Source organism: Rhizobium hidalgonense, assembly GCF_005862185.2.
Lineage (GTDB): Bacteria > Pseudomonadota > Alphaproteobacteria > Rhizobiales > Rhizobiaceae > Rhizobium > Rhizobium hidalgonense.
Genome location: NZ_CP054028.1, coordinates 279,475 through 738,401, shown reverse-complemented (window position 1 = coordinate 738,401; position 458,927 = coordinate 279,475). Strand labels below are relative to the sequence as shown.

Annotated in this window: 409 protein-coding genes and 17 pseudogenes (2 of these 426 only partly in view); 258 read left to right on the top strand and 168 right to left on the bottom strand. The window is 61.4% G+C overall.

Annotated elements, in window-relative coordinates:
* From tssI to FFM81_RS33255, 10 genes are all read left to right on the top strand, one after another.
* Positions 1-166: the end of a type VI secretion system tip protein TssI/VgrG gene (gene tssI, locus FFM81_RS24735; RefSeq protein ID WP_003568761.1), read on the top strand. It extends 2,306 nt beyond the left edge of the window; 166 of the gene's 2,472 nt are visible here — the last part of the coding sequence; its start codon lies off the left edge, out of view; it ends in the stop codon at positions 164-166.
* A 77-nt stretch (positions 167-243) separates the two neighbouring features.
* Positions 244-1,128 (top strand): DUF4123 domain-containing protein, encoded by an 885-nt coding sequence (locus FFM81_RS24730; protein WP_246401340.1) that lies wholly within the window; start codon positions 244-246, stop codon positions 1,126-1,128.
* Positions 1,125-1,979, top strand: a complete 855-nt coding sequence (locus tag FFM81_RS24725; protein WP_025418636.1) for a polymorphic toxin type 15 domain-containing protein — start codon at positions 1,125-1,127, stop codon at positions 1,977-1,979. Before FFM81_RS24730 ends, FFM81_RS24725 begins: the two co-directional genes overlap by 4 nt.
* 27 nt (positions 1,980-2,006) lie before the next feature.
* Entirely contained in the window at positions 2,007-2,684 is a 678-nt protein-coding gene (locus FFM81_RS24720) for a GAD-like domain-containing protein (protein WP_003568764.1), read from the top strand.
* Between the two features lie 84 nt (positions 2,685-2,768).
* Complete coding sequence (locus tag FFM81_RS24715; RefSeq protein ID WP_041686676.1) at positions 2,769-3,071, top strand: PAAR domain-containing protein; 303 nt, start codon at positions 2,769-2,771, stop codon at positions 3,069-3,071.
* A gap of 135 nt (positions 3,072-3,206) precedes the next feature.
* Positions 3,207-3,365: a GAD-like domain-containing protein gene (locus tag FFM81_RS24710; protein WP_245295460.1), complete on the top strand. Its 159-nt coding sequence runs from the start codon at positions 3,207-3,209 to the stop codon at positions 3,363-3,365.
* Between the two features lie 11 nt (positions 3,366-3,376).
* Complete coding sequence (locus FFM81_RS24705) at positions 3,377-4,042, top strand: GAD-like domain-containing protein (protein ID WP_025418637.1); 666 nt, start codon at positions 3,377-3,379, stop codon at positions 4,040-4,042.
* An 81-nt stretch (positions 4,043-4,123) separates the two neighbouring features.
* Positions 4,124-4,426 (top strand): PAAR domain-containing protein, encoded by a 303-nt coding sequence (locus tag FFM81_RS24700; protein ID WP_138386064.1) that lies wholly within the window; start codon positions 4,124-4,126, stop codon positions 4,424-4,426.
* 49 nt (positions 4,427-4,475) lie between these two features.
* Positions 4,476-4,943: a GAD-like domain-containing protein gene (locus FFM81_RS24695; protein WP_246401336.1), complete on the top strand. Its 468-nt coding sequence runs from the start codon at positions 4,476-4,478 to the stop codon at positions 4,941-4,943.
* Positions 4,849-5,163 carry a T6SS immunity protein Tdi1 domain-containing protein gene (locus tag FFM81_RS33255; protein WP_343073725.1) on the top strand — a complete coding sequence of 105 codons (315 nt, stop codon included), beginning with the start codon at positions 4,849-4,851 and terminating at the stop codon, positions 5,161-5,163. The genes FFM81_RS24695 and FFM81_RS33255 overlap by 95 nt, the downstream gene beginning before the upstream one ends.
* 290 nt (positions 5,164-5,453) lie before the next feature.
* Here the strand turns inward: FFM81_RS33255 and FFM81_RS24690 are convergent, their stop codons facing one another.
* Entirely contained in the window at positions 5,454-5,801 is a 348-nt protein-coding gene (locus FFM81_RS24690; protein WP_025418639.1) for a DUF488 domain-containing protein, read from the bottom strand.
* 244 nt (positions 5,802-6,045) lie between these two features.
* Here FFM81_RS24690 and FFM81_RS24685 point away from each other — a divergent pair, with 244 nt between their 5' ends.
* The gene (locus tag FFM81_RS24685) at positions 6,046-6,939 is read left to right on the top strand and encodes a PA3715 family protein (RefSeq protein WP_245456621.1); all 894 of its coding nucleotides are present in this window, start codon (positions 6,046-6,048) and stop codon (positions 6,937-6,939) included.
* 113 nt (positions 6,940-7,052) lie between these two features.
* Here FFM81_RS24685 and FFM81_RS24680 read toward each other — a convergent pair whose 3' ends face one another.
* From FFM81_RS24680 to FFM81_RS24645, 8 genes are all read right to left on the bottom strand, one after another.
* Positions 7,053-8,498, bottom strand: a complete 1,446-nt coding sequence (locus FFM81_RS24680; protein ID WP_138386065.1) for an aldehyde dehydrogenase — start codon at positions 8,496-8,498, stop codon at positions 7,053-7,055.
* A 21-nt stretch (positions 8,499-8,519) separates the two neighbouring features.
* Entirely contained in the window at positions 8,520-9,305 is a 786-nt protein-coding gene (locus tag FFM81_RS24675) for a coniferyl-alcohol dehydrogenase (RefSeq protein ID WP_138386066.1), read from the bottom strand.
* Between the two features lie 40 nt (positions 9,306-9,345).
* Complete coding sequence (locus FFM81_RS24670; RefSeq protein ID WP_138386067.1) at positions 9,346-10,371, bottom strand: branched-chain amino acid ABC transporter permease; 1,026 nt, start codon at positions 10,369-10,371, stop codon at positions 9,346-9,348.
* Entirely contained in the window at positions 10,368-11,300 is a 933-nt protein-coding gene (locus FFM81_RS24665) for a branched-chain amino acid ABC transporter permease (RefSeq protein ID WP_025418644.1), read from the bottom strand. Before FFM81_RS24665 ends, FFM81_RS24670 begins: the two co-directional genes overlap by 4 nt.
* Positions 11,297-12,025 carry an ABC transporter ATP-binding protein gene (locus FFM81_RS24660; protein ID WP_138386068.1) on the bottom strand — a complete coding sequence of 243 codons (729 nt, stop codon included), beginning with the start codon at positions 12,023-12,025 and terminating at the stop codon, positions 11,297-11,299. The genes FFM81_RS24665 and FFM81_RS24660 overlap by 4 nt, the downstream gene beginning before the upstream one ends.
* Positions 12,022-12,777 carry an ABC transporter ATP-binding protein gene (locus FFM81_RS24655; protein ID WP_025418646.1) on the bottom strand — a complete coding sequence of 252 codons (756 nt, stop codon included), beginning with the start codon at positions 12,775-12,777 and terminating at the stop codon, positions 12,022-12,024. Before FFM81_RS24655 ends, FFM81_RS24660 begins: the two co-directional genes overlap by 4 nt.
* Positions 12,778-12,782: 5 nt before the next feature.
* Positions 12,783-14,117, bottom strand: coding sequence for an ABC transporter substrate-binding protein (locus FFM81_RS24650; RefSeq protein WP_025418647.1), 1,335 nt, complete (start codon positions 14,115-14,117; stop codon positions 12,783-12,785).
* Positions 14,118-14,182: 65 nt separating this feature from the next.
* Positions 14,183-15,646, bottom strand: a complete 1,464-nt coding sequence (locus FFM81_RS24645; protein WP_138386069.1) for an aldehyde dehydrogenase — start codon at positions 15,644-15,646, stop codon at positions 14,183-14,185.
* A gap of 235 nt (positions 15,647-15,881) precedes the next feature.
* On the opposite strand from FFM81_RS24645, the gene FFM81_RS24640 reads away from it, so the two are divergent.
* The 3 genes from FFM81_RS24640 to FFM81_RS24630 all read left to right on the top strand — a co-directional run bounded on the left by FFM81_RS24640 (position 15,882) and on the right by FFM81_RS24630 (position 17,828).
* On the top strand, positions 15,882-16,781 hold the full coding sequence (locus tag FFM81_RS24640) for a helix-turn-helix transcriptional regulator (protein WP_138386070.1): 900 nt from the start codon (positions 15,882-15,884) through the stop codon (positions 16,779-16,781).
* Positions 16,782-16,984: 203 nt separating this feature from the next.
* Positions 16,985-17,332, top strand: a complete 348-nt coding sequence (locus FFM81_RS24635; RefSeq protein ID WP_025418650.1) for an ArsR/SmtB family transcription factor — start codon at positions 16,985-16,987, stop codon at positions 17,330-17,332.
* Positions 17,325-17,828 carry an SRPBCC family protein gene (locus FFM81_RS24630; RefSeq protein WP_003568793.1) on the top strand — a complete coding sequence of 168 codons (504 nt, stop codon included), beginning with the start codon at positions 17,325-17,327 and terminating at the stop codon, positions 17,826-17,828. The genes FFM81_RS24635 and FFM81_RS24630 overlap by 8 nt, the downstream gene beginning before the upstream one ends.
* Positions 17,829-17,918: 90 nt before the next feature.
* On the opposite strand, the gene FFM81_RS24625 is transcribed toward FFM81_RS24630, so the two are convergent.
* Together FFM81_RS24625 and FFM81_RS24620 are read right to left on the bottom strand one after the other, a co-directional pair.
* On the bottom strand, positions 17,919-19,325 hold the full coding sequence (locus FFM81_RS24625; RefSeq protein ID WP_138386071.1) for an adenylate/guanylate cyclase domain-containing protein: 1,407 nt from the start codon (positions 19,323-19,325) through the stop codon (positions 17,919-17,921).
* A 123-nt stretch (positions 19,326-19,448) separates the two neighbouring features.
* Positions 19,449-19,931, bottom strand: a complete 483-nt coding sequence (locus FFM81_RS24620; protein ID WP_003568797.1) for a MarR family winged helix-turn-helix transcriptional regulator — start codon at positions 19,929-19,931, stop codon at positions 19,449-19,451.
* Positions 19,932-20,129: 198 nt separating this feature from the next.
* Here FFM81_RS24620 and FFM81_RS24615 point away from each other — a divergent pair, with 198 nt between their 5' ends.
* From FFM81_RS24615 to FFM81_RS32850, 7 genes and pseudogenes are all read left to right on the top strand, one after another.
* Entirely contained in the window at positions 20,130-21,713 is a 1,584-nt protein-coding gene (locus FFM81_RS24615) for an AMP-binding protein (protein WP_138386072.1), read from the top strand.
* Positions 21,714-21,773: 60 nt separating this feature from the next.
* Complete coding sequence (locus FFM81_RS24610) at positions 21,774-22,613, top strand: p-hydroxycinnamoyl CoA hydratase/lyase (protein ID WP_025418653.1); 840 nt, start codon at positions 21,774-21,776, stop codon at positions 22,611-22,613.
* Positions 22,614-22,670: 57 nt separating this feature from the next.
* Positions 22,671-23,777, top strand: coding sequence for an NAD(P)-dependent alcohol dehydrogenase (locus tag FFM81_RS24605; protein WP_138386073.1), 1,107 nt, complete (start codon positions 22,671-22,673; stop codon positions 23,775-23,777).
* 21 nt (positions 23,778-23,798) lie between these two features.
* A complete protein-coding gene (locus FFM81_RS24600; protein ID WP_003568804.1) occupies positions 23,799-25,238 on the top strand; it encodes a coniferyl aldehyde dehydrogenase in 1,440 nt (479 codons plus the stop codon).
* A gap of 202 nt (positions 25,239-25,440) precedes the next feature.
* A complete protein-coding gene (locus FFM81_RS24595) occupies positions 25,441-27,366 on the top strand; it encodes a diguanylate cyclase (RefSeq protein ID WP_375165000.1) in 1,926 nt (641 codons plus the stop codon).
* A gap of 87 nt (positions 27,367-27,453) precedes the next feature.
* Positions 27,454-29,751, top strand: a complete 2,298-nt coding sequence (locus tag FFM81_RS24590) for an FdhF/YdeP family oxidoreductase (protein WP_138386075.1) — start codon at positions 27,454-27,456, stop codon at positions 29,749-29,751.
* Positions 29,748-30,017 (top strand): annotated as a pseudogene (locus FFM81_RS32850) (hypothetical protein); the annotation flags it as partial. The gene FFM81_RS24590 and the pseudogene FFM81_RS32850, both read left to right, overlap by 4 nt.
* A 75-nt stretch (positions 30,018-30,092) precedes the next feature.
* On the opposite strand, the gene FFM81_RS24585 reads toward FFM81_RS32850, so the two are convergent.
* From FFM81_RS24585 to FFM81_RS24560, 6 genes are all read right to left on the bottom strand, one after another.
* Positions 30,093-31,088, bottom strand: coding sequence for an AraC family transcriptional regulator (locus tag FFM81_RS24585; RefSeq protein WP_025418658.1), 996 nt, complete (start codon positions 31,086-31,088; stop codon positions 30,093-30,095).
* A gap of 1,117 nt (positions 31,089-32,205) precedes the next feature.
* On the bottom strand, positions 32,206-33,285 hold the full coding sequence (locus FFM81_RS24580) for a quaternary amine ABC transporter ATP-binding protein (RefSeq protein WP_003568815.1): 1,080 nt from the start codon (positions 33,283-33,285) through the stop codon (positions 32,206-32,208).
* Entirely contained in the window at positions 33,278-34,165 is an 888-nt protein-coding gene (locus FFM81_RS24575; protein WP_025418659.1) for an ABC transporter permease, read from the bottom strand. The genes FFM81_RS24580 and FFM81_RS24575 overlap by 8 nt, the downstream gene beginning before the upstream one ends.
* A 197-nt stretch (positions 34,166-34,362) precedes the next feature.
* The gene (locus tag FFM81_RS24570) at positions 34,363-35,364 is read right to left on the bottom strand and encodes an ABC transporter substrate-binding protein (RefSeq protein WP_138386076.1); all 1,002 of its coding nucleotides are present in this window, start codon (positions 35,362-35,364) and stop codon (positions 34,363-34,365) included.
* Between the two features lie 67 nt (positions 35,365-35,431).
* A complete protein-coding gene (locus FFM81_RS24565; RefSeq protein WP_138386077.1) occupies positions 35,432-36,226 on the bottom strand; it encodes a pyrroline-5-carboxylate reductase family protein in 795 nt (264 codons plus the stop codon).
* Between the two features lie 11 nt (positions 36,227-36,237).
* Positions 36,238-36,867, bottom strand: a complete 630-nt coding sequence (locus FFM81_RS24560; RefSeq protein ID WP_003568819.1) for a TetR/AcrR family transcriptional regulator — start codon at positions 36,865-36,867, stop codon at positions 36,238-36,240.
* Positions 36,868-37,013: 146 nt separating this feature from the next.
* On the opposite strand from FFM81_RS24560, the gene FFM81_RS24555 reads away from it, so the two are divergent.
* The 8 genes from FFM81_RS24555 to gfa all read left to right on the top strand — a co-directional run bounded on the left by FFM81_RS24555 (position 37,014) and on the right by gfa (position 44,852).
* Positions 37,014-39,050, top strand: coding sequence for an NADH:flavin oxidoreductase (locus tag FFM81_RS24555; RefSeq protein WP_138386078.1), 2,037 nt, complete (start codon positions 37,014-37,016; stop codon positions 39,048-39,050).
* 44 nt (positions 39,051-39,094) lie between these two features.
* On the top strand, positions 39,095-39,700 hold the full coding sequence (locus FFM81_RS24550; RefSeq protein ID WP_003568822.1) for a dimethylsulfoniopropionate lyase: 606 nt from the start codon (positions 39,095-39,097) through the stop codon (positions 39,698-39,700).
* A gap of 34 nt (positions 39,701-39,734) precedes the next feature.
* Positions 39,735-40,484 (top strand): electron transfer flavoprotein subunit beta/FixA family protein, encoded by a 750-nt coding sequence (locus FFM81_RS24545; protein WP_173883841.1) that lies wholly within the window; start codon positions 39,735-39,737, stop codon positions 40,482-40,484.
* A 24-nt stretch (positions 40,485-40,508) separates the two neighbouring features.
* A complete protein-coding gene (locus FFM81_RS24540) occupies positions 40,509-41,450 on the top strand; it encodes an electron transfer flavoprotein subunit alpha/FixB family protein (protein WP_173883840.1) in 942 nt (313 codons plus the stop codon).
* A 15-nt stretch (positions 41,451-41,465) separates the two neighbouring features.
* Positions 41,466-42,164: a dimethylsulfonioproprionate lyase family protein gene (locus FFM81_RS24535; RefSeq protein ID WP_025418665.1), complete on the top strand. Its 699-nt coding sequence runs from the start codon at positions 41,466-41,468 to the stop codon at positions 42,162-42,164.
* 96 nt (positions 42,165-42,260) lie between these two features.
* Positions 42,261-43,388 (top strand): S-(hydroxymethyl)glutathione dehydrogenase/class III alcohol dehydrogenase, encoded by a 1,128-nt coding sequence (locus tag FFM81_RS24530; RefSeq protein WP_025416237.1) that lies wholly within the window; start codon positions 42,261-42,263, stop codon positions 43,386-43,388.
* 2 nt (positions 43,389-43,390) lie between these two features.
* Positions 43,391-44,227, top strand: coding sequence for an S-formylglutathione hydrolase (gene fghA, locus FFM81_RS24525; protein ID WP_025418666.1), 837 nt, complete (start codon positions 43,391-43,393; stop codon positions 44,225-44,227).
* A 55-nt stretch (positions 44,228-44,282) separates the two neighbouring features.
* Positions 44,283-44,852, top strand: a complete 570-nt coding sequence (gene gfa, locus FFM81_RS24520) for an S-(hydroxymethyl)glutathione synthase (protein ID WP_097534473.1) — start codon at positions 44,283-44,285, stop codon at positions 44,850-44,852.
* A gap of 291 nt (positions 44,853-45,143) precedes the next feature.
* On the opposite strand, the gene FFM81_RS33160 is transcribed toward gfa, so the two are convergent.
* Complete coding sequence (locus tag FFM81_RS33160; RefSeq protein WP_281015832.1) at positions 45,144-45,275, bottom strand: hypothetical protein; 132 nt, start codon at positions 45,273-45,275, stop codon at positions 45,144-45,146.
* Here FFM81_RS33160 and FFM81_RS24515 point away from each other — a divergent pair.
* The 3 genes and pseudogenes from FFM81_RS24515 (at position 45,268) to FFM81_RS24505 (ending at position 46,777) form a co-directional block, all read left to right on the top strand.
* Positions 45,268-45,564: an ABC transporter permease gene (locus tag FFM81_RS24515; RefSeq protein ID WP_164895920.1), complete on the top strand. Its 297-nt coding sequence runs from the start codon at positions 45,268-45,270 to the stop codon at positions 45,562-45,564. The two genes, FFM81_RS33160 and FFM81_RS24515, sit on opposite strands and share 8 nt — an antisense overlap.
* A pseudogene (locus FFM81_RS24510) lies at positions 45,519-45,722 on the top strand (proline racemase family protein); the annotation flags it as partial. The gene FFM81_RS24515 and the pseudogene FFM81_RS24510, both read left to right, overlap by 46 nt.
* Positions 45,723-45,763: 41 nt before the next feature.
* Positions 45,764-46,777, top strand: a complete 1,014-nt coding sequence (locus FFM81_RS24505; protein WP_025418668.1) for a GlxA family transcriptional regulator — start codon at positions 45,764-45,766, stop codon at positions 46,775-46,777.
* 7 nt (positions 46,778-46,784) lie between these two features.
* Here the strand turns inward: FFM81_RS24505 and FFM81_RS24500 are convergent.
* The 3 genes and pseudogenes from FFM81_RS24500 to FFM81_RS24490 form a co-directional block, all read right to left on the bottom strand.
* Positions 46,785-46,937, bottom strand: a pseudogene (locus FFM81_RS24500) (aminopeptidase P family protein); the annotation flags it as partial.
* Positions 46,938-46,941: 4 nt separating this feature from the next.
* Positions 46,942-48,030, bottom strand: coding sequence for an FAD-binding oxidoreductase (locus FFM81_RS24495; RefSeq protein ID WP_138384400.1), 1,089 nt, complete (start codon positions 48,028-48,030; stop codon positions 46,942-46,944).
* Entirely contained in the window at positions 48,020-49,273 is a 1,254-nt protein-coding gene (locus tag FFM81_RS24490) for an aromatic ring-hydroxylating oxygenase subunit alpha (protein WP_138384401.1), read from the bottom strand. Before FFM81_RS24490 ends, FFM81_RS24495 begins: the two co-directional genes overlap by 11 nt.
* A 108-nt stretch (positions 49,274-49,381) precedes the next feature.
* Between FFM81_RS24490 and FFM81_RS24485 the strand changes: the two genes are divergently transcribed.
* A complete protein-coding gene (locus FFM81_RS24485; RefSeq protein ID WP_003572924.1) occupies positions 49,382-50,269 on the top strand; it encodes a LysR substrate-binding domain-containing protein in 888 nt (295 codons plus the stop codon).
* Between the two features lie 15 nt (positions 50,270-50,284).
* On the opposite strand, the gene FFM81_RS24480 is transcribed toward FFM81_RS24485, so the two are convergent.
* The 4 genes and pseudogenes from FFM81_RS24480 to FFM81_RS24465 all read right to left on the bottom strand — a co-directional run bounded on the left by FFM81_RS24480 (position 50,285) and on the right by FFM81_RS24465 (position 54,517).
* Positions 50,285-51,937 (bottom strand): acyltransferase, encoded by a 1,653-nt coding sequence (locus FFM81_RS24480; RefSeq protein ID WP_138384402.1) that lies wholly within the window; start codon positions 51,935-51,937, stop codon positions 50,285-50,287.
* Between the two features lie 130 nt (positions 51,938-52,067).
* Positions 52,068-52,537 (bottom strand): annotated as a pseudogene (locus FFM81_RS24475) (cyclophilin-like fold protein).
* A 14-nt stretch (positions 52,538-52,551) separates the two neighbouring features.
* Positions 52,552-53,298 (bottom strand): SDR family oxidoreductase, encoded by a 747-nt coding sequence (locus tag FFM81_RS24470; RefSeq protein ID WP_138384403.1) that lies wholly within the window; start codon positions 53,296-53,298, stop codon positions 52,552-52,554.
* A gap of 31 nt (positions 53,299-53,329) precedes the next feature.
* Positions 53,330-54,517 (bottom strand): MFS transporter, encoded by a 1,188-nt coding sequence (locus FFM81_RS24465; protein ID WP_138384404.1) that lies wholly within the window; start codon positions 54,515-54,517, stop codon positions 53,330-53,332.
* A gap of 93 nt (positions 54,518-54,610) precedes the next feature.
* Between FFM81_RS24465 and FFM81_RS24460 the strand changes: the two genes are divergently transcribed.
* Complete coding sequence (locus FFM81_RS24460; protein ID WP_138384405.1) at positions 54,611-55,504, top strand: LysR family transcriptional regulator; 894 nt, start codon at positions 54,611-54,613, stop codon at positions 55,502-55,504.
* A gap of 151 nt (positions 55,505-55,655) precedes the next feature.
* On the opposite strand, the gene copD is transcribed toward FFM81_RS24460, so the two are convergent.
* The 5 genes from copD to FFM81_RS24435 all read right to left on the bottom strand — a co-directional run bounded on the left by copD (position 55,656) and on the right by FFM81_RS24435 (position 59,445).
* The gene (gene copD, locus FFM81_RS24455) at positions 55,656-56,549 is read right to left on the bottom strand and encodes a copper homeostasis membrane protein CopD (protein ID WP_138384406.1); all 894 of its coding nucleotides are present in this window, start codon (positions 56,547-56,549) and stop codon (positions 55,656-55,658) included.
* Complete coding sequence (gene copC / locus FFM81_RS24450; protein ID WP_025418677.1) at positions 56,546-56,911, bottom strand: copper homeostasis periplasmic binding protein CopC; 366 nt, start codon at positions 56,909-56,911, stop codon at positions 56,546-56,548. Before copC ends, copD begins: the two co-directional genes overlap by 4 nt.
* A gap of 97 nt (positions 56,912-57,008) precedes the next feature.
* The gene (locus FFM81_RS24445) at positions 57,009-58,382 is read right to left on the bottom strand and encodes a PepSY-associated TM helix domain-containing protein (RefSeq protein ID WP_138384407.1); all 1,374 of its coding nucleotides are present in this window, start codon (positions 58,380-58,382) and stop codon (positions 57,009-57,011) included.
* Between the two features lie 81 nt (positions 58,383-58,463).
* Positions 58,464-58,865, bottom strand: a complete 402-nt coding sequence (locus tag FFM81_RS24440) for a DUF2946 family protein (protein ID WP_128399773.1) — start codon at positions 58,863-58,865, stop codon at positions 58,464-58,466.
* Positions 58,866-58,950: 85 nt separating this feature from the next.
* On the bottom strand, positions 58,951-59,445 hold the full coding sequence (locus FFM81_RS24435) for an Lrp/AsnC family transcriptional regulator (protein WP_003572905.1): 495 nt from the start codon (positions 59,443-59,445) through the stop codon (positions 58,951-58,953).
* Between the two features lie 172 nt (positions 59,446-59,617).
* Here FFM81_RS24435 and FFM81_RS24430 point away from each other — a divergent pair, with 172 nt between their 5' ends.
* A complete protein-coding gene (locus tag FFM81_RS24430) occupies positions 59,618-59,824 on the top strand; it encodes a hypothetical protein (protein WP_097534714.1) in 207 nt (68 codons plus the stop codon).
* A 28-nt stretch (positions 59,825-59,852) separates the two neighbouring features.
* The gene (putA, locus tag FFM81_RS24425) at positions 59,853-63,560 is read left to right on the top strand and encodes a trifunctional transcriptional regulator/proline dehydrogenase/L-glutamate gamma-semialdehyde dehydrogenase (RefSeq protein ID WP_138384408.1); all 3,708 of its coding nucleotides are present in this window, start codon (positions 59,853-59,855) and stop codon (positions 63,558-63,560) included.
* Between the two features lie 228 nt (positions 63,561-63,788).
* Here putA and FFM81_RS24420 read toward each other — a convergent pair whose 3' ends face one another.
* Complete coding sequence (locus tag FFM81_RS24420; RefSeq protein ID WP_003572898.1) at positions 63,789-64,640, bottom strand: sugar phosphate isomerase/epimerase family protein; 852 nt, start codon at positions 64,638-64,640, stop codon at positions 63,789-63,791.
* 305 nt (positions 64,641-64,945) lie between these two features.
* On the opposite strand from FFM81_RS24420, the gene FFM81_RS24415 reads away from it, so the two are divergent.
* From FFM81_RS24415 to FFM81_RS24400, 4 genes are read left to right on the top strand one after another with little or no spacing between them, the layout of a single operon-like run.
* Positions 64,946-65,836: a sugar phosphate isomerase/epimerase family protein gene (locus tag FFM81_RS24415; RefSeq protein WP_003572896.1), complete on the top strand. Its 891-nt coding sequence runs from the start codon at positions 64,946-64,948 to the stop codon at positions 65,834-65,836.
* Between the two features lie 46 nt (positions 65,837-65,882).
* Positions 65,883-67,052: a mandelate racemase/muconate lactonizing enzyme family protein gene (locus tag FFM81_RS24410; protein ID WP_003572894.1), complete on the top strand. Its 1,170-nt coding sequence runs from the start codon at positions 65,883-65,885 to the stop codon at positions 67,050-67,052.
* Between the two features lie 2 nt (positions 67,053-67,054).
* Positions 67,055-67,747, top strand: coding sequence for a FadR/GntR family transcriptional regulator (locus FFM81_RS24405; protein ID WP_088930266.1), 693 nt, complete (start codon positions 67,055-67,057; stop codon positions 67,745-67,747).
* A gap of 21 nt (positions 67,748-67,768) precedes the next feature.
* A complete protein-coding gene (locus FFM81_RS24400) occupies positions 67,769-68,743 on the top strand; it encodes an NAD(P)-dependent oxidoreductase (protein ID WP_025418683.1) in 975 nt (324 codons plus the stop codon).
* A gap of 79 nt (positions 68,744-68,822) precedes the next feature.
* On the opposite strand, the gene FFM81_RS24395 is transcribed toward FFM81_RS24400, so the two are convergent.
* The 7 genes from FFM81_RS24395 to FFM81_RS24365 all read right to left on the bottom strand — a co-directional run bounded on the left by FFM81_RS24395 (position 68,823) and on the right by FFM81_RS24365 (position 75,526).
* Positions 68,823-69,899, bottom strand: coding sequence for an ABC transporter ATP-binding protein (locus FFM81_RS24395; protein ID WP_128399745.1), 1,077 nt, complete (start codon positions 69,897-69,899; stop codon positions 68,823-68,825).
* Complete coding sequence (locus FFM81_RS24390; RefSeq protein ID WP_003572883.1) at positions 69,899-71,008, bottom strand: ABC transporter ATP-binding protein; 1,110 nt, start codon at positions 71,006-71,008, stop codon at positions 69,899-69,901. The genes FFM81_RS24395 and FFM81_RS24390 overlap by 1 nt, the downstream gene beginning before the upstream one ends.
* Entirely contained in the window at positions 71,005-71,208 is a 204-nt protein-coding gene (locus FFM81_RS24385; protein ID WP_003572881.1) for a hypothetical protein, read from the bottom strand. Before FFM81_RS24385 ends, FFM81_RS24390 begins: the two co-directional genes overlap by 4 nt.
* Positions 71,205-72,164, bottom strand: a complete 960-nt coding sequence (locus tag FFM81_RS24380) for a carbohydrate ABC transporter permease (RefSeq protein WP_003572879.1) — start codon at positions 72,162-72,164, stop codon at positions 71,205-71,207. Before FFM81_RS24380 ends, FFM81_RS24385 begins: the two co-directional genes overlap by 4 nt.
* A gap of 1 nt (position 72,165) precedes the next feature.
* Positions 72,166-73,071, bottom strand: coding sequence for a carbohydrate ABC transporter permease (locus FFM81_RS24375; protein WP_003572877.1), 906 nt, complete (start codon positions 73,069-73,071; stop codon positions 72,166-72,168).
* Positions 73,072-73,225: 154 nt separating this feature from the next.
* On the bottom strand, positions 73,226-74,536 hold the full coding sequence (locus FFM81_RS24370; protein WP_138384409.1) for an extracellular solute-binding protein: 1,311 nt from the start codon (positions 74,534-74,536) through the stop codon (positions 73,226-73,228).
* 351 nt (positions 74,537-74,887) lie between these two features.
* On the bottom strand, positions 74,888-75,526 hold the full coding sequence (locus FFM81_RS24365) for a TetR/AcrR family transcriptional regulator (protein WP_025418686.1): 639 nt from the start codon (positions 75,524-75,526) through the stop codon (positions 74,888-74,890).
* Positions 75,527-75,623: 97 nt separating this feature from the next.
* Here FFM81_RS24365 and FFM81_RS24360 point away from each other — a divergent pair, with 97 nt between their 5' ends.
* Genes FFM81_RS24360 through FFM81_RS24345 form a run of 4 tightly spaced genes read left to right on the top strand, consistent with a single transcriptional unit; the run spans position 75,624 to position 79,334 of the window.
* A complete protein-coding gene (locus FFM81_RS24360) occupies positions 75,624-76,820 on the top strand; it encodes a Tm-1-like ATP-binding domain-containing protein (protein ID WP_138384410.1) in 1,197 nt (398 codons plus the stop codon).
* An 11-nt stretch (positions 76,821-76,831) separates the two neighbouring features.
* Positions 76,832-77,674, top strand: a complete 843-nt coding sequence (locus FFM81_RS24355; RefSeq protein WP_003572873.1) for a phosphoenolpyruvate hydrolase family protein — start codon at positions 76,832-76,834, stop codon at positions 77,672-77,674.
* A 24-nt stretch (positions 77,675-77,698) separates the two neighbouring features.
* Positions 77,699-78,112, top strand: a complete 414-nt coding sequence (locus FFM81_RS24350) for a cupin domain-containing protein (RefSeq protein ID WP_003572872.1) — start codon at positions 77,699-77,701, stop codon at positions 78,110-78,112.
* A 31-nt stretch (positions 78,113-78,143) separates the two neighbouring features.
* The gene (locus FFM81_RS24345; RefSeq protein ID WP_138384411.1) at positions 78,144-79,334 is read left to right on the top strand and encodes a M24 family metallopeptidase; all 1,191 of its coding nucleotides are present in this window, start codon (positions 78,144-78,146) and stop codon (positions 79,332-79,334) included.
* A 68-nt stretch (positions 79,335-79,402) separates the two neighbouring features.
* Here the strand turns inward: FFM81_RS24345 and FFM81_RS24340 are convergent, their stop codons facing one another.
* Complete coding sequence (locus FFM81_RS24340) at positions 79,403-79,996, bottom strand: DJ-1/PfpI family protein (RefSeq protein WP_003572870.1); 594 nt, start codon at positions 79,994-79,996, stop codon at positions 79,403-79,405.
* 55 nt (positions 79,997-80,051) lie between these two features.
* Positions 80,052-80,750, bottom strand: a complete 699-nt coding sequence (locus FFM81_RS24335) for a GntR family transcriptional regulator (protein ID WP_003572869.1) — start codon at positions 80,748-80,750, stop codon at positions 80,052-80,054.
* Positions 80,751-80,846: 96 nt separating this feature from the next.
* Here FFM81_RS24335 and FFM81_RS24330 point away from each other — a divergent pair, with 96 nt between their 5' ends.
* The 5 genes from FFM81_RS24330 (at position 80,847) to FFM81_RS24310 (ending at position 88,332) form a co-directional block, all read left to right on the top strand.
* A complete protein-coding gene (locus tag FFM81_RS24330; protein WP_097534506.1) occupies positions 80,847-81,881 on the top strand; it encodes an Ldh family oxidoreductase in 1,035 nt (344 codons plus the stop codon).
* Positions 81,878-83,107, top strand: a complete 1,230-nt coding sequence (locus FFM81_RS24325) for an iron-containing alcohol dehydrogenase (RefSeq protein WP_138384412.1) — start codon at positions 81,878-81,880, stop codon at positions 83,105-83,107. Before FFM81_RS24330 ends, FFM81_RS24325 begins: the two co-directional genes overlap by 4 nt.
* A gap of 14 nt (positions 83,108-83,121) precedes the next feature.
* Positions 83,122-84,609: an NAD-dependent succinate-semialdehyde dehydrogenase gene (locus FFM81_RS24320; RefSeq protein WP_138384413.1), complete on the top strand. Its 1,488-nt coding sequence runs from the start codon at positions 83,122-83,124 to the stop codon at positions 84,607-84,609.
* Between the two features lie 10 nt (positions 84,610-84,619).
* Positions 84,620-85,495: an alpha/beta hydrolase gene (locus FFM81_RS24315; protein ID WP_138384414.1), complete on the top strand. Its 876-nt coding sequence runs from the start codon at positions 84,620-84,622 to the stop codon at positions 85,493-85,495.
* 296 nt (positions 85,496-85,791) lie between these two features.
* Positions 85,792-88,332 (top strand): methyl-accepting chemotaxis protein, encoded by a 2,541-nt coding sequence (locus tag FFM81_RS24310; protein WP_138384415.1) that lies wholly within the window; start codon positions 85,792-85,794, stop codon positions 88,330-88,332.
* 107 nt (positions 88,333-88,439) lie between these two features.
* Here the strand turns inward: FFM81_RS24310 and FFM81_RS24305 are convergent, their stop codons facing one another.
* From FFM81_RS24305 to ltnD, 9 genes are all read right to left on the bottom strand, one after another.
* On the bottom strand, positions 88,440-89,765 hold the full coding sequence (locus tag FFM81_RS24305) for an NAD(P)/FAD-dependent oxidoreductase (RefSeq protein WP_128399755.1): 1,326 nt from the start codon (positions 89,763-89,765) through the stop codon (positions 88,440-88,442).
* Between the two features lie 206 nt (positions 89,766-89,971).
* Positions 89,972-91,627 (bottom strand): ABC transporter ATP-binding protein, encoded by a 1,656-nt coding sequence (locus FFM81_RS24300; RefSeq protein ID WP_025418696.1) that lies wholly within the window; start codon positions 91,625-91,627, stop codon positions 89,972-89,974.
* Positions 91,624-92,490 carry an ABC transporter permease gene (locus FFM81_RS24295; RefSeq protein ID WP_003572858.1) on the bottom strand — a complete coding sequence of 289 codons (867 nt, stop codon included), beginning with the start codon at positions 92,488-92,490 and terminating at the stop codon, positions 91,624-91,626. Before FFM81_RS24295 ends, FFM81_RS24300 begins: the two co-directional genes overlap by 4 nt.
* Positions 92,487-93,437 carry an ABC transporter permease gene (locus FFM81_RS24290; RefSeq protein ID WP_003572857.1) on the bottom strand — a complete coding sequence of 317 codons (951 nt, stop codon included), beginning with the start codon at positions 93,435-93,437 and terminating at the stop codon, positions 92,487-92,489. The genes FFM81_RS24295 and FFM81_RS24290 overlap by 4 nt, the downstream gene beginning before the upstream one ends.
* Before the next feature lie 79 nt (positions 93,438-93,516).
* Positions 93,517-95,127 (bottom strand): ABC transporter substrate-binding protein, encoded by a 1,611-nt coding sequence (locus FFM81_RS24285; protein WP_097534520.1) that lies wholly within the window; start codon positions 95,125-95,127, stop codon positions 93,517-93,519.
* 63 nt (positions 95,128-95,190) lie between these two features.
* Entirely contained in the window at positions 95,191-95,904 is a 714-nt protein-coding gene (locus tag FFM81_RS24280) for an HAD-IA family hydrolase (RefSeq protein WP_138384416.1), read from the bottom strand.
* 450 nt (positions 95,905-96,354) lie between these two features.
* The gene (gene otnK / locus FFM81_RS24275; RefSeq protein ID WP_138384417.1) at positions 96,355-97,635 is read right to left on the bottom strand and encodes a 3-oxo-tetronate kinase; all 1,281 of its coding nucleotides are present in this window, start codon (positions 97,633-97,635) and stop codon (positions 96,355-96,357) included.
* Positions 97,636-97,638: 3 nt separating this feature from the next.
* A complete protein-coding gene (gene otnI, locus FFM81_RS24270; RefSeq protein ID WP_138384418.1) occupies positions 97,639-98,415 on the bottom strand; it encodes a 2-oxo-tetronate isomerase in 777 nt (258 codons plus the stop codon).
* A 15-nt stretch (positions 98,416-98,430) separates the two neighbouring features.
* Positions 98,431-99,372, bottom strand: coding sequence for an L-threonate dehydrogenase (gene ltnD / locus FFM81_RS24265; RefSeq protein ID WP_097534526.1), 942 nt, complete (start codon positions 99,370-99,372; stop codon positions 98,431-98,433).
* Positions 99,373-99,610: 238 nt separating this feature from the next.
* Here ltnD and FFM81_RS24260 point away from each other — a divergent pair, with 238 nt between their 5' ends.
* Positions 99,611-100,609: a LacI family DNA-binding transcriptional regulator gene (locus FFM81_RS24260; protein ID WP_097534528.1), complete on the top strand. Its 999-nt coding sequence runs from the start codon at positions 99,611-99,613 to the stop codon at positions 100,607-100,609.
* A gap of 16 nt (positions 100,610-100,625) precedes the next feature.
* On the top strand, positions 100,626-101,294 hold the full coding sequence (gene otnC / locus FFM81_RS24255) for a 3-oxo-tetronate 4-phosphate decarboxylase (protein WP_138384419.1): 669 nt from the start codon (positions 100,626-100,628) through the stop codon (positions 101,292-101,294).
* A 67-nt stretch (positions 101,295-101,361) separates the two neighbouring features.
* On the opposite strand, the gene FFM81_RS24250 is transcribed toward otnC, so the two are convergent.
* Positions 101,362-102,405 (bottom strand): tartrate dehydrogenase, encoded by a 1,044-nt coding sequence (locus tag FFM81_RS24250; RefSeq protein ID WP_138384420.1) that lies wholly within the window; start codon positions 102,403-102,405, stop codon positions 101,362-101,364.
* A gap of 763 nt (positions 102,406-103,168) precedes the next feature.
* On the opposite strand from FFM81_RS24250, the gene FFM81_RS24245 reads away from it, so the two are divergent.
* The gene (locus FFM81_RS24245) at positions 103,169-103,390 is read left to right on the top strand and encodes a hypothetical protein (protein ID WP_003572846.1); all 222 of its coding nucleotides are present in this window, start codon (positions 103,169-103,171) and stop codon (positions 103,388-103,390) included.
* Between the two features lie 17 nt (positions 103,391-103,407).
* Here the strand turns inward: FFM81_RS24245 and FFM81_RS24240 are convergent, their stop codons facing one another.
* Positions 103,408-103,719: a hypothetical protein gene (locus FFM81_RS24240; protein WP_003572845.1), complete on the bottom strand. Its 312-nt coding sequence runs from the start codon at positions 103,717-103,719 to the stop codon at positions 103,408-103,410.
* Between the two features lie 214 nt (positions 103,720-103,933).
* Between FFM81_RS24240 and FFM81_RS24235 the strand changes: the two genes are divergently transcribed.
* From FFM81_RS24235 to FFM81_RS24220, 4 genes are all read left to right on the top strand, one after another.
* Positions 103,934-104,389 carry a MarR family transcriptional regulator gene (locus FFM81_RS24235; protein ID WP_025418705.1) on the top strand — a complete coding sequence of 152 codons (456 nt, stop codon included), beginning with the start codon at positions 103,934-103,936 and terminating at the stop codon, positions 104,387-104,389.
* A gap of 94 nt (positions 104,390-104,483) precedes the next feature.
* Positions 104,484-105,389, top strand: coding sequence for a LysR family transcriptional regulator (locus FFM81_RS24230; RefSeq protein WP_003572844.1), 906 nt, complete (start codon positions 104,484-104,486; stop codon positions 105,387-105,389).
* 55 nt (positions 105,390-105,444) lie between these two features.
* A complete protein-coding gene (locus tag FFM81_RS24225) occupies positions 105,445-106,575 on the top strand; it encodes an HPP family protein (protein ID WP_138384421.1) in 1,131 nt (376 codons plus the stop codon).
* Between the two features lie 40 nt (positions 106,576-106,615).
* Positions 106,616-106,879: a DUF6522 family protein gene (locus FFM81_RS24220; protein WP_025418707.1), complete on the top strand. Its 264-nt coding sequence runs from the start codon at positions 106,616-106,618 to the stop codon at positions 106,877-106,879.
* An 87-nt stretch (positions 106,880-106,966) separates the two neighbouring features.
* Here FFM81_RS24220 and ydiJ read toward each other — a convergent pair whose 3' ends face one another.
* Positions 106,967-110,011, bottom strand: a complete 3,045-nt coding sequence (gene ydiJ, locus FFM81_RS24215; RefSeq protein WP_138384422.1) for a D-2-hydroxyglutarate dehydrogenase YdiJ — start codon at positions 110,009-110,011, stop codon at positions 106,967-106,969.
* A gap of 320 nt (positions 110,012-110,331) precedes the next feature.
* On the opposite strand from ydiJ, the gene FFM81_RS24210 reads away from it, so the two are divergent.
* The 4 genes from FFM81_RS24210 (at position 110,332) to FFM81_RS24195 (ending at position 111,888) form a co-directional block, all read left to right on the top strand.
* Positions 110,332-110,622, top strand: coding sequence for a hypothetical protein (locus tag FFM81_RS24210; RefSeq protein WP_025418709.1), 291 nt, complete (start codon positions 110,332-110,334; stop codon positions 110,620-110,622).
* Positions 110,623-110,752: 130 nt separating this feature from the next.
* Positions 110,753-111,106: a hypothetical protein gene (locus FFM81_RS24205; protein WP_025418710.1), complete on the top strand. Its 354-nt coding sequence runs from the start codon at positions 110,753-110,755 to the stop codon at positions 111,104-111,106.
* 31 nt (positions 111,107-111,137) lie between these two features.
* Complete coding sequence (locus tag FFM81_RS24200; protein ID WP_097534540.1) at positions 111,138-111,464, top strand: DUF2934 domain-containing protein; 327 nt, start codon at positions 111,138-111,140, stop codon at positions 111,462-111,464.
* 4 nt (positions 111,465-111,468) lie between these two features.
* Positions 111,469-111,888, top strand: coding sequence for an HD domain-containing protein (locus FFM81_RS24195; RefSeq protein ID WP_138384423.1), 420 nt, complete (start codon positions 111,469-111,471; stop codon positions 111,886-111,888).
* A 98-nt stretch (positions 111,889-111,986) separates the two neighbouring features.
* On the opposite strand, the gene FFM81_RS24190 is transcribed toward FFM81_RS24195, so the two are convergent.
* Positions 111,987-112,256: a hypothetical protein gene (locus FFM81_RS24190; protein ID WP_025418713.1), complete on the bottom strand. Its 270-nt coding sequence runs from the start codon at positions 112,254-112,256 to the stop codon at positions 111,987-111,989.
* A 45-nt stretch (positions 112,257-112,301) separates the two neighbouring features.
* Positions 112,302-112,565 (bottom strand): hypothetical protein, encoded by a 264-nt coding sequence (locus FFM81_RS24185; protein ID WP_025418714.1) that lies wholly within the window; start codon positions 112,563-112,565, stop codon positions 112,302-112,304.
* 271 nt (positions 112,566-112,836) lie between these two features.
* On the opposite strand from FFM81_RS24185, the pseudogene FFM81_RS24180 reads away from it, so the two are divergent.
* Positions 112,837-113,344 (top strand): annotated as a pseudogene (locus tag FFM81_RS24180) (HIT family protein).
* A 59-nt stretch (positions 113,345-113,403) separates the two neighbouring features.
* Here the strand turns inward: FFM81_RS24180 and FFM81_RS24175 are convergent.
* The 7 genes from FFM81_RS24175 to FFM81_RS24145 all read right to left on the bottom strand — a co-directional run bounded on the left by FFM81_RS24175 (position 113,404) and on the right by FFM81_RS24145 (position 121,479).
* A complete protein-coding gene (locus FFM81_RS24175; protein WP_138384424.1) occupies positions 113,404-115,254 on the bottom strand; it encodes a DUF2264 domain-containing protein in 1,851 nt (616 codons plus the stop codon).
* Positions 115,255-115,323: 69 nt separating this feature from the next.
* Entirely contained in the window at positions 115,324-116,598 is a 1,275-nt protein-coding gene (locus FFM81_RS24170) for an ABC transporter substrate-binding protein (RefSeq protein WP_138384425.1), read from the bottom strand.
* A gap of 35 nt (positions 116,599-116,633) precedes the next feature.
* Positions 116,634-117,347 (bottom strand): DUF624 domain-containing protein, encoded by a 714-nt coding sequence (locus FFM81_RS24165; RefSeq protein ID WP_138384426.1) that lies wholly within the window; start codon positions 117,345-117,347, stop codon positions 116,634-116,636.
* Between the two features lie 17 nt (positions 117,348-117,364).
* On the bottom strand, positions 117,365-118,474 hold the full coding sequence (locus tag FFM81_RS24160; RefSeq protein ID WP_003572820.1) for an ABC transporter ATP-binding protein: 1,110 nt from the start codon (positions 118,472-118,474) through the stop codon (positions 117,365-117,367).
* A gap of 15 nt (positions 118,475-118,489) precedes the next feature.
* Complete coding sequence (locus FFM81_RS24155; RefSeq protein ID WP_138384427.1) at positions 118,490-119,662, bottom strand: glycoside hydrolase family 88 protein; 1,173 nt, start codon at positions 119,660-119,662, stop codon at positions 118,490-118,492.
* Positions 119,663-119,665: 3 nt separating this feature from the next.
* Positions 119,666-120,502: a carbohydrate ABC transporter permease gene (locus FFM81_RS24150; protein WP_138384428.1), complete on the bottom strand. Its 837-nt coding sequence runs from the start codon at positions 120,500-120,502 to the stop codon at positions 119,666-119,668.
* Positions 120,499-121,479, bottom strand: a complete 981-nt coding sequence (locus tag FFM81_RS24145) for a carbohydrate ABC transporter permease (RefSeq protein WP_173883839.1) — start codon at positions 121,477-121,479, stop codon at positions 120,499-120,501. The genes FFM81_RS24150 and FFM81_RS24145 overlap by 4 nt, the downstream gene beginning before the upstream one ends.
* A gap of 225 nt (positions 121,480-121,704) precedes the next feature.
* Between FFM81_RS24145 and FFM81_RS24140 the strand changes: the two genes are divergently transcribed.
* Both FFM81_RS24140 and FFM81_RS24135 read left to right on the top strand, forming a co-directional pair.
* A complete protein-coding gene (locus FFM81_RS24140) occupies positions 121,705-123,495 on the top strand; it encodes a heparinase II/III domain-containing protein (protein WP_003572813.1) in 1,791 nt (596 codons plus the stop codon).
* Between the two features lie 11 nt (positions 123,496-123,506).
* A complete protein-coding gene (locus tag FFM81_RS24135; protein ID WP_138384430.1) occupies positions 123,507-124,355 on the top strand; it encodes a discoidin/SUN/FTP domain-containing protein in 849 nt (282 codons plus the stop codon).
* Here the strand turns inward: FFM81_RS24135 and FFM81_RS24130 are convergent.
* Both FFM81_RS24130 and FFM81_RS24125 read right to left on the bottom strand, forming a co-directional pair.
* Positions 124,350-125,360: a GlxA family transcriptional regulator gene (locus FFM81_RS24130; RefSeq protein ID WP_097534561.1), complete on the bottom strand. Its 1,011-nt coding sequence runs from the start codon at positions 125,358-125,360 to the stop codon at positions 124,350-124,352. The genes FFM81_RS24135 and FFM81_RS24130 overlap by 6 nt on opposite strands.
* Positions 125,357-125,935 (bottom strand): isochorismatase family protein, encoded by a 579-nt coding sequence (locus tag FFM81_RS24125; RefSeq protein WP_172644321.1) that lies wholly within the window; start codon positions 125,933-125,935, stop codon positions 125,357-125,359. The genes FFM81_RS24130 and FFM81_RS24125 overlap by 4 nt, the downstream gene beginning before the upstream one ends.
* A gap of 182 nt (positions 125,936-126,117) precedes the next feature.
* Between FFM81_RS24125 and FFM81_RS24120 the strand changes: the two genes are divergently transcribed.
* Complete coding sequence (locus FFM81_RS24120; protein WP_003572805.1) at positions 126,118-126,786, top strand: response regulator; 669 nt, start codon at positions 126,118-126,120, stop codon at positions 126,784-126,786.
* On the top strand, positions 126,776-128,176 hold the full coding sequence (locus FFM81_RS24115) for a sensor histidine kinase (RefSeq protein ID WP_138384431.1): 1,401 nt from the start codon (positions 126,776-126,778) through the stop codon (positions 128,174-128,176). The genes FFM81_RS24120 and FFM81_RS24115 overlap by 11 nt, the downstream gene beginning before the upstream one ends.
* Before the next feature lie 287 nt (positions 128,177-128,463).
* Here the strand turns inward: FFM81_RS24115 and FFM81_RS24110 are convergent, their stop codons facing one another.
* The 4 genes from FFM81_RS24110 to FFM81_RS24095 all read right to left on the bottom strand — a co-directional run bounded on the left by FFM81_RS24110 (position 128,464) and on the right by FFM81_RS24095 (position 132,283).
* Positions 128,464-129,345 (bottom strand): ABC transporter permease, encoded by an 882-nt coding sequence (locus FFM81_RS24110; RefSeq protein ID WP_003572801.1) that lies wholly within the window; start codon positions 129,343-129,345, stop codon positions 128,464-128,466.
* A 12-nt stretch (positions 129,346-129,357) separates the two neighbouring features.
* Positions 129,358-130,176, bottom strand: a complete 819-nt coding sequence (locus FFM81_RS24105) for an ABC transporter ATP-binding protein (protein WP_003572799.1) — start codon at positions 130,174-130,176, stop codon at positions 129,358-129,360.
* A 94-nt stretch (positions 130,177-130,270) separates the two neighbouring features.
* Positions 130,271-131,284 (bottom strand): ABC transporter substrate-binding protein, encoded by a 1,014-nt coding sequence (locus FFM81_RS24100; RefSeq protein WP_003572798.1) that lies wholly within the window; start codon positions 131,282-131,284, stop codon positions 130,271-130,273.
* 270 nt (positions 131,285-131,554) lie between these two features.
* The gene (locus FFM81_RS24095) at positions 131,555-132,283 is read right to left on the bottom strand and encodes a FadR/GntR family transcriptional regulator (RefSeq protein WP_138384701.1); all 729 of its coding nucleotides are present in this window, start codon (positions 132,281-132,283) and stop codon (positions 131,555-131,557) included.
* A gap of 295 nt (positions 132,284-132,578) precedes the next feature.
* Here FFM81_RS24095 and FFM81_RS24090 point away from each other — a divergent pair, with 295 nt between their 5' ends.
* Both FFM81_RS24090 and FFM81_RS24085 read left to right on the top strand, forming a co-directional pair.
* Positions 132,579-132,839, top strand: a complete 261-nt coding sequence (locus tag FFM81_RS24090) for a CopG family ribbon-helix-helix protein (RefSeq protein ID WP_003572794.1) — start codon at positions 132,579-132,581, stop codon at positions 132,837-132,839.
* Positions 132,839-133,114: a type II toxin-antitoxin system RelE/ParE family toxin gene (locus FFM81_RS24085; protein ID WP_003572792.1), complete on the top strand. Its 276-nt coding sequence runs from the start codon at positions 132,839-132,841 to the stop codon at positions 133,112-133,114. Before FFM81_RS24090 ends, FFM81_RS24085 begins: the two co-directional genes overlap by 1 nt.
* A gap of 5 nt (positions 133,115-133,119) precedes the next feature.
* Here FFM81_RS24085 and FFM81_RS24080 read toward each other — a convergent pair whose 3' ends face one another.
* On the bottom strand, positions 133,120-134,127 hold the full coding sequence (locus tag FFM81_RS24080; protein ID WP_138384432.1) for a LacI family DNA-binding transcriptional regulator: 1,008 nt from the start codon (positions 134,125-134,127) through the stop codon (positions 133,120-133,122).
* Between the two features lie 206 nt (positions 134,128-134,333).
* Here FFM81_RS24080 and FFM81_RS24075 point away from each other — a divergent pair, with 206 nt between their 5' ends.
* From FFM81_RS24075 to FFM81_RS24050, 6 genes are all read left to right on the top strand, one after another.
* The gene (locus tag FFM81_RS24075) at positions 134,334-135,656 is read left to right on the top strand and encodes an alpha-L-fucosidase (RefSeq protein WP_138384433.1); all 1,323 of its coding nucleotides are present in this window, start codon (positions 134,334-134,336) and stop codon (positions 135,654-135,656) included.
* 50 nt (positions 135,657-135,706) lie between these two features.
* Entirely contained in the window at positions 135,707-136,930 is a 1,224-nt protein-coding gene (locus FFM81_RS24070) for an ABC transporter substrate-binding protein (protein ID WP_003572785.1), read from the top strand.
* A gap of 88 nt (positions 136,931-137,018) precedes the next feature.
* Entirely contained in the window at positions 137,019-137,945 is a 927-nt protein-coding gene (locus FFM81_RS24065) for a carbohydrate ABC transporter permease (RefSeq protein ID WP_097534720.1), read from the top strand.
* Positions 137,935-138,819, top strand: a complete 885-nt coding sequence (locus FFM81_RS24060) for a carbohydrate ABC transporter permease (RefSeq protein ID WP_025417626.1) — start codon at positions 137,935-137,937, stop codon at positions 138,817-138,819. Before FFM81_RS24065 ends, FFM81_RS24060 begins: the two co-directional genes overlap by 11 nt.
* A 197-nt stretch (positions 138,820-139,016) precedes the next feature.
* On the top strand, positions 139,017-139,946 hold the full coding sequence (locus tag FFM81_RS24055) for a substrate-binding domain-containing protein (RefSeq protein WP_003572779.1): 930 nt from the start codon (positions 139,017-139,019) through the stop codon (positions 139,944-139,946).
* A 16-nt stretch (positions 139,947-139,962) separates the two neighbouring features.
* Entirely contained in the window at positions 139,963-142,107 is a 2,145-nt protein-coding gene (locus FFM81_RS24050) for a methyl-accepting chemotaxis protein (protein ID WP_138384434.1), read from the top strand.
* A gap of 54 nt (positions 142,108-142,161) precedes the next feature.
* On the opposite strand, the pseudogene FFM81_RS24045 reads toward FFM81_RS24050, so the two are convergent.
* Positions 142,162-142,768, bottom strand: a pseudogene (locus FFM81_RS24045) (DUF3422 family protein); the annotation flags it as partial.
* A 206-nt stretch (positions 142,769-142,974) separates the two neighbouring features.
* Positions 142,975-144,261, bottom strand: coding sequence for an ABC transporter substrate-binding protein (locus FFM81_RS24040; protein WP_138384435.1), 1,287 nt, complete (start codon positions 144,259-144,261; stop codon positions 142,975-142,977).
* Between the two features lie 191 nt (positions 144,262-144,452).
* Between FFM81_RS24040 and FFM81_RS24035 the strand changes: the two genes are divergently transcribed.
* From FFM81_RS24035 to FFM81_RS24010, 6 genes are read left to right on the top strand one after another with little or no spacing between them, the layout of a single operon-like run.
* A complete protein-coding gene (locus FFM81_RS24035) occupies positions 144,453-146,975 on the top strand; it encodes a hypothetical protein (protein WP_138384436.1) in 2,523 nt (840 codons plus the stop codon).
* Positions 146,976-146,991: 16 nt separating this feature from the next.
* Positions 146,992-148,086, top strand: coding sequence for a beta-galactosidase BglB (gene bglB / locus FFM81_RS24030; protein WP_003572775.1), 1,095 nt, complete (start codon positions 146,992-146,994; stop codon positions 148,084-148,086).
* Positions 148,083-149,447: a polygalacturonase PglB gene (gene pglB / locus FFM81_RS24025; protein ID WP_003572774.1), complete on the top strand. Its 1,365-nt coding sequence runs from the start codon at positions 148,083-148,085 to the stop codon at positions 149,445-149,447. Before bglB ends, pglB begins: the two co-directional genes overlap by 4 nt.
* A complete protein-coding gene (locus FFM81_RS24020) occupies positions 149,435-150,541 on the top strand; it encodes an ABC transporter ATP-binding protein (RefSeq protein WP_138384437.1) in 1,107 nt (368 codons plus the stop codon). The genes pglB and FFM81_RS24020 overlap by 13 nt, the downstream gene beginning before the upstream one ends.
* 2 nt (positions 150,542-150,543) lie before the next feature.
* The gene (locus FFM81_RS24015; RefSeq protein ID WP_138384438.1) at positions 150,544-151,533 is read left to right on the top strand and encodes a carbohydrate ABC transporter permease; all 990 of its coding nucleotides are present in this window, start codon (positions 150,544-150,546) and stop codon (positions 151,531-151,533) included.
* A 12-nt stretch (positions 151,534-151,545) separates the two neighbouring features.
* Positions 151,546-152,592 carry a carbohydrate ABC transporter permease gene (locus FFM81_RS24010; RefSeq protein ID WP_025417634.1) on the top strand — a complete coding sequence of 349 codons (1,047 nt, stop codon included), beginning with the start codon at positions 151,546-151,548 and terminating at the stop codon, positions 152,590-152,592.
* Between the two features lie 490 nt (positions 152,593-153,082).
* Here FFM81_RS24010 and FFM81_RS24005 read toward each other — a convergent pair whose 3' ends face one another.
* The gene (locus FFM81_RS24005) at positions 153,083-154,234 is read right to left on the bottom strand and encodes an ROK family transcriptional regulator (RefSeq protein WP_138384439.1); all 1,152 of its coding nucleotides are present in this window, start codon (positions 154,232-154,234) and stop codon (positions 153,083-153,085) included.
* Between the two features lie 182 nt (positions 154,235-154,416).
* Between FFM81_RS24005 and FFM81_RS24000 the strand changes: the two genes are divergently transcribed.
* Positions 154,417-155,436 (top strand): AraC family transcriptional regulator, encoded by a 1,020-nt coding sequence (locus FFM81_RS24000; RefSeq protein ID WP_445764865.1) that lies wholly within the window; start codon positions 154,417-154,419, stop codon positions 155,434-155,436.
* Between the two features lie 35 nt (positions 155,437-155,471).
* On the opposite strand, the gene FFM81_RS23995 is transcribed toward FFM81_RS24000, so the two are convergent.
* Positions 155,472-156,509: a LacI family DNA-binding transcriptional regulator gene (locus FFM81_RS23995; protein WP_128398258.1), complete on the bottom strand. Its 1,038-nt coding sequence runs from the start codon at positions 156,507-156,509 to the stop codon at positions 155,472-155,474.
* Between the two features lie 176 nt (positions 156,510-156,685).
* Positions 156,686-157,318, bottom strand: a complete 633-nt coding sequence (locus FFM81_RS23990) for a TetR/AcrR family transcriptional regulator (RefSeq protein WP_003572761.1) — start codon at positions 157,316-157,318, stop codon at positions 156,686-156,688.
* A gap of 111 nt (positions 157,319-157,429) precedes the next feature.
* Between FFM81_RS23990 and FFM81_RS23985 the strand changes: the two genes are divergently transcribed.
* The 5 genes from FFM81_RS23985 to FFM81_RS23965 all read left to right on the top strand — a co-directional run bounded on the left by FFM81_RS23985 (position 157,430) and on the right by FFM81_RS23965 (position 165,560).
* Positions 157,430-158,503: an efflux RND transporter periplasmic adaptor subunit gene (locus FFM81_RS23985; RefSeq protein ID WP_138384441.1), complete on the top strand. Its 1,074-nt coding sequence runs from the start codon at positions 157,430-157,432 to the stop codon at positions 158,501-158,503.
* Complete coding sequence (locus FFM81_RS23980; protein WP_138384442.1) at positions 158,500-159,585, top strand: efflux RND transporter periplasmic adaptor subunit; 1,086 nt, start codon at positions 158,500-158,502, stop codon at positions 159,583-159,585. The genes FFM81_RS23985 and FFM81_RS23980 overlap by 4 nt, the downstream gene beginning before the upstream one ends.
* Positions 159,582-162,653 carry an efflux RND transporter permease subunit gene (locus tag FFM81_RS23975; RefSeq protein ID WP_138384443.1) on the top strand — a complete coding sequence of 1,024 codons (3,072 nt, stop codon included), beginning with the start codon at positions 159,582-159,584 and terminating at the stop codon, positions 162,651-162,653. The genes FFM81_RS23980 and FFM81_RS23975 overlap by 4 nt, the downstream gene beginning before the upstream one ends.
* A 174-nt stretch (positions 162,654-162,827) precedes the next feature.
* Positions 162,828-163,979 carry an alpha/beta hydrolase gene (locus FFM81_RS23970; protein ID WP_425504983.1) on the top strand — a complete coding sequence of 384 codons (1,152 nt, stop codon included), beginning with the start codon at positions 162,828-162,830 and terminating at the stop codon, positions 163,977-163,979.
* Positions 163,980-164,108: 129 nt separating this feature from the next.
* Complete coding sequence (locus FFM81_RS23965) at positions 164,109-165,560, top strand: NCS1 family nucleobase:cation symporter-1 (protein ID WP_025417641.1); 1,452 nt, start codon at positions 164,109-164,111, stop codon at positions 165,558-165,560.
* An 88-nt stretch (positions 165,561-165,648) separates the two neighbouring features.
* Here the strand turns inward: FFM81_RS23965 and FFM81_RS23960 are convergent, their stop codons facing one another.
* Entirely contained in the window at positions 165,649-167,532 is a 1,884-nt protein-coding gene (locus tag FFM81_RS23960; protein ID WP_128398253.1) for a HAMP domain-containing methyl-accepting chemotaxis protein, read from the bottom strand.
* Positions 167,533-167,734: 202 nt separating this feature from the next.
* Here FFM81_RS23960 and FFM81_RS23955 point away from each other — a divergent pair, with 202 nt between their 5' ends.
* Entirely contained in the window at positions 167,735-168,442 is a 708-nt protein-coding gene (locus FFM81_RS23955; RefSeq protein ID WP_128398252.1) for a DUF4272 domain-containing protein, read from the top strand.
* A gap of 162 nt (positions 168,443-168,604) precedes the next feature.
* Complete coding sequence (locus FFM81_RS23950; RefSeq protein ID WP_003572749.1) at positions 168,605-169,651, top strand: magnesium and cobalt transport protein CorA; 1,047 nt, start codon at positions 168,605-168,607, stop codon at positions 169,649-169,651.
* Here FFM81_RS23950 and FFM81_RS23945 read toward each other — a convergent pair.
* The 5 genes and pseudogenes from FFM81_RS23945 to FFM81_RS23925 all read right to left on the bottom strand — a co-directional run bounded on the left by FFM81_RS23945 (position 169,616) and on the right by FFM81_RS23925 (position 172,533).
* Positions 169,616-170,424 (bottom strand): annotated as a pseudogene (locus FFM81_RS23945) (phosphotransferase enzyme family protein). The gene FFM81_RS23950 and the pseudogene FFM81_RS23945 overlap by 36 nt on opposite strands.
* 26 nt (positions 170,425-170,450) lie before the next feature.
* Positions 170,451-171,311 carry an MBL fold metallo-hydrolase gene (locus tag FFM81_RS23940; protein WP_138384444.1) on the bottom strand — a complete coding sequence of 287 codons (861 nt, stop codon included), beginning with the start codon at positions 171,309-171,311 and terminating at the stop codon, positions 170,451-170,453.
* A 91-nt stretch (positions 171,312-171,402) separates the two neighbouring features.
* Entirely contained in the window at positions 171,403-171,852 is a 450-nt protein-coding gene (locus FFM81_RS23935) for a hypothetical protein (protein WP_025417645.1), read from the bottom strand.
* On the bottom strand, positions 171,849-172,103 hold the full coding sequence (locus FFM81_RS23930) for a hypothetical protein (RefSeq protein WP_025417646.1): 255 nt from the start codon (positions 172,101-172,103) through the stop codon (positions 171,849-171,851). Before FFM81_RS23930 ends, FFM81_RS23935 begins: the two co-directional genes overlap by 4 nt.
* Positions 172,104-172,176: 73 nt before the next feature.
* Positions 172,177-172,533: a hypothetical protein gene (locus FFM81_RS23925; RefSeq protein ID WP_138384445.1), complete on the bottom strand. Its 357-nt coding sequence runs from the start codon at positions 172,531-172,533 to the stop codon at positions 172,177-172,179.
* 237 nt (positions 172,534-172,770) lie between these two features.
* Here FFM81_RS23925 and FFM81_RS23920 point away from each other — a divergent pair, with 237 nt between their 5' ends.
* The 3 genes from FFM81_RS23920 to glgB are packed head-to-tail and all read left to right on the top strand — an operon-like array spanning position 172,771 to position 181,481.
* Positions 172,771-175,998, top strand: a complete 3,228-nt coding sequence (locus FFM81_RS23920; RefSeq protein ID WP_138384446.1) for an alpha-1,4-glucan--maltose-1-phosphate maltosyltransferase — start codon at positions 172,771-172,773, stop codon at positions 175,996-175,998.
* Positions 175,999-179,280, top strand: coding sequence for a maltose alpha-D-glucosyltransferase (gene treS / locus FFM81_RS23915; protein ID WP_138384447.1), 3,282 nt, complete (start codon positions 175,999-176,001; stop codon positions 179,278-179,280).
* Entirely contained in the window at positions 179,277-181,481 is a 2,205-nt protein-coding gene (gene glgB / locus FFM81_RS23910) for a 1,4-alpha-glucan branching protein GlgB (protein ID WP_138384448.1), read from the top strand. The genes treS and glgB overlap by 4 nt, the downstream gene beginning before the upstream one ends.
* 27 nt (positions 181,482-181,508) lie before the next feature.
* Here the strand turns inward: glgB and FFM81_RS23905 are convergent, their stop codons facing one another.
* On the bottom strand, positions 181,509-183,137 hold the full coding sequence (locus FFM81_RS23905; protein ID WP_138384449.1) for a thiamine pyrophosphate-dependent enzyme: 1,629 nt from the start codon (positions 183,135-183,137) through the stop codon (positions 181,509-181,511).
* Positions 183,134-184,309 carry an amino acid aminotransferase gene (locus FFM81_RS23900; protein WP_138384450.1) on the bottom strand — a complete coding sequence of 392 codons (1,176 nt, stop codon included), beginning with the start codon at positions 184,307-184,309 and terminating at the stop codon, positions 183,134-183,136. The genes FFM81_RS23905 and FFM81_RS23900 overlap by 4 nt, the downstream gene beginning before the upstream one ends.
* 150 nt (positions 184,310-184,459) lie before the next feature.
* Here FFM81_RS23900 and FFM81_RS23895 point away from each other — a divergent pair, with 150 nt between their 5' ends.
* Positions 184,460-184,927 (top strand): Lrp/AsnC family transcriptional regulator, encoded by a 468-nt coding sequence (locus tag FFM81_RS23895; protein ID WP_003572736.1) that lies wholly within the window; start codon positions 184,460-184,462, stop codon positions 184,925-184,927.
* A 12-nt stretch (positions 184,928-184,939) separates the two neighbouring features.
* Here FFM81_RS23895 and FFM81_RS23890 read toward each other — a convergent pair whose 3' ends face one another.
* The 6 genes from FFM81_RS23890 to FFM81_RS23865 form a co-directional block, all read right to left on the bottom strand.
* Positions 184,940-185,701: an ABC transporter ATP-binding protein gene (locus tag FFM81_RS23890; RefSeq protein ID WP_003572734.1), complete on the bottom strand. Its 762-nt coding sequence runs from the start codon at positions 185,699-185,701 to the stop codon at positions 184,940-184,942.
* Positions 185,698-186,738, bottom strand: coding sequence for a FecCD family ABC transporter permease (locus FFM81_RS23885; protein WP_138384451.1), 1,041 nt, complete (start codon positions 186,736-186,738; stop codon positions 185,698-185,700). Before FFM81_RS23885 ends, FFM81_RS23890 begins: the two co-directional genes overlap by 4 nt.
* Positions 186,735-187,760, bottom strand: a complete 1,026-nt coding sequence (locus FFM81_RS23880; RefSeq protein ID WP_025417654.1) for an ABC transporter substrate-binding protein — start codon at positions 187,758-187,760, stop codon at positions 186,735-186,737. Before FFM81_RS23880 ends, FFM81_RS23885 begins: the two co-directional genes overlap by 4 nt.
* 143 nt (positions 187,761-187,903) lie before the next feature.
* Positions 187,904-188,767 carry an alpha/beta fold hydrolase gene (locus FFM81_RS23875; RefSeq protein ID WP_128398245.1) on the bottom strand — a complete coding sequence of 288 codons (864 nt, stop codon included), beginning with the start codon at positions 188,765-188,767 and terminating at the stop codon, positions 187,904-187,906.
* Positions 188,768-188,769: 2 nt separating this feature from the next.
* Positions 188,770-189,051: a hypothetical protein gene (locus FFM81_RS23870; RefSeq protein WP_128398244.1), complete on the bottom strand. Its 282-nt coding sequence runs from the start codon at positions 189,049-189,051 to the stop codon at positions 188,770-188,772.
* A 26-nt stretch (positions 189,052-189,077) separates the two neighbouring features.
* Positions 189,078-189,530 (bottom strand): hypothetical protein, encoded by a 453-nt coding sequence (locus FFM81_RS23865; RefSeq protein WP_003572728.1) that lies wholly within the window; start codon positions 189,528-189,530, stop codon positions 189,078-189,080.
* Positions 189,531-189,755: 225 nt separating this feature from the next.
* On the opposite strand from FFM81_RS23865, the gene FFM81_RS23860 reads away from it, so the two are divergent.
* From FFM81_RS23860 to FFM81_RS23830, 7 genes are all read left to right on the top strand, one after another.
* Complete coding sequence (locus FFM81_RS23860) at positions 189,756-196,052, top strand: HAMP domain-containing protein (RefSeq protein WP_138384452.1); 6,297 nt, start codon at positions 189,756-189,758, stop codon at positions 196,050-196,052.
* Positions 196,053-196,062: 10 nt separating this feature from the next.
* Complete coding sequence (locus tag FFM81_RS23855) at positions 196,063-197,739, top strand: response regulator (protein ID WP_003572726.1); 1,677 nt, start codon at positions 196,063-196,065, stop codon at positions 197,737-197,739.
* 95 nt (positions 197,740-197,834) lie between these two features.
* Entirely contained in the window at positions 197,835-198,092 is a 258-nt protein-coding gene (locus tag FFM81_RS23850; RefSeq protein WP_003572725.1) for a type II toxin-antitoxin system ParD family antitoxin, read from the top strand.
* Positions 198,085-198,375, top strand: coding sequence for a type II toxin-antitoxin system RelE/ParE family toxin (locus FFM81_RS23845; RefSeq protein ID WP_003572724.1), 291 nt, complete (start codon positions 198,085-198,087; stop codon positions 198,373-198,375). Before FFM81_RS23850 ends, FFM81_RS23845 begins: the two co-directional genes overlap by 8 nt.
* Positions 198,376-198,516: 141 nt before the next feature.
* Complete coding sequence (gene treZ, locus FFM81_RS23840; RefSeq protein WP_246401382.1) at positions 198,517-200,277, top strand: malto-oligosyltrehalose trehalohydrolase; 1,761 nt, start codon at positions 198,517-198,519, stop codon at positions 200,275-200,277.
* A 23-nt stretch (positions 200,278-200,300) separates the two neighbouring features.
* Positions 200,301-202,166 carry a 4-alpha-glucanotransferase gene (malQ, locus tag FFM81_RS23835; protein ID WP_173883876.1) on the top strand — a complete coding sequence of 622 codons (1,866 nt, stop codon included), beginning with the start codon at positions 200,301-200,303 and terminating at the stop codon, positions 202,164-202,166.
* 170 nt (positions 202,167-202,336) lie between these two features.
* Positions 202,337-202,498: a hypothetical protein gene (locus FFM81_RS23830; protein ID WP_003572720.1), complete on the top strand. Its 162-nt coding sequence runs from the start codon at positions 202,337-202,339 to the stop codon at positions 202,496-202,498.
* 84 nt (positions 202,499-202,582) lie between these two features.
* Here FFM81_RS23830 and FFM81_RS23825 read toward each other — a convergent pair whose 3' ends face one another.
* Entirely contained in the window at positions 202,583-203,770 is a 1,188-nt protein-coding gene (locus FFM81_RS23825) for a hypothetical protein (protein WP_138384455.1), read from the bottom strand.
* A gap of 517 nt (positions 203,771-204,287) precedes the next feature.
* On the opposite strand from FFM81_RS23825, the gene FFM81_RS23820 reads away from it, so the two are divergent.
* From FFM81_RS23820 to FFM81_RS23800, 5 genes are all read left to right on the top strand, one after another.
* On the top strand, positions 204,288-205,163 hold the full coding sequence (locus FFM81_RS23820; protein ID WP_003572717.1) for a DMT family transporter: 876 nt from the start codon (positions 204,288-204,290) through the stop codon (positions 205,161-205,163).
* Positions 205,164-205,292: 129 nt separating this feature from the next.
* Positions 205,293-206,207, top strand: coding sequence for an ABC transporter permease (locus FFM81_RS23815; protein ID WP_003572715.1), 915 nt, complete (start codon positions 205,293-205,295; stop codon positions 206,205-206,207).
* Between the two features lie 3 nt (positions 206,208-206,210).
* Positions 206,211-207,137: an ABC transporter permease gene (locus tag FFM81_RS23810; protein WP_172643056.1), complete on the top strand. Its 927-nt coding sequence runs from the start codon at positions 206,211-206,213 to the stop codon at positions 207,135-207,137.
* The gene (locus FFM81_RS23805; protein ID WP_138384456.1) at positions 207,130-208,764 is read left to right on the top strand and encodes an ABC transporter ATP-binding protein; all 1,635 of its coding nucleotides are present in this window, start codon (positions 207,130-207,132) and stop codon (positions 208,762-208,764) included. The genes FFM81_RS23810 and FFM81_RS23805 overlap by 8 nt, the downstream gene beginning before the upstream one ends.
* Positions 208,761-209,708: a 2-hydroxyacid dehydrogenase gene (locus FFM81_RS23800; RefSeq protein WP_138384457.1), complete on the top strand. Its 948-nt coding sequence runs from the start codon at positions 208,761-208,763 to the stop codon at positions 209,706-209,708. Before FFM81_RS23805 ends, FFM81_RS23800 begins: the two co-directional genes overlap by 4 nt.
* A gap of 29 nt (positions 209,709-209,737) precedes the next feature.
* On the opposite strand, the gene FFM81_RS23795 is transcribed toward FFM81_RS23800, so the two are convergent.
* On the bottom strand, positions 209,738-210,457 hold the full coding sequence (locus FFM81_RS23795) for a GntR family transcriptional regulator (protein WP_003572711.1): 720 nt from the start codon (positions 210,455-210,457) through the stop codon (positions 209,738-209,740).
* Positions 210,458-210,598: 141 nt separating this feature from the next.
* Here FFM81_RS23795 and araD point away from each other — a divergent pair, with 141 nt between their 5' ends.
* The 13 genes from araD to FFM81_RS23730 all read left to right on the top strand — a co-directional run bounded on the left by araD (position 210,599) and on the right by FFM81_RS23730 (position 222,112).
* Positions 210,599-212,335 carry an L-arabinonate dehydratase gene (gene araD, locus FFM81_RS23790; RefSeq protein WP_138384458.1) on the top strand — a complete coding sequence of 579 codons (1,737 nt, stop codon included), beginning with the start codon at positions 210,599-210,601 and terminating at the stop codon, positions 212,333-212,335.
* 10 nt (positions 212,336-212,345) lie between these two features.
* On the top strand, positions 212,346-213,536 hold the full coding sequence (locus tag FFM81_RS23785) for an L-talarate/galactarate dehydratase (RefSeq protein WP_138384459.1): 1,191 nt from the start codon (positions 212,346-212,348) through the stop codon (positions 213,534-213,536).
* A 22-nt stretch (positions 213,537-213,558) separates the two neighbouring features.
* Positions 213,559-214,269, top strand: coding sequence for a ribonuclease activity regulator RraA (locus FFM81_RS23780; protein ID WP_003572708.1), 711 nt, complete (start codon positions 213,559-213,561; stop codon positions 214,267-214,269).
* 62 nt (positions 214,270-214,331) lie between these two features.
* Positions 214,332-215,849: an aldehyde dehydrogenase (NADP(+)) gene (locus FFM81_RS23775; protein WP_138384460.1), complete on the top strand. Its 1,518-nt coding sequence runs from the start codon at positions 214,332-214,334 to the stop codon at positions 215,847-215,849.
* A gap of 333 nt (positions 215,850-216,182) precedes the next feature.
* Positions 216,183-217,703, top strand: a complete 1,521-nt coding sequence (locus FFM81_RS23770) for an ABC transporter substrate-binding protein (protein WP_128398232.1) — start codon at positions 216,183-216,185, stop codon at positions 217,701-217,703.
* Between the two features lie 59 nt (positions 217,704-217,762).
* On the top strand, positions 217,763-218,824 hold the full coding sequence (locus tag FFM81_RS23765; protein WP_173883838.1) for an Ldh family oxidoreductase: 1,062 nt from the start codon (positions 217,763-217,765) through the stop codon (positions 218,822-218,824).
* Between the two features lie 168 nt (positions 218,825-218,992).
* Complete coding sequence (locus tag FFM81_RS33250) at positions 218,993-219,283, top strand: hypothetical protein (protein ID WP_138384462.1); 291 nt, start codon at positions 218,993-218,995, stop codon at positions 219,281-219,283.
* 142 nt (positions 219,284-219,425) lie between these two features.
* The gene (locus FFM81_RS23755; protein ID WP_003572703.1) at positions 219,426-219,833 is read left to right on the top strand and encodes a hypothetical protein; all 408 of its coding nucleotides are present in this window, start codon (positions 219,426-219,428) and stop codon (positions 219,831-219,833) included.
* 67 nt (positions 219,834-219,900) lie between these two features.
* Positions 219,901-220,149: a hypothetical protein gene (locus FFM81_RS23750; protein WP_025417670.1), complete on the top strand. Its 249-nt coding sequence runs from the start codon at positions 219,901-219,903 to the stop codon at positions 220,147-220,149.
* 301 nt (positions 220,150-220,450) lie between these two features.
* Positions 220,451-220,681 carry a hypothetical protein gene (locus FFM81_RS23745; protein ID WP_003572701.1) on the top strand — a complete coding sequence of 77 codons (231 nt, stop codon included), beginning with the start codon at positions 220,451-220,453 and terminating at the stop codon, positions 220,679-220,681.
* A gap of 125 nt (positions 220,682-220,806) precedes the next feature.
* Positions 220,807-221,070 (top strand): hypothetical protein, encoded by a 264-nt coding sequence (locus FFM81_RS23740; protein WP_003572700.1) that lies wholly within the window; start codon positions 220,807-220,809, stop codon positions 221,068-221,070.
* Between the two features lie 143 nt (positions 221,071-221,213).
* Positions 221,214-221,723: a hypothetical protein gene (locus tag FFM81_RS23735; RefSeq protein WP_025417671.1), complete on the top strand. Its 510-nt coding sequence runs from the start codon at positions 221,214-221,216 to the stop codon at positions 221,721-221,723.
* A gap of 137 nt (positions 221,724-221,860) precedes the next feature.
* Positions 221,861-222,112: a hypothetical protein gene (locus tag FFM81_RS23730; protein WP_003572697.1), complete on the top strand. Its 252-nt coding sequence runs from the start codon at positions 221,861-221,863 to the stop codon at positions 222,110-222,112.
* 79 nt (positions 222,113-222,191) lie between these two features.
* Here FFM81_RS23730 and FFM81_RS23725 read toward each other — a convergent pair whose 3' ends face one another.
* Positions 222,192-222,920: an endonuclease/exonuclease/phosphatase family protein gene (locus FFM81_RS23725; protein ID WP_037092715.1), complete on the bottom strand. Its 729-nt coding sequence runs from the start codon at positions 222,918-222,920 to the stop codon at positions 222,192-222,194.
* A 114-nt stretch (positions 222,921-223,034) separates the two neighbouring features.
* Here FFM81_RS23725 and FFM81_RS23720 point away from each other — a divergent pair, with 114 nt between their 5' ends.
* The gene (locus FFM81_RS23720; RefSeq protein WP_138384463.1) at positions 223,035-223,994 is read left to right on the top strand and encodes a lysylphosphatidylglycerol synthase domain-containing protein; all 960 of its coding nucleotides are present in this window, start codon (positions 223,035-223,037) and stop codon (positions 223,992-223,994) included.
* Here the strand turns inward: FFM81_RS23720 and FFM81_RS23715 are convergent.
* Positions 223,941-225,497: a phospholipase D-like domain-containing protein gene (locus FFM81_RS23715; RefSeq protein WP_138384464.1), complete on the bottom strand. Its 1,557-nt coding sequence runs from the start codon at positions 225,495-225,497 to the stop codon at positions 223,941-223,943. The genes FFM81_RS23720 and FFM81_RS23715 overlap by 54 nt on opposite strands.
* Before the next feature lie 118 nt (positions 225,498-225,615).
* On the opposite strand from FFM81_RS23715, the gene FFM81_RS23710 reads away from it, so the two are divergent.
* Positions 225,616-226,863, top strand: coding sequence for a DUF763 domain-containing protein (locus FFM81_RS23710; protein WP_003572693.1), 1,248 nt, complete (start codon positions 225,616-225,618; stop codon positions 226,861-226,863).
* A gap of 61 nt (positions 226,864-226,924) precedes the next feature.
* Here FFM81_RS23710 and FFM81_RS23705 read toward each other — a convergent pair whose 3' ends face one another.
* The 3 genes from FFM81_RS23705 to FFM81_RS23695 form a co-directional block, all read right to left on the bottom strand.
* Positions 226,925-227,917 carry an Lnb N-terminal periplasmic domain-containing protein gene (locus FFM81_RS23705; RefSeq protein ID WP_138384703.1) on the bottom strand — a complete coding sequence of 331 codons (993 nt, stop codon included), beginning with the start codon at positions 227,915-227,917 and terminating at the stop codon, positions 226,925-226,927.
* A 288-nt stretch (positions 227,918-228,205) separates the two neighbouring features.
* The gene (locus FFM81_RS23700; protein ID WP_003572691.1) at positions 228,206-229,123 is read right to left on the bottom strand and encodes a DMT family transporter; all 918 of its coding nucleotides are present in this window, start codon (positions 229,121-229,123) and stop codon (positions 228,206-228,208) included.
* 130 nt (positions 229,124-229,253) lie between these two features.
* Positions 229,254-229,904 (bottom strand): GntR family transcriptional regulator, encoded by a 651-nt coding sequence (locus FFM81_RS23695; RefSeq protein ID WP_025417675.1) that lies wholly within the window; start codon positions 229,902-229,904, stop codon positions 229,254-229,256.
* 142 nt (positions 229,905-230,046) lie between these two features.
* Here FFM81_RS23695 and FFM81_RS23690 point away from each other — a divergent pair, with 142 nt between their 5' ends.
* The 3 genes from FFM81_RS23690 to FFM81_RS23680 all read left to right on the top strand — a co-directional run bounded on the left by FFM81_RS23690 (position 230,047) and on the right by FFM81_RS23680 (position 234,423).
* Positions 230,047-231,471, top strand: coding sequence for a malonyl-CoA decarboxylase (locus tag FFM81_RS23690; protein WP_025417676.1), 1,425 nt, complete (start codon positions 230,047-230,049; stop codon positions 231,469-231,471).
* On the top strand, positions 231,468-232,982 hold the full coding sequence (locus FFM81_RS23685) for a malonate--CoA ligase (protein ID WP_025417677.1): 1,515 nt from the start codon (positions 231,468-231,470) through the stop codon (positions 232,980-232,982). Before FFM81_RS23690 ends, FFM81_RS23685 begins: the two co-directional genes overlap by 4 nt.
* 94 nt (positions 232,983-233,076) lie before the next feature.
* Complete coding sequence (locus FFM81_RS23680) at positions 233,077-234,423, top strand: SLC13 family permease (RefSeq protein ID WP_138384465.1); 1,347 nt, start codon at positions 233,077-233,079, stop codon at positions 234,421-234,423.
* 119 nt (positions 234,424-234,542) lie between these two features.
* Here FFM81_RS23680 and FFM81_RS23675 read toward each other — a convergent pair.
* Positions 234,543-235,112: pseudogene (locus FFM81_RS23675) on the bottom strand (nucleoside 2-deoxyribosyltransferase).
* A 195-nt stretch (positions 235,113-235,307) separates the two neighbouring features.
* Here FFM81_RS23675 and FFM81_RS23670 point away from each other — a divergent pair.
* The 10 genes from FFM81_RS23670 to FFM81_RS23625 all read left to right on the top strand — a co-directional run bounded on the left by FFM81_RS23670 (position 235,308) and on the right by FFM81_RS23625 (position 247,148).
* A complete protein-coding gene (locus tag FFM81_RS23670; RefSeq protein ID WP_025417679.1) occupies positions 235,308-235,550 on the top strand; it encodes a DUF982 domain-containing protein in 243 nt (80 codons plus the stop codon).
* A gap of 199 nt (positions 235,551-235,749) precedes the next feature.
* Positions 235,750-236,778, top strand: coding sequence for a substrate-binding domain-containing protein (locus FFM81_RS23665; protein ID WP_025417680.1), 1,029 nt, complete (start codon positions 235,750-235,752; stop codon positions 236,776-236,778).
* Positions 236,779-236,848: 70 nt separating this feature from the next.
* Positions 236,849-238,381, top strand: coding sequence for a sugar ABC transporter ATP-binding protein (locus FFM81_RS23660; RefSeq protein WP_025417681.1), 1,533 nt, complete (start codon positions 236,849-236,851; stop codon positions 238,379-238,381).
* A gap of 25 nt (positions 238,382-238,406) precedes the next feature.
* A complete protein-coding gene (locus FFM81_RS23655; RefSeq protein WP_025417682.1) occupies positions 238,407-239,399 on the top strand; it encodes an ABC transporter permease in 993 nt (330 codons plus the stop codon).
* Between the two features lies 1 nt (position 239,400).
* On the top strand, positions 239,401-240,405 hold the full coding sequence (locus FFM81_RS23650; protein ID WP_025417683.1) for a sugar-binding transcriptional regulator: 1,005 nt from the start codon (positions 239,401-239,403) through the stop codon (positions 240,403-240,405).
* On the top strand, positions 240,402-241,394 hold the full coding sequence (locus FFM81_RS23645; protein WP_025417684.1) for an aldo/keto reductase: 993 nt from the start codon (positions 240,402-240,404) through the stop codon (positions 241,392-241,394). The genes FFM81_RS23650 and FFM81_RS23645 overlap by 4 nt, the downstream gene beginning before the upstream one ends.
* 12 nt (positions 241,395-241,406) lie before the next feature.
* On the top strand, positions 241,407-243,149 hold the full coding sequence (locus tag FFM81_RS23640; protein ID WP_138384466.1) for a glycerol-3-phosphate dehydrogenase/oxidase: 1,743 nt from the start codon (positions 241,407-241,409) through the stop codon (positions 243,147-243,149).
* On the top strand, positions 243,122-243,964 hold the full coding sequence (locus tag FFM81_RS23635; protein ID WP_041686575.1) for a class I fructose-bisphosphate aldolase: 843 nt from the start codon (positions 243,122-243,124) through the stop codon (positions 243,962-243,964). The genes FFM81_RS23640 and FFM81_RS23635 overlap by 28 nt, the downstream gene beginning before the upstream one ends.
* Before the next feature lie 32 nt (positions 243,965-243,996).
* Positions 243,997-245,526 (top strand): FGGY-family carbohydrate kinase, encoded by a 1,530-nt coding sequence (locus tag FFM81_RS23630; RefSeq protein WP_025417687.1) that lies wholly within the window; start codon positions 243,997-243,999, stop codon positions 245,524-245,526.
* 2 nt (positions 245,527-245,528) lie between these two features.
* Positions 245,529-247,148: a GMC family oxidoreductase gene (locus FFM81_RS23625; RefSeq protein ID WP_138384467.1), complete on the top strand. Its 1,620-nt coding sequence runs from the start codon at positions 245,529-245,531 to the stop codon at positions 247,146-247,148.
* A gap of 161 nt (positions 247,149-247,309) precedes the next feature.
* Here FFM81_RS23625 and FFM81_RS23620 read toward each other — a convergent pair whose 3' ends face one another.
* On the bottom strand, positions 247,310-247,513 hold the full coding sequence (locus FFM81_RS23620; RefSeq protein WP_003572688.1) for a cold-shock protein: 204 nt from the start codon (positions 247,511-247,513) through the stop codon (positions 247,310-247,312).
* A 394-nt stretch (positions 247,514-247,907) separates the two neighbouring features.
* Here FFM81_RS23620 and FFM81_RS23615 point away from each other — a divergent pair, with 394 nt between their 5' ends.
* Entirely contained in the window at positions 247,908-249,020 is a 1,113-nt protein-coding gene (locus FFM81_RS23615; protein WP_172644323.1) for a hypothetical protein, read from the top strand.
* 73 nt (positions 249,021-249,093) lie between these two features.
* On the opposite strand, the gene FFM81_RS23610 is transcribed toward FFM81_RS23615, so the two are convergent.
* The gene (locus FFM81_RS23610; RefSeq protein ID WP_025417690.1) at positions 249,094-249,702 is read right to left on the bottom strand and encodes a class I SAM-dependent DNA methyltransferase; all 609 of its coding nucleotides are present in this window, start codon (positions 249,700-249,702) and stop codon (positions 249,094-249,096) included.
* A 123-nt stretch (positions 249,703-249,825) separates the two neighbouring features.
* Complete coding sequence (locus FFM81_RS23605; RefSeq protein WP_025417691.1) at positions 249,826-252,699, bottom strand: helix-turn-helix transcriptional regulator; 2,874 nt, start codon at positions 252,697-252,699, stop codon at positions 249,826-249,828.
* Positions 252,700-252,991: 292 nt separating this feature from the next.
* Here FFM81_RS23605 and FFM81_RS23600 point away from each other — a divergent pair, with 292 nt between their 5' ends.
* Positions 252,992-253,834: an alpha/beta fold hydrolase gene (locus FFM81_RS23600; RefSeq protein WP_025417692.1), complete on the top strand. Its 843-nt coding sequence runs from the start codon at positions 252,992-252,994 to the stop codon at positions 253,832-253,834.
* Between the two features lie 134 nt (positions 253,835-253,968).
* Here the strand turns inward: FFM81_RS23600 and FFM81_RS23595 are convergent, their stop codons facing one another.
* The 9 genes from FFM81_RS23595 to FFM81_RS23555 are packed head-to-tail and all read right to left on the bottom strand — an operon-like array spanning position 253,969 to position 262,658.
* Positions 253,969-254,712, bottom strand: coding sequence for an ABC transporter ATP-binding protein (locus FFM81_RS23595; RefSeq protein WP_025417693.1), 744 nt, complete (start codon positions 254,710-254,712; stop codon positions 253,969-253,971).
* Positions 254,709-255,566 carry an ABC transporter ATP-binding protein gene (locus FFM81_RS23590; protein WP_025417694.1) on the bottom strand — a complete coding sequence of 286 codons (858 nt, stop codon included), beginning with the start codon at positions 255,564-255,566 and terminating at the stop codon, positions 254,709-254,711. Before FFM81_RS23590 ends, FFM81_RS23595 begins: the two co-directional genes overlap by 4 nt.
* Positions 255,563-256,498 (bottom strand): ABC transporter permease, encoded by a 936-nt coding sequence (locus tag FFM81_RS23585; protein WP_025417695.1) that lies wholly within the window; start codon positions 256,496-256,498, stop codon positions 255,563-255,565. Before FFM81_RS23585 ends, FFM81_RS23590 begins: the two co-directional genes overlap by 4 nt.
* 4 nt (positions 256,499-256,502) lie before the next feature.
* Positions 256,503-257,600 carry an ABC transporter permease gene (locus tag FFM81_RS23580; RefSeq protein WP_025417696.1) on the bottom strand — a complete coding sequence of 366 codons (1,098 nt, stop codon included), beginning with the start codon at positions 257,598-257,600 and terminating at the stop codon, positions 256,503-256,505.
* A gap of 5 nt (positions 257,601-257,605) precedes the next feature.
* Positions 257,606-259,192 (bottom strand): ABC transporter substrate-binding protein, encoded by a 1,587-nt coding sequence (locus tag FFM81_RS23575; RefSeq protein WP_025417697.1) that lies wholly within the window; start codon positions 259,190-259,192, stop codon positions 257,606-257,608.
* Between the two features lie 44 nt (positions 259,193-259,236).
* On the bottom strand, positions 259,237-260,190 hold the full coding sequence (locus tag FFM81_RS23570; protein WP_025417698.1) for a dihydrodipicolinate synthase family protein: 954 nt from the start codon (positions 260,188-260,190) through the stop codon (positions 259,237-259,239).
* Positions 260,191-260,209: 19 nt separating this feature from the next.
* A complete protein-coding gene (locus tag FFM81_RS23565) occupies positions 260,210-261,097 on the bottom strand; it encodes an SMP-30/gluconolactonase/LRE family protein (protein ID WP_025417699.1) in 888 nt (295 codons plus the stop codon).
* Positions 261,094-261,924 carry an NAD-dependent epimerase/dehydratase family protein gene (locus FFM81_RS23560; protein ID WP_025417700.1) on the bottom strand — a complete coding sequence of 277 codons (831 nt, stop codon included), beginning with the start codon at positions 261,922-261,924 and terminating at the stop codon, positions 261,094-261,096. Before FFM81_RS23560 ends, FFM81_RS23565 begins: the two co-directional genes overlap by 4 nt.
* Positions 261,925-261,944: 20 nt before the next feature.
* The gene (locus FFM81_RS23555) at positions 261,945-262,658 is read right to left on the bottom strand and encodes a FadR/GntR family transcriptional regulator (protein WP_025417701.1); all 714 of its coding nucleotides are present in this window, start codon (positions 262,656-262,658) and stop codon (positions 261,945-261,947) included.
* Between the two features lie 294 nt (positions 262,659-262,952).
* Between FFM81_RS23555 and FFM81_RS23550 the strand changes: the two genes are divergently transcribed.
* The 6 genes from FFM81_RS23550 to FFM81_RS23525 all read left to right on the top strand — a co-directional run bounded on the left by FFM81_RS23550 (position 262,953) and on the right by FFM81_RS23525 (position 271,288).
* Positions 262,953-264,890: an ABC transporter substrate-binding protein gene (locus FFM81_RS23550; protein WP_025417702.1), complete on the top strand. Its 1,938-nt coding sequence runs from the start codon at positions 262,953-262,955 to the stop codon at positions 264,888-264,890.
* Positions 264,891-265,012: 122 nt separating this feature from the next.
* Positions 265,013-265,999 carry an ABC transporter permease gene (locus FFM81_RS23545; RefSeq protein WP_025417703.1) on the top strand — a complete coding sequence of 329 codons (987 nt, stop codon included), beginning with the start codon at positions 265,013-265,015 and terminating at the stop codon, positions 265,997-265,999.
* A 9-nt stretch (positions 266,000-266,008) separates the two neighbouring features.
* Positions 266,009-267,130 carry an ABC transporter permease gene (locus FFM81_RS23540; RefSeq protein WP_003572666.1) on the top strand — a complete coding sequence of 374 codons (1,122 nt, stop codon included), beginning with the start codon at positions 266,009-266,011 and terminating at the stop codon, positions 267,128-267,130.
* Positions 267,131-267,137: 7 nt separating this feature from the next.
* Positions 267,138-268,889 carry an ABC transporter ATP-binding protein gene (locus FFM81_RS23535; RefSeq protein WP_025417704.1) on the top strand — a complete coding sequence of 584 codons (1,752 nt, stop codon included), beginning with the start codon at positions 267,138-267,140 and terminating at the stop codon, positions 268,887-268,889.
* The gene (locus FFM81_RS23530) at positions 268,886-270,088 is read left to right on the top strand and encodes a mandelate racemase/muconate lactonizing enzyme family protein (protein ID WP_138384469.1); all 1,203 of its coding nucleotides are present in this window, start codon (positions 268,886-268,888) and stop codon (positions 270,086-270,088) included. The genes FFM81_RS23535 and FFM81_RS23530 overlap by 4 nt, the downstream gene beginning before the upstream one ends.
* A gap of 12 nt (positions 270,089-270,100) precedes the next feature.
* Complete coding sequence (locus FFM81_RS23525; RefSeq protein ID WP_025417706.1) at positions 270,101-271,288, top strand: galactarate dehydratase; 1,188 nt, start codon at positions 270,101-270,103, stop codon at positions 271,286-271,288.
* 118 nt (positions 271,289-271,406) lie between these two features.
* Here FFM81_RS23525 and FFM81_RS23520 read toward each other — a convergent pair whose 3' ends face one another.
* Positions 271,407-272,330 carry a LysR family transcriptional regulator gene (locus FFM81_RS23520; RefSeq protein WP_025417707.1) on the bottom strand — a complete coding sequence of 308 codons (924 nt, stop codon included), beginning with the start codon at positions 272,328-272,330 and terminating at the stop codon, positions 271,407-271,409.
* 60 nt (positions 272,331-272,390) lie between these two features.
* Here FFM81_RS23520 and FFM81_RS23515 point away from each other — a divergent pair, with 60 nt between their 5' ends.
* The 12 genes and pseudogenes from FFM81_RS23515 to FFM81_RS23460 all read left to right on the top strand — a co-directional run bounded on the left by FFM81_RS23515 (position 272,391) and on the right by FFM81_RS23460 (position 284,240).
* Positions 272,391-273,455 (top strand): YeiH family protein, encoded by a 1,065-nt coding sequence (locus FFM81_RS23515; protein ID WP_425504988.1) that lies wholly within the window; start codon positions 272,391-272,393, stop codon positions 273,453-273,455.
* Between the two features lie 100 nt (positions 273,456-273,555).
* On the top strand, positions 273,556-275,106 hold the full coding sequence (locus tag FFM81_RS23510) for an acyl CoA:acetate/3-ketoacid CoA transferase (RefSeq protein ID WP_025417709.1): 1,551 nt from the start codon (positions 273,556-273,558) through the stop codon (positions 275,104-275,106).
* Positions 275,103-275,909, top strand: coding sequence for an SDR family NAD(P)-dependent oxidoreductase (locus FFM81_RS23505; protein WP_025417710.1), 807 nt, complete (start codon positions 275,103-275,105; stop codon positions 275,907-275,909). Before FFM81_RS23510 ends, FFM81_RS23505 begins: the two co-directional genes overlap by 4 nt.
* Positions 275,906-276,757 carry a MaoC family dehydratase gene (locus tag FFM81_RS23500; protein WP_025417711.1) on the top strand — a complete coding sequence of 284 codons (852 nt, stop codon included), beginning with the start codon at positions 275,906-275,908 and terminating at the stop codon, positions 276,755-276,757. Before FFM81_RS23505 ends, FFM81_RS23500 begins: the two co-directional genes overlap by 4 nt.
* The gene (gene hutC / locus FFM81_RS23495) at positions 276,754-277,521 is read left to right on the top strand and encodes a histidine utilization transcriptional repressor HutC (protein WP_025417712.1); all 768 of its coding nucleotides are present in this window, start codon (positions 276,754-276,756) and stop codon (positions 277,519-277,521) included. The genes FFM81_RS23500 and hutC overlap by 4 nt, the downstream gene beginning before the upstream one ends.
* Entirely contained in the window at positions 277,518-279,023 is a 1,506-nt protein-coding gene (locus FFM81_RS23490) for an HAL/PAL/TAL family ammonia-lyase (protein WP_138384470.1), read from the top strand. Before hutC ends, FFM81_RS23490 begins: the two co-directional genes overlap by 4 nt.
* Positions 279,024-279,138: 115 nt before the next feature.
* Positions 279,139-280,026 carry a glycine betaine ABC transporter substrate-binding protein gene (locus tag FFM81_RS23485; protein WP_138384471.1) on the top strand — a complete coding sequence of 296 codons (888 nt, stop codon included), beginning with the start codon at positions 279,139-279,141 and terminating at the stop codon, positions 280,024-280,026.
* Positions 280,027-280,146: 120 nt separating this feature from the next.
* On the top strand, positions 280,147-281,151 hold the full coding sequence (locus FFM81_RS23480; protein ID WP_138384472.1) for an ornithine cyclodeaminase family protein: 1,005 nt from the start codon (positions 280,147-280,149) through the stop codon (positions 281,149-281,151).
* Positions 281,152-281,156: 5 nt separating this feature from the next.
* On the top strand, positions 281,157-281,975 hold the full coding sequence (locus FFM81_RS23475; protein WP_138384473.1) for a phosphate/phosphite/phosphonate ABC transporter substrate-binding protein: 819 nt from the start codon (positions 281,157-281,159) through the stop codon (positions 281,973-281,975).
* 37 nt (positions 281,976-282,012) lie between these two features.
* A pseudogene (locus FFM81_RS23470) lies at positions 282,013-282,644 on the top strand (ABC transporter permease).
* Positions 282,641-283,276 (top strand): ABC transporter permease, encoded by a 636-nt coding sequence (locus FFM81_RS23465; RefSeq protein WP_138384474.1) that lies wholly within the window; start codon positions 282,641-282,643, stop codon positions 283,274-283,276. The pseudogene FFM81_RS23470 and the gene FFM81_RS23465 overlap by 4 nt, the downstream one beginning before the upstream one ends.
* A gap of 22 nt (positions 283,277-283,298) precedes the next feature.
* A complete protein-coding gene (locus FFM81_RS23460) occupies positions 283,299-284,240 on the top strand; it encodes an ABC transporter ATP-binding protein (protein ID WP_003572636.1) in 942 nt (313 codons plus the stop codon).
* Between the two features lie 133 nt (positions 284,241-284,373).
* Here the strand turns inward: FFM81_RS23460 and FFM81_RS23455 are convergent, their stop codons facing one another.
* From FFM81_RS23455 to FFM81_RS23425, 7 genes are all read right to left on the bottom strand, one after another.
* Positions 284,374-284,946: an NADPH-dependent FMN reductase gene (locus FFM81_RS23455; RefSeq protein WP_003572633.1), complete on the bottom strand. Its 573-nt coding sequence runs from the start codon at positions 284,944-284,946 to the stop codon at positions 284,374-284,376.
* An 86-nt stretch (positions 284,947-285,032) separates the two neighbouring features.
* Positions 285,033-285,698 (bottom strand): nitroreductase, encoded by a 666-nt coding sequence (locus FFM81_RS23450; RefSeq protein ID WP_003572629.1) that lies wholly within the window; start codon positions 285,696-285,698, stop codon positions 285,033-285,035.
* 186 nt (positions 285,699-285,884) lie between these two features.
* Positions 285,885-286,244 (bottom strand): ArsR/SmtB family transcription factor, encoded by a 360-nt coding sequence (locus tag FFM81_RS23445; protein WP_025417719.1) that lies wholly within the window; start codon positions 286,242-286,244, stop codon positions 285,885-285,887.
* 203 nt (positions 286,245-286,447) lie between these two features.
* On the bottom strand, positions 286,448-287,140 hold the full coding sequence (locus FFM81_RS23440; RefSeq protein ID WP_003572625.1) for a response regulator transcription factor: 693 nt from the start codon (positions 287,138-287,140) through the stop codon (positions 286,448-286,450).
* A 1-nt stretch (position 287,141) separates the two neighbouring features.
* Positions 287,142-287,519 carry a response regulator transcription factor gene (locus tag FFM81_RS23435; protein WP_003572622.1) on the bottom strand — a complete coding sequence of 126 codons (378 nt, stop codon included), beginning with the start codon at positions 287,517-287,519 and terminating at the stop codon, positions 287,142-287,144.
* 2 nt (positions 287,520-287,521) lie between these two features.
* Positions 287,522-288,163, bottom strand: coding sequence for a response regulator transcription factor (locus tag FFM81_RS23430; RefSeq protein ID WP_003572620.1), 642 nt, complete (start codon positions 288,161-288,163; stop codon positions 287,522-287,524).
* The gene (locus FFM81_RS23425) at positions 288,160-291,795 is read right to left on the bottom strand and encodes a PAS domain-containing protein (RefSeq protein WP_025417720.1); all 3,636 of its coding nucleotides are present in this window, start codon (positions 291,793-291,795) and stop codon (positions 288,160-288,162) included. The genes FFM81_RS23430 and FFM81_RS23425 overlap by 4 nt, the downstream gene beginning before the upstream one ends.
* A 341-nt stretch (positions 291,796-292,136) precedes the next feature.
* Between FFM81_RS23425 and FFM81_RS23420 the strand changes: the two genes are divergently transcribed.
* The 7 genes and pseudogenes from FFM81_RS23420 (at position 292,137) to repC (ending at position 297,834) form a co-directional block, all read left to right on the top strand.
* On the top strand, positions 292,137-292,889 hold the full coding sequence (locus FFM81_RS23420; protein WP_025417721.1) for an SDR family oxidoreductase: 753 nt from the start codon (positions 292,137-292,139) through the stop codon (positions 292,887-292,889).
* A gap of 50 nt (positions 292,890-292,939) precedes the next feature.
* Positions 292,940-293,173: an AbrB/MazE/SpoVT family DNA-binding domain-containing protein gene (locus FFM81_RS23415; RefSeq protein WP_138384704.1), complete on the top strand. Its 234-nt coding sequence runs from the start codon at positions 292,940-292,942 to the stop codon at positions 293,171-293,173.
* A pseudogene (locus tag FFM81_RS23410) lies at positions 293,170-293,566 on the top strand (type II toxin-antitoxin system VapC family toxin); the annotation flags it as partial. The gene FFM81_RS23415 and the pseudogene FFM81_RS23410, both read left to right, overlap by 4 nt.
* Positions 293,567-293,609: 43 nt before the next feature.
* Positions 293,610-293,913 (top strand): annotated as a pseudogene (locus FFM81_RS33340) (hypothetical protein); the annotation flags it as partial.
* Between the two features lie 263 nt (positions 293,914-294,176).
* Entirely contained in the window at positions 294,177-295,370 is a 1,194-nt protein-coding gene (repA, locus tag FFM81_RS23405) for a plasmid partitioning protein RepA (RefSeq protein WP_025417722.1), read from the top strand.
* Between the two features lie 4 nt (positions 295,371-295,374).
* Positions 295,375-296,376, top strand: coding sequence for a plasmid partitioning protein RepB (repB, locus tag FFM81_RS23400; protein WP_138384475.1), 1,002 nt, complete (start codon positions 295,375-295,377; stop codon positions 296,374-296,376).
* A 153-nt stretch (positions 296,377-296,529) separates the two neighbouring features.
* Positions 296,530-297,834, top strand: a complete 1,305-nt coding sequence (gene repC / locus FFM81_RS23395) for a plasmid replication protein RepC (protein ID WP_128397743.1) — start codon at positions 296,530-296,532, stop codon at positions 297,832-297,834.
* A gap of 42 nt (positions 297,835-297,876) precedes the next feature.
* On the opposite strand, the gene FFM81_RS23390 is transcribed toward repC, so the two are convergent.
* Positions 297,877-298,893, bottom strand: a complete 1,017-nt coding sequence (locus FFM81_RS23390; RefSeq protein ID WP_025417725.1) for a substrate-binding domain-containing protein — start codon at positions 298,891-298,893, stop codon at positions 297,877-297,879.
* Positions 298,894-299,162: 269 nt separating this feature from the next.
* Between FFM81_RS23390 and FFM81_RS23385 the strand changes: the two genes are divergently transcribed.
* The 7 genes from FFM81_RS23385 to FFM81_RS23355 all read left to right on the top strand — a co-directional run bounded on the left by FFM81_RS23385 (position 299,163) and on the right by FFM81_RS23355 (position 306,032).
* Positions 299,163-300,425: an ABC transporter substrate-binding protein gene (locus tag FFM81_RS23385; RefSeq protein ID WP_138384476.1), complete on the top strand. Its 1,263-nt coding sequence runs from the start codon at positions 299,163-299,165 to the stop codon at positions 300,423-300,425.
* 68 nt (positions 300,426-300,493) lie between these two features.
* The gene (locus FFM81_RS23380; protein WP_128397741.1) at positions 300,494-301,480 is read left to right on the top strand and encodes a carbohydrate ABC transporter permease; all 987 of its coding nucleotides are present in this window, start codon (positions 300,494-300,496) and stop codon (positions 301,478-301,480) included.
* Positions 301,480-302,310 carry a carbohydrate ABC transporter permease gene (locus FFM81_RS23375; protein WP_128397740.1) on the top strand — a complete coding sequence of 277 codons (831 nt, stop codon included), beginning with the start codon at positions 301,480-301,482 and terminating at the stop codon, positions 302,308-302,310. The genes FFM81_RS23380 and FFM81_RS23375 overlap by 1 nt, the downstream gene beginning before the upstream one ends.
* An 11-nt stretch (positions 302,311-302,321) precedes the next feature.
* Positions 302,322-303,347, top strand: a complete 1,026-nt coding sequence (locus FFM81_RS23370) for an ABC transporter ATP-binding protein (protein ID WP_138384477.1) — start codon at positions 302,322-302,324, stop codon at positions 303,345-303,347.
* A gap of 61 nt (positions 303,348-303,408) precedes the next feature.
* Complete coding sequence (locus FFM81_RS23365) at positions 303,409-304,194, top strand: ThuA domain-containing protein (protein ID WP_138384478.1); 786 nt, start codon at positions 303,409-303,411, stop codon at positions 304,192-304,194.
* A gap of 27 nt (positions 304,195-304,221) precedes the next feature.
* Complete coding sequence (locus FFM81_RS23360; RefSeq protein ID WP_097534690.1) at positions 304,222-305,259, top strand: Gfo/Idh/MocA family protein; 1,038 nt, start codon at positions 304,222-304,224, stop codon at positions 305,257-305,259.
* Positions 305,260-305,774: 515 nt separating this feature from the next.
* Positions 305,775-306,032, top strand: a complete 258-nt coding sequence (locus FFM81_RS23355; RefSeq protein WP_138384479.1) for a GlsB/YeaQ/YmgE family stress response membrane protein — start codon at positions 305,775-305,777, stop codon at positions 306,030-306,032.
* A gap of 257 nt (positions 306,033-306,289) precedes the next feature.
* Here the strand turns inward: FFM81_RS23355 and FFM81_RS23350 are convergent, their stop codons facing one another.
* Both FFM81_RS23350 and FFM81_RS23345 read right to left on the bottom strand, forming a co-directional pair.
* On the bottom strand, positions 306,290-307,081 hold the full coding sequence (locus tag FFM81_RS23350) for an SDR family NAD(P)-dependent oxidoreductase (protein WP_003572588.1): 792 nt from the start codon (positions 307,079-307,081) through the stop codon (positions 306,290-306,292).
* A gap of 29 nt (positions 307,082-307,110) precedes the next feature.
* Complete coding sequence (locus tag FFM81_RS23345; protein WP_138384480.1) at positions 307,111-307,860, bottom strand: SDR family oxidoreductase; 750 nt, start codon at positions 307,858-307,860, stop codon at positions 307,111-307,113.
* Positions 307,861-308,115: 255 nt separating this feature from the next.
* On the opposite strand from FFM81_RS23345, the gene FFM81_RS23340 reads away from it, so the two are divergent.
* From FFM81_RS23340 to FFM81_RS23280, 13 genes are all read left to right on the top strand, one after another.
* Positions 308,116-309,000, top strand: a complete 885-nt coding sequence (locus FFM81_RS23340; RefSeq protein WP_003572575.1) for a dihydrodipicolinate synthase family protein — start codon at positions 308,116-308,118, stop codon at positions 308,998-309,000.
* A gap of 7 nt (positions 309,001-309,007) precedes the next feature.
* Positions 309,008-309,685, top strand: a complete 678-nt coding sequence (locus FFM81_RS23335; protein WP_003572574.1) for a GntR family transcriptional regulator — start codon at positions 309,008-309,010, stop codon at positions 309,683-309,685.
* Between the two features lie 55 nt (positions 309,686-309,740).
* Entirely contained in the window at positions 309,741-311,069 is a 1,329-nt protein-coding gene (locus FFM81_RS23330; protein WP_138384481.1) for an ABC transporter substrate-binding protein, read from the top strand.
* Positions 311,069-312,010: a carbohydrate ABC transporter permease gene (locus FFM81_RS23325; RefSeq protein ID WP_003572572.1), complete on the top strand. Its 942-nt coding sequence runs from the start codon at positions 311,069-311,071 to the stop codon at positions 312,008-312,010. The genes FFM81_RS23330 and FFM81_RS23325 overlap by 1 nt, the downstream gene beginning before the upstream one ends.
* The gene (locus FFM81_RS23320) at positions 312,010-312,825 is read left to right on the top strand and encodes a carbohydrate ABC transporter permease (protein WP_138384482.1); all 816 of its coding nucleotides are present in this window, start codon (positions 312,010-312,012) and stop codon (positions 312,823-312,825) included. The genes FFM81_RS23325 and FFM81_RS23320 overlap by 1 nt, the downstream gene beginning before the upstream one ends.
* 18 nt (positions 312,826-312,843) lie before the next feature.
* Positions 312,844-313,794 carry a sugar kinase gene (locus tag FFM81_RS23315; RefSeq protein ID WP_138384483.1) on the top strand — a complete coding sequence of 317 codons (951 nt, stop codon included), beginning with the start codon at positions 312,844-312,846 and terminating at the stop codon, positions 313,792-313,794.
* Between the two features lie 377 nt (positions 313,795-314,171).
* Positions 314,172-315,494 (top strand): sn-glycerol-3-phosphate ABC transporter substrate-binding protein UgpB, encoded by a 1,323-nt coding sequence (ugpB, locus tag FFM81_RS23310; RefSeq protein WP_097532840.1) that lies wholly within the window; start codon positions 314,172-314,174, stop codon positions 315,492-315,494.
* Between the two features lie 65 nt (positions 315,495-315,559).
* Positions 315,560-316,444 (top strand): sn-glycerol-3-phosphate ABC transporter permease UgpA, encoded by an 885-nt coding sequence (gene ugpA, locus FFM81_RS23305; RefSeq protein ID WP_003572567.1) that lies wholly within the window; start codon positions 315,560-315,562, stop codon positions 316,442-316,444.
* 12 nt (positions 316,445-316,456) lie between these two features.
* Positions 316,457-317,305, top strand: coding sequence for a sn-glycerol-3-phosphate ABC transporter permease UgpE (gene ugpE / locus FFM81_RS23300; protein ID WP_025417738.1), 849 nt, complete (start codon positions 316,457-316,459; stop codon positions 317,303-317,305).
* A gap of 1 nt (position 317,306) precedes the next feature.
* Entirely contained in the window at positions 317,307-318,353 is a 1,047-nt protein-coding gene (locus FFM81_RS23295) for a sn-glycerol-3-phosphate import ATP-binding protein UgpC (RefSeq protein WP_138384484.1), read from the top strand.
* A gap of 52 nt (positions 318,354-318,405) precedes the next feature.
* Positions 318,406-319,155, top strand: coding sequence for a glycerophosphoryl diester phosphodiesterase (locus FFM81_RS23290; RefSeq protein ID WP_138384485.1), 750 nt, complete (start codon positions 318,406-318,408; stop codon positions 319,153-319,155).
* 9 nt (positions 319,156-319,164) lie between these two features.
* Positions 319,165-319,950: a DeoR/GlpR family DNA-binding transcription regulator gene (locus FFM81_RS23285; RefSeq protein ID WP_025417741.1), complete on the top strand. Its 786-nt coding sequence runs from the start codon at positions 319,165-319,167 to the stop codon at positions 319,948-319,950.
* Between the two features lie 14 nt (positions 319,951-319,964).
* Positions 319,965-320,786 (top strand): HAD-IIB family hydrolase, encoded by an 822-nt coding sequence (locus FFM81_RS23280; RefSeq protein WP_041686688.1) that lies wholly within the window; start codon positions 319,965-319,967, stop codon positions 320,784-320,786.
* Positions 320,787-320,814: 28 nt separating this feature from the next.
* On the opposite strand, the gene FFM81_RS23275 is transcribed toward FFM81_RS23280, so the two are convergent.
* The 3 genes from FFM81_RS23275 to FFM81_RS23265 form a co-directional block, all read right to left on the bottom strand.
* Positions 320,815-321,660 carry a carbohydrate ABC transporter permease gene (locus tag FFM81_RS23275; RefSeq protein ID WP_003572556.1) on the bottom strand — a complete coding sequence of 282 codons (846 nt, stop codon included), beginning with the start codon at positions 321,658-321,660 and terminating at the stop codon, positions 320,815-320,817.
* A gap of 5 nt (positions 321,661-321,665) precedes the next feature.
* Positions 321,666-322,604 (bottom strand): carbohydrate ABC transporter permease, encoded by a 939-nt coding sequence (locus FFM81_RS23270; RefSeq protein ID WP_003572555.1) that lies wholly within the window; start codon positions 322,602-322,604, stop codon positions 321,666-321,668.
* Positions 322,605-322,692: 88 nt separating this feature from the next.
* The gene (locus tag FFM81_RS23265; RefSeq protein WP_025417742.1) at positions 322,693-323,940 is read right to left on the bottom strand and encodes an ABC transporter substrate-binding protein; all 1,248 of its coding nucleotides are present in this window, start codon (positions 323,938-323,940) and stop codon (positions 322,693-322,695) included.
* A 571-nt stretch (positions 323,941-324,511) separates the two neighbouring features.
* On the opposite strand from FFM81_RS23265, the gene FFM81_RS23260 reads away from it, so the two are divergent.
* Positions 324,512-325,546, top strand: coding sequence for a LacI family DNA-binding transcriptional regulator (locus tag FFM81_RS23260; protein ID WP_025417743.1), 1,035 nt, complete (start codon positions 324,512-324,514; stop codon positions 325,544-325,546).
* Positions 325,547-325,567: 21 nt separating this feature from the next.
* Here the strand turns inward: FFM81_RS23260 and FFM81_RS23255 are convergent, their stop codons facing one another.
* A complete protein-coding gene (locus FFM81_RS23255; protein ID WP_138384486.1) occupies positions 325,568-326,503 on the bottom strand; it encodes an alpha/beta hydrolase in 936 nt (311 codons plus the stop codon).
* Positions 326,500-327,648 (bottom strand): Gfo/Idh/MocA family protein, encoded by a 1,149-nt coding sequence (locus tag FFM81_RS23250; RefSeq protein WP_138384487.1) that lies wholly within the window; start codon positions 327,646-327,648, stop codon positions 326,500-326,502. The genes FFM81_RS23255 and FFM81_RS23250 overlap by 4 nt, the downstream gene beginning before the upstream one ends.
* A 278-nt stretch (positions 327,649-327,926) precedes the next feature.
* Here FFM81_RS23250 and FFM81_RS23245 point away from each other — a divergent pair, with 278 nt between their 5' ends.
* Complete coding sequence (locus FFM81_RS23245) at positions 327,927-328,745, top strand: sugar phosphate isomerase/epimerase family protein (protein WP_138384488.1); 819 nt, start codon at positions 327,927-327,929, stop codon at positions 328,743-328,745.
* Between the two features lie 86 nt (positions 328,746-328,831).
* Here the strand turns inward: FFM81_RS23245 and FFM81_RS23240 are convergent, their stop codons facing one another.
* Positions 328,832-329,593 carry a DeoR/GlpR family DNA-binding transcription regulator gene (locus FFM81_RS23240; RefSeq protein ID WP_003572549.1) on the bottom strand — a complete coding sequence of 254 codons (762 nt, stop codon included), beginning with the start codon at positions 329,591-329,593 and terminating at the stop codon, positions 328,832-328,834.
* Positions 329,594-329,823: 230 nt separating this feature from the next.
* Here FFM81_RS23240 and FFM81_RS23235 point away from each other — a divergent pair, with 230 nt between their 5' ends.
* From FFM81_RS23235 to FFM81_RS23200, 8 genes are all read left to right on the top strand, one after another.
* Entirely contained in the window at positions 329,824-330,624 is an 801-nt protein-coding gene (locus FFM81_RS23235) for a beta/alpha barrel domain-containing protein (RefSeq protein WP_025417747.1), read from the top strand.
* Between the two features lie 3 nt (positions 330,625-330,627).
* Positions 330,628-331,560, top strand: coding sequence for a PfkB family carbohydrate kinase (locus FFM81_RS23230; RefSeq protein ID WP_138384489.1), 933 nt, complete (start codon positions 330,628-330,630; stop codon positions 331,558-331,560).
* Between the two features lie 332 nt (positions 331,561-331,892).
* The gene (locus tag FFM81_RS23225) at positions 331,893-333,038 is read left to right on the top strand and encodes an ABC transporter ATP-binding protein (RefSeq protein ID WP_138384490.1); all 1,146 of its coding nucleotides are present in this window, start codon (positions 331,893-331,895) and stop codon (positions 333,036-333,038) included.
* Positions 333,039-333,168: 130 nt separating this feature from the next.
* Complete coding sequence (locus FFM81_RS23220) at positions 333,169-334,245, top strand: Gfo/Idh/MocA family protein (protein ID WP_138384491.1); 1,077 nt, start codon at positions 333,169-333,171, stop codon at positions 334,243-334,245.
* Positions 334,245-335,090: a sugar phosphate isomerase/epimerase family protein gene (locus FFM81_RS23215; protein ID WP_138384492.1), complete on the top strand. Its 846-nt coding sequence runs from the start codon at positions 334,245-334,247 to the stop codon at positions 335,088-335,090. Before FFM81_RS23220 ends, FFM81_RS23215 begins: the two co-directional genes overlap by 1 nt.
* On the top strand, positions 335,087-335,896 hold the full coding sequence (locus FFM81_RS23210; RefSeq protein ID WP_138384493.1) for an alpha/beta fold hydrolase: 810 nt from the start codon (positions 335,087-335,089) through the stop codon (positions 335,894-335,896). The genes FFM81_RS23215 and FFM81_RS23210 overlap by 4 nt, the downstream gene beginning before the upstream one ends.
* A gap of 4 nt (positions 335,897-335,900) precedes the next feature.
* On the top strand, positions 335,901-336,602 hold the full coding sequence (locus FFM81_RS23205) for a ribulose-phosphate 3-epimerase (protein ID WP_138384494.1): 702 nt from the start codon (positions 335,901-335,903) through the stop codon (positions 336,600-336,602).
* A gap of 14 nt (positions 336,603-336,616) precedes the next feature.
* Complete coding sequence (locus FFM81_RS23200; protein WP_003572539.1) at positions 336,617-337,573, top strand: ROK family protein; 957 nt, start codon at positions 336,617-336,619, stop codon at positions 337,571-337,573.
* A 25-nt stretch (positions 337,574-337,598) separates the two neighbouring features.
* Here the strand turns inward: FFM81_RS23200 and FFM81_RS23195 are convergent.
* From FFM81_RS23195 to FFM81_RS23175, 5 genes and pseudogenes are all read right to left on the bottom strand, one after another.
* Positions 337,599-337,990 (bottom strand): annotated as a pseudogene (locus FFM81_RS23195) (DUF4112 domain-containing protein).
* A gap of 58 nt (positions 337,991-338,048) precedes the next feature.
* On the bottom strand, positions 338,049-339,122 hold the full coding sequence (locus tag FFM81_RS23190; protein WP_025417753.1) for an alcohol dehydrogenase family protein: 1,074 nt from the start codon (positions 339,120-339,122) through the stop codon (positions 338,049-338,051).
* Positions 339,123-339,133: 11 nt separating this feature from the next.
* On the bottom strand, positions 339,134-340,513 hold the full coding sequence (locus tag FFM81_RS23185; RefSeq protein WP_025417754.1) for an aspartate aminotransferase family protein: 1,380 nt from the start codon (positions 340,511-340,513) through the stop codon (positions 339,134-339,136).
* A gap of 40 nt (positions 340,514-340,553) precedes the next feature.
* Entirely contained in the window at positions 340,554-342,050 is a 1,497-nt protein-coding gene (locus tag FFM81_RS23180) for an NAD-dependent succinate-semialdehyde dehydrogenase (protein WP_025417755.1), read from the bottom strand.
* A gap of 120 nt (positions 342,051-342,170) precedes the next feature.
* Positions 342,171-342,668, bottom strand: coding sequence for an Lrp/AsnC family transcriptional regulator (locus tag FFM81_RS23175; RefSeq protein WP_003572534.1), 498 nt, complete (start codon positions 342,666-342,668; stop codon positions 342,171-342,173).
* Positions 342,669-342,769: 101 nt separating this feature from the next.
* Here FFM81_RS23175 and ehuR point away from each other — a divergent pair, with 101 nt between their 5' ends.
* From ehuR to doeB, 10 genes are all read left to right on the top strand, one after another.
* On the top strand, positions 342,770-344,155 hold the full coding sequence (gene ehuR, locus FFM81_RS23170) for a MocR-like ectoine utilization transcription factor EhuR (protein ID WP_138384496.1): 1,386 nt from the start codon (positions 342,770-342,772) through the stop codon (positions 344,153-344,155).
* A 122-nt stretch (positions 344,156-344,277) separates the two neighbouring features.
* Positions 344,278-345,063: an ectoine/hydroxyectoine ABC transporter ATP-binding protein EhuA gene (ehuA, locus tag FFM81_RS23165; protein WP_128397719.1), complete on the top strand. Its 786-nt coding sequence runs from the start codon at positions 344,278-344,280 to the stop codon at positions 345,061-345,063.
* 55 nt (positions 345,064-345,118) lie between these two features.
* On the top strand, positions 345,119-345,967 hold the full coding sequence (ehuB, locus tag FFM81_RS23160; protein ID WP_128397718.1) for an ectoine/hydroxyectoine ABC transporter substrate-binding protein EhuB: 849 nt from the start codon (positions 345,119-345,121) through the stop codon (positions 345,965-345,967).
* Positions 345,968-346,043: 76 nt separating this feature from the next.
* Positions 346,044-346,703, top strand: a complete 660-nt coding sequence (gene ehuC / locus FFM81_RS23155; protein WP_138384497.1) for an ectoine/hydroxyectoine ABC transporter permease subunit EhuC — start codon at positions 346,044-346,046, stop codon at positions 346,701-346,703.
* 4 nt (positions 346,704-346,707) lie between these two features.
* A complete protein-coding gene (ehuD, locus tag FFM81_RS23150) occupies positions 346,708-347,367 on the top strand; it encodes an ectoine/hydroxyectoine ABC transporter permease subunit EhuD (RefSeq protein ID WP_025417758.1) in 660 nt (219 codons plus the stop codon).
* Between the two features lie 2 nt (positions 347,368-347,369).
* Positions 347,370-348,149 carry an ectoine utilization protein EutA gene (eutA, locus tag FFM81_RS23145; protein ID WP_138384498.1) on the top strand — a complete coding sequence of 260 codons (780 nt, stop codon included), beginning with the start codon at positions 347,370-347,372 and terminating at the stop codon, positions 348,147-348,149.
* A gap of 4 nt (positions 348,150-348,153) precedes the next feature.
* The gene (gene eutB / locus FFM81_RS23140; protein ID WP_138384499.1) at positions 348,154-349,152 is read left to right on the top strand and encodes a hydroxyectoine utilization dehydratase EutB; all 999 of its coding nucleotides are present in this window, start codon (positions 348,154-348,156) and stop codon (positions 349,150-349,152) included.
* On the top strand, positions 349,149-350,141 hold the full coding sequence (gene eutC, locus FFM81_RS23135) for an ectoine utilization protein EutC (protein ID WP_138384500.1): 993 nt from the start codon (positions 349,149-349,151) through the stop codon (positions 350,139-350,141). Before eutB ends, eutC begins: the two co-directional genes overlap by 4 nt.
* A gap of 32 nt (positions 350,142-350,173) precedes the next feature.
* On the top strand, positions 350,174-351,355 hold the full coding sequence (gene doeA / locus FFM81_RS23130) for an ectoine hydrolase DoeA (protein ID WP_003572520.1): 1,182 nt from the start codon (positions 350,174-350,176) through the stop codon (positions 351,353-351,355).
* Positions 351,356-351,362: 7 nt separating this feature from the next.
* Complete coding sequence (gene doeB, locus FFM81_RS23125) at positions 351,363-352,370, top strand: N(2)-acetyl-L-2,4-diaminobutanoate deacetylase DoeB (RefSeq protein WP_025417763.1); 1,008 nt, start codon at positions 351,363-351,365, stop codon at positions 352,368-352,370.
* Positions 352,371-352,397: 27 nt separating this feature from the next.
* On the opposite strand, the gene FFM81_RS23120 is transcribed toward doeB, so the two are convergent.
* On the bottom strand, positions 352,398-354,215 hold the full coding sequence (locus FFM81_RS23120; protein ID WP_003572516.1) for a methyl-accepting chemotaxis protein: 1,818 nt from the start codon (positions 354,213-354,215) through the stop codon (positions 352,398-352,400).
* Positions 354,216-354,469: 254 nt separating this feature from the next.
* On the opposite strand from FFM81_RS23120, the gene FFM81_RS23115 reads away from it, so the two are divergent.
* Together FFM81_RS23115 and FFM81_RS23110 are read left to right on the top strand one after the other, a co-directional pair.
* Positions 354,470-354,718, top strand: coding sequence for a hypothetical protein (locus tag FFM81_RS23115; protein ID WP_003572515.1), 249 nt, complete (start codon positions 354,470-354,472; stop codon positions 354,716-354,718).
* Complete coding sequence (locus tag FFM81_RS23110; RefSeq protein ID WP_138384501.1) at positions 354,715-355,128, top strand: type II toxin-antitoxin system VapC family toxin; 414 nt, start codon at positions 354,715-354,717, stop codon at positions 355,126-355,128. Before FFM81_RS23115 ends, FFM81_RS23110 begins: the two co-directional genes overlap by 4 nt.
* On the opposite strand, the pseudogene FFM81_RS33245 reads toward FFM81_RS23110, so the two are convergent.
* Positions 355,121-355,847, bottom strand: a pseudogene (locus FFM81_RS33245) (EF-hand domain-containing protein); the annotation flags it as partial. The gene FFM81_RS23110 and the pseudogene FFM81_RS33245 overlap by 8 nt on opposite strands.
* Before the next feature lie 164 nt (positions 355,848-356,011).
* Here FFM81_RS33245 and FFM81_RS23100 point away from each other — a divergent pair.
* Both FFM81_RS23100 and FFM81_RS23095 read left to right on the top strand, forming a co-directional pair.
* A complete protein-coding gene (locus FFM81_RS23100) occupies positions 356,012-356,659 on the top strand; it encodes a TetR/AcrR family transcriptional regulator (RefSeq protein WP_128397711.1) in 648 nt (215 codons plus the stop codon).
* Between the two features lie 151 nt (positions 356,660-356,810).
* A pseudogene (locus FFM81_RS23095) lies at positions 356,811-357,063 on the top strand (DUF1217 domain-containing protein); the annotation flags it as partial.
* A 211-nt stretch (positions 357,064-357,274) separates the two neighbouring features.
* On the opposite strand, the gene FFM81_RS23085 reads toward FFM81_RS23095, so the two are convergent.
* Positions 357,275-357,598: a type II toxin-antitoxin system RelE/ParE family toxin gene (locus tag FFM81_RS23085; protein ID WP_138384502.1), complete on the bottom strand. Its 324-nt coding sequence runs from the start codon at positions 357,596-357,598 to the stop codon at positions 357,275-357,277.
* Positions 357,598-357,879 (bottom strand): type II toxin-antitoxin system Phd/YefM family antitoxin, encoded by a 282-nt coding sequence (locus FFM81_RS23080; RefSeq protein ID WP_003572511.1) that lies wholly within the window; start codon positions 357,877-357,879, stop codon positions 357,598-357,600. Before FFM81_RS23080 ends, FFM81_RS23085 begins: the two co-directional genes overlap by 1 nt.
* A 219-nt stretch (positions 357,880-358,098) precedes the next feature.
* Here FFM81_RS23080 and FFM81_RS23075 point away from each other — a divergent pair, with 219 nt between their 5' ends.
* The 16 genes from FFM81_RS23075 to FFM81_RS23000 all read left to right on the top strand — a co-directional run bounded on the left by FFM81_RS23075 (position 358,099) and on the right by FFM81_RS23000 (position 370,816).
* Complete coding sequence (locus tag FFM81_RS23075; RefSeq protein WP_138384503.1) at positions 358,099-359,091, top strand: LLM class flavin-dependent oxidoreductase; 993 nt, start codon at positions 358,099-358,101, stop codon at positions 359,089-359,091.
* Positions 359,092-359,114: 23 nt separating this feature from the next.
* The gene (locus tag FFM81_RS23070) at positions 359,115-360,464 is read left to right on the top strand and encodes an LLM class flavin-dependent oxidoreductase (RefSeq protein WP_138384504.1); all 1,350 of its coding nucleotides are present in this window, start codon (positions 359,115-359,117) and stop codon (positions 360,462-360,464) included.
* A gap of 18 nt (positions 360,465-360,482) precedes the next feature.
* Positions 360,483-361,682, top strand: a complete 1,200-nt coding sequence (locus FFM81_RS23065; RefSeq protein WP_138384505.1) for a M20 aminoacylase family protein — start codon at positions 360,483-360,485, stop codon at positions 361,680-361,682.
* 8 nt (positions 361,683-361,690) lie between these two features.
* Positions 361,691-362,242 (top strand): GNAT family N-acetyltransferase, encoded by a 552-nt coding sequence (locus FFM81_RS23060; RefSeq protein ID WP_025417770.1) that lies wholly within the window; start codon positions 361,691-361,693, stop codon positions 362,240-362,242.
* A 37-nt stretch (positions 362,243-362,279) separates the two neighbouring features.
* Positions 362,280-364,058, top strand: a complete 1,779-nt coding sequence (locus FFM81_RS33155) for an amino acid ABC transporter permease/ATP-binding protein (protein WP_138384506.1) — start codon at positions 362,280-362,282, stop codon at positions 364,056-364,058.
* Between the two features lie 92 nt (positions 364,059-364,150).
* Entirely contained in the window at positions 364,151-365,095 is a 945-nt protein-coding gene (locus FFM81_RS23050; RefSeq protein ID WP_138384507.1) for an ABC transporter substrate-binding protein, read from the top strand.
* Between the two features lie 64 nt (positions 365,096-365,159).
* Positions 365,160-366,095, top strand: coding sequence for an ABC transporter substrate-binding protein (locus FFM81_RS23045; protein ID WP_138384508.1), 936 nt, complete (start codon positions 365,160-365,162; stop codon positions 366,093-366,095).
* A gap of 30 nt (positions 366,096-366,125) precedes the next feature.
* A complete protein-coding gene (locus FFM81_RS23040) occupies positions 366,126-367,160 on the top strand; it encodes an LLM class flavin-dependent oxidoreductase (RefSeq protein WP_138384509.1) in 1,035 nt (344 codons plus the stop codon).
* A gap of 41 nt (positions 367,161-367,201) precedes the next feature.
* Entirely contained in the window at positions 367,202-367,798 is a 597-nt protein-coding gene (locus FFM81_RS23035; RefSeq protein WP_138384510.1) for a 2-hydroxychromene-2-carboxylate isomerase, read from the top strand.
* Between the two features lie 157 nt (positions 367,799-367,955).
* Positions 367,956-368,516 carry an FMN reductase gene (gene msuE / locus FFM81_RS23030; RefSeq protein WP_138384511.1) on the top strand — a complete coding sequence of 187 codons (561 nt, stop codon included), beginning with the start codon at positions 367,956-367,958 and terminating at the stop codon, positions 368,514-368,516.
* Positions 368,517-368,527: 11 nt separating this feature from the next.
* Complete coding sequence (locus FFM81_RS23025; RefSeq protein WP_025417776.1) at positions 368,528-368,725, top strand: hypothetical protein; 198 nt, start codon at positions 368,528-368,530, stop codon at positions 368,723-368,725.
* 121 nt (positions 368,726-368,846) lie between these two features.
* Positions 368,847-369,011 (top strand): hypothetical protein, encoded by a 165-nt coding sequence (locus tag FFM81_RS23020; protein WP_173883836.1) that lies wholly within the window; start codon positions 368,847-368,849, stop codon positions 369,009-369,011.
* Between the two features lie 12 nt (positions 369,012-369,023).
* The gene (locus FFM81_RS23015; protein WP_003572480.1) at positions 369,024-369,176 is read left to right on the top strand and encodes a hypothetical protein; all 153 of its coding nucleotides are present in this window, start codon (positions 369,024-369,026) and stop codon (positions 369,174-369,176) included.
* The gene (locus tag FFM81_RS23010; RefSeq protein ID WP_025417777.1) at positions 369,173-369,754 is read left to right on the top strand and encodes an RBBP9/YdeN family alpha/beta hydrolase; all 582 of its coding nucleotides are present in this window, start codon (positions 369,173-369,175) and stop codon (positions 369,752-369,754) included. The genes FFM81_RS23015 and FFM81_RS23010 overlap by 4 nt, the downstream gene beginning before the upstream one ends.
* Before the next feature lie 9 nt (positions 369,755-369,763).
* On the top strand, positions 369,764-370,072 hold the full coding sequence (locus FFM81_RS23005; protein ID WP_003572478.1) for a hypothetical protein: 309 nt from the start codon (positions 369,764-369,766) through the stop codon (positions 370,070-370,072).
* 30 nt (positions 370,073-370,102) lie between these two features.
* Positions 370,103-370,816: a gamma-glutamylcyclotransferase gene (locus FFM81_RS23000; protein WP_246401325.1), complete on the top strand. Its 714-nt coding sequence runs from the start codon at positions 370,103-370,105 to the stop codon at positions 370,814-370,816.
* Between the two features lie 24 nt (positions 370,817-370,840).
* On the opposite strand, the gene FFM81_RS22995 is transcribed toward FFM81_RS23000, so the two are convergent.
* From FFM81_RS22995 to tauA, 3 genes are read right to left on the bottom strand one after another with little or no spacing between them, the layout of a single operon-like run.
* Complete coding sequence (locus FFM81_RS22995) at positions 370,841-371,695, bottom strand: ABC transporter permease subunit (RefSeq protein WP_097532875.1); 855 nt, start codon at positions 371,693-371,695, stop codon at positions 370,841-370,843.
* Positions 371,692-372,480, bottom strand: coding sequence for a taurine ABC transporter ATP-binding protein (locus FFM81_RS22990; RefSeq protein ID WP_138384513.1), 789 nt, complete (start codon positions 372,478-372,480; stop codon positions 371,692-371,694). The genes FFM81_RS22995 and FFM81_RS22990 overlap by 4 nt, the downstream gene beginning before the upstream one ends.
* A 52-nt stretch (positions 372,481-372,532) precedes the next feature.
* Positions 372,533-373,546, bottom strand: a complete 1,014-nt coding sequence (tauA, locus tag FFM81_RS22985) for a taurine ABC transporter substrate-binding protein (protein WP_128397695.1) — start codon at positions 373,544-373,546, stop codon at positions 372,533-372,535.
* Between the two features lie 220 nt (positions 373,547-373,766).
* Here tauA and FFM81_RS22980 point away from each other — a divergent pair, with 220 nt between their 5' ends.
* The 14 genes from FFM81_RS22980 to FFM81_RS22915 all read left to right on the top strand — a co-directional run bounded on the left by FFM81_RS22980 (position 373,767) and on the right by FFM81_RS22915 (position 387,853).
* The gene (locus tag FFM81_RS22980; protein WP_173883835.1) at positions 373,767-375,143 is read left to right on the top strand and encodes an FAD/NAD(P)-binding protein; all 1,377 of its coding nucleotides are present in this window, start codon (positions 373,767-373,769) and stop codon (positions 375,141-375,143) included.
* Between the two features lie 145 nt (positions 375,144-375,288).
* Positions 375,289-375,984, top strand: coding sequence for a GntR family transcriptional regulator (locus FFM81_RS22975; protein WP_003572468.1), 696 nt, complete (start codon positions 375,289-375,291; stop codon positions 375,982-375,984).
* A 418-nt stretch (positions 375,985-376,402) separates the two neighbouring features.
* Complete coding sequence (locus FFM81_RS22970) at positions 376,403-377,005, top strand: amino acid synthesis family protein (protein WP_003572467.1); 603 nt, start codon at positions 376,403-376,405, stop codon at positions 377,003-377,005.
* Between the two features lie 15 nt (positions 377,006-377,020).
* The gene (locus tag FFM81_RS22965; protein WP_138384515.1) at positions 377,021-377,866 is read left to right on the top strand and encodes an alpha/beta fold hydrolase; all 846 of its coding nucleotides are present in this window, start codon (positions 377,021-377,023) and stop codon (positions 377,864-377,866) included.
* Complete coding sequence (locus tag FFM81_RS22960; protein WP_003572464.1) at positions 377,863-378,798, top strand: flavin reductase family protein; 936 nt, start codon at positions 377,863-377,865, stop codon at positions 378,796-378,798. The genes FFM81_RS22965 and FFM81_RS22960 overlap by 4 nt, the downstream gene beginning before the upstream one ends.
* Positions 378,795-379,835, top strand: coding sequence for an LLM class flavin-dependent oxidoreductase (locus FFM81_RS22955; protein ID WP_138384516.1), 1,041 nt, complete (start codon positions 378,795-378,797; stop codon positions 379,833-379,835). The genes FFM81_RS22960 and FFM81_RS22955 overlap by 4 nt, the downstream gene beginning before the upstream one ends.
* 4 nt (positions 379,836-379,839) lie before the next feature.
* A complete protein-coding gene (locus FFM81_RS22950) occupies positions 379,840-381,303 on the top strand; it encodes an aldehyde dehydrogenase (protein ID WP_138384517.1) in 1,464 nt (487 codons plus the stop codon).
* A gap of 5 nt (positions 381,304-381,308) precedes the next feature.
* The gene (locus FFM81_RS22945) at positions 381,309-381,632 is read left to right on the top strand and encodes an NIPSNAP family protein (protein WP_003572461.1); all 324 of its coding nucleotides are present in this window, start codon (positions 381,309-381,311) and stop codon (positions 381,630-381,632) included.
* A gap of 49 nt (positions 381,633-381,681) precedes the next feature.
* On the top strand, positions 381,682-382,692 hold the full coding sequence (locus FFM81_RS22940) for an ABC transporter substrate-binding protein (protein WP_138384518.1): 1,011 nt from the start codon (positions 381,682-381,684) through the stop codon (positions 382,690-382,692).
* 108 nt (positions 382,693-382,800) lie between these two features.
* Complete coding sequence (locus tag FFM81_RS22935; RefSeq protein WP_138384519.1) at positions 382,801-383,673, top strand: ABC transporter permease; 873 nt, start codon at positions 382,801-382,803, stop codon at positions 383,671-383,673.
* Between the two features lies 1 nt (position 383,674).
* Positions 383,675-384,475 carry an ABC transporter permease gene (locus tag FFM81_RS22930; RefSeq protein WP_025417790.1) on the top strand — a complete coding sequence of 267 codons (801 nt, stop codon included), beginning with the start codon at positions 383,675-383,677 and terminating at the stop codon, positions 384,473-384,475.
* A complete protein-coding gene (locus FFM81_RS22925) occupies positions 384,472-385,548 on the top strand; it encodes an ABC transporter ATP-binding protein (RefSeq protein ID WP_025417791.1) in 1,077 nt (358 codons plus the stop codon). Before FFM81_RS22930 ends, FFM81_RS22925 begins: the two co-directional genes overlap by 4 nt.
* Before the next feature lie 10 nt (positions 385,549-385,558).
* Positions 385,559-387,013 (top strand): NAD-dependent succinate-semialdehyde dehydrogenase, encoded by a 1,455-nt coding sequence (locus FFM81_RS22920; RefSeq protein WP_138384520.1) that lies wholly within the window; start codon positions 385,559-385,561, stop codon positions 387,011-387,013.
* A gap of 39 nt (positions 387,014-387,052) precedes the next feature.
* A complete protein-coding gene (locus FFM81_RS22915) occupies positions 387,053-387,853 on the top strand; it encodes a phosphate/phosphite/phosphonate ABC transporter substrate-binding protein (RefSeq protein ID WP_138384521.1) in 801 nt (266 codons plus the stop codon).
* A 34-nt stretch (positions 387,854-387,887) separates the two neighbouring features.
* Here FFM81_RS22915 and FFM81_RS22910 read toward each other — a convergent pair whose 3' ends face one another.
* The 14 genes from FFM81_RS22910 to FFM81_RS22845 all read right to left on the bottom strand — a co-directional run bounded on the left by FFM81_RS22910 (position 387,888) and on the right by FFM81_RS22845 (position 404,310).
* A complete protein-coding gene (locus tag FFM81_RS22910; RefSeq protein ID WP_138384522.1) occupies positions 387,888-389,417 on the bottom strand; it encodes an FAD-dependent oxidoreductase in 1,530 nt (509 codons plus the stop codon).
* Entirely contained in the window at positions 389,414-390,631 is a 1,218-nt protein-coding gene (locus tag FFM81_RS22905; RefSeq protein WP_128397977.1) for an NAD-dependent epimerase/dehydratase family protein, read from the bottom strand. Before FFM81_RS22905 ends, FFM81_RS22910 begins: the two co-directional genes overlap by 4 nt.
* Positions 390,632-390,640: 9 nt before the next feature.
* Positions 390,641-391,621 carry a GHMP family kinase ATP-binding protein gene (locus FFM81_RS22900; RefSeq protein ID WP_128397976.1) on the bottom strand — a complete coding sequence of 327 codons (981 nt, stop codon included), beginning with the start codon at positions 391,619-391,621 and terminating at the stop codon, positions 390,641-390,643.
* Entirely contained in the window at positions 391,618-393,567 is a 1,950-nt protein-coding gene (locus tag FFM81_RS22895; RefSeq protein ID WP_138384523.1) for an HAD-IIIA family hydrolase, read from the bottom strand. Before FFM81_RS22895 ends, FFM81_RS22900 begins: the two co-directional genes overlap by 4 nt.
* The gene (locus FFM81_RS22890; RefSeq protein ID WP_138384524.1) at positions 393,557-394,498 is read right to left on the bottom strand and encodes an NAD-dependent epimerase/dehydratase family protein; all 942 of its coding nucleotides are present in this window, start codon (positions 394,496-394,498) and stop codon (positions 393,557-393,559) included. The genes FFM81_RS22895 and FFM81_RS22890 overlap by 11 nt, the downstream gene beginning before the upstream one ends.
* 32 nt (positions 394,499-394,530) lie before the next feature.
* Entirely contained in the window at positions 394,531-395,490 is a 960-nt protein-coding gene (locus tag FFM81_RS22885; RefSeq protein ID WP_128397973.1) for a lysylphosphatidylglycerol synthase transmembrane domain-containing protein, read from the bottom strand.
* On the bottom strand, positions 395,487-397,457 hold the full coding sequence (locus FFM81_RS22880; RefSeq protein ID WP_138384525.1) for a hypothetical protein: 1,971 nt from the start codon (positions 397,455-397,457) through the stop codon (positions 395,487-395,489). Before FFM81_RS22880 ends, FFM81_RS22885 begins: the two co-directional genes overlap by 4 nt.
* Positions 397,458-397,477: 20 nt before the next feature.
* Positions 397,478-398,716, bottom strand: coding sequence for a glycosyltransferase family 2 protein (locus FFM81_RS22875; RefSeq protein WP_128397971.1), 1,239 nt, complete (start codon positions 398,714-398,716; stop codon positions 397,478-397,480).
* Between the two features lie 17 nt (positions 398,717-398,733).
* A complete protein-coding gene (locus FFM81_RS22870; RefSeq protein ID WP_128397970.1) occupies positions 398,734-399,360 on the bottom strand; it encodes an SIS domain-containing protein in 627 nt (208 codons plus the stop codon).
* Between the two features lie 250 nt (positions 399,361-399,610).
* Positions 399,611-399,967 carry a RidA family protein gene (locus FFM81_RS22865; RefSeq protein WP_138384526.1) on the bottom strand — a complete coding sequence of 119 codons (357 nt, stop codon included), beginning with the start codon at positions 399,965-399,967 and terminating at the stop codon, positions 399,611-399,613.
* A 15-nt stretch (positions 399,968-399,982) separates the two neighbouring features.
* The gene (locus FFM81_RS22860; protein ID WP_138384527.1) at positions 399,983-400,804 is read right to left on the bottom strand and encodes an ABC transporter permease; all 822 of its coding nucleotides are present in this window, start codon (positions 400,802-400,804) and stop codon (positions 399,983-399,985) included.
* Entirely contained in the window at positions 400,804-402,060 is a 1,257-nt protein-coding gene (locus FFM81_RS22855; RefSeq protein WP_138384528.1) for an ABC transporter permease, read from the bottom strand. The genes FFM81_RS22860 and FFM81_RS22855 overlap by 1 nt, the downstream gene beginning before the upstream one ends.
* A 68-nt stretch (positions 402,061-402,128) precedes the next feature.
* Positions 402,129-403,178, bottom strand: coding sequence for an ABC transporter substrate-binding protein (locus tag FFM81_RS22850; RefSeq protein ID WP_138384529.1), 1,050 nt, complete (start codon positions 403,176-403,178; stop codon positions 402,129-402,131).
* A 49-nt stretch (positions 403,179-403,227) separates the two neighbouring features.
* Positions 403,228-404,310, bottom strand: coding sequence for an ABC transporter ATP-binding protein (locus tag FFM81_RS22845; protein WP_138384530.1), 1,083 nt, complete (start codon positions 404,308-404,310; stop codon positions 403,228-403,230).
* Positions 404,311-404,547: 237 nt separating this feature from the next.
* On the opposite strand from FFM81_RS22845, the gene FFM81_RS22840 reads away from it, so the two are divergent.
* The 3 genes and pseudogenes from FFM81_RS22840 to FFM81_RS22830 all read left to right on the top strand — a co-directional run bounded on the left by FFM81_RS22840 (position 404,548) and on the right by FFM81_RS22830 (position 407,587).
* Positions 404,548-405,945 (top strand): aminotransferase-like domain-containing protein, encoded by a 1,398-nt coding sequence (locus FFM81_RS22840; protein WP_138384531.1) that lies wholly within the window; start codon positions 404,548-404,550, stop codon positions 405,943-405,945.
* A 3-nt stretch (positions 405,946-405,948) separates the two neighbouring features.
* Positions 405,949-407,241 (top strand): NAD(P)/FAD-dependent oxidoreductase, encoded by a 1,293-nt coding sequence (locus FFM81_RS22835; protein ID WP_138384532.1) that lies wholly within the window; start codon positions 405,949-405,951, stop codon positions 407,239-407,241.
* Between the two features lie 89 nt (positions 407,242-407,330).
* Positions 407,331-407,587: pseudogene (locus FFM81_RS22830) on the top strand (ribbon-helix-helix domain-containing protein).
* 210 nt (positions 407,588-407,797) lie between these two features.
* On the opposite strand, the gene FFM81_RS22825 reads toward FFM81_RS22830, so the two are convergent.
* From FFM81_RS22825 to FFM81_RS22805, 5 genes are all read right to left on the bottom strand, one after another.
* Positions 407,798-408,775, bottom strand: a complete 978-nt coding sequence (locus FFM81_RS22825; RefSeq protein ID WP_025417803.1) for an ABC transporter ATP-binding protein — start codon at positions 408,773-408,775, stop codon at positions 407,798-407,800.
* Between the two features lie 4 nt (positions 408,776-408,779).
* Positions 408,780-409,607, bottom strand: a complete 828-nt coding sequence (locus FFM81_RS22820; RefSeq protein WP_138384533.1) for a carbohydrate ABC transporter permease — start codon at positions 409,605-409,607, stop codon at positions 408,780-408,782.
* The gene (locus FFM81_RS22815; protein WP_138384534.1) at positions 409,604-410,482 is read right to left on the bottom strand and encodes a carbohydrate ABC transporter permease; all 879 of its coding nucleotides are present in this window, start codon (positions 410,480-410,482) and stop codon (positions 409,604-409,606) included. The genes FFM81_RS22820 and FFM81_RS22815 overlap by 4 nt, the downstream gene beginning before the upstream one ends.
* Before the next feature lie 65 nt (positions 410,483-410,547).
* Positions 410,548-411,831: an ABC transporter substrate-binding protein gene (locus FFM81_RS22810; RefSeq protein WP_138384535.1), complete on the bottom strand. Its 1,284-nt coding sequence runs from the start codon at positions 411,829-411,831 to the stop codon at positions 410,548-410,550.
* Between the two features lie 37 nt (positions 411,832-411,868).
* Positions 411,869-414,187, bottom strand: a complete 2,319-nt coding sequence (locus tag FFM81_RS22805) for an alpha-L-rhamnosidase (protein WP_138384536.1) — start codon at positions 414,185-414,187, stop codon at positions 411,869-411,871.
* Positions 414,188-414,328: 141 nt separating this feature from the next.
* Between FFM81_RS22805 and FFM81_RS22800 the strand changes: the two genes are divergently transcribed.
* Entirely contained in the window at positions 414,329-415,387 is a 1,059-nt protein-coding gene (locus tag FFM81_RS22800; RefSeq protein WP_138384537.1) for a LacI family DNA-binding transcriptional regulator, read from the top strand.
* 86 nt (positions 415,388-415,473) lie between these two features.
* On the opposite strand, the pseudogene FFM81_RS22795 reads toward FFM81_RS22800, so the two are convergent.
* Together FFM81_RS22795 and FFM81_RS22790 are read right to left on the bottom strand one after the other, a co-directional pair.
* A pseudogene (locus FFM81_RS22795) lies at positions 415,474-416,810 on the bottom strand (alpha-L-fucosidase).
* Positions 416,811-416,837: 27 nt separating this feature from the next.
* Positions 416,838-417,845 (bottom strand): LacI family DNA-binding transcriptional regulator, encoded by a 1,008-nt coding sequence (locus tag FFM81_RS22790; RefSeq protein ID WP_003572420.1) that lies wholly within the window; start codon positions 417,843-417,845, stop codon positions 416,838-416,840.
* Positions 417,846-418,030: 185 nt separating this feature from the next.
* Between FFM81_RS22790 and FFM81_RS22785 the strand changes: the two genes are divergently transcribed.
* From FFM81_RS22785 to FFM81_RS22740, 10 genes are all read left to right on the top strand, one after another.
* Complete coding sequence (locus FFM81_RS22785; protein WP_138384538.1) at positions 418,031-419,956, top strand: ABC transporter substrate-binding protein; 1,926 nt, start codon at positions 418,031-418,033, stop codon at positions 419,954-419,956.
* A gap of 104 nt (positions 419,957-420,060) precedes the next feature.
* Positions 420,061-421,047, top strand: a complete 987-nt coding sequence (locus FFM81_RS22780) for an ABC transporter permease (RefSeq protein ID WP_138384539.1) — start codon at positions 420,061-420,063, stop codon at positions 421,045-421,047.
* A gap of 12 nt (positions 421,048-421,059) precedes the next feature.
* The gene (locus FFM81_RS22775; RefSeq protein ID WP_138384540.1) at positions 421,060-422,190 is read left to right on the top strand and encodes an ABC transporter permease; all 1,131 of its coding nucleotides are present in this window, start codon (positions 421,060-421,062) and stop codon (positions 422,188-422,190) included.
* A complete protein-coding gene (locus FFM81_RS22770) occupies positions 422,180-423,229 on the top strand; it encodes an ABC transporter ATP-binding protein (RefSeq protein WP_138384541.1) in 1,050 nt (349 codons plus the stop codon). The genes FFM81_RS22775 and FFM81_RS22770 overlap by 11 nt, the downstream gene beginning before the upstream one ends.
* Positions 423,229-424,287 (top strand): ABC transporter ATP-binding protein, encoded by a 1,059-nt coding sequence (locus FFM81_RS22765; RefSeq protein ID WP_025417811.1) that lies wholly within the window; start codon positions 423,229-423,231, stop codon positions 424,285-424,287. The genes FFM81_RS22770 and FFM81_RS22765 overlap by 1 nt, the downstream gene beginning before the upstream one ends.
* The gene (locus tag FFM81_RS22760; RefSeq protein WP_138384542.1) at positions 424,287-425,120 is read left to right on the top strand and encodes a 5-deoxy-glucuronate isomerase; all 834 of its coding nucleotides are present in this window, start codon (positions 424,287-424,289) and stop codon (positions 425,118-425,120) included. The genes FFM81_RS22765 and FFM81_RS22760 overlap by 1 nt, the downstream gene beginning before the upstream one ends.
* Before the next feature lie 51 nt (positions 425,121-425,171).
* Positions 425,172-427,046, top strand: a complete 1,875-nt coding sequence (locus tag FFM81_RS22755; RefSeq protein WP_138384543.1) for a GH39 family glycosyl hydrolase — start codon at positions 425,172-425,174, stop codon at positions 427,044-427,046.
* An 11-nt stretch (positions 427,047-427,057) separates the two neighbouring features.
* The gene (locus FFM81_RS22750) at positions 427,058-427,888 is read left to right on the top strand and encodes a sugar phosphate isomerase/epimerase family protein (RefSeq protein ID WP_138384544.1); all 831 of its coding nucleotides are present in this window, start codon (positions 427,058-427,060) and stop codon (positions 427,886-427,888) included.
* The gene (locus tag FFM81_RS22745) at positions 427,881-428,897 is read left to right on the top strand and encodes a hydroxyacid dehydrogenase (RefSeq protein ID WP_138384545.1); all 1,017 of its coding nucleotides are present in this window, start codon (positions 427,881-427,883) and stop codon (positions 428,895-428,897) included. The genes FFM81_RS22750 and FFM81_RS22745 overlap by 8 nt, the downstream gene beginning before the upstream one ends.
* Position 428,898: 1 nt before the next feature.
* Positions 428,899-430,314: an enolase-like domain-containing protein gene (locus tag FFM81_RS22740; RefSeq protein WP_138384546.1), complete on the top strand. Its 1,416-nt coding sequence runs from the start codon at positions 428,899-428,901 to the stop codon at positions 430,312-430,314.
* 281 nt (positions 430,315-430,595) lie between these two features.
* Here FFM81_RS22740 and FFM81_RS22735 read toward each other — a convergent pair whose 3' ends face one another.
* Positions 430,596-433,748 carry an efflux RND transporter permease subunit gene (locus FFM81_RS22735; RefSeq protein ID WP_138384547.1) on the bottom strand — a complete coding sequence of 1,051 codons (3,153 nt, stop codon included), beginning with the start codon at positions 433,746-433,748 and terminating at the stop codon, positions 430,596-430,598.
* Positions 433,748-434,818: an efflux RND transporter periplasmic adaptor subunit gene (locus FFM81_RS22730; RefSeq protein ID WP_138384548.1), complete on the bottom strand. Its 1,071-nt coding sequence runs from the start codon at positions 434,816-434,818 to the stop codon at positions 433,748-433,750. Before FFM81_RS22730 ends, FFM81_RS22735 begins: the two co-directional genes overlap by 1 nt.
* 237 nt (positions 434,819-435,055) lie before the next feature.
* Here FFM81_RS22730 and FFM81_RS22725 point away from each other — a divergent pair, with 237 nt between their 5' ends.
* The 3 genes and pseudogenes from FFM81_RS22725 to FFM81_RS22715 all read left to right on the top strand — a co-directional run bounded on the left by FFM81_RS22725 (position 435,056) and on the right by FFM81_RS22715 (position 438,565).
* Positions 435,056-435,742 (top strand): response regulator, encoded by a 687-nt coding sequence (locus FFM81_RS22725; RefSeq protein ID WP_138384549.1) that lies wholly within the window; start codon positions 435,056-435,058, stop codon positions 435,740-435,742.
* 2 nt (positions 435,743-435,744) lie between these two features.
* Positions 435,745-437,013 carry a HAMP domain-containing sensor histidine kinase gene (locus tag FFM81_RS22720; protein ID WP_138384550.1) on the top strand — a complete coding sequence of 423 codons (1,269 nt, stop codon included), beginning with the start codon at positions 435,745-435,747 and terminating at the stop codon, positions 437,011-437,013.
* 101 nt (positions 437,014-437,114) lie between these two features.
* Positions 437,115-438,565: pseudogene (locus FFM81_RS22715) on the top strand (efflux transporter outer membrane subunit).
* A gap of 17 nt (positions 438,566-438,582) precedes the next feature.
* Here FFM81_RS22715 and FFM81_RS22710 read toward each other — a convergent pair.
* The 6 genes from FFM81_RS22710 to FFM81_RS22685 all read right to left on the bottom strand — a co-directional run bounded on the left by FFM81_RS22710 (position 438,583) and on the right by FFM81_RS22685 (position 445,888).
* Positions 438,583-439,419, bottom strand: a complete 837-nt coding sequence (locus FFM81_RS22710; RefSeq protein WP_128397940.1) for an HpcH/HpaI aldolase/citrate lyase family protein — start codon at positions 439,417-439,419, stop codon at positions 438,583-438,585.
* Positions 439,416-439,868 (bottom strand): MaoC family dehydratase, encoded by a 453-nt coding sequence (locus FFM81_RS22705; RefSeq protein ID WP_037092689.1) that lies wholly within the window; start codon positions 439,866-439,868, stop codon positions 439,416-439,418. Before FFM81_RS22705 ends, FFM81_RS22710 begins: the two co-directional genes overlap by 4 nt.
* Positions 439,868-441,733, bottom strand: a complete 1,866-nt coding sequence (locus FFM81_RS22700) for an acetyl/propionyl/methylcrotonyl-CoA carboxylase subunit alpha (protein ID WP_138384552.1) — start codon at positions 441,731-441,733, stop codon at positions 439,868-439,870. Before FFM81_RS22700 ends, FFM81_RS22705 begins: the two co-directional genes overlap by 1 nt.
* Before the next feature lie 8 nt (positions 441,734-441,741).
* Complete coding sequence (locus FFM81_RS22695) at positions 441,742-443,352, bottom strand: carboxyl transferase domain-containing protein (protein ID WP_138384553.1); 1,611 nt, start codon at positions 443,350-443,352, stop codon at positions 441,742-441,744.
* Positions 443,349-444,494: an isovaleryl-CoA dehydrogenase gene (locus FFM81_RS22690; protein WP_003572396.1), complete on the bottom strand. Its 1,146-nt coding sequence runs from the start codon at positions 444,492-444,494 to the stop codon at positions 443,349-443,351. Before FFM81_RS22690 ends, FFM81_RS22695 begins: the two co-directional genes overlap by 4 nt.
* Before the next feature lie 323 nt (positions 444,495-444,817).
* A complete protein-coding gene (locus FFM81_RS22685) occupies positions 444,818-445,888 on the bottom strand; it encodes an AraC family transcriptional regulator (protein ID WP_037092686.1) in 1,071 nt (356 codons plus the stop codon).
* Between the two features lie 83 nt (positions 445,889-445,971).
* Between FFM81_RS22685 and FFM81_RS22680 the strand changes: the two genes are divergently transcribed.
* The 7 genes from FFM81_RS22680 (at position 445,972) to lpdA (ending at position 454,040) form a co-directional block, all read left to right on the top strand.
* On the top strand, positions 445,972-446,739 hold the full coding sequence (locus FFM81_RS22680) for a 3-hydroxyacyl-CoA dehydrogenase (RefSeq protein ID WP_138384554.1): 768 nt from the start codon (positions 445,972-445,974) through the stop codon (positions 446,737-446,739).
* A 22-nt stretch (positions 446,740-446,761) separates the two neighbouring features.
* Positions 446,762-447,967 (top strand): acetyl-CoA C-acyltransferase, encoded by a 1,206-nt coding sequence (locus FFM81_RS22675; protein ID WP_128397934.1) that lies wholly within the window; start codon positions 446,762-446,764, stop codon positions 447,965-447,967.
* Positions 447,964-449,091, top strand: a complete 1,128-nt coding sequence (locus FFM81_RS22670) for an acyl-CoA dehydrogenase family protein (RefSeq protein WP_128397933.1) — start codon at positions 447,964-447,966, stop codon at positions 449,089-449,091. Before FFM81_RS22675 ends, FFM81_RS22670 begins: the two co-directional genes overlap by 4 nt.
* Positions 449,092-449,155: 64 nt before the next feature.
* Positions 449,156-450,388 (top strand): 3-methyl-2-oxobutanoate dehydrogenase (2-methylpropanoyl-transferring) subunit alpha, encoded by a 1,233-nt coding sequence (locus FFM81_RS22665; RefSeq protein ID WP_128397932.1) that lies wholly within the window; start codon positions 449,156-449,158, stop codon positions 450,386-450,388.
* Between the two features lies 1 nt (position 450,389).
* Positions 450,390-451,403 carry an alpha-ketoacid dehydrogenase subunit beta gene (locus FFM81_RS22660; protein ID WP_025417830.1) on the top strand — a complete coding sequence of 338 codons (1,014 nt, stop codon included), beginning with the start codon at positions 450,390-450,392 and terminating at the stop codon, positions 451,401-451,403.
* 3 nt (positions 451,404-451,406) lie between these two features.
* On the top strand, positions 451,407-452,639 hold the full coding sequence (locus tag FFM81_RS22655) for a dihydrolipoamide acetyltransferase family protein (protein WP_138384555.1): 1,233 nt from the start codon (positions 451,407-451,409) through the stop codon (positions 452,637-452,639).
* 3 nt (positions 452,640-452,642) lie between these two features.
* Entirely contained in the window at positions 452,643-454,040 is a 1,398-nt protein-coding gene (gene lpdA, locus FFM81_RS22650) for a dihydrolipoyl dehydrogenase (protein ID WP_025417832.1), read from the top strand.
* 200 nt (positions 454,041-454,240) lie between these two features.
* On the opposite strand, the gene FFM81_RS22645 is transcribed toward lpdA, so the two are convergent.
* Positions 454,241-455,146: a sensor domain-containing diguanylate cyclase gene (locus FFM81_RS22645; protein WP_003572367.1), complete on the bottom strand. Its 906-nt coding sequence runs from the start codon at positions 455,144-455,146 to the stop codon at positions 454,241-454,243.
* A 401-nt stretch (positions 455,147-455,547) separates the two neighbouring features.
* Here FFM81_RS22645 and FFM81_RS22640 point away from each other — a divergent pair, with 401 nt between their 5' ends.
* A complete protein-coding gene (locus FFM81_RS22640; protein ID WP_003572365.1) occupies positions 455,548-456,024 on the top strand; it encodes an Lrp/AsnC family transcriptional regulator in 477 nt (158 codons plus the stop codon).
* A gap of 197 nt (positions 456,025-456,221) precedes the next feature.
* Here the strand turns inward: FFM81_RS22640 and FFM81_RS22635 are convergent, their stop codons facing one another.
* Together FFM81_RS22635 and FFM81_RS22630 are read right to left on the bottom strand one after the other, a co-directional pair.
* Complete coding sequence (locus FFM81_RS22635; protein WP_025417833.1) at positions 456,222-457,598, bottom strand: aspartate aminotransferase family protein; 1,377 nt, start codon at positions 457,596-457,598, stop codon at positions 456,222-456,224.
* A 13-nt stretch (positions 457,599-457,611) separates the two neighbouring features.
* Entirely contained in the window at positions 457,612-458,445 is an 834-nt protein-coding gene (locus FFM81_RS22630; RefSeq protein ID WP_025417834.1) for a GNAT family N-acetyltransferase, read from the bottom strand.
* A 399-nt stretch (positions 458,446-458,844) separates the two neighbouring features.
* Between FFM81_RS22630 and FFM81_RS22625 the strand changes: the two genes are divergently transcribed.
* Positions 458,845-458,927, top strand: partial view of a haloacid dehalogenase type II gene (locus tag FFM81_RS22625; protein ID WP_025417835.1) — the beginning only. It continues 586 nt past the right edge of the window; the window shows 83 of its 669 coding nt (coding positions 1-83); the start codon lies at positions 458,845-458,847; the stop codon falls past the right edge of the window.

Genomic DNA, 458,927 nt, shown 5'->3' with positions numbered 1-458,927 from the left:
CGCTCCCGGCGGCTACATCGAAATCAATAAGACCGGCATCCGCCTCTATGCATTGAAGATCGATATCGAAGGCAATCAAATCAACTTCAAGAAAGGCGGTCCCGGGCAGGAGCCGTCTTGCCTGCGGCAGATGTCGAAGTCGTCCACCCCGTTTGTAAGGATGTGATGATGGAAGCAACCCCAGTAATCGATCTACCGGACATCGCCGAATCCACTCGAGTCCTGAGGCAGACTGTCGATGAGATGAGCGGACCCGTCACTGTCGTGCTGGATGGGGGCGCCTTTGACGACCTCCCGACCGCATTGGCCTCCGAAGCAATTTCCTGCCGCTCGCTGTTTCTGGAGGGAATACCCCTCGATTTTCGTCGCGCAGGGCCGTGGATGACCGAGCTTTCGTCGGCATCGATGCGGTCACATGTCGACTGGCTTGATACGCATCACAATTGCGCAGTCTATTGGTCGTGCCCCGAAGGACCGGACACGCTCTACCGCCACCTCAGGACGCTGAACGAGGTCATGATCCCGCGCGAAGACGGCGAGGACAGGCAACAGGGCGCGGCGCAAAAGCAGCGCTATGAGAGGGTTCTCTTTCGCCATTGGGATCCCAACGTCCTCGGCGCGGTGCTGCCGATCCTGACGAGATCGCAATTCGCCCGGTTTCTAGGGCCGGCAGATGGCGTCGTTTTCAACGGGCCGGATTATGGGGGCGTCCGGCGGGCGCGCAAGGCCGACAACATGCCGGATTCGGCGATCGGCCCGCTCCGGTTGGAGCCGGACCAGATGGAGAGACTAAAGGCCGCCATGCTGCATTCATCGCGGCTGCGGATTGCGCGTTACCTCAAGAAGAATACACCGCCTCATTTTTCGGGCGTGGATGACGACTTCGTGTGGGGAGCCACACTGGCGAGCGAAAGAACGGCCGACGAGCTTGGGATTCGGACCGAGCGAGGACGCGCGCGTTGGGCATATGTAATGGTCGTCTCCGACGGCAAAGCGGCGGATCTTCCGGAAGTGCGAAGCTTCATCCAGGAAAAGGGAGCCTCGCCTGACGCTCGGGTCAAGGAACTGATCGGCCACACGGTTGACGCGCTCCGTTTCGGTAATGCCTTCAACGGGGCGGCGTCATGACCTCAGCGGTAGCGGAAACTGTAGGCCAGTACGGCGGTCAAATCGCAGGCGGCGCTTTAGGCAGCGTCATTGGAGGCTTTCTCGGTGGGCCGGTTGGGGCCTGGATCGGTCGCGCGGTCGGGGCCAGAGTCGGTGGCATGGCAGGCCGCGCGGCAGCGGGAGCCATCGCGAACTACATGGAAGGTGCTAACGAAGCAGCCGAGACCGAGACCAAAGAGCAAGAAGCCGCCAAGCCCTGCGTAGACTGTGGAGAGATTGATTGCTTCAAGCCACCGAAAGGATCGACGGACGACCAGATCACGGAATTCAAGCGCCAACTCAAAGAGCAGCAGGACGCTATCAACGAGATTCCGCCGGATACGCTCCTTAAAAATATGGACACTTATGAGAAAATCGGCCGAGGCGCCGAGGAGGCCGTGGATCGGGCGACCGCGCGGAATAATTGGCTTGATAACAAGACGGCTGATCTTGTCGAAGAGGGCCTCGACGAGACGGCTGCAAGGGCCGCAGCCCAAAAAGAGCTGAGGACGATGGATGTTATTCATACGCCCGACCTGTCAACCGGTGGAACTGGAAAAATTTCTGAACATAATGGTGGGCTGGGGCCGAGGTCGACGAACAGATCGATTGGCTCACAATGGTCCAAGACGGGTGATACATCGGAGAAGACACGACTGGAACAACTCAAACAACATGCGGAAAAAGCTAAAGAAAGGGGAGAAGGCATGAACGCGGACTTGAAAATCTGTAACGAAGAAGGATCTTCCGAGTCAGAAAATCCGTCTGCGGCTCCGAATTCCCCGTCCGGTGTTAAACCCGGTCAATCGACCGGCTCAGTGCCGATGTCATGAGCACCCCTTAACTGCGCAGGAAGATAAATGGAACAATACAGCGACAGATTGAACTCGGTTGTTGACAAGTTCTCCGGCGGCAATGTCGAAGAGACTGTTGCTCTCAAGATAGATCACTCTTCCTATGAAGGGCGAATCCCGCAGGGCGTTTTTGATCTATGGGAGAAGGTGGGGGCAGGTCCGTTTTTCGACGGATACTTTCAGTTATGTGCTCCGCAGGCGTATCGGGGCATTATAAACCAGGTTTTCGACGGCGACTCACAAATAGCTCCGGCTCAAACTCATGCTGTCGGTTTCAGTGCATTCGGTGAGATCATTGCATGGAACGAGCAATTTCGCGATGTCAGAATAAATCTGGTTAGTGGTCAGATAGCCTGCCGGTCGATGTTCAATCCCAAACCTCATATTGATCCAAGTGTGACCATCTTGAGTCGTTTGCTGCTGGCGGATGACCCGTCCTTCGACGTTCTCGGCACCGATGGAAAGGGGCTTTTCAAATCTGCAAAACTGAAACTTGGAAAATTGCAAGCTGGCCACATCTATGGTTTCACACCCATTCTCGCCCTCGGTGGTAATCGGGCTGCCGAGAGTATCAAGATTTATGAAGCTCTTCCGCACATGGCGATCCTGGCCCAGGCGCACCACATGCATCTCGTGGATAACTCGGTATTTCCCCCGAAGCTTGTTAGAACAATTGGCAGTTGATGTGAGCCAATCTCCTGCTGCGAGACGGTGTCATTGGCAGGAGTGACAGTATTTTAAGCGCTTTCGAAGACGAGGAGTCTGACGATGGTTGGCCGTCCGGTCACGCTCAAAGGCCATATGCATGTCTGCCCGATGGTCGATCCGGGCCCGCGGCCGCATGTTGGAGGTCCGGTGTCTTCGACATCCCAAACTTTCGTCTGCGTCGAAGGCGTGCCAATCGCAACGGTGGGAGACAAGTGCACATGCACGGGCGTTCCGACGACAGCCGGCATTACCAGCGGATCGTCCGTTGCCAAGATTGGCGGTGAGAAGATCGCCCGATTTGGTGATGCCTGCGAGCATGGGGGCCGGCTAATTCAGGGAGTTCCGTGGCTTGCATTTGAATAGCTTGCTGCGGTGCTCGTGCAAGTCTGGGCCGCTTTTCGGAGCGTAAAACCTTGACTTCAAACTACAATATCTTCGAGATCAAGTGGTTCGACGGCCCGCCCGAGCGGAACCGAGATAGAGGCCTACCGCGGCAAGTTGCCGGACTTTCTGCTCCGTTTCTGGGCAGATCATGGCTGGTGCAGCTGGTCCAACGGTCAGTATTGGCTTTGCGATCCATCCTTGCCCAAGCCGGTACTGGACTATGTCTTTCGTGGCGATCCGGAGCTCGACCCTGAGTGCATTTATCGGTTCTAAGTGGAGGCACCGTGAAGGATTATCAGGTAAGGCTTGCTTCAATCATCAAGGATTTCGGTGCTCCGCAGGGTGGGGACACGGCCATCGATGTGGAGCGCTACCGCGGCAGGGTTCCCGATGCGGTGATCGAGTTCTGGCAGCAGAATGGTATCGGTACCGTTCTCGACGGCTATTTCCAGTTCTGCGATCCTGGCCGATATAGCGGCATCCTGAAGCTCGTGTTCGGTGGTGATCCCGATATCCATGCCGAGCAAACACATGCTCTGGGCTTCGGCGCATTTGGAACGATCGTCGCATGGAATGAAGTTCATCAAGACGTGACCATCGATCTCGTGAAAGGGCAGGTGTCATGTCCGGCGCTTGTCAACGGCAAGAGATACGACCCCAATCTTGCTGTTACCACCCAGTTAATGCTGCTCGACGATCCGACCTTCGACGAATACGACGCCCACGCTAAGAAGCTATTCAAGCCGGCGCGTTCGAAGCTCGGCAAGCTCGGCGTAGGGCAGATCTACGGGTTCAGGCCGATCCTCGCGCTCGGCGGGAACAGGGCTCTGGCCAGCCTGACGATCTACGAAGCGTTGCCGCATATGGCGATTTTGGCGCAGGCGCATGAGCTGCAATTGATGGACAATGCTCCTTTCCCGCCGCAACCGATGCGCGTGATCGAACGTTGATGCCAGACGCCCGTTTGCGCACGTCGGAAGCCACAGGACTATGTGGGCCGGTTTGCCGGTACAATGAAGAGGAACTCCAGAATGGTCGGCCGTCCGGTCACACTCAAAGGCCATATGCATGTTTGCCCGATGGTCGATCCCGGCCCGCGGCCGCATGTTGGAGGTCCGGTGTCTTCGACATCCCAATCTTTCGTTTGCGTCGAAGGCGTGCCGATCGCAACGGTGGGAGACACGTGCACATGCACGGGTGTTCCGACGACAGCCGGCATTACCAGCGGATCGTCTGTTGCCAAGATCGGCGGCCAGAAGATCGCCCGCTTTGGTGATGCCTGCGAGCATGGCGGCCGGCTAATTCAGGGAGTTCAGTGGCTTACATTTGAATAGCTTGCTGCGGTGCTCGTGCAAGCCTGGGCCGCTTTTCGGAGCGTAAAACTTGCCTTCAAACTACAATATCTTCGAGATCAAGTGGTTCGACGAGTTCCTCTCGGCTTATAAGATCGACAATATCACCCGCCCGAGCGGAGCCGAGATAGAGGCCTACCGCGGCAAGTTGCCGGACTTTGTTCTCAGGTTCTGGGCAGATCATGGCTGGTGCAGCTGGTCCAACGGTCAGCATTGGCTTTGCGATCCATCCTTGCCCAAGCCGGTACTGGACTATGTCTCTTGTGGCGATCCGGAGCTTGATCCCGCAAAGATGTATGCCTTCGGCTACACCGCCTTCGGGGAAATCGATATCTGGAATGGCGACGCTATGATCAGGTTGCACCTCCTGATGAACAAGGTGAGCGTCGATCCTCGTGGGTATAATGAGGAAAACCAGCGTGAATGGACCGACGAAGTTATGCTGGGCCTGTGTTTTTCAGGGCGCTTCTCACCGGCCACGCCCCCTGTGGGAAGATGAAAATCGGAAAAACATGATGCCTCAGGCTTTCGAAACTCTCGGACCTCTGACATGGGGCCAAATTTACGGTTTTGCGCCTGCACTTAATCTAGGCGGCCGCAATATATTGAAGAAGCTTCAGAAGATGCCATTGGTCGAGCATCTGGTCTTTTTGGCTTCCGTGGAACCGCCGACATTGTACGATTACACGCCTCCTGCCGATGGGGAAGGCGGCTTCTGAACGGTGATCCCACGCCGGACGATCGGGTCACGGTAGCGCTACGGCGTCCAGCCAGCGAGCACAAGAACTCGCGCGCAGCGGTTGCCCGATGATGCGTGTTAATCTCGTTGTCAATTAGGAGCCGATATGTCTGCGATACCTCGGTGCCCCCTTACAGGAAATACTGGATGAATTCGGACCGCTCAAAGACGGTATAGCGGCTTCTGCTTCGCAGGCCGCGGGCTATCGCGGGAAGCTGCCTGACGCGATGGTTGATTTCTGGGTTGAGCATGGTCGCGGTCACCGACCTGTCAATCTTTGCCGAGGAAGCGCTGAAGCACGATAGCGTGATTGTGGTGCAGGTCTTTCGCGCCGTAGAGAAGTGTCGCGTCCGATGGTCCGATCTGGCGTTTCAGCTCCTCGACGGCGGACGGGTTCTTTTCCAGCTCGTCCCGATACCGGCGTTGGAACTCGGTCCATTTGGCGGGATCATGGCCAAACCAACGGCGCAGCGCCGGACTTGGCGCTTTATCTTTCATCCAGATATCGACTGCCGCATCCTGATTGCTCAACCCGCGCGGCCATAGCCGGTCGACGAGGATGCGCGTGCCGTCCTTGTCGTCTTTCGGCTCGTAGATTCGTTTGAGGTGCAAGGACATTCGCTCAGCCGACATAAGTTCGAAAGCCAATCTAGACGAATACGCGTGACAGGGTTTTGGTTCCAGGCTCGAGCCGGCAGCTCGATCTGGTGCGTGACACAGGTAGCCATCGCACTCAATTTAGGAATATAGGTTGTCGGTCGGCCACAGATGAACGCCTCCGATTGCTGTAGCATTGTCGCGGCCAACGGATGTTGTTCGGTCCTTGGCCGCTGATATTTTTCGATTCTCCCGATATTGCCAAATGTCACGTTTCGAATATGCCTGTGGCTTTTCGGAGGGAATTGCATTGACGCAGCTTTCCAACGCACGCGCTTCATTCTTCGAACTGATCGTTCTGATCGGACTCGGCGTTGCTGTCAGCGCTCCAGCGGCATCGGCGGGCCAGAACGAATGCGCCGGCCGCGCCTCAGACATCATCCGTCTTGCCTATCCGGGTGCCAACAAGGCCGACGACGCTTTTCTGTTTGGGGGCGCAACCATCACATTGCCGACTGACGACAATGTCGAGGCCCATCCGCGTCGGGTGATTTGCCGGATTTGGCCAGCTCAACCGCAACTGACGCTTGTTGCTGTCCCATTGATGACAGAGCAGTCGGACTCGGAAAACGAGGGTGACATCGAACTGCTCGTGGTCGACAGCACCAATCTTCATGTAAAGCAGCGCCTGCGTCTTCAGGGACTTATGTCCGACGATGCCATTCATGTAGAAAGCGTCGCCTTCGATACCGCACGTTATCAACTCGCCCCTGGGAAAACGGCTTTTGGATTGCGTGTTACGCGGGAAGGTAGTTCGCGCGCCAATCCATTCGGCGAAACGACCTTATGGCTCTTTTCGGCCGACGCTGACGGGCTGAAGCCGGTTCTCGACAATATAGTCGTCAGCGAGAACCACGGAGAATGGGATACCGCCTGTGCCGGTGAGTTCAATGAAACCACGCGCACGCTTTCAATGGGTTCACAAGCAAAAGGCGTGTTTGCCGATATCGTCGTAACCGAAAAAACGACCACTTCCGTCGCCACGGTCGGAAAGGATGGTGGCTGCCAGAGCGAAGACAAAACGACGATTGGCAATCACCGGCTGCGTTACGACGGATCGAAATATGCCGTTCCCAAAGATCTCAAGCGCGATGAGTAAGAGGATGTTGGTCCAGGCTGGTGATGGCCGCAATGATCGGGCTAAAACTGCGATAGAGCGCCGCGTATCCGACAGGACGCTCTATTGCTTGAATTGGCGCGATCTGTCCTTCGTCAGAAGGGATAATGCTGGGCGGAATCCTCGACCGTGATCCAACGCAGGTCGGTAAATTCGGCGATCGCCGCCTTGCCGCCGAAGCGGCCGTAGCCGCTGCCCTTGACGCCGCCGAAGGGCATTTGTGCCTCGTCATGCAGCGTTGGGCCATTGATATGGCAGATGCCGGATTCGATGCGCGCGGCAACCGCCATTGCCCGCTGAATGTTGCGGCTGAAAACCGCCGACGACAGGCCGTATTCGGTGTCGTTGGCGATGCGGATGGCTTCTTCCTCACCGGAGACGCGAATGATCGGCTTGACCGGGCCGAAGGATTCTTCCGCATAGACGCGCATCTCGGGGGTGACGTGATCGAGCAGCGTCGCCTCGACGACGGTGCCGGAGCGCTTGCCGCCGGCCACGAGTTTGGCACCCTTGGCCGTGGCATCGGCAATCAGCTCCTCCATTTTTTTGGCCGCGTCGAGGCTGACCAGCGAGCCGAGAACGACATGGCCACGCGGGTCGCCGGCCGGCAGCTGGCTGGCGCGGGCGGCCAGTTTGGCGACGAACTGATCGGCGATCGCCGTGTCGACGATGATCCGCTCGGTCGACATGCAGATCTGGCCCTGGTGCATGAAGGCGCCGAAAATGGCGGCATTGACGGCGCCGTCGATATCGGCATCGTCGAGAATGACCAGCGGCGCCTTGCCGCCGAGCTCGAGCAACGCGGGTTTCAGATATTTGCCGCAGGTCTCGGCGATGATCTTGCCGACCTTGGTCGAGCCGGTGAAGTTGACGCGCCTGACGGCGGGATGGGCGATGAGTGCTGTAACGATCTCCGGCGCGTCCTCCGGGGCATTGGTGAGAACATTGATGACGCCGGCCGGTAGCCCCGCTTCGGTCAGCACTGTCGCGATCAGCCGGTGGGTGCCCGGGCATTGTTCGGATGCCTTGAGGATGACGGTGTTGCCGCAGGCGATCGGCATGGCGATGGCGCGGGTGGCGAGGATGACGGGCGCATTCCACGGGGCAATCGCCAAGCAGACACCGGCCGCCTGGCGAACGCCCATGGAAAGCGAGCCGGGCTTGTCGGACGGGATGATTTCGCCTGAAATCTGCGTCGTCATCGCGCCCGCCTCGCGCAGGATGTTGGCGGCGAGCATGACGTTGAAGCCGGCCCAGGGCGCGGTGGCGCCGGTCTCCTCGATCATCAGCCGGGTAAACTCGGCCACTTTCGAATCCATGATATCGGCGGCCTTCATCAGGATGGCGCGGCGCTGGCCGGGCCCGGTTTTCGACCAGGCGCCGAAGGCGGCGGAAGCGGCGTCGACGGCCGCAGTGACATCCTCAAGGCTCGCGGCGGCGGCTCGGCTCGCAAGCTTCTCGGTGAAGGGGTCGATCCGGTCATAGGTCCGGCCGCTGGAGGCTGCCCGGTCGGCGCCGTTTATAAGCAGGGAAATATTCATCGTGGGTCTCCTGGGAAAGAACTAGAAGCCGAGAACGTCGGCATTGACAGAGGCTTCAAGGCCGCCGTCGGCGGCAAGATTGGCACCGTTGATCCAGCGTCCGCCGTCCGAGCAGAGGAAGAGCACGGCGGGCGCAATATCGGCTGATGTGCCGGCACGGCCGACACGGGTGATGTCGCTGTCGACCCGGGCGTCGCCGAGCACGGCGCGGAACTGTTTCAGGATCGGCGTTTCCACTGGCCCGGGGCTCACCGCATTGACGCGGATGCCGCGGTCCTTGAACAGCGGCTGGTGGGCGGCGCGCATGGTCCAGAGCAGCAGCAGTTCCTTGGAGAGCGGATAACCTTGCTCGTCCTTGAGGCCGTGTTCGGCGACAACGGCCGCGACATCCGGAAAGCCGTCGATCGAGGTCAGCGATTTGGCCCGCTCGAGATTGGCGCGCCAGCCGTAACCGGCGATCGAGGCGACGTTGACGATGGCGCCGCCTTCGCGCAGGCGGGGTGCCACGGCTTCCGACAGCGCGCGCAGCCCGTAGAAATTGACGGCGAGCGTCGAGACGACGCCGGTATTGCCGGAAAGGCCGGCGACATTGGCAAGTGCGTCGAGGCGCATTGGCAACTGCGCGACGATTTCGGCAACGCCCGATGGCGTGGAGAGATCGCCCTTGATGAAGGCGGCACTTCCGCCCGCCGGTTCGCGCACATCGACACCGATGACCTCGGCCCCCATCTGGCCGGCCAGTTCCGCCGTTCGGGCGCCGATGCCGGAGGCGACGCCGGTCACCAGGATTGTTTTACCAAAAAGCATGAATTTCACCTTTCGCAAGAAAACCGGGAAGCAGGCCGGTTTATTCTTTCCATTTGATTTTCGTCGGGCCGGGCAGTTTCAGCCGGTAACCGACGGGCAGAAGCTGGAGGTTGAAACGGCGCTCGATTTCGCCCCAGAGGCCGCGCGGCAGGTAGAGCGAGAAGATCAGTGCGGTGGCGCCAAGCCCGATCAGATACCAGACGCCGGCGCTGCCGAAGAAAGTCTCGATGACGAAGAACAGAATGGCCCCGAGGATGGCGCCCTCGAACTTGCCGATCCCGCCGACCAGCACCATGAAGATCATGTAGGCCGTCCACTGGACGCTGAAATAGGTCTTCGGCTGGAAGGTCGTGGCCGTCGCCAGCCACAGGCCGCCGGCGATGGCGATGCCGAAGGCGGCGAGCACGAAGAGCAGCCGCTTGGTGGCGGTCACCCGCACGCCGACCGAGGTCGCCGCCTCCTCATTGTCGCGGATCGCCTGCATCGCCGCACCGGCGCGGCTGCGCATCAGCATGAACAGCGCGCCGAGCAGGGCCGCCATCGATGCCAGCGCAAGCCAGTAGATCGTCGCCCGCCGCGTGCCGCTGTCATAGACATTGAGCGAAATCAGCGAGGTTCCCGTTTCCCCCTGGATCAGCCGGTCGAGATTGACCAGCAGATGCGCGAGTTCGGCCACCACCCACATGCCGATCGCAAACTCTCCGCCCTTCAGCCGCAGCATGAACAGCGAAAGCGGGATCGACAGCGCGCCGGTCACGATCGCCGCGGCAAAGACCGAGACGAAGGGATCGAGCCCTGCATCGGCGAGCCGAATGGTGAAATAGGCGCCGAGGCCGAAGAACACCTGCTGGCCGACCGAGACCAGCCCGCCGAAACCGGCAAGCGCATTCCACATGGCGGCCAGGATCACATAGATGAACAGGGCGGTCATCCTGTCGATCGCACCGGCGCCGAGCACGGCGGGAGCGAGGATCAGCAGGGCAAGCACCGCGGCCATGGAGCCAAGCGCCACCCGCGAAGAGGTCGTCCAGCGCTCGATCGATATTCCGTTGGAGACGAATGTCATGTCGGGCTCCGAAGGCGTGCGCGAAGGTTGAGCAGGGCGCTGGGTTTCAGAAGCGCTGCGATCTTGTCGAGAACCGGCAGGCGGGATCGCGACAGCCGGATGAAAAGCACCAGCAGGAACACGGCATGGCCGCCGATCAGAAAGCCCTGCGGATGCAATTGCGCTCCGAGCGATTGGGCAAGGCCAAGAATGATGCCGCCGGCAAGCGTGCCCCAGAGCGATCCGGCTCCGCCGATGACCGCGGCCTCGAAGGCAAAGAGCAGCTGCGGGCCGCCCGCATAGGGGCTGAAGGTCGCCCGCATGCCGAGAAAGGCGCCGGCGATCCCGATCGTGACCATGGTGATGGCGGTGGCGACCGCATTCACCCTGCGCGCATCGATGCCGACCAGCCCCGCCGTATCCGGATCTTCGGCCGTGGCGCGGATGGCGCGGCCGAGCGCAAAACGGCCGAGGAAAAATTGCAGCCCGCCGAGAATGAGGATCGCCGTTACCATCATCATCACGGCAAGCTTGCCGACGAAGATGTGGCCCGGCAGCTGCCAGGATGCATAGGAGAGGTTGCCGATGAAGGGCGCGAGCGATCGTGTGTCGGCGCCGAACTGTTCGAACAGCAGGTTGTCGATGACGATCGACAGGCCGAAGGTCGTGAGAATCGGCAGCAGCGTGCCGCCGCGGGCGCTGCGTTCGAGAATGAAGCGCTGCAGCAGCCAGCCGATCACCGCCATGACGGGCAGCACGATCAGCAGGCCGGCGAAGGGCGGAATGCCGGCTTTCGCGGCAAGCAGCCACAGCCCGTAGGCGGCCGCGACCGCCAGGCTGCCATGCGCGAGATTGATGATCCGCATGACAGAAAACATGAAGGACAGGCCGCAAGCGATGACGGCGTAATAACCGCCGAGTAGGAGGCCCTGGATCAGGGTGTTGATCATGATGGGCTCCTTTCGCCGGATGACCGGTGCAATCCGAAATAGGCTTTGGTGACCTCGTCGCGGGTGACGGCGGCTGCCGACCGGTCGAGCACGATGCGGCCTTCCAGCATGCAAACGACACGGCTGGCGACACTCATGGCGCGGCCAAGATCCTGCTCGACCAGCACGATTGTCGTTCCCGAAGTCAGCAGCGCCTGCAGCTGGGCATAGACGCGGTCGACGACCAGAGGCGAAAGGCCGAGCGAGACCTCGTCCAGCAGAAGAATATCGGGATTGCTCATCAGCGCCCGGCCGATGGCGGTCGCCTGCTGTTCCCCGCCGGAAAGGTGCCCGGTCTTGGCGTGTCGGCGGGGTTTCAGGTTCGGAAAGGCGTCGAGCACACGATCGATGCTCCACGCGCCCTTGCGTCCGCAGCTCTTGCCGAGAAGCAGGTTCTCTTCGACAGTCATCTGCGCAAACAGGCGCCGGCCTTCCGGCACCAGGGCGATGCCCTTGGCGATCCGCTTGTGGGAAGGCACGGCCGCCAAGTCTTCATCGCCGAGAAGCACGCGGCCGGCGGCGGGCAGATGGGCGCCGGCGATCGATCTGAGCAGCGTCGTCTTGCCGGCGCCGTTGGCGCCGACCAGCGCCAGCACCTCGCCCTTGGCGATATCGAAGCTGACCCCGCGCACCGCGTGCAGCAGGCCGTGGCGGACGTCGAGATTCTGGATGGAAAGAAGGCTCATGCGGGCGTCCCTCCAAGATAGGCTTTGACCACTTCCGCATCGCTCATGACAGTCTTCGGTTCGCCATCGGCGATGATCCGGCCGGCATCCATGCAGATCAGCCGTTCGGCCACCTGCAGCAGGATATGGACGATATGCTCGATCCAGACGATGCCGATGCCGCGGCGGCGCAACTCCAGGATGGTTTCCACCAGCTCGCTCGCCTCGCCATCGGTCAGGCCGCCGCCGATCTCGTCGAGCAGCAGCAGCCGCGGCTGAGTGGCAAGCGCACGGGCAAGCTCCAGCCGTTTGCGATCGAGCAGGCCGAGCGTATCGGCCTGGCGGTTGGCGACGCCGAGCATGCCGCAGAGCGACAGCGAATCCACCACACGCTCATAGGCCTCGTCGCGGCTTGCCGCATTGCCGTGCGAGGCGGCGACGAAGACATTTTCGAAGGTCGTCATGCCGCTGAAGGGCTTGGGAATCTGATGCGTCCGCACGAGACCGGAGCGGCAGCGTTCCGCCGCCGTCCGGCCGGTGACCTCAGTGCCGTCGAAGGTGATGCTGCCCGCACTCGGCGGATAGGCGCCGGCGAGCACGCTGAGCAGCGTCGTCTTGCCCGCGCCGTTCGGCCCGACGATGCCGACCGCCTCGCCGTCGCCCATGGAGAAATCGAGATTCTCCAGCACGACAAGCGCGCCGAACCGCTTGTGGATCCCCTTGGCCGAGAGAAACGCTTCCCCCGGCCGTCTTTGCACTTCTTGCCTCTGCACTGTTGCTATCCGTTGTAAGCGGTGAGCTTGGCGCCGACCGGGACATTGGGATCGGTAGCGTTTTCGGTGACGACGTAGTCGAGCGCGAATTTCGAGCCCTCCTTTGCCTTCACCCATTGCGTGCCGATGATCGGTCCGGGAGAAACATTGGCGACGGGACCGCTGGTGAAGTCGACCTTGCCGGCGATCGTCGTCGTCTTTAGCGTGGCGAGCGCCTTGGCCACCGCCTCCTTGCTCTTGACGTCGGTGCTCGCCTTCAGCGCATCGAAGCCGGCGTCGAGCAGCGCCAGGCTGGCGCCGAGCTGCTGCGTCCACTGCTTGCCGCTCGCCGTTTCATAACCGTCGGCGAGTTCGGTTCCGGAGACGCCGGTCAGCGTCGATTTGTAAGGGAAGGCCTTGTGCCAGTAGGCGGCGCTGCCGATGTTGAGGCCAAGATCGCCGAGCGCCTCGATGTCGGATGGAAAGAGGCCCGTCTTGGCGACCTGGCAGATCTTGATCTGCTGGGTCAGGCCCTGCTGTGCCGCCTGACGCCAGAAGGCGGCGAAATCGGGCGGGATCGGGAAGGAGTTGAAAATCTCGACGCCTTCCTGCCGGAAGAGAGCGATCTGCGCGGTAAAGTCGGTGGTCCCGGTTTCATATGCGCCGGGATCGACGATCGTGAAGCCCGCCTTGGCAAGTGCCGGCGCCAGATGGGTGCGGATCGCGTTGCCGTCGGCATCGTTGGGATACATGACCCCGACCTTCTTGTTGGTCTCGATCAGGTTCCACTGCGAGACATAAGCCTTGTGGAACTCTTCGACGCCGAAGCCGAAATGATAGGTCCATTTGAACGGCGAGGGCGCGCCGGGCTTGGCGCCGCGGCCGAAATACCAGGCTTCCCAGGGCATGACCGTCGACAGGCAGGGAATGCCCGCCGCCTCGCAGGCATCGGCCACCGGATTGATGGTTTCGGGCGTCGAGACGGCGAGCATCAGGTCGATCGCCTCATTGTTGATCAGGTCCTTCGCCAGCTGCCCGGCGCGCGAGGGGTCGGACTGGGTGTCCCGGTCGAGAATCTCAACCTTCCAGGTCTTGCCGCCCGCCTGCAGGCCGCCCTCCAGCGCCTTGCGTGCCAGTTCCAGCACATAGCCGTCGGTCTCGCCGAAGCCGCCGAGAGGGCCGGTGCGCGGGCTTATAAAGCCGACCTTCAGCGTATCACCGCCTTGGGCGAAAGCCGTGCGGCCGGAAAGCGCCAGCGCCGCACTGCCTGCGGCAGCCGATGCGATGAAAGAGCGGCGAGTGAGAGACGCCGCGTTGAGTTTCCCGTTCTCGAGTTTGCCGTTGCGGAAAATGCCGTTCATGAAATCGTTCCTCCCTCTTGATGCGGGCCTCCCAGCCCGTTTGCCTCGTTCATCCCGATCTGAATTCAGATCGGGTAGTGTCGTTTTCCCCCAGCGATGGTGATCCATCTGAGCTCGGTGAATTCATCGATTGCGGCCTTGCCGCCGAAGCGGCCGTAGCCGCTTGATTTGACCCCCCCGAACGGCATTTGCGGCTCGTCCGAAACCGTCGCCTCGTTGATGTGGCAGATGCCGGATTCAAGCCGCATGGCAACGGCCATCGCTGCACTGACATCGCTGCTGAAAACCGCCGCCGACAGCCCGTATTCATTGTCGTTGGCAACCGTCACCGCCTCGTCGACGCTGCCGACCCGGACGATCGCGGCAACCGGCCCGAAACTCTCCTCGCGGTAGATGCGCATGGCAGGCGTCACGTGATCGATGACGGTCGCATCCATCAGCGTGCCGTTGGGCCGGCCACCGCAGACGAGCACCGCGCCCTTCTGCAGGGCATCGTCGACGAGCGACTTCACGCGCCGCGCCGCTTCGGCGTTGATCAGCGTGCCGAGCGGCGTATTGCCGTCCCCGGGATGACCTGCGACGAGGGTTTCGGCCTTCGTTCGGAACTTGCCGACGAAATTGTCGGCGATCTCGTCCATTAGGATGATCCGCTCGGTCGACATGCAGATCTGGCCCTGGTTCATGAAGGCGCCGAAGGCGGCGGCACCGACCGCCTCGTCGATATCAGCGTCGGCGAGCACGATGAACGGCGCTTTGCCGCCGAGTTCGAGCAGGCAGCGCTTCAGATGCCGTGCCGCGCTTTCGGCGATGATGCGGCCGACACGGGTGGAACCGGTGAAATTGATGCGGCGCACGGCCGGATGGGCGATCAGCGCATCGACGACGGCGGCGGCATCGCTCGGCGCGTTGGAGACGACATTGACGACGCCGCGGGGAAAGCCGGCGTCACGCAGGATGTCGCCGATCAAGCCGTGGGTCTTCGGGCAGAGTTCGGAGGCTTTCAGGATGACCGTGTTGCCGCAGGCAAGCGGCATGGCGACGGCGCGGGTGCCGAGAATAATGGGTGCATTCCAGGGCGCGATGCCGACGCAGACGCCCGCCGGCTGGCGCACCGCCATGGCAAGGTTTCCGGGAATGCCCGATGGAATGAGCTCGCCGGAAATTTGCGTGGTCATCGCCGCCGCCTCGCGCAGAATGTCGGCGCCGAGCCGGCAATTGATCGCCGCCCATTGCGCCGTGGCGCCGGTTTCGCCGGTCATGGCGGCAATGAGTTCCGGCGTTCTGGCATCGAGCAGATCGGCAGCGGCGTTCAGCAGTCTGCGCCGCTCGCCCGGGCCGGTCTGCGACCAGTCGGGAAAGGCGGCAGCGGCCGCATTGGCGGCCCGCGTCATGTCGGCGATGGATCCGGCAGCGGCGGTCGTTGCAACGTCGCCAGTCAGCGGATCGACGCGTTCGAAGGTGGCGCCCTCGGACGCGTCCATCGCCTCATTGTTGATCATCAGCTTTGCCGAAAACACCGCTTCACCCATTCGTCACGTGCTGGCGCCAGGTGCTGACGCCTGCATTGCTGCCACGGGAGAAGACGAGCGGACGCAACGGCCCCAAAGGCCGCTTCAGCGTTCCTGCGTTGTCGGAATGCCTCCTCCCAAAGGCTTATGACGATCAGGTTACGCCGATCATTCGTGGATGGAATGCGATTTATTGGGTTAATATTGTAATTATCTGGCGATTGCGGCACTATTTGACGGGAGCGGAGGACAAGGCTTGGCGACGGACGGGGGCATTCATCACTATGCCAGGGGCGAGTGGCATGCGCCGTCGCTGTCGCACCGGCGCATCCGTCTTCAAAAAGGGCTCTATGCCGATTTCCACCATTTCCTGCTGCTCGGCGAAGGGGCGGCCGAGCTTCATTTCGACAGTGGCGAAGATCGGCCGCTGCACGGACCGCTGCTTGCCTTCCTGCCGCCGCAGGCGCGCTGCGATCTGTCGATTGCTGCGGGAAGTGCGGCCCATCTCATCGGCGCCTCGGCGCAGATCATGGTCGATGCGATCGGCGACAAGGTGGAATCCTACTCGCTGCGCCTCTTCACCGAGCAGCGCAAGCTGGTCGATGTGCGGGATCCCCTGCTGGTGGCTGAAATCAGTCCGCTCATTTCAGGCTTCGCGCGGGAACTCGGCGATCCCTCCCGTTCCTCCTGGATGGTGGTCTCGGCCTATCTCAGGCTGATCCTGATGACGCTCTGGCGCGGCAGCGACGGCGAAAGAAGCGAGCCGCGCGGGCAGGGCGAAACCGGTTCGATCCTCCAGCGCTACCGCCAACTGGTCGAGGCCGGCTTCCGCCAGCACCGGCCGGTGAGCGACTATGCCGCGGAATTGGGCGTCACCGCCGACCGGCTGCATTCGATCTGCCAAAGGGCGCTCGGCCGCTCGCCGATCCAGCTCCTGCATGAGCGCGTGGTGCAGGAGGCAAAGCTGAGATTGGAGCGCTCGGCCCGCAATATCCAGGAGATCTCCGACAGCCTCGGCTTCCGCGACCCGACCTATTTCAGCCATTTCTTCAAGCGCAAGACCGGCCTTTCCCCCGCCGGCTACCGAGAGATCGCCAGGGCTTCTGCGGGCTCGGAAAACAGCATGTTGTCCTCGGGTTATGCGGACTGGCCTTAGGCTCGGGCATTGATCAAAGTAATAGCCATCTGGGGTCACAAATCCTGCTCAATACGGAATCCCAGGCCGAGTAGGACTGCGATGTGCCAGGAGCAGTCGTTTGTCCCTGCCGCCGCGGTGCACGACCTCGAATGACCGGTCTGGGGCAGGGAAAGTTCGGGACGCTTGCGCTTCCTTCGGCAGCAGGCTATACACTGAACTACATGGTTCAGTATGGAAGTCCTCCCCTCGATCTCACATTCGCGGCGCTGTCAGATGCGACCCGCCGCGGGATCATCGATCAACTTGGGCGAGGGGACGCGTCGATCACCAGTCTCGCGGATAAGTTCCAGATGACGCTGACCGGCATGAAGAAGCATGTCCAGGTTCTCGAGCGGGCGGGGCTCGTTGCCACACAGAAGGTCGGACGGGTGAGAACCTGCAAGCTTGGGAAACGCGGTCTCGAGGCAGAGGCCGAGTGGATCGAGGCGCATCGCAAGCTCTTCGAGGCCCGCTTCGAAGCATTGGACGAAATCATCAGTGAAATGAAACAGGAGGGAAGCGATGACTGAGCAAGTTAACGATGCAGGTGGTGCGCAGAATCCGACGTCAGTCGAGCGCAGAGGGGATCGCGAACTCTTGGTAACGCGGACATTTGATGCCCCGCCGAGCACGGTTTACAAGGCGTGGAGCCAGCCCGAGTTGTTCCGGCGCTGGTGGGTGCCAAAATCGGTATCCGGCGTTTCACTCGTGTCATGCGATATGGACGTCCGTACCGGCGGCAAATATCGGCTGGAATTCGGCGCCGGCGGTTCGGACACCATGGCCTTCTATGGCAAGTATCTCGAGGTGGTGCCGAACGAGCGCATCGTCTGGACCAACGACGAGGGCGAAGAGGGTGCGATCACGACCGTGACCTTCGAGGACCAAGGCGGGAAGACGCTGCTGAAGTTCCACGAGGTCTATCCGTCCAAGGAGGCGCTCGAGGAAGCACTACAGGGCTCGGCGGCCGCATTGCCGGAGCAATTGGAGCAGCTCGACGAACTGCTTTCCAGCCTGGGCAAATAGCGCGGTCGGGAAACTCGCCTCGAGGGAACGTCTGCTCTTGGAAGTGACTCCGCCGGCCATTCTGGCCGGAGCGAAGGCGAGCAGACCAGATCACGACAGGGCGAAAATTCTGACCTCTCTGCCGATGCCCTGAAGTTCCGCCATCCGCGAGGCCGATGTGATGCCGCTGTCGCGCAGGATGTCCGAAACCTGGGCATCCCCGACGATCGCCTCCGTCGTCATGATCACATTCGGATCGGCAAGACCCTGGACGCGCGAGGCGATATTCACCGTCTGGCCGAAATAGTCCTGCCGGTCGTTGAGGTTGACGGCGAGGCATGGACCTTCATGGATGCCGATCTTCAGCAGGAGATCGTCGCTGCCGTGTTCGGTATTCAACCGAAGCATCGCCTCCCGCATCCTGAGCGCGGCGGCCACCGCGCGGTCCGGGCTCGGAAAGGTCGCCATCACGGCGTCGCCAATGGTCTTGACGACTGCGCCGGCTTCCGTGGCGACGATCTCGTGCAGAACCCTGAAATGCGCTCGCACCAGATCGAAAGCGGCAAGATCTCCGACGCGTTCGTAGAGCGCGGTCGAGCCCCGCAAGTCGGTGAAGAGGAAAGTCAGGCTGGTGATCTTGAGGCGCTGGTCGACGTCGAGCGTGTCGGTCCGGTAGATGTCCCTGAAGCTCTGGTTCGTCAGCAGGCGCTTGGCCGTCAGAAAAGGCCGCCTGCGGCCGAGAAGGTCGTGAAGGTCATCCCCTGCGATGCAGACGTTCGGCACCACCCTGCGGTCGGTGTGGTTTTCGAGGGTGAGCCGCAGCAGGCCGGGACGAAGGGTCAGCGTTTCGTTCAGTGCATGCGCCCGGCTGATGACCATCGAAAGGGTTTGGCGTTCGTTGGTGGGCTCGCCCTTCACGTCGATGAACTGCGCCGAATGCGTGACCGCATCGAAAATGATGACGAATTGCGCCGGCAGCTGCAGCGAGACGAAAGCCTTCTCGCCCGGAGCCAGCTCGATCATTTCCAACTGAATGCGTGAAAACTTCGCTTCCAGATCCTCCGGCAGGTCGACACCAGAGCTGAAGAAGATTTGGCGATAGTACTCGAGCGGCGGTAACAGATCGGGGTCGTGGGCGGCAATCCTGCGCACTCTCGGGCTGACGGTGAATGTTACCTCGACCATCTCGTCGAGCGTCGGCTCGTATCCGGCCGCGCAGAGCGCGCAATGATAGGTCTCTTGGGAGACCCCTTTGAGGGTTGCGCCGCTGTCAAGGACGCCGCCGCATCCCGGGCAAAGCACATTCCAGGTCATTTCGAACGCGCCGATGCGGGCCGCATGCAGAAGTGCTGCGATGGTTTTCTCTTCATCGAGATGATGCTGATTTGCGAAAGCGAGCGCATTGATGCGATTGAGATCGCGATCCGAGTCATGCTTGACGACGTTTTCGATGCACTCGACCGTCTGCGGGTCGGCGGCCTGCCGCAGAGCGGCAAAAAGTGCGTCCATTTCACTCATTAGACAAGTCTCCGTGCGCAGAACCCACGGCGGACGACGCCAGGGCCGCGATCATAACACGGGAATTTCCCAATAGAAATCTTTAGGCTCGGAGCTGACTGCTGGGCCAAGCGAAAGTGGGTTTCAGTTTCGTTTATATATTCGCTTCAGCGCCGCCAGCAGTGCCTCCATTTCGTCGCGGGAAAACAGATCGATAAAACGCTGTTCATGCGTGTCGATCAGTTTACGCGCCCGAATGAGCATTGCCTGTCCCGCTTTCGTCAGATGGAGTTCCTGCCGTCGGCGGTCGGCGGCGGATGGACGGCGCTCGATGAAGTCGCGGGCTGCCAGCCGGTTGACGAGAGCCATCATGGTTGCGCGGTCGGTGCCGAGCGTATTGGCAAGGTCGATTTGCGAAGCGCCCGGATTGCCGGCGACGAGTTCCATCACCGCCAGCTGCTTCTGCGTCAGGCCAAGCTCCTCCATGGTTTCGGCGAAGTCGCGATAGATCGCGACATGCGCCATGCGCAGGTGAAAGCCCAGGAGATCGCCGAGCCGGCCGACGTCGAGCGGCGGCGTAACGGAGGTCTCGGCCTCGACTTCGTCCTGCGGTGGTTTTGCGGCCATCGTTCGTCTCGCTTCGTTCAGGCGCCATAACCATCAAAATCAGCGGGTTAGTCAATATCGGCAGCCGCAATTTCTCCGGCGCCCGCCCGAATGAGGAGATTGCCGCAAACGGCTCTTGCATCTGCGAGAAAAGATATTAGTATGTGTTGCATACAAAATTGGTGCCTGCTGTGGGAGCGGTGAGCATGGGAGGAAATCATGGCGCATTCCTTTTTCGGGGTGGCTTCGCAGGCGGATTGCGGACTGGTGACGGATGATCCGATCCTCTATCGCGCTCGCGTGGCGCCGGATCGTCAGGCCCTTTTCGAGATCGCTACCGGCCGGCAGTTCACCTATGCCGAGCTCGATGCACGGATCGCCCGCTGCGGCGGCTTTTTAAACGGTGTGCTCGGAGCGAAGCTGGATGGGACGCGGGTCGCCATGCTGGCGCGCAATTCGATGGATTCGATCGTGCTGGCCTTTGCCTGCCAGCGTGCCGGCGCCATCTATGTGCCGCTTAACTGGCGCCTCAACGCCGCCGAACTTCGGCCGATCCTTGCCGATTGCACGCCGGCGCTCCTGATTCACGACGAGGAGTTTTCGGCTGTCGTGGCGAGCCTTGCGGACGCCGATGCCGCGATGACGGTGATTTCGACAGCCGATGGTCCCGCTGGACTCGCGGCGCGGATCGAGGCGAGCCTTCCGGCCGGACCGGTGCCTGCCGATGCCGATGGAACCTGCGTTCTTCTCTACACGTCGGGCACGACGGGACAGCCGAAGGGCGTCGTCATCACCCGCCGTAATGCTTTCTTTGCCGGCGTCAATTTTTCCTTCGTCGGCGAGATAGGGCCTCAAACCGTAGCCTTGTGCGACCTGCCGTTCTTCCATACGATCGGGCTGATCGCGGTGGCGCGCACCACATTGATGCTGGGCGGCACGCTTGTGATCTCCGACCGCTTCACCCCGGCGCGCACGCTGGCAGCCCTTGCCGACCGGAAGCGCGCCATCACCCATTATTTCGCCGTGCCGCAAATCGCGCTCGCCTTGCGTGGCGATGCCGCCTATAGCGCCTCAGCACTTTCCGGCCTGCATGCGCTCTTCGTCGGCGGTGCGCCGCTGACGCAAGCGCTGATCGAAAGCTATCTCGAAGACGGCGTCGCGCTGGTCAACGGTTACGGCATGAGCGAGGCGGGAACGGTGCTGCACGTGCCGATCGACCGGCGCGCGGTGCAGGACAATCCCGGCAGCGTCGGACTACCGGCGCCGTTGCTCGACATTCGCATTGTCGGCGAAGACGCCCACGAAGTTGATCAAGGCGAGATCGGCGAACTCTGGCTGCGCGGGCCGGCGGTGTCGCCGGGCTATTGGAACAAGCCGCTGGAAAGCGCTGCCGCCTTCACCGACGGCTGGTACCGCACCGGCGATCTCGGCAGGCGTGAAGCCAACGGCTTCTATCGCATCGTCGACCGGCTGAAGGACATGTATATCAGCGGCGGCGAAAATGTTTATCCCGCCGAAGTCGAAGCCGCGCTCGCCAGTCATCCCGATATTCTCGACGTCGCCGTCGTCGGCATTCCCGACACCAGGTGGGGCGAATGCGGTGTTGCCTATGTCGTGCTACGGCCGGGTGCTGCGGGAACGGGCGAGGCGATCGCCGGCCATTGCGCGGAGCGGCTCGCGGCTTTCAAACGCCCGGCGCGCATCCTCTTCGTCGAGACTATTCCCCGCACCGCCTCCGGCAAGGTGCAGAAACATGTTCTGCGCCAGCTGCATTCCGACGAAACCCTTCAACGACAGGCCTGATGAAGCGGCCCCGGCTTTCAAGCCGAAACCAATGGAGTGACCCCCATGACCGAAAACAACATGACTGAAAACAACAAGACTGAAAACCAATCGCCGGTTCTGGTCGAATTCGACAACGGTATCGCTTTCGTGACCCTCAACCGTCCGGAAAAGCGCAATGCGATGAACCCGGCCTTGAATGCCCGGATGCTCGAGGTGCTCGACGAGCTCGAGGGCGACGAGCGCTGCGGTGTGCTCGTCCTTCGCGGCGCCGGGCAATCCTGGTCCGCCGGCATGGATCTGAAAGAATATTTTCGCGACAATGACGGCAAGCCGCGCGATGCCACCTTGAAGGCGCGGCGCCAATCCGGCAACTGGTGGAGTCGGCTGATGTATTTCGAAAAGCCGACGATCGCCATGGTCAACGGCTGGTGTTTTGGCGGCGCCTTCACGCCGCTGGTTTCCTGCGATCTTGCCATCGCCGCCGAGGAAGCGAATTTCGGCCTTTCCGAGATCAACTGGGGCATCCTGCCGGGCGGCAACGTCACCCGCGCGGTCGCTGAAGTGATGCGCCATCGCGACGCCCTTTATTACATCATGACCGGCGAACTGTTCGGCGGGCGCAAGGCCGCGGAAATGGGTCTCGTCAACGAGGCCGTGCCGCTCGCCGAACTCGAAACCCGGGTGCGCAAGATCTGCGCCAGCCTGCTCGAAAAGAACCCGGTGACGCTGAAGGCTGCCAAGGACACCTACAAGCGGGTGCGCAACCTGCCATGGGATCTCGCCGACGATTACATCTACGCCAAGCTGGAGCAGATGCTGTTTCTCGACAAGACCAAAGGGCGCGACGAGGGCCTGAAGCAGTTCCTCGACGACAAGACCTATCAGCCGGGGCTCGGCGCCTACAATCGCAGCCGCTGAGGACGTGAAGCCGGCCCGCCGGGTCGTGAGCGGGCCGATCATCGGGAGGAGGATAGAATGAAAATCCATGCCGCGGTGGCGCGTGCGCCGCATATGCCGTTTTCGCTGGAGATGCTCGATCTGGAGGAGCCGCGCGAGGGGGAGATCCTGGTTCGCGTCGTCGCGACCGGGGTCTGTCATACCGATATCGTCATGCGCGACCAGCATTTGCCGGTGCCGCAGCCGGTCGTGCTCGGTCATGAAGGTGCCGGCATCGTCGAACGTGTCGGGCCGGGCGTTGCCAAGGTGAAGCCTGGCGATCACGTGGTCATGACCTTCAATTCCTGCGGCCATTGCCCGAGCTGCAACGATCACGAGGAGACCTATTGCCACGAATTCTTCCCGCGCAATTTCTTCGGGTCGCGCGCCGACGGTTCGAGCGGGCTCTCCTGCGAGGGGGAGCGGGTTCACGGCAATATTTTCGGGCAATCCTCTTTCGCCAGCCACGCGCTCTGTCATGAGCGCAATATCGTGAAAGTGCGGAGAGATGCCGATCTCGCGCTGCTCGGGCCGCTCGCCTGCGGCATCCAGACCGGCGCCGGCGCGGTCATGAATGCGCTGAAGGTCGAACCGGGAAAAGTGCTCGCGGTTTTCGGCATGGGGTCAGTCGGGCTTGCCGCTGTCATGGCGGCGCGGGTCGTCGGCGCTTCCAGGATCATCGCCGTCGATGTCAACGAGACGCGGCTGGCGCTTGCCGCCGAACTCGGCGCGACCGATATCGTCAACGGCAAGGCGGGCGATGCGGTCGACGCGATCATGGCGCTGACCGGCGCCGGCGTCGATTATGCGATCGATGCCTCCGGCGTGCCCGCCGTCATCGACCAGTGCGTGCGAGTGCTGGCGCCGCGCGGCACCTGCGGCATCGTCGGCGCTTCGCCGCACGGCGCGACGCTGACGCTTGATCTCACCCATATCCTCTCCGGCGGACGCCGCGTGCGCGGCATCGTCGAGGGCGATTCCAATCCCGACGTGCTGATCCCTCTGCTGATCGACCTCCACAGGCAGGGGCGTTTCCCTTTCGAAAGGCTCGTCACCTTCTATGATTTCGCCGAGATCAACAGGGCGGTGGAGGATTCGGAAAGGGGCATCGTACTGAAACCGGTCGTGCGCCAGCCGGCTGTCTGACACCGTTCAAGGGAGGAAAGAATGAACACCATTACCCCGATCGCCACCGATACCAGCCCCGATGCCATGAAGGCGCTGCTTGAGCGGCAAAGGGCATCCTTCCTCAAGGAAGGGCCGCCTGATATCGAAACCCGCGTCGATCGCATCGACCGCGTCATCGCCCTTCTCGTCGATCATAAGGATGCGATTGCCGCAGCGCTGTTGGACGATTTCGGCAGCCGCAGCGTCGAGGCAAGCCTGCTTCTCGACGTTTTCACCTGCGTCGGTTCCCTCAAATATGCCAAGGCCCATCTGGCCGAATGGCTGAAACCGGAAGAGCACGAGGCACTGTTTCCGGATGCGGTCGCCAAAGTGGTCTACCAGCCGAAAGGGGTCGTGGGGATCCTGAGCCCCTGGAATTTCCCCTATCAGCTCGCCCTTGCGCCGCTTGCCGGCATTCTCGCCGCTGGCAACCGCGCCATGATCAAACCTTCGGAGGTGACGCCGGCTTCATCAGCCTTGATGGCGGCGCTCATCGCCGGCGCCTTCGACGAAACGGAAATTGCCGTCGTGCAGGGCGGGCCGGCGACGGGCACGGCCTTTACATCACTTGCCTTCGACCATCTGATCTTCACCGGCGGCACTGCGGTCGCCCATCATGTCATGCGGGCCGCGGCGGAAAACCTCACGCCGCTGACGCTGGAACTCGGCGGCAAGTCGCCCGTCATCGTCGGCCGCTCGGCCGATCTCGCAGACGCGGCGCGCCGCGTCATGACCGTCAAGACGCTGAATGCCGGGCAGATCTGTCTGGCGCCGGACCATGTCTACGTGCCCGAGGAAAGCGTCGAAGCCTTTGCCGAGCACGCAGCGGCGGCGGTCGGGGCGATGTATCCGACGCTGAAGGAAAATCCTGATTACACGTCGATCGTCAACGGCCGACATCATGCCCGCGTCCAGAGCCTGGTCGACGACGCCAGAGCCAAAGGCGCCCGTATCGTCGAGATCAATCCGGCGGCGGAGAATTTCTCGCAGCAGCCGGCCCACCGCATGCCGCCGACCCTGATCCTCGATCCGACCGAAGAGATGCGCGCGCTGCAGGAGGAAATCTTCGGGCCGGTGCTGCCGGTTCTTCCCTATCGCGATATCGCCGACGTCATCGATCGCATCAACGCCCGGCCGCGTCCGCTCGCCCTTTATTACTTCAGCCAGGATCAAGAAGAGGAGCGCCGGGTTCTCGACAATACGACGTCCGGCGGCGTGACTGTCAACGACTGCATGAGCCACGTCACGGCCGAAGGCCTGCCCTTCGGCGGCGTCGGCCATTCGGGCATGGGCGCCTATCACGGCAAGTTCGGCTTCCTCGCCTTCTCGCATCCGCGCGCCGTCTATCACCAGAGCAAGATGGTGGAAGCGGAATATATGATGCGGCCGCCCTTTGGCGAGGCGATGCGCGGTTTTCTGGCCGGGGCGATTTGCAAGTAAAGGCATGCCCGGCTGGCCACGCCGGGCATTACCTGGGCAGCGGAATACGCTGCAAATATCGGCCGCGTCCACGCAAGGGGAGGGCGTTTGTTAAGCATGCAGTATGGCCGGCGTGCCAGCCTCGCCTGGTCGATCCTCCATGCCGCCCCACGAGATCGGAAAATGCAGCCGTTTAACCAAGCTCAAACCAGTTTCTCCTATAATGCGTTCGTTACATGTATTGGAAGGTGGATCCAGCGCGGTGAATGGCAATTGGACGCAGTTCGGTGGCAACCTTTCCTTCGTGTGCCTGGCAATTTCGCTCTGGGCGCTTTTTTCGATCGAGTTTCAGCGCCGGTCCTTCAGGCAGGAAAAAATCGCCTTCGGGCTAATAGCCGGCGGCGCCTCCATCGGATCCATATTGCTGGCGATTGAATTCCACCCCGGCATCTATATCGACTTGCGTTTTTCGCCGCTTGCATTGGCAGGCATGTTTGGAGGGCCGATCGCGGCGGCCTTCGCCGCGGCGCTGGCAATGGCATTTCGTTTTGCCGTTGGCGGTACGGCGATGGTCGACGGTATCATCACAATGGCCGTCGCCACGGGCATTGGTTTGGCCGGTCATTTCTGGACCCGCAAGAGATCGCCGGCCCTTAAGGACGTTGCACTGCTGAGCCTCGCCCTTGGCGCTGCATTGGTCCTGTCGATGGCTGTGCTTCCCACTTTAGTGAATGCCCATGTGCTGGCCGGTGTCGGCTTTCCCCTGACCGCATTGAATTGTCTCGCGACCGTTCTGGGCGGTTTCGTTCTGCTGAAAACACAGCAATGGGAGCTGGAGCGAAGCATATTGGTGACTGCATTTTCGCAGTCGCCCGATTATCTCTATGTAAAGGACCGAAACAGCCGGTTCATCACCGTCAATGAAAACATGACCCGCCTTTTCCGTTTCAGGACGACGGCGGAGATGACCGGATTGTCGGATTTCAATCTGATGTCGCGGCCACTCGCCGAGGAGTTATATTATCTCGAGCAGCAGGTCATAGACACCGGGGTGCCGCTGATCGATTCCACTGAGTATATCGAAGGCAGGTTTTTGCTCGCGTCCAAAGTGCCGCTGCGGGACAAGCAGGGGCGGGTGATCGGCCTTGCCGGCGTAACGCGCGATGTTACCGAGCGCACCGCCCTGGAGCGGGAATTGCGCGAAAGCAAGAACCTGCTCTCGCACGCCATGGCCAGCATGTCCGATGGCATCGCCATGTACGACAGCAAGGGGTTTATCCTCTTTTGCAATGAGCAGTATCGCAATGCGTTCCCGCTCTCTGGAGAGGCCCGCGTGGTCGGAGCCCATATCAGAGACATCCTGCGCCGCGTCGCCGAAACCGGCGAGCGGCCCGGTATCCCCCAGGATGTGGACGGGTGGATCAAGGCCGCCAGTGCCTCGCTGCACAGCAACAAGGACGAAGAGGTTCAGCTTCATAACGGCGACTGGCGCAGCATCCGGACAAGGCTTGCCGAGGATGGCACGGCGATGGCCGTCGTCTCCGACATCACCGCGACGAAGCAGGCGGAAATCGCGCTCAGACTATCGGCGGAGCAGCTGAAAAGCCTTGCCGAAACCGATGGTCTCACCGGCATGGTCAACCGCCGCGCCTTCGACGAAGCTTTCGCCCGCGAGACCGCGGGCAGCGCCAGGAAGAACACGCCATTCAGCCTGCTGATGGTCGATATCGACCGCTTCAAGGCCTATAACGATACCTATGGTCATCCGGCCGGAGACCAATGCCTGCGGGTCGTCAGCACGTGTCTGCGCCAATCCGTCAGCCGGCCCGCAGACATCGTCGCCCGTTACGGCGGCGAGGAATTCGTGGTGTTTCTCCCCGATACCAGCGCCAAAGGGGCAATGATCGTCGCCGAGCAATTCGCCAGGCGCCTGGCTGAGGAGAATATCGCTCATTCCGGCAGCGAATTCGCCCGGGTGACGGCAAGCATCGGCATATCCTGTGCGACCGGAGCCGTTCTGCGGACCAACCCTAACCGTCTCCTGACCGAGGCCGACGCCGCGCTCTACGACGCCAAGACGCAGGGCCGCAACCGCATTCTGGCCCATTCGCCTAATGGGGAACGGCATGCCATGAAGGAAGCCGGTTAGAGCCGATCCCGCTTCGATAGATTTTTTCTATCGAACCATGGTTTCTGTTGACTTGATGTTTTCCGCGCTTCGACAATACAGGGGCGCATGGACACAAAATTCATCGGCAAGAAATCGGCGGCAGCTGGCGGTTGGGGCGCTTTGAAGAGCTGCGGCAAGCAATTGCTGCAAAGCGGCATGCCCATCTCGGGCGCGCGCACCATGCTGAAGGCGAACCAGCCGGATGGGTTTGACTGCCCGGGCTGCGCCTGGGGCGATCCCGAACACGGATCCTCGTTCGAGTTCTGCGAAAACGGCGTCAAGGCGGTCGCCTGGGAGGCAACGGAGAAGCGGGCAACGCCGGCCCTTTTCGCTGACAATACGGTATCTGAGCTGCGCCGGCTGTCAGATTATCAACTGGAACTTAACGGCCGCCTCACGCATCCGATGCGCTACGATAGGGCGAGCGACCGTTATCTGCCGGTTTCGTGGGAGGATGCCTTTGCCGAGATCGGCAACATCCTGAAGGGCTTGGATACTTCGAACCGGGCGGAATTCTACACCTCGGGCCGGGCCAGCAATGAAGCCGCCTTCCTCTACCAGCTGTTCGTGCGCGTCTACGGCACCAACAATTTTCCCGATTGCTCCAACATGTGCCACGAAGCAAGCGGCATCGCCATGCGCCAGGCCATCGGTGTGGGCAAGGGCACGGTGCTTCTGGAGGATTTCGAAGAGGCGGACGCCATCTTCGTGATCGGGCAGAACCCGGGCACCAACCATCCGAGAATGCTCGGCGACCTGCGCCGGGCGGCGATCCGCGGTGCGCGTGTTGTCGTCTTCAACCCCATCCGCGAGCGCGGCCTGGAGTGCTTCGCCGACCCGCAGGACAAGATCGAGATGCTGCGCGGCGGTTCGACCGAGATCGCCAGCCAATATCTGCAGCCGCAACTCGGCGGCGACATGGCGGCGGTGCGCGGCATGGCCAAAGCCGTGCTGGCTGCGGAAGACAGAGCGGTCGCCGCCGGTCTGCCCTCCGTTCTCGACCATGCATTTCTCACCGAACATTGCGTGGATTTTCAAGCGTATCAGGCAGCGGTCAAGGCGACGAGCTGGGCTGAGATCGAGGACCAGTCGGGACTGAGCCGGGAAGAGATCGAACGGGCCGCCGATGTCTATATCAACGCCGAACGCGTCATCTGCACCTGGGCTATGGGTGTCACCCAGCACCTGCATTCGGTCGCGACGATCCGCGAGATCGCCAATTTTATGTTCCTGCGCGGCAATATCGGCAAGCCGGGCGCCGGCCTTTGCCCGGTGCGCGGACATTCCAACGTGCAGGGCGACCGCACCGTCGGCATCAACGAACAGCCGGCGGACGAATTCCTCGATGCGCTGGAGAAACACTTCCGCTTCGCCGTCCCCCGCGAGCATGGTCACAATGTCCTCACCGCGATTGGTGCGATGCTCGACGGTTCGGCCGAAGCCTTCATCGGTCTTGGCGGCAATTTCGCGCGCGCCACGCCCGACAGCACTCTCGTCGAAAAGGCGCTTCGGCAGCTGAAGCTGACGGTCCACATCGCAACCAAACCCAATCATTCGCATCTCATGCCAGGCGAGGCGGCCTTCATCCTGCCCTGCCTCGGACGCACCGAGATGGACCTCAACGAAGCCGGCAATTCCCAGCTCGTCAGCGTCGAGGATTCGATGAGCATGGTGCATGGCTCCGCCGGCATCAATCGTCCGGCCTCGCCATACCTGCTCTCGGAAGTCGCCATCATTGCCGGCATTGCGCAAGCGACGGTCGGTTCCGCCGTGGTCGACTGGGCGGAACTCGCCGACGATTACGACCTTATCCGTGATCATATCGAGGCGACCATTCCGGGCTTCGAAAACTACAATCAGCGCCTGCGCAAGCCGCGCGGTTTCCACCTGCGCAATGCGGCCGCCCATCGCGAGTGGGATACGCTAGCGGGCAAGGCCTCATTCTCCTCCGAGGCGCTTCCCGAGGAGACGGTGCATCAGCGTGCGCGAAAGGGCGAAGGACATCGTTTTGCCCTGCAGACATTCCGCTCGCATGATCAATACAATACGACGGTCTACGGTCTCGATGACCGATATCGCGGCGTCTACGGAGAGCGGCAGGTCATCTTCATTCATCCCGCCGACCTGGCGGCGATGAATGCCGAGGCCGGCGACCGGGTCGACGTGATCGGCGAGCATGATGACGGCATCGAGCGCATCGCTGAGAATTTCCGCCTGGTGCCCTATGACATTCCGAGGGGTAGCATCGCCGGCTATTATCCCGAGCTGAACGTGCTGGTGCCGCTCGGCAGCGCCGGCAAGGAAAGCGATACGCCGACCTCGAAGTCGATCATGGTGTCCTTCCGCCGGCGAAACGCTGCGTGAGTGAAAGACTGTCCGAGGTCGATCGGTTTCTCGCGCTGGTGGCTGCAGCGCAAGAGGGCGATATCAGGCTGACATCCATACAGGCAGGCCTCCTCGTCGCCGCCGAACTCGGGATTGCGCGCGACAGCCGCGCCTTTGCGCGCAAGCTGGGGATCGCCCATTCCCTCGTACTGCGGGAGCTCAATGTCCTGGCGGAGCGCCAAGACCTGCTTGAGATCGTCCGCCGAGAACCAAGGACGATGACGGTGCACTACACATTGCCGCCGGCTTCTTCGGCGCAAGCGACGGCTTTTGCTTCTTGTTGCGTTGTCCCGGAACCGCTGCACACTGATGACGCGCTATCATCGGCAGACGCGCTTCCTGGTGTCGGAAGGGTATTCCCCGTAGGTCGATTTATAGACTGCGGAAAACCGGCCGAAATGAAAGAAGCCCCATTTGAGGCAGATCGCCTTCATGGTTTGGGTGCTCTCGGGGTCGAGTAGGTCTTGGCGCGCCGCGCGCAAGCGAAGCGTCAGCAGATAGACGGCGGGAGAGGTGCCCCTGAAGGCACGGAAGCCGGTTTCGAGCGCCCGGCTGGAGACGCCGGCGGCTTCGGCGACCTTCGGCATGGTGATCGGCTGATCGATATTGGCCTGCATGAATTCGATCGCCTTGCGCACATGCCGGGGAGCGATGAGGGCAGGCCCCTTGTCGAGGAAATGCGACAGCCGGTTCGGCACCATGCGCACGACGAGATCGGCCAGCGCCTGCGTCATATGCGCCATGGCGATCGGCGACTGCAGCAAGGGGCCGTCGTCGCGCATGCCGATGGCGATCGTCTCCGTCAAGTTACCGATCGTCCGGCCAACCGGCGTCGACAGATCCAGTTCGGGCAGCAGATCGAGAGAGCCGCTGAACGGCATTTCGAACGTCTGGCCTATCGTCTGCAGGATCACCGACCAATTGATCAGCAATTCGTCGATGACATTCGACTGGCCGTGCATGATGACGCTGTCTGGTTCGAAATTATTATAGAGAAGCAATTTTCCTTCCCCCGCCTCGGCGACGCGGGATCCATAAGCCACCCCCATGCCGCCGCTGCGCGGCACGACGATCGACAGATACTCCGCAGTATCGGCGGTTGGCTCGATATTGAACTGAAACTCCGCCTCGTGATAGCCGGTCAGCAGGACAGCGCTGTCAGTGGCGGAAAAATCCAAACCCCATTGGAAGTCCTGGGCGCGGCCGACAGGCTCGGCATCGAACGCGCCGAAGGCGCCGCCGAGCGTTTCGACCATGTTGTCGAAGGACGAACCGCGAAACCGAAACGAAAATGGCGCACGGCTATTTTCGGACATGCTGTTCCCCTTGTTCAGGGTGGCTGCGTTGCCCTGCTCTTCTCAACTGCTCGCACATCCGGGCGTGAGCCGCGATCCGTGTTGAGAAATCGATGCGGATGGACGAAGCTAGGTCATATCCTAGCCGATCTGGGCCCGGAGCGCAGCAGGCCTCGGCTGAGCAGGAGGATCTCCGCGCGGGATCAGCGTCTTGTGCCAGCCGATACAGGCCGAATTCGGACGTGGCGGGCGTCAAAAAAACCAACTCGTTGCATGCATTATCGACAGCTCCCATCCGATCAGTTTCGCAGCTCGAGGGCCGGAACTGGCAGAACTCGGAACGATAGGCAAGTCTTCACGCCACCGGCTATCGGTGATGAAACGATTACGCGAAAGGGCAAATTAATGGGTGTATCCGTGAGGCCACTAAAGGCTCATACGCGGCGATCTCGCCGCCAGGCTGAAGTTATGGAGAACGCCCCCGATCCGCGATCTGCGCAGTCGCCTGCCGAAGGCTCTATAGTGGACCGCTTATTGCCTTCGGCAGGCAGACAGGCATGCATACGCACGGGATGGTGTGCGTATGTACGATCCCTTCCATCCTTTGGGGGTGATGGATGAACGGGTTTGGCTTAAGGACCGCAAACCATCATGGCCTTGGTCGAAAACCATCTTATTGCACCGTGGCCATCGAGCAATTGTCGGCCCCCGATAAAGTCGACCAAGCGGCTTTTCGCGACGCAGTCTGGACTGGTTTTGCGCAAAATGTATAGGATAACGCTGGCTGGAGGCATGTTCGCGCCGCGGCTTGCACAAAGCGGACAGAGACCTCGAATGTCTCATCTGGCGCGCAGAAAGGGCCTGCTTGAGAAGCAGCGGGAGCGCTCCGGCGTCACAGTTCCAAGGTGGTCGCATACCGTCACAGAAGGCTAGGCGCTTTGGGGGAGCCCCCGATTTCTATGACATCGATACGCGACGCGCGCAATTCCTCAGCCAGCCAGTGTGATCGGGCAAGTCTGAAGAAGCCATTTGATATCAAGCGACTTCACGGTCCGACGGCGGCCGGCTTCCCGTTTCCCCAAATGGCGACATGATACCGGTGTCGCCAGCGAAACGGAAAGACGGCCGCATTTGAGCTTCAGAGGGCGACCGACAGGGCGCTGTCGCGCTCCGGAGCCATCTCGTGTGAGTTCACCATTGCACTGGCGAGCTGACGGAAGGTGACGAGCCCCAAGGTTTCACCGGAAGGCGAAACCACCCTGGCGTCGCCCTCTGGCGCCGATGACAGCATGCGGACGGCTTCTTCGACGGTCGTTCCCGCCACAATCGCCAGTCCAACCGGCGCCGCACCTGAGTGCAGCGGCGTCATCACGGCTTCGACATGGATGACTCGGCCGCGATTGACCTCCTTGACGAAGTTGGCGATGTAGTCGTCGGCCGGGCGCAGTACGATGTCCTGGCTGGTGCCCTGCTGGATGACTTCGCCGTCGCGCAGGATGGCGATCTGGTCGCCGAGACGCAGCGCCTCGTCGAGATCGTGGGTGATGAAGACGATGGTTTTCTTGATCTCCTTCTGGATATCGAGAAGCACTGTCTGCATGTCGGTGCGGATCAACGGGTCGAGCGCCGAATAGGCTTCGTCCATCAGAAGGACCGGGGCGTCGTTGGAAAGAGCCCTGGCCAGACCGACGCGCTGCTGCATGCCGCCGGAGAGCTGATTGGGATATTTCTGTTCGAAGCCCTTCAGGCCGACCCGCTCCAGCCAGCGCATCGCGACGTCGATGGCTTTCGGGCGCTCCATGCCCTGTACTTCAAGGCCGAAGATGGTGTTGTCGAGAACGTTCCGGTGCGGCAGAAGCGCGAACTTCTGAAACACCATCGCCGTCTGATGCCGGCGAAACGTTCGCAATTCCGTGTCGTTCATCTTCACGACATCGACGCCGTCGACCAGAACTTCGCCGGCGGTCGGGTCGATCAGACGGTTGATGTGGCGGATGAGCGTCGACTTGCCCGAACCCGAAAGACCCATGATGACCTGGATACGGCCGGAGGGGATCTCGACATTGATATCCTTCAGGCCCAGCACGTGACCGTGCTTTTCGTTGAGCTCGGTCTTCGACAATCCTTTCTTGACTGCGTCGACATGCGCAGCGGGATTGGGGCCGAAGATCTTGTAGAGGTGGCGGATCTTGATGCCGCCGAAACGTTGATCAGCCATGGACGATCTCCCGATGCTTCTGGAGCCTCTTGCCATATGCCTGGCTGACCCGGTCGAAGATGATGGCGATGCCGACGATGGCGAGGCCGTTGAAAATGCCTAAGGTGAAGTACTGGTTGGCAATGGCTTTCAGCACCGGCTGGCCAAGTCCCTGGACGCCGATCATCGAGGCAACGACTACCATTGCGAGCGCCATCATGATGGTCTGGTTGATGCCGGCCATGATAGTGGGAAGCGCCAGCGGCAACTGCACCTTGAAGAGCTTTTGCGCACTCGACGTTCCGAAAGCGTCGGCCGCTTCCAAAACGTCCTTGTCGACCAGCCTGATGCCGAGATCGGTCAGGCGAATCATCGGCGGAATGGCGTAGATGACGACGGCGATCAGTCCCGGCACCTTGCCGATGCCAAGCAGCATGACGACAGGAATGAGATAGACGAAGCTCGGCATGGTCTGCATGACGTCGAGGATCGGATTGACGACACGCTGCAGCCGGTCGGAGCGCGCCATCAGGATCCCCGTCGGAATGCCGATAGCGATGGAGAGCACGGTACAGACGAAGATCATCGAGACCGTCCGCATCGTATCGTCCCACATGTCGAAATAACCGATCAGCAGCAGGGTGACGAGACAGCCGAGGACAACCTTGAGGCTGCGGCTGGCAAACCAGGCGATGACCAGGATGATGGCCGTGATGATCGGCCACGGCGTCTGTGTCATGAAGCGGTCGGCAGCGATGAGAAAATGCTGCAGCGGGGAGAACAAGGTCTCGATGCCGTCGCCATAAGCGCGCGTAAAGCTGCGAAAACCATCATCGATCGCCTTCTTCAGATTGCGAAGAGCGTCGTCATCCATATGCGGGAATTTATAAAACCATTCCATTCGGGTCCCCTTTTTCTTTAAGAGCCGTGGCAGTCTTTTTGGTTTTGTCGGCGGCGAGAAGCGGTGCGCCTTTTGCGCACCGCGATAGTCGGATTTAAAGCATGATGCCGAAACTGGGCGGCTTTCTCATGCTCTAACGCTTCAATGGAGAACAGAAATCGGATTTCAGACCGAGCCCGGCCTGAAATCATCCAGTTCTAGAGGGCAGCTTCGATCTTCTTGGCTGCCTCCGGCGAGACCCACTTGGTCCAGATGTCCTTGTTTTCCTCAAGGAAGTGCTTGGCACCATCTTCGCCGGTCGCCTGGTTGTCGGTCATCCAGGCCATCAGCTTGTTGACCGTTTCATTGCTCCAGGAGCGCTTCGAAAGATAGTCCATGACCTCGGGGCCGGCCTTTTCCGAGAAAGGCTTTGCAACCAGGGTCACGACGTGATCGACCGGCCATGCATTGGGCTTGGGGTCCGGGCAATCGGCGACAGTGTTGCAGCGCTTCCATTCGGCGGCATCGTTCGGCACGCCGGCTTCGAGCTTGACCATCTCGTATTTGCCGAGCAGCGCGGTCGGCGCCCAGTAGTAACCGGCCCAGCCAGCCTTGCGTTCGTAAGCCTTGGCGATCGAACCATCGAGACCGGCAGCCGAACCGGTATCGACGAGGGTAAAGCCGGCCTTGTCGGCGCTGAAGGCCTTGTAGAGCTGCGTGGTGACGACAGTGCCGCCCCAGCCCTGCGGGCCGTTGTAGATGGCACCCTTCTTCGCGTCTTCAGGATCGGGGAAGAGTTCCGGATGCTTCAGCACGTCGCCGATGGTCTTGATATCGGGATGAGCCTCGGCAAGATATTTGGGAATCCACCAGCCCTGTACGCCGCCATCCGGCAGCGGCGAGCCGACCTGAACGATGCGGCCTTCTTCGGTGCCCTTCTTGACGACGTCGGGCAGCAGGTCGATCCAGGCTTCGGGCGCGATATCCGGCTGGCCCTTTTCGGCCATGGAGGTGATCGTCGGGACGGTGTCGCCGACGGTGATGTCGGCACTGCAGCCATAGCCTTCGTTCAGGATGAACTTGTCCAGGTTGGAGAGAACTTCGGCGCTCTGCCAGTTCATGCTGGCGATGGTGACGCTGCCGCATTCGGCGGCGCTGGCGTATGACGCGCCGCCGATCAGGCCGAACGTCAAACACGTCGATGCAAGTAATTTCTTCATTCTCGTTCCCTCTGTTTAGCGGCTTGTCGTGTCGAGCGGGGTGCCGCAGTGCCCGCCCCAACGGTTGTCAGGAAGCCTTTCCCATACTCACCGATCTCTCAAATGCTGCAGACAACCCCTTGGCGACCGAAGCGTCGAACCCCGCTGCGCGCATGCCTTCGATGGCTGCTGCGGTGGTGCCGCGATAGTCGAGAAAGGCCCGAACGATATGGTCTGGAGATTCGTCGTGGCGCTCCAGCAGGCGACCGGCGCCTGATATCACGGTGCTGACGGCGCGGCGCGCAATCTCTGCCGGCAGGCCATGGGCAACAGCGTCGCGCATCATGGCGGCCGCCAGCAGTGCCGGGAATGCCGGTCCGGATCCGGAAAGGCCCGTCAGGTAATCGATGTCGCTTTCCCTTGCGACTTCGTCCTCGGATCCGCATGTGCTGAAAATTGCGCGGACGATGGCGCGGTCTTCTTCGGTGACCTCGTTCGTGCCGATCCAGGGCGTATAGGATTTTGACACTTCAGCAGCAGCATTCGGAAGGGCGCGGACGATGCGAGCAGTCTTGTGGCGTTGGGAAAGAGCGGTGAGGCGAATGCCCGCCATGATCGATATGACGAGCTTGCCTTTGGCATCAACCGCAAGGGGATGCCAGTCGGTGGGGCGGATGGAGAGAAGGATCAAGTCGGAGCGGTCGGCAAGCGCCTGATTGTCGGTCGTCCAGAAAGAATTCGGAAAATGGGCTGGGCGATCGCTACGATAGGAGAGCGAGAGATTTCGAGCATCGACCAAGCCGGCATCGAGGATCGAGCCAGCGATTGCGCCGCCAAGCCAGCCGCCGCCGCCAATGATGCCGATCCTCAAGGAAACGCTCATCCGGGCCTCCTCTAGCCGGGCCGATGGCCATGCCGGGAGAAGAAGCGATCAAGCTCCCTCTGCTGCGGCACTTCGCCCGTGTAGATCGCAATATACTCCGGAATCCGTTTCATGCGGACGGCAATATCCTCCCTTGACTGCATGGAAATGTAACCGATCTGAACGAGGTAAGTTGTTCGCGCTCTGACATCCGATGTCGTTTCTGGTAAGCCGAACCGCATAAACATGCGCTTGAGCGCCTCCAGCCGGATCTGATCGGCCTGCTGGACCTCTGCGAGAAGCTCGTCGGATTGCAGCGCCCAGCTGCGCACGGCAAATTCGAATTTCGCGTCGAACAGATCATTGTCGAGCCAGCAATCGAAGACATTGAGCATCGCTTCGGCCAGCGATTCCGCATAGGCTTCCGACCGCTTGACAATATTGCCGGTGTTTTTGTCGCGCCATAGCGCCACGAGCGCGCTCAGCAGTTCCTCCCGATCCTTGAAGAACCAGTAGAAGCTCGTGCGCGAGAGATTGAGCTTCTTGGCCAGCGGCAGAATTTTCACCGAATCTACGCCGGAGTCCAACAGAGAGTGATAAGCTGCCTCCAGCCATCCCTCTTGCGATCCGCGCCAGCCGGTGTCGTTCAAAGACTGATCCATGCGTTATCTCCTATCAAATTATGAGGCCGCGCACAAGGAAAATGTACATTGGTGTCGAAAACGATGACTTAACTGTTTTCCACGTTGACACCTATGTACATAGCGCCTAGCGTCTCCCTCGATGTTTTAATCCGGAACCACGGCCCATGTCGAACGATCCCCTTCTGCAGCCCTATCAGCTCAAGCATTTGAAGTTGCGCAACCGTATCATCGTAACCTCTCACGAGCCGGCCTATCCGGAAGACGGCATGCCGAAGGGAAAATATCGCGCCTATACGGTAGAGCGCGCAAAGGGCGGGGTGGCTTTGACGATGACAGCGGGCTCGGCGGCCGTCTCCAAGGATAGCCCGCCTGTCTTCAACAACCTGCTTGCCTATAAGGACGAGATCGTTCCCTGGATCAGGGAGATGACCGATGCCGTGCATGAAGAGGGTGCGGCAATCATGATCCAGCTCACCCATCTTGGCCGGCGCACCCGCTGGGACAAGGGCGACTGGCTGCCGGTCATTGCCCCCTCGCATCATCGCGAGGCTTCTCACCGCGCCTTCCCGAAGAAGATGGAAGATTGGGATATCGAGCGCATCATCAAGGATTTCGCCGATGCGGCCGAGCGCATGAAGGCGGGCGGCATGGACGGTGTCGAACTGGAGGCCTACGGTCACCTGATCGACCAGTTCGTGTCTCCGCTCGCCAACGAACTCGACGGTCCCTATGGCGGCTCGCTGGATAATCGTCTGCGCTTCTGTTTCGATGTGTTCAAGGCGATCCGCAAAAGAGTGGGCGACGATTTCATTCTCGGCCTGCGCTATACCGCCGACGAATGTCTTCCCGGCGGCACCGGCAAGGCCGAAGGGATCGAAATCTCCAGGCGCCTGAAGGAAAGTGGCCTCATCGATTACCTGAACGTGATCCGCGGCCACATCGATACCGACGCGGGTCTCACCGACGTGATCCCGATCCAGGGCATGGCGAATTCGCCGCATCTCGACTTCGCCGGCGAAATCCGCGCCGCGACCGACTTTCCGACCTTCCATGCGGCGAAGATTCCTGATGTCGCCACCGCCCGCCACGCAATTGCCGCCGGCAAGGTCGACATGATCGGCATGACCCGCGCCCACATGACCGACCCGCACATCGTCCGCAAGATCATCGAGAAGCGGGAAGAGGATATTCGCCCCTGCGTCGGCGCCAATTACTGCCTCGATCGCATCTACCAGGGCGGAGCCGCCTACTGCATCCATAATGCTGCGACCGGCCGCGAATTGACCATGCCGCATATCGTCGCGAAGGCCAACGCCAAGAAAAAGGTCGTCATCGTCGGCGCCGGCCCGGCGGGTCTGGAAGCGGCGCGCGTCGCTGGAGAACGCGGCCATCAGGTCGTGGTCTTCGAAGCGGCGAACAATGCCGGCGGACAGGTCCGGCTCACTGCCCAAAGCGAGCGCCGCAGGGAAATGATCAGCATTATCGACTGGCGCATGAGCCAGTGCGAGAAATACGACGTCACCTTCCACTTCAATACATGGGCGGAAGCCGGCATGATCGAAGCCGAGCGCCCCGACGTCGTCATCGTCGCGACCGGCGGCTTGCCGCATACCGAGGTTCTTTCGCGCGGCAACGAACTGGTGGTCTCTTCGTGGGATATCATCTCCGGTGACGTGAAGCCTGGCACCAACGTGCTTGTTTTTGACGATGCCGGCGACCATGCCGGTCTACAGGCGGCGGAGTTTCTTGCCAAGGCGGGCGCTAAGGTCGAGATCATGACGCCGGACCGGTCCTTTGCGCCCGAGGTCATGGCCATGAACCTGGTGCCTTATATGCGCTCTCTCCAGAAGCATGACGTGACCTTCACGGTCACCTATCGTCTGGAGGCCGTCGAGAAGAGCGGTAACCAGCTCGTCGCCCATGTCGGCAGCGATTACGGCGGGATTGCCAAGCAGAGCAGCTTCGACCAGATCGTCGTCAATCACGGGACCATCCCGCTCGATGAACTCTATTTCGAGCTGAAGCCCAGCTCTAGCAATCTCGGCGAGATGTCGTACGACCAGCTTCTTTCGGGAGAGCCGCAGTCCGTCATGCGCAATCCCGAGGGCAGGTTCCAGCTGTTTAGGATCGGCGATGCTGTCGCTGCGCGCAATACGCATGCCGCCATTTATGACGGCTTGCGCATCGCCAAGGATATATGATTGCAGGAGCGGCCGCTCGTCGGCCGGTCATTTCGGGGGGTGATATGAGTTTACGCGAGGAAAGCCTCCAGTCTTTCGTGGATGCCGCGTCTGTTGCTTTCGATCGGTACGCGAAGGCCCCGGAGGCCCGGCGCTCGATCCGCCAATTTTTTGCGGCGCTGGAGCAGCCGGGGGTCGCGCGTGTGGGCGAGGGACGCCGGTTGCCCGTCTGCGCTGAGCTTGATGTGGCGCTTGCGGTTGATCCCTCGTACGATCCTTCGCTGGCGCGGTTGATTGAGGCGTTCAAAGGCATCGAGCCGATGCTTGAATGGCGCCGACGCACCAAGTATGACCACACCGCCGGCGACAATTTCGTCGATGGCCACGCCAATGCTATGCTCATCGGCCCGGGAGGATTGGAGGAGCGGAGCGACCTTTGGTTGGGTGTGACATTGCTGGCGCCGCACGTGCGCTATCCCGATCACGACCACCCGCCGGAGGAAGTTTATCTGGTGCTTTCCGAGGGAGAGTTTCAACAGGGGGAGGGGGACTGGTTTTCGCCTGGTATCGGCGGATCGTTCTACAATATCCCCGGGATCAAACATGCCATGAGGTCGGTGGATACACCGCTCTTCGCCTTCTGGGCGCTGCTTTCCGAACGGCCGCACTGATGGCCGGCAGTCTAGAAATAAAGGGGTTTTGCAAATGAAGGTTCTCGTGCCAGTCAAACGGGTTGTGGACTACAACGTGAAGATCCGGGTGAAGCCGGATGGTTCCGGTGTCGAGCTTGCCAATGTGAAGATGTCGATGAACCCGTTCGACGAGATCTCGGTGGAAGAGGCGCTGCGGCTGAAGGAAGCCGGCAAGGCCGAGGAAGTGGTGGTGGTGTCGATCGGTCCTGCCAAGGCCGAGGAGACGCTGAGGACGGCGCTGGCCATGGGCGCCGACCGGGCGATCCTGGTCGAGACCGACGATGCGGTCGAGCCGCTGGCCGTCGCCAAGATCCTCAAGGGTGTGGCCGATGCCGAACAGCCGGGTCTTGTCATCGTCGGCAAACAGGCGATCGACGACGATTCGAACCAGACCGGCCAGATGCTGGCAGCACTCCTGGGCTCGGCCCAGGCGACCTTCGCCTCGAAGATCGAAATCGGTGACGGCAAGGCTCAGGTCACCCGCGAGGTCGATGGCGGCCTGCAGACGATCGAGATCAAGCTGCCGGCGGTGGTCACATCCGACCTTCGCCTGAACGAACCGCGTTATGCCTCGCTGCCCAACATCATGAAGGCGAAGAAGAAGCCGCTCGACAAGAAGAGCCCGGCTGACTTCGGCGTCTCCATGACGCCGCGGCTGAAGGTGCTGAAGACCGAGGAGCCGAGTGGCCGCAAGGCCGGCGTCAAGGTCAAGTCGGTCACTGAGCTTGTCGACAAGCTGAAGAACGAAGCCGGCGTGCTTTAAGGCTGGGAAAGAGAGAACAACATCATGACCATTCTTCTTCTGGCCGATCACGACAATTCGAGCCTTTCCGACCAGACCGCCAAGGCACTGACGGCCGCTTCCCAGATCGCCAAGGGACAGGCGAGCGATATTCATATCCTCGTTGCCGGCAAGGGCGCCAAGCCTGCGACCGATGCGGCGGCCAAACTCTCCGGCGTCACCAAGGTGCTGCTGGCCGAAAGCGACGCGCTCGCCAACAATCTGGCCGAACCGCTGGCCGATCTGATCGTCTCGCTTGCTGCCGGTTACGACACGATCATCTCTGCCGCCACCTCGGTCGGCAAGAACGTGCTGCCGCGCGTCGCCGCCCTGCTCGATGTCGCCCAGGTCTCGGAGATCATCGAAGTCGTCTCCGCCGATACGTTCAAGCGGCCGATCTATGCCGGCAATGCCATCCAGACGGTGCAGGCAAGCGATGCCAAGAAGGTCATCACCGTGCGCACCGCCTCGTTTGCTTCGGCATCTGAAGGCGGCTCGGCCAGCGTCGAGGCGGTCCCGGCGGTCTCCAATCCGGGTCTGTCGACTTTCGTCAAGGACGCGCTGTCGGCTTCCGACCGTCCGGAACTGACCTCGGCGAAGATCATTCTCTCCGGCGGAAGGGCACTCGGTTCGGCGGAGAAGTTCAAGGAAGTCATCCTGCCGCTGGCCGACAAGCTCGGGGCTGCCGTCGGCGCATCCAGAGCCGCCGTCGATGCCGGTTATGCGCCGAACGACTGGCAGGTCGGCCAGACCGGCAAGGTTGTGGCGCCCGATCTCTATATCGCCGCCGGCATCTCCGGGGCCATCCAGCATCTGGCCGGCATGAAGGACAGCAAGGTGATCGTCGCGATCAACAAGGACGAGGAGGCGCCGATCTTCCAGGTCGCCGATTACGGCCTGGTCGCCGATCTGTTCGAGGCGCTGCCGGAATTGCAAAAGGCGCTCTAAGCGAGGGGACTGAACGTGGCGCGCGCGGTGGGACGTCCAATCAAACGTGGGGCCGATCTTCTTCTGAACGACGAGGAAAAGCCGGCCTATATCAGGCTGCACGACATCGGCAGGGAAAGGCGTCCTCGGCCGCTGCAGGAGTTCCTCAACGACGTCGGCGGCCTGATGCTGTCGGCCGACGCCCCTGCCGTCGCCAGTTTCGTCGCCGGCAAGGTTCTGCAGAGGCTGCTCAAAACAGGCAAGGTGCGCCCGCTGGAGGGTGGGCCTCTTCCCGGTGCGCCGGAGGGGCTGGATGACGCCATCGGCCATCTTGCCAAATCGGGACGGAAATACGAGGCGATTGCCGGGCAATTCAGAAGCCTTGCCGACAGCCTGCTCTGGCGACGCGGCCGTTCGGGTCCGTTTGCAAGCCTGAATTTTGGCAACACCCATTCTCATGCTGTTGTGGTCGGTCCCGGGGGCATGGAGGAGCGCGCCGACCTCAGGGTCGGGGTGATCTATATGGACCGCTACACCCGGTTTCCCGATCATGTTCAGACGCAGCCCCGCGCCTTCCTTCTGTTTTCGCCGGCTGAAATCTGCCTTGGCGATTCCCAATGGTTTTCTGCCGCCACCGGCACAGTCTTTGCTAACGATGCAGGGCAATCCTTCGCGATTAGATGCACGGCAAAGCCGCTTCTCGCGGTTTGGTGCCAAGTTGAGCCGGAGACGTGATGGGGTGATCTTGGCAGCGATCGGCTAAGGCCGGTCAAGAGGCCAGTCTATTCGAGCATATAGCAGTCAGAATTCGATTTGAGGAAGGATATCGAAATGGACGTTCGCGCCGCCGTAGCCGTTCAGGCCGGCAAACCGCTGGAAGTGATGACCGTGCAGCTGGAAGGACCGCGGGCCGGTGAAGTGCTGGTCGAGGTCAAGGCGACCGGCATCTGCCACACCGACGATTTCACCCTGTCAGGTGCCGATCCGGAAGGCCTGTTTCCGGCCATCCTCGGCCATGAAGGCGCCGGCATCGTCGTCGATGTCGGGCCGGGTGTCACCTCGGTGAAGAAGGGCGATCACGTCATCCCGCTCTATACGCCGGAATGCCGCGAATGTTATTCCTGCCTGTCGCGCAAGACCAATCTCTGCACAGCGATCCGCTCGACCCAGGGCCAGGGTCTGATGCCGGACGGCACCTCGCGCTTTTCGATCGGCAAGGACAAGATCCATCATTATATGGGCTGCTCGACCTTCGCCAATTTCACCGTGCTGCCGGAAATTGCCCTTGCCAAGGTCAATCCCGACGCCCCCTTCGACAAGATCTGCTACATCGGCTGCGGTGTCACGACAGGCATCGGCGCCGTCATCAACACCGCCAAGGTCGAGATCGGTTCGACCGCCATCGTCTTCGGGCTCGGCGGCATCGGCCTCAACGTGCTGCAGGGCCTGCGGCTTGCCGGCGCCGACATGATCATCGGCGTCGATATCAACCCGGACCGCAAGAAATGGGGCGAAAAGTTCGGCATGACGCATTTCGTCAATCCGAAGGAGGTCGGTGACGACATCGTTCCCCATCTCGTCAATATGACCAAGCGCAATGGCGACCTGATCGGCGGCGCCGACTACACCTTCGACTGTACCGGCAACACCAAGGTCATGCGCCAGGCGCTGGAAGCATCCCACCGCGGCTGGGGCAAGTCGATCATCATCGGCGTTGCCGGCGCCGGCCAGGAGATCTCCACCCGTCCGTTCCAGCTGGTCACCGGCCGCAACTGGATGGGCACTGCCTTCGGCGGCGCGCGCGGCCGCACCGACGTGCCTGACATCGTCGACTGGTACATGCAGGGCAAGATCCAGATCGACCCTATGATCACCCACACCATGCCGCTCGACGACATCAACAAGGGCTTCGACATGATGCACAAGGGCGAAAGCATCCGCGGCGTGGTGGTCTACTAAGCATGAAAACCATCTCGACCGAGAAGTCTCATGGCGGCACTCAAGGGGTCTACGTCAGTCGCTCCGAGGCCTGCGACTGCGACATGACCTTTGCTGTCTTCGTGCCGCCGCAGGCGGCTAAGGGCAATTGCCCGGTTCTCTGGTACCTGTCCGGCCTGACCTGCACCCATGCCAATGTCATGGATAAGGGCGAGTATCGGCGGCTTGCCGCCGAGCTCGGACTGATCATCGTCTGCCCGGATACCAGCCCCCGTGGCGACCATGTTCCGGACGAATCCGACAATTGGCAGTTCGGCAAGGGCGCCGGCTTTTATGTTGACGCCACCCAGCCGCCGTTTTCGGCGAATTACCGCATGTACAGCTACATCACCGAGGAGTTGCCGCGGCTGCTTGCCGCGGAATTTCCCGTCGACATTGGCCGCCAGGGGATGTTCGGCCACTCGATGGGCGGCCATGGTGCGATCACCATCGCGCTCAAGAATCCGGACCGCTTCCGAAGCTGCTCGGCCTTTGCGCCGATCAGCCATCCCTCGGTCTCCGGCTGGTCGAAACCGGCCTTGCGGAAATATCTCGGCGCCGACGAGGCGACCTGGCGGGCCTATGATTCCTGCTCGCTGATCGAAGACGGGCATCGGTTCCCCGAACTCCTCGTCGATCAGGGGACGGCCGACAACTTCCTGGAGGACGGCTTGCGTCCCGATGAACTCAGGCAGGCCTGCGAAGCGGCGGGCATAAATCTACGTCTCCGCATGCAGGAAGGCTACGGCCATTCCTACTTCTTCATTTCGACATTCATGGAGGACCATCTGCGCTGGCACGCGCAGAGGTTGGGGAATTGATTGCAGAGCTTGGCCGGGCATAACGCAAACGGCCAGGGAGGGAAGGAGAACATCAATGAGCATAGCCATTCACCCGGCAGTGGATTCAGGCTTTCGAGCGACTGACGCTGCTTTTGCCGGCGGGACGCTGGTGTGCAAATGCACGAGCAACCCTGTCAAGGTCAGGATCAAGGGCGACATCGCCCACAACCACGCCTGCGGCTGCACCAAGTGCTGGAAGCCGGAGGGTGCCGCCTTCTCGGTTGTAGCGGTGGCGCCGACCGAAAGCGTCGAAGTGCTCGAAAACGGCGACAAGCTCGCTGTCGTCGATCCTGCTGCCCTGATCCAGCGACATGCCTGCAAGGAATGCGGCGTGCATATGTATGGGCCGGTCGAGCGCGAACATCCGTTCCAGGGATTGTCCTTCGTCCATCCGGAACGCTTCCAGGAAACCGGCTGGGCAAAGCCGACCTTTGCGGCCTTCGTATCGTCGATCATCGAAAGCGGCTTCGATCCGTCGAAAATGGACGCGGTCAGAGCACAGCTGAAGGCGTCGGGCCTCGAGCCCTATGATTGCCTCTCGCCCGGCCTGATGGACTACATCGCAACCTGGACCGCCAAGAAAAGTGGCGTTCTCGGCGCGTAGCTCTTCGGGGAGCGCCTAACGGGCGCCCCCCGATGCCGCCGCCATTCGCAATCGGAGCCTTCGCGATCGCCGGTGCCCCGATATAGCGGCCGGTCAATATTAGCCCTGCTCAGCGGCGTCGCAATGGCGCTGTGTTTTCGTGGGGCTTGGCCGAGGACGATGGGCACTTTGGTGCTAACTGCGGTCGCCATCGCCGGCTTCCACCACCTTCGATCGCTTCTTGGAACCGGTCTCGATCTGATCAGGCGTTTCCGCCCTACACTGCCTGCTGCCGGCGATTGCCCTGCTCGGCTATGGGTAGACCACGCCGCCGATCGCGACCACGATCGTCGCAGTGCCGTGGCAAGCCGCCTGATCTCGCTGGACAAAGGAGTTCACCGAACTTGAAGAGGCGCTCGGGATGGTGCCAGCAAAGATGTTCATCAAGATCCGCCTCCTCTTTCCGCTGCCGAGCATCATGCCAGGCACAAAACGGAGCCTGATGATGGCCTTCGGCATCATTGTCGCCGGTATCGGCGGCTCGACGGCTCGGAGGGGCGATCCCCACGGCGCGATCAGGACACTCGACATCGCCACTCCAATCAATGGAGCGATCGCTGTCGTGATACTGACTATGGTGGTTGACCGCATAACGCAGAGTGCCGCTCGATTTTGGGAACAGAATGGAAGGGGCGGCTCGACGTCAGGTCGAGATACCGTCATGAAAGCCTGATCGGAACCATTTTCGAAGGCCGGGTCGAGGCCGAGGCAAGGATTGGACTCTATGGCGGGAGCCTTCCAAACATCGGAGCCTGGGCGCGCGTCATCGGCCACAACACCATTTTTTTTGACGACCGTGATCCGCCATCACACGGTTTTCAAATTCGATGAGCGCGTTTTTCCGAGTTTTAAGAGGCGGCGAGGAGATGACTATGCGACCGGAGCAGCATCGGCAGGGAGACGGCGTCGCGAAATCCGGTGCCCGGCTCAAGGTAGGGTTCGTGCTGTCGCGGTCGTTTACGCTGTCGGCCTTCGCACTCTTTGTCGACACGCTGCGCCTTGCCAGTGATGAGCAGGATCGGTCCGGACGGGTGCTTGCCGACTGGCAGGTGATCGGCAGCACGCGGCATCTGATCACTTCGAGCTGCGGCGTCCAGGTTGCTCCGACCTCCGATTTCGTCGATCCGTTGAAATTCGACTACATCGTCGTCGTCGGGGGGCTTCTGACGGTGGAAAACCCTGTCGACCAGCAGACCATCACCTTTCTCAAGCAGGCGGATGCCAAGAAGGTGCCGCTGATCGGCGTCTGCACGGGATCGTTCATTCTTGCGGCGGCGGACCTGATGAAGCGGCACGAGTCCTGCGTGAGCTGGCTGCATTACAAGGAGTTTCGCGAGCGGTTTCCTGACCTCGGCGTCCGTTCCGATCGGCTTTTCAATCTCGATCGCCAGCGCGGATCCTGCGCCGGCGGCAGCAGCGCGGCCGACATGGCGGCGTTGCTGGTCAGGAAATATATCAGCCGGGATGCCGAGCGAAATGCGCTTGAGGTGCTTCAGATCGAGAAGGCCCGGGCGCCGGCGGACATACAGCCCCGCCGTCCGCTGTATGACGACTATGACGACGCCCGCGTAAAGGCGGCGATGATTACGATGGAACAGTTCGTCGACGGCAGCATATCGATCCAGAAGCTTGCTGCCATGGTTGGCCTGTCACGGCGGCAGTTGGAGAGAATATTCATCGACAAGACGGGAATGTCTCCCGCCAAGGCCTATAATCGGGTCCGCATGGAGCGGGCAAAATCGATCCTGGTCCAGTCAAAAGCGCCGCTGATCGAGATCGCGCTTGATGTCGGCTTCGAAAATGCCTCGCAGTTCACGCGAACCTTCAAGCGGACCTTCGGGCAGACCCCGTCGCAGCATCGCGCGGCGGCTTCAAGAGCACACTGAGCACGCTTCAGATCTCTTCCCACGGGAAGCTGTCCAGCCGCTCCGCGCCCTTGTCGGTGATCAGGGCCTGGGTTTCCAGTTTGATGCTCTCCGAGCCGGCCTCGGCGATCAGGCTTTCGAGGTTGAGCACCATGTTCTCCTCGATGACGCCGCTGAGGTGTCGCTCAGCGTTCGATGACGAGATCGCTGAGCGGCTTCGAGCAGCAAGGCAGGAAAAAGCCGGCGTCGATCTCGCGTTGCCGGATACCACCATTATGGTTCATCTCCACCGAGCCGGAGACAAGCTTCGACTTGCAGGTCCCGCAGACCCCGTTCGAGCACGAGGAAGGCAGGCGGACGCTGCCCTTCTTTGCCGCGGAAAGCACCGTCTGGGCTGACGGGACTTCCAAGGTCTTGTTCTGTTTCGAGAATTCGACCTGGAAAATCCTCGTCACCGGCTGTGCTTCGACGTCGAGGCCTGGCTCGTCGATGACCGCGGCGTCGAAGCTCTCTTCGATATAGCTTTCTGCGGGGACGCCGAGAGCAGCCGTGATCGAACGCGCCGCTGCCATGAACGGCGCGGGACCGCAGCACATGACGACGCGTTCGGCGATGTCGGGAACGGCAAGCTTGAGGAATTCCGGCGAGATCCGGCCGGTCAGCCCCGGCCATGATAATTCGCCGGCGACCGTCTCGGGAAGAAACTGGAGGCGCAGTCCCTTCATCCTCGCTGCGAGCCCCGAAAGGTCATGGCGAAAGATCAGATCGGCCGGCGTTCTCGCCGCATGCAGGAAGACGATGTCCGACGCTTCGTAGCGGTCTGCCAGATCACGCGTGATCGACATGACGGGCGTGATGCCCGAACCTCCGGAGAGCAGCAGAAGCTTGATCTTCTCGCCCTTGGGCCGGATGAAATGACCGAGCGGTCCCTGACCCTTGGCGGTCATGCCCGGAGCCATGTGGTCGTGGAGCCAGTTCGATATCCTGCCGCCGGGCACGCGCTTGACCGTCACCGTAAAGGCGTTGCTTCGGTGGGGCGACGACGAGATGCTGTAGCATCGCGCCTCGCCATCCGAACCCGTCGGGAAGTCGAACAGAAAGTATTGGCCGGCATCGAAATGGAAATGCTTGCCTTCGGGCGACGCGAACGTGAAGCTTTTCACGTCATGCGTCTCCTGATGGACGTCGAGACAGACGAGGGTCTCGTCGGTCTCCGGATCCCAGACCTGCCGCGCGCTCTGACCTAGACGCATGGATGTGAGATCAATACCCATGAGCGCGCATCCGGTCGATGTACCAGGTGGCGAACTTGTCGAGGTTCGTCTCGGAGAAGCGGGAATAGGGCCCCGGCTGATAGGCGGGATCGAGAGCGCCGGCATGGGAACGGGCGACGAGGTCGGCGTCCTGGTCCGTTGTTGCGATCCAGACATCCGTCAGCTTGTCGAGGTCGTAATCGGCCCCCTCGACGGCGTCCTTGTGCACCAGCCACTTGGTCCTGACCAGCGTCTTGCCTGCCGAGAGCGGGATGACGGTTGCCACGACCGCATGGTCGCCCATGAAGTGGTTCCAGCTGTTATGACCCCAGAGATGCATGTCGCCGAGATCCTTGCGGGTCATCTGCCCGAGGAGCTTGGAGGATGCAGCGGTGGCGTCGTGGGTCTGGGATTCGCCGGCGCCTGCTATGATCAGCCGCTGGGTGCGGAAGTTTGTGGCGCAGCCGGCGAGCTGCTCGATGGCAGCCGAGGGGAAACCGTCAGCCTCCCACGCCTGCGTGCGCTCCTCGTAAAGGCGGAAGTGCTCCTCTGCCTGCTCACGGTCTTCCGGGCTCAGCGTTTCGGGATCGAAGCCGAAGTCGAGATCGACGAAGGAGACGCAGAGTTCCGGGTGGTTGGCGGAGCAATGGTAGCATTCGCGATTGTTCTCCATGGTCAGCTTCCAGTTGCCGTCCTCGATGACGTCGGTCTGGTGAGCGATCTTGGCATTGCGGATGTCATAGGGCGCGAGACGCTCGACCATGGCCTGTTCGAGGCCGGCAATGTCCTCGGGCGGATTGTCGGAGAGGCAGACGTAGATCAGTCCGCCGATCGATTTGAAGGTGACCGGTTTCAGGCCGCGACAGTCCTTGTCGAAATCCTTGCCCATATGGGGGGCATAGCTGAGTTCGCCCGTCAGCTCATAGGTCCAGGTGTGGTAGGGACAGACGAGCTTCGAAACGATCGTCTTGCCGGGATTGAGAAGGCGGGAGCCGCGATGGCGGCAGACATTGTGCAGCACGCGGATTTCGCCGTCGTCATTACGCAGGAGGATCAGGCTCGTCTTGCCGATATCGATCACCGTGGCGTCGCCGGGTTCGGCAACATCACAGTCGAGGCCGACACAGATCCAGTGATTGTGGAAGAAGACGTCGATGTCTGCTTCGAACACGTCTTCTCTGGTGTAGAGGCCGGCCGGCAGCGAGTGACCATCGGCACGGGCTTCGAGAAGGGCTGAGATGGAAGATGGAAGCCTGTTTAGCATGAGAACCTCTTATGTGAGTTTCCCTAGATTGCGCTTGCAGAAGCGGGCTTTCAACGGCATAAAAAATCACGCTCGCATAAGATTTTCGCATGTGAAAAGGCATCCGAGATGCAATTTCGAAGACGGCTTCCGTCGCTGACCGCGCTGGTGACCCTGGAGGCGGTGCTGCGCAGGAAAAGCTTCACCCTGGCGGCGACGGAGCTCGGTGTCACCCAAGCGGCGGTCAGCCGGCAGATTGCCTCGCTGGAGGAGGAACTCGGCCAGCCCCTCTTTGTGCGCAAGCACCGGGCAATCGATCCGACGGCAGCATGCATCAGCCTCGGCGCGACGCTGGCAAAGAGTTTCGCCGATATTGCCGAGAGCGTGGAGGCGATCCAGTCGCGCAGCCAAGACGTGGTGACGATCGGGGCAACCGTTGCATTCTCTTCTTTCTGGCTGCTGCCGCGGCTCGCCGAATTCCGCCGGGCCAATCCAGGCATACTGGTGCGGGTGATATCGCAGGACAGTCCGATTGCTCTCGATGGCGCAGAGGTCGATGTGGCGGTCCGCTACGGCCTGCCGCCCTTCAGCGATGGGACGGTCATCGCCTCGCGCGGCGACGTCATTTCCCCCGTCTGCTCTCCGGATTATCTCAGGCGTCGGGGAGGTGGTCCGCTCGGCTCGTCGGACGAATTCATCGAAACGGATGTTGTCGACCGTTCCTGGTACAACTGGTCGCAATGGGTATCGTTCACCGGCGCCAATATCGAGGTCAAGCCGTCGCTGCGGTTCAGCCATTATACCGAGACCATTGCCGCCGCACGCGCCGGGCAGGGGATAGCGCTCGGATGGCGCATGCTGGTCGACACCTTTCTCGAGGACGGAACCCTGGTGCGCGCTGGGGAAAGCGAACTTGCCGCGGAAGGGCATTACAACGTGATCGTGCCGGTCAAAGCCAAGCGGAGCAATGCCCGCGACCTTGCTGCCGCCTGGCTGACGGCATCCCTGCAGGGGTGATCGCAGAAACCGAAATTACAAACCCAACCCGGGCGTTGCCGTCCGGTGCACGCCTTTGGGAATGAAGGCGAAGCGATCTGCCAGGCCGAGGAAATCGGCCGCCAGGTGAATGACCGAAAGCCACATTTCCGTCCCCTGCAGGCTGGGTCCGCCACCATCGGCGAAAGGAAATCCCTCGCCGTCCCGCCATCTGTCCTGCGCCCTTGAGATAAGATTGCGCGCAATCGTCTCTCCATCGGCTCGCCTGTAGTCGGTCTGGCGGGCAATCAGCAGCAGAGGGTGGATCGTATCGAGCAGGTTGCAGGCATTGTATTTCTCGGCAGCGAAGCCCTTGTGATTGCGATAGTTCAAGTGAACCGTTTCGAGCGAGGCATGCGGGTGGGGAAGCGCAACGCCGAACTGAGCGTAGGTGCCGCGCGTCAGGCGATAAAAGCCGTTCACCGGCTGCAGCCATCCTTCCCGAGCGGTCGGTTCGCCCCAGAGGCCGGAGACGCTGTCGGCGTGCCGTCTCAGCCACTCGAAAAGCGCCTGCCGCGGATGCCGAATGCCAAAATACTTCGCATTGAAGTACATAGCGGTTCCGATGGCATCGACCACGCTGCCAGCATGCCAGGCCCTGCTTTGCCAAGGCAGGGCGCTGAGCCATAGGTCGAGATCCCGAGCATCGAGCAGGGCGGCCCGGACAGGTTGGCGCGGGCTGGAACCGAGCAGCTCAAGCGCATATCCAACCGAAAGGACGTTGTAGAGCGCCTTCGGATCATCCCTCAGGGGCTTGTCCGGTACGCGTGCATGCTCGTCCGGGAAAAGGCCGGTCTCCGGTTCCTGGAGATTTTGGAGACGCTCGATGGTCTCCGACCGGTCGATGCCTGGCGGCAGGTGGCCGAAGCCGGCGGCAATTTCGATCGCGTCGCACAGATGCCGGATCGCCGGCCTCCTGGTGCCGTCCGCTTCCAGCGATTCATAATTTCCGGGGGTTTTCCACCGCGCAAGAATATCCGGCCATTGTTCTTGTGCCCTATGCCCGAGCTTGAGCAATTGATCTTCGGTGTCGCCCATGCCGGATTTCTTCGCCGCCGAGCCCCGGCCTCGCAGCACCTTTGCCGGAACGCCGCCGGCAATCGCCATAGCGGGAATATCCCCGGTGACGACTGCCCCGGCGGCGATCACGGCGCCATTTCCTATCATAGCGCCATCGAGGATCACGCAATTGGCGCCGATCCACACATCGTCACCGATCGTGATGCCGATGCTGACGACGCCCTGGCGGTGTATGGGAATATCTGGGTCGTCGAAGCCGTGATTGAAGCCGACGATCGATGCGTGCGAAGCAATGCGCACGCCATTGCCGCAAGTGACCTTGCCGGAAACGCAGGCGTAAGGGTTGATGGAGCAGTCGTCACCGAGGATGACATCGCCGCGCACCAGCGCATGCCCCGCAATCCACGACCGCTCGCCCATCGTCAGGCTTTCGGTGAAGATTGCGGCATTCTCGGCGATGTAGGACGTTTCGGCCAGCGCAGCGCCGCATGACCGCCGAAGCTCCGCCTTGCGAGAGAGGTGCGCGGGATGATGAAGATCCGATGCGATGCGTTCCCAGGAAAGATATTGCAGCCTGCGCGCTTCCCTCTCTTCGCTCACCGATGCCTGCGGGCTGTTGGCGTGATCCATCCTGATCCTCATTCCCGGATTTGACCGCCTTATTCGTCTGCCTGCAGCGGTCCGTTGGTTCGCGGCATCAGACAGCGGGCGTCATTCGAAAGCAAGACTCTCCGGTCGGTGGCACCCTGCGGGCCTGACGTCAGACGCGTTCGATGTGCACCGGGTATTCGCCCCGCACCAGTAGCGGGGCAAAATCGTTATCAAAGCGGCCGAGCCGGATCAGTCCGTCCCAGCGGTAATCCGCGTAAAACAGGGCGAGATTGCCCCACGGCTTGAAATAGCAGAGATCGCCCGGCTGTTCGTTGCTAAATGGGCCGCTGCCTTTTTCCGTCAGTTTGTGCGGCAGATGGACGATCTTCTCGTTCCTGCCGTAGTCCTCGATCTTGAGGTCCAAGGGGAGCATGGATGCAAGATCGCGCGCGGAGGGGTTGTCGTAAAGCGTCGCAGTCAGGGTCAGATCGTTGAATGTCATCCTGATCTTGACATCGATGGGTTTCTGGCTGGCTGGTCGCGGCCTTCCTCCGCGCTTGTCAGGAGCGGCATTGCGCCAGCCGCCAAGGCTCCGCTCAACAGCGTGCGGCGGCTCATGCGCCGGGATGTCGTAACCATGGCGCGTCCTTCCGTTAGACCGACTGAGCCGTGGGCCGGAAGAGGATTTCGTTGATGTCGACATCATCCGGCTCGCTCACCGCGAAGGCGACCGTTCGGGCAAAGGTGTCCGCACCGATAGCGATCCTGCTGACGAACTCCTGTGTGCCGGCTTGGATGTCTTTCTCACTGATATGCTCGATCAGCTCGGTTTTGACTGCGCCGGGCGAGATGATCGTCGTGCGGATATTGTATGGCTTCACTTCCTTCCGCAGCCCCTCCGAAAGCGCGCGCACGGCGAATTTCGTGGCGCAATAAACGGTGGCACCCGGGTCGACCACATGGCCGTAGACGGAGGAGACGTTGATGATGTGCCCGGATTTCTGCGCCTTCATGTAGGGAAGCGCTGCTGCGATGCCGTAGAGCACCCCCTTGATATTGACGTCGATCATGCGATCCCACTCATCGATCTTCAGCCGTTCGAGCGGCGCAAGGGGCATCAGCCCCGCATTGTTCAGCATCACGTCGATACGGCCGAAGGTGTCGATGGCCGTGTCGACGAGGTTCTTGACCTGATGTCGATCCGTGACGTCGGTCTGGACCGCCTTGGCCTTATGGCCCCTGGCGGTCAGTTCTTCGGCCAGCGCCGCGATGCGGTCGGTTCTGCGGGCGCCAAGGACTACCGAAGCACCGCGCTCGGCAAGGTGGCGCGCCGTGGCTTCGCCAAGCCCGCTGCTTGCGCCGGTGATGACGACGACTTTGTTTTCGATCCCTTGGGACATGGTGATCTCCTGTTTTGAAAGTTCGGAAGGTTCAGGCACGGCGGCCGGCAAGGGCCGCGAGAACAGCCGAGCCGGCAAGAAGGACGGCGGCCAGCAGGAAGGTGCTCCACCATCCCGCAGTGTCGAACAATATGCCGCCGGCAAAGGCGCCGCCGGCGATGGCGAACTGGATCAGCGCTACTTGCAGCCCGCCTGCCGCTTCCAGTTCACCGGGGACAATGGCAGCCATCCAGGTATTCCAGGCGATCGGGATCGGGGTCGAGAAAAATCCCCACATGACGAGCAGAGAGGCTGTCACCACCGCAAACGGCCCGAGAGCGATCAGCAGCAGGGCAAGGATCGCAAGGGCCGCCGGCAATCCGACAAGAACGGGGAGGAGGTGCCGCCTAGCGGCAAAGCCGATGACCGAGGTTCCAACCAGGCCGCCGACGCCCAGGCCGAGAAGTACGGTGGACAGAAGGTTCAATTCCAGTCCCGTGACGCCTTCGAGAAACGGACGAAGGTAAATGGACAGTGCGTTCTGGCCGATGAAGGCGAGGCCGGTCGCCGCCATTCCAATCGCGAATGTGCGGTTGCGCAGCAGGCCGAATATTCTGGTCACCGAGACGCTCGCCGTTGCGGGCATCGCCGGCAGGACGACCAGTTGCCAGATAAGCGCCGCAATTCCGATGGGTATGGTGACGAAGAAGGTTCCGCGCCACCCGATCAGCCCGCCGAGGAAACTGCCGAGCGGCGCGGCAAGGACGAGCGCGAATGCGGTGCCGCCCTGAAGCAGCGCTATGGCCTTGGGCAGATCACGGCTCGACGCCAGGCGAGCCAGAATTGCCGTCGACAGCGACCAGAAGCCGCCGATCGAAATGCCGATCAAAGACCGCCCGACGAGGAAGACAGTGAAGTTCGGGGCCAGCGCAACCGCCAGGCTCGATACAACAAGAATTGCCGTATAAAGCAAGACGACAGACTTCCGGTCGGTCTTTCCCAGGAACGCATTGCCGAAAAGGCTGGTGATGACCGCGAAGACGCCGGATACGGTGATCGCCAATCCGGCCTGCCCCTCCGACACCGACAGTTCCGCGGCGATCGGGGTCAGAAGGCTCACCGGCAGAAATTCCAACCCGACCAGAAGGAAGGTGAGGAGCGACAGACAGGTCACCGCGGCCCACCGGGTTGCCGCGCTCTCGGTCATCGAGGTCTCGTCCAATGTCAGCTCGATCGTCATCCATACTCTCCTGTCTGTTGCTTAGAGATAGCCGGGCTGGTTTTGCGCGACTAGGAGCTATAATCTGAATGCCGTGATGCAGGAGATTCAACAATGCGACGTGATGAGTTCACGGAAATGCGTGCGTTTCTCGAAGTGGCGCGAGAGCGGAGTTTCACGCGCGCGGCATCGAAGCTTGGTGTCACGCGATCGGCCTTGAGCCACACGATCAGCGCGCTCGAAGCAAGGCTCGGCGTCCGGCTTCTGTCCCGCACCACGCGTGATGTGGCGCCAACGGTGGCCGGAGAGCGTCTCGTGGAAAGCATTCAACCCCATTTCGAAAGCATCGCCGCCGGCATCAGCGCCGTCAGTGCGCTGCGTGACAAGCCCTCGGGCGAAATCCGGATCGTGTGCCCCGACGACGCCGTCGAACTGGTCTTTCGTTCGAGGCTGCCGGCCTTTCTGCGTGATTACCCGGATATCGCCGTGGAACTCATCGTCGACAACGGGTTCACCAATATCGTCGAACGCCAGTTCGACGCCGGGGTACGGCTTGGCGAAGCGATTGCACGCGACATGGTGGCCGCTCGCATCGGCCCCGACGTCTCCTATGCCGTGGTCGGATCACCGGAATATTTTGCGGGTCGCACCGCGCCTTTGACCCCGCACGACCTGACGGACCACAATTGCGTCAACCTGCGGCTTCCAACGTCAGGCGGGCTCTATGCCTGGGAGTTCGAGAAGGACGGTCGCGAATCCAGCGTCCGTGTCGAGGGGCAACTCACCCTGAGCAACATAGGATCAGCGATCCATGCCGCTCTTGATGGTGTCGGGCTGGCCTATGTGCCGAGGGACCTCGTCCGACCATATGTCGACAGCGGCCGGTTGCAGGAAGTACTCGCAGATTGGGCGCCAACATTTCAGGGGTATCATCTCTACTACCCCAGCCGGCGCCATCCATCGCCTGCCTTCTCTACCTTCCTGGAAGCCTTCCGATACCGGCGTTGACAATCTTTTGAGGCGATTGCCACCGTGGTCGCATGCTTGCTGTCGCTTCACACGGATGGCCGCAATAGGGGCCGACAGCCGGCGGCGCGGGCGTTCCCAAGCCCCGCGTAAAGAAGCTTCTCGAATATCCTCGTCGAACCACAGGAGTGGTTTAGATGGCAACCGGCTCCAACGTGCCGAACCATGCCACCAGGCCGATGATCGCAAGCGCCAGGACGATTTCGACAGTGGTTCCGATCCTGAGTGCTGCCACAGATCCGTGAGGCCGGGAGAGCTTTGGCACGAGCACATACCTGTTGAAGATCGCCAGTCCGATCATCGACAGGACGAGCAGGATCTTCACGGAAAGCAGAAGCTGATAGTCAACGGACCAGTCGAGCGGGAAACCGCCGATGATCAGGAACATGTTGGCGATGCCGGAGATCAACACCACACTGACCGCGACGTGGCCCGCCGTGGAGAAACGGATGAGCGCCGTCGTCGCGTTACGACCGGCCTGGCGATCGGACAGCAGCGGCAAAATCAACGCGACCGGGATCAGCGCCCCAAACCAGGCGCCTCCCGCCAGCACGTGGATGATATCGTTGCCCCGATGCAGGGCGCGAAGCCAGCCGGTGTTCATGGCGGCATGGCCGCTCGCGGCAAGACCGGCCAACAGGAATCCCGCGGCGATCGTCATGGTAGCGGCCCGCAATCGCATGGGGGCCGCGACGTATGTGAGAAAAACAAAGGCGGCTCCCGCCGCCTGCCAGATCCAGGCAGTGCCGATCGTCGTGCCGGAAATAATATCCAGCATTGCATTGAAATCAGATGCATACGCCCAGTCTCCATTGAGGATCGCGGACCTGAAGGGGAGGGCAAGGACCGTGGCGGAGAGAATGCAGCCGATTGCAAGGGCTCGAAGCCGATATTGCCGTGTCCAGATATTCCCGGAAAGGGATGCGGGAACGAGCAGCCACAGATATGCGGAACTGCCCCATAGATACAGGGCAGCGATGTCCAGGAAAAAGCGGCAAGCGATATAGGCTGTCTCGGGCGTGATCACGGCTTGACGGTGAAGGTATAGCTGCCGTTGGTCTTGTGACCATCGGTCGAAAGCACATGCCAGTCGACGGTGTAGTCGCCTGGTGCCAGCGTTGTGGAAACGGGGACCGTCAGGACCTTGCCATCGTCCTTCAGCCCGGCTTCGCCAAGCTTGATGTCCTTCTTGCCCGGGTCTGTGACCTTTACGCCGCTGAACTTGAGATCAAGTTCTTCGGTGAAAGTCAGGTCGAGTTCGCCGGGAGAGACGACGGACGCCTTCTCGGCTGGGCTCGAAGTTTTCAGGTGGGCGTGAGCCAAGGCATGGCCGGTGGCCGCGGCCGTCACGATCAGTGCAATGGATGCGATGCGGGGGAGTTTTGACATGGTCATCTCATTTGTTTCCTTTGAAGTTGCCAGTCGGAGTGGTCGTTTGTCAAAGTTTCGCCGAGGGGCGGGTGCGATCGTCTTCATCGGCACATCCTCAAGCGAAGGCACGCCGAAGCAGTGGGATCGTGCGAATGATGGCCTGGTCGGCCGCGATCATCAGCAGGATGGCCAGACCGGTCAGCGGAAACGCCAGGGCGAAGACGGCCGCGATGGTCCTTAGGCCGATGTAAACCGATCGCCGCGGCGGCAGCGGCGGAACCCCCACACGTCCGGACGGGCGCCGCTTCCACCACATGACGACGCCGGTCACGCAGGAAAGAATGATCGCCAGGCAGGTGGCGAGCATCAGGAATTGATTGGCGCGACCGAATTCGCGCCCCTGGTGGACGTTGATGCCCCACTCGATGGCTTTTCCGAGAATCGGATACTGGCCGTAGGAGATGTCGACGAGCGGCTTGCCGGAATATTGGTCGATGTGGATAGTCCGCTCCTTGGCGAGATCATCGGGATAGATCGCCGCCGAATAGACGCCGGTTTCACCGGAAGGCATGGCAAGGTCGAAACCGCGCGTCAGACCGGCAGCCTTTGCGATCTCGACGGCCCTGTTCAGGCCGATCGGCTTGTTCGATCGGGCGGCGGCAAGGTCGGAGAGCGGGACTGGAGCCTGTTCGACGCTCCAGCCGACCACAGGCAGGATGTCCTGGGTAACCTTCTCAGATTTCGGCACATTGTCCCAGAGTTGCGTGGGATAGCCTAGGCCATGGCTTCCGAGCCAGGCCTGCACGTTGGAACCCCAGTAGCCCGACCACGGCATTCCGGTGATCGCCAGGAAGAAGATCAGAATGCCTGCGAAGGCACCGGTGACGGCATGCAGGTCACGCCAGAAGACACGTCGGGCCGGCGTGCCGCGGACGGTGACGACGCCGCCCGTCTGGCGGCGCGGCCACCATAGATAGATGCCGGTCACGACAAGCACCATGGCGAATCCGCCGGCAATCTCGATCAGCTTGTTTGGAAAGCCCCCAAACAAAGCAAGACTATGGATACGCTTGACGACGTAGTTGAACTCTTCGGTCGAGCCGACCGTATCAAGAATCTTGCCGCTATAGGGATCGATGAAGACGAGCGTGGAACCGCCATTGCCTGACACCGTGACGATGGCCGAGCGCTCAGGCGTTGCCGGGTCCTTGTAGGAGGTGACAGCTGAGCCAGGGACGGCGGCCGTCGCGATCTCCGTCAGCTTTTCCGGCGCCAGCGGTTGACCTGAAGCGACGACGTCATAGCGATAGGCGAAGACGCTTTCGTTGATCTCGTTCTTGAAGAGATAGAGCGAGCCGGTGATTGCGAGGTTCAGCAGGAAGGGGACGACGAGAAGTCCGGCGAAAAAGTGCCAGCGCCAGATGGCGCGATAAAGCGAGACGCCGGATGCGGCGTTTTCCGCCGGAGCGGCGGAGGTGATTGTCGACATGATGAAATTCCGGATCCGTGGCCGCTGGCAAAGGCGCGGCCGAATACAAAGGGCGCGCCTCAGCGGGGCTTATGCGCGGGTTCAGGTCAGGATCGGATCGGAAGGAGGGGCTCTGGGACCGGTGTTGGGCGGGTAAATTTGCCGACGGAAGGCTTCGATGCGGATCGGAAGATCCACCCGAACGGAAAATGCGACGGCTTTCCCGGCGATGTCTGCAGGAGGCGGCAGGAGGACGGAAGCGCTGATCCGGCAGGCTTCGCAGCCATGATTGTGCAGCTTGTGATCGGTGCCCGTGTTGCCTTCGTCGTCGGCAACAGTGACGCATAGCGTGGGTAGCGTCCCGTCCGGAAGCACATATTCGGCAAGGTTAACGGGGTCGGCCGCGATCGCCGGGGCCTGGTGCGCAAATCCGACAGACACGAGTGCGATGGCGCACAGAATGCGCACCAGCCATTTTCCGGTCATGTCCAAACGACTTTGCATGGTTCCCCCGCCATCCGGCGTGAAAACGTTGATAATGCTGCCGAGCCGAAAGCTCAATGCGGCAATGTAGCCGCAGGGTCAATGATCACGAAAGGCTTGAACCGAACTTGTCCCAGCCTTCCTTGATCGTCTCCATCGCGACGTTGGTCGAGGTGTTGGCAACGTGGGGCAGCGTCGAGATGCGCTCGCCGAGAACGCGGCGGTAGCGGCCGATGTCGCGGGTGCGGATCTTCAGGAGGTAGTCGAACCTGCCGGCGATCATGTGGCATTCCTCGACTTCCCTGATCTTCTTGATGGCGTCGTTGAAGCTTTTCAGCGCCGCCTCACGGGTGTCGGAGAGCTTCACCTCGACGAAAGCGATGTGGTCGAGCTGCATTTTCGCTGGATTGAGGACCGCCTTGAAGCCTTCGATATAGCCATCGTTGATCAGCCGTTTGAAGCGCAACTGGCAGGGCGTCTTCGAGAGGCCGACCCGTGCCGCCAGATCGGTGATCGACAGCCTGCCGTCCTCGGCGAGCGCCGCGAGGATCTTTCTGTCGAATTGGTCCAATTCACTAAAGACGTCAGGTTCTGTGGTCATTTGAACTTTCCGTGGTCTGTTTATAAGTTCATACAGCTTGAAAACTGGCAAAATCAAGTGAGATCGCGATTTGCGGCTGTGGTAGATTATGCGTCGGCAATGGGAGGAAGGCGTAAGCGCCTCGCGCATTGTCGGGATCGGCAGCGGCGCCGCACCAAAAGGGGGATCACAGATGTACGAGAAACAAGCGGGTGACGATCTGAAACCCGATTTGCTGGTTCACTACAGGCCGGTGGCGATAAGAGCGGTTGCCGCGGCATTCACCCTCAAGCGCGACAAGCCGGATGCGCGCCCGCTTCGCGAGACGGAATATTCCGGCCCCGCTTTTATGGACGATGCGCTCTGGGACGACGAGCCCAGTGTTCCATTTATCCGTTAGACGAAACATTCATTGATCAGGGACTCCCATGTTGAACGCAGCGATCGACCCCGCATCCTCCAATGATCCCGCCGGCAGTGCGCCGTTTGCCGCCTTTGCCCCGCCGATCCGGCCGCAATCCGAACTTCGCCAGGCGATCACGGCCGCTTATCGCCGCCCGGAAACCGAATGTTTGCCGCCGCTGGTTGCGGCCGCGCGCGTCTCCGAGGCGAAGCGCTATGACATTCGCAGCACCGCCCGGACGCTGATCGAAGCGTTGAGAGCCAAGCACAAGGGCACCGGCGTCGAAGGGCTGGTGCAGGAATATTCGCTTTCCAGCCAGGAAGGTGTCGCGCTGATGTGCCTTGCCGAAGCGCTGCTGCGCATTCCCGATACGGACACCCGTGATGCGCTGATCCGCGATAAGATCTCCGAGGGCAACTGGACCTCTCATATCGGCGGCGGTAAATCCATGTTCGTCAACGCCGCCACCTGGGGCCTCGTCGTCACCGGTAAGTTGACTTCGACGGTCAACGACCGCAGCCTGTCGGCGGCGCTGACGCGGCTGATCGCGCGCGCCGGCGAGCCGGTCATCCGTCGCGGCGTCGATATGGCGATGCGCATGATGGGCGAGCAGTTCGTCACCGGCGAAACGATCGAGGAGGCGCTGAAGCGCGCCCGGCCGCTCGAAGCGCGCGGTTTCCGCTATTCCTACGACATGCTGGGCGAGGCCGCGACAACGGCCGCCGACGCTGAACGTTATTTCAAGGATTACGAAAAGGCGATCCACGCCATCGGCAAGGCGTCGGATGGGCGCGGCATCTATGACGGACCTGGCATTTCGATCAAGCTTTCGGCCCTGCATCCTCGCTACGCGAGGGCGCAGGCCGGCCGGGTGATGGGCGAGCTGCTGCCGAAGGTCAAGGCGCTCGCCATTCTCGCCAAGTCCTATGACATCGGTCTCAACATCGACGCCGAAGAGGCCGACCGGCTGGAGCTTTCGCTCGATCTGCTCGAAGAGCTCTGCTTTGCCCCCGATCTCGCCGGATGGAACGGGCTGGGCTTCGTCGTCCAGGCCTATGGCAAGCGCTGCCCCTTCGTGCTTGATTATGTTATCGATCTTGCGCGTCGTTCAGGGCGCCGGGTCATGCTGCGTCTGGTCAAGGGCGCTTATTGGGATGCGGAAATCAAGCGCGCCCAGCTCGACGGTCTCGACGACTATCCGGTCTATACCCGCAAGATCTATACCGACGTCGCCTATATCGCCTGCGCCCGCAAGCTGCTTGCCGCCCCCGATGCCGTCTTCCCGCAGTTTGCCAGCCACAATGCCCAGACGCTGGCTGCGATCTATCATCTCGCCGGTCCCGATTTCACCGTCGGCAAATACGAGTTCCAGTGCCTGCACGGCATGGGCGAACCGCTCTATGATGAGGTCGTCGGCAAGGAAAAGCTCGATCGGCCCTGCCGCATCTATGCGCCTGTGGGAACGCATGAGACGCTGCTCGCCTATCTGGTCCGGCGTCTCCTGGAAAACGGCGCCAATTCCTCCTTCGTGCACCGTATCTCCGATCCGAATGTCTCGGTCGAGGCGCTGATCGCCGATCCCGCTGAGACCGTCGCCGCCATGCCGGTCGTCGGCGCCCCCCACGCGCAGATCGCTTCGCCGAAGGCGCTTTACGGCAGTGCGCGCGCCAATTCGGACGGCCTCGATCTGTCGAATGAGGCGACCCTTTCCGATCTGGCGCAGGTGCTCGCCGCCTCTGCCGCAAGTCCATGGCATGCGCTGCCGATTCTGGCCGATGGCTCGACGGATGGCGTGACGCGTGACGTCCTCAATCCCGCCGATCACCGCGACGTCGTCGGCACGGTCACCGAGCTGAGGGTCGAAGACGCCGCCCGGATCGTTGCGATGGCTGCCGAGCATGCGCCGCAATGGGCCGCCGTGCCACCGGGCGAGCGTGCAGCGTGCCTGGAGCGGGCCGCCGACATCATGCAGGCCCGCATCAAGACGCTGATGGGCATCATCATGCGCGAGACCGGCAAATCTGCGGCCAATGCCGTCGGCGAAGTGCGTGAGGCGATCGACTTCCTGCGTTATTACGCCGAACAGGCGCGCAAGACCCTCGGGCCGTCTCATGCGCCCCTCGGTCCCATCGTCTGCATCAGCCCGTGGAATTTTCCGCTGGCGATTTTCACCGGGCAGGTTGCCGCCGCTCTGGTGGCCGGCAATCCCGTGCTTGCCAAGCCTGCCGGTGTTACGCCGATCATCGCCTCGGAGAGTGTCAAGATCCTCCACGAGGCGGGCGTGCCTGTGGGCGCCCTGCAGTTCGTGCCCGGCAGCGGCCGCCTCGGTGCCGGCATGGTTGGCGCTGTCGGAACGGCAGGCGTCATGTTCACCGGCTCGACCGAAGTTGCCCGCATGATCCAGGCGCAGTTGGCCGAGCGGCTGTCTTCGACCGGAAAGCCGATCCCGCTGATTGCCGAAACCGGCGGGCAGAACGGGATGATCGTCGACTCCTCGGCCCTGGCCGAACAGGTGGTGGCCGACGTCATTGCCTCGGCTTTCGACAGCGCCGGCCAGCGCTGCTCGGCGCTCCGTGTTCTCTGCCTGCAGGACGATGTGGCCGACCGGACCCTCAACATGCTGAAGGGCGCCTTCCGCGAGCTGGCGATCGGCCGCACCGACCGACTGAGCATCGATGTCGGCCCTGTCATCAACGATGGCGCAAAGGCCGAGATCGACGAGCATATCGAGCAGATGCGCGGCCTCGGCCGCAAGGTGGATCAGCTGCCATTGCCCGAAAGTGCTGGGGCGGGGACGTTCGTTCCGCCGACGATCATCGAGATCAAGTCCCTGTCGGATCTGACGCGGGAAATCTTCGGGCCGGTCCTGCATGTCGTCCGCTTCAAGCGAAACGGCCTCGACCGGCTGATCGACGATATCAACGCATCGGGCTACGGCCTCACATTCGGGCTTCACACCCGGCTTGACGAAACAATCGCGCATGTGACGAGCCGCATCAAGGCCGGCAACCTCTACGTCAACCGCAACATCATCGGTGCTGTCGTCGGCGTGCAGCCTTTCGGTGGCCGCGGCCTGTCGGGCACCGGTCCGAAGGCCGGCGGTCCGCTCTATATCGGCCGGCTGGTGCAGCGGGCTCCGGTGCCGCCGCAGCAGGATTCCATTCATACCGACCTCGCCCTTCGCGATTATATCGTCTGGCTCGACAAGAAGGGCTTGCCAGCCGAAGGGGAAGCGGCGCGCGGATATGCGAGCCGCTCGGCGCTTGGGCTTGAGCGCGAGCTCACCGGTCCGGTCGGCGAACGCAATCTTTACGCGCTCCATCCCCGCGGCCGCATTCTTGTCGTGCCGCAGACCGAAACCGGGCTCTATCGCCAGATCGCAGCAGCGTTGTCCACGGGCAACCACATCGTCGTGGACGCCGGCTCCCTTCCGAAATCGACCTTGGCGGATCTGCCGGCGGCCGTCGCCAGCCGGGTCTCCTGGACGTCGGATTGGGAAAAGGACGGGCCGTTCTCCGGCGCACTCGTCGAGGGAGATCGCGACAGGGTTCAGGCGGTCAATAAAAGGATCGCGGCTCTGCCCGGTCCGCTTCTACTGGTGCAGGCGGCATCGAGCGAGGAATTGGCGAGCGATCCCGAGGCCTATTGCCTGAACTGGCTGCTGGAGGAGGTGTCGACGTCGATCAACACCGCAGCAGCCGGCGGCAATGCAAGCCTGATGAAGATCGGCTGAGTGACGGGACAAAAGGCCTCCAAATGGGCCCTCGTCGGCACATATGCGGCTTGATGTGCGAAAGCGTTGGCCAGCAGCAGGCCGGCACAACGAGGTTGCCCTGGTCTGAGCAAAGGGCGGTCTTTCCTATGCGGTATGGCCGTCGGTATTCACCTGACAGCTTGGCCCCGTCTGCGCTCTCCCCTGCGGGCAGTCTGCGGGATTTGGACGAGGTGGGCCAGTTGATGGTCATGCCGCTGCGCGCCATCCGTCGCGGATAAGGCGGTAGCCTTCGCGATAGACCGATTCAGGTGTCTCGGAGAAGTCGCGCCAGACCTTTGTCGCGGCGGCAAGCTCCTTGAGGGCGCGACCGAACGCCTCGATTGTCAACCATCCATCGTAACCGCTTGCGCGCAGCGCCCCGAATGTTTCCGCCCATGGAATGTTGCCACGCCCTGGTACGCCGCGGTCGTTCTCCGAAATATGGACATGCACGATGCGTTCACTGTTTCGCGTGAAGGCGCCGATCGGATCGGCTTCTTCGATATTGCTGTGGAAGGTGTCGTACATGGCGCGGATATTCGGATGTCCTATTGAGTCGATATGGCTCGCAAGGTCGTCCATCGTGTTGAACAGATAACATTCGAAGCGGTTGAGCGCCTCAAGTCCGATGGTCACGCCATGTTTTGCTGCATGATCGCCGATCGCACGTTGCGAGGAAATTGAACGCTTGAGTTCAGCCGCGGTCGGCCCACTGCCAGAAAATTTTCCGAGCGTCGAATGTAGCGGCCCGCTCAGCATCGTTGCGCCCAGGGCATCGCTGCAGTCGATTGCCCATTTCACGTAGTCGATGCCACGCCTGCGGGTTGCGGCGTCGGGAGCGATCAGGTTCATCTCGGAGTCGCCAATGGCGGAGACGGCGGTTCGTTCCAGGCCGAGCCGGTCCAGCAAGGTTCCCAGCCGCCGGTAGTCGTCCAGTGTGCCCGAAAAGACGGGGATTTCGACGCCATCGAACCCCGTCGCCTTAATATCGCGTAACAGTGCCTCGTGACTGCGGTCGACGCTTGTCGTCCAGAGGAACATGCACATGCCGATCTTCATTTCTCTCCCCTCGGCTTGCGGCCACTACGTCGGCGACATCAGCGGCGTTCCCAAATCTGGTCATACCAAAAATGCGAAACTAGTCAAGCCGCCGCGCGGCCACGCGGAAGGTCAGATTTCGAATTAACCTGCAAAATTCGGCGAAAAATCTGGTCATAGCAAGGGAATTCCAGGGTTATGAGGCCGCCTTGCAGAGGCTGGGAATTTGCGTTAGACCTTTCAGATAATAACAATTGGCCAAACCAGATTGCCAGAGATAGGGTGGCGTTTTGACGCCAAATGACGCAACCGTCTAGGAGGACCCCATGCATCTTTCGACGCACAACTGGATGCGGGCTGAACCGCTCGCTGTGACGCTGAGGCGTATCAAGAAATACGGCTACGAGAGCATCGAGATTTCCGGCGAGCCGACACAATACGACGTAAAGGACACCCGTGCCCTGCTGAAGGAGCACGGCATCCGCTGTTGGGGCGCTGTTACGCTGACGCTCGGCGAGCGAAATCTTGCTGCCCGGGATGAAGGGCAGCGCGCCAAGTCGGTCGACTATGTCAAGAGCGTTATCACCATGGTCAGCGAGCTCGAGGGCGAGATCCTCACGCTTGTGCCGGCGACCGTCGGCAAGGTGGTGCCGGATGGAACAGAGGAGGAGGAGTGGGCATGGGTGGTGGATGCCACGAGGGAGTGTTTTGCCCATGCCCAAAAGAGGGGCGTGCGCATTGCCGTCGAGCCGCTCAACCGTTTCGAGACCTATTTCTTCAACCGTGCCGCCCAAGCGCTGGCGCTCGCCGATGCCGTCAGCCCCGAATGCGGGGTCTGCCTGGATGCCTTCCACCTGAACATCGAAGAAGAAGACATGTATGAGGCGATCCGGCTCGCCGGAAAGCGCCTGTTCGACTTCCACGTCGCCGATAACAATCGTTTCGCCGCCGGCCTCGGCCACCTCGACTGGCCGAAGATCATCGGCACGCTGAAGGAGATCGGTTACGACGGTGCCGTCACCAACGAATTCGTCGCTCCGGTTGACCGGACGCCTGCCACCAAATATCCCGACATGGTCGAGCGCAACCCCGTCGACATCCCCCCGGAACAGCTGAAATTTATCCAGGACCACGGCTCGAGCCTGCTCACCGAGAAATTCTACGACGATCAGATGCGGATCACCGCCGAGACGATCCTGCCACTGATCAAGCAATGAACGGGCATACATATGCGGGCGGCCGGGAGGAGCGGGGATCCGAGACATGCGTATCAAGACCGTAGAGGCATGGTGGGTTAAGATTCCCATCGAGCCGAGCCGTCAGCACCGCAGTGACTTCGGCCGGCTGACGACCTTCGATAGTGCGATCCTGCGGATCGAAACGAACGATGGCATCGTGGGTTGGGGAGAGGGCAAGAATGCCGCGGGCAGTGCGGGCAGCTATGGCACGCTGGTGCACATGATCAATCACGAGGTAGGGCCGAAACTCATCGGCCGCGATCCTGCCGACATCTCCAGCATATGGGAGATGCTCTATAACGGCGTACGCCACGAGACGGCGGCGACTTCGGGTCACGCGATGCCGGAGATGGCGCGGCGCGGCCTTTCCGTCGCGGCAATTAGCGCGGTTGATATCGCACTCTGGGACATTCTCGGCAAGTCGCTCGGCGTCCCGGTCTGGAAGCTGCTGGGTGGCCGCAAGGCCGACAGGTTGCCCGCCTATGCCTCGGGTGGTTGGGAGAGCGCGGAGAGGATCGGCGAGCAGCTCCGGTCCTATATTGCGGCCGGCGGTTTCAAGTCAGTCAAGATGCGCGTTGGCGCGATGGATCGTGCGCCGCATGTCTCGGCAGCGCGCGTGCGTGCGGCTCGCAAAGCGGTCGGCCCCGACGTCGACTTGATGGTCGATGCGCACGGCACCTATACTGTTGCCGAAGCGAAGCGCTTCATCCAGATGGTTGCGGACTGCGATCTCGCCTGGTTCGAGGAGCCGGTGATCGCCGATGACAAGCCCGGCATGGCGGAGGTTCGCGCGGCTGGGAACGTGCCGATCGCTGCCGGCGAGAGCGAGGCGACGCGTTTTGCCTTCCGAGATCTTGCGATGCTCCGGGCCGCCGACATATTCCAGCCCGATCCGGCCTTCTGCGGTGGCATTACGGAAGCGATGCGCATCAGTTCGCTCGCAAGCGCCTTCAACCTGCGTTTCGCACCGCATCTTTGGGCCGGGGCGCCCTGCTTCTTTTCTGGTCTGCACTTGTGCGCGGCCTCTCCGGCAAGTTTTATCATTGAATATTCCCTTGGCGCAAATCCGATGATCCATGATCTCGTCGAGGACACTGTGTCTGTAAAGGACGGTATGATAGAGATCCCGGACAGACCTGGCCTGGGCTTCACGATCAATCAGCGGGTCCTGGAGACTCACGCGCAAAGACAGTGACGATGAAAGAAAATTCCCTCCTCTCCGATCTCGCGGCCTATCTTTTCTCGAACTCGAGCGACAACGGTCGCACGCCATCGGAGCGCGAGCTTGCGGAGCATTTCACCGTCAGCCGGGGACAGATTCGCGAGGCACTGGCGATCCTGGAGGCAATGCGCATCGTCGAGCGCCGAGCCAAGTCGGGCATCTATCTGACGACCACGGAGGCGAGCGTGGAGGCAATGGCGCTTTTTGCCCGCGCCGGCGTTCCGCTTGATCCCATCCTGATCTACGAGACCGTGGAGCTTCGCAAGATCCATGAGATCAAGGCCGCGGAACTTGCCTGCAATCGGGCGACGGAGGAGAATTACAGGCGCTTGCGCGATATACTCGCCGCGTCCGAGGCGAAGCTTGCCGCGGGCGAGGGGCTGGCGCGCGAGGACCGCGATTTCCATCTGGAGATCGTCCGAGCCACCAAGAACAGCGTCTTTTATCGGGTGTGCAGCGTCTATTACGTCATGGGCGAGCACCGGCTGCCGATTTATTTTGCCGATTCCGCCCGAAGCCGGCGCTCGCACGAGGAGCATATTCGCATCTACGAGGCGCTGCTTGCCCGAGACGGCAATCTCGCCCAGGCGCTGATGAGCGCGCATCTTCAAGGTGCGGAAAGCTATTGGAAGGGGCTTATCGGCGGGCCAGCGACAGCGGCTGGATAGGCGCAACCGGCGGGGAGGTCGATGAGCTTCATCTTTTCCACACATCCCCTGCACCCCGCGGCCAAGGCCATGCTTGAGGGGGCGGGTGATCTGCGGGTGGCTTCGGCGCCCGAACCCGAAACCTTGCTGCGAGAAGGGCGCGGCGCCGGTATCGTCGTAGTGCGGGCGCCGATCCCGCCGGCCTTCTTCGAGGATGCGCCGGCGCTTCGCGCGGCGATCCGCCATGGTGCAGGCCTCGACATGGTGCCAATGGAGGCGGCGACCCGCGCCGGCGTGCTTGTCGCCAACGTCCCGGGCGCCAATGCCTCGACTGTCGCCGAGCACGTCTTCCTCGTGACACTGGCCCTGCTTCGGCGCTTCCGCCTGATGGACCGCGAACTGCGTCAGAACGGCTGGGTGGCGGGCCGCGCCCAATCGGACGCGGCCGTCGACCTCGCCGGCCGCACCATGGGCATCGTCGGCATGGGCAATGTCGGCAAGGCGATCTTCCAGATCGCGAAATTCGGTTTCGGCCTGGAGGTGGTCGCCACCAGCCGGTCGCCGGAAAGCGTGCCGGACGGCGTGCGTTTCCTGACGATAGATGAGCTTGTTGCGACGGCCGACATCGTGGTGCTCTGCTGCCCGTTGACGCCGGAGACGACCGGCTTGCTCAATGCCGGTCGCATCGGGCGCATGAAGCCCGCGGCCATTCTGGTCAACGTCTCGCGCGGCCCCGTGATCGATGATGCGGCGTTGATCGAGGCGCTGCGCGATGGCCGCATCGGCGGAGCAGCGCTCGACGTCTTCGCAACGCAGCCGCTGCCGCTCGACCATCCCTATTTCGGCTTTGACAACGTCATCGTCACGCCGCATCTCGCCGGTCTGACGGAAGAGAGCATGATGCGCATGGGAACAGGCGCGGCGAGCGAAGCCCTGCGCGTCATCAAGGGCGACTTGCCCGTTAATTTGCGCAATCCCGAAGTGGTAGAACATTACCGCCGGCGCTTTCCCGCATAGCGCCTCGTCGCGACAACTCGAAACGCTCGCTGCCCCTGCCGTGCCGCCGAGACCGCTGGCATCCTTCGGACCGATCAGGTCAGCCCGCGTGCCGCAGGCTGACGCCGCTTCCGGCGTCAAACAGCACGACCCTTTCCGGATTCCACGAAAAGCGAACCTCATCCTCGATCCGCAGCACCGTCTGTGTCGGTACGGTCGCGTGGATGAACTTCTCTCCGGTGCGCAGCGTCACGATCTTTTCGACGCCATGGTTTTCCACGTCGTGCACCCGTGCTTCCCCTGGCGCGCCGCTGTCGAGGAAGATGTCCTCCGGGCGGATGCCGAAGGTGAGCGGACGGCCGTCCGTCGCGCTTGCGTGGCCGTTGCCGAACGGCAGCCGATAGCCCTCGGCGGCCACCGCCTCGCCGCCGGCGAGCGTGCCGGTGATCAGGTTCATCGGCGGTGAACCGACGGCGCGCGCGACGAAGGTGTTGACCGGATTCCGGTAGATCTCCTGCGGTGTTCCGGTCTGCACCAGCTGACCGTTGTTCAGGACGCCGATCTTGTCGCCCATCGACATGGCCTCGATCTGGTCGTGGGTGACGAAGAGGAAGGTGGCGCCGAGGTTCATCTGCAGGTTCTTCAACTCCGTGCGGAGTGCTTCGCGAAGCTTCGCGTCGAGCGCCGAAAGCGGCTCGTCCATCAGGAAGACCCGCGGCTTGCGCACGATGGCACGGCCGATCGATACGCGCTGCATCTCGCCTCCCGACAGCCGGTCAGTCTTGCGGTCGAGCAGATGCTCGATGCGCAGGGTCTTCGCAACCCGAGCGACGCGTTCCTTGATTTCCTCTGGCTCAATGCGGCGGATACGGGATTTTAATGGAAATTCCAGGTTCTCCCGCACCGTATAGCGCGGGTAAAGCGAGTATTGCTGGAGCACCAGGGCCACGTCGCGCTCGGCGGCACCCCAGTCGGCGACGTCCTGTCCGTCGATGAAGATCTGGCCCGCGGTCGGCTTCTCAAGACCGGCGATCAGGCGCAGCGTCGTCGTCTTGCCGGCGCCGGTCTGCCCGAGCAGCACGAAGAACTCGCCGTCAGCAATGTCGATGTTCAAGTTTTTCAGCGCCGTGTGGCTGCCGAAGGTCTTGGTGATGCCCTTGAGTTCGATATGCGCCATCAGAGTCTGATCCCCAGCGACGAGCCGGTCGCCGTGTTGAAGAAATGTGCCTGGGCGGGGTCGATGCGTGCCCAGACGGCTTCGCCGGGACCAGGCACGAAACCGCTCTTGGTCCGTGCCCTGATCATCTGCTGGCCGACCTTCAGGTCCACGATGTCGTGGGAGCCGAGTGGCTCGATAATATGCGCCTCGACCGGCACGAAGCCCTGACGTGCCTCCCGTGAAACGATCACGCCCTCAGGCCGCACCCCGAGTGTCAGCTTGCCGTTCTCGGCCCTTGCGTCGGAGAGGCGGTTAGCCAGCACGGCGGGGAACTCGAAGCCGGTCGTCCCGTCGCCGACCTGCACGCTGGTATGGCTGCCCGTTTCGCTGACGGTTGCCGGCGCCATGTTCATGACCGGGCTTCCGACGAACTGGGCGACGAACGTGTTGGCGGGTTGCGCGTAAACCTCTTCCGGCGTGCCGACTTGCTGAAGGATGCCCTCGTGCATGATGACGATGCGGTCGGCGAGCGACATGGCCTCCACCTGATCATGCGTTACGTAGATCGTGGTTGAACCCTGCTTGATGTGCAGACGCTTGATTTCCGCCCGCATCTCCTCGCGCAGCTTCGCGTCCAGCGCACCGATCGGCTCGTCCATCAGCATGGCCTTTGGCCGTCGCACCAGCGCACGGCCGATCGCGACACGTTGCATATCGCCGCCTGACAGCGCCGAAGGCTTGCGAGACAGCAACTCGGTGATGCGCAGAACCGCGGCGATTTCCCGGACCGCCTTATCGACATCGGCGCGGCTCATCCGGGTGGCCCGGAGCGGGAAGGCGATGTTCTCGTAGACCGTCATGTGCGGATAGAGCGAGAAGGATTGGAACACCATGGCGATGTCCCTGCCGGATGCTTTGATATGCTTGACCGGCTGCCCGTCGATCAGAATGTCGCCTTCGTCGATCGTCTCCAGGCCCGCGACGGCGCGCAATGTCGTCGTCTTGCCGCAGCCCGATTGTCCGAGCAGCACGATGAACTCGTTATCGGCAATGGCGAGATTAAGGTCTTTGATGACCTGGACGGCACCGAAATATTTCTGGATAGCGCGAAGCTCGATCTGCGTCATGACTGGCTGCCTTCGTCTGGACGTGCGTCCCGGGGGATTTTGGTCGTCACCATGAAGGCGATCAGTCCGACGAGCGTCATCGTCATGCCGTAGCGGTGCAGAAACAGGTTCCAGGGCTGGCAGAGCGCGACGATCCCCAAGATCATCAGATACTGCGAACCAGGTTCGAGATATTTCTGGTTAAGGGCGCGCAAGGTCATTTGCGGATCGCTCCGAAGCTCATGCCGCGCAGGAGATGGTTCCTGAGCAGGAAGGTGAAGATCGCGACCGGTAGCAGGAACAGGAACGTACCGGCCGCAATGACCGTCCAATCCGGCAGGCCGGAGCCGACCTGGCTCGGAATGAAGGGTGGAGCGGTTTGCGCCCGCCGGTTCGTCATGATCAGCGCAAATGCATATTCGTTCCAGGCCGTGATGAAGCAGAAGACCGCGGTCGCGGCGATCCCCGTCGCCGCTTCCGGGATGACGATCTTGAAAAACGCCTCCATTCGCGTGTAGCCGTCGACCAGCGCGGCCTCCTCGTATTCCTTTGGAATTTCGTCGATGAAACCCTTCATCAGCCAAACGGAGAAGGAAAGATTGAAGGCCGTGTAGAGGATGATGAGGCCCCAATGCGTGTCGTTGAGGCCAACGGCGCGGTACATCAGGAACATCGGGATTGCCACGACGACGGGCGGCAGCATGCGCGTCGACAAGATGAAGAAGAGAAGGTCAGCCTCCCCTTTTACTCGGAAGCGTGAGAAACCATAGGCGGTGAAGGTTCCCATGCCGACTGCCAGGACCGTTGAGGTGATGGCGACGATCAGCGAGTTCATGAAGCGGTTCGGATAGCCGGATGGCTGCACCTCGCCGCGGCCGGAGCGGACGATCTTCTCACCACCGTCGAACACCATCCGCTCCCACCAGGGGGCGGCGGCATATTCTTCGGGGGTCGGCACGCCACGCAGCTGCGAGCGCTTGGTGAAGAGCTTCACGAAAGGCGAGAGCTCCGGCTCGAAGAGCACCGTCGGCGGAATGGTTGTGGCGAGGTTGCGCGGCTTGAAGGCTGTCGAGGTGATCCAGTAGATCGGCGCCAGGAAAATCAGCGTAATGACAAGTACGGCGGCGATTGCGACCCGGTTCAGCGCGCGTTCGGAGCGGGTTTGGACGGCGGCCATCTCAGCGCTCCTTCACTTTGTTGAGGTACTTGACGTAGATATTGGTGATGGCGAGAACCATGATGAGAACGATGTAGGCGAGTGCGCAGGAGCGCCCCGTCTGCCACTCCTGGAAGGCCATTTTGTAGAGCCGGATGGAGATCACCTCAGTCGTCGGCTGGCTGGTCAGGATGTAGGCGAGGTCGAAAGTCTTGAAGGCTTCCATCGTACGGAAGATGATTGCGATCATCAGGATCGGCGCCACAAGAGGGAGCGTGATGCGGAAGAAGGTATAGAACGGTCCTGCCCGGTCGATCGCCGCTGCCTCGTAGAGATGCTTTGGCACGGCCGAAAGGCCGGCGAGCGACAGCAGCATCACGAAGGGCGACCACATCCAGATGTCAGTGATGGCGACCGCATAAAGCGCGACATTCGGATTCGACAGCCACTCGAAGGAGCCGAGGCCGAGTGTGTAGTTGATGATGCCGAAGGACGGATCGTAGAGCAGCTTCCAGAAAAGACCGACCACTGCCATCGATAGCATCATCGGCAGCAGCAGCAATGTCGTCAGAAGACCCTTCAGCGGGATATCGCGGTTAAGGAGCATCGCCGTGCCGAAGCCAACGATCACCTGCCCCGTAACAGAGACGATCACATATTTTGCGGTGATGGCGAAATTCGACCAGATGAACGGGTCGTTCAGCAACTCGCGGTAGTTCTGCAGGCCGACGAAGTTGGCTGGTGCGTTCGACGAGGCGCGGAAGTCGGTGAAGGAATAGCCGAGCGAATAGATCAGCGGAAAGATGTTGAAGACGATCAGAAACAGGATCGTCGGGATGATGAAGAGATTACGAATCCGGATGTCGCTCATGCCGCGGGATGCGGCGCGCGTTTTCGTGTCCAGCGATGTCATGACTACGGTGGCCAATCCTCTCCTCCTTCGAGAGTTCGGCGCTGGATGCCGGAAGGCATCACGATGCGCGAAGTTGATGCCGGGCGCCGCGCCCTCTCGAACCGCGCACTTCGGCGCGGAGATGCAGAATGATGTTGGAGGGGCGGCGAGGCCCCTCCACTGGCGCTTGCTATTTGTTGCGTTTGTACTTCTCGAACGTCGCGTTCCAGTCCGCTGCCAGAGAATCCAGCACTTGCTTCGCCGTGCCTTGGCCGGCGGTGACGAAGGGGTAAACGCGCTGGTTCATCTGGATTAGCAATTCGGCATATTCAGGCGTTGCCCAGAAGTCCTTGACCTTGAACATGGTCTCGTAGAAGGCCTTGTTATACGGTGTCGCATTCTGAAATTCGGGAGATTCAAGCACCTTGGCGCTTGCTGTGTAGCCGCCGAGTTCGGCCCAGCGCTTCTGGGTCTCGTCCTTGATGAACCATTCGAGGAATTTCATCGCCTCTTCCTGGTTTTTTGAGTAGGAGATGACCGATATGCCTTGTCCGCCGAGTGCTGCGAACTGCTCGCCATTGGGGCCTGCCGGATTGGCGAAGAAGCCGGTAACCTTGGCATTCGGGTTCGAGGCCTCATTCACCAGAGCAGGGAAGAAGGCGAAATAATTCATGCTCATCGCGGCCAGGTTTTCGGTAATCGCCTGGTTGTTCTCGACGAAGAAGGACTTGGCCCAGCCTGGAGGCGTAAAACCGTAGAGCTCGCGATACAACTCAAGCGCTTTGACGTTCTTCTCCGAGTTGATGATACCGTCAACCTTGTAGTTCTGGTAATCGCCGAGTTCGCCTCCAAACGAGAAGATCGCGTTCTCGACACCCATGACGAGCCCGTCGTAAGAATTATCGGTGTAGATGGCGATGCCGTAGCGCTTCTGGTCTGGACGGTGGAAGAACTCGGCGATGTCGCGCATCTGGGCCCAGGTCTTCGGCGGGGCGAGATCGTAACCGTATTTCGCCTTGAACGCCTCCATCTCCTTGGGATCTTCGAACCAGTCCTTGCGATAGGACCAGCCGACGGCGTCACCCTCTGCAGGAATTGACCAGTACTTCTTCGAGTTGGCCGGATACTCGGAGTAGTATTTCACAGTTGCGGGAGCCATCACCTGCGTCAGATTGTGCTTGGTGAAAAAATCGGTCAGATCGACGTAATGTCCTGCTTCCGACGCCGCCCCGATCCACTGGCTGTCGCCGACGACCAGGTCATAGGCTGAGCCCTTTGCGTTGAATTCGGTGAAGGCCTTGGTCTGAAAGTCGGCCCATGGGGTGGTCTCGACAGTGACCTTGACGCCGGTTTCAGCCTCGTATTCGTTTGCAAGTTCCTGAAGGTAATTTGCCGGGTCCCACTCTGCCCAGAAAATCGTCAGTTCCTGGCCCTGTGCGGACGTTCCGCAGGCCCACATCAATCCGACACCGGCAACGAGACCGGTCATAGTTTTGCGCATAACGTTTCCTCCCATTTATGCACGCTTCCCGCGCCGTCGCGGGCCTCCCGATCTGGCTTCTTGATCCTCCTGGGTGGTTTTCGTGCCGAGGTCCTCCCAGACCCGTGGCGCGTTTCAGATCTCAAGCCTGAATATTATTTCCTGATCTGGTAGTACCAATTGCCATTATCGTCAAGGGCGACACTTGCAGAGCTTTATCAACTGCAAATCTTCCAGACTTCCGGATATCTGCCTGTAACTGCGGATCCGCTGCTTTAGTCTCGTCACGCGCTCTCACATATTTCATCGCCACAACGACCACAATACTAGCGACATCGCTGCAGCTGGTCGAACCAGTTAGCGACCACCGTGTCATGCTTTGCTCTCCGCCTGCCGTAACGCGCTATCAACGAGCGCCTTGGCGGCCCACTCGGCAACAGACTGCGCGCTTTCGGAGGTCAGGCCCCAGATATCCTTCAACACGATCAGCACCTCGACGCCGAAAACAAGCGAAAGCGCCTGCGCAAGGCGTTCCCGGGATTCGGGCGGCACGGTGCCCTGCAGGGGGGCCGTCACGCATTTCAGAAGGTCGACCCGGTGGCCGCGCTTGAACAGCGGTTCGTTGCCGAGCGTTCCCGCCTGGCGCTGCGCCCATTGGTCCAGTGAGAGTTTCAACGCAGCCTTGAAGGTGGCCTCGAATTCGTCGATGCGCGGCATCGCGGTCGCCAATAGGTCGGCAACGCGGGTGCGAGCATCAGGACTGTCGGACGACCAGCCGAGTATCGGTCCCAGAGCCTCATCGACCACGGCATGCACGAGCGCGGCCTGGCTCGGAAAGTAACGATAGGCTGTCGCGCGCGAGACTTCGGCGGCCTCGGCTACTTCGCTTACGGACGGAGTGATGCCGGACTGCATGAGCCGCGTAGCTGTTTCGAGCATTAGTTTTCGCGTGCGAGCACGCGGCCCTCGCTCGGTCCTCGCTGTTTCGTTCTGTTGACGTGAGACATCCATATCTTTATGATACGCGCGTCTCACGAATTTGCAAGGGCACATCGCGCCCCCCGACGTGAGATATGCCTGGAGGAGCCCAACCGGTCTCGGAGGGGAAATGAAGCAGATCTACGTGGTCGGCACTGCTGACACGAAGGGCGAGGAGCTTGCCTATCTCGCCGCCTGCATCGAGGCAGCGGGCGGGGCGGTTACGCGCGTGGACGTCGGCATCCGTGAGCCTCGGACCGCCGTCGATGTGGCGGCTGACAAGGTTGCCGCTTGCCATCCCGACGGTGCTGGAGCCGTCCTTGCCTGTGAGGACCGCGGAAGGGCGGTCGAAGCGATGGGCGTTGCCTTCGCGCGCTTCCTCGTGGAGCGCCAGGACATCGCCGGCATCATCGGTATCGGCGGAGGCGGGGGCACCTCGATCATCACTGCAGGCATGCGCCAATTGCGGCTCGGCCTGCCAAAGATCATGGTTTCGACGCTCGCCTCCGGCGATGTTGCTCCCTATATCGATGTTTCCGACATCGTGATGATGCCGTCGGTCACGGACATGGCGGGCCTGAACCGGCTCAGCCGGGTCATCCTTCACAACGCCGCCCAGGCGATCACCGCCATGTCACGCCGGCCGGCTGAGGTGACTGCATCCAAACCGGCGCTCGGGCTTACTATGTTCGGCGTGACCACATCTGCCGTATCGGCCATGGTTGAGCGCCTGCGGGCAGACTATGACTGCTTGGTCTTCCACGCGACCGGAACGGGCGGCCGTGCGATGGAGAAGCTTGCCGACAGCGGTCTGATCTCTGGCGTGCTTGACATCACGACGACCGAGGTCTGCGACCTGCTCTTCGGAGGCGTCTTGCCGGCCACCTCAAACCGTTTCGATGCGATTGCCCGCGCGGGCTTGCCCTATGTCGGTTCGGTCGGCGCCCTCGACATGGTGAACTTCTGGGCTCCGGAGACCGTCCCGGAACGCTATGCTGGCCGGCTGTTTTACAGCCACAACCCGAACGTCACCTTGATGCGCACGACCTCGGGCGAATGCGCACAGATTGGCCGCTGGATCGGCGACAAGCTCAATCTCTGTAACGGCCCCGTGCGCTTCCTCATTCCCGAGAAGGGTGTTTCAGCCCTCGACATCGAAGGCGGTCCGTTCTTCGATCCGCAAGCCGACGCCGCGCTTTTTGCCGCGCTCGAGGCGACGGTGAAGCCGACGGCATCGCGACGTATTATTCGCCTGCCGCTCCATATCAACGACCCGCACTTCGCCGAGGCCGCCGTCGCGGCTTATCGCGACATCGCCAACCCCTGAGAGACAAATCGATGCCAGCCATACCGCGCAAGACCATCCTCGAAAAATTTCACGGCATGACCGCAGCCGGCGTGCCGATCGTCGGCGGCGGCGCCGGCACCGGCATCTCCGCCAAGGCCGAGGAGGCAGGCGGCATCGACCTCATCATTATCTACAATTCCGGGCGCTACCGCATGGCGGGGCGCGGTTCGGCGGCCGGGCTGTTGGCCTATGGCAATGCCAACGAGATTGTGAAGGACATGGCGCTCGAAGTGTTGCCGGTCGTAAAAAAGACGCCGGTTCTCGCCGGCGTCAACGGCACGGACCCCTTCGTCCTGATGCCGCGCTTCCTCGCCGACCTCAAGGCAATGGGCTTTTCAGGTGTACAGAATTTCCCCACGATCGGCCTCTTCGACGGCCGGATGCGGCAGAGTTTCGAGGAGACGGGTATGAGCTACGATCTGGAGGTCGAGATGATAGCCACCGCGCATGGGCTCGACCTGCTGACGACGCCCTATGTCTTCAACGAGAGTGAGGCTATCGCCATGACCGTCGCAGGCGCCGACATTGTCGTTGCGCATATGGGGGTGACGACAGGCGGCACGATCGGCGCCACATCCGGCAAGTCGCTCGATGACTGCATCGATGAGATCGCTGCGATCGCCAAGGCGGCGCGGTCCGTGCGCGACGACGTCATCGTGCTCTGTCACGGCGGCCCCATCTCCATGCCGGAGGATGCGCGTTATGTCCTCGAGCGCTGTGCTGGCTGCCACGGTTTTTACGGTGCAAGCTCGATGGAGCGACTGCCGGCAGAGGCGGCAATCCGCAAGCAGACGGAAGATTTCAAGGCGCTCGCGATCGGTGCGGTCGTCTGAGGAAGGTCATGGAAGGGCCGATTCATGGTAAAGGACAAATACTTTAACTATCCGCAGGATGTAAGCGTCTTCGGTTTCGACTGGGGCAAGCTGTCGCTAACCGTGGCGCCCGAGGTCAATGGCGCCAGGCGCTTTTCCGGCGGGGTCGTCGAACTGCCAAGTGGCGAGGGCCATTCGCGCCACAACCATCCGGGCGCTGAGGAAATCATCTTTGTGATTTCCGGCGAGGGCGAGCAGATGGTCGAGGACGAGAACGGCAATCCGATGACGCGAAAGGTCGCCAGCGGCTGCACGATCTATGTTCCTGAAAGTCGCTTTCATTCGACGAAGAACACTGGCGAAGGGCCGATGCTCCTGTTCGTCGTCTACTCACCGGCGGGGCCGGAGCTTGCGCTTCGCGATTTGCCGGACTTCCGCCTGCTGCCGCAGGACATTTGAGGCAGGCATCCATTTTGTGGGAGGAAAGACAATGAACGACAATGCAGGGCAGACAATGCAGGCCGCCGTGGCGCCGTTCGATACGTCCGAGCTCGACCGCCTCATGGAGGAGGCCGGTATCGACGTCCTGATCGCCACTTCCAAACACAACACGCAATATCTGCTGGGCGGATACAAGTTCATCTTCTTCGCCGCCATGGATGCCATCGGGCATAGCCGGTACCTGCCGATGGTGATTTATGAGAAAGGCGCACCTGATCACTCGGCCTATGTGGGGAACCGCATGGAGGGTGCAGAGCACCAGAACAATCCATTCTGGACACCAGCCGTGCATACGGCGACATGGGGCACGCAGGATGCAGCCGGACTGGCCGCCGAGCACCTGAAGAAAATCGGCAAGGCCGGTGGGAGCATCGGCATCGAGCCGGCCTTCCTACCGTCCGATGCCCGTGATGTCCTTACCTCTCGGCTGGATGGCGCGCGGTTTGCCGATGCCACACATGTGTTGGAGCGGCTGAGGGCCGTCAAGACGCCGGATGAACTGGCAAAGCTCAGACGCGCCTCCGAACTGATCACCGACTCGATGCTGGCGACGATCGCCGCGGCCTGCGCCGGCTCGACTAAGCTGGAGATCATCGAGCAACTGCGACGGGAGGAAACGAACCGAGAGCTGCACTTCGAATATTGCCTGCTGACGCTCGGCGCCAGCCACAATCGCGCCGGCTCGCCGCAGGCCTGGGCCGAGGGCGAGATTCTGTCGATCGATTCCGGCGGCAACTATCACGGATATATCGGCGACCTCTGCCGCATGGGCGTGCTCGGCGAGCCGGATGCGGAACTGGAGGATCTTCTGGCCGAAGTAGAATGCATCCAGCAAGCGGCCTTCGCCAAGGTCAGGGCAGGGGTTGCGGGCCGTGAAATGATCGTGGCGGCGGAAGCTGAGCTCAAGGCCTCGCCGTCGGCGGCCTTCACCGACTTCTTCTGCCATGGCATGGGCCTCATCAGCCACGAAGCGCCGTTCCTCATGACGAACCACCCCGTCGCCTATGAGGGCATTGATGCCGACAAGCCGCTGCAAGCCGGCAGTGTGATCTCGGTCGAGACGACGATGCTTCACCCGAAGCGCGGTTTCATCAAGCTGGAGGATACGCTCGCGATCACCGACAGGGGCTATGAAATGTTCGGCGACCGTGGCCGCGGCTGGAACCGCGGCGGAGTCTGATTGCAGGCCAGCGTAATCAAATGCCCGGCCGACTTCAATGCCGGGCATTGTTTCTGGGCGCCGTCGTCTCAGGTGTGGCGGATCTCCGTTCCCAGCACCTTCAGGCATTCGCGCATGAAGGCGGCGAGCGCTGTCCAACCCTTGGCCGAGACCATCGTCCCGTCGACATAGGCTTCTGTCGGCGAGAGGTCGATGTAGGTTCCGCCCGCCAGCGTCACCTCGGGTTCGCAGGCCCCAAGCGCACCCACCTTCCTTCCGCGGACGACACCATCGACTGCGATCAGGATCTGAACCCCGTGGCAGATGGTGAAAATCGGCTTCCGCTGCTCATGGAAGTGACGCACCATTGCCTGCACCCGTTTGTCAGTGCGGATATATTCAGGTCCGCGTCCGCCAGCGCAGTAGACGGCATGATACTGATCGAGCTGGTCCTCCGCTTCAGAAAAGGTCTTGTTTATGGTGACGTTGTGTCCGAGTTTTTCGGTGTAGGTCTGATCTCCCTCGAAGTCGTGCAGCGACGTCCTGAGGATGTCGCCCGCCCTCTTGTCCGGGCATACGACGTGCACCGTGTGCCCGACCGCCTCCATCGCCTGCTGAAATACGAAGATTTCGTACTCCTCGGTGAAATCGCCGGTGAGCATCAGGATTTTCTTGCCTGCCATGGATTCTCCTCCTCGTTGTCAGATCGGGCAGGCACTCTCTTGCCTGCGGGTTGAATCAGATGTCGTCGAACGCCGGTAACAGCCGGTCGCGCGAATGTTCGATGTGGATGCGCATTGCGTTGCTAGCAGCGCGGGAGTCGCGCGCCACGAAGGCGTCGAGTAGCGTCTGATGCTCGCCGAGTGCCTCCTCCGTGACGCGGCGATGAAACATTAGGCGGAAGATGTGGAAATGTGTGTGCTGGAATGCCAGCGTCTCTCGGATCAACTCGTTACCAGCAAACTCCATGATGCGGTCGTGGAAAATAGCGTCCATGCGGGCGAAGGCCGAATAATTCGCCCGCTCGTCCCTATCGTCGCTACGTGTCATCACACCTGCGGCTTCCGTGAGCATGGCCAGCTTTTCGTCGGTCATCGCCTGTGCCGCCTTCGCAGCACCGGCAGGTTCCAGCAGCAGACGAAGTTCATAGAGTTCATCGAAGCGACGACGCGTAATCTGGTGCGCTGCACGGAAGCCGACGAGATGCTGCTTGACGACGAGGCCTTCGCCCTCAAGCCGGCCGAGAGCTTCGCGGATCGGGGTATGGGAGACGTTGAACTCCCTGACCAGGTTGTCGACCGTGATGCGCTCGCCCGGCGCGATCTTCAACGACATGAGCTGGTTGAAGATTGCCTCGTAGACGTCGACGGCCAGGCTATTGGCACGCTGGATCTGGGCCGTTCCCGTTGAAGGTTCTCTAAGTCGCGTCGAAATCATCTGATGCCTTGCCTCTTGACAGGTTCAATCGCTAGCACGATGCTGCGTTCAAGACAATCCTATATCCTATACGATTTAATATAGGGAGGAAAAACCATGCGACTTTCCGAAGCGGCAGCCCTTGCGCTTGCCACCCGCCTGCTGGAAGAGCATGGCGCCACGCGTGACCATGCGGCGCTGCAGGCTCGCGTCCTGGTAACGGCCGAGATGAAGGGGCACCCCTCCCATGGCCTGTGCCGGCTTCCGCGCCTCGTCGAAAGGATGGAGCGCGGTCTCATCGACCCACAGACGAAGGGAACGCAGCGCTGGCGGGCGGATGCGGTGCTGGAGGTTGAGGGATCGGCGGGGCTTGGCCCCATCGTCGCCATGGCCGCGATCGAGCGGTTGGCGCCTCACATTCCTGATCTTGGCATCGGCCTGGTCGCCGTGCGCAATGCGAACCATCTCGGCATGCTCGCGCATTATGTCGAGGCCATCGCTGCGATGGGTTTGGTCGGCATCGCGCTCTCATCGAGCGAGGCGTTGGTTCATCCTTTTGGCGGTACACAGGCTATGCTTGGCACCAATCCCATCGCCATTGGCGTTCCGACCGCCGAGGACCCTCTCGTGCTCGACCTTGCCACCAGCATCGTGCCGATGGGCAGGATCCATCATCACGCGGCGACCGGCAGGCCCATTCCAGATGGATGGGCGCTTGATGCGGCCGGCAAGCCGACGACAGATCCGAAGCGTGCCAAGGCCGGCGCGATTGCACCCTTCGGCGATGCGAAGGGGTATGGCCTCGGCATTGCCATCGAGCTGCTGGTGGCGGCTCTTGCAGGCTCTGCGCTCGCAACGGAGGTGCACGGCACGCTCGACAGCCAGTCCCCATGCAACAAGGGCGACGTCTTCATCTTGATCGAGCCTAGCCTAGCGCCCGGCCTTCCGACGCGGCTGTCAGCCTATCTCGCTGCGGTGCGTGCCTCGCCATCCAAGGTGGCCGGAGAACCGGTGCTCGTCCCCGGGGATCGTGCCCGTCAGCGGCGTGCGGCCGCCAGCCGCAATGGTTTTGAGATCAACCAGAGCCTTTGGGAAGACCTCAACGCGCTTTCCCCCTCCCGCATTCTGGTCTTCGAGGGACAAAGATCATGAGCCTGTTTGCCGCCTTGAGGCTGCCGCGGGAAATCCTGTTTGGTATCGGCCAGCGCCATGCGCTAGCGAGCGTCGCGAGCAGGACCGGCCGGCGCGCTCTCGTCTGCACGGACGCGCGTTTTGCCGCAACGCCCGTCTTCGCGGAAATGATCGCTGCCGTCAAAGCAGCCGGCATTGGCGTCGTAGTGCATGACCAGACGCTGCCGGACGTGCCACGCGATACTGTCGCCATTTGCGTAGACGCCGCGCGTGGCTTCGAGCCAGATATGGTGATCGGGATTGGCGGTGGCAGTTGCCTCGACATGGCGAAATGCGCCTCGCTCCTGCTCGCTCATGGCGGCGCGCTCGCTGATTATTATGGTGAGTTCAAGGTGCCTGCACCGGTTCTGCCGGTCATCGCTGTGCCGACCACGGCAGGCACCGGTTCCGAGGTAACGCCGGTTGCGGTTGTTTCTGATCCCGACCGTATCCTGAAGGTTGGAATTTCCAGCCCGTATCTCATCGCCGCAGCGGCGATCTGTGACCCCGAACTCACCTTGTCCTGCCCGCCTGGGCTCACGGCGGTTGCCGGTGCAGATGCGTTGACGCATGCCATCGAGGCGTTCACGGCGAAACGCCGCCCCGGCGATCCGGAGCTTGCGCAGCAGCATGTCTTTATCGGCAAGAGCGACCTCACCGATCAGTTCGCGCTGTATGCTATCCGGCTCCTCAGCCGGAGCTTGGAAAAGGCTTTCACCGACGGTTCGGATGTCGATGCGCGCGCTGATGTGATGATGGGCGCGCTCGCAGCCGGCTGCGCCTTCGGAACCGCGGGCACCGCCGCAGCCCATGCGGTGCAATATCCGGTCGGCGCCCTGACGCATACGCCGCATGGGCTCGGGGTGGCGACCATGCTTCCCTATGTGATGACATTTAATCGCCGCGTCGCAGCCGCGGAAATCGCCGCCGTCGGTCGGGCGCTCGGTCTCGATCCCGAGGGAGTAGAGAACGACGAGATACTCGCCGGTGCCGCAATCGCCGAGGTGAGACGCCTGTTTGCCGCGATCGGCATTGCGCCAACGCTCGCCAGGCTCGGCCTTCCCGAAGACCGGATCGATTGGGCGGCCGGGGAGGCCCTCGGCATCAGCCGGCTGATCAAGAACAACCCACGCCCCCTCGATTCGGCCGCCATGCGCGGCCTGGTTCGGGCCGCCTATGACGGCGACCCGGCCGCTTCTGCTCTCTAACCTGGGAAATCATCATGAACGTCAATCAGCATTCTCTCCACCCAGACGATGATACCTTCGGGCTCAGCTCGTTTTCCCACGGCCTCTATATTGGCGGCGCCTGGCGGCCCGCAGCAGGCGAAGGTCGGATCCAGGTGATCGATCCGTCGACCGAGGCGGTCATTGCCGCCGTACCGGATGCGACGCTTGCGGATGCGGCAGCGGCCGTGGAGGCTGCCGCAGGCGCCGCGGAAAGCTGGCGCGAGACTCCGCCGAGAAAGCGCTCCGAGATCCTGCGCCGCTGCTTCGAACTTATGGTGGAGCGTTCCGAAACGATTGCGAGACTCATTTCGCTCGAGAACGGAAAGGCGTTGCGCGACGCGCGCGGCGAGGTGGCCTATGCGGCGGAGTTCTTCCGGTGGAACGCCGAGGAGGCGGTGCGGATCTCTGGTGAGTTCGGCATCGCTCCGGCCGGTGGGAACCGGATCGTCGTCGGTTACCAGCCTATCGGCATCTGCGTACTCGTCACACCCTGGAATTTCCCTGCCGCAATGGCCACCCGCAAAATCGCGCCCGCCCTTGCCGCAGGCTGCACCGTCGTCCTCAAACCGGCGAGTGAGACGCCGTTGACGGCCTATGCGCTTTCGGCTCTCTACGAGGAGGCTGGCGTGCCGCCGGGCGTGGTGAACGTGGTGACAACATCAACGCCTGGCCCCGTCATCGCCGCGATGCTGGCTGACCCGCGCGTGCGAAAACTCTCCTTCACAGGCTCGACGGGTGTCGGCCGCACGCTTCTGGCGGAAGCGGCAAAGAATGTCATCTCCTGCTCTATGGAGCTCGGCGGCAACGCGCCATTCATCATTTTTGACGACGCGGACGTTGATGGTGCGATCGAGGGGCTGATGGTCGCGAAAATGCGAAATGCGGGTGAGGCGTGCACCGCTGCGAACCGGATCTATGTCCAGTCCGGTATCCACGATACCTTCGCGGAAAAATTTGCCCGACGCATGGCCGCCCTCGGGATCGGTCGGGGTGTAGATCCGGATACGCAGTGCGGTCCGATGATCACGCGCAAGGCAGTGGAGAAGATTGACCGCCTGGTTACGGACGCCCTTTCCAGGGGCGCGCGCGCGCTCTGCGGCGGACGAAAATTGCCAGGACCGGGCTTTTTCTATCCGCCGACGGTGCTCGTCGATGTCTCCCCGGCCTCAGACATGAGGGGCGAAGAGATTTTCGGTCCCGTCGCGCCGCTCTATCGTTTCGAGAGCGAGGAAGAGGTCATAGCTGCGGCCAATGATACGGAGTACGGCCTTGCCGCCTACATCTATACCCGCGACATCAGCCGTGGCATGCGCGTTGCCTCGAAGGTCGAGGCGGGCATGATCGCGCTCAATCGCGGATTGGTCTCCGATCCCGCTGCCCCCTTTGGCGGTGTAAAGCAGAGCGGCCTCGGACGTGAAGGAGGGCAGCATCACGGTATCGCAGAGTTCATGGAAGCCAAGTACATTGCAACTAGCCTCTGAGGAGGAGCTTGTGGCCGCCGACCCGTTCCGTATTCGTGACCATGTCTCAGATTTCGACGAGATCGTCGCCGATATCCGTGCCCGCAGCCTAGCAACGCGGCGCACTGTGACCATGGAAGCCAACATCGCTTATGGGACCGGGCCAGGCGAGACGCTCGATATCTTCCTGCCTAATGAAGCGCGCTGCGACATGCCGATCCACATGTTCATCCATGGTGGCTATTGGCGGATGTTTTCCAAGGAAGACTATTCCTGCGTCGCTGAGACCATCACAGGCGCTGGCGCGGTCGCAGCCATCGTCGACTATTCGTTGATGCCCGGCGCGAGAATGGATGTTCTGGTTGGTCAAATCCTGAAAGCCAAGGCTTTCCTGCTGACCCATGCCGATCGTTTTGGCGCCACACCGAACCAATTCTCCGTCAGCGGTCACTCCGCCGGTGCACATCTTGCAACCTTTCTCTTCCATGTCTCGCGGGTGCCTTCGGGCGTAGTTGCCGCTTTCCTGCTCGGCGGACTCTACGACCTCAAGCCCCTGCAGACCTCCTTCCTGCGTGACGAGATCGCCTTGAGCGACGAGGAGGTGCGACGGTTTACGCCCATGCGTCACGAGCACGATCCTGCAACGCGTGTCGCTATCATGACTGGCGAACAGGAAACTGATCCGTTCCAAATCCAGGCAAATGCATTCAGGGACGTTCTTGCCGCCCAAGGGCTTGAAGTGCGTGCGTCTCACGCCCCAGACGGCAATCACATGAGCACGGTACGCGATCTCGCCGTCGCTGGCACACCTGTGGCAGCAGCATTGCGCGCCGCAATCGCCAATAATGCCGGTGAGGAACTGAGGGGATCAACGATCCCCTGGCCTTTGGCGATCAGTGGCAGTTGAACAGTCGTGCATTCGCAATCGACATCAATTATTACCGACCGGCGGCGGTGAAGGCAAAATGTCGGTCCGACAGGCAGTGGCCCTGCGGCTTGAAGAATGTAGACGGCGCTCTTCGCCGTTTTCTATGCGCCCGACAACTCGACACCATTGACCATTTTTTTAAGAGTTATGCCTATCGTGATGGCCTCGGAAGCGGCCGCCGCCAATTGCGACAATGGTCAGTTTGCACGTAGGCGTGCTGTTGCATGGTGGAGCCGGAGAAAGAGCCGAATTTCCTGGGCGGGGGCCAACATTTCATGTCACTGATTGATCGACTGTTGCAGCGCATGCGGATTGTGACAAAGGTCCTTTTTTTCTTGGTGCCTCTGATCGTCCTTATCGCCGGCATCGGCCTTTTCGGCTATTTCACTGCCGGAACCCTCAAGGGCCAGATGACGCTGACGCGGCAGACGATCGATGCCCTTTCCAGTTTCCAGCAACTGCGGTCCTCGCTGGCGGCCTTTACCGATCTTCCGGCGCCCGCCACGCGCGATCGGCTGGTTGCCGGCATCTCCGACCAGGAAAAGGGTGCTGCGACGCTCGACGCCATGCTGGTCGATCCCGCCCAAAAGCAGCAGATCGCCGTGGTGCGCGAACTCGGGGCGAAGATGCAGAGCGGCGCCGATGCGCTTTGGGCTGTGTCGCAGGAGCGCACCAATACCGAAATGGCGATCGACGATGCCGTGACCCAGCTGTTCAAGGAAAGCCAGACCGCCCGCAAGCAGCTCGACGTTCTCCAGGATCAGGCGAACGGCAAGGAGGCCTTCGTCCGGGCGCTGCTCCTCGATGCCTCAGTTTACAAGAATCTCGCACAGCGCATTGCAAAGTTGCGCAAGGCGACCGCGCAGGCAACTGCCCCCGCCGATATCGCCGGCGCTCTCGCCAGCCTGCTGCCGCCACTCGTCAAGGAGGTCGGCGGGAGCGCTGCACTCGCCTCCGACAAGGCCCAAAGCCAGATTGCCGCGCTGAAGCCGGTATTGGACAAGCTTGCCGCGATGGCTAGGGACAGCGCCAACCTTACGCTCGACGGCTATGCTCCTGTCGACCAGGACCTGCAGGGCTTCGAGGAGAAGTTTGGAAAGCTTGCGTCGGGGAATGCGGATACTGCGATCGAGCGTTTTGTCGGCATGGATGCAACCATATCAACGCTTCGCTCGATGGTGGCGATCGTCAATACCGCGTTCAAATCGATCGACGATCTCCGCCTGCACTTAAGCGAACTGAACAGGCGGGTCGACGCCGAGGCGCGGGATGCCGTCATCGCCGATCTCAAGGGGCTGCGCGAAAGCGCCGCCCAGCTCGTGCCCTTGAGCGGAAAAAATGCCGCCCTGCAGGATCTTGCAAAGAAGATCGAGCCGTCCCTCGCCTCGATCGAGAAGGATAGCTCGCTTCTGATATCCATCGCCGACCGGTGGCGCGCGAACAAGGAGGCGGCGACCGCGCTGGTGGCCGACGCGAGCCACACGCTCGAACAGTTCGTCAGTACGGCGCAGGAGAGCGGCAAGGAAATCAGCCAGCGCTCGGCGACAATGTCGCTTGCGGCAATGATTGCCGGCACGGTGCTTGCGATCATCGGCGGTCTCATGCTGATCGAAGCTCTGCGCGGACCGCTGAAGCGGATCACCCAGACGATGATGAGACTGGCCGACGGCGATCTCAACATTTCGATCGGCGACGGCAAGCGCGGCGACGAGATCGGCGACATGATCCGATCGGTGACCGTGTTCCGCGACCAGGCGCTGGAGAAGACCAGGCTGGAAGAGCTTGCCGAAGCAAACAGGGCGCGGGACGAACGGGAGCAGGCTCGCCGCGCGGCAGAGCAGGCGCGCATCGAGGCGGAACAGAGCGAGGCTTTGAACGCTCTGTCGGACATGCTCGGCAAACTCGCCAGCGGCAATCTCGCCGCAGAGATGAGCGAGGATCTGGCCGCAGATTATGTCGCCATGGCCCGGACCTACAATCACGCCATCGACGCGTTGCGGCTGACGCTCGCCGAGGTTCGCAACACGACTTACGAGATCGCCGAGGGCAGCACCAATCTTTCGGGCGCGGCCGACGACCTGGCCCGCCGAACGGAGCAGCAGGCCGCAGCTCTCGAAGACAGTTCGCGCGTGCTCGGCGAACTCACGGCTAGCGTGCGGACGACGGCCGAGAATGCGAACCAGACGTCGCGTTCGGTCGCCGAGGCACACCGCCAGGCCGAGCATTCCGCAGCCGTCGTCGCCAAGGCTGTCGACGCCATGGGCGCCATCAACCGGTCTTCCGAAAAGGTCAGCAGCATCATCGGCGTGATCGACGAGATCGCCTTCCAGACCAATCTTCTCGCGCTCAATGCGGGCGTGGAAGCCGCCCGTGCGGGCGAGGCCGGCAGAGGTTTCGCCGTTGTCGCACAAGAGGTTCGCGAGCTTGCCCAGCGTTGCGCCAAGGCTGCCCGCGAGATCAAGGAGCTGATCTCCAACAGCGCATCGCAGGTCGGCACCGGCGTCAAGCTCGTCGAGGAGACCGGTGAGGCGCTTTCGGCGATCATGGAGCACTTCACCTCGATCAATGGGCTGGTGCAGGTCATCTCGTCGGCCACGACAACGCAGTACAAGGGCATCGACGAGGTCAACAACGCCGTTCGCGACGTCGAGCACATCACCCAGCACAATGCCGCCATGGTGGAGGAAAACACCGCGGAAATTCATAGGCTTCGGCAGCAGGTGGAGGTCTTGAACGAAAGGATTTCCCACTTTCAAACTGCCGACGGCCGCAGGACTTCGCCTGCCAGCACCCTGCGGATGGCCGTGGCCTCCTGACAAGTGTTGTGCCTAAGCGCCTTTGCGGGGAATTGCGTAAAACAATAGAGCGGTTCTGCGCTTCCGTGGAAAGCCGAACCGCTCCAAAGTTCTTATCCGAGCCGTATTTAAAAATCGGCCACCTTGCCCCAGGCGGATTTCCCGAAGCGGTCGGGATGATAGGGCCGGGGATCGACGATCGGCTCGTCGCCCGTGACGATATCGGCGATCAGATGACCGGCGCCCGGGCCGATGCCGAAACCATGGCCGCTGAAGCCCGCCGCCAGGATGAAACCCGGGAGCGTGGCGATCTCGCCGATCCCGGGCACGCCGTCGGGCGTGCTGTCGATATAGCCCGCCCAGGCCGCGCTGATGGCGGTTTTCTTCAAGGCGGGTAGAAGCTCGATCGCTCGCGAATGCGTAAGGCGGATGGTGGCCTGATTGATCGTGGGATCGAGGATGCGCATGCGCTCCATCGGCGTTGGCCTGTCGAGCCGCCAGCGTGCAAGAGACTCGTGACCGGAACGAAATCCCTCCAATCCACCGGGCGCGAGACTGCGCCAGCGCCGGGCGAACATCGGCAGAAACTGCGCGGCGAAGCGGATCTGCTGCGCGGTCGGATCGACGCGGCCGCGGCCGCTGATCGCCAGCGTGTAGCCGCCATCGCTGCGACGCGTAACAGAGACCGCAGAGGTGTGGAGCGCGTCCGGCAGGCCGCTTGCTCCGGGGGAAACGGAAAGGATCGATGAGCGGATCGACGCCTGCGGAAATCGGATGCCGAGCTGGCGGCAGAAGGAGGATGCCCAGGCGCCGCCGGCGAGGATCGCGATTTTTGTCCGGATCGTACCGTGCTCGGTGACGACGCCGGCGAGCCTGCCGCCTTCGATGTCGATGCCGCGGGCCGCACAGGATTGATGTACCGTGCCGCCAAGCTTGAGGATCGCCCGCGCGACGGCGGGTGCGGCCCGCGCCGGATCGGCGGTACCGTCGGTCGGCGAAAACACCCCGCCTTTCCACGAGGCGCCGGTGGCGCGACCGCGTTCGGTGGCCTCCGTGCTGCTCAACATATGCGTCGTGACGCCGACCGAACGCGCGAAGTCCCGCCAGCGTGCCCAGCCGGCCAGTTCCTCGTCGCTATTGCTGAGATAGAAGAGGCCGCAGCGGCGAAAACCGGTATCCTGCCCGGTCTCGGCGGCGAAGCGCTCCCACAAATCGAGGCTCCTCGTCGACATCGGCAGTTCACGCGCGTCGCGGTTCTGCTGGCGGCACCAGCCCCAGTTGCGGCTCGATTGTTCCGCGCCGATAAGGCCTTTCTCGACAAGGGCAACCTTCAATCCGCGCCGAGCCAGATAATAGGCCGCGAAAACGCCAACGATGCCGCCGCCGATCACCACCGCATCGGCGGCAGCGGGTGGTTCCGGCGTGGTGTCGACGCGATCGAGCGGTGCAGGCATGTCAGGGTCTCCGTTTCAGACTCTAGAGCGGTTCAGCTCATAGAAAGCGGAAAACCGCTCTAACCTTATGTTTTTACGAAATTCCCGGCAAAAGCGCTTTGCGTTCCGGCTGGGAGAAGCGCTTCGCATTTTTCCTAAAATTGCTTTAGGTGGCCGGATCGCGAAGGTGGAACGTTGCCGGACAAAATGATCGCCACACCGGAGCCTCATTGCCGGCAATAGGCCCGCACAAGCTCAGGATCCTGCTGGAGACCGTCGAGCCAGGCCGGATCAAGCGTCGGTACCGAGGAGAAGAGCAGCTGCGAATAGGGGTGCGTCGGCGCCTTCACCGTCGAGGGGGTGATTTCCTCGACCTTCCGGCCGCCATACATCACGACGATCTCGTCGCAGATCGCCTCCACCACCGAGAGGTCGTGGCTGATGAAGATGTAGGAGAGGCCGAGTTCGCGCTGCAATTCCTTGAGCAGGTCGATGACCGCGGCGGCAACCACCGTATCGAGCGCCGAGGTGATCTCGTCGCAGAGGATCAGCTTCGGATCGGCGGCGAGCGCCCGGGCGAAATTGACGCGCTGCTTCTGCCCGCCCGAGAGCTCTCCCGGCCGGCGATGGCGCAGGCTGCGGGGCAGGCGCACCATGTCAAGCAGTTGATCGATCCGGGCGTTTCGCGACTGTCGATCCATGCGGTGGTAAAACACCAGGGGCCTGGCGAGGATCTCCTCCACCGATTTTGCCGGGTTGAGGGCGGTATCGGCATATTGAAAGACGATTTGCATCTCGCGCAACTGGTCGCGCGACCGCTCGCGAGCGCTGCGGCGCAGCTCCTTGCCGTCGAAGACGATCTTGCCGATTGCGGCTGGCAGGATCCCGGCGATGGTGCGGGCGAGCGTTGACTTGCCGCATCCAGATTCGCCGATGATGCCAAGATTTCGGCCTTTTTCCACCTTCAGGCTGACGTTTTCGACCGCGCGCACGAGGGGAAGGCCATCGGCCTGGCGCTGTCCATAGCCCGCAACGAGATCTTCGATTGTCAGAAGCGGCGCCGTCGCGCGCTCGGCAGCGCATGCTATGCCACGCGCTTTCGGCTCGAAGGCTGCCAGCAGCTCTCTGGTGTAGGGATGCTTGGCGTTGTTGAGGATTTCATTGGTGGTGCCGGTTTCCTGGGTTTCCCCGCCTTTCAACACAACGATGCGGTCGGCGATCTGCGCGACGACGGCAAGGTCGTGCGAGACATAGACGCCAGCGATGCCGCCTTTCTTCATGACAGACTTGAAAGCGCGCAGCACTTCGATCTGGGTCGTCACGTCGAGCGCCGTCGTCGGCTCGTCGAAGATGACCAGGGTCGGGTCGCCGATCAGCGCCATGGCTGCCGCTAAGCGCTGCAACTGGCCGCCGGAAACCTGGTGCGGGTAACGGCTGCCGATCGTCTCGGGTTCCGGCAGCGACAGCGCCCGGAAGAGCTCGACTGCCCGGGCGCATGCATCGTCCGGCGACATCAGCTGATGAATGCGGGTGACCTCGATCACCTGTTCCATGATCGTTGTGGCCGGGTTGAAGGCGGCGGCGGCCGATTGCGGGACATAGGCGACTTCGGTGCCGCGCACCTTGGCGCGCTGCTTCTCGCTGAGCGTGACCATGTCCTTGCCGCCAACTGAAACGCTGCCGCCGGTGATGCGGCAGCCCGCACGTGTATGGCCCATCAGGGTCAGGGCGATGGTTGTCTTGCCCGAACCGCTCTCGCCGATCAGCGCGACGATCTCGCCCTCGGCAACGTCGAGGCTGACACCCTTGATGATCTCGACACGCCGGCCGGAATCGGTGGAGGCTTCGATCTTCAGGTCGCGGATTTCAATGAAATTGCTCATGACACGCTCCGGTCGCGAATCTTCTGCGGCAGGTTGTCTATCAGCAGGTTGACGCTGATCGTCAGGCTGGCAATCGCAAGTGAGGGAAACATCACCGCCGGCGCACCGAACGGCAGCCCGCCGATATTCTCGCGCACCAGCGCACCCCAGTCGGCATAGGGCGGCTGAACGCCAAGGCCCAGGAAGGAAAGGCCGGATAGGAGCAGAACGATGAAGACGAAGCGGATTCCGAGGTCCGCAAGCACCGGCCCGACAATGTTGGGCAGGATCTCCGAGCGAATGAGATAGAGGGTGCTTTCGCCGCGGATGCGCGCGACCGTGATGAAATCCATCGCATTGATGTTGACGGCGAGCGCCCGGGCGAAGCGGTAGGCGCCGGGTATGTAGATCACCGACAGCGTCAGGACCAGGACCGGGACCGAGGAACCGACGGCAGCGACAACCACCAGGCCGAACAGCTTGCTCGGGATCGAATTGAGGGCGTCGAGGAAGCGGCTGAGGATCGTGTCCAGCCAGCCGCCGGCGACGGCTGCGATCATACCGAGCACGACGCCGCTGAAGCAGGCAATCGTCACGGCCGCCAGAGAGATGCCGACCGTGTAGCGTGCACCCATCAAAATCCGCGAGAGCATGTCGCGGCCGAGATAATCGGAACCGAGCCAGAGTGCCCGGCTCATCGGGCCGAAATAGTCGACATCGACGATCTCGCCGACAGGGTAGGGGATGATCAGCGGCGCGATGATCGCGATGAGCGCCCAGGAGAGTATGACGGCAAGGCCGATCGCGCCGACGATATTGAAGCGATAGCCAAACCGGGGTCCGGATAACCGGCCGGAGGTGGTTTCGGAACTGGTCATGGTCATCGGAGCCTCGGATTGGAAAGGATGGCGATGATATCGGCGATGGTGATCAAGAGCAGATAGCCAAGGCAGAAGATCATCGCGCAGCTCTGGATCAGCGGCAGGTCGCGGGTGGCGACGGCATCCAGCATCAGCTTGGCGATACCGGGATAGTTGAAAATGGTCTCGACGATGATGACGCCTCCGAGCAGATAGGAAAGGGAAAGCGCAACGGCATTGACGATCGGGCCGAGCGCATTCGGCAGGGCATGGCGAAAGACGATGCGCGGCCGGGAGGCGCCCTTGAGCAATGCCATCTCGACATAGGGCGTGTTGAGCGTCTCGATAACCGCCGCGCGGGTCATGCGGATCATCTGGGCCGAGACGACGAAGGTCAGCGTGATCACCGGCATGGCATAGACGCGCAACAGATCGGTCAGACTGTGGACCTCATTGGCGAGAGAAAGTGCCGGCAGCCATTTCAGATAGACGGCAAAGATGAGCGCGGCGGAGGTCGCGACCATGAACTCCGGCACGGAGATGACGCCGATGGTGATCACGGTGACGATCCGGTCGTAAAGGGTGCCGCGCAGCATCGCTGCGGTGATCCCAAGCGTCAGTGCAATCGGCACGGAGAAAAGCGCGGTGACGCCGGCGAGTTTCAACGTATTGACGAAACGGCCGGCAATAAGATCGGCGATCGGCATATCGTTGGCGTAGGACGTGCCGAGGTCGCCCTGCAGCAGTCCGACCGACCAGCGCAGGAAACGAAAGAGCGCCGGCTCGTCGAGATGCATGGCCTTGCGAAGACCTTCGACGGCTTCCGGCGTGGCCGCCTGGCCAAGCAGGATCGTCGCTGTGTCTCCCGGCAAGAGCGTTGTCGCGAAAAACACGGCGAAGGAGACGATCACCAGGGTGATCAGGGCGATGAGCAATCTGCTCAGCACAAGGGATAAGACCTGGTTGTTCAACGCGCGGCTCCCTTTTGGTGTTCGAGTTGAATTCCGGAAGAACCGGGGCTTGGCTGCAGCCCCGGCTCCCTTCAATTTATCAGGCTTCGAGCCAGACGTATTCGGCAAAGGCGTATCCCATCTGACCGCCCAGCGGATTGGGCTCCAGACCCTTGAGCTTGGCGGCGGTGGCATCGACGTTCGAGAGATAGGCCGGGATGATGGTGCCGGCTTCGTTGGCAATCATCGCCTGCATCTCGTCGTAGATCGCCCTGCGCTTCTCCTGGTCGAGCGAGCCTCGCGCTTCGATCAGCATCTTGTCGAATTTCTCCGACTTGTATTGGCTCTCGTTCCAGGGAGCCTGAGAGGAGTAGAGCAGCGAGAACAGGATGTCCGGTGTCGGACGAGGATTGATATTGCCGAAGTGGATCGGCGCCTTGAGCCAGTAATTGTCCCAGTAGCCGTCGGAGGGAACGCGCTGGACATCGAGCTTCAGCCCGATCTCGGCGCCTGAAGCCTGGATGATCATCGCCATGTCGATCGAGGAGTTCGCCGCCTCGGAGGCGATCACCGGAATGGACTGACCGAGGACGCCCGCCTTGTCGAAATGGAACTTCGCCTTGTCGGGATCGAAGGCCCGCGGCTTCAGGTCGGCATTGCGGTAGACGTTGGCGGGGGAAACCGGCTGGTCATTGCCGATTTCACCGAGGCCGCGCAGGACCGACTTGACGATCTGCTCGCGGTTGACGAGGTACTTCATGCCCTCGACGAAGTCGCGCTTGCTGCCGGGATCCATGTCCAGCCGCATGTTGAGGTTGGTGTAGTTGCCCGAGGTGGTCTTCGACAGGAAGAAGCCGTCCCCCTGGGCCTCGACGAGGCGCATGGAGCGCGGATTGATCGAGGCCGCAAGATGGATGTCGCCCGACAGCAGCGCGTTGACGCGGGCATTGTCGTCGCTGATTGCGAAATATTCGAAGGAATCGACGTTCGGGCCGGATTTCCAATAGTTCTTGTTCTTGATTCCGACCGAACGAACGCCCGGCTCGAACACTTCCTTGACGAATGCGCCGGTGCCGTTGGCCTTGGTGAAATCGGTGGTGCCGTCCGAGACGATCATGAAGTGGTGCATCGACAGGATGGTGGGCAGGTCGGCATTGGGATCGGCAAGCGTTATCTCGACGGTCTGCTTGTCGACGGCCTTGAAGCCGGTCATCTGGGCGGCGATCTTGGCGACCTTCGAACCGACGGACGGGTCGAGATGGCGCTTCAGCGAGAAGACTACGTCGTCGGCGGTCAGCGGCTTGCCGTCGTGGAAGGTGACGCCTTTCTTCAGCTTGACCGTCCAGGTCTTTGCATCCTTGGATTCGATCGCTTCGGCAAGCTCCATCTGCGGCGTGCCTGATTTGTCGAGGAAGGTGAGGCGGTTATAGAAGGAGCAGCACCGGACATAGTCGGTGGAGAGCGACGCCTTGGCCGGGTCGAGCGTATCAGCTGTGGAGGACGACCAGCCGGCGGCCTTGAGCGTGCCGCCGGAGACGGGCGTCGCTGCCAGGGCCTTGCCGGCGCGGCCGAGCACGAGCCCGCCGGCGGAAATGGCCACGCCGCCCGCCAGCATCATATGCAGCAGCTCGCGACGGGTCGCGCCACGGCGGATGGCGGTTTCGATCATGGCGTCGTCGGAGTTGGTCCAGTTGGTAATCTTGCTGTTCATCTCATTCCCCTTTTCTTCTGTGGCAGGCTGCCCGTTTCGGGCAGGCCCGATCCGGTTTTAAAGTCAGGCGCATGCAGCAGCCACGGCATCCGTAAGGCCTGCCATGGACGTGAAATGGTAATCGGGTTGGGTGAACTCTACCGGCTCGATCGTGCCGCCGTAGCCCTTCTGGGCATGGCGCCGCTCGATCCAGCAATTGGCGAGCCCCAGTTGCCTGGAAATCCCGATATCGTGGTACTGGCTCTGGGCGACATGCAGGATGTCGTCCTTCGAATGGCCTTCCGCGGCAATGTAGGCGAAGACCTTCTCGAAGAATGCGGGATCGGGTTTTTCGGTGCCCGTATCGTCGGCCGTGAAGGCGGCATAAAAGGGATTGCCGAGTTCTTTCTCGAACAAATCGAATGCCCAGCGGCGGGCATTGGTCATCGCAACAAGGCGATAATCCTTCGCAAGTCTGGCCAGCGCTGCGGCGCTGTCTGTAAAACCCTTCCAGTTCTTCGCCGAGTCCCGCAGCCGTTCGCCATATTTTTGATCGGCGGGCAGGCCGAGCTTCGGCGCGATCGTGAGGTAGACGCGCACGAGGTCGTCGGGAAAGAGATCGGCATCCTCGGCGTAGCGGGCTGCGCGATAGAGGGTAAGCGCCTGCTCGCCGTCGACGGTCACTCCCGCCTCGGCGGCGATCTCGGCGAGGCAGGTTTTGAGGCCGCTCTCGAAGTCGATGAGCGTGCCGACGACATCGAATGTCATGTATTTGAATCCCGGAAGGCTCTTACTCACGTGAATTCCCCAGTGTTCGGCTCCGGTGGAGCACGGTTTCTCGAAGAAGAATATTCTGTTCCCGCAGGCGAGATCGTTGTCCCGCTCTTCTATGGAAGGCCTCGCATTGCCGGGATCCGAGCCCTTCAGTGATTGTAGTGTGTCACCTGCACCGCGCCGGATTCTCCTGAAAGGCGTCATATGGCGGCACAAAATACTGAATCTGACCGTTTCGCGATATTCTGAGCCTTGCTTCACCCGCGCGCTGGTCCATATTGTTCATCTTTTGTTCGGCGCAAGCCCCGCGCGCCTGACGATCACGTCTGCGGTTTCGGGGCGGTACGCGGCAGCGCATGGCAGAGACGCTATTGCCGAGGCGGGGATGACGAGGTTAAAGGCGGCGCGTTCAAGCCCCATGCTGACAGGCAGATCGGCGGTGGTCGCCGGCACTTCTGCCCAGCGGAAGATCGGTCAGTGCATCATCGCCAGCGCTGCCGCAAAGAAATCCTCGCCTCCGAAGTTTCCTGACTTCAACGCCAGAAGCATGTCGCCCTGGGCGTTGCCGACCGTGCGCAGCACCGGCACGCCGGGCGCAATCTCCGGGCCGATCAGAAATGCCGGAATGGAAAGCTTGTCGACCGCCGCCCCCGAAGTTTCTCCGCCTGCGACCACGAGGCGCCGCACACCTCTTGCCACCAGTTCGGCTGAAATAATCGACGTCGCGGTCTCGATTGCGTGGCCGGAGGCTTCCCGGCCGTAAAGGGATTGCAGCCGGGACACGGTTTCGGGTGCGGCGCTCGCGGCGACCACGACCGGACCGGCGGCGATGCGGTCTCCTGCCCAGGAAATCGCCGCGGCGATCTCATCCGCACCGGCAAGCAGTTTTTCCGGGTCGAGCCGCAGGACGGGCATTGACCGTTCGGCGACGTCGAGCTGGTGCAGCGTCGCTTTGGAGCAACTGCCGGCCACGATCGCGGAAAGCCCGCCCACCGGTCGGATAACATCCGCCGACGTTGAACCGCCGGACGATACCCGGCCGGAGCGGACGAGGGCGCGGGCAAGGCCGAGGCCGAGGCCGGACGCCCCTGTGGAGACCGGCGTTGCGAGGGCGATCTCGCCGAGCGTTTCCAGATCTCTCTCGAAAATCGCATCGGCGATAGCAGCAGTGACGCCTGCCGTCCGCAGGGCGTCGAGCCTCGCCTTGATGGCGCCGGGCCCAGCCGCGATGGCATTGAGATCGATCAGCCCGACAGTGCCACGCGATTGTCGGGCGAGAACCCGCACGAGATTGGCGTCATGCATGGGATTGAGGGGATGGTCCTTGAGCGGGCTTTCGTTCAACGGCTGTCCGGCGACGAAGAGGTGACCGAGATAGACGGTGCGTCCCGTTTCCGGAAAGGCGGGTGTGACCAGCACGGTGCCGCCGCCGGCGGCATCGCTCAAGGCTTCGGTGACCGGGCCGATATTGCCGGCATCGGTGGAATCGAATGTCGAACAGATCTTGTAAAGCACATGGCCGGCACCCCGCTGGCGCAGCCATCGCTCGGCGCTGGTGGCGGCCGCCACGGCGTCCGAAGCCGGGACGGAGCGGATCTTCAGGGAAACGACGACGGCGTCGACATCCGGTAGTGCCAGCGACGGCTCGGGAATGCCGACCGTCTGCACCGTACGCAGACCGTTTTTCGTCAGCGTGTTGGCGAGGTCGGACGCGCCCGTATAGTCGTCAGCGATTGATCCGAGCAAAATAGCCATTGTTTAGCTCCGTGCAAAAGGTCTGAACCAGCCAAGGCCGTCCAGTGTCTGGCCGCGAGGGACATATTCACAGCCGATGAAACCGTCGTAACCCAGGCGGTCGATTTCGCCGAACAGATAGGGATAGTTCAGCTCCTCCCCGTCCGGCTCGTTGCGTGACGGGACGCTGGCGATCTGGATATGGCCGGTGATCGGCAGCAGGCGCCGCAACGCCATGACGACGTCGCCATGGATGATCTGACGGTGATAGATGTCGAACTGCAGCTTCAGGTTCGGCAGACCGCATTCGGCGATCAACCGCTCGGCCGCGCCGAAATCGTTAAGGAAATATCCCGGCATGTTCCGCCCGTTGATCGGCTCGAGCAGGAGGTCGATTCCCTTTTCCGCAAGCCGCTGGGCCGTATAGGTGACGGAGCGCCGATAATGGGAGGAGGCGTCTTCGTCGTGACGGTCGGCGATGCCTGCCATCAGGTGCAATCGCCTGACGCCCGTCGCCGCCGCATAGTCCAGTGCCTTCTCGACATAAGTCTTCAGCGCATCGAACCGCCCGGGAAGAGCCGCGATGCCGCGCTCGCCTGCCGCCCAGTCGCCCGGCGGCAGGTTGAACAAGGCCTGCTGCAGATTGTTGCGGGCAAGCCGTTCGGCGATTGCCTCCGGCGTGGCTTCATAGGGAAAGAGGTATTCGACGGCGGCAAAGCCGGCATCGGCTGCGGCGTCGAAACGGTCGAGGAATGCCCATTCATTGAACATCATCGTCAGGTTGGCGGCGAAAACCGGCATGTCTAGCAATTCCTTTTACAGGCTGTGCGGTTCTTTGGCTGAACCGGGTAATTCAGCGCCGGAAAGCTTTGCATAGAGTCGCGCGAGCGAGGAATCGTCGTCCCGGCCCATGCCGGCGCCGGCGGCCGCCAGATACATTTGCAGCGCCGCTGCTGCCAGGGGCACAGGATAGCGCTCGGAGCGGGCCATGTCCTGGACGATGCCGAGATCCTTGACGAAAATCTCGATGCTGCTGAGTGGCGTATAATCTCCGGCCAGCACATGCGGCACGCGGTTTTCGAACATCCACGAATTGCCGGCCGAAGCGGTGATCACCTCAAAGACCTTGTCGAGATCGAGGCCCTGCTTGGCGGCAAAGGTGATCGCCTCGCAGGCTGCCGCGATGTGCACGCCGGCGAGAAGCTGGTTGATCATTTTGAAGGCCGCGCCCGTTCCGGCAGCGTCACCGAGTTCGTAAACTTTGCCGGCCATGGCGTCGAGACCCGGGCGCGCCCTGTCGAAGGCCTGGGTGGAGCCGGACGCCATGATCGTCAATTCGCCCAGCGCCGCCTTGGCCGCGCCGCCCGAAATCGGCGCGTCGAGATAATGCAGGCCGTGAGCATCCACCCTCTGCGCCAGATCCCGAGCGACGGCGGGGTCCATGGTTGCGGACGAGATGAAGACTGCGCCAGGTTTCATCGTGCTCGCAACACCTTCAGGCCCGAACAACACGGCCTCGGTCTGCGCGCCGTTGACGACGACGGAGACGACGATGTCGGCGTCCTTGGCGGCGTCGGCCGGGGTTGCAGCACCCCGTCCGCCGTCGGCGATGAAGCGGTCCACCGCCGCCGGCGTTATGTCATATCCAACGACATCGAGCCCTGCGCGCTTCATCGACCGGGCCATTCCGAGCCCCATTGAACCAAGACCTATGACGGCCGCGACGACAGCGCCCGGGTTTTCAGCAAATGGTGACATGAGGATGGGCTCCACTCTTGAAGTAAGGTGCCGTGCCGCTTCGCGACCCGGCGGCGCGCGACGCGGCACTATTTGGCAGCGCTGCCATTTTACTAATATATTTTGGCGGCGCTGCCAACAGCGGATTGGTAGCGCCGCCAAAAAGTCATTGCTTCTTAATGGCAGCAGTGAAAATAGTGACAGCGGAGCGGCGCACATACAGGTACGCACCCTGGAATTCTGGATCTCAAACGTGACTATGGAATTGAAACAGCAGGTGACAGTAACCCTTGCCGAGGTCGCGGAAGCGGCCGGCGTCGGTGAGAGCACGGTGTCGCGCGTGCTGCGCAATCACGGCTCGTTTTCCGGCAAGACGCGGGAGCGGGTAATGGCCGCCGTCGAGCGGCTGGGCTATGTGCCGAACCGGATCGCGGGGACGCTGGCCTCCACTGGTTCGCGTCTCGTTGCCTTTGTCATTCCATCGCTCTCCAACATCGTCTTTCCCGATGTGCTGCGCGGCGCCAGCGCCGTTCTGGAGGAAAACCGGTATCAGGCGGTGTTCTCCGTCACCGACTATGATCCGGGCAAGGAGGAAGCGCTCGCCGCCGCGATGCTCGCCTGGCGGCCGGCGGCGGTCATGCTGGCCGGATACGAACATACCGACGGGACCGTGAAGATGCTGCGCGCCAGCGGATGCCGGGTCGTGGAACTGCTCGATCTGGACGGAGATGCACTCGATATCGCGGTCGGGTTCTCCAACCGCGCGGCCGGGCGGGAGAGCGCCGCCTTCCTGCTCAAACGGGGGTATCGCCGGATCGGCTATGTCGGTCACGACCTCAGCCGCGATACTCGCGCAGGCAAACGGTTTTCAAGCTTTTGCGAAACGCTCCAAGCCCATGGCGCGCCCCTCGTCGCCCGCGAAATTCTCGCCGGCGCTTCGTCCGTGGAAAACGGCAGGCTAGGACTGGAGCGACTGCTTGCCCAGACGCCGGATCTCGATGCGGTCTATTTCTCCAACGACGATATGGCGCTGGGCGGCTATTTTCACTGTCTGGCTGAGGGGATCTCTATCCCCTCGAAGCTCGCCATTTTCGGCTATAACGGCCTCGATATCGGCCGGGCAATGCCGCAGCCCTTATCGACCATCCGAACGCCGCGCGTGGCAACCGGACAAATCGCCGCGCAGTTGGTCGTCGCCAACGCGCCGCCCCAGGCCGTCGATCTCGGTTTCGAACTGATCGACGGCGCAACCGCGTAATTTTGGAGGAAATGTCATGTCCGACGCGCGCCAGCGTGAAGAAATCTGCCGATACGGCCGCTCGCTGTTCGAGCGCGGGCTGACGCCCGGTTCGTCGGGCAACATATCGTTGCGGCTTGACGACGGCGGCTGGCTGGTGACGCCGACCAACGCCTCGCTTGGTTTTCTCGATCCGGCACGGATCTCCAGGCTCGATGCCGAAGGCCGGCTGTTGTCCGGCGACAAGCCGACCAAGGAAATTCCGCTACATACCGCCCTCTACGACACACGCGGCAGCGCCCGCGCCATCGTCCATCTTCATTCTACCCACGCGGTGGCGCTGACCATGCTGCCGGAGATCGATCCGCGCGCCGCCCTGCCGCCGATGACGCCCTATTATCTCATGCGCGCTGGCGAAACCGCCTTGGTGCCGTATTTTCGTCCCGGCGATCCGGCTGTGGCCGATGCCATCCGCGGGCTGGCAGGCAAGTATTCGTCGGTGCTTCTGGCCAACCATGGACCTGTCGTTGCCGGCGACAGCCTCGAGGCGGCGGTCTTTGCCACCGAGGAGCTGGAGGAAACGGCAAAACTCTATCTGCTGCTGCGCAACCTAAACCCGCGTTTCCTCAGCCCGGGGCAGGTGGCCGATCTGGTCAACACGTTCGGCCTCGTCCTTCCATCCCATCACGACCACGACGATCATTGAACGGCAAAAGACGGGATTCGGATTTGGGTGGGTGGCCGAACGGGCTCTCGCTTGTCGCCGGCAGGCTCTAATCGAGCGCCGAAAGCACCGATGCCGTGATGGCGTCTGTCTTATCCTTGCCGGGAATTGAGCCGATGCCGCGTGCCGTCGTCGCCTCGATTGCGGCCATCACCTTTCCGGCTGCGGCCGTTTCTCCCAGGTGCTCCAGCATCATTGCGCCCGACCAGATGGCGGCGATTGGGTTGGCGACGCCGAGATGGGCGATATCCGGCGCCGAGCCGTGGACGGGCTCGAACATCGACGGCGCAGAGCGATCGGGATTGATGTTGGCGGAGGCCGCAAAGCCGAGCCCGCCCTGGATGGCGGCGCCGAGATCGGTCAGGATGTCGCCGAACAGGTTGGAGGCGACGACGACATCGAGGCTCTCCGGCGCCATGACCATCCGGGCGGCCATGGCGTCGATATGGTAGCTGGTCACCTTGACATCAGGATATTCTGCCGAAAGCCTCTCCGTGATCTCGTCCCAGAAAACCATCGAGTATTTCTGCGCATTGGACTTTGTCACCGAGGCAAGCTTGCCGCGTCGCGCCCGTGCTTGTTCGAAACCGAAACGCAGGATGCGTTCGACCCCCTTGCGGGTAAAGATCGAGGTCTCCACCGCCACCTCGCTGTCGGTACCCTGGTGGACGCGGCCGCCGGCGCCGGAATATTCGCCTTCGGTATTTTCACGAATGCAGAGGATGTCGAAATTCTCCGAGCGCAACGGTCCCTGCACACCCGGCAGCAGCCGGTGCGGGCGGATATTGGCATATTGCACGAAAGCTTTGCGGATCGGCAGCAGAAGTCCGTGCAGCGACACGGAATCGGGCACTTTGCGAGGCCACCCGACGGCGCCGAGCAGAATGGCGTCGAAGGAGCGCAGCGTTTCGATGCCATTGCCGGGCATCATGCTGCCGTTCTCCAGAAAGTAGTCGCAGGACCAGGGATAGCTTGTTGTCGCAAGCGAAAATCCGTTTCGAGCAGCCGCCTTTTCGAGCACGGACTTGGCTGCCTCCGTGACATCGCGGCCGATGCCGTCACCGGGCAGAAGGGCGATCTTATAGGTCTTCATGGCAGGTCCTCTCAAGGCTGATCAGCACGCTTGCTTTGCGGGTAGGCGAGATAGGCTTCGCAATCGGGATCCTTGCTGATCCCGGACTGCGTGTTGCGCCGCGCGGCCATGACTTTAGAGGACGGGTCAGGCTTTATTTGCCGAAAGCGGCGCGGATTTGGTCGATTGTTGTGTTTTGCGCCGGCATCACCAGTGAATTCTATCGAGCGACCTGTCGTGGCCGGGGCTGGTCGCAACCTGGCAAAAATGCGCAGGCGGGCGAAGGTTTCGGCAAGGGCGTGCCGGATCGATGGAATTGATTGAGCGGAATCCTTGAATTGCTGCGAGGTTCAAGCGCCGGGATAGACGGGCGTGGAGACCAGAGCCTGTCGGCGTTCGGATTCGGGCCGGAACGAGCGGTATTGCCAGAAGCCGTCCGGGGATTGCCGCCGGTATACGGTCTCAAGCCAGAATAAGGTGTCATCGATCGGCAAGACCGGATGTCAGGCATATCATTCGGACCACTTTGCCGCCTGTTTGCTCGCCATGACCATCGCTCATCGGTGTGTTCCCAATAGAGAATATCAATGAAATTGCAGTCTTCAATGGAGATCGGTTTCCCGCGTCGCGTGAAAAATTCCTAGGCTGCGTCGTTAGCGTCGGGGCTTCCGAGCGGATGAGGGGTCGTTGTGTCGGCCTCCCTAAAGGAGCTCGGCAACATCTCTTGAAAATATATCGTACTACGATATATTAAATCGATATCGGTCGTTGAGGAGTGAGCTTCATGGAAAGCCGATTGCATCCCGCATTGGACCGGCCCTCGCCTTATCCCGCTGATGAGGCGTTCGAAAAATTCAGGCAAAGGGTTCGAACCCTGCTTGATAGTGGAGAAGCTGGCCGCTGGGAGCTTTTGCGAGCGGAGTGGCTGTATGATGTGGCCTTGCTCACCAATGATTTTCGTCTTTGGATGCAGCATCTCGACAGGGGCTTCGATACCGCCAAATAGCTTGTGTTCGATTTGGCTCAGGTGATCGAGCGCAGGCCAAGATAGGCCGCAAGGCTGATGGCGGACAGAGCGATCGTCAGCTTGGGTCTGCCATCGTCGAACATCGCCGCCAGCAACAGGCCGAGCAGCAGGATGGCGGATTTCGCCCAGAGCTCCTGATCGGAGACGGTGAAGGCGAGCGCTGCCAGAAAGACGGCGCTTGCGACGACCGTCACGGGCGCAGACTTTTCGGCGAGGTCGCCGCCCGGGAAATAGGGCAGAAGAAAGCGCCGCATGCTCAGGCCGGAAGCGATACTGAGAAGAAGACAGGTCAAGACAAGATGCAACATGGGTCGGCGCCGATCGATCTGCAGATGGAATTGTTGATGCAAACCCCGTGCCAGGCTCAAACGCTTGAAATGCCATGCGATGGAGACGATGCCGCGGCCTGCCTGGCTATTTCCGCGGCGTCGCGATCCTTTTTTCGGCAACCGCTCGGTTCGGTCAAGCAATCCGAAACACATCGCGATACGGACGTAAAACACGGCAAAAGCTGGAGGCGACATGGCGATGAAGCAGCAGGAGCATCTTCATGACGGAGATTACGAAGCATTGGCCAACTTGCGCTATCGCATTCGCCGGTTCCGGCAATTCAGCGCCAAGGAGGCACACAGGCTCGGCCTTACGCCGCCACAGCATCAGGCGCTGCTTGCGATAAAGGGGCAGCCGGCCGGCAAGAAGATGAGCGCGCGGACGTTGGCCGAGCGCCTGCTCATGGACAGGAAGGCGGCGGATGGCCTCGTTCAAGAGCTCATCGACAAGGCTTATATCGAGGTAGGCCCGGCGGCAGCAGAGCCCGGCAAGCAGTTCATTCGTCTGACGCACAAGGCTGAGGGTGTGCTCGACCGGCTGGCGAGCGCCCATCTGTTCGAGATCCGCAAGATGGCGCCTGAACTGATGCAGGCGCTTCGCGTCCTGCAGGATCGCCAGAACATGCAACGTATCGCCTGGATGCAATGACATGCGATTTCGATGCTGAAACCGGCTTGAGCTGCAGCGATGATTTTTATATAGAGAATTATCTTTCGCCATAATTCCGGAAACGAGATCTTTATTGGACCTTTCGTCGATCGAAATATTCCTCGCTGTTGCCAGTGACCGCAGCGTTACCAAAGCTGCCAAGGCGGTCGGACGGGTGCCGTCGAATGTGACGACGCGCGTCCAGCAGCTGGAGGAGGATCTCGGCGTTTCCCTCTTCAGCCGTGACGGCAAGAAGATGACATTGACCCGGGAGGGCGAGACGTTCCTTGCCTACGCCAACCGGCTGACGGCGCTTGCGCTCGAAGCGCGCCAGGCCGTGCGGCCTCTGGCCCCATCGGGAACGTTGCGCGTCGGCACGATGGAAAGTACGGCCGCCAGCAGGCTGCCGGCGGCACTGACGCAATTCAACCGGATGTGGCCTGATGTGTCCCTTCATCTGACGATGGGCGCATCCCGCGATCTCGCCCGCGCCGTCGTGAGCGATACGCTGGATTGTGCGCTGATTGCCCGTCCGCCGAAAACGATGCGCGGGGAAGACGCGGGGTTCGAGGCCGAGCTCAAGGTGCTGGAGATGGAGCCGGTCTTTGTCGAAGACCTGTTGATCGTGTTGCCGGCTGGGCATCCCGCGATCAAATCCGCTGCCGACCTTCGTGTCGGGTCGATCGCCGCGTTGGAACCCGGCTGCACCTATCGAAGGATCGCCGAAAACTGGGCGCGCGCATCGAGCGCTTTGCCGACGAGCGAGCATGGCTCTTATCATGCGATTCTGGCGAGTGTCGCGACCGGCAATACCGCCGGCGTCATGCCGAGATCCGTGCTCGACCTCATGCCCTGGCCGGCATCCGTCCAGACCCATCAACTGGGACCTGTCGAAACGCTGCTGGTCTACCGCAAGAACGATCGCCCCAGCGCATTCAACGCCTTCCACGAGGTCCTCAGCGCGACAAGAGGCAGAGATATCAGGCTTGCCGCAAACTAGTCCGCAGCTCTTCCCCCAGTCCGCCAGATAATCCTCGTTCAAAATTGGTCTTGTCATGCAGTATCCTGTTTCCCCGAAGGTGGGGCCGAGCCGCTTCCGCCGCTTCCGTCTGTTTTCACCGATTCTGGCCGGCGCGACCTTGCGGGAGCGGTTGATCGCGTGTCTCGGCGCCTTGGTGGCCATCGGCCTCACCGGCGTCATCAGCGGTTATCTTTTCGCGCAGGGACCGCATCTTCCCTTGATCGTCGCGCCGATGGGCGCCTCTGCGGTGCTTCTTTTCGCGGTGCCGGCCAGCCCGCTTGCGCAGCCGTGGTCGATCATCGGCGGCAATACGATTTCCGCGCTAATGGGTATCATTGCCGCCTATTTCATCCGCGACCCGATCATCGCGACCGGTGTCGGCGTGTCGCTTGCCATCGGCGCGATGTCTTTCACGCGCTGTCTGCATCCGCCGGGGGGAGCCGCAGCACTGACCGCCGTCCTCGGCGGCCCTGTCGTCGCCGGCTGGGGTTTTCTCTTTCCCTTCGTGCCGGTCGCCTTGAACTCCTGTATTCTCGTCGGCCTTGGCCTGCTGTTCCACAAGCTTTCCAGGCGGAACTATCCGCACGTGGTACCGAAAGCGGCCGAGAATACCCATCGCACGATCGACCTGCCGTCCGCCGTGCGGGTGGGTTTCCGCGAGGAGGATGTCGATGCCGCCCTTGCAGCGCTCGACGAAACCTTCGATATCGATCGCGCCGATCTCGGTCGGCTGCTGCAGCAGGTCGAGCTGCAGGCGGCCATCCGCTCGAACGGCAAGATCAGCTGCGCCGATATCATGTCGCGCGACGTGATTGCCGTTAGCGAGGCCGCAGAACCGGAGGCTGCACGGCAACTGCTGTTGAAGCACAATATCCGGACGCTGCCGGTCAAGGATCCGGAAGGCCGCCTCATCGGCAGCATCGGCTTGCGGGAATTGTCGACCAGCATCGATACGATCGCAGGCGCAATTTCAAAACCGGCAGTGGCAAGGCCTTCGGATGCGGCTCTGTCGCTGCTGCCTGTTCTGACGGACGGGCGCACGCATGCCGTCATCATTGTCGATGATGATTACCGGATCCTCGGCCTCATCTCGCAGACCGATCTTCTGAGCGCCGTGGCGCGGCTGCTGCCGAACGACAGCGCCCCGATCTCGGCCGCTGCTTGAGCGGTGGTGGTGGATTGTCAAGCAGAGGGAGAATGAGCCGGTGTTGATCGAACGCGATCCGAATGGGGACTTTATCCTCGACTCAGCCGAACTGGCGGAACGGTTCGGGTTGTCGCTGGCGGATCTCCGCCGTCACATGCGGCATGGCTCCCTCGTCAGCAGCGTGGAAATCGGCACTGCTGAACACGAGGGTACCAAGCGGGTGTCGCTTCGGCTCGGCAACAGGTTTTGGCGCGCGGTGCTGAATGATGACAATGAGGTGCAGCACGAGCAGATGACCGTACTTCGGGGAAAATCAGCCTGACGGCACTCGGCTGAGATCATCGTCATCGAGTTGTCGTGAGCGCTTCGCGCTGAGCAACTCCGTACTCTGCGAGGTGCGGAAACGCCCCTATTGCGGGACGGCCGGCTTTTCAACAATGATCCGATCGATGACCTGAAACGGATGTGGAATGCGCTTGCCGTCGATTTCCTTTACCTGGGAGCGACAGGAATATCCTGTTGCCATGAGGACATCGCCGTCGCTGGCCGCATCGAGTTCAGGTTTCCAGCTCATCGCATAGAGGCGCTCGGAAATCGGCCGGTTGCGGGTTTCGTGACCGAAGGTGCCGGCCATGCCGCAGCAGCCGGTTTGCGCCGTCTGAAGATCGATGCCGAGGCTCTCAAACACTTTTTGCCATTGTGCGACGGAGGCCGGCGCATTGGTGCGTTCGGTGCAATGGGCCATCAAGCGGAAGCTTTTGCCTTCGGCAGTTGAAGACGAGGCGGCGAGCCGGTCGAGGTTGGCGGCCAGCCATTCCTGAGGGAGCAGGACAGTCGCCTTCGATATCCCCTTATATTCGCTCCGAAAGGCGAGCGTCATCGACGGATCGAGCCCGACGAGCGTCACGCCGGTCTTATCCAGTCGCTCGAGATAGCGCGCTGTCCGCTTGGCCGCTGCCTCGAAACGTCCGAGATAACCATGAACATGCAGGGCTTTGCCATTGGTATGGGAGGCTGCAAGGAAGGGCGTGAGCCCGATTTTCCTGGCGAGCTCAATGGCGGCGAGCGCAACGTCCGGATCGAAATAGGCGGTGAAGGCGTCGGCGACGAAGACGACGCTGCGCTGCCGTTCTGGCGGCGACATAGCTTCGATCGTTTGAGCGGTCGCAAGCGGCACGCCGAGGCGGGCGGCTTCCTTCGCGAGCGATATCCGCGGCAGATGCGGCAGGGAGGTCAGTCCGGCGATACCCATCATCGTCCTGCCAGCGCGCGTGCCCACGACGAGATTATAGGCAGGCCGGATGCGCCGGACCAGCGGCAGGGTGGTTTCGATCGCCGCGACCAGCGGATCCTTCAGCGGGCGGAGGTAGCGTCCGTAGTAGAGTTCGAGGAATTTCGAGCGGAAGGCCGGCACGCTGACCTTCACCGGACACTGCCCCGCGCAGGCCTTGCAGGCCAGGCACGTGTCCATCGCCGCATGCACCTCGTGGGAAAAATCGTCCCGATTTGCCGGGTTCAGCGAGTTGAAGGCGCGCCGCGCGAGGCTTGCGAGCGGAATGCTCCGCCGCAGGCGTGTCGCCTCGTCGCGGGGATCGATGCCTTTCTCGGCAAGCAGCCTCAGCCATTCCCGCATCAACGCGGCGCGGCCCTTCGGCGAAAAGCGCCGGTCGCGTGTCGCCTTGAAGGACGGGCACATCGGGCTCGTTTCGTCGAAGTCGAAACAGGCGCCGTTGCCGTTGCAATAGGCGGCATTGTCGAAGGCGGAGCGGATCTCGTTGCCGATGATACGGTCGATATCTCCGCGCAACGGGACTTCATCGATCTTCGTCAGCACTTGCCCGGACGGGCTTGCAATCTTGCCGGGATTGAGCCGGTTCTCCGGATCGAAAGCCCGCTTGATCTCCTGCAGGCTCGGATAAAGATCACCGAAAAATTCCGGCACATATTCCGAACGCACGCCTTTGCCGTGCTCTCCCCAGAGCACGCCGCCATATTTGCGGGTGAGCGCCACGACGGCGTCGCTGACCTCCCGAACCAGCCTGGTATGGTCGTCGCGAGTGAGGTCGAGCGCCGGCCGCACATGCAGGACGCCGGCATCGACATGGCCGAACATGCCGTAGGAAAGCCCCGCGCCGTCGAGAAGCGCGCGGAATTCGCTTATATAGGCCGCGAGGTTTTCCGGCGGCACGGCCGTATCCTCGACGAAAGCAACCGGCCTGACCGGCCCTTCCACATTTCCGAGCAGGCCGACCGCCCGCTTGCGCATCGACCAGATCGCTTCGACATCGGCATGACCCCGGGCGATCGTATAACCGGCATGGCGCGCATTCGCGCCCATATCGAGGGCGGCGGTCACGTCCGCGAGCTTGCGTTCGAGCTCCTCTTCATTATCGGCGAGCACTTCGGCGATATTGATGCCGTTGGTCGCTCCACTCGCATCGTCCGGAAAGAAGCGAGCAATGCCGGTCCAGACGATATCGCCTCTGGCGAGGCCGAGAACTTTCTCATCGACCGTTTCCACCGAGGCGACGTTCAGCGCCACGAGGTTGCGGGCGTCCTCCAGGGCGGTGTTGAAGTCGCCGTAGCGAATGTTGATCAGCGCCGCATGGGCGGGGATCGGCAGAAGGTTGAGTTCGGCTTCGGCGATCATCGCCAGCGTTCCCTCCGAGCCGCAGAGAACGGCGTTGAGGTCGAAGCGTCCGTCGGCGCGCCTGATATGGGCGAGGTCGTAACCAGTCATGTAGCGGTTGAGCTTCGGGAAGATTTCGGCGATCCGCTCGTGGTTTTCCCGGACGATGCGTTCGACCGTTCTGTGGATTTCGCCAATGCGGCTCTCTCGTGCGGCGATCTCCTCGAACGCCTCAGCGTCGAGCGGGCGCGACCAGAAGTCGGACCCGTCCAGAATCACGATGCGCAATCCGAGGACGTGGTTGCTGGTCTTGCCGTAAAGGCAGGAACCCTGGCCGCAGGCGTCGGTAGAGATCATGCCGCCGATGGTAGCGCGGTTGGAGGTCGAGAGTTCGGGGGCGAAAAACAGACCGTAGGGCTTCAGCGCCCGGTTCAGCTGATCCTTGACGACGCCCGCCTGGACGCGCGCGACCCTCCGGACGGGGTCGATTTCGAGAATGGACGTCATATGCCGCGAACAGTCCACCACCACGCCCGATGTCAGGGATTGGCCGTTGGTGCCGGTGCCGCCGCCCCGCGGCGCAATGCTGATTCCCCGAAAGGCCGGTTCCGATAACACGGCCGCCACCGCCTGCAGATCTTCAGCGCCCCGCGGAAAAACGACGCCGACCGGCTCCACCTGGTAGATAGAATTGTCGGTTGAAAACACGGTCCGGGTCGCCGCGCCAGTCTCGATGTCACCGTCGAATCCCGCCACGATCAGCCGCTGGAAGAAATTCGCGGGGGGAGGGGGGACGGAAGCGTTCGGCTCGAGGCGTGGAATCATTCTCCACGAATGGGCCAAAGATCAGACGCTTGTCAATTCTGTGGCATCGGTCGGATTCGCGAGGGATCGCGCAAGGGAGTTCGAATTCCTGCCTGAGCTGGCCAAGGCCGGCGTGCGGCCGAGCCGGTCGAAGCGGCGAAATGAAGTGTCTGACGGACAATATCGGGCGCGCAACTGCTGAGGCCCCGTCGCGCCTTGAGGGAACAGAAGATCGGCTCCCGCGTTCGAAACAAGACGACGCTTAACGAAAGGCGAATTCAAGCTGCATTCCCAGCTCTGGCCCGACGTCTTTTGGCCCCACGTGTTTTGGAGTGAGTGATATGGAAGAGATGACCCATATGATCAAAGACCTCAGCATCGAGGAGCGCGAGGAAATCTTTGTCGACATCGCCCGTACGCTGGAGGACACGGCGCGGGAAGCCCTTTTCGAGGGCAATATGCAGTTTGCAGAAATTTCCAACAACATGGCCGAAGCGATCCGTGTCAACGCCGACGAACTCGCCCGTGACGATCCTGAAAATGCCGAGCGCGTGCTGCTGCAGGCAGCGGCAATGATCTCGCAGTTCGAGGCCGTGCACCCCTATCGCATGGTGAGCATGGCCGTTCATTGATGGCCGGGATGGCTCCGGCTCGACCCTCACCCACTCCTCCGCTCAAATCATTGCCACAAGCGGGAACTCTCGCTACCCGCGAGGGTTATTGGATTGCAACATCCTTTGCATCAATGGAAGGAGGACCGCTATGACATCCAGATCCGTTGAACCTCCGGAAAGCGGTACCGACGACGCGCGCTCCGCCGACACGCAGCAGGCCGAGAAGGATCGTCGCAGGACATTGGAAAATGCCCGTAACAACGTAAGCGCGGTCATCGGCGGCGACAGCGACACCGAAACTCCGAGCCTGAAGCTTGCGAAGGAATATCTCAGGCTCGGTGGGCGCCGCCGGTCCAAAATAGACGACAACATCACCACTGTCCGCCAATGGGAAGAGGATCCGCCTGAGGCCGAACGGTTCTGGAAGGAACGGGTGGAGACGCTTTCAAAGGATCAGCGTAAATGGGTGGAAGATTTTCTTCCAACCATCAACTCTCCCTGAATGGCTCATTTAAATGTGCTTGGAGGAGATCATGGCCATAGACAAGCACGAACAGATACGCCGCCGTGCCTACGAGATCTGGGAGGCTGAGGGCCGCCCGGATGGTGCGGATCAGCGCCATTGGCTGCAGGCCTGCGACGAACTGGCTGGCGAGGACGAGCATGAGACGCTGCAGGACCTGCTCGATGAAGACGATCGGGATGATGCGGCATTGCTTCAAGGCGCCGGTGAGAGCGGCGATCTCGATCCGAGGCCACCAAAGCTTGGCCGGGTCGTCATGGCTTCCGTGCCCGATATCGAGATGACGACGGGCGAAAAACCGTCCCAGCGCAAGATCAGGAAGACCGAGGGGCCGTAATCCGATGCAGCATCTCGACCACGCCATCCAAATCGCTCTCGAGGCGCATGAAGGGCAGGCCGACAAGACCGGCCGGCCGTTCTTCGAGCACTGTCAGCGGGTAGCACTTCTCGTTTCCGGCGACGAGACACGAACGGTCGCCTATCTTCATGACGTCGCCGAGAAGGGAAACGGCTGGACTCTCGACAGGCTGAGGGAGGAAGGCTTTCCGCTGGCGATCATTTCCGCGGTGGATGCTTTGACACGGCGGCCGGACGAGGCGGACGATGAATTCGTCCGACGTGCGGCTTCTAACCCGCTGGCGCTGCCGGTCAAACAGGCCGATCTCGAAGACAATCTCCGGCAGGCCGAACAAGCCGGCAAGAACACGGAAAAATACCAGCGTGGCCTGGATCTCCTGCGCGATTTGAGGAGCGGGCAATAACAGCGCTCGGCAGAGAGCGCACTGCCGCCGTCATCTCATGCGCCGAGAGCGGCTGCAAACCAGCCTCCACCGCCCGGCAGTCGTAGTCATGGTCTATTTCACGTTTTATTGGCAAACCAAACGGTCGGAGTGCCGAGCACGCCTCCCTTAAGCATGGCCGCCTTCAGATCTTCCAACTTGCTGAAGGTTTGAGCCGCCTCCAGGGTGGCAAATTCGTGCGTAACAGTAATGTCGTTCGGATTGTCGGTGGCACGGTAGACGGCTTCCGCCGTAACCCCATTGGCCTTTTGCACCTGATGAAACGCATCATATATCTTGCGCCACGTGGCGTAGTCGGAGACCTCGTGCCTCACGAATAGGGTCGTCATGTCATTCTCCCGCGTTGCATTGCCAAGTTCCGTTGGAGATGCGTGTTACGATTGAACCAGGAACCTGAGGGTCTCGGGCAAGACGCCGTCACTCGCCATGGCATCAGCCGCGGCCTTGGTCTGCATGAAGGCCATCAACTTATCCATGTCTGCCACGTCCATGACCAAACCAACGCGGTTAGACGTTTGAGGGTCTGTAAAGGTGCGAATATTCGTGACGCCAACGGGTTCCAATACCTGTTTGCGAACAGGTGAGGCGAGCCAGTGTTTCGTGTCTTTGACATCGTGACAGATCATAATGGTCGGCATTGAATCTTCCTCATATGTCCTCGAAATGAAGGCGGAGTATACCATAATGTTTGGCTGGATTTCAGTCGTCAATATTGCGTTAAGGGTGCTATTCCGATCTGTTGTTGGAGGAAATAAATATAATTATTAAGTAACCCGAAGCTATTATGGGTTTTTGGTTGCGCATTTCGCGAATGCCCTCTGGGGGGGCGAATTCACTTCTCGATTTCGGTTGACGCGCTGATTTATAATCGCATACGCGCGCTGTGCATGAAATGGCAGAGGTTCAGGAATGATTGAGCGCCAACCATTTGATCTCAAGGCCTATGTGCGCGACATTGGCACAAGGCCATGCTTTATCTGCGGCTTGGTCAAGAACGACCCCGCTTTCTTTCACCATCGCGTTTTTGAAGATGATGAGACACTGATTTTCCTGAGCAAATATCCCACTCTACCCGGCTATTGCCTCGTCTGCCCTCGGGAGCACCGTGAGGATCTGGCGCGAGACATGTCGACTGATGAATATCTGCGGCTACAGGAGAAGGTGCATATTTTGTCTCGCGCCCTCACAAGCGTGTTCGACGCTGAACGAATCTATGTGCTTGCGCTCGGCAGTCAGCTAGCCAATAGCCACCTACATTTTCATGTCGTTCCCCTTGCCTCCAGGTGTGCCTCTTGAGGAGCAGCAATATCATGCACTGATGGCGGAACACGGGGTCTTGCAAATACCTGACGATCACATGGCCCAGTTGGCGCAGCGTATTGCTGAAGCATACCGTTCCGCGCTGACCACACGATAATCACCTCCCGACCCGGTTGCTGCGGTGGTCTGCGCCTCAATCACTCCTCCAGCGCCGAGCTACAGCTGGAGGGCAAATGCCGGCACCCGAACGCCTTTCTCACGAAAGCGCTGCTGCAGCTCCTCCAGGCCAGGACAGGCTGGTGGGTTATCGAGTGCCTCGGCCCAGTTCTCGCGGTTCGGCAGAGCCATCGCCGCGGTGACGAGCACCGTGTTCCCCGGGCCGATTTCGCCGCGCAGTTGCGGCAGCAGGGTCTTGGCGTGAATCAGGTTGGTGTTCGGGATTGGGCTCGTCGCATGGCCGGTTCTCGGATTGGGCGACAAGTCGATGATCGCGCTGACGTCGGTCTGGCCGTACCAGACGGCCCGGCCTTCGCCCTGTTCGGATCGGTCGGCGTTGAAATCGGCGCGCTCGATCGCAAAACCGCCCTCGATGGCACTCAGCGCGCGCGGCGTGGCGATGCGGTGGATGCGGATGTGCCAGGGGTTTGCGGGAAGCAGCCAGGTCTCGATGGTGACGTCGTTCCATGGGCGCCAGCGCGAATAGAGTTGGTCGCCTGATATCAGCGCCTCTTCGAGGCTTTCGCGCATGCGGAAGTGCACGCCGTCGTCGGAGAGGCCGAGCATGCCGTCGAGGCTTGCGGCGGCAAAATTCCGGTCGTCGGCCTCGATGTTGAAGGCGTAGCGGGTGGAATAGACGAATTTCGAATATTTCTCGTTGGCGCCGCGCATCTTGTCGTGCTGCTGGCCGGAGGAGAGCACGACGACGTTTCCCGGCGTGTGCATGGCGACCATGCCTGCCGGCTTCAGCGCCACCGGTTCCGGGAAATCCGGCTGCGGCGCCTCTGCGGCGGTCCAGAAGGGATGACCCTCCGGAAGCGCCAGCGGCAGGAAGAATTTCAGTGCCCAATAGGGCGAACCCGGAGAGTTGTAACTCTCGCTCATCAAGAGGTTCGGATAACCGTAGCCGGTCGAGAGAACGCCATCACGGTCGGCAATCGGCATCACCGACCACCAACGGAGATGCCGCATGTAATAACCCTTGATCTCAGCCCAGGGCAGCGCTTCGACGCCGGCAAAGGCAAGCGCGCCCCAGAAGCCGCCGGCCGCAAAGCGGTAGGTCTGGCTGCGGCCGAAGGCAAGGGCGGCGCCATCGGAGCCGAACCAATGGCGGATAGCCCCAGCGAAAGTCCGGGCGCGCTCGCGGAAGCGGTCCTTGCGCGCCTCGTCGCCGCGCGCCAGCACGGTATGGATCAGGCCGTAGAAATGCATGGCGAAGGGAATGTAATGATCGACCCGCCGCACCGGCCCGTCCCGATACCAGCCTTCGCCGAGATCGAAGGCTTCCAATTCGTCGAGATAGGCGAGGGTTTTCCCGTGGTCGAACGCCACGCCGACGCGCTCCAGCCCGAGATCGATCAGGACGCGGAAGAATTTCCAGTTGTTGTCGATGAATTCGAGGTCTCGCGCCGTGACAAGATAGGCGGCCACCGTCTTCTTGTCGCTGTCGCTCAAAGGTTCCCAGATGTGCTCGGGCGCCAGCGTCAGTGCGAAGCCGACGGCGGCAAGCTCGACCAGCCGCTGGTTGCGGTCGGCGAGATCGCCCCAATATTCGGGATGAGCGGGATTGGTGCCATTTGCGAGACCCCGCCGGTAGAGATCCCAATGCGGGAAATGGCCGCCGCCGGCGGCAAGCGGAACAATGCCCCACAGCGGTCGCGCAAATCCCTCCAGGTCCGCCGCCGCCCGATCGAAGATCGCGCCGGTGGCACCGAGCCGCACGCGGGCGCCGCCCTCGGAAAAATACGGCAGGAGCGGCTCGAAGAGGTCGATGACAGCCTTGGCGAGGTCGTCGCGTGTCTTCAGGGGATTGCCGAAAAGCGGGTTGGCCCTGGCGGGATCATAAATCATCGTGAGCTCAATACTTAAAAACAGTGTCGGCCGCGGGCCTGACCCGCGGCCGTCGATATCGCGTAAGCCTTACTTGATGGCCTTCACGCCTTCGGTCATTTCCTTCAATCCGTCGTCGATGGAGGTATTGTCGGTCATCATCGCGTCATGCACGCGATTGAGCACGACCTCGATCTTGGCGGCGTTCGGATTGACCGCCATTTCCAGATAGGCTTTCGACGGCATCAGCGCCTCCTTGCTGGCCGCGTCCTCAGGGAAGCCGGGTGTTGCCGCGATCTTGGCGCTGACATCGGCGGTCTTGAGCGCCGGGAAGGTGCCCGTCGATGCGATGACGGCAGCGCCCTCCGGACCGGTGACGAACTTGATGAAGTCGAGGGCTGCATCCTTGTGCCCGGAGTTGGCGTTGACCGCCAAGCCCGAGATCTGCGCAGCCGTCGTGCCGGCTGCAACGCCGTCAGGATGCGGGAACTTCACGATGCCCCAGTTCTTGCTCTTCGATTCACCCGACTTCACCTTGGCGATCTGGGTGCCGACGAACCAGGTCCCCATCGGCAGCATGCCGATCGTGCCGTTGAAGAACAACGCCGAATAATGCGTGTTCGACGTCTTCAAGAAGGCGTAGGAGGGAATGGCGCCGTCCTTCTGCAGGGTGAGTGCCCGCTCGTACCAGGGTTTCAGGAAGGCGTAATCGCCATCGACGAGCGTGTGTTTTCCGTCAAGGATGCCGGGAAGCTGGACGGTGGAGCGCCAGGTATGCAGAAGCGCGCCATAGGTCTTGTTGGTGCCCATGCCGCCGGCCAGCTTCTCGGCGGTTGCGTCGAACTGCGCCCAGGTCATGTCATTCGTCGGATAGGGCACGCCGGCCTTATCGAAAATGTCCTTGTTGTAATAGACCACCCAGAAGTCGGAGCGGAACGGTATCGAATAGATCTTGCCGTCGATGGTCAGTTCTTCGATCAGGCCGCCATAGGGGACCGGATCGATCTTCTGATCTTTTACGAAGCCGCTGAGATCGGCGATATTGCCGGCGCGCACCAGGTTGGTGTAGCCCGGCACGTCCTTGACGGTGACGATGTCTATATCCTTGGAGCCGCCGGTCAGCTGCGTCGAGATCATCTGCTGATAGTCTTGCGAGCCGAGGTCCATCGGCTCGAACTTCACGTTCGGATGCTTGGCCTGATAGGCCTCGATCAGCGGCTTGTAATAGGCTGTTTTGTCCCAGTCCCACAAAGCCCATTTGAGCGTCACGGCGTCTTGAGCAAGTGCGGCGCCTGCCGTCGTTGCTGCCAGCGTGAAACCTGCCATTGCAAGTTTCACCGTCCTCCCGAATTTATCCAAATACATACCTGTTCTCCTTCCCTGGATCATCTCTGAATCAGTTATTTTATGAAGCGTCGGTGCGGCTGCATTGCCTCCGGCAGGTCCAGAACCAACACCGCTGCCCGATGGACGCCGAATGCGACGGCGAACATTCCGAGTGAAAAAATGAAGGTTGCCGGCATGAACACCGAAACCGGATAGAAGAGAATATGCGCCAGCCACAGCCCGGCGTTGAAGCCAAGCGCTGCAAGGGCCGGGAACGGACGGGCCACCGAGGCGAGGGCGGCGAGGCGCAGCAGCCGCAAAACCGGCAGATCGCGCATCGCCATCAGGACGACGAGATGGCAGGCGAGCACGGCGACGAAAGCGGTCCCGACAAGGGCGATCGCCAGTGGTGCGGCGAACATCAAATTCTCCCGCGCGCCGGCGGCATAGGTAAGGATCGCCTGGATGCAAATGGCGAGCGCACCCGCCAGCGCCAGGCCCCAGGCCGTGGCGCGCCAGAAGTGCCGCAGAAATGCGTCCATGAAATCGCGCAGGAGATAGGTGTTGCGATCCTCGACCAATGCAACCGAAACGCGGGCCATGGCCGCGACCGCCGCCGGCAGCGTTACGACGGGCAGCGAGGCGAGGATGAACAGTATGTTGAGCTTGACCATCTCCCACCATTCGCGGGCGAGGATTTCGGCGAACAGTGCAAGGCCGGTCCTCTTCGGCGCATCCTTTGGAATGCCCGGCCCCTCCCTCGTCCACATATCCCGCAACCACTGCATGACGTCTCCCCAGGCGCTCAGTAGAGAATCGAGCGTTCCGTTTCCTTGTCGAACAGCTGCGCATTGCTCATGTCGGCGGTGAGCGTCGCCTCCTCGCCGATCGCAGGCCGGAAGCGTGGCGACACGCGGGCGATGAGATTGCGCCCACCGGCCACCATGTTCAGGTGCACTTCCGAGCCCATTGGTTCGGCAAGTTCCACCACCGCCTGGAGCGGCGCCAGGTTCTCGGGCGGGATGTCGGCCGGCGGCAGCTCGTGGAAATTCTCCGGGCGGATGCCGAGCACCAGCTCGCGGCCCTCGTAGGGCGCGATCCTGCTCTTGTCGAAATGATCGGGCAGCGGCAGCTCCCTTCCATCGAAGACGGCGACATAACCGTCGCCGCGGCGCTGAATGGCCGAGGGCAGCATGTTCATCTGCGGTGCACCGATGAAGCCGGCGACGAACATGTTGACGGGACGGTCGTAGAGGTTCTGCGGCGTGTCGACCTGCTGGATGTGGCCGTCCTTCATGACGACGATGCGGTCGGCCATGGTCATGGCCTCCACCTGGTCGTGGGTGACATAGATGAAGGTGGCATTGAGGCGCTTGTGCAGCTTGGTGATTTCGGAACGCATCGTGCCGCGCAGCTTGGCGTCCAGATTAGAAAGCGGCTCGTCGAGCAGGAAGACGGCCGGATTGCGCACCATGGCGCGGCCGAGCGCCACGCGCTGGCGCTGGCCGCCCGAAAGCGCCTTCGGCTTGCGGTTCAAGAGATGGGTGATGTCGAGGATCTTGGCGGCATCCTGCACCTGGGCATCGATGAAGTCACGCGGCACCTTTCTGAGCTGCAGGCCGAAGGCCATGTTCTTGTAGACGGTCATATGCGGATAGAGCGCATAGTTCTGGAACACCATGGCGATATCCCGATCCTTGGAGGGGACGTCGTTCATGACGTCGCCGCCGATCTTGAGTTCGCCGCCGGAGATCTCCTCGAGACCGGCGATCATTCTGAGCGTCGTCGATTTTCCGCAACCGGAGGGGCCGACCAGAATGATGAATTCTTTATCGGCGATCTCCAGATCGATATCGTGGACGACGGTGAGCGCGCCGTAGGATTTGTTCAGCTCTTTAAGCGAAATGCTGGCCATCGGGTTCTCCTGAGGTCACCAATAGGAAGACCAGCGACGCGAAAGGCGCGTCAAAGCTTCCATGTAATAATAGTCTCCCCAGGAGACGCATTCATCGACGCCCTCGCCGCGGCAGGTGTTGAAGGGCGATTTCTTCGAATAGGTGGCGTGCAGCACCAGGCCGTTGGAGATGGCCGGGTCCTTGACCGCGTAGTGGTCGGCCAGGCTCTTGATCATGCGGCGCGCCAGCGTGCGATAGCGCTCGGCTTGCTCGGCTTCGACGAGCTCGGCCATCTCGAGCAGACCACAGGCGGTGATCGAGGCCGAGGAGCTGTCGCGCGGCTCGCCGTCACCGTCGGAAAAGACCAGATCCCAATAGGGCACCATGTCGGCCGGCAGCCGGTTGAGATAGAAGGCAAGCAGCCGCTCGAAGGTCCGGCGATATTCCTCGATCCGCTCGTAGCGATAGGAGAACGCCATGCCTGAGATTGCCCAGGCCTGCCCGCGCGCCCAGGCGCTGTCGTCTCGGTAGCCCTGCTTGGTGGCGCCGCGCACCGGCGCGCCGGTCACCGGGTCCATGTAGAAGGTGTGATAGGTGGAATCATCCGGTCGCACCGAGTTGGCGAGCGTGGTGCGGGCGTGCGTGAGCGCGATCTCGCGGTATTTCGGATCGCCGGTCTCGCGGCTTGCCCAGTAGAGCAGCGGCAGGTTCAAGAGGCAGTCGATGATATAGCGATATTCTTCCGCCTTGCCCTTGTGGCCCCAGGCCTGGATGAACTGGCCGATCGGTTGGAAGCGCTCGATCAGCTGGTCGGCGGCCAGGATCGCGGCTCGGCGGCCATCCTCGTCGCCGACGAGTTTCCAGGCGGCGATGCAGGAAGGCGAATAGAGAAAGCCCATATCGTGATGATCGGTCTCGATGCGATTGACGATCCGATGCAGGAACGATTGGACCTGGATCTGTGCGGCATCCCGGAAAGCTGCGTCGCCGCTGTGTTCGAATGCGAGCCACAGCTCGCCGGGCCAGAAGCCGGCGGTCCACTGGTCGTTTGCCACCGGGGGATAGAAATTCTTGACGCTCGAATGGTTCTGCGCGGCGTGGGTGAATTCAGGGAGATTGCGCCTGATCTGCTCGACGGCGATATCGAGCGCAGCGTTCACTTCCTCATCGGTAATCGGCTGCGGGGCGACGGAGGAAACGGCGTTCATGGCTTAACCCTTCAATCCAGTCGAAGCGATGCCCTCGACGAAGAAGCGCTGGAGAACAAGGAAGACGACGAGGACCGGAATGAGCGCGACGACGGAAGCCGCCATGATCAGCCCGTACTCGGCCGAATATTGCGAGATGAACATGCGCAGGCCGATCTGGACGGTCTTCAGCTCGGTCTTGGTGAGATAGATCATCGGCCCGAGAAAGTCGTTCCAGGTGGTGACGAAGGTGAAAATCGTCAGCGTCGAGAGTGCGGGCTTCGACAGCGGCAGCATGATGCGCGCCCAGATCTGGTACTCGTTCATGCCGTCGATACGGGCCGCCTCGCAAAGCTCGGTCGGGATCGACATGTAGAACTGCCGCATCAGGAAGACGCCGAAGGCGGTGAAGGCTTGGAGGCAGATCAACGCCAGATGCGTGTTGTTGAGACCGAATTCGCGCATCAGCAGGAACTGCGGCACCATATAGACCTGCCAGGGCATGGCGATAGTGGCGATATAGCCGAGGAACAGCGTGTTTTTGTAGGGGAAGTTCAGCTTGGCGAAGGCGTAGGCAGCAAAGCTGGAGGTGAGTAGCTGCAGCAGCGTGACGATGATCGTCAGTTTCGACGTATTGTAGATGAAGAGGGCGAGCGGGATCTTCGTCCAGATATCCACGTAGTTCTGCCATTGCGGCTCAGACGGTATCCACTCGATCGGGAAGGCGAAGACGTCGCGGCTGAGCTTCAGGGATGCCGAAAGCATCCAGGCGAAGGGCATCAGCATGATCAGCGTGACGGCGATGACGATGGCATAGATCGCGATCGTCCCAATGGTCACCTTGCGTCCGGCGATCCTCATGCCTCGTCCTCCCTCTGGCGGCGGAACTGGAAGACCGTGACCGCGAGCACGAGGAAGAACAGCACCAGTGAAATCATGCTGGAATAGCCGAGATCCCAGGAAATGAAGGCCTCGTTGTAGATGTGGTAGACGAGGACGAGCGTCGAGGTGCCGGGACCGCCCTGGGTGATCATGAAGATCTGGTCGAACACCTTGAAAGACTGGATCGTCAGCATGACGGTGACGAAGAAAGTCGTCGGCCCGAGCTGCGGGACGGTGACATGGCTGAATTTCTGCCAGGAATTGGCGCCGTCGAGATCGGCGGCCTCATAGAGTTCCGCATTGATGCCCTGCAGGCCGGCCAGATAGATGACCATGTAATAGCCCATGTTCTTCCAGATTCCGAAAAGGATCACCGTCACCATCGCCCAGTGGCGATCGGCTGCCCATCCCGGCATGTTTTTGGGGTCGAGACCGAGCGTGTAGAGGACCATGTTCACCGGTCCCATCTCGGGATTGAAGATCATGTTCCAGACGACCGCGACGGCGACCAGCGAGGCGACATAGGGAAAGAACATCGCAGTGCGGAAGAAATTCCGCCCCATGATCTTCTGGTTGAGGAGAACGGCGAGGCCGAGCGCGCAGAGCAGCGTCGCCGGCACCGAGGCGACGGTATAGATGACCGTGTTCCAGAAAGCGGCGATGAAGGCTTTGTCGTCGAAGAGCCGCCAGAAATTGTCGAGACCTGCGAATGTAATCGCATTCGAGCCGTCCCAATGCATGAAGGCAAGCGCGAAGGCAAAGAGGATCGGGCCGAGCGTGAAGACGGCGAAACCGAGAAAGTTCGGCGCGATGAAGGAATAGGCGACGAGCGCATTACGCAACTTGCGCTGGCGCTTGGAAACGACGGCGACCTTCCGGCGGGAAATTGCCGGAGCGCCATCCCTGGCGATGACCGAATTCGATATGGACACCGATGCTTCCTCCTGGACGGGCATTTCTGCGGCTGGCGGCTTTCGGGATTCTCTCACTTAAATCCAGGGCCGTTTGGGCGGATGGGCGCCGCCTGTTCTTCCTCCTGGCAACGACATAGCACATCTCCGTTATTGGTCAAACAAGTTCTGAATAGATCATACAAATTTCATGGCAGGCGCCAAAAACATATGATAGGTGAGCATCAGACCGATGCGCCGGAGAGGCATTTTGCAATGCGGGGAGGGGACATGTTCAGCGAGATTTCAGGGGAGCTGCCGGACGTCCTCAGCGATTTCATGCCGGGATCTGCCTACTCCGATCGCGAGAGATGGAATGCGGTGCCGCATGCGGTGCGGGATGTGGTCGTGCGCGATGCCGAAGCCACAATAGCGGGTGCTTGGCCCCTCATCACGGCCTCCGATTACCGGGACTACACGGAGACCGGCAACCGCTCGCGGTTCGAGGCGCTATATTTCACGCGCCGGCGGATGCTTAACGATCTGGTGCTAGGAGAACTGGTTGAAGCCGGTGGGCGATTCCTGCCTGGAATTGTCGACGGCATCGTCCTGATCGCCGAGGAGAGCGGCTGGCAGCTTCCTGCGCATAATGCCTATGGGCGCGGCGGCCCGCGCCTGCCGCTTCCCGACACATCGCAGCCGGTTGTCGATCTCTTCGCCGCGGAAACAGCGGCCCTTCTGGCGACGATCGTCGCCCTGCTCGGCGACGAGCTCGACGGCATCAGCCCGGAGATTACGGCGCGTGTAAAACGCGAGATCGAGGCCCGCATCCTGACGCCCTATCTCGGCCGGCATTTCTGGTGGATGGGCAGCGGTGACGAGCGGATGAACAACTGGACGGCCTGGATCAGTCAGAACGTCTTGCTGACCGCCTTCTCGCTGAAGACCGACCAATCGACGCGCCGCGCCGTCGTCGAAAAGGCGCTCGACAGCCTCGATGCCTTCCTGAAGGATTATGCCGAGGACGGCGCCTGTGAGGAGGGCGTGCTCTATTACCGCCACGCCGCACTCTGCCTTCACGGCGCGCTGACCGTTCTCAATAGCGCAGCACCCGGGCTGTTCGACAAGATCTGGCTGCAGCCGAAGGTCCGCAACATGGCCGAATATATCGCCAACATGCATGTGGCTGGCTGTTATTATTTCAACTTTGCGGATTCCTCCGCCGTGGTCGAGCCCTGCAGCGCCCGGGAATATCTGTTCGGAAAGGCGGTCGGTTCTGAGATGCTGGCGGATTTCGCCGCAGCCGACAGGGCAACGGCCGACAACCCGCATCTGCCCGGAGAATGGAACCTCTGGTACCGCGTGCAGGAATTGCTGGTGGGAACGCTGACGGCAGCCGAACCGCATCCGGCCCCCCTGCGCGATATCTTCTATCCCGGTATCGGCCTGTTCCTCGCCCGTGACGGCCAGTTTTCCCTCGCGGTCAAGGGTGGCAACAATGGCGAGGGCCACAATCACAACGATGTCGGCAGCGTGACGCTCTATAAGAACGGCCGTCCGCTGCTGATCGATGTCGGCGTCGAGACCTATACCGCCAAGACCTTCTCGCCACGGCGTTACGAAATATGGACGATGCAGTCGGCCTATCACAACCTGCCGACATTTTCAGGCGTGATGCAGTCGGCCGGCGAAGCCTTCGGCGCGCGCGACGTCGAGGTCGAATTCGGCGCGGAGAGTGCGCGCATATCGCTCGACATATCAGGCGCCTATCCCCCGGAAGCGGAGGTGCACCGCTATCGGCGTACCGTTACCCTGCTGCGCGGCCGCCACGTCGAGATTGTCGACGCTCATGACGGAGATAAGCCGGCGGTTTTGTCGCTGATGACCTGCGTCGCGCCGACCGTCACCTCGGAGAAAATCGATCTTGCCGATCTCGGCAGCATTGTCATCGACGGCGCCGGCCCGATCGAGATCGATGAGATCGAGGTCGATGACACCAGGCTGAGATCGGCCTGGCCCGAAAAACTCTTTCGTCTGCGCGTGCCGCTTGTCGGCAAGCGCCTGACGTTGCGGATCGTCTGAGGAGAGCGAGCATGGAATTGACGCTGAAGATCGTGGATGCCGATGGGTTCTTGCTGGCGAATTCGACAGGGCAGGACGAGACGTTTCTGGTCTATCGACAGAGCTATAGCGAGGGCGACTGCGTCATCGTCGAGGCTTCCGAGGCGGGGCACGTCTTCCTCGCGCTGGACAACGCGGTCCATCCCGCCCTGGTCTACATGAGGGAAGGCGCCTATTCGCTTGCCGTGCCCTTCGGCGACAAGCGAAAGTCCTATTCCCCGAACGCCTTCAAGGGCGATATCCACCGGCTTTCAGCAAGAGGTGCTCGGCCCGGGGAGATCGCTCAAAGGCGCAATCTCGCTCTGAACCCTTGGGACGATCATGCCAACTGCACGCTCTTTCCGCATGCGCGGGCCAGTGTGGAAACCCGCGGCGAGGCGGCTTTCGCGGCGCGCAACGCCATCGACGGTGAAAAGGCCAACGACAATCACGGTTTCTGGCCCTATACGAGCTGGGGCATCAACCGCGATCCTCAAGCCGCGCTGACGGTGGAATTCGGACGACCGGTCCGGATCGATGAGATCGTCTTTTATCTCCGGGCGGATTTCCCGCATGATTCCTGGTGGGAAAAGGCAAGCGTCACCTTCTCGGATGGCAGGAGCTTTCCATTCCCGCTGGTGAAATCGGGTGCTGCGCAGAGCTTTGCGATAGAGCCCTGCATCATCCAATGGGTGCAACTGCACGGCCTTGTAAAGGCCGGGGATGCCTCGCCCTTTCCGGCGTTGACGCAGCTCGAAATCTGGGGGACGGAAGTGCCTGGCGCCGTGGCCGTCGCTGTCGAAGACGAGGTCGGGCGCGCCGCCTTTGCTCCTATTCTATGAGCCGAGGGCCAGCTTGGGCCGTGCCGCGCTCGGTGGGCTGTCATGCAGTCGGTTCCAGGCGCGGCGCAACTGCCGGGCCGAGCCGAAGCCGGCGCGCATTGCCACCGCCTCCATATCCAGCCTCGAGCCGGCGAGCATTTCGCGGGCGAGCGCCACGCGCATGCGGTTGACGAAGTCCGTTGCGCTCATGCCGGTATGTTCGTTGAACAGCCGCGAGAGATTTCGCGGGCTGGCGCCGCTGAGGCGCGCGAGCGAGGCGACCGACCAGTCGCGGGAGGGATCGGCGGCGACTGCATCCTGGGCGCGATGAATGGCCGGGTGGATATGGTTGCGGCCTTCCAGCCAGGGCGAAAGCTGCGGATCCGAGCCGCCGCGCCTGAGATAGACGACGAGATATCGCGCCACCGCAAGCGCGCAGGCATGTCCGGCCGCTTCGGCGACGATGTGGAGCATGAGGTCGATGCCGGCAGTGATACCGGCGCTCGTCAGGCGCTCTCCATCCTCGACATAAAGCCGGTTGTCCCGGATGCGCGCGGTGGGCGCAAGCCGCGCCAGATCCTCCATGCAACCGTGATGGGTGGTGCATTCGCGGCCGTCGAGCATGCCGGCCTCGGCGGCGAGCAAGGCGCCCGAGCAGATCGATGCCAGCCGAACCCCTGGACGAATAGCCCGCTTCAGCCAAGCCACGATCGCAGCCTGGTCGGCGCGCTCCTCTTCGTCCCACGGACGGTTATTCTCCATCGGCGCGTCGGCGCTGCCGGCGATGACGACAAGCGCCTGATCGGGCAATCGCTCGGGCAAGGCGGCGACACCAGTCACGGCAAGGCCGATCGAACTGCCGACTGTTGCCGACGGACCGATATAGGTAACGCTGAAGCGCACCGCGCGCTGTTCGAGGTTCGCCTTGCGCAGCACTTCGATCGGGCCGGCAACGTCGAGCAGCAGCACGCGCGGCGGCACGACGACGTAGACGCGAATATCGAAGGGCTGCGCTGCGTCCATCATGCTGCGAGTTGCTCTCCGCGGCCCGCCAGCGCCTGTTCGACGGTCGTGATACGGGCGAAGCGGCCAGACAGGACCAGTTCCGTGCGGCCCCGGATTTCTCCGGCGCTCCAGGTGCGCCCCGCCGCGTCGGTCATCGGGAAGGTCAGGGTTGCTTCACCGACATAGTCGACCTGATAGCCGAGATCCGAGGCGTGGCGGGTCGTGGTCTCGCAGCACTGTTCGGTGCGGATGCCGGAGACGAGGATGCGGCGAACCCCATTCTCGGTCAGCCATACGTCGAGCCCGGAACCGACGAGCGCGCTGTGGCGGCTCTTCCTGAAGATTGCTTCGGGAGCGATCCTGAGCGGGGCGAGCGTCCTGACGAAGCCGGAGGCCTCCGCAAACGGGCCGCTTCCATCGACATGAAAGATCTGGATGACGGGCATCCCGCTGGCCTCGGCGCCGTCGATCAGTGCCTGCTGGCGGCCGATATAGGCGGAGGCGAGGCCCTCATCCCAATAATCGCGCTGCCGAAAGGATTCCTGGGCGTCTATGACGAGAAGAATGGTTTCATGGCCGGACATTTTCTGCTCCATGGCGGTTGATCATGAAGCCATATTCGACGACATGAAGACAGAGGAAAATGCACGCGCCGGACAAATAACGGACAATTCGCGCCAATAGGGCGCCGAGGACGGCCTCGTGCCGGCAGCGCAGACGAGATACAACGCCATAGGCATGCTTCCGCCAAACCCTCTGCACGTGCTAAGGGGGACGGATGAGACTGCTTGTGGTGGAGGACAACAAGGATCTGGCAGCCTGGCTGGGCAAAGCCCTGCGACAGGCGCAATACGCTATCGACATGGCCTATGACGGCGAGGACGCCGAGCATCTGCTCAAGGTGGCGGAATATTCGGCGATGATCCTCGACCTCTCGCTGCCCAAGCTTGACGGGCTGACGCTTTTGAAGCGGCTGAGGCAGTCCGGCAGCAAGCTGCCGGTGATCATCCTGACCGCCAATGCGAGCCTGGATGGCCGCGTGGCGGGGCTCGACAGCGGCGCCGACGACTATCTCGCCAAGCCCTTCGAAATCGCCGAACTCGAGGCGAGAATCCGCGCGGTGGTGCGGCGCGGCCAGGATCGGGCATCCTCCGAGATCACTGTTGGCAACCTGCGTTTCTCCGGTGGCACGCGGCAGTTTTTCGTCGCAGGCGAACCGCTGCAGCTGACGCCGCGGGAATATGCCGTTCTCGAACAGCTAATGATGAAGCTCGGCAACACGGTTTCCAAAGCCGCCCTGTCCGAAAGCGTCTTCGGTTTCGACGACGAGGCCGATCCGAGCGCCATCGAAATCTACGTCCACAGGCTCCGCAAGAAGCTCGAGAGCAGTTCGGTTCAGATCGCGACGCTGCGCGGGCTTGGTTATCTCCTCAGACATGTCGAATAGCGTCGTGACACAGGCCGGCAGAACGATCGCGCGGCTCAGCCAGAGCCTGAGGGTGCAACTGCTCTGCTGGGTGCTGCTGACGCTCTTCGGGGCGATCGCCTTCAATCTTTACGACAGCTTCTGGTCGGCCGACGCGACGGCAAAGCTGGTGACGGATCGAACGCTTCTGGCCTCCGCCCGCGTCATCGCCGAGGCTGTCCGCGTCGACGAGGGCGGCAATGTTCAGCTCGACGTGCCGCCGGCTGCGCTCGAGATGTTCGATACGGGCTTTGGCGACCGTGTATCCTACCAGGTCATCACTGCCTGGGGCAGCCTGGTGAGCGGCTTTCCCGACCTGCCGCGGCCGACCGTCCAGCGGGCAGGCGAAGATCGCGCCTTCCATGGCGCCGACGTGCGCGTCATCATGCTCGATCATCCTGTCGTCGGCCTTCCCGATGACGGCACGATTTCGGTGACCGTCGCTGTAACCCATAACAGCCAGTATGCGATGCGACGGCAACTGTGGCTTTCGGATTTCTCGAAGCAGTTCGTACTCGTCTTCCTCGCAAGCCTGGTGACGATCCTCGGGCTTCAGCGCGGCCTCGCGCCAGCACTGAGGCTGCGGGACGCCGTGCGCCGGCGCGGGCGCAATCGTCTTGATCCGCTACCACCCGAGATGGTGCAGAGCGAACTGCGTCCGCTCGTCCATGCCCTGAACGACTATATGGAGCGCGTCCAGAACCAGATGGCCGCACAGCGGCGGTTTGTGTCGAATGCTGCCCATCAACTCAGAACCCCGCTCGCGCTGATTTCGACACAGGCGAGCGTGGCGGCCCGTGAAGGCGATGCCGCCCGCCGCGACGAGGCGCTTGTCGCCCTTCGCACCAGCACGCGGCAGATTTCGCGTCTCGCCAGCCAGTTGCTGACCTTGTCGCGGGCCGAACCAGGCAGCCGGCGCCCGCGTAGCGATGCGACCGATCTCAGCAAGGCGGCCCGTGAGATACTGGAGGCCTATGCCGAAGAGGCGCTCAAGCGCAACATCGACGTTGGTTTGGAAGCGGATCGGTCGATTGTCGTCGAGGGCGACGGGACGATGCTGCGCGAAATGCTGGTCAACCTCATCGACAATGCGATCCGCTATAGCAAAGCCAATGGACGGGTGACCGTCGCCGTCGCGCAGGAGAACGGCCACGCCGTCGTCACCGTCGAGGATAATGGGCCGGGTATTCCCGAAGGGGAGCGCGAACAGGTTTTCGAACGGTTCTACCGGATCATTGGAACCGAAAGCGAAGGGAGCGGTCTCGGGCTTGCGATTGTCCGCGAGGTCGTCGAAGGGGCCGGAGGTTTGGTTTCGCTGAGCGATGCCGAGGGTGGCGGTCTCGTCGTGACCGTGCGGCTTCCGCTTGCTTGAACGGTCATGCTTGGGCTTATTCATTCTGTCCGCCGGTTCGCGGGGATGGCTTGCCCTCACCGATAGCCCTTGCCGGGGTCGAGCCACTGGTCTCGACCCGTCTTGCGGACCCCCGTAAATGGGGCGAGAGGAGGGGAACGGAGACGGTGCGGCATGGTCCCTTCGCCCCGCAGGCAAGAAGGTGGCGGCAGCCGAATGAGGGCAAGCGCCGGATGACACGGTCAATAAAAAGAAGGCCGGGCGTTGCGCCCGGGCTTCGCTTCGATCTGCCTTGGGAGGAGGCGGATTTATTGCGTATCGAGGTGCTGCTGCGGGCGCCATTTCGCCAGGCGGTTCTCGACCAGTGTCATGATGTATTCGGCAACAAGCGTGACGACCATGACGAGGAGGATGGCCGCGAACATGCCGGCCGCGTCGAACGTGCCCTTCGCGATTGAGATCAACTGGCCGATGCCGAAGCGGGCGCCGACGAATTCGCCGACGATGGCGCCGATGATTGCAAAGCCGAAGGAGACGTGCAGGCTGGCGAAGATCCAGCTCATGGCCGAGGGAATGACCACCGTGCGCGTCACCTGCCAGTCCGAGGCACCGAGGATGCGGGCATTGGCGATCATGTTGCGGTCGGCTTCGCGCACGCCTTGGAAGGCGTTGGCGAAGACGACGAAGAACACCATGATGAAGGCGAGAGCCACCTTGGACGGCAGGCCGAGACCCATGATCATGATGAAGATCGGAGCAAGAACCACGCGCGGGATCGAGTTGATCGCCTTGATGTAGACGGAGAAAATGTCCGACAGGAAGCGGTTGCGGCCGAGGCCGATGCCGACGAAGACGCCGGTAATCGAGCCTGCGAAGAAGCCGATCAGCGCCTCCTCCATCGTCACCCACAGATTATACCAGAGCGACCCTTCGGTGGTGCCCTCGGTCGCCCATTCGTAAAGACGCTCAAGCACGCCGCTCGGGCTCGAGTAGAAGAACGGATCGATCCACTGCATGTTGGAGGAGAGTTCCCACATGCCGATGACGAAGACCAGGATGGCAATCTGCCAGAAGCGCACGAGCGTGTTGCGCCGGCGTACCGCCCTCAGCGCGGAGGCTTCGATTTCGGCATCAGATGTGCCCGGACGAAACAGCGTGGCCGAACCGGCCTCGAATGTGGTGTTTGCCATGATATCCTCCTCTCAAGCCGCTTCGCTTGCGCGGCGGTAGCTGGTCTCGACCTCCTCGCGCAGGTCCTCCCAGATCGTCTTGCAATAGTCGATGAAGCTCTGCTCGTAGCGGATCTCCGACACCACGCGCGGACGGGGAAGATCGATCGGGTAGACCGACTTGACCGTGGCCGGGCCGGCGGTGAGTACATAGACCTTGTCGGCAAGGGCTACGGCCTCTTCGAGATCGTGGGTGACGAACACCACCGAGGCCTTGCGCTCCGCCCAGAGCTTCAGGAGTTCTTCGTGCATGACCGTGCGGGTCTGCACGTCGAGCGCCGAGAAGGGCTCGTCCATCAGCAGGATTTCAGGTTCGTTGATGAAGGTCTGCGCCAGCGAGACACGTTTGCGCATGCCGCCGGAAAGCTGATGGGGATAATGATGGAGGAACTTCGACAGGCCGACACGGGCCAGCCAATCGCGGGCGCTCTTTTCCGCCTCGGCGCGGGACTTGCCGCGAAACAGCGGGCCGGCCATGACATTATCTATTACGTTCTTCCAGGGAAAGAGTGCGTCGGTCTGGAATGCGAAGCCGACACGCGGGTCGATGCCGGTGATCGGGCCGCCCATCAGCCGCACTTCGCCGGCGCTCGGGCGTGCGAGGCCGGTGACCAGGTTGAGGGTCGTCGACTTGCCGCAGCCGGTCGGGCCGACGACGGCGACAAACTCGCCGCGCGCGACAGTCATGTTGAAATCGCGCAGCGCAGTCAGGGATTTGCCGGTCGGCGAGACGAAACGCCGGCTAACATTGATCAGCTCGATCGCCGGGATCTGCTTACTATCCTGTTGCATGATGATACCTGAGGCGTGCCTTAGGGCGCGTGCACGCAATGCCCGTGGACCAATCGAAGGCCGCTTCCGATTGCAGTCGGAAGCGGCGCATGGGTTACTTGACGTTCTTGACGAATTCCGTCGTGTAAGTCTTTGAAAGATCGATCTGCTTGCCCTTAACGTTCTTGGAGAACTCCGAGAGCACAGCAAGCACGGTCTTGGGGCCGTCTTCCGGCATGACGCCGTCGGGCGTGAACATGCCCTTGCCGGCGTCGAGAGCCTTGACGTAGCCGTCCTTGTCGCCGACGTAGAAATCCTTTGGCATCTTGTCCGCGATCTCGGCGGCAGAATGCGTGTTGATGTACTTCAGCGTCTTGACGAAGGCATTGGCGAGCTTCTGCGCCTCTTCCTTGTGAGCGTCGACCCAGGAGGCTTCCATATAAAGCGAAGCGGCCGGATAGGTGCCGCCGAGCGCCTGACGGGTCGACTCGACCGTGCGCATGTCGACGAGCACGCTGGCTTCGCCTGTCTTGATCAGGCGCGAGATCGTCGGCTCGGTCGTCATGCCGGCCTGGATCTGATCTTGCTGCATGGCGGCGATGAAGGTGCCGCCGGCGCCGACCGGAACGGTGACGACGTCGCCGGGCTTCAGTCCGGCCTTCGACGCCATGAAGAGGGTCAGGAAGTTCGTGGACGAGCCGAGACCGGTGACACCGAGGGTCTTGCCCTTGAAATCGGCCGGCGACTTGATCTCGGGATGTTTGCTCGAGACCATCTCGACCTCGCCCGGCGCCTGGCTGAACTGGACGATGGATTCGACGAATTTGCCCTTGGCCTGCAGGTCCACACAGTGGTCATAGAAGCCGACCACGCCCTGGACGGCGCCAGCGAGCAGCTGGTTTTCAGCGTCGACACCGGCAGCTTCGTTCAGCAGTTCGACGTCGAGACCCTCATCTTTGAAGTAGCCGAGGGATTCGGCGAGCTTGGCGGGCAGATAGATCTGCTTCTCATAGCCGCCGACCATGATGGTGATCTTGTCGGCTGCATGGGCAGCGCCTGACGTAAATGAGGCGGCGGCGAGAAGCGCGGAAAAAGCGACGGTGTGAAAAAGGCTGCGTGAAGAACGCATTGATATCTCCTCCTGGTGGTTTACCTGCATCGTCGTCTCGTCACCTTGACCGTGTCTCCTCCACGATGCAGCCCTTTCCTAAGACGTCGAAGCTTTCAACTAGCTTTCAGCGCAGACCGGACAACGACCAGTCCAACATCCAGCCGATGCGGGGTGCGCATGGGTTTACAATAAACGCGGCTGTGCAATCGGCCAGCAGATTTGCGCGCAGCGCCGGAATGGCGGTTGGATTGGTGATGTCGGAAAAGCTGCAGCGTTTTGCGCCGGCCTTCAGCTGGTAAAGCTTCGCAGATCCTTGAGCAGATTGCGATATCTCGCCTGGCTGCCGACGAGATGCTCGCGCATGGCATTGCGTGCGGCCTGATCGTCCCTGTCGGAGATCGCCACGATGATCGCTTCATGTTCCCGGTGAATGAGCTTGCGGTAGGCGGTCTGTTCGGCCGTCCTCGTTTCCGGTACAACCCTCGACTGTGGGATGATCGCGGCGCCCTGGGATTCCAGGAAGTGCTTGAACAGCGGATTGTTCGTCGCCTCGGCGATCGCGACATGGAATTCGAGATCCGCCTCACGGATGGACTGATCGGTCTCGATACACTGGAGGATTTTTCGGTGACATTCGAAGATCGCCTCCTCCTGCGCCGGCGAACGGCGGAGCGCGGCAAGCCCTGCCGCCTCGATTTCGACGGGTGTGCGGATCTCCAGCACTTCCAGATCTGAGGCCACGCGGGCCTTGTCGACCTTGCGGCCCGACAGCGCCGGGTCGGGGCTGATCACGAAGATGCCTGCTCCTTGGCGAACTTCGACCAGCCCGTCGGAGCGGAGCGCGGCGACGGCTTCGCGTACCACCGTTCGGCTGACGCTGTGCGTCTCGGTCAGCTCATGCTCGCTGGGAAGCTTGTCACCGGCGGCGTACTGGCCACTGAGGATCGCTTGGCGCAGGCTTTCGCCGACCTGTGAGACCAGCGACCCCGAACCTCTGCTGCGATCCTTCCCCTGCATAGCCACGCCTCGCCCCCCGCATCGGCTTCGATTCGGACGCCGTTCGAACCAGCGGCATCCTGAAATTTACAATTCATCACACATGTATGATAAATCCTGCAGTCTTTCAATGGATGAAGGGGCACGCTTTTGCTTTGGCCGCTTCGCCGATGAAAATCCGACATTGAGTTTCACAACTCTCGAAGCTGTGTCACCTTTCTGGAAGGTCTCAGTCGGGCTTCATGACGTATAGGTGCTGGATGTAATCAAAAATAATCGCTATGATTAGGATTGATTGGTGTTGAGGAGTTTTTCGATGGAGACCAAAGTTCTCACGGCTCATGTTCCACTGCCGCTTGCACAGAAAGTCGATCAGCTCGCGTCGAGGCTTGAGCGTTCGCGCGGCTGGATCGTCAAGCAAGCCCTGTCTGCATGGATCGACCAAGAAGAGGAGCGCCGGCGTTTGACCCTTGAGGCGTTGGCCGACGTGGAGAGCGGCAACGTTGTCGATCACCAGTCTGTTCAAGCCTGGGCCGATAGCCTTGACAGTGATGAGCCGATTTCGTTGCCCCGGTGATGGACGTCAAGTGGACGAACAAAGCGATCTCGGACATTGCCCGATTATACGACTTTCTCTCCCCGGTCGACCGGGGGGCTGCGGTCCGAACCGTGCAGACGCTGACGGCAGCCCCTGCTCGGCTAATCGAGCAGCCACGTCTCGGCGAGCGGCTCGAGGAGTTCGATCCCCAGGAGGTCCGCCGCATTCTCGTTGGCCGTTATGAGATGCGATATGAAATCCAGCAGTCGACAATCTATGTATTGCGGATTTGGCATACGCGTGAGGATCGGTAGCGCCCTTACAGCCGCCTGGTTGACTTCCCGCGCACGAATCTCGGCGTCAGGATGAAATCCTGCGGCGGCTCGGCGGCGGCTTCCGGGCTTGCGATCCTGGCCAGCAGACGCTGTGCCGCCAATTCGCCGAGCTTCTGTGCATCCTGCACGACCATAGTGATGCGCGGCGTGATGACGTTGCTCCAGGGCACGTCGTCAACCATTGCCAGCGAGACGTCGTCGGGACAGCGGAAACCCATCTCCTGCATCACCTGCAGGGTTGCCAGCCCGGTCATATTGTTGGCGCCGATGATCGCAGTCGGGCGGTCGCGGCGGGTGAGCAGCCGCATCGCCTGCGCATGGCCGCCGGTCCTGGTATAGCCGCCCTCGACCACCAGCGAGGGGTCGACGTCGACGCTGGCTCCCGCCATCGTGTCCATGAAGCCCTTCAGGCGCTCGTCGGCTGTGTGGAGGCCGCTCGGGCCGGAGATGAAGGCGATGCGCCGGTGGCCGAGCTGCAGCAGGTGCTCGGTCAGGATGGTCGTCGTCAGCGGGTTGTCGGAGCCGACGAAATCACGCTCGGCACCCTCCACCTTCTGGTCGAACATCACGATCGGCGTCTTGAAGTCGCGCAGGAAGGTTGCGTATTCCTCGCCGCGTCCGTTTGCCGCCAAAGCGATTCCGGCGATTTTCTGCGCCTGCAGCCGCTCCAGCAGCGCCCGTTCGAGATCGGCCCTGCCGGAGGAGTCGGCGATCAGCACGAAATATCCATGGTCGAGCGCTTGATGCTCGATCTCGCGGCGGATGTCGCCGAAGAACATGTTGCCCAAGTTTGCCGACACGAAGCCGATCAGCGAGCTGCGCCCTCGCGCCAGCGTCTGGGCCACCGGATCAATGCGGTAGCCGGTCGATTGTACTGCTTGCCGGATGCGGTCGAGCGTCTCGGCGCCGACCCGCTTTGGGCTGTTGAGCGCGAGCGAGACGGTCGAGATCGAAACCCCCGCCAGGCGCGCGACATCTCGTATCGTCGTCATGTCTATCGAACCGGTTCTAGATCTTTCTTCTGTCAGACTTTATCCGTTTTTGCAACATGTCTTGCATTGCTAGCCATTTGGAACTGCCTAGTCGGCAGTTTTGCGATTTGCGAATTTCGGCTTGACAGTGGGCGGATCGAGGACGATGTTCGCTTACCGAACCGGTTCGACATGACGTGGAGCCGGGAAACAGGGAGGAAATACCTGTGACGAGTTCGGAACGCCCGCTGGAAAATCCGGCATCGGGAGGGGCGGGTAAGCACGCCTGGTTCAGCCATGATCGCCTCGGCATGTTCATCCATTGGGGACTTTATGCTCTCGGAGCACGGCATGAGTGGTTGAAGAACCGCGAAGAGCTGACGGACGACCACTACCAGCGTTATTTCGACAATTTCGATCCCGATCTCTACGATCCCAAGGAGTGGGCGCGCCGGGCGCGTCTCGCCGGCATGAAATATGTCGTGGTAACCACCAAACATCACGAGGGCTTCTGCCTCTGGGACAGCAAGGTGACCGATTACAAGGCGCCGAACACGCCCTGCGGCAAGGATCTGCTGACGCCGCTGGTTGAGGCGTTTCGTGCCGAAGGGCTGAAGATCGGCTTCTATTATTCGCTGCTCGACTGGCACCACCCGGACTTTCCGATCGACGTTCACCATCCCCTGCGTAATCATTCGGAAGCCGAGGCGCTGAATGGCCGCCGCAACATCGCCAATTACGCCGCCTATATGCGCGAACAGGTGCGCGAGCTTTTGACCGGCTTCGGCCGCATTGACATCATCTGGTTCGATTTCAGCTATCCCGGCCGCGAATATCGCCGCCTGCCCGGCAAGGGACGTGCCGACTGGGAGAGCGAGCGGCTGCTTGAGCTGGTGCGCGAGCTGCAGCCCGAAATCATCGTCAACAATCGCCTCGATCTGCCGCCTGGCAAGCTGCCCGACGTGACGACGCCGGAGCAATATACGCCGCGTGTGGCGCCTGCTATCGCCACCCAGGGGGTGCTCTGGGAAGCTTGCCATACCTTCAGCGGCTCCTGGGGCTATCACCGCGACGAGGATAGCTGGAAGAGCCCGGAGCAGATCATCCAGTTGCTGATCGATGCCGTTGCGCTCGGCGGCAACCTCCTGATGAATGTCGGCCCGACCGGCCGCGGCACGTTCGATGCGCGCGCCATCGATGCGCTTGCGGTTTACCAGAACTGGATGGCCGTCAACGCACGCTCCATCTACGGGGCCGGCCCGTCCGATTTTCCGGTCCCGGCCGGCTGCCGCTACACCCAGCGCGGCAACCGTCTCTATCTGCATGTCTATAACTGGCCCTACCGCCATATCCATATCGACGGCCTCGCCGACAGGATTGCCTATGCGCAGTTCCTGCATGACGCCAGCGAGGTGCGCTGGCTCAGCCCCACCAGAGATGTGGATTCCAATATCGGCGTGATGGTGCCGGAAGGCCTGATCATGCTCGAACTGCCGGTCCGGCGCCCGGACGTTACCGTGCCGGTGATCGAGATCGTCCTCAAGGCGTGAACTCGACCCCACTTGCGTATGCATTGCATTCATGGAGGGAGGAGAAACCCATGAAGGTTCTGAAGAAGGCGCTTTTTCTAGCCGCGATCGGCGGCAGTCTCGTTACCACGGCCGCCTCGGCCGAGCAGGTCAATCTGACCTGGCAGATGTGGACCGGCTCCGAAGCCGACACCAAGAGCTGGCAGCATCTGGCCGATATGGTGACCGCCAAGTACCCCGACATCAACGTGACACTGACGACGACGGGCTGGGTCGACTACTGGACGAGGCTTCCGGTGCTGGCAGCCTCGGGACAGCTCGCCGACATCGTGTCCATGCAATCGTTGCGCATGCCGAATTTCTATTCGCTGCTCGAGCCTTTGAATGACCGGATCGCGGCCGACAAGTTCGATGTCAGCGCTTTCACCCCTTCGATCATCGGCGGCATGTCCGTCGACAAGCAGCTTTACGGTCTGCCCTACGACGTCGGTCCGTGGCTCATCTATTATAACCAGGACGCCCTCGAAGCCGCCGGCGTTCCGCTGCCGAAGCCGGGCTGGACGCTTGCCGAGTTCACTGATGCCGCCAAGAAGCTGACCAAGGACGGCAAGTATGGCTTCGGCATCACCCCGACCAATTATTCGGTCCTGGCTGCGGCTTGGGGCGATAAATATGTCAATGACGCCGGCGAGCTTGACTTGACGAGTGCGGGCGCCGTTGCCGCCGCCGACAGGCTGATCGGTTTTGCCGCCAAGGATAAGATCGCGCCGCTGGTTCCGTCGGGTGGCGCGGACCCCGGCGATGTCGTCCAAGGCCGGTTCAATTCCGGCAATATCGCCATGTATATCGACGGTCCCTGGTCGATTATCGGCATGAAGGACCAGGCCAAGTTCAAGATCGGCCTCACTACTCTGCCGCGCGACGAAGGCGACCTTTCGGCCGTCACCGCAGGTTCCGGTTTCGGTATTTCCACGTCAAGCAAGAACAAGGATGCGGCCTGGAAGGCCATTCAGGTGCTGACAAGCCCCGAAGCGCTGGCCTATCTTGCCGAAGGAGGGCGCGCCTTGCCGGCGCGCACGGCGGCGCAATCCTCTTGGTATCAAGTGGCGGCCAAGGACATCACCAATGGTGGCGCGGCCATCGATTATTCCCTGGCGCATTCCGTGCCTTATGTGATCACCAACAACTGGGCGGCGGTGGAAAACCTCTTCAACCAGTATTTCCCACCGGCCTTCGCCGGTAGCGCGGACGCCAAGCAGACGATGGAGTCGATCCAGAGCCTCGCGCAACAATAGAGCGCCGCCGCCCATACCCCCAAAGATCGATTTAAAGGGTATGGGCCAGTTCTCGTCGCGGCACGAGCTGCTGCGCATGGAGGAAGAGATGACGCAAAGCGCCGTCGCCGAAATTCCGTTGCAGCCCAGACAGCTACGGCGCTTTTTTAAGCCTGAGACGCAGACGGCGATGCTGTTCTTGCTGCCAAGCTTCCTCGGTTTCATGATCTTCATGGCACTGCCGATCCTGGCGTCGCTGGCTCTGAGCTTCACCAACTGGCAGCTGATCTCGACGCCATCCTTCGTCGGCTTTCAGAATTATATCAAACTCTTCACCGTCGATCCGGCCTTCTATACCATTTTGGGCAACACGCTGTTCTTCGCGGTCGAATATCTGGCTGCGAATATCATCATCTCATTGGTGCTGGCGGTCTGGATATCGAGCCTGAAGCGCGGCAAGGCGATCTTCCGGGTGATCTTCTTCCTGCCGACCTTCACCCCGACGATCGCCGCTTCGGTAGTATGGCTGTTGATCTTTACGCCGGATGGGCTGGCCGACAGCGTCATTCGTTCTCTCGGCCTGGGGCTGCCGAATTTCCTGCTGAGCTCGACCTGGGCCATGCAGGCGGTCGTGCTTGTCACGCTCTGGGCGAATGTCGGCTATAACGTGGTGATGTTCAACGCAGCGCTCGACCTGGTGCCGAAGCACTATCTCGAGGCGGCGACGATCGACGGCGCCAATGTGTGGCAGCGCTTCTGGCGTATCCGGTTGCCGCTGATCTCGCCGACCATTTTCTTTGCCACCGTAATGACGGCGATCACCTCGCTGCAGGTCTTCGACGAGATCTTTGCGATGACGCGTGGCGGCCCGGGCTCGGCGACCGCGACGCTCGGCTTCGCCATCTACCAGAAAGGCTTCACCAATTTCCAGATGGGCTATGCCTCGGCTCTCGCCTGGGTGATGTTCGTCATGATCATGGCGCTCACCATCCTGCAGTTCCACATGCAGCGCAAATGGGTGCATTATGACGATTGACCCGATCTCCCGGCATCCGCATTCCGTCTCTGCGGATCGGCACCTCCTCCTGCGGCGCGTCGGCACCTTCATCAGTTATGCGGGACTTTCGCTGATCGCGCTGCTCTTCCTCTTTCCCTTTTTCTGGATGGTCTCGAACGCCGTGCGCTCCAATGCCGAGGTGATGGCCGTTCCGGTCCGCATCTTGCCCGAAGAATATCAATGGGGAACATTCGTCGACGCTTTCATTTCACTGCCGTTCGGAACCTTCCTGCTGAATTCCATCATCGTCGCCTGCGGCGTCACGGCAATCGTGATTTTGGTATCGTGCCTTTCCGCCTACGCCTTCGCCCGGCTGCGGTTTCCCGGCCGGGAAGGGCTGCTGGTCACCTATCTCAGCACGCTGATGATCCCGCAGGTGATGCTGGTCATTCCGCTCTTCCTCGTCGTCAGCAAGTTCGGCTGGATCAACACCTACCACGGCATGATCCTGCCGGTCGCCTTCTCTTCCTTCGGCACTTTCCTGCTGCGGCAGTTCATCCTTGGCATTCCCAAGGATCTTGACGAAGCGGCAATGATGGACGGGGCTTCGCGACTGCGCATCCTGGTGACGGTGATCGTTCCGCTCGCCATGCCGGCCATCGGCCTGCTGTCGCTCTTCACCTTCATCGCCCAGTGGAAAAGCTTCCTATGGCCGCTGATTGCCACCAGCGGCGTCGAAAAGGCCACGCTGCCGCTCGGACTCACCTTGTTCCAGACACAGCAGGGCACCGCCTGGAATTACATCATGGCGGGTGCGACGATCTCCATGGTGCCCGGCGTCATCCTGGCCATCGTGCTGCAGCGGGTGATCTACAGGGGCATCACCGTCAGCTCGGGCTTCGGTGGTCGTTAATCCATATCAAACAAAGACGTAAACCTGTTTAATCAAGTCGAATGTGATATTCTTCAAGTCCGGCCGCGGTCTTCGACCAGGCGCTCGCGCTGCTGCGAGATCATATCCTCGCGCTAAATTTTTGTTTCCGACCGAAAAGCAAAATTTAACCAAGTTTTGGAATAACGCGTTCATATCCGAATTGCGCAGGGGAATTCATGAAAACGGCCACGCTTGCATCCATCGCCCTGGCGATATCGATCTCTGCCGCCAACGCCCAGACGATCGGGGTTTCGATGTCCGACCTGGACAAATTCAGGACGGCGCTGTTGAACGGCGTCATCTCGCACGGGCAGACGATTTCGGGCCTCAAGCTCGTCACCGAGAACGCCAAGGGTGATAATGAGCTTCAGAAGAAGCAGGTCCAGAAGCTCATCGCCGACAAGGTCGACGCCATTATCCTTGCAGTCTCCGACGGCGATCTCGGCCCGCAGATGACCAAGATGGCGGCGGATGCGGGCATTCCCCTTGTTTACATCAACAACGTTCCTTCCAACTTGCTCGATCTGCCCGACAATCAGGTTGTGGTTGCCTCCAATGAGAAGGATTCCGGAACACTGGAGACGAAGCAGGTCTGCGCGCTCCTCAAAGGCAAGGGCCGCGTCGTCGTGCTGATGGGGGAAACCTTCCACGCGGCCGCCCGGACCCGTACCCAGGACATATCAGACGTCATCGCCACGCCTGAGTGCAAGGGGCTCGAGATCGTCGAACGGCAGGCGGCCTATTGGTCCAGCGATTATGCCGACCAGCAGGTGAAGGAATGGATCGCGGCCGGCGTCAAGTTCGACGCAGTCATCGCCAACAATGACGAAATGGCGCTCGGGGCGATCCGCGCCATGAAGAAAGCCAATATCCCGATGAAGGACGTCGTCGTCGCCGGCGTCGATGCGACCGACGATGCACTCGCCGCGATGGTGGCCGGCGATCTCGATGTGACCATTCTCCAGAGCGCCGTCGGCCAGGGAGCGGCCGCAATCGACGCTGCCGTCAAGCTCGTCAACAAGGAGAAGGTGCCGCGCGAAAATAACGTCCCCTTCGAACTCGTCACACCTGAAAACATTGCCCAATACCTGCCGAAGAGCCAGTGAGCATAAGAGGCCTATGATGTTGCATTTCTGGAATAAATTCGGCATTCGCGCGCAGATCACCTCCGGCTTCGTGCCGTTGATCCTGTTGATGAGCCTGCTCACCGTCAGCGCGATCTCGGGCATGAATACGCTTGCCGCGATTTTCGCCTCCTATCGCGCCACGGCCGGTCAAAGTCTCGCTATCTCCGATTACAGCGATCAGCTGCACGAGATCCAGATGTCAGCGGAAGCCTTCCGCTCGACACCGACGCAGGCCGTGGTCGACAGCTTCCGCGCCGGCGTGAAGGCCTTCGAGGCGGATGACCCGCGTTTTGCCGGCAACAAGGACCTGCAATCCGGCCTTGCGACGATTCGCCAGGATATTGCCGGATACGGCAAGGCGTTCGAACAGATCGTCTCGCTGCAGGCCAGGCGTGATGCGCTGATCTCCAAGGTCACCGAATTCGGGCCATGGACCAGCATTGCACTCAACGACGTCATGCGCAGCGCCTGGCGCCAGAACGATGTGCCGCTGCTGCATATGACGGCTGCAACGCTCGAAGCCTTGAACCGCAGCCTCTACTTCTCTGAACGCTTCGTGCATTCCGACGATTTTGCGGCCTACGATACGGCCCAGGCAGCACTCGCCGAAGCAGTGTCGCTCAATGATGCCGCCGCCAAGGCCGCAAAAGACGAGCTGCAGAAAAAGCGCCTGATGGGCGCCGGTCAGCTCATGCAGAACTATACCGGCCGTCTCGGCGACATGAAGGACGTCTTGCAGGCGAGCGGCAATATCCGCCAGACACAGCTTAACGTGCTGGCACCGAAAATTGCAGGCGAGTTCAAGGATCTGCAGGCCGGCGTCACTGGCGCGCAGAAGACCCTGGACGGTTCGGTCGAAGCAACGGTTGCCTCCGCGACCAGCATGACGCTTGTTATCAGCGGCCTGCTGATCGTCATTGGCCTCGTGCTCTCCTATTTCGTCGGTCGCCTGATTTCCTCGGCAGTGCGCAAGATGGCGCAGTCGATGGAGCAGCTTGCCCGCGGCGAGGACAAGATCGTGATCACCGGCGTCGAACACCGCCACGAGCTGGGCGCCATGGCACGTTCGCTGAAGGTCTTCCAGGAGACCGGACGCGCCAAGCTGATTGCCGAAGCCAATGCCGAACGCGCCCGCCTCGCCGCCGAAGAAGAACGGCTGCGCCAAGAGGCCGATCGTCTCTCCGACGCGCAGGTGATGGAGCATGCATTCCGTCAGATTTCCGCCGGGCTGGACGCACTCTCGAAGGGCGATCTCACCGTCCGCGTCGGCGAAGTCGATCATCGCTACGTCAGGATCCGCGATCATTTCAACAATTCGGTCGCAAGCCTTGAAGGGGCCGTCGCCTCCGTCATTCGCGCGGTCGCCACCATCCGGTCGGGCCTTTCGGAAATCTCCACGGCCTCCAACGATCTTGCCCGCCGAACCGAGCAGCAGGCAGCTTCGCTGGAGGAAACCGTCGCAGCGCTCGGAGATGTGACGCGCGGCGTCAATGGAACGGCCGAGGGTGCAAGCCGCGCCCAGTCTGTCGTGGCGACGGCCCGCACCAATGCCGAAAAGGGTGGCGAGATCGTTGCCCGTGCCATTGCCGCTATGACGGAAATCCAAAATTCCTCGTCGAAGATCGGCAACATCATCAGCGTTATCGACGAGATCGCCTTCCAGACCAACCTTCTGGCGCTGAACGCCGGCGTTGAAGCGGCGCGCGCCGGCGAAGCCGGCAAGGGCTTTGCGGTCGTGGCCCAGGAAGTCCGCGAGCTCGCCCAGCGCTCGGCCAATGCGGCGAGGGAGATCAAGCAACTGATCTCGACCTCCTCGACACAGGTCAAGACAGGTGTCCAGCTGGTAGGCGAATCCGGCCTCTCCCTCGAACAGATCGTCGAGCAGGTCACGGCGATGAATGCGACCGTGACGGAGATCGCCGTGGCCGCCCGCGAGCAGGCGACAAGCCTGCGCGAGGTGTCGGCTGCCGGCGACCAGATGGACAAGGTGACACAGCAGAACGCCGCAATGGTCGAAGAAACCACGGCGGCGGCGCAGAGCCTGACACAGGAAACGGAAATCCTTGCCGAGCTGCTGCGGCGGTTCAAGACGAGCAGCGGCCGGGCATCGGAACATCGCCATTACGCAATCGCGTCCTGATGTCCAACCGGTGCTAACGAACGCCGCTGCCTCGGAAGGCGGCGGCGTCTCTTGCACCTGGATACGCGCCCGCTCCTCCATCGAGGTCAAGAGTGAGGCGTTCTGATCTTCGAGCTGGACCTGCACGGTGGTTCTGAGCAGGTCGCCGGCGAGGCTGACGCGTTCGGCCAGTTCGTCGAGACGCCGCTCCGCCGCATAGACCGAACGGACGGCCGGTTGAACGCGTCTGTCGATGAATGCTCCGGTTCGTTGCCTTTGCTCGACGCGTTCCTCACGAAGTTCCGACAGCCTGCTTGCCACGATCTCGGCATAGGCTTTTGTCGCGCCGAAAAGGTGACGAGCAACCGCGGAGAAGTTGAGGACGTCGGAGGAGAGCCTGGTTACCTCGGACGGCAGCGCCTTGTCGACTTTGACGGCACTCTGCACATGCGCGATAGGTCGAGGCGCGTCGTCGAATTTTGAAAGCTTCGATACCGTCTCGCGCGCCATCTGCGCCGCCGCCAACCTGGGATGCGACATAGTCCAGCTTCGGTTTTTCGGGACGATTTCCGCCCGTTTCGTCACACACCAATACCCGGACCGCGGCTATGACCTTGCCGTCGATCTGGCGGCAGCAGGCCTGAAAGGTTTCCGGTGGATTGCTGCCTGGTTCGGCCGGTGCGCCTGTGCCGGCGCGATCGGCGGTCACGGTCGACACCGCGCTGGCTTCCTTCGGAAAGACCTAGCGTGGTTCAGTCCATCGATAATTCGAAACCAATCGAGCTGATCGAGACTGGAATATGTGAGGGGAAAAAAACGATCAGCCACGGCCCCTTGCAAGGTCGTGGCTGATGCAGCGCGCAATCTGCGGGGGACAGGCGCGGCCGGCTATTTGTTGGCGGCGAGCGCCACGTTGATCTTGTCGACGTCTGCGCTCATCGCCTTGAAGGCGTCTTCGAGGGAAAGCTCGCCGACGATCAGCTGGCTCATCCTTTGCACGATCAGCTGATACATGGCCCCAGATCCCTTGAGGCGTTCCAGGTCGCGGGCGGCCTGCGGCGCGCTGTCGCGGGCTGCGAGGAAGACGGCCATGGCGTCCTTGGCATTCTTGCTGGTCAGCTTGTACTGCGGATCCTTGATGTTGGCGCCGGTCAGGATGACGTAGTTTTCGGCGATTTCACGCTGGACCTTTTCAGAGCCGAGGAACTCGATGAACGAGGCGACGGCCTGCGGATACTTGGTGCGCTTGAAGCCGACGATCGCCGTACCGCCCGGCATCGCGTAGCAACCGGCATCGCCGCAGGGCGCGCTGATTGCCGTCCAATCGAAGCCGTCGCCGATCTTCTGCTGGAACGGATTGACCATCCAGTTGCCGGCAATATAGGTCACGACATTGCCGTTGACGAACTCGTCACCCATGTTCTTGTACTGGGTTCCGCCGGCAGCACCCCACATTTCCTTGGGGAAGGAGCCGTCCTTCGTCCAGTTGTAGAGATCGGTGATGTAGTGCTTGGCGGCATCGTCGGGGAACGAGAACTTGCCGTCCTTGACGTAATTCGAACCGTAGGAGAAGGCCGCTCCAGAGAAGCGGTGGCCCGAACGGTCCATCGTGAACGGGATCTGGGCGCCAGTCGCCTTGGCGACGCGGGCGGAGGCTTCGACGATCTCCTTCAGCGTGGCGGTCGGCTTCGGAAGCGGCTCCTTGGCCTGGTCGAAGAGCGTCCTGTTGACGAACGGCAGGTTGAAGGTCTGCGAGGCGACATAGCCGTTGATAGAGTTCTGATCGTTGACACCGGGGAAGCGAAGCGTGTTCAGGCTGTCGCCGTGCAACTTGGCAAACCCGTCCGGATCCTTCATCAGCGGCCGCATGTCGAGGTAGTAGGGCGCCAGCTGCCAGTCGGTGATCTTGGCAACGTCAGGGCCTTCGCCAATGGCAAGCTGCACCGGCAACTGCTTGGCGACGGCATCATAGCCCGACGAGACGAAATTTACCTTGATGTCGGGATGCGCCGTCTCGAATTCCTTACTCAGCGCTTCCATCCGCTCGACGTAGGCCTGATCGTCGTCGGTGAAGAGAAAGGTGATCGTCTGGGTTTCCGCCATGGCGACGCTCGACCATGCGAAAGAAACTGTGGCCAGCGCCAGTGCGAAAGCCCCTGAAAGATACGTTTTCATTCTCATCCTCCCATGAAAACATTTTCATCAATCGCGGCATCAGCCATCGATAGGCGAATTTCATATACTTGACATTCGTTCCGTCAAGCTATTTTCTGGGCGAATGGCGATGTATTTGAGCAATTCTCAAAAGTCACGCGCACAAATGACCTAATGAAAATATTTTCATTAGATTGCGGAGGAGGCGATCTGTGAAAACGGAAAACATCAAGCGGCCGGGCGACATGGCGCCAGCATACAGCGTGGCTGAGGGGCAGACGGTAACGGCATGGGCCGTTTCCGGCCTCATCGCCAGCTATTTTCCCGGCACGCCGGCCCCTGCCGAAGATCGCGTGGACTATCGTTTCATCAACGGTTTCGTCGACGTCGGCGATCTGCCCTGCCGCAAGGCCTTCTGGTCGACCATGGTGGGGCGGCCGCTTCTGCCCGATACGTCCTGGCCGACGACAAGCCTCTATCTCCCCGGCTCGAACCGCCGCGTCGAGTTCACCAGCTTCTGGCATGCGCCGACGCATGTCAGGCGATGGTTGAAGGGCACGTTCAGGGTGGACGCTCCGCGCCAGCTCAAGCTTGCGCTCAAGACCTGCGGCGGCGTTCGCATTTGGGTCAACGGGCAGGAGGCGGTGCGCTTCGAGCCCTTCAAGCGCAACGTCGAAAGCGCAACTGAGATAACGCTGTCGCTCGACGCCGGCGACAACGAGATTCTCGTCCATACCGAAGACCTTGCCGAGCGCGACACGACCTGGTTTTTCGAGCTCGAAATGCTGGACACTGAGCCACTCTCTGTGCTGCTCCCGGTATCGCTGGATCAGGATGAAATCCGTGAGCTCGAGGCCCTTTCGCGCGGCATGCGCCCGGCCCATGACGTGTTCGTCAATCAGCCGCTGGAAATCATCTTCGACACGGCGCCCGAGCGCGACCTGCCCGTGGAGCTCAAGGTCGTCGGCCATGGCCATGAGCGGCCCGTTCTCGCCCATGCGAAACTGACCCTGCACGCCGGCCAGAGCCGGCTAACGGCCGAGGATGTCTGCGGTATTGCGGATGGTTATCATGGCATCAACATGACGATCGGCTCCGGCCCTGGCTCGGTCACCCGCGTCATCGATGCCGCCTTCATGAGCAGCCTTTCGGCATCGCCGACCGAGACGGCGCTTTCCGCCCGCAAACGGCAGGCGCTGGAATACAGCGCCCGCTTCGGCGCCAACCGCGCCGGCCGCCTTATCGCCATGATGGAAACCGGCTACGACGATCGGGAGAGCTTCGAGCGCATCGTCGATGCGACGCTCGCCTCGATCGATGCGCGTGAGGATTGCTCGGATTTCATCATGGTGCCGCTGCTCTGGCTGCTCGGCGCCTATGGCGACCGGATGCCCACGGCCACGGTCGAACGCATCCGCCGTTCCGTTTTATCCTACCGCTACTGGGTCGACGAGCCGGGCAATGATGCCATGTGGTTCTGGAGCGAGAACCATGTGCTCTGCTTTCATACGAGCCAGCTGCTGGCCGGGCTTTTCCTGCCCGACGAGGTCTTTTCCGCCTCAGGGCGGACGGGACGGCAGCAGGCCGAACTCGCCGTCGAGCGCCTCGGGCGCTGGTTCGACAGCGTCGAAGCCCACGGCCTGGCGGAGTGGAACTCGGCCGCCTATTACCCGATCGATTTCATCGGCCTGCTTGCGCTGGAGCGCTGGGCCGAAAGCGGGATCGCCAATCGCGCCCGCGGCCAGATCGATCTGATCTTCCGGATGATCGCCCTTCATACGCTCGCGGGCGTTCCGGCCGGCTCGCAGGGGCGCGCTTATGACAAGGAACTGCGCGCCGGGCCGCTGACCGAGCTGGCGCCCTTCGCCCAGGTCGCCTTTGGAACGGGCTGGCTGAACAACGGCGTCGCGGCATTGACGATGTTCTGCGCCGGCAGTTACGAGCCGCCGGCCGATCTCGCCGAGCTTGCAGCGCTTCCGCGAGGACGAAGCGTCGAGGCGCGTTACAGCCAGGGGCTCGAGAGCGGAAAGCTCGTGCTGTTCAAGAACGAGGCCGCGCAGTTGTCGACGGTTGTCGATCACAAGACCGGCAGCAAGGGGCACCAGCAGCATGTCCTCGACATCAGGCTCTCCGGCCATCCGATGGCGAGGCTCTGGGTCAACCATCCCGGCGAAGACGATCCCTGGGGCAATCAAAGGCCGTCTTATTGGGCCGGCAACGGCATCCTGCCGCGCGTTGCCCAGCATCGCGACGTCGCTCTGTTGATCGAGGATACGGGCGGCGCGCGGCATGCATGGACGCACGCCTATATCGGCCGCGACGGTCTGGACGATCTGATCGTCGAGGGCAATTGGCTGATCGCGCGGTCGGGCCGTGGATTTTCCGCCCTCTGGGCGTCGAACGGCCTGGAACTGGTAACCGACGGGCCGACGGCCGGCCGCGAGGCGCGCTCCTACGGATCGCTCAGTGGCTGGGCGGCCATTGTCGGATGCGGCAATGGCGAGGCCTTCAAGGCCTTCATCGAGCGCTTGTACCAGACGACGGTTTCCTTCGACGGCGCGCTTCGGCGCCTTTCCCTGACACCACCGGGCGGCCCGGCGATCTTGCTTTCTTATGCCGACGGTCTTTCGATCGCCGGCAAGCCCCGGCCGTTCACGCATGACCAGCCGCAGCCGTTTCTCACCCACGACAGTGCGGCCGCCGGTGCCGGCACTGACGGACCGTTCTACTCCTGAAACATAGGTCTCCAGCATGAACACAACATCCGTCGATAACGCCGCCCTCCTGACGACGATCGATCGCGTGGCGACGGCTTTCAGCCGGCTCAGGGGCATCAAGGAAGGTCTGGTGACGGATAATGCCGCTTCCGGTATCCAGTTCGACGAATGGGACTGGGAAGTCGGCGTCGGCCTTTACGGATTTCTCAGGCGCGCAATTTCCACCAATGACCAGAAGGCGCTGCAGGAGCTCGTTGCCTGGTATAGCGGCCAGATCGAACGCGGCCTTCCGCCGCGTCAGATCAACAGCACGGCACCGATGCTGCCGCTGGCAATCCTCGTCCAGCATGCCGACCGTCCGGATTTTCGCGCTCTCGTCGAGGACTGGGCCCAATGGCTCATCAACGAATTGCCGAAGACCGAAGAGGGTGGCTTCCAGCACGTCGTCAAGGAGCGACTCAACGACGGCGAATTGTGGGACGACACCCTGTTCATGGCCTGCCTCTTCCTTGCCCAAGCCGGCGTGCTCTGCGAGCGCAAGGACTGGATCGACGAGGCCGTCTATCAGTTCATGCTACACACCCGCTATCTCGCCGATCCGGTCAGCGGCCTCTGGTATCACGGCTGGACCTTCAACGGCCGGCACAATTTCGCCAATGCCTTCTGGGCGCGTGGCAATGCCTGGATTACGGTTGCGATCCCCGAGCTCTTCGACCTCGTGCCGACGCTTAGCGAGAAGGACCAGCGTTTCCTCTCCAACGTTCTCGCCAGCCAGGTGCGCTCGCTGAAGGCATATCAGCGGCCGGATGGCATGTTCACGACGCTTCTGGACGATCCGTCCTCGCCGCTCGAAACCTCGGCAACGGCGGGCATCGCCTATGGCATGTTGCGCGCCATAGATGCCGGCATTCTGGACGAGAGCGACAGGTATCACGCGGAGCGTGCGCTCAGGGCCGTGATGGCGCGAATCGACGACGAAGGCGTCGTCCACGGCGTCTCGGACGGCACGCCGATGGGCCATGATCTCGATTTCTACCGGCGCATCCCGAACCTGCCGACACCTTACGGCCAGGCGTTGACCATGCTGCTTCTGACCGAAGTTCTGATCGAGAGTGGCCGTCGCCAATGAGCGCTCCCTCCCTCTTCGCGATCGAGGCGCCCGACAGCGACAATACTGATCGCCTGCAGGCGGCAATCGACAGTCTTTCAGCTTCCGGCGGCGGACGCCTGGAGCTCATGGCGGGTATCCACATCTGCCGGGGGCTGCGGTTGCGCTCCGGTGTCGACCTGCATCTGGCCGCCGGCGCGATCCTGCGTCCGGTTCCCGATTATGCGGCTTACGCACGCACGACGGTTTCGGTGATCGCCGAGAAGTCAGACCGCGGCATGATCGTCGCCAGTGGTGCGCGGCGGATCAGCCTGACGGGGGAAGGGCGCATCGAAGCCAGCTGCGAAAGCTTCATCACAGGAGACGACGAGACGGTCGGAACCTTCATCCCGGCCGAATTCCGTCCCCGTGTCGTCGTCTTCGAACACTGCGACGAGGTCGAGATCGGTTCCCTCACCATCAGCGGTTCGCCGATGTGGACTCTGCATTTCGTCGACTGCACCAATGTCGCTGTCCGCAACGTCACGATCGAAAACGACCGCCGCCTTCCCAATACGGACGGCATCGTGCTCGACGCCTGCCGCGGCGCCTTCATCGAGGACTGCACTATATCGACGGCCGACGACGGCATATGCCTGAAGACGAGCATCGGTCCTGAAGGCGTCGCCATCGGCCGGTGCGAGAACATTCTCGTGCGCCGCTGCTCCGTTCAGAGCTTGAGCTGTGCGCTGAAGATCGGCACGGAAACGCATGGCGACATCACCAATGTCCTGTTCGAAGATTGCAGTGTCTCGTCTTCCAATCGGGCGCTCGGCATATTTTCCCGCGATGGCGGCCGGATATCGAATGTGAGGTTTTCCAGAATTTCGGTTGATTGCCGCGAAACGCCGGATGGCTTCTGGGGTTCGGGGGAGGCGCTGACCGTCAATGTTGTCGACCGCATCGCCGAACGCCCCGCAGGCGCTGTCGAAAACCTCATTGTCGAAGATGTGACCGGCCGTATGGAAGGGGCGATTACCGTCATTGCTGCCGCGCCGTCAGGCATCCGGAACGTGTCGCTGGCCCGTATTGCCGTCTGCCAGCAGCCCGGAGAACTCGGCACCGGGCGGACCTATGATCTTCGCCCGACCAATGCCGATCTCGCTCCGAGGGCCGATGGCGGCGGGCGCGCCAATGCCTGGACCCGCGGCGCGGACGGCCGGGTGATCGGCCTGCAGGACTATCCCGGTGGAATGCCGGCCGTTTATGCAGCCGATGTCGACGGGATCTTGATGAACGAGGTGCGGATCACGAGGCCGGCACCGTTGCCGCAAGGCTGGAACGAAAACGACGTCGTCTTCGAAACGGCGGCATCTGATGGGAGTGAGGCATGGCAGAACTGAAACTTTCCACCGTCAACAAGGCGTACGGCACGGTCAAGGTCCTGCATGACGTCGAACTCGATATCAAGGACGGCGAATTCGTTGTCTTCGTCGGTCCGTCCGGATGCGGCAAGTCGACCCTGCTGCGCGTTATCGCCGGCCTCGAGGAGGTGACGGAGGGTAAGATCGCGATCGGCGGGCGCGATGTCAGTGCGCTCTCGCCGGCCGAGCGCAAGATCGCCATGGTCTTCCAGTCTTATGCGCTTTATCCGCATATGAGCGTGCGCAAGAACCTCGCCTTCGGCCTGGAAAACTTGAAGTTCAAGCGCGCCGAGATCGAGGCCCGCATTGCTGAGGCCGCCAGGATGCTGGCGATCGAACCCTATCTCGATCGGCGTCCGAAGCAGCTTTCGGGCGGCCAACGCCAGCGGGTGGCAATCGGCCGGGCGATCGTGCGCGAACCTGATATTTTCCTGTTCGATGAGCCGCTTTCCAATCTCGATGCGGCGCTTCGCGTCCAGACCCGCGCCGAGATCACCAAGCTCCACCGCGAGATCAAGACGACGATGATCTATGTCACCCACGACCAGGTCGAGGCGATGACAATGGCCGACAAGATCGTCGTGCTGCGCGCCGGACGGGTCGAGCAGGTCGGCGCGCCGCTCGAACTCTTCGACCACCCGCGCAATCTCTTCGTCGCCGGCTTCCTCGGCTCGCCACGCATGAACCTCATCAAGGGCAAGGTCGCCGCCATCACGGAAAGCGGCATCGCCATCGATGTCGCCAACGGCGGCAGGATCGTCAGCGATGTCGATCTCGCCGGCATTGCAGTGGGGCAGGAGGTTCTCGCCGGCATAAGGCCCGCGCATTTTTCGCGCTCCAGCGGTCAGGGCCTGCCGTTCGTCGTCCAGTATCACGAGGGCCTGGGCACCGAGACCTACGTCTACGGCAATCTCGAGGGGCAGGGCGAGCAGATCATCATCCATGAGGCCGGCCACTTTGCGCCTCATCAGGGCGATCGGCTCGTGATCGATGCCGATCCGGCGCGTGTTCATCTGTTCGATCCCGAAAGCGAACTTGCTTTTGCCCGTCGATCAGGGCGGGGGAGGCGCTGACCATGGCTGCTGCTGGTGTAATGCTCTCCCAGACAGGCGAAACGGCGATGAGGGTGGTCGAGGCTCCGATGAATGCGGTGGAGCGCGTCCTCGGCCGCAAGCGCATGCCCTGGCTATTCCTGGCGCCGAACCTCGTTTTGTTCGCCATCTTCACATTCCTGCCGATTGCGATTGCAGTCGGTTACGCCTTCACCGGCGGCACGAATCTTTTCGTCTCGGAGCGGCCCTTCGTCGGTTTCGACAACTTCCGCGCCCTGCTGTCCTGCGGCAACTACCTGCAGCCCGGAACCTGCCAGGAATCGTTGTTCTGGACGGCGGTGTGGAACACGCTGTGGTTCGTGGCGTTGAACGTCACCGCCACGTTGCTGGTGGCGTTGATCACGGCGCTTATCCTCAACCGGGCGATCTTTGCGCGCGGCTTCTTTCGGGCGATGTTCTTCTATCCCGTCCTGCTGTCGCCCGTCGTCATCGGCCTGATCTGGAAATGGTTCCTCGATCGCAACGGGCTGCTGAACGCGTTCTTTCAGATGATCGGCGTGCCGCCGGAGATTTTCCTGCTCGATGTCGGCTGGTCGCGCTTCTTCGTCGTCGTAGTGTCGGTCTGGTTCCATATGGGTTTTTACACGCTCATCCTGCTCGCCGGCCTCCAGGCGATCCCGAAGGAGCTCTATGAGGCCGCCTCGATCGACGCAGCTTCGCCGCGCCGCACCCTCTTTAGAATAACGCTGCCTCTTCTTGCGCCGAACCTGCTCGTCGTATTCATCCTGTTGATGATCAAGTCCGTGCAGATCTTTGACGAGGCTTGGGTTCTGACGAACGGCGGTGGCCCCGGCACAGCCAACAGCTTCATCGTCCAATATATCTACCAGATGGCATTCAGCAGCGATCTGCGCCTCTTCGGGTTGGCCTCGGCCGCCTCAGTTCTCATGGGACTGGTGCTCCTGGCACTCACCCTCATACAACTGCGCCTCGGCAAGCGAATGGAGTCCTGAATGAACAGCTCTATGAACCCGATCCGCTTCATGACGCGCACGCGCCGTGCCGGACGCATCGACATCACCGATATTTTGTCATGGGTCTGGCTGATCGGCGGAACGCTGGCGGTGCTTGTTCCGGTCGCCTGGGCAGGCCTTTCCTCGCTGAAGCCGGCGGCCGAAATCACCCGCTTTCCGCCGACGCTGCTTCCCCGCGCCGCCGTGGAGCAGAGCGTGCCCGGCTTCGACAAACCGCTCAGCCTCTGGCAGGTCACCATTGACGGCCAGCCACGCGAAATGGCGATGATCAGGCGCGTCGGCCTTAAGGCGCAGATGGTCGATCCCGCAAACCCGGGACAGCCGGTCAGCGTCGACGTGAAGGGGATCACGCCGGTGCAGCACCTAACTGTCGCCACGGAGAATTACACCGATCCGCTGACGCGCTTCAACTTCCTGACCTTCCTGAAAAATTCGGTGTTCGTCACCGTCGTTGCGACGCTTCTGACGCTTGTTGTCAACGCCATGGCGGCCTTTGCGCTGTCGAAATATAAATTTCGCGGCGACACGACGGTTTTCGTCATCATCATTTCGACCCTGATGATCCCGCTTGCCGTCGTCATGGTCCCGGCCTACCTCGTCATCGTCGGGGTCGGGCTTGCCGACAATCTCTGGGGCGTCATCCTGCCGACGATTGCCTCTCCGACCGCCGTCTTCCTGCTTCGGCAATATATGTTGACGATCCCCGATGAGCTGATCGAGGCGGCGCGCGTCGACGCGGCAAGCGAATTCTGCATCTTCTGGCGGATCATCCTGCCGCTGACAGCGCCTGCTCTCGCAGTGCTGGCGATCTTTTCAGTGCTCTGGCGCTGGAACGACTTTCTTTGGCCGCTCATCGTCCTCAACAGCCGCGAGAATTTCACGCTGCAGGTCGGCCTCAACGCATTCCAGGGAGAGTTCTCGGTGCAATGGCACTATATCCTGGCGATGACCTTCCTCAGCCTGCTGCCCGTCACCGTTGTCTTCCTGTTCCTGCAGAAATACATCACCACCGGCATTGCTGGAACGGGCATGAAGTAAACGAGGCGTGGAGAAGTTCTCCTCCCAGGCGTGAAATCGCATCCCCCGTCTCATAGCGCCGGCCGAAGCGCGCCGCATCGAAGCTGGTCGGCGCGGCGCTCTTCAGGCTTTTGTCTCGCGCGTGGCTTCCGGGGACTTTACCCAATTCTCAGTCCTCGGGCAGACTATACGATTATCCAATGCGCAGAATACCTGAGTGCAGGTGGCCAGAATGCGGCGACAACGGCGCCCCTCAGGCCGCAGCGCGCCCAGCAAGGCTGCCCCGGCATGGAATCGGCGCAACGCAATGTCAGCGCCAACCGCCCGCCTCGAGTGGCAATGCAGTTCTGAAGCAGGAAGAATGGGCAGAATTCAGATGGAAGGGAGGCTACGGCACCCAACGCTTTTGGACAGAATCGGCAAAGGCCTGATCGCCTGGGCCGTTCCGAATTCGTTTTAAGCAATGCCTCAGAATTCCGCATAACCAGGAGCGGTGCTGCCGGTACAGATATCACAATACGGTTTCGAACAGCGGGATCAAGGCCGCGCCGATTGCACCCGGCGCATCGATGATCTCAGCCACGGCAAGGCGGGGAACGTCGCGCAGTACGCCGTGCCGAGGCAGATTGTTGAATTCGGTCCGTTCGATAAGCATTCTCGCAAGTGAATGCGGAAGCTCACCGCCAAGGACGATGAGGGCGGGGTCGAATATCGCGCAGATCGCATTTATGGCGCGATTGTGGGCCGGCATGACGCGGTCGACCCATTCGCCAACGCCATCCCAATTTACCATCTCCTCATTCTTCAGATCCTTGAGGGCTAGGTCCGAGCGTCCCCTGCTGCGAAGATATTCGAGCAATTGGCCAAGTGCGGGGCGGTCGTCATAGTCCTGACGCGCGAAGAGAACGGAGAATTCACCGGCGTTGCCGAAACTGCCACGAAACGGCATGCCTCCGGAAACCAGGCCGCCGCCGTAGCCGTGAAGATGGGCAATATAGGCGAAGTCCGCGACGTCGCGGCCAACCCCGAAAATCGCTTCCGCCAAAGCTGCGGTCCTGGCGACATTGTCTGCCCAGATCGGCAGGCCAAGCCGCTCCCCAAGCAAAGGCGCCAAGTCGATCAGTGACCAATGCGCAAGTGGCAGAGGACAGTTGAAGGCCGTGTCCAGCATGCGGTGGCCCGCGACCGCCAGGCCGACGCCGAGGACGTCGCGCCGTTTGGCGCCTTGGCGGGCCAGAATGTCCTCGACCGCGGCTTCAATCCGTTCCAGTTCCATCGACAGCGAGTCGCCTGCCTGCGGGATTTCCGTATTTTCCAAAGGCTCGCCGAAGCCCATGAGACAAAGGCCGATCGAGCCGACGTTCACGGAAATGCCAAGTGTCAGACACCAGTTCCTTCGAAGGGTCAACTTTGGGCTGGGCGGACCCGGCCGCCGGCCCTCCGAATGCGAAAAGACGATCATTCCCCGCTCATGAAGCCGGGCGACGATCCGGTGCAAGGATTGCTGGGTGAGATCGAGCGGCTCGGTCAGGTCGGAACGCTCGATCCCGGGAGACTTCCAGATCAACCGCAAGAGGTCCCGTTCGTTGCGGGAGGCGACCCGCGCCGGTTGTACGTCTCGCAAAAAATGTGCGTCGACATGGTTTAAAGCAACGTACTTCATTTTCTGATCGTTTTGATTTACACTGTAGGTGTGAAGATAAAGGAGGGGACGCTTTATTTCCATCAGAGGCAAGTAAATTCATCCATGGTGTCGGCGCTCCTGCTTACCTCATCGAGATTGGTCAGGCCAGTCGGGATGGCGTCTGGGGTGCCTAGGGAAAAGAATCGAGTTGCATGATCTCATTGGGACACGAAAATACAGCCCGAGTTCTTGAGCCCGAGGGTTATGGGTTTGTGCCGACACATGAAGGCAGCACCTTCGAATCGATGGTTCATGCCTTTTCGACAGGATACGGCGCTTTCGGGGCACAGCCGTTGACGAATGACCGGACCTTCGCCTGGGCAGCGGACTTGCGAAGGACCGAGGCATTCACGGTAATCCATTCGGTGTACCGGACTTCCTGGACAATCCGTACGCTCGACGAAACTCCGCAACACCTCGCCTTTTACCTGCCGCAGACGGGTTCGTTTCGTTTATCCATTGGAAAAAGGATGGTTGAAAGCGGAGCAGGTCATCTTCTTATGGCCAACAATCATGAGGCTGGTGATCGCGTCGTCCTAGGCCCGCATCGCTCGGACGCTCTCTTCCTGGACTGGCAAGTCGTGAGGAGAATGATCGTCTCCCTGGTGGAAGCGCCGCTTTCCGAATCGCTCGACTTTGAACCCATCCTGGATCTCGCGACACAGTCGGGCCAGCTTATCGGCAACCTGGTGCAGACGATCGTGCAGGGCATGCGCGACGGTGGTCCGCTTTTGTCCTCCCCTCTCGCCATGGCAACGATGAGTGAAACGCTTGCTCATCTTGTAATCCGATTTGGCCACCACCGCCTGTCCGGTCACTTGGAAAAGAAGAAAGTGTCGTTGGTTGCCCCCTGGCATGTCCGGCGTGCCATTGACTATATGCATGCCAATATCGCAGAGCCTCTCACCATGACGATGATTGCCGACGATGTCGGCGTTTCACTTCGCGCGCTGCAGACGGGCTTCAAGGCCTTCAGGGGAACCTCGCCGGCGGGTTACCTGCGCACGATCCGGTTGCAAGCGGCCCGTGAGCAACTGCGGGATCCAACGAACCAGCGATCCGTCCGCGAAATCTGCATGATATGGGGGTTCGCTCATGCGGGTAGATTCTCGATCATCTATCGCAGCACCTTCGGCGAAAGTCCGCGAGATACGCGTTTGCGCGCGGAGCGCTTGCGTTAGAGCCTTTCGGGATTCTGTCGCCGTCCGACGGGTTTTTAGCGCGGCGGCGCGATGCTGCCGCGCAGGACGAGGTGGCATCCGAGTTCCAGGCGATGGGCCGGGCGCTGCGGATCGTTGGCGATCAGCCTCTGTTCGATCAGCGCCAAGGCGGCAGCGCCGAGCTTGTCGGTGGGAACGCTGACCGTTGAAAGCGGCGGACGGCTGAATTCGCCGGGGACGATATCGTCAAAGCCCAGCACCGAGATTGCTTCGGGCACGCTTATGTCGCGATCGGCCAATGCCTTCAAGCAGCCGAGCGCCAGATTGTCGGCGGCGCAGAAGACTGCGGTAGCGCCTTTCATCGTCGGATCGCGATCGAGCAAGGCGTTGATGGCGGCCTCGCCGTGACGTGGCTCATATCCTTCGGCTTCCACGATCATGTCTTGGGGCACGGGAAGCTGCGCGGCGAAATAGGCGTCGGAAAAGCCGTCATATCTGCGTTGGATCGTCGTGCGGCCCTTCCAGGTCAGGTGCAGGATGCGGCGATGTCCGAGCGCCAGCAGGTGCTCGATGCCAAGCCGAGCCCCGAAGCGGTTTTCCGGCGTCACCGTATCGACCAGCATGGCCGGATCTTCACCGTTGACGATGACAACAGGCACATCAGGGGAGGAGAGGCTTCGGATCAGTTCCGGCTGATCATCGTTGAGGACCACGATGCCGTCTGCGCGCTCGGAGAGCGCGATCTGTCTGACCTCGGCGCCGTTGATGCGCCGGCCGGTGCTGACGAAAGGCACGATCCGGATGCCGCGACGCTCGCACTCCTTCCTGAGGCCGTTGAGGATCGTCCAGCTCACTAGGTTGAGGTCGCTCTCCGGCGCCGCATCGCCCGGAATGGCGAGAAGCAGGACACGTAGCGCCGCGATCGTCGCCTTCTTCCTGCGGCGGTCGAGATAACCCAGTCGTTTGGCCGAATCCAGCACCCTTTCGCGCACTTCGACCGTTAGCGGCGCGGTCCCGTTCAGCGCGTGCGAGGCCGTGCTCAGCGATACATCAGCGTCGCGCGCGACATCCTTGAGATTGACTTTGCGTTCCACTTTATTCCGTCGCGAATTGAGGTCGTGCGTTCGAAGGCACAGCTAACTCGATGTTTTCACATAAAGACTTCAGAAAAGCTACTTGCACCGTAACCTATTTTTCCGCGTTCGGCGAAAACCGGCCACCGCGCTACCGCAAACGAGCGATGAACGCGGGCGCTCAAAGCCATTGGCGATCAGTGAGGCTTGGCGAGCAGGCCGTTGAACAGCAGATCGAAATAGGTCCGCAGGAAGGCCTCCTTGTTGGGGGTGGGCACCCGGCGGTCGTCGAATATCAGCCGCAGAACCGTCGTCGTCAGAATGGGCGCGACCACGATCTCGGAGAATTCCACCGGGATTTCGCGAAACTCCCCCGACGCCATTCCCTCCAGGAGAAGGGCGTCGATCTTGGCGATGATCGGCGCGATGAACTCATCGTGGTGGCGGTCGATCAGCTCAGGGAAGCGCTGTCCTTCCGCAATGACGAGCCGAACCAGCTCGCGGGTTGTGCGATCCTCGGCGATTTGCTCGTAGAGCAGGCTCAAAATGGCCATCAGCCTGTCGGCGGCCTTGCCGCTAAAAGCGCCAACGATCCCCAGCAACTCCTGGAACGGTACGGAGAAGTGGTTGATCATCGCTTCGAAAAGTTGTTCCTTCGTTTCGAAGTAGACATAGACCGTGCCTTTGGTGACACCGACCCTGTCGGCAATATCTTCGATGCGTGTTCCGGCAAAGCCGCATTTGACGAACTCCTCGAAGGCGGCATCCAGAATTTGGATGGGCCGTAGCGCCTTCTGTTCCGCACGTGTGAGCTTCTTTTGATCTGCCATTTCCTGCCTCCCTTTGTTGTACGCGCGCCCTCGTGCCTGCGACGCAAAGTTTCATTGACTAATACGTCAGTCAATTATATAGCAGCTGCCGTTGAGAGCAAGAGGTCAACTATGAGAACCATTCTGATCGCCACCGCGATCGTATGCGCCGTCGGTCTCGGATCATGCAGCGATCCGAGCGGGCCGACTGAGCCGACCCCGCGGCAGGTCGGCGTTGTCGTGGCTAAATCTGAGCCGCTGGCTGAGGGCGGCGCGCTCACCGGAGAAGTCCGGGCTCGGATCCAGACCGATTTGTCCTTCCGTGTCAGCGGCAAGATTGTCGAGCGGCTGGTGGAGGTCGGGCAGTCCGTGAAAGCGGGGCAGGTCCTGGCGCGCATCGATCCGGAAGAGCAGAAAGCCGACCTGGATGTGGCGGCGGCCAATCTTCAGTCCGCTGAGGCGCAGCAAACCCAGGCGCAGCTCGCATTCGACCGACAGCAGAGCCTGTTTAAAACCCAGGTGACGACGCGTGCCGCGCTCGACCAGGCCCAGGAGGCGCTTCTGACGGCGCAGGCATCGACGAAGTCGGCGCAGGCGCTCTTTGAAACCGCGCAGGACACCCTGTCCTATACCGAGCTGAAGGCGGATGCCGACGGGGTGATCACCGCCCGCAATGCCGAGGTCGGGCAGGTGGCGCAGGCAGCCCAGGTCGTCTTCACCCTTGCCCATGACGGTGACCGGGATGCCGTCTTCGAAGTGGTCGAGAGCGCCTTCCTGCGCCCGATCGACGGCGACGGCACCGTGGCCCTTCTGTCGGACCCCTCGCAGAAGATCACGGCGAAGGTGCGCGAGATTTCGCCGACGATCGATTCTTCCACCGGCACTATCAGGGTCAAAGTGGCGTTATTGAGCGACGCGCCCATTCCTCTCGGCGCACCGGTCGTCGGAAAATTCAATTACGTCCCGCAGGACGTCATCCAGCTGCCCTGGTCGGCAATGACCTCCAAGGGCGGCAAGCCGGCCGTCTGGATCGTCGATCCCGCATCCTCTGCGGTTGAGGCGACAGCGATCGACGTAGCCAGCTACGAGACCGGCAGCTTCATCGTCAAGTCGGGCGTCTCGGCAGGGGACGTCGTGGTGACCGACGGCACCAAATTCCTCAGGCCCGGTGAAATCGTGTCTTATATCAAGGAAGCATCAAAGTGAGTATTCGTCCCAAGATAATCGCACTGATGATGGGTACGGCCCTGATCGCCTCCTGCACCAAGCAAGAGGAAAGCACTGGTGAAGCCCCCCGCCCGGTGCTTTCGATCACAGTCAGGCAGACGCCCGCGACGAGCCTCGGCCTGACCGGCACGATCCAGCCGACGATCGAGACCGATCTCGGCTTCCGGATCCTCGGACGGATGATTGCCCGCAACGTCAATGTCGGTGATGTCGTCAAGAAGGGTGACGTCGTGGCGGCCATTGATCCGCTGGCGCTGGAACTTGCCGTGCGTAGCGCCCAGTCCGACGTCGAGAATAGCGATGCCCAGCTTCGAAACGCGGTGACGACGGAACAGCGCCAGCGCGCGCTGGTGGAATCGCGCTCAGGCACCGAAGCCTCGCTCGAAGAAGCCGAGCAAGCGAAAAGGACGGCCGCGGCCACCGTCGCCAAGGCGCAGGCCAATCTCGACAAGGCGAGGGAGCAACTCGGCTATGCGCAGCTTCAGGCGGAATTCGATGGTGTCATGACTGCAAGCTCGGCCGAGGTCGGCCAAGTCGTCTCGGCCGGCCAGACGGTTGTCACGATAGCGCGGCCGGACAAGCGCGACGCGGTGGTCGACGTGCCCCAGGCCGCGGCCCAGAAACTGAAGGTCGGCGCGCCATTCGAGGTGACGCTGCAGCTAGAACCTTCCATCCGCACGACGGGCGTCGTGCGCGAGATCGCACCGGAGGCGGAAGCCGCCACCCGCACCAGCAGAACCAAGATCGCGCTCGCCGATCCGCCTGCAGCCTTCAGGCTCGGCGCAGTCATCACAGCCTCCGCAGCCATCGCCGCCGATCCCGAGATCGTGCTGCCTTCGTCCGCGATCCTTGCCGGCACGAACGGCGCCAGCGTCTGGATTGTCGACGTGCCGGCCAAGAAGGTGGCACTGCGCCGCGTGAAGATCGACGGCGACGTCGTCGACGGCGGCACCGTCCGCGTCACCGAGGGGCTCGCTCCAGGAGAGCGGGTGGTCGTGGCAGGCGTGCATAAACTTGAAGATGGCCAGGCCATCAGGATCGACCAGGAGATCAGCCAGTGAAGTCTTTCAATCTTTCCGACTGGGCGCTCGAGCACCGTTCCCTCGTCTGGTACTTCATGATCGTCTTCATTCTTGCAGGCACTTTCTCCTATCTGAACCTCGGCCGCGAGGAAGACCCGAACTTTACCATTAAGACGATGGTCATCACCGCCCAGTGGCCCGGTGCTTCCGCAGAGGAGGTGACGCGGCAGGTGACCGACAGGATCGAGAAGAAGCTCCAGGAACTGGAATCGCTCGACTACACCAAGAGCCAGACCGTCGCCGGCCAGACGACCGTCTTCGTCGAACTGCTGCCGACGACCAAGGCAAGGGACGTCGCGCCGACCTGGCTGCGCATCCGCAACATGATCGCTGACATCAAGGGCGATTTCCCGAGCGGGGTCGTCGGTCCCTTCTTCAACGACCGCTTCGGCGACGTGTTCGGCAACATCTACGCCTTCACCAGCGACGGGCTGACCCAGCGCCAGCTTCGCGATCTCGTGGAAAATGCCCGCTCCGAAGTTCTGACGGTGCCGAATGTCGGCAAGGTCGATGTGATCGGCGCTCAGGACGAGGCGATCTATCTCGAATTCTCCACGCGCCAGATCGCAGCACTCGGCATCGACCAGCAGTCGGTCATCCAGACCCTGCAGGCCCAGAATGCTGTCACCCAGTCCGGCTTCGTCGATGCCGGTCCGGAGCGGATTGCCTTGCGGGTGAGCGGGCAGTTCACCTCCGAGGAAAGCCTGCGGTCGATCAACCTTCGCATCAACGACCGCTTCTTCCCGCTGACCGACGTCGCCACGATCAAGCGCGGTTACGTCGATCCGCCCTCGGCGCTGTTCCGCTTCAACGGCGAACCCGCAATCGGGCTTGCCATCGGCATGAAGCAGGGCGCCAACCTGCTGGAGTTCGGCGAAGGACTCGACGCGCGGATGAAACAGGTCGTTGCCGATCTTCCGATCGGCGTGGACGTCCACCGCGTTTCCGATCAGCCGGCCGTTGTAGACGAAGCGGTTTCGGGCTTTACCCGCGCGCTCTTCGAAGCAATCGTCATCGTGCTTGTCATCAGTTTCATTAGCCTCGGTGCTCGCGCCGGCATGGTGGTGGCGATTTCCATTCCTCTCGTGCTCGCCATCACCTTCGTGGTGATGGAATATTCCGGCATTTCGCTTCAGCGCATCTCGCTCGGCGCACTCATCATTGCGCTCGGACTGCTCGTCGACGATGCCATGATCGCCGTCGAAATGATGGTGGCTCGCCTGGAGGCGGGCGACGATCTGAGGAAGGCCGCTACCTACGTCTATACCTCGACGGCTTTTCCGATGTTGACGGGGACGCTGGTGACCGTCGCGGGCTTCATCCCGGTCGGTCTCAACAGCAGTGCGGCCGGCGAATTCACCTTCACGCTTTTCGTGGTCATCGCGGTTTCGCTTGTGGTGTCCTGGCTCGTCGCCGTGCTGTTCACGCCGCTTCTCGGGGTCACCATCCTGCCGAAGACGATGAAATCGCATCACGAGAAGAAGGGCCGATTCGCCGCCGTCTTCTCGTGGCTTTTGAAGCTGGCGATGCGCTGGCGCTGGATCACCATCGTACTGACGGTCGGCGTCTTCGCACTTTCGGTTGGCGGCATGGGGCTGGTGCAGCAGCAGTTCTTCCCGAATTCCGACAGAACAGAACTCGTGATCGACTGGAACCTGCCCCACAACAGTTCGATCGCCGAGACCAACAGGCAGATGGCCAAATTCGAAAAGGAGATGCTGGCCAATAACAAGGATATCGACCACTGGACGACCTATGTCGGCCAGGGCGCGCCGCGCTTCATCCTGTCCTTCGACGTGCAGACACCCGATGTCACCTTCGGACAGACCATCATCGTCACCAAGGGCCTCGACGTACGCGACAAGGTGCGGGCGGAGCTGCAGGACTATCTGACGAAGACCTTCCCCGGCACCGACGCCTTCGTGAAGCTTCTCGACATCGGCCCGCCGGTGGGCAAGCCGGTCCAGTATCGGATCAGCGGCCCCGACATTCAAAAGGTGCGCGACATTTCCCAGCAATTTGCAGGCGTTGTCGGTTCGCATCCACTGCTGTCGAACATGGTGTTGGACTGGAATGAGCCATCTCGCGTCGTGAAGGTCGATGTACTGCAGGACAAGGCGCGTCAGCTCGGCGTCTCCTCCGAGGACATCGCAACCGCCCTCAACGGCATTGTTGAAGGCTCGACAGCGACACAGATCCGCGACGACATCTATCTGGTCAATGTCATCGGGCGGGCCAAGGCCTCCGAGCGCGATTCCGTCCAGACACTTGAGAACCTGCAGCTCTCCACTTCCAACGGCAAGGTTGTGCCTCTCTCGGCCGTGGCGAATTTCCGCTACGAACTCGAGCAGCCGACGATTTGGCGTCGTGACCGGCAGCCCACCATCACGCTCAAGGCGGCCGTCATCGGCTCGACGCAGCCGGCCACGATCGTCGATCAGCTAAAGCCCAAGGTCGAGGAATTCCAGAAGAACCTTCCCGTCGGATACAAGGTGGAAGTCGGCGGTGCGGTCGAATCCAGCGCCGAGGCGCAAGGGCCGATTGCGGCGGTAGCTCCGCTGATGCTGTTTACGATGGCGACGATCCTGATGATCCAGTTGCAGAGCTTCAGCCGCCTCTTCCTGGTCTTCGCGGTCGCGCCGACGGCCCTGATCGGCGTGGTCGCGGCGCTCTTGCTGAGCAATGCGCCCATGGGCTTCGTCGCCATCCTCGGCATTCTGGCGCTGATCGGCATCCTGATCCGCAACTCCGTCATCCTGGTCGTGCAGATCGAGCATCTGCGCAGCGAGGGAATGGCGCCATGGCAGGCGGTCATAGAAGCAACTGAGCACCGCATGCGGCCGATCATGCTGACGGCGGCGGCAGCAACCCTCGCGCTGATCCCGATCTCGCGCGAGATCTTCTGGGGGCCGATGGCCTACGCCATGATGGGCGGCATCGTTATCGGGACGGCGCTCACTCTGCTGTTCCTGCCGGCGCTCTACGTGGCGTGGTTCAGGATCCCAAGGGATGAGGGTGCGCCGGGCGAAGCCACGGCAGAGGCGTGATGCAGTCTCCGATGGCCATCGCCCACGGCCACCGCGGCGGCCGCTGCAACACAGGCCGCGACGAATGGGTGGGATGGCGCAGGTGATGCCGTCTCACACCGGCGCGGGAACGGCATGGCGAATGATGACGTGGACAGAAGCGCACGCCGGAGAGCGTCTGGCCTTGAGGGATTGATGGAACGACCTCTCCGAGGCCTGCCGAAGACAGCACTGGCGATCATTGTCACCATTGGTTTGGCGATGCTTGCGGGCTGCGCCACGAGGCCATCGCCTGAAGTCTTGACGCCTGTTCATCTGAGCGAGCCGGCTCGTTCGGAAACGGCTCCGGATAAGGTGAGCGTGCTCGTCGCGACCAACAGAGCCCCCGATAGCGTGCGGGGTGGGTTCAGCAATGCATGGGCCGAGAAACTGACCTATGAGCAGTACGCGTTTTCGGTTCCTCCCGGCAGGAAGGATACCGCGATCACCTATCCCAAGGCGAAGCCGGATCCGCAACGGCAGTTTGCCGTCGTCGAGCGCAGGCAACTGCCTAGGGATGCTTTCGTGCAGCAGGCGCTCGCCTCCGTGCAACCCGACGGCACCATCGGCATCTTCGTCCACGGCTACAACTACAGTTACCAGGAGGCGCTTTACCGCACCGCCCAGATCGCCGCGGACGCGAAAATCCCCGGCGCTCCGATCCTGTTTTCATGGCCTTCGGCGGCGTCCGTCGCCGGATATGTTGCCGACCGCGATGCCGCGCTTTCCTCGCGAAGCGAACTCGATTCTCTCGTCACGTCGCTCTCGGCATCGGCCAAGGTGAAACGCATCATTCTGTTCGGACACAGCATGGGCGGGTTCCTGGTGATGGAAACGGTGCGAGAGCTCAAGCTGCAGCATCGCGACGCCGTCATCGGCAAGCTGGCGGTGGTGCTGGCCGCCCCAGACATCGATGTCGATGTCTTCCGGTCCCAGTTAAATGACATTGGTCCAATGCCTATCCCGATCTCCCTTCTGGTTTCCAAGGACGACCAGGCGCTCGTGGCTTCGAGCTTCATCGCCGGGGAGCGGCCGCGCGTCGGACGGCTCGATATCGACGATCCCGTCATCGAGGAGACCGCCTTGAAGGCGCGGCTTCGGGTCATCGACATCACGTCGATCAAGACCTCCGACGGATTGGGCCACGACCGCTACGCATCACTCGCCAAGTTCGGCGCGCAGCTTGCCTCCTTCGAGAGCGGCCGGCGATCGACCCCCGGCGATCTCGGCGCCTTAGTCTTCGATGCCGCCGGCGCCGCAGTCGCAAGCCCGTTTCGCCTGGCCGGACGTGTCGTTCGTTCGCAATAGCTCGGAGCCTTTTTACATCGCCGCCATCAACATTGTGTACAATGTGACTATTAAATTGTCAGATGCATAAATGAAGAGCAGACTTCCGTCCGTGGCCGAGTCGGCCTCAGGGGATATGGGAGGGCATTCATGAGCATACGAAATCCGTCTCCCTCGTTATATAACGAGGACCTTGCACCCGCGGAGGAGCGCAAGTGGGGTGCATTCAGCATTTTCAACGTCTGGACATCGGACGTTCATAGCCTGTGGGGCTATTATCTCGCGGCAAGCCTGTTTCTGCTCTGCGGCAGTTTCGTCAATTTCGTCATCGCCATCGGCATCGGATCTTTGGTCATCTTTGTTCTGATGAGCCTGGTCGGCAATGCCGGCGTGCGCACCGGCGTACCCTTTCCGGTTCTGGCCCGTGCCTCCTTTGGCACGTTCGGCGCCAATGTTCCAGCACTCGTGAGGGCGGTGGTCGCCTGCTTCTGGTACGGCGCACAGACCGCCGCCGCGTCCGGCGCGATCGTTGCCTTGCTGATCCGCAACGAGAGCCTGCTCGCCTTCCACCAGAACAGCCACGTGCTCGGCCATTCGACCCTCGAACTCATCTGCTACGTCATCGTCTGGGCGCTGCAGCTGCTCATCATCCAGCGGGGCATGGAAACTGTCCGCAAGTTCCAGGATTGGGCCGGTCCTGCCGTCTGGATCATGATGCTGATCCTGGCCGTCTATCTGGTCGTCAAGTCGGGCACCTTCTCATTCGGTTCCGAAATCCCGCGCGACGTGCTGATCGAAAAGACCAAGGATGCCGGCGTGCCGGGCGAGCCCGGTTCGATCGCCGCGCTTGCCGCGGTGGCCGCCACCTGGATCACCTATTTCGCGGCGCTTTACCTGAACTTCTGCGACTTCTCGCGTTACGCGACGAGCGAAAAGGCGTTGCGGAAGGGCAATCTTTGGGGCCTGCCGATCAACCTTTTGGCGTTCTGCCTTGTCGCAGGTGTCACGACCACGGCGGCCTTCACCGTCTATGGAGAGGTCCTGCTGCATCCGGAAATGATATCGGCGAAATTCGACAGCTGGTTCCTGGCGCTGCTTGCCGCGCTGACATTCGCCATCGCCACGCTCGGCATCAACGTCGTGGCGAACTTCGTCTCGCCGGCCTTCGATTTCGCCAATGTCTTCCCGCGCCAGATAAATTTCAAACGCGGCGGATACATTGCCGCGCTGATCGCGCTGGTGCTTTATCCGTTTGCTCCCTGGGAGACGGGTGCGGCGCATTTCGTCAACTTCATCGGGTCGACGATGGGGCCGATCTTCGGCATCATGATGGTGGACTACTATCTCATCCGGAAGAGCCAGCTGAACGTCGAGGCCCTTTATCACGAGAATGGCGAGTTCCGCTTCCAGAACGGCTGGCACGGCAACGCCTTCATCGCGTTTGCGGTCGGCGCGCTGTTCTCCTCGATCCTGCCGACCTTCACCAGCATCCTGCCGGATTGGTGGGGCACTTATGGCTGGTTCTTCGGCGTCGGAATCGGCGGGGCGATCTATTTCGTGTTGAGAATGGGCGCCCGGCGTAATCCGGCCTTCGCGGCATGATGAAACGAAAGCGCCCGGCATTGCCGGGCGCCTTCATCTCTGGTTTGTCCAAGCGGTCAGGGCAGGGGATCGGCCATCCGCACCCGTCCTAGCGGCGTGCGGCAATCGCATGGATGGCGGTGTGGGCTGAAGGCTGCGCCATCGTTCTCACTGTCGAGCGAAGGGCTGACGACTGGTTGGACGCCGCATCGTCGAGCCTGAACTGGGCGATAAGTTCGCGAAGTGTCTGGGCTTGCTGCGCGAGTGAATCGGATGCCGCCGTCGACTGTTGCACCATGGTCGCATTCTGTTGCGTGGTCTGGTCCATCCGGTTGACCGCAACATTGACTTCGCTCAGTCCGACGGACTGCTCTTTCGCAGAGGTGGCGATCGAGTCCATATGGTGATTGATCTGTGTGATGAAGCCGCCGATGGTCTTCAGGGCTTGGCCGGTGTCGCGCACCAACTTGACGCCGCTTTCAACTTCCTTCGAAGAGTTCTGGATCAGGCCCTTGATTTCCTTGGCGGCACTTGCCGAGCGCTGGGCGAGTTCGCGGACTTCCTGGGCGACGACGGCAAAGCCCTTGCCGGCCTCACCTGCACGTGCGGCTTCCACGCCGGCATTGAGCGCGAGAAGATTGGTCTGGAACGCGATTTCGTCAATGACGCTGATGATGTTGGAAATCTGCTGAGAAGAGGTCTCGATGCGCTCCATCGCTTCTTCGGCGTGGGAAACGACTTCCGCGGAGATGCCGGCGCTGCGATTTGCCTCGGTGGCCACCGTGCGCGTCTCCTCAGTCCGCTTGCTGGAGTTCGCAACGTTTGCGGTGATCTCTTCCAACGCGGCTGCCGTCTCTTCGAGCGAGGCCGCCTGCTGCTCCGTGCGCTTCGACAAATCGCTCGCACCGGAGGAGATTTCCCGCGTACCTTCGTCGATCGTCCCGATGCTGTCGGAGATCGCTCGGAGCGTCGCGCCAAGCTGGGTGACGGACTGGTTGAAGTCGTGGCGCAGCGCCTCGAAGTCGGGCGCGAAGGTCTCGTTGATCTGAAAGGCGAGGTCGCCTGCGGCCAGCCGCTTCAGTCCGGCGGCGAGACCCGAAGTGGCAATGCGCAACCGCTCCGAGGCGTCGGCTTCCGCTTGCTTCTGAGCTGCAACACGATCGGCCTCTGCCCTGTTGCGGTTTTCTTCGGCGTCGAGTGCCATCCGCTTATTCGTGATCGCGGCTTGACGGAAGATCTCGACGGCTCCAGCCATCGATCCGATTTCGTCAGCGCGGTGGGCAAACGGAATCTCCGCCTCGGTGTCGCCGTCGGCCAGCCGGCGCATCGCGGCGGTGATGCCGGTAATCGGATTGGCAATGCCGGTCAGCACGAAGGCGACGGCGCCGAGAACGAGCAACCCGGCCACGCTGATTGCGGCGAGCAGATAGAATTCTATGGAGTCGAAGGTTTCCCTGCTGAGGGCGGCAGCTTTGTTACTGCCGCTGACGTCCAATTCGACCAGGGCGGCCGCGGCTTCCTTGAGCTTGTCCGAATAGGAGCGCATCTCACCGCCCAGATATTTGCCGGCTTCTTCCGTCTTGTTGGCGCGGGAAAGGGCGAGCAGCTGCGAACTGCTGGCGATGTAGCCTCCAACGCTCTCCTTTATCGTCTTGATCAGGTCGCGCTCGTGGTCCGATGACGCCAGCGGAAGGTAGGCTTCCACCGATTTACCAACCGTAACCTCGGCGGCTTTGATGGCCTCTTCGCGTGTTTTCTTTTCAGCCTCGGACTGCGCGATGATGTGGTCACGGTAGGCGAGGCGCAAATTCGTCATAGCGAGATTGATCGATTGCGAAGCCTGGACGCTCGGCAGCCAATGGGTTGCGATTTCTTCGGTGGAGCCGTTCGTGTTTCGAAGACCATCGACCGCGAGATAGGCGACGAGACCGAAAAGAAGGGCTATACCGCTGAAAATCAACAGCAAGCTCGATTTAATGTTTGGACGACGCATTGTAAGTCCTCGATCGAACGGTCCGGCCTCATACCGGCTTGGCCAGGGACTTTTGTATCGGAAAAAATTTAACGATTTGCTCAATCTGTAAAATCCCGTTTACCACCCCTGCGGAAACCGACGTCGCTTTTGCGCAAAACACATCCCGATAGCGTTGGAAATGTTTATCGATCCGTCAAAGAGATGAGAGGAGCCATACACGGTGAAGCGCCTATTTTCTGTCCTTCTTGCACTGATCCTTCCGGTACAGACAGCCGTCGCGCAACCCGCCGATGAGGCAGGGGCGCGCAAAGCCCGGTCTATCGCCCAGCTTCAATCGGAAGGCGTGCCGACGATTGATCACCTGCCGACCGTCGAGCCCGAGAACGAGAGTACCCGCCGAAATACCAAGCAAGTCGTGGAGCGCACGATCGCGCTTGCGATCGTTGCCGTGAAAGGCGAGACCGGCGACCACGAAATGGTGCAGGCTCTCATCCGGCAGTTCGACGCAGCAAGTTTTTTCACTCCGAAAGAGCAGGTGTTCATGGACGATCCCGATCCCTCTGACCAGGACCGGGCAAACTTTGCCTGGCGTTACGAGGGCGTGCACGTGATGTTGTGGGCGCTCGGAATTTCACCTGAGCTCGAACGTCCTGACCATATTTGCGATGTGCCGTTCATCGCGAAAACACTTCGCGAATTGGGAACGGATGGTCTGATACGCCGTGCCAGGCTGCGCCCGCAGAAAGAGCTGCTCGACGCCGCAGACCTGATCTACCGCTATGACTGGGCGGCGGTGAACGCAAGACTGAAAGGCGAGGAGCCGCCCGCCAGGTTGGACAAGGGCGTGGTCTACGAATGGCACTACGCCCTCAACTGGCTGATCGGCTACATGGACCAGGACTGGGACGATATTTCCACGGATACGTGATGTCGGCCGCTCATTCTGCAATGATGGGGCCAAATAGATATCTCCCACCCAGCCCGCGCGCTGAGGCAGATGAATGTTTTACGAAATGGCATTATGATTGACGCAGCGCGTGATCGGCGTTGGCCGGACGTGCTGCATGTGCGCGGACGGGAGGATGACAGTTTGGAACGGTTGAGGGATCTGGACAGTGTTTCCGCGCGGCAAGCCAGCGGTTCGCCGTCACCGCGGCACGAACAACGGCCGGGTGTTGTGGCTGCCGCCGTTTACCAGCATGGGCAACGCATCCGCGACATCAAGATAGAGGAAGCCGGTGAATGGCGCGGGCAGGAAAACGCTGTCGTCTGGATCGGCCTGCACGAGCCGGACGAGGTGCTACTGCATCAGGTCCAGGCCGAGTTCAATCTCCACGCTTTGGCGATCGAGGACGCGGCGCAGCCCCACCAGCGCCCGAAGCTGGAGATTTATGGGGACGCAATGTTCATCGTCGCCCGCACCGCCCATATGAAGGATGACGAAATCATCTTTGGCGAAACGCATTTGTTCGTCGGCCGCGGTTACGTCGTCTCGGTTCGCCACGGGGATTCGTCCTCTTATCTGGCGGTACGGCAGCGATGCGAGGCGACGCCGGCAGCGCTGGCCCACGGCGAGAACTACATTCTCTATTCCATCCTCGATTTCATCGTCGACAATTACATGCCGGTCATCGAGGTCGTGCAGGAGGAGGTCGAAAAGCTCGAAGACCTTGTGTTGCGCGAACAGCTGGCCAAGGGCGACATCGAGCGGCTTTACCTCTTACGCCGCAAGCTTCTGCGACTGCGCAATGCCGTGGTACCGCTCGTCGACGTCTGCCGGCGATATGAGCATATCGATCTCCCCGGCATGGATCCGACGCTGCAATCGCTGTTTCGCGATGTGACCGATCACGTGCGCCGGGTTCAGGAAGATATCGATGCTCTGCGCGAGGTCCTGGCCTTTGCCTTCGAGGCCAGCGTGATGATCGGCCAGACGGAGCAGACCGCGATTGCGCGCAAGCTCGCTGCCTGGGCGGCGATCCTCGCCGTTCCCACGGCGATCGCCGGCATTTACGGGATGAATTTCAGCGACATGCCGGAACTGAAAACCCAGTACGGCTATTTCGTCGTGCTCGGCGTCATCGCCGTCCTGTGTCTCGGCCTATTCGGCTTTTTCCGCCGCAGGAAGTGGCTCTAGCTGTAGCAGCGCTTTCAAAAGTCGGTCTCGATGCTTCTGCACATAGCCGATATCGCTGAGATACAGCTGAGCATCTCCTGCAGCCACGTCCTCCACGAAGGTCTCGTCTCCGGCCGAGGCCCTTGCCTGCATGAAATTGACAAGCGCTTGGAGCCGCCTGCAGATCATCTCCGGGAGCTGTTGCCGTTCTTCTGCCGTTGTCTCATAGGCCGTGCAGAGAGTTCCGCTCGCCGCAGCTGTTCGTCGAGGCCTGAAATCACGCCGGGATGGGAGGCACCGGACAAGGGCGCCCAGCGGTAAACCGCATAGGCCAGATCCCACAGTCGCGGTGCGGGATGCGCGGTGTCGAAATCGATGATCCCGACAGCCTCACACTCTGCCGTGGTGACGTTGTAAGGCGCGTAATCGCCATGGCAGACGATTTCGCGCGGTTCCTGCGGCGGCAGCATCCATGTCTGGATCGCGTCATCCGTTGCCAGAAACCCTTGAGATGCCGAATGAAAATGCCGCAGAAGCCTGGCTGCGGACATCAGCATACGCTCCGATCCGATAGATCGGTCGCCCAAGTTTTCGCAGACGCGCCCGGCGACGTAGCCGACGATCTCCTGGTTTTCCCCTGAGATGCCGATGGGCTCCGGCGCCGCCAGAAAGCCTCGGCTCCTGAGATGGCGCAAAAACCGATGCACCGTCGGCGTCCATGCGCCTGATGGTCTGATGATGGTATTGCCATCGCGCCAGATCTGCCCGGTCCGTCCGCCGTCCAAAGGTTTCACCTCATCTCCTCCAGCCTATCGTTCCTTTATGCGGATTTCCGTTTTTCAATATGGGCCTGAACCGTGGCGCCAAGGTTGGTCTCATGGCAGTTCCGATAGAACGTCACGGTCTCCGCAGGCATCCCATGGGGGATGGCGATGAAGTCTTCAAGCCGGAAGCCGCTTGAACGGCTGAGCTGCCCGTCCGCCAGCTGGCTTTCGCTCAGCCCGTCGACACGTTCGGCCAGGGATTGGAAATAAGCAAGGTTCGCCTTCACCGTCGAAGGCGAAGATGTCTGTCCATGCGCGGGGATGACCAGCCTCGCATTGAGATCACGGATCCGCTCCAGCGATGAACGGATCAGGCGAAGGTCTTCGGCGCTTTTGCTCCAGACTTCGGGGATAGGATATTCCACCGCGTCGACGGCCAGGCAGATGCGAAGTTCGGGAATCCAAATGGCGATATGGTCGGGGGTGTGCCCGGGCGTATGGATGAGTTCGAGCGTCAGATCGCCGCCGTTGAGAACCATTGAGCCGGAGAAGGTGAGATCGGGGCCGATGAGTTCGACATTGTGAAACCGCGATTCCTGGCTGGCTTTATCCTGCAAAACCTGCCGCGCGGAGGGGTCACGCAAACGGTCGAGTGCCGCGGCATGCGCGATAATCGGTGCGCGGACGGCAACGGCACCATTTCCCCAGAAGTGATCCCAATCCATATGCGAATTGATAACGATCAGCGGGTGAGCCGCCTTTTCGTCAAGCAGGTCCAACGCCGTCCGGCATAGCTCAGGCGTTCCGAGCGTATCGATCAGGACGTTGAATCTCTCCGTCCTGACAAACATGGCATCGACTTCGTCCCCCGCCCGAACGATCACGATCCGATCGTCAAGTTCGGGATAGGTGCACAATTATACATCCACGTTTGGTTGCCTCTATTGCAATCGGAATGATCTCGTCGAGATGTTTGAATTGTTCGGGTGATGAAGCACCATAAGCGCTTCATGGCTGCTCGTCCCGCGGCGTGAAGGAGAGCCTCCTCCGGTTGTTTTCCGCAATGATCGCAGCTTTGATCTGATTGAAGAACGGCTCAGGGATGAATCCGTAATCCACGCGGCTGGGGTCATCCAGTCGTGGGCGCAGATCATAACCAGGCCAGATAAAGCGGTTCAGTTGAGTCAGTCGCAGCCAATGTCGCCCGCCATCTAGGCCAAGTGATTTTGCGATTGCAGCAGGTATCTCAAGCGATGCCGAGCCATCGGCCTGGTCGGGCTGCGAGTGCGTGATGGGTACGACAACGACCTGAATAGCCGTTGTGTCTTTTACCTTCGTTGCAAGAACGATCGCACAAGGCCTGTCCTTGGATGCTTCGTATTTTCCTTTATCGTAGTCCTCTTTCCAAAGAAACGAATATCTGATCACCAAGCCCGGTGCGGGTTCGGGAAACTTCACTTCGGGGCAACGCCGTATTGAGCGTTTTCAATGTCCGAAATCGTGTCCTCGTCCAACTCTCCGACGATGAGAACTTCACGCTCCCTACGCTTCAGGTTCTTATAGTGTTCAAGCTCGCTTGCAGAAAGATAGCCGCCGATGACCCGCCCATGGCTTGTGACTTCAATAATCTTTTCAATCAGCGCCTCGTCCTGATATCGTGCGAAGCCGCGAGCGAACGTGGTCGCCGGCACTCTCAATATCTGGGCCATTATCCCTTCTCCGATTATATGTGTAAAATACGTAAATTACACAATTTGTCAATGTTGCGTGTCGACCTGGCGCTCAATTCGATTTCTGCTGCACCGGCACGGCGACATCCCAATCGCTCATCACGGCGTTCGGCACGGCGGCTGCGCATATCACCGTCACGCTCGGTTTCGAGCGGTCGAGGCTCTTCGGCGTCCACTGGGTCCGGAGCGGGACCGCACATGGAGGAACCAGCACCTTGGCGTTGGGTTCAAGCACCTTCCACTGCTGTTGCCCTTTGGCGTTCTCCCGCTCGATGAAGTGTCTCGCCTCCTCACGGATTTCATGCAGGCCGTGTTTGTACTCTGTGGAGCGATCGGTCTCGATGCTCCAGGAGGTGAGGCACAGGGCGCAAGCCAACAGGCCTGCAGTGACGAGGATCGATCGAAGCATGGACGGGCTCTTAACAGCGAACTGACTCACCTTCGCTTACGACGCAAGACTACTCGGATGCGGCTGGGATTCTCAAGGTCTCTTCGTCTCGCGGCAGGGCTTTGATGCTCGGGCGAAAGCCCCCTCGATCTGGCGCCGATGCGACTGATGATTTCGTACAGCTGCGAATTGGCTGTGCCGGTGGAACAACAACCGCCGAAGGAAGTTTGCCTGAAAAGCAACTCGAGGCGGCGGCCGATGTCATTTTCTGCGAACGGGGGTGTGTTGAGCACCCCGCCCCGGATTTATTATGTCAATCCGCTCCTTCTCCAGGGCATCGATGCATGGCGCGAGATTTTCGACCATGCCGCGGATATCGGTTTCGATCATGTGCTGACGGCGCCTCTTTTCGATCGCGGCGGGGAAGGCAGCATCTTTATCTCCCAGGATTTCGATCGTCTCGATCCTGAACAGCAACTCGGAAGCGCGGTCGAGGATGGGGTGGCGCGCCTGGCGGAGGCTGGCCGCAAAAGCGGCGTTGCCTTAATGATGGACGTGGTGGTCGACGGCAGGGCGCGGGATCCTCACGCAGGCTTTCGCCCTGTCGATCCGAGGCGTTCGCCACTGGACCCGGCGGAACCGATGACGGCGATGGCGGCGGAACGGCAATCGCAGCTATTGGCGGAATGGACCGAACGGCTGCGGCGGCTGAGCGGTCTTGGTCTCTCCGGTTACCGGATGCTCGGGATTGATCGCGCCGCACCGGCCCTATTCAAATCGCTGATTTCGGCAGTGCGCGAAAAGACCGAGGCGCAATTCCTGGCCTGGACGCCCGGCACCGATTTTGCGGTGAGGGGCGGGATCAGGGGGGCAGGTTTCAACGGCTGTTTTTCGTCGATGGCCTGGTGGGATTTCGACGAGAGATGGTTCGTTGACGAGCATCGCGTGCAACAGCCGCTCGGATGGCAGGTCGCGTTTCCGGAGCCGCCCTTCGCGCGGCGCATCGCGCATGGAACCGAGAGCCGCGAGATCCTCGAACGGCGCGCCGTGAGAGCCTTGCGCCTTGCCGCTTCGCTCGGCGGCGGCCTGCTGGTTCCGATGGGTTTCGAATATGGCGCAGCCACGCCGCTCGATCCGACCCATGGCGATGGATCGGGTTTGCGCCGGCTGCGCCATGACCTGTCTTTCGACATCTCCTCCGAAATTCGCCTTGCCAATACCGAGATCGGCAAGAACGGCCATGTGCCAGCCCCATCGCTGCGCCTGATCCGCAACGCCAATGGACCGGTCTCGGCCCTTCTGCAATCCGAGGGGGAAGATCTGCGCAGCGCTGACAATGTGCGGTTCATCCTGCTGAACAGGGACCTTCGGCGAAGTGCGCCTGCGCCGGTGACCGCACTTCGCGAAGCAGCCTCCGGTTTTCTTCCCTCTGCAGCCGATGGCGCGGCTCTGCGTCTGCGGGCAGGGGAAACGCTGATTATCGAAGGCAAGGCGCCGGTGCCGATCACCTCCAGGCCCGCTATGGAGATCGCGCAGGCGACGGCATCGCCGCGGCTTGCTATCGAAAACATCATGCCGCGGGTCGATGACGGGCGTTTTCCAGTCAAACGGGTGGTCGGCGACATCGTCACCGTCGAGGCAGACATATTCGCCGACGGCCACGACCCGATCGCCGCCGTCCTGCTCTGGCGGCCGCTCGATGCCATGACGGACTGGAACGAGACGGAAATGCACCCGGTCGAAAACGATCGCTGGCGCGCCGAATTCCTGCTGGAGCGCATCGGGCGCTACGAGTTTGCAGTCGAGGCATGGAAGAATCCGTTTGCGATCTTCCGATACGAGCTGACCAAGAAGCACGACGCCAGGTTGGACCTGAAGCTGGAGCTTCAGGAGGGATTGACCCTCGTTCGCGCCGCCAAGGCAGAAGCGTCGGCGGCGCTCGGCGCCGATTTGCAGGCTCTGATCAACAGTCTCGAAAACGCTTCGGATGCCGAGCGCACGGCGATCCTGCTCGATCCCAAAACATCCGAGCTGATGAACAAAGCCGACAGGCGGCCGTTTCGACTGCGTTCGGCGGCAAGCGCCGTCGATGCAGAGCGCAAGGCGGCAGCCTTTGCCAGCTGGTACCAGATTTTTCCGCGCTCGCAGAGCGGCGATCCCAACCGGCACGGCACCTTCGACGACGTCATTCCACGATTGGCCGATATCCGCGACATGGGCTTCGACGTGCTCTACTTTCCGCCCATTCACCCAATCGGCTCGACCAACCGGAAGGGCCGCAACAACAGCCTGAAGGCAGCACCCGGCGATCCGGGTAGCCCTTATGCCATCGGCTCCGAGGATGGCGGCCACGATGCCATTCATCCCGAACTCGGGGATTTCGAGGATTTCGGCCGGCTGGTCGATGAGGCGGGCCGGCATGGGCTGGAGATCGCTCTCGATCTCGCGATCCAGGCCTCGCCCGATCATCCCTGGCTGAAGGAGCATCCCGGCTGGTTCGACTGGCGTCCCGACGGCACGATCAAATACGCCGAAAACCCGCCGAAGAAATATGAGGATATCGTCAACGTCGATTTCTACACGAAAGACGCGCTGCCCTCGCTCTGGGTGGAGCTGAGAGATATCGTCCAGCTTTGGGTGGACCAGGGCGTCAAGCTGTTTCGCGTCGATAATCCGCACACCAAGCCTTTTCCCTTCTGGGAGTGGCTGATTGGCGATATCAGGGCGCGGCATCCCGATGTCGTCTTCCTGTCGGAAGCCTTCACCAAGCCGAAGGTCATGTACCGGCTGGCAAAGATCGGTTTCTCCCAATCCTACACCTATTTCACCTGGCGCAACGCCAAATGGGAGCTCGAGCAATATATGCGGGAGCTGACGCAGACAGCGCCGAAGGAATTCTTCCGTCCGCATTTCTTCGTGAACACCCATGACATCAATCCGGACTTTCTGCAGAACGCACCGCGCCCGGCGTTCCTGATCCGCGCAGCACTGGCCGCCACGCTTTCGGGATTATGGGGCGTCTATAATGGTTTCGAACTTTGCGAAGGGCGTCCCGATGCCAAACGCAAGGAATACGCCGACAGCGAGAAATACGAGATTCGCGCCTGGGACTACGACCGGCCGGGCAATATCGTCGCCGAAATCAGGATGCTCAACCGTATCCGGAACGAAAATACCGCCTTGCATTCGCATCTCGGGCTGACGCTGCTGACCGCCTGGAATGACAATATTCTGTTCTTCGAAAAGGCAAGCAGGGCCCGCGACAATGTCCTGCTGATCGCCATCAGCCTTGATCCCCACAATTTCCAGCAAAGCGACGTCGAGCTGCCGCTCTGGCACTGGTCGCTCGGCGATGACGGCGCGCTGGATGCCGAGGATCTGGTCGGCGGACATCGCTTCAAATGGACCGGCAAACGGCAGAGCGTCAGCCTGAACCCTGCGATCCTGCCCTTTGCGATCTGGCGCGTACGAGCAGCGGAGGCATGAATGGACACGATGAACCCCGATGGCGCTGAGCAGCCCCTCTGGTACAAGGATGCAATCATCTATCAGCTGCATATCAAGTCGTTCTACGACGCCAATGGAGATGGCGTCGGCGATTTTGCCGGCCTGCACGCCAAGCTCGACCATATCGCAGCACTTGGCGTCAATGCTATCTGGCTCCTGCCTTTCTTTCCATCGCCGCGCCGCGACGACGGTTACGACATCGCCGATTACGGCAGTGTCAGCCCCGACTACGGGACGGTGGAGGACTTCCGCGCTTTCGTCGACGCCGCCCATGAGCGCAATATCCGCGTCATCATCGAGCTCGTCATCAACCACACCTCCGATCAGCATCCCTGGTTCCAGCGCGCCCGTCAGGCGCCTGCGGGATCGCCGGAACGCGACTTCTACGTCTGGTCTGATAGCGATCAGAAATTCCCGGAAACGCGCATCATTTTCATCGATACGGAAAAGTCCAACTGGACATGGGATGCGGTGGCCGGCGCCTATTACTGGCACCGCTTTTACTCCCACCAGCCTGACCTCAACTTTGACAGTCCCCTGGTCATGGAGGAACTGCTGAAGGTGATGCGATTCTGGCTGGAAACCGGCATTGACGGTTTCCGGCTCGACGCAATCCCCTACCTCGTCGAGCGCGAGGGCACGATCAACGAAAACCTGCCGGAGACCCATGCGATTCTCAAACGAATCCGCGCAGCCCTCGATGCCACCCATCCCGGCGTGATGTTGTTGGCCGAGGCGAATCAGTGGCCCGAGGACACGCGCGAATATTTTGGCGAGGGTGACGAGTGCCACATGGCCTTCCACTTCCCGCTGATGCCACGCATGTATATGGCGATCGCCAAGGAGGACCGGTTTCCGATCACCGATATTCTGCGGCAGACGCCGGAGATCCCGGAGAATTGCCAATGGGCGATCTTCCTTCGCAATCACGACGAACTGACACTCGAAATGGTGACCGACGCCGAGCGCGACTATCTCTGGGAAACCTATGCATCCGACAAACGCGCCCGCATCAATCTCGGCATCAGGCGGCGCCTGGCGCCGCTGATGGAGCGGGACCGCCGGCGCATCGAGTTGATGAACGCGCTGCTGCTTTCTATGCCGGGAACGCCTGTCATCTATTACGGCGACGAGATCGGCATGGGTGACAATATCTATCTCGGCGACCGGGATGGGGTGAGGACGCCGATGCAATGGTCGCCGGACCGCAATGGCGGCTTCTCCCGAGTAGACCCGGCGCGCCTCGTCCTGCCGCCGGTCGCCGACCCGCTCTACGGTTTCGAGGCCGTCAACGTCGAGGCGCAGAGCACGGACGCGCATTCGCTGCTCAACTGGACGCGAAAGATGCTGGCGTTGCGCGGCAGGCATCCGGCCTTCGGGCGCGGTTCGCTGCGTTTCCTCTCGCCCGAGAACCGTAAGATCCTCGCCTATCTCAGGGAATATGACGGCGAGACCCTGATGTGCGTCACAAACCTCTCGCGGCTGCCTCAAGCGGTCGAACTCGACCTCTCGGCCTTCGAGGGGCGCGTGCCGATCGAACTGACCGGCATGTCGCCCTTTCCACCGATCGGACAACTGACCTATCTCCTGACGTTGCCGCCCTACGGCTTCTTCTGGTTTCAGCTTGAGGCCGATGCCGACCCGCCGGCATGGCGCACCGCTCCGCCCGAACAGTTGCCCGATCTCGTGACGATGGTCCTTCGCCGCGGCCTGCTCGACCTCGTCGACGAGCCGAGGCTCGGACGCGTGCTCAGCGCCGAAATTCTGCCCGCTTATCTCTCCAGGCGGCGGTGGTTCGGCGCAAAGGACCAGCCGCTTCGGGCGGCCCGGCTTATCTCGGCGACGCCGATCCCCTATGCCGATGGGATCGTTCTCGGCGAACTGGAGGTGGAGCTCCCGGATCACAACGAATCCTATCAGTTACCGCTGGCGGTTGCCTGGGATGATGCGCAACCCTCCGCCTTGACCCAGCAGCTTGCGCTCGGGCGGGTTCGGCAGGGCAGGCGGGTCGGCTTCCTGACGGACGGGTTTGCAGTCGAGCCGATGGCGCGCGGCATCCTTCGCGGGCTGGCCGACCGCTCGCGCATCACCGGACGCACCGGCACCCTTGAGTTTCTCGGCACCGAGCGGCTCGACCGTCTGAATGTGACCGACCAGATGCCGGTTCATTGGCTCTCGGCCGAACAGTCCAACAGTTCGCTGATCGTCGGTGACGTCGCCATGATCAAGCTGATCCGGCACATTTTCCCGGGTGTCCATCCGGAGGTCGAGATGACACGGTTTCTGACCTGCGCGGGTTACGATCACACCGCTCCGCTGCTCGGCGAGGTCGCACACACCGATTCCAGCGGGCGCCGCTCCACCTTGGTCATTGTCCAGGGCGCGATCCGCAACCAGGGCGACGCCTGGAACTGGATGTTGAATAATCTTCGTCGCGGCGCCGACGAGCTCGTGCTGAACGACCCTGCGGTCGAGCCCGGCGACGATGTCTTTCGGCCGTTGATCAGCTTCGTCGCCATGGTCGGCATGAGACTCGGGGAATTGCATGTCGTCCTCTCCGGAGAAAACGCGGACGAGGCTTTCAGCCCTGTCGTTGCCGGTGACGATGAGGTTGAGGCGATCAGGAAGGCGGTGGCGGGCGAAGTCGCCTATGCCATGTCGAAGCTGGCGGAACGTGAGGAGAACGTCCATCCCGCGGTCGATCTGCTCGCCCGCCCGCTTCTGGAGCGCCGTTCTGAACTCGTCGAACTTGGCGCCAGCCTTGCGGAGAGCGTCCGCGGCACGCTGATGACGCGCACGCATGGTGACTTCCATCTCGGCCAGATCCTGGTCAGCGAGGGCGATGCCGTCATCATCGACTTCGAAGGCGAGCCCGCCAAAAATCTCGCCGAGCGCCGGGCGAAGACGGTTCCGCTGCGTGACGTCGCCGGGCTTCTGAGGTCGCTCAGCTATCTCGTCGCCACCGCCCAGCTCGACAATGACGCGGTCACCGAACACGAAAACGAGGTGCGCCGTGGCGCCATCGCCCGTTTCGGGCGCCATGCCGAGGCGGCTTTTCTCGATGCCTATTGGCAGGCGGTCTCCGCATCGAAGGTGCTCGCCATGCCGACGGAACAACGACGGAGGGTGCTCGATGCCTTTCTTCTCGAAAAGGCCGCCTATGAAATCGCCTATGAAGCCCGCATCAGGCCGAAGTGGCTGCCGATCCCGCTTGCCGGCCTTACCGAAATCGTATCGCGCTTGGCGGGGATCAAGGCATGAATGTTGAGCGCTCGGAACTTCTCGCAGGCATCGGGCACGATGCGCTCTGGGCCTTGATCGAGGGCCGTCACGGCGATCCGTTCTCGATCCTTGGTCCGCATGAAAGCGGCGGCATGACGATCGTGCGCGTCTATTTGCCGGGCGCCGAAGGCGTCGATCTCATCGAAGCGGCGAGCGGCAGGGTGATTGCCCCTTTCAGCATCGCTCACCCCTCCGGCCTGTTTGCGGCGGCAACAGGTTCGCGGACATCCTACCGCTTGCGGATCACATGGCCGGATGGCGAGCAGGTCACCGAGGACCCTTATAGCTTCGGGCTTCTGCTCGGAGAGCTCGATCTCCACCTGATATCCGAGGGCACCCATTACAGCCTGAGCCGGACGCTCGGCGCGGTTGCGATGTCGGTCGACGGTGTTGCCGGCGTTCGTTTCGCTGTCTGGGCTCCGAATGCGCGCCGCGTCTCGGTCGTCGGTGACTTCAATGCGTGGGATGGCCGGCGAAACCCGATGCGGTTGAGACAATCGGCGGGCGTCTGGGAGCTGTTCGTTCCCCGGCTGGCTCCCGGCGAGAGATATAAATTCGAGATCGTCGATGCACAGGGAACCTGCCTGCCGCAGAAGGCTGATCCGGTGGCGAGAGCCAGCGAGGCCGCTCCGTCCACCGCATCCATCGTCGCGTCGTCGACCCCGTTTCGATGGAGCGATGATGGCTGGATGAAGGGCCGGTCCCGGCAGGCTAGACTGGAGGGCGCGATGTCCGTCTACGAGGTCCATGCCGGCTCCTGGCTGCGCGACCAGAAGGACGGCAACAGATATCTCGACTGGGTCGAGCTCAGCCAGCGGCTCGTTCCCTATGCAAGGGACATGGGATTTACCCATATCGAGCTCTTGCCGATCATGGAGCATCCATTCGGCGGGTCCTGGGGCTATCAGCCGCTCGGACTGTTCGCCCCGACCGGCCGATATGGGACGCCCGAGGATTTCGCCTATTTCGTCGACCGCTGCCACGGCGCGGGGCTGGGTGTCATTCTCGACTGGGTGCCGGCGCATTTTCCGACCGATGTCTGGGGCTTGGCCCGTTTCGACGGCAGCGCGCTCTACGAGCACGAGGATCCGCGTGAGGGCTTTCACCGTGACTGGAACACGCTGATCTACAATCTCGGCCGCAACGAAGTAAAAGGCTTTTTGATCGCCAGCGCGCTCGAGTGGCTCGAGCGTTACCACGTCGACGGCTTGCGGGTCGATGCCGTCGCCTCGATGCTCTACCGCGACTACAGCCGCAATGAGGGCGAATGGCTACCAAATCAATATGGCGGCCGCGAGAACCTGGAGGCGGTGGAGTTCTTCAAGCACCTGAACAGCATCATTCACGAGCGTTGCCCGCATGCGATGACGATTGCCGAGGAATCGACGGCTTGGCCTGGCGTCACGAAGCCGCCGGAAGAGGGCGGGCTGGGCTTCGATATCAAATGGAACATGGGCTGGATGCACGACAGCCTGAGTTATATCGAGAAGGATCCGGTCCACCGGAGCTATCACCACGGCACGATGACCTTCGGCTTGATCTATGCGTATTCCGAGCGCTTCATGCTGCCGATTTCCCATGACGAGGTCGTCTACGGAAAAGGCTCACTGCTGACGAAGATGCCGGGCGACGAATGGCAGAAATTTGCCAATCTTCGCAGCTATCTCGCTTTCATGTGGGGACATCCCGGCAAGAAGCTATTGTTCATGGGGAGCGAAATCGCCCAGCCGGGCGAGTGGAACCATGATGCCTCGGTAAGCTGGGATATGCTCGACCGGCCGCAGCATGTCGGCGTTCAGCGGCTGGTCAAAGATCTGAATGGTCTCTACGGGGACGAGCCGGCATTGCAATTCGGCGATTTTCATCCCGATGGCTTCGAATGGGCGGCTGCCGACGATGCCGTCAATTCCGTTCTCGGCATGCTGCGCTATGCCAAGGACCGCACTTCAACGGTCCTTGTCGTGTCGAATTTCACGCCGGTGCCGCGTTACGGCTACAGGATCGGCGTGCCGCAGGACGGCGTGTGGGTCGAGCGCATCACGACGGATGCACGCGAATATGGCGGCTCCGGCCTCGTCAACGGCGCAGTGTCGAGCGAACCGATACCCGCGCATGGCAGGCCCGTCTCCCTGTCGCTGACACTGCCGCCGCTGGCGACGGTTTTTCTCAGAGGGCAGTGATCGTGTAAAGGCGACAGGCCCTTGCGGTCATTCGGCGTGCGGAGCCGGATGGATAAAAGGCCAAGGGCTTGTCTCGGATCCCTTTTCCACGGGAACCTCGATGAGAACAGGCTCCTCGAGGGAAAGCGCTTTCTCGATCGTGTCTTTCAATTCACCCGGGCTTGCCACCTTGAATGCTCGAATACCAAAGCTCTTGGCAAGTGCCACAAAGTCTGGATTGGTGAGGTCCGAGCCAAGGTAGCGGCCTTGATACGCCTGCTTCTGGTCGCGCAGAACGTTGCCATAGGCCGAATTGTTGAAGACAATGGCGACGACGTTGATCTTGTGCTGAACGGCGGTGGCCAGTTCCTGAACGCCGAACATGAAACCGCCATCGCCGGAAATGGAAACAACCGCTTTGTCGGGATTAGCGACCTTCACGCCCAAGGCCGTGTTGAAGCCAAAACCCAGATTGTCCTGATAGCCGCATGTCACGTATTGGCGTGCGCCGTAGACCGGAAAGGCAAAACGGGCGGTAAAGCCCATCTGGCTGACCTCCTCGACCAAGAAGCCATCTCTTGGAAGAGCCTGGCGAATGGCATCGAGATAGGCAAGCTGCGGCTGCACTTCCGAGAAACGAGATCTGGCGTCCTTGTTGAGGTCGGCGAATTCGCCCGTGCGATCCTCGCGGCGGAAACCTGCCAATGCATCGATCAGCGCCTGCGTTCCGGCCTTGGCATCTGCGACAATGCCGACACCAGGCTTGAGGCGGACCATTTCGGTCGGATCGATGTCGATGCGGATGATCTTGAGATCCTTGGGAAGCCACTTCCAGCGCATGAACTGCAATTCGAGCCGGCTGCCGATGCCGATCAGAACGTCAGTCTTCTTCCAGTATTCATAGGCGGCGACGAAGTTCAGATAGTTCGGATGATCGTCGGGTACGATGCCCTTGCCGGAACGATGGGAGGTGACGGGCGACTGCAGCAGTTTCGCAAGAGCCGCGATATCGGCCCCGGCATCCACCGCACCGCCGCCGACCATGATCATCGGATTCTCAGCACCCGATATCAGCGCCGCTGCAGCAGTGATCTGATCGGCGTTGACGGCCGGATGAGGCGCTCTCGTGCCCAAGGGAAGATCGACTTCGGGACCGGATTGGCCAAACACATCCCATGGGGCTTCGACCGCTCCCGGACCCTGGCGGCCGGACAGCATTTTGCCGACGACCTCGGCCATGACGGGACCGGCCTCGGACGGATGATTGATCCGCTCCGCCGTCTTGGTAATGCCGCGCATCGTCGCCAGTTGATCCGGCAGTTCGTGCAACTGTCCTCTGCCTTGGCCGATAAGGTGGGACGTGATGTTGCCGGTTATGCAAAGCACCGGCGCGTTGGCGCCGTAAGCCGTGCAGAGCGCTGCGCCGGAATTGAGGACGCCAGGACCGGGGACGACGGTATAGGCGCCGATCAGGCCAGTGGATTTGGCATAGCCGTAGGCCATATATCCGGCGCCCTGTTCGTGGCGGGTATGAATGAACCGAACCTTGTCACGGGCGCCGTAGAGGGCGTCGTTGAAATCATACATGTGCGCGCCTGGGATGCCGAATACCGTATCGACCCCATGGGCGACGAGAGAACGGGTCAGCGCCTGGCCGGTCGTTTCTTTCTTGCTCATTTCAAACAACCTTCAGCGCGGAGTGCGGTGACGATGGGGCCGGCATCGGCCGGCTGCATGCCCGCGAGGTTCATACGTCCGGAATCGGCCATGTAGATGCCGTGTTTGGCGCGGAGCGCCCCGGCCGTTTCTTTGGACATGGAGAGATTGGAGAACAGACCGCGTTGCCGTCTGATAAAGGCCAGATCGGGGGCTACAGCGGCGAGCGAGGCGCGGTTGCCATTGACACGCTGGCACATCTCTTCGAGCTCGGTGCGCCACATTGCCGACATTTCGGAACTCTCGAGAATGGTCCTGACGATCGCGGCGCCATGATCGGGCGGCATGGACCAGTTCACACGGGCAAGTGCTGCCATGTTGCTTTCGGCCTTGCCGATATCGTCGACATTCCGGGTCATGGCATAGAGCGCGCCGACACGCTCGCGATAGAGACCGAAATTCTTGTCGCAGGAATAGGCGATCAACGCCTCGTCGACGGCGTCGAGGATCATGCGTGTCGGCGCGGCGTCCTGTTCGAGGCCGTCGCCAAGCCCCTGATAGGCAAGGTCGATGAACGGCACCAGTCTGTGCGCAACGAGGAGCTCGGCAATCTCTCGCCATTGCTCCATGGTGAAATCGATGCCGGTCGGATTGTGGCAGCAACCGTGGAGCAGCACGACATCGCCTTCCCCCGCGGAAGACAAAGCGTCGATGACGCTTTCGAATTTCACTTGCTGTAACGTCAGATCGACGAAGGCATATTCCTTTACGGCCAGGCCTGCCGAGCGGAAGATCGGCGCATGGTTCGGCCAGCTCGGTGTCCCCAGCAGCACCTTCGCCGATGGATTTGCCGTCTGGATGAGTTCGGCGCCGAGACGTAGCGCGCCGCTTCCACCCGGTGTCTGAATGCCGACAAGGCGGTGATCGAACTTCGGTGATTTGCCGAAAACAATCGGCTGCAGCAGCCGTACGAATTGCAGATCGCCTTCCGGGCCGAGATATTTCTTGCTGTCCTGGCTTTCGAGTAGAAACTGCTCCGCCGCCTTCACGGCACGCATCACAGGCGTTCGACCCATGGCATCGCGATAAACGCCGACGCCGAGGTCGATCTTTCCTGTGCGCTCGTCGGCCTGGAAAGCCTTGATCAGGGCAAGCAGGCTGTCGGCTGGCCGGTTATTTAGTTTCTCAAACACAAGTCCACCTCCGTTTTATTCCTATGGCTGGAGATTAACTGAACTGGCGTGGCGATTTTATGCGATTATCTGCCTAATTCGGCGAGTTGATGCAGACATTCTGCGCATTCGAATATACTATGCAGAAATTCTCCTTCTTTCGGGTGAGCCATGCTAGACCAGTTCGATATCAAATTGCTCGCCGCCCTCCAGCAAAACAGTGAGGTGACGCAAGGTGAGTTGTCGCAGAAGGTCAATCTGTCCGCGACCCAATGCGCACGCCGTTTGGAAAGACTGCGCAATGAGCAGTACATTCAGACCGTCGTGGCCATTCTCAATCCGGCAAAACTGGGTTTTGCTGTGGTGGCTCATACGCTCGTCAGCCTGCGCGCACATACAGAAGGCGGAAACGAGCGGCTTCATCGTTTCATCGAGACCGCGCCGGAAATTCTGGAATGTTATTCGCAGACGGGAGATGCCGATTTTCTAATGAAGGTCATGACGCGCGACCTCGACCATCTCAGCCAGTTTCTCGAAAGAATGATCCGGGTCACCGACAATCTGGCGTCGGTCAAATCGAGCATCGTGCTCAAGACACTGAAAAAGACGACCGCTTTGCCGCTGCAGATCGTGACGTGAGAGCGGCCGCTCTCACTTGAGATAGTGAATGTGCGGTCGCGAGTGATGAGGCGAAGCTTCGATGCGAGCCTCGACGGAAAAAACGTCTCGCAACAGGTTCTCGCTTAGCACATCCTCAGGCGCGCCCGAGGCGACGATCCTGCCCTGCTGCATGATAACAAGCTCATCGCAGAACATGGCGGCATGGTTGAGATCGTGCAGGGCGACGATGCTGGTGATCGGGAGGCCGGAGACAAGCCGCATTAGTCCGATCTGGTGCTGGATGTCGAGATGATTTGTGGGTTCGTCGAGGATCAGCTCCTGCGGCGACTGGGCGAGCGCCCTGGCGATATGGGTGCGCTGCTTTTCGCCGCCCGACAGGTTCTGCCAGCGCTCGTCGCGCTTCTCCGCCATGCCGGCACGCGCAAGCGCCGCTTCGACCGCCTCTTCGTCGGCCCTCGTCCATCCCGAGAACATCGACCGGTGCGGGAAGCGGCCGAGCTTGACGACGTCGACGACCTTGAGATTGGCGTTCGTCGTCCCATGCTGCTCGACGAAGGCGATGCGCCTTGCGATCGAGCGGCGGCTGATCGCGCCGATATCGCTCCGGTCGAGCGTGACGCGGCCGGAGTGCGGCCGCATCAGGCCGGCGAGAAGCCGCAGCAGCGAGGTCTTGCCCGAGCCGTTCGGGCCGAGCAGGCCGAGCATCCGGCCGGGCTGCGCCTCCAGGGAAACACCATCGAGAATGGTCTTCCTGCCAATTTTCCAGGTGAGGTTGTCGGCCTTGATGCTCATGACGCGCGCTGGAACCGGTAGAGGATGATCGAGAAGAAGGGGACGCCGACGAGCGCCGTGACGACGCCGATCGGCAGGATCTGGTTTGGGATGAGGGCGCGCGCGGCAATGTCGGCAAACACCATGAAAATCGCGCCTGAAATAGCGCAGGCCGGCAGCAGGCGGATATGCAGCGGCCCGACAACGAAGCGGGCGACATGCGGCACGACGAGGCCGACGAAGCCGATCGATCCGACCATGCTGACGATGGTGGCCGTCATCATTGCCGTCAGCGCGAAGAGCACCATGCGGGCGCGGCCGACGTTGACGCCGAGCGAGGAGGCCGCCTCGTCGCCGAAGGCGAAGGCGTCGAGCACGCGGGCATAAAACAGACAGGCGGCGAGGCCGAAGCCGACGACGATCGAGACCAGCGCGAATTCCGGCCAGCGCACACCGCTGAAGCTGCCGAGCAGCCAGAACATGACGTCGCGGGCCTGCTGCGCATTGGCCGAGGTCGTGACGATATAGGAGGTCGAGGCGTTGAAGAGCTGTGATGCGGCCACACCGGCAAGGATGGTGCGGTCCGCACCGCCGCGAGTGCCGTTCGACAGCAGCGCCACGAAGAAGAAGGCAGCGAAGGCGCCGGCAAAGGCGCCTGCCGAAAGGGATACAGCGCCTGCGCCGACGCCCAAGATGACGACCGCGACGGCGCCGGTAGACGCGCCGGCGGAGATGCCGAGTACATAGGGTTCGGCAAGCGGGTTGCGCAGCAGCGCCTGCATGATGGCGCCCGACAGCGCCAGTCCCGCGCCGCAGAAGGCGGCGACCAGCGCACGGCTCAGGCGATAATCCCAGATGACGGTCTCATGGATGCGGTTCAGTTCGACGGCGGTCCAGCCGAGCCGGTTGGTGACGGCCGAAAACGTAGTCGCAAGCGGGATCGGCAAATCGCCGATCCCGACGCTGACGCCGATGGCGACAGCGATGAGGCAAAGGGAAGCCAGGAGCAGTGAGGCAAACGCTCCCAGTTGCCGGAAGAGACGGCCTGCGTCGGTCACTTCAGGAGACCGAGGGCCTTCAGCTGCTCGGCAACCTGCTCGGCGCCGTAGATCGTGCGAATGGTCGGGTTCATCGCCTGGCCATCCATCACGACGAGCGCCTTGTTCTTGACGGCCGGGATCTGGTTGACGGCCGGATCGGTGTTCAGGAAGTTGATCTTGGCCTCCGGCTTATCGAGTTCCCAGCGGTTGCGGTCGAGGCTGGCGACGACGATGACATCGGGATTGGAGGCGATGATGCCTTCCCAACCGATTGTCGGCCATTCCGCTTCCGCTGCGATCGCGTTGTGGCCGCCGAGCAGGTTGGCGATGAAGCCGGAAGCACCGTTCTTGCCGCCGACATAGGCGTCGGCCGACGGGCTGGCGCTGGAGAACCAGAAGACGTAGGAAAGGTTCTGGCCGCCCTTGGCAACGCTCCCGCGAAGCTTCGCCTCACGCGCCTTGAAGTCGGCGATCAGCGCCTGGCCACGGTCGGTGACGTTAAAGATCTGCGAAAGTTCGTCGATCTCCTTGTAGAGGAGATCCATGTTCCACAACTCGCCGCGGCTGCCATACTGGTCCTTGACGTCCTTGGTGCTGAGGCAGGTGCTGGGCGAGAGATAGGTTGAAACACCGACCTTGTCGAAATCCTCGCGCTTGGCGATCTTGCTGTTCGGACCGACCAGGCTCGGCAATGCCACCGCCACGAAGTCGGGATTTTCGGCGAGCATCGATTCGAAGGTCGGCATCTCGACGGTGAGAAGCTTCACCTTGGCATTGGCTTCGGCGAGTTGCGGCAGCACCTTGCTCGGCCAGAAGGCGGTGCCGACCATCTTGTCCTGAAGGCCGAGCAGCAGCAGGATTTCCGCGCTATTCTGGCCAAGGCCGATCGCCCGCTCGGGCGCCTTTTTGAAGGTCACCTCAGCGCCGCAGTTTTCGAGGGTCAGCGGGTAGGTCGTCGAACCGGCCAATGATGGGGTTGCGGCAGTGCCGATCAGAGCGGAGAGGCCGCAGGCGGCCAGAAGCGATTTGAGGCTGGTCACGTAGAGATCCCGGTGCGTGAATGTGTTCGGCCGCGGTATAGCCATAGGACACTTCGAGAAACAAGACCAAAATTATCAACTTATCGTAAAAATTGACAGCGCTGGATATTGTTGCCGAGCCGACCCAGCCCCAAGCTCAGGTGCTATCCATTTTCGAGAAACTCCCGGATCGCCTGCGAGAGGGCCTGCGGGTTCTCCTCGGCCACGTGATGGCCGCTGTCGATGCCGAACCCGCGCACGTGCGTCGCCCAGTTTCGCCAGATGGCGACAGGATCGCCGTAGATCTGTTCCATATCGTCGCGCAGCGACCACAGGCACAGCATCGGGCAGATAAGTCTCCGGCCGGCATCGCGGTCCTCGCGGTCATGAAGGTGATCGACGCTTAGCCCGGCGCGGTAATCCTCGACCATGCCGTGGATGACAGCAGGATCGTGGATGAGGTCGACCAGCTCGTCATAGGCCTGCCTTCCCATCAGTTCAGGCGAGAGCTTGTCGTACCACGCCCGCGGATCGGCCAAGATTGCGCGTTCCGGCTTTTCCGGCTGCGCGAAGAAGAACCAGTGATACCAGTCCCTGGCAAATTTCCAGTCGGTGCGTTCGAGATGCTCGATGACGGGGATGCCGTCGGCGATGACGAGCCTTTGTACGCGGTCGGGATGATCCATTGCCATGCGGAAGGCCGTCAGGCTTCCGCGGTCGTGGCCGACCACGGCGAAGTATTCGTGCCCCAGTCGCCGCATCAGCTCGACGAGGGCTTCAGCCTTGGCGCGCTTCGAAGAATTGCTGCTGTCGGAGGCATCGGCAGGCCGGTAGGATCGGCCGAAACCGGGAAGATCGGGGCAGACGACCGCGTAACCGGACGACAGCAGATCTGCCACTTTTCCCCAGGTCATATGCGTCCTGGGATGGCCGTGGAGCAGAAGAAGGGCTGGACCCGATCCGCCGCGACGGACGCGAAGGGAACCCGGCCCGACGTCGACGTTATCGAGAGAAAAACCCTCGAACATGGTCAGCCGAGCTTTCCCACAAGCTTGGCGTAGTCTGAAAATGTCGCCTCTTCGCCTTTCCTGCCAGCCTCGCCGGCAAGCTGCAGCACACGGATCGGAAACAGGATCGCCGCCCTGTTGGCCCCGGAGAGCTCGTGATCGTCATCCTGCTCGATTGCCTTTTGAGCTTTCGAGAGCGCGGCGGCGATTTCCTCGCGCGTGAGCAGTTCCTTGTCGACGATCGCGTCGCATATCGAGGCCATCGCCATGAGAAGGCCTTTGAGCTGCAGATTAGCGGTATTCATGAGAACTCCCAGGTGAAAACAGGATTTCAGTCCGGCTCTACAGGCCGGATTGTGTCGACCGAGACAGTACCGTCGAGGATACCGCGCTTTATATCATATCTATCCCTATCGATCTCGATGACGGTGTAGAGCTTGTCGTCGCGGAAGGCGCTGGCATTGACCGTGGTGACGTCCTCGGCGGGAGCTGCATCCACTTCCATGAAGTCGAGCTCGCGCGCCGCTGCCACGATCCTGGCGTCGCCCGGCGTCCTGGCGGCCACGACGACCACGCCGTGGCCGGGGGCATTGTCCCATCTCGGGTCGTCAGGGGCCGCGATTGGTTCCAGCCGGTAGATGTTGAGAATTTCGCCGCCCGTTTCGGGCGAGGCTTCCGCAGCCGCATCCTGCATTTGCGCCTGGCTTTCGACCGACCTTCCGAAGGTGGTCGGGCTGGTCGCGTTGTTGATCTCTTCGTTGCCTGTCCTTGAGACGTTCGACATGTCGCTCTCCATTGTCAGGACGGAAACGACGGCTGGCGCGCAACTGTTCCCGGCTGCTCGAAAAACCGCAAATCGCTCCGACAGGGTTTCACGCGGGCGCTTGGGATTTATGCAGCTACCAAGTTCATTTTGCATCAGAAATGATGATAAGCTGTATGCGGGATCGCCCCATACCATTTTCTGCGCCGAGCACTAAATTACCAATCGTCGAAGAGGGGGATTTTCGTGAGCAACCAAACCAGTGAACGCGCGCGCGATAGCGTTGCGGCAGAAAGCCTCAACGGCCACGACCACAAAACCATGGCATTCGACGATGCCAGCGCGCTTTTGGAAGTCCTTGTTGCTGTCAGGCGCGGCGATTTTTCCGTGCGGATGCGGTCGGATCTGACCGGGGTTACCGGCAAGATCGCCGATGCCCTCAACGACATCATTGCCGGCAATCAACGCATGGCCCAGCAGCTCGAGCATGTCGGCCAGGTCGTCGGCCGGGATGGGCGGACGAGCACCCGGGTACGCTTCGGCCTGTCGGATGGTTCCTGGTCTGAGATGGAAGGATCGATCAACGGCCTGATCGACGATCTCTTGTGGCCGACGACAGCCGTCACTCGAACGATCACCGCGGTCGCCAAGGGAGATCTCCTGCAGACGGTGCCGCTCGATGTCGATGGCCGGGCGCTCAAAGGCGAGTTCCTGCGCTCTGCCGATATCGTCAATACGATGATCAAGCAGCTGAGCGTCTTCACCTCCGAGGTGACGCGCGTTGCCCGCGAGGTCGGCACGGACGGAAAACTCGGCGGGCAGGCGCAGGTGCCTGAAGTGACCGGCGTCTGGAAGGACTTGACCGAAAGTGTGAACTCGATGGCGTCGAACCTGACGGCGCAGGTGCGCAACATCGCTGAAGTGACGATCGCGGTCGCAAATGGCGACCTCTCCAAAAAGATCACCGTCGACGTGCGCGGCGAAATCCTGCAGCTCAAGGAAGCCATCAACACCATGGTCGACCAACTGCGCTCCTTCGCCTCGGAAGTGACGCGTGTGGCCCGCGAAGTCGGCACTGAGGGCAAGCTCGGCGGCCAGGCGTTGGTGCCGGGCGTCGCCGGTACCTGGAAGGACCTGACCGACAGCGTCAACGCCATGTGCGGCAATCTGACGGCCCAGGTTCGCAACATTGCGCAGGTGACGACGGCGGTGGCGCGCGGCGACCTGTCGCGCAAGATCACCGTCGATGTTTCGGGCGAAATCCTGGAACTGAAGGAAACCATCAACACCATGGTCGACCAGCTCAACGGCTTTGCCGGCGAGGTGACGCGCGTGGCGCGTGAAGTCGGCACCGAGGGCCGGCTCGGCGGCCAGGCGCAGGTGCCGGGTGTCGCCGGCACCTGGAAGGACCTCACCGACAACGTCAATTCGATGGCCTCCAACCTCACCGCGCAGGTGCGCAACATCGCCGAGGTTTCCACGGCCATCGCCAATGGCGACCTGTCGAAGAAGATCACCGTGACGGTGTCGGGGGAAATCCTCGAGCTGAAGGAAACCATCAATACGATGGTCGATCAGCTGAACGCCTTTGCCTCGGAAGTCACCCGCGTCGCCCGCGAAGTCGGCACAGAGGGCCGGCTCGGCGGTCAGGCCAATGTGCGCGGCGTCGCCGGCACCTGGAAGGATCTTACCGAAAACGTCAACTCGATGGGCGGCAACCTGACGGCGCAGGTCCGCAACATCGCCGAGGTTTCCACGGCCATTGCCAATGGCGACCTGTCGAAGAAGATCACCGTCGACGTGAAGGGCGAAATCCTGGAGTTGAAGGAAACCATCAATACGATGGTCGATCAGCTGAACGCCTTTGCTTCGGAAGTGACCCGCGTCGCCCGCGAAGTCGGCACGGAAGGCCGCCTCGGCGGTCAGGCCAATGTGCGCGGCGTCGCCGGCACCTGGAAGGATCTGACCGACAGCGTCAATTCCATGGCCTCCAACCTGACGGGGCAGGTGCGCAACATCGCCGAGGTCGCGACCGCCGTCGCCCAGGGAGACCTGTCGAAGAAGATCACCGTCACCGTCTCGGGCGAAATCCTCGAGCTGAAGGAAACCATCAACACGATGGTCGATCAGCTGAACGGCTTTGCCGGCGAGGTGACACGTGTTGCGCGCGAAGTCGGCACCGAAGGCCGGCTCGGCGGCCAGGCGAATGTGCTCGGCGTTGCCGGCACCTGGAAGGACCTGACGGACAGCGTCAATTCCATGGCCGGCAACCTGACGGCGCAGGTGCGCAACATCGCCGAAGTCTCCACGGCGATCGCCAATGGCGACCTGTCGAAGAAGATTACTGTGTCGGTCTCGGGCGAAATCCTCGAGCTCAAAGAAACGCTGAACACCATGGTGGACCAGCTGAACCGCTTCGCCTCGGAAGTCACGCGCGTCGCGCGCGAGGTCGGCACCGAAGGCAAGCTCGGCGGCCAGGCGCAGGTGCCGGGTGTCGCCGGCACCTGGAAGGACTTGACCGAGAACGTCAATTCCATGGCCTCCAACCTGACCGGCCAGGTTCGCAACATCGCTGAAGTCACCACCGCCGTGGCGCGCGGCGACCTGTCGCGCAAAATCACCGTCGACGTGAAGGGTGAAATTCTCGAGCTGAAAAACACCATCAATACCATGGTGGACCAGCTCAACGCCTTCGCCGGTGAAGTGACGCGTGTTGCCCGCGAGGTCGGCACCGAAGGCAAGCTTGGCGGTCAGGCGCAGGTCTCCGGCGTCGCCGGCACCTGGAAGGATTTGACCGACAGCGTCAACTCCATGGCCGGCAATCTGACGGCGCAGGTGCGCAACATCGCGGAGGTGGCGACCGCGATCGCCAATGGCGACCTGTCGCGCAAGATCACTGTCGACGTGCGCGGCGAAATCCTGCTGCTCAAGGACACCTTGAATACCATGGTCGATCAGCTTCGCTCTTTTGCCGGCGAAGTGACACGTGTCGCCCGCGAAGTCGGCACCGACGGCCGGCTCGGCGGCCAGGCCGTGGTTCCCGGCGTCGCCGGCACCTGGAAGGACCTGACCGACAACGTCAACCTGCTCGCCGCCAACCTGACGACCCAGGTTCGAAACATTGCCGAGGTGACGACGGCGGTGGCGCGAGGCGACCTGTCGCGCAAGATCACCGTCGACGTGAAGGGTGAAATCCTCGAACTGAAGAACACCATCAACACCATGGTGGACCAGCTCAACGCCTTCGCCGGTGAAGTGACGCGCGTTGCCCGCGAGGTCGGCACCGAAGGCAAGCTCGGCGGCCAGGCGCAGGTGCCGGGTGTTGCCGGCACCTGGAAGGACCTGACCGATACTGTCAACGTCATGGCCGCCAACCTGACCGAGCAGGTCCGCGGCATCGTCAAGGTGGTGACGGCGGTGGCGAACGGCGACCTCAAGCAGAACCTTACCGTCGCCTCCAAGGGCGAGGTGGCGGCGCTCGCCGAAACCATCAACAACATGACCAACACGCTGGCGACCTTCGCTGATCAGGTGACGACGGTGGCGCGCGAGGTCGGCGTCGAGGGCCGCCTCGGCGGCCAGGCGAATGTGCCCGGCACCGCCGGCACCTGGAAGGACCTGACCGGTAACGTCAATCTGCTTGCCGCCAACCTGACGACGCAGGTGCGCGCCATCGCCGAGGTGGCGACCGCCGTCACCAAGGGCGACCTGACGCGCTCGATCCAGGTCGACGCGCGCGGCGAAGTGGCCGAGCTCAAGGACAACATCAACACGATGATCGACAACCTGCGGCTGACCACCGAGCGCAACACCGAACAGGACTGGCTGAAGACCAACCTGGCCCGCTTCACCAATATGCTGCAGGGCCAGCGCGACCTGACGCTGGTCGGCAAGATGATGCTCTCTGAGCTGGCGCCGCTCGTTGGCGCGCATCAGGGGGTGATCTACCAGGTCGACGCCGATGAGGAGCAGCCGTTCCTGTCGCTGTTGTCGGTCTATGCGCAAGGGGTCGAGGCGGCACATCCGCTGCGGCTCGATTTCGGCCAGGGACTTGTCGGCCAGTGCGCCAGCGACGCCCGCCGCATCCTCGTCACCGACCTTCCCGACAATGTCATTCCGATTAGTTCGGGCGTGTTCACGACGCTGCCGCGAAGCGCGATCGTGCTGCCGGTGCATTTCGAGGGGCAGGTGAAAGCGGTGATCGAGCTTGCTTCCGCCGGCGAATTCACCGAGCTGCAGCTGTCCTTCCTCGACCAGCTGACGACGTCGATCGGTATCGTCCTCAATTCGATCGAAGCGACCATGCAGACCGAAGGTCTGCTCAAGCAGTCGCAGAAACTCGCCGCCGAGCTGCAGACGCAGCAGCGCGAGCTGCAGCAGACCAACGAGCAGCTCGGGCAGAAGGCGCAGCAGCTCGAAGAACGCAACGTCGAGGTCGAGGCGAAGAACCAGGAGATCGAGCAGGCCCGGCGCGCCCTGGAGGAAAAGGCCACCGAATTGGCGCTGACATCGAAGTACAAATCCGAATTCCTCGCCAACATGTCGCACGAGTTGCGTACGCCTTTGAATTCGATCCTCATCCTCGGCCAGCAGCTCGGCGAAAATCCCGACGGCAACCTGTCGGGCAAACAGGTCGAGTTTGCCAAGACGATCCATGGCGCGGGAACCGACCTCCTGAACCTGATCAGCGATATCCTCGATCTGTCGAAGATCGAATCCGGAACGGTTTCAGTCGATGCCGAGGAGATCTTCGTCAGCAACCTGCTCGAGGTGATGGCCCGGCCCTTCCGGCACGAGGCCGAAAACCGGAACCTGTCGTTCGCGGTCGAGATCGGCGATGTCGCGAAGAGCATCATCACGGATTCCAAACGATTGCAGCAGATTCTCAAGAACCTGCTGTCGAACGCCTTCAAATTCACCGCGCAGGGCGGCGTGACGCTTCGCGTCGCCTTGGCAACGAGCGGCTGGTCGCCGGATCATCCGTCGCTGAAACATGCGCCTTCGGTGCTCGCCTTCGAAGTCGTCGACACCGGCATCGGTATCCCGCCTGAGAAACAACGCATCATTTTCGAGGCGTTTCAGCAGGCGGATGCCTCGACGAGCCGCAAGTATGGCGGCACCGGCCTAGGTCTCGCGATCAGCCGCGAACTGGCAAATCTCCTGGGCGGTGAGATCCAGCTGCGCAGCACGCCGGGGGTCGGCAGCACCTTCGTCCTTTATCTGCCGCTCACCTATGTCGGTGCCGGCGCGATTTCGCCGAAACCCGTTCCCTCGGCAAATGTCGTGGAATTCGCCGAGGCGGCGGCAAGCCGCCGGGCCGAAAAGACCATCGAACATGTGGAAGACGATCGCCACCAGATCGCGGCCGGCGACTCGGTGCTGCTTATCGTCGAGGACGATGCGCACTACGCCCGTGTCCTTGTCGATCTTGCCCGCGATAACGGATTCAAGGTACTGGTGGCGATGCGCGGCAGCGATGCGCTTGTTCTCGCGCAGGACTACCGGCCGGCTGCGATCTCGCTCGACATCTTCCTGCCCGATATGCTCGGCTGGACGGTGCTCAGCCAGCTCAAGCAGAACCCGCAGACGCGGCATATCCCGGTGCAAATCATCAGCCTCGACGAGGATCGCCAGCACGGGCTGACTCGCGGCGCCTTCGCGTTCATGAGCAAGCCGACGACACCTGAGGGCCTAGGCAAGGCGCTGTCGCGCTTGAAGGCCTATGCGCAACCGCGCCGCAAGCATCTGCTGCTCGTCGAAGACAACGAGGCCGAGCGGTTGAGCGTCACAGCGCTTCTCGGACATGACGACATCGACATCACAAGCGTTGGCTCCGGATCGGAAGCGCTGGCCGCCCTCAGGCAGGATCCGCCCGATTGCGTGGTGCTCGACCTTTCGCTGCCTGACATGTCCGGCTTCGAAGTCCTGGAGAGAATACGCGACGACGCCGACATCGGCGAAGTACCGGTTGTGGTGTTCACCGGCCGGGAGCTTTCTCCCGAGGAAGATGCGACGCTGCACAGCATGGCCCGAAGCGTCGTCGTCAAGGGCGTCGAGTCTCCGGAGCGTCTGCTCGATGAGACGGCTCTGTTCCTGCACCGGGTCGTCGCCGACCTGCCGGCGGCAAAACAGGCAACGCTGCAGGAATTGCACAGTTCGGACGAGGATCTCGTCGGCGAGACCGTGCTGCTCGTCGACGACGATGCCCGCAACATCTTTGCGCTCAGCAGCGTGCTGGAGCGCCGGGGAATGAGGGTTCTGACGGCGACGACCGGCAGCGAAGCCATCGACGTCATCAACAACGAACCTTCTGTGGCGATCGTGCTGATGGACATCATGATGCCCGGAATGGACGGCTATGAGACGATGCAGGTCATCCGTTCGGAGCCGAGGTTCCGGCGGCTGCCGATCCTGGCGCTGACGGCCAAGGCCATGAAGGGTGACCGCGAGAAATGCCTGGAAGCCGGCGCATCCGATTACCTGGCGAAGCCGGTCAATACCGAACAGCTTCTGTCGGCGCTTCGCATGTGGCTGCATCGCTGAGGACCCGGCCATGAACCCCGTCAACATCCTTCTCGTCGACGATCAGCCTGCGAAACTCCTGAGCTATGAGGTCATTCTCGAGGAGCTAGAGGAAAACCTTATCAAGGCGCAGTCCGCTCGCGAAGCTTTCGAGCATCTGTTGCGCACCGAAATCGCGGTGATCCTCGTCGATGTCTGCATGCCGGAACAGGACGGTTTCGAGCTCGTCGGCATGATCCGGCAACACCCGCGTTATCAGAACACGCCGATCATCTTCGTTTCCGCGGTGATGCTGGCCGAACCCGACCGGCTGCGCGGCTATGCGGTCGGCGCCGTCGACTATGTCTCCGTGCCGATCGTACCAGAGGTGCTGAGGGCCAAGGTCAGGGTCTTTGCCGATCTCTACAGGAAGACGCGGGAGCTCGAACGCCTGAACGCCGATCTGGAGGCTCGCGTTCACCAGCGAACCGCCGAACTCGAGGCCTCGGCCGCCCAGTTGCGTCAGCTCAACGAGGAGCTCGAGCAGCGGATCGATCAAAGGACGCGCGAGCGCGAAGAGGCGCTCGCGCAGCTGTTCGAGGCGCAGAAGCTCGACACGATCGGCCATCTGACTGGCGGCGTGGCTCACGATTTCAATAATCTTCTGATGGCCGTGCTCGGCAGTCTCAACCTTTTGAAGAAGCGGCTCCCGGTGGATGAACGCAGCGAACGTCTGCTGACCAATGCGATCCAGGCGGCCGAGCGCGGCACGGCGCTGACCCAGCGCCTGCTTGCCTTCGCCCGCCGCCAGGAGCTCAAGCCGCAGGCGGTCGATTTCCTCCGACTGTTCGAAAACGTCGAGGATCTTCTCGCCAAGGCGGTGGGGCCGCGTATCGAAATCCGCAAGCGCATTCCGGCCGATCTGGCGCCGCTTCTGGTGGATAGCAACCAGCTGGAACTGGCGCTGCTCAACCTGTTCGTCAATGCCCGCGACGCGCTGGAAAGCGGCGGCGCCGTGACGGTTGCGGCCACTCACGCCGATGAGCCCCGCCCGGCCGGTCTGGTGGGCGGCAATTACATCAGAATATCGGTGTCGGACGATGGAGAAGGCATGGACGAGGCAACGGTCTCACGTGCCGCCGAGCCGTTTTTTACCACCAAAGGGGTCGGCAAGGGCACCGGCCTCGGCCTTTCGATGGTTCATGGCCTGGCGGCGCAATCGGGCGGCTCGATCCAGATATCGAGCGCGAGGGGCAAGGGCACGACAGTATCCCTGTGGCTGCCCGTCGCTGAGACCTTCGTCAGGACGCAGCCCGTCGTCGAGGCCGCGGCGACGGAGCCTCCGAAACCGGTGTCGAGATCGCTCGCCATCCTCGTCGTCGACGACGATGCTCTTGTCCGGACGGGAACCGTGGCGATGCTGGAGGATCTCGGACACTTGCCGCGCGAGGCCTCTTCCGCCTCGCAGGCCTTGGAATTCCTGGCCGACGGACGGGATTGCGATCTCGTCATCACCGATCATGCCATGCCCGGCATGACGGGCGCCGAGCTCGCGCGCCATCTTCGTTCGGCCTTCCCAGGCCTGCCCATCATCCTTGCCTCTGGCTATGCCGAGTTTTCCGAAGACCACGGCCTCGGCCGCATGCTCAGGATGACGAAGCCTTTCACCCAGGAGCAGCTTCAGGCGGCCATGGATAAGGCACTCTCAGGCAAAGTCGCGGCGGCGTGACGGTTGAAACGTCTTGCAATCATGGGTCGGCGGACAGTTGTAGTTGTCGCTTTTATCAAAAACTGATAATATCGCCTCAACGAAAAGGTATCGCTATGCCCTCCAGCTACAATATTGGCCCTCGCTATGAAGGGCTTGTCCGTGAGCTTGTCGAAAGCGGACGCTATGCCAGCGCCAGCGAGGTCGTGCGCGATAGCCTGCGGCTGTTGGAGCAGCGTGAGGAAATGCGCGCGCTTGAGCTGGAAATGCTCAAGCGGGAGTATGCTGAGGGTAAAGCCAGCGGCGAACCCGAAGAGGTTGATCCCGCGCGCTTCCTGCAAGAGTTGAAAGCAGAACGCGCAGCCCGTGGCTAAATATAAGTTATCTCCACGTGCGCAGCGTCAGATGGGAGATATCTGGCGCAATATCGCCGTTCACAACGAACCGGCAGCGGACAGACTCCTGCAAAAGCTTTTCGATAAGTTCGAGCTGGTTGCCACCCATCCCGAAATGGGGCCTGCTCGACCGGATATTAGCCCTGCTGCCCGTTTGGTCATCGAGGGGCGCTACATCGCCATCTATGAGCCCACGATTTATGGCGCTGAAATTGTCGTGATTGTCCACGGGATGCGCGAGCCATCGACCTGGTTCGACTGAGGCGGCCTCTTCTGAGCCAGTGAATATGTTATCCGTGACGGCGGCCGCTTGCGCATGCTCCACGTGCGAACGAAACTTTTTGCGCCCGCAAAAGTTACCCAAATCCATCCTCACTTCACCGAAGGTTTTCCGTTGACCAATATGACGTTCGGCCCGGCATTCACTGAAGACGGTATTTTGTTTCGGCTCTGGGCTCCTCTGCATGAAAGCGTGTCGTTGAAAATCGAAGGTGCCGATCCGCAGCCGATGCAGCTGGGGGAGGGTGGCTGGCATCGGTGCATGATTCCTATTGCCCGTCCCGGCACGCGCTATCGCTTCCTCCTGCCGGACGGCCTTGAAATTCCCGATCCCGCCTCGCGGTTCCAGCCGCGGGATGTGCATGGTCCGAGCGAAGTGGTCGATCTTTCCTCCTATGGCTGGAAGACGAGCGACTGGACCGGCCGGCCCTGGGAGGAGATGGTCGTCTACGAGATGCATATCGGCTGCTTCACATCGGAGGGCAGTTTCACGGCGGCGATCGAGCGGCTCGATCATCTGCAGACGCTGGGTATTACGGCGTTGCAGATCATGCCGGTCAGTGAATTCCCTGGCCGTTACAGCTGGGGTTATGACGGCGTTCTGCCCTATGCTCCTGACAGCAGCTATGGCAGGCCGGAGGATTTCATGGCGCTGGTGGATGCAGCGCATCAGCGCGGCATCTCGGTGTTCCTCGATGTGGTCTACAACCACTTCGGGCCCGACGGAAATTATATCCCCTCCTATGCGCCGCTCTTTACCGATCACCACAAGACGCCCTGGGGCCACGGCATCAACTATGACGGCGACGGATCGCAGATGATCCGCGAATTCATCATTGAGAATGCCATCTACTGGATCACCGAATTCAGGCTAGACGGCTTCCGCTTCGATGCCGTTCACGCGATCAAGGACGATAGCGACGAGCATCTGCTTCACGAGCTTGCGCGCCGCGTCAGGGCTGCGGCCGGCGACCGGTTTGTTCATCTGATTGTCGAAAACGAGGAAAATGACAGCGATCTGCTGAAGCGTGACGAAGAAGGCGAAGCGAAGCTATTCACCGCCCAATGGAACGACGACCTCCACCATGTGCTGCATATCACCGCCACCAGTGAAACCTTCGGCTATTATGCCGATTATGCCGGCGACGCCGGCAAACTCGGCCGGGCGCTGGCGGAAGGTTTCGTATTCCAGGGTGAACATATGCCTTATCGGGGGGCAAGCCGTGGCAGGCCGAGCGGCCACCTGCCGCCGACCGCTTTCATCTCCTTCATCCAGAACCATGATCAGATCGGCAACCGGGCGCTGGGTGACCGGGTTCTGGCGTCGAGCCCGGCCGATGCCGGCAAGGCCGTCACATCAATCTACCTGCTCGCGCCTCAGATACCGATGCTGTTCATGGGCGAGGAGTGGGGCGCCAGAGAGCCTTTTCCCTTTTTCTGCGATTTCGACGAAGATCTGAACGAGAAGGTCAGGAAAGGCCGTCGCGAGGAGCTTTCTCGTCTGCCGGGTTTCGACGCCGACGACCTCCTCGACCCGACGGCGCCATCGACCTTTGCTGCGGCCAAACTGGATTGGTCGAAACGCACTTCCTCTGATTTGCTTGACTATTACAGGACACTTCTCGACCTCCGGCACCGGCGGATCGTGCCTTTGCTGAAGGGGGCCGCCGCCGGAGGCGCGGTCTACCGCGCGGCGGGAAATACGATCGCGGTGGATTGGACCCTTGCGGAGGGCCGACGTCTTCATTTGCGCGCCAACCTTGGCAACGAAGCGGCGGCGGCGCTCCCCTCGCAGCAGGGCGCCGAGACCATATTCCGGCTCGGTGGGAACGATGGCGGGGCTCTGGCGCCCTGGACGGTGATCTGGAGCATCAGCGAGGCGTGACGGACGGAGGAAAGGGTCGAATGATGAAATCGGCTGAACTCGACAAGCTCGCCCGCCTCCACGGCATCAGCCCGACAAGGCCTAGCCCCGAGAACCGGGAGGTGGCGGTTTCCGCCGCGACCAAGCGCAAAATACTCTCGGCGCTCAATATCGAGTTGACGGCGACGGCGGATCCGCTGACTGGCTCGCAGGGGCGGCAAGGCAAGCCGGGCGGCCGGAAGATCCCGGTATCATTTCTGCCGGACTTCCTTTCCGGCACAAAAGTCTGGGGCGTGAGCCTGCAGCTTTACGAGCTCCGGTCGGCACGCAACTGGGGCATAGGAGACTTCAAGGATCTGGCTGATATGGCCGATCTGGCGGGATCGCTGGGGGCGGATTTCATCGGCCTCAACCCGCTGCACGCACCGTTCCTCGCCGATCCCAACCGTTGCAGCCCCTATGAACCCTCAAGCCGCCAGCATCTCAACCCGCTCTATATCGCGGTCGACGAGGTGCCGGGTTTTGCCGGCTGTCCCGAACTCGAAGGGGAATTGGAGCGCCTTCGCCAATCGGATCTCGTCGACTACATCGGCGTCGCGCGAACCAAGCTCGCCGCCCTGCGCGATCTCTGGCCGGCGTGGCGACAAGGCCACGCTGGTGACGAGGACTATAACCCGGCCGATTTCGACGCCTTTGTCGCGCAAGGAGGCGACAGCCTGCGGCTACATGCGCTCTTCGAATGCCTCTCCGCTTCCATGGTCGAGCACGGGGCGGGCGCCGGTTGGCAACGGTGGCCAGCCGAGTTCCGGCGCTTCGACAGTGCCGCTGTCGGCGAATTCGAACGCGAGCACGCAGATGGCGTTCGCTTCCATATGTGGCTGCAATGGCTTGCCCATTGCCAGCTGATGCAGGCGGCGGATCGGGCGCGCAAGGCCTGCCTCAGGATAGGGCTTTATCTCGATCTTGCCGTCGGAGAGGCGGTCGACGGTTCGGCAACGTGGAGCGGGCCTGACATCTACGTCTCCAAGGCCACGATCGGCAGCCCTCCCGATCCATTCGCCATAGAGGGGCAGGACTGGCACCTTGCCGGATACCTGCCTTCCAAAATTGCCGGAGGCGGGATGTCGCCTTACCGGCGCATGGTGAGTACCGCCATGCGCTATGCGGGCGCCATTCGCATCGACCACGCCCCGGCGGTTCGCCGCCTCTTCCTGGTGCCATTAGGGGACAGGCCGGACAGCGGCGCCTATGTCCGCTATCCCGAGGACCGGCTGCTGCAGATCCTTGCGGAGGCTTCGGCCGAACATCGATGCCTGGTCATCGGAGAATCCCTGGGAATGATTCCAAAAGGACTGCAGGAGGATTTGGCGGCTGCCGGAATTCTCTCCTATCGGATCCTTTCCTACGAACAGGACGAGAATGGCTTCCAGCCGGCCGATGCCTATCCCGTCCTCGCGCTCGCCTGCATTTCGACGCATGACCACCAGACGCTTGCCGGCTGGTGGCGTGGCGCCGACATTCAGGATCGCTGTGAACACGGTATCGTACCGCCCGATCTCACCGAAGAACATTTCAAACACCGCAAGCGCGAGCGGAGGCACCTGAAAGCGGCATTCAAGGCCGCCGGCCTCGACGTGCCGCCCCAGCTTATGGCGGCGCGGGCAAGCCAAGAGACGCTGCAGGATCTGACCGTCAGCGCCTACCGTTTCATTGCTCGGACCCCATCGCTCCTGACCGCCGTGCGGCTTGCCGATCTCACCGACGAGAAAAGACCGACCAATATTCCAGGCACCAGCCATAGCTATCCGAACTGGAAGCCGAAGCTCTCGGTTCTGCTGGAGGATCTGCTGTCGGTCCCGCTGCTCAAGCGCGTGACGGCGGCAATGCGGGAGGAGAGGCCGCGTGGATGATCGATATCGAAGCAGCCACCAGCTTCCGTCGTACGAACGGAAATCGAGCGGGGAAGGAACGAATACGCAGCCGGCGAATTTTCTACAAATAAGGACAGCGAATGTTGAGATGAGGCCATCCGCTGTCACCGCTTTAAATGCGGCGCGACCAATATGATGGAAACAAGATCATGACGACTGCATTCATCCTTATCGCATTGGCTCTGATCGTCATCTATGCCGGCCCCACGTTGCTGTTCTTCTGCGTCGGTTATGCCGATTATGTCCTGGAGCGGAGAAGGCATATGATCGCGCTCAAGCACGCCGTGAGGCGCCGCAGCGACGAGCTTTAGGGCAATCGCAGGAATCGCCGATCCGTGGCTTTCCCGGAGGGAGCCAGAGGCAGGTCGGAACCCGCCCCCGGCTGAGCGGCCAGCTTAATCGTTCGCGGTGACCTTGACGCCAAGCACCGAAGGAATGGTGTTTGGCGCACCCATGGCCGCGCCGATGATCATCGGAAACGGAACGGGTTTTTCCGGTGCGGCGCTGATCGTCAGGTTTTTCGGCCCGTCGAGATAGGCGTTGACGGCAACCGACACCTGGTTCTGCAATTCCGGCAGGTTGAGCTGCGCCATCATCATCGGCACAAGACCTTTCAGCGATTGCGTCAGTTGGTCGCCCGTGACCCCCTGCTGCGCGCCGGCATAGTCGAGCGCCTTCTTGGTGATCGAGGCATCGTCGAAACGGATCGAGGCGCTGTTGAACGTCAGTTGCTGCATCAGCCCCAACATCGCAAGGCCGGCGGCCTGGTTGGCCTCTTCCTTGTTCGGATTGGCCTCGGCCGTCTTCACCGCCTCCTGCAACGACTTGACGAAGGCGAGTGTATAGCCGGAGAAGTCGACGGCGATATTCAGCCGGCCGATGTTTTTGAAGTCGAAAGCGTATTCGTCGACGGCAATCTTGCCGCTTTCGACTTCCCAGCTGCCCTTCATCGTCACCGCGCCGTCGAGCGTGGCCAGCCCGAGTTTCTCGATTGCCTCCTTCGCGCTTGCATCCTCGACCTGCGACAGGTCGGCTTTCAGGCCGGCGACATTGGCGTCATAGGTAAATCCGCCATCCTGGCGCTCGAGGTTCGACTCGATGCCTTCGATGGCAAACACGTCCTTGCCCTTGATGTTGACGGCGATCGGCCCGGTGCTGACGGTCTCATAGAGGAGGATGTCGTTCAGCGTGTCGCCGGTAGCATTGGCCGGAATCGTCAAGCCAGCAATCTCGATGTCCTTTGCGGAAAACCGTCCTTCTTCCTGGCTCATGTCGATATCCGGGAAAGAGACTGATTTAGCGTGGTAGCCGCCGCCTTCGGTTTCCTCGACCCCCTCGAAGGTGAGCTCGCCGATCTTCAGAGTTTCGCCGGGCAGGTTCGCGTATCCCACCTGGACGCCTGTCGCCGTGACCGTATCGCCATCGACATCAGCCTTTTCGAACGTGATGACCGTGCCGCCGGCACTGGTGGCGGCATTGAGCTTCTTCATCATATCAGCGCCGTCAAGCGCGAAGGAGGGGCCGGCCAGGGCCAGGAAGGCGGTGCTTGCCATCATCAGGCGGTGATTGCGCGTAAGCTTCATGGAGATATCCTTATGGAAGGTAGCTACTGAGATTGCGAAATTCCCGGACATATCCTTGCCGCTCTCAGGCGTGAGAGGCGGCTGGAAAGTCACGGTTGCTGGGCGGCTAATTTGGGGGTGAGGAGATCAGGCTCTTTCGGAACCGTCGGATTAAAGAGACGTGGCCAACCTTCCAACGGGGATGGATGACAGCATTTTCTCTATCATGGGTAGTTTTACGGCTCATCATCCCAGATAAAGTGTATTCCTTCGATTCTTTCAAGCCCACGAATCCGTATACCAGCGAAATCAATCGCCGGAATTTTTGTGCGGTTTTCAACGCCCTACGTGCATCACGTCAATTCGCCTGGCTTCGAGCTTCAACTAATATATTTGTATTTTAGTATGGACGGTGACTAATGGATCGCGATAAGACCACGCTATAGACAGATAGCGGATGCAGAACGCTGGTCGGCGCGCAGCCGTATCGAGTGGCCGATATGGCGTGGCCTGCATTGGTTCATTCAGGAGAAGCGTGATGCAGCCCGGTCGCACAGGCCTCGCCGTCTGCATGATGGTGGCCGCAGCCTTTTTGAACAGTCTCGACGCGATCATCGTGCGCTTGCTGGCCGGCGACGTGCATCCATTGATGATCGGCTTTTTCCGGTCGTTTTTCGGACTTCTTGCCGTCTCGCCGTGGATCGTGTCCAGGGTCAGCCTGAAAGCCTCACCCTATCGTGTTCTGCATGTCGTACGGGCGGGTCTGAAGCTTGCCTCACTGGTTGCCTTGTTCATCGCATTTGCGCATGCGCCACTCGCCGATGCCACGGCGATCAATTTCACCATGCCGATGTTTCTCGTTCTCGGTGCGTGGCTTGTGCTCAAGGAACGTGTCGGCGTCGCCAGCGTCGCCGGCATCGTCGCAGGTTTTATCGGCGTCATGATCGTCATTCGCCCCGGAGCGTCCGGTTTCGATCAATGGCTGCTTTTTGCGCTGGCAGGAGCGGTTTTGACGGCGGCGAGCCAGCTGATGCTGCGGCGGATGGCGTTGAGGGATAGTGCGGACCGGCTGGTTGCATGGAATCTGATAGCGACGGTGCCGCTTGGCCTGATCGTCATGCTGCCGATTTGGTCCATGCCGAGCTGGAGCCAGCTCGGGCTGCTTGCCATGCAGGGGGCACTCGGTGCACTGAACATGACGCTGATTACGCGCGCCTTCGGTATGGCGGCGGCAAGCGTTCTGGCACCGCTCGACTTTCTCCGGCTGCCGGTCGTTGCACTGATGGCCTTCGTATTTTTCTCCGAAGTTCCGGCTGCGCAGATGTGGATTGGAGCGGCGGTCATCATCGGCGCGACCATTATCGCGACGGGCGGCATGGCGTGGCGGCGAAAGCCCCCGGTTGGCAAGAGCTGACGATTTTCAGAAAGGGGGTTCACAAAAATTCTAGATGCACTAATATTTCAGTTTGCCGTCGGAGGTGTGTGACGAGCAGTGCGATGACCAGGCTAACGGTCCCTATGGGTTTCACTCGGGAGGAGTGGCATGAAGAGTTTCATCGGCAAACGTGCGATCGCCAGCGGCGTATCGCTGGTGGTGCTTATCGTCATCGTCTTCTTCCTGTCCCGGCTGACCGGCGATCCGACCAACCTCTACCTGCCGATTGATGCGACCACGGAAATGCGCCAGCAGTTCCGTGAAATGAACGGGTTCAACGACCCGTTGATTATCCAGTTCGGCCGTTATGTCTTAGATCTCGCACAGGGCAACTTCGGCCAGTCGCTGCGCCAAGCCCGTCCCGCCATGGATGTCGTGCTCGAGGCCTTCGTCTGGACCTTCTGGCTCGCTGTCATCACCATGGCGCTGGTCACGGTCGCTGCGATCGTCATTGGTTCGCTCGCGGCGTTTCGCGTCGGCGGCGTCTTCGACCGTCTTGCCACTTTCTTCTCGCTGATCGGCGCTGCGGCCCCGGATTTCTGGCTTGCCATCGTGGCAATCGTCATTTTCGCCGTCAAACTGCATGTCCTGCCGACATCGGGAACGGGAACTTTCTGGCACTGGGTGCTGCCGGTCAGCGTGCTGTTCATCCGTCCCTTCGGCCTGATCCTGCAGGTGGTGCGCGGTTCGATGATTAGCGTTCTGTCGTCCGCCTATGTGAAGACGGCTCGCGCCAAGGGCGTCCGTTCGAACTCGATCATCTTCGTTCACGGGCTGCGCAACGCCATGCTGCCGGTGATCACCGTCATCGGCGACCAGGCGGCCGCCATCCTGAACGGTGCCGTTGTCGTCGAGACGGTGTTTGGTTTTCCTGGAATCGGCAAGCTGATGATCGATTCCATCCTGCTTCGCGATTTCGCCGTGGTGCTGGCCGTCATCATGGTCTCGGCGCTGGCGATCTTCATCATGAACCTGCTGATCGACATCGCTTATGCGCTGCTTGATCCGCGTATCCGGTATTGAGCGATGACGATGACCGACACGCAGATCCTCGTCGACAAAAAACCGAGCGGCCCGATCGGGCGTTGGCTGACCATGCTGTGGGCCGACAAGCTGGCGTTCTTTGCCGCTCTTTTCCTCCTGATCGTTCTTCTCTGTGCGCTGTTTGGCCCGCTTCTGCTGGAGAGCATCGCCACCAAGCAGAACCTGCGGGGCCGAAACGCGCCGCCCTTCGATATCACCCGGGGGTTGCTTTACGTCCTTGGAGCCGATGCGCTGGGCCGGCCGCTGCTTGCCCGCGTCATCGTGGCGGCACAGAATACCATCCTGGTTGCCGCGGCGGCGGTGCTTGCATCCTCTGTCGTCGGCACGGGCCTGGGACTGGTGGCTGGTTACAGCCGCTCTTCCGCCGCTCAATGGATCATGCGCCTCGGCGACGTCATCATGTCTTTTCCGTCGCTGCTTCTGGCGGTGATCGTGCTCTATATGCTCGAACCCTCGGTCACCAATATCGTCATCGTCCTGGCGATCACCCGCATTCCCATCTATCTGCGCACCACCCGCGCCGAAGTGCTTGAGGTGCGCGAGCGAATGTTCGTGCAGGCTGCGAAGGTCATGGGAGCATCCTATTGGCGCATTGTCTTCCATCACATCCTGCCGGTGATCTTTCCGACGCTGGTGACCATCGCGACGCTTGATTTCGCCTTCGTCATGCTGGCGGAATCCTCGCTGTCCTTCCTTGGGATCGGCATTCAGGCGCCTGAAATCACCTGGGGCCTCATGGTTGCCCAGGGCCGACCCTATCTCACCAATGCCTGGTGGCTGTCCTTCTGGCCGGGCCTTGCGATCATCCTGACGACGCTGTCGCTGAACCTTCTGTCGAACTGGCTGCGCATTGCGCTCGATCCGACGCAACGCTGGCGCCTTGAAATGAGGGGCAGGAAAAATGGCTGAACATCTTCTGGAAGTGCGTGACCTCTCGGTCGAGTTCCACACGATCGGTGGCACCGTCAAGGCGGTGCAGGATGTCAGTTGGCATCTCGATCGCGGCGAGACGCTGGCAATCCTCGGGGAAAGCGGTTCGGGAAAGTCCGTATCCGCCTCGGCGATCATGAACCTGATCGACATGCCACCCGGCAAGATCACCAGCGGCACCATTCTGCTCAAAGGGCGCGACATGCTAAAGATGACGTCCGAGGAGCGGCGTTCGATCAACGGCGTCAAGATCGCCATGATCTTTCAGGACCCGCTGGCCCATCTCAACCCGGTCTACACGGTCGGCTGGCAGATCACCGAAATGATGACCACACATGGTCAGTCCGCCGAGCAAGCCCGTGCCAGGGCGCTGGAACTCCTGCAGCGGGTCGGCATAACCGATCCGCAGGCGGCGATGCGAAAATATCCGTTCCAGTTCTCCGGCGGGCAGCGGCAACGCCTGATGATCGCCATGGCGATCGCGTGCAAGCCCGACATCCTGATTGCCGATGAACCCACCACCGCGCTCGATGTTACGGTGCAGGCGCAGGTGCTCGAACTTCTGCAGGAATTGCAGCAGGAAACCGGAATGGGCCTGCTGCTGATCACCCACGATCTCGGCGTCGTTGCGGAAATCGCCGACCGGGTCGTGGTGATGAATTCCGGCTGCATTGTCGAAACGGGCAATGCGGCCGAAGTCTATCGCAATCCGCAGCACCCCTATACGAAGAAGCTGATTGCCGCCGCACCCGGCAAGGGCGCGATGGCGCACGAGCGTGACCGGCAGGGCGAACCGCTGCTGCGCGCCACCGGCTTGAAGAAGAGTTTTGGCGCATTCCAGGCGCTAAAGGGCGTCGACCTCGTCATCATGCCAGGCGAAACCGTTGCCGTTGTCGGCGAGAGCGGTTCAGGCAAGTCGACGCTTGCCCGGGCGATCGTTCGCCTCGATGATCCGCAGGAGGGCCAGGTCCTCTACCGCGGCAACGATCTGCTGGCGATGAGTCCAAGGGAAATATTCGGGCTGCGTCGCGATCTGCAGATGGTCTTTCAGGACCCGACCCAGTCGCTGAATCCGCGAATGAGCGTATTCCGGTTGATTTCCGAGGCCTGGCTCATTCACCCCGATATCCTGCCGAAAGCAAGGTGGAAGGAGAGGGTGGCCGAGTTGCTGGTCAAGGTTGGCCTGAAGCCGGATATGGCAGACCGGTATCCGCATCAATTTTCCGGCGGCCAGCGCCAGCGCATCGCGATTGCCCGCGCGCTGGCGATGGAGCCGAAACTGATCATCTGCGACGAGGCGGTTTCGGCACTCGACGTGTCGATCCAGGCGCAGGTGATCGCCTTGCTCGAGGGCCTGCGCCGCGAATTCGGTCTGTCCTACCTTTTCATCGCCCACGACCTGCCGGTGGTTCGCGATTTCGCCGACCGCGTCATCGTCATGAAGGCCGGCGAGATCGTCGAGGAGGGGTCGGTTGCCCAGATCTTCGACGCGCCCGCCCACCCCTATACCCGGGCGCTTCTGGCCGCCAGCCTCGATCCAGATCCCGAGGTTCAGGCCAGGCGCCGTGCCACACGTCATGAACAGGAAGGACTCGTTTCCGCATGAAACCCGATGTCATCGTCGCCTATCCGCTCCGGCCCCGTCAGATGGCAATGCTGGAGGACACCTATACGCTGCACCGGCTCGATCTTGCAGAAGGCGACGAACGGGATGCGCTGCTTCAGAAAGCCGGCCCGATCTGCACGGCCCTGGTCTGCAACGGCCATGTGACGATCGACGAAGCGCTGCTTGCGAAATTGCCGGCACTCAAGCTGGCCGCCTGTTCCTCGGCCGGCTACGATCAGATGGATGTCGAGGCGATGACGCGGCGCGGCATCAAGCTCACCAACACCTCCGAGGTGCTTTGCGACGATGTTGCCGATATGGCGCTGCTTCTGATGCTGGCGGCGCGCCGTCGCCTGCCGGAAGGCGATCGTTATGTGCGTTCCGGTGACTGGGGGCGGAAAGGCATGATGCCACTGACGACGTCGACCGCGGGCAAAAGGGCAGGCATCGTTGGGCTCGGGCGCATAGGCATGGCGATTGCCAGGCGCAGCGAGGCTGTCGGGCTGACGGTCGGCTATTATGGGCGGACGAAAAAAGCCGATAACGAGTTTGCCTATTTCGCCGACCCGGTAAAACTGGCCGACTGGGCCGATATCCTGATCGTGGCGACGCCGGGCGGGCCCTCGACCGAAGGGTTGATTTCAGCCGAAGTGCTGAATGCGCTCGGGCCGGCTGGCAGCTTCATCAACATTGCCCGCGGCACCGTGGTCGATGAGCCGGCCTTGATCGCGGCCCTGCAGCAAGGGCGGATCGCTTCGGCCGGCATCGATGTCTACCTAAACGAGCCCAATCCCGATCCGCGCCTGGCAGCCCTCGATAACGTCGTGCTCTATCCACATCACGCCAGCGGTACCGAGGAAACGCGCGACAGGATGGCACAATTGACGGTCGACAACCTTGCCGCCTTCTTCGCAGGCAGGCCGCTGCTGACGCCGGTCAATTGAGTCTGGCGCAAACCCGCGGCGCGGCCAGATTATACGAAGTAATCGGGGAACTCCTTCCTGAGTTCTTCGACTTTTGCGACGGTCTGGCTGAGGTGCTCACGGATCGCATCGACGGCACCCTGTTCGTCGCGGGCGGCAATTGCGTCGATGATGGCGTGGTGACCATCGAGGATGCTCATGATCTTGCCCTTCTCGGGCAGATGCAGACGACGAATGCGCTCGAGATGACCGGACCGCTCACGAACCAGCTGATGCAGGCTGCTGCGCTTGGCGCCGGCGAACAATGTCTGGTGAAAGAGCTCGTCGAGCTCCTGAAAAATGGCAATCTGATCGACGTCGTCAGCGACGGCCGACTGCATTTTGATGATCGAGCGGGCTCGGGTGATGACGCTCGGATCGAGATCCGGATCGGTCGCGAGACGGCGGCAGACTTCCGATTCCAGTGCGACGCGAAGGAAATGCGCCTCGTAAATCTGCAGGACATCGATCCTGGTCACCACAGTGCGGGATTGCGGATAAATGCGAACCAGGCCTTCCTGTTTGAGGAGTTGCAGCGCGTCACGAATGGGAGTCTGGCTGACTTCATAGGTCTCGGTAAGCTCAGTGCGCGACAACGTGGTGTCCGGCGGCAGCTGAATGGTGATGATGCGTTTTCTGAGATCATCATAGACCCGCTGGACCGTGCTGCCGGCGGCGGCTGGAAAACCGGGTGCGATCAAGCCGAAAGTGGAGGCGAACTGGGAATTCATTGGGGCATTCCTTTCACACCACTCATAGCTTCGCGTGGCCTAATGCACAAGAATACAAAGTTGCCGTTGATATATATGGAAAACTAAAATATTAGTTAGAACGACGTCGCGGAGGAGCGCGCAAAATATGGGAGAAAAGCCGTGACCGCTGGAAAAACTTACGAGCAATTGCGGTCGGCCCGATGGATGTTGCCGGATGATCAGCGCTCGTTCGGTCATCGGTCGCGGACCATGCAGATGGGGTATGCGCCGGAGGATTGGCAGGGAAAGCCGATCATTGCCGTAATCAACACCTGGTCCGATGCCCAGCCGTGCCACATGCATTTCCGCGAGCGCGCCGAATGGGTGAAGCGGGGCATTCTTCAGGCGGGCGGGTTTCCCATGGAGTTGCCGGCGCTTTCCCTTTCCGAAAATTTCGTCAAGCCGACCACCATGCTCTATCGCAACATGCTGGCGATGGAGACCGAGGAACTGCTGCGCAGCCATCCTGTCGACGGCGCCGTTCTGATGGGTGGTTGCGACAAGACGACGCCGGGTCTTGTCATGGGCGCCGTCAGCATGGGCATTCCCTTTGTTTATTTGCCTGCCGGGCCCATGCTTCGCGGCAACTATGCCGGCAAGACCCTAGGCTCCGGGACCGACGGTTTCAAATATTGGGACGAGAGGCGTGCCGGCACGATCACCAAGGAGGAGTGGCAGGGCATCGAAGGCGGGATTGCCCGCAGCTACGGCCATTGCATGACCATGGGCACGGCGTCGACGATGACGGCGATCGCCGAGGCCATGGGATTGACGCTGCCGGGCGCCTCCTCGATTCCGGCAGCCGACGCCAACCACCAGCGCATGTCGGCGGCCTGTGGCCGCCGGATCGTCGATATGGTGTGGGAGGACCTGACGCCGGACCAGATCATCACACCGGCGGCGGTGCAAAATGCCGTCACGGTCGCCATGGCGACCGGCTGTTCCACCAATGCGATCATTCATCTGATCGCCATGGCGCGGCGCGCCGGCGTCCCCCTGGAACTCGATGACCTCGATCGCATCGGCCGCACGACACCGGTTCTGGCCAACATCCGGCCTTCCGGTTCGACCTACCTGATGGAGGATTTCTTCTATGCCGGTGGCTTGCGGGCGCTGATGAAGCAGCTTGGCGACAAGCTTGATCCAACCGCGATAACCGTCACGGGAAAACCGCTGGTGGACGGCCTCGACCAGGTGAAAATCTACAATGACGACGTTATCCGGCCATTGTCGAACCCGGTTTATCACGAAGGCTCGCTGGCCGTGCTGAAGGGGAACCTGTGTCCCGATGGCGCGGTCATCAAACCAGCCGCCTGCGACCCGAAATTCCATCGCCATTGCGGCCCGGCGCTGGTCGCCGACAGCTATGCGGAGATGAAAAAGATCATCGACGATCCCGACTATCCACTGACACCGGATACCGTGCTGGTGCTCCGCAATGCCGGCCCCCAGGGCGGGCCCGGCATGCCGGAATGGGGCATGATCCCGATGCCGAAGGCGCTGCTGAAGCTCGGCCTGCGCGACATGGTGCGCATCTCGGATGCCCGCATGTCCGGGACCAGCTTTGGCGCCTGCGTTCTGCATGTTGCACCGGAATCCTACATCGGCGGCCCACTGGCATTGCTGAGAACGGGGGACATGGTCGAGCTTGATATTCCCTCACGCAGCCTCAATATGCTGGTTTCCGAAGAGGAGATCGCGGCGCGGCGTGCGGCTTGGGTGGCGCCGACGCAGCATTATGAGCGCGGTTATGGTTTCATGTTCTCCAGCCATATCGAGCAGGCCGATAAGGGCTGCGATTTCGACTTCCTGACGACGGAATTCGGTGGCAAGACGCCTGAGCCGGCTATCAACTGAGGGCACCACGATGCTTGATCCCAATCGACGCACGATCCCCGCACAGCCGCCCAAGGCTGGCTTTGCGGCAGGTCCGGCCAAGCTGGACGCCATCCGATCGGTCACCCTGTCGCTCGCCTATCTGCCCTTGGCGCGGGCCATCAGCGACGCCAAGGTTTTGACCGGCCGGCAGAAGCCACTGACGGAGGTGGCGTTTCTGTTTTGCGAGATCGTCTCCGAAGCAGGCCATAGTGGCCTCGGGTTCAGTTACTCGAAGCGGGCAGGCGGGCCTGCTCTCTATGCTCATGCCTGCGAGATTGCCGACAACCTGATCGGCGAAGACCCCAACGATACCGCGCGGCTATGGGACAAGCTCTGCTGGGCCGGGGCCTCGGTCGGCCGCTCCGGCATTGCGACGCAGGCAATTGCCGCCATCGACATCTGCCTCTGGGATCTGAAGGCGAAACGGGCCGGCCTGCCGCTGGCAAAACTGCTTGGCGCCCATCGCGACAGCGTCGCCTGCTACAACACTTCTGGCGGCTTCCTGTCGTCGAGCGTCGAGGAAATCCGTGATGCCATCGATCACTCGATCGCCGCCGGCATCGGCGGCATCAAGATCAAGGTCGGGCAGCCGGATCCGATGGTCGATCTTCGCCGGCTGGATGCGGTGACCAGCCATATCGATGGCCGTGTACCGCTGATGGTCGATGCGAACCAGCAATGGGACCGCACGACGGCGTTGCGCTTCGGCCGCCTGGTCGAGCCGCTCAATCTCGAATGGATCGAAGAGCCACTCGATGCCTACGACGCCGAGGGTCACGCTGCACTGGCGCGCGAACTCGCCACGCCGATCGCCACCGGCGAGATGCTGGCAAGCGCCGACGAGCACATGGCCCTGATCCGAGCCGATGCGGTCGACTTCATTCAGCCGGATGCGCCGCGGGTCGGCGGCATTACGCCATTTCTGCGCATCTGCACGCAAGCGGAGGCCAAACGTATGCGCCTGGCGCCGCATTTCGCCATGGAGATCCATCTGCACCTGGCGGCCGCCTATGCGCATGAGCCGTGGGTGGAGCATTTCGATTGGCTGGCGCCGTTGTTTAACGAGCAACTTGACATCAAAGACGGCCGGATGATCGTGCCCGCACGTCCGGGACTTGGCTGCAGCCTGACGGGCAAAGCCCGTGACTGGACCGTGGAAACGCGCAGCTTCGGCGGCTGAATTTGAACGAGGAGAAGGAAATATGAACCCTGCAACCCGTGAAAAGCTGATGGGTGTCTCCGTCGCGACGCTTTGCTCGGCGCTGTTCAAGCGAGGTCTGAGAAACCAGACGGTCCAGGACGTCCGGCCGGTGCAGCCGAAGGGCCGCAATATGGTCGGCCCGGCCTTCACGCTACGTTACATGCCGGCACGCGAGGACCGCAACGCCATGAACGTCTTTCGCAACCCGAAACATCCGCAGCGGCTGGCCATTGAGAGCTGCCCCGAAGGCCATGTTCTGGTCATGGACAGCCGCAAGGATCCGCGCGCCGCCTCCGCTGGCGACATCCTGATTACCCGTCTGATGGTGCGCGGCGGGGCCGGCGTCGTCACCGACGGCGGCTTCCGCGACGCCATGACCATTGGCGGCCTTGAGATTCCCGCTTATCACCATCGCCCCTCCAGTCCGACCAATCTCACGCTGCATGAGGCGATTGACATCAACGTGCCGATCGGCTGCGGCGATGTGGCGGTCTTCCCAGGCGATGTCATGGTTGGCGACGACGACAGCGTGATCGTCATCCCTGCCGAAATCGCCGACGAGATCGCCGACGAAGCGGTCGAGATGACCGCTTACGAGGATTTTGTCACGGAGCGCGTCAAGCAAGGACATACGATCATTGGCCTCTACCCGGCCACCGACGAAAGCAATTTGGCGCTTTTTGCCGAATGGCGGAAGGTGAACGGCCGCTAGAGCGGCGCATCTCGAACATCTGATCATCAGGACGGAGCAAGGCTCCGCCAAGGAGGATAACAATGAGCTGGACCCCTTCAGGAAGGCATCTCATCGCCGGCGAGTGGATTGCAGGAACGACGACATTTCGCTCCGAGCCTGCGCACGGGCCGGCACACGACTTTGCCGTTGGTACAACGGAACTGGTCGACCGTGCTTGCCGCGCTGCCGAAGCGGCATTCGCTGCCTATGCAGCAAAGACACGTGAGGAGCGCGCGATCTTCCTCGAGACAATTGCCGAGGAGATCGACAGACGCAGCGACGCCGTTACCCTGATCGGAACCCAGGAAACCGGGCTTCCGGAAGGTCGGCTCAACGGCGAGTGCACCCGCACCACCGGCCAGCTCAAGCTGTTTGCCGAGCATATCCGCAAGGGCGCGCATCTCGACGCTCGTATCGATCCAGCGCTTCCCGATCGGCAACCGGCGCCGCGGCCCGAGATCCGTCTGGTGCAGCGGCCGATCGGCCCGGTCGCCGTTTTCGGCGCCTCGAATTTTCCGCTGGCATTCTCGACGGCCGGCGGTGATACGGCAGCAGCACTTGCCGCCGGCTGCCCTGTGGTGGTGAAGGGACATTCAGCCCACCCCGGCACAGGTGAAATCATTGCCGAGGCGGTTGCGGCTGCCATCGAACGCACCGGAATGCCGGCCGGCGTCTTCAGTCTGATTCAGGGAGGGCGCCGTGATGTCGGCACGGCTCTGGTGACGCATCCCGCCATCAAGGCCGTCGGCTTTACCGGATCGCTGGCCGGTGGTCGTGCACTCTTCGACCTTTGCGCCCAGCGCCCTGAGCCGATCCCCTTCTTCGGGGAACTCGGCAGCGTCAATCCCATGTTCCTGCTGCCGGCCGCGACCGCTGCCCGGGCGGAGGCGATCGGTTCAGGCTGGGCCGGCTCGCTGACGCTTGGCGCTGGCCAGTTCTGCACCAATCCCGGTATTGCCGTCGTCGTCGACGGACCGGAGGCGGACCAGTTCACTGGGGCTGCCAAGGCCGCTCTTGAAAAGGTGGCGCCGCAGACCATGCTGACCAAAGGCATCGCTAGCGCCTATCACGAAGGTGTCGAACGCATGCGGGCAAGCAACGCAGTCTCGCCGGTTCTGACGACAGAGAGTGCTGACCGTGCTGCAGGCCCGAACCTGTTCGAGACGAAGGGTTTGGCCTGGCTTGCCGATCATTCGCTCAGCGAGGAGGTGTTCGGTCCGCTCGGGCTCGTCGTGCGCGTCGGCTCGCCTGAAGAGATGGTCGCCCTTGCCGAGAGCTTCCAGGGACAGCTTACCATGACGATCCATATGGACGACGCAGATCTTGGCCTTGCCCGCGACCTGCTGCCGATCCTTGAAAGGAAGGCGGGCAGAGTGCTGGTCAATGGTTTCCCGACCGGCGTCGAGGTCGTCGATGCGATGGTGCATGGCGGACCCTATCCGGCCTCGACCAATTTCGGTGCGACGAGCGTCGGGACCATGTCGATCCGCAGGTTTCTGCGCCCCGTCGCCTACCAAAATTTCCCCGCCGGCCTGTTGCCCCAAGATCTGCGCAACTGAGACTGGGAATGCCAAATGGATCGTCGCGACGAAACTTCGCGACGATCATTTGCCGGCTTCGAGGCAGGACCGATGCGGACGCCGTCGCCAGCCTTGCTCGTGACGAGGTCGAGATGCGCGGACTGACCGCTTCGCCCCACTAAAAATTGAGTGTTCAGCCAGGTGGGAAGGTCCGTGCCTCGGGCATCGCGCTTGATCGCACTTCTCAACTAGTATATTAGTGCGCTTATGTATTAGATCGACTCTCGCAGGAGGAAGCGAGGGCCGAGCCACCGAAAGACAAGACCAAGATTTGCTGGAAGGAGCGCCGATGGCGCATGGGAGGAGAACGAAATGAAGCTTCATTTGGCAGCAGCCTGCTTTTCAACCACCGTGATCGGGCTGAGTATGGGCTCGGCTCTTGCTGAGGATGCCAAGAGCAACGTCACTGTTGTGCTTGCCGAAACCGTCGATGTCGTCGAGCCCTGCATGGCAGCGCGCCAGGACGTCGGCCGGGTGATTTCTGAAAACGTCAACGAGATGCTGGTGGAATTCGACTACGTCAATGGCGGCCTCAAACCCCGCCTGGCGACGGAATGGTCGAAGATCGACGATGACACCTGGGAGTTCAAGCTGCGCCCGAATGTCAAATGGCACGATGGCAAGCCGTTCACCGCCAAGGACGTCCAGTTCACGATCGAGCGCAACAAGAACAAGAAGCTCAGCTGTGAGACCGGCGGCAAGTATTTCGGCGGCACGGAATTCAGTTTCGAGACGCCGGATGCCAACACGATCCGCATTACCACGAAACCAGCCCAGCCGATTCTTCCCTTGCTGATGACGGTGATGGCTGTGGAGTCGGCCGAAGCGACGCCAGCAGACGAATTCACCCGCAAGCCGATCGGCACCGGCCCCTATACGTTCGACAAATGGGAGATCGGCCAGTCGATCGTGCTGAAGCGCAATCCGGACTATTGGGGGGAGAAGCCGCAGGTGGAACAGGCGACCTATCTGTTCCGCTCAGATAGCGCTGTCGCGGCCGCCATGGTCGATGCCGGCGAAGCCGATATCGTTCCGGCCGTATCGGTGCAGGATGCCACCAACAAGGAAACCGATTTCGCCTATCCGAATTCGGAGACGACATCGCTGCGCATCGACACTCGCGCGGCACCGCTCAACGACCGACGCATACGCGAAGCGATGAACCTCGCCATCGATCGTCAGGCAATGCTCGGAACCCTGTTCCCTGAACAGGCGAAGATCGCCACACAACTCGTCGTGCCCACAACGATCGGCTACAATGCCGATATCCCCGCATGGCCCTATGATCCCGAAAAAGCAAAGGAATTGGTCAAAGCCGCGAAAGCTGACGGCGTTCCGGTCGATCAGGAGATCCGCATCATCGGCCGCAACGGGCAATATCCCAATGCCACCGAAGCGATGGAAGCAATGATGGCGATGCTTCAGGACGTGGGCTTGAACGTCAAGCTCGACATGTACGACGTTTCCGTGTGGAACGGGTATTTTGTTGCACCTTTCGTCGCCGATTCCGGTCCGACTTTGACCCAGTCTCAGCACGATAATGCGACCGGCGATCCGGTCTTCACCGCCTTCGTGAAATATGCGAGCGACGGCTCGCACTCGATGGTCCGGGATCCCGCAGTCGACGCCCTGATTGCCAAGGCGACCTCGGCCACCGGCGACGAGCGCACGAAACTCTGGAAGGAGCTGTTCGCCAAGGTGAACACCGAGATCATCGCCGATATCCCGATGTTTCATATGGTCGGTTTCACCCGGGTTTCGTCGCGTCTCGACTTTAAGCCGACGATCGCAACGAATTCCGAACTGCAGCTGTCGCAGATCCGCTTCAAGTAAACTTGCGGACCAGAGCGCGGGCCTCCTTTGGCCCGCGCTTTCCACGCCCTGACGGACGGATGCCCATGCCTTTGATTGACCGCATTACCCTGACCCAATTCGCCGAAGAGATTTTGACCCGCGCTGGGATGGAGCCCGACAAGGCCGAAACGACAGCCGCCGTCCTGGTGGAAGGCGACATGATCGGCCACGAGACGCATGGCGTCAGTCTGCTAAATTGGTATGTCGATGCGTTGGAGGATGGTTCGCTGGCGAAGGCGGGCAGCTACGAGGTGGTCAATGACCGCGGCGCAGCATTTGTCTGGGACGGCAGATCCTTGCCCGGCGCATGGCTGCTGACCAAGGCGATCGATCTGGCCTGCGAACGGGTACGCGATCATGGTGTCGTCACCGCGGCAATCCGAAACTGCCATCATACCTGCGCTCTGTCGGCCTTCATGCGGCAGGTTACCGAGCAGGGCCTGATCGTGCAGCTGTCGGTGTCGCATCCCGCGGCAAGCCGCGTCGCGCCCTATGGCGGCACGAAGCCGCTCCTGACACCGAACCCGATGGCGGCAGGGTTCCCGACATCCGAGGATCCGATCCTGATCGACGTCTCGGCTTCGATCACCACCACGACGATGACGCAAAACCTGGCGAAAACAGGCAAGAAATTCCCCGAGGCCTGGGCTTTCACCGCCGCAGGCGAGCCGACCGATGATCCGCGCGAGGTGACCGAACGTGGCGGGACGATGATGCCCCTTGGCGGCCAGCTGAAGGGACATAAGGGCTTTGGGCTCGGGCTGATCGTCGAATTGCTGGGGCAGGGGCTTTCCGGCAAGGGGCGGGCGAACGCGCCGGCTGGTGTGTTTTCGCAAAGCGCTTTTCTGCAGGTTATCGACCCCGCCTTTTTCGCTGGGCTGGGTGCTTTTACGGCCCAGTCCGACTTTCTCGCCTCCGCATGTCGCAGCAACCCGTCCGCGCCCTGGAACAACGGCCCGGTCCGCATGCCGGGTGATAGCGCGGCACGAAAGCGCCGTCTCGCATTGGAAGAGGGCGTGCCGGTCGGCGAGGTGGCTTGGGAGAAACTCTGTGGACACGCCGCGATTCTGGGCTTGCCCATTCCTGATGTCGCCGCGTGACGACGTCACTGCAGGCTGCCCGAGAGCCCTGCCGATCCACTCAAGTCGATCGCCATGACGTTCCGAGGAATTTGTTCCCACGCCTCCTGCCGAATTCTGGAACAATGTCTGCCGTCCCCTGTTACATTGGCGATAAAGTCAGTGATGCGCAGGTAGTTGGAGGTCTCAATGAAGCGGAGCACGGGAGTTGGGCTGGTCTTCGCCCTTGTCCTGACGGGCTGTACGACTGGCGCGGGCTACTACTCGTCGGGGGGATTGGACCCCATTCCCGGCAGCATCACGTATAGTGGTCAGCCTCGCACGAAGTTGACGAAATCACCCGTGGGTTCGTCCTTCCCGCACAGCTTCACCGATCAATGGGGACGTCAGGTCGAGGAAATTTACATCATCCAGCCTGACCGGAGCTTGCTGATCGCGGCGCGCCACTACCGGCCAGTCTTCTCGTTCGACGACGACTAGAACAGATCAGGCATGATGATGTTCGAAATCGCTCACACTTTCGGCCTCATGCTGCAGCGATGCCAGCGAAAACAACCCGGCGGGTATTGTGTCGGGAATTGCGCAAAACAAAGGATAGATGCTCTGGGAAGGAGAATTGATCATGCCGCGACGCAAGAGCACTGAGACGATGACCCTCGACACCAAAGGGGCCAAGATCGGCGAGCCGGTGCCGAAAGCCGTCATCGATACGAACACGGCCTCCGTCGGCGTTCCCCGACAGGCTGATCACGGTCTGCAGGAGGAGTTGAACACGCTGCGACAACAAATCGACGCGCTCCAGCATCAGATCCTCCATGGCGCTCGATCGGTAAAGGGAGGTGCCCGGAAGGCAATGCGTCAGACAGAAGCGGCGGTGAAGCTCTATCCGGTTTCGACGCTCCTCATCGTTACGGCTGCCGTGGGTGCGCTCGCCTTCGCTGCACGCCGTGCCTCTCCGCCGCGCCGTCGCCATCAACCGGCGCTGCGCGAGCTGAGGGATCTTTACGAGACTATCCGCGAGCGCATCTGACAAGATTTCGGGATTGTCAGCGTCGCGATTATGCCCGACACTTGATTATCCAAGCGGGGGCAACTGCATGCTCGACATCATCATACGACGTGCTCTTGATATTGTCGGGCGCACGGAGCGCCTGATCGAGGCTTGCAGGCGGCTGCTGGACAGTGAAGGGCTTGATGAAGTCGAAGTATACGAACTCGATTGCGAGATCGAGCGGCTCGGGGATGCGGTTTTCGTCGCCGACAAAGCCATTCGGTCGCTCGCAAGCACAGTCGAATGCTGGCCGCAGGCCGCCCAAGCCCACGGGATACTTAGAACATTGCATTGACGGCTGTCCCGGGGACTGACACTTCGCAATAGCTGTTCCGGGCAGGTTTTGAGCCGTGATCTGCGTGTCACGCCGATGTCACGCGACCATGGAAGCAATATGTGCTTGATCGGCGTCGGTAGGCTGAGGCCAAACTTCTCTGACCTGGAGGTCGCCGGTTGCCGGGCTGACTGCTTGGTCGCTTGGTCTGTTTTTGAGCGCATTGGAGATACTCGATGAGGGATGTGTTGCCGACTATTACACGTGTCCTGAGCCGGGGGCGGCCGGGCCAACACTGCTATTGTTTTGCCGGGGCATCACGATGAGCTCGAAGCGCTCCGGGCGAAAATCTCAGCCCCACGAATTCATCTTTCCGGTTCACACGCGCACGATCGCACAGATCAGGTACGATAGCCTCAGCCGCGTCATGACGGTGGTTTATCACGACGGCCGCTCTACGACGACCACTGGCATACAGGGCCCGGCGATGCTGAGGATCCTTGCGCAGCGTCCGCTGGAGCGCTCCCCTTTTCTGTTGCAGACGGTCATCTGAGGCCGAAAGCCAATTTCGTATGCCGCGCGCGGACTAGGCATGCACGTGTTAAATCGGCGTGGTCGTGCATCCATTTCCCGCGGGCTGCGTTCCTCTCCAACAGCAGATCCATGGAGGGAATGCCGATGACCTTTCCAGCCCCGAAAACCGAAGCTCCCGTACAGCGCTTTGAAGAGGCGACCGATGCCGCGCGCGCGGCTTTGGAAAGCCTGATTGCTGCGGCCAATGAAGCCGGATGGGCAACCGGAGAAATAACCGCGGCGATCCTCAAAGCCGCGCAGTTTCTAAGCGATGCCAACAAGAAGGATCCCGATCCGGCCGACGATCCTGTCATCAGCGACGTATCTGCCAGGCAGGAACAGATTGGACACGGCGAACTCTACGATTAGAGCAATTCAAGGAAATGCTAGGCGGTCCGTTTGTCTCCAGCGTTTTCGGCGCGTCGTGACGAACGGGCAATCGCGGGCGGCGCATGATGCATCCTTCTGAGCCGTCGAGCGTTCTATCGCCAGGGATTAACTGGAGATGCATCATGTTCAAGGACGAGCTCGGGGACATCGGCACAAATAGGGATATGCGCGACGATGCCGGTAGCGCACCGGCTGCCTTCCAGGAGACGAACGCCAATCCTGATCTGATCAGGCGTGAGGGCTTCGCGAGCGAGGCCGATTATCGGGCGTATCTTGCGACGCTCGGCGGTCATGTTCCTGCTGAAGGCCTCAGTGAGGATGCCCTGCGGGTGTCCGATGATTATGCCTTGGAAAGCCGGTTGCGAGATCTAAGAGAAGAACTCGAAAACCTTCGTGCTCGCCTTCACGTGATCCAGCGGCAGGCGGCGACCGTCGTAGCAGAGAACGTCCGGTGGGCAGATGCCAGTGCTCATGCGCAGCTCGGCACCCAGCCGTGGCTCAAGCTGGCAGGCGCGATGGCGGCTACATTCGTAGTCACGAGGGCCATCAGGCAGCTCCCTCTGGGGGCTGTGACGACGACGGCGATGCCCTTGGTCGTTGCCGCAATGAACCGGAAGTTCGCCAGAAGTTGATGCCGGACGCATGGCAGCCCAGGGCGAGATGGCGCTTTATTCGTTGATTTTGATCGACCGATCGAAATCGTGATGAGGCGGTCGCCATGTTCTTGCCGAAATATTAGTGACATCTTATATCCGCAACGGAGGCGAACATGCCTGGACATGACGACCGCTACGTCGAGATTACCACCCGTCTTCGCTCGGTACGGTCGTTCTGCGACTTTCTCTCGCAGGGCGGAACCGTCCGCGTCGCCGTGTCGGACGGAGCGCCCTACAAGGACGTAACCGCCGTTCTCCTGGAACGGAACCGCAGGGAGGCTGAAGCACTCGACCGCGTAAGGCGGCAGCTCTACCCGGAGCTTGCGGACGAAGACGTGGTGCCGCCGCTCTACAGTCGTCACTGACCGCGCATCGCAAGCCTGATCAGGCTACGATGCGCGCGGCCGATCTCGTCATGCAGCGGTGACCCAAGCATACGGACGATCAGGCAAAACCGATTTCCGCGACGAGAGGAAGGTGGTCCGAGGCGATCCGCGCCAAGCGGCTTTCCAGAACCGTCGCCTGTTTGACGATGAGATCGCTGGTGACAAAGATGTGGTCGAGGCGCATCAGCGGGTAGCGGGCGGGAAAGGTTGCTCTCGGCCGCGCACTGCCTGCCAGCTGGGCGTCCTTCAACGATCGCGCGGCCAGTCGGTACGTCGCCGACGACGGAATGGCGTTGAAGTCGCCGCAGAGGATGGTGGGAAGCGGTTCTTCTGCCGTCCCGCGCAGCCAGCCCGAGTTCAATAGCGTCGTCATCTGCCCCATGCGCTCGCGGCCGCGGAGGCCGAGATGGGTGTTTACGACCAGCAATTTTCTGTCGCCGACCAGGATTTCGACGGAAAGGGCGCCGCGCTGTTCGCCGATGGATGGCAGCGGTCCGGCCTTGACGGCTCCCGTCGGCAAGGCGGTGATGATGGCATCGCCATACTGCTCTTCGGCAACCGACAGCGCCGGATGGAAATGGGCCTGCATCTTGAGAAGCGAGGCAATCGTATGAGCCTGGTCGATGCCGCCGGTCCTGCGTCTGAGGACGTCGACCTCCTGAAGAGCGATGATGTCGGCTTGCGCCTCGGCGATGACCGAAGCGATGCGCCCGGGATCGAGCTTACGATCGCTGCCGATGCAGCTGTGGACGTTATATGTCAGGAGTTTGATTGGTTTTTCCGCCATGGGCCCGCTGAAATTCGTCCCTGGGGACATCGATCTCGTTCCCGGGGGAACACAAAACTCGTTTGATCGTTCCAGAATATCAGCCCAACGCGCTCGTACTTCTGAGGACAATCGATGAGCTTGAAAAGCATGATCTGGAATGGACTGCTCCTTGCCGCCCTGTGTTTTGCGGTCTTTCTTCTCTATAGCATCTTCGAACAGTACAGCCTCGATCAGATCGTCCAATCGGTTCGCAGCATACCGCTTTCAAACTTCTGTACAGCGCTTCTCTTTGCTACGGCATCCTATCTGTGCCTTGGCTGTTTCGATCTGCTGGCGATCCGTTCGCTCGGCAAATCCTTGCCTTACCCGAAAATTGCATTGGCTTCGTTCATAAGCCTGTCGCTCGGCCACAATATCGGTTTTGCTGGACTGAGCAGCGGTGCCTTCCGCTACCGCTTCTATTCGCGCTGGGGGCTGACGACCGAAGACGTGGCGAAGATCATCCTGTTCTGCGGCGTCACAGTCGGGCTCGGGCTGGTCACGCTCGGCGGTCTTGCCCTGATCGTCAATCCGGGTGATGCCGGGCGCCTGCTGCGGCTTGATCCGGCCAGTGTGCGCATCTTCGGCCTGCTGGCGCTCACAGTCCCAGTCGTCTATGCCGGGCTGGCGTTTTTCATCCGCAGCAAGTTGCGGCTTTGGCGCTGGTCGTTTCAGTTGCCGCGATTTTCGATTGCTGTCGCGCAGGTCGGGATCGGGACGATCAATTTCATGCTCGTTTCCGCCTGCCTGCACCAGATGCTCTCGGCCCTCGGCGACGTCGCCTTCTTCAGGTCGGTGACGGCATACGTGCTGGCCAATTCGGCAGTTCTCGCAACCCATGTTCCAGGCGGGCTCGGCGTGCTCGAGGCGACCGTCTCTTATGTCGTGCCGCAGGTAGCCTCGATCGGCGCGTTGATCGCGTTTCGCTGCGCCTATTTCTTCATTCCGTTGGCGCTCGGCACGACGCTTCTGCTTATTAGTGAGATCGTCTTCCGCAGGTCACGCGGGATGGACGAGGAGGCGGACGAGCGCGCCGAGGCCCAGTCGGCGTAGGGGCAGGAAAGGCCGGGCCGGGTCGAAGAGCCCGGTGCCTCTGACCGGTGAGATGCTGCCGGTAAGCTCGACTGCGAATTCTCTCAGGCCCTGGGCACCAACATTCAGCGCGTCGATCGCTTCGATCACCGAGCCACTTTGCGCGTAAGCGGCTGCAAAGGTCTCGGTGGCTGTTCCTAGATATTCCGCCAGCAGGCGATTGCGCAGCTCCGCGACCGCGCGGCGGTGCTCGTCTGTTTCAGGCTGGAATAGTATATCGCATTCTGAATCAACCCCTTCTGAGCGATTGTTGAGATTCGAGGAGCCGATGCGCACCAGCTCATCGTCGGCGATCATCAGTTTGGAATGAATGAGCACCTCGACCTCGTCGACCGTCGCCGGCACGGTCTGTCCGGGCACTGTCGGGCCGGGCACGACTGGCCCGGGCACTATTGGCCCGGGCACGACGGGAAAATAGACGCGCAGCCGGTTCGCGCGATCGGCCCGTTTGAGAAGCCGGATGACGCGGTCGCGATTGCCGCCCATGATAATCTTCTCAATCAGGCCGTGAGAGCTGCGGGTGCAGATGATGACGACCTCGGGACCATTTTCCTCCTGCAGGCGCGCGGCAATGGCATCGGCGACGCGGAAGGAGGCGAGATATTGCGCCTCGATATAAAGCAGGCGCCGTGCTCGGGAAATGATGTCCAATGTCGAGGCGATACCGTCGCTGACGCCGGCGCGCAAGGTTGTCGATGGCTCCGTCAGCACGAAGCCGACTGGGATTTCCCGCAGCGAAACGGCGAGATCGTCGGGCCAGGTAAAGGGTGGGCGCTCGGCGAGTGCCGGGTGCTTTTCGCCGGTGGCTGTTTCCCAGCGCCGCCTGGCGATATCGCCGATCATTCGGGCGGCGTCGCCCGTGACCATCGCCTGAACGTCATGCAGCGGATCGTAGGAAACACCCTCGGGGTCACGCCGGAGCCTGTCTCTGGCACGATGGCGCTTTGTGTCCCATCGCCGCGACGTCAGGTCGATGCCGCCGATGAAGGCGACGGCGTCGTCGATGCAGACGAGTTTCTGGTGGTGGCTGCCGCGAACGGCGCCTTGAAGATCGAAGCGCAGGTCGATCCTGGCATTCCGCGGGAAGGTCTTTTTGCGTAGCACCTGCAGCGACTTTTCCGAATAGACCGGCCCGAGTGCCCAGATGAGAATGCGCATTTCGAGCTCGGGATTGGCCGCTGCGAGCCCATGCAACAGGTCTGCCAAAGTCTCGTCGGATTTTTCCGGTTCCAACGGGATGTCGGGATTGAAATCCCAGCCGACGATCCAGATCGTGCGCCGTGCCTGCCGCAGCGCTCGCGAAAGTTCGGCGAAATATCGGTTGCCGTTGATCAGGAACGCCGCCTTCTCGGCTTTGCCGTCAAGGCGCAAAGCGCTGTTATTCTGTTTTTCGCGGCCGTCCGGCCGCTGCGATTTTGCCTGGGGCAGGCTCGTGTTATTGAAGACGGTCTCGATTGCGGTCATGATTGCCTCGGCTTCTAACTGCGAAAACAAACGCCTGGAATATTTTTGGGTTCCGTGCGGTGTTGGAAGAGGCGGCCGGGCTGTCTTGGCCGGGTGATGGAAAGCGTAAGGAAACGAAATGTCACAACGAGCAGGCAGCGCCGATCTTCCCCTTCATGGAGGACGCGTTCCGCATTGGCTCGGCGACCGGATGACGCGGCTGGGCGCCCTGATCACCGAAGCGATCGTGCACCACTACGGCCGCGACGAATTCCTGCGCAGGCTCGCCCACCCTTTCTGGTTCCAGTCCTTCGGCGCGGTCATGGGCATGGACTGGCATTCCTCCGGCATTACAACAAGCGTTCTCGGCGCGTTGAAGCGCGGGCTGAAACCGCGGGCCGGCGAGCTCGGTCTGCATGTCTGCGGCGGACGCGGCGCACATTCACGCAAGACCCCGCAGGAGCTCGTCTCGATCGGCGAACGTGTCGGTCTCGACGGCGAAGGCCTGGCGACGACGAGCCGTCTGATCGCCAAGGTCGACAGCGCTGCCCTCCAGGATGGGTTCGATCTTTATCTGCACGGCTTTATCGTCGCCGATGATGGCCATTGGGTGGTCGTGCAACAGGGCATGAACGGCGACCGGCGGCAGGCGCGGCGTTATCACTGGCTGTCGGAAGGGCTGGAGAGTTTTGTCGACTCGCCGCATGCGGCAATCGAGGGCAGGAGCCAGGGGACGATCGTCAATCTGGCCGACAGGCGGGCCGAGCGATCGCGGCGTGGCCAGCTCGACCTGCTGGCAACGCTCGGCCCCGACCGGATCATCCGCGAGGCGGCCGCGCTGCTGCGGGTCGAGCAACCGGCGCCAGAACCCGCTGAACAGCCGATGCTGCCGCATCTGATCATGCCGGCCCACCACGACGTGCGCGAGAGCGATGTCAACATGCGGCGCCTGCATGGAAATCTTGCCGCCGCGGCCGACCGCGGGCCGGCGGATTTCGAAGAGCTGCTGCTGGTTCCCGGTGTCGGCGCCCGTACGGTGGAGGCGCTGGCCATGGTGGCCGAAGTTGTCCACGGCGCACCCTGCCGTTTTTCCGATCCGGCACGCTTCTCGATCGCCCATGGCGGCAAGGACCGCCATCCTTTCCCGGTGCCGCTCAAGGTCTATGACGAGACGATCGGCGTGATGAAATCGGCGGTGCAGAAGGGCAGGCTCGGACGGGAGGAGGAGTTGCAGGCGCTCAAGCGCCTGGATGACCAATCCCGGCAGATGGAACGCTACGTCACCGGTCCCGACCTCAAGGAGATCATCGCCGGCGAATTTCGCCAATCCGCCGAGTTCGGCGGCCGCAGCGTCTTCGGCTGGGAGCCGCCGCCGGGTGAGAATTAGATGATACCAAAGGATGCGCGGTTTTCGGGCGACATCACGCCATCGATTCCGACTTTCGAGTTCAATCGAGCGGTGAGGGCACACCTTCGCGGATCGCTTTCGAGAAATCCTCGGAGGCGTCGGCACTTTTTGCCCGTGGGGCAATATGCGCCGCCGCCTTCAACTCCTCAAACGGCAGCTTCGTGTCGAGCGCGTTCCGGTCATAGGCGAATTCGGGAAGGTAGCCATTCACGATCAGCCGCCAATCGAACGGAAATGTGGCGCCGACGGCCCGCATCATTTTGGCGGCAGTCGTGGTGCAGTTGGTGGTGAGCGAGTTGTAGAAGCGCGGGTGTTCGGCGAGCGCGTTTGCATCGCTGACATATTGCAGGAGAAGCCGTGCGGCATTGGCCGGCGGAGCGCGCATGCGAAAGAGCTGGACGTCTTCGCCACGAATGTTGGACCGGACACGAACGACATCACGTTCGTCGGCCGCGATGATGACGAGGGGATTGCTTTTGAAGAGGTCACCGAGCGGAGAAAATTTACCCCCAGCCGTTCGCCGCACCTCGATCGACCATGCCAGGTATTGATCGCCGTCGAAGCCGAAGCTGAGGATCATGTGCGCCATTTCGGGCCCTGCCCAATAGGACATGAACAGGTCAAGGCTCTTGAGCTTCTTCAGGTCGTAGGCGCGCGGCTCCCATTTCTCCACAAAACTGCCATCGCTGTTCCAGGTAAAATTTCTGACGTTGGTCAGCGTCAGAATATCGCTGTCGACCGTTCCCGTCACCAGCCTGGCGACGTCTCCGGCCCAGTTGGCAGCGGCAGGAGGCTCGATCGAGCGCCACCACACGACGATGCCTGTAAAGCATAGGACGAAAGGAAGGATGACAACGAGGCGGGGCCTCCAGATCATCGAAATTACGGCGACAACGCCGAGCAGTGCGAGGCTTCCTGCGGCTGCCCCTCTTATCGCAGGGGAAACCGGCAGACGGTAGAATAGTGCGAGGGAGGCCCAGATGGTCGCCAACAGCAACGCTAAGCCGAAGGCTGCCTCTGCCGCCCGGAACATGATGCGGAGAGGCAGAGCCACTCGCGGCCGCCCGCGGTCAGCAGTTGTTGGCGCGCTTCCGCTGTCGTTGAAACTCATGACGCCTTCCTATCCTTGTTGAAGGTCAATCGATGATTTCGATGTTCCAGACATGTGACGAAGGCACGAAGTGTCTTGATCTGGAGACGCATTGTCGACGCTCGGAATGATCTGGCGTCCGTGACGGCGACAAACAATCTGGCTTGAAGTGATGACGCTTGTCCAGTCCGCATCGGACAAACGCCCGCAAGGCAGGCTGCTTACAAGCCTTCAATGGCCGTCGGGCGGAACCGCTTCGGAGGGGACCGTCTCTTTCAGGTTCTTCCGATGGAAGATGAAGAGCCCGGCAAAGACGATGATTGCGGCGCCGACGACGATCTGCATATCGGGAATATCGTTGAAGAAGATGTAGCCCAGCACGATCGCCCAGAGCAGCAGCGTATATTGCAGCGGCGCCAGTAGTGATGCTGGCGCGAGCTTCAGCGAACGGGTGATCAGCAAATGCGCACATGTGGCGACGACGCCGAGCAAGAGCATGCCGGACCAATTGATCAGCGTTGCCGGCTGCCAATGGCCGATGCTTAAGCCGATGCCGGCGGCAAGAGCGGCGACCGTCTGCCATGTCACCAGCGTTGTGTCGCTGGTCGAACGCAGATAGCGGCTCATCACCAGCGACAGCGCAAAGGCAAGGCTGCCGGCAAGGCCGAAGAGCGACGGAAGCGACAGCATAGCCGTCGACGGACGCAGCGCGATGACGACGCCCGCGAAGCCGACCAGAACGGCGAGCCAGCGGCGCCAGCCGATCTTTTCTCCAAGAAAGAAATGCGAAAGCGCGGCGATGTAGATCGGCCCGGCCATATAGAAGGTCATGACGTCGGCGAGCGGCAGATAAGCCACGGCCGCGTAGAACAGAGCGACATCGCCGGTTGCCATGAAAACGCGTAGGAACTGGAGGCCTTTCTGTTCGACGCGGAACAGGGCCATCGGCCCTTGCCTGAGGATCATCGGACCGAGCACGATGAAAGCGCCGACCGAGCGGATCACCAGCACCTGGCCGACGGCAAAGCTTGCGACCAGCCACTTGCCCATCGCATCGTTCAGCGCAAAGAGCAGATCGCCGAGCAGCATCAGCACGACACCTGTCATGATCAGGTTTCCGGCGTTGGCTGCAGCCGCCTTGGTCTTCATCTCTCGAATCCTCGCGAAAACGGCCGCGCATTGCGCAGCCGAGTGCGGCTTCGGCCTTAACGCTGCCAATGTCAATGGTCAGTTAAAAGCTCTCGCCCTCAAATCCTTAGGGCATGTCGCTACACAAAGTTCATCTGGTTGCCATGCTTGCGACCAGATCACTAAATCTTTCACCTTGGATGCCGACATGCGTCCGCAGCAGACGGCGGGCTTCATCTCCATCTCCGGCAAAAATCGCATCGACGATGGCGCAATGTTCCAAGAAGGATGTCGACAGGCGGTTTCGCACGCGCAGCTGGAGGCGGCGGTAGGGTCGCAAGCGTCGATGCAATTTCAGGCATTGCTCCTCGAGGAAATCGCTTCGGCCGGCTGCGTAGATAGCCTTATGAAACTCCTCATTGTCGTAATAATAGGCATCGCTGTCGCCGGCCCCGGCTGATTGCTCGCAGCGGCTATGGGTGGCCGTGATCGCTACCCGGGAAGCCTCGTCCAGCCGTCGTGCGGCAAGCGACCCGGCCAAGCCCTCCAGCTCAGCCATAACCTCGAACATCTCATAGACGCGGTGCGGTCCCGGATCGATGACAACTGCACCTCTGCGCGGCCGAATTTCGATGAGGCCGATCGCATCGAGTTGCATCAGCGCCTCGCGCACCGGTGTGCGGGAGACCCCAAAACGCGTCGCGAGCACCATCTCATCGAGCCGCTCACCCGGGGAAAACTCGTTGGAAAGAATTGAGTTTTCGATCTCATCCCGCAGCCATCGGCCGACATTCTCGGACATTTGTTCGCTTCCTTCATACATAATCGCCATTCTTGTATACACGATCGTTGACTTTGTGTGCAAAAGATGACAGTCTACATACTACCGGTGAATTCAGACGATGGGAAGCGCCGCGGCCCCATCAGCAGAGAGGAGAAATGGCATGTCCGAGGCTTCCTTCTTCACCGATATGCTGCAGAGCATCACGGACCGCGGACGCCAGCTTCTGTTTTCGGGCTCTCGCGCCACCCAGGTCGCAGCCAAGGCCGATCTCCAGACGCTCTGCGAAATGCTGCTATCGAGCCGGGGCGAAGCGTCGGGTATGGCTCTAGCGGCCGAGATTCTCGATCGCTGGGAGGCGCTCGACAGCGACAGCGCGCAGGCATTCCTCCATATGCTTCATGAAAAGTTCGGGCCCGACACGGCCAAGCTCGACCAGGCGATTGAAAATTACCGCACGGACAAAAGCTCTGCCGCGATCATTGCTCTCCACCAGGCAGCCGAGCCAAGGCGGCAGGAGCTTCTCCGACGATTGAATCACGCGCCGAACGGCACCGCCAAGCTCGTCCGGATGCGCCAGCAACTGCTTGCTTCCAAAGACCAGTCCGCCGGTTACAACGCCCTTGATGCCGACTTCACGCATCTGTTCGGCTCCTGGTTCAATCGCGGCTTTCTGACGCTGCGGCCGATCGACTGGTCGACGCCGGCTTCCATTCTTGAAAAGATCATCAAATACGAGGCGGTGCACGAGATCGCCGGCTGGGAAGAGTTGCGCAGTCGTTTGGCACCGTCCGACCGCCGATGTTTTGCCTTCTTCCACCCCCGGCTGGCCGACGAGCCGCTCGTCTTCGTCGAGGTGGCGCTGACCCGATCCGTGCCGAGCGCGATCGGCGATGTACTCGACGAGGGCAGGGAGCAGATCAATGTCGACGAGGCGACGACGGCGGTCTTCTATTCGATCTCCAACTGCCAGGATGGCTTGCGCGGGATCTCGTTCGGCAACTTCCTGATCAAGCAGGTAGTGGAAGACCTGCGCAGGGACCTGCCCGGCCTGAAGAATTTCGTCACTCTGTCGCCCGTCCCAGGCTTTGCCCGTTGGCTCGCCAAGGCGCGCGCCGCAGTCGCCGACCGGTTGCTGCCGGAAGCGGCCCGCAAAACACTGATGGCGCTGGACGATCCGAACTGGCTTGACAACGAAAATACGGCAACCGAAGTGGAGCGTGTGCTGCTGCCTCTTGCGGCACGCTATTTCCTGATCGAGCGGACGCCGGAGGGGCGCCCCGTCGATCCTGTCGCCCGCTTCCATCTCGGTAATGGCGCCCGACTGGAAAGACTGAATTTTCTGGGCGACCGCTCACCCAAGGCGATGCAACAGGCACACGGTCTGATGGTCAATTACCTCTACAAGCTCGACGACATCGTGGCCAACCACGAGGCGATGGCCCAACGCGGCGAAGTGATTGCCTCGCCTGCCGTCAAAGCCTTGCTCAACCAGAACGACGACAGCCGTCGCAGCGGCAATGGCCAACAAGGCTCCCGGCCATTCGCACAGATCATGAACTCAACGCTTGGAGGAGGGCGAAAGTGAGCAACCACCTTTTCGACGCCATGCGCGCGGCAGCACCCGGTGACGCACCGTTTATCCGGGTCGATGGCACGCAGACTTGGACCTACGATGACGCATTCGCTCTTTCCAGCCGCATGGCCAGCGCGATGGACGCGCTCGGCGTTCGCCCCGGCGACCGGGTGGCGGTGCAAGTCGAAAAAAGTGCCGAGGCGTTGATCCTCTATCTCGCCTGTCTTCGCAGCGGCGCGGTCTACCTGCCGCTCAACACCGCCTATACGCTGGCTGAACTCGACTACTTTATCGGCGATGCGGAACCGCGTTTGGTAGTGGTTGCGCCGGCTGCCCGAGCGGGTGTAGAGACGATCGCAAAGGTGCACGGCGCGATCGTCGAAACGCTCGACGCTGACGGTAGCGGCTCGTTGCTTGATCTCGCACGCGATGAGCCGGCAGACTTTGTCGACGCCTCGCGCTCCGCCGACGATCTGGCGGCCATCCTCTATACGTCGGGAACGACGGGACGCTCCAAGGGGGCGATGCTCACGCATGGGAACCTGCTGTCGAACGCCCTGACCTTGCGAGACTATTGGCACGTCACGGCCGACGATCGATTGATCCATGCCTTGCCGATCTTTCACACGCATGGACTGTTCGTCGCCACCAACGTCACACTGCTTGCCGGCGCCTCGATGTTCCTGCTGTCGAAGTTCGACCCGGATGTGGTGGTTTCGTTGATGCCGCAGGCAACCATGCTGATGGGCGTGCCGACCTTTTATGTGCGTCTCGTGCAAAGCCCGCGCCTCGACAAAGAGGCGGTCGCCAATATCCGCCTGTTCATTTCCGGTTCGGCTCCCCTGCTTGCCGAAACACATACCGAGTTTCAGGCGCGCACCGGCCACGCGATCCTTGAGCGCTACGGCATGACGGAAACCAACATGAACACGTCGAACCCTTACGAGGGTAAGCGGATTGCCGGAACGGTCGGCTTTCCGCTGCCGGATGTGACGGTGCGCGTCACCGACCCCGCCACGGGAGAGGTGCTGCCGCCTGACGAAACCGGCATGATCGAGATCAAGGGGCCGAACGTCTTCAAGGGGTATTGGCGCATGCCGGAAAAGACCGCGGCTGAATTCACCGCCGACGGCTTCTTCATCAGCGGCGACCTCGGCAAGATCGACCGGGACGGCTATGTCCACATCGTCGGCCGCGGCAAGGATCTGGTGATTTCGGGTGGATACAACATCTATCCGAAAGAGGTCGAAAGCGAGATCGACCAGATCGAAGGTGTGGTCGAGAGCGCCGTGATCGGCGTGCCGCATCCCGATTTCGGAGAAGGCCTTACCGCCGTCGTCGTGCGCAAGCCCGGCGCCGTCCTGGATGAAAATTCCATCGTCGCCGCCCTCCAGGACCGTCTGGCCCGTTACAAACAACCCAAGCGCATCATCTTCGCCGAGGACTTGCCGCGCAACACGATGGGTAAGGTTCAGAAAAACATCCTGCGGCAGCAATACGCCGATCTTTATACCAGGACGTAAGGCGACCGCGCCCTCTGGGAGGAGGGTGCGTCGCATCCCGCATCAATCTTGAAACAGCAACTACGGCGCCGGAGGCGTCGGAGGGAGGGGAATCATGGGTATTGAATTGCTATCCATAGGGTTGTTGGTCGCCATGTTTATCGTTGCGACGATCCAGCCGATCAACATGGGCGCCCTGGCGTTTGCCGGCGCCTTCATACTCGGCTCCATCATCATCGGAATGAAAACCAGCGACATCTTCGCCGGCTTTCCGAGCGACCTGTTCCTGACGCTTGTGGCTGTCACCTACCTCTTCGCCATAGCGCAGATCAACGGCACGATCGGCTGGCTCGTCGAATGCGCCGTCCGCCTGGTGCGCGGCCGCATCGCCTTGATTCCCTGGGTGATGTTTCTCGTCGCCGCTGTGATTACCGGTTTCGGTGCTCTAGGCCCGGCTGCGGTCGCCATCCTTGCGCCCGTCGCGTTGAGCTTTGCCGTGCAGTACCGCATTCACCCCGTCATGATGGGCCTGATGGTGATTCACGGGGCGCAGGCGGGCGGCTTTTCGCCGATCAGCATCTATGGCGGCATCACCAACCAGATCGTCGAGAAGGCCGGCCTGCCTTTCGCTCCGACATCGTTGTTTCTCTCCAGCTTCTTCTTCAACCTGGCGATAGCAGTGCTGGTTTTTTTCGTTTTCGGCGGCGCCAAAGTGATGAAGCAAGAAGCCGCATCGATCGGCCCCTTGCCGGAACTACACCCCGAGGGCGTATCGGCGTCGATCAGAGGCCATGGCGGCACGCCCGCAAAACCGATCAGGGAGCATGCCTATGGCACGGCGGCCGATACTGCGACTAAGCTGCGCCTCGACAATCAGAGAATCACCACCTTGATCGGCTTGACGGCGCTCGGAATCGGCGCCCTGGTTTTCAAGTTCAATGTCGGCCTCGTCGCAATGACTGTGGCCGTCGTGCTGGCGCTGCTGTCGCCAAAGGCTCAGAAGGCTGCGATCGACAAGGTCAGCTGGTCGACGGTGCTGTTGATCGCCGGCATCATCACCTATGTCGGCGTGATGGAAAAAGCCGGGACGGTCGACTATGTGGCGCACGGCATATCCAGTCTGGGCATGCCGCTGCTGGTGGCGCTTCTGCTTTGCTTTACCGGTGCAATCGTCTCGGCCTTTGCGTCGTCGACCGCGCTGCTCGGCGCGATTATCCCTCTCGCCGTGCCGTTCCTGTTGCAAGGGCACATCAGCGCCGTCGGGGTGGTCGCCGCGATCGCGATCTCGACCACGATCGTCGATACCAGTCCGTTTTCCACCAATGGCGCTCTTGTCGTCGCCAATGCGCCGGATGACAGGCGAGAGCAGGTGCTGCGACAATTGCTGATCTATAGCGCCCTGATCGCGATCATTGGTCCGATCGTTGCCTGGCTGGTGTTGGTCGTGCCTGGCCTGGTCTGACGGCAGCGCTACCTCTCAAAGTGTGCCGAGCCCATTCGGCACACTTCCAGACCGCCTTGTTGTCCAGGACGCCGACTGCTTCTCGGTCACCGGCTGGTCGTGGAAAATTTGGGCGGCACCTAGCGCAGCTTCTCGACTGCGACGGCGAGACAGATCTTGAACGCGGTCAAGTCCGTATAGAGTGTATCCGGCGCCGCGTCCCCGACGATGAGGACGCCGCCGCGCCGCTCGATCCCGGCGTGCAGCATAAGATTGTCGGCCAAGCCGAAATCCTCGACCGCAATCCCGTTCGGGTCTCGCAGCCGACCTTCGGCGTCATAGGCGACGGCCCCGCCATAAAGATCGCTGACGCGCCCGCCGTGATCCCGGGCGACATTCGTATAGGCAAACACAGACTTGCCGCTCGCGCACATAAAACCGAGTTCGAAAGCCGTCCCGGTATCGGCGGCAATACCGCGAAAGGGCGTCAGATTGGCGATGATGGCGTCGCCACTCCATCATCATCTTCTCGTCCAGCGCGTTTATCGCCGCCGCCGCTCGCGCTTCGAGTTTGTCTGCGGGATTTCCAGATCACCGGGTGAGAGCGGGTGAAGTCCCGCTTCGCGGGCAAGCGCCGCCTTCCGGTCGAGCATTTCACGCGCGTTTGGAAGGAAGACCTCAGGACCTGCCAGATAAACTTTCTTGATCATGGATGAATTGCACCTCAATGGGATGAGCTCGGAATACCTCCATTGCAGTAGAGCCAAGCAGGATCACAATCCAGTGGACGAGAACCGCTCACGTGAGGTGTACAGATCGGTCGTCCGATCTACATAGGACCAAAGTCCGATATTGGAACGAGCCCGCGCAGATGACGTTCAGCCGAAAGAGCCGAGGAGATGTCGATGCGCCACGATTTTTGGGACCAGCCCGTTGAGGTCATCAGCGGGGATGGCGACCACCCTAAGAGTATCCGCAATAGCAGGGACGCGCTCGCATATCTGATGACCTGTTGGCCGCGTGAGAAAGCGGCATCTTTCGCCATCGCAAAGAAGATCTGCACGGACGCCGTCGAAGGGCGAGCCAATTCAGCCGCAGCCGCTTTGGCATTCAAAGTCGCGGCGGAAGAAGCCGGCGTCCTCCATTAGAAAGCGGTCCGGCACATCGCGGCGTCGACGAATTATCTGAAATATATTTCACGTCATGAATTATATTGACAGATCCGTGGCGTTGGGATTACCTGCCCATACCGGACTTCGAGGAGGAACTCCGGTCTTCAATGGATCATCGGCAGCCGCTCGGACGCCGCCGGAAATTTGGGAGGGGCTTCGGCCTCGAGGAGGAAACTTGCGCAGATTTTTAAGCACGACCGCATTGGCGGTCCTCGCATCGACTCTATTTGCCGGCGCAGCCAGCGCGGGCGCGGAAAATCCGTTCCGCTGCAAACCCGGTGAAAAATACGTGATGAACGTCATGGTCTCGGGCGTCGAATATTGGTTTCCGGTCTATGAAATGTTCAAGCAGGCCGGCCAGCAGCTGGGTTGCGAGACAGCTTATACCGGCACCCCGGAATATGACGTCAACAAGCAGATCGCCACCTTCGACCAGGCGCTGGCCCAGAACCCGGCCGGTATTCTCGTACATCCGATGAACTCCGACCCGTTCATCGAGCCGATCAACCGCGCGATCGACCAGGGCACGGCGGTCGTCACCTTCGCAGCCGATGCGCCGCTTTCCAAGCGCATCTCGTTCATCACCTCGGACAATACCCGCGAAGGCACCTATGCCGCCGACGCGATTGCCGAAAAGATGGGTGGCAAGGGCGAGTATGCCGTTCTGGAAAATCCCGGCCAGGACAACCACGACAAGCGTATCGCCGCCTTCATCGCTCGTATGGACGAAAAATATCCGGATATGAAGCTGGTCGGCCGCGCTGCGTCCAACCAGGACCCCAACAAGGCCTATCAGGGCCTGATGAGCCTGGTGCAGGCCCATCCGAACCTTGGCGCCGTCTTCATGCCGGAAGCGAACTCGGCAATCGGCGCTTCGCAGGCCAACAAGGAAAGCGGCGGCAAGATCCTGGTGATGTGCGCCGACGTCAACGCCAACATCCTCGACATGATCAAGGCGGGCGAAGTGTTCGGCTCGATCAACCCGAACCAGGGCATGCAGGGTTACATGGGCTTCATGCTGCTGTGGCTGGCCAAGCATCCGGAACTCATCGACCCGATGAACGACGCCAAGCGCGCCAGCTTCAACCCGATGAGCATTCCGTTCGTCGACAACGGCCTTTCGATCGTCACGGCTGACAATGCCGACGACTTTTACTGGGACAAGTATCTGAAGCGGCGCGGCACCAAAGGCATCGAGGAGTAAGCCTTTGTGCCGGCTGTCCGGGGGCAGGAAACTCCGGACAGCCACCGCAGGCCATGAGGAGGAGACGATGATGGCGTCGGTGCCGGTTCTGGAAATCCGCAATGTCAGCAAGCACTTCGGCGCGGTGAAGGCGTTGACGGAAGTGAGCTTCAGCCTGGAAAGAGGCGAGGTTCACGCGCTTTGCGGCGAAAACGGCGCGGGCAAGTCGACGCTGATGAACATCATCGCCGGCGTGCTGCAGCCGACCGAGGGCGACATTCTCGTCGACGGCGCGCCGGTCAAAGTGACGTCGCCGGCCATGGCGCAATCGCTCGGGCTTGGCCTCGTGCATCAGGAAATCGCGCTCTGCCCCGATGCATCGGTTGCCGAAAACATGTTCATGGCCGCGACCAACCGCCGCCGCTTGCCTTTCATGAATTACGGCAGGCTTGAGCGGGATGCGCAGGTCGTGATGAACCGTCTGGCGCCGATCGATGTCCGCCGCAAAGTCGGCGACCTGTCGATATCAAGCCAGCAGCTTGTCGAGATCGCCAAGGCGCTGACGCTCGATTGCCGGGTGCTGATCTTCGACGAACCGACGGCGGCGCTGACGGAATCGGAGGCGCAGATCCTGTTCGGCATCATCCGCGACCTCAAGGCGCAGGGTATTTCGATTATCTATATCAGCCACCGCATGGCCGAAATCTTCAGCCTGTGCGACCGGGTCACCGTGTTCCGCGATGGGCGCTATGTCTCGACGGAGAAGGTGACGGACTTGACGCCGGATGACGTGGTGCGTCGCATGGTCGGACGCGAAATCACCCAGCTCTACCCGGAAAAGCAGGTGCCCGGAGAGCGGAGCGACGAGCGCATTCTGAGCGTGCGCCATCTCGGCGACGGCAGCCGCTTCGCCGATGTCAGTTTCGACCTGCGCAAAGGCGAAATTCTGGGCGTCGGCGGGCTGATCGGCTCTGGCCGCACCGAGATCGCCGAAGGCATTTGCGGATTGCGGCCGGTGCTCGCCGGCGAGGTGCAACTGCATGGACAGCGGCTGCGGACGCGCTCCTATGCGCAGGCCGCGCAGGCGGGTGTCGTCTACCTGTCGGAAGACCGGAAAGGCTCCGGCATATTCCTCGATCTTTCCATCGCCCAGAATATCGCCGTTCTCGATCTGAAATCGCTGACCGGGCCGCTGGGGCTGCTGAATTCCAAGGCCGAGGCGGATCGTGCCCGGGATCTGGTCCGGCGGCTCGGCGTGCGGATGGGAGGCATTGACATGTCGGTCTCGTCGCTGTCGGGCGGAAACCAGCAGAAAGTGGCGATCGCCAAGCAGCTGGCGGTCAATCCCAAGGTCATTCTGATGGACGAGCCGACCCGCGGCATCGATGTCGGCGCCAAATCGGAAATCCACCGGTTGCTGCGCGACCTCGCGCGCTCGGGCATCGGCATCGTCGTCATCTCGTCGGAACTGCCGGAGCTTCTCGGCCTGTGCGACCGGGTGCTGGTCATCCATGAAGGCACGGTTGCCGGCGAGGTCGGGGGCGAGGCGATGACGGAAGAAGCGATCATGCGGCTCGCATCGGGTATCGACGGTCACGCAGGGGCATCCGAGCATGCCGCATAACGAAAACACAAGGGGAAACAAGGTCATGGCGGACGCTACGTTGGCAAGGGCACATCAGGCGCGTGCGCCCGGCTGGAAGCGGCTGGGGACGATGCGCGAGGCCGGACTGATTGCGATCATCCTGGCGCTCTGCATCGTCATGAGCTTTGCCTCGCCGCATTTTCTGACGCTCGGCAATTTCCGGGCGATGCTGATGTCGTTCTCGGTGGAAGGTATCGTCGTCGTCGGCATGGCCATCCTGTTGATCGTCGGCGGCATCGACCTATCGGTCGGCTCGGTCGTCTGCTTCTCGATGGTGCTGTCGGGTTCGCTGTTCCTGCTGGGGCTTGATCCATGGAGCGCATCCCTGATCGGGATCCTTGCCAGCGGCATGATCGGCTGCGTCATGGGCTTCTTCGTCACGGTTGTCGGGCTCAACCACTTCATCACCTCGCTTGCGGCGATGGTGATCGTGCGCGGCATCTGCCTGATCATCACCAAGGGCACGCCGCTGTCGCTGTTTACCTTGCCGCCCTCGTTCAAAGCGGTCGGGCAGGGCACGTTCTCCGGCATCCCCTATGTGATCCTGATCTTCGTTGCGGTCGTCGTGCTGTTCGATTTCCTGCTGCGCCGGGCAACCGCCTTCCGCAAGGTGTTCTACACCGGCAGCAACGAGAAGGCGGCGCTCTATTCCGGCATCAAGACCAATCAGGTGAAATTCTGGGTGACGGTGCTCTGCGCCACGCTGTCCGGTGTGGCCGGGGTGATCTACATGTCCCGCTTCGGCGCCGCGACCCCGACCTTCGGCGTCGGCATGGAGCTCAACATCATCGCCGCCGCGGTGATCGGCGGTGCGTCGCTGAATGGCGGCTCCGGCACGATCCTCGGGGCTATTCTCGGTATTGCCCTGCTGTCGGTCGTCACGAGCTCATTGATCTTGCTCGACGTGTCCGTCTATTGGCAAGACATGACCAAAGGCTGCATTCTGCTGGCCGCCGTCTCGGTCGACCATTTCCTGCACAAGCGGAAGGCTGCCTGATATGCCGATAGCCAAACTCAAACCCGCAAACGCGCCGCGCGAGGAAATCGTCATCGCCCGGCAGATGCACCAGGCGCTGGTCCTGCATTTTCTCGAAGGGCTGACACAGGCGCAGATCGCCGATCAGCTCGGCATCTCGCACGCGACCGTCAACCGCCTGATCAAGCGCGGCCGCCAGCTCGGCCTGGTCGAGATCAAGATCAAGTCGCCGGTCGAGCCGCTGGTCGATATGGAAGAACAGCTGCTAGCGCTTGGCGGCATCGGCCGCGCCGTGGTGGTGCCGACAGTCTCCGACAATCCGCAGACGGCGCTGCAAGCCGTCGGCGAGGCGGCGGCGCGGTTGCTGCTGGAAGAGATCGTCGACGGCGATACGATCTGCATCACCGGCGGCAAAGGGGTGAGCGCCGTCGTCGCCGGTCTGCAGCCGCCGCGTCTTTTCGATGTCGAGGTCATTCCAGCGACCGGCTGCGTGCAGGGCAAACACTATACCGACGTCAACCATGTCTCGACCTTGATGGCCGACCGGCTTGGCGGGCGTTCTTACCAGATCCACGCGCCGCTCTTTGCCGACGATGCCGAGCAGCGGGCGATGCTGATCAACATGCGTTCCGTCGCAGACGTTTTCAAACGGGCGCGCGAGGCGAAGGTGGCCGTGGTCGGCATTGGCTCGATCCTCTCGGACGATTCCAGCTATTACGACCTGCATCCCTCCTCGAGCACCGACCGCTCCGCGATCGAGCGGTCCGGCGCCTCCTGCGAATTGCTGGCGCACCTGCTCGATGATCACGGCCAGGTCTGCGACTACAGCCTCAATCGTTCACTGGTGTCGTTGACGCTGCCGGAATTTGCCTCGATCCCGACGAAGATCGGTGTCGCCAGCGGGCCGAACAAGGCAGGCCCGATCCTCAGCGTTCTCAGAGGCAATCATTTGGATACGCTGGTGACCGACGAGGCGACGGGCGCGCGGGTGCTGGCACTGGCGAATGGCGAAGGAAAATGGGCATGAGCGGACCGCAATTGACACGTGAGATCGGCAAATCCGGCGTTTCCGCCTCGGCGGTCGGGCTGGGCACCTGGGCGATCGGCGGCTGGATGTGGGGCGGGACCGACGAAAAAGAATCCATCGCCGCCATCCAGGCATCGCTCGATGCCGGCGTGACGCTGATCGACACGGCACCGGCCTATGGACTTGGACGTTCCGAGGAAATCGTCGGCAAGGCGTTGGCCGGTCGCCGCGACAAGGCTGTCATCGCCACCAAATGTGGGCTTGTCTGGCATACGCAGAAAGGCCGCCATTTCTTCGATCAGGACGGCAAACCGGTCCACCGCTATCTCGGCCGCGATGCGATCCTGCATGAGGTCGAGGAAAGCCTCAAGCGGCTCGGAACCGACTATATCGACCTCTACATCACCCATTGGCAGGACCCGACGACCCCGGTCGAGGAAACGATGCGGGCGTTGGAATATCTGCGCACATCGGGCAAGATCCGGGCGATCGGAGCAAGCAATGTCAGCCGCGACGATCTCAATGCCTATATCGCCGCCGGCGGTCTCGATGCGATCCAGGAGCGGTTCAGCATGATCGACCGTGAGATCGAGGCGGAGCTTTTGCCCCTGACCAGGGCCAACGGCATAGCGACACTGAGCTATTCGTCGCTGGCGCTGGGCTTGCTGTCCGGCACCATCGGGCCGGACCGCGTGTTTTCCGGCGACGACCAGCGCAAGGACAATCCGCGCTTTTCGGTCGAAAACCGCCGGAAGGCAATGGCGCTGGCTGACGCCATCAGGCCGGTCGCCGAAAAACACGGCGCCAGCATTGCCCAGACCGTGATTGCCTGGACGCTGGCCCAGCCTGGCGTGACCTTTGCACTCTGCGGGGCGCGCAATCCGGCACAAGCAATCGACAATGCCCGGGCCGGGACCATCCGGCTGGACGCGGTCGATCATGCGACCATCGATGCGGCCATCGCGGCGAAACTGACTGAGATGAGATAGCGGATCGCCATCATGAAACGTGAAGAAATGCTGGACGGGCTTCGCCGGAGCCCGAAGGTGGACGTGTGTATCATCGGCGGCGGCATCAACGGCATCAGCGTCTTTCGGGAGCTGGCGCTGCAGGGGTTGAATGTGCTGCTCGTCGAAAAGCACGACTATTGCTCCGGTGCCAGTTCGGCGCTGTCGCGCATGGTGCATGGCGGGCTTCGCTATCTTGAAAACGGCGAATTCAAGCTGGTGCAGGAATCGCTGGTCGAGCGCGACCGGCTGCTGCGCAACGCGCCGCATTACGTCGCGCCGCTGCCGACGACGGTGCCGGTCTTCGATATCTTTTCCGGCCTCGGCAATGGCATCGTCCGCTTCCTCGGCCTCAGCCGCCGCCCGAGCCGCCGCGGCGCTGTCGCCATTAAGGCGGGGCTGAGCATCTACGATTTTCTGACGCGCAAGCGAGCGCTGATGCCGCGCCACCAGTTTCGCGGCCGGCGCACGACGCTTGCCAAGTGGCCGGCGCTCAATCCCGCCATCAAGAGTTCCGCCACCTATTTCGATGCCTGGGTCAGTCATCCGGAGCGGCTGGGCATCGAGCTTCTGCAGGATGGTCTTTTAGCCGGTGCGATTGCGCTGAACTATGCCGAATTGCGGCGTGGGGAAGGTGGCCGGTATCAGGTCGACGACCAGATCGGCGGTGTCTCCGCTGCCGTCGAACCGGCGCTGATCATTAATGCCACCGGCGGCTGGATCGACGTCGCCAATCAAATCCTGTTTTCGCCTGAGGCACGGCCGGCGCCTTTGATGGGCGGCACCAAGGGTTCGCATCTGATCATCGACAATGCGGAGCTGCGCGACGCACTTGCCGATCACATGATCTATTACGAGAACGAGGACGGGCGGATCTGCATCCTGTTTCCCTATCTCGGCAAGGTTCTCGTCGGTTCTACCGATATCCGCGTCGATGATCCGGAAACGGTGCGCTGCGAGGCGGACGAGCGGGATTATATCCTGCAATCGCTCGCCTTCGTGCTGCCTGATATCGCCGTCCGGCCGGAGCAAATCGTTTTCCAGTTTTCCGGCGTGCGGCCGCTGCCGGCGAGTGCCGACAGTTTTACCGGACGCATCCCGCGCGATCATTTCTGCACTGTGCTGGAGCTGTCCAAAGATGGGCCGCCTGTGCTCTGCATGATCGGCGGCAAGTGGACGACATTCCGGTCCTTCGGCGAATTGGCAGCCGACATGGCGCTGGAAAGGCTGGGCAGGCGGCGCCACGTTGCGACAACTGATCGGCCAATCGGCGGCGGCCGGGCCTTTCCCGTCAACATCCCCGTCTGGCTTGCGCAGGCGGCAACCGGCAAGGGGCTATCCGGCGGGCGCATGGCGGAGCTGTTTGCCCGGTACGGCACGGACGCCGAGGGAATTGCAGATTTCATCGCGGCAGGCTCGGATGCAGCCCTGCCACACGCCGGCTACTCCACGCGCGAATTGCAGTTCCTGATCCGCGATGAAGCGGTGGAACATCTCGACGACCTGCTTTTGCGGCGCGCCACGCTCGCCGTTTCGGGTGAGCTTTCGCTCGACATGATGGATGCCGCGCTCGACCTGCTGACGCAGGAAAAGCACTGGACGCCGGCGCATCGCACCAGGGAACGCGACCGTTTTCTCAGCCTTCTCAACGAACGCCACGGCGTCGACGAAGACATGCTTTCCGCAAGGAACGAACCAAGGAGCACAGAATGCGAAACAACAGCAAAGTCCGGATGAACCGGCTGTTCGGCCGCGGCCGCTGCCTCGACGTGGCGATCGACCACGGCGTCTGCAACGAGCCATCCTTCCTCGACGGGCTGGAGGACATTCAAGCGGTCGTCACGGCCCTGGTCTCCGCCGGGCCAGATGCGATCCAGATGAATTACGGCCAGGCGGATCTGCTGCAGGAGGTGCCCGGCAGGGACAAACCGGCGCTGGTCATGCGCATCGACATGGGCAATCCCTATAACCGAATACGCCACCGCGACATGTGGGCGGTGCTGCAGAACCAGGCCGAGCCGTTGATCGGGGCGCTCGAGATGGATGCGGCTTGCGTCGTCGTCAACCTGTTCATGTTGCCGGACGAGCCGGACCTGTTTCGCCAGTGCGTTGAGAATATTTCCCGCGTGCGGGCCGATTGCGACAAATATGGCATGCCGCTGATGATCGAGCCGCTGGTGATGCAGCCGGTCACCGAAAAGGGCGGTTACATGGTCGATGGTGATGCCGACAAGATCGTGACGTTGACGCGGCTCGCCCGCGAGATGGGGGCCGATATCGTCAAGGCGGATCCGACTACCAATGCCGAGGATTTCCACAGGGTGGTGGAAGCAGCCCGGTGCCCAGTTCTCGTGCGCGGTGGCGGCAAGGAGGATCTTCGCGTCGTCTTCGACAAATCGGCGGCCTTGATGCGGCAGGGTGCCCTGGGCATGGTCTATGGGCGCAACATCTATCAGCACGCCAATCCGAGTGCCGTGGTGCGCGGGCTGATGGCGATCGTGCACGAGGACGCGAGCGGCGAACAGGCCTTTGCGCTCTATCAGCAGGGCTGAGCAGCGATTTCGAACCTTCGGAGGGGTTCTGCATGGGAGACTATCTTTTGGGGCTCGATGCCGGAAATACCGTCATCAAGGCGGTGATTTTCGACCGACAGGGCAACGAGATTGCGGCTGCGTCCGAGGAGGGGCATAGCCGCATGCCGAACCCGGGGCATGTCGAGCGGGGGCTGGATGAACTCTGGACGAATGCCCGGCAGGTCATCCGCGCCTGCATCGAAAAGGCAAAGATCCGGCCGGAGGAAATCGCCGCAATCGGTTGCGCCGGACATGGCAACGGTCTCTATGCACTTGATCGCGACGGCGCTCCGCTCATCGGCATCCAGTCGCTCGACACGCGGGCGGCCGGGCTGGTCGATGAGTGGCGGGAGGCCAGCGTTGGCGATCGGACCTATCCGATTGCCCGCCAGCGTCCGTGGCCGTCCCAGACGCCGACATTGCTTGCCTGGCTTAAGCGTCGCCGGCCGGACCTGTTCAGCCGCATCGGTACGGTGTTCTTCTCCAAGGATTTTATCGTCAATCGCCTGACCGGCCGCCGCGTCAGCGAGGTGTCCGACATGTCGGGGGCAGGCTTGCTCGATCTTGCCGCGCGCCGCTACGACAAGGCGCTGATGGAGGCCTATGGACTGGCCGATTGCATGGACCTCCTGCCGCCGCTCATCGAAAGCGCCGACATCGCCGGCAGGGTCACGGAAGAGGTGGCGACGCAAACCGGTCTCGCTGCCGGTACGCCGGTGGTCGGCGGGCTTTTCGACGTCGTCGCCTCGGCGCTGGGATCTGGTGTTTCGCGCACCGGCAGCGCCTCGATCATTGCCGGCACCTGGAGCATCAACCAGGTCATCATTGAGGGTCCCGACCTCGACGGACCGGTTTTCATGTCATCCACTTTCGATCGCACCCGCTACATGGCGATGGAAAACAGCGCCACCTCGGCTGCCAATCTCGAATGGCTGGTGCGGGAGTTCTTCGAAGGCGAACATCGGGACGGTGTTTCGCCCTTCGATGCCTGCTGCGCGCTGGCGGCGGCGATCACGCCCGCGGCAGACGACCCGCTCTATCATCCCTATCTCTACGGCGCCCAGCAGGACGGCCACGCACGCGCCGGGTTCTACGGTCTTGCCGGCTGGCACAGCAAGGGGCATCTCGTCCGCGCGCTTCTCGAAGGCGTCGCCTTCGGTCACCGCCAGCACATCGAGACGATGCGAAAAGCCGGCGCTGATTTCAACGAAGCCGTGTTGTCCGGCGGCGGCTCGCGTAGCCTGATCTGGCCGCAGATCTTTGCCGATGTGCTCGGCGTCCCCGTCACTGTTGCCCGGTCGCGCGAAACCGGTGCGCTGGGGGCGGCGATTGCGGCTGGAACCGGCGTCGGCATCTTCGCGGACTTCGGCGCCGGTGCTGCGGCCATGGTCCGGACCGAGCGGCAATATCGTCCGGACGTCTCGCTTGAGGGGCACTATACGCGGCGCTACGCGCTCTATCAGGATATTGCCGAGGCGATGGCGCCGCTCTGGCGGCGTCTGACGGCGGTCTCTCCGGGGGCAGCGGACGGGGTAGCGTGAACATGCGTGTGAATGATGCCGCCATCGATGCGGGAAGCTACGACTATATCATCGTCGGCGCGGGATCGGCGGGATGCGTGCTGGCCAACCGGCTGTCGGCCGATCCGAAAAATCGCGTCCTGCTGCTCGAAGCCGGCGGCAGTGACCGCTATCATTGGGTGCATGTGCCGATCGGCTATCTCTACTGCATGGGCAATCCCCGCACCGACTGGATGATGAAGACGGCGGCGGAAGCCGGGCTGAACGGAAGGTCGCTGCCCTATCCGCGCGGAAAAGTGCTGGGCGGCTGCTCATCGATCAACGGCATGATCTATATGCGCGGCCAGGCGGCCGATTACGACGGCTGGCGGCAGGCGGGCAATGCCGGTTGGGGCTGGGACGATGTGCTACCCTATTTCCTGAAATCCGAGGACAATTACCGCGGCAAGTCGCGGATGCACGGGGCGGGCGGCGAATGGCGGGTGGAAAAACAACGGCTTTCCTGGCCGATCCTCGATGCCTTTCGCGATGCGGCCGAGGAACTCGGCATTCCAAAAACCGACGATTTCAACGATGGCGACAATGAGGGCTCAGGCTATTTCGAGGTCAATCAGCGCGGCGGCCTGCGCTGGAACACGACCAAGGCCTTTCTGCGCCCGGCGATGAAGCGGGCAAATCTGCGTGTGCTGACCGGCGCCGAAACCGAGCGGCTGGATTTCGACGGCAGGATGGTGACCGGCGTGCGGTTCCGTCTGAACGGCCAAAGTCATCTGGCCGGTGCCGGCCGCGAGGTCATTCTGTCCGCCGGTGCGATCAATTCGCCGAAAATCCTCGAGCTTTCCGGGGTTGGTCGGCCGGATGTGTTGTCCGCTGCCGGGCTGGACGTCGCCCATGAACTTCCGGGTGTCGGCGAAAACCTGCAGGACCATCTGCAGATTCGCACGGTTTTCCGCATCGAGGGCGCAAAGACGCTGAACCAGCTCTATCACAACCTGTTCACCCGGGCGGGCATGGGGCTCGAATATGTGCTGCGCCGGTCCGGGCCGCTGTCCATGGCGCCGAGTCAGCTTGGTATCTTTGCCAAGAGCGATCCGGCTGTTGCGACGGCCGATCTCGAATATCACGTGCAGCCCCTGAGCACCGACCGGCTGGGCGAGCCGCTGCACAAATATCCCGCCGTCACCGTCTCCGTCTGCAATCTGCGGCCGGAAAGCCGAGGCACCGTGCATATTCGCCGCCCGGACCTATCCGACGCGCCGGACATCCGCCCGAACTATCTTTCGACCGTCGGCGACAGGATCGTGGCGACGAAATCGATCCGGCATGCCCGCCGGCTGATGGAGGCCGGCGCCATCGCTAAGTACCGGCCGCAGGAGATGCTGCCGGGCCGGCAATACCAAAGCGACGAGGAGCTGATTCATCGCGCCGGTGACATCGCCACAACGATCTTCCATCCGGTCGGCACCTGTAAGATGGGCAGCGACACGATGGCGGTGGTCGATTCGCAATTGCGGGTGCATGGGCTGGCGAAGCTGCGGGTCGTCGATGCCTCGATCATGCCGACGATCGTCTCGGGCAACACCAATTCGCCGGTGATCATGATTGCCGAGAAGGCGGCCGAGACCATTCTATCAGAGGCGTAGACAGCGCCTCCTCGCGTCTGTCTGAGGTGGATGCGTAGAGCAGCCCGGCCGTCTCCGCACCCGAAAACGACACGCACAGACCTCGATAACCGTCGTAACGGCCTATGGCGTCACGAGGGCCCAACCCGCTCAACGCGGGTTGGGCAATCTTCGACTTTGGATCAGAGGGTTGAGACGTTCTCAGCCTTCGATTTTCCGGTCTTGCGATCCTGGCCGACGTCGAAGCTGACCTTGTCGCCTTCGCGGAGCGACCCGCCGCGCTGCAGCGCAGACACGTGCACGAATACGTCCTGTCCGCCATCCTCGGGGGTGATAAAGCCGAAGCCCTTGTCGTCATTGAAGAATTTAACCGTACCTGTCGGCATGAGATAACTATTCCTTGTGTCATTCGTCGATTTGCGAAAGCGAAACTATACCGCCGCTGCTCCTCTATCAACCTTCATAGCGCTGACGCAACTTTAAAGGCAAGGACGGCAACAGTTTCGTCGAGGGTCAATGCGGCATCCGACCACCGATCGCCTGACGATCCGAGGTTTTGATCGCCTCGATGCCGCGTCCGGAGGCATCATATCTCGTGGCGTCCGCGTTATCGACAGAATCAACGCCGGATTGCCGCCCATGCGTGTAGAAAGGGATTGCCGATCGCCTGCAACAGGTTGTAGATCGGGCTTGCACAAAGGGGTTGTGCAAGCCGGTCTGGATGCGCGCTCCGCTCGTTCGCCCGCTGTCTGAAGCTTTACCGGCGCGCTGCGCTATCAAATGAGGGGTCCGACGCCGTTGTCTTCGCTTGCTCTCCCCAGCCGCCCACTGTCATTGGCGCGCAACGTCATCTCCACGCCCAACGCCTACTTCTGGGCAACGCCGATTATCCTGGCAATGGCTGTCTTTCTATTCGTCGCGGAAGCGCCGGGTGTGATCCGTGATTTCCAGATCAGCCAGAACCCTTTGGTGCTCGAAGACGGCGATGTGCAAAACGGGAAATGCACGACACGCAAGGCAGTCTTTACCGACTGCGAGGCACGCCTTGTCTATAGCTTTGGTGGACGAAACTACGACACCGAGGTCGAGGTCATGTTCGTCGATTTTCATACCGGCGACTATGAAACCGATCTTGTGATTTCCGCCGATCATCCAGAACTCGCGACAATGAGCCTGGGCCTCGACATGCTCTGGAACAGGATCATCACCCTCACTCTGTTTGTGGTCCTGCTCGGCGGCATGAGCCTGGGTATGGTTTTTTTCGCTATCCGCATTTGGCGGGTCAAGGGGCAATTGCGCCGGCCCGCCAGGCTGATCCCAGTCCCGGTCGAGATCAGCGCATTCGACCGCAAGCGCGGCGTCCTTTCCATCACCTACAATGACAAGATCGCCAGCGATAAAACGGGGCGATCGGCATACACCCGCATGAAGAGCGGACAGGAGCCTCTGATCGTCGGTGAAGCCAATGGCAAGGCGATCGGAATGGCCGTCAGGCACGGCAATACCGCCCTGCCAGTGCTTCTGGACGATCGTCTGCAGCGGGTCGAGCTGACGGATGCCGAGCGCGCCACGGCTCTCGCACCCCTGGCGCAACAGCAAGGCGGCGATCTGAGTTCGCCGGTGTTGATTGAAGAACCCAAAAGGACGATATCGATCTGGAAGCGGCTGCAGCTTTTCTTCGGTACGTTGCTTCTGATCGCTGTCGGCGTGGTCGGGTTCTGGCTTTGGTACGTCACGAGCTCCCCGACGCAATTCCAATCGCCTGGTATGGACATCAACAATCTCATGCCAGGGCCGTTGAACGAGTGGGGATGCGAACAACTGAAGAAGCGGTTTGGTCAGGATCGCGCGCCGTTTGGTTGCACCGCCGCCGATTACACGAGCTGGAAATAGCGGGCGCTGATCTCTTGATAGGGACGCTTGTTAGCGGCCCCGGCAATCGCGGAGCGCGCGAAAATGCGGCGCGTCAGCCTGGTCGTCGGGCGTAAAAGGTGTGCCACGCTTCATTATTGCGGCTCATGCGGTAGGTGTCCCATTCAAGATCCAGGCCGGCAGCCTTGATGCACAGCGCGAAGTCGTCGCGGCGCCAGTAGGTCATATGGTAGGCGCCGCGCGTCTCCCCGTCTCCATCCCGCATCGTCACCAGGAAGACGCCTCCTGGGCGCAGCGCCGCGGCGATCTTTTCGAGGACCTGGCCGGTCTGGTCGCGAGGCACGTGGATGAGAACGCAGAGAGCAATCACCGCATCGTAAGGGCCGCCGAGGTTGTCGGTGACGACATTGAGGAGCTCGCCTTCCTTGCCGCGCGCCGCCTGCAGCTCGAGAAACCGCTGCGTGGCATCGGTTCGCCTTACCAAAACGCCCTGTGTCTCGAGGAAATCTGCATCCCACCCAGGGCCTGATCCGATCTCAAGGACCCGGCCGCCCTTGCCGGCGGCAATGGCGACCTGACGCAAGGCTGCCTCCAGGCTCGGCGCGGGAAACGGATCAACGATGCGGCTATAGCCATCGGCACAGCCTTCATAGGAATCGATCGTGCATTGGGTATCGGCCAAGCTGGTGGAAGAAATGTGCATTTTGACCTCCGATTGATGAAATCCCGGGCGCCGCACGGGGGCGCCATATCACCATGTTCGACGTAAGGCCGCGAAGGCACATCAGGCAAAATCCCTAGGCAACAAAAGAATGGAATACGATGCCTATGCCGGATCAACCATCCGGAGCCGATGCGCCATGGCGGCCGCGGCACCGCGGCTGGGCACGGCGAGTTTGCTTAAAATGTTGGAGACGTGAACGCTCGCCGTTTTCGACGAGATGAACAGATTATCGGCGATCTCGCGATTGCTTTGTCCGGCGGCGACAAGCCGAAGCACCTCGAATTCCCGATCCGTTAAGCCAAGCGGCGCCTTTGACGTACTGCCGTCTTTCCCGTCTCGCAGATCAATGCGGGCCTTTGCGGCCAGCGTCTCGATCTGATTGCACAGCAGGCGGGCACCGATCGAATGGGCAAGCTCCGCACCTTGCCTGAAATGGCCGGCACCCCTGGCGCGCTTGCCGGCATTCACCGCAGCGCTCCCGGCCTGCAGAAGGGCATATGCCTGCCGGAAGGGCTGGCTCGAATCAGCCCAGTTTTGAGCAGCCGCTTCCCAGGCATCGAGGTCGGAAACCGCGATGCGCGACAACTCGGCCGAGATGCCCAACCTCTCGGCTTCTTCAACGCCGTTGCGGCACGGGGTCCGAACGGCAAGGTCGGCGAATTGTCGAGCGGCATCGTTCTGGTTCGTATCGACAGCAACACGCATGGCCGAGGCCAGCAGCGGCCAGGAGACACCCCTGTGTTTGTCGAAATGGGTCGAGGCGGATCTTATCAGCATCGCAGACAGATCCATGTCGCCCGCCAGCGCGCGGCTTTCGATATCGAATCTCAGAAGATTGGCGGCCATGCGGTTGGCAAGCTGAGGCCCGGGTGGCAGGGCGCGCAAGGAGCTTGCCGCTGCGGCAATACGATCCGAATCCCCCAAGACCAGGGCGATCTCCGCCTGGCATTCGAAAACATGAACCAGCCCCAGCGGCAGCGGATCCAAGGCCGCCATCCGTTCGCATGTCTCGATGGCTTCGGAAACGCGGCCGACGGCGAGCAGGGCGCGGCACAAAGGCGAACCGACGATTGCTCCGATATACCGGGCTTGGCCGAACTCGACGGTCCGCGCAAAGATTGCCGGTCCCACTTCGATGACCTCAGCGTGGGCGCCTGTCTCGAGCAGGGCTTGAAGCAGGGCTGCGCCGGCCAGCACCTCGACACGGCCGATGGAGGCCTTTTCCGCGCGTTTAGCCACGCTCCAGAGGGCACCGACGCGCGAGCTGTCCGAGGCGACACAGGCCGCGACGATCAGCGCCTCGATACGATACTCCTCGTCATCGAGCTTTTCCGACAGCTCCCTCAGTTCGTCGCCCAAGCGCCTGGCGCGGTCGCATTCTCCCCGCAATATCAGCGCGCGGGAAAACTGCCCCAGTCCGTCCGCGCGCAGCCTCGTGGGATCAACCGCATGATCAAGCGCTCGCTCAAGATCGGCGATCTCACCTGGGATAAGCGCGTGCTGACGCATCACCGCGCGCTGCAGAAGAAGCGCTGCCAGCTGTTCCCCATCGCGTTCGGCGTCCACTTCGGCGAGTGCCCGTTCGACAAAAGCCAGTCCCTGTTCCGCTTCCGCCGCCCAGCAGGCGGCATCGGCGGCGAGTTCCAACACCCTGCAGTGACCAGCGCCGGTCAAATCAGCCGCGTTGTCGACCTCAGGCCAGGCCGCCAGTACGAGCTTCAGCATTTCCATCTGGTCTGCATAGGCGAAGGTGGCAGCGGCTTCCGCGGCAGATTGCCAGGCCCACCGCAGGCAAGATTCGGCCTGGCCGGCGCCGCGCCAGTGCCGGGCGAGCGCAACCGAATGCCAGATCCGGTAGCTTGGGAGCGGGCCGCGTTCGAGCACCTCGGCATAGGCGCGATGGATGGCCATTCTTTCGCCGGCGATCAGATCACTCCGCACCGCCTCGTGGATCAGCGCATGGCGGAACGCATATCCGTCACCATCCGGTACCAGGATCCCGGCCAAAATCGCCGGTCGCAGCAATTCGGCCAATTCAAGGTCGGACTTGTTCTTCACGCTGCGAAGCAGCGCATGCGTGATATGCGGGCCGCCAAGCGCCATCACCTTCAACAATTCGGTCGTCGACGCCGGCATCTCCCTGACCGCTTTCAGCAGGTAGTCGTTGAGCGAGCCAGGAAAATCTGTACGCAAGCTTCCGCTCGCATCGATAAGCGCCTCGGTGAAAAGCGGGATCCCGCAGCACCGCGCATGGACCTCATTGATCACGGCGGGTGTCGGCGGGCGCCCGAGCAGCCCCTCGAGTTGGGCGGCGACCTCCGCGCGCTTCAGGCGGGGAAGTTTCAACACCTCGGCACCCTCGGAAAGCGAGAAGTCTGCAATGGTCGTCCGCAGTGCGTTGCTGCCGCTGATTTCTTCGGGTCGGTAGGTGACGATCAGCATCAGCCGAGTTTTCTTCAGCCGCGTTGTGAGGAAACGAAGCAAATCGCAAGTGGCCTGGTCGGCCCAGTGAATGTCCTCGACGACCACGACGAGCGGCATCTCCCGTGCCAGCTCCTCGAACAATTTTCTGAGCGCCTCGAACAGCCGCGCTCTTGCAATGCCGGCATCAAACCTTTCAGAGGTCTCGCCGAATTCGGGAAGAAGCCATGCCAGTTCGCGTGCACCCTCGGCGCCGACCAGCGACCGCGACGAGGGCGCGCCGCGCATCTGAACCAGTTCATGCAGCACGGCGGTGACCGGTGCATAGGGCAGCGCCGCTTCCCGCTGCTCGATGCAGCCGCCTTTCAGGATCAGGGCACGGCCCGACAATCGGCCGGAAAATTCTTCAACCAGCCGGCTCTTGCCGCCGCCTGCTTCCGCTCCGAGAAGAACGGCGCGCTGCCGCCCGCCGGAGACATCCCGGAACGCGGATTCCATCGCATCGAGTTCTGCTGCACGGCCTGAGAACAGAGACCTTCTGAGGGATATCGACACAAAGTCCTCCGATACATGGAATTCGAGATTAGCAGAGATCGAGACATAGTCATCCCAAGTGTCACCAACGTCGGCAGAGGAGCGATGTGTCGATCTGGAAGCGCTGGACGTGGAGGAGATGTGGTGCGGGTGTCCGCCGCCGACTGTCATTCCTGAGTGTTTTCAGCCTGTCCTACGCAAAATGCCTGATGCGGCACCCCTGCCTTAGCCCCATCATCGGAACATGCGGACGTCGAGTGATATTCGCCAGAAACTTCGCCGCTTCGCCCAATTCAAGTAAAGGACGCCCCAAGTGAATGAACGCATTATCAAGATTGACGACGTCGAGATCGCCACGCAGGCATTTGGCGACCCGACGCACGAGCCGATCCTGCTTATCATGGGCGCAATGGCGTCAATGCTGTGGTGGCCGGACGAGTTCTGCCAAACGCTTACCGCTCAGAAATACTATGTCATCCGCTATGACAATCGAGACACCGGCTGTTCGACGATTTACGAGCCGGGGGAACCGCCTTACACGATGGACGACATGGCTGCGGACGCCATCAGGATACTCGATGGCTACGGCATCGAGAGGGCCAATCTGCTCGGAATGTCGCTGGGCGGCACGATCGCCCAGATCGCAGCGCTCTCGCATCCCGAACGCGTCAAGACGTTGACGCTGATGTCCACCACGCCGATGGGTATTGATACAAGCGCCCTGCCGCATACCACTGATGCCTATATGGGGCACGCGGCGACGGGCGAGACCGTCGACTGGACAGACGATGCCCAGGTGATCGAATTCCTTGTCGAAGACACCCGGATGATCGCCGGGATGGCGCATCCCTATGACGAAGGGCGGGCGCGCGCCTTTGTCGAACGGGATGTCGAGCGGGCGAAAAACTTCGTTAGTGCCACCAATCATTTCATGCTGAGGGGCGGCCAGGCCCTGAAAGGAAAATTGGCTGAACTGGCGGCACCCCTCCTTGTCATACACGGAACCGCGGATCCGATTTATCCGGTTGAGCACGGCGAACTGCTGGCACGAACGGTCAAGGGCGCGAAACTTGTTCGGCTCGAAGGCGGTGGCCACGAAATTCATCCCAACGATTGGGAAGAGATTATTTCCGCTGTCGACGCTCACTTGCGGTGAATAGAGCAATTCCAGCAAAAGTGCGCAGCGGATTTGGGTCCGGGATTGCGTAAAAACAACAGGTTAGAGCGGTTCTACGCTTCCATGAAAAGCTGAACCGCTCTAAACAACAGCAGGGACGTACCGATCGAGGGTTACGCCCTCCCGTACATCCGGCTCGCGCGCAACAAGCGTTGCGAATAGGGATGTTCGACCGCGCCTCTACGCAATGCCTCGATCTCGACCTGTTCGACGATCTCGCCGGCTTCCATGATGGCGACGCGGCTGCACATGTGAGAGACGACGGCGAGATCGTGGCTGACCAGCAGATAGGTGAGGCCGCGCTCGGCGCGCAGATCCTGCAGCAGATTGAGGATCTCGGCCTGGACGGATACGTCGAGCGCCGATGTCGGTTCGTCAAGCAGCAGCACGTCCGGGTTCAGCATCAGGGCGCGGGCGATCGCCACGCGCTGGCGCTGCCCGCCGGAAAGCTGATGCGGAAATCTGTAGCTCAGCACCGGATCGAGGCCGACCGATCGGAGCACCGCGTTGACGTCGACGGAATTGGTATCCAGCCCCTGGTTGCGCAGCGGTTCCTTCAGCTGCGAGCGGATGGTCTTTCGGGGATGGAGTGAACCATAGGGGTCCTGAAACACCATTTGCACCCGGCGGAAGAACGGCCGGCTGCGCTGCCGATCCAGCGTCTCGCCCTGGAGTTCGATGCTGCCGTCATAATTGGCGTTGAGGCCAGAGAGAGCTCTGAGGACGGAGGATTTGCCGCAGCCGGATTCGCCGACCAGGCCGAACGCAGTGCCCTTCGCGACTGTGAGGTTTACATCTCTGACGACAGGCCGCTGGCCGTGTCCGAAACGGATGGTGAGGTTATCGATCCGGATCATCGGAGCACCTTCGCTGCAAGGTCGTCGAGCCAGGCAGGATCCCGCTTCAGGATCGGCAGCCGGGCAGGGGGATCCTCGATCGTCGGCAGGGATGCCAGGAGCCCCTGCGTATAAGGGTGTCTGGCTTTGTCGAGATCGCGCGCCTCAAGCACTTCCACGACGCGGCCGGCATACATGATGAGGACCCGATCGCAGAAATTGCGGATCAGATTGAGGTCGTGGCTGATAAAGATCAGGCCAAGATTGCGGCGTGAAACGAGTTCGTCGAGCAGCGCCAGGATCTCCAGCCTGACCGTGACATCGAGGGCCGAGGTCGGCTCGTCGGCGATCAGCACTTCGGGTTCGGCGATCAGCATCATGGCGATCATGACGCGCTGGCCCATCCCACCCGATATCTCGTGCGGATAAAGGCGGGCAACACGCTCGGGATCGCGGATCTGCACGGCTTCGAGCATGTCGAGCGCCTGGGCGTAGGTCTTTGCTTTGCTCACCTTTGGATGATGGAAGCGATATGTCTCGGCGATTTGTTCGCCGATCCTCATCACCGGATTGAGCGAATACTTCGGGTCCTGCAAGATCAGCCCGATCCGCCGTCCCCTGATCGTCATCATCGTTCGTTCACTTGCCTTGAGCAGGTCGACGTCACGAAAGCGCATCCGCTCGGCGCTGACCTTTGCGGTCGGCGGCAGCAGCTTCATGATCCCGCGACCGACGGTCGATTTGCCGGATCCGGACTCGCCGACGATGCCGAGTTTTTCCTGGCCGAGCGTAAAACTCACGCCGCGCACAGCACGCATGTGGCCGCCGCCATACGCGATTTCGAGGTTGCGGACATCGATCAGGGGCTCTGTCATTCCGAACCTCTCGGGTCGAGCACGTCGCGCAGTGCATCACCGACGAGGTTGAAGGCGAGGCTGACGAGGGCAATGGCGATGCCGGGTGCTGCGATCACCCAGGGACTGTCGAGCATGAACTCGCGGCCGCTGGCGGCCATCGAGCCCCATTCCGGCCAGGGCGGCTGGGCGCCGAGGCCGAGAAAGCCAAGGCCGGCGGCAGTGATGATGATGCCGGCCATGTTGAGGGTGACGCGGACGATCACCGAGGGAATGCACATCGGCAGGATGTGGCGGGTGATGATCGCGATCGACGTCGCGCCCTGCAGGCGCACGGCGGCAATATAATCGGCCTTGCGCAGGCTGAGCGTCTCGGCGCGCGCCAGCCGCGCGATCGGCGGCCAGGCCGTCAGCGAAATGGCGATAATCGCATTGGTGATCCCGGGCCCGAGGGCTGCGGCAAAACCGAGCGCCAGGACCAGCCCGGGGAAGGAGAGGAAAATATCGGTGATGCGCATCAGGATTTCGTCGACGATGCCGCCGAAATAGCCCGAGACCGTGCCAATCAGCAGGCCGAGCGGTGCAACGATGATCGTGACGAGCATGATGATGTAGAGCGTTGTGCGGGCGCCGTAGATCACCCGCGCAAAGACATCGCGGCCGAAATTGTCGGTGCCGAGAAGATGGGTCGCCGAGGGGGGCGCAAGCCGCCCGGCCATATCCTGCACGATCGGATCGTAGCTCGTCAGCAGAGGGGCGGCCGTCGCCACCACGATCAGGAGCACGATGATGAAGAGGCCGGCCAGGCCAAGCGGGTGCAGGCTGAACTTCAGCCAGCCCTGATGGATCTGCTGCGTCGACGACTGAAACCAGCCCCGAGGCTCCGGCGCCAGCAGCCATTTGCGAAAGCCGCCGGCATTGGCGCTGTCTGCGTCTTCGGTGGAGATCGTCATGGCGTCACCGTGTTCTCGGATCAAGAATGCGATAGAGGAAGTCCGACACGATGTTGATGGTCAGGAAGACGGCGCCGATCGTCAGCACCGAACCCATCACCACGTTCATGTCGTTCATCTGCAGCCCGCGGGTGAGATATTGGCCGAGCCCGGGCCAGCCGAAGACCGTCTCGATCAGCACCGCGCCCTCGAGCAGCCCGCCGAAGGTCAGCGCCAGGATCGTCAGGAGCTGCACCCGGATATTCCGGAAGGCGTGCCGCCAGACGACCTTGTGGGTGCCGAGCCCCTTTGCCCGCGCAGTGATGATGTATTCCTGGCTGAGCTGTTCCAACATGAAGCTGCGCGACATGCGGCTGATATAGGCGACGGAATAATAACCGAGGATCGCCGCCGGCAGGATGATATGGCCGAGAGCGTTGTGGAATACGTCCCATTGCTGCTGTATCGCCGCGTCGATCAGCAGAAAGCCGGTCATCGGCGTGACGAGGCCTTCGTAGAATACGTCGATCCGGCCCGATGCGCCGACCAGTTTGAGCTTCGCATAGAAGATGAACAGCGCCATCAGCCCGGTCCAGAAGATCGGGATGGAATGGCCGGCAAGCGCCACGATCCGGGCGATGTGATCGATGATCGTTCCGCGCCTGACGGCAGCCGTGACACCTAGGGGAATGCCGATAATGGCGCCGATGATCATGGCGATGATCGCAAGCTCGATCGTCGCGGGAAAGATCGTCATCAGATCGGTGAGGATCGGCTGGCCCGTCGTCGCCGACATGCCGAGGTCGCCTGTGGCGATCTTGCCGACATAGGAGAGGAACTGCATCCAGATCGGTTGGCCGAGCCCGAGCTCGTTATAGACGCGATCGTATACTTCTTTGCTGACCTCCGCCCCGGTGATGGCGAGCACCGGGTCGGCAGGCAGCAGACGGCCCATCGAAAAGGTCAGGAAAAGCAGGCCAAGCAGCGTCGTGACGACAGCCACCGCGCGTCCCGCCAGGCGCCGCAACAGGCTCAGTGCCGGGTGCGGGGCCGCCTCGGCGAACCCGCCCGCCGTTGAGCGGCGGGTCGCCTCCTGCTTCGATGTCAGCTCGGCGCTCGCCACGCGCTCTACTCCTTCGTCACGTCATGCCAGCGCGTCGACCAGGTTGTATGCCCGTGATAACCCTTCACGTTTGCGCGCATGACATAGGGGTCGGTTCGCTGGAAGAAAATGACGAGCGGCGAAGCCATGCTGGCATAGATCCCGTCCATCTTCTCGAAGATGTCGGTGCGCTTTTGCGTGTCGCGCTCCTTCATCGATTGGTCGATGAGCGTGTTGAGCTCATCCACCTTCATGCCTGTGCGCCAGAGGTAATAGCTGCCGAGGCGCGCCTCGTCGCTATTGTCGGGGTTGAAGGCATATTGCGTGGCGACCGCGAAGGGATCCGGCAGGCGGGCGCCGGAATTGCCTAGCAGAACTTCGAATTTGCGCTCGCGGAAGGCGGGCGTGAATTCCCCGGGCACGAGGTCTAAATCGAAGCCGGCCGCCCGGGCGCTCGCCTGCAGCGCTTCGGCGAAGGGCAAGGTCGGTGCCCCCGACGGGTTGAGGACTTTCTTCAGGCCATTGGGATATCCGGCTTCTGCCAGCAGCTGCCTGGCCTTGGCGGGATCGTAGTCATAGCGGACCGCACCCTCTTCGGGAGCGCCGATCATCCCGCGCGGGATCATCGACTGCCAGGGAAAGCCCGTATGACGCATGATGTTGCCGGAGATCGCCTTCCAGTCAAAGGCGTGTTGGAAGGCCTCGCGAACCTTCGGCTTCTGCAGGTCGGGGTCTTTCTGGTTGAGGGCGATATAGTAGAAGCCGAGACCTGGGACATTGTCGATCACCATATCCTTATTGGTGGACAGCGCATCGAGATCGCCGCTTGCCACATACTGGCCGACATCGACATCACCGGCTTCAAGCTGCAGCCTGAGATTGCCGGATTCAGGAATGTGGCGGGCCACGACGCGGGCCATGGCTGGCTTGCCGCCCCAATATTTCGGCTGCGCATTGAAGATTGCGACATCGTTCGGGCGCCATTGGGCCAGGCTGAACGGACCGCTGCCGGCGGAATTGGCGGAAAGCCAGGCGCCGCCGAAATCGCCATTCGCCTCATGCGACAGCACCGTCTTCTTGTCGACGATGCCGATCGACGAGCCGGCCAGCGAATAAAGCACCAGATCGGTATTCACCGACTGCGGCAGCTCGATCTCGAGCGTATGCTCGTCTTTTGCCCGAACCAGCTTTTCGACGTTATCGGGCTTGAAGCCCCAGAGCGCGACGTCGGTGGAGCCGACCTGGCCCATCTTGATAACGCGCTGGATCGACCAGGCCGCATCCTCGGCGGTCACCTTGTTGCCGCTCTGGAAGACGGCATCGTCGCGCAGGGTGAGCGTGATGATCTTGCCGTCGTCCGACACGCTCCATTGCGTCGCGAGCATCGGCTTCAACGTCTTGAGATCGTCCGGCGACAGCTGCACGAGGTTGTCGTAGAGGTTCGAGATCAGCTCGGAAACGGTGCGGGCATTGTTCTGGGCCGGATCGAGCGTACGGATACCGGTGAGATTGGTGCCGATGACCAGCATGTTGGGCGGCGAGGCAGCCCAGGCAGGCTGCGTCGTCATCAAAGCGCCGGTAATTGCGATCGTTGTCAGTAGCTGTTTCAGCATCTCTAGACCTCCCAATCCTGTTGTTTGCGGAAATAGTGTCGAACTCAGCCGGCCGCCTTGGCGGACTGCTGCCGGTCCGGATCACCTTGAATGCTGCCCTCGGCCTCCCAGCCTCGAAGCAGCCGATGAAGCTCCTCGCGATCATGCTGGTCGAGCAGCGGCAATCCCGGCACGCGCACGGGGCCGACATCGAGGCCGGAATAGGTGACGGCCTCTTTTACGACAGTGACATTGGCGCCGTTGCGGAATTTGGTCCGCATCCGCTCAAAGGGCTCGAGCTTGTTGACGATCGTCCGTGCTGCGGCAAAGTCGCCTTTTTCGAGCGAGGCGTGGACGGCAAGCGAAAGCTGCGGCGCAACGTTGACGAGGCCGGACGTGAAGCCGCGAGCGCCGGCTGCGGTGAATGTCGGCGCCCAGCTCTCCGCCAGGCCGCAGACGAACAGCGCACCATCGGGATCGGCGGCCGGGATCGCGCGCGACAAGAGCATCAGATCGGTCGTGGCAAACTTGATGCCCGCGATGTTGCCGTGGTTGGCGAGACGGACGATATCGTCGACGCCGAAACCCTCGGCCCTGACATAGGCGACGAGCGGCAGGGGGGAAGCATCGGCAAGATTGCAGAAATAGCCGATCTGTGCCGAAGGTGCTGCGAAAGGATCGACGGGCTGATGCGACATGATGGCGGTTGCGCCGATCGCAGCCGCATCCCTCGCCATGCCGATCGCCTCGCGCAGCGACCGGCCGATAGCCGCCGTCACCGGCGCCCGGCCATCGACGCCTGATACCGCCGCTTCGTGGACGATCCGGATTTCCTGCGGCGTCAGCGCGTAGAATTCCCCGGTATTGCCGGCAGCGACGATGTTGTGAATGCCCGCGGCCGCCACCCGCGCATAGACCTTGGCGGTAATCCGCGGTTCGACTTCGCCTTTGCCGTCATAGGCCGTGACGGGAACACCCGAAACGCCCGTGAGCGCCTTGCGCATGATCGCGATGCTCATTTTTCTTCCCCGTTCGCTTTCAAGATGATTGGTTGCCGAAGCGGAAGGGCGGCAGCCCCTGTGCATCCACGTCGAAGGCGATGACGGTGCCCGCCTCGAAACGTCCGGTGCGGTCCGTCGACAGGCTGGTGACGAAGAGGGTGCTGAGATCAGGCCCTCCGAAACACGGCATGGTCGGTGCCGCGACCGGCAGAATGTAGATCTCGACGATTTCGCCTTCGCTCGATACGCGGTTGAGGCGGCCGGCCGAGACGCCGGCGCTCCAGTAAAACCCGTCGCGATCGGTCGTCGCCCCGTCCGGCCGCCCCTCATCTTCGGTGAAGCTGCGCAGCCGACGTCCTTCGCCAAGACTGCCCGTCTCGGGCTCGAAGTCGAATGCCTGCAGGAAACATTGCCGGCTGTCGGAGTGATACATCCGCCGGCCGTCAGGCGACCAGGCAAGACCATTAGAGCTCGTCAGCCCGGTTGCGACGGTGCGCGTGCTGCCATCGGCGCCGACGCGGAAGAGTGCTGCGTCATTGACCTGCGGCTTGGCTTCGCTGATCGAGCCGACCCAGAAGTGTCCGTCGGGGCCGACCTTGCCGTCGTTGAGGCGGCCAATGATATCGCGCCCGACGGGATCGCACAGAAACTCGATCTTTCCCGTGACGGGATCGAAGAGATGGACGCCCGTCTGGAGGCCGACGACGATTCGGTGATCGCGGCAAAGTCCGAGGCTGCCGATCGGCGCCGGCATGTCGAAGCGGTCGATTTTTCCTTGGCGGGAGAGCCGGACAACCGCCGGCGCCAGGATATCGACGAGCCAGAGCGCGCCGGTCTCATCGTCCCATACCGGCGATTCACCGACCGTCAACGGTTGCTGGATCACGGTTCGGATTTGCGGACGGATGATCCGAGGCGCCGTCATTCGGCCGCCTCCAGGCTCTTGGCCAAACCTTCGGCGTCACGCATGCGGATGGTGCCGTCGTGATTGATCTCGCAGAACCCGCCACCCTGGAACGCCCGCGCGACCGGCCCCTCGGATCCCTGTTCGATGCGGGCGTGATCGCGCGGCCGGTCCTCCGGCCGGTAGCCGAGCCTCGTCGCCAGATCATTGTCCCACCATTTCTCGTCGGTATCGGAAACGCCGTAGACGACCGTCGCGGCGATCGACGGGTGGGACAGCCCGATCCGCACCAGTTGCGCCAGATCCCGCGCGCTGATCCAGATCGCAATCGATCGTTCGCTGTTGGGGTAGGTGCCGGCGTTGCCGATGCGGATGGAAAGGGAGCGAATGCCCGACGTGTCGTAGTAAAGCCCCGCCACCAGTTCGCCCCAGCATTTGGAAAGTCCGTAGGGACTGTCGGGACGCATCGGATCGAGCGGTGATATGATTTCGCCGCGGGGATAGAAGCCGGTCGCATGGTTGCTCGATGCATAGACGACCCGCTCGACCTTGTTGATCCGCGCCGCTTCGTAGAGATTGTAGGTTCCAAGCACATTGGCGTGCAGAATGGCATTCATGTCGATGCCGCTTGCGATACCGGCGAGATGAACGACGCCGTCGATATCCTTCAGCGCAGCCGTTGCCTCATCGAGTTTTGTAAGGTCGGCGCTGACGTAGGTCTCGTTATCGCCAAGCCCGGCTGGCTCCTGCAGATCGATCAGGCTGACATGCCCGAAATGTGCGCGGAGGAGCGGTCGCAGCAGCGTTCCGACACGTCCGGCAGCCCCCGTCATAGCGATCCGTTTCATCTTCTTCCTCCCATTCTCGCTCAAACGCCCTGGAACATGCGGGCGCGAGCATTCAGTACGTGTTTCTTCATCGCATCGTGCGCTTCAGTTTCCCGCCGTGCGAAGATCGCCTCCACGATCACCGCGTGCTCGTCCTGGACGCTGCGGATCTGCTCCAGTGTCCGTTTCAGGCTCAGGCTTCGCGTAACGGAATGCCCGATGGCGAAATGCGGCCTGAACCATTCGCGCACGGTGATATGAAACTGGTTGCCGGTCGCCATGGCGATGGCATCGTGCAGAGCCTGATCCTCCTCGGCGCCGAGCTCTCCGTTGCGCAGACATTGCTCGATCGAAAAAAGCGCTGCCGTTATCCTCTCCTTGTCGGCCGGCTGCCAGTTTCGCGCGGCAAGCTCCGCCGCCTCGGCTTCGAGGCCGGCGCGGAATTCGAAAAACCGCTGGACATCGGCGAGCGATCCCACAGGCACCATTTTCAGCATCGACGAATCCGGTCTTTGCCGGACATAGGAGCCGGAGCCCTTGCGCGAAACGACCAGGCCATCGGCTCTCAGGCGCTCGAGTGCCTCGCGCACGACGGGCCTCGAAGCGCCGAAGTCGGCGGCAAGCTTCGTCTCCGACGGCAGCCGTTCGTTCACCGGAAAATTGCCGTCGGCGATCATCCCCACGATCTTCTCGTAGATGATGTCGCTGAAGCGCGTTGCGCCTCTGTTCGAAACGGCGTCGGCCGCGAATGTCATTATCGTCCTTTTCTCTAAACGCCAGGCTGTTGTCCGCCAGCGACATGCCCATGACGGTGCACAGATTCTGACAAATTGACGCCTTTTTGACGCTCTAGCCTAATTTTTAAGGCGTGTAATTTAAGCCTCCGTACTGCATCGCTACGAAATTTGTAATTATCTGTCAACTCTTGTAATCATTTGGGAACGTGTTTATGGTTCCGTCCGGGCGCCGAGGAGGGCGCAGCGGCAGGTCGGGAGCCCGCCGTGTCAGCCGGCTCAAAAGTTGCGCCGGCATAGAAAGGGAGGAACTCGATGCCTAATGAAATTCTGTCGCGCGGCGTTACCCGCCGCGCCGTGCTTGGCGGCATGGCCGGTGCAGCGGCATTGTCCATCGCGGGCCGCGCTTTCGCCGCAGGCGGCGAAGCACCCGCACTTGCGCAGCTTGTGAAAGATGGAAAACTGCCGCCGCTCGCCGAGCGCCTGCCGAAGAAGCCGATGGTCGTCAAGCCATTCGAAAAAGTCGGTACCTATGGCGGCTCTCTGCGCCGCGGCCTTCGCGGTTCATCCGACCATAACGGCATTCTGCGCATGGTTGGCAACCAGAGCCTCGTGCGCTGGAACCTCGAATTTACCGCTGTGGAGCCGAACCTTGCCGAGCGCTGGGAAGTCAGCGACGATGCGACACAATTCACCTTCCATCTGATCGAAGGCGTGCGCTGGTCGGACGGTCATCCCTTTACCGCAGATGACGTCGTTTTCGCGATCGAAGACTGCGTCAAAAACACCGAGCTCTACAGCGCAACCCCGGCGCAGCTTGCTGTCGCCGGCAAGCCGGTTACCGTCGAGAAGATCGACGATCATACGGTGAAGTTCACCTTTGCTGCGGCCAACGCGCTTTATCTGGAAAACCTCGCCACGCCGCTTGGCCAGCATCCGACGCTCTTTCCGAAGCACTATTGCAGCCAGTTCCTGCCGAAATATAATCCCAATATCGAGGCTGATGCGAAGAAAGCCGGCGTCACAAGCTGGACGGAGCTGTTCCGCAGCCGTTGCGGCGACATCGAGATCCCGTCACGATGGGGCAATGTCGACAAGCCGACGCTGGATCCATGGGTGGTCAAGGAGCCCTATGCCGGCGGCGCGACGCGTGTCGTCATGACGCGAAATCCTTATTTCTGGCAGGTCGATACCGAGGGCAATCAGCTTCCTTATATCGATGAGATCAACTTCGGCATCTCGCAGGACGTCGAATCGCTCATGCTGAATGTCATCTCGGGCAAGATCGACATCCAGGAGCGCCATATCAGCGTGCTTGCCAACAAGCCGACGCTGTCCAAGAACATGGAAAAAGGCGATTATCGTCTGCTGACGCTTGTGCCTTCGGCCTCGCAGCAGTGCCAGATCTACTTCAATATCACCCACAAAGATCCTGCCATGCGCAAGATGTTTGCGGATAAATCGTTCCGGCAGGCGCTGTCGATCGGCATCAATCGCCCGGAGCTCATCGATATCGTCTATTTCGGGCAGAGCGAGCCCTATCAGGCCGGACCGCGTCCGACCCATCCCTGGTACAACGAGAAATATGCGCGCCAGTTCACCGAATATGACGCCGACAAAGCGGGCGCGATGCTCGATCAGGCCGGCTACAAGAAAGGCGGCGACGGGTTTCGCGTCCGACCGGACGGCCAGAAGGTCTTCTTCTCGATCGACGTCATTCCGACGCTCTATCCCGACCTCGTCGACGCGCTCGAACTGGTCAAGACGCATTGGGCCCAGATCGGCATCGACATGAAGGTCAACACCATCGAACGGGCGCTTTATTACACCCGCGGCGACGACAATGCCCACGATGCGCAGGTATGGCCGGGGCCTGGCGGTCTCGATCCGATGCTCGATCCGCGCGATTTCTTCGCCTTCCATCCGCAGGGTTCGCGTTACGCCATTCCGTGGACGCTGTGGTACACCTCCAACGGTGCACGCGGCGAAGAACCCCCGGAAAGCCAGAAGAAGCGTATGAAGCTCTTCGACGAGGCGCGTTCGACGGCCGATCTCGACAAGCGCGGTGCGGTCATGAAGCAGATATTCGATATCGCCGCGGAGGAATTCGAGACCGTCGGGCTTTGCCTTGCCGTCGGCGGCTTCGGCATCATCCGCAACAACCTGCGCAATGTTCCCGAAAAGGAGCCGGACAGCTGGTCCTGGCCCAATCCGGGGCCTGCACTGCCGCAGCAGTTCACTTTTACGAGCTGATTTGGATCTCCGGCGCCGTGCCTGACGGTACGGCGCTTTCTTTCAGTTCGCCCTCTGAGATGCCTTGCCGGCCCTGACAGCCGGCAAGGCACGGATGGCGGCGTTCAATGCAAGAGGCGCACATGCTGGTCTTTATCGCCAAACGCTTGCTGTGGATGATTCCATCGCTTTTTGCCGTCAGCTTCCTGGCTTTCGTGCTGATCCAGCTGCCGCCGGGCGACTATGTCACCACCTATATCGCGACGCTGGCAGCCTCCAACGAGATCGTCGATCAGAACACCGCGGCGCAATTGCGCGAGCGTTTCGGCCTCGACGATCCGATGCTCATCCAATATTTCAAATGGATATGGGGCATCCTCTCGCGCGGTGATTTCGGCATCTCTTTTGAATGGCAGCAGCCGGTCTCGGATCTGATCTGGGAGCGCATGGCGCTGACGCTTGTGCTGGCGCTGTCGACACTGATCGCCACCTGGGCGATCGCGCTGCCGATCGGCGTCTATTCCGCCGTGCGCAAATATTCGATCGGGGATTATTTCTTCACCGCCTTCACCTTCTTCGGCCTGGCCGTCCCGTCCTTTCTGCTGGCGCTGGTGCTGATGTATGTCGCGGCGGTCGAATTCGGACAGGATGTCGGCGGGCTGTTTTCGCCGGAATACGAGAATGCGTCGTGGAGCTTCGCCAAGATGGCCGATCTCTTCTCGCATCTCTGGCTTCCCGTCATCATTCTTGCCGTCTCGTCCACAGCAAGCCTCATCCGCGTCATGCGCGCGAACATGCTCGATGAACTGCCGAAGCCTTACGTGACCACCGCGCGGGCAAAAGGTCTGTCGGAATTCCGGCTGCTGATGAAATACCCCATGATGATCGCGCTCAATCCGTTCATTTCGACCATTGCATGGCTGCTGCCCAACCTCATCTCCGGCTCGGTCGTCGTCGCCATCGTCCTGAACTTGCCGACAGCTGCACCCCTTTTGCTGCAGGCGCTGATGGCCCAGGATATGTATCTGGCGGGTGCCTTCGTTCTGCTGATCTGCGCGCTGACGCTGATAGGTTCTTTGATCAGCGATATCCTGCTTGCGCTGGTCGATCCCCGCATCCGGTTGGAATAGGAGCCTCATATGGCTGACATTGCCGTTACAAATATCCCGCCGGATCGCGCCGCCGTCGCATCGCAATGGCAGCTGATCTGGTGGGCTTTCCGCCGGCACCGGCTGGCCATGGTGGCGCTCGTCGTCACCCTATTGATGTACATCGTTGCCCTGGTTCCCGGCTTCTTCGCCATCAACGACCCATATCTGCAAAATGCGCGGGCGACCTTTCACCCGCCACAGAAAGTGCATCTGATCGACACGCAGAACGGGTTCTCCTTCGGCCCGCATTATTATCCGATGAAGCTCACCCGTGATCCGGAAACGCTGGCCGCCATCTTCAAGGAAGACACGACGAAGCGTGTAGACATCCAGTTCTTCGGGCGCGGCTATGAATATTCCGTGTTCGGCCTGTTCAACACAAACATTCACTTGATCGCCTCGCCCGACAAGACGACGCCGCTGCTTCTCTTCGGCGCCGACAGGCTTGGGCGCGACGTCTTCAGCCGAACGGTGCAGGGCTCGCAGGTTTCCCTGTCGATCGGTCTCGTCGGCGTCTTCCTGTCGTTGATGCTCGGCATCGTGATCGGCGGCATCTCGGGATATTACGGCGGCCGCATCGATTTCTTCATGCAGCGGCTGATTGATTTCGTGCTGTCGCTGCCGACGATCCCGATCTGGCTGGCAATGGCCGCAGCCCTGCCACAGGACTGGCCGGCGACGCTGCAATATATGATGATCACGATCATCCTGTCGCTGACTGGTTGGGCGCAGCTCGCCCGCGTTGTTCGCGGTCGTTTCCTGTCTCTGCGCACTGAGGAATTCGTGGCCGCCGCCAGGCTCGACGGCGTTCGCGAGGGACGCATCATCTTTCGCCATATGCTGCCGAGTTTCGCCAGCCATATCATCGCGTCGATCACGCTTGCCGTGCCGGCGATGATCCTTGCCGAAACCTCTCTTTCTTTCCTGGGGCTGGGGCTGCAGCCGCCAACCATTTCCTGGGGCGTTCTGCTGCGCGAGGCGCAGAACATTCGCTCGATCGCTACGGCGCCCTGGCTCTTCATGCCGGGCTGCGCCGTCGTCGTCGCCGTGATGGCGCTCAACCTCCTCGGCGACGGCCTGCGCGATGCGGCCGATCCCTACAACAAATGAGGCCGGCATGACCGACACTGTTCCCATTGCCGGCAGGCCATTGCTTGAGGTGAAGAACCTCACTGTCGAATTCCCTCTGCGCACCGGCGTCTTTCGCGCCGTCAGCGATCTGTCTTTTTCGATCGAACCAGGCAAGACGCTCTGCGTCGTCGGCGAAAGCGGATCCGGCAAATCGGTGACGGCGCGCTCGATCCTGCAGATTGTCGATGCGCCCGGCCGCATTGCCGGCGGCTCGATCACATTGAACCATCCCAATGGCGGCTCGACCAATCTGACCGGCCTCAATCCGCGCGGACGCCACATCCGCGCGATCCGCGGCCGCGATGTCGCCATGATCTTCCAGGAGCCGATGTCGTCGCTGTCGCCGATCCACACGGTCGGCAACCAGATCGTCGAGGCGCTTCGCCTTCACACGAGAATGAGCAAGGCGGAGGCACGCGCGGAAGCCATCTCTCTGCTCAAGCAGGTCGAGATCCCCTTTCCGGAAAAAGCGCTGGATCGCTATGCCTTCCAATATTCCGGCGGCATGCGGCAGCGCGCGATGATCGCCATGGCGCTTGCCTGCAAGCCGCAGCTGCTGATCGCCGACGAGCCGACCACGGCTCTCGACGTGACGACGCAGGCCGAAATTCTCGACCTGATCGCCCGGCTGCAGAAGGCCAACGGCATGGCCGTTCTGTTCATCACCCACGACATGGGCGTTGTGGCCCAGATCGCCGACGATGTGCTGGTGATGCACAACGGCGTCGCCAAGGAATATGGACCGGTCGAGCAGATCTTTCATGCCCCGCAAGACGATTATACCCGCATGCTGATCGGCTCGGTGCTGAAGCTGGAGCAGAAGGCCGAGATCCGGCTGGCGCGCGCGCCGCTCGACAGGACGGCAGCACCGATCCTCGAACTGCGCAACGTTTCGATGGATTTCGGTGAAGTCAAAGCACTCGACGATGTTTCCATTTCGCTTCTGCCGGGCGAGACGCTCGGCATTGTCGGCGAGAGCGGATCCGGCAAGACGACGATGGGCCGCTCGATCATGCGGCTGATCGATCCCACATCAGGCGCGATCCTCTATCGCCGCGCCGACGGCGGCATCATCGACCTGGCGACGGCAAAAGGCCAGACGCTGGCCGCCGCACGGCGGGAATTGCGAATGGTGTTTCAGGATCCTTTCGGCTCCCTCAATCCACGCATGACCGTCTCGCAGATCATCGGCGAGCCGCTCCTCGTCAACGGCGTCGCAAAAGGGCGGGCGCTGGAGGAACGGGTCTGCCACCTCATGGAGCAGGTGGGCCTCGATCCGAGGGCGCGCGAGCGCTACCCGCACGCATTCTCCGGCGGCCAGCGCCAGCGCATCGGCATTGCCCGTGCCATCACCCTCAACCCACGTGTCATCGTTGCCGACGAGGCAACCTCGGCGCTGGACGTCTCGGTGCGCTCGCAGGTGCTCGACCTCCTGATGCGCCTGCAGGATGAGCTTGGTCTCGCCTATATCTTCATCAGCCATGACATCGGGGTCATCCGCTACATGTGCGACCGGGTCGGCGTCATGTACAAAGGCCAGCTCGTCGAAATCGGCGAGGCGGAGCAGGTCTGCCGCACGCCCGAACATGCCTACACGCAGGCGCTGATATCGGCGATTCCACGGCCCGATCCACGCGACCGTGATCACTCCAGGCGTTTCCGCTACGTCGCGCCAGATAGTCTGAAGCCCGGCAATCTGGGGCTCGGCAATCTGAAGAATGGAAGTTCTCAGAGATGAAAATCACCGGAATTCGAACATTTCTCATGCAGGTCGGCCAGCCCGATCCGGCGAACTGGGCCGCCGACCAACGTGGTACCTCCAAGCAGTTTGGAGGCACCAGAAACTGGCTCTTCCTCAAGATCGATACCGACGAGGGCATCACCGGCATCGGCGAATGCTCGGGCTGGCCGCGTGTCATCGAGACGGCGATCCATGATCTTGCGCCGCTGCTCATCGGTGAAGATCCGGCTCATGTCGAGCGACTGTGGCAGAAGATGCATATCGCCATGATGGGCCACGGCATGCTCGGGACTGTCGGGGGCGGCGCGATGACCGGCATCGACATGGCGCTCTGGGACATCAAGGGCAAGGCGCTCGGCGTACCCGTCTGGACGCTGCTCGGCGGCAAGGTGCGCGACTGGATCCCGATCTATTCGCATGCCAATACGCCCGAGCGCGCGCTTGCCCTTAGGGAACGCGGCATCAAGGCGATCAAGTGCGGCGGGGTTGCAGATCCCGTTCGCAAGGTCGCAGCACTTCGCGATGCCGTCGGCGACGACATGGATATTGCCATCGATCTGCATGGGCCGCCATGGCTGACGCCTGCGGATGCCTGCCGCTTGGTGCGGGCGCTCGAACCCTATGAACTGATGTGGGTGGAAGATCCGATCGCGCCGGAGAATATCGAGGGCTACCGGCGGATCCGCGATGCAGCTTATGTGCCGCTTGCGGCCGGCGAGCGCTCGGCAAACATTTTCGGCGAACGCGAGTTGATCGAAAAGGAACTGGTCGACGTGATCCAGCCGGATACCGGCCGGGCCGGCGGCATTACCCAGATGAAGAAGATCGCCGCCATGGCTGAAGCCCATCATATCCAGATGGCGCCGCATTCGGGTTCGCTCGGACCGGTGGCGGAATATGCGGCCTTGCATCTGCTGGCTGCGATCCCGAACGGCCTCATTCTCGAGCGCCTCGACGACGACTGGGACGGCCGCCGCCAGACGATCGTGCCGCATCCGCAACAGGTCGACGGCTTGATCGCCGTTCCCGACGGCCCCGGGCTCGGCTGCGATATCGACGAGGCCTTCGTCGCGCGCTTCCCCAGCAGTGGCAACGTCTCCGTGCCGCAAGCCGCCGGCGCCTATAATCCCGGAACCGACAACGAGCACGTCTACGTGCAGACGCGCGTGGCCCGCCGCAGCTATTTCAATCGCTAGAAGGACAGAATGATGAAGATCGACCGCATGCGGGTTTTCATGACCCGCGACAAGGACCGTCCGCGCGTGATCGTCGCGCTCGATACCGATGACGGGTTGACGGGCTGGGGCGAATGCTACAATCACGGCCCCGACAAGGCGCTGCCGCCACTGCTCGATTATCTCTACGGATTTATATCAGGCCAGGACCCGACACGCGTCGAGTATCTCGTCAATCTGCTGATCCAGCAAAGCCGGTTCCCACCGGGCGCGCTTGGCCTTGCCGCGATCTCCGCGCTCGACCATTGCCTGTGGGATCTCGCGGCCAAGGCGGCGAACGTCCCGGTTTACAAGCTGCTCGGCGGCGAAGTGCGCGACCGCATCAAGGTCTATGCCGGGGTCTATACCGCGCCCGATGCGCCGGCGGCCCGCGACGAATTCGATCGCCTGAAGGAGGGATGGGGTTTCTCCGCCTTCAAGCTCAGCCCTTGGCGGATCGACATGCATTCCAACCGCTGGGGCAATGTGGTCAAAGCCTCGGCGGATTATTTCCGTTCGCTGCGCGAAACGGTCAACGATGAATACGAGATCGCTTTCGACGCCCACGCCAAGATCTTCGAGCCGGTCGCTGCGCGCCAGCTCGGCAACGCGCTTGCCCCCTACGACCCGCTGTTTTTCGAGGAGCCGTTGCGGCCTGAGAATATCGAGGCCTGGGGTGACCTGAAACAGGGGCTCAACTGCACGCTGGCGACCGGCGAGTCGCTCTACAACAGAAACGAGTTCCTGCGGCTGCTGCAGGTCAAGGGCGCCGATCTGATCCAGCCGGATATCTGTGTCGTCGGCGGCGTCAGCGAAATGCGCCGTATTGCCACGCTCGCTGAGGCTTTTTTCGTCGGCGTCGCGCCGCACAATCCGATGGGTCCGCTTGCGACGGCCGTCAATGTGAATTTTTCGGCTGCGGCGCAGAATTTCCGCATCCTCGAATACCGGCTGCCGAAAGGGCAGGCGTATGTCTATGGCGGCAACGATATCGAGAAGCGCGAAGGGGAAACCCGCTACGTCGTCGATCCCTATCTGCCGAAGAACGGCTATCTCGAGCTGCGCCCCGACCGGCCCGGCTGGGGCGTCGAGATGGACGAGAAGGCAATGGAGGAGGAAGGGTATATCCACTGGCAGCGGCGCGTGCCGAAGCGGCCGGATGGTTCTTACGCCTTCGCTTAGAGACGCTGCTCGAAAAACAACCGGGAATGGCCGCTGCCGCATAGCAGCAGCCATTTCCTTGGTTGTCCGGCGACGTCGACCTTATACCTGATCATGGCATTCTCCAACATCTCGCATGTTAGAGGACCCAGTCATCCCGATTTTGGACTTCGGCAAGTTTGTCCTCGCGGCAAATCGTCTCCAGCGCCAACGAGGCACGGCTGGAGTGTCTTTGTTTGTGTCGCAGGATTGCGAACTGGCGGGACGGCAATGGAAAGCTCGCCTTTACCAACAGACCTTGCGTCAAGAGAGACGCGGCGACGGCGCCGGAAACGACCGTTGCGCAGAGGCCTTCTCTTGCTGCCGATATGACGGCTTCGTTCGATGGCAGCTCAAGCGCGACAGTCAGATCTCCGGGGCCAATGCCGATATTGGAAATCGCCGCCTCGAAAGCCGACCGGGTTCCGGACCCTTTTTCCCGCATGACCCATTTCGTGCCCGAAACCAGCTCCGGCGGGGCGATCGGTTTGCCACGCGCCCAGGGATGGCGCGGGCCGACGACGACAAGGAGTCCGTCCTCGGCAAGCGGCTGAACGTTCAGCGCCGGCTCATCAACGCTGCCTTCGACGAAACCGACTTCCGCCAATCCATCGAGAACCGCTTTTGCCGCCGTGGTCGTATTGCCGATCATCAGCTTCAGGTCGATGCCCGGATAGCGGGTCTTGAAACGCATCAGCATCGCTGGCAGCCAATAGCTTGCGATCGTCTGACTGGCAAAAACAACGAGCTCACCCTTTTGCAGGCCGCCGAGATCGGACAAGACGAGCGCTGCGGCTTTTGCGCGCGCGAGTGTGGCTCTTGCCTCCCCCAGAAACACCCGCCCTTCGTATGTCAGCTCTATGCGGCGTCCGACACGGTGAAAAAGCTCGACGCCATAGGAGGCCTCGAGATTGCGGATGGCCGAACTGACGGCTGATGGCGTAAGGCCGATCGCCGAAGCGGCGTTGGTCAGGTGCTCGCGTTCCGCAACCGCGATGAAAATGGAGAGCTGCTCGAAGGTCATGATGCAATCGTTCGATTTTACCGAATGAATGATGTTAAACTATTCAATAGAAGTCGACAAATGGGTATGGGACAGTGGAGCATTCCACAAGGTCTGCCGATGCTCGTTTCCGTCTCACGTTCCCCGTCGCTTCCTGCTGTCCTGCCGGGACTTTTCCTTTGCACGGCAGTCACGCTCATTGCGCAGTTGGTCGAGCAGTTACAGCTGATGATTTTCGGCGCGCGCTGGATCGAGAGCCTCGTGCTGGCCATTTTGATCGGCATTGCCGTGCGCTCCTGGGTCCGTCTTCCGCAGACTTTCACTCCAGGCATTCACTTCGCCGCCAAGACGCTGCTAGAGATTGCCGTCGTCTTGCTGGGCGCCTCGCTCAGCACGGCTGCCATCCGGCAGGCCGGATTGCCGCTTGTCGGCGGAATTGCCGTCCTGGTTGCTGTGTCCCTGGCCGGCAGCTTTCTGCTCGGGCGGCTGTTGGGACTGTCGACTGGCCTAGCGACCTTGGTTGCGTGCGGCAACTCGATCTGCGGCAATTCTGCGATTGCCGCTGCAGCCCCAGTCATCGGCGCCAAACCAGACGATATCGCTGCCTCGATAGCCTTTACTGCGCTGCTCGGCGTTGGTGCGGTGCTGGCGCTGCCGATTCTCCATCTGTTCCTCGGTCTCAGCACCGTACAATATGGCGTTTTCGCAGGGCTGACAGCCTATGCCGTGCCGCAGGTATTGGTAGCCACAGCCTCTGCCGGTGCCGTCAGCACCCAGGTAGGCACGCTCGTCAAGCTGATCCGCGTGATGATGCTCGGACCCGTCATTCTTGTGCTCGGCGCGGTACATGGCCGCCGTCCCGGTAGCTCCGCGGTCAATCTTCGCCATGTTCTGCCATGGTTCATCCTCGGTTTTGCAGCTATGGCGACGCTTCGCTCCTTTGACGCGATACCGGCGCCGGTGTTGACCGGGATGTCGGCTGTCTCCGCCGCTTTTACCGTCACCGCCATGGCCGCGTTAGGCCTCTCCGTCGATGTGAGATCCGTCGCCCATACCGGCGGCCGGGTCCTTGCAGCGGCGGCGCTGTCGCTGCTGACTCTGGGGGCTCTTGGGCTTTGCTTGATGGGGCTGCTTGACATCGGCTGATCGAGGCGATTTGCCCAAAATTCCGGCAAAGATTCCGGTTGCCTTCCAAACGATCGGCGGCTAGCCTGTATATACAGGTCGAGTGGAAACAAAGATCGTCATGCGGGTCATCTCTTCACAGCAAGCTGCGGATCTCCTCGAAGACGGGATGACTGTCACTGCTTCGGGTTTTGGAGGATGCTGCCATCCCGAGGCCATCACGGCGGCGGTGGAGGAGCGTTTCATAGCCTCCGGAAAACCCCGCAATCTGACGCTCTTGTTTGCTGCCAGCACGGGCGATCGTCAGACGCGCGGCATGGGGCATTTTGGCTATGAAGGCCTCGTCGCCTGCGTGATCGCCGGGGGCTGGCGGGGAACGCCGCGCCTTGGCAGGCTGGCGATCGAGGAAAAGATCGAAGCGCATTGCTGGCCGCAAGGCGTTGTCGCCCAGCTCTATCGAGCGATTGCTGCCGGTCAGCCTGGGGTGATTACCCATATCGGGCTCGGTTCTTTCATGGATCCGCTGCAGGGCGGCGGCCGCATGAATGCGACGACGCCGCGCTCGCTTGTCGAGCGTGTGTCGTTGCGCGGCAAGGAATGGCTGCTTTATCCCTCGATGCCGCTCGACTGCGTGCTTTTGCGCGGTACGACGGCCGACGAAGACGGCAACATCACCCTTGAGGACGAAGCCTTTCCGCTCGACATGCTCGCCATGGCGCAGGCAGGCCGAAATTCCGGCGGTATCGTCATTGTGCAGGTCAAGCGGATTGCCGAGCGCGGCTCGCTGCCGCCGGGCGATGTTCGCATCCCGGCGGCGCTGGTCGATTATGTTGTCGTCTGCGAAAATCCGGCCCAGCACGGCGTCAGTTTCGCCGAGACGGACAATATCGCCTATACCGGGCGCGTCCGTATGGCGGTGAATCGTCTGCAGCCGGCGCCGATGTCGGCCGATAAGATTATTCAGCGCCGCGCCTTCCTGGAGCTGGCGCAGCTCCATCGCCCGACGATCAACCTCGGCATCGGCATTGCCGCCGGGATCGGCCGTATCGCCAGCGAAGAGAGATTTGACGATTATACGGTGACGATTGAATCCGGCGTCATCGGCGGCGTGCCGGCCGAGGAGCTGTCCTTCGGCGCTGCCGTCAATCCGACCGCGATCGTCCCACAGGCTTCGCAGTTCGACTTTTACGACGGCGGCGGCCTCGATATCGCCTTTCTCGGCATGGCCGAGGTGGATAGACACGGTGCGATCAATGTCAGCCGCTTCAACAATTCCATCGTTGGGGTCGGTGGCTTCACCAATATCTCGCAGACGGCGGGGAGGGTGGTCTATCTCGGCGCATTTTCGGCCGGCGGCGCGGAAATTGCAGTTGCCGACGGCAAGCTCGACATCATTCGGGACGGCAGAGTTTGCAAGATCGTCGACCATGTCGACCAGATCAGTTCGAGCCCGGCCTTTGCGCCGGAAGGGCAGACACAGCTCGTCGTCACCGAGCGGGCGGTCTTTCAAGTGATCGACGGATGCCTGACGCTAACGGAGTTTGCCCCCGGCATCGATCTAGTCTCCCATGTTCTCGACCGCCTGCCGAAGGGCGTCGCGGTGTCGGATCAGCTGAAACAGATGGACGCGCGCCTGTTTTCCACCCATGCCATGAAGGACTTTGCCCCATGAAAATCGATGGAGCCGTCATCATCGTCACGGGCTCGGCAACAGGCGTCGGGGCCGCATGCGTGAAGCAGTTCGCCAAGGGCGGTGCCCGGGTGGTGGTCAATTACAGCCGCAGCAAGAAAGAGGCCGATGAAACGGCCGATATCTGCCGCAGCCTGGGCGCGGACGTCGAGATCGTCCAGGCCGACGTTGCCGACGATGTGGCCTGCCGCCGGATGGTTGCGACGGCCGTCAACCGGTGGGGTCGGCTCGACGCCCTGGTGAACAATGCCGCAACGACGGTCAAATCGGATCCTTTCGATCTGGAGACATTGTCGGCCGAAGATTTTCAAAATGTTTTCGGGGTCAACGTGATCGGCGCCTATCAGATGTGCCGGGCGGCGGTGCCTTCCATGCGTGACAGCGGCGGCGGCGCGATCGTCAATGTCTCATCCAACGTTGCCTTTACCGGCGGCGGCAGTTCGCTTGCCTATACGGCCTCCAAGGGCGCGCTCAATGCGCTGACCATGGCGCTGGCGCGCACCTGCGGTCCCGATATTCGGGTGAACGCGGTTTGCCCTGGCATCATCGATACGCGCTGGATGCGCGACACCCTCGGGCCGGATGCCTACGGAGCCATTGCCAAGCGATTTTCGGAAACCGCGCCGCTTGGCCGGGTCGCGACACCAGAAGATGTTGCCGGCGCCATTGTCTGGCTTGTTCAGGGGGCAGACTTCGTCACTGGCGAATTGCTTTCCGTCGACGGCGGCATCCGCCTGTCCGGTGGCGCTCGCAAACCCGCGACATCGGGGGCAGTTGCATCGTGATGCTGTCGGCTCAATCCATCCTCGACTTTCCAGTGCCGCAGGCGACGCATGTAGTTACCGCAAGGGATGCCATCCTCTACGCCCTGTCGGTTGGCTACGGCACCGACGGGCCCGACGAAAACCTATTGAACTACGTCTATGAACGCGATCTCGTGACCGCACCGACGCTTGCCAATATCGTGGCGCATCCGGGCCCGTGGATGCAGCAGACGGGTGTCGACTGGGCGCGTCTGGTGCATTCCGAACATCGCCTGATGATCCATCGGCCGGTCCCTCTCGATGTGCCGTTGATCTCCCGGTCGCGTGTCTTGTCGGTGGTCGATCGCGGCGTGGAGAAAGGCACGTTCGTCAGCTTCGAGCGCATGATCGCAACCGTGGACGGTGACGAGCCGATCGCAACGATCCTCCAGACGAACGCCTGCCGCGGCGACGGTGGATGCGGTTCCGCCGGATCGGCGCCTGAACCTCTGTCCAAAGTCCCGGATAGAGAGCCTGACTTCGAATTCAATGTCGACATCCCTCGTAATGCCGCGCTGCTTTATCGCCTGAACGGCGATCTCAATCCGCTGCATGTCGACCCACGGGCAGCGGACAGCAGCGGCTTCAATCGGCCGATCCTGCATGGGCTATGCAGCTTCGGTTATGCGGGCTACGCCATCATCGCCGCCATCGATCCAGGGATGGCTACCGGTTTGAGCGCGATCGCGGCGCGGTTCAGCGCGCCGATCTTTCCCGGAGAAACGATCAACCTGCAGATGTGGCGCAACGACGCTGAAATTCGCTTCCGGGGGATCGTTGCTTCCAGGGGCGTGACCATCCTCGACAACGGCATGGCGAGGCTGTCATGACGAAAGCGGTCAAGCTGGCCGCCGGCGAGGCGCGCCAATATATCAGGATCAAGGAGCAGATCCTGGCCGAGATCGCCGAGGGAAAGCTGCAGCCGGGAGATCGGGTATCCTCCGAAAGCGAACTGGTGGCTGCATTCGGCGTCAGCCGCATGACGGCGAACCGAGCGCTGCGGGAGTTGATGTTCGAGGGTGTTCTCAAGCGATCCGCCGGCGTCGGAACCTTCGTGTCGCCAAAACACCTCGATGTCGATCTGCTTCAAATCCGCAACATAGCCGACGAAATACTGGAGCGGGGTCACACGCATAAGGCAACGGTCGTCAAGGCCGGTTTGATAAAGGCGGACGCCAATGTTGCCGACGCGCTCGAACTGACCCTCGGCGCTGAGGTGATGCATTCGCTGATCGTGCACATGGAAAACGACCAGCCCATTCAGGTCGAGGAGCGCTACGTCAATCCGCTGGTCGCGCCAGATTATCTGTCGACCGATTTCCGCAGCATGACGCCTAACGAATATCTGACGAAGGTGGCGCCGATAACGGCGTTCGAACATATCGTCCAGGCCGTCAAACCGGACACGACGATCCGCAAATATCTTGGCCTGAAGAATGATCACCCTTGCCTGCGCGTCTTTCGAAGGACCTGGTCGGGCGAAGCCGTCGTGACCTGTGCGCTGTTATACTATCCCGGCGCGCAATATCGGCTGGAAGCACGGTCCACCAAGGGTCCCTCGAAGCCTGTCGCCATTCTCGGAGAGAAACAGTGAGCGCCACCCATTCTCCATCGATCACCTTCAGCGCGTCGCCGCCGACGATCGAGGACATCGCAGCAATTGCCCGTCGTCACGCCAGGATCGAAATCTCCGCCGAGGTCCAGACCCGGATTACGGCGGCGCGCGCCGTCGTCGATCGCTATACGGAAAAGGATCTGCCGGTTTATGGCCTGACGACGGGACTGGGAGCGGGGGTCGATACACGACTTGCAACGGAAGATCTGGTGGCGTTTCAGATGCGTGTGCCGCAAGCCCGCGCGGTCGGCGTCGGAAGGCCGCTTGCCCAGGAATCCGTGCGGGCGATGATGGCCGTCAGGGCTGCCGGCATGGCGGCGGGCGGTTCCGGCGTTTCGCTGAGCGTGTTTCGCGGTCTGATCGCCGCGATCAATGCAGATGTCCATCCTGTCGTCCCGTCATTGGGCTCGATCGGTGCGGCGGATTTGGCTCCGCTTGCCCATATGAGCCGGGCGCTTCTCGGCTTCGGCGAGATCGAGCTTGGCGGCGAGGTGCTGCCGGCCGGCATCGCCCTGGAAAGGGCCGGCCTGAAACCTCTCGAATTGGCGCCGAAGGACGGGCATGCGCTTGTCGTGGCCAACAGCCTCTCCATCGGCCTCGCCTGCCTGGCGCTTGAGGATATCGAGCGGCTTTTCGATTGGTCTCTGAAGGCGATTGCCGTTAATTTCGAAGCGTTCAGGGCCAATGTCAGCGTCTTCGACGACCGCGCTCTCGCTGCGAGACCGGCCTTCGGGCAGCGCCGCGTTGCCGCTCAGCTGATGGAGTTGCTTTCGGGAAGCTCCTTGCTTGCAGCCGATGCCGCAAGACGTCTCCAGGATCCATTGAGCTACCGCTGCACGCCGCAGGTCTGGGGTGCGTTGAGGCATGCGATCGACGAGGCAAGGCAGGCGACGGAGATAGATCTCGTCAGCTCCAGCGACAATCCTGTCGTCATCGCCTCCGAAGGCGTCATTCTTGCACACGGCAATTTCGACATGACCGCTTTTGTCCTCGCCTGGGAACGGCTGGGGCAGGCGATGGCGCATTGTGCGGCAGGCACCGCCTATCGGATCATGAAGATCATGTCGCCTAGCATGTCCGACCTTCCACGCTTCCTGACCCCGATGGGCCAGAGCCGTACCGGTTTTGCGACCGTGCAAAAGACCGTTTCGGCCATGGAAGCCGAAATCCGCCATCTCGCCATGCCGGTTTCGCTTTCGCCCTTTCCCGTCGCCGATGGTGTAGAAGATCAGGCGTCGATGGCCCCGAGCGTTTTGGCAAAGACGCAAGCGATCATCGATCGCCTGCGTTATCTCGTTGCCATCGAACTGATTGCCTCGGCACAGGCCATTGAGCTGCGCGGTGTCTCAGGCGAATTGGGCAAGGGATCGGCTGAGGCCTATGCATTCGTCCGCAGCCATGTCCCGGCACTTGAAGAGGATCGCGCACAGGGGCCGGATTTTGCGACGATCGCCGCATTGATCGGGCTTGGCCCGCAATAAGCCCGGTTCGCAACTGCCCCACCAAGAAGGGCAGGGCGCCGACCGGTCATGCCGACGGTTACTCTGGGGAATGCCGCCGGTTCGTTCATTGAAAAGTCAACAAGAGGGAATGATCATGAAAAATTGGACAAAGGGCATATTTGCAGCCGGCATCATGGCAGCCGCCATGTTCCAGTCGGCATCCGCAGAGACCATCAAGGTCGGCAGTAAGAATTTCACCGAGCAGTTCATCCTCGCTGAAATGTATTCAGCCGTTCTGGAAAATGCCGGCTTCACCGTCGAGCGCAAGATCAACCTCGGCGGCACGCTGATTGCGCACCAGGCATTGGTGGCCGGCGAGATCGATCTCTATCCGGAATATACCGGCACGGCGCTTGCGTCCGTCGTCAAGGGGGAGATGTCGACCGATGCCGACAAGGTCTATACGCAGGTCAAGGACTTCTACGCCAAGCAATTCAACCTCACATGGCTGAAGCCGAGCGGGATCAACAACGGCTATGTCATCGTCGTCCGGCAGGAAACGGCGCAGGCCAACAATCTGAAGAGCCTGTCGGATCTCGCCAAGGTTTCCAAGACCCTGGTCTTCGGCGGCGGCGCCGAGTTTCCGGATCGCGCCGACGGCCTGCCCGGCCTGAAGCGCGTCTACGACGCCGAGTTTAAGGAGTTCAAGCAGTTCGCCAAGCTTGGTCTTCGTTACGACGCGCTGGAACAAAAGGACATCGACGTTGCCAACGGTGCAGCGACCGACTGGCAGATCGGTTCGAAGAATCTCGTGCCGCTGGCAGACGACAAGGGTCTGTTTCCGCCCTACTACGTGGCACCCGTTGTCCGCCGGGACGTGCTGAAGGCCAACCCGAAGGTTGCCGAAATGTTGGAAGCGGTTGGCTCCCATCTCGATAATGAAAAAATGCGGGTCCTCAACGCCAAGGTCGAGACCGATCACGAGGAAGCCAAGGACGTGGCGGTCGATTTCCTCAAGGAAAACGGCCTCCTGCCGAAATGATTGTTCTGCTTTGGCGGCCGGATATCAATCCGGCCGCCGTCTGGCGCGGCGATCCTTTTGAGGGTTTTGTTCGAAAATCCGTCCGGTCAGCAGGCGGGCAGGAATGTGGAGAAGCGAGAAATGCAGGAAATCTGGATCGATTATCTCAACGCCCTCGATGCCAAGGCGCTGGCGCTGACGAATGACGAGATTCTCGATGCGGTGGCGAAGGCGCTGGATGCGCAGGGCAGGGGTGAAACCGTCATCGAGCCGCGTGTCCATCTTGTGCCGGAAAGCTCGGACAAAGGCCATTTCAACGTGCTTCGCGGCTATGTCAAAGCGCTGAATTATGCAGGCGTCAAGGTCGTCGGCGATTTCGTCGACAACTACAAGGTGGACCTGCCTTCGGAGCTTGCGGTCCTCAACCTGTTCGACCCGAATACGGGTGTGCCGAAGGCCATCATCGACGCGACTGCCATCACCGACATGCGCACCGGCGCCGTCACCGCTCTTGGCGCAAAATATCTCGCTCGCAAGGACAGCAAGGTGCTCGGCCATATCGGTGCGCGCGGAACCTCTTACTGGAATGTCCGGCTTCTCGACCATCTCTTCGACTTCGAGGAAATCCGCGTGCATTCGCGCCGCCCGGAAAGCCGCAATGCCTTCGCCAAGCGTCTTGAGGCGGATCTTGGCAAGAAGATCGTCGTTACCGACAATTGGGAGGATTGCCTCAAGGACGCCGACATCATGGTCGAGGCCAGCCGCCTGCCGGAACCGGCGCCGTTGTTCAAGACCGAATGGGTGAAGAAGGGAGCCTTCGTTGTGCCCTATGGCACGATGAGCGCACTGGAATTCGATCTCACCGACATCATGGACAAGGTCGTCGTCGACGATTGGGGACAATGCGGCCCCGGCAAGCCTTTTGGAGCGCTTCGCCGTCACGTCGATGAGGGAAAGGTGACGGCGGAGAACCTGTATGCAGAAATCGGTCAGATCATCTGCGGCAGGAAGCCCGGCCGCGAAAGCGATGAGGAGACGATCCTGTTCTGGCACCGCGGCCTCAGCACCACCGATGTGGCGCTCGGCGCCGCCATGGTCGGCAAGGCAAGAGAGATGAACATCGGCCAGCGGCTGCGGTTCGCATAATTGCCATGGGGATCTCCAAGCTGATCGCCTGTTCGAGAATGTATAATCTCAGTCCGCGCATTCGCGGCCTGTGGGATGCGCTGTTTGCGCAGGTCAGTCTGCAGTCCGGCATCGAACTCGAGATCGTCGCCCACGCAGCACCGGCACCGCTGTCGGAGCTATGGGCGAGGCCGGACATGGGAGCGGTCTTCATGTGCGGCTATCCGTTTTCGCACATGCCCGAGGCTGCCCGACCAACGGTGCTTGCCGCACCCGTCTCGAGCGAGGAATGGTCTTTGGACCAGCCGCTCTATGCCAGCCACATTCTCGTTGCCTCTACCGGGCCCGTGAACGCTGTGGAGGATCTCGCAGCGGTACGCTGGGGCTGGACTGCGCGCGATTCCCAATCGGGCTACCACGCGGCGCGTTCTTTTCTTGCCGACCGGTTTGCCGGGAAAATGAAGCAGAGCATGACGGTCGGACCGCTGCTCAACCCGTCGGGCATCGTCGCCGCCCTCAAGGACGGCAGGATCGATGCCGGTGCGATCGACGCTTACGCCTTCCAATTGTTGCGGATGCACGAACCCGATGCGATCGATGGTCTCCGTATTCTGGCGACGACCGATCCGCTTCCTGCGCCGCTGCTGGTTGCCGCGCAGACATTGCCGTTGGACATCGCCGCAGCCTTGCAGCGAAGTCTCGTGACATTGCATAAAACGCCGGAGGGAGCGGCGGTTCTGGTGCGGCTCGGCCTCAGGCGATTCTCAACGGTCGCTCCCTCGGCCTACGATATTCTGCCGCAGAGAGCAGACGCCGCCGATCGCAGATTGGGGATCTCGTGGTAGATAGGCGAAAGAGCGCCCCGATGCGGAGGTCTCGACCATGAAATGGGTCCCTAAACATCTCGACCGGCTATTCGAAGCGCTGTTGGAGCACCTCTATCTCGTTTTTCCTCGGTCGGCATTGCCCTGGTGATCTCTCTGATCGTTGGGATCTGGGCGGCAAGGCGGCCGCGGAGCTTTGCCGTGATCGTCATCTTCACCGGTATCCTGTTTGCAGTGCCGAGCCTGGCGCTGTTTGCGCTTCTCATTCCCATCATGGGCATCGGTGCGGCACCCGCCATAACCGGACTTGCGGCCTACTCGCTGATGATCCTGATCCGCAATATCGGCATGGGATTTCAGTCTATTCCGCGTGATATATTGGAAGCTGCCGATGGCATGGGTTACGGCACGGCACGGCGGATCTGGGAAGTCGAACTGCCGCTGGCAATGCCCTATATCGTCGGCGGGATCCGCATCGCCATGGTGACGGTCATCGGTATCGCGACCGTTGCCGCCTATATCAATGCCGGCGGGCTCGGCGTCATCATTTTCGAAGGCATCGACCAGCGCTTTCCTGAAAAGATCATCGCAGGCGGGCTGCTGACATCATTTCTGGCGCTCTTTGCCGACTACTGTTTTGCCTCCTTCGAAAAGCTGCTGCGCCGGCGCAGCGGAGGGAAGGTAGCATGATCGTTATCGATGCATTCAGCTGGATCTTCAACAATTCCACTACCTTCTTCAACGCTTTCAATCGCCATCTTCTGATGTGCGTCCTATCGCTCGGCATCGCCTCCATCATCGCCGTACCGCTCGGATTTGTCGCCGCACGGGCGCCGCGCGCCGCCTTTGCGGCGGTCAATATTGCCGGCGCCATGCGCTCCATCCCGAGCCTTGCGATCCTGTCGGCGACGATGCCCTTTCTCGGCATCGGATTGCTGCCATCGGTGATCGCCCTCATTGTTCTGGCCGTGCCGCCGCTATTGTTGAACACGATCATCGGCATCCGCGAGATCGATGCCTCGGTGATCGATGCGGCGGATGGAATGGGCATGAGCGCCGGACAGATGCTGTGGGAGATCGAACTTCCCCTGGCCGTTCCCGCGATTCTGTCAGGCGTCAGGACGAGCGCGATCCAGGTCATCGGCGGCGCGGCGCTGGCCTCCTTTATCGGCGGCGGCGGGCTTGGCGATTTCATCAATGCCGGCATTGCGATCATGAACATGCCGCGCCTTCTCGTCGGAGCGGTGCCGATAGCACTGCTCGCAATCTTTGCGGAATTGGCCTTCGGCGCTCTGGAGCGCCTCTTCACTCAACGGCGCTGAGCGGCCGAAAGCGGATATCAGGATGATTCATCTCAATCATGTTACCAAGAAATACGACGGAAGCGGCCCGCATGCTGTCGACAATCTCGATCTGCTGATCGAGACCGGCACGACGGTTGCCCTGATTGGCCCTTCTGGCTGCGGCAAGACCACGACCATGCGGATGATCAATCAGTTGGAGACGCCGACGACGGGACGCGTGCTGGTCGACGGAAGAGATATAGCCCGGGTCGATCAGAAGGAACTCCGCCGCAGCATCGGCTATGTCATCCAGCAGGTCGGTCTGTTTCCGCATATGTCGATCGCACGCAATGTCGCGACCGTCCCGCGGCTTCTCGGTTGGGAAAAGGCGCGCAGCGATCGCCGCGTCGACGAGCTCCTGGATCTCGTCGGTCTTGATCCGGCCATCATGCGGCAGCGCCTGCCGCATGAATTGTCGGGGGGGCAGCGTCAGCGCGTCGGTTTCGCGCGTGCGCTCGCAGCAGACCCCGCAATCATGCTGATGGACGAACCGTTCGGCGCGATCGACCCGATCACCCGCGTTAGGCTTCAGGACGAATTCCGCGATATTTTGAGGAAGGTAAAGAAGACCGTCGTCATCGTCACGCATGACCTCGACGAGGCCATCAAGATGGGCGATCGCATCGCGATCATGCGGGATGGCCGCCTTCTCCAATATGATAGCCCGCAGGAAATTCTTGCGCGTCCCATCAACGAATTCGTCGAGAACTTCCTCGGCCCCGACCGAGCCATAAAAAGGCTGAGCTTGATTGCCGTGTCGACGATCATGACCGCGCCGGAACCGTCCGAGGGCGATGCCGAGATCGCCGCTGACGCCACGGTTCTCGACGCCTTGGCGCTCATCCTCTCCGGCGAGATGCCGGGTCTCCATGTCAGGTCAGCCGATGGGGCCCTTGCGGGATATCTGTCGCGAGCCACCTTGTTGCGCGCCAATCGGCTATAGAACAATTCCGGCAAAAGTCCGCAGCGGTTTTGCTCGACGTGAACAAGACCACCTGCCTGCGGTGGGATCTACCCACGCGTGCTGAAATGGTTTGCCGGCGCAAAAACCGCTGCGCACTTTTGTTGGAGTTGCTCTAGGCGTCTTTCGGCAGCACCGAGCGAACCCTGGCGATAAAAACATGGAAGTCCTGCATGAACTTGCGAAGGAATTCGGCGGTGGGTTCGTTCGTGACCTCGCCCTCATCGGTGATCAGCCCCGGCGTGAACTGGATGTAGGCTTCAGGGGCGTTCATCTGGGGAGAATTGCAGAAACTGAGTACGCTCCGCAAATTCTGCTGGGCGACTGCCGTGCCGATCGCGCCCGGCGATGTGCCGATAACCGCTGACGGCTTGCGTGTGAACGAGTTGGTGCCGTAGGGACGGCTCGCCCAGTCGATCGCGTTTTTCAGCCCGCCGGGGATGGATCGATTGTATTCGGGCGTGACGAACAGCACGGCGTCGACGGCCGCGATCGCCGCCTTGAATGCCTTTCCGGCCGGAGGGTAGTCAGCGTCATAGTCGTAGCTGTAGAGGGGCAGGTCCTTGAAGGGTACCTCCGACATTTCAAGTTCCGGCGGGGCGAACCGCACCAGTGCTTTGGCGAGCTTGCGATTGATTGAGCCCTTTGCGAGGCTGCCAATGAGATAGCCTACTTTATGCGTGGTCATGGCGTTCTCCAGTATCGCGCGTGATAAAGGACGTATCATGCGCAGGAAGCATGGAAGGGGGTCTCCCGTCCTTGGAGCGCAAGCAGCTAATCGCCGACGAAAGTGACCGTCTCGGCGAGCGGGGCGCGGCCCGTACGGGCAAAGCTTACCACAGGATCCTCATAGCCGATCGACATTCCGCAAAAGAGGATGAGTCCGTCCGGGGGTGACACGGCCTCTGCGACCGTCTCGCGAACCTGTGACCACGCCATCTGCGGGCAGCTGTGCAGTCCTTCGGCGCGCAGCAGCAGCATAACGGTCTGCAGATACATGCCGACGTCGGCCCATTGGGGTGGGCCCAGCTCACGATCGATGTAGCAGAATAAGGCGGCGGGCGCGCCGAAGCAGTTCCAGTTGGCGATCGCTGCCCGCTGGCGCGCCTCCCAGTCCTCGCGCGCAATGCCGAGCGCGCTGTAGCGCTCCTTGCCGAAGGCAGACCGGCGCTCTCCGTAAGGGGACTTCAGCGCCGGCGGATACATCTCGTACTGCCGCTTATCCCAGGCGTCGCCGTGGGCGACGCGCTCGACGGCCGATGTCTTGAGTTCGGCCAGCGGCGCGCCGATCATCACGTAGGTGTTCCACGGCTGGATGTTCGATCCTGACGGCGACCAGGCCGCGGCCGACAGCACGCGCTCGAGTATCTCCCTCGATACAGGCCTGTCTTTGAATCCGCGCACCGACCGTCGGCTTGTGACTGCCTCATATACGTCCATGATCGCCTCTACCGTTTCATTGCTGATGTGGTTGATTATCTCCATTCACAACGGAGGCGTAATCATACCGCGGTCTAGGAGACGTACATCAAAGGTCCATCAGGGATCGATGCGTCCGGAGGATGTTGCATGCAAGATCATCAGCAGGATAGGAGGCCAATCACCAGCGTCGAGAGCATGGCTTCGTCATCTCGTCGGGTGCCCGGCCCGGACGCGTTCTGCTGGGGGGCGACGGTGCGATCCGAAGATGTCGGCGAGCGTATCGAGCATTCTCCTGGCCGAGCCAGATTGAAGGGAATAAAAGATCGTCTGGGCAGCCCTTCGCGTCTGCACGAGACCCTGTTCTCGAAGAATGGCCAGATGCTGGGACGTCGAAGATTGGCTTAATCCTACCTCATCGGCCAGAACGGTCACCGACACTTCTCCGTCGGTCAACAGATGCAGAATGTGAAGTCGTTTGGCGTTCCCCATAGCCGACAAGAAGCTTGCTTGGATGTCGAAGGCGCTGGTGTCAGGGGAAGGCGCGGCTGGCGATCGATTGTTCAGGCGTGATCTCCTTCATGGAATTAAGCCGGAGGTCATATCCCCGGGCTTTAATTTAGAGATAACGCATGGGGGGCACGGCGAAACCCGTTGGCGGCGCCGCGCCGTCTTTTTCAACGCAAATTGGATACGGAGCGCATCAAATGGACAGGCAATTGATGTTCGAGGCCGGCATTCTTCGTCTTTGGCAAGGGCTCGATAGAAAACTAACGCGAGCCAGCCTGCCGCATTTGCGCCGGCAGCGTCTCCCAGGCCCGGATCAGTTCGCCGATCGACGCCGCCTCCATCTTGTGCATGACGTTGCTGCGATGCAGTTTGACCGTCACTTCGCTGATGCCGAGATCGAAGGCGATCTGTTTGTTGAGGCGTCCGCGCGCCACTTCGTGAAGAACTTCGCGCTCGCGCTGCGTCAGCGTCTCCAGGCGTTTGACATTGCGTTTGGCGATTGCCGCTTCAGCCCGTCGTTCGGCATCCGTCGCAATGGCCGCAGTGATGGCGTCAAGCAGCGTCTGGTCCCGCACCGGCTTGGTGAGAAAATCCACGGCGCCGGCCTTCATCGCCTGGACGGTCATCGGGATGTCACCGTGGCCGGTCAGAAAGATGATCGGCTTGGAAATGCCGTTTTCGGCCAGATGGCTCTGCAGGTGGAGGCCGCTTGCTCCGGGCATGCGCACATCGAGGATCAGACAGCCGGGGTTTTCCAGGATATCGGCATCAAGCAATTCGCGGGTCGAGGCAAAACTGAGCGACTGAAAACCCGCCGACAGGATTAGCTCCGACAGCGCCTCGCGAACCGCTGCGTCGTCATCGACGATAATGACGAGCGTCTGGCCATCTTCATATCTGCCTTGCAATGATAACGGCGCCGATCTCCGCAGCAACGGCTGGTCAACTCTCATGTTACCCTCCATCTCTCGATTGGTGTAAAGCATTGGCGATGGCCGCCAGCAGGACCTGGGCATCGAAGGGCTTGCGGAAGAAGCCGCCTCCTCCCTGAGCGCGGCCCTGATCGGCTATCTCGTGGCGGCCCGTGATCAGGAACACCGGCAATTCGGGACGCGATTTTCTTACCAGGTCACGAAGCTCGAAGCCGTCGATGCCGGGCATTCCGATATCGGTGATGAGCACATCGAGGTCCGACAGCCCGCTGACGAGCAGCGAGCCAGCCGACGGGAAGCCGCGGGCCACATAACCAGCCGATTCCAGAAGGTCGCCCATCGATTCGAGCAGTCTTGGATCGTCATCGACAATTGCGACGACATGTCTTGTCTCGTTCATGTTCAATTCCCCCCCACCCGGCGCGAGTGGGTAATCGGTATTTCCAGTTTCTCCGCGATCCGCACGAGATCGGCGAGCGACGCCGCCGCCATTTTCTGCATCACATTTCTTCTATGGATCTGCAGCGTGACTTCGCTGATCCCGAGTTCGGCTGCCGCCTGCTTGTTGAGAAGTCCGCTGACCACGAGCGGCAGCACTTCGCGCTCGCGCGGCGTCAGATCGAGATAGTGTCGTTTGAGCATGTCGAGCTCGGCGCGTCCCGATCGCTTTTCCCGATCCTCGGCGAGTGCCGCATGGATTGCCGCCAGCAAATCTGCGTCACTGAACGGTTTGGTCAGGAAATCCACGGCGCCGCTCTTGATCGCACGCACGGAGGAGGGGATGTCGCCATGTCCGGTAATGAAAACGATCGGCGGATGATCCCCGTCGGCAATCTGCCTCTGCAGGTCGAGGCCGTTGATGTCGGGCAGTTCGATATCGAGGATGAGGCAGGCGGGCACATCCGGCTTGTCCGCTTTCACATAGGCGCCGGCCGATTCGAAGGCGATGGCGCGCATGCCGTGCGCATCCAGCAGCTCGCCGAGCGCTTCGCGGATGCGTTCATCGTCATCGACGATGAAGACAATATGGTCGTCCGCGGTCATGACGCCGCCTTTGTTTCAATGGGCAATGTGAAGATCAACGTCGCTCCCTGCGGATTGTTTTTCTCTGCCCATAATCGTCCACCGTGCAGCTCGACGATCGAGCGGCAGATCGCCAGGCCCATGCCCATGCCGTTTTCCTTGGTCGTGAAGAACGGCTCGAACATCTTGTCGGGAAATTCGATACCCTGGCCGCCGTCGCTGATTTCGGTCTGAACCGCACTCCCCATATGGCGTACGCGCACCCCGATCACCCTGTCACCGGCGACGGCGTCCATTGCCTCGATGCCGTTGCGGATGAGATTGATCAGAACCTGCTGGATCTGGACGCGATCGATGGCGATGAGCGGAAGGTTGCCATCGACCTCCACCTCCATCCGGGCGCGGCGGCGCGCTGCTTCCTCGGCCATGAGGTTGCGCGCTTCGTTGACGACGCCCGGAAGCGACGTATGAGCCCTCCTGTCTGCGGATTGTTTGAACAGGGCGCGGATACGGCTGACGACATCCGCGGCCGAGTTGGCGTCCCGGATGATGCGCTCGACCGTCCTCTGCGCCCGCTCCATGTTCGGGGGCTCGGCCAGGAGCCAGCGCTGGCAGGCATGCGAGTTGGCGACGACGGCCGCCAGCGGCTGGTTCACCTCATGGGCGATGGAGGCCGAAAGCTCGGCGAGGCTCGCAACCTGGCTCGCCCGCGCAAGGCCCTCCCGCGCCTGACGCAGATCTTCCTCCGCCCGAACCTCACCGTCGATATCAAGGCAGATGACGTTCCACTGGACGATGACGCCGTCGGCATTGCGCATCGGCGCGGCGCGTGTTTCGACCCAGCGATATTCGCCATCAAACCGCCGCAGACGGTGCCGTCGCGCATAGGGTTCGCCGGTAGCCAGTGAGTGAGCATAATTCTCTTTGACCCCCGCCACATCGTCGGGATGAACGCCGGCATCGAGCGTGCCGTCCAGCCGGGTTTTTCCCGTTCCGTCAAGCTCTTCGAGCTTATATCCGAGGAAGTCGCGGAGCTGGGGGTTGCGGTATACCGGCTCTCCATCCGGCGCTGCGCAATCGATCATTGCCGGCAGCGTCTCGACGATCTGCCAGAGCGAACGTTCTCTCTCCCGCAGCTCCTCCTCGATGCGCAATTGATCGTCGATGTCATTGGTGAGGCCGTACCACTGAAGGATTTGTCCGCTCTCATCCCGCAGCGGCTCGGCGCTGCCTTTGACCCAGCGGTAGACGCCGTCGGCGCGCCGCAGGCGATACTGCTTGGAGAAGCGTTCGCCCGTGGCGAAGGAATGGTTGAGGGCTTCGGCGAGAATGCCCGCATCGTCGGGATGGACGGCAGCTTCGATGAGTGCCGCCAGCCTGCTCATCCCCGGCTTTTCCATATGAGCGATGTCGAGACCCAGGAAGTCGGTCAGACGCTGATTGAAGAAGGTCGGAGCACCGTCCGGATTAAGCCGCCAGAGCAGGCTCGGAACCATGTTTACGAGTTGCGAAAGCTCCCGCTCGCGGTCGCGAAGTGCTTCCTGCGCGCGCATCTCATCGTCGATATCGACCGATATCACATACCATTGGATGATCGCGCCGTTTTGATCCCGTAGCGGCTCGGCGCGGCCGTCGACCCAGCGATAGGCTCCATCGACGCGGCGCATGCGGTATTTTATCGAGAAGGGATCGCCGCTGGAAAGGGAATGGTGAACCGTCTCCAGCAGTCTCGTTGAATCATCGGGGTGAACGAGGGTGTGAATGACCGACGAGAGGCGGCTCATGCCAGGCCTGTCCATATCCCCCACGTCGAGACCGAAAAAGTCGATCAGGCGCTTGTTGAAGAAGACCGGCTCGCCGTCCGGCGTCAAGCGCCTGATCTGGACTGGGACCATGTCCACGAGCTGCGAGAGCTCGCGCTCGCGATCACGCAATGCCTCCAGGGCTCGGACCTCCTCGTCGATGTCGAGAGACACGCCGTACCATTGTACGACCGCACCATCGTCGTCGCGCCGTGGTTCCACCCTGCATTCCGCCCAACGGTAGACGTCGTCCATTTCGCGCCAGCGAAACCGCATCGCGGTGCCGCTGTCGCTTTCGAAACAATTCCGTAGCGTGCGCCGAACGTCGGGCGCATCTTCAGGATGAATCAGCCGCTGCAGCAGCTCTTCGATGCGCGGCTCGCCGAGAGTGTCGAAATCGGCGATGACGGCGCGGAAATGGTCCTGATAACGTTTATTGAAATAGACCGACCCGCTCGCCGGCTCGACGCTCCAGACGCGAACCGGCACCGCGTCGATCATCTGCTGCAGCGCTCGCTCGCTTTGGCGCACCGCCTCTTCGGCACGGACCTGATCGTCGATATCGTGGCAAAGGCCGTACCATTGGACGATGCTGCCGGTCTGATCCCGCATCGGCTCGGCGCGGCTCGACATCCAGTGATAGATGCCGTCGGCGCGGCGCAGCCGATACCGCATCGCGAAGTTTTCCCCGGTGGCGAGGCAATGGTTGAGAGCATCCCGGAAGCCGGCTGCATCATCAGGGTGAATGATGGCCGCGACGACCGCTTCCAGCCGGCTCACGCCGGCCCTGTCAGAATCCGCGACATCGAAACCGAGGAAATCGACCATTCGTCTGTTGAAGAAGGTCGGTTCGCCCTGAGGCGTCAGACGCCACACGTGGCTTGGAACCATGTCGACGAGCTGCGAGAGTTCCTGCTCCCGCTCGCGCAACGTCTCCACGCCTTGTCGCAATGTGAGCACGGCCAGCTGGTGTTGCCTGGATATGGCGGCGACAATGAGAGCGGAAAACGCCGAGATGGCCAGAAAAAGCTGCAGCATGATCTGCTTGTGTTTCTGGGACTCGGGATCGCCGATAAACTGGCCGGCGCCTGTGATCGTGAAGATGGCAGTGATCAGGGCGAGAAGAGCAAGCGATATGGCCGCGCCCTTGAACTCGAAGCGGACCGCGGCCCAAAGAAGGGGCGGCATGATGATATAGGCGAAGGGAAGGTAGCCGCTGAGCGACAAAGCCGCGACACCGAGAAAAATGAGCCCAAGGACGCAGGCTTCCAGCCATTGTGCAGCCGAGAGCCGGGTCTTGCCGCGCCAGTTCTGAAAGACGGTAAGCGCCAGCGGCGCGACGATCAGGACGCCGGTTGCGTCACCGATCCACCAGAGAGGCCAGGCCGTCACGAAGGATTGCGATTGGATGCCGAACCAGGCGAGCGTCGCGCTTCCCACCGTCGCGCTGACGACCGGCGCAATTCCAGCGCCCAGCACGACGAATGCGAGAACCTCCTGCAAGGTTTCCAGCTGCGCCGGCCGCCTCAGGGTCCGATTGACCAGCCATGCCGCGACCACCGCTTCAAGAGCGTTGCCGACATAGATCAGGAAGGCTGCAGGCAGCGGGCTGTAGAACCAGATGGCATTGCTGAGGAGCTCTGCCAGGCAGCCTCCCAATATCCACCATGGCCAGCTGCGCCTGGGGGCGAGGATGAGCGTTGCGATGAAGAGCCCGCCCGGGGGCCAGATGGAAATACCCGTTCCCGGCACGATCGCGAGCAGCTGAGCAAAGCCGCAGGCGAGCACATAGGCGGCGATGAAGAGTCCAAGATACAGGGCTCGGGGGCGGTGCGACCAGATGCTCATTATCCACTGCTCCTGCCGGACAGACAAGGCCGGGGGATTATCGGCATTTGGTTCAGCACTCGTTCTTGATGTCGGGGCTGGCGAGCTCATGGTCGAACCGTAATCCCGTCAAACCACGGCCGCAACACATGGAAATCCATACGTTGCGCAGAGAGTAGCGTTGCGCTGGCGTCCGGATCTTCGGCGCGAAGGAGCAAGCGGGGAACCTCTCCCGTCCCGCTGGGTCATCCTAAACCCTGGGTCTACTCAGTTATACCTAGGGCTAGGGCGACGAGCCATACGCATGATGGAAGGGTTTTGGCCTTCCGGTCATTGTCGATCGAATCGATCGCAAGGAGGCCGACATGAAAATTACCGTGGTGGGAGCAAGCGGCCACATCGGAACGCGACTTAGCGAAATCCTGCGCCGGTCGGGCCACGAGGTAACGGCCGCATCCTTGTCGTTTGGCGTCGATACGGTTTCAGGCAGGGGCCTTGAAGCGGCTATAGCGGGAACCGACATGGTCGTTGATGTAACCAACGCTGCATCATTCGGCGACAGCGCTGCACTGGACTTCTTCAAGACGTCGACGAAGAACTTGCTCGCGGCCGCCGCTGACGCCGGCGTGGGGCATTATCTCGCCCTCTCGGTGGTCGGCACGCCCCTGCTCGTGGAAAGCGACTATTTTCGAGCGAAAATGGTGCAGGAGAATCTTATCCGGGCGTCAAGTCGCCCCTATACGATCCTCCGCTCCACGCAGTTTTACGAGTTCATCAGCGGATTGATCGACATTGGAGCGCAAGGCGACGTCTTTCGGCTGCCTCCGGCCCCGATGAGGCCGGTCGCAGCCGGTGACGTCGCTGCCTTCCTGGCCGAATTGACCGTCGCACCGCCTTTGGGCGGTATCGTCGAAATCGGCGGTCCGGAACAGTTCGGTGTCGATGAAATCGCACGGATCTATCTCGCCGCAAACGAAGACGAGCGTCCTGTGATAACGGACCCGTCCACCTCGTATTTCGGTGTCGAATTGACCGACGACGCACTGCTTCCTGGCGCCGGCGCGCGGATGGCGACCGAGAAGCTCTCCGAATGGCTCAACCAGTCGATGGCGTCTTAGCGGCGACCTTTAAATTTGTCGAAAGAAGTAATACCTTCCGCCAAGGAAGTATTACAAAGGGCGCTACCGCGAAAGGTCAGGTGACCATTCCCCGGGCCGTGCGGGACATGCTTGGCATCGTTCCAGGCAGCAAGGTGGATTTTCATCGTGCTCCCGACGGCAGTGTGGTTCTGACGCGCGCCGACAGGAATCGGCCAGCCAGCCGCTTCGAGAAACTGCGCGGCCATGCTGGCAAGGGCCTTGATACGGATGCCATCATGGCTTTGACGCGCGGCGAAACGTGACACTTGTCGATACCAACGTGCTCCTGGACCTCGTGACCGACGATCCGAACTGGTCGGGTTGGTCTGTTGCTCAGCTCGAGACGGCCAGTCTTTAAGGTCCGCTGCTAATCAACGATGTCATCTATGCCGAACTTGCGGTTCGATATGAAAGGATTGAAGCGCTGGAGGCGTTTGTGGAAGAGGCTGGCCTCGACATCAGGCCCATACCCAAGCCCGCGTTGTTTCTTGCCGGCAAGGTCTTCACGCAATATCGCAAGGCTGGCGGGACCCGCACCGGCGTGCTTCCCGATTTCTTCATCGGCGGCTCACGCGGCCGTGCAACAATTGCCGCTCCTGACGCGAGATGTCGGTCGCTATCGCAGCTATTTCCCCTCATTGAAATTGATAGCGCCTCGTCCCGATCTAGGCGAGCTTCAAGAAACCTTCGATGGCAGCGACGCCAGATGGTGCACGGATTTCCACCTTTGCGTCGAGCGGCATGACCGACCTCATCGGGATCGGTCGCTTCAGTTCGAACGCACGGGCTGGTCCGTCGCCTCGTTGACGAACGAAATCGGCTGATCGCAATCGGGGGTTACCACGCCGGGCGACCGGCCGGTCGCCACACGCTTTTCGGGTATCGTCTCACCTGACCGACGCGAGCGGCAAGACGGAAGCATGAGGATATTCGACCGGACAAAGCTTCCGACGGGCTCCTGGTGATCCACGGCGGCAACTACCCGAAAGACGACGGACAATAGGCAGACGGAGCCCTTCCATCCTTCACCGCCCGTCACATAAATTCAAAGGAATTCATGTGCATAACGGGAGCGTAGACCTTGCCCGCGAGTACCCTGGAGGGCCCGAACCACCCCGCGAAACTCCGGTTTCGCGCGCTTTGTCCACATGCCTTAATCCGGCTTTTGGTTAAGCATTTGTATTTCGGCCACGAATCGCGGCATACAGTAACTGCGCAACTGAGGCGCTTTCGTCAAAAATTGCGCAGTTATTTGGGAAAGAGATCATGCAGCCGAGTCTTGCGCTTCAGGACGATCAAGAGCATCTGCCGTCGCTTCTGGCAACGGATGCGAAGGAGTTGTCGTATCAGCTGCAGCAGCATCAGGCAAAAATCTTCCCCCCGCTGTCGCGAAAGACGATCAGAACATTTTCGCCGGCGGAGGCTGCGGCCTTCATCGGCATCGGCGAAGGTTATCTCCGGCAGGTGGCTGCCGATGGCCATGGGCCTGATCCGCTGGCGAACGGACGGCGGCTCTATAGCGCGACGGATATGGATCGGATCCGCCGGGTCCTCGATGAGCGGAACGGAACACCGAAATATGTGCCGGCCCGCAGGCCGGGGGAAAAGCTCCAGATCGTTTCCGTGATGAATTTCAAGGGCGGCTCGGGCAAGACCACCACCGCAGCTCATCTGGCCCAGTTCATGGCGCTGAGGGGCTACCGCGTTCTTGCCGTGGACCTTGATCCGCAAGCGTCTTTGTCCGCCCTGTTCGGCCATCAACCGGAATTCGACGTCGGAGAGGGCGAAACGATCTACGGCGCGATACGCTATGAGGATCCTCGTCCCATTGCCGATATCGTGCGCGCCACCTACACGCCCAATCTGCACCTTATTCCTGGAAACCTCGAGCTGATGGAGTTCGAGCACGAGACGCCAAAGGCGATGTCGTCGGGTAAGGCGGAGACGATGTTCTTCGCCCGCATTGGCGAGGTGCTGACGGAGATAGAGAGCCTTTACGATGTCGTCGTCGTCGATTGCCCGCCGCAGCTCGGGTTCCTCACGATGTCGGCGCTCTGCGCGGCGACCTCGGTCCTGATCACAGTCCATCCGCAGATGCTCGACGTCATGTCGATGTCACAGTTTCTGACGATGACAAGCGAGCTGATGTCGGTCGTGGAGAAGGCCGGCGGACGCACCAGCTATGACTGGATGCGCTATCTCGTCACGCGGTTCGAGCCGAACGATGGACCGCAGAGCCAGATGACCGGTTTCATGCGGGCGATCTTCGGCAATCGAATGCTTCACAATGCCATGGTGAAATCGACGGCGGTCGCCGATGCCGGCGTCACCAAGCAGACCCTCTACGAGGTCGAGCGGTCACAGTTCACCCGTGGAACTTATGACCGCGCGCTAGACTCCCTCAACCTGGTGAACGGCGAGATCGAAGCCCATATTCGTTCGACCTGGGGAAGGAAATAGATAGATGGCGCGTAAGAACCTCATCGAGATTTCCGCTCCGAGCCCGGCAAGAACCGAAGCTGTCGCACCGCGCGACAATCGACCGATCGCCGGGTTCGTGCCGCAGGAGCGCAGTGCCGCACCGGTCGGGGGCATCACCAAGACGCTCGGCAACATTACCGAGAAAATGGAACGGGCGAGCGAACTGGAGCGGCAGCTCGCGGCCGGCCAGACCATCGTCGATCTCGATCCCGGCCTGATCGACGCATCCTTCGTCAGTGACCGATTGGCGATCGACGCCGTTGAACTTGCTCAGCTTGTCGAGCAGATCCGCGAGCACGGGCAGCAGGTTCCGATACTGGTTCGCCCGCATCCCGAAACCAGAGGGCGGTATCAGGTGGCTTACGGCCATCGTCGCCTGGCGGCCACAAGAGAAATCGGCATCAGGGTGCGCGCGGTCGTCCGCGATCTCACCGACGGCCAGCTGGTCGTCAGCCAGGGACAGGAAAACAGCGCCCGGACCAATCTTTCATACATCGAACGTGCGCTTTTCGCATCGCGTCTTGAAGAACGCAGCTTTGGCCGCGATGTGATCATGGCGGCTCTCGGCGTCGACAAGGCGGCGCTGTCGAGGATGCTGATTGTCATACGGCAGGTACCGCTTGATCTTATCAATGCCATCGGTCCAGCGCCGGATATCGGCCGCCGGAGATGGCTGGAACTGGGCGAGCGGATTGAGAGCGCCGATATCGAGAAGATCGTCGCGGAGTTGTCCGCGGACGACGCGCGCAAAATCCCGAGTGACGAGCGATTTCACCGAGCACTCGTCCTGGCAACGAAAAAGACAGCGGCACAGAGGCCGGCAGTGGTCAAATCCGCTGTCAGCGGGGTGCCTGTGATGATCAAGAAGACGGGATCGGGAGCCACTTTCGTCTTCGACGGCAAGAGCGCACCCGGATTCGATCAATTCGTCCAGGACAGGCTGAAGGGTCTGTTCCAGGAGTTCAACAAGGACAGAGGAGCGTAACGCGCAAAAGAAAAAGGCCCCCAACGACGCCGTCGTGGAAGCCCTTCTCAGATCTTAAGCACATCGAGAATCGCATTTCCTCGAATCACAGTCAAGCGTCTTAGGCACCAAATTGGTGGATGGTTTTCTTTTGCCTGAACGAAGGTGAAGGCAATGGAGAGTGGATATGTGACGACGCCCTTTGGGCGGCGGCCGATGTCGCTTGGTATGCTGGCAAGCCAGCAATTGGCCGAGACCATCGAGCCGGGAATGAAGCGTAGCAAGTGGAAACTGTTTCGGGCGATCTGTGAGGCGCGGCCGGCGCTCGGCGTGACCGATCGGGCGCTGACGGTGCTCGACGCGCTTCTGACCTTCTATCCTGATGATGAGATTTCTGAGGAGAAGGGCCTGATCGTCTTTCCCTCGAATGCGCAGCTTTCGCTCCGCGCCCGGGGTATGACGCCCGCGACGCTGCGACGGCATCTTGCCGTGCTGGTCGAGGCCGGCCTCATCCTGCGCAAGGACAGCCCGAATGGAAAGCGCTATGCGCGCCGCGACAGGGCAGGGGAGATCGGTGAGGCTTTCGGCTTCAGCGTCGCGCCACTGCTTGCGCGCGCAGTCGAGATTGAAGGTCTGGCCGCCGAGGTGGTTGCCGACCGAGAACTCATCCGCGCGACCAGGGAGCGTCTCACCCTCTGCCGTCGGGATATCTCGAAGCTGATCTCGGCAGCGCTCGATGAAGCTGTGCCCGGCGACTGGGAGCAGATGTCGTCGATGTTTCGCGATCTCGTGCGCAGGATTCCGCGCGTGGCGGAGGCCGAGGAATTGGCCACCCTGCTTGACGAGATGTGGCTGCTGCGCGACGAAGTCGTCAACCTGCTGGAAAGGCATGTAAAATCACAAAAAATAGACGCCAATGAGTCTCATTTTGAGCGTCACAAACAGAATTCAAACCCACACTCCACTTCTGAACTTGAACCAAGCTTCGAAACGAAGCAGGACGCGAAGCCTGCGGCCGATAACGACCCGATCGCCGGGCCGCCGGACGAACAAAGGCTGAAACATCCGGCGTCTGCCGGCGCAATGAGCGGCAGGAGACCCGGCGCGGCCGAACCGGCGGCGGGACATACACTGAAATCCTTCCCGCTCGGCCTCGTTCTCCAGGCCTGCCCGCAAATTCTCGATTATGGGCCGGGAGGAACGATCGGCAACTGGCGCGACCTGATGTCGGCCGCTGTCGTCGTCCGCTCGATGCTCGGAGTCAGCCCTTCGGCCTACGAGGAAGCCTGCGCCGGCATGGGGCCGGAAAATGCCGCGACCGTGATTGCCTGCATTCTGGAAAGGGGCGGGCACATCAATTCGCCCGGCGGTTACCTCCGCGATCTCACCCGAAGGACCGAGAAAGGTGAGTTTGCCATCGGCCCGATGCTGATGGCGCTGGTGCGGGCGAATGGTGGAGTGCGGCGCGATGCCAGCTGATGGACTTCAGCTGCATCGCAGTCGTGCATCGGCAGGTTGCTCTCACCTGCGCGGCGGCGCGGTACTTTCCCGCAGGATCAGCTCGACCGGCCACAATTCATGGATCTCGTCTGCGGCGCGCCCAGTGATAAGCTGTAGCGTCAGCTCGGCGCAACGTGTGCCCGCGGCACGCATGGAGGACCGCGTGGTCGAGAGCGACGGGACCATATTCTCGGCCGTCAAATAGGGAAAGACGTCGTCATGAGCGATGACGGAAACATCCTGGCCCACCGTCATTCCGAGCGAACGGACGGCGCGGTAGACACCAAGCGCTGTCATCGTGGAACCGGCAACGATGGCGGTCGGCGCATTGGTACTTTCCAGAAAGGAGCGGGCATGGCGAAAGCCGCTCTCGTCGGAGAACTTATCGCAGACCATGAGGTTCGGATCTGCGGCAAGCCCATGCTCCTGATGGGCTGTCCGAAAACCCTGTTCGCGATGGATTGAATAGGTCTTTCCCCGCAGGCCATTGATCATGCCAATGCGCCGGTGGCCGAGACCGAGCAGGTGTTCGGTCACTCTGCGCACGGCATTTTCATTGTCGATATCGAGCCACGCGTGAACGTGCTCCGTCTCCGAGCGGCCGTGGACCAGGAAAGGCAGGCCCAAGCTGTTCAGCATCTCGATCCGCGGGTCCCTGGGGCGAGGCGAATGGATGATCACTGCATCCACTCGGCGGCTTTCGACCAGGCGTCGGTAGGCCTGTATCTCGTCGTCGTCATTGTGCGCGGTAATAGGCGTAATGAGAATATCCGTGTCGGCTGTTTCAAGGCGCTGCGCCATCCCCGCCATGAACTCAGCGAAATGGATTTCTCCCGAGCGCCCCATCATAACGCCTATCGCTCCGGCTCGCCCGGTCTTTAGCCGCACGGCATTGATATCGGGGCGATAGCCAAGCCGCATTGCTTCGCTCGCGACCCGGGCGCGCGTGGCTTCACTCACCTCGGGATAGCCGCTGAGCGCACGGCTGACCGTCGTCGGAGAGAGCCCAAGCTGCTTTGCAAATTCGCGAAGTTTCATCGGATGTCTTCTTTGTCCCGGCAAATCAATGGACGAAGCGTTGGCAATGCGCAACGGACAAGTGCCAATTCGGTCAAAATTGAAAGCGATTTCAATTTTTAGCGCCGGGCATCTGCCTATGAAAGTCGATAAATACCGCCTAGACGCTGTAAAGTGAGTTGTCTTTACGAAAAAACAACCGAAAGATGCTGTTTATGGCAGCTTGACGCCGTTGAAACCTTCTGCGATGTTCCGTTGGCCAAATCGATTTCAATTTCTGGGAGGAGATTATGAAAAAGTTTGCTCTAGCCTTGTCCGCGCTTAGCTTTGCGATCGCTGCCGGCCCCATCGATGCCGCTGAGATTTCATTTGCCGCCAACACCACGGGCAAGAACGTCGAATTCCTGAACAAGCAGCTCGCGATTTTCGAGAAGGAGACCGGCAATCAGGTGAAGCTCGTCACCATGCCGTCATCGAGCAGCGAGCAGTTCTCGCAATATCGATTGTGGCTTGCTGCAGGAAACAAGGACATCGACGTCTATCAGACCGATGTCATCTGGGCGCCGCAGCTTGCGGACCAGTTCATTGATCTGAAGGAGGCCACCAAGGACGTGGCCGGCCAGTTCTTCCCGTCGATCATCGCCTCGCAGACCGTCAATGGCCGGCTCGTGGCGCTGCCGTTGTTTACCGATGCTCCGGCGCTGTTTTACCGAAAGGACCTGCTCGAGAAATACGGCAAGCAGCCGCCGAAGACCTGGGACGAGATGGCCGCAACCGCCAAAGAGGTTCAGGATAAGGAACGTCAGGCCGGCCAGAAGGACCTTTGGGGTTACGTCTTTCAGGGCAATTCCTACGAAGGGCTGACCTGCAACGCACTGGAATGGGTGAAGTCGTCGGGGGGCGGGCAGATCGTCGAGCCGGACGGGGCGATCTCGATCAACAACGAGAAGGCGGCAACAGCGCTCGAACGCGCCAAGGGTTGGATCGGCACGATCTCGCCGCCCGGCGTGCTCGCCTATCAGGAGGAGGAATCGCGCGGCGTCTGGCAGACCGGCAATGCCGTCTTCATGCGCAACTGGCCCTATGCCTATTCCCTCGGCAATGGTGCCGACAGCGCCGTGAAGGGCAAGTTCGACGTGATGACGCTGCCGGTTGCGGCCGCCGGCGACAAGCCGTCTTCCACGCTCGGCGGCTGGAACCTGGCGGTGTCGAAATATTCGGAAAAACAGGAAGCAGCCATCGCGCTCGTAAAATTCCTGGCGTCGAAGGACGTGCAAAAGGCCCGCGCCATCGAGCTGTCCAATCTCCCGACACTGACCGACCTTTATGATGACAAGAATGTCGCCGCCGCGCAGCCCTTCATGCCGAACTGGAAACCCATTTTCCAGGACGCAGTGCCGCGTCCTTCGGCAACAGCTAAGGTGAAGTACAACGAAGTCTCGTCGAAATTCTGGACGGCAGTGCACAATACGCTGTCCGGCAGCGGCTCGGCTGCCGAGAACCTCGAGCTCCTCGAAGCCGACCTGACGACCCTCAAGGGCGATGCCTGGTGAGGAACGGGACCGGCGACCGTCAGGTCGTCGGTCCACTCTCCGGAGGGCTTAAACAGGGGTAGGCTTTCATGACCGAAATCGCAGTTCCACAAGCAGTTGAACCAAGGGTTTCCCGTCTCAGGGCCTCTACGGAGCTGCGATCCGAGCGCATCCGATCGGCCTGGGTGTTCCTGGTGCCGACGCTGTTGATCCTGGCAATCGTCGCCGGCTGGCCGCTGTTCAGAACGATCTATTTCAGCTTTACGAATGCGTCGCTCAACGACCTTGGCAATGCGCAATTCGTCGGCTTTGCCAATTATCTGTCGTGGGTGACGCTGAAGAGCGGAAAGACCGTCTATCGCGGCCTGCTCGCCGATCCGGTCTGGTGGACTGCCGTCTGGAACACGGCCAAATTCACTCTCCTTTCGGTGACGATCGAGACTGTGCTCGGCTTGATCGTTGCGTTGGTGCTGAACGCACAGTTCGTCGGGCGGGGCATCGTTCGCGCCGCAATCCTCATTCCCTGGGCGATACCGACCATCGTTTCGGCCAAGATGTGGGCCTGGATGCTCAACGATCAGTTCGGCATTCTCAATGATGTTCTGCTCGGCTTCGGCTTAATCAGCGAGAAGATCGCCTGGACCGCCAATCCGGAAACGGCGATGATCGCCGTGCTGATCGTCGACGTCTGGAAGACGACGCCCTTCATGGCGCTTCTAATCCTTGCCGGACTTCAGATGGTGCCGGGAGATATTTATGAAGCGGCCAGAATCGATGGCGTCAATCCGATCAAGGTGTTCTGGCGTCTGACGGTGCCGCTGATCCGGCCTGCCATCATGGTTGCCGTGATATTCCGGATGCTGGATGCGATGCGCATCTTCGACCTGATCTATGTTCTGACGCCCAACAATGCACAGACAAAGACCATGTCGGTCATGGCGCGGGAAAACCTGTTCGACTTCGACAAGTTCGCCTACGGCGCTACCGCCTCGACAGTGCTTTTCCTCATCATCGCTTCCGTCACCGTCCTTTATATCTGGCTCGGCCGCGTCAGGCTCGGCGGGGAGGAAAGCTGATGCTGCTTTCGTTCACCAAGAATACGCTCTTCTACCTGCTGGTCACGATCATCGTGATCATTGCGGTATTTCCGTTCTACTATGCGATCCTCACCAGCCTGAAGACCGGTACGGCGCTTTTCAAAGTCGACTATTGGCCGACCTCGATCTCCTTCGGCAACTACACTTCCGTGATGGGCCAGGGCGGTTTCGTCCGCAGTCTTGCGAATTCCGCGATGATCGCCTGCGTCGTGGTTTCAGCATCGCTGTTACTTTCGATCACCGCTTCCTTCGCTTTGGCCCGCGTGCACTTCCGCGGACGGGCACTGTTGATGCTGACAATTCTTTCGGTGTCGATGTTCCCGCAGATTGCCGTGCTCGCGGGCCTCTTCGAACTCATCCGCTGGATCGGCATCTTCAACACGCCCTTCGCGCTGATCTTCTCCTACATGATCTTCACGCTGCCGTTCACCGTCTGGGTGCTGACCACCTTCATGCGGGAATTGCCGATCGAGATCGAGGAGGCGGCGATCGTCGATGGCGCCTCGCCATGGGTCATTGTCACCCAGGTGTTCATGCCGCTGATGTGGCCGGCGCTGGTGACCACCGGGCTGCTCGCCTTCATCACCGCCTGGAACGAGTTCCTTTTCGCGCTGACGTTCACATCCTCCGATACGCAGCGAACCGTCCCGGTCGCGATTGCCTTGCTGTCGGGCAACAGCGAATTCGAAATCCCCTGGGGCAACATCATGGCGGCTTCGGTGATCGTCACCGTGCCGGTTGTCGTGCTTGTTTTGATATTCCAGCGCCGGATCATTTCGGGGCTGACCGCCGGCGGCGTGAAGGGTTGAGGGAGTAGGACATGGCAGAAATCCGACTGGAAAATATCCGCAAGAGTTTCGGCGCCTTCGAGGTGATCAAGGGTGTGACGATGGACATCCGCAGGGGCGAGTTCATGGTGTTCGTCGGGCCTTCGGGATGCGGCAAGTCCACGCTGCTGCGGCTTATCTCCGGCCTCGAGGACATTACGTCAGGAATTCTGTCGTTCGACAACGAGACGGTAAACCGGCACGCGCCCTCCAAGAGAGGGATCGCCATGGTGTTCCAGTCTTACGCGCTCTACCCGCATATGACGGTGTTCGACAACATGGCTTTCGGCATGAAGCTTGCCGGGAGCACCAGAGAGGAATCCCGCCGGCGCGTTGAACATGCCGCCGGCATGCTGCAACTCTCACCCTATTTGGACCGCTTGCCACGACAGCTTTCCGGCGGACAGCGTCAGCGCGTAGCGATCGGCCGGGCGATCGTGCGCGATCCCAAGGTCTTTCTCTTCGATGAGCCGCTCTCCAACCTCGATGCTGCGCTTCGCGTCGCGACGAGACTTGAGATCGCAAAGCTTCATCGCAGCATGCACGGCACGACGATGATCTATGTGACGCATGATCAGGTGGAGGCCATGACGCTGGCCGATCGGATCTGCGTACTGAGAGACGGCGTCGTCGAGCAGATCGGCACGCCGCTGGAACTTTACGAAAGCCCGAATTCCGTCTTCGTTGCCGGCTTCATCGGTTCGCCGAAAATGAACTTCCTGTCCGGCGGGCTGGCACAGCCCTATGACAGCCATACGATCGGCGTGCGGGCGGAGCATGTTCGCATCACGGCCGAAGCGCCGGTTTGGACCGGTACGGTCGTCCATTCGGAAATCCTCGGCTCCGATAGCTTCATCTATGTGGATATCGGGGCTGATGAGCCGCTCATCGTGCGGGAGGCGGGCGTCTCCCGTCACGAGCCGGGCCAAACGCTTGGCCTTGCGCCGCTGGCCGGCCATGTCCACCATTTCGAACGGTCCGGCCAGGCGCTGGAGCGGACAAGGATGCAGGCCGCCTGATCTTCCCAAGACCGATATTCCTCACAAGACCCAATCCATATAACGACCAGGAGTAAACGACGTGACCATTCGCACCATCGTTTGGGGTGAAAACATCCATGAAAATACCAATGAGATCGTTCGGGGCATCTATCCCGAAGGCATGCATGCGACGATTGCCAATGCCTTGAACAGCGATCCCGCCATCTCCGCCACCACGGCGACGCTGCAGGAGCCGGAACACGGATTGAGCGAGGCGCGCCTGGCCGAAACCGATGTTTTGACCTGGTGGGGCCACAAGGACCACGGCGCGGTCTCCGATATCGTCGTCGAGCGCGTCGCCAAGCGCGTCTGGGAGGGCATGGGCCTGCTCGTTCTGCATTCCGGCCATTTTTCGAAGATCTTCAAGCGGCTGATGGGCACGCCCTGCGCGCTGAAATGGCGCGAGGCGGGCGAGCGCGAGCGGCTGTGGACGATCAACCCACGCCATCAGATCGCCGCCGGCATCGGCGAGCATTTCGAGTTGGAGAACGAAGAAATGTACGGCGAGCAGTTCTCGGTGCCGGAGCCGCTCGAAACCGTATTCATCTCTTGGTTCCAGGGCGGCGAAGTGTTCCGCTCGGGCCTGACGTGGCGGCGCGGCGCCGGCAACATCTTCTATTTCCGCCCCGGCCACGAGACCTATCCGACCTATCACGACGCCAATGTCCAGAAGGTGCTGATCAACGGCGTCAAGTGGGCCTATAACCCTGAGGGGCGGTTGACGAGCATTACTGACGCTCCAAATGTGCCGGTAGAGAAGGCACTGGAGCCGATCGTCGAACGCGGCCCGAGACTGCACCAGGCCGGCGAAGCCGGTTACCGCTGAATTCGATAAACGACCATGAGGACAGAAATGCGCTTGATCATTCTCGGAACCGGAGGATGGGCAAATACCCATGCCATGAATTTCTCGGAAATCGCCGGCGTCAAAATTGTTGCTGCCGTCGATACGGACGAGGTCCGGCTGCGGGCCTTCGCGCTCAGGCATGGTATCCCGCTCACTTTCACATCGCTCGATGACGCCCTTGCGTGGGGGGAGTTTGACGCCGTGACCAATGTCACGCCGGATCGCGCGCACTATTCGACGACTATGAAGATACTCAGCGCCGGCAAGCATGTCCTCTGCGAGAAGCCGCTTGCGGTCAACTATCGCGAGGCCAAGGAGATGGCCGACGCCGCGGCGGCATCCGGCAAGGTCACGATGGTAAACCTTACCTATCGCAACGTGGCGCCGCTTCAGGCAGCGCGAAAGATGGTGCTGGACGGCCGCCTCGGCGCGATCCGCCATTTCGAAGCCTCGTATCTGCAGAGCTGGCTGGTCTCCAAGGCCTGGGGCGATTGGACCAAGGAATCCCAATGGCTTTGGCGGCTGTCGACAAAGCACGGCTCCAATGGCGTGCTGGGCGATGTCGGTATCCACATTCTCGACTTCGTGGTCTTTGCCGCCGGAAGTGACGTCAAGGCGGCGGCGTCGCATCTCAAGGTTTTCGATAAAAGCCCGGGGAATCGGATCGGGGAATACGAGCTCGATGCGAATGACAGTTTCCTGATGATGGCCGAACTCGAAAACGGTGCGGCTGGCGTCATCCATGCCACGCGCTGGGCGACTGGCCATCTGAACGAATTGCGCCTGCGCCTGCATGGAGATAAGGGCGCGCTCGAGGTGGTGCATACGCCTGAGGGTTCGACACTCAGGACCTGTGAAGGCGCCGAGGCCGACAAGGCAATCTGGCGCGAGATCGAGGTCGAACCGGTCATCACCAATTTCCAGCGCTTCGCAAACGCCGTGCGAGCAGGCCAGCCGGATGAACCGGGTTTCGGCCACGCCGCCAAGCTGCAATTCGTTCTTGATCATGCGGTAAAGACGGCCGGGGCTTTGACCGAGCTCTAGATGGAGGCCGGTCCAGCTGTCGAATAAGCAGGCTCTGAGCGCCACGGCCTCTTGCCCGCGCGGCCATTGTCGATTTTTACAACGGAAGTGGGAAGCGAATATCCACTGCTTAAGGGCGCCGGTCGGCCTGTGCTCGAACCGGCTACGCGCGCGGGGGTTATGCGGTAGCAATTCCCATGGACAGTTGTTGCCCAATCGCGCTTCATTGCCTCGATGGTCGCACGCACGATCGTTTGCGTCGCACGCGCGTTTCCCTCTGCGAAGGGAGTGGTTGGCCGGCGCGAAGAGGCGGACGTCTACGAGGCGATCGTGGAAGAGGAGCCTTCGCACCGCCTATGAGCGCGATTCCCGACCGCGCGGACGACGACGCCGCGCCGCTTGACGAGCCCGCAAAAGAACGGCCGGCCGCAGACTGATCGCTCCGGCGGAACCATTCGTCGTCATGCGTGTTTTGTTGCTGGCTGGCTGACGGTTCGTCGGTGTCAGACATTCAAAACGGTCAAAGGGGACATGATATGGAAAACGCAGGCATCGGCTGGATCGCGGCTATTATTATTGGCGGCATCGCAGGCTGGCTCGCCGAAATGATCATGAAGTCCAACATGGGCGTCCTGATGAACATCATTCTTGGTATTGTCGGCGCTATCGTCGCCAATTTCCTTCTTTCGCTGTTCGGCATCGTCCTCGGGGGCTGGATCGGATATCTCATCGCGGGCTTCGTCGGAGCCTGCATACTGATAGCGCTCGCGCGCATGGTCCGCCGAACGGCTTGAGCGACAGCACGGCGGCGTTCGCCGACGCCGCCGTGCAGTATAGCCAACGTGCGGATCCGTCGCCCAGCGTCCCAAGTGCCCTCACGACGGTTGTCGGACTTCGGCTGGGGTGATGTCAGATACGAGTTCGTCCAGCGGTCCCTTGGGCGACGACGACCATCGTTTGCGCGTGTCCAAAAACGGCTGGACGTCGTCGAAGTTGCCGTTGCTCGCGGCGGCAACGATCGATCTCTCATAATGAGGAATCTGGGTGGGGACTAGAGCGTGTCGATCAGGCCGCCGTCCACGCGCATCGATGCACCCGTCGTGGCCGACGCCAGCGGGGACGCCAGATAGGTCACGATGTTGGCTATCTCCTCGACGCTGGCGGCGCGCTGGATGATGGAGCTGCTCCGATGCTGCTTGACGAAGTCGGCTGCGACCTCCTCGATCGGCTTGCCGGTTTTTTCACGCTGATCGGCAAGCATCGCCTCGACGCCTTCAGAGAGAGTGGGGCCGGGAAGAACCGAGTTCACGGTCACTCCAGTGCCCGCCATGCGTTTGGCAAGCCCCCGGGCGACGGCGATGTCGGCCGTCTTGCTGACGCCATAGTGGATCATCTCAACGGGGATGTTGAAGCCGGATTCCGACGCGATGAAGATGACGCGACCCCAGTTGGCCTTCTGCATGCCTGGCAGATACGCACGGGACAGTCGAACTGCCGACATAACGTTCACCTGCCAGTGCCGGTCCCAAACCTCGTCCGTGGTGTCGAAGAAGTCGCTCGGCTGGAATATCCCGGCGTTGTTGATGAGGATGTCGACGCGGGGCAGCTTCGTTACAAGCGCGGCGCACCCTTCGGCAGTAGCGAGATCAGCCGCAACTGCGGTGACTTCGCCCTCGGCGCCCTCTCCCTTCAGCCGCTCGGCAGCCTTCGCGGTCTTTTCTTCGGATCTGCCGTTGACGACGACGTCCGCGCCCGCTCTCGCGAGCTGCCGGGCGATCGCGTAGCCAATGCCCTCCGTGGATCCTGTCACCAGGGCTGTCTTTCCTTTGAGATCGATATGCATGTTCTCGCTCCTGTGAAGTTGGACGTCGACTAAAGGTTGCTCATGCCGCCGTCGATGACGAGCTCGCTGCCGACGATGTAGGCCGCCTCGTCCGACGCGAAGAAGACCACCGTTTTTGCTACTTCCAACGCGTCGCCGAAACGGCCGACCGGGATCTGCTTCTGCACGCCTTCTGCCATCGCCCTCATGTCCGCTTCCGACATGCCAAGCTTCCCGTATAGAGGGGTCGCGATCGGGCCGGGGCTGATGGCGTTGACGCGGATGCCGCGACCGACCAGTTCGCCCGATAGCGTCTTAGCCAGTGTCAGAAGAGCGCCCTTGGTCAGCGAATATACGCTGGAGTTGGGCATGCCGATATGAGCGTTGATCGACGTGTTCAGCACGATCGAGGCGCCCTTTGAAAAGGTCGGCAGGAGAGCCTGGATGAGGAAGTAAGGCCCCTTCACGTTCGTCGCAAAAGACTTGTCGAAATCGATTTCTGACCAGCTCTCGACCGGACCAAATTGAGCAACGCCGGCATTCACGAACAGGATGTCGAGCTGACCAAAGGCTTCCTTCACCAGGCGGACGACATCCTTCTGGCCCTCGACGTCGCCGGCATCGGACTGGATGACGATGACGTCGTTGCCGAGCTCCTCGCGAGCTTTCTCTACGCTGGCCGCGCTGCTGCCCGTCACGGCTACGCGCGCGCCTTCGGCGACGAACTGTCGGGCCGTTTCAAAGCCGATGCCGCTGGTGCCGCCGGTGATGAGGGCGGTCTTGTTAGCAAGTCTGGACATATTGAATTCCCTTTTTGCGGTTTTGGACGGCCTCGATGCCGGGGTCGATGAAACAAATGATTTACTGCAGGCGATCTGTTCGAATTAGTGGTCTGAAAGCAATTCTGTTGTTCGGCGATGCCGAACATTTCGACATATGCGCCAAGAAGGAATTATGACCACCCACCACCTCCCACGTTGTAGTACGCAATCACCTCTTTACAGCTAACATGTCAGCCTGCTACATCTAATCTCCAGCAATCGGGAGGGATATATTTGACCCAGAAATTTGGGCTGTCAGTCGCTCTCGCCACGCCGTTCGACGGTAATGGCGATATCGCGATCGATGTTATGATCGCGCAGGCGAGGCGATGCCTTGCGGCCGGGTGCTCGAGCGTCACGCTGTTCGGGACGACGGGGGAGGGCTCCTCGATCGGAAGCCGGGAACGTGACCGCGTCTTCGCGGCCTTTCTCGATGCCGGGATCGCGGCGAAGAACATCATCGTCGGCGTGCTGGTCGACGCCGCCGAGGATGCGGCGATGCAGGCCGATCATGCGCTTTCCAACGGCGCTCGCAATATCCTTCTTGCCCCGCCATCCTATTTCAAGAACGTTAGTGACGATGGCGTCTTCCAGTGGTTTTCGGCGGTATTCGCCATGCTAGGCGACAAGGCGCGCGACATCATCGTCTACAACCTTCCTTCGCTCACCATGGTTCCGCTGACCGTGTCGCTGATCGGACGGTTGCGGACCGCCTTCCCCGATATCGTGGCCGGCGTCAAGGATTCGTCCGGCGACTGGCCGTATACCGAAAGCCTGCTCAAGGCGCATGGCGATCTCATCATCCTGGTGGGTGATGAACGACATCTCGCCAAAGGCGTGCGGCTCGGCGGCCAGGGGGCGATCTCTGGGATGGCGAATTTCGTACCCCGCGACGTCAAGCTGATGGCCGAAGAAGGCAAGGACGACCCCCGCATCGAGGGTTTCGTGGCCGAACTTCTGAAATATCCCGTTGTCCCCGCCGTGAAGGCGATGGTGGCGCACGTGATGTCGGAGGAAATCTGGCTTGCGGTTCGTCCGCCGCTTGCTTCACTATCCGGCGAAGGACAGTCGCGGCTTGCTCTGGCTTTCGATAAGCTTTTTCAGTCGCAAGCGGCATAGGTCAGGCATGTTTCGGGAAGAGGCGATGGACGGAACGGACGAGCAGCCGACGCTGCGGGAAAAGGCGTATGCGAGCTTCACGCGCCATCTTCTTGCGCGTGACGTGCGTCCCGGCCAGTTCGTTTCCCAGCGCCGCCTCGTGGAACTGACGGGACTGACGCTCGGCGCTATCCGTGAACTCATCCCCAGGCTTGAAGCCGAAGGGCTGATCAAGACCGTGCCGCAGCGGGGGTTGCAGATCGCTCACATTGATCTCAATCTCATCCGCGAGGCATTCCAGCTACGCGTGTTCCTGGAGAAGGAGGCCGTGGCGCTCTTCACCCGGTCCGCGTCGGACGAGACGATCGCAAGGCTTTTGAAGCAGCATCGCGATATCGCCGACGCCATTCGCAGCGGCGACGGCTCGCATGAGCTGGAACTGCGCGCGCAGGCCGTCGATTGGGGCATGCACGACGCCTTTATCGATGCGCTTGGCAACACAATCATCTCGAACGCCTACCGCGTGAACTCGATCAAGATGCGCCTGATCAGCCAGGACCGGTTTCGCATCGACGGTCACGTCGGGCCTGTCATGGGCGAGCACCTGAAGGTGCTCGAGGCGATCGAACGACGATCGGCGGAGGACGCCGTCAACAGCCTTGTCGCACACATCAACGGTGCTAGGGATCGTGCGCTGAGGATATAATCGGGAATAATCAGCCGGAGATGAGGAGATCGACGGCAAAAGGAGGAGGAATCACATGCCATCAATTTCGAACCCGACGCGCAGAGGCTTTCTGGCGGGCACGGCCGCGCTTGGGGCCAGTAGCATGCTCGGCATGCGCTCGGCATTTGCTGCCGTCGACTGGAAGCGCTTCGCCGGCACCACGCTCGAAGTCAACCTGGTCAAGAGCCCGCGCAGCGAAATCCTTCTGAAGTACCTGCCCGAATTCGAGGAGCTCACCGGCATCAAGGTCAATGCCGAAGCGACACCGGAGCAGCAGCAGCGCCAGAAGACGACGATCGAACTCAGCTCCGGCAAACCGAGTTTCGACGTCGTGCATATGAGCTATCACGTCCAGAAGCGGCAGTTCGAAAAGGGCGGCTGGCTTGCCGATATCGGTGGGTTCCTCAAGGATCCCTCGCTGACCGATCCATCCCTGACCGAGGGTGATTTCGCCGAAGCCGGCCTCGCCTTTGCCAAGGACGCCGAAGGTGTTCTGCGTTCTCTTCCCTTCTCGGTCGACTACTGGATCATCTACTGGAATAAGGCGCTGTTCGAGAAGAAGGGGCTTTCCTACCCGACGACGTTCGAAGAGCTGGCAAGTGCGGCCGAAGCCCTCACCGATCCCTCGACCAACACCTACGGCTTCGTTGCCCGCGGCCTGAAGAACGCCAATACGCCGGTCTGGACGTCGCTGCTGCTTGGTTACGGCTCGAGCCCGCTCGGCCCTGACGGCAAGCTGCGCACGACATCGCCGGAAGCGATCGATGCGGCCAAGCTTTACCAGAAGCTGATGACCAAAACCGCCCCTCCCGGGGTCTCCGGCTTCAACTGGGCCGAGGCCCAGTCGGCCTTCCTGCAGGGCAAGATCGGCATGTGGCTGGATGGCGTCGGCTTTGCGCCGCCGATCGAGAATCCGGAAAAATCGCGCGTCGTCGGCCAGGTCGGTTACGGCATCATGCCGAAAGGCCCGAAGGCACAGGCCGCCGGCACCTTTGGCGACGGGCTTGGGGTCGTCGCGGCCAGCCAGAAAAAGGAAGCAGCTTATCTCTTCTGCCAATGGGCGATTTCGCATGACATGGGCGCCCGCCTGCTGCAGGCCGGCGCCGGCGTTCCTTTCCGCCAGTCCGTGCTGGAGGATGCGAAGGTTCGCGAAGGCGTCAAGATGCCGGGCGCTTGGCTGGATGCCGTCGTCGGTTCCGGCAAGATCTCGCAGCTCGCGCTGCCGGTCATCATTCCGGTCACCGAGTTCCGTGACATCTATGGCGTCGGCCTCACCAACATGATCGGCGGCGCCGATCCTGAGGCAGAGCTTAAGGCCGCGACGGCACAGTTCGAACCCGTCCTGGCGAAAAGCGAGGGATAATGGCCTCGGCAAGCATCGAAACGGCCGCAGCCGCCAAGGCCGCCTCGAAGGCAAGGAGCAACGCGGGTCGCGTTGCTCCCAATTACTGGCCCTTCGTTATCCCGGCGCTGATCGTCATTGCGGCGGTCATCGTTTTTCCATGGGTCTTTACCCTTTGGATGAGCGTCAACAGCTGGACGCTCGGCCAGTCCCAGGTCTTCGCGGGGCTGGACAACTATGCCCGGCTGGCCGTCGACATGCGCTTCTGGGAGTCGCTGTGGCATACGGTGCTTTATACGACGCTCTCCGTGGTGGCGCCCCTTTTTCTGGGGACGCTCGCCGCGCTGATTTTTGATACGCAATTTCCGCTGCGCGGCCTTCTGCGCGGCATTTTCGTGATGCCGATGATGGCGACACCGGTCGCCATCGCCCTTGTCTGGACCATGATGTTCCATCCGCAGCTCGGCGTGCTCAATTATCTTCTTTCCTTCATCGGCATCGGCCCCCAGGAGTGGATCTACAATCAGAGCAGCGTCATCCCCTCGCTGGTGTTGGTCGAAACCTGGCAATGGACGCCGCTGATCATGCTGATCGTGCTAGGCGGCCTGGCGGCGGTTCCGCGCGAGCCCTATGAAAGTGCCGAGATCGACGGCGCCAATGTCTGGCAGAAATTCCGCTATCTGACGCTGCCGATGATCGCGCCGTTCCTGATGATCGCGGTGATCATCCGCAGCATCGATGCGGTGAAGAGCTTCGACATTATCTATGCCATGACCCAGGGCGGCCCGGGCACGGCCTCGGAAACGATCAATATCTATCTCTACAACACCGCTTTCGCCTATTACGATATCGGCTATGGCTCGGCCATGGCGGTGGTCTTCTTCGTCCTCATCGTCCTGCTCTCCTTCGTCCTTCTGATGCTCCGGCAGCGCGCCAACTGGACCGACGGGGAGGCACGCTGATGAAGCGCAAGACACTCGATCGCATCGGACTGTTGTTTGTTGCGCTGGTGATGATCTCGCCGGTCGTCCTGTTCTTCCTCTGGATGATCTCGCTGTCGTTGAAATACGAGATCGACAATGGCGCCTATCCGCCGATCTTCATTCCGGAGCGTTTCGCCTGGACGAACTATCTGAAGGTCTTTGAGGAGAACAACTTCTTCCTCTATCTCTGGAATTCGGTGCTGGTGACGGGTGCCGCGACGCTTCTGGCACTGCTGATCGGCGTACCCGCCGGATACGGCATCGCGCGCCTGAAGGCGGAGAAGTCCGCAATGGTCATCATGATCGCGCGCATGACGCCCGGCCTTTCCTTCCTGATCCCGCTCTTCCTGCTGTTCCAATGGCTGAACTTGCTCGGCACGCTGATGCCGCAGATCATCATCCATCTCGTTGTCACAGTGCCGATCGTCGTCTGGATCATGATCGGTTATTTCGAGACGACGCCGATGGAGCTGGAAGAGGCTGCAAGCATCGACGGCGCCACACCCTGGCAGATATTCCGCCTGGTCGCCTTGCCGATCGCCAGGCCCGGGATTGTCGTCGCCTTCATCCTGTCGGTGATCTTCTCGTGGAACAACTTCGTCTTCGGCATCGTGCTTGCCAGCCGCGAAACGCGCACGCTTCCGGTCGCCGTCTACAACATGCTGTCTTTTGAACAGGTCAGTTGGGGACCGCTTGCCGCGGCCGCCTTGATCGTCACCTTGCCTGTGCTGATATTGACGGTGTTTGCGCAACGGCAGATCGTGGCGGGGCTGACGGCCGGCGCCGTCAAGTGAGCCGATGAGACGACAGCCGTGACGACTTCTTCTGCCTTAGACCCGCCTTCCGGTTCGGCGCGCAGCGTTTTATGTGTCGGCGCTGCCGTCCTGGACACGCTGTTTCGCGTGCGCTCGTTGCCGACTGGCCAGGGCAAAATTCTGCCTTACCATATGCTGCAGGTCGCCGAGGGCATGGCGTCGAGTGCGGCCTTTGCGGTCGCCCGGCTGGGTGGTGATTCCAGCCTCTGGGGTGCGGTCGGTGATGATGAAACCGGCGATCGCATCATCGCCGACCTCGGCAATAGCGGTATCGATACCAGCGGCATGGTCCGTGTGGCAGGCGCCCGCTCGGCCGTCTCGACGATCCTTGTCGATGATCAGGGCGAGCGCCTGATCGTGCCCTTCTACGATGCGGCCCTGCACGAGGTGGTCAAGCCGGTCGCAAAGCAGGACGTATCCGCTTTCGATGCGGTGCTGGTCGACGTTCGTTGGCCAAAGCTTGCATTGCGGACGCTGTCGGCGGCCCGAGAGGCGGGCAAGCCGGCCATTCTCGATGGCGACGTCGCAGGCGAGGGCGTCATCGAAATGCTGGCACCGGCTGCCAGCCACATCGTGTTCTCGCAGCCGGCCGCCGAGCGCCTTACCGGAACTACCGAACTGGCCGGGACCGTCCGCCTTCTGAAGCGAAAGTTCGCGCATGCCTTCATCAGCGTCACGGCAGGCGAAAAGGGGTGCTTCTGGTTCGATGACCGAACCGGCGAAATCGTCCATCTCGCCGCTCCCAAGGTGAGGACGGTCGATACGCTCGCAGCAGGTGATATCTTCCATGGCGCTTTCGCGCTGGCTATCGCCGAAAGCTTGCCGATCCTAGAGACGATGCGCTTGTCGTCCATGGCGGCGGCGCTCAAATGCCAGGTGTTCGGCGGTCGTACAGGCGCGCCCACCAGAGCGGAGGTCTGCGATGCCCTGCGGCAATGGAATGGTTGATGTCCCCGACAGCAGGCAGATCGCAGGAGCGACGCATGATGAGGCTTCAAAGCCGAGTTTACGAAAGTGCGCCATCAATTGCCAGCCACAAAGCAGGAATCAGCTAAATCGCCCGAATGGATAGCCTTGCGATCACGCTTTTTGCGCCGGCAACAAGTGCGCTCAGCCACATCGCTGATCAACATTTGAAATCTATTTCTGGCAGGCGCAGCCTCACGTAGAAATGAGGGGGTCGTCGCTCCTACAGAGATTGATTGTCGTTGTGCAACAATCAAATGTTCATTTGAACATTTGATTTTGCAAAGTGAAGATCGCCTGTTAGCATCGGCTCACGTTCGTAGCGGGAGGTTGCGGACCGACAACAAGTGGGAGTGAAGATGAACAAGATCGCTTTTTTCCTGTCGGCAGGATTGACCAGCCTGTTCTTATCCGTTCCGGCAATGGCCGCCACGAAGATCCAGTGGTGGCACGCGATGGGCGGCGAGAACGGCGCGAAGCTTGAACAGATCGCCAAGGGGTTCAACGCATCTCAGTCCGATTACGAGATCGTGCCGGTCTACAAGGGCACCTATGACGAGACGCTGACGGGTGCGATCGCCGCGTTTCGCGCCAACCAGCAACCGGCAATCGTACAGGTTTATGAAGTCGGCACCGGCACCATGATGGCAGCCCAGGGTGCGGTCTATCCCGTTTACCAGCTGATGAAAGACGAAGGCGAGGCCTGGGACCAGAGCAAATTCATTGCCCCTGTCGTCGGTTATTACTCAGACACCAGCGGCAACGTCTTGTCTTTGCCGTTCAATTCCTCGACGCCGATCATGTATTACAACAAGGACGTCTTCAAGAAGGCCGGGCTTGATCCGGAAACACCGCCGAAAACATGGGCGGAGGTCGAATCCTTCTCGCGGACGATCATGAAATCAGGTGCTGCCAAATGCGGCTTCACCAGCGCCTGGATCTCCTGGATCCAGACCGAAAATCTCAATGCCCTGCACGACAAACCCTACTCCACCAAGGCCAACGGCTTTGGCGGCCTGGACGCCGAATTCACCTTCAACAACGATCTGACGATCCGTCACTGGGACAACTTGAAGAAGTGGCAGGACGAAGGCCTCTTCAAATTCGGTGGACCTGTCGGCGGCGACAACGCGCCCCCGATGTTCTATTCGCAGGAATGCGCGATGTATATGAACTCGTCGGCCGGCCGGGCTGGCGTGATCAACAACGCGAAAGGCTTCAAGGTCGGTTTTGCACCGCTTCCCTTCTATGATGACGTCATTAAGCAGCCGCTCAATTCGATTATCGGCGGTGCCACGCTCTGGACGCTGAAGGGCCGTCCGGAAGAGGAATACAAGGGCGTGGCGAAGTTCTTCACATACCTGCAGAAACCCGAAGTTCAGGCCGATTGGCATCAGTTCTCCGGCTACCTGCCGATCACCGAAGCTGCTTACAAGCTCGGCCAGGATCAGGGCTACTACGAGAAGAACCCCGGCTCCGATATCGGCATCAAGCAACTGACGCGGGTGACGCCCACCGACAATTCCAAGGGCATCCGCTTCGGCAACTACGTCCAGGTGCGTGGCATCATCGACGATGAGTTTGCCGCATTGCTGGGCGGAAAGAAGACGGCGAAGGAAGCAGTCGATGCGGTGGTTTCACGCGGCAACGAACAGCTTCGCGATTTCGAGTCCGCCAACTAATGGGCACCACGACGGGGGCTGATGAAAGACCGGCCCCCGTTTTTAATCCGTCAGTGTGAGGACTCATGCAAACCAAACGGACCGTATTTCCCAACAAGCTTTTACCTTACCTGCTCATTGCCCCGCAGATATTCGTGACCGTGGTATTCTTCCTCTGGCCCGCCGCAACTGCATTCTGGCAATCCTTCCTGCGCCAGGACGCCTTCGGCTTCAAAACGAATTTCGTCTGGTTCGAAAACTACCGTCGGCTTTTTGCCGATCCGATCTATATCAATGCCTTCGGCCACACCCTCATTTTCGCCATTCTGGTAACGGTGCTGTCAACGGCGATCGCGCTGCTCCTGGCTGCCGCGGCAATGCGGGTGCTCCGCACCTCTCGAATTTATTCGACTCTGCTGATTTGGCCCTATGCGGTCGCCCCGGCGATTGCCGGTATTCTCTGGTGGTTCATGTTCAATCCGTCGATCGGCATCGTCGCCTATATGCTGCGCGCGATGGGCGTCAGTTGGAACCATCTGATCAATCCCGACGATGCGATGATCCTCATCGTGATTGCCGCGACCTGGAAACAGATATCCTATAACTTCCTGTTTTTCCTGGCTGCGCTGCAATCCGTGCCGCGCTCGCTTCAGGAAGCCGGGGCCATCGATGGGGCCGGTCCTGTGAAGCGTTTCTGGACGATCGTCTTCCCGCTGATCTCGCCGACGACCTTCTACCTGATCGTCATCAATATCGTCTACGCGATGTTCGATACTTTCGGCATCGTTCATGCGACCACCCAGGGCGGGCCGGCGCGCGCAACCGAGATCCTGGTCTACAAGGTCTACTTCGACGGCTTCATCGGACTGAATCTGGGCTCGTCGGCGGCCCAGTCCGTCATTCTGATGGTGATCGTCGTCGCCCTTACGGCGGTGCAGTTCCGCTTCATCGAACGCCGCGTGCAATATTGAGGGAGCTTAAGGATGGTTGAAAATCGCCCTTTCCTAAATTTCCTGGCCCACCTTGTTCTCATCCTCGGCGTCACGATCGTCGTGTTTCCCGTCTACGTGGCTTTCATCGCATCGAGCCACGGTCCCAATGACTTCCTGTCAGGCGTCGTGCCGCTGACCCCGGGCAGCCACATCATCGAGAACTATTCGACGATGCTCTCTTCCGGGATGACAAGCTCGGGAGCGCCGCCGATCGGGCCGATGATGATCAACTCGCTGATTATGGCGGTCGGCGTCGCCGTCGGGAAGATCGCCATATCGATCCTTTCGGCCTTTGCCATCGTCTATTTCCGGTTTCCGTTTCGGACCTTGGCATTCTGGATGATCTTCATCACGCTGATGCTGCCGGTCGAGGTGCGCATCGTGCCGACCTATAAGGTCGTCGCCGACCTCGGAATGCTGAATAATTACGGCGGCCTCATCATTCCGCTGATCGCCTCGGCAACGGCGACCTTCCTGTTTCGTCAGTTCTTTCTGACAGTGCCTGACGAACTGATGGAAGCCGCCCGTGTCGACGGGGCGGGGCCGATGAAGTTCTTCCGCGATATTCTGCTGCCACTGTCGATCACCAACATCGCAGCACTCTTCATCATCCTCTTCGTGCTCGGCTGGAACCAGTATCTCTGGCCGCTCATCATAACCACCGACCAGAGTTACTACACCGTCGTGATGGGAATTCAGCGCATGGCAGCGGTTGCCGATGCCGAGCCGCGCTGGAACCTCGTGATGGCGGCGGTCATTCTGGCTGCCCTGCCACCCGTCCTCGTCATCGTCGCCATGCAACGCCTTTTTGTCAAAGGCCTGGTCGAAACGGAGAAATGAAATGGCCACGATCAATATCATCGATGTCAAGAAGAATTATGGCGCCGTTCCGGCTGTCAAAGGCATCAACCTGTCGGTTGCAGACGGCGAACTCATCGTGCTCGTCGGCCCCTCCGGCTGTGGCAAATCAACCCTGCTTCGCATGGTCGCCGGGCTGGAAACGATCAGCGAAGGCGATGTCGAGATTGCCGGCCGCAATGTGAACAAGGCAGAACCGGCCGACCGCGACATTGCGATGGTCTTCCAGAATTATGCGCTTTATCCGCACATGACGGTGCGCGGAAATCTCGAATATGGTTTGAAAAACCGCGGCACTGAACGGGCCGAAATCAACCGCCGGGTGGCGGAAGCCGCCGAGATCCTCGAAATCGGGCCGATGTTGGATCGCAAACCGCGCGAACTCTCCGGCGGGCAGCGTCAGCGCGTGGCGATGGGACGCGCCATCGTCCGCGAGCCGGCCGCCTTTCTTTTCGACGAGCCGCTGTCCAATCTCGATGCCAAATTGCGAGTGCAGATGCGCGTCGAGATCCGCCGGCTGCAACGGCGTTTGAAGACGACCAGCATCTACGTCACCCACGACCAGCTTGAAGCAATGACCCTTGCAGATCGGTTGGTGGTGATGAACGGCGGGCTTGTCGAACAGGTCGGCACGCCCGTGGCCGTATACGACCGACCGGCAAGTCTGTTTGTCGCCAGCTTCATCGGCTCGCCGCCGATGAACCTTGTGCCGGTCGACGTACTCAGGGCGGCCGACAGCGCGGGCACCCTTGTATTGCCTGCCGGTACCGACATGGTCGGCCTTCGCCCCGACGCGTTGCTCGTCATCAAGCCCGTGGAGCCGACCGTCTGCCTGAATGCGACAGTCGAGTTGCTCGAACCGATCGGCGGTGAAAGCCATCTGCATGTGCGATTGGGTGAGAGCCAGCGGACAGTCGTCCTGACTGTACCGGGTCGCCCGGACTTTGCCGAGAATGCGAATATCGACGTTTTCGCCCGTGTTGACGCGATGCATCCCTTTAACAGCAATACCGGCAAACGCACGGATTAACGCAGGATTTTCATTTGTTCATCCAGCATGAGACGACGCAAGAGATGAGACGATGACGACCGTAGAGCCGCGATCCAGCCCGACACGCAGTGAAGTTCAGGCCCATCGTGGCGCCTCTGCCGTGGCGCCCGAAAATACCATTGCAGCCTTCCGGGCCGCCGCCGAACAGGGCGCGGAATGGGTCGAACTCGACGTCGCACTTCTGGGGGATGGTACTCCGGTGGTGATCCACGATGTTTCCATTGACCGCTGCTCGTCGTCCAAGGGAAATCTCTCCGACCTCACAGCGTCAGATCTCAAGGCCATCGATGCCGGCGCATGGTTTGCCCCGCAATTCAAGGGCGAACCGCTGCCGACGCTGTCGCGTGTCGTTTCGGCACTCGGCGAATTGGGTCTCAACGCCAATGTCGAGATCAAGCAGCATGCCCATCACAAATCGCTCGACCAGTTGGTAAACATCGTCGACCGACATCTGAAGGCGCGGGCACCGCACACCAGGATCATGATCTCGAGCTTTGATGCGGCTGCGCTGAAAGGAATGCATGCGCTCGATCCAAGCTACGAGCTCGCCATGCTGTGGAGCAGGGTGCCTGCGGATTGGCTTGAAATCCTTCGGTCGATCCCGGCAACGACCATCCATCTTGACTATAAGGCTCTCAGTATCGGGTTTCTCGAAGAGGCCGTCCGTTGCGGCATCAAGGTTCGGGCGTGGACCTGCAACGATCCAAAGCGGCTCGCATCTTTCTGGGACGCGGGTTTGACCGGCGTGATAACAGACGACCCCAGTGTCTACCTCACCTAAGGAGCGGCGATGGGGCAGCGGATCATATCGAGCCGACAACGCGAGATCCTTGCGCTGATCGAGACTGAGGGTGTTCAGTACATCGAGGACTTGGCACGGCGGTACGATTTGACGACGCAGACCATTCGGCGCGATATCAATGCTTTGTGCGATCTGGGACATGCGCGCCGCTTCCACGGCGGCGTCGACCTGCCGGTCGAGGGCAGCAACATCTCGCTCAATGCACGCGCCCAGCTCAACCGGCGGGCCAAGCGGCTTATCGCACGGCGCGTCGCAGCCGACATTGGAGCGGAGGCGACAGTATTCCTCGGGATCGGCAGCACGGTTCAATTTGTTGCCGACGCACTGCGAGATCATCAGGGTCTGACGGTGATCACCAACAACATCCATGTCGCCTTGAGCCTTTGCGACGCGCCGAGTGTCGAGGTCCATTTGACCGGCGGTCTTCTGCGTCACGATGACCGCGACGTGGTCGGCACCGATGTGATCCGGTTCATCGAAAAATTCTATGCAACCCACGCGGTGGTCGGCGCAGGTGCTCTGAGCCCGCTCACCGGCCTGATGGATTTCAGCTATAGCGAAGCCCAGATCACCAACGCGCTTTTAGAAAATTCACAAACGAAGTTTCTCGCGGCAGACGTCAGCAAGTGGACGCGCACCGCCTCCGTGCGGGTTGCGCCATTCAGCAAACTCACCCGGTTTTACACGGACCGGCTTCCTGGCGAAGCGTCGGCCGCCAATGCTCTCGCCGAAAGCGGCTTGGAAGTGGTGACATGCAGCGAGGAGACAACATGAGCTCCGTAGACGACATAAGCTACGTAGACCGGGCGCCATCAGCGCGGGAACTGCAGGAAGTGCGTTACCTGTTCACCGACATCGACGATACGCTGACGACAGAGGGAAAGCTCCTGCCGCAAACCTACGAAGCGCTGTGGGATCTCAGCCGGGCCGGCATTGCCGTCGTGCCGGTCACGGGCGGTTCAGCCGGCTGGTGCGAACATATCGTCCGCGCCTGGCCGGTCGCCGCCGTCATCGGCGAAAGCGGCGCATATTGCGTGACCCGCCGGGATGGCGATGTCGTCTTCGCCTATTGGGAGGACGCCGCGCTGCAAGGTGAGCGGCAACGCCAGCACATTCAGGCGATCAAAGCGCTGATCGCGCAAAAGAGCAAGCCGTTCAGGATCGCCCACGATCAGGTCTTCCGGCTGGCGGATGTCGCAATCGACATACAGGGTCACGATCCGCATGACGTCGAGGATCTCGCCTCCAGCATCAGAGCTATCGGCGGAACGGTGGCGATCAGTTCCATCCACATCAACACCTGGATCGGCGACTACAACAAGCGGTCGATGAGCGAGCGGGTTCTAACCGGGCTGTTTGGTGTTGATCCGGCGGAGACGCCAGCCGTTACCGCCTTTGTCGGCGACTCTCGAAACGACGCGCCGATGTTCGGCTTTATCCGCAACTCCTTCGGCGTCAACAACATCATCCCGGTCCTGTCACAATTGCAGCACGCGCCGAAGTGGGTCTCGTCGCAGCCCGCCGGCCTCGGCTTTGCCGATATTGCCCGGACGATCCTGCACGCGGTCGCCGAGAGGCACGCCCCAATACCTGGGAAGAATGAGCTCTAGCCTCGACGGGCTGGTAGCCAGGCCACCATCAGCTTTTGACCGAGCCGGCGGTCATACCCGCCAGGAAATAGCGTTGGGCGACCAGGTAAAGCACCAGGAGGGGAAGGGAGCCGAGCACGCTCATCGCCATCATTTCATTCCATTCGAAAGCGTGCTGGCCCATCAGCAGCTGGATACCGATCGGAACGGTTCTGAGGTCCATCGATTTTGTCAGCGTCAGTGCGAAGAGGAATTCGTTCCAGGCCAGCAGAAATGTATAGACCGCGGTGGCGACGATCCCGGGGATGGAGACGGGAACGATGACGCGCCAGAGCGCTGTCCAGCTCGAGCCGCCGTCGACGAGCACGGCCTCGTCCAGCTCCTTCGGCAATGTGTTGAGGTAGCCGGTCATCAGCAGGACGGCGTAAGGCAGTGTGAAGACCATATAGGTGAGGATCAGTGCGAGATACGTATCGAAGATCCTGAAGGCGACGACCATGCCGAAATAGGGGATGAGAAGGGTGATCGGCGGAACGGTCTGCGTGCTGATGATGAAGATGTTCAAGGTGTTCTTGAAGCGGAACTGATAGCGGCTGAAGCCGTAGGCAGTCAGGATCGCGATGACGAGGGTCAGGCAGGTGACGACGCCGGCGACGAAGTAGCTGTTGATGAAGAACCGCACTTTCACCGGATCGTTGAAGATCGTCAGATAAGCGGCCACCGTGAAATCCTCCGGCAATAGCCGCGGCGGAAGAGCGAAGATTTCCGTATTCGATTTCAGCGAGCTGAAAAACATCCAGACGATCGGGAATGTCGAAAAGATGAGGCCGACCGCAAGCCCGAGATAAGTCAGGATGGTCGGCAGTGCCGAGCTCTTGAAGGAACGCTTTGCCATGGCGGTCACCTGCGCTGCTGGTGTTTGATGTAGAAGTAGGTGACGCTCATCGAAATGATGAGGATGATCATTGCACTGGCCGAAGCCAGAGAGAATTCATATTGGGAGAAGGCGAGCTTGTAGGTGAAGGTGGAGAGCACTTCCGTCGAATAGATCGGACCGCCGCCGGTCGTCATCCAGACGAGCGGAAAAACCTGCATCGTCCAGATAAAGTCGAGAAGCGCGATGCTGATGATGATCGGCATCAGTTGCGGAATGGTGATGTACCAGAATTTTTCCAGCTCGTTGGCGCCGTCGATGCCGGCTGCCTCATAAAGCTCCTTCGAAATGCCTTGGAGGCCGGCAAGCAGGCTGACCATATAGAGCGGATAACCCGCCCAGATATTTGCGAAGGTCAAAGCGTGGATGGCGGTGCGTGTGGAGGAGAACCACTCGACCTTAAAATTGATGATATGAAGCGCCATCAGCACGCTGTTGACGACACCGTTCGGGTCGAGCAGTAGGCGCCAGATGATGGCGATGATGACGGCGGTGAACAGCCAGGGCAGGATGAAGAGCACACGCAGGATGCTGCGGATGAGCGGATCGACGCGGTTGGTGTTCAACAGCAGCGCGAAGGCCAAGCCGATGATGAAGTGGAAGACGACGCTCATGATCGTGAAATAAAGCGTCTGCACCACCGACTGCCAGAAGACCGGATTCTCGAAGATGGTCAAATAGTTCTGCACCCCTGCGAAGGCCGCGTCCTTTTTCATGATGGCGCCGTCCATCAATGAATATTTGAGGACCATCACCATCGGGAACAGCATCAGCAGAACCAGCAGCAAGGTCGCCGGCGACACGTAGAAATACGGCACCAGCTTCCTCAAAGTGCTGTAACGAAACCTTCTTTTCCCTCGCGCTTTGACTTGGGCAGCGACCAGAGCCGGAGCGGAATGATTCATGAGCAGTAACTTCCCATTCTGCCGAGATTGACGACTTGCACCGGCAGCGTCAGGTTATGCTGCCGGTGATCTCGTGAAAGCGACGTGCTTAAAACTTTGCGAGCCACGCCTTCTCGGTATTGGCAGCGGCATCCTTGGCTGACTGCCCACCGTCGAACATCTTCTGAACTTCGACATTCATGTCGCGCATCAGCTCTTCGGCAACTGGAAGGCCGACGAATTCGTTTGCAGGATAGCCGCTCTGGAAGATTTTGAAAGCTTCCGCAAAGATCGGGTCAGATTTGACGAAGTCCGGCTTGGCATGGACGTTGCCGGGGAAGGCGTTGGCAATCGACACCAGGCGGCCATTGACGTCAGGGCTCATCAGATATTCCACAAGCTTCCAGGCTTCCTCCTTATGCTTGCTGCCCTCGCTGATGCCGATGCCCCAGGAGGCATAGGGCATGCCGCGTTTGCCGGTATAGCCGTCGGTGGCCGGCAAGGCGGAGATGCCGAACTTGAGTTTCGGATTGCGCTCGCGGATGAGGTTCACATGGGCGAGGGAATCGACCATCATGCCGACGCGGCCATTGACGAATTCCTCGACCTTGTCCTGTTCTTTCTTGGCGAAAATGCCGGGAGAAATAACGCCTGCCTTGTTGAGGGAGGCGATATAGTCGAGCGTGCCGACGACAGCGTCATTTTCGAGGTCGGGCTTGCCAGCCTTCAGCATCGAGGCGCCGGAGGCCCAGACCCAGGACATCACGTCGTTCTGAATGCCGCTCGGCGATTGCAGCGATAGCGGCAGCACCCAGCCATACTGGTTCTTCGGCGCATCGGTCATCTTCTTCGCAGCTTCGGCAAATTCCGCGCGAGTGGTCGGCAGCTTGTCGACGCCGGATGCCTTGGCGATATCGAGGTTGACGAAGACGGGATAGACGAAGGATGCCAACGGGAACATCACGCTTTTGCCGTCCACCTTGACGATATCGGTGATCTGGCTCTTGTCGTATTTCGCCTGGTCCATCAGTTCGTCCATGGAGGCGATCGCGCCCTGCTTGGCAAGCCCGTTTACCCAGGCGCCATCCAGGCCCACCACATCACTCAGCGTTCCGGAGGCGGCGCCGACGACGATCTGGTCACGCGTCGTGGCATAGGGTCCGCTGACCAGCGTCACCTTGATGCCGGGGTTGGCTGCCTCGAAATCGTTCATGATGCCGCGGAGCGCACCGGACGGCATTTCCGGTTCCCACCATTGAATGAATTCGATGGTGGTGTCGGCAAACGCCGATGTGGCGCAAAGCGCCCACACAGCGGCGGCAGCCCGCATCGTCACGCCGAATTTTCTGATTTTCATGTGTGCCTCCCAGAGATTTCAGTTAATCGATCCTCCTCAAGATCGTAGGCAAAGTAGGGTCCCTGAGGTCCCCGCCTGTCAATGAAGAACTGTCATAGGGAAAAAACGGCAAGCCGGCATTCACGGTGTTTCGTATGTTAAGTTATTGATATAGCTGAACGAAGTATGCGTGCGTCGCTGCTGATTTTTTGCAGCATTTGTGTTGCTTGTGACGCATTTTTTCTTTACTTTCGTAAACAAATGAAAGTTTGCCCAACAAAACGAAATACGCGGCTCCATGGTTTCCCGACTGCAGATTTCGAATTCAGGGCCTGAAACAAGCCCATTGTGCAATCACGCCGCGCAGGGTTGCCCAAGGCACAAATGAAAAATATTTCGATTTTCGAAAGACAGGCGTTGATGGTACCGAAGATGATAGAGGACGCCGGCTTGCCCGGCGAGTTCCGAAAAATCCGGAAAGCAGATCGTGCTGTACAAATTGCCCCATGCGTGATTTGGCGCGTCGATGAATTTGCTGCCGATGTGAGATCATTGCGATCCAGCGTGTCGTCGCCCCTCCGATAGGAACTGAATGGCCAAGAAGAGTTATAAATCGATGGACGACTTCGCGGCCGCCTCTGGCGTATCGCGTCCGACATTGTCGAAGTATTTCGATGATCCCTCGCAGATCAAGGAGGTGACCCGCAAGCGGATCGAGGCGGCTCTCAAGAAGTCGAATTTCGAGCCCAACCTTTTCGCGCGGCACCTCAATCGCAAGCGGACCAGGAATATCGGGATTCTTGTCCCGACCATGTCGGATCCCTTTTATGTGCAAGTCGTTTCGCTGATCGAGCTGGAGTTGCGCGAAAAGGGGTTCTGGCCTGTCCAGATCTCTTCGCACACGCGGCCGGAGCTGGAGGCGGAGGCGGTCAGGACCTTGCTCTCGCTGAAGGTCGCCGGTGCAATCGTGGCGCCGCTCGGCGCCGGTTCACGCCGTTCCGCGCTGGAGAGGTTGAAGGATGCGATTCCCGTCGTCTGTTTCGACAATCCTGCCAGCGCTGACCTTCCTTATGTCGGCAACGACAATGCGCAAAGCATGGCAGCCATCGTGCAATATCTCTGCCGGTCCGGTGAGCCGCCGATATTCCTGGAAATCCCGCATATGACGGAAAATGCCGGCGAACGGCAGGCGAGCTACCGTGCGACCATGGTGAGGGAGGGACATTCGCCGCTGGTCATCGATTGCGACGCGCCACCCTCCTGGGAGTTCGAGCGCCTCGGATACGAGCAGATGCAGAGGATGCTCGCGAAAGGCAGCCTTCCCGGCAAAACGCTTCTCTGCGCAAACGACCGGTTCGCTTTCGGCGCGATGGCGGCGGCATTCGCTTCGGGACTGAGGATCGGCCGAAACGATGCCTGCGACGTGCGCATTGCCGGCCACGACGACCACCCGCTGAGCCGATATACCTGTCCGTCGTTGACGACGATGGCCCAGAATGCCTCCGAAATCGCCGCGAAATCCGTGGAGCTTTTACTGGCGCATATTGAGAGCGAGGATGACGGAACGACACCCGCGACGAACAAGGTGATCCTCGAAGCGACGCTTGTTATGCGCGATTCGGCTTGAGATCCAGTCGCGGCTACGGCTTCAGCGGCTAAGCGCAGGGTCCATGCCGCGCCACGCCATTGCAATGGCTTCAATGGCCTCTTGGGCTTCCGGAATGGCTCGTCTTTTCGATACGAAGCCATGGATCTGTCCGGGCCAGGTCCGGCTTGTGGCCTGTGCTTCGGAGCTGAGCCGCTCGGCATAGGCGGCGCCTTCGTCGAACAGCACATCGTGTCCGGCAAGGATGACGAAGGCCGGTGCCACACCCGTCAGCGATGCCGCGCTTAACGGCGAGGCCCGCCAGTCCGACCGGCTTCCGGCTTCCGGCAGATAGTGGTCTCGAAACCATTTCATCGCCGCTGCCGTCAGGCCGAAACCCTCTGCGTAGCGTGAATAGCTGTCGGTAACCTGCAACTGGTCGGTCACCGGATAGATCAGCACCTGGCCGATGATATCGGGCACCTGTCCGTCGCGTGCGAGCAGAGCGATGACGGTGGCGAGATTGCCGCCGGCGCTATCACCGGCGACGATAATTCGCAAGGGATCGATGCCGAGTGCGTCAGCCTGATCCGTCATCCAGACGAGTGTCGCTGCGCAGTCTTCGATCGCTGCCGGAAAGGGATGTTCCGGGGCGAGGCGGTAGTCGGGCGAAACCACGATGGCGCCGGCCATATTGGCGAGGCTCCGGCAAATATCCTCATGGGTTTCCGGTGCGCCGATCACAAATCCGCCGCCATGGAGATAAAGCATGGCGGGCGCTGCCTGGCGCGGCGCGCTTCGGCCGCGCCATATCTTCAACCTGATTGCGCCGGCATACATTTCCCGGACCTCCGCCACGTCTTCGAGCGGCCACTGGATGCCTGCGAAACTGTTTAGATACTGTCGCCTCGCCAGCGCCGGCGTGCAGCTTTCCACAGGCTCTTGCGGATCGCCCGGCCATTCAAGTGCAAGTCTTGCAGATCCATCCAGTTGCGTCATGCCAGCAAGCTCCTTGCTTCGTCTTCTTTCAATTCCCTCGGCTGCACGACAGTCCCGGGGATGGTCTGCGCGACACCGGTTTCACCGGCGCGAAGGATTGCCTCCATGACGTCGAGCACATGCAGCGCGAGCTCGCCCGAGGCACGGGGCGCACGACCATCGATGATGGCGCGCGCGAGATCGGCAAGACCAAGCATGCGATAGTTAGCACGATCAGGCGCTGCGACCGGCCAGTTGACCGCGCCGAAGAGTGCGCCTGATGTATCCGTTTCCTGCCAGGGCGCGCCCCGGCTGGAGAACGCGACGCGGCCGCCGAAATTATCCGGGTCGGGCAGGCGCAGCGAGCCTTCGGTGCCGTGCAGCTCGATCGGGTGGTTCGAGTGGCGGAACACGTCCCACGAAGTGCCGAAGGTGACCGTGGCACCGCAGTCGAATTCCAGCAGCGAAAGCACGCTGGTCGGCGTGCCAACCTTGAATTTGGTGCCCTGCTTCGGCCCCTCGGCGGTGATCAGCCGCTCCTTCTGCCCGCTTGTAGCGACGGCCTGTACGCGGCGGATCGGCCCCATCAGATTGACCATCATCGTGAGATAATAGGGACCCATGTCCATGACCGGGCCTGCCCCGGCCTGGTAATAGAAGCATGGATCCGGATGCCAGTGCTCCATGCCGCGGCCCATCATGAAGGCTGTTCCCGTCACCGGCTTGCCGATGGCGCCGGCCTCCATCTGCCACCGGGCATGACGTCCGGCCGCCCCCAGGAACGTGTCGGGCGCCGAACCGAGCATGAGGCTCTTTTCGGCGGCCGCGTTCACCAACCGGCGTCCCTCCGCGGCCGTGACGCCGAGCGGCTTCTCGGTGAAGACATGTTTGCCCGCCGACAGCGCCCGCATCGAGACATCGAAATGCGCAGCCGGAATCGTCAGGTTGAGGACGAGGTCGATGTTCTTGTCGTCGATCAGATCATCGACGTCGGCCGCACGCAGATTGAACTCAGATGCACGGCGCTTGGCGGCGTCGGCGTTGAGATCTGCGCAGGCGGTGATTTCGACGCCGCGAAACAGCGGCGCGTTGCGCATATAGGCGAGCGAAATGCTGCCGCATCCCACAACGCCGATTCTGAGTTTCATATTATTCGCCTGTGCCATCTAAGAACCTGACCTTGCCGTTTCGTGCTCGGAGAGTTGGGGATTTTTTGCGTCGGAGGCGCGAGGAAGAAATTATGTTGACGCACGCTAACATTTTCCCCTACGAAATGACAAGACGTTGGCAGGCGTCGTAAGATCCGATGACGAACTCTCCGTTCGCGATCTCGACCGCCTCTTGAAGGGTGACTTTCTGCAAGGTGGGCGCCAATGCCCACAATGATCGGCTTCGCTCCGACTTCGATATCGGCTGTCAAAAACGAGTAGGTCAGGACCAAGATATGAACAATGCTGAGCTGAAGATCGGCTGCCAGACATTCACCTGGGAAATGCTGGCTAAGGGCTGGCGCGGCGGGCCGGATGATCTGGTGCGCGCCATCGCCGATGGCGGGTATGCCGGTCTCGAAATCACCGACACGATGATCGGTTACTACGCGCTTAGGCCCGCCGACTTCGCCCGGACTCTCGCGGATGCCGGCCTGACGCTGGTTTCCTTTGCCTTCGGCTCGGGCAGCGGCTTCACGGTGGCGGAAAAGATTGCCTCCGATCTGGAGGCGGCGCGGCGATGGGTCGATTTCGTAGCGCACTTTCCCGGTGCGATGGTGTCGATGGGCTCGGCCACCGTCGTTTCGGACGGCCCGCGTGATGAGAAGTTCGCGATTGCGGCTGAGTGCTATAATCGGGCGACCGAGATCGGACGCTCGGCCGGCGTCGCCGTTGCCGTCCACCCTTCCTCGCACCACAATACGCTGCTCTTCACCCGCAACGACTATGATCGGCTGTTTGCTCTGCTGGATCCGCGGGTGGGTTGGGTGCCGGATACCGGCCACATTCTGCGTGGCGGCCAACAGGTCGACGATACGCTTTCGACCCACCGGGACCGCATCCGCTACGTGCATCTGAAGGATGTCGACGCCGGCGGGATCTGGGTAATGCTCGGCGAAGGTGTCTGCAATGTGCCTGCCGTGATTTCGGCCGTTCGGGAGGCACCGCTGTTCACCGGCTGGATCGTGGTAGAGGAAGAATCGGACCATGCCGGAACCGATCCTGCCGCGGCGGTTCGCAAGAACCGCGAGACGCTTCGACGACTGGGGTTTTAGCCGACTGCGTTTCCCCGGCCTGGCCGAAACCTTTCGCGAGCGCCCAAACCCCTCCCGGCTCCGTTCGAAACTGGGCAGGCTGCCTGTCACGCGTAACGCACCTCCACGCCGAGTTTTTCCAGTCGGTGGCGAATGCTGTGTGGCATGTTGCTGTCGGTGATGATCAGATCGACACGCGACAGCGAGAAGGCTTTGGAGGAGGCGCCGATGTCGAACTTGCTCGAATCCGCCACGAGCACGACGCGCCGGGCCATGCGAACCAGGTTGCGCTTGGTGCGCGCAATATCCTCGGAAACATCGACGACGTCGAAGGCCTGATCGATTGCATGGGCGCTGACAAAGGCCTGGTGGGCGACGAGTCCGCCGACCGCCTTGTCGGAATCCGAGACGATCGTGCTGACGGTGCTCGGAAACACCCGGCCGCCGATCATGTGCACGTCGAGCCCCGACCGGTACATCAGATGCTGGGCGATGTTCATCGCCGTCGTCGCGACCACGACATTGTTGACCGGCGGCATCTGCATGGCCACCTGCAGCAGCGTTGAGCCGCTGTCGAAGACAATCGACTGATTGTCGATGATCTGCCGCGCCGCCATTTGGGCGATGCGTCGCTTCGCATCGAAGTTGCGCTGCATGCGTTCCTCGAAGGCTGCTGCCGGCGAGTCGGATGGCAGGGCGATTGCCCCGCCATGCGTTTTGATCAGCTGCTTCTTGGCGTCCATGATTTCGAGGTCGGAGCGGATCGTGACTTCCGAGACCTCGAAGAATTCCGCGAGCTGCCGGGTGCGTGCCTGACCGACCCGTTGAAGTTCCAGCATGATCTGCTGCCGCCTCTGTTCTGCAAGCATATGTGATCCCGACCAGCCGCTATTGGCGACATCCTGACTTTTGAAAAACGAAAGTTCGCAGCCTTGATTTTCGGCTCATCCAGTAGAAATAGCGCCTTAGCGGCGGAAATGCACGTTGAAAATTCGGCATTCACCCAAAAACGAAAGAAATCGAAATATTGAATGTTTGTTTATTTTCGAGTTAGGGTTTTCTCAGCCTCGCCATCAGCAATCACAAAGGAAGTATCGCCATGGGTCTCGGCACCAAAATCCGCCTCGCACGCCTGTTCTCGAATCCATCGGGCCATCTGTTCGGAGGCGCGGTTGATCACTTTGTCGGTTATGGCAATGTGCGTGAGGGCGGGCTTGCCGATCTGCCGGCCGCGCTCAAACGCGTGATGGCCGGAGGCCCCGACTACATCAGCATCCAGCCGGGTGCGGCGCGCCACCTCTGGTCGGATTATGCCGGAAAGGCAGCGCTCGTCATTCAGGGCGGCTGCTTCACCGCCGACGACCGCATTCGACAGCTCATTGCCACCCCGGAAGACGCGGTGCGTTATGGTGCGGATGCGCTGGCTGTTGCCATTCCCGTGCGCGGCGCCACCGAAGGAGAATACATCCGCTGGCTTACCGACACGGTCAACGCCGCCGCCCGCTTCGAGATGCCGGTCGTCGCCCATGTCTATCCCCGCGATTTCTCCGACGGCGGCAAGATCGTGTTCACCCCGGATGAGATTGCTTACGCGGTGCGCATCGGCTTCGAGGCCGGTGTCGACGTGATCAAGGTCGGCTACACCGGCGATTTCGAGTCCTTCCGCGAGACCGTTGCGACTTGCCCTATACCCGTGGTGATCGCCGGCGGCCCGAAGACCGATACGCTGCTCGGAGCGCTCATCCAGACTTCGGAAGCATTGCGGGCCGGAGCCAAAGGCGCGGTCGTCGGCCGCAACCTTTGGGGTCACGGCGATACGACCATGGCCGCGCGCGCCTTCAAGCTCGTCATTCACAAGGGGATGGCGCCGGAGGATGCGCTGGCTGCGGCCGGTGCTTGAGAGGTGTCGCGCCCTTTCCAGGTTCTGGGCTTCGGCGCCCTTGCCATCGATGACATCATCTATGTCGATCGCGGGCTTTCGGCCGGCAAGGGGAAGGTGACGAAGCGTGCCACCGACCATGGCGGCAATGTGGCGACGGCTCTTGTTGCCGTCGCCCGGCTCGGCGGGCGCGCCGGCTTCATCGGCTGGCTTGGCGATAAGCCGGCGGACGATGTAGCCGGTGCCGAACTCGAGCGTGACGGCGTCGATATATCACTTGCACCCCGCCACGCCGATGCGGCGCCGATCCGCTCCGTAATTACGGTCGGCCCTGACGGCGACCGGTTCATAGCCTATGACGACGATGTGCTGCACGGCACCTCGGATGCGCTGCCCGACCACGTTCTGACCCAGGCCCCGGTATTGCTGATCGATGGCTATGCCACCCATTCGGAAAGCGTCGTGGCGCGGGCCCGCGCGCTTGGCCTTGCCGTGATTGCCGATATCGAATGGACAGTCGGCACTGCGACGGACCGCATCTTGGCTTTCGCCGATCATCTGGTGCTCCCGCTCGCCTTCGGGCAGCAATACACCGGTGAGGGTGATCCCACGATGATCCTCGACAGGCTCTGGTCCGCAGATCGCTCCGCTGTTGTCCTGACCGATGGCGAGCGCGGGACCTATCTCCGCCAGAGCGGTGATGCCGTCAGGTGGCATTTGCCGGCCTATGCGGTTCAGGCGGTCGACACGACCGGCGCCGGCGATTGTTTTCACGGCGCCTACGCTCTTGCGCTTGCCGTGGGAAAGAGCCCGCTTGATTGCGTAGCCTATGCCACGGCGGCTGCCGCCATTTCCGTGACCGCACGGGGAGGGCGCAGGGGCTTACCGGACAATCGGACGTGCCTGGCATGGATGGCGGCCGAGAACGCACCAGTGCCGATCCCGATGCCCGGATAAACGTCTTCCGGATATGAGCCAGGTCCACGCGGTGACCAATGTCGATGCTGGTCGACTCACGGCTGATGAAAAATCATCGCTTGGCGAGATCTCAATGCCCGCCAAGCCCACCAAAAAATTACGCGCGATAACAAATATAATCTCGCAAATAAAACTAATAAAATCGTTAAATTTCAGTTTGATAATCGGAATAGGCGGGTGCTCGCCGCGAGGCAGACTTCGATTCTTTTGTTGACTTTGACGCCCAGTCCTGAGCCTTCTTGTCGAAAGGGTCGGAGACGGCAGGGGGCGCCGTTTGAGATCTGTTCCGGACTGATGCGGGAGGACGAGACGTGGCTGTGGTTGTACTGGACAAGATCTGCAAGACCTATGGAAACAGCTACCATGCGATCAAGGATCTGAGCCTGACGATCCATGACGGCGAGTTTCTGATTTTGGTCGGTCCGTCCGGATGCGGAAAATCGACCGCTCTGCGCATGATTGCCGGGCTCGAGGAAATCAGCAGCGGTACCTTGAGCATCGGCGGTCAGGACGTCGTCGATCTGGCGCCGAAGGACCGGGACATCGCCATGGTCTTTCAAAGCTATGCCCTTTATCCGCACATGACCGTTTTCGACAACATTGCCTTTTCGATGAAACTGGCTGGAAAGAGTAAGGCCGAACGCGCCAAACGCGTGCACGAGATTGCCAAGATCCTGCAGCTGGAATCCTTGCTGGGCAACAAGCCCGCACAGCTTTCCGGCGGCCAGCGCCAGCGTGTTGCGATGGGCCGCGCCATGGTCCGCGAGCCCGCAGCATTCCTCATGGACGAACCGCTCTCGAACCTCGATGCAAAGCTGCGTGTTCAAATGCGGGCAGAGATCGCCAGCCTGCAGAGACAGCTCGGCGTGACGACGATCTACGTGACGCACGACCAGACCGAAGCGCTCACCATGGGCGATCGCGTCGCGGTGCTGAAGGGCGGCGTGCTTCAGCAGGTGGATACGCCGAAGGCCTTGTATCACCGCCCGGTCAATGCGTTCGTCGCCGGCTTTATCGGTTCGCCGTCGATGAACCTTTTCGAGGGGCGTCTGGAGGGCGGGCAAATCCATCTACCCGGCTTCTCCATCCCCTTGTCCGCCGGCGCCTTCGAGCGCGCTCCCGGTCTTTCCGACTTCGAAGGAAAGGCTGTGATTTTTGGGGTCAGGCCCGAGGACCTCTACGACAGCCGGTTGCCGTCTGGAGCCTCCCATCCGACGATCCCAGTTGTCGTGAGATCGATCGAGGAGCTTGGCTCCGAGTTGATCGTGCATCTGAAGGTCGACGCGGTCCGGATCGACTCGGGCGATCCCGATGCCGTCGAAGACCTGAGCGGGGCCGCCAACGCGGTTGCGCGGTTCGAAGCGGTCAGCACCGTCGAGACCGGACAATCGATTGATCTAGCAATCGACCCGGCAAAACTGCACTTTTTCAATCCTCAAACACATGTTGCGCTCTGACGACGAGGAGAGCGGGCTCGCCCTGGTGGCGGTCCGGCCAGAAGACGCGTTCGGCGTTTGATGTCTTGAAAGCATTCCAGTCCACGCCGAACCGGCGTTCTTCTTCAATATCCTGCTCAAAGGTTTATCGATGCCAGCAAAACAGGAACGACGTCTCCGCATCGGCGTATTGGGTGCGGGCCAGATTGCCCAGGCCGCGCATTTCGAGAGCTGCACGAAAGCAGCCAATGCAGACCTCTATGCGATTTGCGACGTTGCCGAAGATCTTCGCGAACGTATGGCAATCACTCACGGGGCGGAAAAAACCTATGACGACTACGATAAGATGCTGGCCGACCCCGACCTCGACGCCGTGATCATCGCGACCGCCGACGCTTTTCACGTCCCGGCCTCCATTCGCGCCCTTCAGGCAGGCAAACATGTGCTGTGCGAAAAACCCGTCGGTGTCACCGTCGAGGAGTGCCATGAACTGAAGGCCGCGGTCGACACATCGGGAAGGGTGTTTCAGGTCGGGCATATGAAGCGTTTCGACGCGGGGCTCCAGGCTGCCAAATCCTTCATCCGCGATGAAATGGGAGAGATGGTCGCTCTGAAAGCCTGGTATTGCGACAGCACGCACCGCTATCCGATGACCGATGCGGTCCAGCCCCTGATCGTCACCAGCGCCAACGCGAAGAAACCTTCGGCCAATCCGAAGGCCGACCTGCGGCGCTACTATATGCTCGCGCATGGCTGCCACCTGATCGACACGGCGCGCTATTTCGCCGGCGACATCGTCTCCGTCAACGCTCGCCTGTCCGAGCGGGCCGGTATCTGGTGCTGGTTCGTGGACGTAGAATTTGCCTCCGGCACGCTCGGCCATCTCGATCTCACCGTCCAGGTGCGCATGGACTGGCACGAAGGCTTCCAGATCTATGGCCGGAACGGCAGCATTTTGGGCAAGACCTATAACCCCTGGTACTACAAGACCAGCGAGGTGGATATTTTCCGCGAAGCCGACGGCGCCACCCATCGCGTTCTCGGTGCCGATGGCCATTTCTACCGCCGCCAGGTCGAAGGCTTCGCTCGCACCATTCTTGATGGCGCTGTCATGGAAGGCGCCGACATCGATGACGGCCTGGCATCCGTCCGTGCCATGGTGGCCGTTGCGCGTTCGGCCGAAAGCGGCAAGGCGGTTGCACTGGCTGACGTCACGGGTGGCGTGTGATGAAGCTCGGCATCTTCGCAAAGACTTTCGAGGGAACGGAACCCACAACCGTTCTGAATGCGGTCGCCGAGGCTGGATTCGCCTGTGCACAATACAATATGGCGTGCTCCGGTCTTGCCCCGATGCCGGAGACGATTACCGAAACACAGGCTCGTTCGGTTGCCGATGCGGCGCTGAGCAGCGGCGTCGAGATTGTTGCCGTTTCCGGCACCTTCAACATGATCCATCCCGATCCTTCCGTTCGCGCGGCCGGCCTTCGCAATTTGGCGACGCTGGCCGAGCGCAGCACCGGCATGTCGACCGGCCTGATCACGCTCTGCACCGGCACGCGCGACCCCATCGACCAGTGGAAGTCCCACGCCGACAACGACACGCCGGAGGCGTGGCGGGATCTCCTCGAAGCCATGGAGACGGCCAGCGAGATTGCCGAGCGCCACAATGTGGACCTTGGCATCGAGCCCGAGCTTGCCAATGTCGTCAACTCGGCTGAGAAAGCCCATCGGCTGATCACGGCACTGAAGTGCCCTCGCATCAAGATCGTGCTCGATCCGGCCAATCTCTTCGAGGTTGCGACGCTGGATGAGCAGCGGCGCATCGTGTCTTCCGCCATCGACCTCCTGGCCGATCGGATCGTCATGGCGCATGCGAAAGATCGCAATCCCGACGGCAGCTTCGCGACCGCCGGCAAGGGCGTCCTCGACTATCCGCATTATCTGGGCCGGCTCAGGGCGATTGGCTTTGCCGGCAGTCTCGTCACTCATGGTCTTTCGGCCTCGGAGGCGGCCGGAGTGGCGATCTTCCTGAAAAATAACCTCGACGATGAAACCGCGGGGACAGGAGGATGAGACGAGCTGACCCGTTCGAAACCAGAGACGGGACCATTCTTAACGTGGATATGGCAGGCGACGGCGCGTCCGTCATATTCCAGCATGGCTTATGCGGCGACGCGGCGCAGACCGACGAGGTCTTTCCGCCCGACGCGGGTTTTCGCCGGGTGACGATCGAAGCGCGCGGCCACGGCTATTCCCAAGCCGGCAATCTGGAGCAGCTGTCGATCGCGACCTTCTGCGATGATATCGCCGCTTATATCGAGAAGAACCTTGCAGCGCCGGTTGTGATCGGCGGTATCTCGATGGGGGCCGCGATCGCCTTGCGTCTCTCAGTCAAGCGGCCCGATCTCGTCAAGGCTCTGATCATCGCAAGGCCGGCCTGGCTGGCTGCATCGGCGCCGGAAAACATGGCGCCCAATGCCGACGTCGGGGGGCTTCTGAAAATCCTGCCGCCGGATGAGGCAAAGCAGGTGTTCCTTGCCGGATCGGTCGGTGTACGGCTCGCCGCCGAGGCTCCGGACAATCTGGCCTCGCTTGCCGGGTTTTTCTCCCGCACGCCGTTGGATATGACCGCCGAGCTGCTGACCAGGATTTCCAACGACGGCCCTGGCGTGACCGACGCGGACATTTGCAATCTTGCCCTGCCGACGCTCGTCATCGGCCATGAACGTGACAGCATTCATCCTCTTGGCCACGCGCGTGCTCTCGCCGCGCGGATCGCCGGCGCGCGTTTCGTGCAGATCACGCCGAAAGCTGAGAGCCGTCCGCAATATGTCGCCGACTTTCGGCTTGCCGTCGGCAATTTTCTGAAGGAGCTCTGAAACAATGACGACCATCTCCAAGGCCTGGATCGACGATCTCCCCAAGGATCGCCTGATTGCCGAATTTTCCGTCTGGTCGGCCGATCTCGTGCATCTGGCGGATGATCTGGCGCGTGTCGATCCTTACGTCGACATCCTCCACATCGATGTCGCCGATGGCCATTTCGCGCCGGCAATGTTGTTTTTCCCTGATCTTGTTGCCGGTGTGCGCAAAATTTCCACGCGCCCGATCCATGTTCACCTGATGGTCGCCGACAGCATCATCCTGTCGCAGATGGAGCAGTTTGCCGATGCGGGCAGCGACCTGATCAGTCTTCATGCCGAAAACGAAAGCGTCGCCGAGGAGGCTCTCGATCTTCTCGATCGCCGCGGTGTCGCAGCCGGCATGGTCCTCAAGGTCGAAACCCCCGTCGAGCGGATCGAGAAATACGTGTCCCGGCTGCGCTTCGTGACGCTGCTCGGCACGGCGATCGGTGTGAAGGGCCAGGGTCTCGACGAAAAGGCCGGGGCCAGGCTTCAACAGGCCAAGCAGATCATTTCCAATTGCGGTGCGGCTCATCGGATCGTGCTTGCGGCCGATGGTGGTATTCGCGAGCACACGGTTCCTCTGCTGCGCCAATCCGGTGCGGAAACGGTCGTTCTCGGTTCTCTGGCTTTCAATGCGCCCTCGCTCGATGAGCGGATGACGTGGGTTCGGGGCCTCTAACTCTTGGTCTTCACATGCAGCAGGTTGCCATTGGTATAGACCTAGGCGGAACGCAGGTGCGCGCAGCCCTTGTCGACGAGCAGGGCAGGATCCTGGCACGCTTGGCCGAGCCAACGGATGCGCTGGCAGGTCCCGACCGGGTGCTCGCCCAGATTTGCGGCCTGGCCGATCGATTGCTTGCAGCGTCGAAGCCTGCTTCGGTGGTGGGCGTCGGCGTATCCGCCCCGGGCCCACTCGACACGGTTGCCGGTGTCGCAACCGATATCCCGACCCTTCCGGGCTTCGTCGATTTTCCGCTGAAGGCGGAATTGCAGAAGCGGTTTCCGTTTCCGGTCGACCTCGAAAACGACGCCATCGCCGCGGCGATCGGGGAGTGGCAGTTCGGTATCGGCAAGGGGCTCGATAACCTCGTTTATGTCACGGTCAGCACCGGGATTGGCGGCGGCGTCATCTCGGACGGCCGCGTGATCCGCGGCCGCAAGGGCATGGCAGCCCATGTCGGCCACATGTCCGTGGTGCCGGACGGCGAGCTTTGCCCTTGCGGTAACAGGGGCTGTTTCGAGGCCTATGGATCCGGACCAGCTTTTGCGCGGCGCGCCCAATTGAGGGCGATGGAAAGTCGCGGGACGACGATCGGTAGCGATGGCGGCGCCATCGACAGCCGCAGCGTTTTCGCGGCGGCCAGAAATGGCGACCCTCTGGCAAATCAGCTCGTCGACGAGGAAGCGGAAATTCTCGGTCGCGGCTTCACCAGCCTGATCCATATCTTCAGTCCCGATATCATCGTCATGGGGGGAGGGCTCTCCCACGAATTCGATCGGCTGCAACCGGGCATTCAGGCCTATATCAGCCAGTGGGCAATGTCGGCATTCAAAGATGTCAAAGTGATGCTGGCGGCTTTGGATCAGAACTCGGGTCTCATCGGCGCGGCGGGTCTGGCATTTCTGGCGGGGAAGGTCGCTCCGACGTGAGCGGGTCCCCGGGCGATCGGTTTTGTCAAATTCGGCGATCGAGCTCGTCTTCGTTGACGCCGAAATGCTCGAGAATGATGCCGACGTTGCGGCGGTGAGACTTGAAATAGACGTCGAAGAGATCGCCGATCAGGGGACCGTTCCGCCGGCGGCGTCGATCCCGAGATTGACGGCCATGCGGGCGAGCTTGTGGGTGGGAAGGCCAAGCCGCCTTGCCTCATCGATAATGAAAAGACCGATCAGCGATCCGGCAATATCGCCGACGGCCGGGATGAGGCCGAGGACCGAGTCCGCGCCGATCCTGACGCCGATGACCGGCAATCGAACCGCCGTATCCATCAGACGGGCTATGCCGACAGCGCGCCGAATTCGCCCGAGTTCGGCAGAGTTGAGGTATGTCGTTTTGCCGGTGCCCATGGCCCTGAAACGCCGCAAAACCGATAAGGTTCGCCTGCGGCGTGATCGGAGATCGCGCTTATCTCTTGTCGGGCACCACGACCAATTTGCCGACGAAGTTCTTCGCCATGAAATCGGTCTGGGCGCGGTGAAATTCCGACAGCGGATAGACGCCGCCGACGAGGGGCCGGATCATCCGGCTTTCGATATAGCCGACAAGCCGGCGGAAATCGGCGCGGCTTCCCTGGCTCGATCCGTGCAATTCCAATTGCTTCAGATACATGGTGCGCAAATCGAGCTGGACGACCGGGCCGGCGATGGCGCCGGCGGTGGTGTAGCGACCTTCCGGGCGCAGGATCTTCAGGAGGTCGTTGAACAGCGGCCCGCCGACCAGATCGGCGACGACATCGATCGGTTGACCACGGCTCGCGGAATGCACTGCTTCGACCAGTTCGCCCTTGCCGCGGGTCACCACCGCTTCGGCGCCGATAGCGAGCATCGCCGCCTCCTTGCCAGGGCCTGTGACAGCAATCGGGATGGCGCCGCGAGCACGCGCGAGCTGAATGATCGCCGAGCCGACGCCGCCAGAGGCGCCGGTGACGAGGATGCGTTCGCCAGCCGTAAGCCTTGCCCGTTCCAGCATTCGCTCGCCGGTCAGATAGGCGCAGCAGAAGGTAGCGAGTTCGACGTCAGTCAGGTCGGTGGCGACGACATGCGCGTTTTCGGCCGGCAGCGCCATATATTCGGCATAGCCGCCATCCCTACCGTGCCCCATGTAGTCGATGTCCGCGAGGCTGTCGTCGTCGCGGTTATAGATCGAGAAGTCGACCATGACGCGCTCGCCGATCCGCGCCGGGTCGACGCCGGCACCGACGCCGACGATATGGCCGACCGTATCGGTGCCCTGAATGCGCGGGAAGGTCAGCGTATTGCCCTGCCGGCGCCAGGTGGAGACGGCGGCCGGGTCGTCCTCGGTGCCATAGGCGCCCTCCCGCACCCAGACGTCGGTATTGTTCATGCCGCAGGCGGTGACGCGGATGAGCACCTCGCCGTCTGCGGGCGCCGGCACCGTCACGTCACTGCGGTAGATGAGCTTGTCCAAGCCGCCATGGCCGGTCAGCAATACGGCCGCCATCTTTTCCGGGATCGTCATGTCGCTTCCCCTCAGAGACCGTTGAAGACGGTTTCGATCGTCTCTGCCGCGGCCTTAACGACGATGTCTGCCTCCTCGCGTGTCAGGCAGAGCGGCGGGGCGAAGCCGAGGATATCGCCCTGCGGCATGGCACGGCCGATGACGCCGCGTTCGAGAAGGGCGGATGCCACTTGCGGGCCAATCTTGCGGTCGGCATCGAAGAATTTGCGGTCGTCCTTATCCTCGACAAATTCGATTGCTGCCATCAGCCCGTCACCGCGGACTTCGCCGACATTTCGGTGGCTGCCGACCGCCTTTGCCAGTTCCGAGCGGAAATAGGCGCCGGTGGCGCCGGCATTCTCGACGATGCCGAGTTCATCGATCAGTTCGAGATTGGCAATGCCCGCGGCAGCGCAGATCGGATGGGCGGAATAGGTCCAGCCGTGGCCGATCGCCCCCATCTGATCGGAGCCTTGCACCAGCACTTGCCACATCTTGTCGGAAACGATCGAGCCGGAAAGCGGAGTGTAGGCAGAGGTCAGGCCCTTGGCGATGGTGATCAGATCCGGCTTCATGCCGTAGTGATCCGAGCCGAACATCGTGCCGAGACGGCCGAAGCCGGTGACGACTTCATCGGCGACGAGCAGGATGTCGTATTTGTCGAGCACGGCCTGGATTTTCTGCCAGTAGCCCTTCGGCGGCGGTACGATGCCGCCGGTGCCGAGGATGGGTTCGCCGATAAAGGCGGCGACCGTTTCCGGGCCTTCAGCGAGGACCATCTCCTCCAGCCGGTCAGCGCAATATTGCGAGAACTGCTCCTCGTCCATGGAGCGGTCGGACCGGCGGAAATAATAGGGCGCTTCGGTGTGCAGCACCGGCGCACGCGGGAGGTCGAAAGCATTGTGGAAGAGCGCCAGGCCGGTGAGGCTGCCGGTCATGACGCCGGAGCCGTGATAACCGCGCCAGCGCGAGATGATCTTCTTCTTCTCGGAACGACCGAGGATGTTGTTGTAGTACCAGATCAGCTTGATGTTGGTCTCGTTGGCATCAGAGCCGGAAAGCCCGAAATAGACCCTGGACATGCCGTCAGGCGCACGGTCGATAATCATCTTCGAAAGCGTAATCGAGGCCTCGGTGCCATGTCCGACATAGGCGTGGTAATAAGCGAGGTTCTTCGCCTGTTCGGCGATCGCATCGGCAATCTTCTGGCGGCCGTAGCCGACATTGACGCAATAGAGGCCGGCAAAAGCGTCGAGGCTTTTGCGGCCTGTCGTGTCGGTGATGTAGACGCCTTCGCCGCCGGCAACGACGCGTGTCGGCGTATCGCCGCGGGCGTGCCCGCCCATATGGGTCGAGGGATGGAAGAAGTGATCGCGGTCCCAGGCGGTGAGTTCGTTGCTTTTCTCGAGCATGTCCTATCCTCTTTCTTGAAATGGGGTGACTTGAAATGGGTCAGGCGGCCGTGTCGATGCAGAGATATTTGAGCTCGGTGAAGGCCTCGAGCCCATGGCGCGAACCCTCGCGGCCGAGGCCGGACTGTTTCCAGCCGCCGAAGGGAACGGGGCCGCCGGTGATCTTCACGCGGTTGACAGCCACCATGCCGTATTCCAGCGCGCGGCCGAGGCGCATCTGCCGGGCGCCGTTTTCGGTAACGACATAGGCGACGAGGCCGTATTCGCTATCGTTGGCGCGGGCGATCACCTCTTCTTCGGTGTCGAAGCTGGCAGCAGCCGCAACAGGTCCAAAGGTCTCCTCGCGCATGATCAGCGCATCTTCAGGCACATCCGTCAGCAGCGTCGGCTCATAGAAGAACCGGCCGGCCCTGTGGCGCTTACCACCGATGACGAGCTGCGCGCCGCGCGCCAGTGCATCGGAAACCTGTTCCTCGACCTTGGCGATGGCGCGTTCATGCATCAGCGGTCCGATGTCGACGCCATCCTCAAACCCCGTCCCGACCTTGAGATCGGCGATGCGGGCGGCAAAGGCTTGAGCAAAAGCATCGGCGATGCGCCGCTGGACGAAGATGCGATTGGCCGCGAGGCAATCCTGGCCTGACGTGGCAAACTTGGCGTTGACGGCGATCTCGACTGCCTTTGATATATCGGCGTCGTCGAAGATGATCAGCGGCGCGTGGCCGCCGAGCTCCATCACCAGCCGCTTCATGGTCGGAGCGCACTGGGCGGCGATCAGGCGGCCAACCTCGGTGGAACCGGTAAAGCTCATGGCGCGCACACGGACGTCGGCGCACATCCGTCCGACGATCGTTGCGGCATGGCCGGTGACGACATTGAAGACGCCGGCGGGAATGCCGGCGCGTTCGCCGAGTTCGGCAAGGGCAAGGGCGGAAAGCGGCGTCTCGGAAGAGGGATGGGCGACGACCGTGCAGCCTGCCGCAAGCGCGGCGGCGGCCTTTCGGGTGAGCATGGCAGAGGGGAAATTCCAGGGTGTAACCACGCCGACGACGCCGAGCGCCTCCCGCCGGACGAGCATTTCCGCGCCGGGCAGATGGCTGGTGACGCTCTCGGCATTCAGCCGTTTGCCTTCCTCGGCGTACCATTCGACGAAGGAGGCGGCGTAGTCGATCTCGCCGCGCGCTTCCGCCAGCGGTTTGCCCTGTTCGAGCGTCATGATCAGTGCGAGATCCTCCCTGGCGGCGAGCATCAGCTCAAACCATTTGCGCAGGATCGCTGCGCGGCTCTGCGGCAGCATGGCGCGCCAGGCGGCCAAAGCCTGCGAGGCCGCATCGATCGCCGCCGCCGTTTCCTCCGCGCCGAGGCTTGCAACCCAGGCCAGCGTCACCGAAGAAGCCGGATCCGTAACCTCGAAGCTCTTTCCCGCGGCGCCGGCGATCCAGCGACCGCCGACATAGGCGAGATCGCGCAGGAGATGACGGTCGGCAAGCTGCGACAGCGCGTCATGAAAGGCGGGGCGGGCAAAAACGGCGGTCATGTCCAATCTCCTCGTTGCGGAAGAGCCGAGTCTTCCACGGAAGCGGGCGAGAGATTGTCTGTTGGCGGATGCGGAAAGAGAGAGATGGTCTAAAGGGCAGCGCTCTCGTAGAGAGATTGTCTACGACGCGGACTGCTCCTCACTGTCGGCCACGAAGGACGAAACCGGAAGCACCGTTTCCTCCTTCACCACCTTGGTGACGATGTAGGTGAAATAGCGGTCGATGCCGAGTTCGCGGTCGAGAAGCCCGTCGACCAACCGCTGATAGGCGTCGATATCGGGCGCCATGATCTTCAGGATGTAATCGACGCCGCCGCCGACCGACCAGCAGGCGACGATCTCAGGGATTGCCGTGACGGCGCGCTCGAAGCGCTCGAAATCCGCCTGGCGATGGTTGGCGAGCGTCACTTCCATCATCACACTGGCGACCGGTGCAATCCGCCGCGGTGCCAGGCGTGCGTGATAGCCGGTGATGATCCCAGCCTTTTCGAGCTTGCGCAGCCGCATCCAGCACGGCGTCGGCGACAGGCCGGCCTTTTCGGCCAGCGCCAGTTTGGTGATGCGGCCGTCGCGCTGGACGGCGTCGAGAATACGCAGGTCGATAGCGTCGAGCTTCATGGGGCTTTCTTTGGAAAGAAATCATTTCAAACGCTGCGAAAAGACAATGGGAGCGCACTTTGGCATTGTCAATTGAACTGATTTTCAGCAGTGTTAAAATCATGACAAAGTGGTGCCCCGATCCCTCTCAACTTCGCCGACCGGCCTACCTCTCGCTCGCCGAGCAGATCGCCAGCGCGATCACCGACGGCAAGCTTTACGATGGGGCGCAATTGCCGCCGCATCGCAAGCTGGCGGATGATCTGCATCTTTCCGTGCAAACGGTGAGCCGCGCCTATGAGGAGCTCAGCCGCCGGGGGCTGATATCAGGCGAGATCGGGCGCGGCAGCTTCGTACAGACGAGGCCGCGCGAGCCGGAGCCGCCTTATCTGCCGGAACGGCTGGGAGAACTGATCGATCTCTCGATCCTGAAACCAGTCTGCGAGCAGATCCATCTCGAAAAGATGCGCCAGGCCTTCGGCTGGCTTTCGGAAAACCTGCCCTCCAGCTCGGCGCTTTCGTTCCGGCCGAACATGGTCTTTCCGCGCCACCGCATTGTTGCCACCGAATGGCTGGCGCGCTGCGGGCTGGAGGTGTCGCCGCTGAACGTCAGTGTCACGAACGGCGCGACATCTGGCATGACGGTGGCGCTGATGAGTGTTGCGCCGCCCGGCTCGACGGTGGCGACCGAGGCGATCAGCCACCATACGCTGGTGCCGCTCTCCACCTATCTCGGTCTGCATCTCGAGGGGATCGCGATCGACGAGGAAGGCATGATCCCGGAGGCACTCGACGAAGCCTGCCGGACGGGGCCGATCCGGGCAATCTTCCTGCAGCCCTCGGTAATCAACCCGATGGCGGCCCTGATGAGCGCGAAGCGCCGGCAGGCGCTTGCCTCCGTGGCCGCCAAACACGACATAGCCATCATCGAAAACGATATTCTCGGCCCGATGGTCGAGGACCGCGCGCCGCCGATGGCGGCATTCGCGCCGGAGCGCACGCTCTACGTCACCAGCTTCACCAAGATCACCGTTCCCGGCTTGCGGATCGGCTATCTCACGGCACCCGACCGCTATGTCGCCGCTGTCGCGAACCGTCATCTGGTCTCCAACTGGATGGCGACGCCGGCCATGGCCGAGATTGCCACCCGCTGGGTCAGCGACGGCACGGCGATGGAATTGGTCAACTGGCAGCGCCGCGCCCTCTCGAGCCGGCATGCGATCGCGGCGGAGATGCTGACCGGGCTTACCTACCGATCCCACCCGCAAAGCCTGCACGTCTGGCTGCCGCTCTCCGGCAATCATACCGAGGACGGTTTCGTGTCGCAGGCACGGCTGCACGGCGTGGCAATCGCCCCCGGCAAATCGTTCCGCACCGGGGATCAGGGCTGGACGCCGGCGGTGCGCATTTCGCTTGGTTCGACGACAGAAAGCGAGCTGCGGACCGGGCTCGGGATCGTCGCCTCACTGGCGCAAGGAAATCCTGAAGAGCTGCTGCTTGCAATTTGATGCAGCTGCCGCGTGTTTGAGCAGGCGCAGAATAATTGTCATGATATTATTTTACGAATTGACATGATTTTGATGCGCCGTCATCGTTAAGGCATTGCTTGTCTCAACAGGGAGAGACATGGATGCCTTCGCCCATCATTCGCATTGACAATATCGTCAAGAGATACGGCCCGCTGACCGTGCTCGACGGCCTGTCGATGAATGTCATGCCCGGCGAAAAACTGGCGCTGATCGGGCCGTCCGGCTCCGGCAAGACGACGATCCTGCGCATCCTGATGACGCTTGAGACGATCAGCGGCGGCCATATCGAGGTCGACGGCGAGCAGCTCTATCACATGCCTGCCGGCAGCGGGCTGGTGCCGGCCGATGAACGGCATCTGCACCGGATGCGCGAAAAGATCGGCATGGTCTTTCAGCACTTCAACCTGTTTCCGCATAAATGCGTGCTCGACAACGTGACCCTGGCGCCGATGCTGACCAAGGGCATCAAGCGCCCCATGGCCGAAAAGCGGGCAATGGAGCTTCTCGACATGGTCGGCCTGGCCGACAAGGCGAAGAGCGTCCCGGCGCAACTGTCCGGCGGGCAGAAGCAGCGCGTCGCCATTGCTAGGGCGCTGGCGCTGTCGCCGAAGATCATGCTGTTCGACGAGGTGACCTCGGCGCTCGACCCGGAACTGGTCGAAGAGGTGCTGAATGTCATGCGGCGGCTCGCTTCGGAGACCGACATGACCATGCTTCTCGTTACCCATGAAATGGGCTTTGCCCATGATTTCGCCGACCGTGTGCTGTTCTTCGACCGCGGCAAGATCGTCGAGGAAGGCAGGCCGGCCGACATATTTCGCAATCCGACGCAGGAAAGGACGCAGACCTTCCTGCGCAAGATTATTGCGGCGGGGCACCGCGTCTGAACCAGACACTGCCCGCAAAAACAAACTCAAAGGAAAGCCAGAGGAGTTGGGAACGATGAAAGCAGGATATCTTTTGACCGCCGCCAGCCTGTCGCTGCTGCTGATGGCCGCTGCCGGCCCGGCATCGGCTGCCGATGACAAGCTCGAACAGTTGAAGGAACAGGGCTTTGCCCGGATCGCCATCGCCAACGAGCCACCGTTCACGGCCGTCGGCGCCGATGGCAAAGTGTCCGGGGCCGCCCCCGATGTGGCGCGCGCGATCTTCGAAAAGCTCGGCGTCAAGGAAGTGGTCGCCTCGATCTCCGAATATGGCGCGATGATCCCCGGCCTGCAAGCCGGCCGCCACGACGCGATCACCGCAGGCCTGTTCATGAAGCCCGAGCGCTGCAACGCCGTCGCCTATTCCGAACCGATCCTCTGCGACGCCGAAGCCTTCGCTCTCAAGAAGGGCAACCCGCTGAAGCTGACGAGCTACAAGGATATCGCCGACAATCCGGATGCCAAGATCGGCGCGCCGGGCGGCGGCACCGAGGAGAAGCTGGCGCTTGAGGCCGGCGTGCCGCGTGACCGGGTCATCGTCGTTCCGGACGGCCAGAGCGGCATCAAGATGCTGCAGGACGGCCGCATCGACGTCTATTCGCTGCCGGTTCTGTCGATCCACGATCTGATGGCCAAGGCAAACGATCCGAACCTCGAAACCGTCGCTCCCGTCGTCAATGCGCCAGTCTATTGCGATGGCGCCGCCTTCCGCAAGCAGGACGTCGCGCTGCGCGATGCCTTCGACGTCGAGCTGAAGAAGCTGAAGGAATCGGGCGAATTCGCCAAGATCATTGAGCCTTACGGCTTCTCGGCTAAGGCGGCGATGTCGACGAGCCGCGACAAGCTCTGCGCCGCGGCGAAGTAACCAGGGGTAAGCAGCCGGCCGTGCTTTGGGCATGGCCGGCTTTTCCTCGCACCATCTCCAGAGAAGTGAGTTGCCGATGTCGGTATGGTCCGGCTATCTGACATTGATCCTTGAGGGCGCCCTGGTGACGCTCGAACTGACGGTCATGGGCTCAGTGCTGGCGCTTGTTATGGCGTTCCTGGCAGGCCTCGGCCGCCTGTCGCGCTTCTTTGCCATCAGGGCTCTGGCGACGGCCTATATCGAGTTCTTCCGCGGCACGTCGATCTTCGTCCAGCTCTTCTGGGTCTATTTCGTGCTGCCCTTCGCGGGATTGACGCTGACGCCGCTGCAGGCGGGCGTGCTGGCGCTCGGGCTCAACGTCGGCGCCTATGGCGCGGAAGTGGTGCGCGGCGCCGTCAAGGCGGTCGGTCGGGAACAGTCGGAAGCCTGCATCGCGCTCAATCTCTCGCGCTATCAGCGCATGCGCCACATTATCCTGCCGCAGGCGCTACCGCTGATGCTGCCGACCTTCTGCAACAATGCGATCGAGCTGTTGAAGGGCACGGCCGTCGTGTCGCTGATCTCGCTGACGGATATGACCTTTCAGGCGCAGGTCGTGCGGGCGCAGACCGGCAATACGCTGGTGCCCTTCGCGACGATCCTCATCCTCTATTTTCTCATGGCCTTGGCAATCTCGGCTGCGATGCGCTCGCTGGAGCGGCGCATGGCACGTGGCGTCGACGGCATAAGGACCTGATCATATGGAATGGGATTGGGACTTCGTCTGGCAGATCATGCCGACCCTTCTCGAAGGGTTCAAGATCACCATTCTCGCGACGATCCTCGGGGCGGTCGTCGCCATGGTCGTCGGCCTCGGCCTCGCCATCGCGCGGCGGTCGCCGATCGCCGCCGTTTCCAGGACCGTCGCTTTCGTCTGCGAATTCATCCGCGGCACGCCGCTTTTGGTGCAGCTCTACTTCATCTTCTACGTGCTGCCGGATATCGGCATCCGGCTGGCGCCGCTGGTCGCAGGCGTCATCGGCATGGGCATTCACTACGCGACCTATACCGCCGAGGTCTATCGTGCCGGCATCGAGAATGTGCCGCGCGGACAATGGGAGGCGGCCAAGGCCACCAATCTGACGACACGCCAGGCTTGGATCCACGTGGTCATTCCACAGGCGATCCCGCCGATGATTCCGGCGCTCGCCAATTATTTCATCGCCATGTTCAAGGAGACGCCGTTGCTTTCGGCGATCACCGTGCTCGAACTGATGAACCAGGCGAAAAGTATCGCCAACAGCAACTATCGCTATATCGAACCGATGACGCTGGTCGGCGTCTTCTTCCTCGTCGTCAGCCTGATCTCGGTTCTGGGCTTGCGCTGGCTCGAAGAACGTTACGCCAGGATGGATGACTGAGCATGACTGCAAAGATCGAGATCATAACCGCCGGCCGGGTGCCGCGGCTAGATGACCGCCCGCTCAAAAAACGCGTCGGCCTGGTGATCCTTGCCACCGACCATACGACCGAAGTCGATTTCCAGCGGATGGTCGCCAGCGACGATATCGGCGTCTATGTCAGCCGTATCCACTACGCCAATCCCGTGACCCCGAAAAACCTTTTGAAGATGCAGCCGTCGCTGACGGCGGGTGCTGCGCTGATCCTGCCGGACGAGGCGCTGGATGCGCTCATGTATTCCTGTACCTCTGCCTCGGTCGTCATTGGCGACCGCAACATCGAAGCGGCGATCCATGCGGCCAAACCGGGTGCTCCCGTGGTGACGCCGACGGCGGCGGCGGTGAAAGGGCTGCAGGCGCTCGGCGCCAGACGGATCTCGGTGCTGACGCCTTATACGATCGAGACCAGCCGGCCAATGGCCGATTATTTCGCGGATCTCGGCTTTGCGATCGACCGCTTCACCTGTCTTGGCCTCGCGGATGATCGCGAGATGGCGCGGATCGCGCCCGATGAAATCGCAGCCTTCGCGCGCCAGGCGACGGCGCCACAATCCGATGCGCTGTTCATCTCCTGCACGGCGGTGCGCGCCGCTCAGGTCGCGGCCCGGATCGAAGCGGAGATCGACAGACCTGTCGTCACCAGCAATCTCGCCACCGCCTGGGCTTGCCTGAGGCTCTGCGGCGATGACCGGCCGCGGCCCGAACTCGGGCGGCTGATGGCCATGCCCTATCCGGAGGGTTGAGACGATGGCGAGCACATGGCCGGTTTCATTGGAGGATATCCGTGCTGCGGCGCGCCGGATAGCTGGTCGGGTGCGCGTGACTGCGATGGCGCAGTCGGTTTCGCTAAGTGAAATCGCAGGCGTGCCCGTCCATCTCAAGCTCGAACATCACCAGGCGACTGGCAGCTTCAAGCTGCGCGGCGCGACCAATGCGGTGCTGTCATTGTCACCGGCTGAACGAGCACGCGGTATCGTTGCGGCCTCGACTGGAAATCACGGCCGGGCGCTTGCCTATGCCGCAGAGGCGGAAGGCGCGGTTGCGACCATCTGCATGTCGCGGCTGGTGCCTGAGAACAAGGTTTCTGAGATTCGCCGCCTCGGCGCCGATGTCCGCATTGTCGGGCGCTCGCAGGACGAGGCGCAGCAGGAGGTTGACCGGCTGGTGCGCGAGGTGGGGTTGGTGATGGTCCCGCCCTTCGACCATCCCGCCGTCGTGGCCGGGCAGGGCACGCTGGGGCTCGAAATCATCGGGGCATTGCAGCAGGTGTCGACAGTGCTGGTGCCGCTTTCGGGCGGTGGCCTTGCGGCGGGTGTCGCCGCCGCGATCAAGGGCGTCAATCCGAAGACCAAGGTGATCGGCCTGACGATGGAGCGGGGCGCGGCGATGAAGGCGAGCCTCGATGCTGGGCGGCCGGTGCAGGTCGAGGAATTGCCGAGCCTCGCCGACTCGCTCGGCGGGGGCATCGGCCTCGACAATCACGTGACCTTTGCCATGTGCCGCGATCTCCTCGACGACGTCATCCTGCTTTCGGAGGCGGAAATCGCCGCCGGCATGCGCCATGCCTATGCCCTCGAACGCGAGATCGTCGAGGGAGCGGCAGCCGTCGGCATCGCGGCCCTTCTTGCCGGAAAGGTCAGGGCCAATGGTCCTGTCGTTGCGATACTGTCCGGACGGAATGTCGACATGGAGCAGCACCGGCGCGTGATCAATGGCGAGATGCTGTTTGCGGAGGATGGGCGATGAGCCGGATGATCATTCTGACGGAAGCGGAACTGAGGACCGTCATCACGCTCAATCGCGATGCCGTCGGCTGCGTCGAGCAGGCTTTCGAAGCGCTGGCGACCATGGCGGTCGCCATGCCGCCGATCCTGCGGCTCGATATTCCGGAGCATCGGGGCGAGGTCGATGTGAAGACCGCCTATATCCCCGGCGTCGAAGGTTTTGCGATCAAGATCAGTCCCGGTTTCTTCGACAATCCCAAGCTTGGTCTGCCAAGCACCAACGGTATGATGGTGCTGCTATCGAGCCAAACCGGGCTGGTGCAGGCGCTGCTGCTGGACAATGGCTACCTCACCGATGTGCGCACCGCGGCGGCTGGCGCCGTCGCGGCCAAACATCTGGCGCGTGAAAATTCCACCGTCGCCGCAATCTTCGGCGCCGGCATGCAGGCGCGGCTGCAGCTCAAAGCGCTAACGCTGGTGCGGCCGATCCGTGAAGCGCGAATATGGGCGCGCGATACCGCAAAGGCTGAAGCTGCGGCCGCTGACCTGACGAAAAAGCTTGGGTTTCCCGTCACTGCTATATCGGACCCCGGACGGGCGATTGCCGGCGCCGATATCATCGTCACCACCACGCCTTCCGAAAAACCGATCATCGAGGCCGGATGGCTGGCACCCGGCCAGCATCTGACGGCCATGGGCTCGGATGCCGAGCACAAGAACGAGATCGACCCGGCTGTCATCGCCGGCGCCGGCCTTTACGTCGCCGACAGCCTGAAGCAGACGCGCCGCCTCGGCGAGCTGCATCACGCCATCGAAGCCGGATTGGTCGCGAGCGATGCTGAATTCACCGAGCTCGGGCAGATCGTTGCCGGCCGAACTCCGGGGCGGACGAAGAGCGACCAGATCACCATTGCGGACCTCACGGGAACCGGCATCCAGGACACCGCCATCGCCACGCTCGCCTTTGCGCGGGCCGGTGCGGCGAAGGCCGGAACCACTTTCGAAAGCTAACCGGCACTGCGCCGGACAAGAAGGGAAGAGACATGACCCAGCCCAATCTCAAATTCTCGCTCGGCGAATATGCCGCGCGGTTGGAGAAGACACGTCGTGCCATGGAAGCGAAGGGTGTCGAGCTTTTGATCGTCAGCGACCCCTCGAACATGGCCTGGTTGACCGGCTATGACGGCTGGTCCTTCTATGTGCACCAGGCGGTGATCGTGCCGCCGTCCGGCGAGCCGATCTGGTTCGGCCGCGGCCAGGATGCCAATGGCGCCAAGTTCACCGCCTATCTGAAGCACGACAACATTGTCGGTTATCCCGATCATTACGTACAGTCGACCGAACGCCATCCGATGGATTACCTCTCCGGCATCCTGACCGAGCGTGGCCTCGGCAAGCTGACGATCGGCGTCGAGATGGACAATTACTGGTTCTCGGCCGCAGCCTTTGCGGCGCTGCAGAAGCATTTGCCCAATGCCCGTTTCGTCGACGCCACCGCGCTCGTCAACTGGCAGCGCGCGGTCAAGAGCGAGACCGAGATCAAATACATGCGCAACGCCGCCCGTATCGTCGAAGCGATGCACGCCCGCATCTTCGACAGAATAGAGGTCGGTATGCGCAAGTGCGATCTGGTCGCCGAAATCTATGATGCCGGCACCCGTGGCGTCGACGGCATCGGCGGCGACTACCCGGCGATCGTGCCGCTGCTGCCGTCGGGCGTCGAAGCCTCGGCACCGCATCTGACCTGGGACGACCGGCCGATGAAGAAGGGCGAGGGCACCTTCTTCGAGATCGCCGGCTGCTACAATCGCTACCACCTGCCGCTGTCGCGCACCGTCTTCCTCGGTAAGCCGACACAGGCTTTTATCGATGCGGAAAAGGCAACGCTCGAAGGCATGGAGGCCGGCCTTGCGGTCGCAAAGCCCGGCAATACCTGCGAGGATATCGCCAACGCCTTCTTCGGCGTCTTGAAGAAATACGGCATCGTCAAGGACAACCGCACCGGTTACCCGATCGGTCTGTCCTATCCGCCGGATTGGGGCGAACGCACCATGAGCCTGCGCCCCGGCGACCGGACGGAATTGAAGCCCGGCATGACTTTCCATTTCATGACCGGCCTCTGGCTGGAGGACATGGGTTTTGAGACGACCGAGAGCATTCTCGTCACCGAGAGCGGCGTCGAATGTTTCGCGAACGTGCCGCGCAAACTGATGGTCAAGGATTGAGGCTGTCATGAACGAGATTGGCTTGCGGCCGTCGCCGATCAGCGCGACGGTGGATTTCGCTGCCGAGGGCATCCAGCACGGTTTCCTCAGGCTGCCTTACAGCCGCGACGATTCCGCCTGGGGCTCGGTGATGGTCCCGATCACGGTCGTCAGCAACGGCAACGGTTCGACGGCGCTTCTGACCGGCGGCAATCATGGCGACGAGTATGAAGGACCGATCGCGCTCTTCGATCTCGCCCGCTCGCTGAAGGCCGAGGAGGTCAGCGGCAGGGTCATCATCATACCGGCGATGAACTATCCGGCGTTTCTGGCGGGAACCAGGACGTCGCCGATCGACCGGGGCAATATGAACCGCAGCTTCCCAGGCCAGCCGGACGGGACGGTGACGCAGAAGATCGCCGACTACTTCCAGCGTGTGCTCCTGCCGATGGCCGATCTCGTTCTCGACTTTCATTCCGGCGGCAAGACGCTCGATTTCCTGCCCTTCTGCGCAGCACACATCCTGGCGAACAAGCAACAGGAGGCAAAGGCTTTCGAATTCGTCACGGCCTTTGCAGCGCCTTATTCGATGAAGATGCTGGAGATCGATGCGGTCGGCATGTACGACACCGCGGCCGAGGAGATGGGCAAGGTTTTCATTACCACGGAACTCGGCGGCGGCGGGACGGCTACGGCCAAGAGTGCGGCGATTGCCAAGCGCGGCACCATGAATGTGCTGCGCCATGCCGGGATCGTTGCAGGCGCCGCCCATATTGATCCGACGACCTGGCTCGACATGCCGGACGGCCGCTGTTTCTCCTTTGCGGAGGAGGGCGGCCTCATCGAGCCTCTTATCGATCTCGGTGAAGCCGTCAGTGAGGATGCAGTCATTGCTCGGATCTATCCAACCGGGCGGACCGGGGTGGCCCCCTGCGAGATCCGCGCCGGCATGAGCGGCATTCTCTGCGCACGGCATTTCCCGGGCCTGGTCAAACCAGGCGATTGCGTTGCCGTCGTCGCAACCGTCGACGAATGAGGTGACGGAAGAAGCCCGACCGTCGCGTCAAGCGGCTTGACGCGGCCTTGACATGCTGGCTGCCGCGTCGATCTGAAAGCGTCTGACGACCCCTTCCAATGTCTGCGTTTGGGCGCCGAGCGCGCGACAGGCCGAAGCGGTTTCGACCGCCATCGTCGCGTTGCGTTGCGTCACCTGGTCGAGAGCATTGACGGAGGCATTGATCTCGCGGATCGCGACCGCCTGCTCGGAGGATACAGTAACGATCCGGGCGATCAGCCCGGCAACCTGCTCGACCTGTCCTTCGATTTCCTGAAGCGCCTTGCCGGTGCGGTTGACAAGCTCCACCCCGGTGGAGACCTGAGAGGAGGATGTGGAAATCAGAGCCCTGATCTCCTTGGCGGCGTTGGCCGAGCGCATGGCGAGTTCACGCACCTCCTGTGCCACGACGGCAAAACCCTTGCCCGCCTCGCCTGCGCGGGCCGCTTCAACCCCGGCATTGAGCGCCAGAAGATTGGTCTGGAAGGCGATTTCATCGATGACATTGACGATGTCGCCGATCTGTGAGGACGAGCCTTCGATCCGTTCCATGGCGGCGATCGCTTCGCGGACGACGGCCGCCGAACGTTCGGCGCTGCTGCGGGTCTCGGTCATCATGCCGGTCGCCTTGCCGGCATGATCCGAGGCGTCTTTCGCCTTGGCATTCATCTCGCCGAGCGCGGCTGCGGCCTCTTCAAGCATCGCGGCTTGCTGTTCCGTGCGCGATGCGAGGCTCTCGGTTGCACCTGTAATGTCGGCCGAGGCGCTATCCACCTGTTTGGAGGTTTGGGCGATCTCGGCCATCGAGGCGCAAAGCGCATCCATGCTGTCGTTGAACTTGGCGCGCAAAGTCTCGTAGGCGGTGGCAAAGGGCGTGGTGATCCGGCAATCGAGATTGCCGTGCGATAGCTGGTCCAAGCCATGGGTCAGCTGAGCGATCACCGTTTCGCGGATCTGCTCTTCGGCGGCTTTTTCGGCCATCTGGCTGCGTTCACGTTCAAATTCCGCATCGCGAAGTGCCGTCTCGCGCTTCTGCGCCTCCTGGCGCTCGAGCGCGTTGCTGCGGAATACCGCCACGGCCTTGGACATTGCGCCGATCTCGTCGGGACGGTCGGCATAAGGGACGTCAGTTGAAAAGTCGCCGTCCGCGAGGTTGCCCATATAGGCTTTCATGCCATCGAGCGGCACGATTGCCCGGCGGCGCAGAAGATAGAGTCCGACCAGCAGCAGCCCGAACGATCCGAAGCCGGCAGCGCCGGCATAGATCGTCCAGGTGACGATTTCGGAGGCTGCGTTCTTTTCCTCGCCCTTCAGGAAGGCATCGGAATTGGCGACGAGTTTCTCCACCGCGTCCTGGTGCGCATGGAAGGCGACGCGCAATTGCTCGATCGCACCGTGCGCCTTGTCCTCGTCCTTTGCATTCAGCGCCGGGATGATCTCACGGTTCATCACGTCCCAGAATGTATCACCCTTGGCGATAACATCGTTTTCGAGTTCGTCCTTCAAAGCCTGCGGCAGCCGGGTGGTTTTCCAATAGGCGCGACGGTCGTCGTAAGCGGCTTTGAGATTGGCGATCTTGGCGAGATTGGTGGCGGTGAGTTCGGGAAATTTGCTCGCCTCGAAGGAGAGCATATAGGATTCGACCACGAAGAGCGGGGGCGGCAGGATATCGGCGATCAGATCTTTGCCGTAGACGACCTGCTCGTAAACCGGGCCGTTGACTTTCAGCCGTTCGAGCGCCGATTGCTGCAATCCGATCGACATGAAAAGGCCTGTCGAAACGGCGACACCAAATGCCACCAAGCTGCGCGCAATAGTAAAGGCCAAAGGACCGTCTCCAAATAACTTGTGGCTTCGCCCGCAAGACGCCTGATCTACGTACGGCATTATTTCGCGCGAACGCTGAAATATGGTTAATTCTTCTAAGTATCAGAGGTTGATTGGGCCTGTCCGAGGCGGTGCAAGCGTCCAAAATTGGGGTGTTTGAGGGATCGTTCAGGTTATTTTTTGGCATCAAGCCACCATCTGCCATCTTGATGGCTTGCGGCGAGGCCGCTATGTCTATCGCAAAGGAGATCAACATGGCTGAACCTCAGCTTTCCGTACGGAGCGCGAGGGCGCGTGACCTTGCTCACCGGCTTGCCCGCCGCGAAAACCGTTCGATAGCCGACATTGTCGAGCGAGCGCTTGAATCCTATGAAATACGCGAAGCGGGTCGTGAACCGGCATCATCCTTTTACACCAGGCTTTCGCAGCAAAGCGGGACGGATATCGACCTTGAAGCCGTTGTCAGGGCAGGCCGGCAGGCGCATAAGGGCCTCGAGCTTTGATTTTTCTCGATACTAACATTGTTTCGGAAACTTTGAGACAATCGCCGGATGAAGCGGTGATCGCATGGCTCCTCCGGCATGATGCTGAATTGGCTCTGCCGACGGTGACGATCGCCGAGATCGCTTTCGGCATCCAGAAGATCCGGCCCGATCATCGGGCCGAACGCCTCGAACGGGGACTGTCCGACTGGCGGCGTCGGTTCGCGGACCGGATTTTTGGCCTGACCGAGGAGGCCGCTCTTGCCTATGGCGAGATCATGGGGACGGCAACTCGTCAAGGGCGCGGCATGTCAGCGCCGGATGGCATGATCGCAGCTATTGCGCAGGTGAATGGTGGTCGACTTGCCACGCGAAACCTGGGCGATTTCGTCACCACGAACCTTGAATTGATCTCCCCGTGGGAGTTTTGATCTCCCGAAGCAAGCAGCGGCCTAAATCCACGTCCTCCGGCTTGCCGGCCATGGCGGGCGGCGGTCCGTCGGGACGCTGCGACGAAGGAGAGGACATGGCCTCGGTCAGCGCATCAGCCGATAGCGAGCCGGCGCTTTCGCTGTCGAAGCTGTCGAACAGTGTGCCGGCCTGATCCTCGCTCACATCGGACGGCCGGCCTGCGACGAATTCTGCCTTGCTCACCAGCCCGTCTCCATCGGTATCGAGATCGGAGAGCAGCGATGCAAGCTCGTCATCACCTTCGGGCGGCGGCCGTGGTCCGCCCGCCCGCGCGGATCTCTGGGCGGACATGCCCTCGGAGCGCATCGACCGACAGCGAGCCGGAACCTTCGCTGTCGAAGCTGTCGAACAGCGTGCCGGCCTGATCCTCGGTCACATCAGACGGTCTGGCTGCGACGAACTCGGCCTTGCTCACGTAGCCGTCGCCATCGGTGTCAAGCTGCGCAACGTCCGTGCCGTCATCGCCGTCCTGCCCCGTTGGAGCCGGACTGTCCGGTAAGGCCGTTCATCGCCAGCGACATCAACTGGGACATGAGTTTCTCGCGCTGTCGGACTGCTGGCTTGTGGTTGATTTTTTTGCCGAAACCGTACTACAGGATAGAATGTCCTGGGCTGCGGATGTCGAATTCTTACTACAGGAATAGGAAGAAATCGATGTCGCGGCGGAAATGGTTGTCATACGCGCTCCATCGCTAAGAGGGTCGGGATGCAACGCATTGCAGAACTGATTAGTTCTCTAATAGAAATTGCTAATGCCACAACCGAAAAAATCATCCCTCAGAATTCGCGGTTTGCTTTTCAGGGCGGTCGGCGTGCACTTCGGTAAAGCGGTTCAAGATCGTCATGGGTGGTGTTGATGAGCCCGCAGATGAGCCGCGCAAGCGAGGCCGGCCGAAAGTCTCCAGCGATGAGGACAAGCGGACGCATATCGTCGAAATCGCCCGCCGCGTTTTCGTAAAATACGGTTATGCCGGAAGTACGACCGCGGTCGTCGCCGCCGAGGCCGGCGTCTCGAAACAGACGCTCTACAAGTTGTTTCAGAGCAAGGAAGAGCTGTTTGCCGCCGTGGTCGGTGCGCATCGGCGTCTGATGCTCGACCTGCCGAGGCCCGCGGAAGACCTTCCGATCGGCCAGAGCCTCGAACATATCTTCATGATCGACATGGATGAGGAGAAGGATGCGGATCACGCCGGTTTTCTGCACCTAGTCTTTCACGAAGCGTCGCAGTTTCCTGAGCTTGTCGACATTCTGCAGCGCGAAGGCATCCTTGCTAGCCGTCAACACCTCGCCGAGTGGTTGAGCGATCGCCAGGCGGAAGGCCAGCTGACGCTCGATGATCCGGCGAGTGGAGCCCGGATGCTGATGGACATGATCTTCGGAGGGATGGTCCCGCCGGAAGGGCGCGCTCAGGCCTGGCCCGACCGGGCCGAACTGCTCGCCCATCTTCGCCGCTGCATCGCAATCTTCGCAGCCGGCGTCGGGGCCTCGTAGGCCCAAAAAGGCATTCTCCGCCTTTTGTTCCAATTCCATATTGGATGAATAATAGAACTATACAGTTCGTTTAAATTGATTTGGCCGCATGAATCTGGCTGCGCCTCGCCATGACCGGCAGGCTTTCGCGCCCGTTGGCCGCGCCCATGACATGGGACAGACGTTGGTCGCCACTTAGGTAAGCTATCTCGCAGTCGCACCAAATCCGAACGCCAGCCTCTCGAGCGTGGCGTCCCAGGCCACGCTTGCGCGACAGAGCCTATTACAAGGAAAACATCGGCAAGGTCACCACTGTCGATCAGTTCAGGGCGATTACGAACTCTACTCCTATGCCATGAAAGGCCTACGGGCTCGACGACATGACCTATGCCAAGGCCTTCATGAGGGCGCTGGCTGAGCAAGACAACCGGCCCGCGGCCGAGGCGCGAGAGCAGGGCAGCGGGGAGACGGCCGTTTCGAACCGGCAGGACGAAGCGCAAGGCGGGCGACCGGGCAACCACGATGAGGGTGGCTGACTGAAAACCTTCCCGCTCGGCCTCGTTCTGCAAGCTCGCCCGGCGTGCGTTCTTTTGGCCGCACAAAGGACGCTCTAGCACTTTGAAACTGCGCGCCGTGTTAGCGGATGAGCCTTCGCTCCAGAAACGCCTGCATGTCGCGGCGTCCGTCTACGACGCAGTAGACGACGACATCGGTGCCGAGGATGCGATAGATCATGCGCCATGGCTTGTGGTGGGGTTCGCGATATTCGGAGATTCCGATACTCGCCAGTTCCTTTGGAATATTTCCGCTGGCCGGGAATTCTTCGAGATCGGCGCAGGCGCTTTCGATGTCGCTTAGCACCCGCTCTGCAGTCTCGGCGCCGTCGCGGCCGGCGATGAACCGATAGAGATCCTCGATGTCCCGTTCCGCGTCCTCGGCGAAAAGAACACGATAGGCCATCAGGACTGGCTATCGGCCAGACGTTTGCGGAGGCGCGCGAAGGTTTCCGCAGCGGGGCGCAATTTGCCCTCGTCGACCTGCCGGTTGGTGAGGGCCAGCACTTTCAGGAGCGCCAGCGTCTCCTGCGTTTCTTCATATTGTCCGACATCCTGAAGAATGGCCTTCGCCTCGCCGTGCAGCGTAATGACCACCGGCTGCGGATTATCTTTCAGCGTCCGGATGATCTCGGGCGCGTGTGCCTTGAGGTAGCTGATCGGCTTGACCTGTTCTGAAAGCTTCATGCGAGCTCCATTTCGACCAGAATATAGATCATTAAATGGTCGATTGAAAGACGACTTTCAATCGACGGCATAACACGTTCGCGACATCCGATTGTCCGATTTCAGGTGCGCTGCTTTTTTCACACAATGCGTCCGAAAGAGAATGCCATTTCTTATAAAGGAGTTTGTCTACTGATTTTATAGACTAAGATTTGCAACCAGCGATCGGATCGTGGTGTCATGACTTACCTTCTCAGCCTGCTCGACAAAAGTCCAATCGAAGAGGGGCTTACCGCGGCGGATGCGCTGCGGGCGACGGTCAAGATTGCCGCCCGCGCCGAGGAACTCGGTTATCACCGTTTCTGGGTCGCTGAACATCATAACATGTCCAATCTGGCGAGTTCCGCGCCGGAGGCGCTGATCGCCTACCTCCTCGCCAGGACCTCGAAGATCCGGATCGGTTCGGGCGGCGTCATGCTGCAACATTACAGCGCCTATAAGGTCGCCGAGACCTTCAATCTACTGGCATCGCTTGCGCCCGGCCGTGTCGATCTCGGCGTCGGCAAGGCGCCGGGCGGTTTTCCTTTGTCGACCCGGGCTCTGCAGCTTGCTGTCGATCCGGCCAGGAAGCCGGATTTCGCGAGCCAGCTTTCCGATATCAACACCTATCTCGCCGCCGACCCGAATTACCAGGGCGCCCAGGCAACGCCGTTCCCGCCGACGGCGCCTGAACGTTTCCTGCTCGGCGCCAGCGTCGAGAGCGCCGAACTCGCCGCGGAGAAGGGCTGGGAACTGGTCTTTGCCGGCCACCTGAACGGCGACCCTGACAATCTGCGCCGGACTTTCGAGGCCTATGAGCGGGCATCCGGCGGTAAACGACCGATCCTGGCGCTCGCAGCCTTTGCCGCCGAAAGCGAGGATTATGCCCGCGAGCGTGTCGGCAGGCTGCGCATCGTCAAGGTGTTCCTGCCGAACGGCCAGACCGTCAATGTCGGCAGCGAGGAACAGGCGGCCGAATTTGCCCGCCAGGCCGGCGTCACCGACTACCGTATCGAGGAGAAGGTGCCGAGCGTGCTGCACGGCACAGCAAAGCAGATCCGCAAGGAGTTGGACGAACTTCACCACCGCTACGGCGTCAAGGAGTTCGTGCTCGACACGCCGGCGCTTTCGGTCGCCGAGCGCCTGGCCTCCATCGAGCTGCTCGCCGAGGAGCGGCTTTCGCTCGTCGCCTGACCGTTTCAACAAGGATTGATCCCATGGCTCAGAAACACGTCACGTTCGGCATCATGCTGCAGGGGCCAGGCGGCCATATGAATGCCTGGAAACATCCGAGCGGACCGGCCGATGCCAGCGTCAATTTCGACTTCTTCGTCAAGACGGCGCGCAAGGCGGAGGCAGCCGGCATCGCTTTTGCTTTCGTCGCCGACGGGCTCTATATCAACGAGCAGTCGATCCCGCATTTCCTCAACCGGTTCGAGCCGATCGCCATTCTCTCGGCGCTTGCCGCCTCGACCTCGAAAATCGGCCTCGTCGGCACGGTCTCGACCTCCTACAGCGATCCTTTCACCATCGCCCGCCAGTTTGCCTCGATTGATCTCATCAGCGGCGGCAGGGCAGGGTGGAATGCGGTGACCTCGCCGCTCGAGGGCTCGGGGCGCAATTACAGCCGCGAACACCCCGAACACGAGCTGCGCTATGAGATCGCCGAGGACTATATCGATGCGATCAAGGGCCTCTGGGATTCCTGGGACGATGACGCTTTCGTGCGCAATCGCGAGACCGGCGTCTATGCCGACAAGACCAGGATGCATCGCCTCAACCACAAGGGCCGCTTCTTCCGCATCGAAGGGCCGCTCAACATCGGCCGTTCGAAGCAGGGCCAGCCGGTGATCTTCCAGGCAGGAGCGTCGGACTCCGGCATCAGGCTTGCCGGCAAACATGCCGATGCCGTCTTTACCAATGGCGGGCCGTTCGAGGAGGCGCAGGCCTTCTATCGACAGCTGAAGGACAGCGTCATCGCGCATGGGCGCCGGGCGGCCGAGGTCGGCATTTATCCCGGCATTGGCCCGATCGTCGGGAGGACGGCCGAGGAAGCGGACGCCAAATATCAGGCGATCCGAAATCTCGTCACCATCGAGGAGGCGCTCGCCTATCTCGGCCGCTTCTTCGATCACCACGACTTCAGCACCTATCCCCTGGACGAGGCTTTCCCTGATCTCGGCGATATCGGCAAGAACAGCTTCCGCGCGACCACCGACCGCATCAAGAAGACGGCGGGTGAAAAGGGCCTGACGCTGCGCCAAATCGCGCTCGACGTCGCCACGCCACGCACCGCCTTCATCGGAACGGCGGAGCATATCGCCGACGAGATCATCCGCTGGGTGGATCAGGGTGCGGCCGACGGTTTTATCCTCGGTTTTCCCGTCATCGCCGAGGGCTTCGACGACTTTGCGCAATACGTCCTGCCGATCCTTACGGAACGCGGTTATTTCGATCCGGTGCTGAAGGGCGAGACGCTGCGCGACCATCTGGCTCTGCCCTTCCGCGAAAGCCGCTATGCAGCCGGCGCCGATCAGCTCGAGCCCGGAAAGGCTGTCGGCGCCTGAGGCGCTGACGGTTGCGTCATGGACATCATCGCTCAGAACCCGCGCAGCAACGATCCGGTCGAAAAGGGCATCGCCTGCTATCTCGATGAGATCATCGCGCTTCGCCACGATCTGCATCAATATCCCGAGCTTGCGTTCCAGGAGCTGAGGACCAGCAAGCTCGTGGCATCCCGCCTTTCCTCCTGGGGCTACGAGGTGGCGACGGGCGTTGCCGGCACCGGCATCGTCGCCACCCTCAGGCGTGGTGACGGCAGAAAGCGGATCGGCATTCGCGCCGACATGGATGCGCTGCCGATCGAAGAGGCGACCGGTCTTGCCTATGCCAGCAGCAATCCCGGCGTCATGCATGCCTGCGGCCATGACGGCCATACCGCGATCCTGTTGGGAGCTGCCCGCTATCTCGCAGAGAGCGGCAATTTCAATGGTACGCTGCGACTGATCTTCCAGCCCGCCGAGGAAATCGGCGCCGGTGCCCGCAAGATGATCTCGGAAGGTCTGTTTGAACGGTTTCCGGTCGATGCTGTCTTCGGGCTGCACAATTGGCCGGGTGTGCCGGCTGGCCAATTCGGCTTCGTCAGCGGCCCGGCCATGGCCTCGGTCGACAAGGCGATCATCAAGATCGTCGGGAAGGGCGGCCATGGCGCCGAACCGCACAGGACCGTCGATCCGGTGCTCGCTTCCGCCTCCTTCATCACGGCTCTTCAGAGCGTCGTCTCCCGCAATGTCGACCCGCAGGACATGGCGGTCGTTACCGTCGGCTCGATCCATGCCGGCTCCGCCTCGAACGTCATCCCGGAAAGTGTCGAGATGCAGCTGACCATGCGGGCCTTCAGCGAGACGGTTCGCCAGCTGCTGCAGCAGCGCATTCCAGCCCTTGCCCGCGCCCAGGCCGAAAGCTTCGGCGCCGAGGCGAATGTGAATTATCGCCTCGGTTTTCCGGCCTTGGTCAATCACGCCAAAGAGACGGCGTTTGCCCGTGATGTCGCCTATGACGCACTCGGCCTCGCGGCGATCGAGAAGGATTTCCGGCCAAGAACCGCGAGCGAGGATTTTGCCTTCATGCTGCAGGCCAATCCCGGCAGCTACCTTTTCGTCGGCAATGGCGACAGCGCGCCTCTCCACAGCGCTCATTACAATTTCAACGATGCAATCATCGCGCCCGCCGCCCGCTACTGGGTGCGGCTCGCCGAAACCTTCCTCACTGATGACAACGGGTGACGAACGATATGAGCGAAACGTTTCTCTATACGAGCCCTCTCGATCCGCGCGCACAACCGTTGATCGATGAGCTGATCCACGAATATGACAGCCGCTACGGCACCTATTTCAATGCCGAAGGTGCCGCGGCCGAGCTCAACCGCTATCCCGCCGAAGCCTTTGCGCCGCCTCACGGCAACTTCCTGCTGCTGATCCGTAATGGCGAAACCATCGGCGGCGGCGCCTTCAAGCACTATGACGAGCGCACGGCCGAGTTCAAACGCATCTGGACGCGTTCTGACCTGCGCCGCCAGGGGCTTGCCCGAAAGGTGCTGGTGGAGCTGGAAATCCAGGCCGCCCGCCAGGGCTATGGCCGTATTTATCTCACGACCGGTTTCCGCCAGCCCGAGGCCGTCGGCCTCTATCTGAAGGACGGCTACACCGCTCTCTTCGACACATCGGCCGATCCCGAGATCTACAAGAGCCTGCCCTTCGAGAAGGATATTAGCCATCTGGCCGTGCCTGCTCAGGAGGATGTGGCGGCCGAACCGCGCCTGCGCGTGGCCGGCGCAAATTACTGAAAACGGCAAAGACCGACAATCATAAAAGGGAAGCACAATGGCACTGACGACGGATTTCGCCGGTATCGACACCGGCAGCAGAACGGTCGAATCGAAGCAGGATTATTCCCGTTACCGCATCGTGCCGGCCCGCCATCCCGGCCGTCTGGCAGGCACGATCTTTGCCGCCGTCGTCATGATTGCCGTGCTCTATTCGACCTTCACCAATCCGCGCTGGGGTTGGAACGTCTTTGCCGAATGGTTCTTTGCCGAGCCGGTGCTCGTCGGCCTCGGCAGGACGTTGCTGCTGACCGTGCTTGCCGCGATATCCGGTTCCATTCTCGGAACGGCGCTGGCGCTTGCCCGGGTCTCCCGGTCGCCGCTGCTATCGGGTCTTTCCTGGGGCTATATCTGGCTGCTGCGGTCGATCCCCGTCATCGTGCTGCTTTTGATATTGAACAATCTCGGCTATCTCTACGAAACGATCAAGATCGGCATTCCCTTCACCGATACGGTCTTCATCGACTATCCCACCGTACAGTTGCTGACACCCTTTGCCGCGGCCTTCCTCGGCCTGACCCTCAACCAGTCGGCCTTCTTCGCCGAAATCGTCCGCGGCGGCATTCTGTCGGTGGATCATGGGCAGCTGGAAGCGGCAGCCGCACTCGGCCTGCCGCGCCGCCGCCAGGCCTTCCGTATCGTGCTGCCGCAGGCCATGCGATCAATCCTGCCGACCGGCTTCAACGAGCTGATCGGGTTGGCGAAGAGTACGTCGATGGTCTACGTGCTGGCGCTGCCGGAACTCTTCTACACGGTGCAGGTGATTTATCGCCGCAATCTCGAAGTCATTCCGCTGCTGATGGTGGCGACCGTCTGGTACCTGATCATCATGACGGTGTTGTCGGTCGCTCAGCGCTATATTGAGCGTTACTTCTCCAAGGGCGCCGTGCGCAATCCGGCTCCGCTGCCCTTTCAAGCATTTTTCGAGCGCTTCCGCCGTCCGCTTCCTGTCGTCGATACGGCGACCGACACCGTCCGCAAGGTCGGCTTCCGGGATGCGGCGGTGCTCAGAGCCGCAGGCGGCGTAGTGCGCATTCAAGGCATCTCGAAGAGTTTCGGCTCGCTGAAGGTGCTTGATAAAGTCGAACTCAGCCTACAGGCGGGCAGCGTGACCGCCATTCTTGGTCCCTCCGGCTCCGGCAAGTCGACGCTGCTGCGCGCCATCAACCATCTGGAGCGTGTCGACGAGGGCTTTATCTCGGTCGACGGCGATTTCGTCGGTTACAGCAGGAAGGGCGACACGCTTTACGAGCTCAAGGAGAAAGAGATCCTCCAGCGCCGCGCCGATATCGGCATGGTCTTCCAGAGCTTCAATCTCTTTCCGCATCTGACCGTGCTCGAAAATCTCATCGAGGCGCCGATCCAGGTTCGCGGCATCGGCCGCGAGGATGCCGTGCAGTTGGCGCAGGAGCTTTTGGCGCGCATCGGCCTCAGCGACAAGATCAACGCCTATCCGCGCCAGCTCTCCGGCGGCCAGCAGCAGCGTGTGGCGATCGCCCGCGCATTGGCGCTCCGTCCCAAGGTGCTGCTCTTCGACGAGCCGACCTCTGCACTCGATCCGGAGCTGGTCGGCGAGGTGCTCGACGTCATCAAGGAACTCGCCCGAACCGGCACGACGCTGGTTATCGTCACCCATGAAATCGGTTTTGCCCGCGAGGTCGCCGATACCGTCGTCTTCATGGAAAGCGGCCGTATCCTGGAGGCCGGCCCGCCGGCCCGCATTTTCACGCAAGCCGAGCACGCTCGAACACGCGAGTTTCTCGCCAAGGTTCTCTAGCGCCCGATAGCGCTGGCGAAATGCCGGGCCGCGACGGGCTGCTCCGGTCGAATGACAACAATCACAACCTAAAGATGAAATGGAGATGGGGCATGACATTTGCAGTTAAAGCAAGGCTTCTGATAGCAGGAGCCGTGACGGTTGCCGCGATCGGCTTCGGTTCGGCGCAGGCGCAGCAGAAATTCGATCTCAGCCCGGAACAGCCGAACCGGCTGCGGGTGGAAAAGAACGAGAAGCGCATTGCCGAAGTCAAGGACTTCAAATTCGTCGAAAACGGCGTCTTCACTGTCGGTATCAGCTCGAGCGGCAACCTGCCGCTGCATGACTATGCCTCCGATTCCAAGACGGTTATCGGCTACGACGTCGATCTCGCGCAGGTCATTGCCGACAGCCTCGGCCTTAAGCTCAATCTCGTTTCCGTCGCCTGGGCCGATTGGCCGCTCGGGCTGACCTCAGGAAAATTTGATGCGGTGATCACGAACGTGACCGTCACGGAAGAGCGCAAGCAGAAATTCGACTTCTCGACCTATAGGAAGGATGAGCTCGGCTTTTACGTCAAGGCCGACAGCCCGATCACGGCGCTCAAGCAGCCGAAGGATATTGCCGGACTGAAGGTCATCACCGATGCCGGCACCAACCAGGAGAAGATCCTGCTGGAATGGGACCGGCAGAACGTCGCGGCCGGCCTGAAGCCGATCGAGGTGCAATATTATGACGACGATGCGGTCAAGGATCTCGCCGTCCAGTCCGGCAGGGCCGACGCCGTCTTCAGCGTCAACGCGACGCAGGCCTATTCGGCCGGCATCAACGGCAAGACCAAGCTCGTCGGTACCGTCAGCGGCGGCTGGCCGATCACCGCCGAGATTGCGGTCACCACCCGCAAGGGCAGCGGCCTGGCGGCGCCGGTGACCGATGTCGTCAACGACCTGATCGCCAACGGCGCCTATAAGAAGATCCTCGATACCTGGAATCTCGGCCCGGAAGCGATCGACAAAGCGCAGACCAACCCGCCCGGCCTGCCGAAGAGCGGCTCCTGATCCGTGTTCGGCCGGCAGTATTCCTGCCGGCCATTCCTGCCTGCCAATTTGGAGATTGAAGACGATGATTGCCTTCCCGGCATTCCGGACCCTGCTGATCGCCGCCATGACGTCCGGCCTTTCCTTCGGTGCAACCCGTGCCGCCGATGATTTCGACCTCAGCCCGCAGCAGCCGGGCAGGCTGCATGCTGCCAGGAACGAGGCGGCGATTGCCTCTATCCCTGTGGCATTCAAGTTCGTCACGCCGGGCAAGCTCACCATCGCCGTCAGCCCCGGCGGTCCTCCGCTTGCGACCTATGCCACCGACGCCAAGACCGTAGTCGGGGCAGATCCCGACTATGCCTACGCCATTGCTGACAGCCTCGGCCTGACGCTGGAGATCGTACCCGTTGCCTGGATCGACTGGCCGCTCGGCCTCGCCTCGGGCAAATACGATGCCGTCATCTCCAATGTCGGCGTCACCGAGCAACGCAAGGAGAAGTTCGATTTCTCCACCTATCGCCAGGGACTGCACGGGATCTTCGTGAAATCGGACAGTCCCGTTGCCTCGATCAAGGAGCCGAAGGATGCGGCCGGGCTTAGGATCGTCGTCGGCGCCGGCACCAATCAGGAGCGCATCCTGGTGAAATGGAGCGAGCAAGATGTCGCCGCAGGCCTGAAACCGATCGAGCTGCAATATTACGACGATGAGGCGACGAGCCTTCTGGCGCTGCAGTCGGGCAGGGCCGATGTCATCGTCCAGCCGCATGCGCAGCTCGTCTTCATCGCCGCGCGCGACAAGAACATCAAGCGTGTCGGCACGCTGAGCGCCGGCTGGCCGGATCGCTCGGATGTGGCGATCACTACGCGCAAGGGAAGCGGGCTGGCGGACGCGCTGACGATCGCTACCAACGGCCTGATCGAGGACGGCACCTACGCCAAAATCCTCGAGCACTGGCATCTTTCCGAGGAGGCCCTGCCGGAATCCGAGACCAACCCGCCCGGCCTACCGAAATATTGATCATCGGATGGCAGCAGGAGAAGGGACGACATGAGCGGCCGCACCATATCCATCAGCCATATCGGCTTCCTCACCCCCGGCAATTATCCCGACGACGATCCGCTGTCGGGGCTGGAGCAGACACTTCAGCAGCTGCAATATGGCGAGGAGCTGGGCTTCGAGAGCGCCTGGGTCCGCCAGCGGCACCTGGAGCCGGGAATTTCTTCGGCGAGCGCCTTCCTGGCGGCGGCGACGCAGCGAACCAGCCGGATCGAGCTCGGAACCGCGGTCATTCCGATCGGCTATGAAAGCCCCTATCGGCTGGCCGAAGACCTGGCGACCGTCGACGTTCTCGCACGTGGGCGGCTGAACATCGGCGTCAGCGCCGGCCGGCCGCTGCACGCTGAGCTGATCGCCCCGCTTGTCTTCGACGGCGACTGGAGCAGCTACGATTTCTCGCATGATCGCGTGCTGCGCTTTGCCGACAATCTGCGCGGCGCCTATCTCGGCGACGCGCAGACTTTGATCAAGACGCCCTTCGGTCCGCAGCGGCCGCGCCTGCAGCCTTACGCCAAGGGTTTGATCGACCGGATCTGGTACGGCGGCGGGTCGCAGCGTTCGGCCGCGTGGGCCGGCCGCAACGGCTTCAACCTGTTGACGGGCAATGTGATAACGGGCGAGGGGACGGATGATTTCTTCGTCGCCCAATCGCGGTTGATCGAAACCTTTCGTCGCGCCGACAGCCATTGCCGCGTCGCGCTCGGCCGCGTCATCGTGCCTTTCGACAGCGCCGATGCGGCAACGCGCCGGCGGTATCGAGACTATGCCAATGGCCGCCACGAGCGGACGCTTTCGCCGCAGGGCGAACGGCGCACCTTGTTTGCTCGGGATGTCGTCGGCACGTCGGACGAGATATTGGAGCAGCTTTTCGCCGATCCCATCCTGCCCGAGGTGGGCGAGTTGCGGCTGGAGCTTCCCTACGAGTTCGAGCATGAGGAATATCGCCAGATCCTCCACGACTTCGTGACGACGATCGCACCGGAGCTCGGCTGGAAACGGCAGCCGGACATCCGGGTTGCGTCCTGACGGACGTCACGTCGGAACAACCATCTACGAGGAATTGATCAGTGACCAAAACCGTGGATTATTTCTTTTCGATCGGATCGCCCTGGTCCTACATCGGCTTCGACGCTTTCACCGAACTGGCAGCGAAGAACGACGTCGTCGTCACGCCCTATCTGACGACGGTCGTCGAGGAAAATGGCGGCATCTTCTCACGCAACCGTCCGGAAATCCGGCGCGCTTACTGGATGCGGGATCTCAAGCGCTGGGCGCGCGTCCGCGGCAAGGAGCTGCGGCTCGATCATCTCCCGGAGCTCGGCGATCCGACGCCGGCTTCCCTCTTCGTGATTGCAGCCTATCTCGACGGACAGGATTGGATCGGTGTTGCCCGCTCCCTCCAGCACGCCTTCTGGAGCGAAGCGAAGGATATCGGTAGGCCCGATGTGCGCGAGGCGATCGTCGTCGCCGCAGGTTTCGATGGCGCCGCCCTTCTCAGGCGGCAAGCCGACGACGATGTCCAGAACAAGTGGTCGGCGGACCGCGTCCATGCCCGTGACAGCGGCGTCTTCGGTTTTCCCACCTATGTCTATGATGGCGAGATCTATTGGGGACAGGACAATTTGCCTTTCCTCGAACGGCATCTTCACGGCGACAAGCCTTGAACGTGAAGTGGCTCCTCCGTCGAGCAGGGTGCAGCTTATGCGTGCTCACGCGACGGCGAACGTTTTTTTCAACGGCGCGAACAAGGAGAGTTTCACGTTCCTTTAATCTATCAATTTACTAGACAATAATTGAGGCAACTTAAAGAGAGGAAAACCCATGTCAGGTTTCAAACTCGTCGGCATTGCCGGCAGCTTCAATCGTCCATCGAAGACACTGGCGCTCGTGCGGCACGTTGCCGAACGTGCGAGTATTCGCTACGGATTTGCGAGCAAGACCTATGATCTGCATGATATCGGTCCGTCGCTGGGCAGCGCCTTGTGGCGCAAGGACCTCGACGAGCAGGGCAAGCGTGTGATCGACGAGATCGTGCAGGCCGATGCCCTCGTCATCGGCTCGCCAACCTACAAGGGCTCCTATCCCGGCCATTTCAAGCACCTGATCGATCTGATCGACCCGCAGGAGCTTCGGGGCAAGCCGATCATCATCACGGCGACAGGCGGCGGTGACCGGCATGCTCTGATGGTCGAGCATCAGCTTCGGCCGCTGTTCGGCTTTTTCATGGCCCATACGTTGCCGACGGCCGTTTATGCGTCCGATCGCGATTTCACCGATTATACGGTCTCATCCGATCCGATTCTGGGCCGCGTGGGCGAGGTGGTCGGAGAATTGGCAGCCTTCTTTCCGGGCGCAAACCCGGCACTGGCGGCGGCGGAATAAGGACCGTCACCATGGCCCGATCTCAGGAAGCAACGATCCCCGATGCGGAACGGCCGGCCGCCGGCGAGCAATTGTGGAGCGTCTTCGAATTCGCCCGACGGTATCGGCTGGCGAAACGCGAGGAGAACCGTCTGCTGATGCTCTACGGACCGACCGCGTCGCTTCACGATCTTCTCGCCAATGCGCAACGCCATTCGCTGCTTTCCTAAAACAGGTCGCGCAGAGATGTGCAGCGGTTTGCGTGAACGACGCGCTTTAAACGAGGCGTCGATTAAAAGAGTGAGAGCACGGCTCCAGCTGCAGAATATCGGTCCCTGACAGGAGGTTCGCATGACGCTTGATTTCCATTTGTGGCTGAAACGCGCGCTCGGTCTGCTCATGCCGAAGATGTCGAAGCCCGTAGACGCATTGTTCGCGCGGGACGACGAGCGGGACCGGTCCGCCCGCGAATACGAGCTTTACTATTGGGGCACTATGCCCGGCCTTTGGTATTGAGGAGGGCGCGTCATGGCAGTCGTCTTTGAGAGCGGCCTTGCTCGGCGTGGTGGGAGAAGAGCAACAGCGAGCCTCTTGTCGCAATTGGGGCATGCGGCCGGGCTCTGTACGATCACCGCTTCCTTCACCTTCCTGTTTGCTCTGGTGATCGGGCTGATTCGATGAGCGAAGTCCTCATCCTTCCCGGCCTTTTCGGCTCTGGAGAAGGGCATTGGCAACACCACTGGCTGGAGGACCAGCCGGGCAGTCGTTGCGTCGCTCAAGATGACTGGGATCGCCCGAACCTCGACGCCTGGCTGCCGCGGCTGGAAGGCGCGCTTGAAGAAGCCGGCGAGGCCTATCTGGTTGCCCATAGTCTCGGATGCCTGCTTGCCGCCCGTCTGGCGGGGCGAAGTGTTGCGCGCCGCGTCATGGGGGCGCTGCTCGTTGCTCCCTGCGATCTGCGGGACACCGAAATTCTGCATCCGGGACAAATCACCTTCGGCGGCATGCCGACGGCGCCCTTGCCTTTCCCCAGCATCGTCGTCGGCAGCATGAACGATGCCTATATGACGGTCGACCGGCTGAGCCTGTTCGGCCGCCTGTGGAATGCCGAAACCAGGAATATCGGCCTTGCCGGCCACATCAATATTGCCAGCGGCTTTGGTCGCTGGCGCAGCGGCTACCGACTGCTGGAGGCCTTGAAGACGCAGGCGCGGGGGCGCAGGCCCACCGTTTCCATGCCGCCTGCTTTTGCGGTGTGAGACAGCGCAATGTCCGATATCGTCGCCGATCTCTTGCGCCTGAGTGAAGATCCGAACGCCGATCCAAGGAGCCGGCGCCGGCAGACGATGGAACGGTTGGTGCAGACGCTGCTGGCCATGGCCGATGCCGAAACGGGATCGGAAGATGCGCAGCATCGCACGTCGATCGTCCAACTGACGACGATCATCCGCGACATGACAGGAAGGATCGCAGAGGCCGATGATGCGACATTCTCGGCAATCGTCAGGGAAGCCGCGATGCTCCTGCGCAGCTTGCAACTGCGACAGGCCGAGCCGGCCACATCCTCGGTGCATTGACGGATGAGCGACTTGGGGAGCACGATATTGATGACCGGACCGGGAATGGCTCTGACCGACGAACTCGTGTCGCTGAGCCTTCGCCCCGAGGTCGATGTCGGTCCGGAGCCGCACCGAAAACCGTTGACGGACGCGGAGCTGGAGATGCTTGCCGAGCGGCTCCTTCACGAGTCGGCGGGCGCGCCGCTTTGGATCTTCGCCTACGGATCATTGATATGGAAGCCGGACTTCGACGCCGTCGAAGCGCAACATGGCGCCACACGAGGGTGGCACCGCTCCTTCTGCCTGGAGATGACCCGCTGGCGGGGAACGCGGGCGCAGCCCGGCCTGATGATGGCGCTCGACCGGGGTGGCCGTTGCAACGGCATCGTCTTCAGGCTCGCCGACGACGATCGCCTTGGCCAGCTCCGGCGGTTGATCCGTCGTGAGGTCGGCACGATGGACGACGCCGCGACGGTTCGCTGGATCCCGGTCGTGACTGCGCATGGGCTCGTGCGCGCGCTGGTTTTTTGGGCTGGCCCCAAGGGCGAGCGTGTTGCCCGCAAGTTGCCGCTGGAGACGGTGGCGCGGGTGTTGGCGCGCGCCTGCGGGCACATGGGCTCCTGCGCCGAATATCTCTATCTGACCGTGAAGCATCTGGAGGAACGCGGCATTCGGGACCGCAATTTATGGCGGCTTCAGCAACTGGTCGCAGCCGAACTCGTCGCCATACACGGGCTGAACGGGGCGACAGGCAGCCATTGAACATGGCTGCCTGCAGCCGTTCGGTCAGAGCTTGCCTTTCCAGGGGACGAGGAATGCCTCGAGGAACCGGATAGCGGCCGAGAAGGTGAAGGCGCAGATCGCAATGATGCCGATCCCGACGAAGACGACGTCGGTCGCCAGGAACTGCGATGCCGACATGATCATGAAACCGATCCCGCGCGTCGAGGCGATCAGCTCCGCCGCAACCAGCGTGCCCCAGCCGACACCAAGCGCAATCCGGATGCCGGTGAGGATCTCGGGCAGGGCGGATGGCAGGACGATGTCGAGGAAGAGCTGCAGCCGGCTCGCGCCGAGCGACCGGGCGGCATTGACGCGCTCGATCGGGAGAGACCGAACGCCTGCTTGAGCAGAGAGGCAGATCGGCGCGAACATCGCCAGCACCAGCAGCGTGATCTTCGACGTTTCGCCGATGCCGAGCCAGATGATCATCAGCGGCAGGTAGGAGAGGGGCGGAAGCGGCCAGTAGAACTCGATCGGCGCGTCGAGCACGCCTTTCGCCCAGCGGTTCAGTCCCATGAGCAATCCGAGCGGAATGCCGGCGGTGATGGCGATCAGGGCAGCGACGACGATGCGGAACAGGCTTGCAAAGACATGTTCGGAGAGCGACGCTCCGGCGTAACCGTCGCGATAGATGGCGCCGATCTGCGTCAGCACTTCATCCGGGCGCGGCAGAAACAGGTGCGGGACGACGCCGAGCGCGGATACGAGCCACCACAGCAGCAGGATCGCCAGGGCGGTGGCGATGCTGATGGCCACCGTGGATTTCTCGCCGGCGCCGAAGCTTGCCATTTTCACCAGCTTGACCTGACGGTCCTCTCGATGCGCGCCAATCGGCGGGGCCTGGACGATATCGCTCATGCCGCACTCCTCAAATCTTCGCTGCTGTGAAGGATGGCGCGGATTTCCTCGCGCAGTTCTGCAAATCGCGGCGACGCCTTGATCGAGCGGGCATCGCCGGTTTCGGCGAAGCGGCGGACAAAATCCAGATCGAAACGCGCCACGACACGCCCCGGCCGAGGCGACATCACGAGAACCTGGGTGCCGAGGAACAGGGCCTCTTCGATCGAGTGGGTGATAAAGAAAATCTTCTTGGCCGTTTTATCCCAGATGGACACCAGTAGTTCCTGCATCTGGTCGCGGGTCAGGCTGTCGAGCGCGCCGAACGGTTCGTCCATCAGCAGAATGTCGGGATTTGTCGCGAGCGCTCGGGCGATGCCCACACGCTGGCGCATGCCGCCCGACAGTTCATAGGGAAAAGCGCCGGCGAATTCGTCGAGGCCAACGAGCCGGAGCAATTCCAGGGCGCGGGCTTGGCGCTCCCTCCGGTTTACGCCGGCGAATTTCAAACCGAGCGCGACATTGTCGACAACCGTTTTCCACGGTAGCAGCGAGTCCTTCTGAAAAACGACGCCGCGATCGGCGCCCGGCCGTTCAACGGCCCGGCCATCGAGCGTGATCCGGCCATCGGAAATCGGGAGAAAGCCGGCAATCGCGTTGAGAAGGGTTGATTTGCCGCATCCGGACGCCCCGAGCGCAATCACGAAGCCCCGATCGGGAATATCGAAGGAGACGCGATCGAGCGCTTGGACGGTGCGTCCGTCGCGGGCTGAGAAGAAAACGCTGGCGTGGTCGACTTTAAGCATGGTGCCGCTCGCAGTTTGACCCTGGCGCGTACCGCGCCAGGGTCGGGGAGGATCAGTTGCTGACGCCGGTGAGCGCGTCTGCGGTGACGAAGGCGCCGTAATTTTCCAGCACATCGGAGACCTTGCCCTGTCCCTTCAGGAACGAAGCGGTGTCCTTGAGGATCTTGCCGGCCCCCGCCTTTTCGCCGCCGCCGAGCCAGGCGTCCGATGCCTGGACGTCCGGCGTCAGAAGCGTCAGGTTCTTCAGGGCCGAAGCCTGCTGTTCGGGCGTGCCGCCGAGAAGCTTGGAGAGCGACTTGGCATTGTCGCTGTCGGGACCCCAGGCAGCTTTATCAGATGCGAAGGAGGCGTAATATTTGTTAATGACCGAGGCGAAGCCCTTGAGGAATTCCGGGTTGTCGCCGGCAAATTTCGAGGTCGCAACCCAGGCCGAGAATGTCGGGGCTCCCTTGTCCGCCACATCCTTGGAGGTGACGAGCACCTTTCCGTTCTTCTTCAATTCGGTCAGAGCCGGATCCCAGACGAAACCGCCGTCGATATCGCCGCGGTTATAGCTCGCGACGATCTCGGGCTGCGGGATGGCGAAGACCTGAACGTCTTTCTCGGTCAGGCCGAGCGATTTGATCAGCGCCAGGAGCTGATAATGGTCGGTGGAAACAGGCGCGGCGGCAAGCTTCTTGCCCTTCAGATCGTTCAGGCTCTCGATGCCGGATCCATTGCGCACGACGAGCGCTTCGTCGATGCCGGAGATGGAGGCGAGGTAGAAGGCCTTGACCTCGAGCCCGCGCGAGACCGCAGCCGCAAACGGACTGGAGCCGACATAGCCGACCTGGACGTCGCCGGAGGCGATGGCCGCAAAGATCTCGGCGCCCGAATTGAACCTGCGGAAATCGATCTCATATCCCGTCGTCTTGGCGAATTCGCCGTTGGCGATCGCCACGGAAGACGGCAAGGCATCGGTTTGATAGCCGACGACGACCTTCTTGTCTGCCGCCTCAGCGATAACTGCCGTTGCAAGAGTGCCGACGCCGATCGCGATCGCGGCAACCAATTTTTTGAAATTCATCCTAAGCCCCTTTGTTTGAGGGCCACCCGGCCCCCTTGATCTCACCCTCAAAAGGGTAATCGTTGAGAATGGGCTGGCGGGAGAAATAACAAACTATATTTATAGACTATAGAGATAATTGTTTTCGTGATTCTGCCGCTGGTGCGATCAGCAGGGACCGGTAAGCGACACGGGGCTTGAATGACGAAATGTCTCGATGACGTTCTGAGCTTCAGGGAGAGTGCATTTGACATATGATGTTATCGTGGTTGGTTCCGGTTTTTCGGCGATAGCGGTTACCTGCAATCTCATCGAACAGCTTCCCGCTTCGGCAAAAGTCGCCGTCGTCGGCGACGATCCTGGCTTCGGCCGCGGGACGGCGTACCGGACGGAGCTCTATCTCCATCGCCTCAATGTTCCCGCCGGCCGCATGAGCCTGCTGCCGCATCAACCCGACGACTTTGTCGACTGGCTGAAAAACCATGGACGTCAGTTGCAGGCCGGCGATTTCGCCTCGCGCAGCGATTACGGTCTTTATGTCAGGGATACGCTTGCGCGGCTGCTTCGAAAGCGGGACGGCCGTTGCCGGGTGGACTTCATCAAGGCCAAGGCGGCGGGATGCGTTGAACGTTACAGCAGCACGCTGGCATTCCATCTCGGCAATGGTGACGAGATTGCCGGGAAGAACGTGGTGCTCTGCCTCGGCGTGGGGAACGCGACCCTTCCGGTCGCTCCGGACGGAGTCCCGCCATCGCTGCGATCACGGATCATCGAGAACCCGTGGCGGCTCTCCTGGCTCAGGCGCGTCGCACCCTTCGATGCGGTCTGCATCCTCGGCTCCGGTTTGACGATGATCGATCAGGTTCTGGCACTTCGCGCCCACGGCCATCGGGGCAGGATCGACGTGCTTTCACGGCGCGGGCTTGCACCGCTCGGACATGCGAGGACGCCGCCGGCGCCTCTGCCGATCGACGTCGCGAGGCTCCCGGATACGATCAGCGGCCTATTGAAGACGTTGCGGGAAAAGAGTCGGGAGGTCGCCGACTGGCGGAGCGTGATGGACGGCCTGAGACCGGTCACGCAAATTCTCTGGCAACGGCTTTCGAGCGAGGAGCGGGCGCGTTTCCTGCGACATGCGCTTGCATGGTGGAACATCCACCGTCACCGGGTCGCGCCGGACGTGTTTTCCGCGTTCGAGAAACTGGTTTCGGACGGAACCGTTCGCTTCCACGCGGGCTTCTTGAAATCGCTGGAGGCCGGGGAAGACAGGCTCATCGCCTGTTACAGGGTCAGAGCGAAGGGGGAGATCGCAGAGATCCGGGCGGACTGGCTGGTCAACTGCACGGGTATGGAGCGCGCCGGGATCAGCCACTCGCCGCTTTTGAAGGAAATGAGCCGATTTCAGCTGATCGTTCCCGATCCTCTCGGCCTCGGCATCCAGGTGAATGCGGCTTCCGAAGTGACCGCCCCGTGTCGAATCTCGCCCGCTCGGCTGTTTGCCGTCGGCGCCTTGACTGCGGGGCAATTCTGGGAGATCACCGCCGTCCCCGACATTCGGGTACAGGCAAAGACCGTGGTCGAAGAGATCGTCAGGGCGCGGTCGAATTCCGATGAATAGGCTGACCATCCTGGGATCGGCACGGTGCGGTTGAATTGCCGGCCGCCGACAGTTACAGTATTTGGTAGGCCATAATACGATTCCTGAATTCGGCTGTCGCGGCAGAACGTGAGCGTGCGAAGTCAATCCAATACTGAGGTACAGCATGAGCGGTGCTCTGAAGGACGCAGCAATCAGGGTCGAGCGTCCTGCGAAGACATTGCGGGAATTGGCGCTCGACAAGGTCCGCGAGGCCATCGTCAACGGATATTTTCGTCCTGGAGTCCGGCTTGTCGAGCGTGACCTCTGCGCCCAGCTCGGCGTCAGCCGCACAGTCGTGCGCGAGGTTCTGAGACATCTGGAATCGGAAGGGCTGGTTGCCAATCTGCCCAACAAGGGACCGATCGTCGCCCAGCTGGATATCGACGAAGCCAGACAGATCTATGAGATCCGCGGTGCGCTCGAAGGCATGGCGGCGCGGCTGTGCGCCGAACGCGGCAGCCCCGAGATCGTCACAGCACTCGAGGAATCCCTGACCGCAATCCGCAACAGCTATCACGATAACGATATGGCGGGCGTGCTTGCCAATACCTCTTCCTTCTATCAAACGCTGTTCACCATGGTCGACAGGCATGTCGCCTGGGGCGTCGTCAACCTGCTGACCGTGCGCATCAACCACCTGCGCTCGATGACGATCAAGACGGAAAGGCGCAGCATCGAAGGGCCGCTGCAGATGTCGAAGATCATCGACGCCATCCGGCGCGGCGATGGCGAAGGAGCCCAGCGGGCGGCGATGGATCATGTGGCCGCCGCCTGCGCAATTGCCGAAGCGGTATTGTCGGCGCAGAAGCCTGCCGAATAGGGCAGAGCGTCGCCGCTGCGATCTTCCTTAAGAGACGGTAGCAATTCCGTCTGTCGCATCGACATTTGTCGATTCCCTTCCCGCATTCCTAATCACATTCTTGCGGAACAAAGAGAATCCAAACTCCAAGCTTGACACCCAACTTTGCTCGATGTGATGGTATGCCATAATCAATAATATATAAGGCGGTATGGACTGGGATAATTTTGGCGCCTGACTTCGTCGCCGAGGACGGCCGTCGTGCCGTCCGGCGCCTGACAGTAGGCTGAAATGAAGAGAGCGCTTCCGGAGTTCGGAAGTGCATCCTGTCAATCGGGGATTTTCCGGAGCCGGACCTCATCTGCGTCGTCGCAGAAAGAAACTTGACACTCCCATACTATGGTATACCATAATACCGAATAGGGAGACGAGGTGTTCTATGGCCATTCACATTCGCAAGACAGGACTGCAGATCGAAACGACGCTGATCGAGGGCGGCAAGGCTGCGGCGGTGCCGCTCAAGCTGTTCACCGCCTTCGCGGTCGTGAACAATCCCTGGGCGGGACTTGGCTTTGTCGAGAACCTCAAGCCGGAAATCCATGCGGCGGCTCCCATTCTTGGCGAATTGCTGACCAAGATGATCATCGATGCGGTCGGGTCCGGCGAGGCTGTCGAAGCCTATGGAAAGGCTGCAGTCGTTGGCCTGAATGGCGAGATCGAACATGCCTCTGCGCTCATCCACACGCTGCGCTTCGGCAATTTTTATCGCCATGCCGTCGGCGCCAAGTCCTATCTCGCCTTCTGCAACACCCGCGGTCCTGCCAATGCGCCGATCATGATCCCGCTGATGGACAAGAATGACGAAGGCCGCCGTTCGCACTACCTGACCATCCAGACCTCGATCCCCGACGCGCCTGCCGCCGACGAGATCGTCGTCGCTCTCGGCGCTTCGGTCGGCGGACGTCCCCATCATCGCATTGGCGACCGTTACCAGGATCTGAAGGACCTGGGGCAGGACGTTGCCAATCCTGCGGGCGTTTGAGGGAGCGCGTCTCAGATGCTGACAGCCGGATCGACCACAGGCACCGCTGCAGCAAAGAGCGCCGCCGGTGACTTGCCCCGAAAGAAGACCGCAGGCGGAACGGCCTATCACGAGGCCGGCAGCGGTGAACCGCTTGTTCTGATCCACGGCGTCGGCATGCGGCTCGAAGCCTGGGCTCCGCAGATCGCTTTTCTGTCGGCCGGCCATCGTGTCATCGCCGTCGACATGCCGGGCCATGGCGAGAGTGCGAAACTGCCGGCGGGCAGCCGCCTCGAAGAGTTCGTCGCCTGGTTCGGGCGGTTTCTCGACGAGATGGCGATCGACGCGGTCAATGTTGCCGGCCACTCGATGGGCGCGCTGGTATCGGGAGGGGCGGCGGCGACGTTCGGCGAACGGATCAGGCGTGTGGCTTATCTCAACGGCGTCTATCGCCGTGACCCTGAAGCGAAGGCTGCCGTGCTCGCGCGAGCAGCTGCCATCCCGGTCACCGGCGTGGACAAGGAAGGTCCCCTGGCGCGCTGGTTCGGTGACGATCCGGATAGCGTCGTTGCGCGTGAATTAACACGGAAATGGCTCAACCTTGTCGATCCCCAGGGATATGCTGTCGCTTACGCCGCCTTTGCCGGCGGAGACGAGACTTATGCCGATCGCTGGAAGGACGTCCAAGGTCCGGCCCTGTTCCTGACGGGGTCCGATGACCCGAATTCGACGCCCTTGATGGCAGAGCAAATGGCGGCGCTCGCGCCGAAGGGCTGGGCCCGTATCGTGGAAGGGCATCGTCACATGGTGAACCTGACCGCGCCTGATCTCGTCAATTCGCTGCTCGCTGAGTGGCTATCGTTCGGGGAGGATGGACGATGACAATGCAGACTGTCGACCCAAGAGCATTGCGAGATGCATTCGGGGCTTTTCCGACCGGCGTGACTGTCGTCACCGCCTGCGACGGGGATGGAAATCCGATCGGCTTCACCGCGAACTCCTTCACATCGGTCTCGCTCAATCCACCCCTGCTGCTCGTATGCCTTGCCAAGACCTCGCGCAATTTCGCCGTCATGACCGGCGCGGACCATTTCGCGATCAACGTGCTGTCGGAAACGCAGAAAGACGTGTCGAACACCTTTGCCCGACCGGTCGAAGACCGGTTTGCGGCGGTCGAATGGGCCAAGGGATCGGCAGGCTGCCCGGTCTTCTCGAATGTGGCGGCCTGGTTCGAATGCGCCATGGAAGAGGTCATCGAGGCCGGCGACCACGTCATCCTGATGGGACGCATCGAATCCTTCGACAATAGCGGCCGCAATGGCCTCGGTTATGCCCGTGGCGGTTATTTCACCCCGACGCTCGCAAGCAAGGCGGTTTCCGCCGCAAGCGAAGGCAATATCGAACTTGCAGCCGTCGTTGAACGCCGCGGCGAGGTTCTGCTCCTCGGCGACGATGTGCTCTCCCTCCCAAGCATCGACGCCCATGATGGCAATCCGACCGAGGCGCTGGAAAAATATCTGGAGACGCTTACCGGGCTGAAGGTCAGCATCGGCTTTCTCTATTCGGTCTACGAGGGCAAGAGCGACGGCAAGCAGCACATTGTCTATCACGCCGTTGCCGGGGATGGCGAGCCTGCCGGCGGCAGGTTTGTAAAACCTGACGCACTGGCTGCGGCAAAGTTCAAGACCAGCTCGACCGCCGATATCGTCAACCGTTTCGCGATGGAAAGCTCGATCGGCAATTTCGGCGTCTATTTCGGTGACGAGACCGGCGGCAAAGTTCATCCCATTCCAGCCAAGGGCGCAAAAGCATGAAGTTCTCCCTCTTCGTCCATATGGAACGGCTCGACGCCAGCCAGAGCCATAAGAGCCTTTACGACGAATTTGTCGCGCTCTGCGAGATCGCCGACAAGGGCGGCATGCATGCGATCTGGACGGGTGAACACCATGGCATGGATTTCACCATTGCCCCCAACCCGTTCGTGACCATTGCCGATCTGGCGCGCCGCACATCGCGGGCAAGGCTCGGCACGGGAACGGTGATCGCCCCCTTCTGGCATCCGATCAAGCTTGCCGGCGAAGCTGCTATGACTGACATCATCTGCGACGGCAGGCTCGATATCGGCATTGCGCGCGGCGCCTATTCCTTCGAATACGAGCGCCTGCTGCCCGGCCTCGACGCCTGGGGTGCCGGCCAGCGCATGCGTGAGCTCATCCCGGCGGTCAAGGGCATATGGGCCGGCGACTACGCCCATGACGGAGAGTTCTTCAAGTTCCCCGCGACGACGTCTGCGCCGAAGCCGCTGCAGCAGCCGAACCCGCCGATCTGGGTTGCCGCACGCGATCCGAACTCGCATGAATTTGCCGTCGCCAACGGCTGCAACGTTCAGGTCACGCCGCTTTGGCAGGGTGACGACGAGGTCCAGTCGCTGATGGAGCGCTTCAACGATGCTTGCGCCAAGAATCCCGATGTCGAGCGGCCGAAGATCATGCTGCTGCGCCACACCTATGTCGGCTCTTCTGAAGAAGACGTCGCCCAGGCGGCCCATGAACTCAGCGTTTACTACAACTACTTCTTCGCCTGGTTCAAGAATGAGAAGCCGGTGACCCAAGGGCTGATCGAACGGATCCCGGACGAGCAGATCCGAGCGAACGCGATGCTCTCAGATCAGGTCATGCGCACCAACAATGTCGTTGGCGACGCCGAGACCGTCATCAGCAGGCTCAAGGCCTATGAAGCCCTCGGCTACGACGAATATTCCTTCTGGATCGACACCGGCATGAGCTTCGAGCGCAAGAAGGCGTCGCTCGAACGTTTCATCACCGAAGTCATGCCGGCATTTCAGGAGTAGGACCATGCGGCGTTTCCAGCATTATATCGACGGCGAATTCTCGGATGGCGAAGCCTCCTACCCGAGCATCGATCCCGCGACCGGCGCGGTCTGGGCAGAAATGCCGGAAGCGCGTGAAGGGGATGTCGATCGGGCGGTCAACGCTGCCGACAGGGCACTTTACGAAGGCGCCTGGCCGAAAATGACGGCCACGCAACGCGGCAAGCTGCTCTATAAGCTCGCCGACCTCGTTGCCGCCAATGCGCAGGTGCTCGCGGAGCTGGAAACGCGCGACACTGGCAAGATCATCCGCGAAACATCCGCGCAGATCGCCTATGTCGCCGAATATTATCGCTATTATGCCGGCATATCAGACAAGATCGAAGGCGCCTATCTGCCGATCGACAAGCCCGACATGGATGTCTGGCTTCGCCGCGAGCCGATCGGCGTTGTTGCCATGGTCGTGCCGTGGAACAGCCAGCTCTTCCTGTCCGCGGTCAAGATCGGCCCGGCGCTTGCGGCCGGTTGCACGATGGTGGTCAAGGCCTCGGAAGATGGTCCGGCGCCGCTGCTCGAATTCGCCCGCCTCGTGCACGAAGCCGGCTTTCCCGCTGGCGTCGTCAACATCATCACCGGTTTCGGCGCCTCCTGCGGTGCGGCCCTCGGCCGTCACTCGAAGGTCGCCCACGTCGCCTTCACCGGCGGTCCCGAGACCGCCCGGCACGTCGTTCGCAATTCGGCCGAAAACCTCGCTTCGACATCGCTGGAACTCGGCGGCAAGTCGCCCTTCATCGTCTTTGCCGATGCCGACCTCGAAAGTGCTGCCAACGCTCAGGTCGCCGGCATCTTCGCCGCAACGGGACAAAGCTGCGTTGCCGGATCGCGGCTGATCGTCGAACGCAGCATCAAGGACAAATTTGTCGCGCTGCTGCGTGAGAAGGCCGAGGCGATCCGGATCGGCGCGCCGCTCGATATGGCGACCGAAGTCGGCCCGCTTGCCACCAGGCGCCAACAGGACAATATCGGCGCCCTCGTCGAAAGGTCGATCGAAAGCGGCGCCCGTCTCGTCACCGGCGGGCGCAAGATCGATGGCGAAGGCTTTTACTTCCCGCCGACGATCCTCGATTGCGACGACGTCGCTTCGCCCTCGCTGATCGAGGAATTCTTCGGCCCGGTCCTCTCCGTCGTGTCCTTCGAGACCGAGGCCGAGGCGCTGCGGCTTGCCAACGACACCCGCTACGGCCTGGCCTCTGGCGTCTTCACCCAGAACCTCACCCGGGCGCACCGGCTGATGAAGGGCATTCGCGCCGGTATCGTCTGGGTCAACACCTACCGCGCCGTATCACCGATCGCGCCCTTCGGCGGCTTCGGCCTGTCGGGCCACGGCAGGGAAGGCGGCATGGCTGCAGCCCTCGACTATACCCGCACCAAGACGATCTGGCTGAGGACCTCCGACGATCCGATCCCCGATCCCTTCGTGATGAGGTGACGCCGATGTTTTACGAAATCCGCACCTATCGGCTGAAGAACGGCACGATCCCGCAATATCTCAAGGTCGTCGAGGAAGAAGGGATCGAGATCCAGAAGAGCCATCTCGGCACGCTGGTCGGCTACTTCTTCTCGGAGATCGGGACGATCAACGAGATCGTCCACATCTGGGCCTTCACAAGCTTGGACGACCGGGAGGCAAGGCGCCAGCGGCTTCTGGCTGATCCCCGATGGCAGGCCTTCCTGCCAAAGATTCGCGATCTCATCGAGGTGGCGGAAAACAAGATTATGAAGCCAGCAAGCTTTTCTCCCAGGGGCGAGGCGCACTGACGGCATAAGGCATAACCCGTAGGACAAACCAAAACAGGGATAAGGGAACATGAAAACGACATTTGCATTCGCGGCGGTTGCCGCATTCGTTGCGGTCTCCGCGCCGGCCAAGGCCGACAACATGGTCTTCTCCAGCTGGGGTGGGACGACCCAGGACGCGCAGAAGGCGGCATGGGCGAGCCCGTTCACCGAAAAGTCCGGCATCACCGTCGTGCAGGACGGCCCGACCGACTACGGCAAGCTCAAGGCCATGGTCGAGGCCGGCGAAGTCACCTGGGACGTCGTCGACGTCGAAGGCGATTATGCCGCCCAGGCCGGCAAGAACGGCCAGCTCGAGAAGCTCGACTTCTCCGTCATCGACAAATCCAAGCTCGACCCGCGCTTCGTCACCGACTATTCGGTCGGGAGCTTCTATTATTCCTTCGTCATCGGCTGCAATGCCGACGCCGTTAAAGCCTGCCCGAAGACATGGGCGGACCTGTTCGACACGGCGAAATTCCCGGGCAAGCGCACATTCTACAAGTGGTCGGCTCCCGGCGTGATCGAAGCGGCGCTGCTTGCCGACGGCGTGGCTGCCGACAAGCTCTATCCGCTGGATCTGGACCGTGCTTTCAAGAAGCTCGACACTATCAAGTCCGATATCGTCTGGTGGTCGGGCGGCGCCCAGTCGCAACAGCTCCTGGCATCCGCCGAAGCGCCCTTCGGCAGCGTCTGGAACGGCCGCATGACGGCGCTTGCTGCGACCGGCATCAAGGTCGAAACCTCCTGGGAACAGAACATCACTGCCGCCGATGCGCTCGTCGTGCCGAAGGGTTCGCCGAATGTCGAAGCCGCGATGAAGTTCATTGCGCTAGCGACCTCGGCCGAACCGCAGGCAGCCCTGGCAAAGGCTACCGGCTATGCGCCGATCAACGTCGACTCGGCCAAGCTGATGGACCCGGAAACGGCCAAGACCCTGCCGGACCAGCAGACCGCAAGCCAGGTCAACGCCGATATGAACTACTGGGCTGATAACCGCGATGCCATTGGCGAGAAGTGGTACGCTTGGCAGGCGAAATAGACTGAAGCTTGAGATCAACGGGCACGGCGAAGGTCGCCGTGCCCCCGCAGCGCCAGTGCAATCGGTTGCACCCCGGCGCCCGCGGATTGACGGGTGGGAAGGACTGTCATGTCGACGTATAGCGATGCCTCCGGCGTAATTGCGCCCTTGCCGAAGATACGCAGGCCAACAGGGTTTAGCGGAGTCGTTCCGGCTTTCGCCTTCGTCGGCATCTTTTTCGTCGTGCCGGTGGCGATACTGCTGCTGCGAAGCGTGCTGGAACCAGTGCCGGGTCTCGGAAACTATGCGCAGCTGATCGGGTCTTCGACCTATCTGAAGATTTTCGCCAATACATTCATCGTCTCCGGTCTCGTGACGGTCATTTCGCTCGCGATCGGATTTCCGGTCGCCTGGGCGCTGGCGATCATGCCCGGACGGCTGACCTCGGTGATCTTTGCGATCCTGCTCCTGTCGATGTGGACCAACCTGCTGGCTCGCACCTATGCCTGGATGGTGCTGCTGCAGCGGACCGGGCTCATCAACAAGATGCTGATGGGAATGGGGCTGATTGACCAGCCCTTAGCGCTCGTCAACAATCTGACCGGCGTGACGATCGGCATGACCTATATCATGCTGCCTTTCATCATCCTGCCGCTCTATGGCGTGATCAAGAAGATCGACCCGTCGATCCTGCAGGCGGCGGCCCTTTGCGGCGCCAACCGCTGGCAGTGTCTGACGCGGGTTCTCCTGCCCCTGGCCACACCCGGCATGGCGGCCGGCGCCCTGATGGTCTTCGTCATGTCGCTCGGTTATTTCGTCACGCCCTCGCTTCTCGGCGGTACCGCCAACATGATGCTCGCAGAGCTGATCGCCCAGTTCGTGCAGTCGCTGGTCAACTGGGGAATGGGCGGCGCCGCCGCACTGGTTCTCCTGGTGGTGACCCTGTCGCTTTATGCCGTGCAGCTGCGTTTTTTCGGCAACCAGAACCCGGGAGGGCGTTGATATGTTGCTCAATTTCGACCGTCTCGGCTGGTGGAAATACGTCCTTCTCGGCATAACGCTTCTGACGGCCGCCTTCCTGCTGCTGCCGATCGTCTTCATCGCGGCTCTATCCTTCGGCTCCTCGCAGTGGCTGATCTTTCCGCCGCCCGGCTGGACGTTTCAGTGGTACGGCGAACTCTTCGCCGACCCGCGATGGCTGGAATCGGCTTTGACGAGCTTCAAGATCGCGGTCATCGTGACCATCCTGTCGGTGCTGCTCGGGCTCGTGACATCCTTCGGACTGGTGCGTGGTTCGTTCATGTTCCGCGATGCGCTGAAAGCGCTGTTCTTGACCCCGATGATCCTTCCGGTCGTGGTTCTCGCGGTCGCCCTCTACGCCTTCTTCCTGAGGATCGGCCTTGGCGGCACTTTGACCGGCTTCGTCATTTCGCACCTCGTGCTCGCACTGCCCTTCTCGATCCTGTCGATTTCCGGTGCCCTGGAGGGTTTCGACAAGTCGATCGAGGATGCGGCGGTGCTCTGCGGCGCCTCTCCCCTGGAAGCCAAGATCCGGGTTACGCTTCCCGCGATCAGCCATGGGCTGTTTTCGGCGGCCGTCTTCTCGTTCCTGACATCCTGGGACGAGGTGGTGGTGGCGATCTTCATGTCCAGCCCGACCCTGCAGACGCTGCCCGTAAAAGTATGGGCGACGTTGCGGCAAGACCTGACGCCTGTTGTCGCAGCGGCGTCGACCCTTCTCATCCTTTTGACGATCATCTTGATGGCCCTGGTTGCCGTCGTGCGTAAGGTACTGAAACAATGAACGAACCATTCCTTCAGATCCGTGGCATACGCAAGGAATACGGCCCTGTCGTCGCCGTCCACGATGTCACGCTCGACGTTCGGCGTGGGGAGTTCCTGACCTTTCTCGGGCCGTCCGGATCCGGAAAGAGCACGACACTCTACATCCTGGCCGGGTTCGACAATCCGACGAAGGGCGACATTACGCTGGAGGGCAAGACCCTGCTCGCCACGCCGTCGCACAAGCGCAATATCGGCATGGTGTTCCAGCGCTACACCCTGTTTCCGCATCTGACGGTGGGTGAAAACATCGCCTTTCCGCTGAAGGTCCGGCGCAAGTCCAAGGCCGAGATCGACAGCAAGGTGAAGGAGATGCTGCGCCTCGTCCGGCTCGAGGGTTTCGAGGATCGCAAGCCGGCGCAAATGTCCGGTGGCCAGCAGCAGCGCGTCGCCCTTGCTAGGGCTCTGGCCTATGATCCGCCGGTGCTTCTGATGGACGAGCCGCTGTCGGCGCTCGACAAGAAGCTGCGCGAGGAAATCCAGCACGAGATCCGCCGCATCCACCAGCAGACCGAGGTGACCATCCTTTACGTCACGCACGACCAGGAGGAGGCGCTGCGGCTCTCCGACCGCATCGCCGTCTTTTCCAAGGGGGTCATCGACCAGATCGGGACCGGCCCCGAACTCTACGCCAATCCCAAGACCCGCTTCGTTGCCGAATTCATCGGCGACAGCGATTTCATTTCTTGTGACCTGCTGTCGTCGTCCGACGGACAGGCCACCATTTCGCTCGGCGGCGGATCGGTCTTCAATCGCATTCCGGTGCATGGAAAAGGCGCCTCGGGCACGAGGGCGGCCTTGATGTTGCGGCCGGAGCGCATTCGGCTGTCGCGCGCCCAAGCGGGCGCGGGTCTCGCCGCCACCGTCAGCGACATTACCTTCCTCGGCAACAACATCCACGTTTCCACGGAAACGGCGAATGGCGAGGCGCTGGCGGTTCGCCTGCCATTCGGTCATGAGGCGATCACCGGCCTCAGCCGCGGCGATACAGTCCATCTGGATTTCGATCCGGGTGCCGCTCACGTGTTCTGTTGAGAGTTGTCCTATGAAGCTCAATGATCCCTCGCTGTTCCGTGAGGCGTGCCCGGTCGCCGATCGCTGGATCGAAGCGGAAGGCCGGCAAGCGACGACGCTCCGTAATCCGGCAACCGGCGAGGCGCTCGGCGTAGTCCCCGATCTCGGGGCCTCGGAAACGGAAGAGGCCATCCGCGCGGCCGTCATTGCCCAGAAGCTTTGGGCGAAGAAGACCGCCGGCGAACGCGCCGCCGTTCTCAAGGCATGGCACCGCCTGATGATTGAAAACCGTGACGATCTGGCGATGATCCTGACGCTGGAGCAGGGAAAACCGCTCGATGAGGCCAAAGGCGAGATCACCTATGGCGCAAGCTTCATCGAGTGGTTTGCCGAAGAGGCGAGACGTATCAACGGCGAGACCATACCGGGACATCAACCGGACAAGCGCATCCTCGTCCTCCGCCAGCCGGCAGGCGTGGTGGCGGCGATCACCCCCTGGAATTTTCCGAACGCGATGATCACGCGCAAGGTCGGTCCGGCACTCGCCGCCGGCTGCGCCGTCGTTCTCAAACCGGCGCCGCAGACGCCGTTCTCGGCAATCGCGCTTGCCGTTCTCGCGGAGCGAGCCGGCCTGCCGCCCGGTCTGCTCAGCATCGTCACCGGCGATGCGGCAGCAATCGGCGGCGTGCTGACGGCTAGCCGCGACATCAGGGTCCTGACCTTCACCGGCTCCACCCGGACGGGCGAACTGCTTTACCGGCAATGCGCGCCGACGATCAAAAAGCTCGGCCTCGAGCTTGGCGGCAATGCCCCCTTCATCGTCTTCGACGATGCCGATCTCGATGCCGCGGTCGAGGGCGCGATCATCGCCAAGTTCCGCAACAACGGCCAGACCTGCGTCTGCGCCAACCGGCTCTATGTCCAGGACGGCGTCTACGAAGCCTTCGCCGCCAAGCTCGCCGAGGCCGTATCGGCATTGAAGGTCGGCAATGGCCTGGAGCGTGATGTCGCGCTGGGGCCGCTGATCGACAACAACGCCGTCGCCAAGATTGAAAGCCATATTCACGACGCTGTTGCAAAAGGCGCTGGCATCGTATCGGGGGGCAAGCGCCACGCCTTGGGCGGCCATTTCTTCGAGCCAACGATCCTGCGCGATGTCGATGCCGGCATGCAGGTCGCGCGTGAGGAAACCTTCGGGCCGCTTGCACCGCTTTTTCGTTTCCGCGACGAGCAGGATGTCATTGAAAAGGCAAACGACACCGAGTTCGGGCTTGCTTCGTATTTTTACGCGCGTGATCTGTCGCGGGTATTCCGTGTCGCCGAAGCGCTCGAATACGGGATGGTCGGCGTCAACACCGGCCTCGTCTCAACCGCCGAGGCGCCGTTCGGCGGCGTCAAGATGTCGGGCCTCGGCCGCGAAGGGTCGAGGCACGGGTTGGACGAATATACCGAACTCAAATATGTATGCCTGGGCGGCATCGCCTGACGTGGTCGATGCCTGCGCTTCGCCGCAGGAAAAACCGGAATGCCTCTCGTCAGCATCGCCATGTATGTCACATCGGAACCGCTCGCGGCTGCGACGGCTGAGCTCTGGTCGTTCCTCCGGCATTATCTCGCGCAAGCCGGCCTGACGGACTTGCCTAAGACACCCGATCGGACGGTGCCCTATGACGAGGCCTGGCTGAGACCGGATCTCCTCCTCTCGCAGACCTGCGGCTATCCCTTTGCCAGAAGCCTGCGCGGCAGCGTTCGCCTGGTGGCGACGCCGGTCTACGACCATCCCGGCTGCGACGGCCCGCTGATGTGCAGCTTCATTATCGTCCGCAAGGATTCGTCGCTTGGTTCGCTGGAGGATTTGCGCGGTACCACGGCTGCGATCAACAGCCCTGACAGCAATTCCGGCAGCAATCTCTTTCGCGCCGCCGTCGCTCCGCTTGCCCAGGGCGGCCGCTTCTTCGGCCGGATCATCGACACCGGCAGCCATGGCAGCAGCATTGCGGCGGTTGCTGAAGGTAGGGCCGACAGCGCGGCCATCGATTGCGTCACCTATGCCAATATCCGCCGTTTCGATCCCGCCCTTGTCGAGGGAGTCCGCATTATCGCAGAAACGCCCAAAGGCCCGGGGCTGCCGTTTATCACCTCCGGCAACACCTCGGACGACCAGGTCCTTCTGATGCGGCGCGCACTCGGCGCCGCCATCAGGGAGCCCTCGCTGGCTGCCATGCGCGCCACGCTCGGCCTCGTTGATTTTGCAGTGCTTGCCGAAGATGACTACCAGCCGCTCTTGTCGCTGACCGGCGAGGCGTTGCCGCAGCTGCGAGCTTGAACGGCAGGCCGATTTTACCCAGCTTTTTCTTGTTTCAGAGCGCCGGCTTCGCTTCCGTTTCGGCGAGACGATGAGCGATGCGGTCGGCATTGGCCATGATCGTCATCGTGATGTATTTCGAGGACAGATCGGGAATAATCGAGCCGTCGACGACGTAGAGACCGGGGTGGAAATTCAATTCGCCGTCCGACGAGGTGCCGAACGCACCGGTTGCGCCCATAGGCAAAGTGCCTGCGAAATGCGCATCGATACCGGGCTCCGCCAGCGATGCGCCAGGGAGTTGAACGAGTCCCAATCGTTTCCATTCACGGCGGAGCGCTTTTTTCAAAGCCTCGGCGCGAAGGCCAAAACCGTCTGCGAAGCCGCCGCGGATAGTCAGGCGCTTTCCCGACGCTGCATCTCGGTGGATGTAGCTCCGGCTTTGATCGCCGGGGTAGTAGATCGTCGCCACGAGCAGGCTGCTGGCGATAGTCTCGAATGCGGCGCGTCCGGCCTTTCGGCCGAGCGGCATCCTGTTTATGAAGCTCTGCGCTGGCAGGGAGCCGACTTCATAGATCGCCCCCGTCACGTAATCCGATGCGCCGCCGCCATAGCGCAGAGACAATCCGAGCTGCGCCAGACTGTGTGTCGGCGTCGCCGGGCGCAGTAATCTCGAGGGGGAGAGCAGGGGAATGGCCAGCGTGGGACTGTTCAACAGACGCAGTCCCTGCTCGTCAATCGGCAGGAGATCGGCCAGCAGGCCGGCCGTTCCAAGCACGCCAGCGGCAAGGATGATTTTCGGCGCGGAAAATGACGATCCGTCCGCCGTTCCCACAGTCCAGCCTGCACTGCGGATCAAGGTGACGGCCCGCATATTGTCGAGCAAACGAAAATGCGGAGATTGCCGTAAGAGAAGCAGGTCTTGCCTGCTGTTATAAATTGCGCCGCTGGGACAGCCATAGAGACAATCGCCGCGCAGATCGCATGCCGCCCGTCCGGGCCTCGCTTGCGAAAGGATGGCATTGATTGCGGGATAAAGCCGAAACGATCCATCTGCCGGGGTTTGGTTGTCGTGTCTGCGAAGAACATGGGCGGCGGTCGCACCAAGCGGTAGAACGGGCTCACCGGTGGCGCCCGCCGCAACATCGGCATTGCTGCTGATGCCGATGCGTTTGGCGACATGTTCGTAGGATCTCTGGAGGGAAGCGATGTCTATCGGCCAATCCGCAATATCCTCGGCGTCGAGGTAGCTGACTTGCGCGCCCCAGATATTGGAGAGGCCGCCGCGAGCAAGGCTGCCGATCGGCGTGAAACCGTCGCCCGATATGTCGGACTGGCGTCGAAAGGGTTCGAGGATCCCGCGTGCGACAGGGGTCTGCAGTTTCGGCGAGCTGCCGTCGTCGCCGCGCAGTGATTCCAGATCGCTTCCGAGGACGCGGACGCTGCGGTCCTCCTCCTGCGGCCCGGCATCATTGCCGGCATCCAGCATCAGAACGCGGCGGCCGGCCGCTATCAGCGGAAAGGCGGCGGAGACGCCTGCGGGTCCACTGCCGATGATGATGAAGTCGGCGTCGGGCGCAGTCATCGATATTTCCCTGCCAGAAGCGTGCGCAGCGGAAACAGCAGTGCATCGCTGGCAATGGTCAGTGTTGCGTCGAAAAATCCGGTTCTCCTGCCGGAATGCCTTTCCGGCTCACTGGCGAGATCGGCCAGGTAGAGGGCTCGGGCGAGGCGATGTTTCGTCTGGTTGGCCGGCGGTTCAAAGAGCGCCAGCAGGCGCGGATGCCGGATGAGCGCCGGAGAAAGGCCGAGCGGCGACAGCCCCTCACGCCGAAGTCCTTCGCAGAGCCGCTGCAGTTGTATTTGCGTCGGTACGACGCCGAGATATCGCAGCAGAGCTTGCGCTTCGCTTCGCGACTGCTCGTCGCCGGTTTGGCCGAACTCTCCGGCAAGCACAGTCAGCGGGTCAGCCAGGTTCAACTTCAGGAGCCTCAGACTGTCGCCGCTTTCCATGGGTGATGCGCCCGCAAGCCCGAGCACGCGCTCCGGATCGACCGTGGGGATCAATGGCAGGAGCTTCGTCATACGGCAGGCAAAAAGTGCAGCGTTCAGAGGGATCGGTATGAAATGGAGGTTGCCCTTGCCCTGACTGCGGCGAAGAATTCTGAGCCAGCCGGCAAAGCTGATGGGCTTTTCCTGCGCAAGCACGAATGTTTGCTGCTGCGGATTTTCTTCTGTCGCCAGCGCCAACAGGCCGGCGGCGACCTCGTCAAGATGAATCGGCTGGACCTCTCGGCTGAGCCCTATCATCGGCAAAATCGGACTCAAGGCGGCCAGCTTGACCATCAGGCCGTACATGGCCGTCCGCGGGCCGCCGTAAACGAGCCCGATTCGCGCAATGCGTACGATCGGCGCTGCGGAGCTGGCCGCCAAATGCTGTTCGATCCTGAACTTGGTGCGGCCGTAAATATTGAGCGCTTCCTGCCGGGACGAGGTGGAGGAAGAAAAGACGAAGCGCGGCACTCCGGCTGCCCGTGCGGCTTCCGCCAATTTCACGGTGCCTGATATATTGATGTTTTCTTCCTCGGCCGCTTCCGGCGCAGTCGCCCAGGAATGGGCGAGATGGACGATTCCAACCGCCCCTTCCAGATCGGACGCAGAAGGCTCGTCACCGATGCGCCACTTGGCTTCGGACCGCCGACCGAATTCAACCACCTCGAAGCCGCGCTCACGCGCCTTCGCTGCCAGTCTTGCGCCGATATAGCCGGTCGATCCGGTGATGATGAGACGCGGTGCCATTTACACCCTCTATTGTGCAAAGGCGATGCGCGCGCCGCTCCAGTCGAAACGAAACTCGATTTCCTTGAGCTGCGACAGCGCCTGCCGCACTTTTTCCTGGCGATCTTTAGGGCAATAGAGGACGAGGAAGCCCCCTCCGCCAGCACCTGCCAGCTTGCCGCCGATGGCGCCGGCCGCACGGGCCGCATCGTAACACTCGTCGATCGCGCTGTTGGTGATCTTCGATGTCAGAGATCTTTTCATCATCCATCCGCGATGCAGCGCTTCGCCGAAGGCACCGAGATCCCCGCTCATCAGGATGTCGCGCATTTCGTAAGCCAGCTGCACCATGCGCTCGACAGTCCGGAATTTTTCCTCGTCCGCCTCCATGGCCTGCACCTGCGTCGACAGCACCGAGCGCGTATCGCGCTGGCTTCCGGTGAAAAACAACAGGATGTTGCTCTCGAGCTCTGCCATTTTTTTCGAGCTGAGGACGACGGGCTGAACATTCACGCTGCCGTTGGAATTGAATTCGATGAAATTCAGGCCGCCATGCGCGGCCGCATATTGGTCCTGTTTTCCGATCGGCTCCTTCAGGATATCGATTTCGAGTTTGCAGGCCTCTTCCGCCAGCCGATCCTTGGAGGCAAAGCGCGACCTGTGGGCATAGAGTGCGTTGATCAGCGCCACGGAAAAGGAGCTGGATGATCCGAGGCCGGTTCCGGAGGGAATGTCGGCGACGGAAGCGACTTCGATGCCGGGCTCGACCCGATGCATCCGCAGGGCCTCACGCAACAGCGGATGGGCGATCTCTTCGAGCGTCTCGGCAAGTTCGGTCCGCGTATATTTCAGATGATATTTGTTCTCATTGAAATAGTTGTGCACGATGACGAAGCTGTATTTGGCTATCGCGCAGGACAACACCGCGCCCGCCTGACGGCGGTAATAGGAGGCTATATCGGAGCCGCCGCCGGCGAAGCTGACACGAAAAGGTGCGGATGAAACGATCAAAGGATTGTCTCCTCGAGATTGATGACGATATCGGCCGATGCCCGCTGCAGATCGATCTTCGGCCATTCCTCCTGAATGCGCGACGTCAAGAGGTCTTCGGCGGCAGCTGGGGTGAGGCCTTTCCAGGCGTAAAAATTATGAAAGCGATCGAACAGCATCTGGTGCGACGCTTCGACGAAGACAGCCATATCGACATCTTCGCGGATCGACTGATGCCCGGCAAAGATGCCATCCAGGAGAATGACCTCGGCGTTACCAGCGTCGTAGATGACGGTATCCGTACGCCGGCTACGGCTTGCCGCGTCGTAACCTGGCGCCTCCACCTGTCCGGATTGGCGCAGCATCCTGACGATCTCGGGATAAAGTTCGACCCGGTTGCGTTCTTCCGCGTTCATATCCGAGCGGCGATGTTCGAGCGGCAGTATCCAGCGATCGAATTCCAGCCTCAGCACCCGGTGCCCCGATTCCGTGAGCAGACGCTCGATCGCATGCGCAAGCGTGCTTTTGCCGGAGCGGGAACGACCGCATATGCTGACGAGCAGCGGGCCGGCATTACTGGAAAGACGCTGATGAATGGCTACGGAAAGCTCGCGGCCGATATCCTGATAACCGCACTGAAAGCGAGCGGCGTCATAGACCGTGTCGAAGACAAGATCGGCGCGGGGAATGTCAGCTTCCGCGGTGGGGTAGCTTTTTTCATCCCGCAGGCCATAACCCGTCCGAACGCCATAAGCCCAGATGCCTGCCTTGCGGCCCGCACCGATGTCGCGCAGGCTGTCGCCGATGATGACGGATTTCGATCTTTCGATCGGCAACTCCGCCATTGCCTGGCGGATCATCAGATCTCCCGGCTTGCGGCATTCACAATTGATCTTGAGCGCTGCGACCTCATTGGGAAATCCTTTGTCCGGATGATGCGGACAAAAATAAATCCGGTCGAGGACGCCGCCCTCTGCTGCAAGCTCAGCCTCGAGGCGCCCGAGAACATGATCCAGCCCGGCTTCATCCAGAAAGCCTTTGGCGACCTGCGGTCTGTTGGTAACCGCAATCGTCAGGAAACCGGCCTCGCGGGCGAGCCGCACGGCTTCGCCTGCCCGGTCGATCAGCTTCACCTGATCGGGATGGGTGACGCCATGGCCGCCGACATCTTCGTTGAGCACGCCATCGCAATCGAAAAACACTGCGGGCCTTCGCACGGACAGATGCGCCGCATGAACCCGTTCCTGTCGGAGGTCCTCCTCGGCGGCAGCATGCCGGTTCGGCGACCCGGTATCCTTCATATATTCCGGCGTGTCATAAATCGCGATCGGAATGGATCGTTCGAGGAGACCGGGAATGACATCGTGGATCATATCAGCCGTTTGACCTGGCAAGAGCGCCTGGAAAAATTGCTCAGAAGCCACGTACAGGCCGGCCGGCACCAGATTGCGCCAATCCGCATCGCGCGGCGCTTTGCGGGGCAAAAGGCGCTGGAGATAGCCATGCTTCTGGACGACGAGATCGGATGTGCGAGGATGGTCGTTGGGGTGAGCGATGATGGTCAGGGCGGCGGGAAATTGCTGACGATGACTCGCCAGTGCCGAAAGATCGATATCGAACAGCATGTCGCCGTAGACGATCAGGACGTCCCCGGTCACGGTGTCCAAAGTCACCAGGCAGCCTGCAGTGCCGAGTGGAGAGGTCTCAACCAAAACTTCGACCTCGATGCCGAGTTTTTCAGCTTCGGGGCTCAGTGCAGGCTCGAGCTGGCCGCCGAGGTGGCCGCCAAGCACCCGCACATGCCGAACGCCCTCACGGGCGAGGACGCGAATCTGCCTGAGAATGATCGGCACGCCGGCAAGCGGCAGAAGCGCCTTCGGAATGGCGTCGCCGGTCATGCTGCGCGCGCGCGTTCCAAGGCCTCCGGCAATAATGATCGCCTGGTGGATAGCGGCGTCAGAAGCCATTCGCCAGGATCCGCTCGACGGCAAGTTCAACGGCTTCCGTCGATTTCCGCTTCGGAGACCAGCCCAGCGTTACGAGCCGGCTTATGTCGTAGCTGAAGCGCGGCACATCGCCAAGCCAGCCGCGGTCTTCGCTTCCGTATTCGATGGCAGCTCCGGCCGCAACTTTGGAGACCACGATCTCAGCGATGTCCCGGACGGACGTTTCGCCGATGCCGCTCGCATGAAACACCTCATAGGTGCCTGGGGCCTTGTCCCAAGCGAGCAGAATGGCATCCACCAGGTCGCCGACATAGAGATAAGGCTTTGTCTGCATTCCGTTGCCAAGCACCTGGAGTCTTGTCGGATCAGCCTTCAGCCTGTTGATGAAATCGTAGATTGCTCCATGCGTGGAGCGCTCTCCGACGACATTGGGAAACCGCAGTACAAGCGTCTTGATGCCGAATGACAGCGCATAGACGGACAAATAGGCTTCGGCGGCAAGCTTGCTGGCGCCATACAAGGAGATCGGCCGCAGGGGGCCGTGGTTCTCGTGGATGTTTCCTTCCGCTTCGCCGAACACTGCGGAGGTGCTGGCGAAAAAAAGTCTGCCGATCTGATACTTGCGCATGATGGCAAGCAGCGTCGTCGTCGTCAGCTGGTTCAGCTGCAGGTCCAGTTCCGTATTGGCATTGCCTGCGGCAATATCGGAATTGGCGGCAAGATGAAAAACGGCGTCGGGACGGTCCGCGGCAACGAGCTGGTCCATGCCTTCCCGATCGAGCATATCCAGCTGATGGAAGCGAAAATCCGGTCGACCCTTGAGATGGTCGATGTTCCGCATCCGGCCAAGATGAAGATTGTCGATCGCGGTGACCCGATAGCCCAAATCCAAAAGGCGATCGCAGAGATGGCTGCCGATAAATCCGGCCCCTCCCGTTACCAAGGCATGCATGTTGGCAGCTCCATATGATCTGTTCAGGCTCATCAGAGCGCTTTGATCTTTCCCGAATGAGGACGCGAAAGGACGAATACACCACCGGCCAACCCGACCACAAGCTGCAACAGACCGAAAACCACCGAGAGCGTCGCGGCATCAGTCGTGCCTATGCCGAACACGGCAAGGGAAACGATCATGCCGCCTTCCCGCAGGCCCCATCCTCCGACGGAAATCGGAACCATGGCGATCAAGAGTACCGGCGGGAAAGCGGCCGCAGCCTGACCCCAACCGAGCGGGAGACCAAGACCGAGAACGAGGATCTCAAGCGAGACGACACTCAATCCGTGAATGACGAGGGTCAACAGGAATATCCCAAGCATTCGTCGGTGTCTGAGAAAAGTCCCCAGCGCCTCGTTCAGCGCGTGCAGCTTCGCAGGAAGAAACCGGACGAAGAAGTGCCGGCGCCAGCTGAAGACCAAGGCCGATGCGATTGTTCCCGCGACGCCAAGGGCTGTGAGTTCGACCAAGTAGGGGATTGGAAAGTCGTGCCCGTAAAAGCCGCGCATGATGAGCAGTCCGATCAGCGCAACCACCGCCAGCCCGAACAGAGTAAGGATACGGTCCATGACGACGCCCAGCGTCGCTTCCGTTATCGTCAGGCCATATTTGATGGCGCCGAATATGCGCGCGGCATCGCCCGGAATGGGACTTGGAAGAGCTTGATTATAGAACAGGCTTTGCATGAAGAGTTTCATGGCGCCTGTCATTTTCAGCCTTTGCCCTATCATTTCCGACAGAAGGCACCACCGCCACGCCGACAGCAGGGCCTGCAGGAGCAGAAGGAGGATACTGACCGAGATGGTTGTCGCCGACAGCGCCTGGACCGCAGCCCAGCCTTCCGAAAAATCTACCTTGCGCGCGATCCATATGACGAGGCCGAGCGCGACGGCCACTTTCAGGACCGGAATGACGGTGCGAAGCAATGCGCGGGAGGACGGAGCGGTCACGATGCCCGATCCGCGTCAAAGCGGTAGAGCTTCCAGCCGAACCGATCCGTCAATATCAGCGAGGAGCGGGGCATCATGTGGGCTATGACGCTGTTGGCGATCACTATTTTGTCTTCTCCAATGCGTTCGGCGAGGAACGCGCTACCGGCATCGGGGGGAACGATGAAGTACGCTATGCGATTGTTCTTGATGAAAGCACCGATATCCGAACCCGGCGCAGGCAGCACGTAGCGTGGCAATTGCCAGCCGCCATCCCGGCCGTCGTTATAAGCGGTGGACAACAATGTATTGGCCGTATCGAAAGGCTGAAAAACGGCGCGCAGGTCGTGATCTGCGATGTAGCGGTACATGAAATAGGCTTCGCGATGGCTCTCCATGTATTTGTCGACGCTTATCATCCCGAGCGCGACGTCGAATTCTTTCGCCTTGACCGGATCGATGTCGCTGCCGCCCAGGCGATACCAGTGGGCAATCCAGAGCCCCGCTGCCAGCAAGCTGATGATCACCGGGCTGGCGACCATGCATGCCGGCGAAGAGGCAATTTTCTTCAATGGGGCTATCCGCGGCAGGACCTGCCTGTCGAGCCATTGATCCAGCCGTTCGCGAACCAGTGAGGCGCCGATAAATCCGGTCGAAAAGAACAGCAGATAGGCTGGTGTCGCCCAGCGTATGTGATTGAACATAACGGTGTACCATATCACAAACATGGCAGCGGTCATCGCTGCGAGAAATGCGATGCGCCGAAAAGCCACGGCAAGACCGGCCAGTATCAAAGCGAGAGCGACGAAAGCATTCAGCTTGCCGGCGAAGAACCAGTTGTAAAGGATATGGAGGAAGTCATGCCAACCTTGCAGAGTTGCGAGGTTCGTCACGAAATGTCGGTTGGCGGGATCGAAGGCTCGGCCCAATTCGAGCATGTAGTCCGCCATCCAGGCGTCGGTGAGGCCCGGATGACCGAACATGAAAGGATAGATCGGATTGCCGAGAACGATCAGGTTTTTCGCATACCAGTAGCCCGCGACTGCAAGGAATGCGCAGAGGCATGACAGAAAGAGCGGCAGCGATACCCTTCTCTTGAGAAGCGTCGGCATCAATGCCAGCCCTATCAGGCCAATCATTTGCAGTTCCGTGTATTTTCCTCCGACCGCTCCTCCCAAGACGAGCGCACAGTGAAAAAGCTCCGCCGGACGTCGGGTTTCCAGATAACGCCATAGGAAAAGCACGGCTGCGACTGAGAAACACGACCGGGCCAGATCCGTCATCGGTTCGCCGACACTTCCCTTGAAGAAAGAGGTGCTGAGGATCAGAGCGGCCACCACGAAAAAACCGCATGCCCGCCAACGACTGGCGCAGCTTGAAAGCAGGAACAGAAATCCGAAGAAAATTGCGATATTTATTGCCGCTGCGCTGGTCCAGTGGCCGCTGACCATCATCACCAGCGCAAACAGCAAATTGAAGAAGAGCGGAATATTGCCGTAGAAGGGATGGTCGATCTGCGGCGACACAAAGCCGGCGTGATCGATGATGCTGTTTGCGAGCGGGATGTGGAAAACCCAAACGTCGGCAACACTCGGCGGGAACAGGGCCTCGATGCTCCACGCATAGCAATAGCCAATGCATACGAGGGCCGCCAGGATCGGCAAGGGGTTGCCGATCCTGGCTTCGGCCACGATTTTACGAAAAAATGAACTGACGTCGTAGAGAACGGCGACGAGATCGCGCCGCCGCCAGATCATCGACACGACCACCAGAGGGAGAACGATCTCCCATCGCAATCCGTGAAATGCACCAAGGATGGTCGCTGCGCCGCCGGCTATCGCCAGAGCCGGCAGAATACCGCTGAATAGAAAGTCGGTACCGTCCCGGAAGGGCTGATCGCAACGTCGGTTGAGCCAGGCAACGATGCCCCTGTCGATTACGAGGCCCCATAATATTATGGAGAGAACCGTGCACCAGCCTAGGATCATGATCGGCCCTTTCGTGGCTCCTATCCCGCGACAGGAGGTGCAGGCTTTTTGATCGGCAGCATGACCCCGAGTGCTCTTATCATCAGCCCCGATATAAAGATCTGAAATGCCGTGATGATCAGCCAGAGCCCGAAGACGGCCCAGTTCGTTTCGACGCCGATCTCAGGCAGCACATATCCATTCCCGACATAGGAGTCGAACAGCGGAACCGCCAACAGGACGCCAGCCAGAACGGCGACGACGGACCCCCAGATCGTTGCATTGTAAGGCAGGAGGCGCTCGAAACGATGTTGCACACGTCCCGAATAGTCGAAAATCACGCGACCGATGGCCGCCGAAACCAGCATTGATTGGCCGAGAACGGCCAGGGCCATGGCAAACAGCATGGCATTGGTCGAGAACCGTATACCGGCGATGGACATAGGCCCGGCAAGCAACGGCAGCATGGTGATCAAACCGAGGGCCAGGAGCAGAAAGCCCGGCCAGATGAGAAAGAAATCGAACCCGTAGACGAACATCGCCTGAAGATTGCGCCAGCCTGCGCGCCACGGCTCCATCCAGCCCCGCCGCTTCATATGGCTCAGCCGCCCTTCGGGATCCTTCAGGAAGTGGATCGGCACCTCCGCGGTCGGAAGCTCCATATGCACTGATTTCAGCACCATTTCCGACGCATATTCCCAGCCTTGCGACCGAAGATCCATGCGAAGCAGGGCATCGACGCTGATGCCCCGCATGCCGCAATGGATGTCGGAAAAGCGGCTGCTGAACATCCGATTGAGGATCCACGTCGTCAGCGGCGTTCCGAAATAGCGATGTAGCGGCGGCATCGCATTGTCTTCGATCGAGCCCTTAAAACGCGAGCCCATCACGAAGTCGGCGCCCTTCCGAAATGCCTCGATGAACGGTGCAATCTGCCGAAAGTCATAGGTGCAGTCCGCATCACCCATGATGATAAATTTGCCGCGCACGAAGGGAATGGCATCGATGTAAGCTCTGCCCAAACCGCGCTTCGGTGTCCGCAACACACGGGCCCCCCTGTCGCGCGCGATTTCGGGCGTACGATCGGTCGAACTGTCGACAATCAGGATCTCTACCGCCGCACCGCTTGCCGCAATGCCCTCACGGCACCAGTCGACGAAGGTTCCAATCGTCAATTCCTCGTTGAGAGAGGGGACGAGGATCGTCACTTCAGGGTTGGCGACGTCATCGTCGGGCGTAAGGAGAATCAATTCCGGATCGTGAATACGGGGAGAATTCATGCGCGTGAAATGGCTCGTTAGGAGAGGGCCGGCGGGACAAGTCCGCAGGAGAAATCCAATATGGCGTGGCAGATCGCGAGATGGGCAATCTCCACATAGCCATATTGATCGGAAGCGACGTAGAAGTTCAGATCACCGAGCGCGCGCAACGGGTTGCCCGGAGCGAAGCCGCTCAAGGTGATAACGGCGCCGCCTTTTTCGCGGGCGGTGCGGACGGCCTTGGTAATGCTTTCCGATCGGCCCGAGCTGCTGATCGCAACCAAGAGATCGCCTTCATTCGCATGCATTTCGATCTGCTTTGCGAACACGTTCTCATAGCCGAGGTCGTTCGAGAGGCACGTCAGCGTCGCGCCATCGTTCATCGCCATGGCGCGAAGTCCGCCGTTTTTGGCGTAGTCCGTCGCCATATGGCTGGCAATGGCTGCGCTGCCGCCGTTGCCGATGAAGATGATCTTCCGGCCGGCGTCATGGGTTGCACGGGCGAGTTGCATTGCTTCACTCACCGCAGTTGCATAATCCAGGCTTTCGGCACCCGGCCGCGATGCGGCGGCATTCACGAGAACATGGCGGAGAAATGTAAAATAGCGATCGAGATCGCTGGTCGTCACGCCAAGCTCCGAGGATGTGGTCTCGTTATGCGACATGTTGGTTCAGCCCCTACGCCTTGCAAATTGGGGCGTCCTTAAAGACTAAATGATGCAAAGGCAAGTTGCCCGCAGCCGCTTTCAAGGGTTGTTAGCGAGTGTCACAGCTTTGCAACTAACGGTCATTTATCAAGCATCCGGGCGAGAACTATCATGAGGCGGTTGAAGGTTTCTGCTTCCTTTCACGCTCGTACTCTAGGCGCTCGATTTGAACCTGCGCGGCAGGCACCTCGGTCAAAGCCCCGCCGGTTCAGTTGCCGACCGCTGCGATAATGCCGATCTCTACGGAAAATTGCGGCCCGGCGAGCCTTGCTTCGACCGTGGCTCGCGCCGATGCGTGGCCCAATGGCACCCAGGCGTCCCAGACCGCATTCATCTCTTCGAAGCTGGATATGTCAGCAAGCCAGATCGTCGCGCTGAGGATGCGTGTCGGATTGCTGCCCGCGCCTTCCAGGAGCTTCGTGATCCGTGCCAGGATGTTGGCCGTCTGCTCGCGGACGGACGCGCCCGGCGCGTCGATGGCGACCTGGCCTGCGAGGAAGACGAAGCCGCCATAGGTCACGGCTTGGCTTATCCGCTTCCCGGTTTCGTAGCGCTCGATCTGCATGCTCGAACTCCTGAACTAATCTCTATGTGCAATCTTCTGGCGTTCGGCGCGTCGCTGCAGCCATTGGATCGTGGCGAGGAACAGCGTCGAAAACAGGATGAGGAGGGTGGCAACGGCGGCGATTGTCGGGCTCAGCGTTTCCCGCACGCCGCTCCACATCTGGCGCGGCAGCGTGCGCTCCTCGGAGCCGGCGATGAAGAGCGCAATCACCACTTCGTCGAATGATGTGACGAAGGCGAAGAGCGCGCCGGAGGCTACCCCGGGGGCGATGACCGGCAGCATGATGCGCAATGCCGCTTCAACGGGGGCTGCGCCGAGGCTCGACGCCGCCCGCATCAGATTGTGATCGAAGCTTGCGAGCGTGGCCGTCACGGTGATCACCACGAAGGGGGCTCCGATCGCCGTATGCGCCAGCACCAGCCCGGTCAGGCTGTTGAGCAGTCCGACGGCGGCGAAGGCATAGTAGATGCCGACCGCCGAAACGATGACCGGCACGATCATCGGCGAAATCAGGATGGCGGTCAGCGTCGCCCGCGCCGGGCAGGATGGCCGGCTGAGGCCGATGGCGGCAAGCATGCCGAGAAATGTCGACAGGACAGTGGCGCAGACGGCGACGATGATGCTGTTCTTCAGCGCCAGTTGCCAGACGTCGGAATCGAAGAATTCGCGATACCAGCGCAGCGACAGGCCAGGCATCGGATAGGTGAAGAACGGCTCGGCATTGAAGGAGAGCGGCACGATCGCCACAATTGGTGCGATCAGGAACAGGATCACCAGGCCGCCCATCAGCCACAGAAGGATCGAAAACAGCCGCGGTAAAGTAAGGAAGTTGGTCATCAGCCGATCCTCAGCCTGTCGATGCCGACGATGCGATTGTAGACGGTATAGAGGATCAGCACCGCCACCAGCAGGATCGTGCTCAAGGCCGCCGCCATGCCCCAGTTCGTGACCTGATTGGAATAATAGGCGATGAAATAGCTCACCATCTGATCTCCTGGCCCGCCGACCAGTGCCGGGGTGATGTAGTAGCCAAGCGCCAGGATGAAGACGAGCAGCCCGCCGGCGCTTACACCAGGCATGCTCATCGGCAGGTATATGCGAAAGAAGGCCGAGACCGGCGGTGCACCGAGCGACGAGGCGGCCCTGAGATAGACCGGCGGTATGCTCTTCATGACGCTGTAGATCGGTAATATCATGAAGGGTAGCAGAATATGGGTCATGGCGATCAGCACGCCGATGCGATTGTAGATCAGGTCGAGCGGATGGGCGGGATCGACCAGGCCCAGCCAGATGAGCCCTGAGTTGATCACGCCGCGCCCCTGCAGCAGCACGACCCAGGCGCTGGTGCGGACCAGAAGCGAGGTCCAGAACGGCAGAAGCACCAGGATCAGCAGCGTGTTGGCAACTGCGCCTTTCGACCGGGCGATCAGGGCGGCGAGGGGATAGCCGAGAAACAGGCAGATCACCGTGACCGAAGCGCTGACGACGAATGTGCGGATCAGGACATCGACATGAACGGCATTCTCCGCCGAAACCCTGCCGATGGCGCCCGAGGCGTCGCGCTCCAGGTCGAGAGAGGCGAGCAGGTAATAATCGGTGAAGGGCGGCGACGCATTCTTGATGATTGTCCAGTAATGCGGGGTCTCCCATTTGGGGTCGATGGCAATGAAAGCGGGTTTGTAGGGCGGTTGCGCATCCCGGATCGTGCGTGCGGTTTTCAGGAGCATCGAGCGCATGCCCGTCTCGTAATAGTTGAGACGTTTGGCCACCTCGGCGATCTGATCGCGCGGCGATTGTTTCAGATCGGCGGCAAAGGCGGCAAACAGAGCTTCGTCGGGTGGGGATTGATCGTCCCAGGCCGAAAGTGCCGACATCGTATAGGGCAGGGCGGCGGAAGCTGCCCTGTTGTCGACCGCACGGGTCAACAACAGGGCAATGGGGAGGACGAAAACGAGCAGCAGGAAGACCAACAGAGGCGCGACCAGCATCAGCGCTTTCAGTTGCGCCTTGCTTTTCGCGCTGCCGAGGCTTTTCGCCCGCGTGCCGGCAGCAATCATCGAGCCGTCGCCTTCGTTCACTGTCGCAGTCGCCATCGCTCATGCCTTTTTGCGGTAGAGAAAGGGGCGGGCGAAGCCGGGGGACACTCGCCCGCCCGACGAGGTTACTGTGCGAGCCACTTGTTGAAGCGCTCGGTCAACTCCTCATCATGGTCGGCCCAGAATTCGGAGGAGACGACGAATGCGTTCTTCGTGTTCTCAGGTGCGGTCGGCAGATCGACGAGAATTTCCGGCGGAACCTTGGCGATGGCCGCCTTCAGGGTCGGGCCATAGGAGATATATTTCGACTGCTGTGCCATCACGTCGGGATTGACGGTGAAGGCGACGAATTTGTCCGCCAGTTCCTTGTTCTTCGAGCCCTTCGGCTCGGCCCAGAGATTGAAATCCATTCCCTGGCCGTCCCAGACGATCTTGAAGTTCTTACCGCTGTTCTTGACCGCATCGAAGATGCGGCCGTTCCATGCCGTGGTCATGACGACTTCGCGGTCGGCGAGAAGCTGCGGCGGCTGGGCGCCTGCCGTCCACCAGACCTTCACATCCTTCTTGATCGTGTCGAGCTTCTTGAAGGCGCGATCGACGCCCTCCGGCGTCCCGAGCACGTTGTAGACCTCGGCGGGTTTGACGCCATCGGCAATCAGCGCGAATTCCAGCGTGGTCTTCGGCGACTTGCGCAAGGCGCGCGGTCCCGGGAATTTGGCCGTATCGAACAGATCGGCCATCGTCGTCGGCCCGCCATTCGGGAACTTGGCGGCGTCATAGGCATAGATGGTGCCGAAGACGATCGTCGCAACGGCACAATCCATCGCGGCGCCGTCGATGAAGGCATCCTTGCCGCCGAGCTTGGAATAGTCGATGGTTTCGAGCCAGCCCTCATCACAGCCCTGCAGCGCATGGCTGGGTTCAACATCGACGACATCCCAGGTCACCTGGCCGGTCTCGACCATGCCCTTCAGCTTGGCGGTCGAGCCGTCCCATTCGTCCTGGAGGATCTTGGTGCCGGTTTCTTTGGCGAAGGGTTTGAAAAAGGCCTCCTCTTGGCTCTTCGTATAGGCGCCGCCCCAGGATGTGACGGTCAGCGTGTCTCCGGCAAATGCTGCACCTGCGATCGCAAGAGCCATGACGGAGCTGAGAAGCATGCAGTTTAAACGCATCATGGTGGTTCCCCTTTTTGTAGCTGCGTTTGCGAAAGAACGAGTGGTCCGGTCAGGACAGCGCGAGCGCGCGGCAATCCTCCGGCGCCCAACCGATGACGGCATTCGCGCCGAGTGACTGGACCGGAATATCCTGTGCGGCGGCGACTTTGATGAAGACGTCGTCGCAACCGCAGGCTGAGACGCGCAGTCTGACGTGGTCGCCGTGGTAGATGATTTCCTTGAGCGTTGCCGTGAACCGGTTCGGAACCTCGGCGGCAGGCGCCAGCTGGATCCGCTCGGGCCTCAGGACTAGGGTCGCCCGCGCCCCTTCCTTCAATCCTTCTCCGGCCTGGCCTGTGATGACCGAACCGTCGGGCGCGCGAATCCGGCAGAGGGCATTGTCGATCGCGACGACGTCGCCCAATATCGCATTGTTCTCGCCGATAAAAGTTGCGACGAAGGGGTTTGCCGGCGTCTCGTAGAGCGCATGCGGTGGGGCGATCTGCTGCAGGATGCCGTCATTGAACACGCCGACCCGATCCGACATGGTCAGCGCCTCGCTTTGATCGTGGGTGACATAGACGACGTTGATGCCGAGGCGGGCATGCAGGTGTTTGATCTCGAGCTGCATATGTTCGCGAAGCTGCTTGTCGAGCGCGCCGAGCGGTTCGTCCATCAGCACGAGCTGCGGTTCGAAGACCAGCGCGCGGGCAAGCGCGATGCGTTGCTGCTGTCCGCCCGAGAGCTGATTGGGCCGCCGGGTCTCGAAACTCGCCATGCGCACCATGTCGAGAGCGCGGCGAACCCGCTCGGTGATCTCAGCCTTGCCGAGCCGGCGCATCTTCAGCGGGAAGGCAACATTCTCGCCGACGGTCATATGCGGGAAGAGGGCATAATTCTGGAACACGACGCCGATATTGCGGCGATGCGGCGGAACGCTGTCGATCCTGTTGTCGGCAAGGATGATGGTCCCGCTGCTCGGGGCCTCGAAACCGGCCAGCATCATCAGCGTCGTGGTCTTGCCGGATCCGGAAGGGCCGAGAAGGGTCAGAAACTCGCCCTTGGCGACGTCGAGGTCCAGGCCACGCACGACATAGCTGACGCCGTCATAGGATTTTCGCACGCCTTCGAAAGCAATGAAGCGCTCGCTCATGAATTCCTCCTGTTCGCATCGGCCGGGTCGCTGCCTCTTTGTCTCGATGCAAGGCCATATTGTCTCGGTCGGTTTCTGTTTGTCAAGCCACACAAATAATTTTGTATGGCGGCGATCGCAGGTCTCGAAAACCTAAGGAAAGCGTGTTATGTCGCAGGAAATCGAGCTGAATCGTAGTGCGGCCGCCAAATACCTTGCGTCCGGCCGGTGGAATTGTATACGGATTGCAGGAATTGTATGTCTGAAAGATCGGAACTGAGCCAGACAAACCAGGAGCGGGAAACGCGCATGCCGGCCTATCTCGAACTCGCCAGCGAGCTTGAGGCGAGGATCCGTTCGGGCGCTTTGCCTCCCGGCAGCCAGCTCCCGCCGCAGCGCGAGCTCGCACGCGAGCGCTCGCTCAACGTCTCCACGGTCACGCGCGCCTACCGGGAATTGCAGAACCTCAATCTTGTCATGGGCAGCACCCGGCGCGGCACGATCGTCACCGGCGACGGCGCCATGCCGCGGGTCGACCGGGCGGCGAGCCCGGCAGGCATCATCGACTTGACCGTCAACCGGCCGGCTGTCGACGATTTCCAGCAGCGCCTTGCCCAATCCCTGCCGGACCTGTCGTCTGACCCGCGCTTTCGCCAGATGCAGGAGTATCAGCCGCCGGAAGGGCCGGCCTGGGCGCGCCGTGCGGCGAGAAAATGGATATCGCTCAACGGCTTCGATCCGTCCGAGGATGATATCGTGGTGACCAGCGGCGCCCAGCACGCTTTGCTGGCTGTCATCAGCAGCCTCGTAGAGCCCGGCGACACCATCGTCTGCGATCGGCTGACCTATTACGGCCTGATTGCGCTTGCCCAGATGTTCCGCTTTCGCATCATCGGCATCGGCAGTGACGATCAGGGCATGTCGGCGGTGGAGCTTGACGATCTTTGCAGCCGCGAGAGAGTGCGTGCCGTGTTTACGGTCCCCTCGATGCACAATCCGACCGTCGTCACGATGAGCGAGGCGCGCCGCCGGGAGCTGGTCGAAGTCGCGGAAAAGCACGATCTCGTCATCATCGAGGACGATGTCTACGGACCGATGCTCGGGACGCGCACGAGCGCGCTGATCACGCTCGCTCCGACCAGGACCTACCATATATCGGCGCTCTCCAAGGCCTTGGCGCCGGGTCTGCGCGTCGGTTATCTCACGTGCCCGCCCGGCCGCGCGCTGCTCTCCGCCGAGGCGGTCCGCACCACCGCCTGGATGCCGTCGCCACTGCCGCTGCTGCTGGCGACCCGCTGGCTAGAGGACGGCACGGCCGATGCGATCCTGAAGGCCCAGCTTGCCGAGCTGCGCGCCCGCCATGCGATCGTCGCGACGATCCTTGCCGGCCACGCCTTCTCCGCTGATCCGCGCTGCATGTTCCTGTGGCTGAGGCTGCCGGCGCCGTGGCGATGCGAGGATTTTGCCGCCAATCTGCGCGCCCACGGGGTTGCCGTCATGGCTGCCACCGCCTTTGCCTGCGATCGTCAGCCGGTCGAGCACGCCGTCCGCGTCAATGTCGGCTGCGCGTCGTCACGGGACGAACTTGCGACGGCGCTGCGCATCATCGCCGCGACGCTGAACGATCGTCCCCGTGCTCTGGCGGGCCTGGTCTAGGCCATGAACAAGCCGCTGCCCGAGCTTCAGCCCTTGCCCGACGCAGAGCGCCGGCATGTGGCCGTTGTCGGCGCGGGACTGGTCGGCCTCTGCTCGGCTCTCTGGCTGCAGAGGATGGGGTATCGGGTCACGATCATCGATCCGGCGCCGCCATTGGGTGATGCATCTTATCGGCAGGCTTGTTCCTACGGGAATGCCTGCACCTTTGCGCCGCACGGCGTCGTTCCCGTCGCGATGCCTGGCGTCATCTGGCGCGTGCCGGGAATGCTGCTCAATCCGCTCGGTCCGCTGGCGATTGTCTGGAGATACCTGCCGCAACTGGCGCCGTGGCTGCGCGCTTTCCTCGCCTCGAGCACGAAGGCCGAGGTCGAGCGGATCGCTGGAACACTGGCAGTGCTGCTGTCTCACGCCGATGCCGCCTGGCAACCGTTGGTGACGCAGGCAGGCGCCGAACGGCTAAAGCGGCATGACGGCTGCCTCTATCTCTACAAGACGGAAGCGCAATTCCGGGCGGGCGATGCTGAGTACGGGCTGCGTGAACGCCATGGCGTCGCCATGGACCTCTTGGACCAGGCCGATATCCGCGGCATCGAGCCCAATCTGGCGCCGCTCTACCACAAGGGCGTGCTGTTCCGTGACGCCTATATGTTTTCCAGCCCCAGGCAACTCGCCTTCGCGCTGGCGCAAGCGCTGGTAACCGGCGGCGGAGACATCGTCCGCGGCGAAGTTTCGGCCATCGAGCCGGGTAACGACGGTATCGGCCTCAGGATCGCGGACAAACAAATCCTTGCGGATCACGCCGTCGTCGCCGCCGGCGCCCGTTCCCGCAAGCTGACGGCATCGGTCGGCGACCGCGTTCTGCTCGATACCGAGCGCGGTTATCACGTCCTGTTCCCGCAGGCGGGCAATCTCTTGTCGCGTCCCGTCTGCTATCCCGAGCACGGCTTCTACATGGTGCCGATGGCAGATGGATTGCGCGCGGCCGGAACAGTCGAACTCGGCGGGCTTGCCGCTCCGTTGAACCCGAAGCGGACCGCGATGATCCGGGAGGGCGTGAAAAAGCTTCTGCCGGGAGCAGGAGAAGGCAGCGACGAGTGGCTGGGTTTTCGTCCGTCCATGCCGGATTCGCTTCCTGTGATCGGCGCGTCCCGTCGCTTGCCTCGCATCACCTATGCATTCGGCCACGGCCATCTCGGCCTGACATTGTCCGCTTTGACCGGCTATCTCGTTTCTCAGCTTGTCGCGGGACGGAGCCCGGCCATCGATCTCACGCCCCTGCGCCCCGATCGGTTCTGAACCGCGATGGCCCTCGGTCAGCGAAGGTCCCGGTGATGAATATTGATGCTACGCTGCCCCTGATAAGAAGAGGCGAAAAGGAGATGCCGATGGCATCGGGTAGCATTCATGTGAAGGTCAGCGGGCAGTTGCAGGATCATATCAAGCAGCAGGTCGGCGATGACGGCCTCTATGAAAACGCCAGCGAATATATTCGCGCCCTCATTCGCCGCGACCTGCAGACCCGTGATGAGGCATGGGAGATGCTGCAGAAGGAGCTTGCGCCGGCGATGCGGGCGGAAGACAGCGAATTTGTCGCCGTTCGGCCGAAGACGTCATCCGCCGCAACAGGCGCCGACAAGCCTGATGGTGGCCCATCGATTTTATTCGCGCGCCGATGCCGCGCAAGACAAGCTCTGGCGCGATATGGCCTAGAAGCAGGCCGAGGCATATAATCTCGGGCTGCACGCCTATTTGCAGCATTTATGCGAGGATCGGCTGATCTGGCGGCCCTCTCAAATAAACAACCGTAGGGATCCTTGGTCGGCAGGACGGCTCGTCGGGAGCTTTGATCGCCTCAGAACCGGTGTTCTGCTCCTTCGACCGGATTTGCCCAGACCGTCATATCGGGCGCAAACGGCGTCTCGCCATCGGCGCGCACGACCATTTCGCCGAGTTCGGGGACATCGAGATAGAGGATCGCGTCGGCGCCGAGTCGTTCCACATGTCGGATCCTGCCCTGCCACTTGCCGGCGCCTTCCGAGAGCCTGATATGTTCCGGGCGGATGCCGTAGGTCGTGCAGTTCAATCGCCGTGCGATCTCGCCGCCATAGAGGTTCATCTTCGGGCTGCCGATGAAGCCGGCGACGAAGGGGGTGGCGGGATTGCGGTAGAGTTCCATCGGGCTGCCGATCTGCTCGACCGCTCCGCCGTTGAGGACAACAATCTTGTCGGCCATCGTCATCGCCTCGACCTGGTCATGGGTGACATAGATCATCGTCGATTTCAGTCGCGCGTGAAGATCGGCGATCTCAAGACGCATCTGGGCTCTGAGCGAAGCGTCGAGGTTGGAAAGCGGCTCGTCGAACAGGAAGACCTTGGGATTGCGAATAATCGCTCGGCCGATGGCGACGCGCTGGCGCTGGCCACCGGAGAGCGCTTTCGGCTTTCTCTGCAGGAGGTGGGTGAGCTGCAGCGTTTCGGCGGTCGCCGCCACCTTGGCGGCGATCTCAGCCTTCGGGCGGCCGGCAAGCGAAAGTCCGAAACCGATATTCTCGGCAACGGTCATATGCGGGTAGAGCGCATAGCTCTGGAAGACCATGGCAATGCCGCGGCCCGAGGGTTCGGCATAGGTCACATCCTTACCGCCGATAGTCAGCGTGCCCGACGTCGTCTCCTCCAGTCCGGCGATGATGCGCAGCAGCGTCGACTTTCCGCAGCCGGACGGACCGACGAAAACGACGAACTCGCCGGAGGCAACCTCCAGATCGACGCCCTTGATGACCTCGAGAGCGCCAAAGCTCTTGCGAACCTGTTTGAGAGTGAGCTCAGCCATTCTGCTAACCTTTGACCCCGCCTGCCGTCATGCCCGCAACGATCTGGCGGTTGAAGAAGATGAAGACGATCAGCGGCGGGATCGTCACGAGAAGGATGTTCATGAAGAGCAGATTGTACTGGCTCGAATACATGCTCTGGAAATTATAGAGCGTCAGCTGCACCGTCACGTTCTCCTTGCCGGGAAGGTAATAGAGCGGATTGGTGAAGTCGTTGAAGATCGCGATCGATTGCACGACGATATTGGTGACGGTCACCGGTTTCAAAAGTGGCAGCACCACCCTGAAGAAGATCTGCCGGGGCTTGGCGCCGTCGATCAGCGCCGCCTCATCGAGATCGCGCGGTATGGTCGAAATGAACGACCGGTAGAGCAATATCGAAAAGGAGAGATTATAGGCGACCTGGATCAGGATCATGCCTGTCATGGTCTTGAAGAGGCCGATATCCTGCAGCAGGCCGATGGTGGGCACGACTGCCGGCGGCATCATCAGGCCCATGAAAAGGGCAATGAAGGCCACCTTGTTCCAGGCGGTCTTGCGGCGCTGCATCACATATCCGACCATTGCCGACAGCAGGATCAGGATCGTGACGGAGATGACGGTAATCAGGGTCGAATTGAAATAGGCGAGCGCCAGCTGATAGTCGCGCGCTTTGAAGACGGCGACGAGATTGTCCCAGAACAGCCATTGCTCGGGTAATTCGAAATCGAGGCGGGACGCTTCCGATTTCGATTTGACCGCCTGGAGAGCGACGAAAACAAAAGGCATGACGAAGATGACGGCCGCCACCGCAAGGGCGATCGCGCCGGTCACATAAGGCCGGGCCCCTCTCATTCTTCGACCCCGCGCCGATTGAACCACAGTGTGAATGGCAAGATGATCACGGCAATCAGCGCGAACAGGATGACGTTGCCGGCGGTCGAAAGACCATAAAAACCCGCTTGGTATTGCTTATAGATGACCGAGGCAATCACGTCGGAGGAGAAGCCGGGTCCGCCGCGGGTCATGGCCCATATCAGGTCGAACGAACGAAGCCCGCCGATCAGCGACAAAGTCACCACAATGACCGTGGCGGGACGCACGAGCGGCAGGGTGATCCGGGAAAATTGCTGGAGGCGCGTCGCGCCGTCAATTCTCGCCGCCTCGTAATAATCGGGGCTGATCGAAGCGAGACCGGCGATGAAGATCAGGGTGGCGAGACCGACACCCTTCCAGACATCGACCAGGGCTACGGAAAAAAGCGCGAGCGCCGGATTTGTCAGCCATCCCGGCCCCGGAATGCCGAGCGTCTCGAGCGTGACATTGATGATGCCTTTGGTCGGATGCATCATCACCGTGAAGGTGATGCCGATGCCGATCGTCGAGACCAGGACGGGAAAGAAGACCAGGGTGCGCAGGAAGCCGCGGGCAAAGATATTGCTGGTCAAGAGCACCGCCAGCAGCAGCCCGCAGACCGTCTTCAGGCCGGAGGTCGTGACGGCATAGATCAGCGTGTTGACCAGCCCTTTGACCAGGAACGGTTCGGAAAAGAACTGCTGAAAGTTTTCAAGCCCGATGAATTCAGCCGTCGAAAGATCCCAGCGGGTGAGGCTGTACCAGAGAGACGATACCGTCGGAAACAGAAATAGCACGCCGTAGATGACGGCGGCGGGAATGAAAAACCACAGGGGATAGGGCGATTTGCGCGAGCGGGGGCGTGTCTCGGTCATGACTACCTCTTCGATCGGGTGGAACCTCGCTCCTTCAGGAGCGAGGTGATTGGCCCGAAAGACCGCTACCAGTTCGGCAGGCCGAGCTGCTTGGCCTGTTTGCGCACATCGTCGTCATAGAGTTTCGCAGCCTCGGCCGGCTGGCGAATACCGGAGCCGACCTCGACGGTGATCTGCTCAAGCGCCGGCCCCTTGACCGGCGAGACGAATTCCAGCGCCGGGGTCGTCTTCCCTTCGGCCTCGAAATAGGGGAGCATGTCCTTTACCGCAGGCGGTACGTCGGCGGGCAGATCGCAGCCGTCGATCAGCGGAGGCCCCTGCACGGTGTTGGTTTCCACCATGATCTTGCAGCCTTCGACGCTTCCGGCGAAATCCACGAACTTCTTCGCTTCCTCGGCGTGCTGGCTGGTCTGTGGAATATAGAGGGCCGGCGGCATCCACACCGTCAGGCCGTTCGTCGCCGCATCGTCGCTCGGCTGCGCGAAGAAACCGACATCTGTAAGGTTCTCGGGATAATTCTGCTTGATCGCGCCGATGGCGAAGCTCAGCATCGGATAATGCGCGGCCTCGCCGGTCGCCACCATTTTCAAGCCGTCATCATAGCTTGCGGCGCCGAAATCTTCGTTCATCAGGCCGGCGTCGTGAACGTCCTTCAGCCGTTCGAAGCCTTTCATGGCCGCTGGCGTCTCGGCATATTTGGCCTTGTTGGCGGTATAGTCGGCGGCGAAGTTCGGCACGGCGGCATGCAGATTGTAATAGTCGGCCAGAACGAACAGCTGCGAGGTCCAGGTATCGCGATAGGTCTGCGCCACGGCGACCTTGCCCGAAGCCTTGATCTTGGCGTTGTTGGCCATGAACTCCGCCCATGTCTTCGGAACGGTGAGGCCGAGGTCCTGATAGATCTTCCTGTTATAGAGGATGCCGCCGGCCATCGCCGTGCCGAAGGGAACGCCGTAGAGCTTGCCATCGGCGCGGACGACCGACTTGAAGCCGTCGTCAACCTTTGCCTGCGCCGGCAGGGCGCTCAGATCGACGAGCGTCTGCGCCGGCTTCAGCGCCTGAAGCAGCGAGCCGGAATTATAGAGGAACACATCGGACATCTCGCCCGTTGCCAAGCGCGTCTTGATGATGTTGTCACCCTCGCCGCCGCCTGCGCGCGGCTCGATTTCGATCGTCACGTCGGGCGCCTTGGTCTGGTAGGCGGCAACGAGAGCCTCGGCCGCTGCGACCGTGTCGGGGTTGTTGTCGATCAGGAAAGACAGCGTGGTTTCCGCATGCGACGGGCTGGCCGCGACCAAGGCCAGAAGCGCGGATGCGCCGGCGAGAATGCGCTTTATCCGATATGTCATGACGTTCCTCCTCTGAACGATGTGACGTGTATGCTCCTCAAATAAAGGGTAGCGAAAAGACCAGCCGGTGTGTGCCCGGGGGAAGAACGGCTTCCTCGCCGACAGGCTCTCCGTTGAGTGTCGGGTTCCGGTGCCGCCGCCCGGGCCGGAAGCGGCCGGTGCAGCCGTCCGGAAGCGTCAGCACATAGGTGACCTGATTGCCGGTGCAATGCCAGCCGGCCTCAATGCGCCCCCGGCTGATGTCATGATGGGCTGAAACAGGTGACAGGGACGAGATCGGTGCGGGATCGACGATCACCTCGGCAAAGCCGGGTGCGTCCGGGTTCGGCGAAATTCCGGCGACGCTTTCGAACAGCCATTGGCAGACGGCGCCATAAGCATAGTGGTTGTAGCTGTTCATGTCGGGTTCGTAGATGGTGCCGTCGGGCGCCATCGAATCCCAGCGCTCCCAGATCGTCGTCGCTCCCTTCGAGACCTGGTAGAGCCAGCCTGGCACATCCTCCTGCAGGAAGACCTTTTCGGCGAGATCGTCCATGCCGAGCTTGGTCAGGGCCGGCAGAAGGGCGGGCGTGCCGATGAAGCCGGTGCCGATCTTGTAGTCGGCATCGATGATCACTTGGCGGAAATGCCGCTCGGCGGCTTGCCGATGCTCTGCCGGTATCAGGTCATGGAGGAAGGCCAGCGCATAGGATGTCTGGTCGTTATGCGCCAGCCGTCCAGCCGGCGTGATGAACTCGTTGGCGAAGGCCGATCGGATTTCGCCGGCGCGCCGCTTCATCTCATTTTCAATCTTATGCTCGCCGAGAACGGCTGCGATCTTGGCCAGAAGCTCGGTCGAGATGAAGTGATAGAGTGTGGCCGCGCAATCGTCGGCAATCGTCGGACGCGGCTTTCGGTTATCGCCGACCGGCTGCAGCCAGTCCCCGAAGGTAAAGCCGCGATCGCCCCAGCGCGACGGCGGGCGCACGAGCGGACCATCCGAGATCGACCAGACGAAATCGACCCAGCGAACCATGGAATCCAGGCACTCTGACAGAACGGCGCGATCGCCGTAATGAGTGTAGAGAACCCAGGGGATGACGACGATCGCGTCGCCCCAGCCCGTCGATCCGGCAAAGCCCGGGAAATTGGCGGGATGCAGGCGTGTCGGATCCGGCGAAAAATGCGAGACGGCGCCGTCCTCGCGCTGGTCGGCCATCACGTCGCGCAGATATTTCCTCAGGAAAGACTGGCTGTCGCTCAGCCAGCAGGCCGTTGCGGCAAATACCTGGGCATCGCCCGTCCAGCCCAGCCGTTCGTCGCGCTGCGGGCAGTCCGTGGGCACTTCGACGAAGTTGGCGCGCTGCGACCAGATAGTATTCTCAACGAGGCGATTGACGAGCGGGTTGCCCGAGGTGAAGCCGCCCGCGGGCTCCGGCACCGACGAGATCGGCACGGAGGCAATGGCAATGATTTCGGCATCGCCCTTGATCGTCACCCGGGCATAACGGAAACCTTGGAAGGTGAAATGCGGGGCGTAGGTCTCGTCGCCGTCGCCGCTGAGCGTATAGATGGTCTGCGCCACGGCGGTGCGATAGTTGCGATTGTCGAAGTGACGGTCGGGGCCGAGCACTTCCGAATGCTCGACCCGTACTTCGGCGCCGGCAGCGCCCCGGACCGTATATCTGATATAACCACCGGCATTCTGGCCGAAATCGTAGACCGTCCTGCCGTCGTCGGTCCAGCTTTCAACGAGCGCGAGCGGCGGCAATTCGCGTACCGCCGCGGTTTCATGGGCGACGAGCAGCGCCTTGTCGAACGGCAAATTCTCGGTGCCATGGGTCTCGACAAGATTTTCCGCGCGAGCATCGTAGGCCTCGCCGAAATAGATCCCCGACTTCAGGATCGGCAGAAGACCGCTCCGCCAGGTGGTGTCGGTGGAAAGAAGGGTGCCGCCCGGCCCGATCAGATCGGCGATGGCGCCGATCCTGTCGCCCCAGCAGTTCGGGATTGCCTGGGCGCCCCACATCAAGGGCGACCGGTACCATCCGTCGGCCAGCCAGATCTCGATGCGGTTCCGGCCCGGCTTGATGAGGTTCGAGACATCGTATCGCTGATAGGCGATGCGATCGTCGTAATTCGTCCAGCCCGGCGTCAACAGGTCGTTGCCGACACGCTCGCCGTTGATGAAGCAGCGGTAAAGGCCGAGTGCGGAGATGAACAGCTCGACCGGAAGGTCGGGGCCATCATGTTCGAAGCTTTTGGCGATGAAGCTTGCCGGCGTTCCCTGACCGCCATCCGACAGCGGCGCGATCATGTTTCCGGACCAGGGGCGCGAAACGAGATTGCCGCTGATGGCTGCCGGCTGAAAGTTCATCAAAGCCTCCCGATGATTTGTAGAACGTTCTCCATATAACGTTCTACATTTTCTTCGGAAGCGCAATAGAAATTTCGTTGCGAGTCTGCCATGGTGCTTTTGCGGGCGATTGACAACCCGCAGCCGCAAGACAGAGATTTCATGCCCATCGAAGACAAACAAACGCGACAACGAAACGATCGGGTGACGATCCGGACCGTGGCAGCCCATGCGGGCGTATCGGTCGCAGCGGTTTCCAAGGTGATGCGAAACGCCTACGGCGTCAGCGACGCGCTGCGTACAAAAGTGACCGACGCTATCGATGCGCTCGGATACCGCCCGTCGCGGGCGGCGCGGGGGCTGCGTGGCCGCAGTTTCACCATCGGCGTGCTCCTGATCGACATCCGCAACCCCTTTCTTCCGGAGGTAATTGCCGGCGTGAACGGCGTGCTGGCGCCGTCGCATTATCAGGCGATGATCGGCGTCAGCGATGCGCGGGTGCAGCTCGAGACGTCCCTGATCGAGTCGATGATCGACTACAAGATGGACGGGCTTATCCTGGTTGCGCCGCGGCTGCCCTCGGAGATCATCGCAAAGTTCGCGGTGCAGATCCCGATCGTCGCGGTTGGTTACCACGCTGCCGGGGCCACGGCCTTCGACACCGTCAATGCCGACGACCAGCGCGGCGCTGAGATTGCGGTCGAAGCGCTGATTGCCTGCGGCTATCGCAATATCGAAATGCTCAGCCTCGGCGAGCGCGAGGGGCATGCCGTTTCGGTCGTGCGCCAGCGAGAGATCGGTTTCCGCCGGGCGATGCAGCGCGGGGGCTTGGGGTCCTCCGCTCCGATCGGCAAAATTCCAATCGCCTCGCCAAAGCGGGAAGAGGCGATGCGAAAGTTCCTATCGAGGAAGGACAGGCCGCGTGCCGTTTTCTGCTGGAGCGATCTCGATGCGATCACGCTTCTTTGCCTGGCGATGGAGATGGACGTGCGTGTGCCCGAAGATCTCGCCGTCGTGGGATATGATAACTCGTCGACCGCAGCCCTTGGACTCGTCAATCTCGCCAGCATCGATCAATCGGGCAGGGAACTCGGCCAGGTCGCCACCCAGACGCTGATTTCCAGGGTCGAGGGCCGCACCGGCGCCGAGCATATTCTCCAGATACCCTCGCTGGTCAGCCGCGGCAGCCTTGAGCTTTCTGACGGCACGAAACAGGGCTGATGGTAAGGGCCGGTAGCGGGACCAGGCGAGCTATTTCCGAAGCGGACTACGTCTTGCCCGCTCCGGCAAACGCCGAGACTCATTAGCTAGTCCTGAATACCGGACGCACTCCCCGCCTTGAGCTTGACCTCGATGACCGGGACGACGACCTTGGGGCGGCGCACCGGCAGGACGAATGTCAGCTCGTCCTCGCCGACGGGGAACTGGGTGTTTGCCCATAGCGTATTCGCCGACGGTCGCAGCCAGGTGACCTCGCTGGCATCATGCAGGAATTGCGCGTATTCGATCTTGCCGGCCAGCGCATCGAAATGCAGATGCTTGTAGGGCCAGTTGAACAGGTGGATATAGAGGCGGTCGCCGTTCTGGGTCAGGCGGCAATCGGGTGGGGCGGTGAAATCGGACTGGGTGCAGCCGACGATGCTGCGCTCGTGCAGCGCCATCCAGTCCTCATAGGCTGAAAGCGCCGATATGGCGCGGTGGTCGAGCGTGCCACGCGCCGTCGGGCCGACATTCATCAGCAGATTGCCGCCTATGGCAACGGTGCCGACCAGCATCTGCACCAGTTGCTCCGTGCTTTTCCAGGTATCCTCGTCGCGGTGATAGCCCCAGGAACCGCTCAGCGTCTGGCAGGCTTCCCAGACGACGCGCCTACCGTCGCGTTTCGGCCAGGCGCGCGGCATATATTGTTCTGGCGTGACGATATCGGGCTGCAGGCCGGCAAGGTCGAGCCGGTTGTTGATGATGATATCGGGGCAAGCTCGCGAACCAGGCGCACGAGCTTCTCGCTTTCCCAATCCTGGTGGCCCTTTCCCACAAGTTCACCGAGCTTCCACTGCGGATAGCTAAAGTCGAACCACATGATGTCGATCTGTCCGAACTCGGTCAGCAGTTCACGCACCTGCTCGCGCATGAAGGCTGCATATCGCTGCATGTCCCGGCCTTCGTTGATCTTCGAGGCATCCGGATGATTGCGCTGCGGGTGGCGCGGATCGACCGTGAAGTCGGGATGGTGCCAGTCGATCAGCGAATAATAGAATCCGATCCTCAGGCCCTCCGCCCGGAAGGCGTCGACAAAAGGCCGCAGCAGATCCTTTCTGTAAGGCGTGTTGGTCACCTTGAAACCGGTGGCCTTGGTATCCCAGAGGCAGAAGCCTTCATGGTGCTTGGTGGTCAGCACCACATATTTCATGCCCGCCGCCTTGGCGCGTCTTGCCCATTCGCGGGGGTCGTAGAGGTCGGGATCGAAGTGATCGAAATATTTCTGGTAGTCGGCGTCATCAAGTTCCTCGCGGCTTTTGACCCATTCGTGGCGCGCCGGCAGGGCATAAAGGCCCCAATGCACGAACATGCCGAACCGGTCATGGACGAACCAGGACTTTTTCTCCTCGGGCAGGGCCAGTGACTGCAGATTGCCGGCATCCATCGGATATTCCTCCTGTTGGTCTTGGAGTCAGGTCGTTTCGCGGATGATGAGTTCGGGCACGATGACGATGCCGTGCTGACGGTTCTTGGTGGCGATGCGGCTGAGCAGCAGCCGCACGGCCTCCTCTCCCATTTCGCGTTTCTGCACCCTGAGCGTGGTGAGCGCCGGAGACAGCAGTTCCGCGGTCGGGATGTCGTCGAAGCCGATCAGGGCGATCTGCTCGGGGATCGAAATGCCGGCGGCCCGGCAGGCCTTCATGGCGCCGATCGCATTGAGGTCGTTGTAGCAGACGAGGGCGTCGATGCCGGGCGTTTCCGCCAGCAATTCGGCCGCCGCCGTCTGTCCGCCCGCGGCCGTCGGATCGCAATAGACGATGCCGTGCGCCTTGAGCCCATGGGCCGCCAGAGTCTTGCGAATGCCGACAAGGCGGCTCTTGCCGCCGAACGAGCTGCGCGGCCCAGCAATGACTGCGATTTTGCGGCGGCCGCGCTCGACCAGATGGTCGATGGCCCGCGAGGCGCCCGTCTCGTAATCCGTGACGATGGTTCCGGCGATCTCGTTCGGAGCCTCGCGGTTGATAAGCACGACGGCGCGATGCGGTGCCAGCGCTTTGTGAAGTGCTGCATCGGGCAGTCGCGCGCTGCAGACGATGATGCCGTCGACCCGATGCCTGAGCAGCGTCTCGATCAGTTCCTCTTCCCGCTTGCTGCTTTCGACGACATTGGAGAGAAGCAGGTTGTAGCCGGCGGCGCTCGCCGCATCCTCGGCGCCCCGGATGACCTCGGGAAAGAACGGGTTGGTGATGTCGGGAACGAGTAGGCCGATGGTCTTCGATCGATCGGACCGCAGCCCGCGCGCAAAGGGATTGGGCCGGTAATTAAGCTCGTTCGCCGCTGAGAGAATGCGTTGACTGGTTTCGGCGCTGGCGCCGCCCCGGCCGTTGAGGACGCGCGATACCGTCATCGGCGAAACGCCGGCGGCGTGGGCGACGTCGGCGATGGTGATTTTGGAATCTGGTTCTTTGGAGCTGCTCAAGGGCTGTCTCTGAGAGGGCGATATTTACGATAACGATAACTAACATAGTTTCGGCGAAAGCCAAGCTTTTGCGGGTCTGAATTGGTCAATACGAATTTTTTGACAAGATGCAACGATAACGTTAACGTTCGGAGTTGAGGAGAATACGTTAACGATAACCTAGACGAGATCATTGGGAGGAAACAATGCAACACGTCAGAATCCTACGACGGCAGGTCGTTTCGACCGTTGCCGGTGCGATCCTCATCGGTTCCACTTGGGCCGGCGCCGCTCTCGGCTTTCAAGAAGCGCCGGAGCTCAAGGCGCTCGTCGATGCCGGGAAGCTGCCGCCTGTCGAAAAGCGGGTGCCCAGGGAACCTCTGGTCCTGACGCCGCTCGAATCGGTCGGTACCTATGGCGGCACCTGGCGCACGGCGACCTTCGGCGGCAGCGACAGCGAGATCGAGCGTTCGATCGGTTATACCAGGCTGGTCCGCTGGAACCCGGAATGGACCGAGGTCATCCCAGACATCGCCAAGAGCGTCGAGGTCAATGACAACGCCACCGAATATACGTTCACCCTGCGGGAAGGCACTCGCTGGTCGGACGGTGAGCCCTTTACCGCCGACGATCTCGTGTGGTGGAACGAGAATGTGCTGCGCAACACGAAGATCACGCCTGCCGCACCCGACTGGCTGACCGCAGGCGGGGAGCCGGTCAAGGTCGAAAAGCTTGCCGGAGACAAGGTCGTCTTCAAGTTCGCCGCGCCGAACGGCCTGTTCCTGATGAATATGGCGACCGTGCGCGGCTCCGACATCCTGGCGGCCGCACCGGCGCATTACCTCAAGCAATTCCACAAGGATTTCAACCCCGACGGCGTCGACGCCCTGGTCAAGGCAGCCGGCGCAACCGACTGGGTCCAGCTCTTCAACAACAAGATCGGCTTTCCCGGCCGCTGGCGCGATCTCGGCCGGCCGACGCTCGATGCCTGGGTGCTGACCGCGCCCTATAACGGCACCACACAAGTCGTCGCCGAACGCAATCCCTATTATGCCAAGGTTGATACCGCAGGAAACCAGCTGCCTTACTTCGATCGCATCACCATCGACGTGATGCAGGATACGCAGGCGATCATCCTGAAGGCGATCAGCGGCGAAATCGACATGCAGAACCGCTTCATCGAGACGACGGACGCCCGCACGGTGATCGTGCAGAACCAGCAAAAGGCCGGTTACGGGCTGTTCATCGCCCGGCCGGCATGGTCGAACGCTCTGCTGATCACCCTGAACCAGACCCACAAGAATCCGGCGCTCCGCGCTGTCTTCTCCAACAAGGATTTTCGCATCGGCCTCAGCTACGCGATCAACCGCGAGGAGCTCAACCAGCTGATCTATGCCGGACAGGCCAAGCCCTATCAGGCAGCTCCGCGCGAAGGCACGGCCCTCTACGATGAGAAGATGGCGACGCAATATCTGGAATATAATGTCGACCTTGCCAATCAGTATCTCGACAAGGCGGGCATCACCAAACGTGACGCCGAAGGCTATCGTCTCGGTCAGGACGGCAAGCGGATCACCTTTGCGATCGATGCGCTGACCGGAAGCCCGATCCAGGTCGACGCGCTGGAGATGATCCAGCGCTATTGGCGGGCCGTCGGCATCGACATGCAGCCCCGCCCGGCCGAACGGTCGCTGATCTTCTCCCGCCTGCAGAACAATGAGAATGACGGCCTCGGATGGGTTGGCGGCGGCGGCTACGACTTCCTCGGCCTGCTCGATCCCAAATGGTATTTCCCGCACGAATATGAGTCGAGCTTCGCCACGGCCTGGGGCCTTTACTACCAGAATCCCAAGGATCCGAACGCTGAGGAGCCGAGCCCGGCCGCCAAGAAGCAGATGGAGCTTTACCGGCAGGTGCAGGAAGCCCCGACGCTGGAAAAGCAGCTCGCCGCCATGAAGGAATTGCTGGCGATCACCCGTGACGAATTCTACGTCATCGGCACGAACCTGGAGCCGGATCGCGTCGGCATCGTCAAGATTAATATGCACAACGTGCCGAAGGTCATTCCGAGCACCTCGTTCTACATGACGCCGGGACCGGCAAAGCCGGAGACCTTCTACTACCAGCAGTAAGGGTAGACGATCGGCCGGAATGGCGTCCGCGGTCGCCATTCCGACACCAGCCCAGTCCCAATCATCCAGTCCGATCGGCGGTCGCTGGTCGAAGGAGCTTGAACATGGCCGGCTTCATCATCAGACGTCTGCTTTATATGATCCCGATGATGTTCGCGATCTCGGTCGTGACCTTCATCATCATCCAGCTGCCGCCGGGGGACTTCCTGACTGCGATGACCGCGCGCCTGGCCTCGCAGAACGAAACGATCGATCCCGGCGTCATCGCTGGCCTGCGCGAACGTTATGGCCTCGATCAGCCCTGGGCGGTGCAATACTGGAAATGGATCAGCGGCATCCTGCTGCGCGGTGATTTCGGCCAGTCCCTCGACTGGAACAAGCCGGTCAGCGAATTGATCTGGGCGCGCATGGGCCTGACCATGGTGGTCTCGGTCACCACGCTGCTCTTCGTCTGGGCGGTGGCCTTTCCGATCGGCATCTATTCAGCGGTGCGGCAGTATTCGGTGGGCGATTACTTCGCCACCTTTTTCGGCTTTCTCGGCCTCGCCATCCCAAACTTCCTGCTGGCGCTGGTGCTGATGTATGTCTCGGCACAGTATTTCGGCCAAAGTGTCGGCGGCCTGTTCTCGCCCACCTATATCAATGCGGTCTGGAGCTGGGCCAAATTCGGCGACCTGATTTCGCACATGTGGATCCCGGTCGTCGTGCTCGGCACCGGCGCCACGGCAGCACTGATCCGCATCATGCGCGCCAATCTCCTGGATGAACTCAACAAGCCCTATGTCGATATGGCCCGCGCCCGGGGCCTGAGCGAAATCCGGCTGCTGCTGAAGTATCCGGTGCGGGTGGCGCTCAATCCCTTCGTCTCCACTGTCGGCTGGGTGCTGCCGCACCTCGTCTCGGGTTCGGTGGTGGTTTCCATCGTCCTCAGCCTGCCGATCACCGGGCCGCTTCTGCTCAACGCTCTGTTTGCCCAGGACATGTATCTGGCCGGCACCTTCATCCTGCTGATGAGCATGCTGACGCTGATCGGCACGCTGATCTCGGACCTCCTGCTCGCCTGGCTCGATCCCCGCATCCGCAACGGCTGAAGGACGATAGATATGACCGATCAAGCCATCGCGCTATCGCCTGAACCCAGAAATACCGCCGCCGTCGCAGGCCAGTGGAAGCTCATCTGGTGGCGCTTCTGCCGCCACCGGCTGGCGCTGGCGGCAGGCGGCGTCATCTTCCTGATCTACATGGTCGCCCTCTTTGCCGAGGTTCTCGCCCCGGTTTCGTCGCAGGCCTATGATTCCCGTTACACCTATGCGCCGCCCCAGCAGCTGCGGTTTGCCGGCTACGACGCGGCGGGGCAATTTCATCCGCTCTATGTCAACGGCTATTCGATGAAGATCGACCCGATTGCGCTCAGCCGCAATTACGTGGCCGATCCGGCCGTCGTCATTCCCGTCGGCTTCTTCGTCAAAGGCGAACCCTATCGGCTCTGGGGACTGTTCGATCTCGACCGGCATCTGATCGGCCCGAACGAGGCAGGCAAGCCGTTCTACCTGTTCGGCGCCGACCGGCTCGGTCGCGATGTCTTCAGTCGGACGGTGCATGGCACCCGCGTTTCGATGTCGGTCGGCCTGATCGGGGTGGCGATCAGCCTGATCCTCGGCATTATCCTCGGCGGCATCTCCGGCCTCTACGGCGGTTGGGTCGACGATGTCATCCAGCGCTGCATCGAGCTCATCAACTCGATCCCGACCATTCCGCTGTGGATGGGTCTTGCGGCCGCCGTTCCGATCAGCGCCGATCCGATCCTGGTCTATCTCTGGATCACGGTCATCCTGTCGTTGATCGGCTGGACCGATCTGGCGCGGGTGGTGCGCGGACGTTTCCTGTCGCTGAAGACGGAAGATTTCGTCATCGCCGCCCATCTCGACGGCTGCTCGCGGATGCGCATCATCTGGCGGCATATGGTGCCGTCCTTCATGAGCCACATCATCGCCTCGGTGACGCTTGCCATCCCGACGATGATTCTCGCCGAAACCGCGCTCTCCTTCCTCGGCATCGGCCTGCGTCCGCCTGTGGTGAGCTGGGGCGTGCTGCTTCAGGAAGCGCAGAACATTCTGGCGGTCTCGAGCGCCCCCTGGCTGTTCCTTCCCGGCCTTGCGGTGATCGTCACCGTGCTCGCCCTCAATTTCCTCGGTGATGGATTACGCGATGCTGCAGATCCCTATGAATACTGATAGAAATTTCGCTGCCGCCGGCGGCCGGCGCGCCGATCGCGACCCGCTAATCGAGGTCGACGACCTCAGGACCCATTTCTTCGGCGGGGCGGGCACGGTGAGGGCGGTCGACGGCGTCTCCTTTTCCATCCCGCGCGGCAAGACGGTCTGCGTCGTCGGCGAATCCGGCTCCGGCAAGAGCATCACTGGCCGCTCGATCCTCAACCAGGTTCCGCGCGGTGGGCGGATCGTCTCGGGCGCGATCCGCTACCGGCCCGATCCGGCAGCCCCCGCCATCGATCTCGCCTCACTCGATCCGCGCGGCCGCGACATGCGGGCGATCCGCGGCGCCCAGATCGGGCTGATCAGCCAGGAGCCGATGGCTGCGCTTTCGCCCGTCCATACGATCGGCAATCAGATGGTCGAGGTGATCCGCCTGCACCTCAAGATGGGACGCAAGGAGGCGCGCGAACATGCCATCGAGACGCTTGCCCTGGTCGGCATCCCCCGTCCGGCTGAGCGCATGGAAAGTTACGCGTTCCAGTTTTCCGGCGGCATGCGTCAGCGCGTCTGTATCGCGCTTGCGCTCGCCTGCCGCCCCAAACTCCTGATCGCCGACGAGCCGACCACCGCGCTCGATGTGACCACCCAGGCCAATATTCTCGATCTGCTCGCCTCGCTGCAGGCCGAATTCGGGCTCTCGGTGCTGTTCGTCACCCATGATCTCGGCGTCGTCGCCGAGATCGCCGACGAGGTTGTCGTCATGTATGTCGGCCGGGTGGTGGAGGCGGGCGATGTCGACACGATCTTCCATGCACCTGTTCATCCCTACACCAAAGCGCTGCTGCAATCGGTGCCGCGCATGCATGGCCAGCCGACCGAACGGCTGGCGATCATTGACGGCATGGTACCCTCGCGTTTCGACCGGCCCGAGGGCTGCAGCTTTCATCCCCGGTGCAAGCAGGCGAGGGCAGGTCTCTGCGACCGAAAGGACCCCCAATCGGTCCTCATCGGCGAAGGGCACGTCGCCAGCTGTCTGCTTTATGAGGGAGGACGATGATGGCCGATCCCATGACGCAACCAAGTCCGCTGCTCGAACTCAACGATCTCAGGATGCATTTCCCCATTCGCAAGGGCGCGTTCCGGCGGGTGGTCGGGCATGTCAAAGCAGTCGACGGCGTCTCGCTTCGCGTCGAAGACGGCGAGACGCTCGGCATCGTCGGGGAGTCCGGCTGCGGCAAGTCCACACTGGCCCGCACCGTGCTGCGCATCTACCAGCCGACCAGCGGAGAAATCCGCTATCGCGACCGCAGCGGCGGCACGGTCGATCTCGCTACTTTGTCCGGCCCGGCGTTGGACGAAATCCATCGCGACCTGCGCATCGTCTTTCAGGATCCGCAATCCTCGCTCAATCCGCGCCTTCCCGTCATCGACATCATCGGCGAGGTGCTGAGCGTCAACGGCATCGCCAAGGGCCGGGAACTCGAACACCGGGTTGCCGAGCTGATGCAGAGCGTCGGCCTGCGGCCCGAATATATGCGCCGCTATCCCCATGCTTTCTCCGGCGGTGAACGCCAGCGCATCGGCATTGCCCGGGCGCTTGCATCCAATCCGCGTCTGGTGATCGCCGATGAGGCCGTCTCCGCGCTCGACGTCAGCGTGCAGGCGCAAACCATCAATCTCCTGCAGGACCTGCAGGAACAGTTCGGCCTGACCTATCTCTTCGTCGCCCACGACCTCTCGGTCGTCCGGCATATCTCCGACAATATCGCCGTCATGTATGTCGGCCGCGTCGTCGAAAAGGCGCCGACCGAGCAGATTTTTTCGCGTCCGCTCCATCCCTATACCGAAGCGCTGCTGTCGGCTGTGCCGATCGCCGATCCGAGGCTGCGCCGTCACGGCCGGCGCATCCGGCTGGGAGGCGAAGTCGCCGACCCTGCCCATCCGCCTCCCGGCTGCGCCTTTCATCCGCGCTGTCGCTACGCCACCGAGCTGTGCAGGCAGGAGGTGCCAGGCTTGCGCACCGTCACCGCCGATGGACATGCGGTGGCCTGCCATCATGCCGAATCCCTGACCCTCAATCCTTTCGCCGATCGTACCGTTCCGGAGTTCAATTGATGCCCGAATTCATTCCACGCTCCGAGCAGCGTCCCATTGTGGATACCTCCTCCAGGACGCTCGATCTCATCTACTTCGACCTCGTCACGCTTCCGGCCGATGGCCGGGACACGCGGCGGCTGCCTCTGCACGAAAGCCTCTACGTCGTGCTGTCGGGGCAGGTGGATATCGAGGTGGATGACATCAGCTTCGAAGCTGTGGGCCGGCGAGCCGATATCTGGGGAGGCGATGCGGATTCGGTCTACGCGCCCGTCGACGCCAATGTCCGGATATCGGCCCGTGGCGGCCCGGCGGAAATCGCCATCGCCGGCGGCCTCTGCGAGACCCGTTACGCCCCGTTCCGGATCTCGCCCGACGAGGTCGACGCCGTCAATGTCGGTTCGCCCGACACGCATAGCCAGCGGCGGATCGTCCACCTGCTCGGGCAACGCCAGAACGGCCGCTGCGGCAATCTGCTGGTGAGTGAACTCTATGCCGGTGAGGGCTGCTGGTCGGGCTATCCTCCCCACAAGCACGACACCGAAGACGGCGATGCCGAGACCCTGCATGAGGAGCTCTATCACTACCGTTTCCAGCCAGAGACCGGCTTCGGCAGCCAGATCACCTATGACGACAATGGTCCGGTCAAGATCCTCATGACCCGCAACGGCGACACTGTCCTGGTCGACCGGGGTTACCATCCGACCGTCACCTCGCCTGGGCATCGTGGCTATATCTTCACCATCCTTGTCGGCAAGCATCGCCGGGGGCTGATCCAGCGCTTCGATCCCGCCCATCAGCATCTGACCAAAACCATCCCCGGCATCGATGCGATGCGCGACAAGTTCAAATAATCCGGTGCGCCCCGGCGTACTGCCAAACTTCCGCCCACGGAGATATCAGCGATGCGTGACCGTACGCGAATAAACGTCGATGCCAGCCAAGCGCTGCGTCCGTTCAACCGGTTCTGGCGCGGCACCGGCTTTTCGCCGGCCGAGCTGCTGCTCGAACCCGAGATGCGCCAGATGCTCGCCTATATCGGCGGCCTGCCGAACGAGGGCATCCGGTATTTGCGCGTCCACTACCTCTACAATCTGCTGCGCGCCATCGGCGGCGAAGGCAAGGTCGTCTATGACTGGTCCCTGCTAGACCGCGCGCTCGACGTGATGATCGAACACCGCCTGAAGCCGTTCTTCGAGCTGATGGGCAATCCGTCGGGCCTCTTCACCGACTATGAGGACATGGATCAGGTCAAGCGCTGGCGGGATCTCGTCACAGTAACGGCCGACCGCTATGGCGCGCGCTACGGTATGGGCGAATTGCGCACATGGTATTTCGAGACGACCAACGAGGCCGACTCCGGCTGGTGGACCTACGGGATCAAGAGCTATACCAACTATTACGACGCCTGCGTCGCGGGCCTCGACGCCATCGATCCCGGCCTGCCCATGGGCGGGCCCGGCACCGCCCGCACGCTCTCGCCGATCTTTTGCGCCCTGATGGCCCATTGCGACAGTGGCACGAGCTGCCTGACCGGCGACGGCCCGCCGCGCATCGACTACATCTCGATCCACGAAAAGGGCGTCAACGGCAGCAAGGAAGACCTGACGCCGAAAACCAACGCCATCGTCGACCGCACGCTTCTCGTCGTCGACTATCTCAAGGAGCACCACCCGCGGCTTGCGGGCCTGCCGATCGTCAACGACGAATGCGATCCACAGCTCGGCTGGAGCGATCATCACAGCTGGCACGGCAAGGCCTACTACGCCGGGATCATCGCCCGCATCATCGAGCAGCACGACCGGCGCATCATCGCCCCGAAAGCGGCGGATTTCACCTTCCTCAGCAATGACCACGCCTTTATCGGCGGCTGGGGCCAGCGCACGATCTTTGCCTATTTCGGTCCGCGCAATTTCACCAAGGCGCAGTGGGAGCACAAGACCGATTTGGGCACGCTGGTCACCGATGTCGATGCCGCCCCGCCGTTCGATCTCATCAAGAAGCCCGGTCTGACGTCGATGGAATTGCTGGCAACGCTTGGCGATACCGTCTGCAAAGTGACGGCCGAACCCCCGCTGGCTCCCGACCAGGATGGCCTGGCAATCCTGCCGACACGGCTGCCGGGCGGCGGTGTTTCCATCAGCCTCATCCATAGCGTCGACGCCATCAATCGTTCGGGCCGCACCGCCGTTCGTCTCGAGGTGGACGGCTTGGTCCCTGGCCGCCACGCGCTGTGCCTGCTGCGCATCGACGAGGAATTCACCAATCCGATGGAGGTGTGGGAGGCCCAACGCGACCAAAGCAATCCCCGCGGGCCCTTCGAGCCGGTCGGCGCGCCGCCTCAGCCTGATGAAGCGCAGTTTGCCGAACTGCGCCGCGCGCAGGAACCGGCCTTGCTGCATCCGATCAGCATCGTCGACTGCGACGAGGGCCGGATCAGTGTCGACCTCGATGTGCCATTGCCGTCGCTGACGCAGGTGATTGTCGTTCCCGACAGCGGCGCGCCGCCGGCCGCACCCACCGGTCTCGTCGTCGAGCGTTATCTTGGTCTTGGCGGCCGGGAGGAGCGCATGCTGTTCTGGGCGGCGGGTGATAACAGCCCCGCCATCTTTTACGATGTTCTGGCCTGCGCCGATGGCCAGACCTTTGAAAAGGTCAACTCCGTGCCGCTGATCTCGACGGCATTCCTGCACATGTCGCCGCCGGAGGGGACGCGATACGCGGTGCGCGCCCGCGATGCGTTCGGCCGCCGCAGCGAGCTTTGCTTTTCCAATCGATGAGCAGGGACATCATGAATATCGCCTATTTCACCAAGACCCTGGAGGGCCTGCCGTTGGAGAAGGCGGCGGAGGTCACGGCGGGCCTGGGGTTCGACTGTGCCGATCTTCTCGTTCGCGACGGCCAGGCCATTACCCCGGAGAGGCCGGAGGAAATCGTCAAGGCGGTAAAGCTCTTTGCCGCAGGCGGCCTGCGCGTCCCGATGGCGACCATCGACGCCATCCGGCCCGACGATGCTGCGTCCCGGTTGCTCGGCTTTTGCGGCGAGGCCGGCATCGGCCAGGTCCGGCTCGGCTTCTGGCGTTATGATCCGTCCCAGCGCTGGAAGGTTCAGGTCGATGAAGCCAGGCGTGACCTCGATGGTTTTGAGCGCCTCGCCGAACGGTTCGCCGTCAAGCTGACGATCCAGCTTCACGGCGGGACGCTGCACAGCTCGGGCGCTCTGGCGATGCACTTGCTGGCCGGGCGCGATCCCATCAGGATCGGCGCCTATCCCGATCCCGCCAACCAGATCATTCGCGAGGGGACCGAGGACTGGCGTCTGACCCTCGACCTTCTCGATCCGTGGTTCTGCTGCATGGGCGTCAAGAACAGCGGCTGGTTTCCCGGCGTCTATGGGGCACAGGGCCAGCGTACCTGGCATTCGGATTGGTACGGGCTCGACGACGGCATGGTGCCCTGGAACGAAATCATTCCGCATCTGGTCGCTACCGGCTTTGCCGGGGTGCTCTCGATGCATTCCCAATACCGGGTCCCCCAGGAACAGGCGCTCGACAAGATCCGCGCCGATCTCACCCATCTCAGGCGCCTGGTCGCCGCAGCGAAAGAGCAAAATCTTGCGTGAACAAGCTCCCGTCATTGCCGTCCTTTTGACCGAAAAGACCCGCCGCATGATGCTCGACGATGCGGCGACCGCTGAGTTGAATGCCCTCGGCGAGGTACGCTGGCCGACCGGCGCCACAATCGATGCCGCCGATGCCCACCGGCTGCTGCAAGGCGCCACGGCGTGTCTGACCGGCTGGGGCACGCCGCCCTTCGATCCCGCCGCGCGCCAACGCCATCCGCAACTTGCCCTCGTTGCGCATTCGGCCGGCAGCGTCCGCACGCTCGTTCCCGCCGGTCTGTTCGAAGACGGCCTTCGCGTCAGCCATGCCGCTTCGAAAATTGCAACTTCGGTTGCCGAATTCGTCGTCGCCGAAGCGTTGCTCGCCATGCGCGGCATTCATCGGTTGCATCAGCGATTGCGCAAGGGCGGCGAATGGCTCGACGTCCGCGCTGCAGTGCCGCAGAGATTGCTCGGCGCCAGAACGGTCGGCATCGTCGGCGCCGGCTATGTCGGACGGGCGGTTATGCGGCTGCTCCTTCCCTTCGGCTGCCGCGTGCTGGTCGTCGATCCCTATCTCAGCGACAGCGAGGCCGCAGCGCTCGGCGTCGTCAGAACAGGACTGGACGATGCACTCGCTGCGAGCGATGTGATTTCCTTGCATGCGCCCGTTCTGCCCGAAACGCGCCGGATGATCGGTGCCCGTGAATTGGCGTTGCTGCGCCCCGGCGCATTGTTCATCAATACCGCGCGCGCAGAGCTGGTCGACGAGACCGCCTTGCTCGCCGAGATCCGCTCCGGCCGTATCGAGGCGGCTCTCGATGTCTTCGATAACGAACCGCTGCCGCCGGAGAGCCCGTTCCGCGACCCTGCGCTCGTCAATGTCACCATTTCGCCGCATGCCGCCGGCCACACCGAGGAGGCGCATTTTGCTCAGGGGCAAGTCATGGTGGATGAGATAGGCCGGCTGCTGCGCCGGGAACCGCTCCAGCACGAAGTTTCGCGCGCCATGCTCGACCGGATGGCATGACATGGAAAGAAGTATGGGAGCTTCCCTAACGGCGCCGCGTGTCAGAATCGCCGAGATCGACGCTTTCGAGCGCGACATCAGGCTGCGCCTGCCGTTCCGCTTCGGCGCAGCAACTCTCGAAAAGGCGCCCCAGGCCTTCCTCAGGGTGCGCGTCGAGGATGAAGGGGGGAGGACGGCCATCGGCGCTGCCGCCGAAATGATGGTGCCGAAATGGTTCGACAAAAAACCGGCGCTGACGCCGGCACAGAATGTCGATCAATTGCGCGACTCGATCCGCATTGCGGCCGCCGCCTCGCTCGAAGCCTCCGCGCCGACGACATTGTTTGCCGCCGCCCGCCTGAACGAGATGGAAACCCTGCGGCGCCTGCCCGGAAATCCATTGGCCGCCGGCTTCGGGCCTTCGCTCATTGCCCGCGCTGCGCTGGATGCCTATTGCCGTCTTGCCGGAATGTCTTTCTTCGATGCGGTGCGCAGCAATCTCGTCGGCATCGGCGGCCCGATGCTGCCCGGTGATATCGATGCGGATGCCGCTTCCGCCGCGCTCCCCGGCCTTCGCCCCGCCGGCTCGATCTCTGCGCGCCATACGATCGGGCTTCTCGACCCGATCACCGAGGGCGATATCGTCGATCCCATAGGTGACGGCCTACCGCAAAGCCTCGAGGCAGTGATGGCGCGCTACGGCAATCGTTGGTTCAAGATCAAGCTCTCGGGCGCGGTCGACGCGGATATCGATCGGCTGGCGCGGATCGCCGCCGTGCTGGACCGTCTGCCCGATTATCGGGTGACAGTCGATGGCAACGAACAGTTCTTGGCCGCCGAACAGCTTGGCGTTTTGCTGGCGCGTATCGATTCAATGCCGCGGCTGGCGAGGCTGCGGGCTACCATCGCCTTTGTCGAACAGCCGTTCTCACGCGATATCACCATGCAAACGCCGCTCGGGAATCTGGCGGTGCAACTGCCTTTTCTGATCGACGAGAGCGACGACGGCGACGATGCCTTCGTCCGCGCCCGGGGGCTCGGCTATACCGGCGTTTCCTCGAAAACCTGCAAGGGCATTTACCGCTCGCTCATGAAGGCGATCCGCATCCGAACCGGACCGACGCCGGGGCTGTTCCTGTCGGGGGAGGACCTGACCTGCCAGGCCGGGCTCGCCGTGCAGCAGGATCTGGCGCTGGGTTCTCTGCTCGGCATTTCCCATGTCGAGCGCAACGGCCATCACTATGTGGCCGGCATGCAGGGTGCGCCGCAAGCGGAGAAAGAACGCTTTGCCGCGGCCCATCCCGATCTCTACGCGTGGGGTGCCGACGGCCCGATGCTGTCGATCCGCGAGGGTCGGATCGCGATCGGTTCGCTCGCCGCTGTCGGTTATGCCAGCGGCGTCTTGCCCGATTTTGAAGCGATGACGCCATTGTCATGACGCCCGGCAATGGTCGGAATTCTAATAGCTGTGCTGATATTAAGCGCGGTTAAAAGCGCGATGCCGCCAAAAGGAGCGAGGGCAACTGCAACCGGGGTGATGAGTGCCTGGACTACCGATTTCAATAGGCAGGACGCGCAGGCGGCATGGGGCCGCCTGCGGGGGATATACGTCCCGCGGTCTCGTTCCGGGGGAGGGAATTCGACCGAAGAGGTTGCTGTGAAAGTCGCCAGGCGTTGCCCGCATTGGGTGCGGGAGCATCTGGCAGCTAGCCGAAAAGATCATCGCTGACCGTGCCCCCGTCTTGATTGCTCGGGCTGGAAGGCGATCGCTGCATGATCGTTGGAGGCATGCGGTTTATCCCCGGCGATTTCCTGGACCACTCCGATCCGGCGCAGCAGCCGTTTGAGGATCTGTTCCAGATCGTCGACGAAGGTGAAGATGACGGGGATGACGATGAGGCTCAGCAGCGTCGACATCATCACGCCGCCGATCACCACGATCGCCATAGGCTGGCGGAAGCTCGAATCCCCGCCCATCAGGCTGAGCGCGGCCGGCAGCATGCCCGAGGCCATGGCGATGGTGGTCATGACGATCGGCCGTGCACGCTTGTGGCAGGCATCCACCAGGGCATCGAACCTGGCCATGCCACGCTGGCGCGACATGATCGCATATTCGATGAGCAGGATGGAGTTCTTGGTCACCACGCCCATCAGCATGAGCAGGCCGATGACGGCAGGCATGGAGAAGCTCGTTCCGGTCAGCACGAGCGGCACCAGTGCGCCGCCGAGCGAGAGCGGCAGAGCCATCAGCAGGGTGAGCGGCTGCAAGAAATCGTGGAAGAGCACGACGAGAACCGCGTAGATGCAGAACACGCCGATTGCCATTGCAAGGGCGAAGCTCTGGAACAGTTCCGAACTGCGCTGGAGTTCACCCTGTTCGACAAGGGTGACGCCCGGCGGCAGGTGCTGGAGCGCCGGCAGCGCTTGCGCCTCGCGGTTGACGTCGCCGAGGATACGGCCATTCAGTTCGACGGAAATGGTGACATTGCGCATCCGATCGATCCGATCGATTTGAGAGGGGCTGCCGCCGATCCGGATATCGGCAATCGATCCGAGATCGACGTTGCCGTGCGTTCCCGCCACCCGCATATTCCTGATGTCGTCGAGCTTGGTGCGTGACTCAGGGCTGAAGCGGACGACGATCGGAACCTGTCGCTGAGGGAGGTTGAGCTTCGGCAGATCGGAGGAATATTCCCCGTTCGTCGCCACGCGCACGGCGCTGGCAATGGCGCTCGACGTTACCCCGAGCGCTGCGCTGCGCGCAAAGTCGGGTGTGATCTGGATTTCCGGCGCCTGCCGGGCCGCCGTCGATGTCACCGCGCCGATGCCCTGCAGCGAGCGGAGCTGTTCCTCGAGCGCCGTGCTTGCGCTGTCGAGGAGGTTTGCATCGTCGCTCGCCAGCGTGAGCTCGAGCTTCGTGCCATTGCCGCCGCCACCGACCTCCACGCGCACGCCGGGGAGGACGGAGAGCGCCCGCCGGATGTCGTTTTCGATTTCCGATTGTTTGCGGCTGCGCTCGTCGATTGGCGGCAGCACGGCGACGATCGTGGCCGATCCGACATCGCTCGTGGTGCTGGCATTGGGTCCGCCGCCCGAGGATACCGATCCGACGGCAGAGAAGACATGCGTCACGTCGGGAAGCTTGCTGACGATATCCGCGGCCTTCCTGCTCGTGGCGTCGGTCTGTTCGATGGTGGCGCCCGGCTGCATGGTGAGCGTGATCTGGGTTCGCGCGTCGTCGGAAGCGGGCAGGAAGCCCGATTTCAACAGGGGAATGGTCGAAAGCGAGAGCGCAACGACGATGGCAGTCATGGCCACGGTCGTCTTCCTGCGGTTCATGGCGGCCTTCACGATGGCGATATAGGCACGCATGATTCGGCCATCCTTCTGCTCGGTCGGATGGGCCTTCATGAAATAGGCGGCCATCATAGGCGTCAGCAGGCGCGCGACGACGAGCGAGGCGAGGACGGCGACGGCGGCGGTGATGCCGAACTGGCGAAATATAAGGCCCGGTATGCCGCTCATGAACGCCGTCGGCAGGAAGACGGAGACCAGCGTGAAGGTGGTTGCGATGACGGCAAGTCCGATCTCGTCGGCCGCTTCGAGGGCGGCATCGATCGGCCGCTTGCCCATCTGCAGGTGGCGGGCGATGTTCTCGATTTCGACGATGGCATCGTCGACGAGGATGCCGACCACCAGCGACAGCGCGAGCAGCGTGACGATATTCAGGCTGAAATCGGCAAGGTACATCACAAGAAAGGTCGGTATGACAGACAAGGGCAGTGCCACGGCCGACAGGATCGTCGCCCGCCAGTCCCGGAGGAAAAGCCAGACGACGATGATCGCCAGGATCGCGCCTTCATACAGCATGTGCATCGAACCATCGTAGTTGCCGATGATCGGGCCGATCGTGCTGTACGCCGCGTCGATCTGCACGTTGGAATGCTTGGCTGCGAACTGTTTGATCGCCTTGTCGATGTCATCAGCAACACCGCTGTCGGAAAATCCGTTCGAGCGCTTGATCTCGACCGCGATCACCGGCTTGCCGTCGAGATAGGCCATCGAGGACCGCTCGGCGAAGCTGTCGGTGATGGATGCGACGTCATCGAGGCGAACCTGCTGGCCGTTGGCCAGGGGGATTTTGAGCCCTTTCAGCGCCTCTACCGACGGCAGGGCGCCGAGTGTGCGCAAGGTCTGGCGGGTGCCCCCGATTTCGCCAAGGCCGCCCGACGTATCCGTCTGCACGGCCTTCAGCTGCGACGATACGGTGGCCGCGGTGACCCCGAGCGACGCCATCGTGGCGGGGTCGAGATCCACATGAACCTCGCGGTCGATCCCGCCGATGCGGTTGACTTGCCCGACGCCGGAGACCGAAAGCAGGGTCTTGGTAAGATCATTGTCGACAAACCAGGAAAGTTCGGTCTCGTTGAGCGCAGTCGAGCCGACGGCATAGGTGACAAGCGCCGAGTTTTGTACCGTGACCTTGGTGACACCAGGCGTCTCCATCTGTGCCGGCAGGTCGCCCTTGACGCTGTCGACGGCATTGCGGACTTCGTTCAGGGCCGCTTCGCTATTCTTTTCCAGCTTGAACGACACCTTGATCGAGATGGTGCCGTCGGTGATCGTCGTGGTGATATGGTCGAGATAGCTGAGCGCGGCAAGACTATCCTCGATGGTGCGGGCGACCTCGGTTTCGAGCTGCGTCGGCGCGGCGCCGTCGAGCGTGGCGGTGACGATGATGGTCGGAAGGTCCATATCGGGGAAGTTCTGGATCGGCAGCTGTTTGAAGGCCAGGAGCCCGCCGACTGTCAGCATCACAAACAACAAAATCGCCGGTACGGGGTTGCGGATCGACCAGGCTGAGAAGTTCATCAGTTTTTCTCCGCAATCTTCACGAGGTCGTTGTCAGACAGGAAGGCGCCACCCGAGATCACCACCTTCGACGAGCGATCTATTCCGGAGACGATTTCCACTTCGCCATTGTTGCGACGGCCGGTTTCCACCCGGATCCTTTGCACCCGTTGATCCTCGCCTGTAGTGAAGAGGTAGCTGATCCCATCGCGGAAGACGATCGCCGTTTCGGGAACGGTCAGCGCCGGGGAGGTCTGGAGCTCGATGTTGCCGGTCACGTAAAGTCCGGTGCGCGGACGCATGTCTGCGGGAAGCGCGACATAGACGATCGCCCGGCTCGTATCGGTGCTGACCGATGGACCGACGAGTCTCACCTTGCCTTCGATGACGTTGTCGTCCGCCCCGTCGATCCTGACGCTCAATCCTTCCGAAATGCGCGGGAGGTAGCGTGCTGAAACTTCAGCCTGCCATTCGACCCGCTGTTGGCGAACCATGCGGAACAGCTCGGTGCCAGCGGAGACGACGGCGCCGAGATCGGCAGAACGCGAGGTGATGAGACCGTCATCGACGGCGGTGATGGTCGTCTGCGCAAGCTTAATTTTTTCGCTGTCGAGTGCGGCCTCTTCGGATGCAAGACTTGCCGTTGCCGTCTGCTCGTCGGCCAGATATTCGACGATCTTCTCGTCGGAGAGCGCCCCTGAAGGTTGGAGCTGCCGCGCCCGGTCGGCGTTGGCCTTGGCCTTCGAAAGGCTCGCCTTGGCGGTCGCGACGGCTGCCTCCTGCTTGCGAAGATCGGCGAGTACGCTTTCCTGGGAAAGCCGGACGAGCGTCTGGCCCTTGGTGACCACGGAGCCGACATCGACCAGAACATCGGTTATACGCAGGCCGCTGGTCTCGGAGGCGATGCCGGCTTCCTGCCACGGCTTCAGCCATCCGCTCGCCGGAACGGTCTCCGGCCAGTCCCGCTGCGCCGGCGTCGTCAGCGAGACGGTGAGAGCGGGTGCGGCTTGCTCGGCCGCGGCATTGCGCAGGGGAAAGAAAAGCGCGGCCGTCACGAACGCGGCGGCCCATAGCCTTGATGGTCTTCTCAACGATGCACTCCTTTGTGGTCAAAGGCATCGCTGCCTTTTCCCGATCCGCGATCAATTCGGTGACGGATTTGCGGCTCATGCACGCCAATCCGGGCCCGGCTCGCGTCGATGTCACGACAGGATATGTAACGGGGCGAACGTTAAGTGCGGTCAAGTTAGTGTTAAGTTGGGTAAAACTTGGCCGCCTGGTCGTGTTCGTGCTGTATGGCTTGCCGGGATTGATAATGGATAACGCGAATGAACAAGGTTCTCCTCATCGACGACGATGCCGAGCTGACGACGCTTCTGCAGGAATATCTGGTCGAGGAAGGATATGACGTTGTCACCGATACCGACGGGCGCGCCGCCATTGCTGCGGCTGCCGGCAATACGGTCGACATCATCGTGCTCGACATCATGATGCCCCGGATGAACGGCATCGAAGTCCTGCAGAGGATCAGGAAGCTGAGCCAGGTGCCCGTGCTGATGCTGACGGCCAGAGGCGACGACGTGGACCGGATATCCGGTCTCAATCTCGGTGCCGACGACTATGTGCCGAAGCCATGTTCGCCGGGCGAACTTGCCGCGAGGCTGCGCGCCATCCTGCGTCGGGCGGGTCAGCCGGCGGCCGGCGCCGCGAACGACACGGTGAGGGCGGGGCGGTTGGTTATCCATCCGGGCAGCAGGATCGCCGAGTGGCGTGGCGAAACCCTTGACCTCACCGGCACGGAGTTCAGCCTGCTCGAGGTTCTCGCCCGCAGCGCCGGCCAGCTCGTGTCGAAACATGATATTTCGAAGCGGGCGTTCGGCAAGCCGCTCACCCCGTTCGACCGCCGGATCGACGTCCACATCAGCAGCGTTCGCCAGAAGCTCGGACTGAGGGAGGACGGGCAATCCTGGATCCAGTCCGTTCGCGGCCAGGGCTATCAACTTCTCGTGGATTGACCATGCCCAGGCTTTTCTGGAAATTCTTCTCGATCATCTGGCTGACCTTCGCGGGGGGCGTCGCGGTCGTCATTCTTATCGTCAATCTCTTTGAGATCCCGCCCCCCGGCCGCGATCGGGAATACCAGGAGCGGGCGATCATTCTGAAGTTGACGGCGAACGTGCTTGCCAGGTATGGCGAGGACGCCGCCGCGCGCGTCGTCCGCAGCAGCGAAGATGCGGTGCCGCTTGGCCTGACGCTGTCGAAAATTGCCGATTCAACGGTGTGCGGAGACGAGAGCACGGCAGAGGCGAGATCCGTCCTCAAGGACGGAACTTGTTACCGGATCTCCGTGGCGCCGGAAGCCAGCTTCCTTCTCAACGTGATGGACAATCTGGCTCTGCTGGTGCCGTGGCTTTCGATTTTCGTTTCGAGCACGGTCGCGGCGGCAGCACTCGCCAGATACCTCATTCGTCCCGTCGTCCACCTTCGCGACGGCCTGAGTGCGCTTGCCCACGGCCGTTTCGACGTCCGTATCGGAGACAAGATGGCGGGTCGCAGGGACGAGGTCACCGCACTTGCACATGATTTCGATTCCACCGCCGCCCGGCTTCAGGAGCTTCATGATGCGCAGCAGAGGCTGTTCCATGACGTGTCCCATGAATTGCGTTCGCCCTTGTCCCGCCTGCAGGCTGCCGTCGGCGTGCTCCGGCAGAGCCCGGCCAAACTCGGCGCCATGCTGGACCGGATGGACCGGGAGGTCGAACGGCTCGATGCGCTGGTGGGCGAAGTTCTGACCCTTGCCAGGCTGACGGCAGGGTCCGGCCTGCCGCTGCAGACGCAGGCGGTCGACGTCATCGAGCTGCTGAACGAAATCCTCGGCGATGCGGCTTTCGAGGCCCAGGCACGGAAGGTCTCGATCACGACGAGTGTCGAGGGCGTCTTCCGGGCCGAGGTCGAGGGCGAGCTGATCTACCGGGCGCTCGAAAACGTCGTTCGCAACGCCGTCAAATATACGGCCGATCATTCGTCCATCTCGGTGTCCTGCGAGACGACAGCTGACCGCCTCAAAATCTCCGTTACGGACCAGGGGCCGGGCGTCAAACGGGATGAACTCGAACGCATCTTCCAGCCGTTCTCACGCGGGAAAGACGCGGTGCCGAGAGGCGGATACGGTCTCGGTCTCGCCATCACCAGGCAGGCCATCGAACGTCATGGCGGGCGCGTGCATGCGTCATTGCCGGAGGCGGGGGGGCTGGCGATCACCCTGGAGCTTCCGAGAAGGCGCTGATGCCTCCTGCCGGCTTTTACCTAACTTTACAGTTTCTTAACCGCCATTAACGCTGGCGTCGCTAAGCCTGAACCCACGATCCAGGTTCGGAAGGCTCCCCAGTGAGTACGTCGCTTTGCACAAGACTATCATCCCTCCGCTACGCCACATCGGCACTCGCGCTTCTGCTGGCAGGCTGCGTCAGCGGCCCGGACCACGTTCCTCCGCAGATGCCGCTTGCGGCGAAATTCGAAGAGGGAGCAGCAAGAGCAACGGCAATGTCGTGACGGCCGAGTGGTGGACGGCTTATCGCGACAAGCGGCTCGACGGCCTGGTAACCCACGGCCTCGCCGAGAACCTCGATGTGCTGCAGGCACTCGAAAGCATCAATTCGGCTTCAGCCAATGTCACGGTTGCCGGCGCCGGCGCCATGCCGAGCCTGACGGTCGACGGATCGCATACGCTATCCGGCGAGAAGGGGCGGTTGCGCACGACCGTCGGCACGACGAACACGTCAGGCGGGGAGGCCAGCCTTTCCTGGCTGCTCGACATCTTCGGCCAGTACCGCCGCTCGAAGGAGAGTGCGCTTGCCTCGCTGGGGGCCGCCTATGCGACGGCCGACAATGCAAAGCTCACCTTCCTGAAAGACCTGGTCGAGACCTATATCGACGCGCGCTATTATCAGGAGCGGATCGCGCTTTCACAGACGAGCTTGAAATCCCGCCAGCAAACTTACGAACTCACGCAGCTGCAGCTGAAAGCCGGTGCGGCCTCCCGCCTCGACGTCGTTCAGGCCGAAGGCCTGGTACAGTCGACGAAGTCCGACATTCCCGGCCTCGAACAGAGCTTCACCGAATCGGCCCATCACATTGCCACTCTGCTCGGGATGCCGGCAGCTTCGCTGACGGACGAACTGCGGAAGGGTGTAGGCCAGCCGGTTTTCCGCGGTGACATTCGCGCCGGCATTCCGGCCGATCTTCTCCGCAACCGTCCCGATATAAGAAAGGCCGAACGCGAGTTGGCCGCTGCCGTCGCCGATATCGGTGCTGCCCAAGTCCAGCTTTACCCGTCGATCGCGCTTTCCGGCTCGATTTCGCCGAGCTGGGTCAAATCATCGGGCGCCAGCGGTGCAAGCCTGACCAGCTGGTCTTTCGGACCGACGCTCAACCTGCCGATCTTCGATGGTGGCAAATTGCGGGCCAATGTCGACATCGAGAAATCCGATGCCAGGACTCAGTATCTGGCGTGGAAAGCGGCGGTGTTAAACGGCGTCGAAGAGGTCGAAAACGCGCTTTCGGCCGTTCGCCGTGACACGCAGACGCTCGAGCCATTGCGCAGGCAGGTAGAGACGTCGCAGGAATCGCTGGCGCTTTCGACCACGAGCTACAAGGACGGCGCCTCGTCGCTGCTCGACGTGCTGGACGCGCAGCGTTCGGTCTCCGATGCTCAGGCAAGTCTTGCGGCCACGGTGCAGCAGGTCGCCAAGGATTATGTCGATCTCTACGTCGCTATCGGCGCCGGTTACCTCGAGCCGGAGCATGCCGCTGCCAAGCCAACGGCAAAATCGGGCTGATTCGCCGACACTTCGGCCTATCGCCCGGCGCTTTCCAGAAGGCGGAGCGCGAGCTTTAGATGCGGCAAGTCGAGCATGCGCCCGTCAAGCTGGATGACGCCGGCGTCGGGCCGGGCGGCAAAGGCGGCGGCGACTTTCTCTGCCCAGGCGATCTCGGAAACATCCGGCGTGAAGGCGTGATTGATCGCTTCGACCTGGCTCGGATGGATGGCCATCATGCCTGAAAAGCCGTCGCGCCGGGCGCGGCCGACATAGGCGCTCAGACCCTTGAGATCGCGGAAATCCGGATAGACGGTTTCGATTGCCGGAACGGCGGCGGCATGGGCTGCGAATAGGGTGAGCGAGCGGGCAAGCTCGTAAGGCGGCGTATAACGGCCATCCGTCCTTCGCGCTGTCGTAGCCCCTATCGCGGCCGGCAGATCCTCGGCGCCCCAGGTCAGGCCGCAAAGGTTTGCCGAGACATCCCGGTAGCTGCCGATCTCGAAGATCGCGGATGGCGTTTCGGTAGCGATCGGCAGGATGGGAATGGCTGGCGTCAGCGAGACTGCGAGTTTGCGCACGGAAGCGGCGCCCTCGGCCTTCGGCAGCATGACGGCGAAGGGATGAAGGCCGCTGAGAGCGGCAAGGTCGGCTTCGAATTCGGGGGAGGTCAGGGGATTGATGCGGATCAGCAGAGCGGTCTCGCCGACATGGCGGAGGACGAATTCGTGCACGGCCTCCCGTGCTCGCGGCTTGTTCGCGGCTGAAACCGAATCTTCCAGATCGACAATGACGGCATCGGTGCCGGAGGCGAGCGCCTTTTCGAAACGCTCCGGCCGGTCGCCGGGCACGAAGAGCAGCGAGCGCAGCCTCATGACGGTTTTACCTTCAGCATCGCCGTGCGCAGGCACTGGCAGACGATTTCATCGCGCTGGTTCAGGGTCATGTGGCGGAAAGTGACGATACCGGCATCGGGGCGGGAATTCGAGCGGCGCAGCTCCGTCACCTCGGTTTCCACCCGCAGCGTATCGCCGATGAAGACCGGCTTCGGCATCGTCACCTTGTCATAGCCGAGATTGGCGACGAGCGTGCCGAGCGTGGTGTCGCCGACCGAAAGGCCGACGGTCAGCGCAAAGGTGAAGGTGCCGTTGACGACGATCCGGCCGAATTCGGTGCCGGCGGCATAATCGGCATCGAGATGCAGCGGCTGCGGATTGTGGGACAGCGTCGTGAACAGCAGGTTGTCGGTCTCGGTGACCGTGCGACGGATTGCGTGGGCGATGCGGTCGCCGACCGTCCATTCGTCGAAATAGCGGCCGGCCATCACGCCTCCTCCTTGATGACGCTGACGACTAGCTGGTTTTCCGAGACCCTGGCCCCAGTGGAAACCTGCAACTTTCCGACGATGCCGTCGAAGGGCGCCCGCAGCGCATGTTCCATCTTCATCGCTTCCACCGTCAGCAGACGGTCCCCCTTGGCGACAGGGTCACCTTCGGCGACATCCACGGAGATGACGAGGCCAGGCATGGGCGAAAGGATCGCACCGTCGCCCGCGCCGTGATTTGCCTCGATTTCGCCCGCATGGGGCAGGCCGATCGACCAGGCATTTCCCGCATCGAAAAGCACGGTCGCCTCGTCCATCTCAACGGCATTTGCTTCGAGATCGGGGCGCGCGCGTCCCCAATGGAGGTGACCGTCGATGCGCAGGCGCACGCGGCTGTCGCTTGGCCCGGCAAGGCGGAAACCGGTAAGCGCCGACCAGGGATCGCGACCCATATCGTTCGAAAGTGCCGTGGCCGCCCTGTCGATGACCGTTTCATCAGGCTTGCTTGTGACAAGGTTTTCTCCGTGGCGGTCGAGAAAACCGGTATCGATCCGTGCGGCGCGAAAATCCGGGTCGACGGCGATGCGGGCGAGAAGACCGGCATTGGATCTGACCGGCCAGACCTCGATGCCGGCGCAGGCGGCGGCGAGCTTCGACAATGCGGCCTCGCGGTTCGGCCCATGCGCGATGATCTTGGCGATCATCGGATCGTAGAAAGCGGTAATCTCATCGCCCTGTTCGACGCCGCTATCGACGCGGACGGTTCTAGGGAGTTTGAGATGTTCGAGCCGGCCGATCGAGGGCAGGTAGCCGGCGGCAGGATTTTCGGCATAGAGCCGGGCTTCGAAGGCCCAGCCGTTCATGGAAATCTCGTCCTGGCTTTTCGGCAGCGGCTCGCCGCTCGCAACCTTCAGCTGCCAGAGCACCAGATCGTCGCCTGTTATGGCTTCTGTGACTGGATGCTCCACCTGCAGGCGCGTGTTCATCTCCATGAACCAGATACGGTCGGGATGCAGGCCTTGAGAAGCATCGGCGATGAATTCGATGGTACCGGCGCCGGCATAGTTCACCGCTTTTGCCGCCTTGACCGCCGCATCGCAGATCACAGCGCGGGTGGCGGCATCGAGGCCGGGGGCAGGGGCTTCCTCGATGACTTTCTGGTGCCGGCGCTGCAACGAACAATCGCGCTCGAAGAGGTGGACGCAGTTGCCGAACGTGTCGGCGAAAACCTGCACCTCGATATGGCGCGGATTGGCGATATAGCGTTCGATCAGGACGCGGTCGTCGCCGAAGGCGGCGGCTGCCTCGCGGCGACAGGAGACGAGAAGCTCGGCAAAATCTTGCGCGCGGTCGACGCGGCGCATGCCCTTGCCGCCGCCGCCGGCAACCGCCTTGATGAGCACGGGATAACCGATGGCATCGGCCTCGGCCGTCAGCCTTGCTTCGCTCTGGTCCGGCCCGAGATAGCCGGGGGTCACCGGTACGCCGGCTGCCTGCATCAATTCCTTGGCGGCGTCCTTCAGCCCCATCGCCCGGATGGCGGCCGGCGGCGCGCCGACCCAGATGATGCCGGCCTTCTCAACCGCTTCGGCAAATTCGGCATTTTCCGACAGGAAACCGTAGCCGGGATGGATCGCGGCGGCGCCGGTTTTGCGGGCGGCCTCCAGGATACGCTCCTGCGAGAGATAACTCTCTCGTGCCGGCGGTGGGCCGATGGCGATCGCCTCGTCCGCTTCTCGCACGAAAGGCAGGCCGGCATCGGCTTCGGAATAGACAGCGATCGTGCGGATGCCGAGCATCTTTGCAGTCCGGATGATGCGGCGGGCGATCTCGCCCCGGTTGGCAATGAGAAGGCTTTCCATCATATCGCGCCTCACATCCGGAACAGGCCGAAGCGCGGCCCTTTCGGGATCGGCGCATTCAGGCAGGCGGAAAAGGCAAGACCCAGCACATCGCGCGTCTGGCGCGGGTCGATGATGCCGTCGTCCCAGAGGCGGGCGGTGGCATAATAGGGATTGCCCTCGGCCTCGTAGCCGGCGCGGATCGGTGCCTTGAAGGCCTCCTCATCGTCAACAGGCCAGTCCTCTCCGCGCGCCGCCATCGCGTCGCGGCGGATGGTGGCGAGCACCGAGGCCGCCTGTTCGCCGCCCATGACGCTGATGCGGCTGTTCGGCCAGGTGAAGAGGAAACGCGGGCGATAGGCGCGGCCGCACATGCCGTAATTGCCGGCGCCGAAGCTGCCGCCAATGATGACGGTGACTTTCGGCACGGTGGCGGTGGCGACCGCGGTCACCAGCTTTGCCCCATCCTTGGCGATGCCGCCGGCCTCATAGCGGCCGCCGACCATGAAGCCGGAGATATTCTGCAGAAAGAGCAGCGGCACCCGGCGCTGGCAGGCGAGTTCGATGAAATGCGCGCCCTTCAGCGCACTTTCGGAAAACAGCACGCCGTTATTGGCGATGACGGCAACCGGCATGCCCCAGATGCGGGCAAAGCCGCAGATGAGCGTTGTGCCGTAAAGCGGTTTGAACTCGTGCAGTTCCGAGCCGTCGACGATCCGGCCGATCACCTCGCGCACGTCATAGGGCGAGCGCACGTCATCGGGGATGAGGCCGTGGAGATCCTCGGGATCGAGTTTCGGCGGCCGCGGAGGCTGGATGTCTATGTCGATTGATTTGACGCTGTTGAGGCTGGCGACGATATCGCGCACCAGGAGCAGCGCATGTTCGTCGTTCTCGGCGACATGATCGACGACGCCGGAGCGGCGGCCATGGGTTTCGGCGCCGCCGAGTTCTTCGGCCGAGATGATCTCGCCGGTGGCCGCTTTGACCAGCGGCGGACCGGCGAGGAAGATCGTGCCCTGATTGCGCACGATCACCGTTTCATCAGACATGGCCGGCACGTAGGCGCCGCCGGCGGTGCAGCTTCCCATGACGCAGGCGATCTGCGGAATGCCTTCGGCCGACATCTGGGCCTGGTTGTAGAAGATCGCGCCGAAATGATCGCGGTCGGGAAAGACTTCAGCCTGGTGCGGAAGATTGGCGCCGCCGCTATCGACGAGGTAGAGGCAGGGCAGCCGGTTCTGCAGGGCGATCTCCTGCGCCCTGAGATGTTTCTTCACCGTCAGGGGGTAATAAGCGCCGCCCTTCACCGTTGCGTCATTGGCGACGATCATCACCTCGCGGCCGGATACGCGGCCGATGCCAGCGATGATGCCGGCGCCAGGCGCCTCGTTGCCATACATGCCGTCGGCCGCCAGCGTGCCGATCTCCAGGAAGGGGCTGCCGGCATCGAGAAGCAACTGGATGCGGTCGCGCGGCAGGAGCTTGCCTTTGCCGGTGTGGCGATCACGCGCTGTCGGCGATCCGCCCTCGCGCGCCTTTGCCGAACGGTCTTGGAGCTCGTCGATGAGGGCTCGGTTCTTGGCTGTGTTGGCTTTGAAGCTGTCGCTGTCGCGGTCGATCGCCGTCGAAATCACCGTCATGATGCGATGAGCTCCCGGCCGATCAGATAGCGGCGGATTTCATTGGTGCCGGCGCCGATATCATAGAGCTTCGCATCGCGTAAAAAGCGCTCGACCGGCCACTCCTTGGTATAACCGGCGCCACCGAGCGCCTGGATCGCCTCCAGCGACACCTTGACGGCATTCTCGCTGGCAAAGAGGATGGCGGCCGCCGCATCCGTGCGCGTCGTGCGGCCGGCATCGCAGGCCCGCGCCACGGAATAGACATAGGCGCGGGCCGAATTCAGGGCGACATACATGTCGGCGATCTTGGCCTGCATCAGCTGGAAATCGCCGATCGCTTTGCCGAACTGCTTGCGATCGCGAACATAGGGCAGCACGACATCGAGACAGGCCTGCATGATGCCGAGCGGACCGCCAGCAAGCACCGTGCGCTCGTAGTCGAGGCCGGACATCAGGATTTTCACGCCTTCTCCCTCTCGGCCCATCAGCGCCTCGGCCGGCACCTCGCAATCCTCGAAGATCAACTCGGCAGTGTCGCTGCCGCGCATGCCGAGCTTGGAGAGCTTTTTCGAGACGCTGAAACCGGGCAGACCTTTTTCGATGATGAAGGCGGTAATGCCTTTCGCGCCGGCGGCCGGATCGGTCTTGGCATAGACGACGAGCACGTCGGCATGTGGCGCATTGGTGATCCAGAACTTGGTGCCGTTCAGGATATAGTGGTCTTCCTTTTTCTCGGCACGCAGTCGCATCGAGACGACATCGGAACCGGCGCCGGCCTCGGACATGGCAAGCGAGCCGACATGTTCGCCGGAGATCAGCTTCGGCAGATGACGGTGTTTCTGTTCCGGCGATGCCCAGCGGCGTATCTGGTTGACGCAGAGGTTGGAATGGGCGCCATAGCTAAGACCCACCGAGGCCGAGGCGCGGGAGACTTCTTCCATGGCGACGACATGTTCGAGATAACCGAGACCGGCGCCGCCGAACTCTTCCTCGACGGTGATCCCATGCAGGCCGAGTGCGCCCATCCGAGGCCAGAGCTGGCGCGGAAAACTATTGCTTTCGTCGATCTCCGCGGCGAGCGGAGCAATATGATCGGCGGCAAACCGCGCCGTCGTTTCACGGATCGCGTCCGCGGTTTCGCCGAGCGAGAAATCAAACATGGCACTCCTCCCGCTGAAATATGTAGCGCGGGTTGCGAAAGGTTCAAAGTGCCGTTGAAGGAGATCATGTTGTCGCCGCTACGGAAGGTTGGGTCGAGACGCGTCCACCTATGCTCCCTCATGCCTGTGCTTGTCACAGGCATCCAGCCACCGCGCGTCGGCGCGGTGAATGACTCACTCGCACTATCGAAGAGGGTCTCCTGCCCAAGGACTTGGGCGCGCTGGATGCCTGTGACGAGCACAGGCATGAGGGAGTATGTTGGACGGCTGGCGCCAAATAGCAGCGTGGAGCCTATGACATTGCGAATGGCGCCGGCCTCTGATTACCGCACGGAGTCCTGTCCCTCCGAACCCTCCCGCCGAAAGACCTCAGGGCTCTTGCCCACCCATTTCCGGAAGGCCCGGAAGAAGGCGCTGGGTTCGGAATAGCCGAGTTGCACGGCGATCTCGCCGATCGTTTTCGAGGTGTTCAGCAGCAATTCGACGGCGAGATCCCGACGGATTTCGTCCTTGATGGCGGCATAGCTTTGTCCCTCGTCGTGCAGACGGTGGCGCAGCGTCGAGGGTGGCATGCGCATGTCGGCGGCGAGTTCGGCGAAGCTGCGCCACGTGGCCGGCGTCGCCTGGCTCAAGCGCCGGCGGACGGCGGCGGCGATGCCGGCATCGTAGCGGTAGCGCACCAGAATATTGGCGGGCGCGCCGCGCAGGAACTGTTTCAACGCCTGCCCGCTGCGTGAAATCGGTAGGTCGAGCAGGGCGCTGTCGAACCCAAGCCGGCTGACCGGTTGCGAGAAGCGTACCGGTGCGCCGAAGAACAGCCGGTAGTCGGCGCCTTGTTTCGGCTCGGCGCAGCGGAAATCGACGAGCCGGATCGGAATGCGCCGGCCGACCAGCCAGCAGGTGATCCCGTGCAGGATGATCCAGTAGGTGCGGTAGGCGAAAGCCGAGCGCGGGCCGCCGGCATCCTGGAGCTCGACCTCGGCGAGGCCGTCGCGAATGACGAGCCTGCCGCAGGGGTCGTCGAGCACGACATCGAGGAAGCGCAGCGCCCGGCGCAGCGCATGACCGAGCGTCGGTGCATGCAGCACGCAATGGCAAAGCAGCGTGAAGCTGCCGCTGCGCATCGGACGGCAGCCCATGCCGAAGAATTCGTCGTCGAGTTCGGCGGCGATCGCCAGCCAGAGCGCGCCATAGGTTTCCGCCGAAACCGGCTGGTCGATGACGACCGGCAGCCCAACGCGGGCAAGGATCGGTTCCGTCGGCTTGCCCAGCCGCCGCAGGCTGTCGAGCGCCTCCTCGACAAAGCCCGGTGCGATCATCCGTCGCTCGATCTCGGCCATATCAAACCTCACGCTATGGCAAAACTGGCCGAAATAATGGAGCACTTCTGTCATCGCTTGCAATAGGCGGAGTGAATAAAATCATCTCTGCCAGTTGCGATTCGAGGAGGGCATGGCCGGCGGGGAGGAACAGATTGATGCTGATCCGTGGAGCAAGTTTCATCATCACCGGCGGCGGTTCCGGGCTGGGAGCGGCGACGGCGCGCATGCTGGTCGAGGCCGGCGGACGCGTGACGATTGCTGATCTCAACGTCGACGCGGGCGAAAGGATTGCCCGGGAATTCGGCAGCGATGCCCGCTTCGTCAAAGCCGACGTGACCGATGGCGAGGATGGGGCTGCGGTGGTCGCCGCAGCGGTGGAAGCCTTCGACGCCTTGCACGGTTTGGTCAATTGCGCCGGCATTGCGCCGGCCGAAAAGGTGATCGGCCGCGACGGGCCGCACCGGCTGGAGAGTTTTGAGCGCACCATCAGCATCAATCTCATCGGCACGTTCAACATGATCCGGCTTGCCGCAGCAGCGATCCGGACGGCGGAGCCGGATGCGGAAGGCGAACGCGGCGTCATCGTCAATACGGCCTCGGTCGCCGCCTTCGACGGCCAGATCGGCCAGGCGGCCTATGCCGCCTCGAAGGGCGGAGTGGTGGCGATGACCTTGCCGATCGCCCGCGAGCTTGCCCGCCATGGCATCCGCGTCGTCTCGATCGCGCCCGGCATTTTCGAGACGCCGATGATGGCCGGCATGCCGGCCGAGGTTCAGGCAGCCCTTGGCCAAAGCGTGCCCTTTCCGCCGAGGCTCGGCCGGCCGGCGGAATTTGCCGGGCTGGTGCGCCATATCTTTGAAAACACCATGCTGAACGGCGAGGTCATTCGCCTCGACGGGGCATTGCGAATGGGCGCGCGGTAAGCGCTTGCCCGAAGGAGGAAAGATGGCACAGCAGGATCCCACCGTCATCGTCGGTGCGGCACGCACGCCGATCGGCAGTTTCCAGGGAGAGCTGAAGGAGGCGACCGCGCCGGAACTCGGCGCAGCGGCAATCCGCGCAGCACTTGAGCGCAGCCGCGTCTCGGCCGAGGCGATCGAGGAGGTCGTCTTCGGCTGTGTGCTGCCGGCAGGCCTGGGGCAGGCGCCGGCGCGACAGGCGGCGATCCATGCCGGCCTGCCTTTTTCGACCGGCGCCAGCACCGTCAACAAGATGTGCGGCTCCGGCATGAAGGCGGTCATGATGGCGCATGACCTGATCGCGGCGGGCAGCGCCTCGATCGCCGTCGCAGGCGGCATGGAAAGCATGACGAATGCGCCCTATCTCCTTGACAAGGCCCGCGGCGGCTACAGGCTCGGCCATGGGCGTGTCGTGGATCATATGTTCCTCGACGGGCTGGAGGATGCTTATGATAAGGGGCGCTTGATGGGCAGCTTCGCGGAGGAATGCGCCGAGGCCTATCAGTTCACGCGCGAGGCGCAGGATAATTACGCCATCGCCTCTCTGACGCGGGCGCAGAAGGCGATCGCGGAGGGTAGTTTCGAAAGCGAGATCGTGCCGGTCACGGTGAAATCGGGGCGGACCGAGCAGGTGGCGAGCCGCGACGAACAACCCGGCAAGGCCAGGCTCGACAAGATCCCGACCCTGAAGCCCGCCTTCCGCGACGGCGGCACGGTGACGGCCGCCAATTCCAGCTCGATTTCCGATGGCGCGGCAGCCTTGGTGCTGATGCGCCGCTCCGAGGCCGAGCATCGCGGCCTGACGCCGCTCGCCACGATCCTCGGCCACGCCACCCATTCACAGGCGCCTAATCTTTTCGCCACCGCACCGATCGGCGCGCTGCAGAAGCTGTCGGACCGCACCGGCCTGGCAATCTCGGACGTCGATCTCTTCGAAATCAACGAGGCTTTCGCCGTCGTCGCCATGGCGGCGATGCGCGATCTCGACCTGCCGCATGAAAAGGTCAATGTGCATGGCGGTGCCTGCGCGCTGGGCCACCCGATCGGCGCTTCGGGCGCCCGCATCCTTGTGACGCTGCTTGCGGCGCTTGCGCGCTACGATCTGAAGCGCGGCATGGCCGCGCTCTGCATCGGCGGCGGCGAGGCGACGGCCGTCGCCATCGAGCGGACTGAGGGGAGGGCAGGCAGATGATCCTTTCCGACCTTCAGCAGCAGATCTCTGATGTCGCCCGCGATTTTGCCCGCGATCGGCTGGCGCCGGGGGCAGCCAGACGCGACCGGGAGCATCTCTTCCCGCGTGAAGAACTGCAGGAGATGGGCGAGCTCGGGTTGCTTGGCATGCTGGTGCCGGAGGCCTATGGCGGCTCGGATACCGGTGTGCTCGCCTATGCCGCAGCACTTGAGGAAATTGCCGCCGGTGACGGACCCTGTTCGACGATCATGAGCGTGCACAGCTCCGTTGGCTGCGTGCCGATCCTCAAATTCGGAACCGAGGAGCAGCGGCAGCGCTTCCTCCCTAAACTTGCAAGCGGCGAATGGATCGGCGGCTTTGCGCTGACCGAACCGCAGGCCGGTTCTGATGCCTCGAACCTGAAGACAAGGGCGCGGCGTGACGGCGACCACTATGTAATCGACGGCGCCAAGCAGTTCATCACCTCGGGAAAGAACGGCAATATCATCATCGTCTTTGCGGTTACCGATCCCGACGCCGGCAAGAAGGGCATCACCGCCTTCATCGTGCCGACGGAGACGCCGGGCTACGAAGTGATCCGCATCGAGGAAAAGCTCGGACTGCATTCCACCGATACCTGCCAGATTGCCTTCAACAATATGCGCGTTCCCGTCGACCTGAGGCTCGGTGCGGAAGGCGAAGGTTACCGCATCGCGCTTGCCAATCTCGAGGGCGGGCGGATCGGCATCGCGGCGCAGGCGGTCGGCATGGCGCGGGCGGCCTTCGAGGCGGCGCGCGACTACGCCAGGGAGCGTACCGCCTTCGGCAAGCCGATTTTCGAACATCAGGCCGTTGCCTTCCGTCTTGCCGATATGGCGGTGCGGATCGAGGCAGCGCGCCAGCTCGTCTTTCACGCGGCTTCCCTCAGGGAAGCCGGGCTGCCCTGCCTGTCGGAAGCTTCGATGGCAAAGCTCTTTGCCTCGGAGATGGCCGAACGCGTCTGCTCGGACGCGATCCAGATCCATGGCGGCTACGGCTACATGGCCGATTATCCGGTCGAGCGCATCTACCGCGATGTGCGCATTTGCCAGATCTATGAGGGAACGAGCGACGTGCAGCGCATGGTGATCGCCCGCAATCTATAAGAACCACATCCGGCCCTGCTTCCGGGGAGGGGAGCACGGCTGGCACAGGGAGGAAAACAAAAACATGGTGGATTCCGCTCGTTTGAGCCTGCACGTCCCCGAACCTGCTGTCCGTCCGGGCGGCCAGCCCGATTTTTCCAACGTCAAGATCGCCAAGGCCGGTTCCGTGCCGCGGCCGGAGGTGGATGTCGCATCCGAGGATATCCGTGACCTTGCCTATTCGATCATCCGCGTCTTGAACCGTGACGGTGAGGCCGTCGGTCCCTGGGCGGGCTCGCTCTCCGATCAGGAGTTGCTGACCGGGCTTCGCAACATGATGAAGCTGCGCGCCTTCGATGCCCGCATGCTGATGGCGCAGCGCCAGGGCAAGACCTCCTTCTACATGCAGCATCTCGGCGAGGAAGCCGTCAGCTGCGCCTTCCGCAAGGCGCTTGCGAAGGGCGACATGAATTTCCCGACCTATCGCCAGGCGGGTCTTTTGATTGCCGACGACTATCCGATGGTCGAGATGATGAACCAGATCTATTCGAACGAGAGCGACCCGCTGCACGGCCGTCAGCTGCCGATCATGTATTCCTCCAAGGAACACGGCTTTTTCACCATCTCGGGCAATCTCGCCACCCAATATGTGCAGGCCGTCGGCTGGGCCATGGCCTCGGCGATCAAGAACGACAGCCGCATTGCTGCGGCCTGGATCGGCGACGGATCGACGGCGGAATCCGACTTCCATTCGGCCCTCGTCTTCGCCTCGACCTACAAGGCGCCCGTCATCCTCAACATCGTCAACAATCAGTGGGCGATTTCGACCTTCCAGGGCATTGCCCGCGGCGGCTCCGGCACGTTTGCCGCCCGCGGCCTCGGCTTCGGCATTCCGGCGCTGCGGGTGGACGGAAACGATTATCTCGCCGTCCATGCGGTCGCCCGCTGGGCGGCCGAACGCGCCCGGCGCAATCTCGGGCCGACCCTGATCGAACATGTCACCTATCGCGTCGGCGCGCACTCGACCTCGGACGATCCGAGCGCCTATCGGCCGAAGACGGAATCAGAGGCCTGGCCGCTCGGCGATCCCGTGCTGCGGCTGAAGAAACATCTGATCGTCAAGGGCGTCTGGTCGGAGGAGCGGCATGTGCAGGCGGAAGCCGAAATCATGGACGAAGTGATCGAGGCGCAACGCCAGGCGGAGGCGCACGGCACGCTGCATGCCGGCGGCAGGCCGTCGGTGCGCGATATTTTCGAGGGCGTCTATGCCGAGATGCCGCCGCATATCCGCCGCCAGCGGCAGAAGGCGGGGTACTGACATGGCCAGAATGACGATGATCGAGGCGGTGCGGAGCGCCATGGACGTCTCGATGGCGAAGGACGACAATGTCGTGGTCTTCGGCGAGGATGTCGGCTATTTCGGCGGCGTCTTCCGCTCGACGCAGGGCCTGCAGGCAAAATACGGCAGAACACGCTGCTTCGATACGCCGATCAGCGAATCCGGCATCGTCGGCACGGCGATCGGCATGGCGGCCTATGGGCTCAAACCCTGTGTCGAAATCCAGTTCGCCGATTACATGTATCCGGCCTATGACCAGCTGACGCAGGAGGCGGCGCGCATCCGCTACCGCTCCAACGGCGATTTCACCTGCCCGATCGTCGTGCGCATGCCGACAGGCGGTGGCATATTCGGCGGCCAGACGCACAGCCAGAGCCCGGAGGCGCTGTTTACCCATGTCTGCGGGCTGAAGGTGATCGTGCCGTCCAATCCCTATGACGCCAAGGGCCTGCTGATTGCGGCGATCGAGGATCCCGATCCCGTCATGTTCCTGGAGCCGAAGAGGCTCTACAACGGCCCCTTCGACGGTCACCACGAGCGGCCGGTGACGCCCTGGTCGAAACACGATCTCGGCGAGGTACCCGATGGCCATTACACCATCCCGATCGGCAAGGCCGAGGTGCGGCGGGTGGGATCGGCGGTAACCGTTGTTGCCTATGGCACGATGGTGCATGTGGCGCTGGCCGCAGCCGAAGATGCCGGAATCGATGCCGAGGTGATCGATTTGAGAAGCTTGCTGCCGCTCGACCTCGATACGATCGTCAATTCGGTCACCAAGACCGGGCGCTGTGTTGTCGTCCATGAGGCGACGTTGACGTCGGGCTTCGGTGCCGAGGTCGTATCCCTGGTGCAGGAACATTGCTTCTATCATCTCGAAGCGCCTGTTGTGCGCGTCGCCGGCTGGGACACGCCCTATCCGCATGCGCAGGAGTGGGACTATTTCCCCGGTCCGGGCCGTGTCGGTCGCGCGCTGGCCGAAGTCATGGAGGCCTGAGCCATGGGCGAATTTATCATCAAGATGCCGGATGTCGGTGAAGGGGTGGCCGAGGCCGAGCTGGTGGAATGGCATGTGAAGGCAGGAGATCCCGTCCGCGAGGATATGGTGATCGCCGCCGTAATGACCGACAAGGCGACCGTCGAAATTCCTTCTCCCGTCAATGGCACCGTCATCTGGCTCGCGGGCGAGGTCGGAGACCGCATCGCGGTCAAGGCGCCGCTGGTGCGGATCGAGACGGGGGGCGATGCCGTCGAGGCTCAGCCTGTGGTGGTTGCGTTGGCGCCGGTTGCCGAGACGACGAAAGTCGCGACTGCGAAGCCGGCCCCGGCCACCCCGGCTCCTGCGGCGGCTGCGCCTGCCGAAAAACCGCTTGCCTCGCCCTCCGTGCGGCTTTTTGCCAGGGAAAGCGGCGTCGATCTGAGGCAAGTGCAAGGGAGCGGTCCGGCCGGGCGGATCCTGCGCGAGGATATCGAGCAGTTCCTCGCCCAGGGGAGCGGGCCTGTCGCGGCAAAGAACGGTCTTGCCAGGAAGACGGCGACCGAGGAAATCAAGCTGATTGGCCTGCGCCGCCGCATTGCCGAAAAGATGGTGCTTTCCACCTCGCGCATCCCCCACATCACCTATGTGGAGGAAGTGGATATGACGGCGCTCGAGGAGTTGCGCGCCACCATGAACGGCGACCGCAGGCCGGATCACCCGAAGCTGACGGTTCTGCCCTTCCTGATGCGGGCGCTGGTCAAGGCGATTTCCGAACAGCCCGACGTCAACGCCACGTTCGACGACGATGCCGGCATCATCACGCGTCATAGCGCCGTGCATATCGGTATCGCCACCCAGACGCCGGCCGGTCTGACCGTGCCGGTGGTGCGGCATGCGGAAGCACGCGGCATCTGGGATTGCGCCGCGGAGATGAGCCGGCTGGCGGACGCGGCGCGCTCGGGGACTGCGACGCGCGACGAACTTTCCGGCTCCACCATCACCATCAGCTCGCTCGGCGCGCTCGGCGGTATCGTCTCGACGCCGGTGATCAATCATCCTGAGGTGGCGATCATCGGCGTCAACAAGATCGCCACGCGGCCGGTCTGGGACGGCGCGCAGTTCGTGCCGCGCAAGATGATGAACCTCTCCTCCAGCTTCGATCATCGCATCATCGACGGCTGGGATGCGGCGACCTTCGTGCAGCGCATCCGCACGCTGCTGGAAACACCGGCGCTCATTTTCATCGAAGGCTGATCCATGAAAGAAATTGTCTGCAAGCTCCTCGTCATCGGCGCCGGTCCGGGCGGTTATGTCTGTGCCATCCGCGCCGGCCAGCTCGGCATCGATACCGTCATCGTCGAGGCCGGCAAGCCGGGGGGCACCTGCCTGACGGTCGGCTGCATTCCCTCCAAGGCACTGATCCATGCGGCCGAGGAATTCGACGCCACGCAAAAGATGCTTGGCGGCAGGAACCCGATGGGCATCCGCGTCGAGGGCCTCTCGATCGATCTCAACAGGACGATCGCCTGGAAGGACGGCATTGTCGGCCGGCTGACAGGCGGTGTCTCGGGACTGTTGCAGAAGGCGCGGGTCAAGATCGTCCACGGCCGGGCTCATTTCCGCGACGGCAAGACGGTGGAGGTGGAGACCGAAACCGGCCAGCAGATCATCCGCGCCGAGACCGTGGTGATCGCCACCGGCTCCGATCCGGTGGAGCTTCAGAATCTGCCTTTCGGCGGCCGCGTCATTTCCTCGACGGAGGCACTGTCGCTGACGGAGCTGCCGAAAAAGCTCGTCGTGGTCGGCGGCGGTTACATCGGTCTGGAGCTCGGCACCGCCTTTGCCAAGATGGGATCCGAGGTGACCGTCGTCGAAGCGACGCCGCAGGTTCTGCCGCTCTATGATGCAGAGCTGGTGCGCCCGGTCATGCGAAAGCTGACCGAGAGCGGCATTCGGGTGCTGACAGGCGCGAAAGCGATAGGTCTTGCCGACAACGGCGAAGCATTGATCGTCGAAACCTCCGATGGCCACCAGCAGACCCTGCCGGCGGACCGCATCCTCGTCACCGTCGGCCGCCGCCCGAGGACGGCAGGCTCCGGTCTCGAAGAACTCGACCTCGATCGCGCCGGTCCTTATCTCAGGATCGACGATCGCTGCCGCACGTCGATGCGCGGTATCTATGCGATCGGCGATGTGACCGGCGAGCCGATGCTGGCCCATCGGGCCATGGCGCAAGGGGAGATGGTGGCTGAGATCATCGCCGGCAAGAAGCGGGCCTGGGACAAAAGATGCATTCCCGCCATCTGCTTTACCGATCCCGAAATCGTCAGCGCCGGCCTCTCACCGGCGGAGGCGCGGGCGCAGGGCTATGAAATCCGCACCGGCCAGTTTCCGTTCAGCGCCAATGGACGGGCGATGACGATGCTGTCGGAGGAGGGCTTCGTGCGCGTCATCGCCCGCGCCGACACCAATCTCGTGCTCGGCCTGCAGGCGGTCGGAGCCGGCGTCTCCGAACTCTCGGCGGCGTTTGCGCTGGCGATCGAGATGGGTGCCCGCCTGGAAGACATCGCCGGCACCATCCACGCCCATCCGACCCGCAGCGAAGCGGTCATGGAGGCGGCGCTGAAAGCTTTGGGAAGCGCATTGCATGTCTGAGCCACATCACAGCCGCCGTCTATACTCAAGGTAGAATTATACGCCTAATGCGTGTAATCTTGCATAAGCTGAATTATGGAACTGGTTGCTTAACTCACACGAATAGCAGAAGGAAGCGTTCGATGCGCGCGCCCTTTGGCCGCATCGACGTCCGCTTCAAGGTCATATCCGCCTTTCTCGGCGGTCGATAACTCTTTCCCTTAGGCGACGATCTTCAACCGGTCTCGACCGCTTTGTTTTGCATGGTAAAGCGCCTCGTCCGCCCGGGCGTAAAGTTCGCGTGCCGTCTCGCCCGGGTGTAATTCGGCGAGCCCAGCCGAGCAGGTATAAGAGAATGTCGGCGCCGAGCGGATGGGCCGCGCGCCTCGAACCGCCTTAAGGATCCGGTCGACGATCAGTTCGCCTTGCCCGAGTGTCGTATCGGGCAAGATTAACATGAATTCCTCACCGCCGATGCGCCCAAAACTGTCGCGGCGGCGAACCAGAGGCTGGACGCGGCGTGCAAAATCGATGAGCACGCCGTCTCCAGCTTGATGTCCGTAAACGTCGTTTATGCGTTTGAAGTAATCTAGATCCATGATGCAGGCGCAGCCGCTGACCGACTGCGCCAATGCCTGGCGCGCGACCATGCTCTCGAGCGCTGCCATCATGAAGCGGCGGTTGGAGACGCTGGTCAGTTCGTCCGTCTGCGAAGCCCGCAAGGCAAAATCACGATCTTGCCTTAGGTCACGCTCGCTCGTCTTCATAGGCGTAATGTCGCTGGCGATGCATAGCATCCATCCGTCGCCCTGGACGGTCTCGGTCATCCAGAACCATCTTCCGTCGGCCACATCGGTTTCGAAGGCACGGAACGGGAGCTTGCCACGCCGCGACTGTGCCGAGACCAGCCATGTCTCGAAGTCGGCGGTCTTGATGATCGTGCCCTTCCCCGCCTTGGTATTTCGCCGCATGAGATCAGCCCATAAGGGCGTTTCCTCTGCTTCCAAGGCGTAGGTGGAACGAAACGCGGCGTTTGCATAGCGCAAACGATCATCCTGATCGTAAAGCGCAATCAGGACTGCACTCTCCTCACTCAAACCCGCGAGCCGCTCCGATATCTTGGTCATTCGACTGTTCCAAGCATTTTCAAAACAACGATAGAATCAGACTATGTTAGCAAAACCTAAAAAGATGATGGATGCGATGCCGCTATCGCAATATTATTGGCCGCGACAGCCAAACTAGCTCTACCCCTGCCCCTCCTGCACTCGGCGAGCAGAGTGCTTCGGCCCGTCTCATGCGCGCCGCCGAAGCGGTCAAAGGCGCGGGCGCCCTCACCCAGGACCTCGGCGGCACCACCGCGTCGCCGGAGGACAGCATAAAATGCTGTCAGAGGCCCGGCGGCATCCTGTTTGTCCCTCCCGGAGCCGGCGAAACGCGATCGACTCGCGCCTTCAATGTGGTAGTGTGGCGAGGTGGCGGCACAATATGCTGCGGCGTTGGCGGGTTCGACAGGCGGAGTGGAACGATGAAACTCGACCGGATCGATGTAAAAATTCTGCATGAGTTGCAGAAGAATGGCCGTGTCACCAATGTCGAGCTCGCCGAGCTCGTCAACCTGTCGCCGAGCCCCTGCCTGATGCGGGTGAAGAAGCTCCAGTCGGAAGGCTATATCGAGGGTTATTCCGCGCAGATCAACGTCGCCAAACTCGGCCAGACGCTGACCGTTTTCACGGAGATCACCCTCAAAAATCACCGGCAGATCGATTTCGCCCGGTTCCTGACAACTGTCGAGAAGATCGATCAGGTGATCGAATGCCATCTGGTCTCCGGCGGCTACGACTATCTGTTGAAATTCGTGACGGCCGGCATCGGCGAATACCAGACGATCATGGAGCGGCTCTCCGATATGGAGATCGGCATCGACAAGTATTTCAGTTTCGTCGTTCTGAAATCGCCCATCGTCAAATCGCACATGCCATTGACGAGCCTGTTTCCGCTTTAGTGCGATTGTCGGCCCGGCCGCGGCGGCAACAAGGTCAGAATGCACGCGTGACATCGCCTTGCACCACACGTTTTCTCCGATCAAAAGGAGTGCTGCTTGCGACGGGGCGATCGGTTGAGCCCTTTGCGGGCGCACCAGCTCCAGCAGGTGGTGCGGCACAACTTGTTATGGGTTGCTGTATCAGCAGTTGGCTGCGGTCAGCCCTTCATGGCCGCGCGTATGTCGGGGTCATCAAGCGTGTCATCCAGCGTTCTGCGCGTGCGCTCGATGATGGCGTCGATATCGGCGTCGGTGCAGCAAAGCGGCGGCGCATAGCCGAGGACGCCGTTGGCGAAGGCGCGGATGACCAGGCCGTTTTCCCAGGCGCGGTCGAAGACCCGGCGCGCCGGGTCGGCGGCTGCCGGCAATAGTGTCTTCCTTTCCTTGTCGACCACCAGCTCGATGGCGGCCAGCATGCCGCGACCGCGCACGTCACCGACGAGCGGATGGTCCTTGAGGCCCACAAGTCCTTGCATCAGCCGTGCACCGGCCTTGCGGCCGTTCTCCAGGAGACCCTTTTCATAAAGATTAAGCACTTCGAGGCCGACAGCGGCGCTGACGGGATGGGCCGAATAGGTATAGCCGTGACCGACGGCTGCACCGCCGGCGCCATCGGCGATCGTCTGGTAAACGTGGTCGGTCATGAAGACCGCGCCCATCGGCACATAGCCGGAGGTCAGGCCCTTCGCCGTGGTGATGAAGTCTGGAACGATCTCGTCCTCCTCGCACGCAAAGAGCGGGCCGGTGCGGCCGAAGGCGGTGATCACTTCATCGGCGACAAAGAGGATTCCGAGCTCACTGCAGAGCCCGCGCATCGCCTTCATCCAGCCCTTCGGCGGCACCAGCACGCCGCCGGAGCCCTGGATGGGTTCGGCATAAAAGGCGGCGACGCGCTCCGGGCCGATCTCTTCGACCTTGCGCCGCAGTGCCGCGAGGGAGGCGTTGATGATGGCCTGCGGATCCTGGCCGACAGGGTTGCGGTAGGCGTAATGTGAGGGGATTTTATGCTGCCAGTCGAAGGGGATGCCGAAGCCGGCGTGGAATAACGGAAGCGCCGTCAATCCTGCCCCGACGGTCGATGAACCGTGATAGCCTTGCTCGATGGAGATGAATTGGTCGCGCTGCGGCTGGCCGCGGGCGATCCAGTAGTAGCGGATGAACCGGATCGTGCTATCGACGGCATCCGACCCGCCGAGCGTGAAGTACACATGGTTGAGATCCCCCGGCGCCCGTTCGGCCAATGCCGCGGCAAGCCGGATCGCCGGTTCCGAGCCGAGACCGAAATAGGTGGTCGCATAAGGCAATTCGCGCATCTGCCGCGCTGCCGCCTCGACGATTGATTCATGACCGTAACCGGCATTGACGCACCATAGGCCGGCAAAGCCATCGACCAGCTGCTTGCCGGAAGCATCGGTCACCGTCGCCCCCTTGGCGGAAGCGAGCACACGTACGCCGAGCCTTTCGTGATTGCGGTAGGAGGCGACAGGGTGGACCAGATGGGCGCGGTCGAGTTCGACAAGAGAATTGCTGTACATGTTGCTCTCCGGATCAGCCGAGTGCCTGGTTGGCGAGGGCGAAGATAGTGGCGACGGGTTCGGCGCCGGGAAACGAGGGCTTCATCATGGCGATGCCGCCGCCGACATGGGCGAAACCTTGTTCGGCCACCCAGTCGGACAGTCCTGATGCAGCTGTGGTATCGATTCTGAGGAACGCGCCGGGCCGCAGTGCGATGAAATGCGCGACGAGTGCTTTGGCGTCTTCCAGGTTGCCGGCAACGACGGGGCCGATGACCTCGCCCCGGCCGAAGGTGCGAAGCACTGCAAAACCGGCGACGCCTCCGTCGCGGCGGACCACGGCGAGTTCACCGACCTTGGCGAGATAGGCGATCAGATCGGCGCGATCGGCGCCGAAGGCCTGCCGATCGAGTTCGGTGACCGCGGAGAAATCGGTCATGGTGGCGGCTGACGTGGTCATCGGCGTGGCCACTTCTGCTGCGATGCCCTGATGCTGCAGAATGCGGCCGGTCTGGCGGAAGCCGAGCTTCTCGTAGAGGGGAAGGCCCTCGGCGGTTGCAACAAGCCTGAGCGGTCGTTCGCCGGCAAGCTCTATTGCAGCATGCATGAGCTTGCGGCCAAGGCCGCGGCCGCGCATGGTTTCATCGACGATGACCATATTGATCGTGGCGCAATCTTGCTTGTAGGGGGTCACGAGCACGGTGCCGACCACCCGGTCGTTCTCAATGGCCACGACGCCCTTGCTCAAGGCGAGCGCCATCTCCCAATCCTGAACGCGATGGGGCCAGCCGGCCTGCCGCGACAGCTGGACGGCGGCACCCAGGTGTTCGGTGCCGAAAGCGGCAAAATCGATCTGGCTTGTCTGCATGACATTTCCTTCATTTCTCAAGTGGAAGTGTGAAGGAGTGCGGGTTGGCTAATCGTCTGAAGGCTGCGCTTCGAGCGGTATCTTATCGTTTTCCCTTTGTCGCCCGCCGCATCTTATGCTGGCATGTGCCCAGAGCTCGCTGCGACCGGCCAGGCTGATGCAATAGCCGTCTCCAGTGCGATGAGCTGATCGAAGCAGAGCAATATAATATAGGGGGACGCAGCTCCCGTCCCCCGTCGTTCAGCATTTACCGGAGGGTTGAGATGCACAAGCATCTGCCAAAGCCGCTTTGGATACAAAATAATCTGCTTCGCCAGCCGCCACATTCAGGCAAGCAGGGGGCGGGACGCGTCTATTATGACTTCACATGCCCCGGTTCACTCTCCAAAGGATATGCCCATGACCCTCTTGCGCCCGAAATACGTCACCTTCGACTGCTACGGCACACTGACCAACTTCCAGATGGCGGAAGCGGCCCGTGA

What these genes read in the sequence shown, in the direction of transcription:
- FFM81_RS22840 (WP_138384531.1), top strand. Translation starts at nt 404,548, where the DNA reads ATGTCTGAAAGATCGGAACTGAGCCAGACAAACCAGGAGCGGGAAACG.
- FFM81_RS22905 (WP_128397977.1), bottom strand. Translation starts at nt 390,631, where the DNA reads ATGGCACCGCGTCTCATCATCACCGGATCGACCGGCTATATCGGCGCA.
- FFM81_RS23540 (WP_003572666.1), top strand. Translation starts at nt 266,009, where the DNA reads ATGGCTGACATTGCCGTTACAAATATCCCGCCGGATCGCGCCGCCGTC.
- FFM81_RS24690 (WP_025418639.1), bottom strand. Translation starts at nt 5,801, where the DNA reads ATGTCCTTGCACCTCAAACGAATCTACGAGCCGAAAGACGACAAGGAC.
- FFM81_RS22805 (WP_138384536.1), bottom strand. Translation starts at nt 414,187, where the DNA reads ATGAACTTTCAGCCGGCAGCCATCAGCGGCAATCTCGTTTCGCGCCCC.
- FFM81_RS24585 (WP_025418658.1), bottom strand. Translation starts at nt 31,088, where the DNA reads ATGTCCGAAAATAGCCGTGCGCCATTTTCGTTTCGGTTTCGCGGTTCG.
- FFM81_RS23005 (WP_003572478.1), top strand. Translation starts at nt 369,764, where the DNA reads ATGTCCGATATCGTCGCCGATCTCTTGCGCCTGAGTGAAGATCCGAAC.
- doeA (WP_003572520.1), top strand. Translation starts at nt 350,174, where the DNA reads ATGACCCAGCCCAATCTCAAATTCTCGCTCGGCGAATATGCCGCGCGG.
- FFM81_RS24350 (WP_003572872.1), top strand. Translation starts at nt 77,699, where the DNA reads ATGGTAAAGGACAAATACTTTAACTATCCGCAGGATGTAAGCGTCTTC.
- FFM81_RS24480 (WP_138384402.1), bottom strand. Translation starts at nt 51,937, where the DNA reads ATGGATCACGCCAACAGCCCGCAGGCATCGGTGAGCGAAGAGAGGGAA.
- FFM81_RS24010 (WP_025417634.1), top strand. Translation starts at nt 151,546, where the DNA reads ATGAACCCGATCCGCTTCATGACGCGCACGCGCCGTGCCGGACGCATC.
- FFM81_RS22645 (WP_003572367.1), bottom strand. Translation starts at nt 455,146, where the DNA reads ATGACCAAGATATCGGAGCGGCTCGCGGGTTTGAGTGAGGAGAGTGCA.
- FFM81_RS24320 (WP_138384413.1), top strand. Translation starts at nt 83,122, where the DNA reads ATGAACGTCAATCAGCATTCTCTCCACCCAGACGATGATACCTTCGGG.
- FFM81_RS23930 (WP_025417646.1), bottom strand. Translation starts at nt 172,103, where the DNA reads ATGGCCCAGATATTGAGAGTGCCGGCGACCACGTTCGCTCGCGGCTTC.
- FFM81_RS24170 (WP_138384425.1), bottom strand. Translation starts at nt 116,598, where the DNA reads ATGTATTTGGATAAATTCGGGAGGACGGTGAAACTTGCAATGGCAGGT.
- treZ (WP_246401382.1), top strand. Translation starts at nt 198,517, where the DNA reads ATGACGTTCGGCCCGGCATTCACTGAAGACGGTATTTTGTTTCGGCTC.
- FFM81_RS24625 (WP_138386071.1), bottom strand. Translation starts at nt 19,325, where the DNA reads ATGAGTGAAATGGACGCACTTTTTGCCGCTCTGCGGCAGGCCGCCGAC.
- FFM81_RS22945 (WP_003572461.1), top strand. Translation starts at nt 381,309, where the DNA reads ATGTTTTACGAAATCCGCACCTATCGGCTGAAGAACGGCACGATCCCG.
- FFM81_RS24685 (WP_245456621.1), top strand. Translation starts at nt 6,046, where the DNA reads ATGTCACGTTTCGAATATGCCTGTGGCTTTTCGGAGGGAATTGCATTG.
- FFM81_RS22735 (WP_138384547.1), bottom strand. Translation starts at nt 433,748, where the DNA reads ATGAACTTCTCAGCCTGGTCGATCCGCAACCCCGTACCGGCGATTTTG.
- FFM81_RS24580 (WP_003568815.1), bottom strand. Translation starts at nt 33,285, where the DNA reads ATGGCTGATCAACGTTTCGGCGGCATCAAGATCCGCCACCTCTACAAG.
- FFM81_RS33155 (WP_138384506.1), top strand. Translation starts at nt 362,280, where the DNA reads ATGGCACTGACGACGGATTTCGCCGGTATCGACACCGGCAGCAGAACG.
- FFM81_RS24505 (WP_025418668.1), top strand. Translation starts at nt 45,764, where the DNA reads ATGCGACCGGAGCAGCATCGGCAGGGAGACGGCGTCGCGAAATCCGGT.
- FFM81_RS23430 (WP_003572620.1), bottom strand. Translation starts at nt 288,163, where the DNA reads ATGACCGCGGACGACCATATTGTCTTCATCGTCGATGACGATGAACGC.
- FFM81_RS24345 (WP_138384411.1), top strand. Translation starts at nt 78,144, where the DNA reads ATGAACGACAATGCAGGGCAGACAATGCAGGCCGCCGTGGCGCCGTTC.
- FFM81_RS24060 (WP_025417626.1), top strand. Translation starts at nt 137,935, where the DNA reads ATGACGATTGACCCGATCTCCCGGCATCCGCATTCCGTCTCTGCGGAT.
- FFM81_RS22770 (WP_138384541.1), top strand. Translation starts at nt 422,180, where the DNA reads ATGAATACTGATAGAAATTTCGCTGCCGCCGGCGGCCGGCGCGCCGAT.
- FFM81_RS23795 (WP_003572711.1), bottom strand. Translation starts at nt 210,457, where the DNA reads ATGAATTCCCAGTTCGCCTCCACTTTCGGCTTGATCGCACCCGGTTTT.
- FFM81_RS24125 (WP_172644321.1), bottom strand. Translation starts at nt 125,935, where the DNA reads ATGGAGCAGAAAATGTCCGGCCATGAAACCATTCTTCTCGTCATAGAC.
- FFM81_RS23335 (WP_003572574.1), top strand. Translation starts at nt 309,008, where the DNA reads ATGTTTCGGGAAGAGGCGATGGACGGAACGGACGAGCAGCCGACGCTG.
- FFM81_RS24015 (WP_138384438.1), top strand. Translation starts at nt 150,544, where the DNA reads ATGGCTGCTGCTGGTGTAATGCTCTCCCAGACAGGCGAAACGGCGATG.
- FFM81_RS23295 (WP_138384484.1), top strand. Translation starts at nt 317,307, where the DNA reads ATGGCCACGATCAATATCATCGATGTCAAGAAGAATTATGGCGCCGTT.
- FFM81_RS22675 (WP_128397934.1), top strand. Translation starts at nt 446,762, where the DNA reads ATGGCACAGCAGGATCCCACCGTCATCGTCGGTGCGGCACGCACGCCG.
- ltnD (WP_097534526.1), bottom strand. Translation starts at nt 99,372, where the DNA reads ATGTCACCATTTGCTGAAAACCCGGGCGCTGTCGTCGCGGCCGTCATA.
- FFM81_RS24300 (WP_025418696.1), bottom strand. Translation starts at nt 91,627, where the DNA reads ATGAGCAATTTCATTGAAATCCGCGACCTGAAGATCGAAGCCTCCACC.
- FFM81_RS23780 (WP_003572708.1), top strand. Translation starts at nt 213,559, where the DNA reads ATGAACCCTGCAACCCGTGAAAAGCTGATGGGTGTCTCCGTCGCGACG.
- FFM81_RS23455 (WP_003572633.1), bottom strand. Translation starts at nt 284,946, where the DNA reads ATGACCACGCATAAAGTAGGCTATCTCATTGGCAGCCTCGCAAAGGGC.
- FFM81_RS23785 (WP_138384459.1), top strand. Translation starts at nt 212,346, where the DNA reads ATGCTTGATCCCAATCGACGCACGATCCCCGCACAGCCGCCCAAGGCT.
- FFM81_RS23770 (WP_128398232.1), top strand. Translation starts at nt 216,183, where the DNA reads ATGAAGCTTCATTTGGCAGCAGCCTGCTTTTCAACCACCGTGATCGGG.
- FFM81_RS24185 (WP_025418714.1), bottom strand. Translation starts at nt 112,565, where the DNA reads ATGCCGACCATTATGATCTGTCACGATGTCAAAGACACGAAACACTGG.
- FFM81_RS23895 (WP_003572736.1), top strand. Translation starts at nt 184,460, where the DNA reads ATGCTAGACCAGTTCGATATCAAATTGCTCGCCGCCCTCCAGCAAAAC.
- FFM81_RS23805 (WP_138384456.1), top strand. Translation starts at nt 207,130, where the DNA reads ATGGCTGAACATCTTCTGGAAGTGCGTGACCTCTCGGTCGAGTTCCAC.
- FFM81_RS23850 (WP_003572725.1), top strand. Translation starts at nt 197,835, where the DNA reads ATGCCCTCCAGCTACAATATTGGCCCTCGCTATGAAGGGCTTGTCCGT.
- copC (WP_025418677.1), bottom strand. Translation starts at nt 56,911, where the DNA reads ATGTCAAAACTCCCCCGCATCGCATCCATTGCACTGATCGTGACGGCC.
- FFM81_RS22700 (WP_138384552.1), bottom strand. Translation starts at nt 441,733, where the DNA reads ATGATGGAAAGCCTTCTCATTGCCAACCGGGGCGAGATCGCCCGCCGC.
- FFM81_RS24630 (WP_003568793.1), top strand. Translation starts at nt 17,325, where the DNA reads ATGACTGAGCAAGTTAACGATGCAGGTGGTGCGCAGAATCCGACGTCA.
- FFM81_RS23275 (WP_003572556.1), bottom strand. Translation starts at nt 321,660, where the DNA reads ATGGCAAAGCGTTCCTTCAAGAGCTCGGCACTGCCGACCATCCTGACT.
- FFM81_RS23655 (WP_025417682.1), top strand. Translation starts at nt 238,407, where the DNA reads ATGGCGGACGCTACGTTGGCAAGGGCACATCAGGCGCGTGCGCCCGGC.
- putA (WP_138384408.1), top strand. Translation starts at nt 59,853, where the DNA reads ATGTTGAACGCAGCGATCGACCCCGCATCCTCCAATGATCCCGCCGGC.
- FFM81_RS22660 (WP_025417830.1), top strand. Translation starts at nt 450,390, where the DNA reads ATGGCCAGAATGACGATGATCGAGGCGGTGCGGAGCGCCATGGACGTC.
- FFM81_RS23520 (WP_025417707.1), bottom strand. Translation starts at nt 272,330, where the DNA reads ATGACCTTCGAGCAGCTCTCCATTTTCATCGCGGTTGCGGAACGCGAG.
- FFM81_RS23555 (WP_025417701.1), bottom strand. Translation starts at nt 262,658, where the DNA reads ATGACATTCGCGGCCGACGCCGTTTCGAACAGAGGCGCAACGCGCTTC.
- ugpE (WP_025417738.1), top strand. Translation starts at nt 316,457, where the DNA reads ATGGTTGAAAATCGCCCTTTCCTAAATTTCCTGGCCCACCTTGTTCTC.
- FFM81_RS23200 (WP_003572539.1), top strand. Translation starts at nt 336,617, where the DNA reads ATGCAGCAGGTTGCCATTGGTATAGACCTAGGCGGAACGCAGGTGCGC.
- FFM81_RS22640 (WP_003572365.1), top strand. Translation starts at nt 455,548, where the DNA reads ATGAAACTCGACCGGATCGATGTAAAAATTCTGCATGAGTTGCAGAAG.
- FFM81_RS23550 (WP_025417702.1), top strand. Translation starts at nt 262,953, where the DNA reads ATGCCTAATGAAATTCTGTCGCGCGGCGTTACCCGCCGCGCCGTGCTT.
- FFM81_RS24245 (WP_003572846.1), top strand. Translation starts at nt 103,169, where the DNA reads ATGGAAAGCCGATTGCATCCCGCATTGGACCGGCCCTCGCCTTATCCC.
- FFM81_RS24460 (WP_138384405.1), top strand. Translation starts at nt 54,611, where the DNA reads ATGCGACGTGATGAGTTCACGGAAATGCGTGCGTTTCTCGAAGTGGCG.
- FFM81_RS23715 (WP_138384464.1), bottom strand. Translation starts at nt 225,497, where the DNA reads ATGACCGCAATCGAGACCGTCTTCAATAACACGAGCCTGCCCCAGGCA.
- FFM81_RS23590 (WP_025417694.1), bottom strand. Translation starts at nt 255,566, where the DNA reads ATGACAGAGCCCCTGATCGATGTCCGCAACCTCGAAATCGCGTATGGC.
- FFM81_RS24650 (WP_025418647.1), bottom strand. Translation starts at nt 14,117, where the DNA reads ATGAACGGCATTTTCCGCAACGGCAAACTCGAGAACGGGAAACTCAAC.
- FFM81_RS23990 (WP_003572761.1), bottom strand. Translation starts at nt 157,318, where the DNA reads ATGGCAGATCAAAAGAAGCTCACACGTGCGGAACAGAAGGCGCTACGG.
- gfa (WP_097534473.1), top strand. Translation starts at nt 44,283, where the DNA reads ATGAGCATAGCCATTCACCCGGCAGTGGATTCAGGCTTTCGAGCGACT.
- FFM81_RS23740 (WP_003572700.1), top strand. Translation starts at nt 220,807, where the DNA reads ATGACCTTTCCAGCCCCGAAAACCGAAGCTCCCGTACAGCGCTTTGAA.
- FFM81_RS24700 (WP_138386064.1), top strand. Translation starts at nt 4,124, where the DNA reads ATGGTCGGCCGTCCGGTCACACTCAAAGGCCATATGCATGTTTGCCCG.
- FFM81_RS23810 (WP_172643056.1), top strand. Translation starts at nt 206,211, where the DNA reads ATGACGATGACCGACACGCAGATCCTCGTCGACAAAAAACCGAGCGGC.
- FFM81_RS23625 (WP_138384467.1), top strand. Translation starts at nt 245,529, where the DNA reads ATGCGTGTGAATGATGCCGCCATCGATGCGGGAAGCTACGACTATATC.
- FFM81_RS23825 (WP_138384455.1), bottom strand. Translation starts at nt 203,770, where the DNA reads ATGAAGCTTACGCGCAATCACCGCCTGATGATGGCAAGCACCGCCTTC.
- FFM81_RS24490 (WP_138384401.1), bottom strand. Translation starts at nt 49,273, where the DNA reads ATGCTAAACAGGCTTCCATCTTCCATCTCAGCCCTTCTCGAAGCCCGT.
- FFM81_RS24090 (WP_003572794.1), top strand. Translation starts at nt 132,579, where the DNA reads ATGGAGACCAAAGTTCTCACGGCTCATGTTCCACTGCCGCTTGCACAG.
- FFM81_RS23175 (WP_003572534.1), bottom strand. Translation starts at nt 342,668, where the DNA reads ATGAAGCTCGACGCTATCGACCTGCGTATTCTCGACGCCGTCCAGCGC.
- FFM81_RS24675 (WP_138386066.1), bottom strand. Translation starts at nt 9,305, where the DNA reads ATGCTTTTTGGTAAAACAATCCTGGTGACCGGCGTCGCCTCCGGCATC.
- FFM81_RS24195 (WP_138384423.1), top strand. Translation starts at nt 111,469, where the DNA reads ATGCAGCATCTCGACCACGCCATCCAAATCGCTCTCGAGGCGCATGAA.
- FFM81_RS23545 (WP_025417703.1), top strand. Translation starts at nt 265,013, where the DNA reads ATGCTGGTCTTTATCGCCAAACGCTTGCTGTGGATGATTCCATCGCTT.
- FFM81_RS23660 (WP_025417681.1), top strand. Translation starts at nt 236,849, where the DNA reads ATGGCGTCGGTGCCGGTTCTGGAAATCCGCAATGTCAGCAAGCACTTC.
- FFM81_RS24635 (WP_025418650.1), top strand. Translation starts at nt 16,985, where the DNA reads ATGGTTCAGTATGGAAGTCCTCCCCTCGATCTCACATTCGCGGCGCTG.
- FFM81_RS22850 (WP_138384529.1), bottom strand. Translation starts at nt 403,178, where the DNA reads ATGATGCGTTTAAACTGCATGCTTCTCAGCTCCGTCATGGCTCTTGCG.
- FFM81_RS22775 (WP_138384540.1), top strand. Translation starts at nt 421,060, where the DNA reads ATGACCGATCAAGCCATCGCGCTATCGCCTGAACCCAGAAATACCGCC.
- FFM81_RS22710 (WP_128397940.1), bottom strand. Translation starts at nt 439,419, where the DNA reads ATGAGGCTGCGCTCGCTGCTCTTCGTGCCCGGCGACCGGCCGGAGCGT.
- FFM81_RS24370 (WP_138384409.1), bottom strand. Translation starts at nt 74,536, where the DNA reads ATGCGCAAAACTATGACCGGTCTCGTTGCCGGTGTCGGATTGATGTGG.
- FFM81_RS23905 (WP_138384449.1), bottom strand. Translation starts at nt 183,137, where the DNA reads ATGAGCAAGAAAGAAACGACCGGCCAGGCGCTGACCCGTTCTCTCGTC.
- FFM81_RS24130 (WP_097534561.1), bottom strand. Translation starts at nt 125,360, where the DNA reads ATGATGGACGCAGCGCAGCCCTTCGATATTCGCGTCTACGTCGTCGTG.
- FFM81_RS23630 (WP_025417687.1), top strand. Translation starts at nt 243,997, where the DNA reads ATGGGAGACTATCTTTTGGGGCTCGATGCCGGAAATACCGTCATCAAG.
- FFM81_RS23565 (WP_025417699.1), bottom strand. Translation starts at nt 261,097, where the DNA reads ATGACGGCGCCTCGGATCATCCGTCCGCAAATCCGAACCGTGATCCAG.
- FFM81_RS23065 (WP_138384505.1), top strand. Translation starts at nt 360,483, where the DNA reads ATGGACATCATCGCTCAGAACCCGCGCAGCAACGATCCGGTCGAAAAG.
- FFM81_RS23070 (WP_138384504.1), top strand. Translation starts at nt 359,115, where the DNA reads ATGGCTCAGAAACACGTCACGTTCGGCATCATGCTGCAGGGGCCAGGC.
- FFM81_RS24430 (WP_097534714.1), top strand. Translation starts at nt 59,618, where the DNA reads ATGTACGAGAAACAAGCGGGTGACGATCTGAAACCCGATTTGCTGGTT.
- FFM81_RS24620 (WP_003568797.1), bottom strand. Translation starts at nt 19,931, where the DNA reads ATGGCCGCAAAACCACCGCAGGACGAAGTCGAGGCCGAGACCTCCGTT.
- glgB (WP_138384448.1), top strand. Translation starts at nt 179,277, where the DNA reads ATGAATGTTGAGCGCTCGGAACTTCTCGCAGGCATCGGGCACGATGCG.
- FFM81_RS23635 (WP_041686575.1), top strand. Translation starts at nt 243,122, where the DNA reads ATGCGAAACAACAGCAAAGTCCGGATGAACCGGCTGTTCGGCCGCGGC.
- FFM81_RS23325 (WP_003572572.1), top strand. Translation starts at nt 311,069, where the DNA reads ATGGCCTCGGCAAGCATCGAAACGGCCGCAGCCGCCAAGGCCGCCTCG.
- FFM81_RS23485 (WP_138384471.1), top strand. Translation starts at nt 279,139, where the DNA reads ATGAAAAATTGGACAAAGGGCATATTTGCAGCCGGCATCATGGCAGCC.
- FFM81_RS23180 (WP_025417755.1), bottom strand. Translation starts at nt 342,050, where the DNA reads ATGACCGCCGTTTTTGCCCGCCCCGCCTTTCATGACGCGCTGTCGCAG.
- FFM81_RS22750 (WP_138384544.1), top strand. Translation starts at nt 427,058, where the DNA reads ATGAATATCGCCTATTTCACCAAGACCCTGGAGGGCCTGCCGTTGGAG.
- repC (WP_128397743.1), top strand. Translation starts at nt 296,530, where the DNA reads ATGGAGAGTGGATATGTGACGACGCCCTTTGGGCGGCGGCCGATGTCG.
- FFM81_RS24385 (WP_003572881.1), bottom strand. Translation starts at nt 71,208, where the DNA reads ATGACCTTGCGCGCCCTTAACCAGAAATATCTCGAACCTGGTTCGCAG.
- FFM81_RS24720 (WP_003568764.1), top strand. Translation starts at nt 2,007, where the DNA reads ATGGAACAATACAGCGACAGATTGAACTCGGTTGTTGACAAGTTCTCC.
- FFM81_RS23080 (WP_003572511.1), bottom strand. Translation starts at nt 357,879, where the DNA reads ATGAAGCTTTCAGAACAGGTCAAGCCGATCAGCTACCTCAAGGCACAC.
- FFM81_RS23750 (WP_025417670.1), top strand. Translation starts at nt 219,901, where the DNA reads ATGCTCGACATCATCATACGACGTGCTCTTGATATTGTCGGGCGCACG.
- FFM81_RS24065 (WP_097534720.1), top strand. Translation starts at nt 137,019, where the DNA reads ATGACGCAAAGCGCCGTCGCCGAAATTCCGTTGCAGCCCAGACAGCTA.
- FFM81_RS23290 (WP_138384485.1), top strand. Translation starts at nt 318,406, where the DNA reads ATGACGACCGTAGAGCCGCGATCCAGCCCGACACGCAGTGAAGTTCAG.
- FFM81_RS23525 (WP_025417706.1), top strand. Translation starts at nt 270,101, where the DNA reads ATGAAGATCGACCGCATGCGGGTTTTCATGACCCGCGACAAGGACCGT.
- FFM81_RS22970 (WP_003572467.1), top strand. Translation starts at nt 376,403, where the DNA reads ATGGCCATTCACATTCGCAAGACAGGACTGCAGATCGAAACGACGCTG.
- FFM81_RS24295 (WP_003572858.1), bottom strand. Translation starts at nt 92,490, where the DNA reads ATGACCATGACCAGTTCCGAAACCACCTCCGGCCGGTTATCCGGACCC.
- FFM81_RS23385 (WP_138384476.1), top strand. Translation starts at nt 299,163, where the DNA reads ATGAAAAAGTTTGCTCTAGCCTTGTCCGCGCTTAGCTTTGCGATCGCT.
- FFM81_RS23270 (WP_003572555.1), bottom strand. Translation starts at nt 322,604, where the DNA reads ATGAATCATTCCGCTCCGGCTCTGGTCGCTGCCCAAGTCAAAGCGCGA.
- FFM81_RS23320 (WP_138384482.1), top strand. Translation starts at nt 312,010, where the DNA reads ATGAAGCGCAAGACACTCGATCGCATCGGACTGTTGTTTGTTGCGCTG.
- FFM81_RS22950 (WP_138384517.1), top strand. Translation starts at nt 379,840, where the DNA reads ATGCGGCGTTTCCAGCATTATATCGACGGCGAATTCTCGGATGGCGAA.
- FFM81_RS23615 (WP_172644323.1), top strand. Translation starts at nt 247,908, where the DNA reads ATGAGGGGTCCGACGCCGTTGTCTTCGCTTGCTCTCCCCAGCCGCCCA.
- FFM81_RS23595 (WP_025417693.1), bottom strand. Translation starts at nt 254,712, where the DNA reads ATGATCCGGATCGATAACCTCACCATCCGTTTCGGACACGGCCAGCGG.
- FFM81_RS23800 (WP_138384457.1), top strand. Translation starts at nt 208,761, where the DNA reads ATGAAACCCGATGTCATCGTCGCCTATCCGCTCCGGCCCCGTCAGATG.
- FFM81_RS24095 (WP_138384701.1), bottom strand. Translation starts at nt 132,283, where the DNA reads ATGCAGGGGAAGGATCGCAGCAGAGGTTCGGGGTCGCTGGTCTCACAG.
- FFM81_RS22930 (WP_025417790.1), top strand. Translation starts at nt 383,675, where the DNA reads ATGTTGCTCAATTTCGACCGTCTCGGCTGGTGGAAATACGTCCTTCTC.
- doeB (WP_025417763.1), top strand. Translation starts at nt 351,363, where the DNA reads ATGAACGAGATTGGCTTGCGGCCGTCGCCGATCAGCGCGACGGTGGAT.
- FFM81_RS24100 (WP_003572798.1), bottom strand. Translation starts at nt 131,284, where the DNA reads ATGCGTTCTTCACGCAGCCTTTTTCACACCGTCGCTTTTTCCGCGCTT.
- FFM81_RS22995 (WP_097532875.1), bottom strand. Translation starts at nt 371,695, where the DNA reads ATGAGCGATATCGTCCAGGCCCCGCCGATTGGCGCGCATCGAGAGGAC.
- FFM81_RS23265 (WP_025417742.1), bottom strand. Translation starts at nt 323,940, where the DNA reads ATGAAAATCAGAAAATTCGGCGTGACGATGCGGGCTGCCGCCGCTGTG.
- FFM81_RS22910 (WP_138384522.1), bottom strand. Translation starts at nt 389,417, where the DNA reads ATGACTGCGCCCGACGCCGACTTCATCATCATCGGCAGTGGACCCGCA.
- FFM81_RS23245 (WP_138384488.1), top strand. Translation starts at nt 327,927, where the DNA reads ATGAACAATGCTGAGCTGAAGATCGGCTGCCAGACATTCACCTGGGAA.
- FFM81_RS23475 (WP_138384473.1), top strand. Translation starts at nt 281,157, where the DNA reads ATGGGGATCTCCAAGCTGATCGCCTGTTCGAGAATGTATAATCTCAGT.
- FFM81_RS22765 (WP_025417811.1), top strand. Translation starts at nt 423,229, where the DNA reads ATGGCCGATCCCATGACGCAACCAAGTCCGCTGCTCGAACTCAACGAT.
- FFM81_RS23075 (WP_138384503.1), top strand. Translation starts at nt 358,099, where the DNA reads ATGACTTACCTTCTCAGCCTGCTCGACAAAAGTCCAATCGAAGAGGGG.
- FFM81_RS24250 (WP_138384420.1), bottom strand. Translation starts at nt 102,405, where the DNA reads ATGAAGACCTATAAGATCGCCCTTCTGCCCGGTGACGGCATCGGCCGC.
- FFM81_RS24105 (WP_003572799.1), bottom strand. Translation starts at nt 130,176, where the DNA reads ATGCAACAGGATAGTAAGCAGATCCCGGCGATCGAGCTGATCAATGTT.
- FFM81_RS22965 (WP_138384515.1), top strand. Translation starts at nt 377,021, where the DNA reads ATGCTGACAGCCGGATCGACCACAGGCACCGCTGCAGCAAAGAGCGCC.
- FFM81_RS23045 (WP_138384508.1), top strand. Translation starts at nt 365,160, where the DNA reads ATGATTGCCTTCCCGGCATTCCGGACCCTGCTGATCGCCGCCATGACG.
- ehuR (WP_138384496.1), top strand. Translation starts at nt 342,770, where the DNA reads ATGACAAAGTGGTGCCCCGATCCCTCTCAACTTCGCCGACCGGCCTAC.
- FFM81_RS24725 (WP_025418636.1), top strand. Translation starts at nt 1,125, where the DNA reads ATGACCTCAGCGGTAGCGGAAACTGTAGGCCAGTACGGCGGTCAAATC.
- tauA (WP_128397695.1), bottom strand. Translation starts at nt 373,546, where the DNA reads ATGAATTTCAAAAAATTGGTTGCCGCGATCGCGATCGGCGTCGGCACT.
- FFM81_RS23100 (WP_128397711.1), top strand. Translation starts at nt 356,012, where the DNA reads ATGGGTGGTGTTGATGAGCCCGCAGATGAGCCGCGCAAGCGAGGCCGG.
- FFM81_RS23115 (WP_003572515.1), top strand. Translation starts at nt 354,470, where the DNA reads ATGGCTGAACCTCAGCTTTCCGTACGGAGCGCGAGGGCGCGTGACCTT.
- FFM81_RS24405 (WP_088930266.1), top strand. Translation starts at nt 67,055, where the DNA reads ATGAAAGAAAATTCCCTCCTCTCCGATCTCGCGGCCTATCTTTTCTCG.
- FFM81_RS24240 (WP_003572845.1), bottom strand. Translation starts at nt 103,719, where the DNA reads ATGTTGCATCTTGTCTTGACCTGTCTTCTTCTCAGTATCGCTTCCGGC.
- FFM81_RS23585 (WP_025417695.1), bottom strand. Translation starts at nt 256,498, where the DNA reads ATGACGATCTCCACCGAAGACGCAGACAGCGCCAATGCCGGCGGCTTT.
- FFM81_RS23875 (WP_128398245.1), bottom strand. Translation starts at nt 188,767, where the DNA reads ATGTTCGAGGGTTTTTCTCTCGATAACGTCGACGTCGGGCCGGGTTCC.
- FFM81_RS23060 (WP_025417770.1), top strand. Translation starts at nt 361,691, where the DNA reads ATGAGCGAAACGTTTCTCTATACGAGCCCTCTCGATCCGCGCGCACAA.
- FFM81_RS24200 (WP_097534540.1), top strand. Translation starts at nt 111,138, where the DNA reads ATGGCCATAGACAAGCACGAACAGATACGCCGCCGTGCCTACGAGATC.
- FFM81_RS23085 (WP_138384502.1), bottom strand. Translation starts at nt 357,598, where the DNA reads ATGGCCTATCGTGTTCTTTTCGCCGAGGACGCGGAACGGGACATCGAG.
- FFM81_RS24330 (WP_097534506.1), top strand. Translation starts at nt 80,847, where the DNA reads ATGCGACTTTCCGAAGCGGCAGCCCTTGCGCTTGCCACCCGCCTGCTG.
- FFM81_RS24420 (WP_003572898.1), bottom strand. Translation starts at nt 64,640, where the DNA reads ATGAAGATCGGCATGTGCATGTTCCTCTGGACGACAAGCGTCGACCGC.
- FFM81_RS24470 (WP_138384403.1), bottom strand. Translation starts at nt 53,298, where the DNA reads ATGTCCCAAGGGATCGAAAACAAAGTCGTCGTCATCACCGGCGCAAGC.
- FFM81_RS24310 (WP_138384415.1), top strand. Translation starts at nt 85,792, where the DNA reads ATGTCACTGATTGATCGACTGTTGCAGCGCATGCGGATTGTGACAAAG.
- FFM81_RS23730 (WP_003572697.1), top strand. Translation starts at nt 221,861, where the DNA reads ATGCCTGGACATGACGACCGCTACGTCGAGATTACCACCCGTCTTCGC.
- FFM81_RS23450 (WP_003572629.1), bottom strand. Translation starts at nt 285,698, where the DNA reads ATGGACGTATATGAGGCAGTCACAAGCCGACGGTCGGTGCGCGGATTC.
- FFM81_RS24055 (WP_003572779.1), top strand. Translation starts at nt 139,017, where the DNA reads ATGAAAACGGCCACGCTTGCATCCATCGCCCTGGCGATATCGATCTCT.
- FFM81_RS24355 (WP_003572873.1), top strand. Translation starts at nt 76,832, where the DNA reads ATGCCAGCCATACCGCGCAAGACCATCCTCGAAAAATTTCACGGCATG.
- FFM81_RS24205 (WP_025418710.1), top strand. Translation starts at nt 110,753, where the DNA reads ATGACATCCAGATCCGTTGAACCTCCGGAAAGCGGTACCGACGACGCG.
- FFM81_RS23645 (WP_025417684.1), top strand. Translation starts at nt 240,402, where the DNA reads ATGAGCGGACCGCAATTGACACGTGAGATCGGCAAATCCGGCGTTTCC.
- FFM81_RS24445 (WP_138384407.1), bottom strand. Translation starts at nt 58,382, where the DNA reads ATGTCGACAATCACCTCCGCCGCTCCGGCGGAAAACGCCGCATCCGGC.
- FFM81_RS22880 (WP_138384525.1), bottom strand. Translation starts at nt 397,457, where the DNA reads ATGATCCTAGGCTGGTGCACGGTTCTCTCCATAATATTATGGGGCCTC.
- FFM81_RS24560 (WP_003568819.1), bottom strand. Translation starts at nt 36,867, where the DNA reads ATGGATCAGTCTTTGAACGACACCGGCTGGCGCGGATCGCAAGAGGGA.
- FFM81_RS24645 (WP_138386069.1), bottom strand. Translation starts at nt 15,646, where the DNA reads ATGGGTGAAGCGGTGTTTTCGGCAAAGCTGATGATCAACAATGAGGCG.
- FFM81_RS22940 (WP_138384518.1), top strand. Translation starts at nt 381,682, where the DNA reads ATGAAAACGACATTTGCATTCGCGGCGGTTGCCGCATTCGTTGCGGTC.
- FFM81_RS23210 (WP_138384493.1), top strand. Translation starts at nt 335,087, where the DNA reads ATGAGACGAGCTGACCCGTTCGAAACCAGAGACGGGACCATTCTTAAC.
- hutC (WP_025417712.1), top strand. Translation starts at nt 276,754, where the DNA reads ATGACGAAAGCGGTCAAGCTGGCCGCCGGCGAGGCGCGCCAATATATC.
- msuE (WP_138384511.1), top strand. Translation starts at nt 367,956, where the DNA reads ATGTCAGGTTTCAAACTCGTCGGCATTGCCGGCAGCTTCAATCGTCCA.
- FFM81_RS22740 (WP_138384546.1), top strand. Translation starts at nt 428,899, where the DNA reads ATGGAAAGAAGTATGGGAGCTTCCCTAACGGCGCCGCGTGTCAGAATC.
- FFM81_RS24110 (WP_003572801.1), bottom strand. Translation starts at nt 129,345, where the DNA reads ATGGCAAACACCACATTCGAGGCCGGTTCGGCCACGCTGTTTCGTCCG.
- FFM81_RS23690 (WP_025417676.1), top strand. Translation starts at nt 230,047, where the DNA reads ATGTCCGAGGCTTCCTTCTTCACCGATATGCTGCAGAGCATCACGGAC.
- FFM81_RS24005 (WP_138384439.1), bottom strand. Translation starts at nt 154,234, where the DNA reads ATGAAGTACGTTGCTTTAAACCATGTCGACGCACATTTTTTGCGAGAC.
- FFM81_RS23610 (WP_025417690.1), bottom strand. Translation starts at nt 249,702, where the DNA reads ATGCACATTTCTTCCACCAGCTTGGCCGATACCCAATGCACGATCGAT.
- FFM81_RS23220 (WP_138384491.1), top strand. Translation starts at nt 333,169, where the DNA reads ATGCCAGCAAAACAGGAACGACGTCTCCGCATCGGCGTATTGGGTGCG.
- FFM81_RS22695 (WP_138384553.1), bottom strand. Translation starts at nt 443,352, where the DNA reads ATGACGGTGATTTCGACGGCGATCGACCGCGACAGCGACAGCTTCAAA.
- FFM81_RS24615 (WP_138386072.1), top strand. Translation starts at nt 20,130, where the DNA reads ATGGCGCATTCCTTTTTCGGGGTGGCTTCGCAGGCGGATTGCGGACTG.
- ehuB (WP_128397718.1), top strand. Translation starts at nt 345,119, where the DNA reads ATGAAAGCAGGATATCTTTTGACCGCCGCCAGCCTGTCGCTGCTGCTG.
- FFM81_RS23965 (WP_025417641.1), top strand. Translation starts at nt 164,109, where the DNA reads ATGAGCATACGAAATCCGTCTCCCTCGTTATATAACGAGGACCTTGCA.
- FFM81_RS23255 (WP_138384486.1), bottom strand. Translation starts at nt 326,503, where the DNA reads ATGACGCAACTGGATGGATCTGCAAGACTTGCACTTGAATGGCCGGGC.
- FFM81_RS22680 (WP_138384554.1), top strand. Translation starts at nt 445,972, where the DNA reads ATGCTGATCCGTGGAGCAAGTTTCATCATCACCGGCGGCGGTTCCGGG.
- FFM81_RS24530 (WP_025416237.1), top strand. Translation starts at nt 42,261, where the DNA reads ATGGACGTTCGCGCCGCCGTAGCCGTTCAGGCCGGCAAACCGCTGGAA.
- FFM81_RS23240 (WP_003572549.1), bottom strand. Translation starts at nt 329,593, where the DNA reads ATGCTTGCAGAACAGAGGCGGCAGCAGATCATGCTGGAACTTCAACGG.
- FFM81_RS22755 (WP_138384543.1), top strand. Translation starts at nt 425,172, where the DNA reads ATGCGTGACCGTACGCGAATAAACGTCGATGCCAGCCAAGCGCTGCGT.
- FFM81_RS23215 (WP_138384492.1), top strand. Translation starts at nt 334,245, where the DNA reads ATGAAGCTCGGCATCTTCGCAAAGACTTTCGAGGGAACGGAACCCACA.
- FFM81_RS24600 (WP_003568804.1), top strand. Translation starts at nt 23,799, where the DNA reads ATGAACACCATTACCCCGATCGCCACCGATACCAGCCCCGATGCCATG.
- FFM81_RS24115 (WP_138384431.1), top strand. Translation starts at nt 126,776, where the DNA reads ATGTCGAATAGCGTCGTGACACAGGCCGGCAGAACGATCGCGCGGCTC.
- FFM81_RS23530 (WP_138384469.1), top strand. Translation starts at nt 268,886, where the DNA reads ATGAAAATCACCGGAATTCGAACATTTCTCATGCAGGTCGGCCAGCCC.
- eutC (WP_138384500.1), top strand. Translation starts at nt 349,149, where the DNA reads ATGAGCCGGATGATCATTCTGACGGAAGCGGAACTGAGGACCGTCATC.
- FFM81_RS23735 (WP_025417671.1), top strand. Translation starts at nt 221,214, where the DNA reads ATGTTCAAGGACGAGCTCGGGGACATCGGCACAAATAGGGATATGCGC.
- ugpB (WP_097532840.1), top strand. Translation starts at nt 314,172, where the DNA reads ATGAACAAGATCGCTTTTTTCCTGTCGGCAGGATTGACCAGCCTGTTC.
- FFM81_RS33255 (WP_343073725.1), top strand. Translation starts at nt 4,849, where the DNA reads ATGAGGAAAACCAGCGTGAATGGACCGACGAAGTTATGCTGGGCCTGT.
- FFM81_RS23700 (WP_003572691.1), bottom strand. Translation starts at nt 229,123, where the DNA reads ATGAAGACCAAGGCGGCTGCAGCCAACGCCGGAAACCTGATCATGACA.
- FFM81_RS23640 (WP_138384466.1), top strand. Translation starts at nt 241,407, where the DNA reads ATGAAACGTGAAGAAATGCTGGACGGGCTTCGCCGGAGCCCGAAGGTG.
- FFM81_RS23345 (WP_138384480.1), bottom strand. Translation starts at nt 307,860, where the DNA reads ATGTCCAGACTTGCTAACAAGACCGCCCTCATCACCGGCGGCACCAGC.
- FFM81_RS24365 (WP_025418686.1), bottom strand. Translation starts at nt 75,526, where the DNA reads ATGGATGTCTCACGTCAACAGAACGAAACAGCGAGGACCGAGCGAGGG.
- fghA (WP_025418666.1), top strand. Translation starts at nt 43,391, where the DNA reads ATGAAAACCATCTCGACCGAGAAGTCTCATGGCGGCACTCAAGGGGTC.
- FFM81_RS23440 (WP_003572625.1), bottom strand. Translation starts at nt 287,140, where the DNA reads ATGAGAGTTGACCAGCCGTTGCTGCGGAGATCGGCGCCGTTATCATTG.
- FFM81_RS24395 (WP_128399745.1), bottom strand. Translation starts at nt 69,899, where the DNA reads ATGGCGCATATCGAACTCAAGGGCATCACCAAGACCTTCGGCAGCCAC.
- FFM81_RS23755 (WP_003572703.1), top strand. Translation starts at nt 219,426, where the DNA reads ATGCCGCGACGCAAGAGCACTGAGACGATGACCCTCGACACCAAAGGG.
- FFM81_RS23650 (WP_025417683.1), top strand. Translation starts at nt 239,401, where the DNA reads ATGCCGATAGCCAAACTCAAACCCGCAAACGCGCCGCGCGAGGAAATC.
- FFM81_RS23575 (WP_025417697.1), bottom strand. Translation starts at nt 259,192, where the DNA reads ATGCTGAAACAGCTACTGACAACGATCGCAATTACCGGCGCTTTGATG.
- FFM81_RS22785 (WP_138384538.1), top strand. Translation starts at nt 418,031, where the DNA reads ATGCAACACGTCAGAATCCTACGACGGCAGGTCGTTTCGACCGTTGCC.
- FFM81_RS23260 (WP_025417743.1), top strand. Translation starts at nt 324,512, where the DNA reads ATGGCCAAGAAGAGTTATAAATCGATGGACGACTTCGCGGCCGCCTCT.
- repA (WP_025417722.1), top strand. Translation starts at nt 294,177, where the DNA reads ATGCAGCCGAGTCTTGCGCTTCAGGACGATCAAGAGCATCTGCCGTCG.
- eutA (WP_138384498.1), top strand. Translation starts at nt 347,370, where the DNA reads ATGACTGCAAAGATCGAGATCATAACCGCCGGCCGGGTGCCGCGGCTA.
- FFM81_RS22670 (WP_128397933.1), top strand. Translation starts at nt 447,964, where the DNA reads ATGATCCTTTCCGACCTTCAGCAGCAGATCTCTGATGTCGCCCGCGAT.
- FFM81_RS24605 (WP_138386073.1), top strand. Translation starts at nt 22,671, where the DNA reads ATGAAAATCCATGCCGCGGTGGCGCGTGCGCCGCATATGCCGTTTTCG.
- FFM81_RS24080 (WP_138384432.1), bottom strand. Translation starts at nt 134,127, where the DNA reads ATGACGACGATACGAGATGTCGCGCGCCTGGCGGGGGTTTCGATCTCG.
- otnC (WP_138384419.1), top strand. Translation starts at nt 100,626, where the DNA reads ATGTCCGACGCGCGCCAGCGTGAAGAAATCTGCCGATACGGCCGCTCG.
- FFM81_RS23815 (WP_003572715.1), top strand. Translation starts at nt 205,293, where the DNA reads ATGAAGAGTTTCATCGGCAAACGTGCGATCGCCAGCGGCGTATCGCTG.
- FFM81_RS23480 (WP_138384472.1), top strand. Translation starts at nt 280,147, where the DNA reads ATGCAGGAAATCTGGATCGATTATCTCAACGCCCTCGATGCCAAGGCG.
- FFM81_RS23985 (WP_138384441.1), top strand. Translation starts at nt 157,430, where the DNA reads ATGAGAACCATTCTGATCGCCACCGCGATCGTATGCGCCGTCGGTCTC.
- repB (WP_138384475.1), top strand. Translation starts at nt 295,375, where the DNA reads ATGGCGCGTAAGAACCTCATCGAGATTTCCGCTCCGAGCCCGGCAAGA.
- lpdA (WP_025417832.1), top strand. Translation starts at nt 452,643, where the DNA reads ATGAAAGAAATTGTCTGCAAGCTCCTCGTCATCGGCGCCGGTCCGGGC.
- FFM81_RS23040 (WP_138384509.1), top strand. Translation starts at nt 366,126, where the DNA reads ATGAGCGGCCGCACCATATCCATCAGCCATATCGGCTTCCTCACCCCC.
- FFM81_RS24340 (WP_003572870.1), bottom strand. Translation starts at nt 79,996, where the DNA reads ATGGCAGGCAAGAAAATCCTGATGCTCACCGGCGATTTCACCGAGGAG.
- FFM81_RS24730 (WP_246401340.1), top strand. Translation starts at nt 244, where the DNA reads ATGAGCGGACCCGTCACTGTCGTGCTGGATGGGGGCGCCTTTGACGAC.
- FFM81_RS23050 (WP_138384507.1), top strand. Translation starts at nt 364,151, where the DNA reads ATGACATTTGCAGTTAAAGCAAGGCTTCTGATAGCAGGAGCCGTGACG.
- FFM81_RS23560 (WP_025417700.1), bottom strand. Translation starts at nt 261,924, where the DNA reads ATGAAACGGATCGCTATGACGGGGGCTGCCGGACGTGTCGGAACGCTG.
- treS (WP_138384447.1), top strand. Translation starts at nt 175,999, where the DNA reads ATGGACACGATGAACCCCGATGGCGCTGAGCAGCCCCTCTGGTACAAG.
- FFM81_RS23765 (WP_173883838.1), top strand. Translation starts at nt 217,763, where the DNA reads ATGCCCATGCCTTTGATTGACCGCATTACCCTGACCCAATTCGCCGAA.
- FFM81_RS23185 (WP_025417754.1), bottom strand. Translation starts at nt 340,513, where the DNA reads ATGCTCGAGAAAAGCAACGAACTCACCGCCTGGGACCGCGATCACTTC.
- FFM81_RS22865 (WP_138384526.1), bottom strand. Translation starts at nt 399,967, where the DNA reads ATGCAGATCGAGCGCTACGAAACCGGGAAGCGGATAAGCCAAGCCGTG.
- FFM81_RS24665 (WP_025418644.1), bottom strand. Translation starts at nt 11,300, where the DNA reads ATGATCAACACCCTGATCCAGGGCCTCCTACTCGGCGGTTATTACGCC.
- FFM81_RS23465 (WP_138384474.1), top strand. Translation starts at nt 282,641, where the DNA reads ATGATCGTTATCGATGCATTCAGCTGGATCTTCAACAATTCCACTACC.
- FFM81_RS23235 (WP_025417747.1), top strand. Translation starts at nt 329,824, where the DNA reads ATGGGTCTCGGCACCAAAATCCGCCTCGCACGCCTGTTCTCGAATCCA.
- FFM81_RS23745 (WP_003572701.1), top strand. Translation starts at nt 220,451, where the DNA reads ATGAGCTCGAAGCGCTCCGGGCGAAAATCTCAGCCCCACGAATTCATC.
- FFM81_RS23670 (WP_025417679.1), top strand. Translation starts at nt 235,308, where the DNA reads ATGCGCCACGATTTTTGGGACCAGCCCGTTGAGGTCATCAGCGGGGAT.
- FFM81_RS23460 (WP_003572636.1), top strand. Translation starts at nt 283,299, where the DNA reads ATGATTCATCTCAATCATGTTACCAAGAAATACGACGGAAGCGGCCCG.
- FFM81_RS24465 (WP_138384404.1), bottom strand. Translation starts at nt 54,517, where the DNA reads ATGACGATCGAGCTGACATTGGACGAGACCTCGATGACCGAGAGCGCG.
- FFM81_RS22800 (WP_138384537.1), top strand. Translation starts at nt 414,329, where the DNA reads ATGCCCATCGAAGACAAACAAACGCGACAACGAAACGATCGGGTGACG.
- FFM81_RS24485 (WP_003572924.1), top strand. Translation starts at nt 49,382, where the DNA reads ATGCAATTTCGAAGACGGCTTCCGTCGCTGACCGCGCTGGTGACCCTG.
- FFM81_RS24145 (WP_173883839.1), bottom strand. Translation starts at nt 121,479, where the DNA reads ATGCCCGTCCAGGAGGAAGCATCGGTGTCCATATCGAATTCGGTCATC.
- FFM81_RS22720 (WP_138384550.1), top strand. Translation starts at nt 435,745, where the DNA reads ATGCCCAGGCTTTTCTGGAAATTCTTCTCGATCATCTGGCTGACCTTC.
- FFM81_RS24325 (WP_138384412.1), top strand. Translation starts at nt 81,878, where the DNA reads ATGAGCCTGTTTGCCGCCTTGAGGCTGCCGCGGGAAATCCTGTTTGGT.
- FFM81_RS22635 (WP_025417833.1), bottom strand. Translation starts at nt 457,598, where the DNA reads ATGTACAGCAATTCTCTTGTCGAACTCGACCGCGCCCATCTGGTCCAC.
- FFM81_RS22780 (WP_138384539.1), top strand. Translation starts at nt 420,061, where the DNA reads ATGGCCGGCTTCATCATCAGACGTCTGCTTTATATGATCCCGATGATG.
- FFM81_RS23435 (WP_003572622.1), bottom strand. Translation starts at nt 287,519, where the DNA reads ATGAACGAGACAAGACATGTCGTCGCAATTGTCGATGACGATCCAAGA.
- FFM81_RS24085 (WP_003572792.1), top strand. Translation starts at nt 132,839, where the DNA reads ATGGACGTCAAGTGGACGAACAAAGCGATCTCGGACATTGCCCGATTA.
- FFM81_RS23375 (WP_128397740.1), top strand. Translation starts at nt 301,480, where the DNA reads ATGCTGCTTTCGTTCACCAAGAATACGCTCTTCTACCTGCTGGTCACG.
- FFM81_RS22665 (WP_128397932.1), top strand. Translation starts at nt 449,156, where the DNA reads ATGGTGGATTCCGCTCGTTTGAGCCTGCACGTCCCCGAACCTGCTGTC.
- FFM81_RS22835 (WP_138384532.1), top strand. Translation starts at nt 405,949, where the DNA reads ATGAACAAGCCGCTGCCCGAGCTTCAGCCCTTGCCCGACGCAGAGCGC.
- FFM81_RS22815 (WP_138384534.1), bottom strand. Translation starts at nt 410,482, where the DNA reads ATGACCGAGACACGCCCCCGCTCGCGCAAATCGCCCTATCCCCTGTGG.
- FFM81_RS22975 (WP_003572468.1), top strand. Translation starts at nt 375,289, where the DNA reads ATGAGCGGTGCTCTGAAGGACGCAGCAATCAGGGTCGAGCGTCCTGCG.
- FFM81_RS22705 (WP_037092689.1), bottom strand. Translation starts at nt 439,868, where the DNA reads ATGGCCGGCCGCTATTTCGACGAATGGACGGTCGGCGACCGCATCGCC.
- FFM81_RS23920 (WP_138384446.1), top strand. Translation starts at nt 172,771, where the DNA reads ATGTCATTTTCTGCGAACGGGGGTGTGTTGAGCACCCCGCCCCGGATT.
- FFM81_RS24400 (WP_025418683.1), top strand. Translation starts at nt 67,769, where the DNA reads ATGAGCTTCATCTTTTCCACACATCCCCTGCACCCCGCGGCCAAGGCC.
- FFM81_RS23370 (WP_138384477.1), top strand. Translation starts at nt 302,322, where the DNA reads ATGGCAGAAATCCGACTGGAAAATATCCGCAAGAGTTTCGGCGCCTTC.
- FFM81_RS23025 (WP_025417776.1), top strand. Translation starts at nt 368,528, where the DNA reads ATGGCCCGATCTCAGGAAGCAACGATCCCCGATGCGGAACGGCCGGCC.
- FFM81_RS22875 (WP_128397971.1), bottom strand. Translation starts at nt 398,716, where the DNA reads ATGAATTCTCCCCGTATTCACGATCCGGAATTGATTCTCCTTACGCCC.
- ugpA (WP_003572567.1), top strand. Translation starts at nt 315,560, where the DNA reads ATGCAAACCAAACGGACCGTATTTCCCAACAAGCTTTTACCTTACCTG.
- FFM81_RS24070 (WP_003572785.1), top strand. Translation starts at nt 135,707, where the DNA reads ATGAAGGTTCTGAAGAAGGCGCTTTTTCTAGCCGCGATCGGCGGCAGT.
- ehuD (WP_025417758.1), top strand. Translation starts at nt 346,708, where the DNA reads ATGGAATGGGATTGGGACTTCGTCTGGCAGATCATGCCGACCCTTCTC.
- FFM81_RS23505 (WP_025417710.1), top strand. Translation starts at nt 275,103, where the DNA reads ATGAAAATCGATGGAGCCGTCATCATCGTCACGGGCTCGGCAACAGGC.
- FFM81_RS24595 (WP_375165000.1), top strand. Translation starts at nt 25,441, where the DNA reads ATGCGTTCGTTACATGTATTGGAAGGTGGATCCAGCGCGGTGAATGGC.
- FFM81_RS24515 (WP_164895920.1), top strand. Translation starts at nt 45,268, where the DNA reads ATGTTCATCAAGATCCGCCTCCTCTTTCCGCTGCCGAGCATCATGCCA.
- FFM81_RS24120 (WP_003572805.1), top strand. Translation starts at nt 126,118, where the DNA reads ATGAGACTGCTTGTGGTGGAGGACAACAAGGATCTGGCAGCCTGGCTG.
- FFM81_RS23350 (WP_003572588.1), bottom strand. Translation starts at nt 307,081, where the DNA reads ATGCATATCGATCTCAAAGGAAAGACAGCCCTGGTGACAGGATCCACG.
- FFM81_RS22915 (WP_138384521.1), top strand. Translation starts at nt 387,053, where the DNA reads ATGCCTCTCGTCAGCATCGCCATGTATGTCACATCGGAACCGCTCGCG.
- FFM81_RS24660 (WP_138386068.1), bottom strand. Translation starts at nt 12,025, where the DNA reads ATGAGCCTTCTTTCCATCCAGAATCTCGACGTCCGCCACGGCCTGCTG.
- pglB (WP_003572774.1), top strand. Translation starts at nt 148,083, where the DNA reads ATGAGCGCTCCCTCCCTCTTCGCGATCGAGGCGCCCGACAGCGACAAT.
- ehuC (WP_138384497.1), top strand. Translation starts at nt 346,044, where the DNA reads ATGTCGGTATGGTCCGGCTATCTGACATTGATCCTTGAGGGCGCCCTG.
- FFM81_RS24410 (WP_003572894.1), top strand. Translation starts at nt 65,883, where the DNA reads ATGCGTATCAAGACCGTAGAGGCATGGTGGGTTAAGATTCCCATCGAG.
- FFM81_RS24670 (WP_138386067.1), bottom strand. Translation starts at nt 10,371, where the DNA reads ATGACATTCGTCTCCAACGGAATATCGATCGAGCGCTGGACGACCTCT.
- FFM81_RS24150 (WP_138384428.1), bottom strand. Translation starts at nt 120,502, where the DNA reads ATGAGGATCGCCGGACGCAAGGTGACCATTGGGACGATCGCGATCTAT.
- FFM81_RS22820 (WP_138384533.1), bottom strand. Translation starts at nt 409,607, where the DNA reads ATGAGAGGGGCCCGGCCTTATGTGACCGGCGCGATCGCCCTTGCGGTG.
- FFM81_RS22870 (WP_128397970.1), bottom strand. Translation starts at nt 399,360, where the DNA reads ATGTCGCATAACGAGACCACATCCTCGGAGCTTGGCGTGACGACCAGC.
- FFM81_RS24165 (WP_138384426.1), bottom strand. Translation starts at nt 117,347, where the DNA reads ATGCAGTGGTTGCGGGATATGTGGACGAGGGAGGGGCCGGGCATTCCA.
- FFM81_RS24140 (WP_003572813.1), top strand. Translation starts at nt 121,705, where the DNA reads ATGTTCAGCGAGATTTCAGGGGAGCTGCCGGACGTCCTCAGCGATTTC.
- ehuA (WP_128397719.1), top strand. Translation starts at nt 344,278, where the DNA reads ATGCCTTCGCCCATCATTCGCATTGACAATATCGTCAAGAGATACGGC.
- FFM81_RS22690 (WP_003572396.1), bottom strand. Translation starts at nt 444,494, where the DNA reads ATGTTTGATTTCTCGCTCGGCGAAACCGCGGACGCGATCCGTGAAACG.
- FFM81_RS23250 (WP_138384487.1), bottom strand. Translation starts at nt 327,648, where the DNA reads ATGGCACAGGCGAATAATATGAAACTCAGAATCGGCGTTGTGGGATGC.
- FFM81_RS23355 (WP_138384479.1), top strand. Translation starts at nt 305,775, where the DNA reads ATGGAAAACGCAGGCATCGGCTGGATCGCGGCTATTATTATTGGCGGC.
- ydiJ (WP_138384422.1), bottom strand. Translation starts at nt 110,011, where the DNA reads ATGATTCCACGCCTCGAGCCGAACGCTTCCGTCCCCCCTCCCCCCGCG.
- FFM81_RS23865 (WP_003572728.1), bottom strand. Translation starts at nt 189,530, where the DNA reads ATGTCGAACGTCTCAAGGACAGGCAACGAAGAGATCAACAACGCGACC.
- FFM81_RS23515 (WP_425504988.1), top strand. Translation starts at nt 272,391, where the DNA reads ATGGGTATGGGACAGTGGAGCATTCCACAAGGTCTGCCGATGCTCGTT.
- FFM81_RS23620 (WP_003572688.1), bottom strand. Translation starts at nt 247,513, where the DNA reads ATGCCGACAGGTACGGTTAAATTCTTCAATGACGACAAGGGCTTCGGC.
- FFM81_RS23015 (WP_003572480.1), top strand. Translation starts at nt 369,024, where the DNA reads ATGGCAGTCGTCTTTGAGAGCGGCCTTGCTCGGCGTGGTGGGAGAAGA.
- FFM81_RS24610 (WP_025418653.1), top strand. Translation starts at nt 21,774, where the DNA reads ATGACTGAAAACAACAAGACTGAAAACCAATCGCCGGTTCTGGTCGAA.
- FFM81_RS23010 (WP_025417777.1), top strand. Translation starts at nt 369,173, where the DNA reads ATGAGCGAAGTCCTCATCCTTCCCGGCCTTTTCGGCTCTGGAGAAGGG.
- FFM81_RS24285 (WP_097534520.1), bottom strand. Translation starts at nt 95,127, where the DNA reads ATGAACAGCAAGATTACCAACTGGACCAACTCCGACGACGCCATGATC.
- FFM81_RS23510 (WP_025417709.1), top strand. Translation starts at nt 273,556, where the DNA reads ATGCGGGTCATCTCTTCACAGCAAGCTGCGGATCTCCTCGAAGACGGG.
- FFM81_RS24495 (WP_138384400.1), bottom strand. Translation starts at nt 48,030, where the DNA reads ATGGGTATTGATCTCACATCCATGCGTCTAGGTCAGAGCGCGCGGCAG.
- bglB (WP_003572775.1), top strand. Translation starts at nt 146,992, where the DNA reads ATGAACACAACATCCGTCGATAACGCCGCCCTCCTGACGACGATCGAT.
- FFM81_RS24545 (WP_173883841.1), top strand. Translation starts at nt 39,735, where the DNA reads ATGAAGGTTCTCGTGCCAGTCAAACGGGTTGTGGACTACAACGTGAAG.
- FFM81_RS23820 (WP_003572717.1), top strand. Translation starts at nt 204,288, where the DNA reads ATGCAGCCCGGTCGCACAGGCCTCGCCGTCTGCATGATGGTGGCCGCA.
- FFM81_RS23020 (WP_173883836.1), top strand. Translation starts at nt 368,847, where the DNA reads ATGACGCTTGATTTCCATTTGTGGCTGAAACGCGCGCTCGGTCTGCTC.
- FFM81_RS23570 (WP_025417698.1), bottom strand. Translation starts at nt 260,190, where the DNA reads ATGAGCATCGCGATCATGCGCAAGGCGCTCACGGGCGTTTCGGGTGTT.
- FFM81_RS24190 (WP_025418713.1), bottom strand. Translation starts at nt 112,256, where the DNA reads ATGACGACCCTATTCGTGAGGCACGAGGTCTCCGACTACGCCACGTGG.
- FFM81_RS24160 (WP_003572820.1), bottom strand. Translation starts at nt 118,474, where the DNA reads ATGGCCAGCATTTCGCTTAAAGAGCTGAACAAATCCTACGGCGCGCTC.
- FFM81_RS22955 (WP_138384516.1), top strand. Translation starts at nt 378,795, where the DNA reads ATGAAGTTCTCCCTCTTCGTCCATATGGAACGGCTCGACGCCAGCCAG.
- FFM81_RS22825 (WP_025417803.1), bottom strand. Translation starts at nt 408,775, where the DNA reads ATGGCTGAGCTCACTCTCAAACAGGTTCGCAAGAGCTTTGGCGCTCTC.
- FFM81_RS24680 (WP_138386065.1), bottom strand. Translation starts at nt 8,498, where the DNA reads ATGAATATTTCCCTGCTTATAAACGGCGCCGACCGGGCAGCCTCCAGC.
- FFM81_RS24415 (WP_003572896.1), top strand. Translation starts at nt 64,946, where the DNA reads ATGCATCTTTCGACGCACAACTGGATGCGGGCTGAACCGCTCGCTGTG.
- FFM81_RS22685 (WP_037092686.1), bottom strand. Translation starts at nt 445,888, where the DNA reads ATGACAGAAGTGCTCCATTATTTCGGCCAGTTTTGCCATAGCGTGAGG.
- FFM81_RS23960 (WP_128398253.1), bottom strand. Translation starts at nt 167,532, where the DNA reads ATGCGTCGTCCAAACATTAAATCGAGCTTGCTGTTGATTTTCAGCGGT.
- FFM81_RS22990 (WP_138384513.1), bottom strand. Translation starts at nt 372,480, where the DNA reads ATGCTTAAAGTCGACCACGCCAGCGTTTTCTTCTCAGCCCGCGACGGA.
- FFM81_RS24590 (WP_138386075.1), top strand. Translation starts at nt 27,454, where the DNA reads ATGGACACAAAATTCATCGGCAAGAAATCGGCGGCAGCTGGCGGTTGG.
- FFM81_RS23000 (WP_246401325.1), top strand. Translation starts at nt 370,103, where the DNA reads ATGACCGGACCGGGAATGGCTCTGACCGACGAACTCGTGTCGCTGAGC.
- FFM81_RS24435 (WP_003572905.1), bottom strand. Translation starts at nt 59,445, where the DNA reads ATGACCACAGAACCTGACGTCTTTAGTGAATTGGACCAATTCGACAGA.
- FFM81_RS24050 (WP_138384434.1), top strand. Translation starts at nt 139,963, where the DNA reads ATGTTGCATTTCTGGAATAAATTCGGCATTCGCGCGCAGATCACCTCC.
- FFM81_RS24550 (WP_003568822.1), top strand. Translation starts at nt 39,095, where the DNA reads ATGAGTTTACGCGAGGAAAGCCTCCAGTCTTTCGTGGATGCCGCGTCT.
- FFM81_RS23710 (WP_003572693.1), top strand. Translation starts at nt 225,616, where the DNA reads ATGTCACAACGAGCAGGCAGCGCCGATCTTCCCCTTCATGGAGGACGC.
- FFM81_RS22860 (WP_138384527.1), bottom strand. Translation starts at nt 400,804, where the DNA reads ATGACCAACTTCCTTACTTTACCGCGGCTGTTTTCGATCCTTCTGTGG.
- FFM81_RS24390 (WP_003572883.1), bottom strand. Translation starts at nt 71,008, where the DNA reads ATGACGCAGATCGAGCTTCGCGCTATCCAGAAATATTTCGGTGCCGTC.
- FFM81_RS24040 (WP_138384435.1), bottom strand. Translation starts at nt 144,261, where the DNA reads ATGAAAACGTATCTTTCAGGGGCTTTCGCACTGGCGCTGGCCACAGTT.
- FFM81_RS23360 (WP_097534690.1), top strand. Translation starts at nt 304,222, where the DNA reads ATGCGCTTGATCATTCTCGGAACCGGAGGATGGGCAAATACCCATGCC.
- otnK (WP_138384417.1), bottom strand. Translation starts at nt 97,635, where the DNA reads ATGGCTATTTTGCTCGGATCAATCGCTGACGACTATACGGGCGCGTCC.
- FFM81_RS22895 (WP_138384523.1), bottom strand. Translation starts at nt 393,567, where the DNA reads ATGGCTTCTGACGCCGCTATCCACCAGGCGATCATTATTGCCGGAGGC.
- FFM81_RS24210 (WP_025418709.1), top strand. Translation starts at nt 110,332, where the DNA reads ATGGAAGAGATGACCCATATGATCAAAGACCTCAGCATCGAGGAGCGC.
- FFM81_RS22810 (WP_138384535.1), bottom strand. Translation starts at nt 411,831, where the DNA reads ATGACATATCGGATAAAGCGCATTCTCGCCGGCGCATCCGCGCTTCTG.
- FFM81_RS23390 (WP_025417725.1), bottom strand. Translation starts at nt 298,893, where the DNA reads ATGAAACTTCGCGAATTTGCAAAGCAGCTTGGGCTCTCTCCGACGACG.
- FFM81_RS24715 (WP_041686676.1), top strand. Translation starts at nt 2,769, where the DNA reads ATGGTTGGCCGTCCGGTCACGCTCAAAGGCCATATGCATGTCTGCCCG.
- FFM81_RS22655 (WP_138384555.1), top strand. Translation starts at nt 451,407, where the DNA reads ATGGGCGAATTTATCATCAAGATGCCGGATGTCGGTGAAGGGGTGGCC.
- FFM81_RS24135 (WP_138384430.1), top strand. Translation starts at nt 123,507, where the DNA reads ATGGAATTGACGCTGAAGATCGTGGATGCCGATGGGTTCTTGCTGGCG.
- FFM81_RS24260 (WP_097534528.1), top strand. Translation starts at nt 99,611, where the DNA reads ATGGAATTGAAACAGCAGGTGACAGTAACCCTTGCCGAGGTCGCGGAA.
- FFM81_RS23830 (WP_003572720.1), top strand. Translation starts at nt 202,337, where the DNA reads ATGACGACTGCATTCATCCTTATCGCATTGGCTCTGATCGTCATCTAT.
- malQ (WP_173883876.1), top strand. Translation starts at nt 200,301, where the DNA reads ATGAAATCGGCTGAACTCGACAAGCTCGCCCGCCTCCACGGCATCAGC.
- FFM81_RS22960 (WP_003572464.1), top strand. Translation starts at nt 377,863, where the DNA reads ATGACAATGCAGACTGTCGACCCAAGAGCATTGCGAGATGCATTCGGG.
- FFM81_RS24565 (WP_138386077.1), bottom strand. Translation starts at nt 36,226, where the DNA reads ATGAGCGTTTCCTTGAGGATCGGCATCATTGGCGGCGGCGGCTGGCTT.
- FFM81_RS23535 (WP_025417704.1), top strand. Translation starts at nt 267,138, where the DNA reads ATGACCGACACTGTTCCCATTGCCGGCAGGCCATTGCTTGAGGTGAAG.
- FFM81_RS22760 (WP_138384542.1), top strand. Translation starts at nt 424,287, where the DNA reads ATGCCCGAATTCATTCCACGCTCCGAGCAGCGTCCCATTGTGGATACC.
- FFM81_RS23705 (WP_138384703.1), bottom strand. Translation starts at nt 227,917, where the DNA reads ATGTTCCGGGCGGCAGAGGCAGCCTTCGGCTTAGCGTTGCTGTTGGCG.
- FFM81_RS22935 (WP_138384519.1), top strand. Translation starts at nt 382,801, where the DNA reads ATGTCGACGTATAGCGATGCCTCCGGCGTAATTGCGCCCTTGCCGAAG.
- FFM81_RS23190 (WP_025417753.1), bottom strand. Translation starts at nt 339,122, where the DNA reads ATGACGATCCCGGAAAAGATGGCGGCCGTATTGCTGACCGGCCATGGC.
- FFM81_RS24360 (WP_138384410.1), top strand. Translation starts at nt 75,624, where the DNA reads ATGAAGCAGATCTACGTGGTCGGCACTGCTGACACGAAGGGCGAGGAG.
- FFM81_RS24225 (WP_138384421.1), top strand. Translation starts at nt 105,445, where the DNA reads ATGCAGTATCCTGTTTCCCCGAAGGTGGGGCCGAGCCGCTTCCGCCGC.
- FFM81_RS23970 (WP_425504983.1), top strand. Translation starts at nt 162,828, where the DNA reads ATGGAACGACCTCTCCGAGGCCTGCCGAAGACAGCACTGGCGATCATT.
- FFM81_RS22925 (WP_025417791.1), top strand. Translation starts at nt 384,472, where the DNA reads ATGAACGAACCATTCCTTCAGATCCGTGGCATACGCAAGGAATACGGC.
- FFM81_RS23925 (WP_138384445.1), bottom strand. Translation starts at nt 172,533, where the DNA reads ATGCTTCGATCGATCCTCGTCACTGCAGGCCTGTTGGCTTGCGCCCTG.
- FFM81_RS22845 (WP_138384530.1), bottom strand. Translation starts at nt 404,310, where the DNA reads ATGAGCGAGCGCTTCATTGCTTTCGAAGGCGTGCGAAAATCCTATGAC.
- FFM81_RS24335 (WP_003572869.1), bottom strand. Translation starts at nt 80,750, where the DNA reads ATGATTTCGACGCGACTTAGAGAACCTTCAACGGGAACGGCCCAGATC.
- eutB (WP_138384499.1), top strand. Translation starts at nt 348,154, where the DNA reads ATGGCGAGCACATGGCCGGTTTCATTGGAGGATATCCGTGCTGCGGCG.
- otnI (WP_138384418.1), bottom strand. Translation starts at nt 98,415, where the DNA reads ATGCCGGTTTTCGCCGCCAACCTGACGATGATGTTCAATGAATGGGCA.
- FFM81_RS23330 (WP_138384481.1), top strand. Translation starts at nt 309,741, where the DNA reads ATGCCATCAATTTCGAACCCGACGCGCAGAGGCTTTCTGGCGGGCACG.
- FFM81_RS24235 (WP_025418705.1), top strand. Translation starts at nt 103,934, where the DNA reads ATGGCGATGAAGCAGCAGGAGCATCTTCATGACGGAGATTACGAAGCA.
- FFM81_RS24575 (WP_025418659.1), bottom strand. Translation starts at nt 34,165, where the DNA reads ATGGAATGGTTTTATAAATTCCCGCATATGGATGACGACGCTCTTCGC.
- FFM81_RS23420 (WP_025417721.1), top strand. Translation starts at nt 292,137, where the DNA reads ATGAAAATTACCGTGGTGGGAGCAAGCGGCCACATCGGAACGCGACTT.
- FFM81_RS24540 (WP_173883840.1), top strand. Translation starts at nt 40,509, where the DNA reads ATGACCATTCTTCTTCTGGCCGATCACGACAATTCGAGCCTTTCCGAC.
- FFM81_RS33160 (WP_281015832.1), bottom strand. Translation starts at nt 45,275, where the DNA reads ATGAACATCTTTGCTGGCACCATCCCGAGCGCCTCTTCAAGTTCGGTG.
- FFM81_RS23720 (WP_138384463.1), top strand. Translation starts at nt 223,035, where the DNA reads ATGAGCTTGAAAAGCATGATCTGGAATGGACTGCTCCTTGCCGCCCTG.
- FFM81_RS24175 (WP_138384424.1), bottom strand. Translation starts at nt 115,254, where the DNA reads ATGATTTATGATCCCGCCAGGGCCAACCCGCTTTTCGGCAATCCCCTG.
- FFM81_RS23775 (WP_138384460.1), top strand. Translation starts at nt 214,332, where the DNA reads ATGAGCTGGACCCCTTCAGGAAGGCATCTCATCGCCGGCGAGTGGATT.
- FFM81_RS23380 (WP_128397741.1), top strand. Translation starts at nt 300,494, where the DNA reads ATGACCGAAATCGCAGTTCCACAAGCAGTTGAACCAAGGGTTTCCCGT.
- FFM81_RS24155 (WP_138384427.1), bottom strand. Translation starts at nt 119,662, where the DNA reads ATGAACGCCGTTTCCTCCGTCGCCCCGCAGCCGATTACCGATGAGGAA.
- FFM81_RS22855 (WP_138384528.1), bottom strand. Translation starts at nt 402,060, where the DNA reads ATGGCGACTGCGACAGTGAACGAAGGCGACGGCTCGATGATTGCTGCC.
- FFM81_RS24380 (WP_003572879.1), bottom strand. Translation starts at nt 72,164, where the DNA reads ATGGCCGCCGTCCAAACCCGCTCCGAACGCGCGCTGAACCGGGTCGCA.
- FFM81_RS24020 (WP_138384437.1), top strand. Translation starts at nt 149,435, where the DNA reads ATGGCAGAACTGAAACTTTCCACCGTCAACAAGGCGTACGGCACGGTC.
- FFM81_RS23205 (WP_138384494.1), top strand. Translation starts at nt 335,901, where the DNA reads ATGACGACCATCTCCAAGGCCTGGATCGACGATCTCCCCAAGGATCGC.
- FFM81_RS23890 (WP_003572734.1), bottom strand. Translation starts at nt 185,701, where the DNA reads ATGAGCATCAAGGCCGACAACCTCACCTGGAAAATTGGCAGGAAGACC.
- FFM81_RS22920 (WP_138384520.1), top strand. Translation starts at nt 385,559, where the DNA reads ATGAAGCTCAATGATCCCTCGCTGTTCCGTGAGGCGTGCCCGGTCGCC.
- FFM81_RS33250 (WP_138384462.1), top strand. Translation starts at nt 218,993, where the DNA reads ATGAAGCGGAGCACGGGAGTTGGGCTGGTCTTCGCCCTTGTCCTGACG.
- FFM81_RS23680 (WP_138384465.1), top strand. Translation starts at nt 233,077, where the DNA reads ATGGGTATTGAATTGCTATCCATAGGGTTGTTGGTCGCCATGTTTATC.
- FFM81_RS23855 (WP_003572726.1), top strand. Translation starts at nt 196,063, where the DNA reads ATGAACCCCGTCAACATCCTTCTCGTCGACGATCAGCCTGCGAAACTC.
- FFM81_RS22890 (WP_138384524.1), bottom strand. Translation starts at nt 394,498, where the DNA reads ATGCATGCCTTGGTAACGGGAGGGGCCGGATTTATCGGCAGCCATCTC.
- FFM81_RS23695 (WP_025417675.1), bottom strand. Translation starts at nt 229,904, where the DNA reads ATGTCCGAGAATGTCGGCCGATGGCTGCGGGATGAGATCGAAAACTCA.
- FFM81_RS24305 (WP_128399755.1), bottom strand. Translation starts at nt 89,765, where the DNA reads ATGCCTGCACCGCTCGATCGCGTCGACACCACGCCGGAACCACCCGCT.
- FFM81_RS24570 (WP_138386076.1), bottom strand. Translation starts at nt 35,364, where the DNA reads ATGAAGAAATTACTTGCATCGACGTGTTTGACGTTCGGCCTGATCGGC.
- FFM81_RS24440 (WP_128399773.1), bottom strand. Translation starts at nt 58,865, where the DNA reads ATGCAAAGTCGTTTGGACATGACCGGAAAATGGCTGGTGCGCATTCTG.
- FFM81_RS22630 (WP_025417834.1), bottom strand. Translation starts at nt 458,445, where the DNA reads ATGCAGACAAGCCAGATCGATTTTGCCGCTTTCGGCACCGAACACCTG.
- FFM81_RS23725 (WP_037092715.1), bottom strand. Translation starts at nt 222,920, where the DNA reads ATGGCGGAAAAACCAATCAAACTCCTGACATATAACGTCCACAGCTGC.
- FFM81_RS24555 (WP_138386078.1), top strand. Translation starts at nt 37,014, where the DNA reads ATGTCGAACGATCCCCTTCTGCAGCCCTATCAGCTCAAGCATTTGAAG.
- FFM81_RS23870 (WP_128398244.1), bottom strand. Translation starts at nt 189,051, where the DNA reads ATGAATACCGCTAATCTGCAGCTCAAAGGCCTTCTCATGGCGATGGCC.
- FFM81_RS23285 (WP_025417741.1), top strand. Translation starts at nt 319,165, where the DNA reads ATGGGGCAGCGGATCATATCGAGCCGACAACGCGAGATCCTTGCGCTG.
- FFM81_RS22725 (WP_138384549.1), top strand. Translation starts at nt 435,056, where the DNA reads ATGAACAAGGTTCTCCTCATCGACGACGATGCCGAGCTGACGACGCTT.